Origin of the sequence: Psychrobacillus sp. FSL H8-0510 (assembly GCF_038008345.1) — a bacterium.
Classification (GTDB): domain Bacteria; phylum Bacillota; class Bacilli; order Bacillales_A; family Planococcaceae; genus Psychrobacillus; species Psychrobacillus psychrotolerans.
On record NZ_JBBOYZ010000001.1, the window covers coordinates 1,153,427 to 1,614,799 of the forward strand.

Genomic DNA, 461,373 nt, shown 5'->3' on the forward strand with positions numbered 1-461,373 from the left:
TTAGAAATTTATGAGTTTAATCACTATGTACATTTAGGTTTTCATTATGGACAAAGTGCTTTCTCATCTGCATTCTTTACGCTTGTAGGTACTCATGGATTGCACGTTGTAATTGGACTAGGATGGATTATTCTATTAATGGTACGTAATGCAAAACGTGGATTTAGTTTGTATAATGCACCAAAATACTATACTGCTTCCCTATACTGGCATTTCATTGATGTAGTTTGGGTGTTCATCTTTACAGTAGTATACTTGATGGGAGTTGTTGGTTAATATGTCACACGACGCTCAAGTTTATGTGAGATCTCAAACAGAATTTGATTATATTAAGCAAAAACGCAAAAAGGATATGCGTAACCAAGTTACTACTTTTGGGATTATGATATTCTTAACTTTAATTTCTTTTACAGCAGTAGCTGCTGGATTTTCTGTCTATCTAATCGTTCCAGTGATTTTATTACTTGCTGCAATTCAAGTAGTGTTACAGCTTTACTACTTCATGCATATGAGTGAAAAAAATCATCAGGTAGTTGCGTTTTTCTTATACAGTGCTGTTTTGTTAGCTTTCACTTTTATCTTAACTTTCCTTACTATTATTTGGTGGGGTTAAACAACTTAAAGCCGAGACAAAGTTAAAAACTTTGTCTCGGCTTTTTTTGAGTAAAATGATATTTGAAAATAGGGAAATGTCATAGTTCGTTCATTGAAGTTATTGGGTTTGACCTATATAATAGAGGAAGTTACCTAAAAAGGAGCGATGATACTTATGCCTATAAGTATATTTGGATTCCAAGCATTGTGGAGCCCTATAATGATTGGTGTTATAGTATTTTTAACTATTTTATATTTTTTAATAACGGTCAAATGGCGAAATGACTTTAAAGTATCAGAGCCACTAAAAAAGAAAGAGGCTGCTTATTTTCTAATAGGTATAGTTCTTTTATATATTGTGAAAGGTTCACCTGTAGATTTAATGGCACATATAATGTTCTCTTTCCATATGGTTCAGATGGCATTATTGTTATTGTTAGTTCCGCCATTACTGATGAAAGGTATTCCTTGGTGGGTTTGGAAAGTAGTAATAGAATTGCCAGTAGTTCGTAAGGTTTTTCCGATATTAACAAAGCCATTACTAGCGCTTATAGTATTTTCTGGTTTGTTTTCGATTTATCACATTCCTTTATTATTTGATACTATCAAACTGGATGAAGGACTACATGGCACATATACGTTTATCCTATTCATCTCAGCAGTTTTCATGTGGTGGTCTATTATAGATATTGAGGAAGTTACTCAACGACTACACGGTTTAAAGAAGATTGGCTTCATAATAGGCAGTGCAGTTTTAATAACTCCTGCATGTGCGTTAATTATATTTACTGGGACACCTTTATATGATACGTATACGAATCCAGATGTTTGGTTGAAAGCAATGGAGCTATGTGTACCTGCAAGTACATTAGCAGGACTATCATTGAGTGGACCTGAATTATTTTCTAATATGTCACCTATCGATGATCAACAACTGGGTGGAATACTGATGAAAATCGTACAGGAAATAATTTATGCTGCATTTTTAATGTCTATTTTCTTCAAGTGGTATAAAAATGAACAAGATAATGCAGATGAAATCACACAAAAAGCTCTGGATGATTTAAAAGTCCAAGCTGACCTTTAAACTTAATAAAGTTATTCGAGGAGAATGATTAATGAATTTACCGGTTCTACCAACTATAAGTACATTTTTTATCGTGTTAAGTGCGGTGTTAGTTGCAATAGGTTGGGCACTTATTAAACAAAGAAAAATTAATGCCCACAAAAAAACGATGACTGCTGCTGCAATTTCGGCTTTACTTTTCTTCATCATCTATGCATCGCGAACTATTTTCATCGGAAATACAGCTTTTGGTGGTCCTGATGACATTAAAATTTACTACACTATCTTTTTGATATTCCATATTACATTAGCAACGACTGGTGCAGTTTTTGGCCTAGTTACTTTATACTTAGGTTATAAAAATAACATTAAAAAGCATCGTAAGATTGGGCCAATCACCAGTGTTATTTGGTTCTTTGTTGCAATAACAGGGGTTGCTGTGTATTTATTGCTATACGTATTCTATCATGGTGGAGAAACTACCTCAGTTATTAAAGCAATAATAGGCGGATAGATAAAGAACAAAACAAAAGGCAACGTTCTTATGGATTTATTCCATAAGAACGTTGCCTTTTAAAGATCATTAGAGTAGCTGCATTCTATTTTGCACTTTTACTTAATCATTTAAACCTTAAAATTTAGTTTTAGCATGCCGGACTCTTTTGCAGTGATAAATATGATAACAACGAGTGGACCTATTAAAAATCCAATAAAACCGAAAAGCTTTGCTCCGATAAACATAGCTATAAGGATTGCTAATGGAGATATACCCATTTGGGTTCCCATCAACTTTGGTTCCACTGCTCTACGTATTATTAGTAAAACGACAGCTAAAATAGCCAATTTGGTTCCCATCACCATGTCTCCAGTTAAATAATGATAAATAGCCCAAGGTGCTAAAATAGCTATTGAACCTAATATAGGGATGATATCGATTATCCAAATGACAACAGCCATTATTAAAGCATATTTTGGTGTAATAATAAGCAGTAACCCAAGGAATGCTGCACCTAAAATGATGAAGCTTGCTATAATTTGGGCTTTCATAAATCCAATAGCCACTTTTTTTATACTAGCAAACATAAATCGTACTTTACTTGCAGTATTATCAGTTAAATAATAAAAAAACTTTACTTGTAAATTATGCAAATCTAACATAAATAAAAAAAGAGCAATAATAAAAACTATAAAACTAACTAAGAAGTTTGGAATATTCGTCAGTAATGCAGTAATATTGCTATAGCTAAGGATATCTAGCACGGCATCTCTCATACTTTCTAGTGTAGCGTCAAATTTATTTTGAATTGATTCTACTACTTCTTTAGGGAGTCCTTCTGTATATCGAAATAAACTGTTTTGCATATCAATCCATAATCCAGTCCAGTTATTAATATATGTAGGAATAGTCTGAGAGGTATAAATAAGCTGGCTAAAGAGTTTTGTTATTATTAAATATAAAAGTCCGGAAATGACACTGATAAAAAGAGCAAAATTTGTTATGACTGCAGGTTTCCGCTTCCATTTAAATGTTTTTTGAGTGAACTTTACAATTGGCTCAATTATAATAGCAGTCAGTAATGCGAGTATAATAGGTATGGAAACTGGAAGGATAAATATTATTAACAACAAAAGAAAAATGCTTACAAAAAGATATTTTATATATTCCTTTTTAAAAAGATTTAAGACCATCATACACTCCTTTTCTATCGTTTATTAACAGTATAGACAAATTAGTAAATTTTGAACAGAAAAAACGCAAGAGAATGAAACTCTTGCGTTTTAGGATATTCCTATTATGCGTGAATTTCAAAAGCAGCTAACTCTGTTTTTACTGCAGCTAATGTTTGTTCACTTGATTTTAGTAAATGTTTTGGGAAAACTTCATTTTCACCATATTCAACACCATGAGGATAATAGTGTTTTCCTATAACAGGTTTTAAAAGAGTAATGTTCGCATCATGAGCACCTACATCGCCATCTTTTGTAAAACCAAATACTCGAAGATAAAAAGTACCTTCTTTGATTATATACTTTTTATCATATGTTACACGTTCATAATCCCATTGACCTGCACGAACTAAACCATGCTTTTTCATAAGATCGTCTAATATATTTAGATCAATGACAGTGTTTTCTATACCAGTGTTTTCGAAATACATTAAATTGTCCTCCCTCACGTTCATATTCCAAATAGAATCTGTTCCTACTAATATTAATGCAAATTTCATAATGTTGCAATGGTAACATTGTGTCTTTCTAGTTAAGCTTGGTATACTAGGAGAAATGGGGGAAGAAAAAGGTGAAAAAGATATGATGAATAATCTAATTAGAATTGTTATCGCTATAGCTATAGTACTAGTGATATTTATATATTTTGATAATCCTGTACATGAAAACAAACTGATAACTGGTTCCAATAATTCTGGTCAAGTAATTCCTGATACTACTCCAGAAGTTGTGGAGGTGGAGACGGTATTTACACGTCCTAAAGATGGCATTTCAACATTAGTAGGAGAATCGGCCCAATCGGTTGTGGAGATGTTAGGAAAACCAACTAGAACCGAGCCATCAGCATTTGGTTATGAATGGTGGGTGTACAATCAATCTCTTACAACTTATTTATTAATAGGTATAGAAGGAGACAAAGTAACTCAAGCCTTTGCAGCTGGAAAAAATGTAGAAGTGGCTCCATATAAAATTGGGCAACAACTAGCTGATATATATCGATTTACACTAGTACAATCGGAAATTACATTTTCCATAGATTCAAATACGTATACTTTTACACTTTCGGAAGAGGACATAAACAATAGAATACTAGTTCAGTTTGATAATTTATTTGCTATGTTATACATTGATACAGAAAGTCAACAATTAGAAGCAGTGAGATTTACAGATCCAAAGACTATTTTGTTACATAAGCCATATGATATTTTATATAACGGAATCATGGTAGAAGCAAAAACTCCCGACTCTCTTTCACAAGTAGCAATAGATCGTGCCAATGAGCGTCAAATTTATGAACTGACAAACGTATATCGTTATCGGAATGGTCTTCAACTTTTAGTATCTGATAATGAATTGCAAAATATAGCGATGGCTAATAGTGAAGAAATGGCTAGAAACAATATTGTGGCCAATGAAAAATTTGAAGTATCTAAGTTTAGTGATCAATTGAAAGAATCATCCATTGAATTTTCTAGTGCTGCCGGTAATACAGCTGCTTTTTACTTTGATGCTGGGGAAGCTGTAAATGGTTGGTTGAACTCTAAAGACCATCGAGAAATCTTATTAGGTAAAGACTTTACACATACTGGTATTGGGGTATACGGTAGCTATTATACTCAAAACTTTATCGAACGAAAAGTAGTAAATACACCCAAAAACATACCTCAATAATTAGTTAGAGACAAAGGTACCTTCACTATCCAAATACAAAGACCGAATATGCAAAGGCACTTGATGAAGAGCAGCGAATGTAGCTGCTCTTTTTTGTATGACTTCGATTGGCTCATCAATCTTTTCTTCAAGCTCTTTATAAGTCATAAAAGGAATAAGTTCCACATTGTCACTAGTAAACGGATCTGACGTCATTATACCAGGTACATCTTTATAAAATTCAACTACATCTGCATTCAAATGATAGCCATAGACTACTGCTGTTAAATCACTACCTCCTCTTCCTAATGTAGTGAAATTATGGGTGCTTTCTGAAAAACCTTGAAAACCAGGAACGATAACACAATGGAAATTTTTAAATGCTTGGTTTACAGAACTAAGATCTACTTTCTTTATAAGAGCATTTCCATACGTATCGTTCGTAATAATGCCAGCACTTTTCCCATAAAGAAGAGTAGAAGATATTCCTTGCGCTTTAAGTTCTGTTGTTAATACGGCACTCGAGATTAGTTCTCCACATGCGGAGAGTAAATCAGTTTCAATACTACTGTCGTTTAAAGGAAGCAAATCTAAAAGAGTATCAGTTGCATAGGGCTTTCCTCTACGTCCCATTGCTGAAACAACGACAAGAACCTGTTGATGGGTATTAATTGCTTGTTGGATTCGTTGTATTACTAATTGTCTGTTCTGATGATTTTGCATGGCAATACCGCCAAATTTTTGAACAATCATAATCTCAACCACTCTATTCGTGACATTTCAAACACTCCGTTCATACGATACAGGGAATTCATTTTACTGTATGCGATTTTACAAGAATGGTGTAGGGAGTGTGGTACTATTTATCCGTTAAACGAACTTTTAGAAGGATTAACATATAGGATTATCGGTGACTTTTCAATATGCCGTAAGAGCAAAATCATCAATTATTCAAAGCAAATTAAAGAAGGGGATATTTTTGTTTCCGAAAGAAATAATCTTCGCATTATTGATGAAGCAATTCAACTAGGGGCAATTGCAATAATTTCAGAAGTTTTTATAGCTGACTGCAGTGTTCCTCAGATTATTATTCCTTCGGATTTGGACCGGTTAAAGCAGAAAATTAGTGAAAAAACATACGAACTATATGGAACCAAAATGAAAACTGTAGCAATAACAGGTACTAATGGTAAAACTACAGTTGCATCTTTCATTGCTCAATTACTCATGCAGCAAAGGAAATCGGTTTGTGTAATCGGAACACTAGGCGTGTTTATAAACGGTAGGCAGTTGAAGCAAAATTTCCGAAATAATACTACATTGCCATTTTATGATTTTATCCAAATTGTTCAGCATTGTTCCAAGCATTCTGTTGAGTTCATTATATTAGAAGCATCTTCTCAAGGATTATTGGACAATCGATTGGGAAGCTATCCAATCGATATCGGTGTATTTTTAAATATTGGAAAAGATCATCTTGAATTTCATGGGGGAATGGTTCCCTACAAGAAATCAAAAGAATTACTCGTCCCGTTATGTAAAAAACTAGTAGTTAACGCAGATGACGAATGGTGTAGATCAGTAGCAGAAAATTCTTTTTTACCTATTACTAGTTTCGGTATAGATACTCGTAATGCGGTTTCTTTTAAACAGGAAAATGAAACAGAAGACGAGATAATATATAAATTTAAAGTAAAGAACGAAGAGATTGAAGTACGAATGAGAAATAGTGGATTTTATAACGGGATGAATCTCGCTGCAGCACTTGCGTCGTTAAGGACTTTGAATATCCCGCTACAAAATGTAAAACCAGTAACACTTCCAACTGGTAGATTTCAACAAATTGATAACCTTAAGGGGATAAAAGTATTCATCGACTATGCGCATACTCCCGATGCTCTGGAAGTATGTCTTACAACTATTAAATCCTTCGCTAAAAATAATATTTACGTTGTTTTTGGATGTGGAGGAGATAGAGATAAGAAAAAAAGAAACGAAATGGGGAAAGTTGCGACAACTTTTGCAACAAAGGCTATAATCACCTCGGATAATCCGCGTAGTGAAAGTCCAGCAGATATTATTAAAGATATTGTAAGAGGATTAGATGTACAGAAGTTTCAAATAGAACTAGATCGCAAAAAAGCTATTATATATGCTTTACAAATGGCGCAAGCAGGGGATACCGTGTTAATAGCAGGAAAGGGACATGAACAAGAGCAAATTTTACATGACCTTGTAGTCCCTTTTTCTGATCGTGATGTAGTTAATACCTATTTTGAAGAAGAGGGCGGGTTAATCACAAAAAATGATCCAGTAGCATAAGCTATTTTTCTTCCATCCGGTTGTGTTACCGTACATTCCATAACTATCGTTTGACGACCCTTATGTAGGTATTTAGCAGTTGCGATTAAGGTTTTTTCTGTTGATGCTTTAACATAATGAATTGTCATATTCGTTGTAACTGCACCTTTGCCCTCAGGGTGTAGATCCTTGTTGATTAAAAAACCCATCGCATTATCGGAAAGTGTAGCAATAATACCGCCATGAGGCATATTGAAACTATTATGCGAGATTGGAGTTATTGGCATCGTGACAGTACATTGGCCTTCGTCATACTGGGTGTCCATTTGAAATACAGCATTTAAGTATGTAGGTGCTTCATTTTGTTGTTTTTGTTGAATCGCATTTAGAAAGTTATTTACTAGGCTAAGTTCTTGTTCTGATGCGTTTTCTGTCACTGTTTCAAATAAATTTTGTAGTTTGTTCATTATTTTCTCCTAACAATAAGTTAATAGTTTGGCATTTATTTTTACTTTTCTGGTATGATTAACAAGATTGGAGGTTAATCAAAATGATTATGACAAACGAATGGGTCGAGATAATGGATCAATCGGATATATTATGTACTATGATTCTTTCCTCTGAACAATTTTATCAATACTTAGATGCACATCGTGCTGTATATACAGATACATCTTTAGTAGGTGAGGTTAATAGCTTCACTAGGCTAAAAGAGCAATACGAAGAGGTTCAACGTTTCGGGAAATACCATCCTGATTATTCGAAAGTTATGAAAGACATCCGAGTAACTAAACGAAAATTAGATATGGTAGATGCAGTGGCGAACTTGAAAGTCGCTGAGAACGAATTGCAGGACTTACTGGACGAAGTGAGTTTATTAATTGGTAAATCTGTTTCAGAAGGTGTTAAAGTTCCTGTTAGTAACCCATTTTTTGCTTCTTCGGGTTCTAGTTGTGGAAGTGGCTGCGGTACAGGTGGATCTTGTTCTTGTTCAGCCTAAAGTTTCAAAAGTTATGAGATGTGTGCATAAAATGCACACATCTTTTTTTAACGGAACTTTTAAGATTGAATAATGCTACTGATTTCCGTTTCAGGTGGACGCTTTCCGCGGGCGTTGCCTCAGCCTCCTCACTTCGTTGCGGGGTCTTCGCCTAACGCTTATCCCGCTGGAGTCGCCACCCTCCACTCCAATCAATATAAAAGGTAGTTCTCAACTCTGAGATAAAGCAAAGTAAATAGCCGAGACAATAATAGTAATTCAAATTATTATAGGGATAAACTGTCTGCATGATTAGGTAAATAATTTATTATGGAAGAAGAAAGTAAATAAATTCTCTTTTATCGGAGTCCATTTCATCCCTACTTATATTAAGATAGAATACGTATGTTTATGTGGGTTTATATCCATTTATCCAATTATATAAAGTGGATCTAGTTGATTGGAGCGCAGAGCAGCGACTCCGGTGGGAACAGCGCGAGCTGAAGACCCTGGACAGAGCGTAAGCGAAGGAAGCGGCTGAAGCCGTGCCCACGGAAAGCGTCTGCTCGGAGCGGAAATCAACGTTGTTTGGATACTATTGCTATTCGGTTTATTAAATTGACTTATATAGCTGTACTTTGCTTCTTCAATTAGACACTAATCTAATTTCAAAACTTCCATTGCTAAGTCGGGTCTGTCGGTAATTATTCCTTTAGCGCCATTACTGATAAGTTTTTTCATCACTTCTGGATCATTAATTGTCCAATAGTGAACAGGGATATTTAATGAATTCAAAAACTTTATAAATCCAGGATTATCAAGTGGAAATACATTTGATTTGACTGGAATCTGAAAAACATCTGCCTTTGGATGATATAGATGTTTTAGTTTGCTTGAGTATGCTGTATAGGCTTTTCTTACTTCTTTTTCACTGGCAGCAATTGCAACCGAGTTTTGTGCATATAGGTTAAATCTATCTAGTTGATCATCATAAAAACTCGCAACCACAACTCGATCGAATGCTTGATGTTCCTCTAAAAGTCTCCAAAGTTTTGAAGGCATTAAACTACCTTCATAGGTATTGGGTGCATCTTTCATATCCATATTGATAAGCATCTGTGGATATGAATTTAATAATTCCCCTAAAGTGATAATCTGTTCTCCACAATTTTTGTAAGAAGGAACTCCTTCAATATCTAAGAAATGATGCCCAAGATCTGCTTCTTTCAATTGGGCTAACGTATAATCAGATATTCTACCAGTAAAGTTAGTAACTCTGTTTAATTCTTCATCATGAAATACAACTATCTCTTCATCTTTTGTCAGTCTTATATCAATTTCAAAACCATGGACTCCAAGTTTGGCGGCTTGTTCAAATGCAGAAGGAGAGCATTCGGGTGCAAGAGCGGAGCCCCCACGATGAGCCAATATAATAGGTTGTTCATATTCCAATGCTTTTTTGGTGGTACGACTTTCGGGTTTAGAAAGTACTTTAGTACTAGCCCATGCTGCACCTGCAGCAGCAGCAAGTGCGAAAGCTACATTTGATTTTTTACCCATAGTTTCAATTCCTCCTTAAAAGAGTAAAATGTTTTTTTAAAAATATATAGGCATTTTCCTATTATATCTAAAGAACACAAAACTGTCAGTTAGTTGTTGTTGCTATCAAATTCCTCCCTATGTTATTCTTGAGAGGAAGAAATGAGGGGAAAAGTATGACAGAAAGACAAGGACTAATTGTCTATGTACATCATTTAAAACAAGCTAAATCCTTGCGAAAGTTTGGTCACGTTCATTATATTTCTAAAAGACAAAAATATGTCGTATTATATTGCGATCAAGATCAAATTGACGTTGCTAAGCAAAAGATGAACAAACTGCCTTATGTCAAGGAAATTTTAGAGTCATATAGACCGTTTTTAAAAACTGAATTTGAAAATAGTAAACCAGATAAAGCAAAAGAATACGATTACAAAATCGGACTGTAACTAGCCTATTGAAGCGGTGGTATTAAATTGTTTAAACGTAAGATACCGATTATATACTGATAATATAAATTAACATCCACATAGATGGAAGAATGTTTTATATCGACTGTTACAGGTTGGATAGCTATTTCGTTTAAAGCTTCCTTAAAAATACTGAGTCGTTTAGATTCTTTTTGGGTTTCAACAATACCCTCTCGACATATATATATGGGAAAGAAATTTGCAGTATTTACTGGTTTTAGAGCAATTGCTATGGAAAAATATCTTATATCGTCTTTAGTTGAAGAAAATATAAATGCTTGGTGTATACGCTCTTTGTTTACTTTTGCGAGTTCACATAGCTCGTAAATATCGCCATAACCTTCGCCTAGTTCTATAAAACGTTGGATCAATTGAAAACACTTCCTTTCTCATATATCTTACCACTTTGTTGGAGGACAATTCTATGAAATTTGTTTTAAGTTTTTTATGCCTATTCCTAATTGTAACTAATAGTGTTTTGCTCTTATTTCAATATGATGCGTACTCTTCAGGATTAGAAGAGAATGGACAAGTATTCTTCTATGAACAGGATGTAGAGATGAAAGTAAAAAAGGATAAGATTGTTATTAAACAACATTTTATCAATCTTCCTGAGGAAGAAGTTATTGTAACATGGCCGATTATTAGCGAAAATAGAAGCTGTGATTTAGATACGAGTGATAGTTGCAACCGCTTAACTGAAGACATGACTACGTTTAAAGCAGAAGAAAACTCTAAACAGAGCATTTCCTATGAAATTCCTTTAGTAGACGGTTTAAAGGATGGCCAATTAATCCTAGACTTCCTAGTTAAAATAGAAACTGGGGCTGTTTCGCTAACTTCACTTCAAATTACAGATGAACTAAAAAGAGGCGGTATGTGGGTATCGGGATTGCCTTTAATCGGTAAAACTTCCCTTGAGCTAATCGATTATTCACTTTCTATTGGTGCCGGGAATGTAGAAGAATTATATTGGCAGCAGAATGTCTTGCCTATCCAATATGAAGATGATTATTTTACAGTATACGCTTCGACTACTTTGCCGGATGAAATCACTAACTTACTTGGGGAATTAGATTATATGAATAGCGAACATTTAGCTGTAATTTTTGAGAAAAACAAAAGTAATATTGATGCTTCTCGAATTGCGTTTGTTCAACAGGAGGATATTGCTTCTATTCAAAATGAACTTATCGTTAAGAATATACAAGCACAATATGAATTACCTCGAGAGGATCAATTGATAGCTGAAGTCCTAAGTAGCTTTTTGTTAGACTTGCCTGTTGGCTCTCCAAAATCCAGTTGGATGTACGAAACGATAACAAATTATTTAACTTCCGAACAACGAAAGAAGTTTCAAACTGCTTTACTTAACAACAAACAACAACTTACTGCAGCGAAGTTTGATGAGATTTTGACAGATATTATCAATCTAAAAACCTCCTTCTTTGTTTTGAATGAGCAGGCAGGTGCTGAAAATTTCCCATTATTATTTGAAGATTATAGACCCTTATATATCAATGAGTTACAACAGGAAAAGATAAAAGTTCTTTTTAAGGATGGCAAAATTCTTTATGAAGCAGAACCGCTGCTTTCTAATTTGGGATATACACTTAACCACACAGACAAGGGTTTATATGTGCAAAATGCAACAAGAGCTTTTCGTTTTCCGATTCAAGAACCTTTCTATGTATTAAATGAAAAAAGATATGATGCTTTATCAGAACCATTTGAAGATATAGGTTCGCAGTTGTATATTGAAGAAGCGTGGATGATACGTTTGTTTTTAGTGAATATTGAAAAACAAGAAAAACGTATAAATATTACACAATCCGCACTATTTTAGCATTGGAGTGTAGTTATGAGAGTAATATCAGGTTCGAGGAAAGGACTGCCATTAAAAGCAGTCTCTGGAATGAATACAAGACCTACCACCGATAAGGTAAAAGAGTCTATTTTTAATATGATTGGTCCATATTTTGATGGCGGTATTGCCGTTGACCTGTTTGCAGGCAGTGGTAACTTGGGTATCGAATCTTTAAGTAGAGGTATTGATACATGTATTTTTATCGAAAAAGATCCAAAAGCTATCCAAACTATAAAAGATAATTTGACGAAGTGTCGTTTGGAGGATTCTGGTGAAATATTCAAAGCTGATGCTACGAGAGCGGTAAAGGCTATTGAGAAAAGAGAACTCAAAATTGACTTATTATTTGTGGATCCTCCATATGATAAGTTAGTGTATTATGACTTAGTTCAATCATTAGTAGATAAAGGATGTATGAGTAAATCTGCTATTATTGTTTGTGAACATGAGAAAAATGTCACACTTGAAAAATCATATGGTGACTTTGAGCTAGTGAAAAAAGAGATATATGGAGGTACGGTCATCTCTATTTATCGTTGCCTTAAAGAAGAGGAGAATTAAATTGGGAAAAATAGCAGTAGTGCCAGGAACTTTTGATCCAATTACGAATGGTCATTTAGATATTATAAATCGAGGAGCATCTATTTTTGGAGAAGTTTTTATCGTTGTTTTGAATAACTCATCCAAAAACCCACTTTTCTCTGTGGAGGAAAGAATGCAATTGATCATAGATGCTACTTCTCATTTGCCAAACGTCAAGGTTCAAACATTTTCAGGGTTATTGATAGATTATGCTGAAAGTGTAAATGCAAGTGTTATTATTCGTGGTTTACGGGCTGTTTCTGATTTTGAGTATGAAATGCAAATCACTTCTATGAATCGAGTACTAAATAATAAAATAGAAACATTCTTTATCATGACCAAAAATCAATATTCCTTCCTAAGCTCAAGTATCGTAAAAGAAGTAGCTAGGTATGGGGGCAAAATAGATGAACTTGTGCCATCTCATGTAGAGAAAGCATTAATAGAAAAATATAATACATATTAATGAATAGAGAACCTTGCAATTATGCAGGGTTCTTTTTTGAATATAGATAAAAATGCCTTATGCACAATATTCATGACGCTTTAAAGGATGAATAATACTGTTGTACTGTTATCAGGCAAACGCAGTTCAAGCTATCCTATTAAACTTTCTAAGGGTTAAGATAATAGAGGATAAGGGCAGTCAAAGTGAATGTATGGATATTACCGTCTGCCTAAACAGAGATATGATTTTGTAGTCTTAAAAGAGACATTATATCAGATTATGTATCTTTTATTATTTTTACTATTTCACAGTGTTATAAAAAGAAAAACAGTACTGGAATTATTAGCATATGAAGAAAGCGGAAAAGAATGTATTTACGAATACTGATATTTGCTTTTTGAGCAAGAACGATTATTTGCATATGAATACTTATACCACTAAAAGCAATAATAAAAGCAACTACTAAAGGTAATAGTGCGGAGCCTGACAACATTTCACCAGCTAAGCTAATCCCACCAGTCATTTCAAAGAGAGAGGCGACGAAAACAAGTAAGGTAGGGGAAATATTCGGTAAAATTTCTTTGACAGATTCAAATACGATAAAACTCACTGTAGTAAAAAATATAACCGTAGTACCGATTAGCAATAGTATTTGATACGTCTCTTTAATACTTTCCTGAAATGGAGATTCAGAAGGCTTTTGAATATGTGTACTTTGATGAATGGGTGGAGATAACACAATAAATACTAGCAAAAAAACTAAATTCACAGCATGTATAATGATTAAAAGTTTAATGCCAGCAATTTCTGCATGGAAAATTTCAATTCCTACAAAGCCTATAACAAACATTGGACTAGGTGCATGGCATATCGCAAGCAACCAACTTGCATTGTTTTTATTTAAAGTACCTATATCTTTTAACGATGTTATAACTGCAGCTCCACTTGGAAATCCACCTATTGCACTTAGCAAATAAATATTTAAATACATTTTATATTTGTTCGTAGTATTTAAAAACGAGTTTTTAGAACGAATAAATAGCTGTGTTATTACTAAGTAGGGGAGTAAATAGGGTAGTAAAGCGGTAGTGAAAATCCTCATTCCTTCTAGTGCACCTTTGTGGGCAACGCCAGGCTGTAAAAATAAAAGTATAATAAGTGCCCAACTACCGATTGTTATTAGTCTATGCATGTAAAATTCATCCTTTGTTCACATAAATTTTGTCAGAAAAAAATGGAAGTGATAAACTAATATTCAAATGTGTTGTAGAAAGAGAGGGATAATTAAATGAAGAAGAGAAATCCGATAATCCTTCTTTTCATAGTAGTAATAGTGTTAGCGTTAGGTTTTTATCCAATGGACTCTTATATTTCTAAACCAGGTGGTGCATACGAACTTGAACCATTTGTAGAAGTAGATGGTGGGGATCAGGATGACGAGGGTACATTGAGTCTCCTAACAATCGCACTAGCAAAAGCTACCCCGCTTACTTATGCTTTTGCCAAAATAACGGACAACCAAAAAATATACAAAGCAAATGAAATTCGCCAAGAAGACGAAGATGAAACAGAATATAATGTTCGTCAATTAAAGCTTATGTCTAATTCTCAATTTAATGCTATTTCAGTTGCATTTAACCGAGCAAATAAGCCCTACACTATATCAAATAATGGGATATTTATTTTTAACGTGGTGGATGATAGTGCAGCTGATGGAATATTAGAAGCTGGCGATAAAATTTTACAAATGGATGATATCGGAGAATTAACCGAAGAGTCTATAAGAACATACTTAACTGGCAAAGGAGAAGGCGATGTCATTCGTCTAAAGGTTGAGCGTGATGGAAAACAGTTGGATAAAGAAGTATCCCTTAAAACAATACCTGGAGTGCTTGAAACGCCAAGTATCGGTATTAGTTATACGGCAGACAAAAAAGTGGAAACAACTCCTGTCGTACATATTAACTCCGAAGATATTGGAGGACCATCTGCTGGACTAATGTTCACCTTGGAAATCTTAAATCAATTATTACCTGAAGATATTACGAAGGGCTATAAAATAGCAGGCACTGGTGAAATGGGTCCTGATGGGACAGTAGGTAGAATTGGTGGGATAGATTTAAAAGTTATAGCTGCGGACAATAAAGACATGGAAATAATGTTCGCGCCTGATGATGATATTGATCCAACTATTTTAGCAAATAATCCTGATTTGACATCTAATTATGAAGAAGCTCTAAAATCTGCAAGAAAAATAGGTACGAAAATGAAAATCGTACCTGTGAAAACGATTGATGATGCTCTTGCTTATTTAGATCAGTTAAAGCCCAAATAAGCTATTCGATAATGGGAGCAATACGAAAATCACTTCCAACCATAGATTCTCCATACGAAGACTGTAAACCTAAGTAGTAGAGGTCGGCAGCTTTAATATCTAATTGCAACTGTGTATCTTTTTTACTTGCGGCTACTCTACTTACAAGTGGAAGCTGCAAGTCTTTTTTTATGCTCTGCAAATATGCCTGTCCATTCTTGTTCATTGCTAAGGGTCTTATATACGTGGGGAAATCGATTTCTCGCAATTGGTTCCAAGTAAAATCTGTATAAATATGTGTTAGCATCCGCTGAATACGTGTCCATGTAAAACGCTTAGATTTTATCTGTAGCATAAAAGATTGAAAGTTCGTATGTGTTTTTGCCGCTTTCCAAATAGCATTTTCCATCCCTTCGGTAATTTCTGCTATTTGACCAAGCTCTTCTCTAGAGGAGCGAATTATTAGTAATCGTAATGCTGGATAGAACTGTTCCCAACTACCAAAAGATTTGTTATTGCTTTCCCATTCTGTTAATCCTAAAAGGCTTGTACTAGGCATGAAAGCATTTACCTCCGAAAGCTTCTGGCCTTCAAAAAGCAATTTGCGAATACCCGTGGCACTGGCAATAGTTTCTGTTTTCAGAGCATCATCATGATAATTTGCCACGACACGTTGAATTGTCTCTGGCTTAATATCGCTATTTAAATGATTTGCAGCCTGTATGTAATGGTATCCTAATATATTATTGGGTTTAGATAAATCTACTAATCGAACCGTCGTAGCTTCAGAAATTTCATTATAGGCTTCATTTAACGCTTTAGGATAACTAATGCCTTTTTTCATATAACTTGCAATTGCCGTATTATATTCGTCTTTTTTGGTTAATAATAGATTATAGGTTTCTTGAAATGCTTCTAATGTTCCCTCTTCACTGCCGAAACAAAAGGAATGACATTTTAAAGCATCTAACAAGAAAATAGCACCTTTAGCAAAATCACTTGCCTGGGCAGTTGCAAATGCATAGGGAAGTTCAATTACTAAGTCAACACCCGCTGCAACGGCCATTTTTGATCGAGTCCATTTGTCAACAAGTGCTGGTTCGCCGCGCTGTAGAAAGTTCCCAGACATCACGGCAATGATAATATCGCTATTCGTTTTGATGCGGGTTTGTTGCAAATGGTGTAAATGACCGTTATGAAATGGATTATATTCTACAACAATTCCAGTTGCTTTCATATTCAAATCAAATCCTTTCTTTTATGCAAGTATAATGTTAAAATATTGTAGTGACAAGAAATTATCTTGACATCTAAATTCAGTCATTATATAATCAACTTTGTTGTCTTGAGGTGATAATCGTATGAAATGGACAATTCATCAGCTATCTAAATATCGTGAGAACGGACTAACTTTAGATGAATTCGTGGAACTCGAAAACGTGAAGAAGCGGAACCAAGACGTTCGAAGGATTTCAGCCGTTCACGTAAAAGGGCACTGCACATTTGGTGCAGCGCAAATGACTTGTCACTTTCAGCTTTCTGGAACTCTTATTTTACCGTGTGCACGCACATGGGAGGATGTAGAATTTCCATTTGAGATTGAATCTGATGAAATCTTCAACTGGTCTGAGTCAGCATTAACTTCTGCTAGCGACTATGATAATTTTCATGTAGTAGAAGGAGATGTTATTAACGTTGACCCAGTTCTAGAAGAATTAATTCTTCTGGAAATTCCAATGCAAGTGTATAAAGAAGGTGCAGACCACTTTAGACATGAGGGTGGAAATGGTTGGAGCTATGCAACAGATGAAGAACTTAAAGAAATGCAGGAAGATGAACAACCAAAAGTAGATCCAAGACTTGCTGATTTAGCAAAGTATTTTGATCAGACAGACGAATAATAGATCTGTAAGGAGGTGCCACCTATGGCAGTACCAGCTAGAAGAACTTCTAAAACTGTAAAAAGAAAACGCCGTACACATTTTAAATTATCCGTACCTGGTATGGTTGCTTGTTCAAACTGTGGTGAAATGAAATTGGCTCACCGTATTTGTAAATCTTGCGGTCAATACAAAGGGAAAGAAGTATTGAGCAAATAATTCAGTATTTGTTCCTTAAAAGACTACCAAAGAGATCATGGCTCTTGGGTAGTCTTTTTTTCTATATATATTTTAAAAAGGGGTGTCAGAATATGGATTATACTATAGTAAAAAAAGATGAAATTATCATTTTTGAAATAAATAGAGCTGCCATTCATAATGCGATAAATATGGAAGTCTTAGCAGGTTTTAAAGAATTAGTACATACAGTGAAAAATGATAGTTCGATCAAACTAGCAGTAATTACTGGAGCAGGTGATAAGTCTTTTTGTTCTGGTGGTGATTTATCTGTTCTTCACAAGTTAAAAACAGAGCAAGAATCATTTGAAATGTTAAGTGAGGCGGCAACTATTTTGTATGACGTCGCTACAATGACTATTCCAACATTAGCATTAGTTAACGGAACTGCAGTTGGTGGAGGCTGTGAGATTGCAACCTTATGTGATTATCGTTTAGTAAAGAAAGATGCAAGATGTGGATTCATACAAGGTCAGTTGGCCATTACTTCTGGATGGGGTGGTGGAACCTATCTATGGGAAAAAGGAATGCGTCAGGATCACACTCTCCAAATGCTTACTGAAGCGGTACCTTACTCATCTGACAAACTTCAAACTATTGGGTGGGTAACGGAAATTTTTGAAGGACATAAATATACAGCACTTGAAGCTTTTGTGCAAAGAATGATTGTGCCTCATGAGACTGTAATAAGAGCATACAAAATGCAATTAATACGTAAGTGGGAGCAGTCAAAATTATACGAAAGAATTATGGAAGAGGTAAGAACTTGTTCTGTTCTTTGGGAGCAGGAAGTACATCACGATGCGGTCAATTCATTTTTATCTAAAAAGAAATAATATGAGAGTCTATTTGCACCCACTTTGCATATATTAATAAAAAAGCAAAGGGTGATCCAGATGAATGTGAAATTGAGAAAAGATAGTTGGACTGAGGAAGAAGATAATCTTCTAAAAGAAATAATTTTGAATAAAATTAATCAAGGCCACACGCAAATTTCTGGTTTTCAAGAAGCAAGTGTATTACTTGGTAGATCTAAGCAAGCCTGTGCATTCCGGTGGAACAAAAATCTACGCCCTCAAATTATGAAAAAAGAACATAAACCAACTTCTTATTCTACTAAAGAGGCAGCAGATTCCTCCTCCCTTCAAAACCATTTGCAACTGGCGATGGAAAGTTACGATGAGATGAAGCATTCTTATAATGAAATTTCAAGTGCATACAATTTGTTGAAAAATGATTATGAACAGCTTTTAAACTGGGTTAAACAAGGTATTACGCATATTGAACGCAAGTAAAAGAAGCCTTTTTATAGGGCTTCTTTTGTTGTTCCTGGGGAGACAAAGCAGAATTTAGTTGAAATCGCTTTCAACAATCGTATAGACTAATATAGATGGGGGAAATGTTCAAACGAAGGGGGAAGTAAGATGAAGAAAGTATTAATCGCCAATAGGGGAGAAATCGCAAGACGTATTATTAAAACATGTAAGCGATTAAATATTGAAACAGTAGCAATCTATTCAGAAGCTGATAAAGATTTACCTTATGTGAAAGAAGCGGACTATGCTTTTGAGATTGGCCCGAGTCAAGTTCAGCAATCCTATTTAAAAGTAGATGATATTATCGCTCTTGCAAAAAGAGAAAAAGTGGATGCGATTCATCCGGGATATGGTTTTTTATCAGAGAATGCTGATTTTGCTCGTAAAGCAGAGGCTGAAGGTATAGTTTTTATCGGTCCTAGTCCTGATACAATGGAAAAAATGGGAGATAAAATCGAGTCAAGAATTACAATGATCAATGCAAACGTGCCAGTTGTCCCAGGAACAGAAGCGGGACTTGCTTCTGTAGAAGATGCAATTACGGCAGCTTCTTCGATTGGATATCCAATCATGCTTAAGGCAAGTGCAGGGGGTGGCGGCATAGGGATGATTCGTTGTGATGATGAAGAGACCCTCCTTAAACATTTTGAATCGATTAAAACACGAGCAAAATCGTATTTTGGTAGTGATGTAGTTTTTCTTGAAAAGTTCATTGATTCCTCTAGACATATTGAAGTGCAGATTTTTGGGGATACACATGGTAATATCGTTCATTTATTTGAACGAAATTGTTCGGTTCAGCGTCGTAACCAAAAAGTTCTAGAAGAGGCACCTTCTCCGAACTTCCCACAAGAAGCAAGAGAGAAATTATGGGAAGCTGCTGTGAATGCAGCGAAAGCTGTAAATTATATAAATGCTGGAACGGTAGAATTTATAGTAGATCATAATCATCAGTTTTACTTTTTAGAGATGAATACTCGACTGCAAGTAGAGCATCCCATTACCGAAGCTATCACTGGGTTCGATTTAGTGGAATGGCAGTTAAGAGTTGCTGCCGGGGAAGAACTACCTGTGAGAGACCAAGCTTCGATAAAGTCTAATGGACATGCGATAGAGTTTAGAATATATGCAGAGGATCCAAAAACATTTTTCCCATCACCTGGAACTATTACAGTTCAAAATTGGGAAACAGATGAGGATGTCCGGATTGATGCTGGTTATGCAGAAGGTGACAAAGTTACACCATTCTATGATCCGATGATTTCTAAGGTTATTATCCATGCAGAAAATAGAAAATTAGCAATAGAGTCTGCACAAAAAGTATTCTCTTCTGCTAAAATAGAAGGTGTGAAAACAAATATTCCACTATTCCAACAGTTCTTGGATGATGAGAGTTTCATCAGTGGGGAGTATTCAACATCCGTTTTAGGGGAATGGATGGACAAACAAAGGGAGGAAGTTTCAAAATGAAAAATTTAGAATCGACTATGGCAGGTACAGTATTTACTGTAAATGTAGCAATTGGAGAAGAAGTGGCAGCTGGACAAGTAGTAATGGTGTTGGAATCCATGAAAATGGAGATTCCAATTGAAGCAGAAACAGCGGGTAAAATTGCCACAATCAATGCAAATGAAGGCGACTTCGTCAATGAAGGCGATGTATTAGTAACGTTTGAATAAAGGGGGTTTTACAACGTGGGAGAAACAAAAGCGTATAATGATAGATTAGAAGAAAAACTGGCATCTGTTTACTCAGGGGGACAAGCAAAATACCATGAAAAGATGAAAGAGCAAAACAAATTATTTGTACGAGATCGTTTAGCGTTACTTTTTGATAATGGGGAATACATCGAAGATGGTCGCTTTGCGAATGTGGAAGCAGGAGATTTGCCAGCAGATGGTGTTGTGACTGCTACCGGTAAAGTAAATGGGCAAACTGTTTGTGTCATGGCAAATGATTCCACTGTGAAAGCTGGGTCGTGGGGATCGCGTACTGTAGAAAAGATTATTCGTATCCAAGAAATAGCAGAAAAAAATAGAGTACCAATGTTGTATCTAGTAGACTCAGCGGGTGCGCGTATTACCGATCAGCTAGATATGTTTCCAAATAGACGAGGAGCAGGAAGGATATTCCATAACCAAGTAAGGCTATCAGGGTTCATTCCACAAATTTGCCTATTATTTGGTCCTTCCGCAGCTGGGGGAGCTTATATCCCTGCTTTTTGTGATATTGTCTTTATGGTTGAAGGCAATGCTTCGATGTATTTAGGCTCACCTCGTATGGCAGAGAAAGTAATCGGTGAAAAAGTGACGCTAGAAGAGATGGGTGGAGCCCGTATGCACTGCACAGTCAGTGGAGTAGGGGACGTTCTTGTTTCAACAGAAGAAGAAGCAATTTCCGAGGCTAAACGCTATTTGGACTTCTTCCCGGCGAATTATACGGAGAAACCAAAACAAGTGGAACCTAAAGCCATTAAAGAAGGAAGAACACTAGAAGCAATCATTCCTGAAAATCAAAACGCGCCATTTGATATGTACGAAGCAATTGAAGCAATTATCGATGAAGGTACGTTCTTTGATGTGAAGAAGTTGTTTGCTCCTGAGTTAATTACAGGCTTAGCGCGAATTGATGGAAGAGCAGTAGGAATTATTGCCAATCAACCAAAAGCTAAAGGTGGAGTACTATTCGTAGATTCAGCGGATAAGGCTACAAAATTCATCTCACTGTGTGATGCGTTTTCAATTCCGCTACTATTCTTAGCGGATGTTCCTGGGTTTATGATAGGAACGAAAGTAGAACGTGCTGGAATTATAAGACATGGGGCGAAGCTTATTGCAGCAATGAGTTCTGCAACAGTTCCAAAAATATCTGTTATAGTACGTAAAGCATACGGAGCAGGTTTATATGCAATGGCTGGTCCTGCATTTGAGCCGGATGTATGCATTGCCTTGCCTACAGCTCAAATAGCTGTGATGGGCCCAGAAGCGGCAGTAAATGCTGTGTACTCAAACAAAATTGAGGCAATCGAAGATCCAAAAGAACGTCTGAAATTTGTTCAACAAAAACATGCGGAATATAAAGAGGAAATTGATATTTATAAACTTGCTTCTGAAATGATTATCGATGAAATTGTAGCACCAAGCGATTTACGCGCAGAACTTGCAAATCGACTACGTTTTTATGAAGATAAACAAATAGTAAATGCACCTCGAAAACATCCGGTGCTTCCTGTATAATAATGATAAAGCTAAGGTCTACCTCAGAGGTAGACCTTTTTTAAGAGAAAGTATATATAAATTTACCATAACACTGGGTTTATAGAACTTTTAAGAATGAATAAAACAAATTTAATACTGATTTACGTACGGAGCGAAAATCAACAGCATATCTACGTCTCTGATCTTAGAAGACCAAGAGTCTTTTTTCGGTTTTGCTAGAGTGAAAAAGTACCTGCTTTATTAAAGAACTTGGGGGTGACTTATGAAAATTGGTATTGTTGGTGCAGGAGCGATAGGCATCCTATTTGGTGCATATTTGTCGGAATCAGATCATGACATTACTTTTTTAGTCAGAAAAACTAGTAAAGTCCATCATTTATACATAGAAAAGAAAACGGAAAATCCGAAACAAATTACTTGTGATATAGTTTCGGACATAACTGATTTAAAACAAATGGATCTTATTATTATTGCAGTGAAGTATCATCATCTTACACATTTAGAAGAACAGCTAAATTCTTTACCAAAGCATATCCCTCTTCTGTTTTTGCAAAATGGTTTATCACACATATCTTTTCTACGGAAGTTACCACAAGAAACTGTCCTTATTGGTTCTGTATTACATGGTGCTACGAAAATAAATAATTCCACAGTTCAACACTTAGGAATAGGTCCAACTTATATTGGGTTTTATAAAGGGCAATGGGCTTCGATTAATAGTTTAATGGAGGGTAATAACGAGGAATTCCCTTTGATCTTTTCCGGTGATATCGAACAAATGCTTGTGAAGAAAGCTATGTTAAATTGCTTGATTAATCCTTTGACTACTATTGCTCATGTGACTAATGGGGAGCTTGTTGAAAAGGACTCCTATAAAGCTATATTGAGAGGCATGTACGACGAAATGATGTTTGCTTTTGATGACTGGCGAGAAAGGCTTACATGGGAGGAGGTTGTCTCCCTGTGTGAAAATACCAGGGAAAATCGTTCCTCTATGCTCAAGGACTTTGAGAATGGGCGAATGATGGAGTTAGATACCATTGTTGGAGCTATAATAGAAAAAGCCGCTCAAAGAAATAAAACTTTGCCTATTTTACAAGCATTCTATTTATTATTAAGTGAAATAAACAAAGAAGGTGATTACCGTCGTTAATGTTCTTTCGATTTTTGTAATATACCCAGTAGTCGTGTTTTTGCTTACATTTATCATTTGTAAATTTGTTTTACATAAAAGAAAAAAATCAATAGGCATTGCGTCCGATGTTTCGACTTTCTTTTTATACTTTTCTACTGCTAATTTGTTCTCATTCCTTTTCTCGAAAGGGATTGGTTGGTATCTTATTATTTTTTCCATTATATTAGCGACGATTATGACATGTTTAGACTGGCGTTCTAAAAAAGAAATTGAGATAATTCCATTGTTGAGGAAAATTTGGAGAATCCTATTTTTACTATTATGTTGTTTTTATGCATTTTTATGGTTATTCGGAGTTATCCAATATGTTTTAACCTATATAAGCTAATAATTTTTACACATATATAGTAAGTGTTATACTCTTAAAGTATTTAAAATGATAGCTTTGGTGAATTTTCGCCAAAATGAACTTGAAAATAATAGAGGTGGAAAAAACGTGCGATTAGAGCAGTACACACAACCATTCGCTTCCTCATTTTATAAGAAATATTTGGAGGATGTAGCTAACTTATCTTCTTTCTTTCATTATGAATGGAACCAAAAGGCACTTAACAAAAGGGTTAAAGAAGCTAATTTTACTAAACATAAAAGAACTGAGCTTGCTGATGTAATTACTTCTTATATGAGTGAATATGGTATTTCCAAAAAAAGTAGTCAGCATATAAATGAACTTAAAGACAATGGGGTTGTAGTTATAGGCGGGCAGCAAGCAGGGATTCTTTCTGGACCGTTATATTCAATCCATAAAGCAATTTCGGTTATTACATTGGCAAAACAACAAAGAGAAACTCTAGGAGTACCTGTTATACCTGTTTTTTGGATTGCTGGAGAAGATCATGATATCGATGAGATAAATCATGTATACATAGATAGAAGCCGAACACTTCAAAAGCTTGTTTATCCAGAAAAGTCTCGAACGAAAAAAATTGCATCTGAAGCTACTTTTGACCACCAGTTAATAAAAGAGTATTTGGATGAAATTTTCAAAAGTTTACCCGAAACCTTATATACGAAAGATCTTAAATCTAATGTTTTAGAGCTTTTAGATAATAATTTAACGTATACAAGCTTTTTTACAGCCTTGATGAACGAACTATTTCAAGAGGAAGGTTTACTTTTAATAGACGCTGCGTATGAGCCATTAAGAAAATTGGAAAGTGATTTTTTTCAACTTCAAATATTACATTCTTCAGAACTAGCTAAAGTAGTATTTGAGCATGAAGAAAAAATAGCACTTGAAGGATTTGGTACACCGATACAAGCAAAAGAGTCAGCGGCTCATTTGTTTTATGTTGAAGCAGGAGAGCGTTTCTTATTAGAACGAGTGAACAATCAATTTGTTCATGAGGCAAAGGGAATCTCATTTACGTTGGACGAGATGATGGAAATTGCAAGAGAACATCCGGAGAAGTTAAGTAATAATGTGGTAACTAGACCAATCATGCAGGAAATGGTCTTTCCAGTGCTAAGCTTTATTGCTGGACCAGGCGAGATTGCATACTGGGGCGCATTAAAAACAGCATTTGAGTTGTTTGACATGAAAATGCCAGTTCTAATGCCCCGTATTAGTATTTCGATAGTCAATGCAAATACGCAATCCTTATTAGAAAAGTTATCCTTTACGATTGAAGATGTGTGGGATGGATCTTTACAAGATGCTAAGTTGCACTATATAAATAGCAATCGTAACGAGGAAGTTCCTCACTTGATAGAGGAAATAAAAGCAGATCTTATAGAAAAGTACGGGAAGTTGGAGCAACTTTTGATGAAAGACGGTTTGAAGTTATCTCCATTAGTACAAAAGAATTTAAAAAATCATGAAAAACAATTGAATTTTATTAATAACGCAATTGAAGATACATTCCTTAGTAAGTTAGATGCGACTACTAATCGTTATGATCGTATTAGTATGAACTTAATGCCTAACGATGGTCTTCAAGAACGAACATATACACCGATTCAATTGATGAATGAGTATGGTCCATCTCTGATTAAACAGCTATTAGAAGTACCATATGAATTTAATGGTAAACATCATGTGATTTATTTATAATTTGTATCCCCACTTTCATTAGTGGGGATTTTTTTTCTTGTTTTACAGTTTTCCAACTAGAGAGCCCAAGATTCCAACTAGAGAGCCCAAGATTCCAACTAAACGTGCCAAAATCCCAACTAAGGGTACCAATATTCCAACTAACGACTAAATAGAGCTTCCTTCGCTTGGATTCTTGTCACTTGCCCCCACTTTTAAGATAATTCCTTCCTAATTTCACTGGAAATCGCAATAAACACAGGAACTTTTCCAAACTTTTCATGTATCAAAGTTATGGGATTTCTTTGTAGAATTTACTAGAAAACGTGTCTCAACAAGTACTAATTACACATTTTAAAGAAATATCGTCCTGTTTTTAAAAAAACGGTGGAGGAAAGTGGGGCGTTGTGGTATGTTAATGACATAAAGTGGGGTGAGTAGCATGTTCATGGGCGAATATCAACATAACGTTGATGCAAAGGGACGGTTAATAATACCATCCAAATTTCGAGAACACTTAGATGACAGTTTTGTCCTTACACGTGGTCTTGATAATTGCTTATTTGGTTATCCTATGAATGAATGGCGAAAACTCGAAGACAAACTTAAAGAACTTCCTGTAACGAAGAAAGATGCTCGAGCATTTACTCGTTTTTTCTTTTCCGGTGCAACCGAAGTAGAAATAGACAAGCAAGGGCGTATCAACATTCCGAGTAATCTCAGAAGTTATGCGAAGATGGATAAGGAATGTATCGTACTTGGAGTGTCAAATCGGCTTGAAATTTGGGCTAAAGATGCTTGGGAAAATTATTTTGTGGAGTCTGAGGATTCTTTCAATGATATTGCAGAAAATATGATTGGCTTTGATATATAACTCATCTAACTGGGTTTGTCCCGGTGGATTGCATTAAAGTCTAGACAAATGTCTTGGATTTCAGAGTTAAAGTTTAACTAGGAATAAATACGCCAAGATGTATTTTATTAAGAGGAGGAGAAACGCTTGTTTCATCATACGACCGTATTACTAAAAGAAACAGTAGATGGACTAGCTATTCGTCCTGATGGGATCTATGTGGATTGCACGCTAGGCGGAGCTGGTCACAGTGAATACTTAGTACAACAATTAAATGAAAAAGGTAGACTAATTTGCTTTGATCAAGATATGACTGCCATTGAAAATGCAAAGCTAAAACTTGCACCTTATTTAGACAAAGTTACCTTTGTCCATGCAAATTTTCGTTATCTAAAAGATGAACTTAACCAAATTGGTATTGAAAAGGTTGATGGGATTTTATATGACTTAGGTGTATCCTCTCCCCAATTAGACACACCGGAGCGAGGGTTTAGTTATAACTACGATGCCCCGTTAGATATGCGAATGGATCAAACAAGTGAGTTAACTGCTTACCATGTAGTCAATGATTGGCCATATGAAAAATTACTTAAGATATTTTTCCGTTACGGAGAAGAAAAGTTTTCTAAACAAATTGCGCGCAAAATTGAGAAGGCAAGAGAAGTTGAACCAATTGCTACCACTTTCCAACTTGTTGAGCTTATAAAAGAAGGTATTCCAGCTGCTGCTAGAAGAACGGGTGGACATCCTGCTAAACGAATTTTCCAGGCGATCCGAATTGCTGTAAATGATGAATTAGGTGCAGCAGAAGACTCACTAGAAGATGCAATTAAGCTTATAAAAGTAGGAGGAAGAGTAAGTGTTATTACCTTCCATTCCTTAGAAGATAGATTAACTAAAACAATTTTCAAAGAAGCATCTTCTTTACCAGAGTTACCACCAAATTTACCAATGATTCCAGCTGGTATGGAGCCAATGTTGAGAGTGGTTACAAGGAAACCGATAGTCCCTTCGGAAGAAGAGTTGGCAGTAAATAATCGCTCTCGTTCGGCTAAGTTACGTATTGTGGAAAAATTAATCGAAAAGGGAAGTGTCTAAATGGCTTTACGTAAACAGCAATCACAAACATACATACCACGCCCTTCTTACACTGAACAACCACAGGTACAGAAGCAGGCGAAAAAAAGTAATAATCTTATTTCTAAAGGAGAAAAAATACTATTAGTCGGGTTGTTAGCAATAGTTACTGCTTTATCTGTCATGATTATTCAAACGGAAAGCGCTGTGCGAGCAACTACTACAGATATTGCACTAATGGAAAAGGAAATTGACTCTACTATAAAAAATAATACTGACTTATCAGTACAAGTAAATGAATTATCTACCTATGACCGTATTTGGAAAAAGGCGGAAGAGCTCGGTTTGAAACTGAATGAGCAAAACGTTAAGGTAGTGCCAGGACAATGAATAAGAAATTTCGTTTTCAATGGGGAGCCTTTCTAATGTTTTTATTATATGGAGGGCTCTTTTTCTTATTACTTAGTCGTTTTGTATTTATACAATATACGGGTACTGCTGAAGGTCAAGTATTATCAACGAAGGCAGAGCACAAGTATAGTAGAGAACAGGTTCTTCAAGCTAGTAGAGGGAAAATAGTTGATCGTAACGGCGAGATAATAGCACAGGATACACTTAGCTATAAAATGATCGCTGTCATTAGCCCGAACGCTTCTAACAATAGTGGTATACAAAGGCATGTTAGTGATCCAGCTAACACGGCCAAAGTTTTAGCAAAATATATTGATATGACAGAACAAGAGATTGCTAGTTTACTAGAGAAAAGTATAAAATCCGAGAAATACCAAGTTGAATTTGGTAAAGCTGGCAGGGATATTAGCAACAAAGTTATGGAAGAGATAAAAAGCAACAAACTACCTGGAATAATTTTTATCGAAGATTTAAAAAGATTATATCCTAATGGTCAGTTTGCTTCGCATTTGATAGGTTTTGCTTTAAAGGAAGAGAAAGAAGATGGAACAGCTGAACCTGTTGGCAAAATGGGTCTCGAATATATTTACGATGAAGAGTTAACCGGCACTCCTGGGAAAGTCGAATTCAAAAGTGATACTAAAGGCTTCTTACTACCGAATGCTGAGAAGATGGTGACAGAAGCTAAAAATGGCTTAGACATCTACCTCACTTTAGATAAAACCATACAAAACTTTTTAGAAGAAGCGATGAATACGGCACAAGAAAAATATAATCCAGAACGGATTACGGCTGTTGTAGCAGATCCAAAAACTGGGGAAATATTAGCTATGTCCCAGCGCCCTTCCTTTGAACCGAATACAAGAGAAGGATTATCTACTAACTGGCTAAATGAAGTAACTGAGCAAACGATTGAGCCAGGATCTACCTTTAAGATATTCACATTAGCCGCCGCTATCGAAGAAGGGGTCTGGGCACCTAATGCTACATATAAATCGGGTTCCTATAAGATCTTTGATAGAACTATAAGGGATCATAATGTAGTAGGGTGGGGGAATATAACGTATTTAGAAGGTTTCCAACGTTCATCCAATGTTTCAATGGCGTACTTGCTTAACCAAATAGGAGAGGAAACGTTCAATGAATATATTAAACTCTTTGGATTTGGAGAGAAGACGGGTATAGACCTTCCCAGCGAAGCAACTGGAATTATAGCAAATGCTGGTCCAGTTGAACGTATAACTACAACATATGGTCAGGGAACAACCGTAACACCTATACAAATGGTGCAAGGAATGACTGCTATAGCAAATGAAGGGAAGATGATGCAGCCCTTTATAATTGATAAAATTGTCAATCCTAATACTAATGATGTAGTGGAGAATCATAAAGAGGTTGAAAAGAAATCTCCTATTTCTGCAGAAACTGCGCAGCAGGTAAAAGAAATATTGGCAAGTACGGTAACGTCAGAAAAAGGTACTGCCCAGAAATTTAAGTTGAATGGATATACTTCAGCAGGTAAAACTGGTACTGCTCAAATATCAAAACCTGGAGGGGGCTACTACTGGGGAAGAAATGATTTCCTCTATTCTTTCTTAGGAATGGCTCCTGTAGAGGATCCGCAGTTAATTGTTTATGTGATGGTTCATCGACCAAAATTGGAAATGACGGAAACTGGTTCTGATACAACATCCGAAATTTTCAACGCAGTGACAGAAAGAAGCTTGAAATATTTAAATATTGAGCCGGAAAACTTGGAACTTGCAAAATCAATTGAAATGCCGAATGTAGTTGGGGAAGATTTAATGGCAAGTCAAAGTAAATTGGAAGCACAAGGATTAAAGACAGTAGTTATCGGTCAGTCGGATAAGGTAGAAGAACAATATCCAGCGGCAAAAACAAGTGCTATTTCAAATAGTATAGTCTTTCTAAAGGGACAGGGTGATATTCAATTACCTGACTTTAAAGGTTGGTCGAAAAGGAATATTATGATATATAAATCGTTATCTAAGTTACCAATAGAAATTGTTGGAGAAGGTTTTGTAAATGAACAGAGCTTGACTGGAGGATCGATCGTAACTGCAGATACTCCAATCGTCGTGAAACTTGCAACTCCAGCAGAAGTAACAAATAATAAGGAAAATTTAGACGAATCACAAACTGATTTACCTCAGGACTAAATAGGGATAGAATAGTTAGTGTCATTTTCTCATAAGTTATCTAAAACGGACTAAAGGGGATTTGGCAATTTCAAAGTTAAAACAAATTGTACGTCTGCGCCTGATTTGGATTATGATTATTTTTTTGTTCGTCCTAGTTCTTCTCAAATTAGTTCAGCTTCAATTTTTCCAATTTGATGAGCTTACGACAAAGGCAAAAGAAAGCTGGGATAGAGAACTACCTTATGCTTCTCTCCGTGGGAATATTTTAGACCGTAATGGAGAAGTTATCGTAGGAAACAAGCTTGCACCGACATTATTTTATATGCCTTCTCAAAATGAGAATCCAGAGCAAGTAGCTGAGGAAATTGGTTCCTTAATAGGGATGGACAAAAGTGAGCTTTTAGAGCAAATAAACAAAAGAGCATACTTGGTGAAAATTGCACCTAAAGGAAAAAATATCTCGAGCGAACTTGCTATGGAAATACAAGATAAGAATATTAAAGGTTTGTATGCAGGAGTCGATTATTTAAGAGACTATCCATATGGCAATATGTTATCTAGATTAATAGGTTTTACTGGTTATGATGCACAAGGGCTTGCGGGAATCGAGTACCAATATGATTCTATTTTAAAAGGCAAATCCTCTGCTGTACGAATGTTTACCGACGCAAAAGGAGTACCACTTCCACATGTGGACGATGGATGGAAAAATGGTGTAAAAGGCAATCATGTTCAGTTGACAGTGGATTTAGATATTCAGCAAGTAGTAGAACGTGAGTTATCGCAAGCTATGCAGAAATATGAAGCGACACAAGCGATTGCAATTGTTATGAACCCCAAAAATGGTGAAATATTAGCACTTGCTTCTGCTCCTAATTTCGATCCGTCGGACTATCAAGAGGTGGATTCGACCGTTTACAATCGTAACTTACCGGTCTGGATGACTTTTGAACCTGGTTCAACTTTTAAGATTATTACATTGAGTGCGGCATTAGAAGAGAATGTAGTAGACTTACAGAATGATCACTTTCATGATAAAGGATATACCATGGTAGAAGGCTCTAGGCTTCGTTGCTGGAAAAGATCAGGACATGGAAATCAAACATTTTTAGAAGTTGTTGAAAATTCTTGCAACCCTGGTTTTATTGAGTTAGGAAATAGAGTAGGCGCAGAGAAGTTACAAGAATACATACGTAACTTTGGGTTCGGTAAATCTACAGGTTCAGGGATGGCAGGGGAATCCTCGGGTATTCTATTTAGTAAAGAGAACTTTGGACCAGTTGAACACGCCACAACCTCTTTTGGTCAAGGTATTTCAGTCACCCCTATTCAACAAGTGCAAGCTGTAGCTGCGGCAGTAAATGGTGGGTATCTATATAAGCCATTTATTGTAAAAAATACAATAGATGGTGAAACAAACGAAATCTTATCAAGTAGTGAACCAGAGATGAAGCGTCAAGTTATTAGTGAGGAAACTTCAGCCATTGTGCGAGATGCTCTGGAACATGTAGTTGCGGAGGGGTCGGGTAGAAATGCTTATCGTGATCAACTTCGAATTGGTGGCAAGACAGGTACAGCGCAAAAAGTTCAAAATGGCCGGTATATGGATGGAGAGTACATTGTATCCTTTATAGGTTTTGCACCAGCAGATAATCCAGAACTTATCGTATATGTTGCGATCGACAACCCTAAACACAGCACTCAATTCGGGGGAGTAATAGCAGCACCTATTGTTGGTCAAATTTTGGAAGATTCACTGAAGACAAAAGGAAGCGGCACCCAGATAGAAAAAGAGTATAGATGGGGAGATGTAGAGCAAGTACGTACACCGAACCTGGTAGGAACAAAAAGGAAGGAAATAACGTCCTATATGTATCCTTTCAATATTGTTTGGCATGGTGATGGAGACGAAATAATTTCTCAACTGCCAAAAGAAAATGGGCTCATCCCATTAGATGGAACAATTCATGTATACACAAATAAATAAAATAGTACATTCATTAATAGTTGATCGTATTTAAGGAGATTTTTTTATGACATTGTCTACAACGGTTATTACACTTATTGTTAGTTTTATCCTTACAGTTATTCTTGCTCCAATTGTTATTCCTTATTTAAGAAGGATGAAATTTGGTCAAAGCATAAGAGAAGAAGGCCCTCAGTCGCATCAAGTAAAGGCAGGTACACCTACAATGGGAGGGCTGATTTTCTTAACCTCCATCATTATCTCAACACTTGCTCTATCCCTTTATTTTGATAAATTAACGACTCAGTCCATTGTTTTGTTAGTTATCCTAGTAGGTTTTGGTGTTATTGGATTTTTGGATGATTTTATAAAAGTCGTTTTAAAAAGAAATTTAGGCTTAACATCTATCCAGAAACTAATTGGTCAAATTATTATTGCGATCATTGCCTACTTCTTATTAAAACAAGGACCCTTTGATACAAATATAGTTATACCATTTACAGAAATGGAACTTCAATTAGATCAATTGTATATTGCATTTCTTATCTTTTGGCTAGTTGGTTTTTCAAATGCCGTTAATTTGACAGATGGCTTAGATGGATTAGTTGCAGGAACAGCAACAGTTGCCTTTGCAGCATTTGGTGTTCTAGCGCTTGCTTATGAACAGAGTGATATAGCTATATTTACATTCTGTGTATCAGGAGCACTTTTAGGGTTTTTATTGTTTAACAAATATCCAGCAAAAGTGTTTATGGGAGATACGGGTTCTCTTGCATTAGGTGGTGCGCTGGCCATGGTATCTATTCTAGTGAAACATGAATTATTATTGCTAATTGTTGGGATTATCTTTGTAATTGAAACGTTATCGGTGATATTACAAGTGATTAGCTTTAAAACAACGGGCAAACGTATATTCAAAATGAGTCCGATTCACCATCACTTTGAATTGTCGGGTTGGAATGAACGTAAAATAGTTACTGTGTTCTGGGCAATAGGTTTCATAGCTGCAATGATTGTAGTCTGCTTGGAGGTTTTGTGAGATGAAGAAATTACCACATGTAGTTCATAAAAAAATACTTGTTTTAGGTTTGGCAAAAAGCGGTACTGCAGCAGCTGAAACGCTACATGACTTAGGAGCATTTGTTACTGTGAATGATGCTAAGCCATTCGAGCAAAATGAAAATGCTCAGTACTTGTTATCAAAAGGTTTAACAGTTATTTGTGGAAGTCATCCGGAAGATATCTTAGATGAAGGCTTTAGTTTAATCGTCAAGAATCCTGGAATACCTTATAACAATCCAGTTATTACAGAGGCAAATAAAAGAGGAATACCTGTATGGACAGAAGTAGAACTTGCGTATCGTATTAGCGATGCTCCAATGATCGGAATAACCGGTTCAAATGGAAAGACTACAACTACTACATTGATATTTGAAATGCTTGCAGCTGCCGATAAAAAGCCCAAAATAGCTGGTAATATTGGTACAGTTGCAACTACTGTTGCAAAAGAAGCGACAGCAGAGAATATTATCGTAACCGAATTATCTTCATTTCAGCTTATGGGTACAGAAGAGTTAAAGCCAAAAGTTTCTGTACTACTTAACTTATATGAAGCGCATTTAGATTACCATAAAGATTTCCAGGAATATACAGATGCTAAATTTAAAATTACCCAACAACAAGATGCTACTGATTGGCTAGTTTATAATGGAGAACAGCAAATAGTGAAAGACTATGCTCAAATGAGTAAGGCAGCCAAAATACCTTTTTATGTTAGTAGTAAGACAAAAGAGGGTATAAGTGCAGATGAGCTATACGTCTACTGGAACGGTGAACGATTATTTGAACGATCTATTATTGCGCTGAGAGGTAAGCATAATTTAGAGAATGTACTTGCTGCGACAGCGACAGCATTACTGATGAAATGTCCTATTGAAGCTATTATACAAGTATTATCAACATTCCACGGGGTTAAACATCGTACTCAATTCATCAGGGAATGGAAGGGTCGTAAATTTTATAATGACTCAAAAGCTACAAATGCACTTGCAACTAAAAGTGCTCTAGAAGGTTTTACAGAGCCAGTTATATTAATAGCAGGTGGTGTGGACCGCGGCCATTCATTTGATGAACTTATACCTTACTTAGATCGTGTGAAAGCATTAGTCCATTACGGAGCAACTAAAGATCGATTGCAAAAGTTTGGAGAAGAGCAAGGAATCTCCTCGGTAGTTAGCACAGAAACCTTAGGTGAAGCATTTAAAATAGCATTAGCGACTTCATCCGAAGGGGATATCGTATTGCTTTCACCTTCATGTGCAAGTTGGGATCAATATGAAAGCTTTGAGATTCGTGGAGATGAATTTATCGACCATGTTACATCTTTAAAAGAGTAATGAAAGGATGACCTAAACGAAAGATACAAGAAAATTTATTTTCCTATCTTCTGTATTGTTTTTATCCATCATTGGTATATTCTTTGTCCACTCAGCGGGTTCCTATTGGAGCGAAGTCCATTACAAAGGACAAATGCCATTTGCATTAAAACAAGCAGCATATCTTATTGTAGGGATAGTTGGAGCCTTCATTATTCAAAAGGCAAGTTTCATACGGTCTGATGGATTTTGGAGAGGATTATATATAGTTGCGATTCTCATGCTAATTGGCGTTTTAATCCCTGGTATTGGAGTGGTTCGAAATGGATCACAAAGTTGGATTTCTCTTGGATTTATGAATTTTCAACCAGCAGAGTTAGCTAAAATAGCAGTATTAGGAGTGTTAGCTAACTCTCTAGCAAATGTAAAAAATTCTAGAATGAAAATGTATATTCAAAGTGGCCTTTTGTTATTATTGCCAATTGGCTTTATCATGGTTCAACCAGACTTTGGTTCCGCTTTTGTATTGGTTGTTGCTGTATTCTTTTTATTGTTTGCAGCAGGACTTCCGTTCAAGTTCTTTCTTTGGATAGGTATGAGTGGCATTATTGCTTTTGTACTGCTAATTGTTTCTGCTCCATACCGACTTGTGCGAATACAAGCCTTTCTAGATCCTTGGAATGACCCACTGGGATCCGGATTTCAAGCAATACAATCATTGCTTGCCATAGGTCCAGCTGGATTATTTGGTTTTGGGTATGGAAATAGCCGCCAGAAGTTTTTGTATTTGCCTGAACCACAAAATGATTTCATCTTTTCTATTTTGTTGGAGGAGTCAGGTTTCATCGGTGGGTTCATAATCGTATTAGCATTTTTAACGTTTTTTTCAACCAGTTTTTCGATGGCTGCGCGTGCAAAAACACGTGAACGTCAGTTAATGATCATTGGATTTACCTCTCTATTAGCAGTACAAACATTTTTAAATATGGGGGTAGTTACAGGTCTATTGCCAGTGACTGGGGTAACCTTGCCATTCATCAGTTATGGAGGATCTTCGTTAGTGATGACCTGGGGGATTATTGGAATTATTTTAAACTTAGCTCAAGAAACTGAAAAAGAAGGGAGGCGGTAGAATGGAAAAAATCATCGATATTGAAGATCGTATACCTACCTTAAAAGAACGCAGAAGACGTAGAACAAATAAAAAATTTTCCATTCTACTTTTTCTCTTTGTTACTACGTTATTAATAGTTTTATATTTTCAATCCTCTTACAGTCAGGTTCAAAAGATTACAGTGGACGGTGAAAAACTAGTACCTAAAGAATTGTACATAGAGGAGAGTACCTTGAATATTGGCGAGTCGATGTGGAGTTTTAATGAAAGTAAAATTGAAAACCTCTTGGCTAAGAACGCATGGGTAGAATCAGTACAAGTTAAGCGAAAGTGGTTAACATCCGTTCATATTCAAGTTAATGAGTTTCATCAAATAGGTTATTTAGAGGATGGAGATTTTCTTCATATAATTTTAGAAAATGGACAGATTATTAAAACAGATGGACAAGTTTTACCAAAGGATGGACCTATCTTTTCAGGTTTTGACAATGAAAAAAACCGTTTGAGGATGATAAAAGAATTAAAATTATTGGACAGCGAAGTGTTAACAGGTATTTCTCAAATTAAATATGCACCAACTGAAAATGATGCATACTCTATCCTAGTATTTATGAATGATGGAAATGAAGTTAAGGCGATCATTCCGTCATTCGGAGAAAAAATGAATTTTTATCCTTCCATTGTTTCTCAGCTAAATCCCGAAGTGAAGGGTGTTATTGATTTGGAAGTAGGGACATTTTTCCAACCATTTAAAGATGTGTATAATGTACCAGTAGAAGAGGAGGTTGTGGAAAGTGAAGAAGACCAAACTCCTTAAAGTACCATCTAGAGGGCTTATTACTATATCGATGGTAAGTTTAGTGTTAGGATTTATACTTGCATATTCGTATAGTATCTCATCTGAAGATAACGAAAAAAACGCTTCAAATCTCTCGAATTTCCAAGAACAAGAAAAGTATAGAGAAAAATTAGTGGAACAAAAAGAACGCAATAAAGAGCTAACAGAAGAAATTACTGATAAGCAACAAAAAATCCGTGCTTTTGAACATTCTTTTGTAGAGAGTGAAGAAAGTGTAGAAGAATTAGTAGAGGAAGCAGAAATACTTCGATTATTGATTGGAGATATTCCCTCACAAGGAAAAGGTATTACTGTTTCATTGGAAGATGGAGCTTATAATCCTTCTCAAGAAAATCCAAATGACTATATAGTACATGAAAGTCACGTATTTAAAGTGATTAATGAGCTTAAAATATCTGGTGCAGAAGCTATATCTATTAATGGCCAAAGACTTCATGCAAACTCTTATATAAGATGTACAGGCCCAGTGATTGTAGTAGATGGAAAGACCTTTCCAGCACCATTTACGATTGAAGCAGTAGGAGATCCGAAAGTATTGCTTTCTTCCGTAAATCTAGGAGGAGGTGTTGTTGACCAACTTACTAGTGATAATATAGTGGTGACTGTAGGAGAAAAAGATTTAATAACAATGCCTGCTTTACGTGAAGATGATTATAGCTAACTAATATAGTAATGCTACTCAACTGGGTGGGGTTTCTTCAATTCCCACTGGTAGTAAAACGGGATTTAAGGAGGCCGAATAATGAGAAAAACCGTCTATATTCGGTTTACTATAGTTTTGTTAATAATTGGCTTTATGTTAGCGATACAATTTAACACAGTTCAAAATCCTGAAACAAGAGATACACGAGATATATGGGCTATTCGTCAAGAATTATCCAAAGAAACCGAAACACATTCCGAGCTGCTTTCGGAAATTTATGTATTAGATCAAACAATCTTGAAATATGGAAACATGGTAAGCGAAAGTGCAGAACTTGCTTTACAGGATACAGTAGAACAATTAAAAAAAGATATAGGTCTGGTTGAACATACAGGTCCAGGAATTATTATTAAAGTGGAGCCATCCTTAGAAAGCGTAGCACTTGGACAACCTGTGGAAGGTATTTCACCAGATTTGCTCATCCGACTTATCAATGAAATCAATCGTTTTAAAGCAAATGATATTGAAGTGGATGGTAAACGAATTATCTATTCTTCCCCAATTAGAGATGTAAATGGTAAAACTACAGTGAATAATATACCAGTAAGAAATGCACCATTTACTATTAAAATTGGAACCTCCACTTTTGAGGATGCGCAAAAAATGTATAATCAGTTAGAGGCCTCCACAATCGGAGATGACTTTTATATTGATAATTTAAAACTGAAGATTGGTAAGCCCGAGCAAAATATCACGATTTCCTCTTATGACCAAGCTCTAAATAACCAATTCTTAAAAGAAGTACCGGAAGGGGAGTCATGAAATGTGGTTGCCATTATTAGGGCTGATACTTGGGATTTCCCTCGGTTTATTAACGGAAATACAAATCCCTGAAATATATGAAAGCTATTTGTCTATAGCGGTATTGGCAGCACTTGATACTCTATTCGGAGGCATACGTGCACATCTACAGCATGTCTATGATGACAAAGTATTCGTTTCAGGATTTTTCTTCAATATAGCCCTTGCTGCAGCTTTAGCATTTTTAGGTGTACACTTAGGGATAGATTTATACCTAGCAGCGATTTTTGCGTTCGGTGTACGATTATTTCAGAATATAGCAGTTATCCGTCGAATTTTGCTCACAAAATGGTCAGAAAGAAAAAATTAATAAATTATTAGGTTTAAATTGACTATTTCTTTAGAAAATTTTAGACTTTATACTATTTTTACACTAGAATAATAAATAAAGAGTTCTTAGGAGGTGCCACGGGTTGAATCAATCAGAATTATACGTATCACTAGATATTGGGTCGTCTTCCATTAAGGTCTTAATCGGCGAAATGAATGAAGACTCGCTGCACGTAATTGGTGTTGGAAATGTAAAATCAAACGGAATTAGAAAAGGCACCATCGTAGATATAGATGCAACAGTTCAATCAATTAAAAAAGCGGTAAGTGAAGCCGAAAGAATGATCGGTATGTCTATTAATGAAATTGTATTAGGTATTCCGGCAAATATGGCAAATATACAAAATGTTAAGGGAGTAGTGGCTGTTAATCGTGATGATAGAGAAATAACTGATGGTGACTTAGAACGTGTTATAGAGTCAGCTCAAGTTATGTCTATTCCTCCTGAGAGAGAGCTTATTAATATAGCACCAAAACAATTCATCGTCGATCACTTAGAAGAAATTAAGGATCCACGTGGAATGATCGGGACACGTTTGGAGCTTGACGGTATTATGATGACTACATCCAAAACAATTTTACATAACGTGTTAAGATGTGTGGAAAGAGCTGGCCTTCAAATAAGAGAGATTTACTTACAGCCTTTAGCTGGTGGACACTTTGCATTAACGGAAGACGAAAAAAATCATGGGACAGCTTATATCGATATAGGTGGTGGTTCCACGACGATTGCTATTTTCAATGAAGGCCATTTAGTCAGCACTTCCGTTATTCCAGTTGGCGGTGACCATATTACAAAAGATTTATCGATTGTCTTAAAAACACCAACTGAACAAGCTGAAATGATTAAACTAAAATATGGACATGCTTTCTATGATGATGCTTCAGATGATGAACTATTTGAAGTACCAGTAATAGGTGCAGATATGAAAGAACAATACTCACAACGTTATATTGCCGAAATCATTGGAGTTCGACTAGAAGAATTATTTGAAATGGTTCTAGAAGAATTTTATCGACTTGGGTTACAAGACTTACCAGGCGGAGTAGTTATTACTGGTGGAGTTTCTAAACTAGAAGGCTTAGGACAGTTAGCAAGACATATCCTTCAAACAAGAGTGAGACTATATACTCCAGATTACATTGGGGTTCGAGAACCTCAATATACAACTGCAGTTGGTCTTATAAGATATGCCTATAAAGAAGATCTTTTCTATGGTAAAATTGGTGATAGCCATGCGTTAGCGCATTCGGTTTCAAATGAAGCAGTTGCCGTTTCTAAAAAACAAAAACAGTCTGCTCAATCGACTAATGAACACAAGGATAGCGCCATGACAAAAGCAAAGAGATTTTTTGACAAGTTTTTTGAATAACAAACCATTTATCATAGCAGATAGAACATAGGAGGCAATAGCATGTTAGAATTTGAAACAAATGAAGATCAATTAGCGATCATTAAAGTTATTGGAGTAGGTGGTGGCGGTAATAACGCTGTAAATCGTATGATTGAACATGGTGTTCAAGGTGTAGATTTTATCGCTGTTAATACGGATGCGCAAGCACTCAATATGTCAAAAGCCGAAGTGAAATTACAAATTGGCGGAAAACTAACTCGTGGACTTGGTGCAGGAGCAAACCCTGAAGTCGGGAAAAAAGCAGCTGAAGAAAGTAAAGAGTTAATCGAGGAAGCTCTTAGAGGAGCGGATATGGTATTCGTAACAGCCGGTATGGGTGGCGGTACTGGAACTGGTGCAGCACCAGTTATTGCTCAAATCGCACGTGATTTAGGGGCATTAACAGTAGGTGTTGTAACACGTCCATTTACTTTTGAGGGGCGTAAACGTGCTACTCAAGCTGTAGGCGGAATTAGTATGATGAAAGAATCAGTAGACACATTAATCGTCATTCCAAATGATCGTTTGTTAGAAATCGTTGATAAAAACACGCCAATGCTAGAAGCATTCAGAGAAGCGGATAATGTTTTACGTCAAGGGGTTCAAGGTATTTCTGATTTAATCGCTGTACCTGGTCTTATCAATCTTGACTTTGCAGATGTTAAAACTATTATGTCTAACAAAGGTGCTGCTCTGATGGGTATCGGTATTTCTGCAGGAGAAAATCGTGCAGCTGAAGCGGCGAAAAAGGCTATTTCAAGTCCACTGCTTGAAACTTCAATAGACGGTGCGACAGGAGTCTTGATGAATATTACTGGTGGATCTAACTTAAGTCTATTTGAAGTGCAAGAAGCAGCTGATATTGTTGCCTCTGCATCCGATGAAGAAGTTAATATGATCTTCGGTTCGGTTATTAATGATAACTTAAAAGATGAAATAGTTGTAACTGTAATTGCAACAGGATTCAATGAAGAGTTAATCACACAAAAACAACCGCGTAGCACAGGATTTGGTGGAAACAGAGCACCACAACAACCAACAACAGCACCTATTAGAGAACAACGTAAAGAAGAAGTGCCGCAACAACAAGCGCCTCAACAAGAACGTCATGTTTCTCATAACCAACAAGAGGATGCGTTAGATATCCCAACTTTCTTAAGAAATCGTCAACGCAGAAACTAAACTAATATGCAAAAAGCAATCACTTCGGTGGTTGCTTTTTTTTTTGAGTAAGTATATAAAAGTTATCGTTAATACTGGGTTCATGATAACTTCTTTGAATGGATTATCCTGCTGATTTCCGTTTCAAGTGGGGTTCTAAGACTAAGAGCGCCACATCGTGTGGCAATGCCTTCGTGACCAACATCTTTTTGTCCTCCGTGGGGTGAGCAATGAGCTATCACCGTCGCTAACGCGTCGATGTGATATCTCCTCTGTCTCACTCATCCCACTGGAGTCGCCAGCTACCACTGCAATCAAATATAAGTAGTACTCCACTATAAGGGTATAGCATTGTTTTTCGCTTAGATGATCAGGTTGGTCAAAAATTAGAAAGTAACCAATTATTTGTAATCGCTTTTCAATTAGAAATACTATAATCCAAAGAAGGATGAAGAAAGTAGATTTTCTTTCATACTGGTGGAAATTGAGAGAAATAATAAGTGGTTCATTAAATACAAAATAGCGAACGAAATTACATCTTCGAGAGCTTTCTCTATTAATAGTTAGTATTTTTTCTCTAGTTATCCAAAACCGAACTAACCTGTTTCTAAAAGTTGTAGGAGGGCGGCGGAAAGACAAATACCATAAGATTACTGAGAAAAAGGGATGGTGTTCGTGACGTCAGTCACAAACACCATCTTAAAAAAACCAATCGGTAATCTTACAGCAAAACTTCTGTCCAAAGCACTCCAGAAACGATAGAAACAGGTTTTTACCTTCAAGGACCGTGTATCTTTTGCCCGGTTTTTCTTATGCATTAAACAGATGGAGGATATAAACTTAACACGACTTTTTGTTAAATCACAATTTTTCCTAGTTATTATTATGTCGTAAAAAAAGAACGTTTTTGAACGGTCTTTTGACAAATTTCTTACACTTTAGATGCTAAGCTTTAATCAAAAGGAGGGAAGTTATGTATGCGGAAGTAATGATTGTAACCAATACTTTTTTCAATTACACCGTTTTAGCATTTGCCAATAAAATTGGGTGGATTGAAAATCAGAAAAGGTATTTATTTCTTTCTGCTCTAACAGCTGGAGTAATTACAGTCGTTTTCTCTCATTCTTTATTCGCAATATTTTTATCGTTTTTTGTAATGATTTCGATCGCTTTTTGGAAAAAACGTTCACAGATAATTAAAGCAATTATATTAACATTACTTGCTAGTGTCTTTGCTGGAGGATTGCTTACAGCTATCGCACCTTTGTATGACAATAGTGGTAATTTGTTTATGATTATTAATTTTGCCTTAATAGCGACTGGTGGTTTATATTTTTTGACAAAAAATGTATTGCATTTAAATATAGCAAATTCCGAAAGAGAGCTATTATATTCATCCAACGTTACGTTATTTGGAGTTTCTCAAGAATTAACCCTTTTTATAGATTCGGGAAATGTGTGTACAGAACCATTATCCAATGATCCTGTTCACTTTGTAGCGGCAGAAATGTTGAAAGAGATATTACCATATGAGTTATTTAAAGCAATTAGTGAATGGGAGTTTGACGGAAGTGCTAGTTTGGACAAGATACCAAAAGAGTATGTTAGTAAATTACGATTAATACCAATTGCAACGATACAAAAACATAAAACATGGGTTATTGGTATCAAGTATGATCAGTGGTTGGTTGACGGTCAACCGTTACCTAAAGGATATATTGTGATGACGAAAGCAAAAGAAAAATTTCCACATGAGGCGGATGGAATACTGCAAAGTTCCTCATATTTTCATTTGAAGAAAAGGAGTGTAGGCTAATGCTGATGAAATGGTTCCGTAAAGTTTATTATTGGGTACTATCTTTTAGACGAAAAAGTGTACATTATATTGGAGGCAATGAATCATTACCTAAACCATTATCGAGAGAAGAAGAAAGAGAAATGTTACTCGCATTTATGGATGGCGATGATCATGCAAGAGATGTACTAATTGAAAGAAACTTAAGGTTAGTTGTTTATATAGCGAGAAGATTTGATCAAACCAATACAAATATAGAAGATCTTATAAGTATTGGTTCTATAGGTCTTATAAAGGCAGTAGAAACATTTAATCTAGATAAAGGTATCAAGCTTGCCACTTATGCATCTAGATGTATAGAGAACGAAATTTTAATGCATTTACGAAAGACGAACCGTATGAAGTCAGAGGTTTCTTTTGATGAACCTTTAAATTCTGATTCAGATGGCAATGAACTATTATTATCAGATATTTTAGGAACTAGTGAAGATTTAATCATTGAAGATGTGGAAAAAAAACTAGAGCGCCAACATGTATTCGAAGCAATAAATTTACTTGGAAATAGAGAAAAATATATAATGCAATGTCGGTTTGGGTTAAACGGCAAGGAAGAAATGACTCAAAAAGAAGTGGCCGATCATTTAGGTATTTCACAATCATATATATCCCGTTTAGAAAAGAAAATAATATTGGATTTAAAGGAGCTCTTAAACGAACCTATTGCTTAATGGGTGAAATTGGATAGTATCATAAAGAATAATCTTACCTATACCGGACAAACTGACTTAGAACAATTAAAAAGTCCGGAGGAAGATCTATGACGAGAACAAAAGTTGAATTATGCGGCATTGATACATCTAAGCTTCCTTTACTTAAGCATGAAGAAATGAAAGAATTATTTATCCGATTACAAGCTGGTGAAGAATCTGTTAAAGACGAACTAGTAATGTGTAATTTAAGGTTAGTTTTAAGTCTAGTACAAAGGTTTGCTTACAGGGGAGAGCAAGCTGATGATCTGTTTCAAGTTGGTTGTATTGGACTCATCAAGTCTATTGAGAACTTCGATCTAAAGCATAACGTCCGTTTTTCTACGTATGCAGTTCCTATGATTATTGGAGAAATAAAAAGACATTTACGTGATCACCATTCAGTACGAGTATCAAGATCTTTGAGAGATATTGCATATAAAGCTATGAAAGCAAAGGAACAGTTTATAAACGAGCATCTACAAGAGCCAACCTTGGATGATTTATCCAAAGAACTAGATATTCCGGTGGAAGATATTTTAATTGCTTTAGATGCCATTCAGGATCCAGTGTCTTTGCAAGAACCGATATTCAGTGACGGTGGCGATGCTATTTATATGATGGACCAATTATGCGACAATGATGTATCGGAAGATCAATGGGTCACTTATTTTACTGTGAAAGAAAGTTTTCAGAAGCTAGATACAAGACAAAAGAAAATATTAACGAAGAGAATTTATTATGGTGCAACGCAAACAGAAATAGCAATGGACTTAGGGCTATCACAAGCGCAGATATCTCGTTTGGAAAAGAGTGCTTTATCAACTATTCAAAGTCAATTGAATCCATAATATTACTTCAGCAAAGACGTTTTTTTCTTTATAGAAAAAAACGTTTTTCTGTTTCATAAATTTAGAAAACGACAATAGTTAATACGTTTTGCAAGTCCCTGGGTTAATATTTCCCGGTTTACGTGTAAAACTTTGACGAAAGCATGTTGTTGAAAGTGTGTATTCATCCTAACAAAGCTAGTAAAAGAGTTCCCTTATGAGTAAATTCAAACAAAGGTTTCATCATAATGGAATGGGTTTTTTTCCTATTTCGTTCATATACTAAATAAAGGGGGTTAGTGATGAAATTTTCAGATGCACAGCAAAAAGAAGTAATAGAAGCGAAAAGTGGTCAATTATTAGGCTATATCGTGGATGCAGAAATTGATAAAGACACTGGTTTTATTATTTCATTTATAGTAGAGGAAAATGGCGCTTATCCAACTTTTTTTAATAAAAAAAGAGAAACGAAGAAAATAGCAGTACAAAATATAGCGATAATTGGAAAAGATGTTATAATTGTCTCAAAAATATAGTCTTACAATGTTCTTCATTGATAAAACAACTTTTCATTGATACAATAAATATAAACAATTGATGAAAAGTTGGGTTTCGAATGACAAATGTAAAACAAAATTTAGAACAAATTCAACAACGTATGCAAAGTGCTAGCAATCGAGCAAATAGAAAGTTAGAAGATATAACTCTAATTGCAGTTACAAAGGAAGTTTCTGTTAATCGAACAAATGAAGTAATCGAGAATCGTGTTATGCATTTGGGTGAAAATAGACCAGAGGGTTTAAAGAAGAAGTTAGATGCCATTTCTAGTGATGTTCAATGGCATTACATAGGGTCACTTCAAACAAGAAAAGTGAAATCAGTAATTAATCATATAAAATATCTGCATTCATTGGATCGGATGAGCCTAGCAGATGAAATTGAGAAAAGAGCTACCTCTACGAAGGATTGTTTTGTACAAGTAAACGTATCGCAAGAAGAGTCAAAGCATGGTCTTCCTTATGATGAAGTAGAAGGATTTATAGATCAACTCCACAACCATGAAAAAATTCGTGTTATTGGACTTATGACGATGGCTCCTAATACAGAAGATGACACAATCATTCGAAATGTTTTCCAAAAATTGAAGCAACTTCAAAGTAAAATAGCAGCTAAACAAATAGTTAACGCACCTTGTACAGAACTTTCCATGGGAATGTCTGGAGACTATGAAATAGCAATAGAAGAAGGTGCTACCTTTATAAGAATTGGAACAGCATTGGTTGGAAAAGAGAAGGAGGGTATTGAATAGCATGAAAAACTGGATGAAAAATTTCTTTTACTTAGATGAAGAAGAGGAAGCATCAGAAACGCAGCAGTCAAGACCTCAACAACAAAAAACGGCAGATAACAATATAAAGCAACAAACAGCAAAGTCAGTACCTAAAGAACGTAAATTCAATACCACGCCTAAGGAAATAAATACTCCTAATCTTGTTAGTATTCAAAATGTCCAAAAGTCTTCCAAAGTAATATTAATAGAGCCAAGAGTTTATGCAGAAGCACAAGATATATCTGAACACTTAAAAAGTAAAAAAGCAGTGATTGTAAATTTGCAACGTATTGACAAGGAACAAGGAATTCGAATTATCGACTTTTTAAGTGGAACAGTGTACGCTTTAGGTGGAGATATACAAAGAATAGGTACGGATATATTCCTTTGTGCACCCGATTCAGTAGAAGTCGATGGAGCAATATCGGATTATTACTATAACGACCTAGATTAACAGAGGAGTAATTATACTATGGCATTAGTTTTAACTTTATTAAGTTTAGGTGTTCGAATTTATTCGTATGCATTAATTGCATATATTTTAATGTCTTGGGTACCTAGCATTCAACAATCGAGTTTCGGGAAGTTTTTGGGTAGAATTTGTGAACCTTACTTAGAACCGTTTAGAAAAATTATTCCACCACTAGGAATGATTGATATTTCACCAATCGTTGCAATTTTTGTATTAAACCTAGCAATGACGGGTATATATTATATAGCTAATATAGTTCTCTAACCTCACTTCCGTGGGGTTTTTTACTATAATTGAAAGGGAAATATTATAATGGAAAATGTATTGCAACATTTTAGAAAAGAAGAACAGCCTTTTATTGAGCAGGTTGTAAGTATGATGCGGGAAGTAGAGGACCGATATGCACCTAAGTTAACGGACTTTCTAGATCCTAGGCAGCAATTTATAGTAGACTCGATTCGTAGACAATATGAAGATATTGGTTCTAGCGCTGAAGGTGCATTAGAGGATGCGGAGAGAAGAAGAGTTCTATTGTTTCCTTCCTATTATGTGCCATCGGAAATTGATTTCTCTATGAGAGTAGTTGAGGTCCATTACCCTACTAAATTTGTAACGTTAAAACATAAGGACGTGCTTGGTTCGATGATGTCCTTAGGGATTGATCGTAGTAAATTTGGAGATATACGTGTACAAGATGGTGCCATTCAGTTCGTGGTAGCTTTAGAGGTACTGGATTATGTACGAGCTAATTTTACATCTATTGGAAAAGTGAAAGTTCATATCGATGATGTAGGAAATCCACAAGACTATTTTGTTCAACAGGAGGAATGGATGACTGAGACCTTAACGGTAAGCTCACTCCGTTTAGACACTGTAATTGCCTCAATTTTTAATATTTCTCGTCAAAAGTCTGCATCTCTTATTCAAAGTGGGAAAGTCAAAGTGAACTGGTCCGAGAAAGATCAAGTATCCCTTGAATTACAAGAACTCGATCTCATTTCTATAAGAGGACATGGAAGAGTGAAATTAATCATGATGGAAGGCAGGACAAAAAAAGATAAAATTCGATTACAAATAGGTAGATTAGAACTAAAAAATTAATTTTTATAAGAATATTTCAAATATAGATGTATTCAATCTCGTAGAAATGTATAATGGGAGAAAGAATACAAGTTTAGTAAAGTGAAGGAGATGTTAAAATGCCACTAACACCACTTGATATACATAACAAGGAATTTAGTAAAGGATTTAGAGGGTACAATGAAGATGAAGTAAATGAATTCCTTGACCAAATAATGAAAGACCTTGAAATTTTGACGAAAGAAAAAAAAGAATTAGAAACAAAGCTTAAAACATCAAGCGAACAGGTTGGTCATTTTACTTCGATTGAAGAAACACTACATAAATCCATTGTCGTTGCTCAGGAGGCTGCAGAAGAAGTCCGTCGCAATTCACAAAAAGAAGCGAAGCTGATTGTGAAAGAGGCAGAGAAAAATGCTGACCGAATCGTTAATGAAGCTTTAACGAAAGCTAGAAGAATTGCGATGGAAATAGAGGATCTCAAGAAACAATCAAAAGTTTTCCGCAATCGCTTTAAAATGTTAGTAGAAGCACAGTTAGACTTGATCAATACTGATGATTGGAATCATTTAATGCAATATGATGTGGATACAGAAGTAATTGATCGACTATCTATAACAGAAGATTAACATTTCTTGACTCATCGCCATACTTTACCTATAATAATTTCATATCATATAATATGCGTAGAAAAAGACGTCTAAATTTGTTTTTGATAAAGCGACCTGAGGATGGTGAGAGCTCAGGAATATAAACTCTTTAGATTATCACTTTGGAGCAAGGGCACTGAACTTTTTAGTAAGTGTCTTCGGTTAGTGCCCCGTTATGGCATTCTAAGCGGCGATTTTTTGAGAAATCGCAAGTAGGGTGGTACCGCGAGCATAACTCCTCGTCCCTTTTTGGGATGTGGAGTTTTTTTGTTTACGTGTAGATTAATACAATTTTTACGTTTTTACTAATTAGGAGGTAATAAGATGGAATACAAAGATACGTTATTAATGCCTAAGACAGCTTTCCCAATGCGTGGAAACTTACCAGTGAAAGAGTTAGAAATCCAAGCGAAATGGGCAGAGCAGGATATCTATAAAAAAGTACAGGATCATACTAAAGATCGACCATTTTTTGTACTGCATGATGGACCACCGTACGCAAATGGTGATCTTCATATGGGTCACGCATTAAACAAAGTATTGAAAGATATGATTGTCCGTCATAAGTCTATGACAGGTTTCCACGCACCATATGTTCCAGGTTGGGATACACATGGTCTTCCAATCGAGCAAGCATTAACAAATAAAGGTGTGAAACGTAAAGAACTGTCTTTAGCAGAGTTTAGAAAGCTTTGTGAAGAGTATGCTTATCAACAAATTGATAATCAACGCTCGCAGTTCAAACGTCTGGGTGTTCGTGGTGACTGGGAAAATCCATATGTTACATTGACTCCTGATTTTGAATCACGTCAAATCGAAGTATTCGGTGCGATGGCTAAAAAAGGATACATTTATAAAGGATTAAAGCCTGTTTACTGGTCACCTTCTAGTGAATCAGCATTAGCAGAAGCTGAAATTGAATACCAAGATAAAAAATCACCATCTATCTATGTAAGCTTTAAGGTAACGGAAGGTAAAGGAGTTCTTGAAGAAGGAACAAAGTTTATCATTTGGACTACAACACCTTGGACTATTCCTGCGAACTTAGCTATTTCTTTACATCCAAAAGTGGAGTATGCAGTTGTCGAAACGAATGGTTCTAAGTTTGTTGTTGCATTAGATTTAGTAAAAGCTGTTGCAGAAGAATTAGGCTGGGAAGAATACACAGTAGAGCGTACACTATTAGGTCAAGAAATGGATCGATTAGTTGCAAAACATCCATTATACGATCGTGATTCTCTTATCATTCTTGGGGAGCATGTAACAACTGAATCTGGTACTGGTTGTGTTCATACAGCACCTGGTCACGGGGAAGATGACTTTTATGTTGGTAAAGCTTATGGATTAGATGTCCTTTGTCCAGTGGATGACCGCGGTGTTATGACTGCTGAAGCACCAGGTTTTGAAGGGTTATTTTATGATACAGCTAACAAAGCAATTACAGAAGCTCTAGAAGCTGCTGGTGCACTTGAGAAACTTACATTCTTTACGCATTCATATCCACATGACTGGCGTACAAAAAAACCAGTTATTTATCGTGCTACTGCTCAATGGTTTGCTTCAATTGAGGCATTTAGAGATGAATTACTACAAGCAATTCGAGATACAAAATTTACTCCTGCATGGGGAGAGACTCGTCTATTTAACATGATTCGTGATCGTGGAGACTGGTGTATTTCTCGACAACGTGTATGGGGAGTTCCAATTCCGGTATTTTATGGGGAAGATGGAGAACCAATCCTGACAGAAGAGACGATTTCACATGTTTCTAAACTATTCCGAGAGCACGGATCGAATATTTGGTTTGAAAGAGAAGCGAAGGAATTATTACCTGAAGGATTCACTCATATTGGTAGTCCAAATGGTATCTTTACAAAAGAAACAGATATTATGGATGTATGGTTTGATTCGGGTTCATCTCATCAAGGTGTTCTAGAAGAACGGGATGATTTAGTATTCCCAGCTGACTTATACCTAGAGGGATCAGATCAGTATCGTGGTTGGTTTAACTCTTCTCTAATCACAAGTACAGCTATGTTTGGTCATGCTCCTTATAAAGGATTGTTAAGCCATGGTTTCACATTAGATGGCAATGGTCGTAAAATGAGTAAATCCTTAGGTAACGTTATCGTTCCTTCCAAAGTGATCAATCAGTTAGGTGCGGATATTGTACGTTTATGGGTAGCTTCCGTGGATTATACAGCAGATGTACGTGTTTCGGATGCGATTTTCAAACAAGTATCCGAAGTATATCGTAAAATTCGTAATACTTTCCGATTCTTGCATGGTAATATCAGTGATTTCCATCCGGTTAATAATCGTGTGGAATTTAAAGATCTACGTGAAGTCGATCAATATATGTATATGAAACTTCAAGAAGTAATTTCTACAGTAAGAGCGGCATATGATCGCTATGATTTCGCAAGTGTATATCATACGATTAATAATTTTGTATCAAGTGAGCTAAGTTCATTCTACTTAGACATTGCAAAAGATGTTGTGTATATCTATGGGGAGGATCACCCAGATCGTCGTGCAATGCAAACAGTTATGTATGATACGCTACTAGCGCTATTAAAACTATTAACACCTATTCTGCCTCATACAACAGATGAGCTTTGGGCTTACTTAGAGCATGAAACAGCAGAAAGTATTCAATTAACAGATATGCCAGAAGCCGTTAATTATCCTGAATTTAAAGAGTTAGCAGCTAAGTGGGATAAAATTATGGAATTACGTGATGATGTTCTAAAAGCATTAGAAGAAGCACGTAATGCAAAAACTATTGGTAAATCATTAGAAGCTAAAGTAGCTCTATATGTAAATGATGACTATAAAGAATTATTTGAAACAGATGCGATCGACTTTGCTCAATTGTTTATCGTTTCTAAGTTTGAATTAGGCGGGGCTCCTTCTGACGCTCCTGCTAACAGCTTGGCATTAGAACATGCTTCCGTTGTAGTAGAAAAAGCAGATGGTGAAAAATGTGAGCGTTGCTGGACAATTTCCGAAACAGTGGGAACAGTAGAAGCACACCCAACATTATGTGCACGTTGCGCAGAGGTTGTGAAGTAAATAGTACGAAGAAATGTGGTCCTATTTTATATAGGGCCACATTTTTAAATATTTCGTTTAATGAAGATAGCCCTTAAATTCAACAATATACCTCATAACTGTAATGGAAGTCTATAATACAGCCGATCTAGCGCATAATACAAATACTCCTTAAAAACATTTTCTATATTGAAATTTCACTGCTCTTTTACGAATTGTATGGTTCTGTGTTAAACTAAGTGGAGAGTGTTCAATTTTTTACTGTAAAGAATTTGTTATGTGGGGGAAATAATGTGTGGAAATTTTATGGACTAGCTGCTTTTTTCATTGCGTTAGATCAATGGACCAAATGGCTTGTCGTTAAGAATATGTCACTTGGTGAACGAATTATTTTGTGGGACCCTTACCTAGCGCTACTTTCTCATAGAAATAAAGGAGCAGCCTGGGGCATTCTGCAAGGAAAAATAGGATTCTTTACCATAGTCACTATCATTGTTATCATTGGAATTATCTATTACTTCCATAAAGAAGCAAAAGGAAAACCGATGTTTCAAGTTGGTTTGATGTTACTGCTTGGTGGAGCAATTGGGAACTTTATTGACCGACTTTGGAGAGGCGAAGTAGTAGATTTCGTCGATGTTTTAATACCTATTATCAATTATGATTTTCCTATTTTTAATGTGGCGGATGCTGCACTAACTATCGGAGTTATAATTATAATAATATTTGTATTTCAGGAAGAACGAGCTGAAAAGAAAAAGGTGAAGTAATGGAAGATTTAACATTTATTATTGAAAATGAACAAGCAAAAGAGCGTATTGATAAAGCAGTGGCATCTTTTGAATCAGATTGGTCACGTACGCAGATCCAAAACTTTATAAAAGATGGACATGTTACTGTAAACAATGAACCAGCTAAGTCCAATTATAAAGTGAAAGTAGGAGACGTTATTGTCGTAACACCTCCCGATGCTATACCACTGGATATCCAAGCAGAAAACCTAAATTTAGAAATTATTTATGAAGATGCGGATGTCGTAGTAGTTTATAAACCTCGTGGAATGGTAGTACACCCTGCACCAGGGCATACAACTGGGACCCTCGTTAACGGTTTAATGCATCAGATTAAAGATTTGTCGGGTATTAACGGAGTTATGCGACCTGGAATTGTGCATCGTATTGACAAAGATACGACAGGTTTACTGATGGTAGCTAAAAATGATGTTGCACATGTCTCATTAGTAGATCAACTGGTTAAGAAAACAGTTACTCGTAAATACACAGCAATTGTGCACGGTCGAATAGCGCATGATAAAGGGACAATAGATGCACCTATCGCTCGTGATAAAAGAGAAAGACAAAATATGGCAGTAGTGGATAACGGCAAACATGCTGTTACACATTTCCGCGTATTAGATAGATTTGATAAATTTACGTTAGTTGAATGCCAACTAGAAACTGGACGTACTCATCAAATTCGTGTGCATATGAAATATATTGGTTACCCACTTGCTGGAGATCCAAAATATGGTCCGAAGAAAACGATTAACTTTGATGGACAAGTTTTACATGCGGGATTATTAGGTTTCATTCACCCGAAAACGGGAGAATACTTAGAGTTCTCATACCCACTTCCAGATGATTTTACTAATTTGATACAAAATTTAAAAAATCAAACGTTGATTAATGAGGAATAGTACTCTATACTAAAAACAAGCAAACATTTACTTGCTAGTAATTTAAAAACTATATAGCTTCACCTTTAATAACAGTCCAGAGAGGCTGAGAAGGTACATGTGAACGTGACTCACTATCAATCTGCGGATTTTTAGGAATCACTCTACTTAATAACGCATTTACAACCTTCTAGGCTCTCGAGTCTAGAAGGTTTTTTATTTTGTTCAAAGGAGATGAGAAAGTAATGGGAGAAAAAGCAAATATTCTAGATGAGAAAGCGATAAATCGAGCACTCACAAGAATTGCACATGAAATTATTGAACGTAACAAAGGCATTGATGAGTGTATTCTAGTGGGCATTAAAACTAGAGGAGCGTTTTTAGCGAAACGTTTAGCAGATCGGATCGAGGTAATTGAGGGCAAGCCGATAAAAACAGGAGAGCTCGATATTACACTTTATAGAGATGACTTATCGTTAAAAAATAATACCGATGAACCTTTAGTACAGCAAGTGGATATTACGCATGATGTGAAAGATAAAAAAGTTATTCTTGTGGATGATGTTTTATACACAGGGCGAACAGTACGAGCGGCGATGGATGCAGTTATGGATCTTGGAAGACCAGCTCAAATACAGTTAGCGGTATTAATCGATAGAGGGCACCGCGAGCTACCTATTAGAGCAGATTATGTTGGCAAAAATATACCCACTTCTAGTGGGGAGAGAATTGTCGTCAAAGTAACGGAAACAGACGAGGTAGATGCAGTATCCATTTACGAATAAGAATCTATTTAAAAGGTAGGGAAAATTCATGTCAAATGCCATTTTAGATGTAAATGATAAGCCGTCAAGTGGACAGCTCATCACTTTAAGTTTTCAACATATGTTTGCAATGTTTGGATCGACTATTTTGGTACCGCAACTAGTAGGTTTGAGTCCTGCAATTGCATTATTAACAAGTGGGATTGCAACAATAATCTTCTTACTCGTAACTAAATTTCAAGTGCCGGCATATTTAGGATCGTCGTTCGCATTCATCGCACCAATACTTGTGGCAGTAAATGGCTTGAATGAAGCGGGGGAAGCTATTAATCCGGGTAATGCAATGATCGGTGCGGTTTTCGTAGGATTGGTTTACGGAATTGTGTCGCTCGTAATTTGGAAAAGTGGCTATAAGTGGATTATGAAGCTGTTACCAGCAATCGTTGTTGGACCAGTCATCATGGTCATTGGATTAGGACTATCTGGTGTGGCAGTGGATATGGCGATGAATATAACAAATGCAGATTCAGGTTTAAAAGAATATAGCTTCTTACATTTCTCAGCGGCATTAGTGACATTGTTTACGGCAATTATCTGTACGGTTTTCTTTAAAAATATTATTAGTACAATGCCAATCTTAATAGGTTTAGTGGTGGGTTATATATATTCCATTATTATTGGGATTGTTGACTTTGCCCCAATTAAAGAAGCGAAATTATTTGCTTCACCAGACTTTTTGCTACCTGGGGTACATTATGACTTTGTCATTACTACGAATATTTTACTAGTAATGGTGCCAATCGTTATCGTTACTATATCGGAGCATATTGGACATCAGCTCGTATTAGGAAAAGTTGTAGAGAGAGACTACATAAAAGAACCAGGGCTGCATAGATCATTATTAGGTGATGGCTTAGGTACTTTAGTAAGTGCACTTATCGGTGGTCCACCTAAAACTACCTACGGGGAGAACATTGGAGTTTTAGCCATCACTCGTATTTATAGTGTCTATGTGATATTGGGTGCTGCTGTTGTGGCAATTCTACTATCATTCTTTGGAAAAGCGATGGCAGTTATATCAACGATACCAACAGCAGTCCTAGGTGGCGTATCTATTCTGTTATTTGGGATAATTGCAGCAAGTGGTTTACGGATGTTAGTTGATGCTAAAGTAGATTTCGGCAATAGTCGAAACTTAGTTATTGCATCCGTCATTCTCGTAATAGGAATTGGAGGAGCAAAATTCATCGTTACGGAAGCACTTAGCATTGAAGGTATGGCTTTAGCAGCAATTATCGGAGTTATACTAAATCTCATCCTACCTGGAAGAAAGCAAGCAGAAAGTACAGATTTATATCAAACTAAATAATTGGCCTTTTAAGAAGTTGAACAGTGAGTCAGCAAAAGGTTCGGATAGCAAGTTGGGATATTTCATATGATCCTGCTACTTGTCTATGCTTAAACGAACCTTCTCGAGACTTTTTCGAGGAGGTTTTTCTATTATTTGGATATTATCAAAAATGCTTGGTGGGAAAGAAAGGTAGATGTTAAATGAAAAATTTGGTATCAATGAAAGAATTATCGACAGATCAAATACTTTCCATATTAAATCAAACAAAAGCGTTTCATGATGGTACTTCCTCAACCTTGAGGAATAATTACATGGTTTCAAACCTATTTTTTGAGCCTAGTACCAGAACGAAGATGAGTTTTGAAATGGCAGAAAGAAAGCTAAATTTAGAGGTCCTTCCATTTGATGCTGGATTCTCAAGCACCCTTAAAGGGGAAACACTTTATGACACAGTAAAAGTTTTAGAATCTATCGGTCTAGATGTATTAGTAATCAGGCATGAACAAAATAATTATTTTGAGGAACTCGTTGGAAAAGTAAAACCTGTAATTATTAACGGGGGAGACGGTACAGGAAATCATCCGACGCAAAGCCTTTTGGACATTTATACTATTTGGCAAGAGTTTGGGACCTTGCAAAATAAAGTAATAACAATTGTTGGGGATATTAGCCATAGTCGTGTTGCCAGATCAAATGCAGATGCACTTACAAGACTAGGCGCACAAGTCCGATTTGTATGTCCACCAGAATGGCAAGGAGAATTCGAAGCATTTAATAATTTCGACGAGGTAATAGAAGATAGTGATGTTCTCATGATGCTTCGTGTTCAACACGAAAGACATGATGGGAAGACAATATTTTCTAAAGAGCAATATCACCAAGCGTATGGTCTCACACTAGAACGAGAGAAAAAAATGAACAAAAGTGCAATTATCATGCATCCAGCACCATTTAACAGAGATGTGGAAATAGCCACTGAATTAGTTGAATGTAATCGTTCAAGAATCTTTAAACAAATAGAAAATGGTGTTTTTGTTCGCATGGCTGTCATTGAAATGATTTTGAAAGGGAGAGAATAACATGACAAAAATTATTCAAAACGTTCAAATAGTTAACAATGAAGGGGAATTTGAAACGACTGCTGTTTTAGTTGAAGATGGTAAGATTGCTGCAATCGGAGCCAATGTCACATCAACTGTAGCGCAACAAATAGATGGTAAAGGTCTCTTGCTCTCTCCAGGATTTATTGATGTTCATGTACATTTACGTGAGCCAGGTGGAGAGCAGAAGGAAACGATAGAAACAGGAACGAATGCTGCCGCTAAAGGGGGCTATACAACTATTTGTGCTATGCCAAATACAAGACCAGTGCCTGATACAGCCGAAAACTTCTCACATGTTTTAGATTTAGTAGAGAAAAACGCACTTGTACGTGTCTTGCCATATGGTTCTATTACTATTCGACAAGCAGGTAAAGAAAGAACAGATATTAAATCGTTGAAAAATCTTGGAGCCTTTGCTTTAACAGATGATGGTGTTGGTGTTCAAGCTGCAGGTACAATGCTGGAAGCAATGGAAGAAGCTGCGAAATTTAATATTCCAATTGTTGCGCATTGTGAAGATAACTCGTTAATCTACGGTGGAGTTATGCATAAAGGAAAACGAAGTGAAGAGCTTGGATTGAAGGGGATCCCATCAGTTTCAGAATCCGTACATATTGCGCGTGATATTTTACTCGCAGAAGCAGCAGGGGCTCATTATCATGTATGTCATGTAAGTACAAAAGAATCTGTACGAGTAATACGAGACGCTAAAAAAGCAGGTATTCACGTAACAGCGGAAGTAAGTCCTCATCATTTAATACTTTGTGAGGATGATATTCCATCTGATGAAGCAATTTGGAAAATGAACCCACCACTTAGAGCTAAAGAAGATATGATAGCACTAAGAGCGGGGTTAGTAGATGGAACTTTAGATTTTATTGCCACTGATCATGCTCCTCATACAGAAGAAGAAAAATCAAATGGATTTGAAAAAGCGCCGTTCGGAATTGTCGGTTTAGAGACAGCATTCCCATTATTATATACTCACTTCGTAAAACCTGGTGAGTGGACATTACAGCAACTATTGGATTACCTAACTATTAAACCAGCCAAAGTATTCGGATTTGAGTTTGGGAAGCTAGAAGTAGGATCACCAGCGGATTTGGTTTTAATAGACTTAAAAAAAGAACAAAAAATAGATAAAGAAACATTTATATCTAAAGGAAAAAATACACCGTTTAACGGAATTGTTTGTAATGGTTGGCCACAACTGACAATGTATAACGGAGAAATCGTATGGCAGGAGGAACAAATATGAAAACAAGATATTTAATATTAGAAGACGGTACGGTGTTTAAGGGAAATGCATTTGGTAGTGATGCAGGGACAATTGGTGAAGTGATTTTTACAACTGCCATGACAGGCTATCAAGAATCTATATCAGATCCTTCTAACTGTGGACAAATATTGACGTTTACGTATCCAATGGTTGGTAACTACGGTGTAAATCCTGATGATTTTGAAGCTATTAAAATAGGTCTTTCCGGAGTGGTTATAAGAGAGCTTGCGGAACAACCATCAAATTTCAGAAGTACAGGTACTTTGAGTGAATTTTTAAAAAGGAAAAACGTTCCAGGAATTGAAGGAATCGATACGAGAAAACTTACTCGTATTATTCGTAAGCATGGTTCTCTAAAAGGCAGACTTACAAATGCTGGTGAAGAAGTGAATGTGGATCAAGTTGTAAAAGAACTTCTCGCTACGGAAATTCCAAAAAATGTAGTGCAACAAGTTTCTATAACTCGTCCATATCCAAGTCCCGGACGAGGAAAGAGAGTCGTACTTGTGGACTTTGGTATGAAACACGGCATATTAAGAGAGCTAAATAAAAGAGATTGCGATATTATTGTTGTCCCTTATAATACATCTGCAACTGAAATTCTAGGTATGTACCCTGATGGTGTCATGCTATCTAACGGACCTGGAGATCCAACTGATATTCCAGAAGCAATTGAAATGGTCAAAGGAATTATTGGGAAAGTGCCGATTTTCGGAGTATGCCTTGGACATCAACTTATTTCACTTGCAAGTGGCGCTACATCCTTCAAGTTAAAATTTGGACATCGCGGAGGAAATCACCCAGTAAAAGATCTCAGAACTGGAAGAACAGAGTTAACTTCTCAAAACCACGGTTATGCAATTGATGCAGATTCCATCGCACAAACAGATTTAGAAATAACACATATAGCGTTAAATGATGGCACGGTTGAAGGAGTAAGACATACTAAATTCCCGGTATTCTGTGTTCAGTTCCACCCAGAAGGATCATCGGGACCAGAAGATTCAAAACATCTATTTGATGAGTTTATCGAACTAATGAATGCTGAAAGCAAAAAGGAGAGTTCACATGCCTAAACGTAAAGATATAAAAACAATACTAGTAATAGGTTCTGGTCCAATTGTAATCGGCCAAGCAGCGGAATTCGATTATGCGGGTACACAAGCATGTATCTCACTAAGAGAAGAAGGTTATAGTGTTATTTTAGTGAATTCAAATCCTGCAACTATTATGACAGATACAGAAATTGCAGATAAAGTTTATATTGAACCTCTCACGTTACCATTTGTTAGTAAAATCATTCGTAAAGAACGTCCAGATGCCATCTTACCAACACTTGGAGGACAAACTGGACTAAATATGGCAATTGAACTCGATGAGTCCGGAATTTTAGATGAACTAGGAATTGAAATATTAGGTACAAAACTGGAAGCTATTCACAAAGCGGAAGACCGAGATTTATTCCGAACGCTTATGAATGAATTAAATGAACCAGTTCCCGATAGCGATATTATTCATAACCTGGAAGAAGCAAAAGCATTTGTTGAGCGAATTGGTTATCCAGTTATTGTCCGTCCGGCATTTACAATGGGTGGAACTGGCGGGGGTATTTGTTATAACGATAACGATTTAGCTGAAATAGTGACAAGTGGTTTAAAATATAGTCCGGTTACACAGTGTTTACTCGAGAAATCCATTGCTGGATATAAAGAGATAGAATACGAAGTAATGCGTGATTCTGCGGATAATGCAATTGTTGTATGTAATATGGAAAACTTCGACGCTGTTGGGATCCATACTGGGGACTCAATTGTTGTTGCTCCTACACAAACATTGTCAGACCGAGAAAACCAAATGCTTCGAAATGTATCTTTAAAAATTATTCGTGCACTTAAAATTGAGGGTGGATGTAATGTACAGTTAGCACTGGATCCACATAGCTTCAATTACTATATTATTGAAGTGAACCCACGAGTTAGCCGTTCTTCTGCATTGGCATCAAAAGCAACTGGCTATCCAATTGCAAAACTTGCCGCTAAAATTGCTGTTGGTCTTACATTGGATGAGATGATGAATCCAGTTACCCAAAAAACCTACGCTTGCTTCGAGCCAGCATTGGATTATATTGTTGCCAAAATTCCTAGATGGCCATTCGATAAATTTGAATCGGCAAAACGTAATCTAGGAACACAAATGAAAGCTACTGGAGAAGTAATGTCTTTAGGACGTACATTTGAGGAAGCAATTCTTAAATCAGTACGTTCACTTGAAACTGGGCACTTCCATATCGAAATGAAAAATAGTGAATCAATTACAGATGCGTGGATGGAAAAACGCATTCGTCGTGCGGGTGATGAAAGATTATTCTTTATAGGAGAAGCACTCCGCCGTGGAGTATCTGTAGAAACGATACATGAGTGGAGTCAGATCGATCAATTTTTCTTGAACAAGCTTCAAAATATCGTGAAGTACGAACAAGTAATCCAAGCAAATCCTTTCGATCAAGAAGTGTTATATAAAGCAAAACGTATGGGCTTTGCAGATAAAACTATTGCAAAATATTGGCATGTAACTGAATTAGAAGTTTATAAATTTAAAAAAGAAAATGGAATTGTACCAGTTTATAAAATGGTCGATACGTGTGCAGGGGAGTTTGAGTCTGAAACACCTTACTTTTATGGAACATATGAAGAGGAAAATGAATCTATTCGTACGGAAAAGGAAAGTGTGATTGTGTTAGGGTCAGGGCCGATCCGTATTGGTCAAGGGGTTGAGTTTGACTATGCAACTGTACATTCTGTATGGGCGATAAAAGAAGCGGGCTATGAGGCAATTATTATTAATAATAACCCTGAAACAGTTTCAACCGATTTCTCCATTTCAGATAAATTATATTTTGAACCACTCACATTAGAAGATGTTATGCACATCGTAGACTTAGAGCAGCCAAAAGGGGTAGTAGTTCAATTTGGAGGACAAACGGCTATCAACTTAGCTGCTGGGTTGGAAGAAAGAGGCGTGAAAATTTTAGGTACAACGCTAGAGGACATTGATCGTGCAGAAAATCGTAATAAGTTTGAAGCAGCTCTTCATGAAATAGATATTCCACAGCCACTCGGAAAAACTGCTGTGTCTGTAGAAGAAGCAACGACCATTGCCAATGAAATAGGATACCCAGTATTAGTGAGACCTTCATACGTACTTGGTGGGCGTGCCATGCAAATTGTCTACACCGAAGATGAGATTAAACATTATATGGAGAATGCGGTGGAAGCAAGTCCTGAAAAACCAGTTTTGATTGACCGCTACTTAACTGGAACAGAAATAGAAGTAGATGCAATTTGTGATGGTGAAAATGTGTTAATACCAGGAATCATGGAACATATTGAACGTGCAGGAGTCCATTCTGGTGACTCAATTGCTGTGTATCCGCCACAGAAGCTTTCGCAATACCAGATGGATACATTGGTAGATTACACAACAAGACTTGCAAAAGGATTGAAAATTGTTGGATTGATGAATATTCAATATGTTATTTCAAAAGATGAGGTTTATGTTATTGAAGTAAATCCACGTTCAAGTCGTACTGTACCATTCTTAAGTAAAATCACATCGATTCCGATGGCGAATATCGCAACAAAAGCGATTTTAGGTCAATCAATTATAGAACAAGGTTATACACCAGGACTTGCTCCAACTAGCCCAGGTGTATATGTAAAAGTACCAGTGTTCAGTTTTGCGAAACTTCGTCGTGTAGACATTACACTCGGACCTGAGATGAAATCTACTGGCGAAGTAATGGGCAAAGATATCACGCTTGAAAAAGCATTATATAAAGGTTTAGTAGCAGCGGGTATGGAGATTAAAGATCATGGCACAGTGCTAATGACTATCTCAGATAAAGATAAAGCAGAAGGCATCGAGATTGCGAAAAGATTCTATGCAATAGGATTCCGCATTATGGCTACTCAAGGTACTGCTGAAGCAATTAAAAATGTTGGGATTCCAGTAGATATCGTTGATAAAATAGGTTCAAAAGGAACTACTTTACTAGATGTAATTCAAAAAGGGGAAGCACAATTTATCATTAATACGTTAACAAAAGGAATGCAGCCAGAACGTGATGGATTCCGTATTCGTAGAGAATCCGTAGAAAATGGCATCCCTTGTTTAACTTCATTAGATACTGCAGAAGCAATGCTGCGTGTCATTGAGTCAATGACATTCTCAACTGAAACGATGAAACATCAGGAGGTAAAAGCATGATTAGACAAGAACAAATGCAAGTCGTAAAACAAAGTGCCATTGCGACGAACATTTTTGAACTCACATTGACTGGACAGTTAGTACTGGATATGAAACAACCAGGACAATTTGTCCATCTAAGAGTGTCTGATCAAATGGAACCTTTGCTAAGAAGACCAATAAGTATTTCATCTATAAATGAAAAGACTTTAGAATTTACAATGATATACCGCGCAGAAGGCAGAGGGACTACACTTCTTTCTGAAAAGAAACCAGGGGACCAAGTGGATGTACTTGGACCCCTTGGAAATGGTTTTCCGATTGATAAAGTAGAAGTGGGTCAAAAGGCTTTGCTAATAGGTGGCGGAATTGGTGTGCCACCTCTATTTGAACTATCTAAAAGGCTTGTGGAAAAAGGTGTAAAGCCTATTCATGTATTAGGATTTCAGTCGGAAGATGTTGTTTTTTATGAAAAACAATTTCAAGAACTTGGAGAAACTTATATTGTGACAGTGGACGGTAGCCATGGCTCTACTGGTTTCGTAACAAATGTGTTAGAAAAGCTAGAAGATGATTTTGCAGTTTACTATAGCTGTGGACCAACACCGATGCTAGCTGCTCTAGAAAAACTATACCCAGAAAAAGAAGGTTATTTATCTTTTGAACAACGTATGGGTTGTGGAATAGGGGCTTGTTTTGCTTGTGTTTGCGATACAACAGAAAAAATAGAGGCTGATTATGTGAAGGTTTGTTCAGATGGTCCAGTGTTCCCGTCAGGAGTTGTTCGAGTATGAATAGATTAGCTACCCTTTTACCAGGTCTTTCTTTGAAAAATCCAATCATGCCAGCTTCTGGTTGCTTTGGGTTTGGTAAAGAATATGCGAAGTTATATGATTTATCGCAATTAGGTGCCATTATGATAAAGGCCACAACTCCTGAAACAAGATTAGGTAACCCTACACCACGTGTGGCAGAAACGCCGTCAGGAATGTTAAATGCAATTGGCCTGCAAAATCCAGGCCTAAAGAAAGTATTAGAAAATGAACTGACTTGGCTCGAACAATACGAAGTGCCAATTATAGCAAATGTTGCAGGCTATACTACAGAAGATTATGTCACGGTAGCAGAGGCAATCTCTCAAGCACCAAATGTTCATGCGCTTGAGCTAAATATTTCTTGTCCAAATGTGAAGCAAGGGGGAATTACATTTGGAACAGATCCTATTATTGCCGAGGAGTTAACAAAAGCGGTGAAAGCTGTTTCCTCTGTCCCTGTATATGTGAAGCTATCTCCAAATGTAACGGATATTGGAGAAATTGCAAAAGCGGTAGAAGCAGGCGGTGCTGATGGTATTACGATGATTAATACATTATTAGGATTGCGCTTAGACACTAAAACTGGTCGTCCAGTAATTGCAAATGTAACTGGTGGTCTTTCCGGTCCAGCTATTAAGCCAGTAGCACTTCGTATGGTTTATGATGTAGCCCAAAAAGTGTCTATTCCCATTATTGGAATGGGTGGTATTACTAACATTGATGATGTCGTGGATTTCTTATCGGCAGGAGCAAGTGCGGTTGCGATAGGGACAGCAAACTTTGTTGATCCATTCATTTGTCCTAATTTAATCGAACAGCTTCCAGCAAAATTAGATGAACTAGGATTTAACACCGTAACAGATTTAGTTGGAAGGAGCCATCGACTATGAAAAACAGTCCAATTATTGCATTAGACTTTGCTTCTGCAGGAGATGCATACCAATTTCTCACTCCATTTGAGCAGTCATTATTTGTAAAAGTAGGGATGGAATTATATTTACAAGAAGGGCCTTCTATTGTGTATAAACTAAAAGAGATGGGTCATGATGTTTTTCTTGATTTGAAGCTACATGATATTCCAAATACAGTTGGGCATGCGATGAAAGGTCTCGCTCGTTTAGGAGCAGATTTGGTGAATGTGCATGCGGCAGGTGGAGTAGCAATGATGATTGCAGCGCGTGAAGGATTAGATGCTGGCACTGCTGCTGGCAGTAAAAGACCTTCTATTATTGCTGTAACGCAACTAACTTCCACTTCTGAATTGCAAATGAAGCAAGAACAGCTGGTACAAACAACGATAGACGCATCAGTTGTTCATTATGCAGAGCTAGCTAAAACAGCAGCGCTAGATGGAGTCGTAAGCTCCGTTTTAGAAGCCAAGAAAATTGCATCTGTATGTGGTGAAGAATTTTTACGTGTCACTCCTGGTATTCGTTTAGCAGAAGGAGAAGCGCATGATCAGGTACGTGTTGCAACTCCAGTGAATGCTCGACTCCTTGGTTCTTCTCATATTGTGGTAGGTCGTGCAATAACAAAAGCGAATGACCCAGTACAAGCATATGAAACTATTTTAAAAATGTGGGAGGAAAATGCATGAGCTTAGAAAACAAAATTGCCAAGGCACTTCTAGAAGTTGGTGCAGTTGCATTAAAACCGAACGATCCATTCACATGGGCTTCTGGTATTAAATCTCCAATATACTGTGATAACCGTATTACGATGTCATCACCTGCTATTCGAAAAGAAATTGCTCAGGGATTAGCAGAAGCCATCGACAAAAACTTCCCAGGAACTGAAGCAGTAGCTGGTACGGCAACTGCGGGGATTCCCCATGCTGCTTGGGTGAGTGATGTACTGGAACTTCCGATGATGTATGTCCGTTCAAAAGCAAAGGAACATGGTCGTGGCAATCAAATTGAAGGTAAAGTAGTCGCAGGACAAAAAGTAGTAGTCATTGAAGATCTAATCTCGACAGGTGGAAGCAGTCTAGTGGCAGTAGAAGCCCTTCAAAAAGAGGGTCTAGAAGTACTAGGTGTTGTTAGTATTTTTACTTATGGACTACTAAAAGCAGATCAAGCATTTAAAGAAGCAGGGATTTCGTTCGTCAGTTTAACAAATTATGATGCTTTAACAACTGCTGCAAAAGAAGCAAGAATGATTAAGGAAGAAGATATTCCTATGCTTGCTAAATGGCATAGTGATTTAAAAAGTGGACTACTACAATAGACTAAGTTGTAAACGATCTCTCTACAAAAGAGGGATCGTTTTCTTATAGACAATTTTAACTTGAAACTAATTCTATTCTTACTCGTATATTTAGAAGGCTTTTTGTTAAGAGGAATTATGGGGAATTCAAAAGTTATTCATGAGTATACTGAAAAAAGGATAGAGCTATTTTGGTGGATTTTTTATCTGGTTGTTTTAACAGTAGGCTTTATTATTGGCTAAACATTAATAGTTTTTCCGATATATTTGCTTATTCAATTCGGGTCACCTTGTCTTATTTTTCCTCTTATACTTTGCTTGAATGAAACGAAATGAATAGTTATGCACTTATTTTTGTTATATGATGAGTTAATGATATGGAGAGAGCGAGTGTAATCGATGAAAATTTTAACAGTGATGGACCTTGTGAATAGATTTTCTCTAGAAGTTTTATCTGGTCACAATCAATTCCAGCGGGTAGTAAAGAAAACAAAAGTTCGACGTCCAGGCTTGGAGTTTATGGACAAGTTCGATTTTATAGCAACGGAACATATTCAAATCCTAGGGAAAAATGAAATAAATTATTTACACACACTCCAGATTGAAGAGTGTAAGTTACGTATAGGTAACATTATTCAATACGATCCACCTTGTATAATAATTACCTCCAACCAGGCCGAGCCTCCCGGTCTAATACAATATTGTGTAGAAAATGATATCCCACTATTGCGCACTCCTGATTCTACAAGCGCAGTAAGTGCAAAACTAGATGCATTTGTTGTAAAAGCGATGGCTCCAGAGATTTCAATTCATGGTGTTTGTGTGAATGTATCTGGTATGGGCATTTTGTTGCGGGGGAAATCTGGTGTCGGTAAAAGTGAAACAGCACATACACTAATAGGGCGTGGCCATAGGCTAGTAGCAGATGATATCGTTGTGTTAAAAAAGCTAAGTCCACAGACTCTTTTAGGTTCCCATAATGAGAAAAACAAAGAATTTTTGGCGCTACGAAGTATTGGTTTGTTGAATGTAGTCCGCCTATATGGCCGCACTGCATTTCAAGAGGAAACTCGAATCGCATTAGATATTGAGTTAACTAAATGGGAAAGCAATACATTAAATAATGAATTAGAATTAGAAACAAAATTTATAGATTATATGGGTGTTCAAATACCGCATATGCAAATCCAATTACAACCTGGCCGTGATGTTGCGGGACTTATTGAGGCGGCGGCAAATAATTGGTATTTAAAACAGCAAGGGTATAGTGCTGCAGAAGAGTTTGTAAAGCGATTAGAGGAAGATTTTGAAGAGGAAGGTTAATTTTAATTGTTGGTTACAACATATTAGCAATAGGACTGTAATACTTGGTGGGATAACTAAAAACGTGCTATGTAGTCACTCGAAGTTTTCGACTGGTACTAAGCACGTTTTCAGTTTGAAGAAAGTATAGTCAAATATTGCTTATTGTAGAATGTTTGGTGTAGTTGAATTCTTATGACTTGATTTCGATACTTCTACTATGATGGATGAGTCTATATTCGAATTGTTAGATTTTCCGTTTGTATCAGTGTTTGCTTTTGCGGGAGCAGCTTGCTTATCATTAGTACTAGAAGCTGATTTTGAGTTGTTTCCACTTGATGTAGCATTTTTCTTACTAGTTCCCTCACTAGTTCCGGAAGCTTGTTTTTGCTCATTTTTAGTACCTGATGATTGTTGTGAACTTGCCATATTCGTTACTTCTTTGACTGCTTGACTTAACTGAGGGGCAATAGTTTGAGCGAGGTTACCGATTGATGATGAATTGCTCCCCGTATTACTTTGGTCAGCCGAATTGCTAGTCTGATTTCCTCCTGCGTTCTGTGAGCCAGAAGTATTTTGAAACGAATTAGCATTTGTTAGTTTTTGTGCAAGACTTCCAACCATTTGCATGATCCCACCATGCTGGTTGTCAGTATTCCCACCTGATGCATATTGTCCTGTTTGAGTTCCATTAGCCATCTGGTTACTGGAATTGGCTTGTGCACCTGATTTAGCATTTTCATTTGCTAAATTATCCATCACCGTACCAATCGCTTTCGTCGGACAAAACTTTGTTGCTCCTTCAGCAGCTTTCATAGAACCAAAAAGGACGAGCATCTTCCCGCTTCTGCTTTTAGGTTCATGTAAAAGTCGTACAGTTCCATAAGTGGTCATTATTGAACCTAACATGAACCGAAAAAAAGCAGTTCCTGGACTAAGGTTTTGTTGGTTAAATGCCATTTGTCATGACCTCCTCTTTTCATTTTTTATTTCTCGGGAAATACTTTAATGTCAAAAAACAGATAATTAATTTAATCTTATCTGTTTCAGCATTATAATCCCCCCATCTACAGGTTTTATGCTATTGAATTGTTTTCCTTATCGATAGATGGAATTATCTTTTCATCATTTGATCTTGCGCCATTCTAACCATTTCTTTCACCATACTCCCACCAATTGGTCCACCAATTTTGCCTGCTTGTGCTGAAGTAAGTTTACCGTTATATCCATTTTTTAAAGGAATACTTAACTCTTCTGCAACTTCGTATTTTACATCGTCCGGATTATTGTTATTTAGCTTATAACCTTGCTCCTTCATAACTCGCAACTTTAATTTATCTAACTCCTCACGTGCAGAAGGTACTAGTATTTTATTTTTTTTCGCCATTTTGTTTCACTCCTTTTTGGTAGTCTTTCCGCAAAAGGAAAGCTTATTCTTTTAAAGATAATGCCCGATGCATAAAGAATTATATATAAATAACTAGGAATTCACTTTACCCTAATATTTTAAATGATTTTAATTAATATAATTAATTTCATTAATATTGAAAAAGATACTATAATATCATTTGGCGGTAAAAATTATCGCCATTTAAATAGGATTCCTATACAATATGAGGAATATTATTCGTATGGGGGAATTGACTATGGAACTTCGCAATCTAAAGACTTTTTTAGTTGTAGCTGAATGTGGAGGATTTACTCGAGCTGGTGAGCAGTTGGGATACACACAGTCGACAGTTACAAATCATGTAAGGGCATTGGAGGAAGCTGTTGGAAATCGCCTTTTTGACCGGCTAGGAAAAACAGTTGTTCTAACAGATGCAGGGAACCATTTAGCATTGTATGCAAAGGAAATATTACATCTTTATCAGGAAGCGGTCGATTCTTCCCGATTAAATACAGAGCCTTCCGGTACAGTATTGATCGGAGCAAATGAATCTTTAATGGTATATAGACTGCCAACTATTTTATATGAATTCAAAAGGCTGTATCCAAAAGTCCAACTTATATTACAACCTTCCGAAAGTCAGGAGCTTAATAATGAGTTAAAATCTGGGAAATTTGACTTGGCTTTATTTACAAATCCTGAAAAATTAGGACCTGACATTGTTACGAGTGATTTAGTAAGGGAGACGTTGGTAATGATTGCACCTGCAGGACATCGATTATGTGGTAAAGCGATGATAACTCCAAACGACTTGGAAGATGAAGTATTACTTTTAACAGAGACCGGAAGCTATCGCGATTTGCTAGAAAGATGGATTAAAGAGGAGGGTGTTGGTTGTTCACGAATAGCTTTTTGGAATATCGAAGCTATTAAACAATCAGTGAAGTGTGGATTAGGTCTTTCCTATCTTCCTTTGATGACGGTGAGAGAAGAACTAGAACGAGGCAGCTTAGTTGCTTTACCTTGGGTGCACAGTGATGAGTTTGTGACAACTCAACTAGCGTATCACAAAGATAAATGGCTTACCCCAGCAATGAATAAATTAATAGAAATAATCGAGAAGCACGCAAAGAAATGGGAGTCGGAAGACCGACAGTAAACTACATAGAGTGAAACCTCCATCCATGGAGGATTACAGCCTGTAACAAGGGATAGAGTAGAATTTTTGCCTGGTTATTCGTAGGAGGATATACATAATATGGCACAACAACGTATGAAAGAAATATTGTTAATCATTATTGGATCATTGTTATTCGCAGTTGGGATTAACTATTTTGCAATTCCGTACAGATTATCCGAAGGCGGGGTAATTGGGGTAACGGTAATTACCTATTATCTATTTGAATGGTCACCAGGGGTTGTCAACCTGATGATTAATGCGGTACTTTTGGCTATTGGTTATAAATTTTTTGACAGGAAGACAATGATATATACAGTAATTGGAATTGTTTTTTCTTCTTTGTTTCTGTTTCTAACAGAAGATGTAGGTCATCAATTGAATGGCGATACATTGCTAGCTGCTCTTTTCTCTGGTGTGTTTGTAGGTCTTGGTCTGGGTTTAATGTTCAGAGCAGGTGGAACTTCCGGAGGATCAGCCATTTTAGCTCGTTTAGCCAATCAGTATTTAGGATGGAGTCTAGGAAAAGGTGTTTTAGTTATTGATATTATTGTTATTGCGGGATCTGTATTTATCATTGGACAGGAAAAAGCAATGTACACGCTTGTTGCCGTATTTTTAGGTTCAAAAGTGATTGACTATGTAATTGAAGGATTAAATAGTCGAACTGCAGTGACAATTATCTCTGAACATTCGGAGGAGATTCGCCAATTTATAGTGTCCAATATGTCGCGTGGTGTAACAATTCTAGAAGGTCGAGGCGGGTACAGTCAAAACCAAAAAGAAGTTCTCTATATTGTTATAAACCAACCTGAACTAGTACAGCTGAAGCAAACTGTCAGTAGCGTAGATAAAAATGCGTTCGTTGTTGTTCACGAAGTCCGTGATGTATTAGGTAGTAGTTTTAGTGTCAATTAAAATAAAAGAAGATTTGGGTTAATAATTTTAAAGGCCACTTGATGTTAACACATCAAGTGGCCTTTCCCATTGGTATTGATATTTCCCATATAACGTTTGGAATGAACAAGGAAAGACTAAATTATTTATGTCTTGGTTAAGCTTGTATTGAGTCTCTTATGGTTCTTAGAAAGGTTGAATAGAAGTCTTACTCTTAGGAAGTGTATTATCCGCTTATATTATGAATATGGTATGTAGAGACTATTTTGGCTTTGGTAAACAAAAATATTTTCCTTATTTTCGGAAAGAGGTGTTCAAGATGAGTTTTAAGATTGCAATCTTAGTTTGTTTAACTCTAATGGGTCTCATTGCTATAATAACTTACTATTTAGGGAAAAAGGTATCAACGAACTTATTCAAATATATCCCTGTTTTTGCTTTTGGTTTTGGTTCAATCTTTTTTTACACTAGGCTAAAATTTATATCGTACCCAAATTCCTTCGAGAGCATTTTCGATAAAGTAGCTATTTTTTTACTTTTAGTCGTGTTCACTATCGCTTTGTTAGAAGCAGTCATCATTGAGATTGTAGCTAATACAGAATTATTTCGAAAAGGTTTTCTAGTTATGCGAAAAAGATTAAAATTATTAACTATAAAAAAAGAACAGGTCTGACAGAAGTAAAGATTTACTTCCAACAGACCTTTCTTTTAGTTTTTTTTAGAGATTGACATCTTTCTACTTCTTCATATTTCTAATCTTTTCTTCGTCCGGTGTGATAAATAAGGTGGTCTGTTCAAAATAGATGACAAATCCAGGTTTTGCCCCATTTGGTTTTTTCACTTGTTTAATTACGGTATAATCTACCGGAACTGAGGAAGATTCGCGTGCTTTACTAAAATATGCTGCAAGATTTGCCGCTTCTAATAGTGCTTGTTCTGACGGATTCTCTGAATGTATAACTACATGGGATCCAGGGATATCCTTTGTATGAAGCCATGTATCCGTTTTACGAGCTAATTTAAAAGTTACAAAATCATTCTGTTTATTGTTTTTGCCGACCGATATCTCGGTACCATCCGAGGCGATAAATCTTTCTGGTGTTGGCTTAACGGGCTTCTTCTTCTTTTTCGAAGCACGCATTTTCAGTAATCCTTGCTCCATTAACTCTTCTCGAATTTCTTCAATGTCAGTTGGAGAGGCTTGCATTACTTGTTGGAGCAGCAACTCAAAGTAAGCAATATCATCTTTGGTAATTTCAAATTGCTGTTCTATTTTTAATAATGCAGTTTTAGCTTTTGTATAACGGCTATAATACTTTTGTGCATTTTGCGTAGCAGTTTTTCGGACATCTAAAGGAATCACAATTGTTTTTTCATTTTCATCGTAATAATTTACTAGCTCTACTTCTTTTAATCCTTTTTCAATCGCATGTGCATTTGCCATGACTAGCTCACCAAATAGTTGATAAGTTTCTAAGTTCTCTGCTTGTTCAAAGTCTTTTTGGAGTTTTTTCATTTTTAACTTCAATTTGTTTAATTCGTTTTGAAGCCATTTTTCTAAATCTCCTGCTTGCTGCTTCACACGGTCGCGTTCTGCTTTTGCAAAATAGACCCGATCCAATAAATTACCTAAACTTGCTTCATCGAATTTGTCGCCTTCCAAATGAGTTAATGCATTTGGTGAATAATAGGATTTTCCATTTACTTCTACAATTTGTTTTGTAGAGCCACCATGCGTAATCTCTTGGATAAACTCCTTATAAATCTCCACTCTATCCGTTGAACTTTGGAATCTATACATGATTTCCTTCGCATGTAATGGAGAAAAACCAGAAATTTGATCCATAATTTCTTTCGAATCATTAGCCGATTTAAGTACTGCTTCTAGTTTTTCTGAAACATCGAGTGGATTCAGCTTGTTTTGAGAAGGAGGAGCAATATAGGGCTGTCCTGGTAAAATAGTACGATAACTATTCATAGAAGGAGAGAGATGCTTTATACTTTCTAAGATTAAATTGCGAGTTGGATCTACTAAAAGCAAATTACTGTGACGTCCCATTATTTCCATATGAATTTCACGGGAAATATCATCACCGATTTCGTTTTTACTTTGTATTTGGAAAATAATAATTCGATCACTTTCATGTTGATGAATTCCAGTAATAATTCCACCTTCTAAATGCTTACGCAATACCATACAAAATAGTGGTGGTTGTGCTGGATTGTCAATTGTTTCGTGTGTAATTTGTACGCGTGAATAAGATGAATGAACTGAGAACAAAAGTTTGTAATTTTTACCTTGAGCTCTAATATGCATTAATATCTCTTGTGAATTGGGCTGGTGTATTTTAGAAATACGTCCGGACACGAGTTGTTGTAATTCTGTTGTCATAGATATAGTAAATAAACCGTCAAATGCCATAAGTACTCCTCTTTCAAATCATTATTTTTATTGTGCTGCGTGCGCCTTCGATATATCGAGCTCGAGCACCTAGTGCCTAAAGTTATTTAATAATATCGAGGTCGTAGAATGTAGGTCATTTATTCGTTGTGACACGACGTCACTAAATTAGACGACTTCTAAAGCATCGGCGCTTGCACTTATCTAATATATCTTATCATTTTCCAGTACACTTGTGTTATAATCAGTTAAGTATGTAATTGGAAGAAGTCGTTGTAGTATGACTGTATTTGAAGGAGACGTTATGCGAAGAGAAAAAGGTATATTGATCGTTTTATCAGGTCCATCAGGAGTAGGTAAAGGGACAGTTAGAAAAGAGTTGTTTTCCGAACCCGGTACAAACTATGAGTACTCTATTTCTATGACTACAAGAAGCCCTCGTGAAGGTGAAGTAGACGGAGTAGATTATTTCTTTAAACAAAAAGAAGAATTTGAACAACTGATTGAAGAAGGTAAATTGTTAGAGTATGCAGCATATGTGGGGAATTATTATGGAACTCCTATCGACTATGTGAATGCTACGTTAGATTCGGGACGCGATGTTTTCTTGGAAATTGAAGTTCAAGGAGCAGCGCTTGTTCGCGAGAAAGCTCCAGAAGCATTATTTATATTCCTTGCGCCTCCAAGCCTTTCTGAACTCCAACAAAGACTTATTGGCCGAGGAACGGAAACGGAAGATGTCATCAGTTCACGTATTCAAGCTGCACGACAAGAGCTTGAAATGATGCATTTATATGATTATGTAGTAGAAAACGATGAAGTGTCTAAAGCATGTGCGAAAATTAATGCAATTGTCGTAGCCGAACATTGTCGTCGTGAACGTGTAGAAAAAAGATATTCAGCTATGCTGGAAGGAGAAATTTAATATGTTATATCCATCTGTAGATTCTTTAAAAACGCAAATCGATTCAAAATATTCTTTAGTGACGGTCGCATCCAAGCGAGCTCGTCAGTTACAAGAAGAAGGCGGAGAACGTCTAACTTCATATGTGTCCTATAAAAAAGTAGGAAGAGCGTTAGAGGAAGTTGCAGCTGGTGAGTTAACTATATTATCATCAAATGATTCTGTAGTTTATGAAGACGAAGTTTAAATATTTTTGTTAGCAATGACCTCCCAAAGAATGTACGTTTCTTTGGGAGGTTGTTGTTTAGAGGAGAGAATTCATAATGTTAACTTCTAAAAAAATTCTTATCTGTGTTACTGGTGGAATTGCTGTATACAAAGCAGTTGCGCTGGTTAGTAAATTGACTCAAGCAGGCGCAAATGTAAAAGTAATGATGACAAAATCAGCAATGGAATTTGTGCAGCCGTTAAGCTTCCAAGCAATGTCTAGGAATGATGTGTATTTTGACACATTTGATGAAAAGGATTCTAGTGTAATTGCTCATATAGATTTAGCGGACTGGGCTGATCTGGTAATTGTAGCACCAGCAACAGCTAATGTGCTAGGTAAGTTAGCAAATGGTATTGCAGATGATATGGTCACTACTACTTTATTAGCGACTACTGCTGATGTATGGATAGCACCTGCGATGAACGTACATATGTATGATAATGCTGCGGTTATTCGCAATATTGCCCAACTTTCAAAAGATGGATTTCAATTTATAGAGCCTTCTGAAGGTTTTTTAGCATGTGGATATGTTGGGAAAGGTCGTTTAGAGGAACCAGAGAAGATTGTACAGTTGGTGGAGGGATATTTTGTCCCGAAAGAACTACCTTTAAAAGGAAAAAAAGTTGTAGTTACAGCCGGACCAACAAGAGAGAGAATAGACCCTGTTCGTTTTTTAACTAACTTTTCTAGTGGGAAAATGGGTTACGCTATGGCAGAAGCAGCAGCTAGTCTAGGAGCTGAAACAATTTTGATATCAGGCCCTGTCAGTTTAAGCCCACCACCAAATGTAACACTTGTTTCTGTAGAAAGTGCCAAAGAAATGTTAGATGCCGTTTTACTTCATTTTGATACAGCAACAATGGTTGTCAAAACTGCTGCTGTGGCAGATTACAAACCAAAGGAAGTTCATTTGCAAAAGATGAAAAAACAACCAGGGGAGTCTGTAATTGTATTAGAAAGAACTACTGACATTCTTTTGGAGTTAGGGAAACGAAAAAAAGACCAATTATTAATAGGTTTTGCAGCAGAAACCAATGATGTGATCCACTATGCTAAAAGCAAGTTAGATAAGAAAAATGCAGATTATATTATTGCTAATGACGTGACGGAGGAAGGATCTGGATTTGGAACAGATACGAATGCTGTTACGTTAGTAGGTAAAAATATAGAACAGTATTTTGGACATCAAACTAAAAAAGTGCTCGCTCTACAATTACTGCAAACTATTATTCAATTGGAGAAAGATGATGCCAAATGATAGTAGAAGTTATCGTAGATGTATCAGCTTATCCTATTGATCGCCCTTTTGACTATATAGTTCCTGATAAATTAGAGACAGTGATAGAGCGCGGAAGTCGAGTGCATGTACCTTTTGGAAATAGAAAAGTACAGGGGTTTATAACGAATATTAAAGAAAAATCTGATTTAGATATGTCCAAGCTAAAAGCGATTATCTCAATAATCGATGTGGAGCCTGTTATAACCGATGAATTATTACAGCTTTCCAAGTGGATGACACAAAAAACACTCTGTTATGAAATAGATGCACTTCAAGTGATGTTACCCGCCGCTCTTCGTGCTTCATATAAAAAAGAAATTCGATTAGTAGAACATGATGGTATAGATATAGAAACATTAGCTCTGTTTGGGTCAAAAGAGTCTATATCATACGAAATTTTTGAAAAAGCCGGCATGCTAAAACAGATGAAAAAATATCTGGAACAAGGGAAGTTCCAGTTAGATACTGTCATTAAGCAACAAGGTAAGGTAAAAACAATTACCAAGTATCGTATGGTACAGGATGAGGAATTAGTTCTATCACAACTAAATACGCTACCAAAAAATGCAATCAAACAAAAAGAACTTATTGAATGGCTTTTACTTAAGAAGCAACCCTCGTATACAATGCTAGAACTTAAAGATTCTACGCAAACAAATAATCATACGGTTAAAGCTTTAATAGACAAAGGGATCTTAGAAACGAAAAATAAAGAAATATACCGTGAAATAAACAGCCTAGAGTATAACGATCAGGATCATAGATTTAAATTAACAGACGAACAACAGGAAGCACTTTCTAAAATTAACAATGCACAGGACAATAATGAACATACTACTTTTCTGTTACATGGCATTACGGGTAGCGGAAAAACGGAAATTTATTTGAATGCTATTGAAAAGTCAATCAATGAAGGCAAACAGGCAATTATGCTAGTACCTGAAATATCATTGACCCCCCAAATGACTAGAAGATTTAAATTACGTTTTGACGATCAAGTAGCTGTTATGCATAGTGGGCTATCTGTCGGCGAAAAATTTGATGAATGGCGAAAAATTTGGCGTGGGGAAGTTAAGGTTGTTGTAGGAGCTAGATCTGCCATTTTTGCACCTTTTAAAAATTTAGGTTTGATAATTCTCGACGAGGAGCATGAATCTACATATAAACAAGAAGATACACCAAGATACCATGCAAGAGATGTTGCTATATGGAGAAGTAATTTTCATCAATGTCCCGTTATTTTAGGAAGTGCAACACCTTCACTTGAATCATATGCACGAGCTTCCAAGGGTGTATACAGTTTGTTAACATTACAAATGCGTGCAAAAGAACAGCCCTTACCAGTAGTGAATATTGTAGATATGCGTGCAGAGTTGAAAAATGGTAATCGTTCCATGTTCAGTGTAGATCTTGCGGATGCTGTAAGAGAAAAGCTAGAGAAAAAAGAACAAATTGTATTATTTTTAAACAAAAGAGGATTTTCATCATTCGTACTTTGCAGAGATTGTGGAACTGTAGTTGAATGCGATAATTGTGATATTTCGTTAACTTATCATCGAGAAGGCGAGCAACTGAAATGTCATTATTGCGGACATGAAGAACCTGTACCGAAGCAATGTCCAGAATGTCAAAGTGAGCATATACGATTTTTCGGAACGGGAACTCAAAAAGTAGAAGAGGAAATCACTAAGTTATTTCCTTATGCAAGAGTTCTACGGATGGATGTAGATACGACTAGGACAAAGGGTTCTCATGAACGGATCTTAAAACAATTCGGAGACGGAGAAGCAGATATTTTGCTTGGTACCCAGATGATTGCTAAAGGGCTTGATTTCCCTAATATAACACTCGTTGGAGTGTTAAACGCGGATACCACTCTGCATTTAGCCGATTTTAGAGCCGCTGAAAAAACATTTCAGCTTATGACACAAGTTAGTGGTCGAGCTGGTCGACACGATAAAGAGGGACAGGTATACATTCAAACTTATACCCCAGAGCACTATGCCATTGAATATTCAAAGTCACAGTTGTATGAACCGTTCTATCATAAAGAAATGCTAGTACGAAAACAGTTTGAATATCCACCTTTCTACTATTTAACACTTGTTCAAGTAACACATGAAAATGTTATGTTAGCATCGGAATATGCAAAATTAGCGACTGATTGGTTACGAGAGAATCTGTCCTCTACTACGATGGTCATAGGACCAACATCTAGCGCTATTAGTAAGATACAAAATAGATATCGTTACCAATGTTTGATAAAATACAAAAAAGAACCAATACTAGTTGAAAAACTTCAACAGTTAATAAAAATATACCGAACAGAGTGGATAAAAAAAGGAATCATTTTAACGATTGATTTAGATCCATCCACTATTTTATAAGGTGTTTGAAAAGAGGAAAAGAAATGGCAGTACGTTCAATCATTACACATCCCAATGATGTATTATTAAAGAAATGTGAAGAAGTTACCAAGTTTGACAATAAACTAGCAAAACTTTTAGACGATATGTATGACACGATGGTTGCTTCAGATGGAATTGGCATAGCTGCACCACAAGTTGGAGAGACAATCCAGGCAGCTATTGTCGACTTAGGTGAAGGACAAGATATTATCGAAATGATTAATCCTGAGATAGTGGAAGTCGGAGGTTCAGAAATAGAAGTGGAAGGATGTCTTAGTTTTCCCGACATTTATGGAGAAGTAGAACGTCCATTTTTTGTGAAAGTAGAAGCTCAAGATCGAACAGGAGCTTTATATGAATTACAAGCAGAGGATTATGAGGCAAGAGCGATTTTACATGAAATTGACCATTTGCACGGTGTTTTATTTACGACTAAGGTTGTTCGTTACGTTGAATTAGATGAAATTGAAAATGAGGTGGAAGAAGTATGACTTCTATTATCTTCATGGGTACCCCAGCATTCTCTGCCCCTATCTTGAGAATGTTAGTAGAAGAAGGCTATAAAGTAAAGGCTGTCGTGACTCAACCAGATCGACCAGTAGGGCGGAAGAAAGTGCTAACGGCCCCACCTGTCAAAGAAGAAGCTATGGAACTTGGCTTACCTGTCATTCAACCAAACAAACTAAAGGGATCAGAAGAGCTAGAGCAAATTATCGCACTAAAACCAGATTTGATCATCACCGCCGCTTTTGGTCAGATTCTTCCAAAAGAATTGTTGGACGTTCCTGAACTGGGATGCATAAATGTTCATGCCTCGTTGCTTCCTGCATACCGTGGAGGAGCTCCAATTCATCAGGCGATTATTGATGGCCAAAGCAAAACTGGTGTCACTATAATGTATATGGAAGAGAAATTAGACGCTGGAGATATCATCTCGCAAAGTGAGATATCTATTGAACATAAGGATGATACGGGACTATTATTTGAAAAACTAAGTGCAGTAGGCTCTAACCTACTTAAAGAAACACTGCCTTCGATTATCGCTAAAGAGAATAATCGGACAAAACAAGATGACAGCCTAGTGACATTTGCTAAAAATATTTCTCGTGAACAAGAAAGAATGGACTGGAATAATTCAGCACTACAATTACACAATCAAGTCCGTGGGCTCCATCCGTGGCCTGTAGCATATACAACATTAGAGGGACAAGTAGTGAAGATATGGAAAGCGGATACTATTAACACTCAAACAAACGAAAAGCCTGGAACTGTTGTAAAAATTGAGTCGGATTATTTCGTTGTACAAACTGGCAAATCAGATGCAATTCGCATTAATGAGTTACAACCAGCAGGTAAGAAGAAAATGTCCTCTGAAGATTATTTGCGCGGTGTAGGTTCGAAATTGCGAATAGGAGATACTTTTGAATGACTAAAAATAATGAAAAGATTTGGACAGGTAATGTTCGAGATGCAGCCCTTACTATATTAATGGCTGTTGAAAAGCAACAAGCTTATAGTAACTTACTGTTACACCAAACAATCGAAAAATATACGATTGACGCTAAAGACCGCGCTTTGCTTACGGAACTAACATACGGCACGCTTCAATATAAAATGACACTAGATTACTATTTGCAACCGTTTATAAAAGGTAAGATAGATGACTGGGTGAAGCAATTACTCCGATTATCCTTATATCAAATTCATTATTTATCTCGAATTCCTGATCATGCTGCTGTGAACGAAGCAGTAGAAATCGCGAAAAGAAGAGGACATAAAGGGATTGCCTCAGCGGTTAACGGTATATTACGGTCCATTTTAAGAGAAGGCGTACGTTCAACGGAAAATATTAAGGATAGAGAAGAGAAACTTTCCATCGAAACAAGCCACCCTCTATGGATGGTGAAGCGTTTCATATCCCAATATGGTTTTGAAACAACAGAAAAAATGTTAAAAGAAAACAACGAACCACCTGTGACTACTTTGCGAGTAAACTTATTTAAACGCACCGTTGATCAAGTAATTCATCAAATGTCTCAAGAAGGCCATGTAGTAGCTAAAAGTGAAATCATTCCTGAATGTATTTACCTGATTAACGGACAAGCAGCGAGAACAACTGCTTATCAAGAGGGCTTTGTGACCATTCAAGATGAAAGTTCAATGATTCCAGCCTATGTTCTTCAGCCAGAACCTGGAATGACCGTTCTAGATATGTGTTCAGCACCAGGTGGGAAAACTACTCATATTGCTGAAAAAATGAAAAATACAGGGAAACTTGTAGCAATGGATATTCACCAGCATAAATTAAAGCTAGTGAAGGAAAATGCCGAACGTTTAGGATTTAGTTTCATTGAAACAGTGGAGATGGACGGAAGAAAAGCTAGTGAAAACTTTGAAGAACAATCATTTGATCGAATACTTGTTGATGCTCCGTGCAGTGGACTTGGCGTTATGAAACGTAAGCCAGATATTAAATATACTAAACAGGAAAAAGATTTTGCTTCTCTTAAACCAATTCAAATGAATTTGCTTGAAGAAGCATATAAACTATTAAAACCAGATGGATTAATGGTCTATAGTACTTGTACAGTGGATTTAGAGGAAAATGAAGGTACAACACAACTATTTTTAGATGCGCATCCAGATATGAAACTTCAGCATTTTCCAGACGTTATTAAACGTATAAAGAATCAGGAAAAAGAAGGAACGCTTCAGATTTTCCCACAAGATTTACGCAGTGATGGATTTTACGTAGCTCTATTCCAAAAACAGAAATAGAGAACACTCTTTGCCAAATTCAAAAGAGGTGAATGATAAGATGAAGTTTGTTGTGAAGACGGATGTAGGTATGAAAAGAACGGTAAATGAAGATAGAGTAGAGGTTTTTAGGCGAGAAGACGGTCGTTTGCTGGCTGTAGTTGCTGATGGAATGGGTGGGCACAATGCTGGGGACGTAGCTAGTGACTTAGCTGTTTCTGAATTTAAAAAGTATTTTGCTGCATTCAATCCATTTATAGTAAAAGCAAAAGACTGGTTAACCTATACATTTCAATCGATTAACCAAACGGTTATGAGACATTCTAAAATGAGCGTAGAGTGCGCAGGTATGGGTACAACGTTAATCGCAGGTTTGTTTGAAAATCACCAAGGGATTATTGCCCATGTGGGGGATAGTCGTGTCTATTTAATATCTCCTGCGCAAGTGCTTCAAATTACACGAGATCATTCATATGTAAATGTGCTCATCGATTCGGGCGAAATAAGTGAAGAACAAGCGAAGACCCATCCCAACAAAAATGTTCTCATGAAAGCCATTGGTACGGAACGAACAATTCAACCAGATTTCTACGATATCGAGTTCCAACCAAACTCTTATTTACTTTTTTGTACAGACGGTTTGAGTAATAAGATAAGTGAATCATTAATGCAGTCCATTTTATATTCCAGTAAGACACTGGAAGAAAAAGGTCAAGATTTAGTGGAAGAAGCAAATAGTTTAGGTGGAGAAGATAATATTTCTTTAATCCTATTATATAACAATGCTGAGGAGGTGTAAGGATGCTGTTAGGCAAACGAATAAGTGGTAGATATAAATTACTTGAAATGATTGGCGGAGGCGGCATGTCCAATGTATATTTGGCACATGATATGATTTTAGATCGCGACGTAGCAATAAAAATATTACGGTATGATTTTGCAAATGAAGAAGAATTACGCCGCAGATTCCAACGTGAGGCCCTTTCTGCAACAAGCCTTACACATCCACATATTGTCAATATATATGATGTAGGCGAAGATGAGGATATTCATTATATTGTGATGGAGTATGTGAAGGGTAAAACATTAAAAGAATACATATTGCAGAATGCACCGGTTTCACCAACAAAATCAGTATTGTTTATGAAGCAACTTACTTCAGCAATTTCTACTGCGCATAATAATCATATTATTCATCGTGATATAAAGCCACAGAACATTTTGTTGGATGAAGAGGAAAATGTAAAGGTAACTGACTTCGGTATTGCGATGGCACTTAGTGCCACATCTTATACACAGACGAACTCTGTTCTAGGTACAGTGCATTATCTATCGCCTGAACAAGCGCGAGGCGGCACAGCCACGAAACAGTCGGATATTTATGCTTTAGGTATCGTGTTATTTGAGCTATTAACTGGACAACTACCATTTTCAGGGGAGTCTGCAGTATCAATCGCCTTAAAGCATTTACAAACTGAAACACCGTCTATACGGAAAATTATTCCCTCTATACCACAAAGTATTGAAAATGTCGTTTTCAAGGCTACAGCAAAAGACCCAAAAGATAGATATCTTACGGCAGAAGAAATGGCAGATGATTTAGCAACTGCTCTATCACCTGAAAGAGCAGAAGAAGCAAAATTTGCAGTAGCTATTGATGATGATGCAACGAAGGTATTGCCTGTTATTAAAGAGCCTGTGCCATTTAATGAGATAGCGGACACCCAAAAAATGTCCACATCAGATAAAGTTTCAAAACCAGGGAAGCCAAAAAGTAAGAACAAAAAAAGGAAGATATTTGGTGGGATATTAGGTGGACTAGTCCTATTAATATTACTGAGTTTCATCGTATTTCCGGGTCTCTTTAAAGCCGAAAAGGTAGAAGTTCCTGATGTTTCTAACCTAGAATTAGAAGAGGCGATTGAACAATTAGAGTCAGAAGGATTTAAAATTGGCGATGAAACATTAGAAGTTTCAGATGAAGTGGAAGAAAACAAAATTATTCGCACCACACCGGAAGCCGGTAAGTTTCGTGAAAAAAATAGTGAAATTCATTTATTTATATCGTCTGGAAAAGAATCTTTTGTCCTTGAAAATTATATCGGTAAGAATATAGATCAAGTAACTACATTGTTACCAAATTTCAATATAGAGATAAGTGAAGACTTTGATGATCAGCCAAAAGGAACTATAATAAAACAAACACCTGCTGCAGGAGAAGAGGTCATACCAGATGAAACAGATCTTCTATTTTCTGTCAGTAAAGGCCCAGATTTACGTACAGTTAGTGATTTGACTGATTGGAATGAAAAAGCTTTAAGCGATTATGAAAAATCATCTGGATTTAAGATTAAAGTTGCAAACAGAAAAAATTCGGACTCCATTCCAAAAGGAAATGTGATGGAACAATCACCGAAACCAAATGCAAAAGTAGATCCTGGAAGTACAATAAACGTAACAATTTCTGACGGTCCAAAGGCCAAGCCTACTAAATTCGTCGTGAAAACAGTTACGATTCCTTATGAACAACCTGCCGAAGAAGAGAAAGAAGAACCCGTTGAAGGCGAGGGCGATGAGGAAGAAGAAATAAAAGAAGAACCAGTTGCTCAGAAGCAAGTAGTTCGGATATACATTGAAGACAAAACACGTTCAATGTTGGAGCCTGCCGAAGAATTTGAACTTACTGAAACGGTTGTAAAACAATTGAAATTAGAAATTAGTGAAGGTCAAAAAGCAGCATATCGAATTGAGGTAAACTCTAAAACAATCTTGCAAGAAACAATTGGGTATGATGATTAAGAATAGGGAGGTTTCGGATGCCAACAGGTCAAATAAGAAAAGCATTAAGTGGATTTTATTATGTTTACGATAATGGAAAGGTTATCCAGTGTCGCGGGCGAGGTATATTTAGAAACAGAGGAGAATCACCTTTAGTCGGTGACTTTGTTGACTATACGGTGGAAGGAAATAATGATGGGACCATTACAGTTATCCATGAGAGAAAAAACAATTTAGTCCGTCCGCCTATTGCAAATATCGATCAGGCGATATTGGTTTTTTCCATTAAGGAACCAGACTTTAATACAATCTTACTCGATCGATTCCTAGTAGTATTAGAATCTTTTCATATTGAACCGATTATTTGTTTGACGAAAAGTGATCTAATGGATGAAAAATTAGAAACTCAAATTAGGGAATATATGAAGGATTACGAAAAAATAGGGTATCAATTATTTATGACATATAAAGACGATCCAGCGTTTGATGAGAAAATTACTCCTCTATTGGAAGGCAAGACAACTGTTTTGGCAGGTCAATCTGGTGTGGGTAAATCTACTTTGTTGAATACCATTTTACCTTCCTTAGATTTAAAAACTGGTGTTATTTCTAATGCATTAGGGCGAGGTAAACATACGACTAGACACGTGGAACTTATCGAGGTTTGCGGAGGTCTGCTCGCTGATACACCAGGTTTCAGCTCATTTGAGTTTGACTTGATGGAAAAAGAAGAACTTTATCGGTGTTTCCCGGAGTTTGTAGTTAAGCAAAATGATTGTAAGTTTAGAGAGTGCATGCATGTTAAGGAACCGAAATGTGCAGTAAAAGAAGCTGTAGATTCTGGTGAGATTAAGGCATATCGTTACAAACATTACTTGCAATTCTTAGAAGAAATTATGGATAGAAAGCCGAGGTACTAAATTATGGTGAAAATAGCTCCATCAATATTAGCAGCAAACTTTTCTAAACTTGGAGAAGAAGTATTAGAAGTAGAAAAAGCTGGTGCAGAACTAATTCATATCGATGTAATGGATGGTCATTTTGTTCCCAATATTACAATGGGACCAATTGTTGTGGAGGCACTTCGCCCACTTACAAAATTACCTTTAGATGTTCATTTAATGATTGAAAACGCAGATCAGTATATTGAGTCATTCGCCAAAGCGGGAGCAGATTATATTACAGTTCACGTAGAAGCGTGTCCTCATTTGCATAGAACTATCCAATTAATCCGTTCATTCGGTGTTAAACCTGGCGTTGTACTGAACCCACATACCCCAATAGAAACAATCCAGCACGTACTGGAAGATATAGATATGGTTCTTTTCATGACTGTTAACCCAGGATTTGGTGGACAGAAGTTTATTCACTCGGTTGTCCCTAAAGTGAAGCAGTTATCTGATATTATCAAACAACGAAATCTATCGATTGAGATTGAAATTGATGGTGGTATAAATGAAGAAACGATTAAACCTTGTGTCGAAGCTGGAGCTACTATATTAGTTGCAGGATCTGCCATTTATAATGCCCCTGATAAAGCAAAAGCTTTGCAAGCGATTAAAGCGGCCGGTTTAAGTGTAGTACCAAAATGAAACGTGTAGTTGTTTGTTCAGGTGGACCATCTAAGGAAGTTGTTGATTTTAAACAACTTCCTTTTCATCGAGACGAAGCTATTTTTATAGGTGCTGACCGGGGTGCATTGTGGTTGTTGAATGAGGGCATATTACCAAATGAAGCAATCGGTGATTTTGATTCCCTAACAACAGAAGAGCTAAATTTGATGAAGACTAAAGTACAAAAAGTTACGGAACTACAATCTGAAAAGGATGAAACGGATACTCATATTGCCATCCTCACAGCTTTAGACTATAAACCCAATGAAGTAATCGTAACAGGAATAACTGGCGGACGGTTAGATCACTATGAGGCGGCTTTACATGATATTTGTCGTTTGCAATTAAAAAATCCATCCATAATATTTTCCATCCAAAACAAACAAAATATTATACAGTTTTTACCTGCAGGAACACATCAGATAAATTATGATGATCATTATAAATATGTGTCTTTTTTCTCTTTTGGAGAACAGGTAGAAAATATGACTTTACATGGATTTTTGTACAATGTTGATAAGGAATTTATGGATGTAGGGAATGCAAAATTTACAAGTAATGAACTTAAAGACCAAACAGGTACTATCTCTTTTACCGCGGGCATATGTTTAATGATAAGAAGTAGCGACTAAAAGGGAGGAATTGTGTGAAGGTCTACACATTTAGATTGCCTAAATCCGTAAGTAGTTTTGTGAAGGTTTGTATACGGCTATTTAAAAAAGAAGAAAAGAAGAAATGAAAAAATGCCAGGTCGACGAAAGTCGGTCTGGCATTAATTATGAGTGCGATTAAACGCGCTCAATTTTTCCTGATTTTAAAGCTCTCGCAGAAACCCATACACGTTTTGGTTTACCGTCTACAAGAATGCGTACTTTTTGAAGGTTAGCTCCCCATGTACGTTTAGTAGAGTTCATTGCGTGAGAACGAGCATTACCCGAACGAGCTTTACGCCCAGTGATTGCACATACTTTTGGCATTATATTTCCTCCTTTAAAAAAGAAGCTGAAAGATTTTTCAGTTCGATATTTCACATACTTTAATAATTTACCACAGACCTTAATGAAGTGCAAGACTTATCAAGAAAAAAACCTTTACAGTATAAAAAAGTGTAAGCGCCTATGCAAGCCCCGAAAAACACTGGAAGATTTAGTTTGCGAAAAATAATAGTGCCACTGTGATTTCCGCTTCAGGCGGACGCTTTCCGCGGGGTGAGCGATGAGCTATCACCGTCGCTACGCGTCGATGTGATATCTCATCTGTCTCCCTCATCCCGCTGGAGTCGCCGCCTTGCGCTACAATCAATAAGTGTGTAGTAACATATTATAAGATTTAGCAAAGCTTATCGCTTAGATGTTAAGGTTGGACACATTTTAGAAAGTGATTAAGTTATTTGTAAACGCTTATGAAGTAAAATGCTATTACACGATGATTGATGAAGAATGCATACTTTCCTTAATACTAGTGGCAATAAATGAAGTAGTAAGTGTTTGCCCTCTAGAGAAGTATGATAGCTCCCGAAATTATATCTTCGAGAGCTTCCACTATGTATAGAAAGGTATCTTTTCTCTAGTTATCCGAAAATGTACTAACCTGTTTCTAAGAGTTAAAGTAGGGTGTAAGACAGACAAATGCTATAAAATTACCTATACAAAGAAGTGATAAAACAGGTTGTATAAAACTAGCACATTTTCCCAAACCGTTGAAAAAGTGGACGAAAGTAAACGTCTCTTTTATAATTTTAATGGGTGTAGTACAATAAAAGATAGTCAAAAAGACTTGGAGGTCTTATCATGTCAATTGAATTGAAAAATGAATTCGGACTAATTGATATATCACAAGATACAGTTGCTCAAATTGCTGGAGGAGCCGCTATTGAATGTTATGGAATAGTTGGTATGGCTTCAAAGCATCAAATTCGCGATGGATTAACAGATATATTAAGAAAAGAAAACTTCACTAAAGGTGTTTTAGTGAGACAAGAAAAAGAAGATTTACATATTGATATGTATATTATAGTTAGCTATGGCACGAAAATTTCAGAAATAGCCTACCAAGTACAGTCAAAAGTCAAATACACACTAAACAAATCTCTTGGTATGTCAGTGAAATCCGTTAATGTGTATGTTCAAGGAGTTCGCGTGGCAAACGTGTAAATAAGGAGAGAAAATAATGAAATCAATCAATGGTATCCAATTTGCAGACATGGTTCAGATGGGAGCACATCATCTTTTCCAAAATGCTGATTACGTAGATGCATTAAATGTATTTCCTGTACCAGATGGTGACACAGGGACTAATATGAATTTATCCATGACTTCAGGGGCAAAAGAAACAGCAGCCCATACTCATGAGCATATTGGAAAAACAGCTCAAGCGCTTTCTAAAGGGTTACTTATGGGTGCTCGTGGAAATTCAGGAGTAATTTTATCTCAATTATTCCGTGGCTTCGGTAAATCAATCGAACAGTTAGATGTATTAAATGCAAAACAATTTGCTGATGCACTTAACTATGGTGTGGAAACTGCATATAAAGCGGTTATGAAGCCGGTTGAAGGTACTATCTTAACTGTTGCAAAGGATTCTGCTCGAAAAGCTGTAGAGGTTAGCGAAGATGTGGATGACATTCGTGAGCTAATGGAAGCGATAGTAGATGAAGCCAAAAAATCATTGGATAGAACGCCTGATCTTCTACCCGTACTAAAAGAAGTAGGAGTAGTTGATAGCGGTGGACAAGGACTAGTGTTTGTTTATGAAGGATTTTTAGCGAGTCTAAAAGGGGAAGCATTACCGAGTAAGACGGTAGGGTCTTCAATGGATGATCTTGTTAGCGCTGAACATCATATGAATGTTCAAGGATTTATGGATACTGCTGATATTGAATTCGGCTTTTGTACAGAATTTATGGTTCGTTTTGAAGAAGGAAAAAAATCATTTGATGAAACGGCTTTTCGTAATGATTTAAGTGAATATGGGGATTCTTTACTAGTTATTTCGGATGATGAAATTGCAAAAATTCATATTCATTCAGAAACACCAGGTGAGGTTTTAACATATGGACAACAATATGGTGACCTTATCAAGATTAAAATTGAAAATATGCGTCAGCAACATACAGAAATCGTGGGAGAAGGATATTCCACTGGAGCAGCAACGAAAAAAACAGAGGTTCATCCATATGCAATTGTTACTGTAGCGATGGGGACTGGCGTTTCTGAACTATTAAAAAGCTTAGGTGCATCAGCAGTTATTGAAGGTGGACAAACGATGAATCCATCTACTGAAGATATTGTCAAAGCTGTACAATCGGTTGGAGCAGAGCGCGTATTGATCTTACCTAACAACAAAAATATCGTAATGGCTGCCGAGCAAGCTGCGGAAATACTAGGTATCGAAGCTGCTGTAGTTCCTACCAAAACAATCCCGCAAGGAATGGCTGCAATATTAGCCTTTAACCCGCAAGCAACTGTCGAGGAAAATAAAAACAATATGACCGAAGCATATGCACATGTCAAAACAGGACAAGTAACATTTGCTGTTCGAGATACATCTATTGATGGAGTCGAGATTAAAAAAGATGATTTCATGGCGCTTGCAGAAGGTAAGATTGTACTCTCTAAACCTTCCTTAAAGGAAGTAACTACTAGCTTAATCAAGTCATTAATGGATGAAGAGTCCGAAATAGTTACGGTCATTTATGGAGAAGATGTAAGTGCAGAGGATGCGAACGAATTCGCAGCTTTTATTGAAGCACATTATAAAGATATAGAAGTAGAAGTGTATAATGGGAAACAACCACTTTACCCATATATCTTATCTGTAGAATAATTTAGAAACCATGTAGAGCTAATCTTCTCTACATGGTTTTTTTATGTTTATAATTTAGAGTGAAAAATATTAAACAAGACCACATTGACTATTTAAGGTCTGGAACCCATATTTTATAAAGGATATTAGATTGGCTCACCCTGTGCCATGAATGGTTTGGTTCTTATCCTAATACATACACTAGAAAATATATCCCCGTATCTAATTGCCGAAGTTTACTAGATAAAATATAATACTTTGTTTATTTTGAGGTTAGAGTGTAAAATGGGGGTACTAAAACATCATGTGGAGGTTTAATCAGTGAAATTTAAATCTGTTTTTGATATTATCGGGCCAGTTATGATAGGTCCGTCCTCCTCCCATACTGCTGGGGCAGCTCGTATAGGGCGAGTAGCTAGGGACTTATTTGGAAAACAGCCTACATGGGCAAAAATATATTTATACGGATCTTTCGCAGAAACATATAAAGGTCACGGAACGGATAAAGCAATTGTTGGTGGTTTGCTAGATTATGATACTTTTGATGAACGTATTAAAACAGCGTTTGAGGACGCGAAGCAAGCTGGTTTAACATATGAATTTATACCAGAGACCGCACATACAGAGCATCCGAATACTACACGGATCGTCATTGGTGACGAAAGCCGTGAAATGTCTATGGTCGGAATTTCTATTGGCGGCGGAAAAACGGAAATTACAGAGTTGAATGGTTTTCCACTACGTCTTTCAGGTGAACTAGCGGCTATTTTAGTAGTTCACGAGGATCGTTCAGGGTGTATTGCAAGTGTGTCAAACTGTTTAGCAAAATATGATATTAATATTGGACATATGGAAGTTTCGAGACGGGAAAAAGGAAATATGGCTTTAATGGTTATTGAAATCGATCAAAATGTGAATGAACAAATATTAAATGAAATTAGTGATTTGCCTAATATTACGCAAGTAACAAGAATCGCCGATTAAGGGGGAATACAAATGGAAGTTCTATTTCGTAACGTTCGTGAATTAGTAGAGCGAGCAACTCGGGAAAACAAACTGATCTCTGAAATAATGATAGAACAGGAAATAATGATTACAGATCGTTCTAGAGAAGATATAATGGCTCAAATGGATCGTAATTTGACGGTTATGGAAGAGGCTGTTGAAAAAGGCCTTCGTGGTGTTCAATCTACTTCGGGTCTCACTGGTGGAGATGCAGTTTTACTACAAAACTATCTTAAAAAAGGAAATACTCTTACAGGAGGGCTTATGTTAGATGCTGTTAGTAAAGCAGTGGCAACTAACGAAGTTAATGCTGCTATGGGAACGATATGTGCAACGCCAACAGCAGGTTCGGCGGGAGTAGTTCCTGGTACTTTATTTGCAGTAAAAAACAAATTGAATCCTACTAGAGAACAGATGATACGGTACTTGTTCACATCTGGTGCTTTTGGATTTATAGTGGCGAATAATGCTTCTATTTCAGGAGCAGAGGGCGGTTGCCAGGCAGAAGTTGGTTCTGCTTCAGGAATGGCGGCAGCAGCAATCGTAGAAATGGCGGGAGGATCTCCTGCTCAATGTGCGGAAGCTTTTGCGATAACATTAAAAAACATGCTTGGCTTAGTTTGTGATCCAGTAGCTGGATTAGTAGAAGTACCTTGTGTGAAAAGAAATGCGATGGGTGCCTCTAATTCCTTAGTGGCAGCAGATATGGCGCTAGCGGGTGTGACTAGTCGAATTCCTTGTGACGAAGTAATAGATGCAATGTATCGAATTGGTCAATCGATGCCTTCTACTTTAAAAGAAACTGGTCAAGGCGGTCTTGCAGCAACACCTACTGGTAGATGGTTAGAGGCTAAAATTTTTGGTGGAGCAGTAGTTGGAAGTGGAAACTAATAAGCATGATTTAGTCGCTTCTCTAAAGGGAGTGGGAAGTAGTACAGCAAACGCCTTGCAAGACCTAGGTATTGTTACTTTAGAGGATTTAGTTATGACATTCCCTTATAGACACGAGGATTTCCGACTAAAAAATTTGGCAGAGACTGCGCATAATGAACGAGTGACAGTAGAAGGAAGGGTCGAAAGTGAGCCTTCCCTTCTTTTTTTAGGGAAAAACAAATCCAGAATGCAAGTTCGAATACTTGCAGGACAACACTTAATAAAGGCTGTATTTTTCAACCAAGGCTATTTAAAAGATAAGATAATTCCAGGTTCTATTGTAACCGTATCGGGAAAGTGGGATCGAGGTAGACAGGTCATTAATGTCTCTACTTTTTCGATTGGACCAAAAACGGATTTACAAGATTTTGAACCGGTATATTCTTTAAAAGGCTCGATCAATCAAAAAACATTTCGTAAGTTTATGAGGCAAGCATTGGATCATTTAAAGGGATCTTTAGTAGATCCACTACCAGATTCTATTCGATTACCTTACCGTTTACCAGGTATCTCTGATGCTTTAGAAGGTATTCATTTCCCTCTGGATGCGGAACATTCCAAAGATGCAAGAAGGCGTTTTGTGTATGAGGAATTATTAGTTTTTCAATTAAAAATGCAGGCTATTAAAAAGGTTCGAAAAGAACAAAATGTAGGAAATGGGATTGCCTTTCATAATGATCTAGTTAAGAAGTTAATCGAAACTTTGCCATATGAACTAACAAATGCTCAAAAAAGAGTCGTCAATGAGATATGTCGAGACTTACGGGAACCTCATCGTATGAATCGCTTACTTCAGGGGGATGTTGGGTCTGGAAAAACAATAGTCGCCGCAATTTGTTTATATGCCGTAATTACAGCGGGGTATCAAGGGGCATTAATGGCTCCTACCGAAATCTTAGCTGAGCAGCATGCTAGTTCACTCGACGAATGGTTAGCTCCTATAGGTGTCCGAATTGCTTTACTGACCGGTTCAACAAAAACTAAAGCTAGAAGAGCAGTCTTAGAAAACCTAGCAGCTGGGACTATAGATCTTTTAATAGGGACGCATGCATTAATTCAACCAGATGTTGTATTTAAAAAGCTTGGGCTTGTCATAACCGATGAGCAGCATAGATTTGGTGTGGAGCAGCGGAGAGTCCTAAAAGACAAAGGGGAAAATCCAGATGTTCTTTTTATGACCGCGACTCCTATTCCTCGTACTTTAGCTATTACGGCTTTTGGGGAAATGGATGTTTCTATTATCGATGAAATGCCTGCAGGTCGTAAGAAGATTGAAACACATTGGATGAAACCTGATCAGCTACATAAATTGATAGCTCGATTAAAAAGTGAACTGGCTACCGGAAGACAAGCTTATATAATTTGTCCTTTAATCGAGGAGTCTGAAAAGCTTGATGTCCAAAATGCGGTAGATGTGTATAACATGATGACAGAAGAACTGAAGGGCACCTCCACAGTTGGTTTAATGCACGGAAGACTCCATTCGGATGAGAAAGAACAAGTAATTAGAGATTTCTCAGAAGGTGCTATCCAGGTATTAGTTTCCACTACAGTCGTAGAGGTTGGTGTAAATGTTCCGAATGCAACATTTATGATAATTTTCGATGCAGAGCGTTTTGGTCTAGCCCAGTTACATCAACTACGAGGTCGAGTTGGTCGAGGCGAACATCAATCATTTTGTGTATTGTTAGCTGATCCAAAGTCCGAAGAAGGAAAAGAGCGAATGGTTTCCATGACCGAGACTAATGATGGCTTTATACTAGCGGAAAAAGATTTAGAACTTCGAGGTCCTGGTGACTTTTTTGGGAAAAAACAAAGTGGACTTCCAGAATTTAAAGTAGCAGATCTTGTGCATGATTATCGTGCTTTAAATACTGCTAAAGTGGATGCTGAGAGGTTATTAGACTCTAAAGAATTTTGGGATTCGAGTGAAATGGCGGGACTCCGCGAGATGCTGATAAATTCAAAAGCTATGGATGGAGAACGAATTGATTAAAGAGAATGTAAGAAGGATTTTGAATCTATTCTTGCATTCTTTTTTTAATATTTATATACTGATATTAGTACCAAGTGCTAAAATGGTGGTGAGGATATGAAATACTCCAAAAAGGATAGACAGAAATTACTTTTAGAAACATTAGATAAAAACCCGTTTGTGACGGATGAAAATTTAGCATCTACTTTTCATGTAAGTGTTCAAACTATCCGACTGGATAGAATGGAATTATCTATTCCGGAATTGCGAGAACGTATTAAGTCAGTTGCTGCTCATAATTTTGGAGAAGACGTCAAGTCTCTTCCAATTGACGAAGTAATTGGAGAGATTATTGATATAGATTTGGATAAACAAGCGATTTCCATATTAGATATTACACATGATCATGTTTTTGCTAGAAATGGTATAGCAAGAGGACACCATTTATTTGCTCAGGCCAATTCATTAGCCGTTGCGGTTATAAATGATGATTTAGCGCTTACTCGAAAGTCTAATCTTACATTTGTCAAACCTGTAAAAGTAGGAGATCGTGTAATTGCTAAAGCAGTCGTGACATCCAGTGATGTCGAAAAGAATAGTACGTTAATAGAGGTTACTAGCAAGGTAGAAAATGAGACGGTTTTTGTTGGTCAATTTAGCATGTACCGAGTAACGATGTCATAAAAAAGGTGATTAATAATGAAAATTTCAATAGATGCAATGGGTGGGGACAATGCTCCTCATGAAATAGTAAAAGGCGTTTACGAGGCGTTAGAAGCGTTCCAAGATATAGAAATTCAGTTATATGGTGATGAGGAAAAGCTTGCCTCGTTAATAACAAAACATGAACGTTTAACAGTTATACATACAGATGAAGTAATTGAAGGGACAGATGAGCCTGTTCGTGCAATTAGAAGAAAGAAAAACTCCTCCTTGGTTAAAATGGCTGAATCTGTGAAAAGTGGAGATTCTGATGCTTGCGTGTCAGCGGGGAATACTGGCGCTTTAATGGCGGCTGGATTATTTATAGTTGGTCGTATCGATCAAGTAGATCGTCCTGCTTTAGCACCGACATTACCTACGCTTGATGGAAAAGGGTTTGTTATGTTGGATTTAGGTGCCAATGCCGATGCAAAACCTGAGCATTTAGAGCAGTTTGCGGTTATGGGTAGTATATATGCTGAGAAAGTTCGCGGTATTTCGAATCCTCGTGTGGGGCTGCTGAATATTGGGACAGAAGATATTAAAGGAAACGAGTTAACTAAAGCTGCCTTTAAGCTTTTAAAAGACGCACCTATTAATTTCGTGGGTAATGTTGAATCTAGAGATTTACTTAATGGAGTAGCGGACGTGGTTGTGACGGATGGTTTTACTGGGAACATGGTACTTAAAACGATTGAAGGTACGGCTTCGGGCATATTTACTTTATTGAAGGAAGCTTTTAACACATCTGCTAAAACAAAAATATCTTATTTACTGGCAAAAAATGAACTTAAAGTGTTAAAAAACACATTAGATTACTCCGAATATGGAGGAGCAGGATTATTCGGTCTGAAAGCTCCAGTTATTAAAGCACATGGTTCCTCGAACGGTCGAGCTATCTATCATGCCATCAGACAGGCTCGTACAATGGTGGAGCATAATGTTGCTGACATAATTTCAACTACATTACGAAAGGAATCACCCAATGACTAAAATTGCTTTTATCTTCCCTGGCCAAGGTTCACAAACAGTGGGCATGGGTCAACAATTAGTAGAGAATAATACAGATTGTCATCATTTTTATGAACAAGCAAATGAAGTATTAGGATTTTCTTTGAGTGAGCTTATGTTGAATGGACCTGCAGAGGAACTTACCAAAACCTATAATGCACAGCCGGCATTACTCACTACAAGTTCCATGATTGCACACAAACTAAAACAAGCTGGAATCATACCTAATTTTACCGCTGGTCATAGTTTAGGTGAATATTCTGCCCTAGTTGCGTCAGATGTTCTAAGCTTTGCAGAAGCGGTTTTATTAGTTCATCAAAGAGGTTTATATATGAATGAAGCAGTACCTGCCGGAAAAGGTGCGATGACTGCGATCCTCGGATTAGGCAAAGATGAATTAGCAGCTGTTACTCATGATGTCACTTCAAACGGTGAGGTTGTGCAAATAGCTAATTTAAATTGTCCAGGTCAGATTGTTATTTCGGGAACTGCTGCAGGAGTATTAGAAGCATCAAGTAAAGCAAAAGAAGCTGGTGCTAAAAGAGCGATTCCTCTAGTAGTAAGTGGACCATTCCACTCCGAACTAATGAGACCTGCAGCGCAGCAATTAGATGCTGCAATTTCAGCAATTGAACTAAAGCAAGCTTCTATACCTGTCATTTCAAATGTAACTGCTGAACCAGTTACAGATGCTAGCCATATTAAAAATTTGCTAGTTGAACAATTGTATTCACCTGTTCGTTGGGAAGAATCCATTCAACAGATGATAGAGCAAGGAACGACTATTTTTGTAGAATGTGGTCCTGGTAAAGTCTTAAGTGGTTTAGTGAAAAAGATCGATCGATCTGTAACTACTTATTGTGTGCATGATGAAGAGACATTACAGCAAGTTATAACTGAGCTAGGAGTTGAGCAACATGGGTAAATTAGATGGGAAATCTGCAATTGTAACTGGTGCTTCTCGCGGGATAGGAAAAGATATTGCTTTATACCTTGCGAATGAGGGAGCTAAGGTTGCTGTTAACTATAGTGGGAGTAAAGAGAGAGCAGAAGCTGTGGTAGAAGAAATTAAAGCTTCAGGTGGAGAGGCTTTTGCTATTCAAGCGAATGTAGACAAAGCAGATGATGTTCAAAATCTAATAAGCTCCACTTTAGAGAAATTTGGTTCGATTGATATTTTAGTAAACAATGCTGGTATCACTCGTGATAATCTACTTATGCGTATGAAGGAACAAGAGTGGGATGATGTGCTTAATACGAATTTAAAAGGTGTCTTTCTTTGTACAAAAGCTGTGACAAGACAAATGATGAAACAACGAGCAGGGAGAATTATTAATATTACGTCGATTGTTGGAGTTTCTGGGAATGCAGGGCAGGCCAATTATGTCGCTGCTAAAGCTGGGGTTATTGGTCTAACTAAGTCATCTGCTAAAGAATTGGCCAGTCGTAATATAACAGTGAACTCGGTTGCACCTGGATTTATAACAACAGATATGACAGATGCTTTACCGGAGGATATTAAGTCTCAAATGTTAAGCCAGATTCCACTAGCTAAATTTGGAAATCCGGTAGACATCGCTAAGGCGGTTGCATTTTTAGCCTCGGAAGACGCAAATTATATAACTGGTCAAACAATTCATGTAAATGGCGGCATGTATATGTAAGGCTCCAGTCTATATAGGAGTTTTATGTATAAATTGTAGTAGCACTTTCATTACAAAGCAGTTTTTTGTATAATCATTGAGGGGAGGTGACTAATGTGTCAACTGTTTTAGAACGCGTAACTAAAGTAATCATCGATCGTCTAGGAGTAGATGAGAACGAAGTGAAATTAGAAGCATCTTTTCGTGAAGATTTAGGTGCAGACTCTCTAGATGTGGTAGAATTAGTAATGGAATTAGAAGATGAATTCGATATGGAAATTTCAGATGAAGATGCTGAACAAATTTCAACTGTAGGTAGTGCAGTTAAATATATTGAAAGCAAACAAGGTTAAATATTATGCAGTAGGAAGTCTACTACATAAAATTTAATAGTAGCAGAGGCGTTCTACTTATTCCATGTGAATAAGAGAACGTCTCTATTTCTTTTTGCACATTAGGCTAGAAACGGGTAAACTTAGATGAACATATGATAAGTGGAAAGGCAGATAATTCATGAAAGTAAATCGCAAAAAAAATAATATTCGCAGAGTAATTTTTTCAGAAACTGTAAAAGAACAATTTGAGCAGTTTCAGGAGCATTTCCAAATAAGATTTGAAAATCCAACATTATTGTATCAAGCCTTTACCCATTCATCTTATGTGAATGAGCATCGTCGTAAATTTTTTGCCGATAACGAACGTCTAGAGTTCCTTGGAGACGCAGTATTAGAATTGTCCGTTTCTCAATATTTATTTCAAAAATATACTGGCATGAGTGAAGGCGAGTTAACTAAACTCCGAGCGGCCATCGTTTGTGAGCCATCTCTTGTATTGTTTGCAAATGAGTTGAACTTCGGCAAATATGTATTGTTAGGAAAAGGGGAAGAGCTAACGGGCGGTCGTGAAAGACCTGCACTTTTAGCAGACGTTTTTGAAGCATATATCGGTGCATTATATTTAGATCAGGGATTAGAAACAGTTATAGAGTTTTTAGAAAAAATTGTTTTCCCCAAAATCGAACTCGGTGCTTTTTCGCATGTGATGGATTATAAAAGTCAATTACAAGAAATTATTCAACAACAAAATATTGGTACGTTAAGCTATGAAATAGTAGAGGAAAAAGGACCGGCGCATAATCGTACTTTTGTTTCTCGGGTTATTTTAAACACTAAAGAACTGGGTATCGGCGATGGTCGTTCTAAAAAAGAGGCAGAACAACAAGCTGCAAGACTTGCTATACTCGCATTAAGGGATTCAGAACAGGGGGAATAGTCATTGTTCCTTAAAAGATTAGAAATTGTTGGATTTAAATCTTTTGCAGACCGTATTGGAATTGATTTTGTTCCAGGAGTTACTGCAGTAGTAGGGCCAAATGGTAGTGGAAAAAGTAATGTTACAGATGCAATAAGATGGGTTTTAGGAGAGCAGTCTGCGAAGTCTCTTCGAGGTGCAAAAATGGAGGATGTCATTTTTGCCGGAAGTGATTCTAGAAAAGCATTGAACTTTGCAGAAGTGAACTTGATATTAGATAATACAGACCAACGGGTAGCTCTTGATTTTTCGGAAATTAGTGTGACTAGAAGAGTGTTCCGTTCTGGTGACAGTGAATACTTGTTAAATAAACAAACATGCAGATTGAAGGATATTACGGACTTATTTATGGATTCTGGGCTTGGAAAAGAAGCGTTTTCTATTATTTCTCAAGGCCGGGTCGACGAAATACTAAATAGTCGACCTGAAGATCGCCGTACTATTTTTGAAGAAACTGCAGGTGTTTTAAAGTACAAGCAACGTAAAAAGAAAGCTGAATTCAAGCTAATTGAAACAGACGATAATTTAAATCGTGTTCTCGATATTTTGCATGAATTGGATAGTCGAATGGAGCCTTTGCAGATTCAATCCTCTCTGGCGTCCGATTATTTAATGATGTCCGCAGAGCTTAAGGATATTGAAATTGCAGTTATCGCTCATGATTTAAGGGATTTTGTTCAAGAAAATATGGAATTAAAGACAAAGTTAAGCGAACTTCAGCACATCAAACAGTCTCTACTTTTACAAATTGACGAGCTGGAAAAAAATATTCAGCAAGACAGAAAAGTAATGACCGCTATTGATGAAAAGTTGGATACAGAGCAAAGTGAACTAGTAGAATCCAGTTCTGAATTAGAACGCTTGGAAGGCAGAAAGCTGCTTTTGGCGGAGAAACAACAAAATGCTAGTCAACAAATATCGCAGCTTAAAAAGGCGCTAGCAGAAGAACGTTATAAAGTACAAACGGTAGAAGAGCAAATGAAAACGAATAACAAAGAAAAATCTAATAAACAAGCTCAACTTAAAATGCTTCGTGCTAAAAAGGTTCAAATTGATCATGTGTTGAGTAAATCTGCTTCTGAAATGGAAGAAGAAATTGAAGATTTGAAAAGTACATATATCGATTTGCTAAATGAAGAAGCAACTATGAAGAACGAGATGAAACATATGGAGCAACAACTTCACTTTGAACTCGTTACTTCAGAAAAAATGGTTGCAGACTACCAAGAAATCAAAAACGAATTAGAAAAGCTAACAATCCGCAAAAACGAGTTAGACCCGTTATTGTCAAAATGTCAAAAGGATCTACAAGCAAGGCTTACGGATTATAAAACAAAAAGAGAAGTTTCAGAACGTCTAGAAGGTTCCTTTGAAGAGCAACAAACAATGCTTCAAAAAGCCTATCAGATGAAACACCAAATGCAAGCAAGAAGAGATTCATTGGAAGAGTTAGAATCTGAGTTTTCCGGGTTTTTCCAAGGAGTTAAAGAAGTTCTTATTGCTCGAGATAAGAAGGAACTAAAAGGTATTCACGGAGCAGTTGCTGAACTAATTCAAATACCAGAATCATATATGACGGCAATTGATACTGCTATTGGTCCGCAATCTCAGCATATAATTACGGATAGTAGCCAGGATGCTAGAATTGCAATAGATTGGTTAAAGAAGAAAAGGGTAGGCCGAGCAACATTCCTACCACTACAGGTTATGAAATCTCGTAAAATAAACGAGTTCACACTCAATTCTATTCAAGACCATCCATCTTTTGTAAATACAGCGGATAAACTTGTTAATTATTCTGAAGGCTATCAAATTATTGTAGAAAATCTTCTTGGTAATATTATAATTGCCAAAGATTTAAAAGGGGCCAATGAAATGGCTGCTCGACTGCAATATAAATTCCGTTTCGTTACATTAGATGGAGATGTAGTAAATGCCGGAGGATCTTTAACAGGGGGGTCTGTTAAACAGCAGTCTTCTTTATTTACTCGTAAAGCAGAGCTTGAACAACTTAATATCAAGCTAGTAGAACTAGAAAAATCTGTTTTAGAAGCAGAAGTTTCTGTTTCTAAAAGAAAACAAGAAGTACAAGACTTGAAAATAGATTTAGAAGACACTCGAATTTCTGGTGAGCAACTAAGAGAATTAGAGCATAAACTTCTTTCAGAATCTAGAGAATGTGCTGCTATAATTTCTAGATTGACAAGTCAGTTATTGGAATATGACGAGGAAAAAACAGAGAAGAATCATCTCCATGAAGGCTTAGTTCAGAAAAAAGCGCAAACTGCTGCCAGAAGTAAAGAAATTAACGAGTCATTGATTTCTATTCAGAAAACAATTGATGAACTACAGTCGTTGAAGCAACAATCTTTGCAAGAGAAAGATAAATTCCAAAATGAGTTAGGCGAATTACTTTCTCTTATCGCTGTTGTCAATGAACAACTATCTCAACTTGAGAAAGAAAAAGTTCTTTTGGAACAGTCTAGTACGGTGAGTGTACAAAAAGTGACAACCTTACAAAAGGAAATCGCTTGGTATGAAAATGATGACCAAGGGGAGACATCTCCGGAAGAATTAATAGAACTAATCGAACAACATAAAAAGAAAAAAGAGTATTTAATCGTTCAAATACAATCAGGTAAAACTAAGCGGTCAGAACTTGCACAATTAATATTGCAAGCAGAACTGTCATTAAAACAATTGCAACAACAAGCTAATATACATCTTATGGATGAACGAACGTTAGACATAAAACAAAGTAAAATTGAAGTAGAAATGAAGTCGTTACAAAATCATTTAGAAGAAACTTATGAAATGACATTAGAAGATGCAGAGCAGGATTATCCATTTGACATGGACGAGGATTTGGCCCGTAAAAAGGTTAAATTATTAAAGCGCTCAATTGAAGAATTGGGTCCGATAAATCTTAGTTCCATTCAGGAGTTTGAACAAGTAAACGAACGTCATTCATTCCTAACTGAACAAAGAGAAGATTTGTTATCCGCTCAAGAGACATTACATGAGGTTATTAAAGAAATGGATGAAGAGATGACCATTCGTTTTGAAACAACCTTCAATGAAATTCAACGTCATTTTAAAGTAGTGTTCCGAGAACTATTTGGTGGTGGTCAGGCAGATTTGTTATTAACAGACCCAACTTCTTTACTTGATACGGGGATAGAGATTCTGGCTCAGCCTCCAGGGAAAAAACTACAAAACCTTTCTTTATTATCTGGTGGAGAACGAGCACTTACAGCCATTGCTTTACTATTCTCGATTTTACGAACACGTCCAGTTCCATTTTGTATTTTGGATGAAGTGGAAGCAGCACTTGACGAGGCTAATGTCACACGTTATAGCGATTATTTAAAGAAATTCAGCAACGATACACAGTTTATCGTGATTACACATCGTAAGGGTACAATGGAAGGCGCGGACGTCCTATATGGTATTACCATGCAGGAATCTGGTATTTCTAAATTAGTTTCTGTTAAATTAGAAGAGGAATTAGTAACTTAAAAGGAGTTTATATATGAGCTTTTTTAAAAAATTCAAAGAAAAAATGTTAGGTTCTACTCCAGAAGCAGAAGAAACAGTTTCTATTACAAATAAGTTTAAAGAAGGTCTTTCCAAAACAAGAAACCAGTTTACTTCAAAGGTGAATGATCTAGTAGCCAAATATCGTAAAGTGGACGAAGACTTTTTTGAAGAACTAGAGGAAATATTACTGCAAGCGGATGTAGGTTTCGAAACAGTTACAGAATTGATGGATTCATTACGCTTTGAAGTACAACGCAAAAATATTAAAAATACTTCTGGTATTCAATCGGTTATTTCTGAGAAGTTAGTAGAAATTTATAATGCTGGTGAGGACGACGTAACGGAGCTTCAACTTGAAGAAAGTGATTTATCTGTTATTTTGTTTGTCGGAGTGAACGGCGTTGGTAAAACAACGACGATAGGAAAACTTGCCCATCGTTTAAAAGGGGAAGGGAAAAACGTTATGCTAGCAGCGGGGGATACGTTCCGTGCTGGGGCTATCGAACAGCTGCAAGTTTGGGGAGATAGAGTTGGAGTCGAAGTTATTAAGCAGTCAGAAGGCTCCGATCCTGCAGCAGTTATGTATGACGCTGTAAGAGCTGCTAAGTCTCGCGGTGTAGATGTGCTAATCTGTGATACTGCAGGTAGGTTACAAAACAAAGTGAACTTAATGAATGAGTTGGAAAAAATTCATCGTGTAATTTCTCGTGAAATACCAAATGCTCCTCATGAAGTGCTACTTGCGCTTGATGCTACTACAGGACAAAATGCACTTGTTCAAGCACAAACGTTTAAAGAAGTAACAAATGTAACGGGTATTGTCTTAACTAAGCTAGACGGTACGGCAAAAGGTGGTATCGTACTCGCGATACGCAATAAACTGCATATTCCCGTAAAGTTTGTTGGTCTAGGAGAACAGATGGATGATTTACAACCATTTGACGCAGAAAAGTATGTATATGGTCTTTTCGCTGATGGATTAGACTTGGAAGAAGCAGAAGAAATAGAGTCAGACAAGTAATTTTACTTGACAGATGTCTTTTCTCTTACTAAACTAGAGTATGATAAGTGATTAGCGAATGGGGGAAGTAATAACCCCATGCTGTAATTGATATGGTAAGGAGAGATGGGAATGATTGAAAAAACAACTCGCATGAATTTTCTCTTCGATTTTTACCAGGCTTTATTAACAGATAAACAAAGAAGCTATATGCAACTTTATTATTTAGATGATTTGTCTCTTGGGGAAATAGCAGAAGAATATACTATTTCAAGGCAGGCTGTATATGACAATATACGTCGAACTGAAGCTATGTTAGAAGAGTATGAGGAAAAACTAAGTCTGTTTTCCAAATTTCAACGTAGACAAGAAACGGTGGAACAACTGCTTTCTCTTGTAGAAGATCAATCATCTGAAAAAGAACTGATTCAACTCATTAATCAATTAAAAGAATGGGATTAGGAGGCGAACGTGCATGGCGTTTGAAGGATTAGCAGAGCGACTCCAAGGTACACTTCAGAAGATTAAAGGTAAAGGCAAAATCTCTGAAGCTGATGTAAAAGAAATGATGAGAGAAGTTCGTTATGCACTTCTTGAGGCAGACGTTAACTTAAAAGTAGTAAAAGAATTCGTTAAAAATGTTTCGGACCGTGCCGTTGGTCAAGACGTGATGAAAAGTTTAACGCCTGGTCAACAGGTTGTTAAAATCGTTAAAGATGAATTGACTGAACTGATGGGTGGAGAGCAAAGTCAAATTTCTTTCTCTACGAGACCACCTACGGTTATTATGATGGTCGGTTTGCAAGGGGCAGGGAAAACAACTACTACTGGTAAATTAGCCAATGTCCTGCGTAAAAAGTACAACAAAAAACCTTTATTGGTTGCTGCTGATATTTATAGACCAGCGGCCGTTCAACAGCTGCAAACTATCGGGAAACAGCTTTCTTTACCTGTGTTTGCATTGGGGACTGATATTTCCCCTGTTGAAATTGTTAAGCAGGCTATAGAACAAGCCAAGGAAGAACATCACGATGTAGTTATTATAGATACTGCTGGACGTCTTCATATTGATGAGACACTTATGCAAGAGTTAAAAGATATACGCGCAATTAAAGAACCTGATGAGGTATTTTTAGTTGTAGATGCAATGACTGGTCAGGATGCAGTCAACGTAGCAAATAATTTTAACGAAGCTATAGGTATTACCGGTGTCGTTTTAACGAAATTAGATGGAGATACACGTGGTGGTGCTGCGTTATCTATTCGCTCCGTTACTCAAAAACCGATTAAATTTGTCGGGATGGGTGAAAAGATGGATGCATTAGAGCCTTTCCATCCGGAACGAATGGCTTCTAGAATTTTAGGTATGGGCGATATGATGTCACTTATCGAAAAAGCTCAGGCAAATGTCGATGAAGAACGTGCGAAGGAATTAGAAGAGAAATTCCGTACGCAAAGTTTCACTTTCGATGATTTCTTAGAGCAAATTGGTCAAGTGAAACAAATGGGACCTTTAGATGAAATTTTAAAAATGTTACCAGGTGCAGGTAAAATCAAAGGGTTGGAAAATGCGAAGGTAGATGAAAAACAGATGGATCGTGTAGAAGCCATCATTTATTCGATGACTACGCAGGAAAAAACAACTCCCGAGATACTTAATGGATCAAGAAAAAAGAGAATTGCTAAAGGATCTGGTACATCTATTCAAGATATAAACAGATTACTGAAACAATTTGAAGACATGAAAAAAATGATGAAACAAATGACCAATATGCAACAAAAAGGCAAGAAAAAGATGAAAATGCCTGGTCTAGACTCATTATTTAAATAAAAAATATAGGGTGTTAAGAAAAAACACTTTACAAACAAATAAAAGCTTGATAATATACTATCTTGTGTGAAACTATTCGGAGGTGCAATGAAAATGGCAGTAAAAATTCGTTTAAAACGTATCGGAGCTAAAAAGTCTCCTTTCTATCGTATTGTAGTAGCAGACTCTCGCTCACCACGTGATGGTCGTCAAATTGAAACAGTAGGTACTTACAACCCACTTACTAAACCAGCTGAAGTTAAAATTAACGAAGAATTAGCGTTAAAATGGCTTCAAGACGGTGCAAAACCATCTGATACAGTACGTAACTTGTTCTCAGAACAAGGAATTATGGAGAAATTCCATAACGCAAAACTCGGCAAATAATCGGAGGGGACAATGTGAAGCAGCTGATCGAAGCAATCGTTAAACCGATAGTTGATTATCCAGAAAATGTGAAGGTTGAAAAAGAAGAAAATATAAACCGTATAGTTTATAAACTTTCTGTTCATCCTGAAGATATGGGAAAAGTAATTGGCAAACAAGGGCGTGTCGCGAAAGCAATTCGTACAATTGTTTACTCAGCAGCAGGCAGTCACCAAAAGAAAAAAACATATGTCGACATATTAGATTAAAAAGGAAGAACAATTTGTTCTTCCTTTTTTGATAGGTAGAAAACATTATACTCAGTATATGCGTAGCTCCGTATATAAAAATGTCCTGTTAACAATTGTTTAAGGAACTTGTTAGAATGAATAATCCCATGATTTCCGTTACAGCTGGACACTTTCCGCGGGCGTTTCCTTAGCCTCCTCGCTTCGAAAACATATGCTCCTGCGGTTACTCGTCGCAAAGACATTATCCAAACAAAGTTTGGCCAATGTCTTCGCTGCGGGGTCTTCGCCTAACGCTTCCCGCTGGAGTCGCCACCTTGCACTACAATTAATTAATGTGCAGTACTACACAAAAGATTGGGCATAGTTTATCACTAAAATAAAAAGATTGGTCAAATTTTTAGCGATCAATTAAAATCAATTGTAATTATTTTAAATTAAAAAATGTTATCCAATAATAGATGAAGAATGCAGAAATCAATTTATATTATTTGAGAGAAAATACGACATTGTATGCAACTTTTCTTATATTAAGTGGTTATGGTTGAATGTAGCGCAGGTCGGCGACTCCAGTGGGACAGCACGAGGGAGAGACTATAGGCTCGAGCCGTGCCCACGGAAAGCGTCCGACCGGAGTGGAAATCAACGGCATATTTAAATTTTTTTTGACTAGGAGGTAATCTTAATGGAATGGTTTAATGTAGGAAAGATAGTAAATACACATGGTATTTGGGGAGAGGTTCGAGTAATCTCCACGACTGACTTTGCAGATGAACGCTACGAGGTTGGAAGTGAACTTGCTTTACATAAAGCGGATGGTTCTAAACCAATTATGGTTAAAGTAGCAAGTCATCGTAGACATAAGAACTTTGATCTATTAACTTTTGAAGGTTATTCATTGTTAAAAGATGTAGATGTATTTCGTAATGCCATTTTAAAGGTATCTGAAAAATATCTTTCAGATTTAGAAGAAAATGAGTTCTATTTTCATGAAATTATAGGCTGTACAGTAGAGTCTACGGATGGCGAAATCATTGGAACTATAACGGAAATTATTCAAACGGGTGCTAATGATGTATGGACAGTACACCCAGAACAAGGGAAAAAAGATCACTATATCCCATATATTGAGGACGTAGTCAAATCAATTGATATTGAACATAAGAAAATTACTATAGAAGTATTGGATGGTTTACTGTCATGATGAATATTCACATTCTTTCTCTTTTTCCAGAAATGTTTACTGGTGTATTTAACTCATCTATTTTGAAAAAGGCCCAAGAAAAGAATGAAGTAGAAATTAACGTAGTGAATTTTAGAGACTACTCAGGGAATAAACATCATCAAGTAGATGATTATCCTTATGGTGGTGGGGCGGGTATGGTATTAAAGCCAGAACCTATTTTTAATGCCATAGAGGCACTTCCGCCGAGTCAAGGGACAAATAGACGTATTATCCTTTTGTGTCCACAGGGAGAGCGTTTTACGCAGAAAAAAGCGGAAGAGCTTGCTATGGAACAAGAGCTTGTTTTTATTTGCGGACATTATGAAGGCTACGATGAACGAATTCGGGAATATCTAGTTACTGATGAAATTTCTATAGGGGACTTTGTATTAACAGGCGGTGAGTTAGCAGCCATGACTGTGGTAGATAGCGTGGTAAGGTTACTGCCTAATGTATTAGGAAATGCAGAATCGCATGAAAAAGATTCTTTTTCGACTGGTTTGTTAGAGCATCCCCATTATACTCGTCCGGTTGAATATCGAGGTTATAAAGTTCCAGATGTTTTAATGTCTGGAAACCATGCGGCAATTGAAAAATGGCGTAAACAACAATCTTTAAATAGAACGTTCACACGCAGACCTGATTTATTGGATCAAATAGAATTGACCTCGGAACAGGAATGTTTATTAAAAGAAATTAAAGGATAGTAATTTTATAATAATTATTGCGTCCGGTAATTAGGTGTGTTATATTTTATTATGTACTTTTATGGAAAGTACTGATTTTGGGTGTTCCGCTGCAACAGCAACTGTGTGTAAGAGCATTCTACAGAAGGAGAGAAAATGATGCAAAACATTATTTCAGAAATCACTAAAGAACAATTACGTTCAGACCTTCCTACATTCCGTCCTGGGGACACAGTTCGTGTTCACGTTAAGGTTGTAGAGGGAACTCGCGAACGTATCCAAATGTACGAAGGAGTTGTAATTAAACGTCGTGGTGGCGGAATTAGCGAAACTTTCACAGTTCGTAAAATTTCATCCGGTGTTGGTGTTGAACGTACATTCCCTGTACACACACCAAAAATTGCAAACTTAGAAGTTACTCGTCGTGGTAAAGTTCGTCGTGCTAAATTGTACTACTTACGTGACCTACGTGGTAAAGCAGCTCGTATTAAAGAACGTCGTTAATAGCAAAAGTAGATGTTGTAGCAAAAGTGGTTCCACTTTTGCTACAACATTTTTTATTTGAAGATAAGAAATTATCCAATGTAGCATGAACACCTGATTTGAAGAACATTTAAGGGTGAATAATACTACTGATTTCCGTAGAGCATATAATAGATTCATTAAAAGGGTATTTTCTTTTTGTTCATAATAAACAAATCATACAAACTCCACGAAAATTGGATATTTGTTTTTGCTTGAAAAGAGTTTTCCTTGTACAATAAAGAGAATAACCAAAGGGGGCAAGTTAATGGAACAAGCAAAAAAGCAAAAGAATGAATTATGGGAATGGTCAAAAGCTTTATTAATTGCTTTTGGACTAGCTGCGATAATTCGCTTCTTTTTATTCACACCTATCGTAGTAGACGGAGAATCAATGATGCCCACATTAGAAAATGGGGATCGTATGGTTGTTAACAAGATCGGCTATATGGTTGGTGAGCCAGATCGTTTTGACATAGTAGTATTCCATGCCCCAGAGCAAAAAAATTATATTAAACGTGTAATAGGCCTACCTGGTGATCATGTTGAGTTTATAAATGATCAATTATACGTTAATGGAAAAGAAGTAGATGAACCATATTTAGATCAATATAAAAGTGAAATAACGGACGGTACACTAACAGAGGACTTCGCTATAGAAGGGACTCCTGCCGATGTGGAGATAATCCCTGAAGGTTATATTTTTGTTATGGGTGATAATCGAAGATATAGTAAAGACAGTCGACATATTGGACTAGTCGCTATTGATGAAGTTATTGGTAATACGAATATTGTTTTTTGGCCTCTGAATGAAATTGGTTTTATAAAGTAACAGGAGGTGCACGATGACAATTCAATGGTTTCCAGGTCATATGGCCAAAGCACGAAGAGAAGTAACCGAAAACTTAAAATTAGTGGATATCGTGTTTGAATTAATAGACGCACGATTACCACTATCATCTCGAAATCCAATGATAGATGAAGTGATCCATCAAAAAACGCGATTACTTATTTTAAATAAAATGGATATGGCAGATGAAATGCAGACTAAAAAATGGATTGCTTATTTCGAGGAAAAAGGACATCCAGCAGTGGCGATTAACTCTCTAGAGGGAAAAGGACTACAAACTGTATTCAAGGCCGCAAAAGAGCTTTTAAAGCCTAAATGGGACCGTATGAGAGATAGAGGAATAAAACCTCGTGCAATTCGCGCAATGATTGTTGGAATTCCGAATGTAGGGAAGTCCACGCTGATTAACCGTTTTGCCAAGAAAAATATAGCAAGAACAGGTAATACGCCTGGTGTTACGAAAAGACAACAATGGATCAAAGTAGAAAGAGAAATTGAATTGTTAGATACACCGGGTATCTTGTGGCCAAAGTTTGAAGATCAGCAAGTTGGTTATAAGCTTGCGCTTACTGGTGCTATTAAAGATGCCGTTATTAATATGGAAGATTTAGCGGTATATGGTCTAAACTTCTTGCAGGACCACTATCCAAAGCGGATGGAAGAACGGTATCAGATTACAGAAGTAAGCAAAGATTTAGTAGAAACTTTTGATCATATTGGCAAGTTAAGAAGATGTTATAGAAATGGTACCGAAATAGATTACGATCAAGTATCAGAACTAGTTGTTCGAGATGTGCGCAATCTAAATCTAGGTAGGTTAACGTTTGATTTTGTGGAAGAATATTAATGTTACTGATACCCTTTTTGCCAAATGGTAAAAAGGGTTTTCTCGTTTCTAAAGAGTGTTAGATGGAAGTGGATTTGTTGAATTTTATACATTATTGCCGATACATAGAATAAGAGATAGAAAGCTGATGTGAATGAGATGTTAAGTATAAAAGAGATAAAAGAAAAATTAGAGCAATCTACAGGTTTAGAAACATGGATAACGGAGTTAGAGCAGGATGAACGAATTGGTGCACGCAAACTGTGGACAAGTTGGAAAAGAAAACAACAACAATTACTAGTAGAACGTCAGGCGCATGAAGAAAAAGTAGCCTTCGATAGAAGTTATTGTTCGGAGGATAAGAGTTTAGTAGCGGGAGTGGATGAAGCTGGAAGAGGTCCTTTGGCAGGTCCGGTCGTCACAGCTGCTGTAATCCTTCGAAATGATACGAAAGAATTAATAGGCCTAGATGACTCAAAACAAGTTTCTAGAACTAAACGAAATGAGCTAGCTATAGCGATTAAACAAAATGCAATTGCGTACAGCATACACTTTCAAACAGTTGAAAAAATCGATCAGTTGAATATTTATGAAGCAACGAAACAATCCATGACAGAAGCTGTTTTAAACTTAGAAGAAAAACCGAATGTCGTATTAGTAGATGCGATGAAATTGCCTATTGACATCGAAACGCATTCTATTATAAAAGGGGATGCAAAAAGCTTGGCAATTGCAGCAGCATCTATTTTAGCTAAAACCGCTCGAGACGAATACATGGATCAGTTACATGAGCAATTTCCGATGTATTTATTTAACAAACATGCAGGCTATGGTACAAAGTTACATGTCGAAATGATAGAGAAATATGGTCCTACCCAGCACCATCGAAAATCATTTGAGCCGATTAAATCAATATTAAGAATGAGGTGATTACGTGACTTCCACATCTTTTTCAATTACTCAATCATCAGCAGCTTCCGGGATAACTTCTTCTTTACAAGCACCTATGAAGGAAGGGCAAGTAGTTCATGGAACGATTAAAAAATTGTATCCAAACCAAACTGCCGAAGTACAAATTGGCAATCAAAAAGTAATAGCAAAATTAGAGACTCCACTAAAAGCTGGGGATTCTCATTTTTTTCAAGTAGAGAAATCAGCACCTGAATTACAACTAAAGGTAGTTACAGGGCCTCTCACACAAGGAAATACGTTAGCACAACAAGGCCAACAATTATTACAAGCAATGAACTTACCAAAAACAACTGAAATGCAAGCAGCTGTGCAGTTTTTTATAAAACAACAATTACCGGTTTCTAAAGATACATTAGTACAAGTAGAACAATTATTAAAACAAATGCCAAAAGATGTAACGTTAAAAGGTGCCCTCGAGGCTATCCAAAAAATAGTCGATATGAAACTGCCTTTAACTTTTACTATGCTCCAGACAGTAGTGAGCGGGAAATCTACGGATGGAATGCATAATATTCTTCAAAATCTACAAACCCAATTACAGCAGGATCAAACAGTTATGCCAGGTTTAAAAAATAATATCCTACAAAACATACAAAAGTTAGCAGAGCCATTTAATGGCCCAGTTGCTGGAGCGATACTAGGTAAGCAGATAGAAAATCTTCAAAACCAACAATCCCCTCTATCATCACGCTTACCAATTCTACAAACGTTAAAGGAATCCAATGTGCTGCCAGCTACTGCGAGCCTTTTGAATCCAACCCCGATTACTGGTCAGCCGGCAATTGCAAATTCAGCTGGAGAATTGTTATTAAAACTTGAACAAGCCTCTCCTACAGACAAGGGGCAAGTGTTAGAACAAGTTCGTAGTTGGGTTAGTCAACAGTCTTCATTAACGACCACCCAAAAGAATGAAGTGATAGATTTACTGAAAAATAATAGTCAACCTAATCAACTTCAGCTAGTGAATAATGCATTGACAAAAGTATTTGCCGAGCAAAGTCAGCAAGCAATTTTTACAAAAGATTTAAATGGGTTAACTCCCAAGGACCACTTGGTGTCGTTATTAGGGAAAGGCATCACGGAAGACGCTATAACTCAACATTTACAAAATGTAACGAATATAAGTAGAAACCCTGCCAACAGTAATATACTTACTCAAACGGTCATTCAAGCAGAGCAACAAGTTATGCAACAATTAGATGGAAAAGCATTTGAGCACGCTATAAAAGATGTCTTACGATCTCTAGGATTCGGTTATGAAGCAAAATTAGGAAATAATAGCGAGGAAATAAGACAACTAGCTTCTCAATTAAAGCCACAAATTGTGGAGTTAATGCAAAACCAGACCATTTCTACTGCATTGAGAGATAGTGCAGAAACAGTGCTTGCACGCATGAATGGATTACAAATATTATCCAATGAAAATGGGCCGCAACATCAGTTGCTGATGCAAGTTCCTTTAGAGTTTCTAGGTAAAAAAATGGATGCTACACTTGAGTGGAATGGTCGGATGAAAGAAGACGGTAAAATCGACTCCGATTTTGCTAGGATTATGTTTTATTTGCAGCTAGATACTTTAAAAGAAACTGTTGTAGATATGCAAGTGCAAAATAGAGTCGTTTCGATTACTTTATATAACAATGACAAGGATTTAGTTCCAGTTGTAGATAAATTTAAAGAAATATTAAAGCAAGGGTTATCATCGGTAGGATATCAACTCTCGGGAGTATTCGTAAAAAGCTTTGAGGAACAAAAAATCACATCGGCTTTGATGGCAAAATCAAAGGCGCTTGATGCACAAGGAGTAGACATTCGTATATGAAAGATGAAAGGTATGCTCGAAAAGAAGCTGTAGCAATAACGTATAATCCCAATCTTAATGATGCACCGAAGATAGTAGCAAAAGGAAAGGGTAAAATAGCAGAAAATATTTTAGCGAGAGCCGAAGAATTTAATGTTCCCGTACAAGAGGATGCAAGTTTAGTAGAACTTCTCGGACAATTGGATATAAACCAATCGATTCCAGAGGAGTTATATCAGGCGGTAGCAGAGGTCTTTGCTTATATTTACAAAATAGATAAAGAAAAAGGAAATGCTATAAGATCTTCTGACGCATAGTCTGAATATTCGTCGTATTACGCAAATGCTATACTTTTGTGGACAAAATGTGACACTTTTAATACAATTAGAAGGGTAGTAAATTACTTGACATAAGTTTGATTGGAGGATGTAAGATGAATATCCATGAATATCAAGGAAAACAACTCCTTAGACAATATGGTGTAGCAGTTTCTAACGGGATTGTAGCTTTCTCACCTGAAGAGGCAGTTAAAGCGGCAAAAGAATTAGGAACAAGCGTTATCGTTGTTAAAGCTCAAATTCACGCAGGTGGTCGTGGTAAAGCTGGTGGAGTTAAAATCGCTAAAAATTTAGATGAGGTACGTGAATACGCGAAGGAATTATTAGGTAAAGTACTTGTTACTCACCAAACTGGTCCTGAAGGTAAAGAAATTAAACGCTTACTTATCGAAGAAGGAAGCGACATCAAGAAAGAATATTATGTGGGTCTAGTTTTAGACCGTTCAACTTCACGTGTAACATTAATGGGCTCTGAAGAGGGCGGCATGGACATTGAAGAAGTGGCTGCAAATTCTCCTGAAAAACTTTTCTATGAAGAAATTGATCCAGTTGTAGGATTAACAGGCTTCCAAGCACGCCGTATGGCATTTAATATGAACATTCCTGCTAAACTTGTGAACAAAGCAGCTAAATTTATGCTTGGTTTATATCAAGTTTATAAAGAAAAAGATGCTTCAATCGTTGAAATTAACCCATTAGTAGTAACTGCTGATGGCGATGTTTTAGCACTAGATGCAAAATTCAACTTCGATGGAAATGCTCTATATCGTCATCAAGACATTTTAGAGATGCGCGACTATGATGAAGAGGATCCAAAAGAAATTGAAGCTTCAAAATATGACCTAAGCTATATCTCTTTAGATGGAAATATCGGTTGTATGGTTAATGGTGCAGGACTAGCTATGGCAACAATGGATACGATTAGCTATTACGGCGGATCACCCGCAAACTTCCTTGACGTTGGGGGCGGCGCGACTGCTGAAAAAGTTACAGAAGCATTCAAAATCATCCTTTCTGATAAAAATGTAAAAGGTATTTTTGTTAATATCTTCGGTGGAATTATGAAGTGTGATATTATCGCTGAAGGTGTTATTATTGCAGCGAAAGAATTAGGATTAGTAGTTCCACTTGTCGTTCGTTTAGAAGGAACTAACGTAGAATTAGGTAAAAAATTATTGAATGAATCGGGCTTAAATATCGTTGCTGCAGATTCAATGGCAGACGGCGCTCAAAAAATCGTTAATCTTGTAGGATAAGAAAGGCAGGGACAAAAAGTGAGCATATATATTAATAAAGATACTAAAGTAATTGTACAAGGAATTACGGGCTCAACTGCTCTTTTCCATACAAAGCAAATGTTAGAATATGGAACTAAAATCGTTGCTGGGGTTACACCTGGTAAAGGTGGAACAGAAGTAGAAGGAGTACCAGTTTTCAATACAGTTGAAGATGCTGTTAAAGCTACTGGCGCTAATGTTTCAGTAATTTATGTTCCAGCACCATTTGCTGCAGATGCGATTTTAGAGGCTGTTGATGCTGATTTAGATATGACTATTTGTATTACTGAACATATCCCAGTGCTAGACATGGTTAACGTTAGACGTTACATGGAAGGTAAGAAAACTCGTCTAGTTGGACCAAACTGTCCAGGTGTTATTACTGCAGATGAATGTAAAATTGGTATTATGCCAGGATACATCAACACTAAAGGTCATGTAGGAGTAGTATCTCGTTCAGGAACACTGACTTATGAGGCTGTTCTACAGTTAACTGATGCAGGTATTGGCCAATCTACATCTGTAGGTATTGGTGGAGATCCGGTCAACGGAACAAACTTCATCGATGTTCTAAAAGAATTCAACGATGACCCTGACACATATGCAGCAGTAATGATTGGGGAAATTGGTGGAACTGCAGAGGAAGAAGCAGCTGCATGGATTAAAGAAAATATGACAAAACCTGTCATTGGATTCATCGGTGGACAAACTGCACCTGAAGGCAAACGTATGGGTCATGCTGGAGCTATTATTTCTGGTGGACAAGGTACTGCAGAAGGAAAAATCAAAGCAATGGAAGCAGCTGGTATGAAAGTTGCAGCAACTCCATCTGTTATTGGTGCAACTTTAATCGAAGCGATTAAAGAAGCGGGTATATACGATTCTTGTAAAACACATTAATAAAGAGGTACGGCGCATCGGATGGTGCTGCCGTATTTTTTAAAATTAATATAACTGATTATTCGGTGATCTAAAGGCTGACTCTAGTGAGGATTCCCTTGAGCAACTTCAGAGTTCCGGAAATAGTATCAAACTTATATATTTCAGGGCTTTTAGCGTATGTAGAATACCTTAAAAGTGTCGTATTATCCGGTACAACACAAAGTTTTAAACCTGCAATAACTTATAAATCAGGCGCTCCCGCTTGTCAAAAAAAGGAGGAAACCAATGGGTAAGAGTCCGTTTATTAACCGCTTTTTAGCTTTACATTATGTGTTTCCAGTACCATTAAATAAGCTATTTCCTCTATTAGAATATGATCCAGAACTAGAGAAATTTGAAAAAATTCCCCCGCAAAAATTGGCGAAATTATGTAAAATATCCCTCGAACGTGCTATTAAACTCCAAAAAATATTCCTAGAATTTGTCGAAATTCCAATGCTGCAAATGTATAAAAAACACTCGATTATCCCCATTCTATTTTCTGATCCCAACTATCCTAAAAGTCTATTAGATTTGTATGACCCTCCTGCAGTAATATATTTAAAAGGTAAGACAGAACTACTTACGAACTCTAAGAAACTAGCAATTATTGGTTCGAGAAAAGCAACAGATTATTCGGCCGAAAGTATTAAGGCAATACTTCCTCCTTTAATACAAGAAAAGTATGTGATTATTAGTGGTCTTGCAAAGGGGGCAGACACATTAGCCCATCAAATAACTATGAGTTTAGGTGGAAAAACGATTGCAGTACTAGGAACAGGTTTCTTTCACGTTTATCCTAAACAAAATCTTAAGTTAGCTACCGATATGGAGAAAAGTCAGTTGTTATTAACAGAGTATCCTCCGTATATAACTCCACAAAAGTGGAATTTCCCTATGAGAAATCGAATTATAAGTGGACTCTCCCAAGGCGTAGTTATCACAGAAGCAACAGAAAAGAGTGGTACAGTTTCTACTATGGAACATGCTTTAGAAAATGGTAAGGAGATTTTTGCTATCCCGGGATCTATCCTTTCTCCGCTATCTCTAGGACCGCATTTGCTTATATTGGAAGGTGCGAAACCTGTGTGGAATGGACATCAAATACTGGAAGAGTTAAATAAATAAAAAAACAAAAAAATGAAAAGTCTTGCTTTTATAAGAAAACTGTTATACATTTTGCAACAGGTATTTGTTTTGTAGATTAAAGCGAGTTACCTTCTATAAGGAGGGAAATTTATGTCGGATTATTTAGTAATTGTAGAATCACCAGCAAAGGCAAAAACAATAGAAAAATATCTTGGGAAAAAATATAAAGTCAAAGCATCGATTGGTCACGTTCGTGATCTCCCTAGAAGTCAAATGGGTGTAAATACAGAAAATAATTACGAACCAAAGTATATTACAATTAGGGGTAAAGGCCCAGTACTACAAGAATTAAAAACAGCAGCCAAAAAAGCGAAGAAAATTTATCTCGCGGCTGACCCCGACAGAGAAGGGGAAGCAATTGCATGGCACTTAGCTAACTCATTAAACGTTGATATTGAATCAGATTGTCGAGTAGTATTCAATGAAATTACAAAAGAAGCAATCCTCGAATCGTTTAAACATCCTAGACCAATAAATATGGATTTAGTAGATTCCCAGCAAGCAAGAAGAATTTTGGATCGACTTGTAGGTTACAATATAAGTCCTATCTTATGGAAAAAAGTAAAAAAAGGCCTTTCAGCTGGCCGAGTTCAATCTGTAGCTCTTCGTTTAATCATTGACCGGGAAAATGAAATTAATAGTTTCACGCCGGAAGAGTACTGGACGATTGAAGGACAATTTGACAAGAATAAGAAAGCCTTCGATGCACTTTATTATGGAAGTGAGAAAGAAAAGAGAAAACTTTCAAATGAAGAAGAAGTAAAAGAAGTACTGAAGTCGATGAAGGGCAAAAAGTTTGAAGTTGCCAATGTCGTTAAAAAAGAACGGAAACGAAATCCAGCCCTTTCTTTTACTACATCATCCCTTCAACAAGAAGCCGCAAGAAAATTAAACTTCCGAGCTAGAAAAACAATGATGTTAGCACAGCAACTGTATGAGGGAATCGACCTAGGGAAAAAACAAGGAACGGTCGGCTTGATTACTTATATGCGTACTGATTCTACAAGAATCTCGGATAGTGCAAAAGCAGAAGCTCAAGAATATATAAAAAACGAATTTGGATCTGAATATATTTCTACAAAAAAAGTAGAAAAGCAATCGAAAAAAGCACAAGATGCCCACGAAGCTGTTCGACCAACAAGTGTACTTAGAACGCCAAGTGAACTAAAAGCGATTCTATCGCGTGACCAACTAAAGTTATACAAACTAATATGGGAACGTTTTATAGCTAGCCAAATGGAATCTGCTATACTAGATACAGTGGCTGTTGACCTTAAAAATGGGGAAGTTTACTTTAGAGCAAATGGCTCCCAAGTTAAATTCCCAGGATTTATGAAAGTGTATGTGGAAGGTTCAGATGATCAAACCGACGATAAAGACAAGCTATTACCAGTTTTAGAAATCGGAGATAAAGTTAACGCATTGGCTATTGATCCGAAACAACATTTTACTCAACCTCCTCCAAGATACTCAGAGGCAAGACTTGTAAAAACATTAGAAGAATTAGGGATAGGTAGACCGTCTACTTATGCTCCAACATTAGATACGATTCAAAAACGTGGTTACGTTGCATTAGAGACGAAGCGTTTTGTTCCTACTGAACTTGGAACAATCGTCCATCAGCTAGTATTTGAATTCTTCCCGGAAATTTTGGATATTGAGTTCACTGCCCAGATGGAAAGAGATTTAGATAGTGTAGAAGAGGGACAAGTAAAATGGGTCGAAGTTATTGATGGCTTCTATCAAGATTTTGAGAAGCGTGTCGTGTATGCTGACGCTGAGATGGAGAAAATTGTTATTAAAGATGAACCAACAGGAGAAGATTGTGAAAACTGTGGTTCACCAATGGTATATAAATTAGGGCGTTATGGTAAATTTATGGCTTGCAGTAACTTCCCAGAATGTCGTAATACAAAAGCAATCATCAAAGAGATAGGGGTCCCATGTAAAGCATGTGGGGAAGGCCAGATTGTGGAAAGAAAAAGTAAAACAAAACGTTTGTTTTATGGCTGTAACCAATATCCAACTTGTGAATTTGTTTCTTGGGACAAGCCGATAAGTCGACCATGTCCGAAATGTAACGAAATGTTAGTGGAAAAGAAATTGAAAAAAGGTATACAAATACAATGTGTTGCGTGTGATTATAAAGAAGATCCGCAAAGTTAGAAAGAAGGATACGACATGACTGAAATAGTAAACGTTATTGGTGCAGGATTAGCAGGAAGTGAGGCAGCGTGGCAAATTGCAAAAAGAGGTATAAAAGTACGTCTTTACGAAATGCGCCCTGTTAAACAAACTCCTGCGCATCATACGGACAAATTTGCTGAACTGGTATGCTCCAATTCGCTTAGAGCTAACAACTTAACTAATGCTGTAGGCGTTATTAAAGAAGAAATGCGTATGTTGGACTCTATTATTATACAATCTGCAGATAACAGTAGTGTACCTGCAGGAGGTGCTCTTGCTGTGGACAGACATGATTTCTCGGGTAGAGTTACAGATGCTATACGTAATCATCCGCTAATCGAAATTGTCAATGAGGAAGTAACAGAAATTCCAGAAGGTATAACGGTAATAGCAACCGGTCCATTAACTTCTCCAGCTCTTGCTGAAAAAGTGAAAGACATGACTGGCCAAGACTACTTGTATTTCTATGATGCAGCTGCTCCTATCGTTGAAAAGGATAGTATAGATATGGATAAAGTGTATCTAAAATCGAGATATGATAAAGGCGAAGCTGCATATCTCAATTGTCCAATGACGGAGGACGAATTTAATCGTTTTTATGATGCACTAATAGCTGCGGAAGTTGTGCCTTTAAAGGAGTTTGAAAAAGAAATTTTCTTTGAAGGCTGTATGCCAGTAGAAGTGATGGCAGCACGTGGGAGAAAGACATTATTATTTGGTCCGATGAAGCCTGTAGGTTTAGAAGATCCTAAAACTGGTCAACGTCCTTATGCAGTAGTTCAGCTTCGTCAAGATGACGGTGCAGGAACACTTTACAATATTGTTGGTTTCCAAACACACTTGAAATGGGGACCACAAAAAGAAGTACTGAAGTTAATACCTGGTCTTGAAAACGTAGAGATAGTACGTTATGGAGTTATGCATCGTAATACGTTCATTAATTCGCCATATGTTCTAAAACCAACTTATCAGTTAAAAGCAAATAACCAAATTTTCTTTGCTGGTCAAATGACGGGTGTAGAAGGTTATGTGGAGTCAGCTGGTAGTGGGTTATTGGCCGGGATAAATGCAGCTAAGCTTGCAAAAGGGGAAGAATTAGTCGTATTTCCACCTGAAACAGCGCTTGGAAGTATGGCGAGATATATTACTGAAGCGAACCCGAGAAACTTCCAACCTATGAATATCAACTTTGGTTTATTCCCTGAATTACAGCCGAAAGTTAGAGATAAAAAGGTGAAAGTAGAACAATTGGCAAATCGAGCGTTGACGACAATTCGAAATTTTATGAAAAAGACTGCGTTATAATTGCTAAAAGCCTCTTAAAAGTTGTATACTTTTAGAGGCTTTTACAATGGTTTATACTGGAGTTGATAATCATTATTGGATTTGAAGAACTTCATGCATTTATACAATACATACAATTAGAAAAAAATTATTCCGTTCATACAGTTCAGGAGTATGAAAAAGATATAAAGCAGTTTTTATCTTTTTTAAACAATGAAGGTGTTACGGATCTAAATGAAGTTGAGTATATTCACGCAAGGTTGTATGTAACAAAGTTATATGATGAAAAGTTAGCGAGAACCTCTATATCGAGAAAGATATCCTCCATTCGCTCTTATTATAAATTCCTACACAAAGAATATAATGTTCGAGATGATGCGTTTCAATCTTTGTTTCATCCTAAAAGAGAAAAAAAACTTCCTCATTTCTTTTATGAAGAAGAAATGGTGCAATTGTTTGAGGGAAATAAGGGAACAGATTCTCTGTCTGTACGAAATATTGCTATATTAGAACTATTATACGCGACGGGGATACGAGTGAGTGAACTTACATCGATTGAACTGCGTCATATAGATAGTAGCTATGGAGTCGTGCGAGTGATGGGTAAAGGAAGAAAAGAACGATATGTCCCGGTCGGTGATTTTGCTTTAGCAGCGATAGATGATTATTTACAAAATAGTCGACCAAAACTGATGAAGAAAACCTCCCATACATTTTTATTCGTCAATAGTCGAGGAGAGCATTTAACGACAGATGGCGTAAGATATATTTTGAACCAAATGTTGAAAAAAGCCTCGATGAACTCAACTATTTATCCACATATGCTAAGACATACATTCGCTACACATTTATTAAATAATGGTGCTGATCTTAGGAGTGTGCAAGAGCTATTAGGACATTCCAGCTTATCTTCCACACAGATATATACACATGTAACAAAAGAGCATTTACGTAAAACTTATATGAATGCGCATCCGCGTGCGTAAATATTGGAGGTAATTTTAAATGGGTAATATTCATGCAACCACGATATTTGCAGTTAGTCACAATGGTAGCCAAGCAATGGCCGGAGATGGTCAAGTGACATTAGGTAACCAAGTAGTGATGAAACACACTGCGAAAAAAGTAAGAAGGCTTTTTAATGGTCAAGTTGTAGCAGGTTTTGCTGGCTCCGTAGCAGATGCTTTTACACTTTTTGAAATGTTTGAAGGTAAGCTATTAGAATATAACGGCAATTTACAAAGAGCAGCAGTTGAACTTGCTAAACAATGGCGAGGAGATAAAATGCTTCGTCAATTAGAGGCAATGCTTCTAGTGATGGATAAAAATAGTTTGTTACTTGTCTCTGGAACTGGAGAGGTAATCGAACCAGATGATGGTATTTTAGCTATCGGTTCTGGTGGGAACTATGCATTAGCTGCTGGGAGAGCATTAAAGCAGTTTGCAGGTGAGAATATGACGGCAGAAGAAATTGCTAAAGCGGCTCTAACTACTGCTGCAGACATATGTGTTTTTACAAACCATCAAATTATTGTGGAGGTATTAGGTGAATGAAAGAAGCTAACTTAACCCCAAAACAAATTACAGAGCATTTAAATAAATACATTGTTGGACAGGAAGCTGCTAAAAAAGCAGTAGCCGTTGCACTACGAAATCGTTATCGTCGACAATTATTAGACGATGAGATGAAAAATGAAGTGATTCCGAAGAATATTCTAATGATTGGACCTACCGGAGTCGGTAAAACAGAAATCGCTAGAAGAATTGCTAAGTTAACGAAGGCTCCATTTATCAAAGTAGAAGCGACCAAATTTACTGAAGTAGGCTACGTCGGTAGAGATGTGGAATCTATGGTAAGAGATTTAGTGGAAGCAGCTATTCGAATTGTTCGAGAAGAAAAGATGGAAGAAGTGAAAGACCAAGCTATTCGATTGGCGAACGACGCGATTGTTAAGTTACTTGTACCTTCTTTGAAGAAAAAGAACGCAAATTCCAATCCATTTGAAGCGTTATTTGGAGGGAAGGAAGAAGATACTACAGATGTAGAAGATACAGATGTACGTTTAAAACGTTCGCAAATTGCCGAAGATTTAAGAGATGGTAAATTGGAGGATGAGTTTATTACTGTGGAGGTTGTTGAACAAACTCCGTCTTTATTTGATGCTCTACAACCAGGTGGTATGGAGAGTATGGGCATGAATATGCAGGATGCCTTATCAAATCTTATGCCGAAGAAAAAGAAAAAGCGTAAAATGAAAGTAAAAGATGCCCGAAAAGTATTAATGCAAGAAGAAGCGAACAAACTAATAGACAAAGATGAACTTGCTCAAATAGCTATAGAAAAGACAGAACAAACAGGGATCATTTTTATTGATGAAATGGACAAAATAGCAAGTAAAAATAGTGGAGGATCTTCTGCGGATGTTTCGCGTGAAGGTGTTCAACGGGATATTCTACCAATAGTAGAAGGATCTACAGTTACCACAAAATATGGTGCAGTTAAAACGGACTATATTTTGTTTATAGCAGCAGGAGCTTTCCATATGGCTAAGCCGTCTGACTTAATCCCTGAATTACAAGGTCGTTTCCCAATTCGTGTAGAATTAGAAAAATTGACAAAAGATGATTTTGTCCGTATTTTAAAAGAACCGCGCCAATCACTTATTAAACAATATGAAGCTCTGTTGGAAACCGAAGGAGTAACTATTACGTTTTCAGAAGAAGCTATTGAAAGAATTGGTGAGATTGCGTATGAAGTCAATCAGGAGACCGATAATATAGGAGCGAGACGTCTTCACACTATTTTAGAGAAGATTTTAGAAGAGCTTTCTTTTGAAGCATCTGACATTTCTCCTGCTCATATACAGATTACTCCTGCATATATTGACGGCAAACTTGACAATATTGTGAAAAATAGAGATTTATCTCAATTTATATTGTAAAATCAAATCGTATTAGTATCTAAAACAATTAAAAACCTTTAGAATATTAAAATAAATAGGAAAATTAAATGGAGGATTCAATTCATGAATTTATTAACGAAAACAAGAAAGATTAACTCAATGTTACAAGCTTCTGCTGGTAAGCCAGTAAACTTTAAGGAAATGGCTGCTACTTTAAGCGAAGTAATTGAAAGTAATGCTTTCATCGTATCTAGAAAAGGAAAATTATTAGGTTTTGAAGTTTATCAACAAATTGAAAACGAACGTATTATTAAAATGATGGAAGAGCGTCAATTCCCTGAGAAATATACAAAAAACCTTTTTCATGTGGATGAAACATCATCGAATTTAGATGTATACAGTGAGCACTCGGTATTCCCTGAAGAAAACCGCGAACTATTTAAAGATGGTCTAACTACCATTGTTCCAATCATCGGTGGTGGAGAGCGTTTAGGTACACTAATCTTAGGTCGTCTGAAACAAGAATTTGAAGACGATGATTTGATCCTTGGTGAATACGGTGCAACAGTAGTTGGAATGGAAATCTTACGTGAAAAATCAGAAGAAATTGAAGAAGAAGCTCGTAGTAAAGCAATTGTACAAATGGCTATCAACTCACTATCTTACAGTGAACTAGAAGCAATTGAACATATATTTGAAGAGTTAGATGGCAGTGAAGGTCTATTAGTAGCATCTAAAATAGCTGATCGTGTTGGAATAACAAGATCTGTTATCGTTAATGCACTTCGTAAACTAGAAAGTGCTGGAGTTATTGAATCAAGATCACTTGGGATGAAAGGAACATATATCAAAGTATTAAATGATAAGTTTCTTGCAGAATTAGCTCAGCTTAAAATGAAATAATTTTTAAAACACTTTTCCTCATCATGAGGAAAGGTGTTTTTTTTATGGGAAGATAATCGCAAATACAAATAGTTGTTTTTTACTATTTTGATGATAGAAACCTATACCATGACCAGAATTGACACATAATGTCGATGTTTATCAAATAAAAAGGAAAATAGTCCTATTAATTCGATGAAAAATCAATAGACACAATGTTACATAATCATTACAATTAGATTATTGTGATATTCAAAGATAGTTATTAAAAATTATGTCGAAATATTTAAATAACGAGGTGAAAAAAATGAGTATATTTAGTGGTACTATTTCAAGTTTAGAAAAAGGCTTAGACTTTTCTGCGACGAAACAAAAGACAATTGCGCAAAATATAGCAAATGTCGACACACCAAACTATAAGGCGAAAAGCGTCAGTTTTAATGAATTTTTATCTAGTGCTAAGCAATCCACTATCTCTGCAAATAGAACGCAAGCAAAGCATATTAATTTTGAAACTAAGGCAAGTACAGCAGGTGTGTTCAATTATTCAAATTACAGCTATAACCATAATGGTAATGGCGTAGACATGGATAAAGAACAAGCAAATCTAGCAACCAATCAAATCTACTATAATGCATTAATAGATCGAATGAGTGGTAAGTTAAATACGCTACAAACTGTTGTTAGGGGAGGAAGCTAATTATGTCTATATTCCACGGTATGAATACAACAGCATCAGCGTTAACTGCACAGAGGCTTAGAATGGATGTAATTTCCTCTAATATGGCAAATGTAGATACTACTCGAGCTAAACTTGTGAATGGTGAATGGCAAGCTTATAGAAGAAAGTCTGTAACATTGAAGCCAATCGATGGAAATTTTTCGAATTTTTTAAATGTAGCCATGGGTTCATCGGACAATAGAAGCATTGGAAATGGAGTAAAAGTTACTAATGTAAAAGAAGATACAGAAACTCCTTTTAAATTAGTATACGATCCAACACATATTGATGCTGATGAAAATGGATATGTGGAAATGCCAAATGTTGATCCCTTAAAAGAAATGGTGGATTTAATATCGGCTACACGATCTTATGAAGCAAATGTAACAGTTTTCAATTCAAACAAAGCAATGTTGTCTAAAGCTTTAGAAATAGGTAAATAAGAAAGAAGGTATAGTTTAAATGGCAATAGAATCCGTTTCATTATTTAATCCTTCACAAATAAATCCAGTTTCGCCAACTTCGAAACTAAGTCCTTCAGAAGCACAAGGTGACTTCGGCGATTTTTTAAAAACAGCCATTCAATCCGTAAATGAAAATCAAAAAGCATCCGACGTAGCTACTGAAAAGCTTATAAACGGTGGCGATATCGAATTACACGATGTAATGATTGCCTCTCAAAAAGCAAGTATTACATTAAATACTACCTTAGAAATTAGAAACAAAGTTGTAGAGGCATATCAAGAAATTATGCGTATGCAAGTTTAACCTCTTTCGGTTAACGCGATAGATTTGGCAAAAATATTCACCATAACCGGAGGATAATAATGAATGAACGTATAAAGAAAATGACAAGCGACGTAACAACTTTTTGGAAAAGTCGCACTAAAATGCAAAAAGGGACAATGATTGGCAGTTTGTTAGCTGTTATTATTCTGGCGATAGTTATTACTACAATGATGAATAAAGTTAACTTCGTTCCGCTGTATACAGATGTATCTCCATCTGAAATAGGACGTATTAAAGAAACATTAGATGCACAAGGAGTTCCCAATGAAATTGCACCAGGAGGGACATCTATCCTAGTACCAGCAGAGCAAGTGGATTCGTTATTAGTACAACTAGCTGCGGAGGGTTATCCACAATCAGGTATGATTGACTATAATTTCTTCTCTCAAAATGCTGGATTTGGTATGACTGATAATGAGTTTAATGTACTAAAGCTAGCTTCTATGCAAACAGAACTCGGTAAGTTGATAAAAGGTGTCGAGGGAGTAAAGGAAGCGCAAGTAATGATTACATTGCCGGAAGAAGGTGTATTTCTTTCACAAAGCAATGAAACTGCTAGTGCGGCAATAATTTTGAATACAGAGGCTGGGTATAAATTTACAGATTCACAGATTTTGTCCTTATACAACTTAGTATCCAAGTCCATTCCTAATTTAGCTGCAGAAGATATTAGTATTAGAAATCAGTACCTAGAGTACTTTGACTTAGAGCAAGCAAATGCAAATACAGCCGGTGCAAATGTAACCGATCAAATGTCAATAAAGAAAACAATTGAGCGTGATTTACAACGTCAAGTTCAAACGATGTTAGGTACTTTGATGGGACAAGATAAAGTAGTTGTCTCGATTACTACAGATATTGATTTTAAACAGGAAAATCGAGAAGAGAATCTAGTGGAACCTGTTGATGAAGAAAATATGGCTGGAATTGAAATTAGTGCACAGCGTATTTCTGAAACCTTTACTGGTGAAAATCCTGTAGCAGGAGGTACTCCGGCAACAGAAGATGCAACTGACAATTTCACGAACTATGTAGAAGGCTCCACATCAAATGGAGATTATGAACGACTAGAAGATACGATTAATAGTGATGTAAATCGAATTAAAAAAGAGATAGTTGAAAGTCCTTATAAAATTAGAGACATAGGCATTCAGGTTATGGTGGAACCACCTAATCCAGAAGATGTAACAACTATGCCTGACGGTGTAGAACAGGATATAGAACAAATTCTTGCAACAATCATCCGCACTTCTATAGATGAAGAAGCAGGAGGAGAATTGACAGAGGAATTACTACAAGAAAAAATTGTCGTATCAGTACAACCATTTAATGGGAAATCTACTGCGGTAGCAAATACACAATCAGCTATTCCTTGGTGGGTTTATGTAATAGGTGGAATTCTACTTGTTGCAATAATTCTATTAGTAGTATCCTTACTTCGCTCTAGAAAAACCGATGAGGAAGAAATGATTATTCTAGAAGAACAACGTGAGGAATTTAATGTCGATGATATTAACACAGAAAAAGAAACAGAATCGACTCTTAGACGAAAACAATTAGAGAAAATGGCGAAAGATAAGCCAGAAGAATTTGCGAAGTTATTACGTACTTGGATAGCGGAGGATTGACTTTATACCAAAAATAAAGTTAAAGCCTCCGGCGAATGTCATAGATTCTGAAACAATATTATCCGGCTTGCCGGATTCAAAATCTTGATGTAAGTACGCCGAGGCGTAATTGATTGGGGGAACGGCTGTGAACAAGAAAGAAAAAGATTTAAGTGGTAAACAAAAAGCCGCGCTCTTATTAATTTCTCTCGGACCTGAAGTGTCTGCTTCTATTTATAAACATTTAAATGAAGAAGAAATTGAGCGTTTAACTCTTGAAATTTCAGGTGTAAAAAAAGTAGAGCCTAACATTAAAGAAGATATAATAGAAGAATTCCACACGATAGCATTAGCACAAGACTATATCTCACAGGGGGGTATTGGATACGCAAAAACAGTTTTAGAAAAAGCATTAGGCACGGAACATGCTCAGGCAATTATCAATCGACTCACATCTTCTCTACAAGTGAGACCATTCGATTTTGCCAGACGTGCAGAGCCTGCCCAACTGTTTAACTTTATCCAAAATGAACACCCACAAACGATAGCTTTAATTCTTTCCTATTTAGAGGCGCAGCAAGCAGGAATTATTCTTTCCTCTTTACCACAGGAAATGCAAGCAGATATAGCTAAACGAATAGCAACGATGGATTCAACTTCTCCTGAAGTTATTAGTGAAATAGAATCAGTACTTGAACGCAAGCTTTCTTCAACCGTGACACAGGATTATACGGAAACAGGCGGTATAGATGCTGTCGTAGAAGTATTAAATGGTGTGGATAGAACTACGGAGAAAACGATTTTAGATGCTTTAGAAATACAAGATCCAGAACTTGCAGAAGAGATTAAGAAAAGAATGTTCGTATTCGAAGATATTGTTACATTGGATAATCGCTCGATTCAACGAGTTATTCGTGATTGTGAAAACGAAGATTTATTACTTTCTATGAAGGTTTCTAGTGAAGAGGTTAAAGACGTAATTTTCCGTAATATGTCTGTACGGATGGCTGACACATTTAAAGAAGAAATGGAAATTATGGGTCCAGTTCGATTACGTGACGTAGAGGAAGCACAATCTAGAATAGTAACAGTAATTAGAAGACTTGAAGATGCAGGAGAAATAATAATTGCTCGTGGTGGAGGAGATGACATCATTGTCTAAAATTTTCCGAAATGTATATTTGAGTGAATCGAAGGAAAATACCAAACCCATTCAAATAAGGAATTTATATGTTCAAGAAATGATGAACACAGACGAGCCGTTAACGATAGATGTTCTTACACAAGAGAGAAGTAAAATGTTGGAACAGGTAAACCAAGAGATAGCAGAAAAAAGAGCTTTATTAACAAAGGATATTGAAGAGACGAAACAATATGTTGAAAACCAGTTGAATGCGTGGGAAGAAGAAAAGATTGTTTATCAGCAACAGGCATATGACGAAGCCTTTATACAAGGCTTAGAAGAGGGACGTTTAAAAGCTCAAGCCGATATGCAAAGCTCGCTAAAACTTGCTAATGATACGATGGAAATTGCTCATGAGAATGCTGCGAATTATTTACAACAACAAGAACAGGTCATTTTGGAACTGGCACTACGAACTGCAGAGAGAATTATTGCCACGAAGCTAGAGGATAATGAAGAACTATTTTTATCAATTGTAAAAAGAGGTTTAAAAGAAGCGAGAGAAATGAAAGTGATTAAACTATATGTATCTCCCACTTACTTTGAACTTGTATCTAATAATAGAGAAGAGCTTTCCTCCATTTTCCCTGTAGATGTTCCATTTATGGTTTTTGTTGATGAAGATATGAATGAAACTGATTGTTATATAGAAACAAATCACGGAAGAATTGTAGTAAGTATTGATGAGCAAGTGCAAGAATTACGACGTAAGCTTGTGGATATTCTAGACAATATGGAGTGAATGTGATGAAAGCTGTAGATTTAATACAACAAATTTCGAATATACCTACATTTAAAAAATATGGTCGAGTTAGTCGTGTTGTTGGATTAATGATTGAATCACAAGGTCCTGAAAGTTCCGTTGGTGATGTATGTAAAATCCATATAAACTCCGTCAAAACAGGAGCTTCTATTATTCTTGCTGAAGTTGTTGGTTTTAAGGAAGAAATTGTCGTCTTAATGCCCTATACAAATATAAGAGAGATATCTACTGGTTGTTTAGTCGAAGGAACGAATAGTCCATTAGAGATTAAGGTAGGGCCGGAACTTATAGGAAAAGTATTAGATTCCATGGGCAATCCTATTGATGGATCTGTTTTACCAAAGGGTTTAATGACTGTTGGGACAGAAAAAGATTCTCCAAATCCTTTAACTAGACCACCTATTGAAGAGCAAATAGAAGTAGGTGTTAAGGCAATTGACGGAATGCTTACTGTTGGAAAAGGCCAAAGGGTCGGTATTTTTGCTGGCTCGGGGGTAGGGAAAAGTACATTGCTTGGAATGATTGCTAGAAATACTAATGCGGATTTAAACGTCATTGCACTAATTGGAGAGCGCGGCAGGGAAGTACGAGAGTTTATCGAAAGAGATTTGGGAAAAGAAGGTTTAGAAAAATCGATTGTCGTAGCAGCTACTTCTGACCAACCTGCATTAATGCGAATTAAAGGTGCTTTTACAGCTACTGCTATTGCAGAATACTTCCGAGACAAAGGGTTAAACGTAATGCTTATGATGGACTCGGTGACTCGTGTAGCGATGGCACAACGGGAAGTTGGTCTTGCAGTTGGAGAACCTCCAGCTACAAGAGGATATACGCCTTCTGTATTCTCTATCTTGCCTAAGTTGCTTGAACGAACTGGCACAAATGAAAACGGCACAATTACAGCGTTCTATACTGTATTGGTAGATGGCGATGATATGAATGAACCAATAGCTGATACAGTTCGCGGAATATTAGATGGTCATATTGTGTTGGATCGTTCACTTGCTAACAAGGGACAGTATCCTGCTATTAATGTATTAAAAAGCATTAGTCGATTGATGAATCATATATCGGACGACAAACATGTGAAAGCAGCGGAAAGATTACGAGATTTATATTTCACGTACGATAAATCAGAAGATCTTATTAATATTGGTGCATATAAGCGTGGGACATCTCGTGAGATTGATGAAGCTATACAATATGAACCTTTAATTACTTCCTTTTTAAAACAAGGGTATTTAGACAAAGTATCTTTGGATTCTTCCGTCGATGAATTAGTGAAATTATCAGGTGGTGTTTCATAAATGGTTGCTTATCAGTTTAAATTTGCTAAAGTTCTAACGATTCGAGAACAAGAAAAATCAGAAACGGAATTGGCTTACAAAGAATCCGTGTCGTCCTTCGAGAAGGTTGCTACAGAGTTATATAATTTGTTGAAAAAGAAAGAAGATACAACAGATACTCAAAACAATCTGCTTATTTCTGGCCTTTCAGTAGACAATATTCATCATTATTCGAATTATATCGACGGTCTTCAAAAAAGAATTGATGTTGTTCAAAAGGAAGTTGTCCAAGCAAGATCTAAAATGAATTGGATGGAAGAAAAGCTACTCGAAAAGTCATTAGAGGTAAAAAAGTTTGAGAAGATTAAAGAAAAAGACCTATCACAGTTTCAAGAAGAGCAACAAAGACTAGAAACGATTCAATTAGATGAAATATCTTCTTTAAAGTTTCAAAACAAAGAGATTAGGTGAGTAGAAGCATGGCTGAAGCAAAAGGTTTAAGTAAAATAAAAATGCTCTTTTATTGGTTTATCATTCCTCTTTTATTTGCTTTACTTCTCTTACTGGTACTTGCTCAAATAGCAAATATAAATGTTTTTGAAAAAGCAAAAGAGATAACTGGTTTTAGTGAAGAGCAGGTATTAACAGTAAACAAAAAAACAGAAGTACTAGAAGAAAGAGTAGTCTCGTTACAAGCTGAAATTCAAGAAAAAGAAGCTCGAATTGATAAAGTTCAAATGGAACTTGATAATTCTGCAACTGAGAAGGAAGCATTATTAATAGAACAAGAAAGATTGTTAGAAGAAATTGCAACATTAACAAGGAATCAGGAAAGTGCTAAACGAGATTATGCTGAAGTTGTTTCTACATTTGAAAAAATGTCCGCAAAAAAGGCTGCTCCAGTTATAACAAAGATGAGTGATGCGGAAGCTTTACGTATATTGACAAGTCTCAAACCAGATACGGTAGCAAGCATTTATGAAAAAATGACTCCAGAAGATGCTGCTAAATATACAGAGTTAATGACGAAATAATTATTTCCATTTGAAGGGAGGTGAATATAAACGTGAATATCGCAATGCCCACAGGTACAAATGTAAATGCTGCTATTCAAACTAGTAGTAAAATACAAACGACTATGAATAACAGTCAAAAGTTCGGTTCCGTATTTGGACAGATTTTATCCAATTCACAAGTACAACCGATTGTTACAGAACAAGTAAATCCCGTTGGAAATGTACTCCAAGATCTGTTAGCAATTCTAAATGCAACTTCCATAGAAGAGCTAGAATCAGTATTAGGAACGGAAGATTTAACTGTAAATCCTAAAGAGTTAAAAGGACTTTTAGATAAATTATTAGGTACTGACAGTGATTTGAATACGAACGAAGAAATACAACAATCAAATGTTTGGGATTTGCTAGCCGGTATAAATGAACAGCCAACCAAACTTACAGATGCGATTATTTCTTCTCTAAATGGACAAGGGCCGAGTACTCCAACTGATGCAAAACAAGCGGTTGAATTCCTAAAAACTGTACAGTTAATAGGAAATAAATCGGATTTAACCATTAAAGAAGAATCTACACTTTTTGATATGAAGCAGTTGCTTGAAAATGTGAAGGAAGTAGTAAGTAAAATGCCAACTAGTGAAGCAATTTCCTCACCACAACTATTAAAACAACCGATTATTCATACTCAAATGGTACTGAAACAAACAGCTCACACTTTACAAACAGAAGTTGTAACTGAAACAAAAGAAATTACATCAAATTTGCAAGGCAATACTACTACAGTAGTTCAAACAAAAGTAGAATCAGTTTCCTTAACCTTACCAACTGAGAGGGCTGGTCAGTCAGAGGAATTTATAAAAGAATTACAAAAAGTAATGAACCGTGTGCAGTTTGGGCAAACAGGCGGTGTAAATAGACTAGTTCTTAAGCTATTTCCAGAGCATCTAGGTACGATTCGAATTGAATTGATACAAAAGGACGGTATGTTAACAGCAAGAATACTAGCATCAACTGCCTTAGGTAAAGAAATGTTGGATTCTAACTCAAGTCAATTGAGACAAGGTTTTGCAGGACAAAACATTCAACTGGAAAAGTTAGAGATTAGCCAGGCTTTACAAGACTCGGTGAGACAAGAGAAGCAGCAAAACTTCCAACAATCTTTTAAACAACAACAGCAAGAGCAGTCTAATGAAGAGAAAAATACGGAAAGTCAGGAAACACCAATTTCCTTTGACGATTTCTTAACAGATATGGAGGTTTAATAGATGGCAGATATGACCCCAATTACTAAAGGTATGTATTTATCAAATAAAGCACCAACAACAAAAACCACAGGTAGTGGCGAATTAGGGAAAGATGCATTTCTAAAAATCCTTATGACACAACTGCAAAATCAGGATCCAACTAAACCGATGGATGATGCACAATTCATATCACAAATGGCGCAGTTTTCATCTTTGGAACAGATGACTAACTTAACAACTGCTTTTAAAGAATTTGCAGCTATACAAGAGCAAAGCCAAATGATCGAGTTTAGTAATTTCGTTGGCAAAGAAGTTAAATGGCATGAACTTACAGACAAATTAGATGCTGATGGAAAGCCGATTACAAACGAAGGTACTGGATCTATTACAGGTATTAAATTTGTAGAAGGAAGCGTGGAATTCACGTTAGCAGATGGAAAGAAGATAAACCCTGGAAATATTTCAGAAGTATTATCGGGTAGTTCTAATTCCAATAGTTTAGTAGAAGCTAGCATGCTCATTGGTAAAACAGTAGGTTATCAAAATGGGGATACTGTAAGCTCAGGAGTGGTACAATCAGTTTCAAAAAAAGATGGAAGTATTGTATATAATTTAGGTGGAGACGTGTCAATCAAAGCCGACCAGTTTATATCTATCCAATAAGAACGGAGACTTGCAATGGACAATATTTCGATAAATCGTGTTCCGCTGCAAACAAAAATCCGTCAACCAATCACATCCAGTCAGGTAGCTTCACCAAAACAATCTTTCTTACATCATTTACATGAAGCATCTGTTCAAACAGAATTAAAAGTAAGCAAACACGCCAACCAACGTTTACAAGAAAGAAATATTTATATTTCAGATGCAGAATGGCAAATAGTAAGTGACAAAGTTTCAGAAGCACGCTCTAAAGGTGTGAACGACTCACTCGTATTGATGGACCAAGCGGCATTAATCGTCAGTGCAAAAAATTCCACTGTCATTACTGCAATGAATCGCACGGAAGCGAAAAACCAATTATTCACAAATATTGACGGTACAATCGTACTGAACTAACAAATAATGGCAGGACCTGTAAAGGATGCTATGTGCAGCCGACTGATAGAAGCTAGCACGCAAATTGAAGGGAGAAAAAATATATGATTCGCTCAATGTACTCAGGAATTTCAGGTTTAAAAAACTTCCAAACAAAATTGGATGTAATAGGTAACAATATTTCAAACGTAAACACTTACGGGTTTAAAAAAGGTCGTACCGTATTTAAAGATTTGATATCACAAACTACTTCAGGAGCTTCAGGAGCTTCAGCTAATCAAGGTGGAGTTAATGCAAAACAAGTTGGTCTAGGATCTCAATTAGCTTCTATTGATACTATTCATACTGGAGGATCTTTGCAATCAACAGGTAACACTCTTGACCTGGCACTTTCGGGAGACGGATTTTTTATTGTTGGTGAATCCTCGGCAACTCCAACACCAGGAGGAACTGCTGTAACTCTAGATAATTTACAATATACAAGAGCCGGGAACTTTTATATGGAAGCAAATGGTTATTTGGTAAATGGTGATGGAAAGTATGTATACGGCTTCTCTGAAAACGCAGCTAATACAGGCGCAACATCAGCACCAGTGACAGGTCCTCCAACATATACGGTCCCTGGGGGCACATTACCAACAACTGGAGTTGGTCCGATTCGCATTCCAACAAATGCTAAGAGTATGTCTGTGTCTCAAGATGGAACTGTAACTTTTGTGGATGCAAATAATAATCTTCAAAATGCCGGTAAGTTAGTTACAGCTAAGTTTCCAAATGCCGGTGGACTAGAGAAGTCAGGAAGTAACTACTATACTCCAACTAGTAATTCTGGAACACCCTTATATACATTTGCAGCAGACAATGGTGCAGGAACAATAAACTCTGGCTTCCTAGAAATGTCTAATGTAGATTTGTCAGAAGAATTTACAGACATGATCGTTGCACAACGTGGATTCCAAGCGAATACTCGTATTATTACAACTTCAGATTCTATTTTAGAAGAATTAATCAACTTAAAACGTTAATCTATTAAACTTTAAATTTACTTGAAAGGGAGGGTTGGGCCGTTCCTAAATGGTTCCGGCCCTTCATTATGATTAAGCTTACTCGTTTAAACGGCAAGGAGTTTTCGTTAAATGCTCTGTACATAGAGACTGTGGAGTCTTTTCCAGATACGACGATTACACTTACAAATGGTCATAAATATGTAGCGTTGGAATCAAGGGATGAAGTATACTCCAAAATATCTCAGTTTTACAAAGAAGTACATATTTTATCGAACCCGCATATAAGAGGTGAACAAGATGAAGAGTAAAAATAAACTATTAACCATTATGCTTATTATTTTAGTATCGATTACATTAGTAGGGGTAGTAGCTTTGCTAATAGTAATGCAGTTAAACAAGACAGATAAAGATGATAAGCCGACCATTGATGAAATTATCGAATCCTCTGTAGATATACCAGAGATAACTACTAATCTAGCTTCAAATAAATTTATCCGTATATCTTTAAAGGTCCAGACGGACAGCGTTAAAGCGGCAGAAGAATTAACTAAACGGGATTTTCAAGTAAAAAATATAGTGATTACAGAACTATCTGAAATGACTCCTGAAGAGTTAGATGGTAAAAAAGGTAAAGCAGTATTTGAATCAGCGCTTAAAACAAAAATTGGTGAGCTAATGGATGATGGAGAAATTCAACAAGTTTATATAACTTCTTATATTATTCAATAAAGTATTAAAAAATTGGAGGTGGGCAGATTGGCAGGAGATATATTATCTCAATCGGAAATAGATGCGTTGTTGAGTGCACTCTCGACAGGTGAAATGACAGCAGATGAAATGAAAAGTGAACAAGAAGCTAGGAAAATAAGGACATATGACTTCAAAAGAGCACTTCGCTTTTCAAAAGATCAGATTCGAAGTTTAACGAGAATTCATGAAAACTTTGCTCGTCTATTAACCACATTTTTTTCTGCCCAGTTAAGAACATACGTACAAATTTCGGTCGTTTCAGTCGATCAAATACCTTTCGAAGAATTTGTTCGATCGGTACCACATATGACATTGATCAATGTGTTTGAAGTACCACCGTTAGAAGGTAATATTTTGATGGAGATTAATCCGAATATTGCTTACTCCATGTTGGATCTAATGATGGGTGGAAAAGGACAAGCTCATACAAAAGTAGATAATTTAACGGAAATTGAAACGAAGATTATGACGAATTTATTTGAGCGTTCGTTTGATAATTTACGAGAAGCCTGGATAAATATTGCGGATATCGATCCGATATTAACAGAGCTAGAGGTTAATCCACAATTTTTACAAATGATTTCTCCCAATGAAACAGTTGTTGTAATATCTTTTAATACAATTATTGGTGAAACAAGTGGAATGATTAATATTTGTATTCCTCATGTAGTTCTAGAACCAATTGTACCGAACTTATCTGTGCGTTATTGGATGCAAACAAATAAAAAAGAAGTTTCACCTGAACAATTAGCTGTTCTGAAAAAACGAGTGAATGCTGCAGAAATACCTATAGTCGCAGAAATTGGGACAACGGATATATCTATAGAAGATTTATTGTATTTACAATTAGGAGATGTCATTCAGTTAAATACTAAAATTGATGACTCATTAACTGTTAAAGTTGGTGGTATTCCTAAATTTATTGGTCAACCTGGAAAACTAAAAAAACGGATGGCTGTACAAGTCATTGAAACTGTGAAAGGAGGAGAGGATGATGATGAGTGATGATATGCTCTCCCAAGACGAAATTGAGGCTCTCCTTAGAGGAACGAATATAAATGAGGAAGCTTCGAAAGAAGTAGAGATGGAAGATGTAAATGTAGAAGATTATTTAGATTCATTTGCTCAAGACACACTTGGTGAAATTGGTAATATCTCATTTGGTAGTTCTGCTACAGCCCTGTCTTCACTTTTAGGACAAAAAGTAGATATTACTACACCTAGTATTAGTATGATCAATAGTAGAAAACTACAAGAAGAGTTTCCTCATCCATATGTTGCAGTGCAAGTACAATATACTGCTGGACTAATCGGTATGAATCTTCTCGTTATAAAACAATCGGATGCTGCAATTATTGCAGACTTAATGCTTGGTGGGGATGGATTAGATCCAAAGCCCGAACTTAGTGAAATTCAGTTAAGCGCAGTTCAAGAAGCGATGAACCAAATGATGGGTTCCGCAGCAACATCAATGTCTACCGTTTTCAACAAAAAAGTAGATATTTCACCGCCTACGATCGACCTTATGAATCTTATGGAAGGGGAAGGAACAGATGCCATCCCTGAAAATGAGTTACTTATTAAAATATCTTTCCGTCTTAAAATTGGAGATTTAATCGATTCTAATATTATGCAACTACTACCATTAGAATTTGGGCAAAGCTTAGTGAAATCCTTAATAGGAGAAGATGAACCTGAATTAGCGGCTACTATTACAGAAGAAAAGGTATATCAAGCGCCTGTTCAACAGCAGCCTTCCATGCAAACACAACAAGTACATGAAGTGCCTTCGCAAGCGCCAATACAGTATACTCAGCAGCAAACACGACCGCAGGCACCGCCAGTGGAAGTGCAACAAGCACAATTTGCAAGCTTTGAAGCGCCGAGTTTATCGCAAAATGAATCGAGAAATTTAAATTTACTACTTGATATTCCTCTCCAAGTAACAGTAGAATTAGGTCGTACTAAGAGAACTGTAAAAGAGATTTTGGAACTAACAAGTGGCTCCATCATTGAACTCGACAAACTGGCTGGAGAGCCTGTTGATATTCTTGTCAATAATCGACATGTAGCCAAAGGGGAAGTCGTTGTTATTGATGAGAATTTTGGTGTACGTATTACAGATATTTTAAGTCAAGCAGAACGTATAAACAATTTAAGATAAGCACTGGAGGAGACATATTATGTCGAAAAGAATTTTAGTAGTAGATGACGCAGCTTTTATGAGAATGATGATTAAAGATATTTTAAGCAAAAATGGTTTTGAAGTTGTAGGTGAAGCTGGAGATGGAGTTCAAGCAATTGAAAAGTACAATGAGCTTAAACCAGATTTAGTAACGATGGATATAACAATGCCAGAAATGGATGGAATTGCAGCTTTGAAAGAGATTAAAGCAAAAGACCCGACTGCGACAATCATTATGTGTTCAGCAATGGGCCAACAAGCGATGGTTATTGATGCAATCCAAGCTGGAGCAAAAGATTTCATCGTTAAGCCTTTCCAAGCGGATCGTGTAATTGAAGCTATTTCCAAAGCTTTAGGGTAATGACATGAGGAAATTTCCCCTCGTTTTAAGTGTATTTCTTTTTTTAACTTTTGGAACTCAGCTTGTTGTGAAAGCAGAGGTAGATTCAAATGAAAGTGTTGAACAATACCTAAATAACAATAATTCCAAAAATGAAAAAGATTCTGAAGCAATTATAGAAGAAACCCCAGATACTACAGAAACGACAGAACCCGTTTCTGCAGGTGTTTCTGTTACAGCATGGGATTACATTAAAATGGTGTTTGCCCTTTTGTTTGTTATTGCTTTACTTTACGGTGTACTTCGTTTTGTAAATAGTAGAAACAAAACCTTTCAAACCAACCAGCTTATTCAGAATTTAGGTGGGGTCGGGGTAGGTCAAGGTAAATCATTACAGCTAATGCAAGTAGGTAATTCTATATTTTTGGTTGGTATTGGCGAAGATATTACTTTGTTAAAAGAAATAACCGATCCAGTAGAGATAGAAAATTTAACAAAAATATATGAAGCAAAAATAGATATTGAAAAAAGTATTCCTTACATATTTGAGATAGTTGGTCGCTTGAAAGACAAAGGAACCTCACAGAAGAAGGAAAGTAAACAACCTTCATTTAAGGAGACATTCCAAAAGAGACTTCAAGATATTCAAAAAGACCGTAGTAATGTATTAAAGGATTGGAAGACGAAGGAGCGCGATAACAATGAATGAATTTGTCCAGTTTTTTTCGGACAGCGACCCGGGGAATCTTTCCACATCTATAAAATTGATGCTTTTACTAACGGTCTTATCTTTAGCTCCTAGTATATTAATATTAATGACTTCTTTTGCTAGAATAGTTATAATTTTATCATTTGTACGAACTGCACTAGCGACTAACCAAATGCCTCCGAACCAAGTGATAGTTGGGTTAGCGTTATTTTTAACATTTTTCATCATGGCTCCTACATTACAACAAGTCAACGAAGATGCATTAACGCCTTTGTTTAATGAAGATATTACTTTAGAAGAGGCTTATGAAAATGCTAGTGGTCCCTTCAAAGAGTTCATGAGTAAGCATACAAGACAAAAAGATTTGGAACTTTTCTTAAGATATTCAGAAGCAGAAAGACCTGAAACATTAGAGGATATTCCGTTAACGGTGATGGTGCCTGCTTTTGCACTTAGTGAGATTAAGACAGCTTTCCAAATTGGATTTATGATTTTTATCCCTTTTTTAGTTATTGATATGATTGTGGCGAGTGTACTGATGTCAATGGGTATGATGATGTTACCGCCAGTTATGATCTCTTTACCGTTTAAAATATTATTGTTTGTATTGGTAGATGGATGGTATTTAGTGATGAAGTCTATATTACAAAGTTTTTAGGAGCTGATTGTATTGAATAATGAAATGGTAATTTCAATTGCCGAACGAGCAATTTGGGTCATTCTTCTTGCATCAGGTCCTCTTCTTTTAGTTGCTTTAATAACAGGTCTTGCGGTAAGTATTTTTCAGGCGACCACACAAATCCAGGAACAAACTCTTGCATTTGTGCCTAAAATTGTTGCAGTTTTAGTAGCTATCGTTTTCTTTGGTCCATGGATGCTTTCACAAGTAACTTCTTATGCAGCAGATATTTTTGAGAATTTGATAAGATACATTGGTTGATACGATGGATGAAATTTTACCGAATTTAACTGTATTTTTACTAATCGTTGCCCGTGTAACCGCATTTTTTGTAGTGTTACCATTATTCTCACATCGAACAATACCGGCATCACATCGGATAGCATTTGCTGTAGTTCTATCTTGGATGATGTATTATACGTTGGATGTAGAACCGTTTGAAATAAATGGAGATTATATTCTGTTAATCATTAAAGAAGTTATATCTGGATTATTTATAGGTTTACTAGCCTATATCATTATGTCAGCCGTTCAAATTGCGGGTGGATTTATCGATTTTCAGATGGGATTTGCAATGGCTAACGTTATTGACCCACAGACAGGTGCACAAAGTCCTTTAATTGGTCAGTTCTTGAATACTTTAGCTCTATTGTTGTTATTGGCACTAAATGGTCATCATTTGTTGTTGGATGGTATTTTCTATAGCTATCAATTTATGCCGATGGAAATGGTCTGGCCAGCTTTTGGGCAAGAAAATTATGTGGAATTTATTATGAAAACTTTTGCTGGCGTTTTTGCTGTTGCATTTCAAATGTCTATACCAATAGTTGCGACACTATTTCTTGTGGACGTAGCTCTTGGTATAACCGCGAGAACGGTACCACAGTTAAATATTTTTGTCATAGGATATCCGATAAAAATAGGTGTAGGGTTTTTAGTCCTTCTCGTGATGATGGCTGTACTAATGGCAGTGATTCAGAAAATGTTTGAAATTTTGGTCGTCGCAATGCGTGACTTGATGATAATTTTAGGTGGTGGCTAATATGAATGCTCTACGCTTAGATCTACAGTTTTTTGCGGGAGAAAAAACAGAAAAAGCTACTCCTAAAAAGAGAGAAGATTCTCGTAAAAAAGGGCAAGTCTTAAAGAGTCCAGATGTAACAAGTGCCATTGTGTTACTCTCTGTTTTTGTTTTTCTGTTTTTCTTTGCTGGTTTTTTAAGAACAGAGATATTTACATTTTTTAGTGTTGCATTTACTCATTATATGTTGATAGAAACACTGACTATTGATACTGCAATCATTATTTATAAGGATATGTTAATTGAAATGGCTATGGTTCTTCTACCAATCATGTTAGTGGCTGTAGTAGCGGCTATAGCGGCAAATTTCTTTCAGTTTGGACTGCTATTTACGACAGAACCATTGAAATTTGATCTAAAAAAGATTGATCCTATAAAAGGTCTCAAAAGGATCTTTTCGATTAAAGCAATTATAGAGCTATTAAAATCTATCTTAAAAATATCATTTATTGGTTCTGTAACTACTTTAATATTGTGGATGAATCTGGAACAGGTTTTATCTCTTTCATTCAAAACAGGTTGGGATACACTCTCCACTGTTGGATGGTTAACCGGAACTATGGGTATAGCTGCATCCTGTGTATTGTTGTTCATATCCATTTTAGATTTCTTTTATCAAAAATTTGACTATGAAAAAAATCTGAAGATGTCTAAGCAGGACATTAAAGATGAACATAAAAACTCGGATGGGGATCCAATTATAAAGTCACGTATACGGCAAAGACAAAGGGAAATGGCAATGCGTCGGATGATGCAAGAAATCCCTACAGCAGATGTTGTTATTACAAATCCAACACATTTTGCTATTGCTCTAAAATATGATGATGAATCAATGGAAGCTCCAACAGTAGTTGCAAAAGGTGCCGATTTCGTTGCACAAAAGATAAAACTAATTGCTAAGGAAAATAACGTGGTCATGGTAGAAAATAGACCACTAGCTCGTTCAATGTATGACCAAGTAGAAGTAGGTCAACGTATTCCAGATGAGTTTTTCAAAGCAGTTGCTGAAGTATTAGCTTATGTGTATCGTATTAAACAAAAAATTTAAAGGCAAAGTTAGAGGTGGAAGTAAATGCAAGTCCGTGATATAACCGTATTGGCAGCTGTAATATCTATAGTGGCGATGCTCGTAATACCTCTTCCTCATTGGTTAATAAGTTTTCTTATTATTATAAATATTACAATAGCGTTATTAATATTAATGACTGCTATGAATATGAAAGAAGCTTTAGAGTTCTCTGTATTTCCAACTATCGTTCTACTTGTTACTTTATTTAGGCTTGCATTAAATATTTCTACAACAAGAGCAATTTTAGCAGAAGGTGATGCAGGTAAAGTAGTTGAAACCTTTGGTACCTTTGTTACAGGTGGGAATATGCTCGTTGGTTTAGTCGTATTTGCTATTTTGGTTATTATCAACTTTATCGTAATTACAAAAGGTGCGGAGCGTGTTTCTGAGGTTGCAGCTCGTTTTACACTTGATGCTATGCCTGGTAAACAAATGAGTATTGATGCGGATTTAAATGCAGGGATGATTTCTGAGAAAGAAGCTCGTGAAAGACGTGAAAAGGTTAGTGGCGAAGCGGACTTCTACGGAGCTATGGACGGGGCAACAAAGTTCGTAAAAGGGGATGCCATTGCGGGTATTATTATCGTTATAATAAACTTGTTATTCGGAATTATTATTGGTGTTGTTCAATTTGGACTTCCTTTTGGGGAAGCCGCAGTTCTGTTTTCTACTCTTACAGTTGGGGACGGTCTTGTTTCTCAAATACCAGCATTATTAATATCCACAGCTACAGGGATTGTTGTAACAAGAGCTGCATCTAAAGGTAATCTGGGGGGAGATATAACAGGGCAATTGTTCAATCAGCCAAAACTTCTTTACGTTGCAGCCGTGACAATAACGCTTTTAGGTATTGTAACCCCGATTGGTTTAGTCTTAACTTTACCTATTGCTATTGCACTTGCCGTAGGAGCTTATATGATAAGTAAGGCTAGTCAAGAGGGTCCTGAAGAGTTGGAAGAATTTGAAGAGGAAGTTACAACGGATAATATGAAGAGTCCTGAAAATGTCATTAATCTGCTAAATGTAGATCCAATAGAATTCGAGTTTGGTTATGGTTTGATTCCATTAGTGGATGCTGCCCAAGGCGGAGATTTACTTGATCGTGTTGTAATGATTCGTAGACAACTAGCACTTGAATTAGGTGTAGTTATTCCAGTAGTGAGAATACGAGATAATATTCAACTTCAACCAAACGAATATCGAATAAAAATAAAAGGTAATGAAATGGCTAGAGGTGAACTTCTTTTAGATCATTATTTAGCGATGAGTCCTGGTGATGATGATTCGATTGAAGGGATAGATACTGTAGAACCTTCCTTTGGATTACCTGCTAAATGGATAACGGAATCTGTCAAAGAGGAAGCGGAGATACTAGGATATACCGTTGTCGATCCTCCAAGTGTTGTTTCGACACATATGACAGAAATTATCCGTAATAATGCACATGAATTATTAGGTCGTCAAGAAACAAAACAATTAATAGACCATATTAGAGAGACATATCCAATTTTAGTAGACGAGTTAACACCTACTCCATTAACTGTAGGAGAAATTCAAAAAATATTGAGCAATTTACTAAGAGAGCATGTATCTATTCGAAACTTGCCAATCATTTTTGAGACACTTGCTGACTATTCAAAAATGACATCGGATGCCGATGTATTAACAGAATACGCAAGACAATCTCTAGCGAAGCAGATTACAACTCAATATGCTGGAAATAACAATGTACTAAAAGTATTAACAGTCTCCGGAAAAGTAGAAAAACTTATTGCCGACAGTATTCAACAAACAGAACATGGGAACTATTTATCCATTGATCCTAATGATTCACAAGCGATATTGGAGTCTATGGCAAAAGAAATAGAGCGAGCTTCCATGATGGAACAGTCTCCAATTATTCTTTGTTCTCCTGCAGTAAGAATGTATGTTAGACAAATGACGGAAAGATATTTCCCTCAAGTCCCAATTCTTTCCTATAATGAATTGGAATCCTCCATTGAGGTACAAAGTGTCGGGGTGGTGAATGTAGATTGAAGATGAAAAAATATACGGCTAGTACTATGCCCGAAGCAATGAAATTAATTCGTAAAGAACTTGGTGATGAAGCAGTTATACTAAGTTCTAAAGTAGTCTTTTCTAAAGGTTTTCTAGGTTTGTTCAAGAAAAAATCTATTGAAGTGTTAGCTGGAATGGATACAATCGAACAACCGAATAATACATTTGAGATGCCAACTATGGTGTCTCAAGAACAACAAAATGTTTCTATAGAGATCCAAAAAGAATTAGCAGACTTAAAACAATTGGTTAAGAATATTAAAATTCCGGAAATGTTAAGTTCATACCCAGCTGAGATGAAAACTCTTATGGACTTTTTAGAAGAGCAAGAATTGTCAGAGGAGCTGATCACATCTGTTTGTGATGAGCTTTTTGTGCATCATAAAAAGAATACTGATGCTTTTGAAATAGAAGATCAACTTAGACTAACCAAAAATTCTCTCCAAACTCAAATGGAGCATCTTCCGTTTGGTGGAATTTCGTATACTAAAAAATATATAAATGTACTTGGACCAACAGGTGTAGGCAAAACGACTACGATTGCTAAAATAGCTGCACGTGCAATTTTAGAAAAAAAGAAAAAGGTTGGCTTTATTACGACCGATACATATCGGATTGCAGCTATTGAACAACTAAAAACCTATGCTGGATTATTACAATCTCCATTAGAAATTGTATATAACGAAAAAGATTTACAAGAAGCCATGGTAAAGTTCGAACATTTAGATATCGTTTTTATCGATACAGCTGGTAGGAATTTTAAAGAAACTAAATTTGTAAGAGATTTGCAAAAGCTAATCGAATTTGAAGTGGACACGGAAACCTTCCTAGTACTCTCGTCTACATCTAAACAAAAAGACATGGAAGTGATAATAGAACAATTTAGTGAATTTCCTATTGATAAATTTATCTTTACGAAGATAGATGAAACAAATACTATTGGCTCAATTATCAATTTAATGGTTAAATATAATAAGGGACTTGCTTACTATACGGATGGTCAAGAAGTCCCGGAAGATATTATGGAAGCTAGTCTTGAAGAATTACTCAAATTGTTTTTAAAGGGGATTCGCTATGAGAGATCAAGCTGAAGAACTTAGAATGAAAATGCTACGTAATCAAAACAGGCTTGGCCGTTCCTTAGCGGTAGTTAGCGGTAAAGGTGGAGTTGGAAAAAGTAATTTTTCTATAAATTTCAGCACAACTTTAAGTGGGCATGGCAAAAAAGTGGTGCTAATTGATATGGATATTGGAATGGGCAATATTCATATTTTATTAGGAAAATCCGTTCAATATAACTTGAAAGATTATTTAGTTGGAGAACAGCCAATAGAATCTGTGTTGTTTGAAGGTCCAAATGGCTTGCAATATATATCTGGAGGTTCTGGGTTAAGTGGTGTGATGGAGTGGACAGATGAAATGTTCAATCGCTTAATAGAGGCTTTCGAATATTTACAGAAAAGCTTTGACTACATTGTTTTTGATATGGGGGCCGGTGCAACAAGTCAGACATTAGATTTGTTAATGTCTGTGGACGATATTATCGTCATTACGACAGCGGAGCCTACCTCTATTACGGATGCATATTCTATGATGAAATACATTTACTATAAAGATTCTGAAAAAAATTTCTATCTTATTTGCAATAGAGCCTTTAGCGATGAAGAAGGGGCTGAAACAACAGGGAGATTAAAACTAGTTATGTCCAAGTTTCTCTCCAAAGAAATTACAATATTAGGTGTATTGCCCGAAGATACAGTCGTTCGAAAGGCAGTAAGGGAACAAACCCCATTTTCTATCTTATATCCACAAGCTGAAATAACGAAAAAGTTAAAAAAGATAGTCTATACATTTACCGACTTGGAAGATGCAATAGAAGCTACACCTAAGCAAACTAATTTCATATCTCGGTTAAAAAGTCTTTTTTCAGGAAGGACGTGAGATTGTGGACAATAAGTCAAAAAAGAAGTTATTAGTTGTAGATGACTCTGCATTCATGCGAAAACTTATCAGTGATTTCTTTGTCGATAGTAAATCGATAGAGGTAGTTGGGATCGCAAGAAATGGAAAAGACGCAATCGAAAAAATTAAAACTCTACAACCAGATGTTCTCACTATGGACGTTGAAATGCCTGTGATGAATGGTTTGGAGGCGCTCCGCCAAATAATGTTAGAAACACCTGTTCCTGTTGTAATGCTTTCCAGTACGACGAAAAGTGGAGCGGAAAGCACGATGCAAGCGATGGATTATGGCGCTGTGGATTTTATCGCAAAACCAAGTGGTACTATTTCCTTAGATTTACATAAGGTCAAAGTGGAATTAGTAGAAAAAGTGGAACATGCTGCACAAGTATCCATTAACAAAATGCAGAAACGCTCATCATTGCCTACCAGTAATGGAATATCAAAAAGTATCGAATTGAGGAATATACCTGAGAATACTAATACTGTTAAATGGGACAAGGCCAATAAGAAAATGGTCTTAATTGGTACTTCAACAGGAGGACCTCGAGCTCTTCAGGAAGTAATTACAAAACTTCCAAAGAATATGAAAGCTCCTGTATTAGTCGTTCAACATATGCCGGCTGGATTTACAAAGTCTTTGGCACATAGGCTCAATCAATTATCTGAAATTGAGGTAAAAGAAGCAGAAGATGGGGATTTACTACAAGATGGACACGCGTATATAGCACCTGGTGGCTTTCATATGCGTATACAGAAAAGAGTTTCGGCCTATTACATCGTTCTAGATGACAAAGAACCGCCTCGAGCAGGACATAGACCAGCGGTAGATGTACTTTTTGAAGATAATAGTCAGTTCAATGATTTCGACAAAATTGCCGTTATTATGACAGGAATGGGATCTGATGGATCTCTCGGTCTAAAGCAGTTAAAAAATAGTGGAAACGTTGTAGCTATAACAGAATCGGCGAGTACATGTATTGTATATGGAATGCCTAAAGCTGCAGTAGAAACTAATTTAGTAAATGAAGTAGTAGATTTAGATCAAATAGCAAAAACTATCATACAATATCTACCTTAAGGGGTGTTAATCAATGGATACAAATCCATATTTTGAAATGTTTATAGAAGAAAGTAAGGAACATTTACAAGCCTGCAATGAACATTTACTAGAATTAGAAAAAAATCCTGAAAACATTGCAATTGTTAATGAAGTATTCCGCTCTGCACATACTTTAAAAGGTATGTCCGCAACGATGGGGTATGAGGATATCGCTAATTTAACACATAAAATGGAAAACATTTTAGATGAAATTAGAAACGGGCGTTTGCATGTAACAGTAGAATTATTAGACGTTGTTTTCATTGCTGTAGATCAATTAGAAGAGATGGTAATGGATATTGCTTCTGGTGGAAAAGGAAATCTGGATGTAACAGATACTGTTCAAAAGCTACATAGAATAGAAACAGGAGAAGACATTCCAGTTGCTGCAACTACAGTAGAATCCACTGTAGAAAGTAATATTTCTCAAGAAAATTGGTTGTCTTATGATGATTATGAAATGACAGTTATAGAACAATCAGTCGAACAGGATTTCTCTACGTATGAAATTTCTGTCAAGCTGCGCGAAGATTGCTTACTAAAGGCTGCAAGAGTATATATGGTCTTTGAATTATTAGAGAAAATGGGAGATGTTATAAAATCTTCACCCTCCGTTGAGAAGTTAGAAGGAGAAGATTTTGATGAAATTTTCTATGTAGCTCTAGTTACAAATGAGCCTTCCGAAGATGTGCAGAAGAAATTGATGAAGGTATCTGAAGTAACAGAAGTACTAGTTAACTCAGTTACATTAGAGCAACTGAAAAAACGCAATAATATCGAGGGTGCTAAAGTAGAAGAGACTCCATTTTCGGAAAAAACAGAAGTTATAGAAGGTAGTCAAGAGGTAGTGGCAGTAAAAACTACTGAAAAATCTCCTACTTCTAAAAGCAATCAAGTTCAGTCTAGTAAAACTATTCGTGTAAATATAGAACGTTTAGATGTATTGATGAATTTGTTTGAGGAGTTAGTAATTGATCGTGGTCGTCTACAATCAATCTCTGAGGATTTACACAATAGCGAACTAGATGAAACAGTAGAACGCATGTCCCGTATCACTGGTGACCTTCAAAATATTATATTAAATATGCGTATGGTTCCAGTAGAAACGGTATTTAATAGATTCCCGAAAATGGTACGTCAATTAGCGCGTGATTTAAACAAAAAGATCAATTTAGAAGTTATTGGGGCAGAAACTGAATTAGATCGTACCGTCATTGATGAAATTGGAGATCCTCTTGTTCACTTAATTAGAAACTCTCTAGATCATGGTGTTGAAAGTCCTGAAATTCGTTTAGCTAAAGGTAAACCAGAGGAAGGTACAGTTGTTCTCCGTGCATACCATAGCGGAAATCATGTATTTATCGAGATTGAGGATGATGGAGCAGGTATTAACCGTGAGAAAGTGTTGAAAAAAGCTATAGCAAAAGGAATTGTATCCAATGAAGTAGCGCAAACACTAAGTGATAAACAAGTAGCAGAGCTTATTCTCTCTTCCGGTTTCTCTACTGCCGATGTTATTTCAGATGTTTCGGGTAGGGGAGTTGGTTTAGACGTTGTAAAAACGACGATTGAATCTCTTGGTGGTTTTATAGATATTTCGTCGACGGAAGGAAAAGGTTCTCTATTTTCTATCCAATTACCGTTAACACTTTCTATCATTTCCGTAATGCTAGTAGAACTTGGGGAAGAAATTTACGCAATCCCGCTATCTTCTATTATTGAGACTGCTATTATACGTTCTTCTGATATTTTAAATGCTCATAACCAAAAAGTGATTGATTTCCGTGGGAAAGTTGTTCCACTAGTATTTTTAGAAAATGTTTTTGATGTTCCGAGAGAAAGTACTGATGATGAATTCCATTCGGTTGTTCTTGTTCGTAAAGGAGACAAAATGGCTGGTCTTGTAGTAGATTCGTTTATCGGTCAACAAGAGATCGTTTTAAAATCACTTGGTGCATATTTATCAAGTGTGTTCGCAATCTCTGGTGCAACTATTTTAGGTAATGGTAAAGTAGCACTTATTGTAGATTGTAATGCATTAATCAGTTAAAGAGCATCAATTAGAAAGGATGAGATAGCATTATGACAGAAGCCGTAGATTATAAAAATTTAAAAGTAGTCGTTTTTCAATTGGCAGATAAAGAGTATGTTATACCTGTTAGTCAGGTACAAGGCATTGAAAAACTTATATATATTACACGTGTGCCTAAAACTCCAGACTTTGTAAAAGGAGTTATCAACTTACGAGGAGTAGTTACTCCTATAATAGACTTAAAGAATCGCTTTGGATTAGGTGAGAGCAGTTTAGGTGAATCTACTCGTATTATTATAATTACGTTGGATGATATGAATGTCGGTGTAATTGTTGACTCTGCTAATGATGTATTAGATATACCTCTTGATGCAATTGAACCACAGCCTGAAGTGGTTGGTGGAATGGAATCAGATTTTATAGCTGGAGTAGCTAAAATCGATAGCCGCCTTTTAATACTACTGAACTTAAATCTTGTGTTAAATCCTATAAAGTCAGGAGTTTAATAAATGTACGATAATAAAATAACTTCTATACATTTAGATGTCTTAAAGGAAATAGGAAATATTGGTGCTGCGCATGCTGCAACGGCATTATCGACATTGTTAAACAAAAAGATTGATATGAAGGTTCCAAAAGTAGAAATGGTATCCTTTGATGACATGATGGATTTAGCGGGAGGTCCGGAGAGGGTTGTTGCTGGTATTTATCTTCGGATTGAAGGAGATGTAACAGGTAGCATGTTCTTTGTACTACCTGTAGAACAAGCAAATCGATTTATCCGAAGATTGATACAAGATGAGGGCTTCGATTTTCAAACAGGTGAAGTTTCTGAAATAGGTGTCTCTGCCATGCAAGAGCTTGGTAATATACTTTCTGGTTCTTATCTATCTGCACTATCAGATTTTACTTCTTTAAAAATATATCCTACTGTGCCTGCCCTAAGCGTAGATATGGTAGGGGCTATTATTAGTTTTGGATTGGTAGAGTTATCCCATGTAAGTGATTATGTTATTGTAATTGATACTGCTATCAATGAAGAAGATGTTCCGAATGAGGAAAGTGTGAAAGGGCATTTCTTTTTATTGCCGGATCCAGAATCATTTGAAGCTATTTTTAAAGCTTTAGGAGTTAGCTAATATGAACGCACAGGGTCAAATAGTTAAAGTCGGTATTGCCGATATGAATATTGCAAAAGCTCCGGATAAAATACGTACTTCAGGACTTGGTTCATGTGTAGGGGTTGTTTTATATGACGACAGATCCACGACAGTAGGCATGGTCCATGTTATGTTACCAGATTCAAGTCTTGGTAGGACTGAGGTAGTAAATATTGCGAAATTTGCGGATACTGGCATTCCTGCTATGGTGGAGCAACTCAAAATAGAGGGTATTCAGCCTTTTAAGTTAAAAGCTAAGATTGCTGGAGGAGCTCAAATGTTTCAATTTTCTTCAACTAAAGATACAATGCGAATCGGACCACGCAATGTTGAAGCAGTAAAAGAGTATTTAAAAAAGTATTCTATTCCTATAATCGCAGAAGATACTGGGGGAAATAGTGGTAGAACGATAGAATTTGATCCTATAACCAAATTACTAAATATTCGAACGGTGAATCAAGGAGTGAGAGATATATAATGGTAGGAACTATTCTTTCTAATTTTTGGGTAGCGCTTATTGCTTTTACTATATACTTTTTATTCTCATATCCTTTTATAGAGGGAATGGGTATTATTCTTGAAGCATGTATTATCTCTTTTGGATTTTTCCTTCTAACATTTTTAGCTAGGGCAATTATTAGTTATATAATTAGTAACCCGCAGGAAGAAATAGAAGACATACCTATTGCAGATGATGCCGGTATTTTAAAATCTGAAATTTCTCCAGAAGATTACGCTGAGTTAGTAAAGACAATGTTAGAGGAAGATGAAAAACCCAATGCAATATAACATAATATATTAAAAAATGAGGGGATCGATAGTTTCGATTCCCCTTTTTAGTGAGATTTTTGTTATAATAACTCTAATGATCAGATATATGGGAGAGGGGGATAATTGTGGCAAATCAAGATTCGACAGATGAACAGGTTCTTTGGAAGAGTTGGACTGAAAGCAAAGATCCTCAAGCCGGAGATTTACTCATGAGAAAATATGTGCCACTTGTAAACTATCATGTGCAAAGAATTGGTGCGGGTATCCCTAAAAATATATCTAGAGAAGAGCTTAAAAGTTTAGGAATGATGGGATTATTTGATGCTCTGAACAAGTTTGACTATAGTAGAGAGCTGAAATTTGATACTTATGCTTCCTTTCGTGTAAGAGGGGCTATTATCGACGGTTTAAGAAAAGAAGATTGGCTTCCACGTTCTTCAAGAGAAAAATCCAAGAAATTAGAAACGAAAATTGAAGAACTCGAGCAAAAGTTGATGAGACACGCGTCTGCTGAAGAGATAGCAGAATTTGTCGAGTTACCTGTTGAAGAGGTTTATCAAACTGTACAGGAACATTTTTTCTCAAATGTACTGTCTATAGATGAGCAATTACAAGAAAGTGAAGAACCTGAACATAAATCATATGTAATTCGAGATGACTCTCAGAAAACACCAGAACAACAAATGGTGCAGCAAGAACTAATTGGTGATTTAGCCGGTCAAATTCAACAATTAAATGAAAATGAACAATTAGTGTTAAGTTTATTTTATACGGAAGAACTAACGCTCACAGTTATTGGGGAGATGCTTGGTCTATCTACATCGAGAATATCTCAAATTCATTCGAAAGCACTTTTTAAACTCAGAAAACTATTAATGCCTGAAATGACGAATGTATAGATAAAGGGGATACTACTATATGAGTTTAAAACTAGCGGAACTTCAAATAGCTATTCCTAAAACCTTTGATGCTGGTAAAATAGCAGATCAAATACAACAACAAGGTGCAATTAGTCAATCTAACGCGCAAGCTGCCTCTGAAAAACAGCTAGAAAAAAATAGGGAAACCGTCATCAAGTCTTCGGAAACTTCGGAGACAAGCTCTCAGGATGAAGAGAAAGAGCGTATGGAGCACGAGCGGCAGAACAGAGAAAAGAAAGAGCGAGAATTGAAAGAGACAAAGCATCCCTTCAAAGGAAACTTTGTAGATTTTAGTGGTTAGGAGCAGTTATGTTAACGACTTTATTTATAATATTATTCTTAATGCAAGTTATAAGTTTTTACTTCATTGCTCTATTAAATGCCAAGATTTCTAAGTTTAATGAGATGGAACGAAAACAACAACAAGTTTTATTGGACATTGAAGATTCTTTTAGTGCTTATATAGCAGAAATCACAGATGAAAATAATCGCCTTATACAGGAATTACAAAATACAGAAGTACCTCATACTACATTTTCTAAAATTGCAGAAAATCCATCAACAAAAGAAGCTAGAGTATTTGAACCACCAACTTCTTTCGTCTCTAAGCAAGTTGCAGCAAGTAGTTATATGAAATCAGCTCAAACAACAGCAAAAAAAGTACCGGAAACTATGAGAGAAAAAGTGTTATTTCACCATGAAGAAGGAAGAGATCCTGACGAAATAGCGAAAATTCTCCAAATAGGAAAGACTGAAGTTGAACTTTTCCTGAAATTTAAAGATTAAAATAGTTGAAAGTATAAAAATGATATGTTATATTAGAAAACGGTATGAATACACACGCAGTTCGGATGGACTTAGCAGGTGCTCTATTTATAGAGTAGCTAAAGAAAAATGATGAATGCGGAAGACTAAACCAAACCAGGAGGAAACAAATCATGTCAGTAATCTCAATGAAGCAATTATTAGAGGCTGGTGTACACTTCGGTCACCAAACTCGCCGTTGGAATCCAAAAATGAAAAAATACATTTTTGTTGAACGTAACGGAATCTATATCATCGATCTTCAAAAAACGGTGAAAAAATTAGAAGAAGCTTATGATTTCATGCGTCAAGTAGGTCAAGACGGTGGGAAAGTTCTTTTCGTAGGAACTAAAAAACAAGCTCAAGAAGCTATTAAAGAAGAAGCAGAACGTTCAGGTAACTACTATATTAACCAACGTTGGTTAGGTGGTACTTTAACTAACTTCGGTACTATTCAAAAACGTGTAGCTCGTCTTAAAGCTATTGAAAAAATGGAAGAAGACGGTACGTTTGAAGTACTTCCTAAAAAAGAAGTTGTTCAACTTAAAAAACAACACGAACGTCTTGTTAAATTCTTAGGCGGTATCCGTGATATGAAAGCTGTTCCAGATGTAATGTTCGTAGTAGATCCACGTAAAGAGCGTATTGCTGTTGCAGAAGCTCGCAAACTTAACATTCCATTAGTAGGAATTGTTGATACAAACTGTGATCCAGATGAAATCGACTATGTAATTCCTGCAAATGATGATGCAATTCGTGCAGTTAAATTATTAACAGCTAAAATGGCGGATGCATTACTAGAAGCAAGACAAGGTGAAGACGAAGAAGTAACTTCTGCTGAAGTTGCAGCTGAGTAATACCTGAGTAATACGAATGTAATTAACAGGTGATAAGCGGCCAAACCTCTTATCACCTTTTTTTGAGAAAATGACATATTAATTGTACTAGGAGGAATTTATAATGGCAGTTACAGCACAAATGGTTAAAGAATTGCGTGAAAAAACTGGTGCAGGTATGATGGACTGTAAAAAAGCATTAGTAGAATCAGACGGTAATTTAGAAGCAGCAATCGACTTTTTACGTGAAAAAGGTCTTTCTTCTGCAGCTAAAAAAGCAGATCGTATCGCAGCGGAAGGTACTACTTTCATCCAAGTGGAAGGAAACAAAGCTGTATTACTAGAAATGAATGCTGAAACTGATTTTGTTTCTAAAAATGAATCTTTCCAACATTTAGTAAAAACTGTAGCATCTCATTTATTAGCTACAGAGCCAGCTTCAGTAGAAGAAGCACTACCTACAATTATTGAAGAAGGATTAACAGTAGAAAACTTAATCTCTAACGCAGTTGCGAAAATTGGAGAAAAAATTACATTACGTCGTTTTGTAATTGAAAATAAAACAGATGCAGATGCATTTGGTCCATACCTACACATGGGAGGACGTATCGGGGTTCTTACAGTAATTGAAGGATCAACTGATGAGCAAGCGGCTAAAGATGTAGCAATGCATATTGCAGCATTAAACCCTTCTTATATTTCACGTGATGAAGTTTCTGTTGAAGAAGTAGAACACGAACGCAAAATATTAACAGAACAAGCTCTAAACGAAGGAAAACCTGAAAATATCGTTGCTAAAATGGTAGAAGGTCGTCTTGGTAAATACTTTGAAGAAGTTTGTGTATTAGACCAATCATTCGTTAAAAACCCAGACCAAAAAGTAAAAACATTTGTTGAATCAACTGGTGGTAAACTAGTTTCATTCACACGTTACGCTGTTGGTGAAGGAATCGAAAAACGTGAAGACAACTTCGCTGAAGAAGTAATGAACCAAGTAAAAGGTAACTAATAAAAGAAAAGCGGCAGACACCGCCCTGCTGCGATCAGCGCTGGAAGACTTGCAATAAAGGCGTCCTTTGCCTTTATTTGCAAGTCTGAAGCGATTGAGCAGCTGGTGTCTGGAGCTAGACAATAAGAAAAGCGCAGGCGCCTACTCTAGCCTCGAAAAGCGTTGGAAGAATAGCAATAAAGGCGTCCTTTGTCTTTATTCGCTATTATGAAACGACTCGAGAGGCTAGGCGCCGGAGCTAGACAAATAGAAAAGCGGCAGACACCGATCGACTTGATGGTTCAGCGCTTCCCCCGCGGAAGGCATTATCTTGAAACGAAAACCGGTAGTCGTCAATATGCGTCGTTGCTAGAAATAATATCAATAACAACCGGGGGACACGTAATTTGTGTTCCCTATTTTTCAAGATAGAGATGGAGGATACCTATGAGCAAACCACAATACGAAAGAATCGTTTTAAAATTGAGTGGCGAGGCATTAGCTGGAGAACAAGGTTTCGGTTTATCTCCTGACATTATTAAATCTGTAGCCGAACAAGTGAAAGAAGTTGTAGATCTTGGAGTAGAGGTTGCGGTAGTTGTAGGTGGAGGAAATATATGGCGAGGTAAAGTAGGAAGCGAAATGGGCATGGATCGTGCTACAGCGGACTATATGGGTATGCTTGCTACAGTTATGAATTCACTAGCTCTACAAGATTCTCTTGAAAAAGCGGGTGTCGAAACACGTGTTCAGACATCTATCGAGATGCGACAAGTCGCAGAGCCTTACATACGTAGAAGAGCCATTCGTCATTTAGAAAAAAAACGAGTAGTTATTTTTGCAGCGGGAACAGGTAATCCATACTTCTCTACTGACACAACTGCAGCTTTAAGAGCAGCTGAGATAGAAGCAGATGTTATATTAATGGCCAAAAATAATGTAGATGGTGTTTACTCTGCTGATCCTAAAACGGATAGTACGGCAGTGAAATATGATACACTATCATTTATCGAAGTAATTCAACAAGGACTCCAAGTAATGGATTCTACAGCATCTACTTTATGTATGGACAATGATATAGAGCTTATTGTATTTTCGATTATGGAAAAAGGAAATATTAAAAAGGCTGTGCTCGGGGAAACCATAGGGACAGTCGTTAGGAGGAATTCTTAATGCCGAAAAAAGTGATAGAGCAAACAAGTGATAAAATGACTAAAACAATATCAGTTTTTAGTAGAGAATTATCTACTATCCGTGCTGGGCGTGCTAGTGCTTCCCTACTTGACAAAATTACAGTAGATTATTATGGAGCTCCAACCCCTATCAATCAAATGGCTGGTATTTCTATACCAGAAGCTCGCTTATTAACAATCCTTCCTTATGATAAAACTATTTTAGGAGATATTGAAAAAGCGATCATGAAATCTGATTTAGGTATTACTCCTACTAATGATGGGACACTAATTCGTATTGCAATTCCAGCATTAACGGAAGAGCGTCGTAAAGAATTAGTAAAGCTAGTAAAAAAAGAAGCAGAAGAAGCAAAAGTAAATGTTCGTAACGTTCGTCGTGACGGTAATGATGATTTGAAAAAACTTGAAAAATCTGGTGGGATTACAGAAGACGAGTTAAGAAATTATACAGAAGAAATTCAAAAACTTACAGATGCTAACATTGAAAAAATTGATGCAATTACTAAAGATAAAGAAAAAGAAATTTTAGAAGTTTAACCCTTATGAAGATGTAGTGAAGGTTAATGCTTTAATAAATACCAAAGTCTTCTTCAAATGATTTGTCTAGGTTAAGTATTTCTGAACTTTTATTTAAAAAAGGCGTCCTTTGAAAGGGACGTCTTTTTATATATGGGTTTATTTGTTATGATAGGGATAGACGTTCGACTTGGTAGATTGGGGGGTTCTAAATGTTTAATAAACTAATTCGTAAAAATGAGAAAAAGATCAATATTCATTTAGATGAACGTAAAGAAAATGCCCAAAAGGAACAGTTACCTAGCCATATTGCAATTATTATGGATGGGAACGGTAGATGGGCTAAAAAGAGGTCACTTCCCCGTATTGCTGGTCATCACGAAGGTATGAAGACTGTAAAAAAAATTACTCTATTTGCAAATGAAGTCGGGATAGATACGTTAACCTTGTACGCTTTTTCCACAGAAAATTGGAAACGTCCAAAAATGGAAGTCGAGTTTTTAATGCGACTACCCGAAGAATTTTTAGGGACGTATTTGCCGGAGTTAATCGAACAAAATGTTCAAGTACGAATGATGGGAAATCATGATATGCTGCCTGAGCATACAAAAAGAGCTATTTATAAAGCGATGGATGAAACTGCCCAAAATGATGGACTGATTCTTAACTTTGCTATGAATTATGGAAGTAGAGATGAAATTGTACAGGCAGTCAAACGTATTGCAAAACAAATCGAGCAAAAAGAGATTTTAGAGGATGAAATTACAGAAGAATTGCTGACAAATAATTTAATGACCAAAGACTTGTCGGAACCAGATCTTCTTATTCGAACAAGTGGTGAAGTTCGTCTGAGTAACTTTATGCTTTGGCAGCTTGCTTACACGGAATTTTGGTTCACAGATACGCTTTGGCCAGACTTTGATGAAGCATGCTTATTAGAAGCTATTGAAAGTTATCAAAAAAGGAATAGAAGATATGGTGGACTTAAGGGGGAAGAAGTAAATTGAAACAGCGGATAATAACAGGTGCTATTGCTTTGGCACTATTTCTCCCAATTGTTTTGTTGGGAGGACCTGTTTTCACTATATTAGTATACATAATTGCAGCAGTAGGATTATATGAAATGCTTCGCATGAAGGACTTAAGTTTATTTTCATTCGCCAGTTTAGTTTCGTATCTACTCCTGTTTCTATTGTTATTGCCATCATCATTTACAGATGATATTTTGCATTATACAGGGCACACGAAATTAGAGTGGTTGTTTGTTGGAGTATTTTTAGTATTAATCTATACAGTATTGGTGAAAAATCGTTTCACTTTTGATGATGCGGCTTTTGTCATTTTAAGTACACTATATGTTGGTATTGGTTTTTACTATTTTATTGAAACAAGAAATGAAGGTTTAGCATACGTTATTTTTGCATTGCTGCTCGTATGGACAACAGATTCTGGAGCTTATTTTACCGGACGAAAAATCGGGAAAAGAAAATTATGGCCTGATATCTCTCCAAATAAAACAGTAGAAGGTTTTGTTGGAGGCATTATTTGGGCATTAATCACTGCTTTCATTATTCAATGGATAAGCCCACTTACTTCATCGATGCTTGTATTGATAGGAATTACAATTATTTCTTCTGTTTTTGGACAACTAGGTGACTTGGTAGAATCAGCGATAAAAAGACATTATAATGTGAAAGACTCTGGTAAATTATTGCCAGGTCATGGTGGAATTTTAGATCGATTTGACAGTATTTTATTTGTCTTACCGCTTCTTCACTTTTTACATTTTATCTAAGGAGACGACATTATTTCATGGTTAAAAAAATAAGTTTATTAGGTGCAACTGGTTCTATCGGGATACAAACACTGGATATAATAAAAGAGCATCCAGATAAGTTTCAACTAGTAGCATTTTCAGCGGGAAAAAATATAGAAATTACGAAGCAAATAATTCGAGATTTTTCAGTTCCTCTAGTTTCTGTGTTATTTGAAGAGGATGCAGTTCTGTTAGGGAAAGAATTTCCACGAACAGAACTAGTATTTGGTGATCAAGGATTAGTACAAGTTGCTGCTCATGCAAATGCAGATGTTTTAGTGAATGCTGTACTTGGAAGTGTAGGATTAAGACCAACATTAGAAGCTATTAAAAAAGGAATAACAATTGCAATTGCGAACAAAGAAACATTAGTAACTGCTGGACACTTAGTAATGAATGCAGCTAAGCAATATAATGTACCAATACTGCCGGTCGACAGCGAACATTCAGCCTTGTTTCAAGCGATGAACGGAGAAAAGCGTTCTGAAATTGCAAAGCTCATCATTACTGCTTCAGGTGGAAGCTTTAGAGACTTTACTCGGGAAGAGCTTAAAAATGTAACGGTAAAAGATGCACTGAATCATCCTAACTGGTCTATGGGGTCGAAAATAACAATTGATTCAGCCACAATGATGAACAAAGGTTTAGAAGTTATTGAGGCGCGAGTATTATTTGATATTCCTTATGATGATATAGAAGTGTTACTTCATCGAGAGAGTATTATACATTCATTAGTTGAATTCCAAGATACTAGTGTTATTGCTCAATTAGGAACACCAGATATGCGTGTACCTATCCAATATGCATTGTCTTATCCGGAGAGATTGACAAGAGAGTCAGCTCCACGACTTAACTTAGCTCAAATTGGTAAGTTACATTTTGAAGAAATGGATTACACACGTTATCATGCTTTGAAATTAGCTATTGATGCAGGACGAGCAGGCGGAACTATGACAACGGTCCTAAATGCTGCAAACGAGGCTGCTGTATCCTTGTTTTTACTAGAAAAAATTGGTTTCTTAACAATTGATGAGCTAATCGAACGAGCTATGGATGAGCATACGATTCTTTCAAATCCAGATTTAGAAACTATTCTTCATGTAGATGCAAAAACAAGAAAATCTATTGAGAACATGGTAAAATGAAGAGATGTGAAAGTAAAAGCATAAACAGCTAGAAACTAAAGGTGGGATATAGTGGAGACAGCCATTGCGTTTATAATTATATTTGGAAGTATTGTATTTTTCCATGAACTCGGGCATTTTATCTTTGCAAAACAAGCTGGAATCATGGTGCGTGAGTTTGCAATAGGTATGGGTCCAAAGATCTTTGGATATACAAAAGGTGAGACTCTTTATACACTACGATTATTGCCTATCGGTGGATATGTTCGTATGGCAGGAGAAGATATGGACTCCGTTGAGCTACAGCCGGGCTTTCGATTAGGAATCCGTTTAAATGATCAAGACGAAATTGATCAGATTTTATTAAATCAAAATAAGCATTATCCTGATATGTTGTTTTTAGAAGTAGAAAAATCTGATTTAACCGATAAAATGTTTATCGAGGGATACAATGAAGAAGAAAAGTTAGTAAGGTACAATGTAGCACGAAATGCTGTCATTAATGAAAAAGGCAGTGAAACAATCATTGCGCCAGCAGATCGTCAATTTGGATCCAAAACAGTTGGGCAGCGATCACTAACTATTTTTGCAGGACCCCTTTTTAACTTTATCCTATCGTTTTTCATATTCTTAGCGCTTGGGTTGTTTCAAGGAGTACCAACATATGAACCTGTTATAACAACAGTTGTTAAAGACAGTCCTGCTGCTCAAGCGGGCATGCAAGATGGCGATTTGGTAACTAAAATAGATGGATCTTCCATTACGACATGGGACGAATTATCAGAAAAAGTGAAAGTAAGTTCAAATGAACTGATGGAATTTACAGTAGAACGTGATGGACAAGAAGTTAATCTGTCTATGACACCCCAAGAAGTTGTAGCAGGAAAAGAAAAAGTTGGACAAATTGGTGTACGATACACTAGTCCAATGGAAAAAAATCCTGCCAAGGCGGTTGTCTTTGGAGCAGAGCAAACATATGAATGGACTAAACGTATATTTACTATACTTGGCACATTAATTACTGGTAATTTCTCTATAGATGATTTATCAGGTCCTGTTGGAATATATAAAGCGACTGAAGAAGTAGCGCAATATGGTGTATTCAATTTAATGCGTTGGGCTGCAATACTTAGTATAAATCTAGGAATTATGAATTTATTACCATTACCAGCATTAGATGGTGGTAGACTATTATTCTTCTTGTTTGAAGCTTTACGAGGAAAACCGATAGATAAACAAAAAGAAGGTATGGTCCACTTTGTCGGTATTATGCTATTGATGGTACTAATGGTTGTCGTTACATGGAATGATATACAAAGATTTTTCTTTAATGGGTAAATAATTTTAAGGGGGGAAGTTCAATCATCTGAACTTCCTTTCTTTTACTGTGTATATAAAAGCACAAGCATCTAACACCCCAGACTAGCGCTGGAGCTAGACAGATCAGGGAGGGATACAAACTATGGACGACGGTAAAATGAGGATGCATTTGTTATTGCAGCAACTGGAGTTAACAGAGGATTCCTTGGTAAAGCATTTTGAACATGCATCCATCGATCGATTCACTGTACATAAAAAAAATAGACAATGGGCTTTTCAAATTCAACTACAGGCCGTATTACCAATAGATGTATTTACGATTTTTCAAACAAGGTTAATAGAAAAGTTTTCTGGTATAGCGAATATCTTACTCACTATTCAAAGTGAAGGAAAAGACGTATCGCAGGAGCTTATCAACCAATATTGGCCATTAGTTCTGAAAGAATTAAGTGACATGGCACCACCTTTAAAAGACCGCTTATTAAAACAACAACCCGAATGGAACGGTCAGATGATTCATTTAACCTGTGGGCAGGAAATTGAATTGCGAACGTTTAAAAAGAAATATATCGAACAATTGTCAGATGTATATGTCGGGTTTGGATTTCCAAAAATAGCATTCGACTTCCGTTTAGTTGAAGATACAGAAGCAATAGCGCAAGCGCAGTTAGAATTTCTTGAACAACGTCGTTTAGAAGAAGAAATGTTAGGTCAAAAAGCGTTAGAAGATATGCAAAAACGTGATCAAAATAGAACAGAGAATGGCAATCAGAATACAGACGGTCCCTTCCAACTAGGAGTGCCTCTTAAAAAAGATGAGCCAATTATTGACATAAAATTGATTCAAGATGAGGAACGCAGAGTAACGATCGAAGGTTTTGTATTCGACGTCGAAGTCAAAGAGTTGCGAAGTGGTCGTTCTCTTCTGACTGCAAAAGTTACTGACTATACAGATTCTATTTTAGTGAAGATGTTCTCTAGAGATAAAGAAGATGCCCAAATGATGGAACGACTACAAAAGGGAATGTGGATAAAGGTTAGAGGTTCCGTGCAAAACGATACTTTTGTACGAGATTTAATCATTATGGCACAAGATATGAATGAGATAAATCCGGCGGTACGAATCGATACAGCGAAAGAAAAACGTGTAGAGTTACATCTACATACACCGATGAGTCAAATGGATGCTGTTTCCTCTGTATCCTCACTTGTATCACAAGCAGCGAAATGGGGACATAAAGCCATAGCAATTACAGATCATGCGAATCTACAATCATTTCCTGAAGCATATGCTGCTGGGAAAAAGAATGGTATTAAAATTCTATATGGATTAGAAGCAAATCTTGTACATGACGGTGTTCCTATTGCTTATGATGAACAGCATACTGCATTAGAGGATGCTGTATATGTTGTATTTGATGTTGAAACTACAGGCTTATCTGCTACTTACGATAAAATAATTGAGTTGGCAGCTGTAAAAATGCAAAATGGTAATATTATCGATAAATTTGAACGATTTGTTAATCCGCATCACGCTCTTTCCGCTACTACGATCGAGTTAACTGGAATTACAGATGACATGGTTCAAAATGCACCTGAAATAGAACAGGTTATAAAGGACTTTTATGAATTTATCGGCGATGGCATACTTGTTGCTCATAATGCATCTTTTGATATGGGCTTCTTATACGAAGGTTATCGAAGAACAGGAATAGATTATTTCAGTCACCCGGTTATAGACACATTAGAGCTAGCTCGGTTCTTACATCCAGAGATGAAGTCCCATCGACTTGGTACTCTAACTAAAAAGTTCAATATCGAGTTAACACAAGCACATAGAGCGATCTTTGACTGTGAGGCAACAGGATATTTACTACTACATTTGTTAAAAGAAGCTGAGGAACATAAGATAGAGTTTCTAGATGACTTTAACAAGCATATTGGACAAGGGGATTCATATAAACGAGCTCGACCAACTCATTGCACAATCTTAGCTAAAAATGAGGTCGGTTTAAAAAACTTGTTCAAATTAGTATCACTTGCTCATACAACTACTTTCTATCGTGTACCTAGAATAAAAAGGTCAGTGCTGCAAAAACATAGAGAAGGGCTGATCATTGGTTCAGGGTGTGATAAGGGAGAGGTTTTTGAGGGACTAATGCAAAAACCATTAGAGCAAGTGGAGGAAATTGCACAGTTTTATGATTACTTAGAAATACATCCTAAAGAAGTATATTCTCATTTAATCGAGGCAGAACTAGTTAGAGACGAATGGAACTTAGAAGATATCATCCGTAAAATGCTCAAACTAGGTAAGAAATTGAATTTACCAGTTGTAGCAACCGGCAATGTACATTACTTGCATGAAAATGATGCTATTTTTAGAAAAATACTTGTAAACTCACAAGGTGGAGCTAACCCGTTAAATCGTAACGGGCTACCAAAAGTACATTTTCGCACAACTAATGAAATGTTAGATGCCTTTGCCTTTCTTGGAGAAGACCTAGCAAAAGAGATTGTTGTCACTAATCCTCAAAAAATAGCCGATTCTCTTGAAGACATAAAACCGATTAAAGATGATTTATATACCCCAAAGATTGAGGGAGCAGATGAGGAAGTTAGATCTCTTACTTATTCCAAAGCAAAAGAAATTTATGGGGAAGTACTACCAGAGATAGTAGAAGCACGAATTGAGAAGGAATTAACATCTATTATTGGTCATGGTTTTGCGGTAATTTATTTGATTTCACATAAATTAGTGAAAAAATCTCTAGATGATGGCTATTTAGTTGGATCCAGGGGATCGGTAGGTTCTTCTCTTGTAGCTACAATGACAGAAATTACGGAAGTAAATCCACTACCGCCGCATTATGTATGTCCAAGTTGTCAGCATTCAGAGTTTTTCCAAGACGGATCGGTTGGTTCTGGGTTCGACTTACCTAACAAAAATTGTATTAAATGTGATACACCATATGTAAAAGAAGGGCAAGATATCCCGTTTGAGACTTTCCTTGGATTCAAAGGAGATAAAGTTCCAGATATAGATTTAAACTTTAGTGGTGAGTATCAACCTATTGCGCATAATTACACCAAGGAATTATTCGGTGAGGACTATGTGTTTCGTGCTGGTACAATCGGAACGGTAGCTGAAAAAACAGCTTATGGATATGTCAGGGGCTATATGAACGATAATAATTTGGCTCTTCGTGGTGCCGAAATTGATCGTTTAGTTCAAGGATGTTCTGGTGTTAAGCGATCAACGGGTCAACATCCAGGTGGAATCATTGTTGTTCCTGATTATATGGATATATATGATTTTACCCCAATACAGTTTCCGGCTGATGCACAGGATTCTGAATGGAAAACAACTCATTTTGATTTTCATTCCATTCATGATAATTTACTGAAATTAGATATTCTAGGGCATGATGATCCTACTGTTATTCGTATGCTCCAAGATTTATCAGGAATTGATCCGAAAACAATTCCTACAGATGATCCAGAGGTAATGAAAATATTTAGTGGGACGGAATCGCTAGGCGTAACGGAAGAGCAAATAGACTGTAAAACTGGGACACTTGGAATTCCAGAGTTTGGTACTCGTTTTGTAAGACAAATGCTAGAAGAAACGAAACCTTCTACTTTCTCAGAACTTGTCCAAATATCTGGTTTATCTCATGGGACAGATGTCTGGTTAGGAAATGCTCAAGAGTTGATACAAGCGGGGACTTGTCAGCTCTCTGATGTAATTGGATGTCGTGATGATATTATGGTTTACTTAATCTATCAAGGGTTAGATCCTTCCTTAGCATTTAAAATTATGGAGTCAGTTCGGAAAGGTAAAGGGCTAACTCCAGAATTTGAAGCAGAGATGAAAAAACAAGGGGTAGCTAATTGGTATATTGAATCCTGTAAAAAGATCAAATACATGTTCCCGAAAGCACATGCTGCTGCCTATGTATTAATGGCAGTTCGGATTGCATACTTTAAGGTGCATTACCCCATAATATATTATGCAGCATATCTTACTGTAAGAGCTTCTGACTTTGATTTAATCTCAATGGTCAACGGATCTCAAACAATTCGAGCAAAACTAGATGAGATTAATGCAAAGGGCCTTGAAGCATCTCCAAAAGAAAAAAACTTATTAACAGTATTAGAAATTGCATTGGAAATGACAGAACGAGGCATTAAAATTCAAAAAGTTGATCTATACAAATCACATGCAAATGAATTTATTATAGAAGGAAATACATTAATTCCTCCTTTTGATTCGATACCAGGATTAGGTACAAATGTTGCTTTTCAAATTGCTAAAGCACGAATAGATGGTGAATTTTTATCGAAGGAAGATCTTCAACAAAGAGGTAAAGTATCCAAGACAATCATCGAATATATGGATGCGATGGGCTGTCTAGAAGGTCTGCCAGATGCCAATCAGCTTTCGTTGTTTTAGGAGGTAATTTGCAAGGCACCATGATGTATGGTAATATAAAACTACCAATGTTTCATAGTTCTGTGACGAAAGAGTGGGATTTCCCGCTCTTTTCTGTTGTTATATAGAAAATCATTGTTGTGTAGGAGGCTTATATGAGTAATATTATTAGTAAAATTGAAGAGCTTGTATCGCCTATTTTACAAGAGTTAAATTTAGATCTTGTAGATATAGAATATGTAAAAGAAGGTCGAGATTGGTTTTTACGTATTTATATTGATACTCCAAATGGCGGCATTGATATTGAACAATGTGCTCAAGTTAGTGAAAAACTAAGTGAAAAGTTAGATGTAGAAGATCCAATATCAGAAAATTACTTTTTAGAGGTTTCTTCTCCTGGAGCAGAACGACCTTTGAAAAAGGATTCGGATTTCACGAATGCGATTGGTAAGCATGTTTTTATCAAAACATACGAGCCAGTGAACGGAGCTAAGGAATTTGAAGGAACATTACTTTCTTATTCAATAGAAGAAGGCGCATTAATTGAAGTACGTGTGAAAACAAGAAGAGTAAAAATTCAAATTGAAAAAGAGAAAATTGCGCTTGCCCGTTTAGCAATTGATTTCTCTGCATAACGTATATGGAGGAGTGAAAGCAGTGAGTAGTGAATTTTTAGATGCGTTAACTGCGCTCGAACAACAAAAGGGAATTTCAAGAGATGTTTTAATAGAAGCAATAGAAGCTGCTTTAGTAACTGCCTATAAAAGAAATTTTAACCAAGCCCAAAATGTTCGTGTCGATATTAACCTAGCTACTGGTACTATGCTTGTTTATTCAAGAAAAGATGTAGTAGAAGAAGTAGCAGACGACCGTCTGCAAGTATCCTTAGAGGATGCTCAAGTTATAAATCCACACTATGCGATTGGTGATGTAGTTGAAGAGGAAGTTACTCCACGTAATTTCGGTCGTATTGCAGCTCAAACGGCGAAGCAAGTTGTTACTCAACGTGTACGTGAAGCTGAACGTGGTCTTATCTACGAAGAATATGTGGACCGTGAAGATGATATTGTAAATGGTATTGTAGAACGATTAGATGCTCGTAATATTTACGTGGGATTAGGAAAAGTTGAGGCTGTATTACCAGCAAATGAACAAATCCAAACAGAGACATTCCGACCACATGAACGTATTAAAGTGTATATTACGAAAGTAGAACGTACTACTCGTGGACCACAAGTATTTGTTTCTAGAACTCACCCTGGCTTACTTCGTCGTTTGTTTGAAATGGAAGTTCCAGAAATCTTTGAAGGTATTGTAGAGATTAAGTCTATTGCTCGTGAAGCAGGGGACCGCTCGAAGATTTCCGTTTTTGCACATAATGATGAAATTGATCCTGTTGGTTCATGTGTTGGTGCAAAGGGAGCTCGAGTACAAACAATTGTGAACGAGTTAAGTGGAGAGAAAATTGACATAGTTGAATGGTCTGAAGATCCAGTAGTGTTTGTTGCAAATGCGCTTAGTCCTTCTAAAGTAATCGACGTTCAAGTAAATGAAGATGAAAAATCTACAACGGTAGTAGTACCAGATTATCAGTTGTCACTTGCAATTGGTAAGAGAGGTCAAAATGCTCGTCTTGCAGCAAAACTGACTGGCTGGAAAATCGATATTAAGAGCGAAACTGATGCAAGAGAACTTGGAATTTATCCAAATGAAAATTCTCCACAGCTTATCGTAGAAAAAATGGATGAAGAAGAATTGGATGATTTCGATTTTTATAAAGAAGAACAATAAGCAGGGATGGTGATTTAAAATGGCGGTTCAAAAGAAAATACCGTTACGTAAATGTGTTGCTACTGGTGAAATGTTTCCGAAAAAAGAAATGATTCGTATAGTCCGTTCGAAAGAAGGAGAAGTTTCCGTAGACCTAACAGGTAAAAAATCTGGTCGTGGCGCTTATGTATCCAAATCTATCGAAGCGGTAAACCAAGCGAAAAAGAAAAATTCACTAGGCACTCATTTAGAAGCACCAATTCCAAATGAAGTATATGACCAGTTAATCGTTGTTATTGAAAGAGATAAACTCAAATGAAAATAGAAGAACAGATATCTAATCTTTTAGGTTTAGCGACTCGAGCAAGAAAAACAATAACTGGTGAAGAATTAGTTGTAAAAGAAATAAGAAGCCAAAAGGCAAAACTAGTTGTTTTATCAAATGACGCTTCTAAAAATACAGCAAAAAAAATTAATGATAAATGTGCATCTTTTAACGTTGAGCTGCATGTCTTTGGAGACCGGCACGATCTCGGACATGCGACGGGAAAAGAGGCCAGGGTGGCAATAGCCATTATGGATGACGGTTTCGCTAAAAAACTGTCCGGCCTTCTCAACGAATATAACCGGGGGTGAGCTAATGACTAAAATCAGAGTTCATGAATATGCGAGACAAATAGATAAATCGAGTAAAGAAGTTATTGAGCAATTAGGAAAGATGAATATTCAAGTGACGAATCATATGTCTACACTTGAAGGAGAAACTATCTCTAAACTAGATGGTATTTATAAAAATTCTTCACAGTCAAATACTAAACCTGCTTCAACATCTTCAAAACCTGCACAACAGACTCAATCAAGACCATCAAACTCAAACCAAGGTCAACAAAGACCAACATCTGGCGGGCAATCAAGACCTTCTAACCAAGGTCAACAAAGACCAACATCTGGTGGACAATCAAGACCGTCTAACCAAGGCCAACAAAGACCGGCATCTGGCGGACAGTCAAGACCGTCTAACCAAGGTCAACAAAGACCAACATCTGGCGGACAATCAAGACCGTCTAACCAAACGAATACAAATGCTGCAGCTTCAGGAAGTAATACGCAATCTAGCAGCACGCAAGGAACAAATAACCAACCTAAAAAGACGTTTACAAATAACAAAGCTCCAGCGGGTGCTTATCGTCCAGGTGGTCAAAATCGTCCAGGTGGCAATAGACCGGGTCAAAAATTCCAAAAACGTAGAAAAGGTCCTACTACACCAGTTCAACCACCAGTACCAAGAAAAGAACGTGAACTTCCAGCGAAGATTACGTTTACCGATTCTTTAACTGTTCTTGAACTTTCGAAAAAAATTGGTCGTGAACCAGCAGAAATTATCAAAAAATTATTCCTACTTGGCGTAATGGCAACAATAAACCAAGTATTAGATAAGGATGCAATTGAACTTATTTGTGCAGACTATGGTGTAGAAGTTGAAGAAGAAATCCGTATCGACATTACTGATTTAGAAGTTCACTTCGATCCAACGCCAGAAGACAGCACTAATCAATCAGAGCGTCCACCAGTTGTTACAATTATGGGTCACGTCGATCATGGTAAAACAACACTTCTTGACTCAATTCGTCATACAAAAGTAACTGCAGGAGAAGCCGGTGGTATTACTCAACATATCGGTGCTTACATGATTGAAGACAACGACAAGAAGATTACATTCCTAGATACACCAGGACATGCTGCATTTACGACAATGCGTGCACGTGGTGCAAAAATTACGGATATCACGATTCTTGTAGTTGCAGCTGATGATGGTGTTATGCCTCAAACAGTAGAAGCTATTAACCATGCGAAAGCTGCTGAAGTGCCAATTATCGTAGCAGTAAATAAAATGGATAAACCATCTGCCAATCCTGACCGTGTAATGCAAGAGTTAACAGAGCATGGCTTAGTTCCTGAGGCATGGGGTGGAGATACTATCTTCGTACCAATCTCAGCACTAAAAGGAGAAGGAATCGACAACTTGTTAGAAATGGTTTTACTTGTTTCAGAAGTTGGAGAGTTAAGAGCAAATCCAAAACGTCTTGCTTTAGGAACTGTAATTGAAGCTCAACTTGACAAAGGTCGTGGTTCTGTTGCTACATTACTAGTTCAAGATGGTACATTAAAAGTTGGAGACCCTATCGTTGTTGGTCATGCATTCGGACGCGTAAGAGCAATGGTTAATGATCTTGGTCGCCGTGTGAAAGAGGCAGGACCATCTACTCCAGTTGAAATAACTGGTCTAAACGAAGTGCCACAAGCTGGAGACCGCTTTGTAGTATTCGAAGATGAAAAAACAGCTCGACAAGTTGGAGAGTCTCGTGCATCAGAAGCACAAGTTACTCAACGCTCAGAAAAAACTCGTGTAACATTAGACAATTTATTTGATCAAATGAAACAAGGGGAAATGAAAGAGCTTAACTTAATCGTTAAAGCAGACGTACAAGGAACTGTTGAAGCGATGGCTGCTTCCCTTATGAAGATAGATGTAGAAGGTGTTAACGTTCGCATCATTCATACTGGAGCTGGAGCAATTACAGAATCAGATATTAGTTTGGCAGCTGCATCGAATGCAATTGTTATCGGATTTAACGTTCGTCCGGATACAAATGCAAAACGTATGGCCGACCAAGAAGGCGTAGATATTCGTTTACACCGTATTATTTATAAAGTAATCGAAGAAATTGAATTTGCAATGAAGGGGCTACTTGACCCTGAGTTCCAAGAGAAAATTATCGGTCAAGCCGAAATTCGTGAAACTTTCAAAGTATCTAAAGTTGGTACGATTGCTGGTTCTTACGTAACGGAAGGTAAAATTTCTAGAGATAGTGGTGTACGTGTTATTCGTGAAGGAATTGTTATTTTCGAAGGCGAACTAGATACGCTAAAACGCTTTAAAGATGATGCTAAAGAAGTTGCTAAAGGATATGAGTGTGGTATCACGATTAAAAACTTCAATGATATCAAAGAAGGCGATATCGTGGAAGCTTATATCATGGAAGAAATTAAACGCTAATGATTGTCTATGCAGACTGTGAATTTCTCATTCCTACTGCACATTCTTTAAAAGAAAAACGAGCTGTTCTTCAAAGAATGCTCACAAGAACAAAACAAAAGTATAATGTTTCTATTTCAGAATTAGATCATCAGGATACGTGGCAGCGTACTAGCATTGGAATCGTTGCAATTGCTTCTCAAAAAGATGCGGCCGAACGAGAGCTAATGAACGCAATCCGATTTCTTGAATCTAATCCTGAATGGGAATGTATTAATATAAGTAAAGAATACTTATAAAAGAAAATGAGGTGTAGCGATCATGTCAATGCGTGCTAACCGAGTTGCTGAGCAAATGAAAAAAGAATTGGGCGAAATTATCGGACGAAAATTAAAGGACCCACGTATCGGTTTTGTCACTATCACAGATGTAGCTGTTACTGGTGATTTACAACAAGCGACCATTTATGTTACGGTGCTTGATGGAAACCGCGCGGATACTTTAAGAGCTTTAGAACAAGCTAAAGGATTTATTCGTTCTGAAATAGGTCAACGTATTCGCTTACGTATAACGCCTGAACTAATCTTTGAATATGATGAATCTGCAGCATATGGTAATCGTATAGATGATTTATTAAGACAAATTAATAAGCCATCTGAGTAATAAAAACTAAGAAGTCTGCTTTGTTATTAAAGCAGACTTCTTTGTTATATATACAAGGGGTGAACTGGATGTACGAAGGAATATTGCCTTTATGGAAAGAAAAAGGAATGACCTCACACGATTGTGTTTTTAAACTTAGAAAAATATTGAAGATGAAAAGAATTGGCCATACAGGAACATTGGATCCAAGTGTGGAAGGAGTTTTACCTATTTGTTTAGGGCAGGCTACAAAAGTGTCAGAATATATAATGGATCAAGGGAAGACGTATATAGCAACTATTTCTATTGGTACATCAACAACTACTGAAGACGCAGACGGTGACATCGTTGTAAATGACATAACTCCTAAGTCTTTTTCTCGTGAACAAATTTTAGAAGTATTAGCGAAACTGACTGGGGAGATTACTCAAATTCCCCCGATGTATTCTGCAGTAAAAGTGAATGGAAAAAAACTATATGAATACGCTCGAGAAGGAAAAGAAGTAGAACGCCCAAGTAGGAAAGTGATGATTCACAATATAAGATTATTGGATGAAGCCCCTGCTTTTTCAGGACAAGAAGTTACGTTCAACATTGAAGTCGACTGTGGAAAAGGTACCTATATTCGTACCCTTGCTGTTCAAATCGGTGAATTACTAGGATATCCAGCACATATGTCATCTCTAGTAAGAACAGCTTCTGGAAGCTTTTCTAAAGATCAGTGTCTCACTTTAAGTGAGGTGCAAGCTGCTGTGGATGAAGGTTCATTATCTGTAACATTACTTCCCTTAAAAGATGCATTAGCGACTTGGCCAACAGTTGAAGTCAATGATGATAACAACAAAAGTATAACTAATGGACAAGTAGTAGAAATTCATCCGTTATTAGCTGAAAACGAAAAAATAGTTTTCGAACTGTTGGAAAATCCGATAGCAGTTTATATTAAACATCCGACGAAAAGTGGTATGATGAAACCAGAAAAAATGTTTTCATCTGAAAAAGGAGATTAATATGGACGTATATCACTTATCCTATCCAAACCATTTATTTAAAAATGATAAAAATGAAGCTTACTCTTTAGCGATTGGTTTTTTCGACGGAGTGCATAAAGGGCATCAAGCAGTCATTCAGGAAGCCCTCGATAAAGGGAAAGAGAAGAATATCAAAACAGCTGTGATGACATTTGATCCGCATCCTTCATTAGTACTTGGTGGCAGAAAAGAGAAAGTATTTTATATTACACCTATTCAAGAAAAAACAGATATATTGCAAAGCTTAGGGGTAGATGCAGTTTTTGTTGTTCGGTTTACTTCCGATTTTGCAAAGTTAACACCCGAAAAGTTTATAGAATTCTTTATAAACGGGACGAATGTTAAACACGTTACAGCCGGCTTTGACTTTTCATTTGGAGCTTTTGGTAAAGGTACCATGAAAGATATGGAGATTCTTTCTGAAGGGAAATATTCTGTATCAGTTGTAGAGAAAAAACAGCTCGTGGACGAGAAGATTAGCTCAACTAGAATAAGAGCTGAGCTAACGGCGGGTAATATGGAGCAAGTCAGAGAATTATTAGGCCGACCTTTCAAGTTAACAGGAGTTGTGATCCATGGTGACAAAAGAGGGAGAACTATAAACTTTCCAACGGCGAATGTTGAACCGACCGAAGGACAATTTACACCAGCAACTGGCGTGTACGCAGTTAAAATACGCGTTCAGGAGACTTGGCATGAGGGAGTATGTAATGTAGGTTACAAACCAACATTTAATAATCCCGATGAGAAAAGACTTTCTATTGAAGTACATATTATTGATTTTGATCAATCCATTTATGGTGAGGAAGTAACGGTCCATTGGTATAAGCGAATTAGATCGGAACAAAAGTTCAATGGAATTGACGAGTTAAAAGAACAAATTGGAAAAGACAAGCAAGTTGCCATTGAGTTTTTTAAAAATGAAAATAAATAATAAAGATAGCTACCGGAGATTAATTTCGGTAGCTTTTTTAAAAAATTGAAAAGTATTGTGTTTTAAGAGTCAAAAAATGAATAAATAATACTTGTGATTTCCGTTTCAACGTACTTTCATGTTTCGAAGCTAGCTTAGCGATGCAGAAACAGGTGGACGCGTTTCGCGGGGGGAGCGATGAGCTATCACCACAGCACACGCGTCGCTGTGACATCTCATCTGTCTCACTCATCCCGCTGAAGTCGCCACCTTACTCTCCAATCAATTGAGTGAGTAGTACTCAACTATTGATAGATCATAGCTTCTCGCATATAGAATAATAGTAGCCAAATTTAATATAGGGATACAACAATCTGATATTGAATTGGGCTGCTATCATGTAACAAAGAATGTAGAAAGTGGATTTTCTTTATCTATCTCTGTCAGCCAAATTTTCCAATCATATAGAGTGGATATAATTGATTGGAGCGCAGAGCGGCGACTCCAGCGGCTGAAGTCGTGCCCACGGAAAGCGTCCGCTCGGAGCGGAAATCAATGGCCTATCTACATTTGTATTTTTAGAGGATCGTTTTTTTACTTTGTTTTTAAAAGAATAATTCGATCTTGTCACTTACTAATTAGTTGCTTCACCAATCTATTTATGATAATCTTTATAAGTACAATACCGTACTTAACCTTTCCTTGGCTTTTTCGATTCTCCAACGATTGCTCAGGATTAGGGGATAACAAGAATTTTAGGAGGAAACCAACATGGCAATTACACAAGAACGCAAAAATGAATTAATCGCTGAGTACAGAACTCACGAAAGTGATACTGGATCTGCTGATATTCAAATCGCAATTCTTACAGAAGAGATTAACTCTTTAAACGAACATTTACGTACTCATAAGAAAGATCATCACTCACGTCGTGGTCTATTCAAAATGGTTGGACGTCGCCGTAACTTATTAAAATACTTACGTGAAAACGAAGTATCACGTTACCGTGATCTAATCGCAAAACTTGGTTTACGTCGATAAGATTCGATTTAGGAAAGCGGGATTTATCCCGCTTTTTCTTTTGCATAAAAAACTTCGCATAGTTGAAAGATTTTTGATACACTACTTATGATACATATAACTTTTATATACCCTTTTTTAAAGGAGTTTTTGAAGTCGAGAGGAGTCCAGATTACATGAGTGAAAAGAAAGTATTTACGTACGAATGGGCAGGACGCCCGTTGCAAGTAGAAATAGGACAACTTGCAAAACAAGCGAACGGGGCAGTATTAGTACGATATGGTGATACAACTGTATTATCTGTAGCAACTGCATCGAAAAACCCTAAGAATTTAGATTTCTTCCCTTTAACTGTGAACTATGAAGAAAAACTTTACGCTGTAGGTAAAATCCCAGGCGGATTTATCAAACGTGAAGGACGTCCTTCAGAACGAGCAATCTTAACAAGTCGTTTGATTGACCGTCCAATTCGTCCTTTATTCCCAGATGGTTTCCGTAATGAAGTTCAAGTGATTTCAATCGTGATGTCTGTTGATCAAAACTGTTCTTCTGAGATGGCGGCAATGTTAGGTTCATCTTTAGCGCTTAGCGTTTCAGATATCCCATTTGACGGTCCAATAGCTGGCGTTCAGGTAGGTTTAATTGGAGAAGAACTAATTATCAATCCAACTGTAGAGCAAATGGGTAAGAGCACTTTAGACTTGGTAGTAGCCGGGACAAAAGATGCGATTAACATGGTTGAAGCAGGGGCTAAAGAAGTTTCAGAGGAAACGGTACTTGAGGCAATTATGTTCGGTCATAATGAAATTATCAAGTTAATCGAATTCCAAGAAAAAGTAGTAGCTGAAGTTGGAAAAGCGAAAAAAGATATTCCTCTTTTTGAGTTAGATAAAGTACTTTTTGAAGAAGTAAAAGGTATTTGTGAAACAAAACTTGTACAAGCAATACAAGTACAAGAAAAACATGCTCGTGAAGATGCTATTACTGAAGTAAAAACAGAAGTCATTGCAATTTATACAGAAAAAGAAGCAACTGATGAGACGTTGAAGCAAGTACGTGAAATTTTAGATGCAATGGTGAAAGATGAAGTTCGTCGTTTGATAACAGAAGACAAAATTCGTCCTGATGGTCGTGGAGTAGCGGAAATTCGTCCACTATCTTCAGAAGTTGGCGTATTGCCTAGAACTCACGGTTCTGGATTGTTTACACGTGGACAAACACAAGCTTTGAGCATATGTACTTTAGGGCCCCTTGGTGATGTGCAAATTATCGATGGAATTGGCTTAGAAGAAACAAAACGTTTCATGCATCACTATAACTTCCCTCAGTTTAGTGTAGGAGAAACTGGTCCTATCCGTGCTCCAGGTCGTCGCGAAATTGGTCATGGTGCTTTAGGAGAGCGCGCTCTAGAGGCAGTTCTTCCAGATGAAGCTGATTTCCCATACACACTTCGTTTAGTAGCAGAAGTGTTAGAATCCAATGGATCAACATCACAAGCTAGTATTTGTGCATCAACTCTAGCAATGATGGATGCAGGTGTTCCTTTGAAAGCACCAGTTGCAGGGATTGCAATGGGACTTGTGAAAAAAGGTGAACATTATACTGTATTAACGGATATTCAGGGAATGGAAGATCATCTTGGAGATATGGACTTTAAAGTAGCTGGTACATCTAAAGGTATTACAGCACTTCAAATGGATATTAAAATTGATGGACTATCAAGAACAATTCTTGAAGAAGCGTTAGAGCAAGCTAAAATTGGTCGTATGCAAATTTTAGAAAGTATGCTTGCAACAATTTCTGATCCACGTGAGAAACTGTCCAAATATGCACCTAAAATTGTTGTGATTAAGATTAATCCGGATAAAATCCGTGATGTAATTGGACCAGGTGGTAAACAAATTAATAAAATTATCGATGAAACTGGCGTGAAAATTGATACAGAGCAAGATGGTACAATTTATATCGCATCAGCTGATGAAGAGATGATTGCACGTGCAAAAGAAATTATCGAGAACATTGTACGAGTAGCGCAAGTTGGCGAATATTATCTTGGGAAAGTTAAACGAATTGAAAAATTCGGTGCTTTCGTAGAATTATTCACTGGCAAAGATGGCTTATTGCATATTTCCGAAATTCAAGAAGAACGTACGAAAAATGTGGAAGATGTTCTAAAACTTGGGGATGAGCTATTAGTGAAAGTAATTGAAATTGATAATCAAGGTCGTGTCAATTTATCTCGTAAAATTGTTGTAAAAGAAGAAAAAGAACGCGCTGAGCAACAAGAAAACAAATAATTAATCAATTACATCAGCATGACAAAAAAGGTTGACCGTAGCCGTGTTGCTACGGCAACCTTTTTAAATAGCTGAATAGAATAAACTGAGGTGTTAATTTGATAAATAAACTAACTTGTAAAAATGGAATACGAATTGTTTCAGAACATATTCCTTATGTACGATCTGTGGCTGTAGGGATTTGGGTCGAGGCAGGATCAAGGTATGAGTTACCAGAAGAAAATGGCTTAACTCATTTTATTGAGCATATGTTATTTAAAGGAACTGAAACGAGAACTGCGAAACAAATTGCAGAAGAATTTGATCGTATTGGTGGTAATATCAATGCTTTCACTTCTAAAGAGAATACATGCTACTATGCAAAAGTATTAGATCATCATGCAGAACATGCGGTCGAAATACTAGCAGATATGTTTTTTCACTCTCAATTTGATGCAAATGAAATTGAGAAAGAAAGACAGGTTGTTCTGGAAGAGATTAATATGGTAGAGGACACACCAGATGATATTGTGCATGAATATTTATGGCAAGCGATGTACGAAAATGACCCGCTTGGTGCGCCTATTTTAGGCACAGAGGAAACGTTGAATAGTTTCACAAAAGAAACGATTCAAGCATACATGAAAAAACATTATACCCCAGAAAATGTAGTTATATCTGTTGCGGGTAATATTCCAGAAGGACTACTAGAGTATATTGAAACATTATTTAGCCAACTAGAAAAATCGAGTAATGAGAAAATACCTATGGCAACTCCAGAGTTGAGAGCAGTACATGTCGAAAACTTTAGAGAAACTGAGCAAGCGCATCTTTGTTTAGCCTATCCAAGTTTAAGTGTAAAGGCTGATAACATTTATAGCCTAGTTGTGATGAACAATATCTTGGGTGGAAGTATGTCTTCTAGGCTTTTCCAAGAAATCAGAGAAGAAAAAGGTCTTGCTTACTCGATCTATTCTTATCATTCGTCATATGAAGATACTGGTGCTCTTGCTATTTATGGTGGGACTTCTAGCAACCAATTGGAAGAACTATCTATGTCAATTCAGCAAGCGATACAAAATGTTCTTGAAAAAGGATTCACAGAAACAGAAGTATCTAATGCAAAAGAGCAATTGAAAGGTAATCTACTCCTTGGCTTAGAGAGCTCCAATGCTCGAATGAGCCGTAATGGTAAAAATGAATTGCTGTATGGTGAACATCGTTCATTAGATGAAGTAAGTGCATCAATTGATGAAGTCTCCTTACAATCGGTAATGGATCTTGCTGCAGAGACATTTTCCCATAAACCAGCCATCTCAATCATTAAACCAAAAGTCGATCAAATTTGATCGGCTTTTTTTATATTGGAAATATATTTTGTGTTTTTTAAGGACCAGGCGTCTTCTTTCCCGTTTTTTTATATTCACTTTGTACTGCGAAATGGCATATATATAAAGAGAAATCAATAAGGGGGAGAATGATTGTTACTTTCGGAACTTGCAGAAAAAGAGCTGATCCAAGTTAAGGACGGGGCGAGATATGGCAAACTAGCAGACACTGAGTTACTCTTCAATCCTGAAAATGGGAAAATAGAAGGTTTTGAAGTTTTTCAAAAAACAGGATCCTTTTTTCAAGGAAATAAATCAGCGAAAAAAAAGGAATTTATCTCATGGGAAGAAATAATTCTCATTGGTAAAGATAGAATTCTGTTTAATGAGGCAAACAATGAAATTGGAAATAGTGAATATTCGTGAAAAAAAAATGTGCAATCATAGGTACAGACGCCCGTCTATCGTTTTTGAAGGAAACATTAGATAACGAACTAGAAGTGAAAATCTTTCCAACGACGATTTGGACGGAAGAACTAAAAGTCGCAATAATGGATTTTCAACCTACCATCATTTTTTTACCTATTCCACCATTACAAATAGATAGTTCTTTCGTTTTGCCTGAGTCATGTCTTCTCCTTTTCGTTGGAAAAACGAATACAGAAATTGAACAGGAAATACAAAATAGCCAGGTCCATGCTTTTTATTATTTAGAGGATGAACAGTGGATTTGGGAAAATGCAAATCTTACAGCAGAGGGATTTATATATTACTTTTATAGAAGTGAAAACGAATCTATTTATAATAAAAAATTCATCATAACTGGGTATGGAAGAGTGGGAAAAAGACTTGCTTTTGCTCTACATCATTTGGGCGCAGAGGTAATTATCTCGGTTCGCTCTGAACATCAATTATTTGAGGCAAAAAGCTATGGATATCAGATAGAACAATTTGAGCATGTTGTTCATAATCAAGAAGCAGATACCAGCTATCTGATAAACACTATTCCAAACAGATGGCTGAGCACGTCTGATACGGCTATATTTAAAAAAGTGTATGATCTAGCTTCAAATCCAGGATGTTTACTCGAGTCAGCCAATTCAATCCCAACAAATTATATCCATTCAACTAGCTTACCAGGATTGTATTTTCCCAAAGATGCAGGATATTTGATAGCAAAAGCTGTGCAAACTCAATTGGCTCTACTGGAGGGGGAAAAATAGTGTTAAAAGGTTTTCGAATTGGATTAGGAATAACTGCTTCTCATTGTACTTATGAGGAAGTTATCCCAATGATTAAACAGTTTACTGATTTAGGGGCAACTGTAGTTCCTATTATTACGTATTCTGTATTAACTGCGGCAACACGTTTTGGAACAGGGGAAGAATGGATTGAGAAAATAGAAGAGGCAAGTGGTAGTAAAGTAGTGTCAAAAATAGTGGAGGCAGAACCATTTGGACCTACAAACCCACTGGATTGTATGGTAATTGCTCCGATGACAGGCAACTCTATTAGTAAGCTTGCAAATGCCCAAACAGATTCACCTGTGTTGATGGCGGCAAAAGCAACATTGCGAAATGGAAAACCAGTAGTTCTTGGAATATCCACAAATGATGCATTAGGATTGAATGGAATGAACATTATGAAATTACTTTCTACTAAAAACATATACTTTATCCCCTTTGGCCAAGATAATCCTCATAGCAAACCAAACTCACTCATTGCTGACTTTACAAAAATAATTCCAACAGTTGAACATGCGATTCAATTCAAACAATTCCAGCCTTTGCTCATAAGTCATAAATTATAAATATTGATGAAGATGTATTTTCATGTATAATAAAATACAATATCAAAAATAGCATAGGTCTAGGGGGAGAGCTTTTCATGTCACAAGGTTATACAGTAGCAATTGTAGGAGCGACAGGAGCAGTCGGTCAAAAAATCATTGAAAAATTAGTAGAAAGAAGTTTTCCATACAAAACGTTAAAGTTATTAGCTTCTAAAAAATCAGCGGGTAAACAAGTAGAAGTAGATGGAAGTTCTTATACTATTGAAGAAGCAACACCTGAAGCTTTTGAAGGTGTAGATGTAGCATTTTTCTCTGCAGGTGGTTCAATTTCTAAAGTTCTAGCAAAAGAAGCGAGCAATAGAGGGGCAATCGTAATTGATAACACAAGCGCCTTCCGGATGGATAAAGATACACCACTTGTAGTTCCTGAAGTAAATAAACAAGCCTTACATGAACAAACAGGGATTATTGCTAATCCAAATTGTTCTACTATTCAGATGGTTTGCGCACTTGAACCAATTCGTCAGAAATTTGGTCTAACCAAAGTAATAGTTTCAACTTACCAAGCGGTATCGGGTGCCGGAGCTGCTGCAATTAATGAATTGACAACACAAAGTGAAGGTATAAAAGATAAACAAGCAAAACCAGAAATCTTACCTGTTAAAAGTGCTGAAAAGCATTATCCTATCGCAGGTAATGTTATTCCTCAAATTGACGTGTTCACCGAAGATGGATTCACTTTTGAGGAACATAAAATGATGGATGAAACTAAAAAAATTATGTCTTTACCAAATCTTGCTATTGCAGCAACTTGTGTAAGAGTGCCCGTTGTTACCGGACATTCCGAATCTGTCTATGTAGAGGTAGATCAAGAGAATGTATCAATCGATCAGCTAAAACAACTACTTGCAAACTCAGAGGGGATTACGTTACAAGATGCTCCTGACCAACAATTTTATCCTATGCCGTACTATGCAGATGGTAAAGACGATGTATTTGTGGGACGCTTAAGAAAAGATCCTTCCAACGATAAAGGATTTCATATGTGGATAGTATCAGATAATTTATTGAAAGGTGCAGCGCTAAACTCTATACAAATTGCAGAAGCACTTATTGCTGAAGGTATATTAAAAGAGGTGTAAAAATGAAGATAGGACCAATTGCTACGGCAATGGTTACCCCATTTCAAATAGATGGTTCCATCAATTATACTGTGACAGAATTATTAATTGAACATTTACTTTCGACAGGGACTGACTCTCTTGTCGTTTGTGGGACAACAGGAGAATCTCCAACTTTAACAATGGAAGAAAAACTTAAATTTATTAAATTCGTAGTAGAGAAAGTAAACAAAAGAGTACCTGTCATTGCAGGTACTGGAAGTAATAGCACAGCCGCATCCATTGACTTGTCTATAAAGGCTGAGGCTCTGGGAGTGGATGGCCTAATGATTGTCACCCCTTATTATAACAAACCCAATCAACGCGGGCTGATAGCTCATTATGAAGCTATTGCAAATGAAACAATACTGCCAATTATCATATACAATATTCCAAGCCGTTCTGTTATCAATATGGAACTTGATACATTGGTAGCTTTAAGTGAAATACCCTCCATTAAGTTTTTAAAAGATGCTAGTGGTAATTTAGATCAGATGACTCGAGTAATGGCTAAAACAAAAGGGAATTTAGAAGTGTATAGCGGAGATGATTCACTCACTCTTCCATTACTAGCAATAGGGGGTACTGGAGTAATTTCGGTTGCTTCCCATATTGTAGGAAATGATATGAAGAAAATGATGGAAGCTTTTCAAAATGGAAATCATACGGAAGCTGCAAGAATTCATCAATCATTATTGCCGTTAATACAGGCACTCTTCAAACACCCCAACCCGATTGTCGTAAAATATGCGCTTTCTAAGATAGGATTAGAAGTGGGAAGCTTACGCTTACCACTCACTGAGATGACCGAAAGAGAAAAGCAGGAATTTGATGTAATCTGGGATGAATATTTGAATACTCAATAATTTGGCAGAAAGGCTGAAGATTTCCTATTTCAGCCTTTTTTTTATTTGTGTGAATCGCTGACGTCCGATATAATGAAAATACGTGGATGTTGGTCGGGTTAACTTCTTTTATAAAAAATTTAACAAGCTAACGTAAATAGATATCTCCCACCCTTGGAAAGGGCAGAGAGACGAATACTAATTAATAAGTAATAAAGATTCAGGAAGTACAAGCATTTGCTAGAAAGTAAAGCTTTCGGAGGATGTAAAAAGTGTTGAATGGAGTCTTAGACTACAGAAAGCCTAAAATCGTATTACTATTCGATAGTTGCAAACTGAACTGCATGACGCAGGACTAAGCACCATACACATCTAGATACAATTTCTCTGAGGCGTAATTGATTTATAGGAGGAAAAGATTTGGTAAAAGTAAAAAATGAACTTATTCGAATTATACCGCTCGGTGGAGTTGGAGAAATCGGAAAAGCAATGTACGTAGTAGAAATAGATGAAGAAATTTTTGTCGTAGACAGTGGTTTAATGTTCCCAGAAAATGAAATGCTAGGAATAGATATTGTAATTCCTGACATTACGTACTTAGTAGAAAACAAGGATCGTGTAAAAGGGATCTTCTTAACACACGGTCACGAAGATGCGATTGGTTCCATTTCATATTTACTTCAAAAAGTACAAGCACCGGTATATGGCTCTAAATTGACAATTGCTTTAGCAAAAACGCATTTAAAAGCGTTACCGACGAAACAACCAGTCAAGTTTTTCGAAGTAACAAATAAAAGTCGCATGAATTTCCAAGGAACCTATGTTACTTTTTTCCATACAACGCATAGTATTCCTGATTCTCTTGGGATTGTATTCCATACGTCTGAAGGTGCAATCGTTCATACCGGAGAATTTAAGTTTGACCAATCGGCTAAAGGAAAGTATCGTCCTGACATAGCAAAAATTGCTGGTTTAGGAGAAGATGGTGTATTTATACTTCTATCTGATTCAACAGAAGCAGAAAGACCAGGTTATACAACTTCTGAAGCGGTAATCGAAAACCAATTATCAGAAACATTCCACGCTGCTAAAGGTCGTATACTAGTCGCACTATATGCATCTAATTTTATACGAATTCAACAAGTTATCGACAAAGCAATTGAAACAGGCAAAAAAGTCGCAATTGCAGGAAAAAGCTTAGAAAATATTTTCGAAATAGGGTTAGATCTAGGGTATTTCACTGTAGAAGAGGAGACAATTATTTCTATCAAGGAAATCTCTAAATACAATGATGAAAATATTGTAGTTATTGTCTCAGGTACACAAGGTGAACCACTAGAAGCCTTAGAAAAAATGATCCGTAAGCATCATAAAGATATTAAAATAAAAGATACAGATACTGTCTTGATCACGTTTACACCTTCTCCAGGTATGGAAGTAGGAATGTATAATACGATGAACCAAATTGCAAAAGTTGGAGCAAAAGTTCTTACTTCTGAAAAAAATGTTCATGTTTCAGGTCATGGTAGTCAAGAAGATTTAAAAATGATGTTAAATCTAACAAAACCTAAATACTTTATACCAATTCAAGGGGAATATCGCATGTTGATAGCCCATTCAAAATTGGCTCAAGCAATTGGTATGACCAAATCGGAAATTTTCATCGCCGATAAAGGGGATATCGTAGAATATAAGAGTGGTAAAATGAGAATGAGTGGTCGAGTTCAAGCTGGCAATATCTTAATAGATGGAATCGGTGTTGGAGATGTAGGCAATATTGTTTTACGCGATCGCAAGCTGCTTTCACAAGATGGTATATTTATTGTTGTTGTTACTTTAAACCGAGCACAGAAGAAAATTGCTTCTGGACCAGAAATTCTTTCGAGAGGATTTGTTTATGTTCGTGAATCTGAAGAACTAATGGAAGAGTCTGCTAAGCTGGTCAGAACTGTTGTTGAAAAATATGTGAATAAAGAAACGTTTGAATGGACAAACATTAAACAAGAAATCCGTGATACGCTAAATTCATATTTATTCCAACAAACCAAAAGACGTCCAATGATTATCCCTATTATTATGGAATATTAATATGAATAAAGGATTTCCTTTCCGAATACGGAAGGAAATCCTTTTTATCTTAATAAGACAAGAAAGTATATAAAAAAGTAACTTGAATAAGGCATCCGTGGCAGGGGAAAGAATGAATAGTATTCTGATTTCAATACAGTTGGACGATTTCTGCGTGTACGACTAGTATGAGGGAAATGTCTGTCCATAATCCTTCGAAAACGATCGTTGCCTGTTTAAGTACATGGCGAAATAGATTTTTAAAATTACTTAGAAAGTAGGTGACACTTTGGCAAGAAAGAAAAAAAGACCAACTAAAAAGCCGTCTAAAAAAACAATGCATCCGCTCCTTTATGAAATTATTGGACTATTAATTATTGGATTATCCATTATTTCGTTTTTTGAATATGGGCTTGTGGGTGAATTTTTGTCTTATATTAGTTATTTCTTATTTGGGAATTGGCATATTGCAGTTCCATTTATGCTAATCGTGTATGCACTTATTATAATGATCAAACAATCCGTACCGGCATGGAACCATAGATTACTTTTAGGCTGTGCTTTTGTTTTGGGAAGTTTATTGTTATTTAGCCATATCGCATTATTTCAACAATTATTTGAAGGAAAAGCATTAGTAACCAACTCTGTTTTAAGAGAAAGCTATCGCGTTCTAGTAGAAAGCGGTGGGATTACCAATAGAAATACCTCATTAGGCGGCGGAATAATAGGTGCAATACTTTTTGCATCATTCCATGTTCTGTTTGCTTCGGCCGGTGCAAAAGTAGCGGGCTGGCTAATGTTATTTATAGGAATTGTGTTACTGACTGGAAAAGCCTTAGTCCCTTACTTAGTAGAAACGTTTCCGAAGCTAAAAGAAAGCTTCCTAAACAGACCGAAAAAAAAGAAGAAAAAACCTACACCTACAGCTACTCCTGTTAGTGGTCAGTCCCGTCGAAACAAAAAACAGGCTGCACAGGAAGAGGCTGTAACTGTAATAGAAGCAGTTCCTTTAGAAACAGAAGAAGAGGAGCAGTCTACTTCACCGATCATATCTGCATTTACCGAACGTATAGCTAGAAAAGAAGTGGTAGAGCAGCCATCTGAACCCGTTGAACCTATAGAGATTAATTTGGAAAATGAAGCAGTTGAGAATGAAGATTATCAACTACCTTCTATTAGTTTGTTAGATGCACCTGCTCATAGTGATCAAAGTGGTGAATTGAATGCGATTCAAGCTAATGCTAAAAAACTAGAACAAACATTTTTAAGTTTTGGTGTTAAGGCAAAGGTTACTCAAGTTCACTTAGGTCCAGCAGTAACAAAATATGAAGTTCTACCTGATGTAGGGGTGAAAGTTAGTAGGATCGTTAGTTTACATGATGATCTAGCTTTGGCCTTAGCAGCGAGAGATATTCGGATTGAGGCACCTATACCTGGGAAATCGGCGATAGGGATCGAAGTACCAAATAAGGAAGTAGCTATTGTGAGTTTGAGAGAAGTTTTGGAATCAGAAGAAAATAATATGCCGAGTCAGAAGCTATTAATTGGCTTTGGACGCGATGTAACTGGGCAAGCTGTGCTGGCCCAATTAAATAAAATGCCACATTTACTAGTAGCTGGATCTACTGGAAGTGGGAAGAGTGTCTGTATCAATGGCATAATTACAAGTATAATGATGCGAGCAAAACCGCATGAAGTGAAAATGATGATGATTGATCCAAAAATGGTAGAGCTTAATATGTATAATGGGATACCGCATCTACTTGCGCCCGTTGTAACGGACCCACGAAAAGCATCACAGGCCTTGAAGAAAATAGTCTCTGAAATGGAAAGAAGATATGAGTTGTTTTCTCATACAGGCACAAGAAATATGCAAGGGTACAATGAGCATATTGACAGATGGAACGAAGAGAATGAAGAAAAACATCCGAAACTTCCGTTTATAGTGGTTATAGTAGATGAATTAGCGGACTTAATGATGGTTGCTTCTAGTGATGTAGAAGATTCTATCACTCGCTTGGCTCAGATGGCTCGTGCAGCTGGGATTCATTTGATTATTGCTACACAAAGACCGAGCGTTGACGTGATAACAGGGATTATTAAAGCTAATATTCCTTCAAGAATTGCATTTGCAGTTTCCTCAGCAATTGACTCCAGGACTATTTTAGATATGGGAGGAGCAGAAAAACTATTAGGTAGAGGGGATATGTTATTTCTTCCAGCCGGTAGCTCGAAGCCAGTCCGAGTACAAGGGGCATTTTTATCAGATGCAGAAGTTGAAAGAATTGTAGATTTTGTTATTGAACAACAAAAGGCTAATTATCAAGATGAAATGATTCCAGATGAAGTGCAAGAGTCGGCAGAACAGTTAGATAGAGATGAATTATATGATGATGTTGTGCAACTAGTAACTGAAATGCAAACTGCTTCCGTCTCATTACTTCAAAGAAGATTTAGAATTGGTTATTCCAGAGCAGCCAGAATTATCGATCAGCTAGAACTTAGTGGGGTTGTCGGACCTTATGAGGGAAGTAAGCCAAGACAAGTACTGGTTTCTAAACACTCTGTGGATGATGATATTATGTAACCTAAAAGGTTAAATAGTATCACACTTTATAGAAAAAGTATGACAAAATAATTACAAATTCACATACTTTTTGTATCGACTTTTAAAATAATATAAATAAAAGTATTTATTTCATGTATTAAAAATGTTATAGTATGACTGATTAGTAGGAAAGTTTTACATCAGAGGTCTGATCTCTTCAAAATGGTGGTGTTTTAGATGACAATAAAAGTAGACCATCGGCATTTATATTTACAAGTGATTGATCGTCTTAAACAAGACATCGATAAGGGCATATTCAAAGAAAAGGAAAAGCTTCCTTCAGAATTTGAATTGGCCAAGTCATTAGGAGTAAGTCGCGCAACTTTAAGAGAAGCTCTTCGCTTATTGGAAGAAGAAAATGTAATAGTCAGAAGACATGGAGTGGGCACGTTTGTAAATTCTAAGCCCATTTTCACGTCTGGTATCGAACAGCTTTCTAGCGTCTCATCTATGATTCGTAAGGCTGGAATGGAACCAGGTACAGTTTACTTGAGTTCTATGCAAGCGATTCCATCTGAGGATGATATTTTAAGATTCCAGTGTGGAGATGAGCAATCGATTGTTACAATGGAACGTGTCCGTACTGCAAATGACGAACCGGTTGTGTATTGTGTCGATAAGGTTCCGAAAAATTATTTACCTAATGATTTTCTCATTAGAGAAGAAGGCTCTATTTTTACTGCATTAGAAGAGTCTGGAGAAATACATATTTCATATGCGGTGACTTACATTGATCCTGTGGGTTACCACGAGATCGCATCTCCTACTTTGAACTGTGAGCCAGAAACTTCCTTGCTTGTTTTAAAACAACTCCATTACGATGAAAACGATCGTGTGGTTTTGTACTCGAAAAATTATTTTCGAGCGGATAAATTTAGCTTTCACGTTGTTCGGAAAAGGGTGTAAAATGCAACAATTCCTGCTAATAAGAAAATAAATGGGGGTTTTCAAATTGACAAAACGTAAATTTGGATTAGGTCTATCACTAGTACTTGCTGCTGGAACTATCCTAGGAGCATGTGGGTCTAAAGATGAAGAAACAACTACACCAAAAGATTCAGAAGGAACAGGTTCTGAAGGTACAACTGAAGCAGTAGATTTTTCTCTAGCAATGGTAACTGACGTTGGTGGGGTTGATGACAAATCATTCAACCAATCAGCTTGGGAAGGTATTGAAGCGTTTGGTAAAGAAAATGGTCTTGAAAAAGGCGATGGTGGATATGACTACCTTCAATCAACATCAGATGCAGATTATATTACAAACATAAATAACTTAGTACGTCGCGACTTTGATGTAGTATATGGTATTGGATTCCTAATGGAAGAACCAATTAAAACGATTGCTGCACAACAAAAAGACGCTCAACTTGCAATCATCGATTCAATCGTTGATGCTCCAAACGTTGCTTCTGTAATGTTCAAAGAGCAAGAGGGATCATTCCTTGCAGGTGTTGCTGCTGCTCTAATGTCTGAGTCTAAACAAATCGGTTTTGTTGGTGGAATGGAAATTCCGGTAATTGAACGTTTTGAAGCAGGATTCTTAGAAGGTGTTAAAGCTGTAGATCCATCTATTAAAGTAGATGTACAATACACTGGTAAATTTGATGATGCTGCACTTGGTAAAACAACTGCTAACCGTATGTATTCTTCAGGCGTAGATATTATTTTCCACGCTGCTGGTGGTACAGGTAATGGTGTATTTGCAGAAGCAAAAGAACGTAAAACAAAAGATGCTAACGCAAACGTATGGGTAATCGGAGTTGACTCTGACCAATACGAAGAAGGTGCTGTAGGCGATACTAACGTAACACTTACTTCTATGTTGAAAAAAGTTGGAACTGCAGTTCAAAACATTGCAAAAGATGCAATGGCTGGAAACTTCCCAGGTGGAACAACTGTAACTTATGGTTTAGCTGAAGAAGGTGTTGGTCTTGCGGATTCTCGTGGAGCTATTCCACAAGATGTTCTTGACCAAATTGATGAGTTCACTAAGAAAATCGCTGATGGGGAAATCGTTGTTCCTGAAACAGTAGAATAATAATATTAACGAACATCATAAAGACCGATCTCTCTCGGTCTTTATGATATTTTAAATTAGTAGACGAAAGATTTTAACTATTCAAAAGTCTAGAGTCTTTCGTGTATTAATTTAGTACTAGTATGATAGTGGGGAGTGAGTTCATTGGATTATGTAATAGAGATGCTTGGCATAAGGAAAGAGTTTGGATCGTTTGTTGCAAATGATAACATTACCCTTCAGTTAAAAAAGGGAGAAATACATGCTCTTTTAGGAGAAAATGGTGCTGGTAAATCCACACTTATGAACGTTTTGTTCGGATTATATCAACCAGAGGCCGGCGAGATAAAAGTAAAAGGAAAGACAGTTAAAGTTACAGACCCAAATGTTGCCAATGATTTAGGCATAGGAATGGTGCATCAGCATTTCATGCTCGTTGAAAACTTTACAGTAACAGAAAATATAATATTAGGTAATGAATTAACTAAAGCTGGTATGGTGAATATTAAAGATGCAGCTAAAAAAATTCAAAAATTGTCTGAAATGTATGGATTAGATGTAGATCCTAATGCGAAGATTGAAGATATTTCGGTTGGGATGCAGCAACGAGTTGAAATTTTGAAAACGCTTTATCGTGGTGCGGATATTCTTATTTTTGATGAGCCGACTGCTTCACTAACTCCTCAAGAAATAAATGAACTTATACAAATTATGAAACGCTTAATACAAGAAGGTAAATCGATTATATTAATTACACATAAGTTAAAAGAGATTATGGATGTATCTGATCGAGTAACAGTTATTCGTAAAGGTGAAGGAATTGGTACTGTTATAACTGCTGAAACAAATCCCAATGAATTAGCATCATTAATGGTTGGTAGACAAGTAGAATTCAAAACTGTTAAAAGTGAAGCTAATCCAACAGACGATACACTTGTTGTTAAAGACCTAGTAGTCGCAGATTATCGTGGTATTGATAAAGTAAAAGGCCTAAACCTAACAGTCCGCAAAGGAGAAATTCTAGGGATTGCTGGTATTGATGGGAATGGTCAAAGTGAGTTAATCGAAGCAATCACTGGTCTTCGCAAAGCAAAAGCCGGTTCTGTTTCGATAAACGGGAAAGATATTACGAACAAAAAGCCACGTAAAATTACGGAGGCTGGTGTAGGGCATATTCCACAAGATCGTCATAAGCATGGTTTAGTTTTAGACTTTTCAATTGGTCATAATATTGCATTACAAACTTACTATCAAAAACCTATTTCAAAAAGTGGAATTATGAATTATAAAAAAGTTTCAGAGTTGGCGCAAAAAGTTATAAATGATTTTGATGTGCGGACGCAAGGAGAGCATACACCTGCTCGTGCACTGTCTGGAGGAAATCAGCAAAAAGCAATTATTGGACGAGAGGTTTTACGTGATCCAGATTTGTTAATCGCAGCTTTACCGACACGAGGGCTTGATGTAGGAGCTATTGAATTTATACACCAACGTCTTATTGAACAACGAGACAACGGAAAAGCGGTACTTCTACTCTCATTCGAATTAGATGAAGTTATGAATGTATCCGATCGTATTGCAGTTATTTATGATGGACAAATTGTAGATACTTTATTGCCAAAAGAAACCTCAGAACAAGAACTTGGTTTATTGATGGCGGGTCAAAAGAAGAATTCAAACATAGCTAAACAGGGGGATACAACTCATGTCGAATAGAGTAGTCAATATACTTGTCCCTGTAATTTCTGTTATTTTAGGATTGCTTGTAGGTGCCATTGTCATGCTGGTAAGTGGGTATGATCCTATACTAGGTTACACGGCACTATGGAATGGTATTTTTGGAGATGCTTATGCAATTGGAGAGACAATTCGTCAAATCACTCCATATTTACTTGCTGGTTTATCCGTGGCATTTGCTTTTCGTACGGGACTATTTAATATCGGGGTGGAAGGGCAATTATTAGTTGGATGGTTTGCCGCTTCTTATGTAGGGATTGCATTTGATCTACCGATGTATATCCATCTACCATTCGCTATTATCGCAGCAGCATTAGCTGGAGCGGCCTGGGCTTTTATCCCAGGTTTATTAAAAGCGAAACTACAGGTACATGAAGTAATTGTAACAATTATGATGAACTATATTGCCTTACATACAACAAACGCTTTAATTAAAGTGGTGTCAGATGGTGGAGACAATACAGGAACGATTAATGCTTCGGCTTCATTGAAATCTGCATTTTTCGAAAGTATTACAGATTACTCTCGTTTGCATTATGGTATTTTCATAGCTCTTGCTATGGTACTGCTAATGTGGTTTATATTAGAAAAAACAACAACTGGTTATGAGTTAAAATCGGTTGGATTTAACAAACATGCATCTGAGTATGCAGGGATGAATGTAAACAAAAATATCATTCTTTCGATGGTTATTGCTGGAGCATTTGCTGGATTAGCTGGTGCTATGGAAGCATTAGGTACGTTCCAATATGCAAATGTTAAGGGTGGATTTACTGGAATTGGATTTGATGGAATAGCAGTAGCCTTGTTAGGTGCCAATACACCACTAGGAGTAATTTTCGGTGCGGTGTTATTTGGATCATTAAAATACGGAGCTCTCAATATGCCAAACGAAGCTGGTATTCCAGTAGAAATCGTTTCTATTGTAATAGCTATTATCATATTCTTCGTAGCGTGTGGATACGTTATTCGCTATTTCCTAGAAAAAGCGAACAAGAAAAAGGAGGCGAAGTAATATGAGCTTCTTAGATGTTTTATATTTTATTATTCCAGCAGCTATTTTCTATGCAGCTCCGTTAATCTTCGTAGCAATAGGAGGAGTCTTCTCTGAACGTTCTGGTGTTATTAACATCGGACTAGAAGGTTTAATGGTTATGGGAGCATTCATCGGTATTCTATTTAACTTAATGTTCGTGGATACATTTGGCGCAATGACTCCGTGGGTTTCGTTAATCGCAGCAATGCTTGTATCCGGGTTATTCTCTGTTATGCATGCTGTAGCATCGATTTCTTTCCGCGCGGATCAAACAATATCCGGGGTTGCGATCAATATGCTAGGTGTTGCAATTGCTCTTTTCTCGGTGAAAATGATCTATGGTAAAGGGCAAACAGATTATATTCAAGAACGATTTATCCGATTCGATATTCCATTCTTGAGTGATCTACCAGTAATTGGACCTATGTTATTTAAAGATGTATATGGTACCTCTATTTTAGCGATTGGTATCGCTGTGATGGCTTGGTTTGTTATTTATAAAACTCCATTTGGATTACGTCTCCGTGCAGTTGGGGAACATCCAATGGCAGCAGATACAATGGGTGTAAATGTAACAAAAATGCGTTATATTGCAGTTATCCTATCAGGTGCACTTGCAGGTTTAGGTGGAGCAGTATATTCTCAATCGATTTCTGGTGAATTCAGTCATACTACTATAAATGGTCAAGGGTTCATGGCACTGGCTGCCATGATATTTGGTAAATGGCATCCACTAGGAGCGCTTGGAGCGGCATTGTTCTTTGGATTCGCTCAGGCTTTAAGTATAATTGGTGGACAAATTCCATATGTGAAAGAAGTGCCAACATACTTCTTACACATCTTGCCTTATGCTTTAACTATTTTGGCGGTTGCTGGATTTATTGGAAGAGCATACGCACCAAGAGCAAGTGGAATTCCTTATATCAAAGGAAAACGTTAATTGATAGTTTTGTAGTGAAGATACTCTAAACTTTTTATAATTTGATTGGAACATAAATCGACAGTCAAGTATTGAATGCTTAAAATTTAATGGAAAATATGGAAGAGGGGCCAATTAATTGGTCCCTTTTTGTTTGTACTGATATAATTAGAGGATGTATAGTGAATCACTATCTGAGATACACTAGAAAGAAAAAGGGGGATCACTTATGTTTCAACAATTTGAACTTGCAAGTGGCGTAAAGCTTTTTGTGAGACCAACAGAACAATTTAAAACGATCAATATATCGTTCAAATGGAAACAGCCATTAACAGTAGAAAAAGCCGCTGTGCGTGCAGTATTAGCGAATATCTTACAATTTAGCAATGAAGTATACCCTACAAATGTAGCTTTTAGAAAACGTTTAGATGATTTGTACGGTGCCGTCTTATACTTTGATACGACGAAAAAAGGGAGTCACCATATTTTTTCATTGAACGCAGAAACTGTAAATGACGCATATTTATCCAATGAAAAAATTGTCGATGAAGTCTTTTCTTTATTACATACGGTTATTTTCAAGCCAAATTTGGTGAATGGGAAATTTGATGAGTCGATTGTTAAACGAGAAAAAGAACAGGTTATTGAACGTATTCAATCTATGTATGATGACAAAACAAGATACGCTCAACAGCGCTTGTTAGAGAATATTCGCCCTAATAGTCCTGCTTCCATAACGTCTAATGGGACAGTAGAAGCTGTCAAAGCAATTACAAACGATCAACTGATTGATATGCATCATGATTTACTAACAAAAGATGGTTTATCCATCTATATAGTAGGGGATGTTAACGTGCAGGAAATAAAAGATAAAATGCAAAGTCATTTTTCTTTTGCTGATCGTACAGAGAAGATTGTAAAAGCAGTAGATATACCAAAAGAAAGTAATAACAAGGAATTTCTTCATGAAATTCAAGATATGAAACAAGGTAAGCTCCATATTGCTTATCAAACACCTATCACATTCTTCTCGGAAGAATTTCCGGTTATGCAGCTGACGAATGGTATTTTAGGTGGATTTTCACATTCGAAGATTTTTATGAACGTACGTGAAAAGGAAAGTATGGCCTATTATGCATCGAGCAGTTATTCTTCGCTCTATGGTTTAATCTTTGTGCTAGCAGGAATAGATTCTAATTTACAAGAAAAAGCAGTTGCATTAATCGATGAACAACTAAAAGCATTGCAAAACGGTGAAATCTCTGACTTAGAATTAAATCAAACGAAATCCATGCTTACCAATCAGTTGAAAGAAGCTTTGGATTCAGCACGTGCTCAAATTGAAATTTATGATCAATATAAAGAGCTAAATACCTCTTTCACTGTTGAAGATTGGGTAGAAAAATGGATGCATGTTACAAAAGAAGAAATACAACAAATGGCTTTAACAATTGAAAAGGAATTTGTTTATTTCCTTTCAGGTAAGGAAGGTGCAACAAATGAATAAAGAGTATTTTCAACAATTAGATGAAACATTATATAAAGAAACACTTCCAAATGGATTAGATGTCTATATTCTTCCTAAAAAAGATTTCTCTAAGACATTTGTCACTTTTACCACAAAATATGGCTCGATTGACCGTGAATTTATACCTCTAGGTAAAGAAGAGCCTGTTGTCGTTCCTGATGGAATTGCCCATTTTCTAGAACATAAAATGTTCGAAAAAGAAGAAGGAGATGTATTTCAAAAGTTCAGCGAAAAAGGGGCATCTGCGAATGCATTTACTTCTTTTACGAGAACAGCGTACTTGTTTTCCTCGACCGACCATGTTTTAGATAATACGAAAACTTTATTGGATTTCGTGCAACAGCCATATTTTACAGAACAGACAGTAGAAAAGGAAAAAGGAATAATTGGTCAAGAAATTACGATGTATGATGATCAACCAGATTGGCGTTTATACTTTGGAACAATTGAAAATATGTATAAAGAGCATCCAGTAAAGATTGATATTGCTGGTACAATTGATACGATTAGTCATATTACTGCAGAACATCTTTATGAGTGTTACAACACTTTCTATCATCCATCAAATATGGTGCTTTTCGTAGTGGGAGCTGTTAATCCAGAAGAAATGATGGATTTCATCAAAGCAGATCAAGCAGCGAAGAAATTTGAGGAGCCACAAGAAATTAAACGTTTCTATCCTGAAGAACAAAAAGCAGTGGATATAAAAGAGCGTACTCTTCAGATGGATGTTCAAAAGCCTAAAGTTTTATTCGGTATTAAAGCTAGTAATACGGATATTTCCGGTGATGAAATGTTAAATTACGAGTTGGCAATGCAAGTTGCGATTGAAATGATATTTGGCAGAAGTTCTGCATTTTATCAAGAAATATACGAAAATGGTTGGATTGATGAATCTTACTCTGCTGATTTCTCTATGGAGCAAGGATATGGATTTACAATGATTGGTTCAGATACTGTTAATCCAACTGAACTAAACGACAAAATAAAAGAAACGATTAAGCACTTTGCTTCCAATTGGAACGTAGAAGAACAGGACTTACAACGTATTGTCCGTAAAAAAATAGGCTTTTTCTTACGTGCGCTGAATTCGATAGAATATATTGCCAATCAATTTACTCGTTATTCATTTAATGACATGAATTTGTTTGATGTAGTACCAGCTCTAGAAAAACTTACAATGGACCAAGTGAAATCTGCATTTCTATCGTTAGCAGACGAAGATGCTCATACTGTGTTTACCATATTACCTTTTGAGAAACAAAATGACTAAAAAGTTTGCATTAGTGCTAGGTGCATCTGGTGAAATTGGTTCCGCAATTTGTCGTAATCTTGCAGAAGCTGGTTGGTCCTTGTACCTTCACTATGCTAATAATAATGAGCGTATTGAAAAGCTGTTAACAGAACTAAATGAGTCCTATCCTGAACAAGAGTTTATGGTTTTGCATGCAGATATGAGTAAGGCAGATTGTATTGAAAAAATTGTAGATAGCATTTTCGTCCTTAATGCAATTGTATTTGCCCAAGGGCATAGCCTTTACAAAGGATTAGAGGATACTACTATAGATGAGATTCGTTTGTTGTTTCAAGTGCATGTAGAACATCCTATGGCCTTATTAGGAAAACTAAATAGCAAGCTTCGACAACAGACTAGTAGCTCAGTCGTCTTTGTAGGAAGTATATGGGGAGATACGGGTGCATCTTATGAAGTGGCTTACTCTGCTGCTAAAGGCGCTCAGCATGCTCTTGTAAAGGCTTATGCTAAAGAGGTTGCCTTACAGAGGACAAGGGTAAATGCAGTTTCTCCAGGTTTTATCGATACAAAGATGAATACCCATATTGAAGAAGAAGCTCGTCAGCTGATTTTGGAAGAAATCCCTGCTGGTATTTTGGGATCTCCACAAGATATAGCGAATGCTGTCGCATTTTTAACGAGCGAAAAGGCAAGTTATATAACCGGTCAAGTTATTCGAGTAAATGGAGGATGGTATATTTAATATCCTCCTTACTGTTTTTTATAGTGAGCACAAGGGTAAAAGAAAGGAGAGTATTACAGTCTCTTTTCTTTTTTTCTTTTATTCGACTACAAAATCATATATGATAGAACTAATCATGAAGTGAAACGTCATCTACAGAGAAGGGAAAGATATAACATGGCTAGTGAATGGTTTTTTGAATATGAAATTCAAGTTAATCGTCCGGGACTTTTAGGTGACATTTCTTCTTTACTTGGTATGCTTCGAGTTAATATTGTAACGATCAATGGTGTAGATGAAGGCAGACGGGGTATGCTTATAAAAGCAGAGAAAAAAGAAAATATTGAACGTTTTGAACATATTATTTCTACTATGGAAACGATTCAGTTGACTAAATTCAGGGAACCCAAACTCAGAGATCGACTTGCGGTTCGTCATGGCCGGTATATTCAGCGTGACGCAGACGATAAAAAAACCTTTAGATTTGTGCGTAATGAACTAGGGCTCTTAGTAGATTTCATGGCTGAAATCTTTAAGCAAGAAGGGCATAAACTAATTGGGATTAGAGGTATGCCGAGAGTAGGGAAAACGGAATCGGTCGTCGCAGCAAGTGTATGTGCAAATAAAAAGTGGATATTCTTGTCTTCTACAATGATTAAGCAAACGATTAGAAACCAATTGGCAGGGGATGAGTTTAGCGATCGTAATATTTTTATATTAGATGGAATTGTAACGAGAAAATCAAACGATGAAAAGCATCTCCAATTAGTCAGGGAAATGATGCGGATGCCAACAATCAAAGTTGTTGAACATCCGGATATGTTCATCCAACATTCGGAGTATTCTATTGATGATTTTGATTATATTATCGAGCTTCGTCACACTCCTGACGAACAAATCACATATGAAATGATGGAAAAAAACCACGGAATGTCTGACAAAGGAATGACTGGCTTTGGCGGATTTGGTGGATTCAATTTTTAACGGGCAGGTGTTTTAGTTGACTGAACTTGGGGCTCGCTTAAAAGAAGCGAGAACAGCAAAAGGTTATAGTATTGAGGATTTGCAAGAAATAACAAAAATTCAAAAACGGTACTTGGCAGGTATTGAAGAAGGAAATTATGCAAGTATGCCAGGTGCATTTTATGTTCGTGCATTTATTAAACAATATGCAGAGGCAGTTGGATTAAATGGAGACGAATTATTAGAAACGTATAAATCGGAGATTCCTTCGCCATCCAACGAGGATGTAACGAAGAGTATTCCTACAACTCCTTCTAGAAGAGCATTAGGAGGCCGATCTTCTAGTAAGATCATGGAGATTTTCCCAATGATTATGGTAGTAGTCTTTGTTATCGCAATTATCATAATGTCGTGGTTTTTATTCCAAAACAGGGCGGATGAGCCGGAAGATACTGTAACAAGTGATGAGCTAACACAAGAGAACAAGCCAACATTTGAGGACAATGAAAATATACAACCTGCTGATAAGGAAGAGCCTAAGGAAGAAGAAACAGTTGAAGAGGTAGAAGAAGAACCAAAACCTACACAACAGCTAAGTTTCGTCGATTTACAAGGGGTAACTTCAAATTATAATTTAACCGGTGCGGAAACCTATTTAGTAAAATTGGTTGCAGTAAATACTACATGGTTGAATATTAGGGATGAAAACGACAAAATTATTGCTGATCAATCTGTAAAGGCTGGAGAAACGTACGAATTTGATGCAAGTGCATTATCGAAAATACGTATACGTCTTGGACACGCTCCAGGAAATATTGTTACAATAAATGATGAAGTTGTAGAGTTTAAAAGTGCAGAAATTACTCAAAATGCAGTAATACAGTTCAACAAATAGTCATCTTTATGATGGCTATTTTATTTGATATTGAAAGGAGTTATTTTTTATGAAAATGAATATACCAAATCAAATCTCTTTGTTCCGTATATTTTTAATCCCAATTTTTATGTTTTTTATGCTTATAGACTTCAATTGGGGAGATATTACACTACTGGGAGCAACAATTCCAGTTGGACATTTAGTAGGTGCAATTATCTTTATAATTGCTTCTATTACTGATTTTATAGATGGTTACTATGCGAGAAAGTATAACTTAGTTACTAATATGGGGAAATTTCTTGACCCTCTCGCAGACAAATTATTAGTTTCTGCAGCTCTAATCATTTTAGTTGAGTTTGGAATGGCACCGTCATGGGTAGTTATATTAATTATTAGCCGTGAGTTTGCAGTAACTGGCCTTCGATTAATATTAGCGAATGAAGGCGAGGTAGTCGCAGCCAATCAACTAGGCAAAATAAAAATGTGGACTCAAATAGTTGCGATTTCTTCCCTATTATTGGGTAATATATTCTTTGAAATGTTCCATATTCCTTTTGATATGATCATGCTTTACGTATGTTTATTCTTTACTGTATGGTCTGGATGGGATTACTTTTATTTGAATCGCAAAGTGTTACTAGATTCTAAGTAGGAAGGAAGTTCTTTATGAAAGCAGAAATTATTGCAGTAGGTTCTGAATTATTACTAGGTCAGATTTCTAATACAAATGCCCGCTTTATATCTACTCAGCTAGCAGAGATTGGGTTGGACGTATACTATCATACGGTTGTAGGAGACAATGCGGATAGGTTGGTAGAATCGATCCAAATAGCAGAAAAACGTGCGGATTTAATCATATTCACAGGTGGGTTAGGTCCTACAAAAGATGATTTAACAAAAGAAACTATTGCCAAGCATTTGGGAATGAACTTAGTGCTAGATAATCATGCAATCATGTATATTGAGGATTTCTTTAAGCGTATGGGTCGCAATATGACAGAAAACAACAAAAAACAAGCACTTGTTTTAGAAGGAAGCACCGTATTAGAAAACAAACATGGTATGGCACCTGGTATGTTACTAACTACCGATAGTCATTCATATATGCTTCTTCCTGGTCCACCAAAAGAGATGGAGCCTATGTTCCAATTTGAAGCGAAGCCACTATTACCGAAGCTTCTTTTAGATGAAAATGTTATTATGTCCCATGTTATTCGGTTCTATGGAATAGGGGAAGCCGAGCTAGAAACAGAAGTCCAAGATCTCCTAGATAACCAAACAAATCCCACACTTGCACCCCTTGCTTCTGATGGAGAGGTTACACTCCGATTAACAGCAAAGAGTAATTCGGAGGATGAGGCTTGGAAAAAGATTGAAGCATTACAAGCTGAAATTTTAAACAGAGTTGGTAAATTCGTTTATGGATATAATAATGACTCTTTACCTTCGAAACTTAGAGAAATACTTATCGAAAATGACTTGACTATTTCAGCAGCTGAAAGCATGACAGCAGGACTTTTCCAATCAGAACTTGCTGCAGTGCCGGGAATGGGAGAAGCATTGGTTGGTGGTATGATCACTTATACAGAAGACGTGAAGATTAAGCAACTAGGTGTAGATGCTGCAATTATTGAGAAGTATAGCGTTGTTTCAAGTGAATGCGCAGAGCAAATGGCACTTAAAGTAAAAGAAAAATTTCAAACCGATATAGGTGTAGGTATTACTGGAGCTGCAGGTCCTGATGGTCACGGAGGGCAACCTGCTGGCACGATTTGGATTGGAATTGCATTAGGTGATTTGAAGCCAGTAACATATAAACTCAACCTTTCAGGTTTACGAAACACGAACAGAATTAGAACAGTAAAGTTTACAATCTATTACTTAATACGATTACTGCGTGAGCAAACATTATCGAAAATTTAATTTAGATCAATAAAACGGCCCAAAATCCAATTTTGAGCCGTTTTTCACACTCAAAATTAAATAGACGTAAAAAATAAACGAATGAACGTTCGCTTTTTTCTTGTAAATTTCTCAAAGACCGAGTATAGTAAGGATAGAAATAAAAAACATCATCATTTCTTTTGAGGAGGAAATTAATTGGCTAATAATGATCGTAAAGCAGCATTAGATATGGCGTTAAAACAAATAGAGAAACAATTTGGTAAAGGTTCTGTTATGAGATTAGGAGAAAAGACAAATCTTGAAATTTCTACTTCTTCTAGTGGTTCTTTAGCATTGGATGCTGCACTAGGAATAGGTGGGTACCCAAGAGGACGTATTATTGAAATATATGGTCCAGAGAGTTCAGGTAAAACAACTGTAGCTCTACATGCCATTGCAGAAATACAAAAAACTGGTGGGCAAGCTGCATTTATCGATGCGGAGCATGCATTAGATCCAGTTTACGCACAAAAACTAGGTGTAAATATTGATGAATTACTTTTATCTCAACCAGATACAGGGGAACAAGCACTTGAAATTGCAGAAGCACTTGTACGTAGTGGTGCAATTGAAATACTAGTAATTGACTCTGTAGCAGCTTTAGTACCTAAAGCTGAAATTGAAGGAGAAATGGGAGATTCTCATATGGGTCTTCAAGCTCGATTAATGTCTCAAGCATTACGTAAACTTTCTGGTGTTATTAGTAAATCGAACACAATCGCTATTTTCATCAACCAAGTTCGTGAAAAAATTGGAGTAATGTTCGGAAATCCGGAAACTACAACAGGTGGTCGTGCGCTTAAATTCTATAGTTCTGTGCGTTTAGAAGTAAGACGGGCAGAAGCAATCAAGCATGGTACAGATATTATGGGTAATAAAACAAAAATTAAAGTAGTGAAGAACAAAGTTGCTCCACCATTTAGAACTGCGGAAGTAGATATTATGTATGGTGAAGGAATATCTCAAGAAGGAGAAGTAGTTGATATTGGTTCTGAATATGACATTATTCAAAAAAGTGGTTCTTGGTATGCGTACAATGAGGAACGTATAGGACAAGGTAGAGAAAATGCAAAACAATATTTAAAAGAGAATCCTGCTATTAAAGCAGAAATTACAGGTAAAATCCGTGAATCTCTTGGAATGGCAGCAGGGTCTTTAACGATTGGTGCACATGACATTGAAGAGGACGAAGACGAAGAATTTGAATTATTATTAGAGGATAAGTAATAACAAGACAGAAAGTCTCTCATTCATTTGAGAGACTTTTTTTGAAAATATATAAATTGTATGTTGTAGACTAGTTCCTTCTGGATAAATAATAATCCTGTTATAATTTCCGTTTCAAATGACTTGTCATTCATCTCGGGCTATAAAATTAGTAACATTATCAAATAGAAAATGGCTTATTTAAGCACTTCTAAAAGGATAGAAACAAGTTTTGATCTTTTAAAAGCTTGTGTTTAAATTCATTTGAATGGAATTTTGCACAAACATCTATCTATTTTGTCCTACTTTATATATATTATACCTCCCTTCCTTGACAGAGTATTTCTACATCTATACAATTAAAATTGTATAATTTCTTTATTATTAAATGATTATAGGCATTACGTATATGGTTTTGTATATACGTGCCGACTGAAACTAAAAAGTATAGCATTAGGGGGTGTTCGAATGACAGAAATTATCATCTCCGCTTTGCTTGGTCTGATTGTCGGTGCCGTTGTTGGTTATATTTATCTAAAAAACGTGAACGATTCAAAAGTGACTGGTGCAAAACAATCTTCAGCTAATCTCATAGATGAAGCAAAGCGAGAAGCGGAAGCGTTGAAGAAAGAAGCACTTTTAGAAGCCAAAGATGAAGCTCACCAATTACGAAATGAAGCAGAATCTGACATCCGTGAACGCCGTATGGAACTGCAAAAACAGGAAAATCGGTTAGTACAAAGAGAAGAGAACCTTGATCGTAAAGATGATGCTCTAAACAAGAGAGAAGTAAGTCTTGAGCGTAAAGATGATGCTCTAACTGAAAGACAACAGCATATCGAACAAAAAGAACGCAAAGTGGATGAACTAGTTAAAGAGCAACAAACAGAACTAGAAAGAATTTCTACTTTAACCCGTGAAGAAGCGAAGTCAATAATTCTTCAGGAAGTAGAGAATGAGCTTACTACTGATATTGCTGTGATGACAAAGGAATCGGAAACTAGAGCTAAAGAAGAATCCGATAAAAAGTCTCGAGAGATTCTTTCCCTTGCGTTACAACGTTTTGCTGCAGACCATGTTGCTGAAACAACTGTCTCTGTAGTTAATCTGCCGAATGATGAGATGAAAGGTCGCATTATAGGACGTGAAGGTCGAAACATTCGTACACTTGAAACGTTAACTGGTATCGATTTAATTATTGATGATACACCAGAAGCAGTAATTCTTTCAGGTTTTGATCCAATTCGAAGAGAAACAGCGCGTTTAGCACTTGAAAAACTGGTACAGGATGGACGAATTCATCCGGCGCGAATCGAAGAAATGGTAGAAAAGTCTAGAAGAGAAGTAGATGAACAAATTCGTGAAATTGGAGAACAAACTACTTTCGATATGGGGATTCATAATTTACATCCAGATCTTATGAAAATTCTAGGTAGACTTCGTTATCGTACAAGTTATGGCCAAAATGTATTAAAACACTCCACAGAAGTTGCCTACTTGTCAGGGTTGTTGGCAGCAGAGCTTGGTGAAGATGTAACACTTGCAAGACGTGCAGGGTTACTACATGACATTGGGAAAGCAATTGACCATGAAGTGGAAGGTAGCCACGTGGAAATCGGTGTCGAGTTAGCAACAAAATACAAAGAACATCCAGTAGTTATTAATAGTATTGCTTCCCATCATGGGGATACAGAAGCTACTTCCGTTATTGCTGTATTAGTGGCAGCTGCCGATGCATTATCTGCAGCACGACCTGGTGCAAGAAGTGAAACATTAGAAAACTACATTCGTCGCTTGGAGAAATTAGAGGAAATTTCTGAATCCTATGAAGGTGTAGAAAAATCATTCGCTATTCAAGCTGGTCGAGAAATTCGTATTATGGTTCGTCCAGATCAAATTGATGACTTAACTGCTCATCGTTTGGCAAGAGATATCCGTAAACGAATTGAAGAAGAGTTAGATTATCCAGGTCATATAAAAGTGACTGTTATTAGAGAAACTAGAGCAGTAGAATATGCAAAATAACATCTAGTATAGATGTGAATGCTTTATGGTAGTATTAACAAAAAGGCTTCGAAATGAAGCCTTTTTTTCGTGAAAGGAATTGATGTAGTAATGAGAATATTATTTATAGGTGACATCGTTGGTTCAATGGGACGAGACACGTTAGAGGATTATCTACCAAGACTGAGAAGAAAATACGATGTAGATGTAGTCATTGCTAATGGAGAAAACGCAGCGGCAGGACGCGGCATTACAAAAAGTATTTTCCAGTCTTTGCTCCATATGGGAGTAGATGTGGTGACAATGGGTAACCATACTTGGGATCAAAAAGAAATCATGGATTTTATCGATGACACAGACTACTTAATACGACCTGCCAATTTTTCAGAAGACGCACCTGGTAAAGGAATGACGTCCATTTCCAAAAATGGTCATACCATATCAGTGATTAATATGCACGGTAGAACGTTTCTACCACCACATGATGATCCTTTTAAAATGGCAACAGAGATGGTGTCAGAAGCCAAAAAGCTATCACCGATTGTCTTTGTAGACTTCCATGCCGAAGCGACAAGTGAAAAAATTGCATTTGGTTGGCATTTAGATGGAAAAGCTTCTGTTGTTGTAGGAACACATACACATGTTCAAACTGCAGATTCTCGTATTTTACCTGGAGGTACCGCATATATTACAGACGTGGGAATGACAGGTCCTTATGATGGAGTTTTGGGTATGAAAAAAGAGGATGTACTTTACCGCTTTCAAACAAATATGCCAACGCGATTCGAGGTACCGAAGGAAGGTCGTTCTGTGCTCAGTGGTTTCTTCGTAGAAGTGGACAATACTACTGGAAAAGCGATACACCAGGAAAGAATTTATATAAATGAGGATTACCCATTTAAAGGTTAAAAAGTCTAAAAGATTACTCCTGCGCATACGTTAGGTTATGGACCAGAAGCAAGTTCATAATATAGCGACAAAAGGAGAAATGATAGTGGATTCTTTAAAAGTATCTTCCCGTTCAAACCCAAATTCAGTTGCTGGGGCATTAGTTGCAGTAATAAGAGAACAAGGGTATGCAGAGATGCAAGCAGTAGGAGCAGGAGCATTAAACCAGGCTATCAAAGCGATAGCAATTGCCAGAGGATTTGTAGCTCCAAGTGGAACAGACTTAACTTGTTCTCCTGCCTTCACCGATATTGTCATTTCAGGTGAAGATCGAACAGCTTTAAAGTTACTTGTTGAAAAAAGATCAAAATAGACGAGAGGTCGCTGCTCATAGAGTAGCGACCTCTCTTTTGTAAGAGGTCTAGTGAGCGCTGCTAATAGCGCAATGATTTCAGTTGGATTAGCTTCAGCCTCCTCGCCGCCTTTTCACTCCAAACTATTCGAATAAAATGTGACGATAAGCTTCCGTCAAAGGTCTGAATTTCTATAAAAATATAGAGAATACATAGTGATAACTTAAACTTCATGATAAACTTATGAAGGAAATTAGTATTTAATCGAATAGTAAGGAGATGTTTATATGTTGCAACAGCTTTCTTGGAAAGTAGGAGGGCAGCAAGGAGAGGGAATTGAGAGTACAGGAGAAATATTCTCAATGGCGATGAATCGCCTTGGATACTATCTATACGGATACCGTCATTTCTCTTCACGTATTAAAGGTGGCCATACAAACAATAAAATCTGTGTACGCCCAACACAAGTTCGTACAATACCAGATGATTTAGATATTTTAGTAGCATTTGATCAAGAAACAATTGATGTAAATTACAAAGAGTTAACGGAAAAAAGCATTGTTTTAGCAGATGCAAAATTCTCACCAGTGGCACCTGAAGATTGTAAGGCCCCAATGTATATCGTCCCTTTCACAGAGATAGCTGCAGAATCTGGGACATCTCTTATGAAAAACATGGTAGCAATTGGCGCCAGTGCAGCATTACTTAACTTAGACAAAGCAGTATTCCAAGGTGTGGTAGATGAAATCTTCGGTAAAAAAGGACAAGAAGTAGTAGAAAAAAACATGCAAGCTATTCAACAAGGTTTTGATACAATGGCGGAGCAGCTCGGAGATCGTCTAGGAGAATGGGAGATTGCTCCTGCGGATGGAAAACACCGTATGTTCATGATTGGAAACGATGCAATTGCATTTGGGGCATTAGCTGCAGGTGTTCGTTTTATGGCAGCATATCCAATCACACCTGCCTCAGAAATTATGGAATATATGATTAAAAAACTACCACTCTTTGGTGGTGCAGTTATTCAAACAGAAGATGAAATTGCTGCCGCTACAATGGCGATTGGTTCAAACTATGGAGGTGTTCGTGCATTTACTGCATCAGCGGGTCCAGGACTGTCGCTCATGATGGAAGCAATCGGACTTTCTGGTATGACTGAACAACCACTTGTAATCGTGGATACACAGCGTGGTGGACCTTCAACAGGTTTACCAACTAAACAGGAACAATCCGACTTAATGCAAATGATTTATGGAACACATGGCGAAATTCCAAAAGTGGTTATTGCACCAAGTACTGGAGAAGAAGCTTTCTACGATACTATTCAAGCATTCAATATTGCAGAAGAATTGCAACTTCCCGTAATAATCTTATCTGATTTACAACTATCACTTGGTAAACAAACAGTGGAGCCATTTGATTACTCGAAGGTTGAAATTCGTCGTGGAAAATTAGTAGAGAATGAAGAAATACCGGTAACGGAAGATAAATCGTACTTCAAACGCTATGAACTGACTGAAGACGGGGTATCACCTCGTGTCTTACCAGGCACACAGCATGCGATTCATCATGTAACTGGTGTAGAGCATGATGAAACAGGTAAACCATCGGAGGCAGCTACAAATCGTAAGGCTCAAATGGACAAACGTTTAGGGAAGCTTAATCATATTAACTTCAAAGAGCCTGTATATGTAAACGCACCATATGAAGAGGCTGATATACTATTTGTTGGTTTCAACTCTACTAGAGGTGTGTTGGAAGAATTACAACAAACACTTATTGAAAGTGATGTTAAAGTAAATCATGCGCATATTCGCTTAATCCACCCATTCCCAGTGGCGGAAATGCAATCACTAGTTGCGAAAGCAAAAAAAGTGGTAGTAGTGGAAAACAACGCAACAGGACAATTAGCAAATATCATCAAAATGAATGTCGGTGGTCATGATAAATTGGTGAGTGTCACAAAATATGATGGCACCCCATTTTTACCATTACAGCTTGCAAAACAAGTAAAGGAGTTGCTAACAGATGGTAACATTTAAAGATTTTCGTAATAACGTAAAACCTAACTGGTGTCCAGGATGTGGTGACTTCTCAGTGCAGGCAGCGATTCAACGTGCTGCTGCAAATGTTGGCATTCAACCACATGATTTAGCTGTAATTTCTGGTATCGGTTGTTCTGGACGTATTTCTGGATATATTCACTCATACGGTTTTCATGGCATTCATGGGCGTGCACTACCAATAGCTCAGGGTCTGAAAATGGCAAACAAAGATTTACACGTTATCGCTTCTGGTGGTGATGGAGATGGCTTTGCAATAGGTATGGGTCATACCATTCACTCGATACGTCGTAATGTAGATATAACTTATGTTGTTATGGATAACCAAATCTACGGATTAACAAAAGGGCAAACGTCTCCACGTTCAGCAGAGGGCTTTAAAACGAAGTCAACACCTGGTGGAGCAATTGAACCATCCGTGCAGCCATTAGAACTAGCGCTTACATCCGGAGCAACATTTGTAGCGCAAGGATTTTCTTCTGATATTAAAGAGCTAACTGCTATTATTGAGGCGGGCATTAATCACAAAGGCTTCTCGTTTATAAATGTATTTAGCCCATGTGTAACATACAATAAAGTAAATACGTATGACTGGTTTAAAGAGCATTTAACTAAGCTTTCTGCTGTAGAAGGATATGACTCTACAAACAGAGATGAAGCTATGAAATTAGTAATGGAAACAAAAGGACTTGTAACAGGTATCATATATCAAGACGAAAATGCACCATCATACCAAGAACAAGTTCCTGGGTATGCGCCAACACCACTTGTCGATCAAAATTTGAAGATGAGTGAACAGGAATTCAATGCTTTAATTCAAGACTTTATGTAATGGTTTAAGGGCTCATGAATGTCAAAAGTTCATGAGCTTTTTTTCTGCGAACGAAAGCCCATAAAAAATGGATTATGGCCTATAACAAGCCTATAGCCCATAAAAACTAAGCAAGTCCATAAAAATAGAGTATAGCCCATAAATATTCTCATCTAGCCCTCTAGCATGAAGATATAGCCCATAATCTCTCCCAACTAATCCCGATAAACTAAGTATATGCACTTAATTTGTCTAATTAGGCAATTTTAAGCTGAAAGCCTTGTGGCAATACATAACTATTCAGTATAATAGTAGGGATATTCGTACTTTTCACGAATGAAGGAAAGGAGAGTTCTTATGAACGAGGAATCACGTTTACAAAGTACTCAAGTGAAGGAAGCTAGCTCTTTGGATAAAAAATCCGATAAGGATTATAGTAAATATTTTCAAGCAGTCTATACTCCACCATCATTAAAAGATGCGAAAAAACGTGGCAAAGAAGAAATAGAGTACCATAACGACTTTGCTATTGCAGAACAATTTAAAGATATGGGTCAAAACAGAAAATTTTATATACGCACATACGGTTGTCAAATGAATGAACATGATACAGAAGTAATGGCAGGTATTTTCATGCAACTAGGTTATGAACCTACGGATACTGTAGATGATGCCAATGTGGTTTTACTTAATACTTGTGCAATTCGTGAAAACGCTGAAAATAAAGTATTTGGTGAGCTTGGTCACTTTAAGCATTTAAAACAAAAAAATCCTGATGTCCTAATTGGTGTATGCGGATGTATGTCCCAAGAAGAATCAGTTGTAAAAAAAATATTAAAAACTTACAATCAAGTAGATATGATTTTTGGAACACATAATATTCACCGTCTTCCTGAAATATTGAACGAAGCATACCTTTCAAAAGAAATGGTTGTAGAGGTTTGGTCTAAAGAAGGAGACGTTATAGAAAATCTGCCGCGAGTACGTAAAGGTTCGATTAAAGCCTGGGTCAACATTATGTACGGCTGCGATAAATTCTGTACATATTGTATCGTTCCATATACACGTGGAAAAGAGCGTAGTCGTCGTCCGGAAGATATTATTCAAGAAATTAGACATCTTGCTGCGCAAGGATACAAAGAAGTAACATTGCTTGGACAAAATGTTAATGCTTACGGAAAAGACTTTGAAGATTTGAATTATCGATTTGGTGATTTAATGGATGATCTTCGGAAAATTGACGTAGCACGCATTCGTTTCATGACTAGTCATCCTAGAGACTTCGATGATCATTTGATCGAAGTGCTTGCCAAAGGAGGAAATTTAGTCGACCACATTCATTTACCTGTTCAATCTGGGTCGTCGGATATTCTTAAAATAATGGCTCGTAAATACACAAGAGAGCACTACTTAGAGCTAGTTAGAAAGATAAAAGCAGCTATACCGAACGTCTCATTGACAACGGATATAATTGTTGGCTTTCCAAATGAAACAGAGGAACAATTTGAAGAAACAATGTCTTTGTATAAAGAAGTAGGATTCGAAATAGCATACACGTACATTTACTCTCCTCGAGAAGGTACACCAGCTGCAAAAATGGCAGATAACGTACCGATGGAAGTGAAAAAACAACGACTTCAGCGATTAAATAAGCTGGTGAATGATATGTCCGCGGAGGCTATGAAAAAGCATGATGGACAAATTGTGGAAGTTTTAGTCGAAGGTGAAAGTAAGAATAATCCTGACGTACTTGCAGGTTATACGAGCAAAAGTAAACTAGTAAATTTTGTAGGACCAAAAGATATCATTGGGACATTAGTTAAGGTTAAAATAGTAGAAGCAAAAACATGGTCACTTACTGGGGAACTAGTAAATGAAATAATCGAGCAAAAGGTGGGAGTATAATGTCTACAACTAAATATACAAGAGAAGATATTATTGAAAAAGCAAAAGAAATAGCAACAATGATTGCAAATACGGAGGAAGTTGAATTCTTCAAACGTGCAGAAGAACAAATTAATGAGAATACAAAGGTACGTGAAAAAATAGCAAGCCTAAAAAGCTTACAAAAACAAGCCGTTAACTTTCAACATTTAGGGAAAGAAAAAGCACTTAGCCTAATAGAAGGAAAAATTGCTGCTATCGAAGAAGAAATCGATGGACTACCAATTGTACAAGAATTTAAACAATCCCAAGGTGATGTAAATAGTCTTCTACAATTAGTAGCTAATTCCATTTCTAACAATGTAACCAATCAAATTATTGAAGCAACTGAAGGTGACTTACTTAGAGGCGAAACTGGTTCAAAAGTAAAAAATACAACATATGATGGCTGCTCATAAGTAGAGCTTAAAATAGAGCATGCATGTAATCCTTACACGATTATATGCATGCTTTTTTCAATACTTATAAAACCTGAAAATACTAAATAGGTTGACAATTAAATAAACTTATATGTTAATATTAATAAGTGCAAGGGGATTTTATATAAAAAGGGAGGAAATGGAATGAAAAGAAGGCAATTAAAGTTGTTGAGCATACTAAGTATTTTAGTTTTAATGATACTTGCAGCCTGTGGTTCTACAGATGAGGATTCTTCTGATAGTGATTCAGGTAAAACTAAAGAAGATATTAAATTTTTAAGTATGCTAACTGGTGGAACGCAAGGAACCTACTATCCGTTAGGTGGAACTTTTGCGGATCTAATCACTACGGAAACAGGTGTTAAAACTACTGCGGAGGTATCTCAAGCATCAGCAGCTAATATGACAGCATTACAAGAAGGCGAAGGAAATATCGCTTTCGTTCAAACGGATATTGCTTACTATGGTACTGAAGGAATAATGATGTTTGAAGGTAAGAAAACAGATGCTGTTTCTGCACTAGGTGCGTTATATCCTGAAACAGTTCAATTAGTAACATTGGCGGATTCTGGAATTACTTCTTTTGAAGATCTTAAGGGGAAAAAGGTTTCTGTTGGAGCTCCAGGATCAGGTACTTATGCAAATGCAGAGCAATTGCTTGAGATCCATGGTTTGTCAATGGAGGATATTGAAGCACAAAGTTTAGATTTCGGTGAGTCAACAGATGGTATTCAGTCTGGACAAATTGATGCTGCATTTATTACGGCTGGTTATCCAACTGGTGCTGTAGAAGCGCTAAATGCTACAAACAAAGTTTCGATTATTTCAGTGAACGATGAAAAAGCAGATGCATTAATCGAGAAATATCCATATTATGCGAAGGATACAATCCCAGCTGGTACTTATGGTATTAAGGAAGAAACACCTACAGTTTCAGTACTTGCAATGCTAGCAGTAAACAAAGATCTTTCTGAAGACTTAGTATATAAAATAACAAAAGCGATATATGGAAATACAGATAAAATTAGTCATGCAAAAGGTGAATTCATCAAAGCCGAAACAGCTCTAGATGGTATAGGAATTGAAGTTCATCCCGGAGCAAAAAAATACTTCGATGAAGTCAATAAATAATTATAAAGTAAGAAGGGGCTCTGTTGCGAATTGCTTCGAGTCCCTTTTTGTTAAAAAAAGTGAGGATTAATCACTTTATGAAAAAAATAATTTGGCTATTTTTGATTATTTTCTTTTTAACTTTATTTTGTTTTATCCCTATTTTTTCAGCTTTTACTTTTACAGAAACTAGGACCGAGCACCCAAGTATTCATTTTATCCCATTAGAAAAAAAGGATCACTTTCAAATTATTTTTACACATACTATTCACCTGACTGATGTAATAGAGAATTATAGAGTATTAGAATCAAATGAAATTAAATTGGCTTCTATGCAATATAGTAATGTGGCGATTGGCATGCCTGGTTATGCAGAGGAAGGCCAGACATTGAGTTATGAAAATGGTGTTTACACGCTTAAATACGATACAGCAGTATTAAAGGATTTTATTTTACATATTGGAGATGTGGACAATAAATTAGATTTTCATTACAACGAGAAAAGTTTCGATTTAAAAGAAGAGTTAGATCGAGGCAAGTCTTATGAATTTAAAGTTAAAAAAATATCACTCTTTGAAAAAGTGAAAGGAGTCGAATTAAATGAAAGATAAGAACCAACAACCATTTCAAGACGATCAGTTTGAAGAGCTATCTTTGGAAGAACAGCAAGAAATATTAGAAAAGTACGATCTAGAGTCGAACACTCGGACATTAGGTGGAGTGCTAAAATATATTATTTATTTTGGATTAATGGCATTCTCTTTATTTCAACTTTATACAGCCATATATGGTCAATTTCCCGCTCAAATACAACGAACAGTCCATTTAGGTTTTGGTCTAGTTTTTATCTTTTTACTTTTTCCAGCACGTAGAAAATTTTCGAAGACAAAAATACCATGGTATGATTTCATACTAACAGCTGGTGCTTTGTTAATCGGAACTTATTGGACGATAAATTATACTCGTTTAGTACAAAGTTTAGGTTCATTGGAGAGTATGGACTTCATTGTTGGGTTACTAGCAGTATTGCTTGTATTAGAGGCATCTAGAAGAGCGGTTGGTTTACCAATTACTATAATCGCTGCAATCTTTTTAGTGTACGCATACCTAGGACCTTATTTCCCAGCATTTATGGCTCATAGGGGCCAAAGTGTCGATAATATTGTGAATTTAATGTTCTACACAACTGATGGTATTTTAGGGACACCTCTTGCTGTTTCATCTACTTATATTTTTGCCTTTTTGCTTTTCGGAGCATTTTTAGTGAAAACCGGAGTAGGACAATATTTTAATGATTTGTCTGTGGCAGTGGCTGGAAAGTTAGTTGGAGGTCCTGCAAAGGTTGCTATTTTTTCATCTGCTTTACAGGGTACTATTTCGGGAAGTTCGGTAGCAAATGTTGTTACTTCTGGTGCCTACACAATTCCAATGATGAAATCGCTTGGGTATAAGAAGGAGTTTGCTGGTGCAGTTGAAGCATCGTCTTCTACTGGTGGACAGTTGATGCCACCAATTATGGGTGCAGCCGCATTCTTAATGGTTGAATTTATCGGACGTGGAGTAACGTACTGGGATATTGCAAAAGCAGCGGCAATTCCAGCTCTATTATATTTTACTGGAATATGGATTATGACCCATTTTGAAGCGAAGCGTTTAGGTTTAAAAGGATTAACAGATGATCAAATGCCAGATCGGAAGGAAATCTTTAAAAAGATTTATTTAATTTTACCTATTTTCCTAATCATTATTTTAATGATGGTAGGCGTTCCTGTTATTCATTCAGCGTTATATGGTATTTTAGCTTGTATTGCAGTAGGGTTTATCAACAAAGATACTAAACTTGGTATCAAGGAAATTTTAGATGCTTTAGTGGATGGGGCAAGAACAGCTTTAGCGGTTGTTGCAGCTACTGCGTGTGCAGGAATTATCGTCGGAGTAGTAGTAAAAACTGGATTAGGCTTAAGTCTAGCTACAAGTTTGGTTAAATTAGCTGGAGGAAGTATCTTATTAACATTATTCTTTGTTATGATAGCGTCTCTAATTTTAGGGATGGGTGCACCAACTACAGCAAACTATGTAATTACATCTACAATTGCAGCACCAGCGATTATTACTTTGCTAGCGCCTGATGTTGCACAAAGTGCAGTTCCAATTGTTGTTCTATTATCTGCACATTTCTTTGTTTTCTATTTTGGAATAATAGCAGATATTACACCTCCTGTTGCACTAGCCGCCTTTGCCGCTTCAGGGATATCTGGTGGAGATCCTATAAAGACCGGTTTAGAGGCTTCGAAATTAGCAATTGCAGCCTTTATAATTCCATACATGGTGGTCTTTTCACCAACATTGTTAATGATTGATACGACTTTGTGGGAAATTATCTGGGTCACATTTACTGCAATAATAGGGATGATTTCTATTGGCGCTGGAATGATAGGGTATTGGTATAGAAAGGTTAATTGGTTGGAAAGAATTTTGGCAGTAGGAGCAGGATTACTATTGATATACCCAGAGAGTATGTCGGATATAATAGGGCTTGTATTATTTGGGGTACTATTTGTAATTCAATTATATACTCGGGAAAAGGAAGACACGAAAATTATAGCAGTATAAACATAAAAAATACGAACCATAATGGTTCGTATTTTTATGTTTTCTTAAAATCGAGAGATACTTGTTTAAATATTAGGGGATGCCTATTATAGGGTATTCTTTTTTAATAGGCAAAAGAGAGCCAAGGGGAGCGTATCTGTAGCATGTAAGGGTATAATAATGAATAATAAGTAACTAGTATTGCTTTTTCAACTCAAGAAAGGAAGATTCGATGAAGGAAGAGAATTTAAATGTAGGATGGAACTTGGAAAATACGTATACCGAACTTCCAGAATTACTGTATACAGCTATAAATGTAAATCCTGTTAGTAATCCTAAACTGGTTATATTAAACGATGCGGTGGCAACATCTCTTGGGCTAAATTCGAAAGAGCTAGAAAGTACTCATGGTGTTGAGGTACTTGCTGGTAATAAGGTGATTGAGGGCGGTATACCTTTAGCTCAGGCTTATGCTGGTCATCAATTTGGAAATTTTACCATGTTAGGTGATGGAAGAGCACTGTTGCTTGGTGAACAAATAACTCCGTCGGGGGAGCTAGTAGACGTACAATTGAAAGGCTCTGGTAGAACACCATATTCTCGTGGGGGAGACGGACGAGCGGGCCTCGGGCCGATGTTACGTGAATATATTATTAGTGAATCGATGCATGCTCTAGGAATTCCAACAACCAGAAGCTTATCAGTAGTTACTACCGGAGAGAGTATTATGCGAGAAACTGTTCAACCGGGTGCAGTGATGACACGTATTGCTGCAAGTCATTTACGTGTAGGTACTTTTCAATTCGCTGCAAAATGGGGCACATTCGAAGATCTTAAAGCTTTAGCGGATTATGCAATAGAAAGACATTACCCAATTTTATTGGCTAATGAAAATCGCTATCTTGCATTCCTTAAAGAAGTGATTGAACGCCAAGCGGCATTGATAGCAAAATGGCAAATTGTCGGTTTTATACATGGAGTGATGAACACAGATAATATGACGATAAGCGGAGAGACAATCGATTATGGACCTTGTGCTTTTATGGATATATATAATCCGAAAACAGTATTTAGTTCCATTGATAGACAAGGTCGTTATGCTTATGAAAATCAGCCAAATATAGCCGCATGGAACTTAGCGAGATTGGCAGAAAGTTTATTGCCTCTTATTCACGAAGATCCGGATGAAGCTGTGCAGCAAGCGCAAGAAGCGATGGCGGCCTACCCAGTAACTTATGAAAATTATTGGTTAACAGGAATGGGGAATAAGCTAGGGATTTTTAATATAGAAAAAGAGGATATTTCCCTAATCGAAAACCTTCTTGAACTTATGGAGAAATACGAAGTAGATTATATAAATACATTCCGATTATTGACTCTTGATAAAGTGGAAGAAACTGAATTATTCGGTAAAAATGGATTTGAACAATGGTATGAAAAATGGAAAACTAGACTTGAAAATCAGCAGGTGTCAGAAGAATTTATAAAGCAACTAATGCAGAAAAGTAATCCAGTAGTTATTCCGAGAAATCATCGAGTAGAAGAAGCGCTTGATGCAGCAGTGAATAGTGAGGACTATAGTGTATTAAACAATTTGCTAAGTGTAATTTCACATCCTTATGATTACAATGCAGACTATATGGATTATACTACTCTTCCTCCTGATACTTCAGGACCGTACAAAACGTTTTGCGGTACTTAATCCAAAGGAAAGAAAAGTCTGTGAACCTTAAAAGTTTACGGGCTTTTCTCACTTACAGGAGAGGATAAATATCAAAAACTGAAAAGTATTACGTTATGCAGATTTAATCTTGTAACTCAGTCTTTTTTTCTTTAAAATTAATAGTAATCATATTTGTTTAATCTTTATATGAATAAGGGAGTTTTAGAAATTATGCAGAAAAATAAAGTAGCGGATAAAGTCCGTAGAATAATTTTAATTGTAATAGGAGCAGCAATAGCTGGTTATGCACTGGAAGCAGTGTTAATACCAAACTCAGTTATTGACGGCGGCGTAACAGGTGTTAGTATCATGGGTACATATTTGTTTAATATACCACTTGGACTTTTACTCTTTATATTAAATATTCCGTTTGTATATATTGGTTATAAACAAGTGGGGAAAACCTTTGCAATAATGAGTATTATTGGTATAGCATCCCTATCTATTTCAACAGTTTTAATGCATCAAATTGAGCCGATTCTAAGTGCAAAAGATCCACTATTAGTAGTAATATCTGGAGGGGTAATGCTAGGTATTGGTATTGGTGTGGTATTACGTAACGGTGGTGCACTTGATGGTGCAGAAGTTTTAGCGGTTCTAGTATCTCGAAAAGTACCATTTTCAGTAGGAGATATAATCTTATTTATTAATGCATTTATTTTTCTAGGTGCTGGTTTTATATATGGTTTAGAAGGAGCACTCTATTCAGCTACTACTTATTACATAGCTAAAATAGTTATTGATGTTATTCAAGTTGGACTTGAAAGTTCCAAATCAGTTCGAATAGTTAGTAAAGAATCCGAGGAAATTGGGTCTGCCATACAGGATCGTTTAGGTCGTGGTGTAACGTACTCCAGTGGTCGCGGTGGTTTCTCCAATGAAACTATGGATATTGTCACATGTGTAATCACTCGCATGGAAGAAAACAAGTTAATAACAATTATTAAAGAATTGGATCCTGGTGCTTTTATTGTGATCACAGATGTGGCAGAAGTAAGAGGCGGTACGTTCAAAAAACGAGATATTCACTAAAATATAAATACCCGTTAAATGAGTATATATGCTCATTTAACGGGTATTATTATTTTAAAGTTATTTTCGTTTCTTCTTCCCGAGATCTTTTACAGAAGTTTTGTTTTTATCTACCACTTTTTCAAATTCTACTTGAACCTGAATACCATTTTCTTCTGTTTCCAGTACATTAATTACTTTACCTTTTCTACCTTTGATTTTAAGATCATCATCGATGGAAGGGATATCTCTTAATACTTGAGTTAAAATAACCATATTTTTCTCCATAAAATGAACTGCAAACATTTCCATTTCCCCTTACTTTATAATTTAGAATCTATGTATTTTATGATTATTTAAAAGTTATAGAACTTTAAAATAGATAAACCATATTAGTTTATTGTTAAATTGTTTAGTGTTAAACTAAATTGGAAACAATAGAGAAAAAGGAGTGTTAAAGATGAGTAAACTTCAAGATAAAGTTGTAATCATTACTGGTGGTGCTGGTGGAATTGGATTTGGGATGGCAAAAGCAATGGCTAAAGAAGGCGCAATCGTTGCAATTGTAGATGTGAATGAGGAGACAGGTAAAGCAAGTGAGAAATTATTACAAGAAATTTCCCCAAGATCAATGTTTTTAAAAGCAGATCTTATGGATCGCGAAAACTTACCAAACATCATTAAAACAATAGTTGATAACTATGGTAAGTTGGATGTACTTGTAAATAATGCACATGCATCAAAACAATTAACGATTGAGAATATTACACAAGCGGATCTTGATCTATCATTTGGTACTGGATTCTATCCAACATTCTTTTTAATGCAGGCTGCACTGCCTTACTTAAAAGAAACAAAAGGAAATATTATTAACTTTGCTTCAGGGGCAGGATTGGCTGGTCATGAAACTCAAGGAGCATATGCTGCTGCTAAAGAAGCAATTCGTGGGATATCACGTGTAGCTGCAAACGAATGGGGTCGTTTTGGTATTAATGTGAATATTATCAGTCCGGTTGCTAACTCAGAGGGAGTAAAAGCATGGGCAAAAGCTCAACCTGAATATTATGAAGCAGTTCTAAGTAAAATACCGATGGGTCGTTTCGGTGAAGTAGAAGAGGATATTGGACGTGTAGCAGTATTTTTAGCTAGTGAGGATTCAAGATATATTACAGGTCAAACGATGATGGTTGATGGTGGATCCATCATGTTGCGTTAATAGAAGGATGTAGTATGGAGAAAACAAATTTATTTAAATTGATTCATGCAACTGAAGTAATCTCAAACGAAAATATAGTTAAATTCTCTTCTAAATTTGAATTTCCAGTAGGAATATCTGCAATTTTGGTACTAGCACAATTACGTGCAAATGGTCCAGTAATGCAAAGTGATTTAGCAGAGACCTTAGGGTATACAAAAGGAGCAATCACAAATATTTCTAGCAAGCTCGTGAAGTTCGAATTAGCGGAACGACTGTATAGTGAAGCAGATCGCCGGACGATCCATCTTCAGATTACAGAAAAAGGGCGATCTGCTTTAATGGAAGCACAAAAGATTGGCGAAGAAATATTTGTGGAGTTATTTGAAGAGTTGACTGTGGAAGAATTAGATCAGTATTTATATATACAGCAAAAAATATTAAACAGTATGAAAAATATAAGATTGTCATCATTATGATCTAATTATTTTTTTTAGAAAAAAGTTGCTAAGACCCTCAACACAAGAGGTTCTTAGCTTTTTATGTTTTTCAAAATCCTTTTGTATAATGTAAAAGTACTTAACTCCTTGCAATTAAGATATGAAATTGTTATGCTAATAACAATTTTATAACATTCCTTCGGGGTCGGGTGAAATTCCCAATCGACAGTAAGAGAGAAATCTCAAAGCCTGTGAGCCGTAAAACGCATGATTTGGTGAGAATCCAAAGCCGACAGTTAAAGTCTGGATGGGAGAAGGAGAAAGTCGCCTATTTGGAGGTTTTTTAGTTATGCTAAAAAAGGAACAAAAGGCTTATTAAAGTATGACTTCTCTCGCATCCATAAATTTGGATGCGTTTTTTAATGTCTAGCTATAGCGTTTGTCAGTGCCAACAAATTTGGGCAAGTCAGTTTGTTGGGACATGATCCCGCGGGCATAGGCGCTTCTATTTTTTAAAATTGAATAACTATCCTTCGGGGTCGGGTGAAATTCCCAATCGACAGTAAGAGAGAAATCTCAAAGCCTGTGAGCCGTAAAACGCATGATTTGGTGAAAATCCAAAGCCGACAGTTATAGTCTGGATGGGAGAAGGAGTAGTTCAATGCTTTTTGAGAGAAAAACACAAAAGGCTTATTTGAATCTACCTAATTTCCCTCCGACACTTATGTGTACGGAGGTTTTTGTTTGAAGTAGGCTTTAGATTCCATCTAAAAGTACTTACTAATAAGGAGGATACGATGTTTACAGGAATTGTTGAAGAGCTTGGCACCATTAAGAACGTACAAACATCTGCTAGCAGTATGCAACTTATTATCCGAGCAAAACGAATTTTAGAGGACATCAAATTAGGTGATAGTATTGCAGTGAATGGTGTCTGTTTAACAGTAATCGCATTTTCAAGATTTGAATTTACAGTGGACGTTATGCCAGAGACGTTTTATGCAACTACAACAAAATTATTAAATAGCAGTTCAGTTGTCAATTTAGAAAGAGCATTAGCGGCAAACGGTCGATTCGGTGGACATTTCGTTACAGGACATGTGGATGGTGTGGGTACCATATTGAAAAAGCACCATGCAGCAAATGCAGTGTATATCGATATTATTGTACCAGAAGAGGCAAGTCACTTTTGTATTCCAAAGGGATCTATAACGATTGATGGAACAAGTTTAACTATTTTTGCTATAAATAAGTCGACAGTAACAGTTTCATTAATTCCCCACACAAATAAGGAAACAGTTCTAGGTGTGAAAAAAGCGGGTGAACTCGTTAATATCGAAGGTGACATGCTAGGGAAGTACGTGCATCAATTTAGTACAAAGAAAAGTGAATCGACTATCATCACCCAGGACTTTTTACAGCAGAACGGTTTTTAAGGAGAAATTAGCATGCTTAATACGATAGAAGAAGCAATCACAGATTTAACACAAGGAAAGCTTATTATTTTAGTAGATGATGAAAACCGCGAAAATGAAGGCGATTTCCTTTGTTTAGCAGAATTTGCAACACCAGAAAACATCAATTTCATGGCTAAGTATGGTCGAGGATTGATTTGTATGCCTATTCATGAAGAAATCGCAGAGGTATTGCAATTACATCCGATGGTTTCTAATAATACAGATTCTCATCAAACTGCATTTACTGTGTCGATTGATCATGAAAACACTTCAACGGGCATAAGTGCGTTTGATCGATCAGAGACGATGTTACAAGTCATTAAGCCACAAGCAAAGGCACAACAGTTTAAACGACCAGGACATGTCTTTCCGCTAATCGCAAAGCCAGGTGGTGTACTGGAAAGACGAGGTCATACGGAAGCTGCAGTTGACCTTGCCATGCTTTGTGCCTCAGCTAAATCAGGTGTAATTTGCGAAATAATGAACGATGATGGTTCAATGGCACGATTACCAGATTTACTGGAGCTTGCCAAACAATATCAATTAAAGATTGTCACAATCGAAGAACTATCAAGGTATTTAATAAATATTAAAGCTAGCTAAGGAGAGAATAAGATGGTAAAAACAATAGAAGCAAATTTAATTGGAACAGATTTGAAAGTAGGTATTGTTGTCGGACGTTTTAATGATTTCATCAATGCAAAACTAGTTGACGGTGCAATAGATGGGTTAAAACGTCATGGTGTCGCTGAAGAAAGTATTGAAGTTGCTTGGGTTCCTGGTGTATTTGAAGTACCATTTATTGCAAAAAAAATGGCAGATTCCCAAAAATACGATGCAGTGATTGGTCTTGGTACAGTAATCAGAGGTTCAACGACACACTATGATTATGTTTGCAACGAAGCAGCAAAAGGAATTGCACAAGTAGGTTTACAAACTGGAGTACCAGTTATTTTTGGTATCGTCACTACAGAATCTATAGAACAAGCTATTGAACGGGCAGGTACAAAGGTTGGAAACAAAGGATACGATGCAGCCGTCTCTGCAATTGAGATGGCAAATCTGTTAAAGGTCATGTCGTGATAAAATTGGTTCACTTAAATTTAGAAATGACTTAGAAACAATAGAAAAAGTATAAACAATTAATCCGAAACTTCATGGATTTGAACATGGATCAATTCATTAGTATCAGTAATATATTCAATTTTAACAGAGACTCCAAATTCTTTGTCACTCTCTTTTAACCTTAGACTGAACTTTTCAATGGTAGAATTTCCTTTCGGTTCACTTCCTTCATAAAGATAGTCAATTATACTTGCATGGGGAAATTTGGATTGAGTTTCTTTTACAGCAACTTGTCCCCATTTAGCATAGGCAGGGGTTTCCTGATGAGTAGGAGCGGTTGTAGGTATATATGTTGTTAATGTCTGCATAGAAGCTATAATGGTAAGTTCGATAACTAGTTTTTGCATAATTCATCACTTCTCCTTTCCTTTAGAATGTGTCATTCAAAAGAAATCATTCTATCGTTATTTTGATTCCTAATGAGGAGAGCAATAATTCTGACAAAATATAAAATTGTAATATAATGAAAGAAGAACATGATTTGAATTAGAGGGGGCAACATAATGGAATTAGGATTAGCTGGAAAAGTAGCAATCGTTACGGGCTCAAGTAAAGGGATAGGTTTACAAACAGCTTTACAATTAGTGCAAGAAGGAGCTAAGGTAACTCTTTGTGCTCGAGGAGAAGAACAATTAAAAGAGGCTGCGGCGTTTATTAAAAGTGAAACAGGAGCACAAGTACTTATTGTTTCTGCGGATATTACCAAAGAAGAAGCATGCAAAGAAATTATTCAAAAAACAGTAGATCATTATGGACGTATTGATATTTTAGTTAATAATGCTGGTACTTCTTCTGCAAACCCTTTTGAATCAGTGGAAACAGATTTGTGGCAAACAGATTTAGATTTAAAATTATTTGGAGCTATACATACGTCAAAAGCTGTAATACCCTATATGAGAAAAGTGGGCGGAGGAGCAATTGTAAACGTAACAGCAGTATTAGGAAAAACACCTCCTGCTAGTTCGCTGCCAACAACTGTTAGTCGAGCAGCTGGAATGGCATTGACTAAAGCGATGAGCAAAGATTTGGGAAAAGATAATATCCGGGTTAATACAGTATGTATTGGCCTTATTAGAAGCAACCAAATCGAATTGAAGTGGAAAAAAGATGCTCCAGAACTTACTTGGGAAGAATATTCTAAAAATGTAGTTGGTCCAACGATTCCACTTCAGCGAATTGGTGAAACTTTAGAAGCAGCAAATGTCATTACTTTTTTAGTGTCAGATGCCGCGTCTTATGTAACGGGAACATCTGTTAATATTGATGGTGGATCTGGTGGGACGCTTTAAATAAAAAAAGAACCCGAATGGAAACCCCTTTAGGGCCATTCGGGTTTAATGATGATAGGTCATCTTACAGGTTCTAATTCAGAGTAGATAACAGATCCGTTTCTTTGGAGTTTGTGCCAATTATGGCGATTACCGAAAATATAAAGGATGGATCCATAGAAGAAGAAAAAGGTATCCAGCAAGCGATATGTTACAGATTCCCAAATAGTAAATAATACAATTTTTAACCACTGCTTAGAAGAAAAGGTATAACCAAAATGTCCAGCGCGTTGAACCGCTACTAATCTTAAAATGAATTCACTAGACCATGCAGTAATAAGCAATACAATGGTAAATGGAGATATATTCCCTAAATATAAGGTAATTGGTAATATAAAAATTGTGATTACCCCTAAAATGCTAAGTACAATGGATTCGAATAATAAAAAAAAAGAGAACCTTTTACTTAGTTTGGTAAAAAAATCTTTTTTATATAGATTAATACAATCTAGAAAACCTTTTTGCCAACGAACTCGCTGATGTAATAGAGATTTGAAATCTTCAGGTACTTCTGTATAGCAAACTGCCTCAGGGACAAATATCATCTTTTCACCGAGTTTCCGCTCATGAATAAATTTATGAAGTCTAAAAGTAATTTCCATATCCTCTCCTAGCGTATCTTTAAAACCACCAATTTGTTGTAGGATAGATAGACGAAAAGCTCCGAATGCCCCAGATACCACCCCTAATACATTTAACTTTGCTTGTGTTACTTTCCGTACATAAAAAGAAGATAAATAACCAGATAATTGATACTTGATAATCCAATTTTTCCCGTAAAAATTATTACCTCTTCTATTTATTACTTGTCCCACTTGTACCATACCACCAGCAGCAATCACTTTTGGATCAGAGAATGACTCATTAATTCTAGTAAGACTATCACTTTCTAATATGGAGTCGGCATCAAGGGTAATTACAATTTCTCCAGTTGCAATGGAGATACCGGCATTAAGGGCAGCAGACTTACCACCGTTTAGTTGATCGATAACATAAATTTGCGGAAAATTTTTACTTTTAAAGAGTCTAGAAAAATTTATGGATGAATTATCTAAGGTTATTTCTTTTTCTACTCTTAATAGATCAAGTAGCTCATGTAAAACATTCATCGTATTATCGGTTGACCCATCATTTATAAATATAGCTTCTTTGTTATCGTAGTTTAACCTTTTCCAGCTTTCTAGACATTGTAAGAGAACGAGCCCCTCATTAAATGCAGGGATTAACACAGTAATTTTTTTCTCTTTATTTGAAATGTAGGGTGCTTTTTTAACTTTTAAGGATCTATATATATATTTTAATTGTAATAAGAGATAAAGTACGAAGATTGCTGTAAATAAAAAAGACCAATAACTCAATTTGTTCCAACTTTCTAATATTAATTATTTTTTGAATAAATTCGGATGTAATCTACTTCCATATAAGAGGGGAATTTCGTTTCTTTGTCTGGGTCCCCAACCCAAACCCCGCCGACTGTAACGTTCATTAATAAGTACATGCTTGTATTGGCAAAATTCTTGATCTTGAATCTTTCAATTTCATCGATCGAAAAAATTATTTCCTCTTTAGTCCAATCGAGCGTATATAAATGCCATTGACTTCCATTTATATTGGTAACTTGATACTCACGTTTACCTGGTCCTGAATGACCGACATGCCAAATTTCGTTAGGAAGTTGACCCAACATCTCCACTATATCGATTTCAGGAAAGGCAGCATGGTTTGTTGGTAGTAGCCAAATCGCAGGTAATAACCCTTGTCCCACTGGTAGTTTTGCACGTATCTCAAATTTTCCATAAAGCTGTTCGTGGAGTCCTTGAGTAGTTACTGCACCTGAACGGTAGGGATAACTTTGAAATGGTTTATTATCAACTTGTAATTTTAAAGTGCCTGAGGAGCTAGAAACTTGTTCCGGTAAATAATGATGCTTACGACCATGATCTTTATAACCTGAATTTAGTTTGTTCCATTTCTTACTCGACACTTCTAAATCATCAAACTCATCTTGAAATGTTAGAGTCCAACCTTGTTTTGCATAATAATCATATTTTGGTATGTCTTCCGTTGAGAAATCCTCTTTGGATACTTGTATCAATTGATTTTCAACAGAGTCTTGACTCGGGGGATTTGTATTTTGCTCGCTACAGCCATATAAACAAATAACAAATATAAGAATTAAGTATTTAATAGACCTCACTTCCTTCTTCTAGGTGAAGTATATTCATAAATAAGGAAATTTATTCCACTAAACAATAATTTTTTAGGGCGAATTGCACAGTAAAAGAAGAAGAGGAGAGATTTAAATAGGAAGTATGAGGATTTCCTTTTTTATAAGTGTGGACAGGCCAATTGATATTATCCTTTTATCTTTCAAAACTGATCCGTCACACCTCAGCTTCAGTAGAATAATATAGTGCTATGAACAACCTAATACATTAGGGGTGAGCGTATGCCGGCTATAACGGGGAGACAGTATATTGAACGGATTGATGAGCTAAAAACGGATATTTGGATAGAGGGGAAACGTGTAACAGGTAACATTTCGGAGCACCCTGCATTTAAAGGAATTATTAAGAGTCAGGCTGCATTATATGAACTTCAGCATCATCAAGACTTAAAGGATATTTTAACGTATCTATCTCCAACAACTAAAAATAGGGTTGGTATTTCATATTTACAACCAAAGACGAAGGAAGATTTAGTAACAAGACGCACAATGATTCAGCAGTGGGCTAGGAGTAACAACGGGTTAATGGGGAGAAGTCCAGATTATATGAACACAGTTTTAATGGCTCTAGCTTCATCCGTGCATCTGTTGCAGGATCAAAAAAACTGTTTCCCAGAAAACCTACAATCATTTTATGAATACGCAAGAGAAAAAGATATTTCTATGACCCATACATTTATAGAGCCACAAGTAAATCGGACTCAACTGTATATAGAACGTTCGAAAGAGCCAATTGCTGCAAAAATTGTAGATAAAAACGAGCATGGTATTATTATAAAAGGGGCACGACTTCTTGCGACACAAGGTGGAATAACGGATGAGCTTTTAGTTATTTCTGCAAATGGGAAGGAAGAAGATGGAAATGGTTTCGCATTTTCAATACCTAGTAATACAACAGGGTTAAGGTTCATATGTAGAGAATCATTTGTTGGAGGTGATTCGTCTTTTAACTATCCATTAAGTTCAAGGTTTGAAGAAATGGATAGTATTGTTGTATTTGATAATGTATTAGTACCTTGGGAACGTGTATTTTTTTATGATAATGTTCCTATCTCCAATATTTTTATGCGATCGAATTCTTTCTTGCCTTTTACACTTCATCAAGTAGTATCTAGGCAAATTGTGAAAACCGAATTCATATTAGGAATAGTCCACTCTATTATTGAAACTATTAATATTGGAGAATACCAACATGTGCAAGAAAAAGTCTCTGAAATAATTATTGCTTTGGAAACGATGAAAGCACTAGTGATTAAATCAGAAGTAGAAGCCAAAATAGACAAAGGTGGATGGATGCAGCCAGATCGGTCGACATTACAAATTGCTATGAATGTATATCCTCGCGTATATCCGCGTTTTACAGAAATTATTCAACTATTAGGTGCCAGTGGATTAATGTCTATTCCAACAGGAAATACTTTTCAATCACCTGTAGGAAATGAATTAAATCATTACTTACAATCTCGTGAAAATACGGGTGAGGATCGTGTCCAACTTTTCCGCTTAGCATGGGACTTAACGATGAGTTCTTTTGGTACTCGGCAAACGTTATACGAACGTTTCTTCTTCGGAGATCCTGTTAGACTAGCTAGTCAGCTATACTTCTCTTATGACGCAGATGAATATATGCAACGAGTGACAGATTTTCTCGATTTGTCAAAGGAACATTAAGGGAAATGGAAGCTATAAATTATATAATTGTATAGAGCCAACCCCATCCTTCATCTTAGATGGGGTTTTGTATGTCTTCTATACAAATAGTTTATAAGACTTATCAAGCAAATACCTTGAAGTAAAAGTAACTTGATTCTATTATCTAATGGAGACGTTATATAATGAAGGGAAGTAAAAATATGAATAAAAGACTTCAACCTGTTCCTGTATCAGTTTTGGATTTAGTGGCAGTAAAGGAAGGCCAAACAAACAAAGAGGCTTTTGAGGATATGGTTAGCCTAGCGCAACACGTAGAAAAGATCGGTTACAGTCGATACTGGCTAACAGAACATCATAATTCACCGAATGTTGTTAGTTCAGCAACTTCCATTCTAATCGGCCATGTGTTGGAAAATACCGAAACGATTAAAGTAGGATCAGGTGGAATTATGTTACCAAATCATGCACCTCTTGTAGTTGCAGAGCAGTTTGGGACACTGGAAAATATCTATCCAAATAGACTAGATTTAGGACTTGGTCGTGCACCTGGTACAGACATGCAAACAGCTCGTGCACTCCGCAGGACTACACAGGAAACTGCTTTTTCTTTTCCACAGGACGTGGTAGAATTGCAAAATTACTTTAAATCGCTAGATAACCAAGGAGCTGTTCGCGCATTTCCGGGAGTCGGTGCCAATGTACCAATATATATTCTAGGTTCAAGTACTTCAAGTGCACAATTAGCTGCTCGTTTAGGACTACCGTATGCATTTGCTGCACATTTTGCTCCTCAGCAGTTGGAACATGCAATACAAATTTACCGAAATCAGTTTGTTCCTTCAGAGTATTTATCTGAACCTTATGTGATTGTTTGTGTAAATGTAATAGGAGCAGAAACCGATGAAGAAGCGAAACTTCTTTCTACTACTAGTGATCGATTTTATTTAAATGTGGTGTCTGGTAGAAAGAGCTTATTACAGCCGCCAGTGGAAAGCTTGAATGGTGTGTGGAATCATTTAGAGGAAAATGCAGTACGTGCAATGTCGACTTATACTTTTAAAGGCAGTCGAAATACAATAACTGAGCAATTAAAACCATTCTTGGAAACATACCATGTAAATGAATTGATGGCAGTTACATACGTTTATGACCAGGAAGCTAGAAAACGTTCATATGAAATATTCAAGGAAGCCGTTGACCAACTTTAACAGCAACGAAACATGACGAATCCCTCCTCCGGGACTTCGTTATGTTTTTTTGTTGTTTAAGAAAGTTAATTAGGTTTGGTTACAAATTAAAATCTTGGGTAGTAGTAGCATTGGATACTAAACGCATAGTAGAATCTGAAATTTGTAACTAAGAAAATAAAGATTTTTAAAGACTAGGTACTGTTGCTTTTCCAATTGAAAAATTTTGCATAATATATAATTATTAAATGTTTTAATGGAAGCGCTTTCGTCTTTGTTTAAATTGTCTAGAATAAAAGAAATTGGTTAACAATCACTGTATAGATATTATTAAAGGAGGTCTCGTATATGAAAGTCAACAATGCTATGGAAGTTTTAGATCGGATGCGTTTACCGAATGGAGCCTATACTGCCAGTGTTTCGCAAGACTACAATTATGTCTGGATACGTGATATTGTATACACAGTTTTGCCTTTTTTACAAAGCCAATCTGATCGGTATGAAAAAGCATATTATGCGTTATTTGATCTATTTAAAACCTATGAATGGAAAATAGACATCCATAGAGAACAAAAACCAGTCTACCTTTTTGAATATATCCACTCACGCTATTCTACAGATTTAGAGGAATTGAACCAAGAATGGGGTCACGCTCAAAATGATGCAATTGGAGCATTTTTATGGGGTGTGGGAGTAGGGGTGAGCCATGGTCATAAAGTTATTCGTGATGAGAAAGATATCGCTATTGTTCAGAAGCTGGTCGATTATTTAGAGTGTCTTCAATACTGGCAGGCAAAGGATAATGGTATGTGGGAAGAGAATATGGAACTTCATGCCTCAAGTGTAGGAGCTTGTGTTGCTGGATTACGTTCTGTGAAAATGTTAGTAAACGTAAAGGATGAACTAATTCAAAAAGGCGAAGAGACGTTGCGTTTTCTTTTACCTAGAGAAAGTGAAACGAAAGAAACAGATTTATCCCTGCTTTCACTTATCTATCCATATCGTATAGTTGAAAGGAAAACTGCTCTTAAAATAGTTGAAATGGTTTCTGAAAAACTTGAACGCACACATGGCTGTATTCGTTATCACAATGATCAGTATTATAACGAAGGCAGCGAAGCAGAATGGTGCTTTGGACTACCTTGGCTCGGACTATGTTATTTGGAGCTAGGTATGTATGACAAAGCTTTCGAATATATTAGTAAAACAGAGCGAATTATCCCAGAAAATTGGGAAGTTCCTGAGTTATATATTGGTGGTAAAAATGTTCCAAATGGTAACACTCCACTTGCTTGGTCTGTCTCACTTTCCTACTTATTTTTAAATCGTATGATTGATGCATCTTCTACCCCAAAAGGGAGGACAGCTAATAGCTAATCTCTGGTCAATGCACTTTAGTGTATTATCGTTATTAATATTTACAGAACAAAATATATTAGTAAAAGTCCTTCAGTAGATGGAGGATTTTTTATTTTGTCGAAATTTATATATTATTGGCAATAGCGAAATATTAAAAGGTGTTTAAAGATTAATGGCGAATAATTTAGGGGAGAACTGGTATTTGAATGAAAAGAATCATAGATTGAAAGAGGTGTTTAAATGGTAGAGATTATGAAGTTGGATCACCGGCGACTCCCAAGTGATTTTGATGTATACCTTTTTCATGAAGGAACATTGTATGAAAGCTATAAGATGCTTGGAGCTCATCTAATTGAAGAGAACGAAGTGCAAGGAGTTCGTTTTGCAGTTTGGGCACCGAATGCTAAAAAGGTATCGGTTGTAGGTAATTTTAACAATTGGATTGGTACAAAGCATCGATTGGAACGTTTGGATCAATCTGGAATCTGGGTGCTATTTGTTCCCGACTTAGCACAAGGAGATATTTATAAGTATGAGGTTACAGGTCCAGACGGACAAAAAGTATTAAAAGCAGATCCTTATGCTTTTTATTCGCAGCTTCGACCAGAAACAGCTTCTATTATCTACAATTTAAATGCATTTGAATGGTCAGATCAGAAATGGATGACTCAGCGAGTAAAGAAAGATATGTATCATAAACCGATGGCTATTTATGAAGTTCATTTGGCTTCCTGGAAACAAAAAGAAGATGGTGAGTTTTATAGTTATCAAGAATTTGCTGACGAACTAATTGAGTATGCAATCGATAATGGATTTACCCATATTGAGTTAATGCCTGTTATGGAGCATCCTTACGATGGTTCATGGGGTTACCAAATTACTGGTTATTATTCAGCGACTAGCAGATATGGGACGCCTGAGCAATTAATGTATTTTATAGATAAATGCCATCAACAAGGGCTTGGTGTGATTCTTGATTGGGTGCCAGCGCATTTTTGTAAGGATATCCATGGACTTGGAAGATTTGATGGGACGCCTCTGTTCGAATCAGCAGATCCCATGCGAGCAGAGAGACCTATCTGGGGAACATATAGCTTTGACTATAGTAAACCCGAAGTCGTCAGCTTTCTCATTTCAAACGCCATATTTTGGATGGATGTCTATCATGTAGATGGATTTCGGATTGATGCAGTTTCATCCATGATTTATTTAAATCATGATAATCCTCTTCCTGTAGAGTTGAAGAATCAGTATGGTGGAGGAGAGAATCTCGAAGCAATTGAATTTCTAAAAAAGCTAAATGAAATCATTTTCCGGAGATTTCCTGGCGTACTTATGATGGCGGAGGAAGCTACGGAATGGCCACTTGTAACAAGTCCTACAAGTCTAGGGGGTCTTGGGTTTAACTACAAATGGAATATGGGCTGGTCTAATGATGTACTCAAATATATGAAGCTGGATGTGAATGAACGACCGAAGCATCATCACTTATTAACCTTTTCCTTTTTATATGCATTTTCGGAAAACTTTGTTCTTCCATTTTCGCATGATGAAATGGTTCACGGCAAAAAGTCATTACTAAATAAAATGCCCGGTGATTACTGGCAAAAATTTGCGAACTTACGCCTTTTATTTGGTTATTTGTTTACGCATCCCGGCAAAAAGCTTTTATTTATGGGTAGTGAATTTGGTCAATTTGACGAATGGAAATATCAGCAGGAGATGGATTGGATGCTGTTAGATTTTGACGCTCACTCTAGTTTTTTTAATTACTATAAAGAGTTAAATAAATTTTATCAAAAAACCACTTCTCTATGGCGGCTGGATCATGAGCAAGCCGGATTTCAGTGGATCGATGCAGACAATACGGAACAAAGTGTGATTACGTTTATGAGAAAAGGAAAACGGAAGGGTGATTACTGCATTATAGTTTGTAATTTTTCAACCGAGGTTTACCACAATTATCAAATAGGAGTTCCTACTAAAGGTAATTATTATGAAGCATTTAGTAGTGATGCTGCATCATTTGGTGGTTCGGGACAGTTGAATTCTACCATTAGGAGCACTAATCCATTTCCTCGTAACAACCAACCTTATAGCCTAGAAATAACTGTACCACCATTAGGAATGGCGATATTCATGAAAGAAACAAAAACTAGAAAAAGGGGAGACCATCTAAATGGCATCTAAAAAGTGGATTGCAATGCTTTTAGCAGGAGGTCAAGGTTCGAGGCTCGGGGAATTGACGAGTGACTTAGCTAAACCCGCAGTACCATTTGGAGGGAAATACCGAATTATCGATTTTACGTTAAGTAACTGTACACATTCGGGTATCGATACCGTAGGCATACTTACTCAATATCGGCCGCATATTTTAAATTCATATATTGGAAACGGACGGCCATGGGATCTGGACCGTAATAACGGTGGGGTTTCTATGCTTCCACCTTATCAAGGGAAAGATGGCGGTGAATGGTATAAAGGTACGGCTAATGCTGTGTACCAAAATTTTCATTTTATCGATCATAATGATCCGGAATATGTACTTGTAATTTCGGGGGATCATATTTATAAGATGGATTATAACAAAATGCTTGAAGATCATATGGAAAATGATGCACATGCGACCATTGCTGTCATAGAGGTACCTTGGGCAGAAGCAAATCGCTTTGGTATTATGAATACCAACGAAACTGATCAAATTATACAATTCGATGAAAAACCACAAAATCCAAAAAGTAACCTAGCCTCCATGGGTGTATATATATTTAATTGGAACCATCTTAAACAATATTTAACAGAAGACGAAGAGGATATTAGCTCTTCTAATGACTTTGGAAAGGATATTATACCAAAAATGCTGAAGAATGAAGCAAAACTACAAGCGTACCGATTTAAAGGCTACTGGAAAGATGTCGGGACGATTGAAAGCTTGTGGGAGGCACATATGGATCTATTGGAAGAACCATCAAATTTTAAGTTAGGAGATCCAAACTGGCAAATTTACGCAGGAAATGCTAACCACCCTCCACAATATATATCAGAAGATGCGAATGTAACCCAATCATTGGTGAATGAAGGCTGTTTAGTATTTGGGAATGTCGACCATTCTGTTCTGTCATATAATGTTCAAGTTGGAAGTGGCTCAAATGTAAAGAATTCGGTCATTATGCCAAATGTAAAAATTGGAAATAATGTAATAATAGAAAAAGCAATAATCGGTAGCGGTACAGTTATAGAAGATGGGGCAATAATCTCTGACACGAAAAAAGGACTAATATTAATAGGAGAAAATCAACAAATATCTTCGGAAAGTGCTTTGCTGCAAGCTTTATAATAGGAGGTATTTTTAATGAGGAATGTCTTAGGTGTTATTAATCTTGTAAATGAAAGACCTATATTAAAAGAATTGACCCATCACCGTTGTTTAGCTTCCTTACCTTTTGGCGGACGCTACCGAATGATTGACTTTACAATGTCCAACTTTATGAACGTCTCAATAAGTAAAGTTGCTATTTTCACCAAAGATAAATATCGGTCATTGATGGATCATCTTGGCTCCGGAAAGGAATGGGATTTGGATCACCGCTCACAAGGTCTATTTATACTTCCGTCCATTCATCCAGATGAAAAGATTAAAGGTGACTTACAACAATTCTATGATCATTTAGAATTTTTTCAACGAGCAACTGCAGATACTGTAATTATTGCACCCGGTCACCATATTTGTAAAATTGACTTTAATGATGTGTTAAAAAAACATGAAAGCAATAAAGCAGATATTACGGTTCTGTATAAGGATTATGATGGGGGGGCAGTTAAAAGGCCCATTTATCATCAGTGTTCACTGGACACTGACGGTGCAGTTCGTGATATAAACTTTTTTACAGCACCGAAGAAAGGTGACCATATATGTTTAGAAACATATGTGATTAAGAAACAACTTTTAATAGATTTAATAAAGAATTGCATAGAATACGATGAATATGATTTTTTAAAAGATATTGTAAAAGCTAACTTGATAAATCTTAAAGTGCAAGGGTATCGATACACGGGTTATATGCCATTTATTCACTCCCTAGAAACATACCATGCTAGTAATATGGAGTTTCTTAACCCAGAAATTCTTCGACATTTTTTCTATGATTCATGGGAAGTTTTCACCAAGATCAAACACGAAGCTCCTGCCGAATTTACGAATTCCTCCAAGGTATCTAACTCATTAATCGCCAATGGATGTATTATCGAAGGCACTGTGGAAAATAGTATTATTTTTCGTGGAGTAAAGGTTAAAAAGGGAGCGGTGGTGAAAAATAGTATCATTATGCAAAAAGGGGATATTGAAGAGGGAGCACGTATAGAAAACGTAATTACGGATAAACAAGTAATTATCACTAAAAATCAGAAAATCACAGCGATAAATAAGCCGGTTGTTATCAAAAAAGAAGTAGTAGTTTAAACGGGAGGTCCACTTACATGAACGTGTTATTTGCAGCCTCAGAGTGCGCTCCATTTATAAAGACAGGGGGGTTAGGCGATGTGATTGGTGCTTTACCCCATTCTTTAAAAGAACAGGGCGTCAATGTTAGCATAATATTGCCTAAATACGATGATCTCCCATTACAGTTTAAAGAACAAATGCAATGGATTAAAAGTATTGAAGTACCTGTAGGATGGAGACGTCAATTTTGTGGTATAGAGAAAATTCACTATCAGGGAATAACCGTATATTTTCTGGATAACGAATACTATTTTAAAAGACATGGTAGCTATGGATTTAGAGATGATGGTGAACGGTTTGCATTCTTCTCTCGGGCTGTACTAGAAGCTATACCTTTTTTAGAAGAGCGCCCGAATATAATACATTGCCATGACTGGCAAACAGGATTGATACCTGTCCAATTGAAAGCCAATTATAACAACAACCCATACTATCAGGGATTAAAAACTGTGTTTACCATTCACAATTTACGCTACCAAGGGGTATATCCTAAATCAGTTCTGTCTGATTTATTGGATCTTGACGACCAATATTACCGTATAGATGCCTTAGAGTTTTATGGGAGTATTAGTTATCTCAAGGGAGGACTAGCTTTTGCAGACTGCCTAACGACTGTAAGTCCAACCTATGCATCTGAAATACAGTCTTCCTACTATGGCGAAAAACTGGACGGGTTTTTACGTAAAAGAGGTGCTAATCTGCAAGGAATCATAAATGGAATAGACAATGACTGCTATAATCCTAAAAGTGATGGAAGTTTATTGCTTCCATTCGATGATTCTAAGGGAAAGGCAGCTAATAAAAAACATTTACAGGAAACACTCGGCCTACCTATCCAAGCTAATACTCCGATCATATCAATGGTTACTAGATTAGTTGACCAGAAAGGGATAGATTTGATTTTACATGTCTTTCATGAAATCATCGGTTTGGATGTTCAGTTTGTTTTACTAGGAACTGGAGATCATCAGTATGAAGAATCGTTCAGATATTTTGAAGACATTTATCCTGATATGGTGTCAGCTAATCTGTTTTTTGACGAATCATTGGCTCGACAAATTTATGCTGGTTCAGATATATTTCTAATGCCATCCCAATTTGAGCCATGCGGAATAGGGCAATTACTCGCCTTTCGATACGGAACCTTGCCGCTCGTCCGTGAAACAGGTGGGCTGAAGGATACAGTAATTCCATACAATGAAATAACCGAAGAAGGAACTGGATTCAGCTTTGCTAATTATAATGCCCATGAATTGTTACATACAATTGAACGTGCAGTAGGCCTATTTCGCTTCCAACCTACAAAGTGGAACAACCTGATAGAACGCGCAATGGATTTGGATTTTAGCTGGTCAGCGTCTTCTCTACAATATATAAAATTGTATGAGGAACTCCTAAAATCGGATAAATAAAAACAGAAAGGATGACGCAGACTCAAAAGTTGCGTCATCTTTAGTCTGCACTTAAAAGTCAAGTGAGCCTAGAACACCAATTAATGATTTTTATCTGTTCTTTTGGTTATTTTGTTTTTCATTTTTACTTTTGGCTTCGTTTGAAGATAATTCTCCTGAAAATTCTTCTCGATTATCGCTTCGTGAATTTGGTTCTTTTTTCTTAAAGTTTGGTTTGCTTTTGTTTGACAAAGTTAAGTCACCTCCTAGAGTTTAATGTGCTCCGTATAGTTGGAGTTATTCAAAATGATAAGTTCTTTAATTTTAAGGTGAAAAACGTATTGGTTCGTTGAAGTTCTATATTTCATTTTTACTGCTTACACTTAATGTAAGTAAGTGTGAATGGAGATGAATGGTCTTGGTAAAAAAATACGGAATTTCCGCTCTTTTGTTATTTGGAGTATATATATTAGTGATGTATGTATATATTTTTCATAGCAATAGTGGAGGTATGCCTGAATCCTTGCAGGGGACAGTCGCAGATCCGAATACTTTTATGTCGGAGCAAGAAGTATACCTGAGTGAGGAATATTCAAAAATAAAGAATTTCCTCTTTTTTGTCGCGACACCTTTTGAGTGGCTAGTTTACATTTTCATATTAGTTTCTGGCCTTTCTCAAGCTTTTGAAAACTCGCTTCTCATTAAAGTAAAATGGGGAATTATTAAAAAAGCAGTATATTTATTCTTGTTGTCCTTGTTTATATTCATCGTGTTATTTCCATTGGACTATTATAGGTATTATTTAAGTAAAAACTACGGAATCAGCAACCAAAATTTTTCTTCTTGGATGCGAGATAATCTCATCGATTTTTGGGTCAACTATGGTATGACTGTAGTGATTGTGACGGTTCTGTATTGGCTTATCTATAAAAACACAAAGAAATGGTGGATAAATGCTAGCCTCTTAATGATTCCGTTCTCTATATTCATGATGTTCATTCAACCAGTAGTAATCGATCCATTATATAATGATTTCTATCCGTTAACGGATAAAGAATTAGAAACAAAAATTCTCACATTAGCTGAGCAAGCAAATATTCCTGCCAACCATGTATATGAAGTGAATATGGCAGAAAAGACAAATGCTCTGAACGCTTATGTAACGGGAATCGGGAGTAATTCAAGAATCGTATTATGGGATACGACATTAAATCAGCTAACAGAGGGTGAAATTCTATTCGTAATGGCACATGAAATGGGCCATTATGTAGAGAAACATATTTATATTGGAATAGTAGTGTACACTTTCACGACCATTTTAGGGTTATGGTTAATAGCAAAACTAATGCCTTGGATAATCGCTCGTTTCGGAAGTCGCTTAAAAATAAAACAGATACACGCTATTCATTCGTTTCCACTGTTTCTACTAATTACATCCGTTCTTTCATTCGCTTCTAGTCCGTTAACAAATTACATTTCCAGGTATGAAGAAACAAGAGCTGATGATTACGCAATCGAGTTAGTGGCAGAGCCAAGTGCTGCTGTGAGCACTTTTCAAAAACTAACCATAGCTGGATTAAATGAAGTGAATCCTCCACTCCTAGTAAAATGGTTTCGATATTCTCATCCAACAATGCTTGAAAGAATTAATAAAGTAGTCGATGATACCAGTGAATAAGAAGAAAGAAAAAAAGACTTGCCCATTACGGTGCAAGTCTTTTGATAGTTCATATAACTAAAGAAATTAATATTAAACTTCATTTATTATGGCTAATTTTATCATTAAAGTGCCTGTAAAATAAGGCCGATTGTAGAGTATATTATTACCGTAAAATAAATAACAATCATGTGCACTAAAGAGAATTTGAACATTTTATTTGCCCAATCTTTTATATCCATTTTGCGTGTACCGAATAGGCTCAAGCCTAACCAAAATAAGCCTAGAGCAAGTGACACTAAGGTTAGACCTAAGCTTAGTGGTAAAAATAAAAAGCTAGATAGCACTAATAAAATTAAATAGAAGTTTGTTTGAATATATGTGCGTTTTTTCCCCATGACAACAGGGAGCATCGGTATTTTTGCTGCAGCGTAATCTGCTTTCTTACGAATGGCTATAGAGTAAAAGTGTGGCATTTGCCATATGACCATTATTAAAAATAACGCCCAACAAGCTGGATGCCAAATATCAGGACCGACTGCTGCCCAACCGATTAAAGGAGGCATAGCTCCTGAAATACTACCAACTTCCGTATTCCAAATAGTATGACGTTTTGTCCACATTGTATAAGGGACTACGTAGAAAAACACCCCTAAGAACCCTAGTAAAGATGCTAACGGAGAAGCTATATATAATAAAATTAATCCGATTACTAATAATAAAATAGCAACGATCAAAACTTTCTTAATCGATATTTCACCTGTTACAGTTGGACGAACCTTAGTCCGTGCCATAATGGCATCAATATCGCGGTCATAAATGTTATTGAATGAACCTGCCGCAGCAATTACAGCTGCTGTACCTAAAAATGCAAACACTACATTCCAAATATTATCTGTAAAGCTGTACTGATATGTATATAATGCGAGCATTAATCCAGCAACCATTGGAATTAGATTGGACTTGATAATTCCTGTTTTAACTACTTGAGCCCATAACGTCTTTTGTGATTTTTTGTTCATTGTATTTGTTAGCTCCTTGTTTACCCACTTGAACTAATATAACCTAATTGCTTAGCAAAATTCCATTATATTATCTCTTTTTCTTCATTACTTATGAACATTTTAGGGCTATTTCTACATATATAAGACGGATGTCGAGCATTTTTGCATTTAGAACAATGCAAGCAGTACCTAAATTTCTCTCAAAGTCTTTGTATATATGATTCTATCACTATTTTCGGGGCAAAATATGTTTTTATACTTATCAAATTCTTTGGTATAGAATATGACCATCTTTTGAACATACTAAAAAAATGAAGTATTTTAAATGTAGAATGAAAGATAGATATAAAATGGAATTTAAATAAGGAGGGGACAGTTTGATAGATAAAGAAAAACAAATAGAGACACTTCTCTATGGAAATTCATTAGACTTTGCTTGTAAAACGCTGGGTGTTCCAAATATGAGAAATCATAAATACTCTAAAGTTTTTACAGTTAGCAATGAAGAGGTATATGAATATATTACAATTCACGGTCTGCCACATAGTGATTCAGCGAGTAAGTATTCTCTAGATGAAGGTTTCCATTATTTTGAGGAAGAAGGTAAATGGTATACATTTTTTAGAGAGAGAGGTTGCATCTACAATGAACAGAACTTTGATGACTATGAACTTGGTAAAAAGTATATAGTTACTACTTTGCTACAACTAAGTGGAACTGGGTTATATTAGTTGTAGTTTAACGAACTATTTTAAATTTGGCCAATCCATTTTCAACTTTCACCTCCTATCAATAATGGTATTTTGATTAACTGCAATATACTTGATTTGTCAAAAGCATAAAGAAAGAAATTTTTAAACTTGTGTTGTATATTGTTTATTGAGGAGGGATTATTTATGATTAACGAAGAAATAAAAAAGTTATCGGATATTTTGTTACAAAGTCTCTATGATTATCATTTTGCTAATAATGGCGGAAGTTATACATTACCTAAAGCAATGGTTAATGCTGACCCCAGTAGCAAACATGCTATTGAATACCTTATCGAACAGGATTATGCCATAGATAGTGGGCAAGGATCAGAAAACCTTGTTTTAGCAATAACATCTCAAGGCATGGACTATATTAATAATAAATAAGTATTCAAAGGAACGTCCACCCGGGCGTTCTTTTTAAATGTATACAGGAGCTCGACGATTGGGAAAAAATGACGAGAGAGCAGTCAATTTCGATTCAATAGTGCATTTAATGTGTATTCAGTAAATGGAAAACGCGACAGACAAGTTCTCTATATTTTGCTAAATGGATTGGATGGTTGTTAGGTGTGATAAACTAAAGGTGTTAGGGAAAAGGAAGTGGACGTTGATATGGAGATAGAGATTTCAGAAACAACAGAAAAACACATTTTAGAAAAGTATCCACATTTAACAAAAAGCGATGTACAAGTTCTTTTCTCAGAAGGACAAATTGTTAAAGAGCCCGAAGATATTTCATTTAAACCAGAACATGAATTAAGATTTGATCACTTAAAACGATCAAGTTGCACGCTACACGTTCCCAAGACGATAGCAAACATATTAGAAGTTGACTCAACTATTGACTTAATCCCAGATGAGGATGGGATTATCTTCAAACAAGAAATGGAAGGCAATTGAACTTTGCCTCCCATTGATGTTCACCTGTCAAAAACTTAAAGTAATAACATTGAATACTAACGAAAGGACAACTCATTGTAGTTGTTCTTTATTTTGCCTAATTAATTTGTGACAATCAATTCCAATCACATTATTATTATTGAGGAGGGGGGTGTATACCCTGCCAAGTCTACTAATGGTCTTTTCGTTAATTATTTCATAACTAAACTTGCTCAATAAATTCGTTTCCCCCCTTGACCATTACCTATTTTGACTAGCATTATTAAATTTCATGTATACTATTGTTAAATAGGATTTTGGAGGGACATTTTTGGAAAAACTTATTATAAATGCTGGAGAAGTACAAAAATTTTTAGCTAAACAGCATGGAAACGCATTTGATATTTCATCAAGTTCGCTTGTTTCAGACTTGTATAGCGCTTCTCTACTAGTACGCCATGATATTGAAAAAGAACTTTTAATGAATCAGAAGCTTTCTTGGTCGGCCATGCTTATGCTTTATACACTTTGGGTTTGGGGGCCAAGTGAAACAAGAATTATCGCAAAACGATTACAATTAGCTACTTCGTCGGTAACAAGCTTAACGAATACACTTGAAAAAAAGGGGCTCGTTTTTCGTACGTATGAACCAAAAGACCGCCGATTAGTTTTAGTAAATCTAGCAGCCTCTGGAGTTGATTTACTTACTGTCTTATCTAAAGAAGTAAATGAGAGAGAACAGGTTCTTACGAGCAAATTAACAAAAGAAGAAATAGATCAATTCAACCATTTATTACATAAATTACTAAATAAATAATTTCCTTATATAAGACCATAAACAAAAAGGTTGTGAGTAGACACAAAAATGTCTGCTCATAACCTTTTTTAAAATAACTATATACAGGACTAATTAAAGTGAGTATTACAAAAGTTGCAAAATATTAGTTCCAGTGACCGGCCTTCATTAATTTCTCTTTTTGTTTAAATGCAACCGTTACTAATAACATGGAGATAACGATCATCACGATAATCGCGACTAATACAATATTATAAGAATCTGTTAAATCTTTTATTAATGAGTAAAGTGGTAAAGCTACGATACCTGCAACAGCTAAACCTATAGAAGCAGTAGCATAAATATCAGCATAGTTTTTGTTACCGAATAATGAAATGGTAAGTAGAGGTCCTAATGTACCGATAGATGATGACAAGAAACCAAATATAATAGCACCGATCATTATCATTACTTTAATATCACCGAATAACAGGAATAAAATGAATGTTACTAAACCAGAAATTAAGGCTACAAAAGTAGTACCTTTTGCACCAATTTTATCTGCTAAGAAACCAAATGTTAATGAACCAATTAATAAACCAACCATGAATAGCCCCATTAAAGTACCACCGAATGCAGTATCGAAGCCTTTAGTAATTGCGAAAGTTGGTACGTGTTGTGCGAATGCAGCAACAGATGTTAAGAAGAAGAAAAATGCCATTAATGCGAAAAAGGCAGGAGATTTTTTCGCAATGTTAGATGCGATCCCTTTGTTTGCTTCTTCATTAGCAGCAGTTGCTTCCGTGTCTTCTGCGTTTATTTCGTCATCTCCATAAGCACCTTTTTTACCAGGAGCAAAACGGATGAATAATACAATTACGATAATTGCCCCTACACCTAATGTTAAACCAGAAGTAGTGTAAGCTGAACGCCAGCCTTCATTTGCAATTAATTTACCAACCCAAGGAGCGATAAAAGCACCGAAAGCACCAACAGTCGCCATCATAATACCTAAAGCTAAACCTTTAGATTTTTTGAACCAGTTGTTAATAATTACTGGACCAGCGATTTGTGCAACGATAACATAACCAATCGCACATGGAATGGCAAGTATGTACCAGCCCCATACGCTGTTCATGAAGCCCATTGCAGCGAATGCGCCAGCGTGGAAAATAACACCTACGATTAAAATAATACGGATATCCGCTTTTGCGATTAATTTACCAGCAAATGGTAAAAATATCATCGTTACGATTGACATAATCGATACGTATAAAGATAAACTAGATAAACTCATACCTAAGTCATCTGAAACAGGTGTTAAGAATAAACCTGTTGCGTTGTTAAGACCACCACGAGCAAAACCCATCATGATCGCAACACCTAGTAAAACGAACCAAGCATAATGAATGCCTTTTTTTGACTTGTTTGCCATCTTAATATAACTCCCTTTATATTTTCTTCTAGATGTATGCGATTTCAAAGTATTAAAACCAAAAAAAGCTTTATAAGGACAGTAAGCCTATCAATAAATTAATGTGAGGTTTTAAGTTTAATACCGAATATAATGGTTGTTCACTCGTGACTCGAATGAAAACTGTTATACCTTTGTAACTTTAAAGCATAATTAGAGACTTCAATATTATGCAACAAAAACTACAAAATGGAAATCTTTTTATTTCAATTCGAATGATATTTTATATTTATGTGAAGAGATACTCTATTAAACTTAATAGTAAAACCCTTAAACAAGCGGAAATCACAGGGAATAACCACTAACGTTGGTGGTTATTCAACTGCGTTTTTTTGAAAGGAAAGGCATATAACCTTGCATAAAAATGTTGAAGATTGTCCAATGCTTTTGAATACCTAACAACTAGCTGAAATTGATGATTACCAAACTAACTACTTATGAATTGATGGAATACTTCATTACCATTAATCCGTATTGGTCGAAGTAACCGAGTTCAAAGGATAAATTATTTAATAGGCTTCACAAAAATAGGTGTGTGGTTTATAAAGTTGAAAATGTTGTTTAAATAAAAAAAGTCACAACCCTATATATATCAAAGGTTGTGACTGCATTATTAGTATGGTCCCGAGTGGCCTCGAACCAGCGACCCCCATTTTGTCAAAGAACTCACCGCTAGCTTGACGGATGAGGTAAACAGTATCACGGATTTGGTGAGTAATATTGTTGCCTTTCCCGTGATAGCGAAGTGCTGAAGAGGTGGGGATTATTTCACTATCGATTTCTTTGAGTAAAAAGCTTTTTCTTTATGTTTAAGTAGTTTTTCATTTCATAAGTCAAATAAAATAGATTCGCCCTTACTTCAAATTCTTCTCTTGTCTTCGGTAACTCCATCTCGCGGATTATGGCATTTAATTCATCTAACTTATTTATTGAAATGTTCGTTGTATCTCCCGAGTGAACGTTCCTACTTAAATCCTCCAAGAATTCTGCGAACATTTCTTTCTGTTTGATGTCTAGGCTAAAGGAAGAGAAAATAGCAATGATTTTCATCATATGCTTTAGAAGTTCTAGTTGATCCTCTCTCATTTCCAAATAATAATAATCTATATTTTGTTTTCGTAATAGTTGATTTTCTACATCTTGATTGGCAAGGCTTTTGGATTGATTGATTAAATCTTCTACTTCAAGTATTTCCTTCCCATCCCAGTTCCGCATATTATCCCTTAAATGGGCAGAGAATTCATAAAGTATAATTTCAAACCGTTTTTCAATCTCCTTTTTAAAAACCTCAATATCTCGTTTGAAATTTGGCATGAAACTATTGACGAGAACAGCAATTCCCATCCCGATGAAAATAATGTATAGCTCGTTCAGAAACATTGTCCAGTCAGCATTCTTTACCGTATAAACATGTAATACGACAACCATACTTGTGACAAAACCACCCTGAATGTGAGCTCTTACGAGGATGGGAACAAATAACAAAATAAATAAAGAAAAGACAATGGGATGATAACCTAATACCTCGAATATCAATGAACCAAGCAGCAAAGATAAAAGGGAGGCAAAGAATTTATCCTTAATAGTAATTAATGTCTTTTTTTTCGTTTTCTCAATACACATAATAACAATAATTGCTGCAAATGTTGCAAATTCCAAATCCAATAAACTCGCAATCCACATTGCCAGCCCTGCTCCTACAGCAGTCTTTATCGTCCGATAGCCCATACCAGTCATGGAAGCACCACCCTATTATTTTATTTTCTATGTAATACTTGCAGATTATCTGTTTTGATATTCACTTTAATTCACATATATGTATTCAATAATACACCTCTTAACCAAATTCCATCGACTTCGATAAATATCAATACTTTTGTAGTGTATTCATTAATAGTTCCCGAACGATTACTCCTAATTCATCTATCTATAGTTTAACACGGAGATAATAAACTTTTATATACTGGCGCATCTTCAGTCGTTCAGATTTAGATGTCTCTACCGTAAATGTCTCGTAGGAGTTGCGCAATTATGAGTACAAATAGCTAACACAATCCGAAACACGCATCTTCTTTCCATGTTAAAAGAAATTTATTTGAAAATATGTAAGCTACCTTGGTTCAAGATTTAGAACAAAGAGATACGTGGAATAAAGATATATTAAAATACTATCTGCATATAATTACCAATTAAATTCCTAAGATTATCATGTAAACTATAAAGATGAGAAGTTGAGAATCTCCCTTCGAAACTCTCTTACAATCATAATGAAAATAGATTGGGGCCTCACTGTTGAAGAAGTGAGGCTTTAACTTATTTATTCATTTAACTTACATAGAAGGTATGATAATTTTTAAGGAGGATAGATATTAATATGGAAAAATATATTGTTGAACAAATTGACGATTTCTTTGGTGTGTTTTCTAATAATAAAAACAAAGATCTAAATCGTTTACTTATCCCGTATAAATTGATTAAGGTTCCTTTGAGTAAAGGGGACGTAGTCGAAATAGAAAGAAATGATAAGGGGTACCAAATAAATGTTTTATAAGTAAGAGATGTAGTGGAGTAATTATCCTAGTCATTTTTAAACGCCTATAATATAGGTGTTTTTTTATATTCAAAAAATTTAAGAACAGTTCGTAAAAGTTCACTTTTACGAACTGTTCTTAAAGTGTCTACTGGGACAGAAAACACTGTTTTTTTATATTTGGTTAACTGTTACTAATTATTGTGGACTTTATCCTTATGATTATTTCACCAAGACAAAATCAATGATTGGTCTTGTTTGTAATTCTTTTTTTGCTTCTCGAATCGGTTTGAGTGCTGTTAATTCAACAACCATTTCGCGAACAACATTCCGCTTTGTCATTACATCTTCCAATATTTGTTGAAACGATAGATGTTGGTATTTTTCTTCGCTTACGAGTAAAGTAATCTTATCAGCTTTCCAATCTCCTCTATATCCATAATCGGCCCGCCAATAATAAGGTTGTGAAAAATAACCGAATGATTGTAAAAAGTACTGCTTTACATGAGTTGGGTCTTCAAAAGCATCATCACTTGCTCCGTATGGAAGTCGAAAATTGGCCTTCGCACCCGGTTTTGCAATCCGATGAAGTTCCTGCATCATCGGTAATGTATGTTGAATATGTTCAATTAAATGACTCCCATAAAACTCCTCAATACTGTTATCTTCAAACGGAAGTGGAACTTCCGCACAGGCATCCAAATTTGCAATAACATCCACACCTTTTAGTGCAACAAAATCCAGATTGATCCAATCCTCAAGAATTGTATGCCCGCATCCAAGATGAAGACGATTTAACTCCATTTGTTCAGCATTACTTTCATTCAATAACATTCATTCCTTTCAGAAACAATATGATCAATTAAAAACGTCTACAATTGCTCAAACTAGTATATGAACGAATTTCTTTTCTGTTCACAGCCCCTGTCATATCATGGGCCGCCTGAAAAGTCCGGTTCTAGTAACTAGTTTTTATTAAGTGCAAACACATAATCATTCCTGTACATACGCTGTTATTTTACTAGTCCCATGGGGCAATTAACCACTCCTATTACCGGGTGGTATGCCATTTACTATTTCTTCAATTTTTTCAGCTGTTTTCTGAACGGTACAAATAAGTGCAGAAATTATTACAAAAAAGACATTTTTAAACCCGTGGAAGAAAAAAGCTAATTATCAAGTGTGAAGAAATACAAAAATGCCTTTCATATTAACCGAAAGTCGTTTTATAAGTAGTACTTTTGATGCAGCACTACTTAAACAAGGGAGGTTTATTGAAGGATTAGCAAAGGGACATATCAATGGTCTAGTTTGATCATTTGGTTAAATAAAGAGAGAGGTGGATAGAGTGGCAAATGAACCTATATTATATGAAACTCAAGAAAGAGTAAGACAAGAAGCAATTTACGATGGAAAGAATTCTTTTAAAAAAGTAAATCAGTATAATGGTTGGAATACTGTACTTCCACTAGCTCGTAAATTGAAGAATTTAAGAATAAACTAATATTGTAATAAAAATAGGTAAAAGTATTATAGGAAGTATAGCATTTTTATGATTCATTAAACTATGGTAGTATAGTTATTGAGAAAGCAAGGATCTCCCTTTGTAACTTCTCATACAATCTGAATACATATAGATTGGAGCCTCACTGTTGAAGAAGTGAGGCTTTTTTATTTTTTCTAAATTAATTTAGTAAGCTTAATTTTCAGAATAAAGTTATATTGGACATAATTAATTTGTATAAAGAAAAGCATATGATTATTAATAACTAGATAACTAACATAATTATTTCTTTAATTGGTTTTAATGTAGGGGCGTTACTAATAGTAGTTGTATGGGGCATATTCATAATAAGGTTTTACTCTTAAGGATATTCTTGTCTACTGTAGCTGTAGTGTGGGCGATTTTAATACTGTTAATGAGAGAATTCAATGCTAATTCATTCGTTTTGACTGTAGTGGGTAAGTGAACTAAGACATGTAAATAATGATAAATAGAAGTATTTAAAGTCGCACTCAATTCTGAATGCCGGCTTTTTTATTGTGCTTTGAAATTATTAGTGTCAATTTGGGCATGATATCAAGTAGAAGTTACCTAAGGAGGAAAGGAATTGGAAGTATTATTAAATAAAATCCACGAAGATATTGATTATCTCAACTCGCAGGGTAAGCAGGTAAAGGAAATAAGAATGAACCCAAACATTTTTGAGAGTATGATTGAACTTCCTGATGTTAAGGTTTCAAAGGGTGTAACTACTGTATTTGGAATTATTATCAAAGCAGATGAAAGTATTGAAAAATATGTATTTGTTCTTGATGAGGTCACTTAATTACAAGTGGCTTTTTTTGTACCCCAACAATACTACAAATAATCATTACTAACCACGTACTATTAGTACTAAGAAGTTGTGTGCAGTAATATAGCTGAATTTTTTGTTTTTTTGTAGATATGTATCTTCTTAACTTTTTGCTCTTTTTTAAATATTTTTACATCTTTTAATGGAAAAATATAATATTGACGATTCAAATTAAACTTGTTATGATTCTCCTATTGTTTTTAAAAAGAAAATATATACCTTGTATAAATTCAAGAATATGGCTTGAGAGTTTCTACCAGCTACCAATAAATAGCTGACTACAAGGAATGGGAAATTAATGATATTTTTTTATCCCATTTTGTAGAGAAACTTTGTCCACATAGTGGTCAAAGTTTTTTTGCTATCCAGAGAAAGTAAAATGAATAGGTTGTAACACGAACCTAGCATCATTACCTTCAATCTTGCAAATAGGAGATTACAACATGAAAAACTTTTTTAAATTTGCAGAACGGGGTACTTCCTATAAAACGGAAACACTTGCCGGTATCACAACTTTCTTATCTATTGCCTATATTTTAGTCGTGAATCCAATTATCCTAAGCCAATCTGGTATGGATCATGGTGCTGTATTTACTGCAACTGCTCTTACTGCAATCATCGGTACACTTTTGATGGGCTTACTTGCGAACTTCCCAATCGCTATTGCACCTAGTATGGGATTAAATTCATTCTTTACTTTTTCGGTATGTATTGGAATGGGTATTGACTGGCAAGTTACTTTAACGGGCGTTTTTGTTGCCGGAATCATTTTTATGCTATTAAGTTTAATGAAAATTCGTGAGAAAATTATTAATATCATTCCAATCGATTTAAAATACGCTATCGCTTCTGGCATTGGATTTTTCATCACATTTATCGGTTTAAAAAATGGTGGAATCATTATCGGCAATGCGGATACATTTGTTTCGATTGGTGATTTAACTTCACCGATGACCTTATTAGCTATTATTGGTCTTATTATTACAATCATTATGTTAGTACGTGGGATTAATGGTGGTATTTTCTACGCAATGGTTATTACAACGGGTATTGGTATGATTTTCGGTTTAATCGAAGTTCCTTCATCGATTATTGGAAGTATCCCAAGCCTAGAACCAACATTTGGTGTTGTGTTTGGCCATTTAGATGAAATCTTTAATGTACAAACACTGACAGTTATTTTCACCTTCTTAATCGTTGCCTTCTTTGATACAGCTGGTGCATTAATTGGATTAACGAGCCAAGCAGGAATGATGAAAGGTAATAAGATTCCGAATATTGGTAAAGGATTACTTGCTGATTCTGCTGCTGGTGTAATTGGTGCTATTTTAGGTACCTCAACTCCTGCTACAAGCGTTGAATCTTCTGCTGGTATTGCTGTCGGTGGAAAAACTGGCTTTACTTCTGTCGTTATAGCGGCTTGTTTTGTAGTTGCTTTATTCTTCTCCCCACTTGTTAACGTTATTTCGGTGGAAGTTACATCAGCTGCATTAATTATTGTAGGTGCCTTGATGGCAATGGAAATCCGTAAGATTGATTGGACGAAGTTAGAAATTGTCATTCCATCATTTTTAACAATTATTATGATGCCTCTAACTTCTAGTGTTGCAATCGGTATTGGATTAGGTTTTATTCTTTATCCAATTTGTTTAGTAGCACAAAAACGTTTTAAAGAAATTCATCCAATTATGTATGTTCTTTGTTTATTATTCATTTTATACTTTGCATTTATCGTATAGGAAAGAGTATTAGAGACCTAGGAGCACACATTTGTGATTGGATAGAAAGCAACACCTAAAGGAACATACACTATGAAAGAAAGTAATAGTACAGTTTTATTTAACCCTGCTTATTAATTTGAGCGGGTTTTTTTGTTAGATGTTTTGTTTAAAGGAACCAGAGAAAGAAACAAATATAATTCTTAATGACAAGGTGGATTACCTTAGTCGCTCAACAATCTTTGCATAATCTATAAATATTAATTAGAAAGGAGGAGGATAAGATGTCTGGTTATAATGGAGGAGACTGCTACGGCGATAATACTAATAACGGATCTAGCTTCGTATTGATTGTAGTATTGTTTATCTTACTTGTTATTGTGGGAGCTAGTTTTATGAGTTACTAAAAAGGAAAATTACGAGAGAGTTAGCTTAGCCAATAACACTTTTTAGACATGGATAAAATCATATGTCTTCTTTCAGGAAAAGTGTTAGTTGAGAGAACTTTTCTTTTTGTACTTCCTTCTTTAAAAGCGCCTTCTCATTCATTGAGATGGTCGCTTTTTTATTTCACCAAAAATTACTAGTTGTAAAATAGAACTATTGTTCGTATACTAAAAACAAGAGGGAGGGAACGAATGTGCGTATAAATATTTTGAAGGCGTTGCAGCTTGATCAAATATCTGAAATGATTTATATGAATAATAACGGTGAAATTAGCAAGCAAAGAGTAAAGGTATTAAGTGTGGAAGGCAATACATTTAAAGCTTTTTGTTTTTTACGAAATACTAGAAGGACTTTTAAAGTAAATAATGTACTAGCATTTGTTCCCTTCACACAGAAGGAGCGTGAAGTTATATGAACGATGAATTTTACGAACCAGTTTTTGATTTATCCAAGGTTCAAGATAGAGGAAATAAAAAATGGGTAGCTATGATGCTTCCCGAACACGTTTTTTTACTTAGAGAATACGGTAAAGAGATCAAAAGAGAACCTATCCCTGAATTAGATGAATGGGATTATGATGCAATTCAACATACTTTAGATATGGCCATTAAAAGTAAAGCGGATACTAAAGTTAAATTGTGGAGAGATGGAGCATTCTTTTACAATAGAGGAATTGTAGAAAGTGTGGATTTACGAAGAAGAGTTATTGAACTAGAAGATCCATTTTCTTTGCTACAATTAAAATTAGATGAAATAGTAGATGTAACCATAATAGATTAAGGTTGTGAAAGTATTGGATAGAACCGAGGAACTATTTAACCAATTAATGGATGAGCATCCTCCAGAATTAATACTTGGTGCATTAGATGAAATGTCACGAATGAATAGGAACGAATTATTATTACTTGGAAGTAAAAATATAAATAGAGTTGAAGCTGCAGAAGCTAAAAACCACCAACCAGATTAATGGAAGGTGGTTTATTTTATTAACAATAATTCTATTAAAGTGCTTGTCTTTCTGACATATAAAGCGTTAAATCGTATAGGGAATGATTAGATACAAAATGTATTAAACCAATTAAAGTGAAGTTAGAAAACCAATTATGAATGAGGATTTTATTGATGTTATTTATGATAGTTAATAATGCCTAAAGATACTAATTATCATAAACAATAAAGCTAAGGGGTGCTTATTTCAGAAACCTTAACAGATAAAAGGACTTCTATGAATAAATAAAACATGACTTAATGGCAGACTTACACGTCTGCCAATTTTTTATTATTTTTTGTAACGAATTCCTCATAACTTAGTCTTATTTATGAAAGGAGGTAGAAATGTGCCTGAATTTGAGAGGATTTACAATCAATATTTTAGGGATGTCTACTCGTTTGTGCTGTTGTTAAGTCGCAACGAAAAGATAGCTGAAGAAATTACACAAGAAACATTTTTCAAGGCATTAAAAAATATTGATAAATTTAACGGGAAGTGCAAACTTAATGTATGGCTTTGTCAAATAGCTAAAAATACATACTTTACCTATCTCAATAAACAAAAGCGTTTTGATACAGACAATATACCTGAAGTAAGTGTAAGTAGTGTTGAAGAAATCATACTAAATAAGGAAGAAAATTTCCGTATTCACAAGGTCTTACGTCACTTAGAAGAGCCTTATAAAGAAGTTTTTACGTTAAGAGTATTTGGTGAACTTTCCTTCAAACAAATAAGTGAACTCTTTGAGAGAACCGAAAGTTGGGCGAGAGTCACATTTCACCGAGCCAAACGTAAAATTCAAGATTTGCTAAAGGAGGAATAGGAAATGAGTAAAGTATCATGTGAAATAGTTCAAGATTTGCTTCCATTATATTATGACAATGTGTGTAGTGATGATAGCAAAAGAATAGTAGAAGAACACCTTGTTGAATGTGAGAGTTGCAAAGAGGAACTATATAGAATAAAAGCTGATTTTATATTACCAAAAGAAGAAATGGAGAGAAATAAAAATGATGGCAATGCTATTAAAGGTATTTCATCTTTCTGGAACCGTTCAAAAACCAAATCATTTATTAAAGGGGGAATAATTAGTGCATTATTGTTATCGTTTATCACATTAGGATATTACGGTTTGTTTCATTGGCACATAACAAACGTTCCAATCGAAGTGGTAGAGATAAAGAACGTAAGTAAGTTGGAAAACGGAAGTATCGTTTATGAAAATGATATAACAGACGGTTATAGTATATATAGAATAAAATATGATATGGATGAAAAAGGGAACTTTTACTTAACTCCTTTACGACCAATAATTAAGAGCAAGGCACAGCCACCATATTCTATGGTGAAGGGGTATGATATTTTTAATATCGAAGGTCAAGAAATGAATCGTGAGGGTGCGGAGATAAAGGCGTTGTATTACGGAACTCCAGAAGATAATATATTGATTTGGAAAAAAGGAATGGATTTACCCAAGGCAAGCAAAGATATAGAAGATATGTTTCACGTTGAATAAAATGAGGGCGTTACATTCGTCCAACTATCAGTTACTTTAATCGTATGAGGGAGATAACCGAGTGACCTAAAGGAATTTGCATTACACGGTTATTCAAATGATACTGAAGATGAAACTTAAGATAGAGTATTACCGACTATATATACAGGGGGTGTTATATTGGTTCAAAAATTATTTTATGTACTGATTGCATTACCATTTTTAATGATTAGTGGATGTTCGAATGATGGGGAAGTAACCACTGTAACAATTGATAGTATTGATGTTTTAAAATTGGATTCTAATGCTGATATTTTTCAATATGATGGAGTTATATACAAAATTTCATTTACTTTCATAAAGCAAGTTCTCTCATTGAAGATAAAATCAAACTACATGTTCATTACTATCTATTTAACTACCATTTTCTTTCATTAACAGTGAAAAGGTCACGGTCTATTTTTGGTTTATTAATACGTATGGTTTATTTTTTTGGATATTATCACTTCTCCCTTTACCTTCCCACGTATAAATGGAATATTATAACTATTAATAGTTTGCTAGAGGGGGAGAAGCATGTTCACTTGTGGGGTATTATTGTATAATAAAGAAAATTGGGAAGTATTTATTTCTAAGAAGAGGCAAAGCCTATGAAATTATTGGATGTAGATTTATTTCAAGATGGGCTACACCGCAACCTAACTATGTTAGACAGGCTAAGCAGTGAAATGAAATCAATTCACCAGGCGGTGGAGGGTCTAGTCCAGATGGAGGATCAATTAAAGGGAGCGGGAGGAAATGCGATACGCTCTTTTTACCAGGAATGTCATTTGCCGTTTCTTCATTTTTTTCAGTTGTTTTCTGAACAGTTTAAACAAGTGCTTAACCAGATGGAGGCAGCACTTTATTCATTGGAACCTGATTCCTCCGGTTACATACTCGAAACTTTCCTAGATGGGGAGCTAGAGCAGGGACTTACACTTATTGGCGAACTAACGGCTAGCTTGACGGATGAGGCAAATAGTATCATGGATCAAGTGAGCGATATTGTTGCCCTTCCCCATTTAGACGATAGTGGAGTGCAGGAGGGAGTCATTAGTTCTAAGAGAAAACGGGATGATACGTTAAACCAACTCTATGAATTTGATGCTACCCAGACGTACGCACTGAATCCGATTGAACAAGGTTTACAGACGATGGACAAGTGGTTGACGGATATGGAAGGACTGTTCCAAGCTGGGGTGAAGGATATAAACTTTTTACCGAGTCAGTGGGATGTCCTTACGTTTAGAAGTGACATTAGAACAGAATTGTTTCCGAAGGTATACTTAAATCCAAATGACTTATGGGTAAAAGAACAGGAACAGTTGATCGGTACGATGATTACCGCGGCAACTTTCCAAACGTTGGAAGGAAAGAAACTGAAGACTATTGAAGAAAACGTAGCGGAAAATATAAAATATCATGCATATGAAAATGGTTTACTCATTAAAGAGTATGTGATAAACGAAACTGTTTTCTACGAAGTTGTTTCCAAGGTTGAATATAAAGAAGAAGCGGTCACCGTAGACAAACCGAAAGAAAACAAATTCCTCGATTCTTTACAGTTGGGTTTGGATATAGCGGGATTTATACCAGTTGCAGGTGAAATTGCAGATGCGGCAAATGGTCTTATCTATTCAGCTAGAGGGGATGCATTAAATGCGACACTTTCTTTTTCAGCGATGATTCCGATTATAGGTTCAGTTAGTACGGGTGGGAAGCTTGCGGTAAAAGGAAGTAAGGCAATAGAGGAAGCTCAGGATGCGAGCAAAGCGGTGGATAATGTTAGAGGTGGAACAAAGGGGACAGGTGAGGTTCCTAATGGAGCTAGTGTAGCAGATATAAGCAAAGTATTTGATTCGAAATCGAATTGGACAGCTACTCGGCCGAAAGGAACTCAACAAACGTATGAAGTTTTTAGGAGAAATGATATAGACTGGAATCATGTAAGAACTTCTGGAGATAAGAGATTTATTGGTAAAACAAATGCTGAAGCATCTGGTAGTGGGTTAGCGCCGCAATTACCTGATGGAGGATTTGCAACTCTACATCATATTGGACAAGATTCAAGAGGTCCTTTAGCTGAAGCAAGTACAAGATATCATGGAGTTGGAAAATATGGTCAAGATATTTTACACAGCCAATTTGGTAAAAGTAAACCTAATCCTAGTTTTCCTATAGATCGAAAAAAATTCAATGCAGATACAAGAGAATATTGGAAATTTAGAGTAGAAAATAAATAAATTGTAGAGAGGGATTGTAGTATGGATAAAAAAATTTTAGAAATGAAAAAAAGTTACGAAACTCTTTTTCCTGAAGATGGAATTAACAATGCAGAGTTAACAGAAATAGAAAAAAAATTAGAAATAGAATTGCCAGAATCTTTTTGCGAAATATCAACATTTTTTAGTGGCGGATATTTGGGTAGTATAAGTAATTATTCTTTTACCAGGGTGGATAGTAGCTTAAATATCATCGATGAAACAATTAGATTGAGAGAGACTGTAAATTTGCCAACCAGATTTGTCGTTCTAGCCGAGCCATCAGAAAGTCTTATAGTCATGGATACAAAAAGTACTCCCTCAGTTATTTGGTTTGATGCAGTGGAAATTTCTGAATTAGAAAAAAACTCTTTTACCTCAAAACCAGATGAATGGGATACTTATGCTGATTATTTTAAAGCAATTCTTGAGGAAGAAGAGGAAGAGCGAGGGTTATAGGTTTCACAACTCCTTATAAGATATTGTGATAGTAGGTGATACATGTTAGTGAATAAAGAATTGGTGCTTTTAAAGACATCTTAGTTAATGCGATTAATTACCCTGATGGTATAGAATACCATTTATTATGTTACGTCTCGGTGAAACCTGGTATCTGGTATGAATTAGGATACGTTAATAAAGCGAAAAAATATGTACTAAAAGCATATATTCTTGTGACTTGAAGCATAAATTTTCCACTGTGGAAAGTTTATGCTTTATTTAATTCTACAACAGAATTTATCAATTCGGTAATCACTTCTGCATCTAGGGAAGAAGTTTTGACATTGACAGTCTAAGGGTACGGAAAATCTCGGAATATCTCTGCTAACTCAAGGTTCGCTTGGAAATGTTATTTTTGGTCAATTAGATAACTTAGGACGAACTGGAGTATTACACAGGATATGATTGGGGCTGGTAGTAAGGCTAGTCAATAAATTTTGCCACCTTGATTCTTAGGTGGTGGACCAGGGAGTCCGGGTCATGCGCGAGGACATATAGTGGGTAACCAATTGGGTGGTCCTGGGAAAGATGCAAGAAATTTAGTCACTCTTTAACAGTTACCTGTAAACTCACCATTTATGAAAGATTTTGAGACTTCTGTTCGATCAGCTGTTGATAGAGGTGAAGATGTAAGATATCTATCAATTCCAATTTATGAAGCCTTTAATGCAAAAGGTCTTACATTAAATTTCTGCTAGTGGAGTTAAACCGTCGATTAGCGTTAAAGAGATTGTAACTTCAGTTCCAGAAGAACCAGAGTTCCCATCAGTTATTGAAGGATAGTTAAAGTCATTTCAGTAAAATAAGTTCGGTACAAAAAAATAATTATGCGGACAAATTGCAGACAAAAGAGTAAACAGGTGGTCTGTATTACTCATTTAATGAAAACAGATTACTACAGTTAAATAAAAGCTGATCGTTCATGATTTCATTGCAGTATTCCCTTTGTTAGGTATCCCTTTATGATTTTTCCAAATAGAATCCCCATTTAACCTCCAGATAATAATTATTGGAATCAAGCATCCATTCTCTTACCTCCTTAGACTTAGGACCATAATCCCTTCCAACTTCATTCCACCAAGTAACGGCATCCGTTTGTGTGCCATGTCCGCTTCATTTAAGGGACGCCATTTATTTTCACCGTCTAAGAATTAGTATAAACCGTTCTCAAGGTGCTAGTTTAGGTAGGAAATATTTACCACCGGAAAATTAGGGGGAGTTTATATTGGAATTACAAGATGAACTTTATGAAAGAATAGTTAGTTTATGTTCACAAGGTGATGACTTAGTTAATAATTTTGAATTTGAGAATGCAATAATAATGTACTTGAAAGCTTTAGATTTAGTTCCTGAACCTAAACATAATTGGGCAGCAAGTACCTGGATTTACACAGCATTAGGTGATACATGTTTTATAAATAAAGATTTTGATGCTTCTAAAGACTTCTTATTTAATGCGATTAATTGCCCTGATGGAATAGAAAACCCTTTTATATTGTTACGTCTCGGTGAAACTTGGTATGAATTAGGAGATGTTAATAAAGCGAAAGAATATTTACTAAGAGCGTATATTCTTGAAGGATACTCAATTTTTGAAAACGAAGATGATAAATACTTTGATGTTATTAATGGTGAAATTTAGGAGATGATTAATAATGGCTTATTATTAAAAAACTTTCATCAAAAATTATTTTGCCAGCCGGAAGTTCTCCCCATGCTTGTTCTAATAAAGAAACAGACTCTTCTAAATTTCCTTTATCAAATTCTTCATTGCTCTGATCCATCAATCCTTGTATGTGAGCACCTTTTTCACCTGTTACAATGGGGTATTTTAGATATATCTATTATATTAAACGATACAGTAAGGATGAAAAAATGGGTTGATAATATATTTGTCGCTGATCCCGCAAGAGGAGATACAGGAGAAAGAGAATTGTGGGCTGGAAAGGTGGCTTTTGAGTTAGGTGATTTATCAGTAGCAAAAGAGTATCTTGATACAGCAAATCAGAAATCAAGAGGTAGGTGCTTTGGTGTAGAAGATGCGAAGTATTTGAAATTTCTAAAAAACAATAAATAGTATGGAACATATATGAACTTAAAGCACTTGTCTACTGTAAGCGACAAGTGCTTTTTTACATTTTTACTTACATGGGTCTAAAGATTAAGATCCGGTATCAGAGAAACATATTTGTAATGCAGAAGAAAACCTTGGGTTGAAGTTTCCACAAAGCTATCTTGGAGATGCTGGTATTTCAGAAGATATTGTAAACGATATTACAAATAAAGCGTTAAATCATATGAAAAATACTCTATAATAAGGAATGATAATGCAAAATGAATTAAACCAATTAATGATGAAGTTAGAAAAATCAATTATGAATGAGAATTTTATTGATGTTACTTACGATGTCTCACTTGCTAGCCATTTTAGTCTTTACATGAATAAGTATTAAGTTAAAACCTTGATTTACTTGGCACTAGCTATCCTTTTGAAGAGCGGAATAAAATACCGTATTACGCAGCCAATTGACGGTATTGAACCGGCGATTGGCTTATTTAGTTCATTTGTATCATGGATCAAGTGAGCGATATTGTTGCCCTGCCCCATATAGATGATAGCGGAGTGCAGGAGGGAGTCATTAGTTCTAAGAGAAAACGGGATGATACGTTAAACCGACTCTATGAATTTGATGCTACCCAGACGTACGCACTGAGTCCGATTGAACAAGGTTTACAGACGATGGACAAGTGGTTGACGGATATGGAAGGACTGTTCCATGCAGGGGTGAAGGATATAAACTTTTTACCGAGTCAGTGGGATGTCCTTACGTTTAGAAGTGATATTAGAACAGAGCTGTTCCCAAAAGTATACTTAAATCCAATTGACTTATGGGTAAAAGAACAGGAGCAGTTGATCGGTACGATGATTACCGCAGCGACTTTCCAAACGTTGGAAGGAAAGAAACTGAAGACTATCGAAGAAAACGTAGCGGAAAATATAAAATATCATGCGTATGACAATGGTTTACTCATTAAAGAGTATGTTGTAGGGCAAACAGTTTTCTATGAAGTTGTTTCCAAAGTTGAATATAAAGAAGAGGCCGTCATAGTCGACAAACCGAAAGAAAACAAATTACTAGATTCTTTTCAGTTTGTATTAGATATTGCAGGGCTTATCCCTGGTGTTGGTGAAATAGCGGATGGCGTAAATGGTGTTATCTATTCAGCCAGAGGGGATGCATTAAATGCGACACTTTCTTTTTCGGCGATGATTCCCTTTGCAGGCTGGGCGAGTACGGCTGGAAAATTCGTAAATAAAGGAAGCGATTTATATTCATCAAGAAATGTTTTGAGTACGGAGAAGGTGGAGTCCATCTATTCGCCAATTTATCAAGATGTCGTCAACAGTCCATTAGGCAAAACTCAAAATCAACTAGATATCTTATATAAAACTCATTCCCAATTGAATACGCCAAATACCCTTATGTTTAATTTGCCACCTGCAAAAACGGATATCCCTACGAGCTTCAAAAGTGGAGATGTTGATGTTAAGACTGTTTATGGTCCATATTATGATGAAGCCAAAAAATTATATGAAAATAATCCTGATTGGTTTCCTAATCCTGATGAATCTACAATAGTGAAAGGTATGGAACTAAAGGAAGCAAGAGCAGACTACCAAGCATTGGTTAGAAGAGGAGAAATTGAAAAAGGTCATCATAAGCAAGGTTTATCTTTTGGAGGAGAAAATGTAAATTCTAACATAAAGAAAACAGGAGAGTCATCTATTCGCCGTGAGCAAATAGATGATTTGGATTTGGATTTTTATCGTGAGATGGGTTATGGTAAAAAGGATGCTAAGGTATTAAAAATACATGAGAATGAAGATGGTATTATTTTATTTGGTAATAATCCACAACATACAGAGGTTACTACCTTTCAAAATAAAGTTTTGAAATGGCAACGAGAAAATGGAAATAGATAATTAGATGGATGAAAGTAGGTGTATTTATGAATGGAACAGAAAATCTTATGAACAGTATATGGTTTGGAGAAAAATCAACACTTTCCCAATCTGAAATCAAAGAAAATTTATTAAAAGCCGTTACAGAAACGGAAGTTATACTTAACTTAATAGAATTATATAAAATAGGGGATTTTACTCAAACACCATTATTAATACAATTAATGAATCATACTAAAGATGAAGCAGTTTTGAATTTATGTATCAGAGTATTTTTAGTTATCGCAACGCATGATGACATAAGGGAATCAAATAATCTTCGCTTTCTTGGTGAGGGAACAGAAGAAACAATAAACACTTTTGCATCAGCAGCCACTACATCACTCTCTCTTCATATAATTCCATACTTATTAGCATTACTTGAAGAATGGGATGAAATTAGTGATACATCTCTTATTATTAAAGATTCTATTGGTTCTTTCCTTAACTTTGAAGAACAAATTGGGGAAGAAGCAACTGTAGATGAAATAGGGGACTTTTATAATAAATATTGTGAGGAGCATGACACGGGAAATTATTACTTTCAAGAAAATTTAGCTTTTCCTGGAGACTTGGCAAAAAAGTTAGTACAGAGAGTTATGATTGCAGCAAATAATGAAGAACCATTAAGTATGGAGTTAATCCCATCTTTATTATCAATTTGGAGTGGTGAAAAGTCGCCTGGGGATTATAGCACTATCATTAGTGCAAGCAATTATAAAGATTTTATTGAATATATAAATGGACTTTCCATGAAAAACTGGGAAAAGGGAAAAAAATATTTTTACGGAAACAAGCTTTAAACAATAAAAGCTGGTAAATGGTATTTAAAGTTATTGCTATATATTTTATATTGCAGTAACATTCTAGAGATTTTTAGATAAGTTACATGACTAAGAAATGATTTACCAATACGACATTTTAAGTCTATGAATTTTTTTAAAAGAAAAAATCCCAAAATTTATGAAATTACACAGGCTCATTGGTTTAAAGATAGAAAAAGTACTGAACTACTTTATATAGCTAACTATAAAGCACTTGATTGCCTTTTAGGTAACAAGTGTTTTTGTTTTTCATAAGATATTTAAGTTATGAACGACATTATTGATACTTTACTGAAATTCAAAGCCCGTGAAGGTAGTACCATCATGGAGAACGGGGAAGATTTAAAAATACGCCAACAAGATTTTAGAGATGGAAGAATAGGTATTGGGTTCAATTCAAAAATTAAATGTTTGTTTTACAATTGTATTCATAAAATAAAAGAAAACTTTGAGAATAGGGATGATGTGGATGAAACAACCTTAGATCTTATTTCAAACCTAGAAGAAGTTAAAACGATTTGCTTCATAGATTCAGATAAATTCGGAGCACGTAAAAATGTGTCCCTGGTTAGAAACATTCGCGTTTATTTAAACAAACATGAATGCTTAAATATTCATGTTTGTTTCTAACGCAGGGACAAAATTAAGTTGGAGTATATAATTAAAGGAGTAGAAGGACTTGAAAATGAATGAGATTTTTGTTAAATCACTTTATGAGTCTATAGTTAAAGAGAACCTGAAACTATACAAAAACTTGTATGAAACTACGAATGTGACTCCTAAAACGGATGAAGAGAGTTTAACTGATGAAAATAAAGATATATTAATGAGGATAATTGAACAAACCATGATTGATACTATTTCAAATATGCTAGGAGTAATTGATGGAAGTTCAACTTTAAAAGATTGTTCGTTTGAACCTAAATTACTGCTTGATTCTATTGATACTGAAGGAGAACTGCAAGATTCGTTTTTAGAACTCATAGAAGAAAGTGATAGTAACAGCTAATTGAATTCAATTACCTTGATTGGCTAAATGCCTTTCAAGGTTTTTTACTTAAATTTATACTAATTCAGATAGAAGATATTGAAAGGGGTACCTTTGAGTATATAGGTAAGGAAATTCAAGATTGAAAAGATAGCATCTTATTTGCCTTTAATATATCTAATTAAGTTGAAGGATGCAGTAAAGGAAGGTAACTTAAGGAAATATAGGATGTTCATGATACGAGCAAAGCGGTGTATAAGGTTAAGTTTATTATTGATTTAAGGGTAGGATTTGATAGTTTGGGGGGATTTGTATAATGATTGATTTATCCAAGGTTACAGATTGATAAAAAAATACAGCAGCAAATGATATTGAAATCCAAAATTTAGTTACCTCGGATTTTACCAAAGGGTGAATATTATATTGGAAATTTAGATTAGAAAATAAATAAATTGTAGAGAGGGATTGTAGTATGGATAAAAAAATTTTAGAAATAAAAAAAAATTACGAAGCTCTTTTTCCTAAAGATGGAATTAACAATGCAGAGTTAATAGAAATAGAAAAAAATTAGAAATACAATTGCCAGAATCCTTTTGCGAAATATCAACATTTTTTAGTGGTGGATATTTGGGTAGTATAAGTAATTATTCTTTTACCACGGTGGATAGTAGCTTAAATATCATCGATGAAACAATTAGATTGAGAGAGACTGTAAATTTGCCAACCAGATTTGTCGTTCTAGCTGAGCCATCAGAAAGTCTTATAGTCATGGATACAAAAAGTACTCCCTCAGTTATTTGGTTTGATGCAGTGGAAATTTCTGAATTAGAAAAAAAATCTTTTACCTCAAAACCAGATGAATGGGATACCTATGCTGATTATTTTAAAGCATTTCTTGAGGAAGAAGAGGAAGAGCGAGGGTTATAGGTTTCAAAACTCCATATAAGATATGTAATACTTAGCACTAGATGATACATGTTAGTGAATAAAGAATTGGTGCTTTTAAAGACATCTTAGTTAATGCGATTAATTGCCATGATGGCATCGAAAACCATTTATTATGTTACGTCTCGGTGAAACCTGGTATGAATTAGGATACGTTAATAAAGCGAAAGAATATGTACCAAAAGCATATATTCTTGTGACTTGAAGCATAAATTTTCCACTGTGGAAAGTTTATGCTTTATTTAATTCTACAACAGAATTTATCAATTCGGTAATCACTTCTGCATCTAGGGAAGAAGTTTTGACATTGACAGTCTAAGGGGACGGAAAATCTCGGAATATCTCAGCTAACTCAAGGTTCGCTTGAAAATATTATTTTTGGTCAATTAGATAACTTAGGACGACCAACTGGAGTATTACACAGGATATGATTTAGGACTGGTAGTAAGGGTAATCAATCAATTTTTTGCCACCTGGATTCATAGGTTGGTGGACCAGGAAGTCGGGGTCATGCACGAGGACATTTATTGGTACCAACTGGGTGGTTCTGGGAAAGATGCAAGAAATTTAGTCACTCTTTAACAGTTACCTGTAAACTCACCATTTATGAGATTTTGAGACTTCTGTTCGATCAGCTGTTGATAGAGGTGAAGAAATAAGATATCTATCAATTCCAATATATGAAGGCAATACTTTAATGCCAAGAGGTGTTACATTAAAAGCAAGGCGAACAAATGGCTTTTCTTTAGATGTAACAATATTAAATAAAAAATAGGAGTGTATATATTTGGATAAATTAATTAAAATTCTTCCTCCCCCAGAATCTCCACAAAAAACTGGAGATAAAGAACAATGGCGTAATTTTTTTGATACACTTGGTACGGAATTACCTTCAGATTATGTGGAATTTATCGAAACTTATGGTACTGGTGGTATTGACCAATTTCTGTGGATATTAACTCCATTTGTAAATGATGATAATGTAAATTATATTGGTAGGCAGAAGGAAATGACAGATGCTTATATTCAATCTAAGAAAAGTTGTCCTCAATATTATTAACATGATGTTTACCCTTCAAACGGTGGCTTACTTCCTTGGGGATATACAGATAACGGCGATGAATTATACTAGTTAACCAATGGAGAACCTGACGAGTGGGAAATTGTGGTGTATGAGTCAGGTCACCCGAGAATTACACTTATTCAATTACAATGGTAGAGTTTTTATCTCAAATACTAACGAAAGAAATAGTATGCAATGCTTTTCCGGATGACTTTCCAAGTGATGAAACTGCATTTATTTCAGTAAATGTTGAGTAGTTTACTTTAACCTTGATTGGCTTATGCCTTTCAAGGTTTTTTATTTAAAAAAAGACAAATATAGAAGTAGACGTATGAAGTATAGATAATCCTATATTAATAGGAATGAATTGACTTGCATGCATTTAAAGATTAAATCGATTATACCCAATACCTTAACTTCAGATTAAAGTTATTCATTCCAAGTTTTAATGAAAATGGAAGATTTAAATATAAACACTAGTACAATGAAACTAGAAGTTGATATAATGGAACTACCTACAAGTTGTGTGATTGTTATCTGCGAGGGGAAAGCAACTCAGTGAACTTCCGACACATGGGGTATATAAGATTGTGACGCATCAAGGGAAGTAAAGAGGATGCAAGTGGAAGAAGGGGAAAGATTTTGAAAAAACGCTTTTTAATCTCTGTTGGATTATTTTTAGGTTTCATAATGATTCAGATGTTACTATCTTTAGTCGGACTCGAAAAGTGGGGGAAAATTTTTTTAGATTTAGCAGTTTTTCTACTTACTCTATGGATACTTTTAAAGTATATTAAAAATGCAATTCGAAAAGATATTGATAATAACTTAAAAATTGTAAAAGGTCATCGGGAAAGATACCATAGTTTATTCACTTGGCTGGGCCAAGAGATATATGTAGATTATGTTGTGTATGATATTGTTGGCGATAAAATAGAATACCTTGACATAATGGTGAACTTAAAACTTTTTAAAAAATGCGTTGAAGAAAAGATAGGCCATGATATAAAAGATTATTTTCTGTTAAGAGAAATTTTAGATATACATGTTAATAAAAACTTTTTGAGTTTTTTATCTGAAATGAGTAAAATAATATTTGTAAGCTTGATTACATCAATTATTACAAGTACTGTAGTAACTAAATTTACATCTTTAACAAACGGAAAATGGGATCTATTTGAATTTTCATCACTTATAATTAACATAGGACTTTTTGCAGTGTTTTTCATTTTTACATTAACTCTATTTTATAATGCGTTTAACAAATCTAAAAATAGAACCTTAGTTTTAATGAAAGTGTTGGATCTTATAATAAAAGAAAAAAGTTTAAACAGTCCCGCTGGCCAACCAGAGGACAACATTTGATTACAGCAATAGCTGTGTCATTTGTTGTCCTTTTTAGTATCAAAAAGTAAAATAAGTTGGAAATTGTATCCTCTTTGTAGTTATAATAGAACTATAATTATATGTGTGTCATTAGACTTAGGTAGGACGAAGTAAAACACAAAATTAAGCGTCAAATATTGCACACATTGGTTCTAATTAGAATTTGTAACTTTAAAAGTGGATTTATTAAAATCAAAGTTAGTTCGGCACTATATAGAATAATGGATGGTGAGAAAATGAGAGCATATATTGTAGATCCAAAGATTACTCTTGGTGATGAAATAAATTCATCTACTTTTTTTAGGGTTTGTAGAGCTGAGTTAGAGCGTCATGTGGAGTTAACGATAATTTCTAGTGAAATGGTAATTCAATCCATGATAACGCCACAAAAACAAGATATTATTATTTTCTTTAATCGATCAGATAATGATTATTCCAGAGTTTTTAATACTTTCATTAAAGACGCAAATCAGGTAGGAGTTCAGTGTTTGCCAATAGCTATGACTGAAATTCATAGAGTACCTCCGTCCATTACATCAACTTCACAAAGTTTTGATGTTAAGGAAGCACTGGGAAGAAGAAAACTAACTGAATCACAATATGAAACTGTAGCTACAGCTTTTTCTAGAGAAGCAGTTTCGATGTTACAGCCAACATTAACACGAAGAAATATGGTCCTATTTCTAAGTCATCGAAGGTCTGATGGGGAGCAAATAGCTGGGGCTTTTTACGATGAGTTATGTGTTAGAGCACAAGCACGATTTCGAGATTTAAGTGATATATTGGTTGGTGAAAACGCACAAGATATTATTGAAAGAAACTTGCGTAAAAGTGATGCAATAGTCTTATTGGATACTCCTAAATGTGGTGAATCCGAGTGGATTCAATTAGAAATTAAAATGGCTTTAGCAATGAACCTACCAATTGTATGGGTAAAACTTGGATCAGATACTGATAGAGTAGTAAATAACTTTCAACCAGCAGATAAACCCCATTTTGAGATTTCTGACATTGATCTGAATGATCGAAGAGTGGATCAAAATCTAGTAGATTCAGTTATTCAAATGGCTTTTGAAATTTCGAGAGATAATGCAAAAAGTATTTTTGATAACTTGTTAAGAATACGTGAACTAGAACGTGAAGGGAGAATAAAATTAGAAATACTCAACCAGCACCAATATTTGTATGAAGTTAGTATTCCTAGACAGAAGTTACGTTATGCTCAGAAACCAATGACACATATTATAAGTTTATATGGAAGAATCCCCCAAGAAGATGACAAAGTTATTTTCAAAAGTTCTTTGTTAGAACAAGGGTACTCTCCTCATCCACGAATGGGTCATGCTTATGACGCTGCACTAATGTTAGCTCCTATTCCATCTCAAAACAATCTAGATTTAATTGAAGAACCACATTTTATTGATTCATGTGACGAGTATGTTAACAGTTTGTCACTTCATTTTCAAAATAGTATAACGACGAATATTAAACAAAAAAAAGGAGTTATCATTTCAGGGGCTTTTCCTGACTGTGAACCTGAATATCAGCAATATTTGTGGAAGGCAATAAACGCTTTTGTACAGGCTACTCTAGATAGAAATGGCACAGTAATTTTCGGTTCACACCCAACTTTCCAACAAGTCATTTTCGATGTATCTAAATTAAGAAGACCAAGTGATTATATTTCAGCAGTTCATATGTATATTTCCAAACATTTCGCAACTCAAGCAATGGTCGATGAAAATATGAACTATGCAACAGTGACGGCGACTGATGATATAGATAATGACCGTAGTAAGAGTTTAACCGCTATGAGAACGGCAATGATTCAAGATGAAGATGCTATATGCATGATTGTTATTGGAGGTAAGGCAAATAGACCGCACTTTCTTCCCGGTGTTGATGAGGAAATTGAAATTGCTAGATCTAGAAATTTACCTGTGTTTCTAATTGGTTCCGTTGGTGGCAGAACCGCAGAGATTGCTACGGAATTTCAAACTAATGGCTGGCAAAATAAACTTAATCCTATGTCAGTTGAATTTAATGAGGAATTAATGCTTAGCCTTGATTATAGTAATTTGGCAAGTAAGTTACTAGATCAACTAGGTATGTAATTTAAGGGGAAATTAAGTAAATGATAAAGCGTAAAATCTTTTATAGTATTTTTATAAATGATTATTGGTTTACTGGATAAGTAAGAAATATTGTAGTAGTTGAGGATATCAGTTAATACAGTGAAAATGATAAAAAAGCATTTATTAGGGGGAAAGTACATGGCGAAAAAAACTTTTATTTCATACAAACACTCTGAATCTAAAGAATTAAGAGATCGAATTGTCGAGTCTTTAGGTGATGATGCCCGATATTATAAAGGAGAAACTAGTGAATCTCCTAATATGTCAGACCAAACTACAGAATATATTAAAGAAAAATTAAAAGATATGATTTATTCTACTTCTGTAACCATAATAGTTATTTCCCCAAATATGAAACAAAGCAATTGGATTGATTGGGAAATCGAATATTCACTGAAACAAATAAAACGTGGTGATAGAATGTCGAGTACGAATGGTATTCTAGGAGTAGTAATGAAGTATAATGGTGATTTTTCATGGTTAAGACCTTCCACAACTAATTCAGACGGCCATACTGCAATACTAACAAATAACGAGTACCTATATGACATCATTATTAGTAATAGGTTCAATCAAGACCCTAAGGAATATATTTGTGATGTATGCGAGAATGTTGACTTTTTATCCGGATCATATATTTCCTTAATTAAAGAAGATGATTTTTTTGATAATCCAAATAAGTATATTGACAATGCTTATGAAAAAAGTAAAAATATCAAGAACTATAATATTTCAAGAAAAAAATAAGAAGATGGCTGTAAGTTGGCTGACCAAAGACTAGGAGGAGCCGTGTGCGTAAATAGCGCAAGCACGGTTCTGTGAGGGGGGAGGAATACAATCTAACGCATAGTAGAGAGGTTCCCTTCTACTCGACTAGATTTAGTGAAAAACGGACATCAAAGCAAAATGAGCTTGGAGAACATTTTCCAGCTCATTTTTTTGTGCATTTTTAAATCAAGCTTTACCTTTAACATAGCCATTTAAAAAGTCCGTCCATGAATCAAAACCTCCACGTTTCGAAAATCCTGCGGACAAATAGCGGACAAACTTTAAAAATTGCGGTATATGCTTAGAAAATCTAACAAAAGAAAAAGCCAATAAACATTGATATATCAACGTTTACTGGCTTATCCAAATGATGGTCCCGACTGGTCTCGAACCAGCGACCCCCACCTTGTCGAGGTGGTGCTCTCCCAACTGAGCTACAAGACCGATTTAATGTAAAGAACTCTTTAAACATTAATGTTTCTAGATATAAATATACTATAATGTAGCGCACTAGTATATACCTAAAAAAATCCTGAAGTGCAAAGATCAACATTCAAGATTACAACCAAATAAAAAATCATATCCTTGAAGGCTTAACGCCTTTCAAGGTTATTTTTTAATTTAGTTATATAAAAAAGTAGAAATTAGAATCTAGTCAGGTAATACAATGAAATGCATTACATATTATCAATTTTTCTTAAGCTGCAATAGCTATAGTATAAAATTACTTCTCACATGCAATGCCATCTTTATCACGATCGCTTTTAATGTTAGCTTCATAGATCTCTTTTGATACAAAAGGAGTAAATTTAGTTTTTCCGCCTTTGTTTTTAATATTTGCAGCCTTGGCTACTCCACCTTTATAGGTTTTGTTTAATTCTGTGCAATTGCTAAATTCCTTAGCTGCCGCCTCTGTCTCTGTCGGTGCTGTTGTAGAAACCCCAAAAATTAATGTTGCGGAAAGTATGATTACAGAAAATCGTTTCATAGTAAATCCTCCTAAGTTTTTGAACTAAGTTGTGGTGAGTAAAAAGGTGCGTGTAAAGATAACTACATATCACAATATAATATGGGGAAATCTCCTTTACTTTTACCAAATTATTCAATGTTACCTAGACTTTAACATAAAGGAGTCGAATATGTATATAGCATATAAATTAATTTGATTATTTCTACTGACATAAAATCCTCACATCTTTCTTAGTTCTGTCACTTGTCTGTAGTGGCTCCATTCTACTAAGATGGAGAGATGGGGAGGTGCTACGATAATGTTATTGGAAGCACAGGACTTTATTCATCTTTTTTATAGGGAAACTGGTAAGGCGGAAATAGACATGCATATACGTTTAAAAGAAATAGAAAGTCAGATTAATACAGTAGGTGCCTACGAACACACTACTGAAGAGCTAGAATTCGGTGCCAAGGTGGCATGGCGTAATAGTAATAAATGCATAGGTCGTCTGTTTTGGCAAAGCCTTACCGTTTTTGATAAACGACATTTACATAACGAGGAGGCTGTTTTTGAGGCACTCATCGCCCATATGCAGTTTGCGACAAATGAAGGTCGAATTCGGCCGACTATCACAATATTTTCACAAAAGGATATTCGCGTATGGAATCATCAGCTTATACGATATGCTGGCTATGAAACGGAGAACTGGATTATTGGAGATTCCGATTCCATAGAATTCACGAAAAAATGTGAGGAACTTGGATGGAAGGGGAAGAGAACCAATTTTGATGTGTTGCCACTTGTTATTCAGGTGAAGGATCACCCACCGAAATTATTTGATATTCCGGAGCAATATATTTTAGAGGTACCAATTCGTCATCCTGAATATGATTGGTTTGAAGATTTAGAGATGAAGTGGTATGCAGTACCCATGATCTCGAATATGAAGTTGGAGATTGGAGGCATTACGTACGCTGCTGCTCCGTTTAATGGATGGTATATGGGCACAGAAATTGGTGCACGAAACTTAGCTGATGACTATCGCTACAATATGTTACCTTCAGTTGCCAGAGGAATGGGATTAAATACGAAATCTAATGCTTCTCTGTGGAAAGACAGGGCTCTTTTGGAACTAAATACAGCTGTATTGTTTTCCTTCAAAAAAGATGGTGTCAGTATTGTAGATCATCATACTGCTGCGCAACAATTTAAGAAATTTGAAGAAATTGAGAAAGATGCAGGTCGTGACGTCACAGGTAATTGGACATGGCTTATTCCTCCAATGTCACCTGCCACCACGCATATTTTTCATAAGCCATATAATAATGAGAAAGTAACGCCGAATTATTCCTATCAACCTTCACCGTATTAAAAAAGGGGCATGATTAATCATGCTCCTTTTAAACGTGAATTTAATTGTTCTTTAGACTTCCTCCGAAACAAAACGATCTCTTCCTGCATGCATTCCAGCAAAGAAAAGAAGAATAACAGTTACGATAAATAGTGTTTTAGGAATCTCCCAGCTACCCGTTGCATCATGGATAAATCCAAAAAATACAGGACCGACTGCTGCAAGTAAATAACCAAATGACTGCGCAACACCCGATAAATCTGCTGCTCCCATAGGGGTACGCGAACGAAGAGAAAAGAACATCATGACCAGTCCGAATGATGCCCCACCACCTAAGCCTAGTGCAACCATCCATAGTAGTGTCAGTGAAATATCCCCATATAACAGTCCAGTGAAGCCTATGAAATAGAAAATCGTAAATACCAAAACTAATATTCGCTGATCCTTAAATCGACCCGCAAGAATTGGGATAAGAAAAGTCATTGGAAGTTGTGCAAATTGCATAATAGAAAGCATCCACCCGGATTTTTCGGCCTCCATTCCTTGGGTTTGCAATATTTCAGGAATCCATGCTGCAGTTGTATAAAATATGAGTGATTGTAAACCCATGCATAAAGTGATTGTCCATGTTAGAGGTGATTTTAATATTGACTTGGCTTTTTCTACATTAGTTGAAGAGGGCACGACATCTATTTCTTGTTTTTTCTTGACCTGAGGTAACCAAATAATACATGCAATTATTGCAAGAATAGCCCAAAATCCGAGCGCACCTTGCCAACCATAAGATGTTCCATCTGCTATTGGATAGCTGATACCTGCACCAATACCCGCAGATAAGTTCATAGAAACAGTGAATACTCCAGTCATAAGTCCAAGCTGTAAAGGAAATTTTAGCTTTATAAAACTTGGAAGTAGTACATTTCCAAATGCTATAGCAACACCTATAAGCGCAGTACCTAAAAGTAAAAGAAAGGGCGTTCCGAGCGAACGAATAATAATTCCTATTGCCAACAATAGAATAGCTAGAAATAGTGTCATTTCCATCCCAAGTCGTCGCGCAATCTTTGGGACAAAGGGAGAGACAATAGCAAAAGCTAGCAGAGGAATCGTTGTGATGAATCCTGCTAGAACATTGGAAATGTCTAATCCATCTCGTATATACGAAATAATTGGTCCCACGGCGGTAAGCGGTGCACGTAGAGTGGTGGAGATGAAAACAATTCCAATTATCAATAAAATAAAAGCCTTTTTATTCATTTCATTAGTAGTTAACAAATATCTTCTCTCCTTACGAGATTATGTAGTCCAATTTTAGAAAATGCTACACTCTTTGTCCTTGAAGTTCAATAGTTAGAAGTAGAAAGAAATTTCTCTATATGAAAATAATGGAATATTAAGAGTATTGATATGGTAATATGAATATGTAAATATTTAGAATTTGAGAATGATATATACAGAGGGGGAGTATGATGAATACTAAAAAAGTGTTGTCACTGAATGGTGTTTCCAAGAGTTTTGGACACAAACAAGTATTAAAAGGTGTCAATTTAGATGTATATGAAGGTCAAATTATTGGCTACATCGGACCTAACGGAGCAGGGAAAAGTACAACTGTCAAACTAATGCTTGGTCTAATAGATGGCTACACAGGGCTTATCGAAATTTTCGGAGAAAATATTATTAAAGGTGATTATTCCTATAAAAAACGCATTGGCTACGTGCCGGAGACAGCCGAGCTCTATGAAAATCTAACTGCCTTTGAATATCTCACCTTCACTGGCGAACTTTATGGATTAAGCAGTAAAGAGGCGGAGGTAAAGGCTTTCGGATTGATGAAGGAATTTGGTTTAGAGGCTGTTTTTCATCAACGGATTTCCTCCTTTTCCAAAGGGATGAAACAGAAGGTATTAATCATATCTAGTTTGCTACATAACCCAGATTTATTGTTTTTTGATGAACCGTTAAGTGGTCTAGATGCAAACAGTGTCATGGTTATTAAGGAAATACTAGCAAAGCTTGCAGAGCAAGGGAAGACTATTTTTTATTCTTCACATATTATGGATGTCGTTGAGAAAATTAGTAATCGAATTGTACTATTAGTAGATGGTCAAGTTGTGGCAGATGGATCTTTTGAAGAGCTGAAAATGCAAAACCAGGAAGGTTCTTTAGAAGACATCTTCAATCAGTTGACTGGTTTTACTGAGCATGAGGAAATTGCAGAGCGATTTGTGAATTTAGTTCGTGGAGGCAGGAAAGATGAATGATTTTGCGTCACTGAGAATTCTAGATCGCTTTAGGTCCGTTTTTCAAAGGTTGAATATAGACTATGATGTGATGCGTTTGATCTTACAGCTAAAGCTGACGATGGATAGTAGAAGAATGCCAGCAATTTTTAGTGGTTCTAATGTGAAAAAAGAAGGAAATCAGTTTCTTAAATCTTTATGGATGTATGGGTTATTTGGTGTTCTCTTTTTAGTTCCTTTTCTATTTTTAGGCAATGAGTTTCTATTCTCTCTTACTATCATGTTTAGCTCATTATTTATCATTTTAATGACATCGATGGTTTCTGATTTTTCTGCTGTTCTACTAGATATACGAGACAAAAATATTCTTCATCCGAAACCTATTAGCGCAAAGACTTTAAATGCAGCGAAGATTACTCATATTATGATATATATGGTTCTTTTAACTGGTTCGTTTGTAATTATTCCTCTCATTGTCAGTGTCTTTAAGTTTGGTATTATATTTGCGCTCCTGTTTTTAATCGAAATATTATTGGTTAGCAGTTTGTCTGTAGTATTGACTGCCTTTGTATATCTATTTATCCTACGTTTCTTCAGTGGGGAAATGTTAAAGGATGTTATTAACTACGTGCAAATTTTCCTGGCGATTGGCATGGCGATTAGTTATCAATTAGTGGGTCGTGTGTTTCAAATAGTTAATATTGACATTACGTATACTTTTACATGGTGGCATATGTTCCTCCCGCCATTTTGGTTTGCCGCCCCCTTCGAATTAATCTTAAATAAAGATTTTTCCGTTCCGATTATTATCTTATCGCTGTTTGCTATTCTAGCTCCATTTCTTGCAATAGCACTATATATACGTTTAATGCCGTCCTTTGAAAGAAATCTTTCTAAATTACAAAGTGATGCTAACAGAACGAAAAAGCGAAACCGTCAATTACAAGGAGTTTGGGCAAGAATTCTTTGTAGAACTAAAGAGGAACGGACTTTTTATAAGTTTGCCACTCTACTGTTAAAAGAAGAAAGAGAACTAAAGCTCAAAATATTTCCTTTGTTAGGATTTGCGATTATTTTTCCTTTTATCTTTTTATTCAACACGATAAGCTCTAGTTCCTTTGAGGAAATGAGAAGTGGAAGTTCTTTTATGGTCATCTATTTTTCTTTAATAATGATTCCATCCGTTGTGCAAATGCTAGAGTACTCTGGTAACTATAAAGGGCAATGGATTTTTTATGCAGCTCCTATCAAAAATAAAGCCCTTGTATATAGTGCAACTTTAAAAGCGAGTATCATGAATTATTTCATACCTATTTTAGCGATTTTAAGTGTAATATTTCTCTGGATTTTTTCTTTCCGAATTTTTTTGGACTTAGTGGTTGTTCTACTAGCTACAATCGTTCTAACACTCGTATCCTATGGGATTTTTAGTAAAGGGAAGTTCCCTTTCATAAGCTCACATGAGCATACGCAAACTAATGGCTTCATCAAAGTTTTCGGCAGCATGTTCCTAGTTGGGGTTATGGCAGCGATACATGCATTTATTTTGCTCATTCCTTATGGTTTACCGATATATGCGGTCATTCTGTTTATAAGTATTATCATAGGTTGGAAGTTAATGTTCTCAAGAGGCTAACAACGAGGGAGGTTAGGGCTTTGCAAACAACAGAAGATATAAAAAATTTAATACTAGAAGATAAATGGATGATGGATATATTAGGAGCAGCTCAACAATTAGACCTTCCAGACTGGTGGATATGCGCGGGATTTGTTCGGTCCAAAATCTGGGATGCATTACATGGCTATATAGAAAGAACGCCTTTAGAAGATATCGATGTAATTTATTTTGATGCTAACAATAAGGAAGAATCAGAGGAAAAAAAGTGGGAGGATCAATTACGTAAACTAATGCCCACAATTCCTTGGTCAGTAAAAAATCAGGCGAGAATGCACAAGATCAATAATTTGCCGCCTTATCATTCTTCAGCGGAGGGAATAGCCAATTTTCCTGAAACGGTGACTGCCATTGGAGTGAAATTACTTGGACAAAATGATATTGCGCTCGTAGCTCCATATGGGGTAGCGGACATTCTGAAGCTACATGTGAAACCAGTCCCTCACTTTGCAAAAGATAAAAATCTTATGGCAGTATATGAGCAACGTATTCAGCGGAAAAACTGGCAGTCAAATTGGCCTAAAATAACAATTGAATAGACGTATGATGTGACAAAAAGTGAGTTAATGATGGTTTTCCTCTTTTTATTCTACATAACATTTGTAACAAGATGAACCGATTGGGCGATGGGCGCATATGATGTTATGACTTGATTACAAGGAGGAAAAAAATGAAACACATGCGCCATATTGTGACGAAAGCTGTTGTTGCGAAAGGTAAAAAGAGAACAGAATCCTGTGAAGTGCTTCGTCCACCGAATACACCATCGAGTATTTTAGGTTGCTGGGTTATTAATCACACATGTTCGTCTAAAAAACACGGAAGATATGTAGAAGTAACTGGAAAATTTGATATTAACGTTTGGTATGCGCACCATGACCATTCCAAAACGTCCGTATTCACGGAAACAATCAATTATAAAGATCGCATTAAACTACATTATCGCGATAAAGACACTACGGGAGAAGAAGTACATGTACGTGTGCTGCAACAACCAAACTGTACAGAGGCTATTATTATTTCAGGTGGTACACAATTCCAAGTAACAGTAGAAAGAGAGATACTTGTTGAGGTCGTTGGGGAAACAACTATTTGTATTCAAGTACATGAAGCGGAATTTGAAGAAGAATGGGCATATGGAGAAGAAAGCTCATCTAGTTCATCTTCCAGTTCCTCTAGTTCGAGTTCCACAGGCTCCTCTAAAGAAGTGGATGATTCTTCGTCCATTTAACAAGCCGGCTATTACTACCGGCTTTTTTTTTGACGAAAAATAATTTAAGCGCTTTATCATTTTTCTCTCGTTAGCTTTATAAATACCATTTTCAAATGAAAATATGCAGGCATGTAGTAAAGAAATTTTTGGAAGTGCTTATAAAGTTCATTCCATTATAAAACACTGAATATCTCTCGTGATAAAGGAAAAACTAACAAAGATTAAAAACGAGAGGAGTGTTCTCAATGAAAGAACGTAAGCAACCACATGAAAAGTTCAAACTAAAAGATAACGGATTATCATCGATGCAAGAAGTTATATATCCAAAAGAATTCAAGCGTGCTGACAAAGAGTCATTTAAGAAAAATCCAATTAAAAAGTAACAGACTATTTGAACCCTGATTAGGTTACTTATTCAGGGTTCATTTTATTCGTCATGAATAGATGAATCCTTTCATTGATTCTTCCAACTCCCTCATTTTTCATTGTTTTTTGGTATAATCATTATATTAGTAAAGAAGAGAGAAGGATTTAAATGACTACACAGACTCCAATGATGCAACAATACTTAAAAATTAAAGAAGACCACATAGATGCCTTTTTATTTTTTCGTTTAGGTGATTTTTATGAATTGTTTCATGATGATGCTATTAAAGCTGCCGCGATTTTAGAAATTACATTGACCAGTAGGAAGGACAATATTCCGATGTGTGGCGTTCCTCATCATTCTGCGCAAGGATATATTGAAACACTTATAAGTAAAGGATATAAGGTCGCTATTTGTGAGCAGGTAGAAGATCCAAAGCATGCAAAGGGTGTTGTGAAAAGAGAAGTTGTACGTCTGGTTACACCAGGGACGCTTATAGAAGGAAAAGCAATGCAAACTAAGTCTAACTATTTTATTGCTTCTGCTGACTTACTTGCATCAAACGAAGTTGCTTTTGCTTATTTGGATGTATCGACAGGTGATGGTTTTACGACTATTCTTTCTGGTGATGAAAAAGAGGTCGTACAGGAACTACTCTCCATCCAAGCAAAAGAACTAATCGTCAGTGAACAAATGTATGTACTGATTAATGATTTATCAACTATCCATGATTTTACGGTTTCGATTGAAAAAGAGGAGTTAACAGATGAAGCGATTCAAAAGTACATTCCGAATCATCCCAAACAAACGCATCAAACAGTAAAAAGACTTTTACAATACATTCAAAAAACACAAAAACAATCTCTTTTACATATTCAGCCTTTCACGTTTCAGCAAAGAGAATCCTTTTTGGCAATGGACTACCATTCCAAACGGAATCTAGAGCTAATATCATCTATCCGAAGTGGTGACCAAAAAGGGACGTTATTATGGCTACTAGATGAAACGGTAACGGCAATGGGAGGCCGAAAGTTAAAGCAATGGATTCATCAGCCACTTGCAAACAAACAATCGATTGATGCACGTCAAGAAATAGTGACAAGTTTTCTAAATGACTTTATGCTTCGTGAGGAGATTAAAGAGGCTTTTAAGGAAGTATATGATTTAGAAAGACTTGTAGGAAGAATTGGATTTGGAAGTGCTGGAGGAAGGGACCTTGCGCAGTTAAGACAATCTCTTTCAAAGGTGCCAATTATAAAGCAACTACTCAGTGAATCGGAAGATACGGTGTTGCAAAAACTTGGAGCTGCTTTAGAGGATTGTGAAGTTATTTGGAGAAAGTTACAAGAAGCAATCAGTGAAAATCCTCCGATTGCCGTAAAAGACGGTGGAGTGATTAATAACGGTTACCATGAACGACTGGACCAACTTCGCGATGCTTCCGTTAACGGTAAAAAATGGATTGCCGCATTAGAGCAAAGAGAAAGAGAAATTACAGGTGCCAAAAATCTAAAAATAGGATATAACCGTATTTTTGGCTACTATATTGAGTTAACTAAATCGTATATTCATTTAGCTGATGAGTCTAGATATGTTCGAAAACAAACGCTTGCGAACGCTGAAAGATATATAACGGATGAACTGAAAGAAAAAGAATCTCTTATTTTATCTGCAGAAGATGAAAGCCTAGTACTTGAATATGAACTATTTACCCAAGTTAGGGAAGAAATTAAAACATATATACCGCTTGTTCAGAAATTGGCTAAACAAATTAGTGAGCTAGATGTCTTTATATCATTTGCTCAAGTGGCAGAGGACCATCGTTTAACAAAGCCTGTGTTTCATGATTCTAATGCCATGATCATTAAAGAAGGTAGACATCCAGTTGTTGAGAAAATGATGAACAATCAGCTATATGTACCGAATGATTGTGTACTTACGGAAGAGACCAATATGCTGTTGATCACCGGACCAAATATGTCGGGTAAAAGTACTTTTATGAGACAAATTGCGATTACAACGGTGATGGCGCAAATAGGGTGCTATGTACCTGCAGAATCTGCAAAGTTACCAATTGTCGATAAAATATTTACTCGTATTGGAGCTGCGGATGATTTGGCGGGTGGCCAAAGTACATTTATGATAGAAATGATGGAATCGCAGCATGCTATTATGAATGCAACAAATAAGAGCTTGCTTTTGTTTGATGAGATTGGTCGCGGTACTTCCACATATGATGGCATGAGCTTAGCTCAGGCAATGATGGAATATATTCATGAAAATATAGGTGCTAATACGCTATTTTCTACACATTATCATGAACTGACTGAGTTAGAAGAATCGTTATCGAAGCTTCGAAATGTTCATGTTTCAGCAACAGAAAAAGATGGCAAAGTTGTCTTTCTACATAAGTTAAAAGATGGCCCAGCGGATAAGAGTTACGGTATTCACGTAGCTGAGTTGGCGCAACTACCAGAACAAATTATTTCTCGCGCCCGTGAGATTTTAGCAACTTTTGAAGATCAGGAAGAAAAGGGAGAAAGTGCTGTAAATGTAAGCGAAACGCAATTATCATTTTTTGATGAGCAACCAAAGATACGTAAAGAACTAGTTACTATCCCAGAAAATAAAGCGACAGATAAAATTATGAAAAAGTTAAAGAAAGTCAATATATCGGGTACTACTCCATTAGAAGCGTTACAACTTTTATACGAGCTACAAAAAGAGCTAGAATAACCCAAAAGTAGGTGAATGAAATGGGACAAATCATTGTAATGGACGAATTGCTGTCCAACAAAATTGCAGCCGGTGAAGTGGTGGAAAGACCAGCTTCTGTTGTAAAAGAATTAGTTGAAAATGCCATAGATGCTGATAGTACTTCTATTGAAATTACGCTGGAAGAAGCAGGACTGTCTAAAATTCAAGTTACCGATAATGGTAAGGGGATGGACGCAGATGATGCGCTAAAATCATTTTCTAGACATGCGACCTCTAAAATAACTACAGAGCATGACCTTTTTAGAATCCGTTCATTAGGTTTTCGGGGAGAGGCACTTGCTAGTATAGCCTCTGTATCTAAGATTAGTTTATGGACATCAAATGGTGAAAATATTGGGTCAAAAGTAGAGTTAGAAGGTGGGAGGGTAATATCTAATACCCCAGGTCCGATTCGGAGAGGAACGGATATTGTTGTAAGTCAACTATTTTACAATACGCCAGCTCGTTTAAAATACTTGAAGACGATTCAAACGGAATTAGGTCATTCAATAGATTTGATAAATCGCTTAGCAATCAGTTATCCAGGGATTGCCTTTAAACTTACGCACAATCAACAAACCATTATGCAGACGAGTGGTAGAGGCGATTTAAAACAAGTTTTGGCTGCCATATACGGAATATCTAACGTGAAAAAAATGGTCGCTTTCGACAATGATTCATCGGATTTTCGTATTTCTGGTTTTGCGACATTGCCAGAAATAACGAGAGCATCTAAAAACTATATAACGGTTTTAGTGAACGGTCGTTGGGTAAAGCACTATGGTATAAATAATGCGATAGTAGATAGCTACCATACATTGTTGCCGATCGGTAGATATCCAATAGTAGTTCTAAATATTGAAATGGATCCAATTCTTACCGATGTCAATGTTCATCCGGCTAAGCATCAAATTCGACTAAGCAAAGAAAAAGAGCTAATGGAATTGGTTCGTATAACAATCCGTTCTATTATGCATCGAGTGCAGAAACCACCAGAAATTATAGAGAAGCCAGTTGAGAAAAAGCAACCAAGTGTACAATTCAATTTCTTTAAACAGACGTATGAGCCAGTTCAAAAGGATCCAATAACACCTGCCAATGATGGAGTGTATTTTGACCAGGCTCACAGTTCACCTGAAAAACAGACAAGTATCATATATGAAGAAGTAGATCCGCTTACAGACTTCGAAGTCCAACCAATTGAAAATATCGAAGAGAAGAAGCCATTTCCTGATTTACATGTAGTAGGTCAAATCCATGGAACATACATTGTTGCCCAAAGTGATGATGGTTTTTACTTAATAGATCAACATGCTGCACAAGAACGGGTTAAATATGAGTTTTACAAGGAGAAGATAGGGGAAGTAAATGCAGATGAGCGACAATCGCTGTTGCTGCCGCTAACTTTTCACTATTCTTTGGACGAGGCATACCGTATTAAAGAGTCTTTGGATGAATTAATAAATGTAGGGATATTTTTAGAGGAGTTTGGTTCTTCAAGCTTTGTCGTAAGAGATTATCCTACATGGTTCCCTAAGGGTCAAGAAACGAAGATTATTGAAGGTCTAATCGAACAAGTATTGAATAACCGTAAAACAGATATAAAAAAACTGCGAGAAGATGCAGCAATTATGATGAGCTGTAAGCTTTCTATCAAAGCAAATCATTATTTAACGATGAGGGATATGGAGCAGTTGCTTGAAAGCTTAAAAAATGCAAAGCATCCATTGACTTGTCCACATGGTAGACCAGTTATCATACATTTTTCTACTTATGAAGTGGAGAAAATGTTCAAACGAGTTATGTAGGAGGAAGCCATTATGGGAAAGTATATATTATCGATCGATCAAGGAACGACAAGCTCTAGAGCAATACTATTTGATGAGCTCGGCAATATTGTTCACTCTGCTCAACGAGAATTTAAACAATATTTTCCTAAATCTGGTTGGGTTGAGCATGACGCAAAAGAAATCTGGGGATCTGTATTATCCGTATTAGCTGCTGTTCTAACGGAAAGTGGTAGCCAACCAGAGGACGTTCATGCTATTGGAATTACAAACCAACGGGAGACGACCGTTGTATGGAACAAACACACGGGAAGACCGGTATACAACGCGATTGTTTGGCAATCGAGACAAACACAATCCATCATTGAAGAATTGAAGAAGGCTGATTTAGAAACGTTTTTCCAAGAGAAGACGGGCTTGAAATTGGACCCGTATTTTTCTGCAACAAAGGTAAAATGGATACTGGATAATGTGGATGGTGCGAGAGAACAAGCAGAAGCAGGCGATTTACTTTTTGGAACGATAGATACATGGCTAATTTGGAAGCTCTCTAATGGAAAAGCCCATGTTACGGACTACTCCAATGCTTCCAGAACAATGCTCTATAATATATATGATCAGCAATGGGATGCAGAGATTTGCGAGAAGCTTGCTATACCTATGGAAATGCTTCCAAAGGTTGCCTCATCATCTGAAGTATATGCACAGACAGATCCTTCTGTTTTCTTTGGTAAAGAAATAGATATAGCAGGAGCTGCTGGAGATCAACAGGCTGCGCTTTTTGGGCAATGCTGTTTTGACAAAGGCATGGCGAAAAACACATATGGCACTGGATGCTTTATGCTTTTAAATACGGGAGAAGAAGCAGTTGCCTCTCCGTCTGGTTTATTGACAACTATTGCGTGGGGGATTAATGGAAAAGTAACCTACGCGTTAGAAGGTAGTGTATTCGTTGCCGGCTCTGCAATTCAGTGGCTTCGAGATGGGCTTCGCATGATAAAAAGTGCACCTGAATCTGAAGTTTATGCAAAAAAAGTTGGATCCACAGACGGGGTCTATTTTGTTCCCGCATTTGTAGGATTAGGAACGCCTTATTGGGATTCTGAAGCGAGAGGCTCTATTTTCGGATTAACTAGGGGAACAACTAAAGAGCATTTCATCCGTGCGACGATAGAATCCCTCGCTTATCAAACAAAAGATGTGCTTGATACGATGGAAAAAGATTCTGGAGTAGATGTAGAGACATTGCGAGTTGATGGTGGAGCAGTAAGCAATGAGTTTCTTATGCAGTTCCAAAGTGATATGTTAAATTTGCCTGTTGAACTTGCCAAGCTTAATGAAACCACGGCGTTAGGAGCGGCTTTCCTAGCGGGTCTAGCTACAGGCTTCTGGAAAAATGAACAAGAACTTACTAACTTGCGAGAAAGTCAAAAGCAGTACAAGCCAAAAATGGAAACGAAGAAAAGAGATCAACTATATAGAGGCTGGACAAAAGCAGTTGAGGCAACACGTATTTTCAAACTTTCAGATGAAGAGGTGGAATGATTGAAGTCTTCTGTAGAACGCGAGCAAATAGTGAATACTTTAAATTATTATGAGTTTGACTTATTGGTGATAGGTGGAGGTATAACCGGCGCGGGTATTGCGCTAGATGCCGTTACTCGAGGCATGTCTGTTGCGTTAGTAGAGATGCAGGATTTTGCTGCGGGAACTTCTAGTCGGTCAACAAAACTTGTGCATGGTGGTTTACGATATTTAAAGCAATTAGAAGTGAAAATGGTTGCGGATGTAGGCAAAGAAAGAGAAATAGTGTATGAAAATGCAGTTCATGTGACGGAGCCTATATGGATGCTACTGCCCTTTCATAAAAAAGGAACATTTGGTCCTCTCACTACATCAGCTGGGTTGAAAATGTATGATTATTTAGCTGGTGTCAAAAAAGATGAGAGAAGATTAATGCTTTCTGACCATGAAGCTCTGGAAAAAGAACCCCTCCTAAAAAGTAAAGGTTTACTTGGTGGAGGTTATTATGTTGAATATCGTACGGACGATGCTCGACTAACCATTGAGGTCATGAAAAAAGCAATGGAAAAAGGGGCAGTGTGCTTAAACTATGCTAAAGCTCGTTCCTTTATTTATGATGACTATAACCAGGTAATTGGAGCGGAAATTGTAGATACAGTAAGCAATAAAAGAATTTCGATTCATGCAAAAAAAATAGTAAATGCTACTGGTCCTTGGGTAGATGGAGTTCGTGCTTTAGATGCTATTGAAAATAACAAAAAACTGAAGCTCACAAAAGGTGTTCATGTGGTTATCGATCAATCTGTTTTCCCCCTTAAACAAGCTGTCTATTTTGATACTCCTGATAAACGAATGGTTTTTGCTATCCCAAGAGATGGAAAAACGTATGTAGGGACTACGGATACATTCTTTGAAGGTGATATTCGACATCCTGTAGCAACGCCGGAAGATGTCGATTATCTAATTAAAGCCATTCATGCTATGTTTCCGTTAGTTCACGTTACAGCAAATCAAGTGGAGTCTACTTGGGCAGGGGTTCGTCCATTAATATATGAGGATGGAAAGGATCCATCTGAAATTTCTCGAAAAGATGAGATTTGGCAATCGGAGGCAGGCTTATTTACAATAGCTGGAGGTAAACTAACAGGATATCGTAAAATGGCAGAAACAATAGTAGATAAAATATCCAAACAATTAGGAAATGAAAAATATGGTCCATGTGTTACTAAGCGCTTAGCTTTATCCGGTGGGGATATTGGCGGCTCTGAGCAATGGGAAGCCTTTCTTACTCAGAAGGAAGAAATGGCTCCAGCTTATGGTCTATCTCGTATAGAAGGTAGAAAATTGGCTAAAATGTATGGGACGAATGTTGATAAAGTATTTCAGAATGCACAAATTCTTTCTACTATCCCTTCAACTTTGCCTTTATCGCTTATCGCTCAAATCTATTACGCGGTGCATGAAGAAATGGCATATTCTCCTGTAGACTTTTTAGTAAGAAGAACAGGTATGCTCTACTTTGATATACAGCATTTTAAAGAGTATAAAGAAGAAGTAGTAAAAGTGATGGAGCAATTATTGCATTACTCTAAAGAAGAAACGACTGCGTTTAATAAACAACTAGAAATACTTTATACCGAAGCTACATTAAAAGAAAGCAGGGATTAAGCTGAAAACTATCTTAGAAGGCAAAATGTCAGATAATCATCTTATTCATATTGTTAAGTTTTCCCCTGATACACCCCCAATAGCTCATATCCATCTTCTACATGGAATGGTAGAGCATATCGGTCGTTATGATGAATTCGCAACATTTTTAATGAGTAAAGGTTTTGTCGTTACTGGTCATGATCATCGTGGTCATGGCATAACTGCTGAAAAAAACGGTGAATTTGGATATTTTGCAGATAAGTTAGGATTCGAGCGTGTAACAGAAGATGTTCGGGAAGTGTTATTGCATGTGCGAGAGGATTTGGGTGATATGCCACTCATTCTATTTGGCCATAGTATGGGGTCGTTTGTAGCTCGTAGATATATGCAAAAGTATAGCGACTCATTAACTAAAGTGGTCCTTTCAGGTACTACTTTTAGTCCTGGAGTTATGGGTGAAATCGGTAAAGTGGTCGCTCAGCTTGTATCCGCTGCTAAAAGCCCAAAATCTGAAGGGACTTTGATAAATGGTATGGCATTCGGAGGATTTAATAAACAAATTCAAGATACGAAGACGCCATTTGACTGGCTTACAACTGATGAAACAGAAGTACAAAAATATATAGAAGATCCACTATGTGGTTTCGTACCATCGAACCGATTTTATATAGACCTATTTGATGGGTTAAGAATAATCCACGATGACAAAAAAAATAATCATATAAAAAAAGATTTACCTGTTTTAATTATTAGTGGTATCAAGGACCCTGTTGGTAAGGATGGCAAGGATTTATTTAAAGTCGCAAAGGGCTATAAAAAAGTCGGAATGTCTAAAGTTACTGTCCATTTGGTAGAGGATGCAAGACATGAAATACTAAAAGAGGTAAACAAACTTCAAACATATGAAATAATTGTAAATTGGATGTTGGAATAATGCTAAATAGAACAAACGTAATTGCTATAGTCGGGCCAACTGCTGTTGGGAAAACAGCTTTAAGTATTGAATTGGCTAAAGCATTTAATGGAGAAATTATTAATGGCGACTCCATGCAGGTGTACCGTGAGCTTGATATTGGAACTGCAAAAGTTACAAAAGAAGAAATGGAGGGAATTCCTCATCATCTTCTAGATATTAAAAGTCCAGAAGAGAGTTTCTCTGTAGCGGAGTACCAAAGCCTCGTCCGAGGAAAAATTGAAGAAATTACAGCAAGAGGTAAACTTCCGATAATAGTAGGAGGAACTGGTCTATATATTCAGTCGGTTCTGTTTGACTTTAGATTTACGGAACAACCGGATCGCGATGAAAACAGACTAGCCGAATTAGAAAAAATGTCTCCTGATGATCTATTTGACCTTTTGCATTCTCTGGATCCAGAAGCAGCAATGGAAATACATCCGAATAACGTCCAACGGGTAATTCGGGCAATTGAACGAGTAGAGCTTACAGGGAAACAAAAGAATGCTATAGAGCAAAACCAAGGCCATGAGAAAGTATATCATCATTATATTATTGGCCTATCCATAGATCGGGAGCAATTATATAATCGTATCAATCAGCGAGTAGATATAATGTTAGAAAATGGCCTTCTAGAAGAAGTGAAAACGCTCCATAGTAAAGGGATCAGAGATGTGCAATCCATCCAGGCAATTGGCTATAAAGAAATATATGCTTATTTGGACGGAGATGTTTCCTTCGAAGATGCAATAGAACAATTAAAGCAAAACTCGAGAAGGTATGCAAAAAGGCAACTAACCTATTTCCGAAACAAAATGGCTATTAATTGGTTTAATCCTTTCACGGATGCAAAAAAAATATTGAAAGAAATTAATGAGTTTATGCAGGAAATAGAATAAAAAAAGCGAATATTAACATAGTAGTGTGTTTAAACATGCAAATTGTATAATGGGGGTATTGGGATGAAACCTACAAATATTCAGGATTTATATTTAAATCAACTTAGAAAAAATGACATTTTTGTAACAGTATTTTTGTTAAATGGTTTCCAACTAAAAGGGTTAGTTAAGTCATACGATAATTTCACTGTCCTGTTTGAATCAGATGGAAAGCAACAGTTAATCTACAAACATGCAATTTCCACATTTGCTCCTTCAAAACCAGTTAAACTGACAGAAGAATAATATGGATTGTTTGACAGATAGCTATGCTCCCATTATGATTTTATAGAAGAAATCACAGAAGCGGAGAGTTTAAAATGAATGTTATTACAACAGAACAACTTTTAGAAAAATTAGATGCTGGTGAGCAAATCAGTGTCATAGATGTACGTGAAAGTGATGAAGTGGCAACTGGGATTATTCCTGGAGCTAAACATATCGCTTTAGGTCAAATCGAAAACAGCATGGATCAACTCGACAAATCAGTTCCTCATTACATAGTTTGTAAAGCAGGTGGCCGTAGTGCAATGGCCTGTGAGATTTTAGAGGAAAACGGATATGAGGTTACGAACATTGCTGGTGGTATGATGGACTGGGACGGCGAGTTACAGTTCTAACTTAACTTATCAAATTACAGTGGTCTTTATCGATAGAGCTCGATAAAGTCTGGGCTCAAATAGGCCAAGGTATATTTGATAATAACTAAGGGCTAATTTCATTTATGAGATTAGTCTTTTCTATTTGTAATATAAATATTAGGAGAATATAACATGACATTTACAACAACTTTATCGAAGGAAATATTAGAGCTTGCTGAGAAGGTAGAATCCAAAGTAGCGCCATATCAAAAGCTTGTAGAAAAAACTGCCTTTTTAAATCAACAAAAAGTAATTCAAGCCTTTAAGACACATGGTGTTAGTGATCATCATTTTCACCCATCCTTTGGATATGGCTATGATGATGAGGGACGAGATACATTAGAAAAAGTGTATGCAACGACATTTGGTTCAGAGGCTGCGCTTGTTCGCCCTCAAATTATTTCAGGTACTCATGCTATTTCTATTAGTTTGTTCGGTGTCTTAAGACCACAGGACGAATTGCTATATATAACCGGTAAACCTTACGACACGTTACAATCGATCGTAAGTGGTGGAGAAGAGGATACAGGGTCTTTAGCTGACTTTGGTATATCGTATAATCATATAGATTTACTAGAAACTGGTGATATCAATTGGGATGCTGTAAAAAATGCTGTAAAAAGCAATACTAAGGTAATTGCTATTCAACGTTCGAAGGGCTATGCGGTACGTCCTTCGTTTACAATAGATCAGATTAAGCAAATGGTTATCGAAATTAGAAGTATAAAAGAGGATGCAGTAATTTTCGTAGACAATTGTTATGGAGAATTTGTAGAAGAGTTGGAACCTACAGATGTAGGGGCAGATCTAATGGCGGGCTCTCTGATTAAAAACCCAGGTGGTGGGCTAGCGAAAATTGGTGGCTATATAGCGGGTAAAGAAGAATTTGTCACTAAATGTGCATACCGTATGACTTCTCCAGGTATAGGAGCGGAAGCGGGCGCTTCTTTACATGCACTAATGGATATGTATCAAGGATTCTTCCTTGCCCCACATGTCGTATCTCAGGCAGTCAAAGGAGCTATCTTCACTTCAGCTCTTTTAGAGGAGGTAGGAATGAACACGGAACCCCATTATGCAGAGCCGCGCACCGATTTAATACAATCGGTCTCTTTTCAAAATGCTGAACAAATGATTCAATTTTGCAAAGCAATACAAATGCATTCTCCGGTAAATGCTCAATTTATGCCTGAACCGGCTTATATGCCTGGTTATGCAGATGATGTCATAATGGCGGCAGGTACATTTGTACAAGGTTCTAGTATGGAGTTAACAGCTGATGGACCGATTCGTCCACCTTATACAGCGTTTATCCAAGGTGGATTAACATATGAACATGTGAAATATGCTATTTTAGGGGCCGTACAAACGTTAAACAGATAGTAAAGTGAAGCCATTTCCGATTAAAAGGGAGTGGTTTTAATTTTCTGAAAAATAATTGTTAGTTTTCCTGACATGATGTTGACATGTTAGCTAACATAACATATAATATTCTTATAACCTACTAGGAGGTGCAGTGATGGAAAAGGAATGGAGACGCTCGATGCCATTACTTTCGATGAATATTGTTATGCAGCTGACTGGTTTGACTGCTAGACAAATTCGTTACTATGAAGAGCAAGAACTGGTTCACCCTGCACGGACGGAAGGTAAACAACGCATGTTTTCATTGGATGATATAGATATACTTTTGGAGATTAAGGATCTACTAAAAACAGGAGTTAATATTGCTGGGATTAAACAAATCTTTGAAATGAAGAATAGTCCAATTACTACGAAAGATGTTCGACAAGTGATTTCGGACAGAGAACTACGTGCAATTGTAAAAGAAGAAATGCATTTAGCTCAAAGGCAACAAAGAGCTTCTTTACGACAAGGGGACCTATCTCGATTTTTCAGATAATCGAGGTTCATATATAACTTAAATAGGAGAGTGAAATAATGAGCAAGTATACAAAAGAGGATATTAAAAAGTTCGTTCAAGAACATGAGGTGAATTTTATTCGTCTTCAGTTTACAGACATACTAGGTACGATTAAAAACGTAGAAATTCCAGTGGGTCAGCTCGATAAAGCTCTTGACAATAAAATGATGTTCGACGGATCTTCTATTGAAGGATTTGTACGAATTGAAGAATCAGATATGTACTTAGTACCAGATTTAGATACATGGGTAGTTTTCCCGTGGATTACGGGCAAAGGGAAAGTAGCTCGTTTAATCTGTGATGTAAATAAAGCAGACGGAACTCCATTTGCAGGAGATCCCCGTAATAATTTAAAACGTGTCTTGAAGGAAATGGAAGAGTTAGGATTTACAAGCTTTAACTTAGGACCTGAACCTGAATTTTTCCTTTTCAAATTAGATGCGGCGGGAGAGCCAACACTTGAACTGAATGACCATGGTGGTTACTTTGACTTAGCACCTATGGATTTGGGTGAAAACTGCCGCCGTGATATCGTTTTAGAACTTGAGGAAATGGGCTTTGAAATTGAAGCATCTCATCATGAGGTTGCTCCAGGTCAACATGAAATTGACTTTAAATATGCTGATGCAGTGACAGCATGTGATAATATTCAAACGTTCAAACTGGTTGTTAAAACAATTGCACGTAAACACGGATTGCATGCGACATTCATGCCAAAACCACTATTTGGTGTAAATGGTTCAGGAATGCACTTTAACGTATCTCTATTTAAAGGGAAAAACAATGCATTCTATGATGAATCAGCTGAAATTGGCTTAAGTGAAACAGCTATGCAATTTATGGCTGGAGTACTGAAGCATGTACAAAGCTTTACAGCGATTACAAACCCATTAGTTAACTCGTATAAACGTCTCGTTCCTGGATACGAAGCACCTTGTTATGTAGCTTGGTCAGGACAAAATAGAAGTCCTTTAATCCGAATTCCTTCTTCAAGAGGTGTAAGTACACGTATTGAAGTTCGTTCAGTAGATCCTGCAGCAAATCCATATCTAGCAATGGCAGTAATTCTACAAGCAGGATTAGATGGTATCAAAAATAAACTAACTCCTCCACCAGCAGTAGACCGTAATATTTACGTGATGACAGAAGAGGAACGTATTGAAAATGGTATTCATAATCTACCTCCTACTTTACATGCTGCTGTACAAGAATTAGGTAAGAATGAAATTATTCGCGGAGCACTTGGTGAGCATATCTACGCTAACTTTGTAGAAGCGAAAGAAATCGAATGGGATATGTTCCGTACAACTGTACACCCATGGGAACGTGAGCAATACTTGAAAATGTATTAATAGTAAAAGCGTTGGGGCACTAAGCTTCCAACGCTTTTTTATTGTTTCTTTATATAATTGTTGGGCACATATAATGTTTTGCCCAATTTTTGCCCAATTATTTTTCACGAGATTTCATAAAGTCATCAAATTTATCCATTGATTTTTGTTCGAAGTTTTCAGAAATATGAGCGTATATATCAGCCGTTGTTTGCATAGATTCATGCCCAAGGCGTTCTTGAATCGCTTTCATAGACCACCCAGCTTCAAGTAACATGACAGCATGTGTATGACGAGTCGAATGGATAGGCAAAGGATCAATGCTAATGTGCTCCAATGCAGCTTTAAAAGTGTTGTAAAGAGTGGACTTAGGAAGTGGGGAACCGTCTTCACGAGCAAACTGAATTATAGATATTATTACAATGAATTTGTAATAAATTTAGAAAATGTACAAAGTCGCAGGTTTGGTTCATTTCTTCTTCCTGAAGCTGATATCTATGCAATTAGGGAGAAACTTAACGAAAATATCAAGTAAATAGTCCACCCCAGCCAACTGGAGGACAACGAACGATTACAGTAACCGCTGTGTCATTTGTTGTCCTTTTTTTTATTTTACAAAATTCTAGTCTCTGCAAAATATTTACACAAAATCAGCCTTTTTGGCAACAGGAGGAGTAGATGTGGAAATGAATCAGGAATCTTTACACAAATTACAAGCAATTGCAAAATCGTGTGCAAAAGTCTTTAGTGAAATATTTGAACGCGTGAAACAGTTCACTAAATGGCTCAAAGACAATTGGAATTGGCTCAAAGGGAAGTGGATAGAGCTTTATCAGTTGGAAGAGGAAAAGCAAAAGACTAAAAAGAATCAGTATCGTATGAATTTTTCTCGGAAGAAAATCACGCACCAAGTAATAGATCGTAGACCAAAACAAATGATTCGCAAGATTATTTAATGAGGAGTGAAGGGAATGAGAACGATTCAAAGTGAGCTTACTGAAATAGGATTTGCAAAGCCATCAAAGGACAATTGTCCATTTACCCACACTAAAGTCAAAGAAAAATTATCAAATAAAGATTTGAAAAATCTTATGGGTTGTAATCGTGGTACTTATACAAGATGCAAAGGTGGAGCCTTTTGACAAAGATAAAAGAAGGGTGGTGCATTCGATTTGAGAGAATTATTAGTAGAATACAAACAAACTTTGAAAGAAACCCGTGCACTACGTACTCGTTTAGAAAAGAAAATAACGATTGCAAAACGGATAAAACATAAAAAGGCACTTCACATTTTAATTAGGCTGCAAGAAGACAAAAAGATTATAAACAGTTGGATTTCAAATCTACAATATTCAATCGAATGGATCACTATCGGTAAACGTCCAGGAGCTCGAAGAGAAATTAGCAGAAGAGCATCAGAAGAGAGAGAAGTTCCTTTTGAACCCTATTGGATTCAGTTAAGAAAAGATGAGTCTGAAAGTATCGATTCAATAGAAAGGCTATTTGATGAAGATGATAAGGAAAAAGAAATAATGAAAGAGACATCAGTAAAGGAAATTACTAAAATCCTGAACGCTAAACAAAAAGAAATATTGACACTAAAAGCAGATGGAGCAACACATAGTGAAATAGCTGAAAGTCTGAGAATCCCTAAAGGTACGGTAGATGTGACTATGAAAAGAATTAAAGAAAAGATAAAAGCGGAAGGATGGTTTATGCTATGAAATCTGTTGAACCTATACGTGATGAAATGTGGAGAGAATCCTTTATTGAATACTTTGAGAACACCAGTGATAGAAACTTAGTATTATTTTTAATTGGGATTTACACTGGTTTCCGTATTTCAGACATTACAAAATTAAGGGTTAAAGATGTCCAGGGTAAGATGCATTTAGACATAGTAGAAGGAAAAACAAAGAAACCAAGAAAAGTATTTATCCATAGAAATCTAAAGAGACCACTTGAACGATTGATTAAGAACAAAAATAAATATGATTATCTGTTTGAATCTAGACAAAAAACTCGCACTGGTAAGAATAAAGCCATTGAACGCAGCACAGTAGATAAGTTTTTAAAGAAGGCTGCGAAAGAAATTGGTTATACGGAACCAATAGCAACTCATTCGATGAGGAAGACGTTCGGCCATATGTATTATACAAAACATAAAGACCTTGCGGACTTGCAGGACCTGTTCAATCATTCTTCACCCAAAATAACATTGAGATACATAGGTATGCAACAAGCTAAGTTTGATGAAAACGTTGCTAACCTTTAGAGAGGCAAAGGGAATTATATCTCTTTGACTTTATTATTGGTGATGTTAAAGATAAAGGTTGATTTAAAATACACATATAAAATGAGCTTAGATTTGTTCTCCAAATGATGTCCTTTTTTACTAAAGCACACCGTTAGTTTAAGTGTAACATTTCACAATGCATATCTGAGATCAACTAATATATTGGACATAAAAAAAGACCATCGAAATGATGGCCATGTATAACTAAAACAGCAGTAGTAGTTTCTATGAGTTTTTAAAATATCCTTTATTATGAGAACACCCTTGTCCTTGACAATTTTATTTCAACTAGATAGTTGAAATAAAACAAAAGTATTCAGTTTTTATATTATCTAAGTTGATTTAGTGATTGTGGGTTGTTGTTCACTTAGGACGTCAATAAAATAATCCGATGCTATATATAAGTGATGTTCAAGATGAGAATCTTCAGGTAATGGCAAGGAAAGATCAATACTTTTATACCAGGATTTAAAACTTGAATTTTCTATTTTGTAAAAAGTGGGATCGTATGCGAACCTTGTCAATCCTGCGACTTCCCTTTCCTCTCGTAATTTACCAATTAGGATTTCAATATCATTTCTTGTTAATTCTTTCAGAATACGAAAATGACGAATGGCATAAAAATTAGTTTCATCTTGCATGTATGTGAATTTAAATTCCTGTCCACTGTTGAATGCCGAGAATGTTAATTCCAAATCTACTCCATCATAGTGCATAGATACTAAATTCATTGGTTCTTTAAAACGATCAAATGGATTATTCTCAAGTGGTTCCCAAATAATTAATTTTCCATTTTCCAAGATTATCTTCCCCCAATATAATTAACTGTCCATAAACCTTATTTTATATCCTGGGAAATTTATAGTCCATCTTTGTAGTCCATCTGTAAAAGAGCTACTTTGATAATAAAAAGCTACTCCGTCAGATCCATCTTTTCGCCATTGTAATGTTCCATTATTATTATAAACAGGATAAACTTCGCCTCTACCTCCAAGTTTAGTCATTTCAGTAAGACCTTTGTTATAATCCCCACTATTATGGTATTGTTTGGCACCACTAACTTTACCTACATAAGTTGAACGTGAAGCTAAGGCTCCCATATCACCTGCAAGTTCAGGCTTTTTGATTAATCCGTAAGGAACTAAGTCATCAGAAATTAAATCTTCATTCAATTCACTTACTTCTGTGTTAATAACCTCTTCGTAACTAAGGTTTTCTTGGGCAGAAGTGGTTGTCCCACTTAACAGTACCAGCATGAAAACAGTGCAACATAAAAATAAAAATTTTTTCATTGATTTCTCCCTCCTTTATTATAGCCATAATTATAGAAAAATTCAGTTTATTTTAAAATAGTATTATTTTCTATTTTGGGGAGTATCTACAAATCAATTTAATAATAACCTTACATAAGCCTATTCAATAATCTGCTTAGTTAGTTTAAGTGTAACATTTTACAAACTATTAACCTCACGAAAAATCAACCCTTACCTTTAACATATCTTTTTTATTTTTATAGAACAACCTACGTTTGTTAGTTCTAACAGATCTATTATCGTTTTACTTCCCTTCAATAAGAGTATTAACCGAACTGAAATGAAATTCCTTTTTAGTTTGTTGATTTATCAAGCTTTGAGCGTTTGAAAATGAGTTCAACTCCCTATCACTTGAAGGGAACTCAAAGGGTTAATGTAAGCGACTGCCCACTAATAGTGAAGAGCAATGATTAAAACATTGCATACTACATGTCATGTGCATCTCCTTTCATGACCCGTAAACCCTTTAATAATAAGGATTTATTGTTATTAATTGAGGTTGTATATGATATTCAAAAGGTGAATAAAAAAACACTAGGTTCTCCTGGGTTTTAAATTGACATACGGGTGCTTTCGAGCCCGAAAGTCGTCTAGTTACAAAACGAAAACGGTGATTTACGTTTTAGAAATAAAATATGAATATTTAAGAATTTGAAAGGGGTGAGAGTGCTTGACACGTAAAGGTTCAGAGGATTCTGCGTGGATTGTTAGTAGCAAAGAAATTTCGATAGTCTTGGGTGTTTCAGAGGCTCGAATCCGTCAATATACGAAAGAAAATGCAGTGGTTAGGGTATCGCATGGAAAGTATGATTTACCGAAATCTATTAAAGCATACATTGCTTATTTAGATAGCAAACGTACAGAAGTGGTTGATAAAACAGTAGAAGAAGCTTATTGGACAAGAGCAAGACGTGAAAAAACAGAGTTGCAGGTACAAGTTATGCGTGGCGATTTACACCGTTCCGAAGATGTTAAACGTGTAATGAATGAAATGCTAGGTCACTTTAGAGGAAAACTCTTAGCATTTCCATCCAAAATAGCATCTCGTGTAGCTGGTAAAACCTACTTAACTGAAATCAGGTATACACGAAGCAATGACCGAATTAGCCGAATATAACGCAAAAGACTTTTATTCAGAAGAAGTTTTTATTGAAGATGACGATGGATTGAATGAGTAAAGAATACCTAGCAACATTAAAGCTAATTCAAAACAGCATTAAAGAAAATTTGTCTCCTCCACCGGATTTAACAGTTTCGGAATGGGCCGACGAATTTCGTGTGTTACTCTCTGAAACTTCTGCTGAGCCTGGACAATGGGATACAAGTCGAGCTCCATATCAACGCGAAATTATGAATGCTATTACAGACCCACGCTATGAAGATATTGTAATTATGTCTTCAGCGCAAGTAGGGAAGTCAGAAATATTATTAAATGCCCTAGGCTATTTTATAGACATGGAACCATATCCAATAATGATGTTGCAACCAACTGAACAAGCTGCAAAGAACTTTTCAAAAGAACGTCTTGCACCTATGTTCAGAGCTTGCCCTTCATTACGAAATAAAGTCTCAAACTCAAAATCACGTGACGGTGAAAATACAATATTACAAAAATCATTTCCAGGGGGATTTATTGCTCTGGCAGGTGCAAATGCCCCTACTGGTTTAGCATCCCGTGCAATTCGTGTTTTATTAGCGGATGAGATTGATCGTTTTCCGGTGTCAGCTGGAGGAGAAGGTGATCCATTAACTTTAGAGGAAAAACGTACAACCACTTTCTACAATCGTAAAAAGGTAAAGGTATCTGCACCCACTGATAAAGGTGCATCCAGAATTGAAAAAGAGTTTGAATCGAGTACCAAGGTTTTATTAATTCTATTTTAATATAAAAAATATGAGGTTTTTCAAAAAAGAAAATATCCATTTGTGCATAAAATCTTGGCATTTCATGAAAAAATGTTATTTTAAGGATATACACAATATTTGGTATCTTCTTGTGTAAAATGAAGGGGGGTGAAATACATGAAAAATACATTTTAGTATTCTTGGCAGCATTATTACTTACCTTTAACATGGCTTCGTTTTTTTTGGCAAACACATCTAGCAGTAATGAAAGTTAAATATCTATTAGTCCAAAAGTAGTTCAACTGACAGATAAACAAGTTGAAGAATACCTACTTACTGGAGAATCGCAATAAGATGATGAACTACAGTGTGTACTAAAAAAATAGAAAAGAGTGAAGAAAATGAAGAAAGTTTTAACAGCAATTCTTTTATCTACATTATTTTTCTTTTCAGTGAATACTTTTGCTAGCGCAGAAAGTGAAAATCTTAAAGCGCAAGAAATGGTATACGGACTAGAAATGGATGAGAATCATGTCAAAGTATTAGGGCCTGTTTTTTCGGAGGATGAGTTAAAATCATTAACAGACAAAGGATTCACCCTAGATGTAATTACACTTTTGGTTTCTTCAGGTGAGAGTAAAGAAGATATCTTAAAAAGGGAATTTGTAAGCAATTCTACAAAGTATTACATAACTACTACTATAAATAACCCTTTTATCCAGAAAGATTATTTGAATATGAATTCTAAAGCTTCTCTTCCTGTTACTAGTGTTGAAGAAGTTAGTTATGAGGAATATTGGCAAAGGCTTAAAGAAGATGATGAAAGGGTAACGATATATAGTGACTCAGATAGTTCATCTACTTCATATAAAAAAATGACTGTTTCTGTATCTAAAAAAAGCACAGGTGTTTATACTGTTAATAATGTAGTTGATTGGTCTACAGGAGCTCTGAATACTAATGAAGATATCATCGGAATTGGTATAAATGGAAATACATCACCATTAAGAGGTACGGAGTATGGTACTCAAGTAGTGCGATCTGCCGTTTCTCTAACTCATCTGCAAACCATAAACTATTCAAGTAGTAGTTCTAAATGGAATCGAAATGGGGATTACGGGCTAGCAGCCGATTTAGTAGATGGTGGGTTAGGGTGCGTTAGATGTCAGGTTCATAAAATTTCTATGAAGTATGATATTAAACCTAATGTTAGCAGCGTAAGTTTGATTGACGCATACGGTCATTACGCTCACCAAGAAAAAAGTGTTAGTATTTCACCATCATTCACAATTTCAAAGGGTGTCCTTGGTATATCTGTTTCTCAACAGAAATATTTTACTGAACACAGACCGCAACCTCACGCCCAGATGCCCAAATAATTAAATGAAAATATCATTATATAGGAGGGGAACGTTATAACGAATTATATATTACCACACCTATATTTATTTTTCGGAGTCATTCTATTTATCCTAGCCAACTATGTTATACCAACAGGAACAATCTATTGGGTTTCTACTTATGGATCTATACTTATCATTATTATTGGTTTGATTTGGATTTTCTTCTTATTATTTAAGAAAAAAATTAAATAAGCTGAACTGAGTCATAGCGTCGTTCTGACAAGAGCAAAGAAAAGAAAGGAGAATCCATTTGTTAATACATAATGGATTCTCCTTAAAATTTTAATGACCATTATTACTTTGATTATAGGTGGAAGATGATATAAAATCCATTTCTGTTTGTGATACCTTACATCATTTGCAATGTTATATAGTGAAAAATCCAGTTCCTTGTTCAACCAAACTTCTGCGTTAGTTTAAGTGTAACATTTCACAATCAAAACCACCGCACGAAATCAACCCCAGCCTTTTATAAATATAACTTGCCCAATACAAATTAATGAAGTTGCCCAATTTTCTCTTATATGTAGTGACTAATTATGACTTTTAATATTGTAATTTGGCTATTTAATAAGATTCATGACTTTTAAAAACATATGAAAATAGGTAGGTATAGAATCCGTACAACTGTACACCCATGGGAACGTGAGCAATATCTGAAAATGTATTAATAGTAAATGCGTTGGGGCACTAAGCTCCCAACGCTTTTTTATTTGTTATAGGTTCGTGGTAAGTATTTTAAATAATACCACATTTCTAGCATGAAATTATTCAATTTCTTTCATGTACTCATCAAATTTATCTATAGAACGTGCAGCAATCTTCTTGGAAACATGTGCATATTCGTCTGATGTATTTTGCATAGAACCGTGGCCCATTTGTTCCTGTACAAACTTCATCAGTACCAGCTTCCAATAACAAAACAGCATGTGTGTGTCTAGAGAGATATTCCCAATTTCCTCTAAGCATTCTTTAAAACATTAAAAGGGTAGACTTAGGTAAAGGTGTACCATTATCACGACACAAAACAAGATTCAAAACGTGACTAATCGGCGCTTTACTTCAAGAAAAAAGAGTTGCCTATGCAACTCAATTTACTTTAAATGTAGCCTACTTTTTAACTTAGTTAATGAACGATTGATTAGATATCATTTATTCAAAACCATTTTGGGGATAGCGCTGGAGATGCACATAAATACTAAAGTATTATTGCATCTCCGGTTTCTATATTTTACAAACTAGCCTCTAAAGCAATTTTCATCATATTATTTAATGATGTTTGCCTTTCTTCAGCACTAATTTCCTCGTGGGTTACTAAAGAATCTGAGATAGTTAGTATACTCGCTGCTTTTTTCCCTAATATTCGTGCGTTATGGAATAATGCATAGCTTTCCATTTCTGTACAAATACAATTATGGTCATTATAAAAATCAACATGATTTGGAACATTATCTTCATGATAAAATACATCACTTGAATGTACTCTACCTTTAACAATAGGAGTGTGGATGCGATTTGCAGCATCTTCAATTTTCTTCGTTAATAACTCGTTAGGAAGTTGGATATCATTTTCTACCCCAGCTTGAACCTTTGCAAATGTTGATTCACTCCATGCACTATCTACAAGAACAATATCATGAATGTTAAGTTCATCTGTATAAGCACCTGCACTACCTACTCGAATAATATTTTCTACATCATAGAACTTAAATAACTCGTAAGAATAAATACCTATACTTGCCATTCCCATCCCAGATCCCATTACGGATATTTGTTTTCCTTTATAACTTCCTGTATAACCAAACATGTTACGTACACTATTAAACTGAACTGGATTTTCTAAATATGTTTCTGCAATATATTTCGCACGCAAAGGATCTCCTGGCATTAAAACTGTTTTTGCAATATCTTCAAATTTTGCAGTATTATGTGCTGTTGTCATGTGATATCTCTCTCCATTTCGTATTTAAGACAGACCACCTTAAAATCAGTTGCCTGTATAGTGGTCTAACTTACATTATATTGTCGAGTAATTGTCACGGTCAAGGTTATATGAGTAATGTCCGGCGAAACAAGCCGAAAAGGGGTGATCGGGGATGCCCGAAAGAGTTGGACTAAGTAAGGTCGAGGGAAATTATAGATCAACAATCATGGTCACTCCATCTGAAATTGTATAAATTGTAAATTCTTAAAAAGTGTCTGTTTATTTTTTCTATGGTACTATCAAAATAGTAATATTTTGAATGCTATAATCGTGAATTTATGACGAAAGTAGGAAATCAATTGGACAGAAATCAAAAATTGTATGATTTTCTTAAAAGTAAAACATGGCAATTAACAGAAAGATGGTATGAGAGTCTAAACAAAGATCAAAATGGAATTTATGGTACTTCTAATCTAGAAGAGATACAATTGCTTAAACAACAGAACCATCTATTCCATGAAAAATTCGTTGAAATGTTTAATAAATCAGATGAAGTATGTGAAAAAAGTTTTGATGATTTTATTACAATGGTTGTTAATGATGAAGGTCACCAACATACTCCGCTTACAGAAATAATAGGGGAATTTTTTAGGCAACAACAACTTTACTTGGAATTGCTCGAAGAATTTATGGATCAGTATCCTAATGAACTTTCAAGCAAACAAATAATAGCGTATACAAACGCTATATTGACTACAATCAATAACGTTGTACTCAAATTTACTAATGAATTTATTGAACAATCCAAAATAAGATTAAAATCCCAACAAGAGATGATTATTGAACTAAGTGCCCCGGTAATTAAATTAGATAGCACCATAGCTTTGTTACCACTAGTTGGAGAAATTGACACAAACAGAGCCAAAGTAATTTTAGAATCAACACTGCAACAATGTTCTAAATTGCAAATCAATCACTTATATATTGATTTGCTAGGGGTTCCTATTGTAGATACAATGGTTGCACATCAGCTTTTTCACATGATTAATGCGCTAAAATTAATTGGAGTGAGTACTTCATTATCAGGTGTGCGTCCAAGTATTGCACAAACAACCGTACAACTAGGGATTGATTTTAGAGATATAAAAACTTATTCAAGTATTGAACAAGCTATGAGAAAACATAATAACAATTAATAAGGGGACGTTCCATTAGGAGCGTTCTTTTTAATTATCTATATATCTAAAGGGGATTGAGAGAAATACCGCACAAATTGGTATCGGTTTAATAGTTAACAGCTCAGGTCTAATAGATTTAGCTGAATACAATAACTATGTGGATGCCTTTATACTAGTTTTGATTGCCAGTGGTGTAGTTGCAGATCCTACTACACAAGGATCTGAAGTAAACAAGCTTTAATTTATAACAAACCAAAAGAGAAATGAGGTGAGATTATGACTGTATTAGTAAAGACATTAATAAATCGTTCTGTTAATCGTATAGGAGCTGTTCATCCTTCTTTGAAGGAATATACAATTGAATTAATTAAGCGTTGTTACAATGAAGGTATTTACATGCAAATATCATCAGGATTCCGTTCGAATGAGGACCAAGCCTATATTTATGGACAAGGTAGACCGAATTATATTTGGAATGGTAGAGTATATGGTTCAAAAGGGAGTATCGTTTCTAATGCTCCACCAGGAACGTCCATCCACAATTATGGACTATCTATTGATTATTTCCTTGTATCAGATGATGGAAATCAATCATTGTGGACCGTCGATGATAAATGGAAACGTGTTGCAGCTATTGCTAAATCAATGGGTTTTGAATGGGGCGGAGATTGGAAGGGTTTTAAAGACTATCCTCATTTGCAGTACAACAAAGGCCTAACAATCGCTCAATTAAAGGCTGGACATCGACCTGTATTTCTACCACTTAAAGCAGCGGAAGATGTTGCTAATGATAAAATCATGTGGGGTAAAACGGAACTTAAACCAAGTCAGATTGGTAAGGTTACAATCTTGAAACGCATTAACCTATGGCAAGATGGCCCAGATGGTAAACTTCAAATGGTTCGTATTCTGAATCCTGGTGAAGAGTATCGAGTGTATCGATATCGTGACAATCATGGTGGCCAATATAATGTTGGTGGCGGTATGTGGGTTACTAAGATGCCAGAACATGTTAAATATGAAACACCATCTAAAGCATTGTTAGCAAAATTAAATAGTAAATAATTCGATTGCCCTGCTCATTAGAGTGGGGCTTTTATTATTTGCCTTCTCATGTAAAATATTAGTAACTATAAGAGTTTTCTTATTGAACTAACGAAGCAGGTTAGTTGAATATGGATTTTATTCTGATTGTAGGAAAAGAACCTATAAGGTGGTTGATATAGTGCAAACAAATGCTTTATTTTATAAAATACAAAAGGGAACTGTAATAACTAAGGACTATGTAAATTGGTCGATTAACTTATTAGAAAACGATGTGTCATCACCATCTGTAAATATAATTTCTTCATTTTTAACTGGTGAAAGTATTTTCGAAGTGGAAGAGTATTTTAATAGAGCATTAAATGAGTTGGAAATACAGAAACCAACCTTCGAGATTTGTGCTAGAGACTATATAGGTCATCTAGCAAATAAAATTATTAAAGAAAATAATCATTCATTTACATTTGATTTTGCTTATAAGATTTATCGAATTGTTGCTTCGGATTTAGATTATCCTGATGATTTGATGGAGTGGTATGAAATAAGTGAAATGATTGATGAACAACGTAATGGTGATATACCTTTAGAGTTTAATGAAAGCCAAGTAATATCAACGATTAAAAATGAGGCAAATATCTTTTTAGGGTTGAATGTCTAGTAATCCATCTTCAAGTAACGGGTGCTTTAGTTAAAAAAAACCATCAAAAAAAATGAACTGCCCCGTAAATGTTACACTTAAACTAACGAAGCAGTTTAGTTGAAGAAGGAACTTCAAACATTCATGGAGAAGTAACAACTATAAGTGGTGGAATTAGTGAAAAATAGTCGTGAAAGTGGATTTTATTATTGGAAATTGAAATATAGAACGAAATTTGTTCGAACTTTGTGGATGATTCCTCTTGCTATATTTTTATCCTTTCAACTGCTATTAATGGATATCAATTCAAAGTTTAGCGTATTTTTGTTGGTACTTTTGATAGTTACTCTAGTAGTTCAATTAATTTATACGTATTTTAAGTGGAAAAGTGAAAGACAAACGGTAACTCTTAAAAACATGTGAATATGGGGGTGTTTCTGTATCTAAATAGAGACATCTAGGAGAGTTCAATATTCAATAAGATAAAATTATGGATATGTATAATTAATCTATATTTTCTTTTGGGGATAATGCTTGGTACGATAAAGATGAAAACGAAATCATATATCGTGATGCATTATCTATAGGAGGGGATGAAACAAATGCAGTATTCTATCAAACCAATTGCCTTTGTAAATAATACTAGAAAAGATATTTTGGATGATAATTGGGGTTCAATCGTATCAACAATTGAACTTGCGGAAAATATAAATGATTCTTCATTGAAAGGGATTAATGAATTCTCACATTTAGAAATCGTTTTTTTATTTTAATAAAGTCTCAGATGATAAAATTCAGTATGAAGCAAGACACCCAAGAAACAATAAAGATTATCCAGAGGTTGGAATATTTGCTCAGAGAGGGAAAAATAGACCAAATAAATTAGGGGTAACTATTGTAGAACTTATTGAACAAAAACAGCGAATATTAATAGTTAAGGGATTAGATGCATTAGACGGAACTCCGATTATCGACATTAAGCCAGTAATGAAAGAATTTCTACCAAAAGATGAAGTAAGCCAACCCGAATGGTCAATCTCTTTGATGAAAAATTATTGGAAGGATTAGAAGTAACTATTTCATAAACTCTGTAATAGAAATGAGGGGTTCCCTTGATTAAAATAATTGATATTAGTAATAGAAAAAACGCAGCAGATGTTTTAAACATTCAAATACCATCATATAAGGTAGAGGCAGAAATAATTGGTTCATATGAAATACCACCATTAAAGGATACGGTTCATACTTTGCAACATTGCGGAGAGGCATTCTTTGGTTATTATGAAAATGAAATACTATGCGGAGTAATATCTATAAAAGTAGATGTTGATGAAGTTGATATACATAGGTTAATCGTACATCCAAACCATTTTAGAAAAGGAATTGCGCAGTTGCTTTTAAATTTTATTGAAACTAAGTTCGAGGTTGAAACAATAAAAGTAGCAACTGGTTCTAAAAATACTCCTGCAGTTAGTTTTTATAAAAAGAATGGATTTCAAAATATTAAAGAGTTAATAGTAAATGAACAACTATCCTTAACCTTTTTTGAAAAGAAATTATAATTATCTTATTGAAGTAACGGGTGCTTTAGTAAAACAAGATATCTTTAAAAAAATCTGAGGAGGCATAGCATGAAACAATATAAAATCAGAATTACTCCGTATAGCACCAAATACGCAGAACAAACAGTGGATATGTGGCGAGATAGTAAGGAACAGGCTATTTGCCAAAAAGAAACTCACGACTTTGAAAATCACGTATATTTTTTAAATCATATATTACCTGAACAGTTTCAAATAGATTTAGCGTTAATTGATGAAGAAGTTGTTGGAATGATTGCCTATAACGATAGCGAGATAAGCCAACTATATATTCATATAGAGTATCAAGGAATCGGTATAGGTCGGACATTACTAGATAAAGCAAAAGCACAATCAAGTGGGAAATTAACATTGTACACATTTGAAGTAAATGAAAAAGCACAACGGTTTTATGAAAACCATGGGTTTAAAATCATAAGTAGAGGACATAAAAATGAAGAAATTTTACCAGATATTAAATATGAATGGATATCAAAAAATGATGTTATTGATAAAACTGAAAAATAATAAGTCATCATAATAAAAGTAATTAAATGAATTTTTAACGTGAGATTGTGAATAAGTGTACTTAAACTAACGAGGTGCTTTACTTCATGAAGGAGTGAAGCCTTTTTTCTTATTGAACTAAAGCGGCAGGTTAGTAGTAGAAAGTATTTGTCATCATTAATGCTATAATTATTTATAAATATAAAAAAACGAAAATTTCAGATTTCATTTATTTATTACAAAGGAGTATTTAAATGAGTGACAATAAAATGCTTATTACTTTCAAAAGTGATATTTACAATTATTCATTGGAACAGCTAAGGTATATCTCGGAAGAAGGGGTTTGGTCTATTGGACAGATGTATGACCATTTAATTGTTGTTGCCCAAGAGTATCTTGATAATATGGAAACATGTGCTTCATTAAATGAGGAACAACCCCTTGGGAAAACCCAGTTTGGTGAGCAATTATATAGGAACGGCGGGTTTCCACCTATTAAAATAAGATTACCAGATGAACTAAATTCTCCACCAAATAATTCAGACAGCAAGGAAGACCTAATTAGCAGGATGGATCAGTTAATTCAAAGATTGAGTCAATGGGAATCGAAAGTGGATTATATTAACCCAAATAATAAAGTTGAACATGGAGGGTTCGGTTGGCTGAATGCTAGGGAATGGTATGATTTGGTTGGAATGCATTCTCGTCATCACTTGCGTCAAAAAGATGAGTTGGAAAGGTATATATTATAGGTGAAAATTACATCATAAATTGGGTGCTCTTCTTCAACTAACGAGTGCTTTACTTCAAGAAGGACCTACTTTTATTAGGGGAGATTTGTTAATGAATGAAAAACAAGAATTACTTTATCAGAACTTAAAAAGTATAAAGGACGTTTGGAGAGAATAAGCAGTTGATAGTTTGAATCCAAACACAGATTTAATTGCTTGGACTGATGTGGAAGAATCTCTTAAAATAATGCAACAAAAACTCTCAAGTCGAGAGGAACTGGAAGCGTATAGGAAAGTAGTTAATAACGTGATAGAGGGTGTAATGCATTCAATATTAGTTATGATTGATGGTGGCGATGAACTTGCTGATAAATTTTTAGTTGATTTAATTGATAGAGACACTAAAGAATCACTACAAGAAGATATTGCTTTGCACGAAGAATTTTATGGTTATTTACTTGATAAAGAAGAGGTGTAAGGTAGTTTCCTTATTAAGATAACGGGTGCTTTAGTTAAATATTCGCTTTCCGAAATAACCTATATAAAATTACTGCGTATTTAAAGGTTAAAATGTTACCACGAACATATGCGAATTCTTACCACGGATCTACCACGAAGCAGTTATACCTAGTTGTTTTTGATTATAGGACAACGTCTGAAAAGTCATATAAATAGCGTTCGTTTCATGTTATTTCACCTAATGATCTGTAGATATATTATCCGTACAACTGTACACCCATGGGAACGTGAGCAATACTTGAAAATGTATTAATCTAATAGTATAGGATTTTATAATGGGGTGAGTGATAAAGAGTTTCACTCAAATGTTCAACACCCCAATTTCACCCCTAAATTTAAAAACATCGTTCAGTCTTTTATTGACTTGATCGGTGTTTTTTTATTTATTTTGATCGATCTACAGAGTTAAAAGGCAATGAAGAGAGTTAATATTACTTTAAATAAGGGCCACAAACTAAAAAGGAGGAATGTGCGTAAGGAAACTCGAATAGATTGTTATAGATATTTTTTGAAATTTTAGTTTTTTAAATTTTGCACTAAATTGGTTAAAAGATATTATTGGGAGGCAAGATGTGTAATGCATAATAAGTTAAGTTATTCTAAAAAACACCCTATAATAAGTATCATACTTATTGAAGTCATTTTTTTACTAGTCGTTTTTATAGCAGGTGCAATCGCTACGATTAAACAATTAAGTTACAATACACCTATACTAATATCGTTCATACCAACAGCGCTATTTTTACTTTTTTATTTTTCATGGAAGAGAAAGTGGACTTATTATGGTTTTAAACGAGAAATTAAACGAGCAAATTGGATACTGTATTTACCTCTACTGATTATTTTAATCGTATTATGCCTTCAAGGGTTTAGTTCCCAGCCGCTTGAAACGATTATTTTCTATGTTGGCTTTGCTATTTTAATCGGTTTTGTGGAAGAAAGTATTTACAGAGGAATAATGATAAAAATATTACTACCACGAGGTATTCTTCCAGCTATCCTGACTTCGAGCATATTATTCTCTGTCACACATATGCTTAACTTGTTATCTGGACAAAGTTTGGGGCAAACTGGACTACAATTGGCTTATTCTTTTCTAATTGGTATTGTACTAGCGCAATTATTTATTAAAACTGGCAACATTTTACCACTGATTCTGTTTCATAGCCTTCATAATCTAATTCAATTTTTAGGAAGCGGAGGACCTAGCGCAATTCTTGACACAATCGTGATTATTATATTAGGTGTCACTGCTATTTTGTTGTCATTATCTCTGAATAAAAAAACAGAGCGAAAACTTGAGCTCATTAGTGAATGAATTATAAATAAAAAACAAACAAACAAACAAACTAACTAACTAACCTTATTCTACGATTGAGGTGCTTTGAATTCTTCTATGTTTTCACATAACGTAAAATTAACAAGTATCCTATCCGAAGGACTGTACTCCAAAGGGATCTTGAGGAATACATTGAAAATGTAAAAGCGTTGGAGCTATATGCTTCCAACGCTTTTTATGTATAATCCAATCAGGCATCTCGACTTGTTTCTCACCTTTGGAAGCACTGAATAAGCTATTTTATAAAATTTCATAGTGATACCAAAAACTGAATTGAATAGATTAGGTAGATTTAATATTGAAAATCAGAATCGACAATTAATAAGGCATCAGTTAAAAGATTAATATCTATGAGGATCTGTTCTTTAATATGTGTGAAGGGACATTTATAATAATCATCAATTAGATTATTTAATTCTTTATAAATTAATATCATAGTTAAATATACACCCCTTTGAACTATATTACCTATTACTTATTATCTAACAAAACTAGTGTAAATGGAAGTGATTTGCATAAAATTTTAAGTGATAAAAATTACTCTACTAACAAACTGGAGAGTCACGGCGTTATTAATGCTTGACCCTCCATATGCATTTCTTATTAACAAAAAGAGTTTTGTTCTTGAAAAACATAATTATCTTTTGGAGATAATGTGTAGCTTATAAACTAAACTGCCAATATGCTATGCACTGTAAGTTGTCCGAGATATCGACCGGGATTTGCGGAATATCCAGATACGGTTGGAGAAGTGACAGTAGTCTCAACTACAATTCGTCCAGAGTTGCCTAATAGGCCTATTGCTAGTAACGTATCTCCGGATGTAATTGCAACGTCCTGAGAGCTACCTGAATTGTTACCTGAAAAAAGTGGAATAGTAGCAACTACGATTCCAAGAAGATTAACAACTTCTAGAGTTGCAGTTACAGAAGCCGTTTCGTTAGCTGCAAACGCAAAATAAGCGGAAAGAGGTAATGCTAGAGTGAGTAGTGGCAAAGTTCCAATATTAAAGATACTTTGAAATGTCACGGTTTGACTGGACTCTGTGTTAGGAGACCAAATATAAGCACTACTTCCATCTACTAAAGGTGAAACCATTGCTGGTAGAGTTGGTACAGCGGGTGTCGGAAGCGTTCCAGGTGGTGCAGCTGTATCTGCAATTACATTAGTATTTGCAGGGGTAGTAAACTCTTGAAGTACAAGAACCATATAATTCACCTCCTTATAATAGATTAGCCGTTTGGACGGCATAATATAATATATGTAATAGAAATTAGGAGGACTAGTCATTTTGATTGTCTCGTAAGAAAAAGAATGAAATACTATTAATATTGAAATCTAACACTACATGGAAAACTATATAGTGTGGGTAAATAAGAATAATAAAAAAAGCTCACTTCGTTAAAAAATAAGTGAGCTTTCTGTGTTTATATCTAACTTTCTTTTTTCTAAAATTCTTAATGCATCTTTCAACAGATTAATGTCAATCAAAATTTCTTTCTTCAAATAGTGGTTATTGCATCTATAATAATCATTAATAAGCTTTTTGAGTTCTTCTATAATTAGTTTCATAAATTATTGCCCCTTTATATAGTTATATAGGTCTACAAAAAATAATATTAGTAATTTAACATATGCTTGATTATAAATATTAATACCCAAATTTACTCATTTCTAATCTTTTTTACAATTTATTAGGAAAATATGATGATTATTGACTATATGTTATTAATCATTCGAGCATTAACTAGTGAGAGGGATTGTTCTCTACTTATTAATAGGAGGGAGGTTATAAATTGTTTATAAGACCAAGCGAAGGAGAAATTACATCTCGTTTTGGAGAAATTCGAAAAAATAGTAATGTTAAAGTCCATAAAGGAGTTGACATTGGGAGTGATGGTAGTCCGATTATAAGAGCATCTGCCAGTGGTAAAGTGACTAGAGCGAAAGTTATTGGAGGATATGGAAATACTATAACGATTGCACATACTTTAAACGGTAAAAAGTACGAAACCTTATATGCGCATCTAAAAACTATTACTGTGAAAGTGGGACAAAGTGTTAAACAAGGTCAACAAATAGGTATTAAAGGGAGTACAGGAAATAGTACAGGTATCCACTTACATTTTGAAATTCACATACCATCTTACGATGTAGGTCAGCCAAATGCGGTAAATCCTTTAAAGTATATAAGTGAAATAAATGTCACTGAAGTTCAGAAACTCTTAAATTCAGCAGGTTATAAATTGATAAATGACGGGATAGAGGGACCCTTAACTATTTCGGCTATTAAAGACTTTCAAAAGAAAAAGGGCTTAACAGTTGATGGGGTAGTCGGAACAAAGACTTTAGCTGCCCTCAAGAAGAAGAAGTAGTATTACTAGTTTACCAAAGCTACTAATTACTTATGTATAAAAATAAAACCCCTCAACCATTAAGGTAAAGGGGTTTTTCGATGATTTCAACGAAAATGTCCACTTTTCGTTGAAATATGATATCGGCTCTTTGTTATCTTACGTTTATTTGTCTATATTGTCAAGTTCGACAAAACTATTGAATATTACGGTAAACTCCAACTACTTTTCCAAGTATACTAACTGAATTTACAATGATAGGTTCCATGGAAGAATTTTCGGGTTGCAGACGGAAATAGGACTTTTCCTTGAAGAATCTTTTAACTGTTGCTTCATCTTCATCAGTCATTGCGACAACAATATCGCCATTATTGGCAGATTGCTGTTGTTTTACAACCACATAGTCACCATTTAATATTCCAGCCTCTATCATACTATTACCCATAATCTCTAACATAAATAAATTATCATCTGCAGTTCCAAATGTTTCTGGAAGTGGGAAGAATTCTTCTATATTTTCAATTGCTGTAATAGGGATACCAGCAGTAACTTTACCGATCAACGGTACATGAACCACATTGTGTTTTTCAGCAACGCTGCCCAAGCCATCCAGAATCTCAATAGCGCGTGGTTTTGTTGGATCTCTCCTAATTAGCCCTTTACTTTCCAGTCGTGCTAAATGTCCATGAACAGTTGAACTAGATGCTAAGCCCACAGCTTCTCCAATTTCTCTAACGGATGGTGGATAACCTTTTTTACGAACTTCTTCTTTTATAAAAGCAAGTATATCTTCTTGTCTTTTAGATGCTTTTTTCATATGTTCACCTCTTTTTGAATAATTATCTCTATCCTTTTCTATCTTAATAATAGTATAACAGGGGAAGAACAGTAATGCAAACATAGGTTCTAATTATTGTTGACAAAAACAAACGTTCGCATTAATATTAAAATATACATTACGAACACACATTCTATTAGGGGGATTTTAAATGACCTGGATGAAAGAAAATTACTTTTTAACAATATTTGTAGCATGCAGTATTGCATTTACAATGTTTATAATAATCTCGAATTCTTTTTCGACAGACGAGAGCCAACATATTAATATAGAACAAGGAGATTCTTTGTGGGCTTTAGCACAAGAATATGGAACGAATGAAGATAAGCTAAAATGGATCGATAAAGTAATTGCGATGAATAATTTGCAAGACGGTCATATTAAAGCGGGGGAAGTTATTATTATTCCAGTCATTGAAAAAAGTTACCATTTCAATCATGATACGGAGATAGCGGGCGATACAAAGTGAAATCAGTTATATATTGTCGAGTGAGTACAGAAAAAGAGTCTCAAGAGACTTCATTAACAAGGCAAGAGGAAGAATTGATAGAATTTGCAAAACTAAATAATTATGAAGTTGAAAAAGTATTTTCAGATCAACATAGTGGATATGATATTGAACGCGAAGGCTTATTAGATTTACTTGACTATATTAAACAAAATGAAATTAAAGCGGTATTTGTACAAGATGAGACACGTATTGGCAGAGGAAACGGTAGAATGGCCGTTCTACATTTACTTCAAAAAACCAATACTTCGATTTATACGTTACAGGATAAAGGGGTCATTAATCTAAACGAAATGGATACTATGCTCTTGGAAATATTGGCGCTAGTGGAGGAGTATCAGCGAAAATTACACAACGCAAAAATTAAAAGAGGTATGAAAAAAGCAGTGTCTCAAGGATATAGACCTGAAAAAAACTTGAAAACAAGAGGTAATCCCGATGGAAGAGAGAGAATAGACGTGCCATTAGAAGAAGTAGTTAGACTTCGTAATGCTGGTCTTACCTATGAAGAGATTTCGATGACTCTAAAAGGTTTGGGGTTTAATATTAGTAAAGCAACTGTACATCGACGTTATATGGAGTACATAGAAACACACGGAGTGAAATGACTTGCACTCTGTGTGTTTTTTCCTTACCTTTATATAAGGATAAAGTGAAAGGGTGAAAAGAATTGTTAAGCAAAGAAAAATTAGCGAGAATTAGTGAGTTATCGAGAAAATCTAAAACTACAGGACTTTCCATGGAAGAAGCAAAAGAACAAAGCTCTTTACGTAAAGAATATTTGGAAACTTTTCGCTCTACTATGAGAGATACCATTGAAAGTGTAAAAGTAATTGACCCTGATGGAAATGATGTAACACCTTCAAAAGTTCAAGAAGCAAAGAAAGGAAAGTTTCTGAATTAAATTATCATTTCAAAACCATTGATAATACAGACATTCTTGTCTAAACTAGATATATAGCAAAAAATTTGTTTGAGAGGATGTCATTCATGTCATTACAATCCGATTTATTAGCAATTAATACTATTAGAACATTATCAATTGATGCAATTGATAAAGCAAATTCTGGTCACCCTGGTTTACCAATGGGGGCTGCTCCAATGGCATACACATTATGGACAAAGCATTTACGTCATAACCCAAGTAACCCAACGTGGTTCAACCGTGACCGCTTTGTGTTATCTGCTGGACATGGTTCTATGCTTTTATATAGCTTGCTTCATCTTGGTGGGTACGATTTACCAATGGAAGAAATTAAGAACTTCAGACAATGGGATTCTAAAACTCCCGGACATCCAGAGTTTGGTCACACTGCAGGAGTAGAAGCAACAACAGGACCACTTGGTCAAGGTATTGGTATGGCGGTCGGAATGGCAATGGCAGAAGCACATTTAGCTGCTACGTACAATAAAGACAACCATTCAATTATTGATCATTATACGTACGCATTATGTGGTGATGGTGATTTAATGGAAGGTGTGGCTGCAGAAGCAATTTCTTTAGCTGGACATCTTAAGTTGGATAAATTAATTGTATTATATGATAGTAATGATATTTCTTTAGACGGTGATTTACATAAATCATTCTCTGAAAATGTTGAAAAACGTTTTGACTCGTATGGTTGGAACTATATTCATGTAAAAGACGGAAATGACATTGAAGAAATTTCAAATGCCATTGAAAAAGCAAAGTCTCAAAATGACAAGCCAACGATTATTGAAGTTAAAACTGTTATTGGATTCGGTTCTCCTAATCGTTCTGGTAAATCCGATGCGCACGGTATGCCATTAGGAAAAGACGAAACTCTTTTAGCTAAAGCTGAATATAAATGGTTATTTGAAGAAGATTTCTATGTACCTGAAGAAGTTTATGACACATTTAAACAAGCTTCAAACGTATTGGGTGTTGAAGAAGAATCTTCGTGGAATGAAAAACTTAAGCAATATGAGTCGGAATTCCCTGAGTTAGCTGCAACATTAAAAACAGCAATTTCTGGTAAGTTACCAGAAAACTTTGCAGATGCACTTAAAACATACGAAGCAGGTACTTCTCATGCAACCCGTTCGGCTTCAGGTGAAGCGATTAATGCAATTGCTCAAAACTTACCTTCATTCTTTGGTGGTAGTGCTGATCTAGCCGGTTCAAACAAAACTACTATGAAGAATGTAGGAGATTTCTCAGCTGACGATTATGCAGGAAAAAACATTTGGTTTGGTGTGCGTGAATTTGCAATGGGAACTGCTTTAAATGGTATGGCTTTACACGGAGGACTAAATGTCTTTGGTGGTACATTCTTCGTATTTAGTGACTATGTTAGACCTGCAATTCGTTTATCTGCCTTGATGGGTCTTCCAGTAACATACGTATTTACACATGATAGTATCGCAGTTGGGGAAGATGGACCAACTCATGAACCAGTTGAACATTTAGCTTCTTTACGAGCAATGCCAGGTTTATCGGTAATCCGCCCTGCAGATGCAAATGAAACAGCGGAAGCATGGAAATTAGCAGTTTCATCTAAAAATAACCCAACAGTTTTAGTCCTTTCTAGACAAAACTTGCCAACACTAGATCATTCAGTAGAACTAGTAAGAGAAGGAGTTTCAAAAGGGGCTTATGTAGTAGCACCTAATGAAAAAGCAGAAGCAATATTACTTGCAACTGGTTCTGAGGTAAGTCTTGCAGTGGAAGCACAACAAGCACTTTCTAAAGAAGGTATTGAAGTATCAGTAGTTTCTATGCCATCATGGGATCTTTTTGAGAAACAAGATGCTGCTTATAAAAACTCTGTATTACCTTCTCATTTAACAAAACGTCTTGCAATTGAAATGGGTGCATCATTAGGATGGCATCGTTATGTTGGATTTGATGGAGACGTAATTGCTATTGATAAATTCGGTGCAAGTGCTCCAGGTGAAATCGTTATGAAAGAATATGGTTTCTCCGTGGAAAACGTAGTTTCTAAAATGAAAGCATTACTTCAAAAGTAAAAAGTTGTACGAGCAATTCGAATACTTTGTCATATAAGTATTCGAATTGCTTTTTTATTTCGAATTATATAGAATGCCAAAAGAATCTATAGTATAATTTCTAATGGTGTCTTGTACACGTAGATAAGTATGTAAAGGAGGAGAATATATGCAAACATGGATTTGGATCGTTATTATAATCGTTGCGTTAATTGCTGGTGCAGCATTAGGTTTCTTTGCAGCGCGTCAATATATGATGAAATACTTAAAAGAAAACCCACCTATTAATGAACAAATGCTTCGTATGATGATGACACAAATGGGTCGTAAGCCTTCAGAAAAACAAGTTAAACAAATGATGAATCAAATGAATAAAATGCAAAAATAATAAAAAGCACTCAGCTGAGTGCTTTTTATTTGTTTAGCAAATTGTTTTCTTGTAGGAAATCAGCCACCACTTGCTCATATTCCTTACTATTTTCATTGAAGGATTTAGCATGTTCGCCAATATCAAACATTTTCAAGGTTTTTGGGCCTTGTTTTTTTTCATATAACTCCTCGGTCATTTTAGGTAATATAAAATCATCCTGTAAACTATGAATAAATAAAACAGGTTTTTCTATTTTGTCAATAACATCAATTGGAGAGACGAGATTTAACGTATATCCATCCCGCAACTTCAGAAACAAGTTAGCAAATCTAATGGCAAGACTTGATCTGAGAGGCGTGGACTGGGTCATTATATGATAAACTTGTTGCTCAAAATCCGAAAATGCACAATCAGAAATATAAAAATCAGCGTCATCTATAATAGAACCAGCATAGAGTAATGTTGTAGCAGCCCCCATAGATTCTCCGTGAATACCTAAAACAGCATCTTGACCAGCTCTTTCTCTTACAGCTTCTACTACAGATTGTAAATCTATTTTTTCATAAAACCCAAAACTTGTTGTTTTGCCACCAGAATCTCCATGTCTGCGGTGGTCATAAACAACACTATTGAAACCGAGTCGCTCGAACATACGAACAAAACGAAGTGAGTTAATCTTGTTTTCTGTAACCCCGTGGCAAATAACGACGTAATTATTTGTTTCTAGTGGTTCAACAAATATTGCTTTTAGGGAATACCCATTCTTAGATTCAATCCATTGCTCCGTTTTGTTTACAGCATTAAACCAAGCTTCATCTAATCGTTTTGATGTAATTTCACGATTCAAAATAAAATCATTTTCTTTCTTTTTCATATACATAAGTCTATTAGTTACAAAGAAACCAAAGAACGTAGCCATAGCTGTTAAAACACTAGTAAAAATACTCGTCCAAATAATTACACGTTTCTTCATCCGATCAACCCCTACTTACTTTTGAATAGTTTATACATTCCCGTATCTATCGGTCTGGACACATAAGGTTCAACTACTTCTACTGCTTTAAGTAATGAATTGAGATCTATATTCGTCCTTATACCCATTTGATGTAGCATATTCACAACATCCTCAGTTGCTACATTTCCTGTAGCCCCAGGTGCAAAAGGGCATCCTCCTAGTCCGCCAGCAGATGTGTCAAAGCGATCAATACCTGCTTGCAAGGTCGCTAAAATATTGGCGATACCCATTTTACGTGTGTCGTGAAAATGAGCGGTAATGAGCGTTGCAGGGAATTCCTTCTTGAGTGCAGTAAATAATTCATAGCTTTCTTGTGGATTAGCCATTCCAATTGTATCAGCGACACTAAGTTCGTTTACACCCCATGAAACGAATTCTTTGCATAGTGCTAGTGTGTCCGAAGACTCCATTTTGCCCTCATATGGACAGTAAAAAGCAGTTGAAATACAGGCACGTACGAAATGACCATCTTGTAGTAGTTTGCCCACAATAGGTCTTAGTTCATCCATACTTTCTTTTGTAGTTTTATTTATATTATTTTTATTAAAACTGTTAGAGACACCTACAAAAACAGCGTAACTTTGTGCTCCGGATTGTTTGGCTAATTCGACACCTTTATTATTTGGTGTAAGTACTAACTGTCTACCCATCTTTTTCACTTGAGTCACTATGTCGTTCGCATCTTTCATTTGTGGTACCCATTTCGGTGATACGAAAGAAGTTATTTCCATTTCTTCAATTCCGGCTTGCTGAAGTTTTTCGATAAAAGATAATTTTATATCGGTTGGTACCTCATTTTTTTCATTTTGCAAACCGTCTCTCGGACCTACCTCGATAATTGTCACTTTATTTGGTAAACTAAACATAATCATCCCTCCCTCTTTATTGTAAAGAAAGGATGGTTAAACAAGCAAATTTAAATTGAACTTTGTAAAAATTTGTTTGATACAGGGGAAACAAGGAGGAAATCACATGACAAATGAAGTTGTGATCGTAAGTGCAGTTAGAACTGCAATTGGTTCGTTCCAAGGGGCTTTGAAAGATGTACCAGCTACTAAACTAGGTGCTATTGTTATTGAAAAAGCATTAGAAAAAGCGGGGGTTTCTAAAGAAATCGTGGATGAAGTAATTATGGGGAATGTCCTTCAAGCAGGTTTAGGACAGAACCCAGCAAGACAAGCCTCCATCCAAGCAGGGCTGCCACAGTCAGTTTCAGCTTTAACGATAAACAAGGTATGTGGTTCTGGTCTAAAAGCAATTCATCTTGCGACGCAAGCTATTATTGCGGGAGATGCAGACATTATTGTTGCAGGTGGAATGGAGAATATGAGTCAATCTCCATATTTACTAAAAAACGCAAGAGATGGCTTCCGTATGGGTGATCAGAAGGTAGTAGATAGCATGATTTCAGATGGTCTGTGGTGTGCATTTAATGATTATCATATGGGTGTGACTGCTGAAAATCTATGTGATCAATATAATATTACTAGAGAAGAGCAAGATAAATTTTCTGCACGTTCTCAAGAGAGAGCTGCACTGGCGATGGAAGAAGGTAAATTTGCAGATGAGATCGTGCCTGTTGAAATTCCTCAACGAAAAGGAAATCCGGTTGTCTTTTCGCAAGATGAGTATCCGAAAAAAGGTTCTACGGAAGAAAAACTAGCGGGTCTACGTCCAGCGTTTAAAAAAGATGGCTCTGTAACTGCTGGTAATGCTTCAGGTATTAACGATGGAGCAGCAGCGGTAGTAGTAATGTCCAAAGCTAAAGCAGATGAACTTGGCCTCAAACCACTTGCGACAATCGTTGCAAATGCATCGGCAGGAGTGGATCCAAGCGTCATGGGGATTGGACCCGTAGAAGCAGTTAAAAAAGCATTGAAAAAATCGCAATTATCATTAGCAGACATAGAGTTAATCGAAGCAAATGAAGCTTTTGCGGCACAATCGATTGCTGTTGATAGAGAGCTGTCGTTTAATCATGATATACTAAATGTAAATGGTGGAGCAATTGCATTAGGTCATCCTATTGGGGCAAGCGGTGCTCGTATTTTCGTTACTTTACTTCATGAAATGGAGAAGAGAGATGCAAAAACCGGTCTTGCTACACTTTGTATAGGTGGTGGCCAAGGGGTTGCGACTATAGTTAAACGCTCATAAAAAGAAGGTGAATCAATTGGCTAAGAAAAAACAAAGACAACAACAACAACAAGTAAAGCCTGCTAAGCAAGTAGAAGAAGGTAACTCGTTATCTGATCAGCTTTCTTCTGATATTTTAGCGAAACTAAAAGAAACGAAGAACCAATTAGTATCAGCTGAACAAGAAAAAGAAGAAGAAAGACAAGCACAGCTAGCTTTTGAAAAGAAAGAAAAAGAAAAAAATAAATCTTTTGAAGAACTGTTAGATGAATACGGCTTTGGTAATAGTTCAAAATTTTAAACAAGAAAACCTATTTGCTTCGGCGAATAGGTTTTTTAGTGGGAAAAATCTCTTCTTCCAAAGTTATAAAAAAAGCCAGTCGTGAAGTAGATCACGGCTAGCCATCCTGTAATATTATATTAAATTCGATGTTCTTTATAAATATCTTTCTTTGTTAACTCACTTGCTTTTTGTAATATACTTTCTGGAACTTCCAAGTGGTATGACTGAAGAGATTCTAACAGCTGCTTCTCACTACTTGCGCCGAGAATCATGGAACCTGTTACATCTTTCTGTAAAACATAATGTTGAGCAATGGAACTTAAAGGAGCTTCCAAATCATTTAGTTCTTTTAGAGCCTCTAGTAATTCCTGGTGACTATAGCTTAAATAATCCTCAGTTTTAGATGCTCTAGATAAACCTTCCTTGGTTAATAGTCCTTTAGCTAGTGTTCCTCTACTAAAGAGCGTAGCCGAGTTATTTTCTAATAGAGAGAACCATTCTTCAGGTCTTCTATCTAGCAAACTATATTGCATCATTACAGAAACTGCATTACTTTTACTTAAAAAACGTTCTATGACATTTGGACGAATGGAGGAGATTCCATATTCACGGATAAGTCCTTCTTTTTGAAGTGACTCCATCGTGTCTATCACTTCGTCTACATTATCTTCCATCGTGCCTCCGTGCAACTGATATACATCTATATAATCAGTTTGGAGACGTTTCAGGGAAGCGTGTACGGCATCCGTTATCCATTCTTTTGATGGATCCCATGACCAACCATCTCCAGATTTGTTTAAACGATTTCCAACTTTCGTAGCTAATATTATATTTTGTCTTTTATCCTTAAGGGCATTACCGACAATTTTTTCATTTTCGCCTTTATCATATAGATCAGCTGTATCAAAATACGTTATATCGTTTTCCAAAGCTACTTGAATAATTTTATTGGCAACCGTTTGGTCTGTAGGAAGGGACATACAACCTAATCCGATTTCTGAAACGTATAGATCACTTTTACCTAATTGTCTTTTCTTCAAGTTTTATCACGTCCTTTTCTACATGGTACAATGTCAATTAGATAGATTCAACTAAAGTGAAATGATATATAGGAGAGGGAGATATATTATGAAAAAATTTGAGGAAAAAACAATTCAATCTGAGCTTAAATTTAAAGGTAGAATCATTACTTTACAAGTAGACGAAGTAGAATTACCAAATGGTAAAACTAGTAATAGAGAGATTGTTAAGCACCCTGGTGCGGTAGCCGTGATAGCTGTGACAAAAGACAACAAAATAATTTTAGTAGAACAGTTTAGAAAAGCATTAGAACGATCCATTATCGAAATTCCTGCCGGGAAAATAGAAATTGGAGAAGCGCCTGAAATAACTGCATTGCGGGAATTGGAAGAAGAGACGGGCTATACGACTGACAATTTACAATACATTCAATCATTTTCCACATCACCAGGGTTTGCTGATGAGATTATCCATTTATACTTTGCAGATAATATTGTAAAGATGGAACAACCGGTTGGGTTAGATGAAGATGAGTTTGTAGAGTTATTACATGTTAGTCTTACCGAGATGGAAGAAATGGTGAAGAAACAACAAATCTATGATGCTAAAACTGCATTCGCATATATTTGGTTGAAAGATTATTTTAAAGAAGCATGATTTAAGTTAGTACAAGCATATGATGGAAGTAGATAGGGGGGTGTTCCAATTTGAACCAGACTTATACTATTTTCATCTCATTATGTGTGCTTGTAGTTAGCTTTGTCGGAGGTTTAATATTATTTGAACAAAGTACGGTAGAACAGCAGCAATGGATTATAAATCTCTTGGATGCACGCGTTCTATTAATAGAGCGGCCTACTTTTTTAGAAACTATTTTTCCTCATTTAATGGTTGCGATTGTGTTTTTCTTGTTTTATCAACATCGTTATTTACGAAAACTTATTTTAGTTATTTGTGCGTTTAAAATTACATTCTATGGGTATTGTTCTAGTTATCTACTGCAAACACAGGAATCTACTTTTCCATATGTGTTCTGGTGGTTTCCATTTCAACTAGTTTATTGTATCTTATTATTAGCATTAGCAAATCGGATTAATATTTTTTCGCTATCCTTTTATATAATTGTTATAATTATAGAGTTCATCTTAATACCATTTATATTATTTAATAATTAGTTCTTTCTAATAATTATTATTATGTGAATCTCTTGTAATGAGAATTCAATTATTGGTATAATGGATTCAGGTAAGGAGGCGTCATATGGAAAGCCGTATTGATCGTATAAAAAAACAATTATCTGGTGCGAGCTATAAACTGACGCCACAGCGTGAAGCGACAGTCCGAGTTTTGCTTGAAAATGAGGAAGATCATTTAAGTGCAGAAGATGTATTTTTACTAGTTAGAGAGAAATCAGCTGATATAGGACTAGCAACAGTTTATAGAACGCTTGAGTTATTAAACGAATTGAATGTAGTAGACAAAATTCAATTCGGGGACGGCGTATCTCGCTATGATTTAAGACAAGAAGGTGCAGCACATTTTCATCACCATTTGGTTTGTATTGAATGTGGAGCTGTAGATGAAATTCAAGAAGATTTGTTAGAAGATGTCGAAGCAATTGTCGAGAAAAAATGGAACTTTAGGATAAAAGATCATCGTCTAACATTTCACGGTATTTGCTACCGTTGCCAAGAAGAGAAATAGGGATGTACTATTACCTAAGTCAGTAATGACAACGTTCTGAGGTTAACTCTTCTTAGAAGTAAATTAGAGCCGACTAGAGGGTCTAGGTACTGTCGCTAGACAGTTGCCGATTAATTATCATTACTTTCTTAAATAAACAAAAGGATAGCTTTTTAGCTATCCTTTTTTTAAATGATTATTTTATATGAGGGGTGAAATACATGAACAATGGACAACTGCATTTAGAAGATTATTTGCACTTTCTACAAATAGAACGTCAATTAGCGAGCAATACACTAATTTCTTACAAAAAAGATTTATCCGATTATTTGCATCATATATTTGAGATTCAACAACTACATAGTCTTGATGAGATAGAACGCACACATATCGTTCTTTATCTTCGAAACTTAAAAGAAAATGGCAAATCTGCACGGACGATTTCAAGGCATATTTCATCTATTCGTTCTTTTCATCAGTTTTTATTAAGAGAGAAAGTGGCAAATACAGATCCAACTGTCCATCTGGATCTACCTCAAATGGAACAAAAGTTGCCAACATATTTATCCGTAGAGGAATTGAATAACCTTTTAAATAGTATAGATATATCTAAGCCACAAGGGCAGAGAGATTTAGCTATGTTTGAGCTTATGTATGCAAGTGGAATGCGAATTAGCGAATGTTTAAACTTAAATCTAGAGGATATACATTTATCCATGGGATTTGTTCGTGTATTTGGGAAAGGTGGCAAAGAACGAATCATACCTTTAGGTGGTTCTGCCATTAGAACTTGCACAGATTATATAGAAAATGCTAGATTGACTTTATTGAAGTCTGAAAAAACAGAAGCTATTTTTATCAATCAACGTGGGAAACGTCTAACTAGACAGGGTATATGGAAATTACTGAATAAGCATGCCGCCGCTGCTGGAATTTCTAAGGAAATTACTCCTCACGTACTGCGGCACTCGTTTGCCACTCACCTAATAGAAAATGGTGCAGATTTGCGTGCTGTTCAAGAGATGCTGGGGCATTCGGATATATCTACAACACAAATTTATACGCATGTTAGCAAAAGCCGATTAAAGGATGTTTATAAACAATTTCATCCTAGAGCTTAAATTGTCAGAGGTCTGACCTGTACATTTTTCAATTTTTTGTTAAACTAGAAGAAAACAGTAGGAGGTTATGTTATGAGTAAATTTAAGCGCATACATGTGATTGTTATGGATTCTGTTGGTATTGGTGAAGCACCAGATGCAAACGTATTTGGTGACGTAGGATCTCATACTATTGGACATATTGCCGAAAAAATGAACGGCCTACATATGCCCCAGATGGAACAACTGGGACTTGGTAATATTGATGATATACAAGGGATTAAACATGTTGCAGCACCTACCGCTTATTTTGGAAAAATGCAAGAAGCATCTGTGGGAAAAGATACAATGACAGGGCACTGGGAAATCATGGGTTTGAATATTGACACACCATTCAAAGTATATCCAAATGGATTCCCGGATGAACTAATCTCTCAATTAGAAGAAAAAACTGGTCGCAAAGTTATTGGGAACAAACCTGCAAGTGGAACAGAAATTTTAGACGAACTTGGCGAAGAGCATATGAAAACGGGGGCAATCATTGTTTATACATCTGCTGACCCTGTACTTCAAATTGCAGCACATGAGGAAATTATTCCTTTAGAAGAATTATATCGTATTTGTGAAATTGCTCGTGAGTTAACCCTTTCAGAGGAATTTCTAGTAGGTCGTATAATTGCTCGTCCATTTATTGGAGAGCCTGGGAAATTCGCTCGTACATCAAATCGCCATGACTATGCGTTAAAACCTTTTGGCCGCACCGCTATGAATGAATTAAGTGATGCTGGATTAGACGTAATTGCAATTGGAAAAATAAATGATATTTATAACGGTGAAGGTATTACTTCTACAGAAAGAACAAAAGATAATATGGATGGTATGGATAAATTCATTGCAACGCTGGATAAAGATTTCACTGGCATTAGCTTTTTAAATTTAGTAGACTTTGATGCACTATTTGGCCACCGTCGTGATCCACTAGGTTATGGTAAGGCTTTAGAAGAATTTGATGTTCGTCTAAATGAAGTACTGCCAAAGTTAACCGAGGAAGATTTATTAATAATTACAGCGGACCATGGAAATGATCCAACGATGCCAGGAACTGACCATACGAGAGAATATGTTCCGTTAATTGTATATTCTCCACAGTTCAAGGAAGTAAAAGAGTTACCATTACGCAACACATTTGCTGACATTGGAGCAACGATTAGTGAGAACTTTGGGGTTATAAAACCTCAATTTGGAGAGAGTTTCCTTTCTCTATTAAAATAACACTATGCTTAAAATGGAAGCAAAATCAAAATGAAGGAAGTGTATATACGATGAGAATGATCGATATTATTGAAAAGAAAAGAGACGGTAGTGCTCTTACAAAACAAGAAATTGAATTTTTTATAGAAGGATATACGAATGGGTCGATTCCAGATTATCAAATGAGTTCACTTTTAATGGCTATCTTCTTTCAAAATATGACGGATGAAGAAAGAGCTAATTTAACAATGGCTATGGTTAATTCGGGAGAAACAATTGACCTTTCTGCCATCGAAGGCGTTAAAGTAGATAAGCATTCTACTGGAGGAGTTGGCGATACAACTACTTTGGTACTCGGACCGCTCGTTGCTGCTTGTGGTGTCCCAGTTGCTAAGATGAGTGGTAGAGGACTAGGGCATACTGGTGGAACAATCGATAAACTAGAGGCGATTGAAGGCTTCCATGTAGAGTTAACATCAGAACAATTTGTGAAACAAGTAAATGAACTAAAAGTAGCGGTAATTGGCCAAAGTGGTAATTTAACTCCTGCGGATAAAAAATTATACGCTTTACGTGATGTTACTGGTACTGTGAATAGTATTCCATTAATAGCAAGTTCGATCATGAGTAAGAAAATTGCTGCTGGGGCCGGTGCTATCGTATTAGACGTTAAAACTGGTGACGGAGCATTTATGAAAACGACAGAAGATGCGAGAGCCCTTGCAACAGCAATGGTCCGTATAGGGAATAATGTTGGAAGAAAAACAATGGCAATTATTTCAGATATGAGTCAACCCCTTGGAAGAGCAATCGGGAATTCATTAGAAATCGTGGAAGCTATTGATACCTTAAAAGGTAATGGACCTGATGATTTAACAGAGCTATGTTTGACACTTGGTAGTCAAATGGTAGTAGTAGGAGAAAAAGCTGAAACTCTAGAAGAAGCAAGAGAAATGCTGCTTGCTGTGATCGAAGATGGGTCAGCATTAGAAATCTTTAAACAATTCATCAAATGGCAAGGTGGAAACGAAAAAATCGTTGATGATGTTTCTTTACTACCTCAAGCAGCGTTCAAATTCGAAGTTCCAGCATCTGAAGATGGTTTCATCACATTTATGGAAGCAGACGAAATCGGAACTGCAGCAATGCTTCTAGGAGCAGGAAGAGCTACGAAGGAATCTGAGATAGATTTAGCTGTTGGCATAGTACTCAACAAAAAAGTTGGAGACGCTGTCAGCAAAGGAGAGTCACTTGCTACGATCTATTCAAACAGAGAAGATGTTCAAGACGTAATGGATAAATTAACTAAATTTATCGATATTGAAGCTGCTAAAAAAGATGCACCACCTTTAATCTATGAAGTAATAACTGCATAAATTATTGATTGCGAAAGAGTATTATGACTTCGTTCATGATACTCTTTTCTTTTTTTGTGAATTTGGTGTTGCTTTGTTTTCTATGGTTTTGGCGCTCTCTCGTCGGTCACATACAAGCGAAGTTGCTATGAATTCTTGCGCTCCATATTTACTTACGGACGACTTGCTTTACTCGTGCTAGAGATTCCATTACTAACGAATCAGATAATTATTACAATTACATAGTTTAAATAGGCATCTTACTAAAAGTTTTTAAAAACTTTTGTGAGATGCCTATTTTTTGATTAAAAAAATGTTTATATTCCCATACTTTATATGACCATCCTCTGTCGAAAATCGACTAATAACCGATGTTTTCTTCTACTTTTGTCACGCGCAAGGAATTATCAAGGAGCATGTGGAATAGCGCTATCTAAGGAGGCGATTTTATGATTCATGAAGTTGAAAAAGTAGGAGACGAAATAATTATTATTCGATTAAAAGGTGAATTAGATCATCACAGTACAAATGACATTAGAAATGAGATAGTTCCAATGATTAAAAACGGGTCTATTAAAGTATTAGTTTGGAATTTGAAAGATTTACATTTTATGGATAGCTCGGGAATAGGATTGATCTTAGGAAGAATGAGGGAGCTTGCTCCAATAGATGGACAAACGATTATTGTTAACCCATCTCCGACTATGCGTAAAATTTTTCAGTTTGCAGGTTTAAGTCCTTATATTTATAGCGAATCCGAAATTGAAATAATGTCTAAGTTAGGGGGAATAGTTTATGGACAATGAGATCACATTATCTTTTATCGCTAAAAGTGAAAATGAGGCTTTAGCAAGAATGGTTATGTCTAGCTTTATCGCGACGATTGACCCGACTATTGAGGAGTTATCTGAATTTAAAACGGTTATTTCTGAAGCGGTGACAAATGCTATCGTACATGGTTATGAAGAAGACGGAGTAGGTAAAATTGAACTGCATGCACAACGAATTGATAGAGAAATTGTCGTTTCGGTTGTAGATTATGGACGTGGAATTCGTGATGTCAATCAAGCTCGTGAGCCATTATTTACGACAAAACCTGAGCAAGAACGTTCAGGGATGGGCTTTACGATTATGGAAAGCTTTAGTGATGGTGTTGAGATTTACTCCATTCCTGATAGGGGGACAACAGTAACGATCACGAAGCAATTTGTACCAATTCAAGAATCATGCAGGATCGTCTAATGATAAATAAAAAACCGTCTACTTTACTTACTCAAGAAAAAATGCGAGAGCTCATAGCGCTATCACAGACTGGTGATAAACTAGCAAGGCAACAAATGATTGAGGGTAATACAAGGCTTGTATGGTCTATTGTTCAGCGTTTTGCTTCCAGAGGAGCAGATCTAGAGGACTTGTTTCAAATTGGCTGTATTGGCTTGATGAAATCCGTGGACAAGTTTGATTTGTCCTACGAGGTTAAGTTTTCGACGTATGCGGTTCCTATGATAATAGGAGAGATACAGCGATTTTTAAGAGATGACGGAATGGTGAAAATTAGTAGGTCGATTCGAGAATTAAACTTCAAAATTCGGCATGCAACCGATGACTTTTTGAAAACGTTCGAGCGTCAACCGACTATTTTGGAGCTTGCACATATTTTAGAGGTAACTAGAGAAGAAGTAGTGATGGCTACAGACGCTCTTCGTGATCCAGCATCATTGCAGGAGCAACTGTATGAGAACGATAGTGGAGATGCTTTGACGTTAATGGACCAGATGAAGGATGAGCGGTCTGAGAAACCGTTCGAGCATATTCCTCTACGAGAGCTAGTTGAGAAGCTAGAAAAAAGAGAGCAAATGATTATCTATTTACGCTATTACCTAGATTGTACACAGAGTGATATTGCGGAACGCTTGGGAATTTCTCAAGTTCAAGTATCCCGATTAGAAAAGAAAATATTAACCCAGTTAAAAAGTTGGCTAGTACCTGTAGGTCAAACGAATACAAATGCAAAAGATAGGTGATTGAAACGAAACCTTTGTTTAATAGTATGGATGAAGCCGAATCTTATTTAAAAGAAAAGTTCGGAGTAAATGAGTCTTATGATGTGGGAATTTTACATACCCATTTATATGAATTTCCAGTTCTACTCGTCTATATTAATGGGTTAATTGATGGAATGGTAATTACTCAATTATTGACGAACACTCAAATGAAAATTGCAGATAAAACTATAAGTGAAAATGAGATTATGGAACATTATTTTCCTTATTATTCTATAACGCAATATGACTCCAAGGAAAAATGGATAGTTGCACTGTTAAGTGGACAAGTAACGTTTATATTGTCGAATGGAACAGTGTATACAATTGATGTACGTTCTTATCCCGGAAGAACACCTGAAGAACCGGACAATGAAAAGGTTATCAGGGGCTCTAGGGATGGTTTTACAGAAAATATAGTTCAAAATACGGCGCTCATTAGAAGAAGGATTCGAGATACCAATTTACGCTTTGAGTTACACCAAATTACAGAGTTAGGTCAAACAGATATTGCAATATCTTATATAAAAGATATTGCAAATGAAGATAATCTTACGCAAATTCGTGATCGAATCAAGCAAATCAAGCATGATGGAATTACGATGACAGATAAAGCCTTGGAAGAATGGCTTTTTAAACAAGGGTTCCATCCTTTGCCTTTTGTGCGATTTACAGAAAGGCCAGATATAGCTGCCGCACATTTACTAGAAGGACATATAATAATAGTAGTAGATACATCTCCATCCGTTGTGATAGTCCCTACGACCCTGTTTCACCATCTCCAACATGCGGAAGAGTACAGGCAAGCACCAGCGATTGGGACTGTTGTCAGATGGATTCGATTTTTAGGTTTTCTGCTTAGCTTGTTTCTATTACCATTTTGGTACTTGCTATCGGTTCATCCGGAGTTTGTACCAAAGGCACTAGATTTTATTGGTCCTAAAGAAATGACTGATATACCATTATTATTACAGATATTATTTGCAGATATTGGGATAGAATTTCTAAGACTGGCTGCTATTCATACTCCAACTCCATTATCAACGGCAATGGGTATTATAGCTGCATTAGTCATTGGACAAATGGCAGTGGATGTAGGCATTTTTGTTCCAGAAGTTATATTATATACAGCTATAACAGCGATCTTCACTTTTTCTATTCCCTCATATGAGCTTAGTATTACAACAAAAATATTTAGGACAATTATCCTGCTGAGTACAGCGTTATTTGGACCAAATGGATTTTTTGTCGCTTCTCTAGCACTGCTTTGGTATATAAGTTCTGTAAAACCTTTAAATGTACCTTATTTATGGCCACTTCAGCCCTTTTTTCCAAAAGCATTTTTGCGCTTAATCATACGATATCCTATGCCTAATGATGCTAAAAGACCATTTATAACAAGATCACCTGATCGTAAACGGTCATAATGTGCATTGCCATTTCCTTATCTATTGTGATAAAGTTCTAATAGATATAGGGAAAAGAGGCGAACTAAATGGTGCTAGTTTCACAGCATGCTGTAAACGAAAAAGGTCACTTAATGATTGGTGGAATAGATAGCTTAGAGCTTGCGAAAACATATGGAACACCATTGTTTGTGTACGATTTATCTCTTATTAGAGAACGAGCACATGCATTTATCCAGACCTTCCGAGATCAACATATATCGGCACAAGTTGCCTATGCGAGCAAAGCATTTTCTAGTGTTGCAATGTACCAAGTGATGCAGCAAGAAAACTTATCTTTAGATGTAGTATCTGCAGGAGAATTATTTACTGCGATTAAAGCGGGATTTCCAGTGGAACGAATTCATTTTCATGGAAATAATAAAAGCAAAGAAGAATTATTATTAGCGCTTGAGCATAATATTGGTTGTATAGTTGTCGATAATTTTTACGAAATAGAATTATTAAAGATGCTTACTGCAACGCACAAGCAAAAAGTTAAAATTTTACTTAGAGTAACGCCTGGTGTTGAAGCTCATACACATGATTATATTACGACAGGCCAGCAAGATTCTAAGTTTGGCTTTGACTTGTTGAATGGACAAGCGGACCAAGCATTTCTGGATGTGTATCAAGATGAATATATTCAGTTACTTGGTCTACATTGTCATATTGGTTCACAAATATTTGAAACAATAGGCTTTAAAGTGGCAGCAGAGAAGCTCATTACTAAAATGATCGAATGGCATACAGACTATGGCTTCTTATGTAGCGTTTTAAACCTAGGTGGTGGCTTCGGTATAAAATATACGGAAGAGGATGCTCCACTTGAACCTGCCGTATATGTAAATGAAATGATCCAAATCGTAAAAGAACTCGTGCACAATTCTTCCTTTAAAATGCCAGAAATCTGGATAGAACCGGGTAGGTCATTAGTTGGGGATGCAGGGACGACATTATATACAATTGGATCTGAGAAAGAAGTACCAGATGTTCGGAATTATTTAGCGGTTAATGGGGGTATGTCTGATAATATTAGACCTGCTTTATATGGAGCACAATATGATGCAGTTATTGCAAATAAAATGGATCTCCCGGCGACTAAAAACTATACAATTGCAGGAAAATGTTGTGAGTCTGGTGATAAATTAATCGAAGATATTCAGTTGCCTGTATCTGAGCCTGGTGATATACTGGCAATGTTCTGTACAGGTGCCTATGGTTACTCCATGGCAAGTAATTACAATCGGTTAACGAGACCTGCAGTAGTATTTGTAGAAAATGGAAAACATCAATTAGCTGTAAGAAGAGAAACTTTGGAAGATCTTATACATCTTGACCTTCCTCTTGCAATGGAGAAGGAGTGAACAAGATGAAAAAGGCAAACGTTATACTGTTTCTAATGATATTTATCGTAGGAATTGTATGGGGATTAATATATTGGTTATTTATAGCTCCTAATGCTAATTTGTAAAATCGATAAAATTCAGGTACTATAAAACAGATATTTTAACAAACTGGACTTTGTTAAATTTAATGTGAAATAATGCGTTTATAGAATCTATGAATCTGAACGTATAATTTTGCCGATAAATTATAACCAAGCCATGAAATTAAAAGAGGGTTTTAATGATGCTACTTCGCTATAAAAAAACATTTGAGAAAATTTCAATGGGACTACTTTCCTTTATGCCCCACGAAAAAGATGTAAAAAAACTATTAGAAACAATTCATGAGTATGAGACAAATCCATTGTGGCATTTGTTTCTTTGGAAGAAAGAGGACGATTTAGTAGGGTTAATAGGGGTGCGGATGGAAGATACTGAAGCAGTTATACAACACATCTCGGTCAATCCTTCCCATCGCGGAGAAGGACTTGGAAAAGAAATGTTGCTAAAACTGCCAACTGTCCTTCAAACAACTTCTATAAAGCCATCAGAGGATGTTGAATCATTTTATACTAAATGCCAAACAAAAAAAGAAGGAGAATGACTTGGAACCTTATAAGTCATCTCTCTTTTTTTTCTCTCTATCCCGTTCCTCCAGTATTTCAGAGCGATCTCGAAGCATATGTTTATGAATAAGAAAATGTAAATCATCGTTCATTTCTATATCGAGGTTATTAACTAACGTTTGTAAAGAAGGATTGGTTACCTCAATGTAGAATGTTTGGAAGTCTTGACTACTAGTCATTAATTCAAGTGCGAGATTCATATTTTCTGTTAACTTTTGGTAGTTGATGTTCTCAAAGAAAGGAGAGTTCTTTGTTTCATCCATTCTTTTTAAACTTGTTTTCATCGTTTTAATCGCTCCACTAAAATTCCCGCGACGCCAGTGATACATAGAAGTTGCTAACAAGATTAAAGCAGTCAATGCGTGTTTTTTATGTCTTGGGGAAACTTCCTTCCAATAGTCTTCCAATAACTCATGACACTCAAAATAATCGAAGGTTTCATTGAAATGTTTTAGAAATGACACAAAACTAGTATGAAATGTAGGGTGCAATGCAATCACCTTTCCTCTATAATAATGTTAAAAATCGATATTAGGTGGAGTTTTATGTCTTATGAAGTAAAAACAGATGCGTTTGAAGGCCCTCTAGATTTATTATTACATTTAATAAATCGTTTGGAAATAGATATATATGATATTAAAATGGCAGAAATCACAGAACAGTATATGGATCATGTTCACGCCATGCGAGTACTAGAACTCAATGAAGCCAGTGAATACTTAGTAATGGCAGCAACCTTACTATCTATTAAAAGTAAAATGTTATTACCAATTCACCAAGACGATGATATGGACGATGCTTTCGATGTGGATTTAGCAGATCCTAGGGATGAACTCGTACAAAGATTAATAGAATATAAGAAGTATAAAGAAGCGGCAGAAAACTTGCATGAGATGGAGGAAACCCGTTCACTCTATTATTCTAGACCACCAACCGATTTAAGTGAATACCAAACTAGTAAACAAATTGAATTACTCGAACTAGACGCAAATGTGTACGATATGCTTGGTGCTTTTCAAAAAATGTTACGTAGGAAACAACTAAACGCACCTCTTAATACGAGAGTAAGTAAGCAAGATATATCCATTAAAGCTCAGATGAAAAATGTCATTGACGTATTAAGAAAAGGTGGAGGGAAACTATCATTTTATGATTTGTTTCCAACTAGAGATAAACAAACGATTGTCACTACTTTTTTGTCCCTACTGGAATTGATGAAACGCCAGATTATTTCAGTGGAGCAAAAAAGTAATTTTGATGATTTGTTTGTACAGTTGCGAAAGGGAGATATCGAAAGTGAATTCCAAGATGAAATTGATGAGTAATTTAGAAAGCCTATTATTTGTAAGTGGTGAGGATGGGCTAACTAAAAAACAATTAGCATTTTTAACAAGTTCCAAAGAAGAGGAAATAGAAGAAATACTCCATGAAATGATGCAAGAATACAAACTAAATAGCAGTAGAGGTATTGAGATAAAGCAATTAGCAGGAACTTATCAGTTAGTAACAAAACAACAAAATATAGAAATTATCCAAAGGCTAGTAGAAAATCCTACACCACAGTCATTGTCACAGGCATCTCTTGAGGTGCTAGCCATTATTGCTTATAAGCAACCTATTACAAGAGTGGAAATGGAGGAAATTCGGGGAGTTAAGTCTGAGCGACCAATTCATACTCTTTCTGCTAAAGGACTTATACAAGAGGTAGGTAGGGCAGATGGGACGGGTCGAGCTATTTTATATGGAACGACCAATGAATTTCTACAGTACTTTGGATTAGAAGATATTAAAGCACTTCCACCGCTTCCAGAAGACTTATCTGTTGATGAAATGGAAGACACAGATTTGTTTATGACAAAATTTCAAGAGACATTTGAAGGGTAGAAATAATTGAATGAGGAGTATGGTTCATTTATAAAAAATTAGGATTATTTTTGTTGCTGTTTCTTTTGTGGAATGTGAATGAGGCAAAGGCTTCATCTTCTTATGTTGTTATTGATGCAAGTACAGGAAGACTATTAGAAGGTAGCAATGCTAACGCAGAGCTTCCTATTGCGAGTCTAACTAAAGTATGGACTGCTTTAACGGTGTTGGATAATGTTCCGCTAGATGATGAGATAACCATCTCCAATGCTGCGGCAACTCAAGAGGGATCCTCCCTATATCTACAAGCAGGAGAGGTTTGGACGGTGGAATCCTTATTGTATGGATTGCTGTTACATTCAGGAAATGATGCAGCTTATGCGCTTGCTGAGCATACAGGTGGCTCAATAGACGGTTTTACTAAGTTGATGAATGAAAAGATACAGTTGGCTGGGTTAGAAAATGCTCATTTTACTAATCCTTCAGGACTTCATCATGAGGAACACTATGCTTCTGCATTAGATATGGCTAATATGTTTCGCTTGGCAATGCAAAATGAAGCATTTACAAAAATTGCTTCTGCTAAAACTTATAAACCAAAGGAAAAATCTGTCTCATGGAGAAATAAGCACAAATTATTACACTACAATAAATTTGCTGTTGCCGGAAAAACAGGTTATACAAAAGTAGCTGGGAGAACACTTGTGACTTATTTTGAAGACGATGGAAAAAAAGTGATCGTTGTAACATTAAACCATTCGAATGATTGGAATACGCACTCTTCTCTTGCGACAAATGTTTTTCAGTCATATGACAATGTGAAAGTTGTAGAAAAAGGAAAGTATCGCTTGTTGGATAAACAGGTTATAGAAGTTAAGAAAGATTATTTCCTTTTACTAAAAAAAGAAGAACAAGAGGAAGCCAAAAATGTGTTAATCATTCCACGTAAATCTTCAGAGAAAAAACCTTATCTTTGGAATGTTACGATAAATAATGAGGTCGCATTAAAATTTGAAGTAAAGAAAATTAAATAAATTCTAAAGAAGACAGTTATTATAAAAGACTGTCTTCTTTTAATTTCCCCCAAAGTATGACATAATTCAGTCATATGAATTGGATAGAATGGACGAGGTGAATGTATTGGAAAGATTACAAAAAGTGCTCGCACATGCAGGTGTGGCATCAAGAAGAAAAGCAGAAGAAATGATTACGCAAGGAAAAGTGAAAGTGAATGGTAAAGTAGTCACGGAGCAAGGGTTAAAAGTGTCTGACAATGATGTAGTGGAAGTAGAAGGGGTAAAATTAGAAAAAGAGCAAAAAGTATACTATCTACTTTATAAACCTCGTGGAGTGATTTCTGCAGTATCAGATGATAAAGGCAGAAAAACAGTGACGGACTTATTACCTAATGTAAAAGAACGTTTGTATCCTGTTGGAAGACTGGACTATGAAACGTCAGGAGTGCTACTTTTAACGAATGATGGCGATTTTTCATATGCGCTTACACATCCAAAATATAAAGTAGATAAAACATATGTAGCTCGTATAAAAGGGATACCTTTGAAGGAACAATTACGTCCATTAGAGCGTGGAATCGTTTTAGAAGACGGGAAAACAGCTCCTGCTAAAGTTAAGTTATTATCCTCTGAGCGTAAAGCGGATAAATCAATTGTAGAGATCACTATACATGAAGGGAAAAACCGTCAAGTACGTAGAATGTTCGATGCAATAGGTTTTCCTGTTCAAAAACTAAAAAGAGAACAATTTGGTTTCTTAGGGCTTCATGGCTTAAATGCTGGCGAGTGGAGAGAATTGACTAATCATGAAGTGAAGAAAATGAGAGTGTTAGCAGAGACGGGAAAAATAGGTAAATAAATTTTGAGTGTTCACAAAGCCTTCATAAGTAAGGCTCTTTTAAATTGTAAATTTTGTTATAATTATTCATGATTATGCTTGGAAATGGAGGTTAGCAAATTGGCTCAATCTAAAAAGCAAAGATTTTATATGAGAACCGCTATATTAGCAGTACTCGTCGTAGCTATAGTTTTTACCGTATACTCCAACCTAAATAAAGAGAAAAATGCTGTATTGCAAGTAGGAGATAAAGCTCCAGACTTTGTTTTAGTAGATATGGATGGTACGGAAAGACGTTTGTCTGATTATAAAGGACAAGGCGTGTTTTTGAATTTCTGGGGTACATGGTGTAAGCCTTGTGCAAAAGAGATGCCGGCGATGGACAACCAATACGCAGAATTTACTGATAAAGGTGTTCAAACACTGGCCATTAATATTGGTGAATCAGATCTTAAGGTAAATAGCTTTTTAAATCGATATGGTTTAACTTTCCCTATAGCAATTGATCGCAATAAAAGTGTAATGGAATCATATAATATTGATCCACTACCAACAACATTTTTGGTCAATCCCGAAGGTAAAATTGAAAAAATTATAAAAGGCGAAATGACTGAAGAAGATATTGCGAATTTTATGGATCAAATTAAACCTTCATGAAGGAGTCTTTAAAAATGGACAAGATAGTTTGTACATGTGGAAACGTGAATCCAGCTGGTACAGAATTATGTGAGAGCTGTGGTCGTCCATTAAATGATGAGACAAAAGAAAAAAAAATTGTAGATATGCGCTATGAAGGATCTGCAAGACGGTCTCAAACGTATAATAAGACGATAATTGATAAAGTATGGAATTTCTTTTCCAGTGTAAAAGTAGGTATGTGGATAATTGTTGCTATTTTAGTTGCAGCCGCGATTGGAACAATACTTCCACAAGTATTTTATGTACCTGCAACAAATGAAACGGATATTGCAGCATATTATGAGCGAATTTATGGCACATTTGGAACGCTATATTATCAGCTTGGCTTATCGGACTTATATAGCTCTTGGTGGTTCCAGGGATTGGTAGGTATGCTAGGGATTTCCTTAGTTATCGCAAGTTTAGACAGAGTCATACCACTATATAAATCTCTAAAAAAACAAAAGACAAAAAGGCATATCAGTTTCTTAAAACGACAACGTGTTTATGGTATTGGTAAAGCTGATGTTTCAGAAGAGTCTCTACTTAAAGCGGAAGAAAAGCTTAAAGAGCTTAAATACAATGTGAAACGTGAAGGTAATGCTATATTGGCTGAACGTGGACGGTTTTCACGTTGGGGGCCATACGTAAACCATTTAGGACTTATCATATTCCTTTTTGGTGTAATGCTACGCGCACTTCCTGGTTTCTATGTGGATGAAACGATGTGGTTACGTGAAGGAGAAACACTTTATGTACCTGAAACCCATGGATACTTTTTAGAGAGTAAAGAATTTATTTATGAGACATACTCGAAAGAAGAATCCAAAGAAGTTTATGGTGAAGCGATTGATCGAGTGGGTACAATTGCAAAGAACTATCAAACAGATGTAGCTTTGTATAAGGGTCCTGAAGGCGCTGTTGCAGGTCATACAGAGGATTTAACATTTGAAAAAGAAGCTTCGATTCAAGTAAATAAACCAATTAAATTCGATAACTTTTCGGTGTTCCAAATGGACTTCCGATTGGATGAGTTAGCAACGATGACTTTCCAGTTACAGGATAAACAAACACAACAATCTTTTGGAGAATTTACAATCGATCTAGCTGATCCACAACCCATTTATGAACTAAATGATGGTTATAAAGTTGAAGTAATGGACTATTATGCAGACTTTACTGGATTTGAAGAAGGGGTTCCGCAATCTCAATCACCGCTTCCTAATAACCCAGCATTTCTAATCAAAATGTATAGCCCTGAATTTCCTAAAGGGGAAACTAGTTTTGTCATGATTAAAGAGACAGTAGAACCTTTAGGGGAAAACCAACATAAAATTGCATTCCAAAGTGTCGAGACAAGAGACGTATCTGGTTTAACAGTTCGTAAAGATTTAACACTTCCACTTCTTGCACTTGGAGGCCTTATCTTCATGATTGGTGTAGCACAAGGGGCGTACTGGAATCACCGTCGAATTTGGATTCAGTTATTAGAAGATGGACAAACGGTTATTGCCGCGCATACAAACAAAAACTGGTTGAGTGTTAAGAGAGATTTGGACAAGGTTACAGATGTAGCTCATCTTCCAAAATATCTAGATCAGCAAGATATAGATTCTTTAGAAGAAAAAGTGGATAAAGTGGAAGGAGTTTAACATAATGGATATGGCATCCTTAAGTAGTACATTATTATTTATAGCTTTTGTAGCGTATCTTATTGCTACGTTTTTATTTGGAGGAGCAGTAAAATCTTCAAATACTCAAACTACCAAGTCCTTTGATAGATGGGGCAAATTAGCGATTACCGTTACCATTTTAGGATTTATCGCTAATATTGGTTATTTTATTACTAGATGGATTGCTGCAGGACATGCTCCTGTAAGTAATCTATTTGAATTTACTACTGCATTTGGGATGATGGTTGTAGGAGCATTTATTCTTATATACTTTATATATAAAACACCTGCTCTAGGATTGTTTGCTTTACCAATTGCCGTGTTAATCATTGCTTATGCAAGCATGTTCCCGACAGAAATTACACCTTTAATACCAGCTTTGAAAAGTTACTGGCTGACTATTCATGTAATCACTGCCGCAATGGGTGAGGCAATTTTAGCAATAAGTGCAGTAGCAGGATTTATATACTTGTTGAAAAATATTGACCTGACAAAAAAATCCAAAGAACGCTTTTGGATTGAGGCAGTTATGTATGTTTTAGTACTTGTTGTAGGATTTGTTGTTTCCACGCTGTCATTTTCACTTGCGGATTACAGTGCAGAGTACTCGTATATAAGTAAAGATGAAACAGAGCATAATATTGAGTATACAATGCCAGCGCTTTTTGGTATGAATGAGTCAGTAGCGATTACAGAAGGTGCATTAGATCCACTTATTGAAATGCCACCACTAGTAAATGCTAAAAAATTAACTACTGTGGTATGGTCGATTCTAATCGGTTCTGTAATCTATTTATTACTTCGTTTAATATTACGTAAGCGTCTTGCAACTGTATTACAACCACTTACGAAAAAGTCTAATTCTCAATTGATGGATGAAATTGGGTATCGTTCTGTATTAATTGGATTCCCTGTGTTTACACTTGGGGCCTTAATATTTGCTATGATATGGGCACATGAAGCGTGGTCGCGTTTCTGGGGCTGGGATCCAAAAGAAGTATGGGCACTTATCACTTTCTTATTTTATGCAGTGTTCTTACATCTTCGCTTATCAAAAGGTTGGGAAGGTAAGAAGTCTGCCTGGATCGCTTTAATCGGATTCATCATAATTATGTTTAACTTGATTGCAGTAAATCTAATTTTAGCAGGATTACATTCTTACGCTTAAAAAAGTGTAAGCTTTTATAAATGCTAACTAGACAGAAACGAAACAGAATGTGTGTACTTGTGGAAAGCTCTTTACTCTTTATATAACAAGGGGGGAAGGGCTTTTCTTTCATTTTGGATACAGTAATTGTACAATGTAAAGTAGATGTTGATAGAAAGGTTTGATAAAACTATGTCTGAAACAATTAAACTTCTAGTAGTTGAGGATGAAGAACGTATTCGTCGTCTTTTGAAAATGTATTTAGAGCGAGAAGGTTACGAAGTAGAAGAAGCTGAAAATGGGGAAGTCGCATTAAAGTTAGCCTTAGAATATGATTATAATTGTATCCTTTTAGACATAATGATGCCTGAAAAAGATGGTATAGAAGTGATGACAGAACTACGTGTTCATAAAGAAACTCCTATTATATTATTGACAGCTAAAGGGGAAGAAGCTAATCGCGTAGAAGGTTTTGAACTAGGAGCAGACGATTATATAGTGAAACCGTTTAGCCCTAGAGAAGTAGTGTTACGAGTAAAAGCTTTGTTAAAACGTTCTACTGCATTTGCACCTTCACAAGGATCGTCTATTTCTAAAGAAATAGTAGTTTTTCCACACCTTACAATAGATCATGATGCTCATAGAGTAACTGCAGATGGTGTAGAGGTAGGTTTAACTCCTAAGGAATATGAATTACTTTACTTCTTAGCAAAAGCACCAGACAAAGTATTTGATCGCGAGCAATTATTAAAAGAAGTTTGGCATTATGATTTCTTCGGTGATTTAAGAACAGTTGACACTCACGTAAAACGGTTGCGTGAAAAGTTAAACAGAGTTTCCGAAAAGTCTGCTAAAATGATTGTAACTGTATGGGGTGTTGGGTATAAATTTGAGGTTATAAATGAATAGACTTTGGAATAGTGTTGTCGGGAAGCTATGGGGAACCATATTGCTTCTCGTCTTATTTGTGTTATTTATTGTAACCGTTTTATTACTTGAATTTTTAGGAGATTTCCATACAGAACAAGCAGAGGACACCCTTCGCAAAGAAGCAGTGACCATAGGGAAAATAGTTGAGCAACATGAAAATGTAGAAGATTCATTTGAAATAATCCGAGATATATTAGGTACAGAAACGAATACTTTAATTGTACGTAATTCTGAGTCCATTTTTTTGTCTATCCATGAGGGCCTCAACAAAGAGGTAGTACAGGAAAAGATATTGGATGATAAGGACTTATCTAAAATATATACATCTAATGAACCAATCGTCAAAAAAATGCTAATGCCTGCTATAAATAGTGAGGATCGGATGGAAGATTATATTATTTTAGCCGCACCTTTAGAATCCAATAAAAATATCCATGGTGCTGTTTTTATCTATCAAAGTTTAGAGGTTGTCAGTAAAACGACAAATAGTACTACGAAAATTGTTTTCTTATCTGGATTTATCGCCTTACTTTTAACTACGATGTTCACATTCTTTTTAACTTCACGAATTACATTACCACTAAGATCTATGAGAGAAGCAGCAATCCAGTTGGCACAAGGTAATTTTGAAACAAAAGTTCCGTATCTTCAAAAAGATGAAATAGGAGAACTAGGAATCGCCTTTAACCAGATGGGTAAACAATTGAAGCATCATGTAGAAGTAATTAACCAAGAAAAGGAACAATTAGCAAGTATATTAACGTCTATGACGGATGCTGTTATTACTTTTGATACGAAATTTGAAGTTCAAGTTAAAAACCCTCAGGCAGATCTTCTATTGGATAAGTGGTATAAAAGTTTGGAAGCAACAGAAGATTCTAAACTTCCTGCTGAGCTCCAGCACTTATTGGAATATGTGTTTGAAGTAAAAGAAGAGTTTGACGAAGAATTAGAGATTAAAGGATCCTATTTTGCAGCATCTATAAGCCTTTTATATTCTAGTGGAAATGTCGTTCGAGGAGCAGTAATCGTGCTTCGTGATATGACGGAACAACATCGTTTAGATAAAATGAGATCAGATTTTATCGCGAACGTTTCACATGAGTTAAGAACTCCTATTTCGATGCTTCATGGGTATTCAGAAGCAATAATCGATAATGTAGTGACCACGGAAGAAGACAAAAATGAAATGATGCGTATTATATATGATGAATCTAAGCGAATGGGAAGATTAGTAACCGAATTGTTAGATTTAGCACGCTTAGAGTCAGGATATCTTAGTATATATAAAGAGAACGTTCTAGTCGTTCCGACAATTGAAAGAATTACGCAAAAATTTGACCAGGCTGCTAAAGAAAAAGATATTGGCTTGAACTTTGAACATAACCTGACAGAAAACTTATCCATGCATCTAGATGAGGATCGTATGGAGCAAGTACTAACCAATTTAATCGATAATGCACTTAGACATACTCCAGAAAATGGTTCTGTTACCGTGCAATTGAGTATGACAGACGCACAGTTCGTTATAAAGGTTATCGACACAGGGTATGGGATTCCGAAAGAAGATCTTCCATATGTATTTGAACGTTTTTATAAAGCAGATAAAGCCAGAACAAGGGGAAAAGGTGGCACAGGCTTAGGATTGGCTATTGCTAAAAACATAGTAGAACGACATGATGGTGTGTTATCAGCGGAAAGCGAAATAGGGATAGGAACATCCTTTATCATTAAATTGCCAATAGAAGCTGTGTAACAAATACTTACTTGAAACGACTAATTGATAGAACGGGGGGAGCATATGAATGACTCCGTTTTCCACCGCTTGTATGATACCTATCATCAAGATGTTTTTCAGTTTCTCATATATTTGGTGAAAAATAGACAAACTGCGGAAGACTTGGTCCAAGAAGTATATGTACGAGTACTCAGAGCTTATAGTAGCTTCGAGGGGAAAAGTTCAGAAAAAACATGGTTATTCTCAATAGCCAAAAACATAGCAATTGACCATTTTAGAAAACAAGCTGTCCGGAAAAAGAGATTATTTGACTCATTTGACTGGGAAACGATGCAACTTGCATCTTCAGATATGCTACCGGAAGATTTAGTGCAGCTCAATGATGAGATGAGAACATTATTAGTTGCGTTGGATGATTGTACGGGAGATCAGAAAATGGTTATTATAATGCGGTATTTCCAGGAGCTTTCGATTGCAGAAACATCTGAAATCTTAAATTGGTCCGAAGGGAAAGTGAAGACAACGCAACATCGTGCAATAAAAGCACTTCGTGAGCGATTATCTGATAAGCAAAAGGAGGCAGATGTTCATCATGAGTGAGAAAAAAGCAGAAGACCGTGAATTAGATGAACTATTAAAAAGTTTGCCCAAGTATACAGATAAGCGCTCAAAAGAAGAAATTTACCAGCAGCTTAAGTCAAAAATAGAAACGCAAGAGAAATTTGAGCAACGTAAACGAATACAGGTGTCTATGAACAAATGGCTACCATTTATCATTTCTGTAGCATCTGTATTATTATTAACCGTACTCGTCTCTTCCTATATAAATAACAATGAGAGCTCCACAGCTGATACTGTCGAAGAATCGACCACAGCAGACGATCAAATGAGAACTCTAGAAGTACCAGAGGAATCCTCTATGGATGCTAAAGAAGAAGAATCTGTTGGTATAACAACTATGTCTGAAAAGTTAGCTCCTAATGTAGAATTAGCCCCATTTGATAGGACTTTTACTTCTGTTTATGAGCAGGATTTAGGTGATGGAACGGTATTTCATTTTTCTCTATTGGAAAATGCGCTCACTGTACCAATCACGATTGTCATTCCTCAAGAGAAAATAGAAGCGGATTTTCCAAATATGGAACCTAGTAGCTTAGAATTATATAATCAGTATGCTTTGGAGATTGACGAAACTTCTCTTGGTTTCCAAGAATATCATCCTTACAAAGGCTACTTTATAGCAGAAGGTAAAATATTAAAACATTACTTACCAGCAGATCATGGCTACGATTCTGCACCTGGAACAGCTGTACCATACATCTCTTCAATCAATGAGGTCTTTACCGATTTTGATTCGTTCTTAAGAGTAAATGAGGACGGATCCCCAATCGAATGGAATCAAGTAGGGACTATAGAGGAACCTTTGGTGTTAACTGGCACAGAGCAGAAGGTAAATTATTTTGCATATAAGGCTTTTAATCAAGTGACCTATTTAACACCAAACTTCAATAAAACTTTCAATACACTATTAGAAGCATTGCAGGGGATGAAAAATCCTGAAAATGAAATTTATACTTCTGTTATTCCGAATGATGTAACTTATTCAGTTAAGGAAGATAAGGGACTTGTTGTACATTTTGATGAGCCTTTAGATTTGGAATCACTAAATGCAAGTGAGGCATCCCGTTTGATAGAAGCTTTCTCGCTTACAGCTGCAAGCTTCAATCAAACTATCCGATTAGAGAATATCGTACAAGAAAAATGGAATGAAATAGATTTTTCTAGTCCACTTCCAGTTCCAGTGGGGCCAAATGGTTTTACTATGCAAACAATTCAATAATAAAAAAATGCCAATGCTTATTAACTTAAGCTTGGCATTTTTGTTTTAAGATATATGTGATAGCCCATACATTTGTGAAAATAGCCCATAATTAATCATCTTGCTAGTAAAACTAGCGGATAGCCCAGCCCATACGAATACAGCCCATAAGCGATCCGATACAGCCCTTAAATTTTAATAATCGCCCATAACATAAGTTTGCCTAGTATTCTCAGTTGCAAACAGGTCTGTTGCATATATTGTTTTAATTTGATAAAATGTTATTAATTCAAGATATATTCTTGGAGGACAACAAAATATTGATTCATCTTCGGGGCAGGGTGCAATTCCCGACCGGCGGTATTAGAAATTTATTTCTTCAGCCCGCGAACCTTAACAGGTTGATTTGGTTAAATTCCAAAGCCGACAGTATAGTCTGGATGGGAGAAGGTGAAGGTGCAGTCGTTTTTCGTATGCTTATACGGATACGCTTATTAAAGTGTACCTTGTTTCTCCCTTGAACTTCTATAAGTTCGAGGGATTTTTTAAGTATGCAAACGTTCTGAACCTTTCTTCTTGTGGAGTGAATCGCAAAAGGAGAGAGGATTTATGTTAAAAGGCAAAACGCGAATGCTTATTGCAGTCGCAATGCTGAGTAGTATTTCTTTTGTTTTAATGCTACTTGCATTTCCATTACCGGTTTTACCGGCTTATTTAAAGGTGGACTTTAGTGATATACCAGCATTAATCGCTGCAATCACAATGGGACCAGTTGCAGGAATTTTAGTCGCATTTTTAAAAAATGTGCTAGATTGGTTATTTGCAGGAAGTCCAACTGGTGTACCTGTTGGTCATATGGCTAACTTTGTAACTAGTATCTTGTTTATCGCACCTGTGTATTTGATTTATCGCAAAGTTACTTCGTCCAAAGGCATTATGGCAGGACTCGGAGCAGGTACAGTCTCTATGGCTATTGGGATGAGTGTACTAAATTATTATGTATTTTTACCAATGTACGCTTATTTCTTAAATTTCCCTATGGAAACAGGCACTGCTTTGTTTAATACGATCATTTTTGGTATATTACCATTTAATCTTATTAAAGGTATATTAGTAACGATCGTGATGATTGTTTTATTCAAACGAATGAAGCCATTGCTTGATAAAGTAACTAGTTCATATATGAAACCTAATACAAATTAACAAAAAGTTGTTTCTCCACTAGGAGGAACAACTTTTTTTAAAAAGAAAATATACTTGGTTTATGGAGCTGAAAAGAAAGAATGATAATACTGATTTTCGCTTCAGGCGGACGCTTTCCGCGTTCTTGGCTTCAGCCTCCTCGTTCGCTGCGCTTCTGCGGGGTCTTCAGCTCAAGCTTCCCGCTGGAGTCGCCGCCTTGCGCTACAATCAAATAAACGGGTAGTACCCAACAAGAAGATTTAACATAGCTTATCGCTTAAGTCACAAGAGTGGTAAAATCTTAGAAATGGAAAAGTTATTTGTATTCACTTTTGAATTAAATGTTATTCTCCATTGATAGATGAAGAAGGTAGATTTCTCGTACATTAGTGGAAATAAAGAGAAATAGTAAGTGTTGCCAAAATAAAGAAGCAAACGAGTGAACTAAATTGCATCTTCGGGCTCGCACGATGCGGGTCAGGCAGTCGTTGCGACAGGATGTCGCGTACTTAGACTGTCATCCATCACCTCTAAGAATAAGAAAGTATCTTATCTCTAGTTATCTAAAAACGCCCTTACCTGTTTCTAAATGTTGTAGAAGGGTGAGACAGTCAAACGATAGTAATAAGTCTGTCTAAAGCCATGTGAAAACAATTGAAACGGATATTGACCGACCTAGCGTCTATTTGTCTGATATTATTAGAATGAAAAATGGTGATTATGACAAAGTCACAACCACCATTCCATATACTATTCGTATTTCAGTGCGTCGCCTTCGAATGATTCATCTGCGACTTTAATAGAATCAGTAGGACAGCCTTCAAAAGCGTCTTCCATATCTTCCGTTAGTTCTTCTGGAACTTCTGTTGTACCCATGTTATTATCTAAAATAACGAAGGCAATACCTTCATCATCATAGTCATAAATATCTGGGGCAGCGGCTCCACATGCTCCGCACGCTATACATGTATCTTTATCTACAATTGTATATTTTGCCATTATTATATTCTCTCCTTTATAACTACTAACACGAATATGCTATCGTATTCATTCTAAAGATGTTTTCCCTATATTTCAACCAAAATACTTCAGAAAAGAGAGGTATTCCTATGCATTTTCATCAAATATTACTATTTATTATACATAAGTTATCCGGACAACGTTCTGAGAATGCTCCTTATTATTTATTAAAAGGTAAAAAATCAGGACAAACTATTCAAGATGTGACATATTTTCAACTTCATGCTTTTTTCTCTATTCTCCCACAATTATCGAAGGAAGACTATGATATTGGAATTAATGAGTTGCATAACCGTGATCTAATTCAGGTAGAGGAATCACTCGTCTATATTACAGAAAAAGGAATAGCTACAGTAGGGGAAGGTAAAGAGTTTCTATTCAATGGCTGGGAATACAGAGGCAGGGAACAATTATTTTGGAAGAGATTAGACTTAGTGATCCAAACTTTGTCCCAGTTCCAAGCAAAAGAGAAAAAATTTGTGCCAAACCAAAAGGATATGGCTATTCAGAATTTCGTCAAAGACTTCCTCATCCAACATAACTTTCGTGAATTTAACTTGAGTAATGATCTAAAGCAAGAGATATTCCGATTGCTTGAAAGTCCTTTGTTAAATGATTTACACAGGACATTATTTGTTTATCGACTTAGTGGATATAACAAAACTGGTTTGACTTGGGAACAATTGTCTCGTTACTATGATTTAACTGATATGAACGCAAAGATAAATTTCTTAGAGTGCTTACATAATATATTGGACAATATTGATATAAATACTAGTCCTTTGTTGTTTTCTTTAGCAAAAGGTATTCATCTAGACACTCCTCTCACAGATTCTGCTTTTAAAACGAATAGTCTTTTTGAAAAAGGGTATACAATGGAGGAAATAGCTAGAATAAGAAAGTTAAAGATTAACACAATAGAAGATCATGTAATTGAAATAGTTTCATCCGATAAAAATTTCTCTGTTTCGGCATTTATATCGAGTGAGCAAGTTGAAAAGATTCTTCATTTATCCAAAGAGTTACATACGAAAAAGCTTACTGTGATAAAAAATAGATTACCCGAACTAACTTATTTTCAAGTACGTTTAGCACTAACAAAGGGAGAACAAATTCATGGATAAATTAAATGAAATTCTTCAGAAAAGATTTGGCCATGCTACTTTTCGTGCTGGTCAACAAGAAATAATTGAACAAATAATAGAAAAAAAAGATGTTATCGCAATACTTCCTACAGGAATGGGGAAATCACTTCTCTATCAACTACCTGCTTATCTGATGGAAGGTACTGTGGTTATTGTGTCACCTCTTTTGTCCCTTATGCAAGATCAAGTGGAACAATTGAAAATACTTGGTGAAAAAAGAGTTATTGCTATTAACTCCTTTTTATCTTTTCAGGAGAAGGAGATGGCTATTCGTCGATTAGCTGACTATAAATTCATATTTACTTCTCCCGAGATGCTGCAAAATGAACAATTTAACCTAGCACTTCGAAAACTTTCTATTGCCTATGTAGTGGCGGATGAAGCACATTGTATCTCACAATGGGGCTTTGATTTTAGACCAGATTATTTAAGGATTTCCACTTGGCTCCAATCAATTGGTTCGGTGAACGTTCTAGCCTTAACGGCTACTGCAACAGCCGAAGTGGTGGATGATATTAAAAAAACTCTACAAATGAATGCACCATTTGAATATATTCATTCACTTGATCGACCGGCTATAGCCTATGAAATGATAGAGGTAGATAACCAACAACAAAAAATGAAGTGGATACTAGGCAGAGTCACCTCCACAGAGGGGCCAGGAATAATTTATACACAGTCTCGTAAAAAGACAGAGACATATGCAGCAGCACTGCGTGAACAAGGGATTTCAGTTGGATTTTATCATGCTAAAATGGAACAAAGTGATAGAATATTAATCCAACAACAATTTCAGCAAGGGCAACTAGAGTGGATTTGTGCGACAAATGCATTTGGAATGGGTATACACAAAGATAATATAAGACAAATTATTCATGATCATATTCCAACTTCGATTGCGGGGTACATGCAAGAGATTGGAAGGGCTGCGAGAGATGGAAAACAAGCAATCGCTTCTCTTTTGTATACTCCAACGGATGTGGAGCAAACTTTTTACGTTACGATGCAAGACTTCCCTGAGGAACAAGACATTCAAATTGCTTACCAATCTTCTTATTCTGAAGTCGAACAAGCAGAAACAACGACCCGAATTCTTACTTACTGGAAAGAACGTTTAAACGAACATGAAACAATTGAATTATTTAAGGATATAAAACAAAAAAAGTGGCAGGATATACAAAAATTTTATACCATGATACGAAATGATATATGTATAAGACAACAACTACTTCATTATTTTGACCAAAGATTGATAGAGAAACCGTACTATTGTTGTTCCAAATGTAAGATGGAAGCTGCGAATATTTTACAAAAACGAACAGAGGAAAAGAATAGTCAAGAAGAATTAAATTGGAAAAAAAGGTTAAATATCCTTCTTCCTACATAATACATTTGATAAGTTTACTTTTTCTACAATATTCGTCATAATAGAAGTAGAAATGATGGCAGAAATGGAGTTTGAGTAAAATGAACCAAGATGATTACCAAAAAAAAATCGACGAACATCGACAATCCATAGGACAAGATGACGATTCTAATAACATGAGAAGAAGTAGAAGTTTAAATAAGAAACCCAAGAAGAAATCTAAGAATCTATTAATTCCTACCGTATTTTGTGTTTTCATATTAATACCAGTTAGTATATTTATCTATGTTCAATTTTTCTATCAAGCCGATCCGAACAAGGCGGAAGTAGTGAAAAATGATGCGATACATGTTGAAACACAATCAATTAATAACGGAACAAAAGAAGACGAAACAAAAGAAGAAGTGACTCCAACAGAACCTGTTACTCCTGAAAAAACGGAGCAGCAAGCTGAAAAGCCTGCAGAAGTAGTCAAAGAGGAGCCAAAAAAGGTAGTTGTGGAAGAGCCTAAGAAAGAACCAGCGGCGGTGGAGAAAACGGAACCTACCGAAGTTGCTAGTTCTAGAACGCATATCGTAAAGGAAAATGAAACACTATATCGGATAGCGGTCAATTATTATAAGGATGGAAATGCTGTCGAAAAGATAAAGTCTGCTAACGGCCTGTCTTCAAATGAAATTTCAGTTGGTCAAAAGTTAGTACTACCTTAAACATAGAGAAAGAAGGATATTTCTTTTAAATGTTGAATATATAAAGTATATCCTAAGTTGGAAGAGGTGCTAAAATGTTTGTAAAAAGTGTTATGATCCCAAAAGAAAAATGTGTAACAGTTCAAGTAGGTACAATAGTTTCATCGGCTCTTCGTCTACTTGAAGAAAAAGAAATGGATGCTTTACCTATTTTAGATAATGGGAAATATGTTGGTATGTTCAACAAATATCTTTTATATAAAGCTCATTTTTATAGTAAATTGGATAAAGAAGCTTTCATGGAGCAAACGAAAGTTACGGATATTATGACAAACGAAGATGTTTTTGTTGGTTACGAGGATGTTTTCGAAAACGCAATGATTAAGCTTCATGATTTCCCAGTCCTTGCTGTTGTTGAGGAAGGGAAGTTCCTTGGATTAGTTACACGCTATGATGCAGTAGAGCAGTTTAAAAGTGCATTTGGTATGAATAGTAAAGGAACGCGTATTACATTTACCTCGGTGGAATCAGAAGGACGGATTCAAAAAATGACAGATGTCCTTCATAAATACCATGCCTCTGTTATTTCAATCGTAACTTTTGATGAGACCGATAAATTATTCAGACGCATTGTATTAAAGATTGAAAATGATTCAAAAATGGATCGAATTTTAGCTGATTTAGAAAAATCAGGTTTCCGTGTACTACACATTGATAAAGAAGAGTAGAATGATCAATTGCACAAGTGCAGGGCAGGGGAATTTCCCTGTCCTTTTCCATGTTGTTTGGGGGTATAGAATTGATTGTATGGATTATTAGTGTTTTGTTGTCTATCGTAATTTTGCTTTTCTTATATATGTTATTTTTAGCTTTTCAAACTAACGTTCATACCCATTCTTTGTATATCAATGAGTGGACAAAAGATATTCAATTTCGTGTCTTTTTCATATCAGATATTCACAGAAGAAAAATAAGTGATAAGCTAATTCAAAGCCTCATCGGTAAAGTAGATATAGTTGTAATAGGTGGAGATTTGACGGAAAGAGGCGTTCCTTTAGAAAGAACAAATGAAAATATTAAGCAGCTTGCTAAGCTTGGAAATACTTGTTACGTATTTGGGAATAATGACAGAGAAGTTGGTGCGCAGAACTTAAGTGACATCTTAGAAGCACATGCTGTTTATATATTGGAAAATCGGTCTGTTGAGTTTGAAAAAGATAAATTTTCCTTACGCATTGTTGGGATTAACGATGGTTTCGAAGGGAATGTAAAAATGTATGAAGCTTTCAAGGATGTTAAAGAATCCGATGTCATCGTTTTTGTCACCCATGCTCCAGCCTATTTCAATAATGCTAAAAAAATAAGTAAGCCACATCTTCTGTTAGCTGGTCATCTTCATGGCGGCCAAATACGCTTTGGACCATTTGGAATTTATGAAAAAGGAAGCTACAGAGAAAAAGAAAATAGTGCTGAACTCATTAGCAATGGTTATGGCACAACGGCAGTTCCACTTCGACTTGGAGCGAAATCCGAATGCCATCTCATTACCATAAGTGGAAGACATTAAGTGAATAAAAGAAAGGAAGTTTTTTGGGTGTATCAACAAGTAGATGTATTAATAGTAGGGGGAGGTCCTTGTGGGTTATCAGCTGCTATTTCTACACAAAATATTGGACTAAAAACCATCGTAATTGAAAAGGGAAATGTTGTAGAGGCTATTTATAATTATCCTACACATCAGACCTTTTTTAGCACAAGTGAAAAATTATCAATAGGTGATGTTCCATTTATAGTAGAAGAGAGAAAACCAAAACGAAATCAAGCTTTGGTTTACTACCGAGAAGTAGCAAAACTTAAAAACATTGATGTTCATAAATACGAACAAGTTCTAAAAGTAGAGAAACAAGAAAATAATTTTTTAGTATATACATCTAAAGAAACTTATTTGGCAACGTATGTAGTCATTGCAACTGGCTATTATGATCATCCAAATTATATGAACATACCAGGCGAGGAATTAGCAAAAGTTCGTCATTATTTCAAAGAGGGGCATCCCTACTTTGGATTAGATATATTAGTAATAGGTGGGAAAAATTCTGCGATAGATGCAGCCTTAGAACTGAACAAAGCAGGAGCCAATGTTACAGTAGCATATAGAGGAAATAAGTATTCACCAAGTATAAAACCTTGGGTACTTCCAGAGTTTGATGGTCTTGTAAGAAATAAGGAAGTACAAATGCACTTTAATACAGAAGTAATAGAAATAGGGGCATCTGAGGTAACGCTAAAGAGTAGTCAAACAGGCGAGTTTCAAATACCGAATGACTTTGTATTTGCAATGACTGGGTATCATCCTGATCATGCATTTATAAGGGAAATGGGTGTGGATATTGACGAAGCTACAGGTAGACCATCCTTTGATGCAGAAACAATGGAAACAAATGTAGAAGGAATTTTCATAGCAGGTGTTATTGCTGCAGGGAATAACGCAAATGAAATTTTCATTGAAAATGGACGATTCCATGGGGATCAGATTGCAAACGAAATAAAAAGAAAAAATAATAAGCAAACTGACTAACCCAAAAATCATCTTATGATGGATATAGAGGAAGTCAATCACAATCATCCGCAAGTATCAGTACATTAAGAGCGAGTATTCAGCAATTGAACGTAAGTAAAAGACGTCTCTCTCCAAATCCCTATAAACACTATTAACCAACATAAAAAAGGTAGCATGACGTAAACTCAGTTACGTCAGCTACTCTTTTTTTATCTTCCTAAAACACAACTCAAAAAATATACTCAATCGCTTTTAGCGGATCAGGATGGTTCAGTGCAATTAGTAAAGCAAGGCGAGCTTTTTGTCCATTTAATCCTTGTGCAAAAATCACACCTGCATCTTTAAGACCTTTTCCGCCACCTTTATAACCATACACATCTTGCGCAATTCCATTAAAGCATCTGGAGACTAATACAATCGGAATCCCTTTATTTAATGTTTCTTCTATCACAGAGACAAGGCGAGGGGGTACATTTCCTTGCCCTAAACCTTCCAATACTATTCCATCATATCCAAGATCAATCGATGCTTGTAGCAAGTCTGGCTCCATTCCTGCATACACTTTAAACAATGCAACTTTTTTATCGATATGCTCAATTGGAAAAACAAGACGATGATTGGGAGAATGGTGAAAATGTACTATTGATTTAGATATAAATCCTATTGGGCCATATTGCGGACTCTGAAAAGTACTAACATTGCTAGCGTGAGTCTTCGTCACATTTTCTGCAGTATGTATTTCATCGTTTAATACCACTAGTACACCTTTCATTTTTGCATCATCCGAAGAAGCCACTTGTATCGCTGATAACAAGTTATATAGCCCGTCAGCTCCTATCTCATTGGATGAACGCATGGCACCTGTAAGGACAATGGGAATGTCCGTATCTACTGTGAGATCCAAAAAGTAGGCAGTCTCTTCTAATGTATCTGTACCATGTGTAATAACAACCCCATCAATATTGTCCGATAAAATATATTGGTCAATAAGCTGTTTTAGCTCCATCATCTCGATAGGTGTTATATGAGGAGAAGGGAGATTAAAAGCATCTATTTCCACAATATTAGCTAATGATCTAAGTTTTTCTGCCTCGATTAAAAGTGGATTTTGATCTGCTGGTACAACAGCTCCTGTTTCTGCATGTACTTGCATGGATATCGTACCACCTGTGTGAATTAATAAAATAGTTTTCATAGTGAGTAAGTACCTCCCAAAATTTGCGTATTTAAGGTATAATAGTAATAATGAAATGGAAGGAGTAAGTTTATGTTTATACTACTTTCCGTTGCAATAGCCCCTGCTTTAGCACTGTTAAGCTATTTTTACTTGCGAAAAGAAATTTCTGCAGAACCCTCCAGATTATTGTTACATACATTTATATATGGCGCCATATTAACGTTTCCAATTTTATTTATTCAACATGTTCTTCAAGAGGAACAGATCTTTTCTTCTCTATTTATCCATCAAGCTATTGTAACGAGTGCACTAGAAGAGTTTTTTAAATGGCTAGTACTAATTGTCGCTATCTACAAACATGTGGAATTCGATGATCCCTATGATGGCATATTATATGGTGCTAGCGTAGCACTAGGTTTTGCGACTGTGGAAAATATACTATATTTATTGAACTTTGGTATGGATGAAGCTATCTTACGTGCAATTCTACCTGTTTCCAGTCATGCGCTATTTGGTGTTTTAATGGGATATTATATCGGTAGAGCGAAATTTACTACTTTAACTAAATCTCGTTATGAAATATTGTTTGCATTAATAGCACCGCTGTTCTTACATACTATTTATAATAGTATATTAAGTATTACAGGACTAGAGCTTTTATTGATGGTACCATTCATGTTGTTTTTGTGGTTGTTTAGTTTATCCAAAGTTAAAAAAGCTCATGTTCTATCTCGTAGAAAAAGATATGCAAATCATGAATATTATGTAGAAGAAAAAGTCTAGCAAATGCTAGACTTTTTTTGTATAATTTGGCGCATCTTACTCCATGCTAAGAAAAAAGGAGAGATGTCGTTTGAAACAACTAAAGTACATCCTGATTAGTTTACTATTTTGTACATTCAGTTATTCGTTTATCAGTGAGCAACCAACTACCCAGGCTTTTTCTGCTCAGACATTAGAACGAGGTGCCTATGGAGACGACGTTATTGAACTCCAGGCAAGATTACAGTATATCGGATTTTATAAGAGTGAGATAGATGGCAAGTTTGGTTATAGTACCTACTGGGCATTAAGGAATTTCCAGGAAAAATACGGTCTGCCGATAGATGGACTATTAGGACAAGACACTAAGAAAAAACTAGTAGGTGTTTCGGATTACGATAAAGAATTTGTACACGAACAAATAAATAAAGGAAATAGTTTTACGTATTACGGTGGGATTGATCTAGATAAACAAGTAAAAAACAAAAAAGAAGAAAGCACAAATATGCAATTGCCACCACAATATTCGGAAAAAGATTTGAAATTGATTGCAAATGCTGTATATGGAGAGGCGCGTGGAGAGCCTTATGAAGGGCAAGTGGCAGTTGCTGCGGTAATTCTAAATCGTGTTGAACATCCTGAATTTCCAAATACAGTTTCGGAAGTAATCTTTCAACCTTTAGCCTTCACTGCAGTAGCGGATGGACAAATTTGGCTTGAGCCAAATGAACGGGCTAAGGAAGCAGTATTAGATGCACTCAACGGTTGGGATCCTACTGAAAATGCTATTTATTACTTTAATCCGGAAACAGCAACTAGTAAGTGGATTTGGAGCCGACCACAAATTAAAACAATTGGACAGCATATATTCTGTTCATAAGGAGATAAAATGAAAAAAATTATATGGGTTATCGTGTCTACTGTTGCTGTAGTCTTCCTTGTGTATCATTTCTCTGTTCAGTCTCAAAATAATAGGCTTGAGAATGCATTAGCAGTACAATATTCAAATCAATTGACCTCAGCTTCAGAGAAATTGACGAAGCTAACAGAATCTGTAGATCAGACTATGCTGTTTACCGATAAGGAAGCATTAGAGCAGCCTTTAGATGATGTGTGGAGGATTTCCTCGGATATAAGAACTTCGATAAGTGCATTGCCGATAAATAACGAAACATCTGCTATATGGATGAATTATCTAAACAGATTAGGAAATGGTGCTGCACAAGTCAAAGACGGAAAGGTTCCTATTGAAGAATGGCAAAAAAATATGGCTGGTGCTAGAGAAAACTTGCAGGAACTTTCAAATCAGTGGGCATTTACAAACAAAGACGGTGGGAGTAAGGATTATATCGTCAAAGCATTTGTTCAGAACAAATTAGATCAAAATGGCGAAAAGAGTTGGAAGTCGCTAGGTAACTCTGTAAAAGCTTATACAGAAAGCGATTTCCCAATGACTGCAAGTGAGGCAGATCAACAAAAGAAAAAAGATTTACAGCATATTAAAGACGCCGATATTACATCAGCGGAAGCAAAAGAAAAGTTCTTTAAATTGTTTCCAGAATTTAAGGACGCAAAGATTCACATAACGGAAAGCTCACAGGATGCACCTTATCCTTTTTATCATATCCAATTTCATGAAGGTATTCGTATAGGATACGCAGATTTGACTAAAAAAGGCGGACATTTACTATCCTATTTATTGGAAAGACCTTTTGAAAAGACGACTATAACGGTGCAGCAGATGAAAGATAAGTCCGCTGAGTATATTAAAACTTTAGGATTTACTGACACGGAGATGGTTGAATATCGTGAAAATTCGATTGCTTGGCATTTATCATTTGCAAGAAAAGCGGAGGATAACGATGCTTTAATTTATGCAGATGGAATCCAATTAAAGATTGCGAAGGATAATGGAGAATTGCTTGGCTTAAATGCGATGGAATACATTCAAAAAGAAAAAATTGATAAACAAAAAATAGTACCAATCGATAAAGCGGAGCTTTTTTCAAGTAACTTTTCGGTAGAAGAAGAGCGATTAGCATATGTGGAAAATAAACAGCTACAACAACGTTTGGCCTATCAATTGATAGCTGTAAACGAGTCTATTGGCACATATAAAATTTATATTGATACTGAAAACCACGAAATTTTACATGCAGAAAAACTTCCGTAGAGCTTTTTTCTGTAGAATTATATCCATTTCAGTGTCATAATAGAAAATATATTATGACACTAAAAGAGGATTGCCTATGAAAATCAAACTTGGTACACAATTAATATTAGAGCCAACCTTTACGGATAAAACGGAAAAATATCAATGTAAAGTTGTGGATTTAGATGATCAATTTATATATATCGACTATCCCATGGATACACTTTCCAATAGAACAGTTTTCCTAATGGATGGTATGCAGCTTAGAGCGAGCTTTGTAGAAGAATCTAAAGCCGTTTATGCATTTCAAACAGAGGTCCTAGGTAAAAAGGCTAAACAAATACCGATGATTAAGCTTGCATTACCGCCGGATTCGGAATTTTTGCGAATTCAGCGAAGAGATTTCGTCCGTGTTAATACTTCTATTGATATATCCGTTCAATTCGAAGAGGAAAGATACCAATTTGTCACAGATGATATAAGCGCTGGAGGAACAGCAATTATTTTAAACACGCCAGTAAATTTTAAAGCAGGTGATGAAGTCTCCTTGCTAATTCCATTGTTGTTTAATAATGGAGATATTAAATACGTCTCCACACTAGCACAAGTGATTAGAATATGGGATAAAGGTTCTTTAACCATCGCTTCTTTACATTTTACGGATACAGATGACTTAGACAAACAACAAATTGTAAGATTCTGTTTTGAACGTCAACTATTGATCCGAAAGAAAACAATGAGTTAAATCAAAATAGAGGTTACCCAGAAGTTAAACTTTTGGGTAACCTCTTCAAATTTGAAGGAAAAAACAAGTTATATTTTAGAAGCTTGCTTTTTCCTCATTAATGCTGTTCTATGATAAAATGTATAGGAATAGAGTGGAGGCAAATAAAGTGAAAAAACAAATACAAATAGCCATAGATGGCCCAGCAGCAGCAGGTAAGAGCACGATAGCAAAAAAAACCGCAGAGTTATTAGGTTATACATATGTAGACACAGGTGCAATGTACAGGGCAATCACGTATAAAGCATTACAACAAAACATAGATTTGCTAGATGAAGATAAATTAACTGCTTTATTAAAAGAAACTATAATTGAGTTAAAGCCTTCTCCAGAGGGTCAATTAGTATTTCTTGACCAAGTGGCTGTTACGGACGAAATTCGTTCTAAAGAAGTAACATCTTCTGTATCGGCTGTTGCTGCACATGCAACGTTACGGGAAGAAATGGTTAAGAGACAAATGCAAATGGGTAAAAACGGTAGCATCGTGATGGATGGTAGAGATATAGGTACCCATGTATTAAAAGATGCTGAGCTGAAGATATTTATGAGCGCCAGTGTAGAAGAAAGAGCGAATAGAAGATATTTAGAAAACCAAAATAGAGGAATTGAAACAAACTTAGAAGAACTTAAACAAGAGATTGCTTTACGAGACAAGCTAGATAGTGAAAGACAAGCATCGCCATTGATCCAGGCAGAAGATGCTATATATATAGATACAACATTATTAACAGTTGATGAAGTATCAAATAAAATTATGCAACTAGCAAAAGAAAGGATGTCTTAATTTGAATCTATATTCGTTTGCAAAGACGGTTGTTTTCTCAGCATTAAAACCACTTTATAGATTTGAAGTTATTGGAACAGAACATTTCCCAAAAGATGGAGGGATTTTGTTATGTTCTAATCACATTAATGCTTTGGATCCACCGGTGGTAGGCATACTAGCACCACGACCTGTGCACTTTATGGCAAAAGCAGAATTATTTAATGTACCCCTTTTAAAAGGTATATTACCTGGCGTTAACGCCTTCCCGGTGAAAAGAGGACTAAGTGACCGAGACGCACTTCGAACAGCTATTAAACTCTTAAAAAGTGGGGAAGTTGTAGGTTTATTTCCGGAAGGAACTAGAAGTAAAGATGGCAAGCTAGGAAAAGGATTTAGTGGAGCAGGGTTCTTTGCTTTACGCGGGGAAGCTAATGTTGTTCCTTGCGCAATAATTGGCCCCTATAAACCTTTTAAAAAGTTAAAGGTAGTCTATGGTGAACCAATTGATATTGCGCCGTATCGTGAAAGAAAAGCTTCTGCTGATGAAGTTACTGAAAAAATAATGGAAAAAATAGCTGAGTTATTAGAAGCACATCAGTCTAAATAGTTAGAATCTTTTCGTTTTTAAAGTGCTTCCTTTTGTAATTCTGTATCAGTTCGCATAAAATAGAATAGAAACGCTGTGAAGGAGGAATATCATATGTCTGAAGAAATGAACTTAAACGACACGAATGAGTTTAAAGAGGGTGAACTAGTAAAAGCAACGGTTGCACAAGTAGATGAAAAGTCTATCATTGTAACAATTGAAGGAGCACCTTTTGACGGGATAGTACCTATAAGCGAACTATCTAGCTTGCATATTGAAAAAGCATCCGACTCCGTTTCCATAGGTGACGAATTAGAGCTAATGATTACCAAAGTGGAAGAAGCTAACTTTGTCCTTTCTAAAAGAAGAGTAGATGCAGAAAAAGCTTGGGATAGATTAGAAAAACAATTCCAATCTGGAGAAATAATTGAAACAGAAGTAAAAGAAGTTGTAAAAGGCGGATTAGTAGTAGATTTAGGTGTCCGTGGATTTATACCTGCTTCCCTAATAGAGGATCATTTTGTAGAATCCTTTGAAGATTATAAAGGGAAGGTAATGACCTTTAAAATTGTAGAACTTGAAAAAGAGAAAAATAGACTTATCCTGTCCCATAAAGCAGTTGTTGAAGCTGAAAAATCTGTTAGCAAACAACAAACATTTGAGTCCATTAAAAGTGGGGATATTTTGACGGGTACAGTACAACGTTTAGCTTCGTTTGGCGCATTTGTCGATATAGGTGGAGTAGATGGACTTGTTCATATTTCACAAATTTCGTACGAGCACTTAGACAATGTTACGGACGTTTTAACCGAAGGGCAAGAAGTTAAAGTAAAAGTATTATCGATCGATCGCGATGCCGAAAGAATTTCTTTATCCATCAAAGATACACTGCCTGGTCCTTGGTCTGTGGTAGAAGAAAAAGTTGCAAAAGGAGCAACACTTACTGGGAAAGTGAAGCGTCTAGTTTCATACGGTGCATTCGTAGAAGTATTCCCAGGAGTTGAAGGTTTAGTGCACATTTCGCAAATTGCACATAAGCATATTAGCAATCCACAAGAAGTTTTAAAAGAGGGCGAAGAAGTACAAGTTAAAGTACTAGATGTTAATAGTGCTGAAAAACGTCTCTCCTTAAGTATTAAAGAATTACTTGAAAATGAAGATAAATACAACATAGAAGATTATCAAATGCCAGAAGAATCACGTGGATTTTCTATAAGTGATGTATTAGGAGACAAGCTGAAAGGCTTCACTAATAATAACTAACATAATATACGATCTTAAACAGGTGACTTCAATAAAGTCGCCTGTTTTTGTCTTTTTGTTGTATAATACAACATAGACGAAGTTGGAAGGATGAAAAAGTAATGACAAAACCAGTAGTAGCAATCGTTGGTAGGCCTAATGTCGGCAAATCGACTATATTTAATCGAATCGTAGGAGAGCGTGTATCTATCGTGGAAGATATTCCAGGTATTACACGTGATCGTATATATAGTTCTGCCGATTGGTTAACAAATGAATTTAATATCATTGATACAGGTGGTATAGAACTTAGCGACGAACCGTTTTTAGAACAAATTAAGCAACAAGCAGAAATAGCGATGGACGAAGCAGATGTAATCATCTTCTTAACTAACGGTCGCGAAGGAATTACAGCAGCAGATGAATATGTTGCAAAAATTTTATATAAAACGAAAAAACCAATCGTTTTAGCTGTTAACAAAATAGACAATCCGGATATGCGTGAAATGCTTTATGACTTTTACGCTTTAGGACTGGGAGAACCTTTCCCAATCTCAGGTTCTCATGGACTTGGTCTAGGAGATTTACTAGATGAAGTAGCGAAAAACTTCCCAGATGTAGAAGATGTAGACTACGGGGAAGAAGTTATTAAGTTTTCTCTAATTGGGCGTCCTAATGTAGGGAAATCTTCTTTAGTCAACGCATTTTTGGGACATGATCGTGTAATCGTAAGTGAAATCGCTGGGACAACAAGAGATGCGATTGATACGGAATACTCTTTTGATGGTCAAGAATACGTAATGATTGATACAGCAGGTATGCGTAAAAAAGGGAAAGTATATGAAACAACTGAGAAATACAGTGTTTTACGTGCATTAAAGGCGATTGAACGATCTGACGTTGTTTTAGTTGTTCTGAATGCTGAAGAAGGTATTCAAGAACAAGATAAAAAAATTGCTGGTTACGCTCATGAAGCTGGTAAGGCAGTTATTATCGTAATGAACAAATGGGATGCTATTGAAAAAGACGATAAAACGATGAATGTAATGACAAAGAAAATTAGAGATCATTTCCTATTCTTGGATTATGCTCCGATTGTTTTCGTTTCAGCTAAAACAAAGCAACGTGTTCATGCACTTCTACCAGTTATCAATCAAGTAAGTGAAAATCATGCAATGCGTGTTCAGTCATCTGTTCTGAATGAAGTTATAGAAGATTCTGTTGCAAGAAATCCGGCTCCAACTGATAAAGGGAAACGTCTGCGTATTTACTATGCAACTCAAGTGGCTATCAAACCACCAACTTTCGTGGTATTTGTTAATGAACCTGAGATGATGCATTTTTCTTATGAAAGATTTTTAGAAAATCGTATTAGAGAATCCTTTGACTTTGAAGGAACTCCAATTCGTATAATTACGCGCGCAAGAACTTAATCCTATTAGTTTTAAAGGAGCGAAATAGCGATGGAAAAAGTAACTGTATTGGGTGCAGGAAGCTGGGGAACAGCCCTAGCTATGGTTCTTGCAAACAATGAACATGACTGTTTACTGTGGTCCCATAGAGAGGATCAGGCAACAGAAATAACTACAAATCATACCAATAAAAAATATTTACCTGAGACTATTTTACCGACTAATTTAAAGGCTACTAGTGACTTTCAGCAAGCGATTCAACATGCAACTGTTATTGTCATTGCTGTTCCCACTAAAGCTATTAGAGAAGTTTGCCAAAATATGCTACCTTTCTTAGCTGAAAAGAAGCTATTTGTACATGTTTCGAAAGGTATTGAACCTGATTCCCTAAAAAGAATATCAGAAATGATTGCGGAAGAACTGTCAGAGGATGTTACAGAAGCAATCGTTGTATTGTCTGGGCCTAGTCATGCAGAAGAGGTAGTCTTAAAGCATCCAACAACGATAACAGTTGCAAGTGAAAATATGGTTGCTGCCGAAAAGGTTCAAGATTTGTTTATGAACAAATCTTTCCGTGTCTATACTAACGACGATGTTATTGGCGTAGAAATTGGAGCAGCACTCAAAAATGTAATTGCTTTAGCCGCTGGGATAGTAGATGGATTAGGTTACGGTGACAATGCAAAAGCTGCACTCATTACGAGAGGTCTAGCTGAAATCTCCCGTTTAGGTATTAGTCTAGGTGCTCAACCTTACACGTTCTCTGGATTAACAGGTATGGGAGACTTAATCGTAACCTGCACTAGTGTGCATTCTAGGAATTGGCGTGCTGGTAATATGTTAGGTAAGGGAGCTACACTTAATACAGTGTTAGAAGAGATGGGTATGGTTGTAGAAGGTGTGCGTACTACAAAAGCAGCATATCAACTAGCTACAAAGCAACAAGTGGACATGCCTATTACTAAAGCTCTGTATTCTGTCTTATTTGAACAGGTCAATCCTAAAGAGGCTGTAGACATCCTTATGCATCGTACAAAGAAGCATGAGTTAGAAGATTATAAAACGTTCTAAAATTGTCACAAATGGAAAGAGTTGTTGTTAAAAACAACTCTTTTTTGACTGTATACTAGAAATATTATTTTTATTAAAGCTTCTTTTCCATGTTCCTTCTGAACTTTTTGTTATACTCTGTCTAGCTCCTGTACAATGTATGTTACAGAAGCCCTTTGTCAGAATTACATAGGCGCTTGCTCAATTCTAGTATGTTATACTTTTTTATTGTAGAAAGGTGTGGAAGTTGTTGTGGTGTTATTAGTTTCATCAATGGATAAAATGTGGATATCGTTTGGATCTATGGGTTGTATGTTTTTAGCTATGGCTTTTATGTTTTTTGTAAAGACAAAACTAAAGAATAAATTATTGAAATTTATATTAGGTTTGATCGCTTACATATTATTGTTTATAGGTTTCATTACGATGATCTATATTATATCTAACCCAACTAAGGCTTAGTAAGGAGATTCCTATGAAAAACTTTAAACTTATTGCTGTATTCATTATGATAACGGTTTTCTTAGCAGGATGCGGTTATAAAAGTGGTTATGAGCCTGAAAATTTATTGCCATATGAGGACCAACTAACTGCAGTTCAAACTGCTGTTGACAGTTTTCAAAAAGATTCCGGTGGACTTTTACCGATAAAAACGCGTGATATGGAAACAGATCAATATATTAAATATCCAATCGATTTTAGCAAAATTATTCCATCAAAGCTTGGAAAAGCTCCTGCCAATTCTTATGAGGCTGGGGGGATCTATCAATATGTACTCATGGATGTAGAAGAGAATCCTACGGTTAAGTTAGTAGACCTACGTATTGCAGATACGTTGCGTGATATTAACCATAGAAAGAGTATAAATGGATTTGGTCCTATAGCTGAAACGATTGTAGATGGCGTATATAAGCTAGATTTCAAAAAAATGGGTTATGACAGCGAGTTAACTGTTCAAAGCCCTTATTCTGATACTCAGTTGCCTATAGTGGCTACTGGTGATGGGGAAGTCTATGTAGATTACTCCATCGAATTGAATAGACTACTTCAGGAATCTGATAAGAAAATAGAGCCTGGAGATGATATTCGGTTTTTGTTAACGGACAAATTTGCGATTGTGCCAGCATACTCTCTGCCTTATACGGTAAATGAAAAGAATGAACCTGTTTTTATGATGAATAAATAATAAAAATAGGGCTAAAAGATATTGTTTCTTTTAAGATAATTCCTTTTTCTATCGTGTTCAAAGATCTTTGAATAGAGTAGTTTGACAGAGGTTGGTTGTGACGGACGTCATGACCGGCCTCTGTTTTATGCATTTGTTTATCCGTTGCTCTCCTAGAAACAGATTTCTACGTTTCGTGATTTAACAAGGAGACCTCTGCCTAAAAGAAAAAAACAAAGCGCTCTAATTTGTTGAATTATTATGTTTCCTAATGCTTGTTACATATTTACTTTCTTAATCTTTGTAAAAAGACGTTTCGTGCAATATGCATGAAACGTTTTTTTTGTGCATATATTAAATTGCTAAGAAAGGAGAGTATCCATGTCGAGTAAACTGTATGAACAGATAGCAGAAAGAACGAATGGTGATGTGTATATTGGTGTAGTCGGCCCTGTCCGAGTAGGTAAATCGACTTTTGTAAAACGAGTAATGGAGCTAGTAGTAATTCCTAATATTCAAGAAGAGGCCGAGCGTCTACGTGCACAAGATGAATTGCCGCAAAGTTCACCAGGTAATGTGATTATGACAGCTGAGCCTAAATTTGTGCCAGCACACGGGACAAATATACATCTAGGAGAAGACCAGCTACGCTTACAAATCAGACTGGTAGATTGCGTCGGTTACATGATTGACGGCATTAAAACACATTCTGGTGAAGAAGGTCAAAAGTTGGTGCACACCCCATGGCATAGCGAAGCAATACCTTTTGAGGAAGCTGCTAGGATTGGGACAGACAAAGTAATTAGAGATCACTCTACAATTGGAATTGTTGTTACGACAGATGGATCTGTTAATAATATTCCTCGAATGGCCGTTGAAAGTGCTGAACAACAAATAATTACCCAATTGAAGGAAATTGGTAAACCATTTGTTATCGTTCTAAACAGCAAAAATCCAGGTCATTTAGAAACAATTCAACTAAGTGAAGAATTACAAAGACAACATGAGGTTCCAGTAATTGCAACTGCCGTTGATCGCATGACTGCTGAGGAAATTCAATACATACTCCAACAAGCACTCTATGAATTTCCGATCACGGATATTGAATTAGTTAAGCCTGATTGGACGGATGTATTAGAACCAGATCATTTTGTCAATAATGCAATCACTTCCTCGTTACAGGAGTGGCTACAATTAGTATCCAAAATGAAAGATGTAAAGGAATTAGCTTCTAGATTTAAGCAAGTTCCTTTTATACAATCTGCAGAAGTGGTTGAGGCTAACCCCGGCAGAGGATCGGCATGTATACAAATTGGCTTAAAACCTGAAGTATTTCAAGAGGTTTGTGATGAGTGGCTAGATGAGCCTATTGAATCGAAAAAAGACTGGCTGTTATTCGTAAAAGAGGCTTCTACTGCTAAAAAGGCTTACAATAAATTCTCAGAAGCTCTAGAAGCTGCAAAGAAACATGGCTACGGCGTATCATTACCAACTATACAAGATTTTCAGCCGACTGCACCAGAAATTATTAAACAGAATAATTTCTATGGTGTCAGTTTAAAAGCAAAAGCCGCATCTCTCCATATTATTCGAGTGGATATGGAAGCAGAATTTGCTCCATTAATAGGGTCAGAGTTTCATAGTCAGCAATTATTAAAAGATTTAAAACATGGTTTTTTACATGACAGAGATGCTTTATGGCAAACGCAGGTTTTTGGTACTTCCCTAGTCGAAGTTTTAAAAGAAAGTTTGCGATACAAAACAGAGAGTGTTTCTGATGTTGCGAAGAAAAGAATGCGAGAAACGATTGAAAGAATGGTTAATGAAGGTGATCGAGGGATGGTCACATTTATATTGTAAATCCAACACAGGGCTTTTTGCGACTATGCAAAAAGTCCTGTTATTGCGTTAAATTGCCCTTTTTTTGAGGAAACTTAGCGAAACTCGTGCAAATAGTGTTGCGTAGGTTTTTCTGTTGTGATACTCTTTTTACAGGATTGAAGCTATCTTCCTTTGAGAGGAGGTGAATGGTATGAATAAAACAGAACTAGTTAACTCTGTTGCAGAAGCTACAGAACTTTCTAAAAAAGACGCTTCTAAAGCTGTTGAAGCTGTATTTGAATCAATTCAAACTGCTCTTGCAGATGGCGAAAAAGTTCAATTGATTGGTTTCGGAAACTTTGAAGTTCGTGAACGTGCTGCACGTAAAGGACGTAACCCACAAACAGGTGAAGAAATCGACATCGCTGCAAGCAAAGTACCTGCGTTTAAACCAGGTAAAGCACTTAAAGACGCAGTTAAATAACTGATGTTGTAGTACATAGAACGGTTATTGTGGAGCTTGCTTCACGGTAACCGTTCTTTTCAATTAAATGCTAATCTCAGATTGTTCGATAACTTATAAAAAAAATCAATAATTTAAAGAAATCTAATATACAAATATTTGCAAATGATAGAGCGACCGGGATAAATTTATTTATTATAAGCATTTCATATGCTAAGATGCAATTGGTATAATACATAGTTTTAGGGGGTCTACAGATGACAAATGTCGATCTGAACAAAATAGAAGAAGCGGTCAAAATGATTTTAGAAGCAGTTGGTGAGGATCCTAACAGAGAAGGATTATTGGATACACCTAAAAGAGTTTCTAAAATGTACGCAGAAATGTTCGAAGGCTTACATCAAGATCCAAAAGAATATTTTAAAACCGTATTTAACGAAGATCATGAAGAGTTAGTTTTAGTGAAGGACATACCATTTTACTCCATGTGTGAACATCATTTAGTTCCTTTCTATGGAAAAGCACATGTAGCATATATTCCTCGAAATGGTGTAGTTACTGGTTTGAGTAAACTTGCCAGAGCTGTTGAAACTACCGCGAGACGTCCTCAACTACAGGAAAGAATCACTTCAAGCGTTGCAGATGATATAATGCAAATGTTAAATCCGCATGGAGTTTATGTAGTAGTGGAAGCAGAGCATATGTGTATGACGATGCGAGGTATTAAAAAACCTGGTGCCAAAACAATTACTGCGGTAGCGCGTGGAATTTTAGAAACAGATGATGTTAAACGCTCAGAAATACTTTCATTCATAAAGATGAAGTAACACCTTTGGATGTCGGCTTTAGAATATGGTATGATGGAAAAAGACTGTGAACAAAGGAGACTATAAAATGTCTAGTTCAGATTATATTGTGATAAAAGCTGAAGAAGATGGAGTTCATGTAATTGGTCTTACAAGAGGAACGGATACTAAATTTCATCATTCTGAAAAACTGGATAGTGGCGAAGTAATGATTGCTCAGTTTACAGAACATACATCAGCTATAAAAATTAGAGGAAAAGCATCCATTCATTCATCGAATGGAATTATACAATCCGATTCTAAAAAGTAGTTATTAATATAACCATATAGACAGATTAAGCGCGGTTGGGAAATGGAGTAAGGTGTATGAACGAAGCATTGATCAAACAACATATAAAGCAATATAAAGAAGCTGTTCTCCATCAAGTTCAACAAAGCACATTGTTGAAATATACTGGGGCTCCTGTCATTGATGAAGAGCGTTTGTTTTTTACACTTTTACCACTTTTTAATGGAGAAGAATGGGAAGAATCCCAAAGAAAGTCTGCTATTGCAGTAACTCTTATCTTTTCTGCCTTAGCTGCTCATGATTTAGTAAAAGAGTTGAATGCAACTAGCAAAGATCAACAGTTACAAGTATTAGCTGGAGATTATTACAGCGGGAAGTATTATCACCTATTAGCGAGCGATGGACAACTAGACTTAATCCAGATTTTGTCGGAAGGTGTCGCGACTATTTCAGAACATAAAACAAGATTTTATGACCGACAAATTTATGGGTTCGATCAGCTCATTCAATCCATTCAACTCATTGAATCTCAATCCATTGAACAATTACTTGAGTATTATTCTTTTCATGAGTATGTATTCGTAATGAAAGAGTCTCTCCTCCTCATTGCTTTAAAAAAGGAACTTGCAGCATATGAGCAAGGTGAACAACCATTTTATATTAGTAAGTCAAGTCAGTTACAGGCTAATATTAATATTCTCCAGTTGGAGATAGAAAAGATTGAATCCATACTTATGGATGAGATTAAAAACTCTGAGCTATTAGAAGAACAACTAAAAAGTATAATTCTAGAAAAGTTAATGAAATGCACCTTAGAAAAGCAGTTGAGAGAAGGTTAAGTCGTGGAAAAATCAAAAGAACAGCATGTACATGAAGTGTTTGAAAAGATATCTGATAACTATGATTCGATGAATTCGGTTATTAGCTTTCAACAACATAAAGCATGGCGTAAAGATACGATGAAGGCTATGCAAGTAAAACCTGGAAGCAAAGCATTGGACGTATGTTGCGGGACAGCAGACTGGACAATTGCATTGGCGGAGGCAACTGGGCCAACTGGTGAGGTAAGGGGATTAGATTTTAGTCAAAACATGTTAAATGTGGGATTAGAAAAAGTGAAGCATATCTCACAAATTGAGTTAATCCAAGGAAATGCTATGGAGCTGCCATTTGAAGATAATTCCTTTGATTTTGTAACGATTGGTTTTGGATTACGCAATGTTCCAGATTATACACAAGTGTTAAGTGAAATGAATCGTGTTGTAAAACCAGGTGGGATGGTCGTTTGCTTAGAAACGTCTACACCAGATTCGAAATTATTTAATGGTTTATTCCGATTCTATTTCCGTTATATCATGCCATTATTCGGAAAACTTTTTGCAAAAAGTTATAAAGAATATTCATGGTTACAGGAGTCTGCTAAAGAGTTTCCAAATCGAGCTGAGTTAACTAAGCTATTCGAAAAAGTGGGCTTGGTCAATGTAACGAGCAAACCATATAGCGGTGGGGCGGCAGCTAGACATATTGGCTTTAAAAAAGATATTTAAGTGAGTGAGGTTGTAACCGTGGACAAGATGAAATTAAAGTTACTCTATTCCGATTTGAAATCGGATCTTGATATCATCGAAAAAGAATTAGCTGTAGCGGTAAATTCTTCTTCTCACTTATTGAATGAGGCGTCTCTTCATCTGCTATTAGCCGGAGGAAAGCGGATTAGACCAGTTTTTGTGTTGCTTGCAGCAAAATTTGGAAACTATTCGATAGATTCTATAAAAAGCGTAGCTGTTTCAGTTGAACTCATTCATATGGCTTCCCTCGTCCATGATGATGTAATAGACGATGCAGAAACTAGACGAGGCAGAGAAACGGTGAAGGCACAATGGAATAATCGGGTCGCAATGTATACAGGAGACTTTCTTTTTGCCAATGCAATTGAATACATAACAGATTTACAAAATACATATGCACATGAAGTGTTATCTCATACGATGGTTGAACTTTGTATTGGGGAAATTATTCAAATTGAGGATAAGCACTATTTAGAACAAACAGTTCGTGACTACTTACGCCGGATTAAAAGGAAAACGGCTATATTAATTTCAGCTAGCTGTGAATTAGGAGCAATTGCTTCCCAAGCAGATGAGGAAACGGTCAAGCATTTGAAATGGTTTGGCTATTACGTCGGTATGTCATTCCAAATCATAGATGACATTTTGGATCTTACATCTACAGATGAGGAGTTAGGTAAACCTGCTGGATCTGATCTTGCACAGGGGAATATTACATTGCCTGTTTTATACGTTAAAAACGATCCAGATATTGAACCATTATTAAAAGAAATTTTAGCAGGGACAATAAGTGACGAGAATCGACAAATTCTGTTAACTAAAATTCGGGACTCAGATGGCATCAATCGAGCTAAACAAATTAGTAATCTTTACTTGCAAAAAGCGCTAAATGAAGTAAAGCAATTGCCGGCAAATTCCGCTAAAAAATCATTACAAAACATTGCATTGTTTATGAGTAAAAGGAAATTTTAAATGGTATTTTGTTCAGTTACCTGCCTTTAAAACCTAAACTTTAGCTACCGTCTATTAATTTAATTTGAAAATAATGAATTATAATGATAATATTTGTAACGGTGGAGAATAAGTCCATTATATATATTCGAGGAGTGTTAACTATGGAAAAAACATTTTTAATGGTAAAACCTGATGGCGTACAACGTAACTTAATCGGTGAAATCGTAGGTCGTTTTGAAGCAAAAGGATTCCAATTAGTTGGAGCAAAATTAATGCAAATTCCTACTGAACTTGCTGAAGAGCATTACGGCGAGCATAAAGAACGCCCATTCTTCGGGGAATTAGTAGAATTCATCACTTCTGGACCAGTTTTTGCAATGGTTTGGGAAGGGGAAAATGTTATTTCAACTGCACGTTTATTAGTTGGAGCAACAAACCCTAAAGAATCAGCTCCAGGAACTATCCGTGGAGATTTCGCATTAACTGTAGGGAAAAACATTATTCATGGTTCTGATGCTCCTGAAAGCGCTGAACGTGAAATTGGATTATTCTTCAAGCAAGAAGAGCTAGTATCATATAAAAAAGATGCTAACAACTGGATTAACTAATCCAGAAAATGGTTGTTTATGACTTCGGTCATAAACAACCATTTTTTTATTTAGGATTAAGAAATTATTGAAAATTGTCTGGTGAACAAGCTTCATTCTTCTCTTCGTTGAACTCAAGTCATTACAATCAGTAGTACTAGCTCAACCATAAGATTAAGCATAGCTTTTCGCTTAGATGATAAGAGTAGTCAAAGTAAGTGGCTGAAGGCGTGCCCACGAAAAGCGTCTGCTGGGAGCGGAAATTCAATGGCAAGGACTGGTGTCTTTTTTGTCCGGTTCTTCTTATTTTATAAAAGTAAGATATAACAGATGAAAAGAGCTATATCAGAGCCACTCGGTTTCAATTTATAAAAAAATAGGCAAATGCTCACATTTATCAGTCTTTTTAGTATGTTCTAAATGCTATGTATACGATATACTAAATAAAGGTTTTCAGAAAGGGGCGAAATCATTTTGCCGGATTACATAAAATTTGTGGATTCCATAAAGAAAAAAACAGGCATTGATCTTGCAGCATATAAAGAAGCGCAGATGAGACGCAGACTAACTTCATTATATGAAAAAAAAGGTTATAAAAACTTTGTTGAGTTTTATCAAGCACTTGATTCCAACAGGGATTTGATGAATGAGTTTCTAGATAGAATGACGATTAATGTTTCAGAGTTTTATCGGAACGCAAAACGCTGGGATATATTACAAACGAAAATATTTCCAAAGTTATTAGAAACAAATAAACGATTGAAAATTTGGAGTGCCGCATGCTCTACTGGTGAAGAGCCTTATACCATTGCGATGGTTTTGTCCAATCATGTTCCTTTATCTCAGATTGCCATACATGCAACAGATTTAGATGAAAATGCAATTCAACGTGCAAAAGTTGGTATTTACCCAGAACGTTCACTAGCTGAGGTACCAATTGACATTAAAAATAAGTACTTTGAGACACAAACACCATTTTATAAGATAAGTGATTCCGTTAAAAAGACCGTCACATTTAAAAAACATAACCTATTGAAAGATACATATGATAAAAATTTTGATTTGATTGTTTGTCGTAACGTCATGATTTACTTTACAGAAGCTGCAAAAGATCAAATTTATCAAAACTTTAGTGATTCTCTGCGACCTGGAGGAATTCTATTCGTCGGTAGTACAGAACAGATATTCAATCCAGGTAAGTACGGGTTTGAAACCGAAGACACCTTTTTCTATCGGAAAAAATAAGTGGAACTGTCCGATGCATTTCGGGCAGTTTTCTTCTAAGCAAAGATAAAGGTTAATAGGTTCCATAAATTAAGTAATACAGGAAGTGAAGCGTTAATCGATCATGATAATCGATTAATGAGGATGGAAGAACTTCAGTGGTTTTTGTTTGTGTAAGAGGCTTTCGTAGGCTCTTGCGCTTTTCTTCTATACATGGCACCAAAATTTTGATATAGTGATAAACAAATACTTTAGCGAGTTGAAGGAGGAAAGTGTTGTGAGATACTTAACTGCAGGTGAGTCACATGGACCACAACTAACAGCGATTATTGAAGGATTACCAGCGCAATTGGAAATAACGAGTGAAATGATAAATAAAGAGTTAAAACGTCGACAGGGTGGACATGGTCGTGGAAGACGTATGCAAATTGAAAAAGATACAGTAGCTATAACATCAGGTGTACGTCATGGGAAAACGTTAGGCTCTCCAGTTTGTCTAGTTGTAAATAATGATGATTGGAAGCACTGGACAAACATTATGGGAATTGAACCGCTTGGAGATGAAATCGATCCAGAGGATATTAAAAGACAAATCACTAGACCACGTCCAGGACACGCCGATTTAGTTGGTGGTATGAAATATGGTCATCGTGATTTACGTAATGTTCTGGAGCGTTCCTCCGCACGAGAAACTACTGTAAGAGTGGCAGTAGGAGCCGTTGCAAAAGAGTTGTTAAGCAAACTAGGAATAACTATTGTGGCTCATGTTACGAAAATTGGTGGGATTGAAGCTAATTTGGATTTGGCTAATGGAAAGACAATAGAAGAAATCCGTACAATTGTAGAAGATGATGCTGTTTATTGTTTAGATCCTCAAGCCTCTGCACAAATGGTAGAAGCTATTGATAATGCAAAAAAAGCAGGAGATACAATTGGTGGAGTAGTAGAAGTAATTGTTTCTGGGATGCCAGCTGGAGTTGGAAGTTACGTCCATTATGATCGTAAACTAGACGGTAAACTCGCAATGGCGATGATGAGTATCAATGCATTTAAAGGAGTAGAAGTAGGGTTGGGATTCGAAATGGCTAATCTTTTTGGAAGCCAAGTTCATGATCAGATTTCTTGGAATGCAGATAAGGGGTATACACGTGATACAAACCGTCTAGGGGGTCTAGAAGGCGGCATGTCCACAGGAATGCCAATTGTAGTACGTGGTGTGATGAAACCAATTCCTACGCTTTATAAGCCACTTCAAAGTGTTGATATTGATACGAAGGAGCCGTTTAAAGCAAGTATTGAAAGGTCTGATAGCTGTGCGGTACCAGCAGCTTCAGTAGTTGCAGAAGCTGTTATTGCTTGGGAAATTGCACAAGCGGTTCTAGATACTTTCCATGGAGATAAACTAGAAACATTACTTGCAGATATAGAGAGTCATAGAGCTTATACAAAGGGGTTTTAATTGATGTCTATCCAAGTAAAAACAAAAGACTCCGTATATGAAGTTTATCTAGGAGAAAATATTCTAAGATCCTTTTGTAGTAGAGAAACAGATAAATTATCCAAATATGATCAATTGGTCATCATCACAGATGAACATGTGTGGAGTTTACATGAGGAATATGTACGCAGTAATTTTACGCTACCTTTTAAACTTTATATTGTTCCTAATGGTGAATCCTGCAAAACATTTGAATCCTATTATCAAGTCCAATCTTTTTTATTAGATGAAAATTGTTCTAGAAACTCTGCGCTTCTGGCATTAGGGGGAGGAGCAGTTGGAGATTTGACTGGGTTTGTAGCAGCAACCTTTATGCGTGGTATTCCTTTTTACCAAATTCCAACGACTATCTTAGCACATGATAGTGCCGTTGGGGGTAAGACTGCGATCAATCACCCGAATGGAAAAAATATGATTGGAGCTTTCTATCAACCTACGGAAGTAATATATGACTTTCATTTTTTAAAAACGTTACCAGAAGGAGAAATTCGCTCAGGATTAGCGGAAGTGATCAAACATTCATTGATCAGTGATGCTAAATGGATGGATGAATTTCTTAATCTTCCAAACCTATTGGCAATCGAAAATAAACAATTATTGCATTGGATTGAAAAAGGAATTCGAGTTAAAGCGCATATTGTTGAGCTGGATGAAAAAGAACAGTCTTACCGAAAGTTTTTGAATTTTGGCCATACATATGGTCATGCGATTGAGGCCTCTGTAGGTTATGGGCAAGTCACGCACGGGGAAGCTGTGATGATCGGTATGATCCCAGCATTAATGCTAAGTGAGCTTCACGGGAATGTGGAAAAGGGTTATGCAAGAAGGGTTTATGACCTAGCAAATAGACTTGGGTATAATTTTACACACGTGCTTCATTGTTCATTTGAAAGCTTATCAAAGTTTATGCAAAAAGATAAAAAATCGATGAATGGAGAACTCCACTTTGCATTGCTTCAAGAAATAGGGCATCCATTTATGCAGAAGGTTTCGGTAGAAGAGATTAAACGTTGTGATAATCAGCTACGACAATGGGTGAAGGAGGAGAACAAATGATTAGAGGAGTAAGAGGAGCAACCACCGTATTAGCAGATTCAAATGACTTAGTTCTGCAGGAAACAAGACGTCTTGTGGAAACAATGGCAAAATCAAATGACATTTTACCCGAAGACATTGCTTCCGTGATCATTTCTACTACGCCGGATATAACTTCTGCATTTCCAGCACGTGCCGTTCGAGGCATAGAAGGATGGGCATATGTACCGGTAATGTGCACCCACGAGATGAATGTACCAGGGGCTTTGGAAAAGTGTATTCGATTACTCATGCATATAAATACAGATAAAAACCAACAACAAATCGAGCATATCTATTTAAATAATGCAGTCGCATTAAGACCAGATTTACTTAAATAATTTATAGAATTGAGGGGTTAAAATGAAATTTAAGCAACAGATTAATGGGTTACATGCATATCAGCCTGGAAAAACTACCGATGAAGTGAAGAAAATGTTCAACTTAGAGAAAGTGACGAAACTTGCATCCAATGAAAATCCTTATGGTGCTTCACCAAAAGTTAAAGAATACTTTGCAAACGCAAATATAGATTTTGCTATCTATCCAGATGGATATGCATCAAATTTAAGAGCTGCTGTGGCAAATCATTTGAACGTCTCTGAAAAGCAATTATTATTTGGCAATGGATCTGACGAAAATATTCTGATTGTATCAAGAGCTATTTTACGACCTGGATTGAATACTATTATGGCGGATTTAACATTCGGTCAATACAAGCACAATGCGGTTGTGGAGGGAGCAGAAGTACGTGAAATACCCCTTACTAAAAATGGAGAACATGATTTAAATAACATGCTAGCAGCAATTGATGAAAATACTGCAATTATTTGGGTGTGTAATCCAAACAATCCAACAGGGACTTTAATACCTAGCGATAAATTGAAACAGTTTATCGAGAAAGTGCCAAATGACGTATTAATTGTTTTAGATGAAGCATACACAGAATACATAACAGATAGTAACTACAAAGATTCTCTTGGATTATTAGAAAACCATCCGAATGTCTTAATAATGCGTACATTTTCTAAGGCATATGGTCTGGCAAGCTTCCGTATTGGATATGCTATTGGCTCGGAATCAGTAATAGCTCAGCTAGAACCAACTCGTGAGCCATTTAATAATACGGTTATAAGTCAGCAGGTAGCACTTCTTGGATTAGAAGATCAAGCGTTTATCAATGAATGCAAAGAGAAAAATAATGCGGGGAAAGCTCAGTATGTGACTTATTGCAACGAAAGAAATTTGCATTATTTCCCTTCGCAAACGAATTTTATCTTAATGGAAGTGAAGGCAGATAGTGATGCAGTTTTCCAAGGTTTGATGAAGCGCGGATTTATAGTTCGAAGTGGAAATGCATTAGGGAAACAAGGGTATTTACGTATTACCATTGGAACGGAACAACAAAATAGTGAGTTATTAGAAAAGCTTGATGAGGTTCTTAAAGAGGAAGGCGTTTTATAATGCAACAAAACGTATTCATTATAGGACTCGGATTAATAGGTGGATCCTTGGCACTAAGCTTAAAGCGCAATAAAGATGTGAAAATAATTGGATATGACGCGAATGGCCAAACGTTAAAAACAGCGAAAAGAATTAGTGTCATTGATGAGATAGCGACCAATCTAGAAGAGAGTAGTGCCTTTGCAGATGTCATTGTTTTTGCTACTCCCGTGAGTGAAACGATTCGTTTGATGAAAGAATTACCGAAATGGCAATTGAAGAAACAAGTGATTATTACAGATACAGGAAGCACAAAAAAAGAAATTATGAAAGTCGCGATATCATTAAAGGAGCAGGGCATAACTTTTATAGGGGGTCACCCTATGGCTGGCTCTCACAAGAGTGGTGTGGAAGCTGCTAGACCAATCCTGTTTGAAAATGCCTATTATTTGCTAACCCCTTTTGAAGATGAAACTGATGAGCGTGTTCAAGTGTTGATCAATCTATTGCAGGTAACGAAAGCGAAGGTAGTACAAGTCGGAGCTGAAGAGCATGACCATATGACCGCTGTAGTTAGTCATTTCCCCCATTTAGTTGCTGCGTCTCTGGTGCATCAATTGTCTTTCGAGAATGAACAATATCCATTTACGAAACAACTGGCGGCAGGAGGATTTCGTGATTTAACAAGAATCGCTTCTGCCAACCCTATTGTTTGGAGGGATATAACGCTTCAAAATCGGCAGGAATTAACGGATCAATTGAAAGCGTGGACTAATGAAATGATTAAATTACAAGAACTGCTTTCATATGCGGATTCTAGTGATATAGAAAATTATTTTAATGTTGCTAAAAAAGTACGAGATGATCTTCCTATTAATACGCAAGGCGCGATGTTTAGTGTATTTGATCTGTATGTGGATGTACCAGATTATCCTGGTGTTATATCTGAGATTACAGGTTATTTGGCAAAAGATAATATAAGTATTACAAATTTACGAATCGTAGAAACTCGTGAAGATATTTTTGGAATTTTAGTTATCAGTTTTCAATCGACAAATGATCGTGCTAAAGCGGTAGAATGTATTGCAAATAATACAACATTTGAAACATATATTTCTTAGGGAGGGAAGACATTGTTAACTAGTAAGAAGTTAGATTATGTACAGCCCTCTTTGAAGGGCACTGTTCGTATACCGGGAGATAAATCCGTCTCTCATCGCTCTATTATGTTTGGCGCTATTGCTGAAGGAACTACAACAGTTGAGGGTTTCTTACAGAGTGATGATTGCTTAAGTACAATTGATTGCTTTCAAAAGCTTGGAGTGGATATATCCATCGAAGGGGAGAAGGTAACGATTAAAAGTGACGGAATTGCGAACTGGAAGGAACCTGACGAAATATTATATACGGGGAATTCGGGAACAACTACTCGTTTAATGCTCGGAATTTTAGCAGGCTCCTCCGTGTCCTCCGTTTTAATAGGGGATGAATCTATTCAAAAACGTCCAATGAGAAGAGTAACGGATCCTTTAAAAGATATGAATGCTAAACTAATCGGGCGAGAGAATGGCCAGTTTACACCAATTGCAGTTGAGGGTACTCAATTACAAGCTATTCGTTATACAATGCCTGTAGCTAGTGCGCAAGTGAAGTCTGCCATTTTACTAGCAGCTTTAAATGCAGATGGAGAAACTATAGTGGAAGAACTAGAAACTTCTCGGGATCACACAGAGAAAATGTTACAACACTTTGGTGCAACCATTGCAGTAGATGGTAAAATGATACGTTTACAAGGTGGCCAAAAGTTAACAGGAACTCATGTGGTCGTACCTGGAGATATTTCCTCTGCTGCATTCTTTTTAGTAGCTGGAGCAATTGTTCCTAATAGTAAACTTACCTTAACAAATGTAGGTTTAAACGTAACAAGAACTGGCATTATGGACGTTCTGCAAGCAATGGGTGCATCCTTTACAGTGAATGACTCAGAAAACAGTAGTCATGAAGAAATGGGTACAATTGAAATTGAATCTTCTAATCTTGTAGGTACTGAAATTGGTGGAGAACTTATCCCACGACTAATTGATGAAATTCCTATTATTGCCCTACTTGCTACCCAAGCTACTGGAAAAACTGTTATAAAAAATGCAGAAGAGCTCAAAGTGAAAGAAACAAATCGTATTGATGCAGTAGTGAATGAATTAAAGAAACTGGGCGCAAATATTACTGCCACCGATGATGGGATGATAATAGAGGGACCCACGTTACTCCATGGTGGGGATCTGCTTACTTATGGAGATCATCGTATTGGAATGATGGCTGCAGTAGCTTCTCTAATCACTACTGAACCCGTAACAATTGATAATGCAGGATGTATTGCTGTTTCTTATCCAACATTCTTTGAAGATATTTCAAGTGTTATCAAGTGATACTTGCATGACTAACTGATTTTAGGATATTTAAGATGAAACAGACACCCTCTTTTTCCAAAGAGGGTTTTTTTCTTGTTCAAAAACAAATGTTCTTGTAGGATAAAGGTATAATGAAAGTATGGTGATAATATGGACAACTTTACTCCCTTTATCCACGCGATGGAAGAAGGAAACATAGAAAAAATTAGTACAATGCTAGAAAGCTTTTTATTGAATGGCGATCCCGACGAGCAATACCAGTTAGCAGATCTATTAACACAATCTGGTTTTTTACAGGAAGCTATTTCAATCCTAGAACATCTTCAGTTTTTATTTCCTGAGGAAAATCAATTGAAAATCGATCAAGCCCAGCTGTATTTAGAAATGGACAAAGAAGATGAAGCACTAGAAATGCTAACGACTATCGAAAAAACAAGTGACGCGTATCCGCAAGCACTACTCACGTTAGCAGACTACTATCAAATGCTTGGACTATATGAGGTTGCAGAACAAAAGATAAACGAAGCACTGACACTTTTACCTAAAGAGCCTTTGCTTTTGTATGCTAAAGGTGAATTATTGTTTGAAACCGGCAGATACTTAGAAGCAGCACGTGTGATGGAGGATCTACTGCCCCATCAAGAATCACTTCAGGCTATCGATTTGTCCCTTAAACTAGCAGAAATTTATAGTGCAGGAGCAGCCTATGAAGAAGCGATTCCATACTACGCATTAGCGCTTGAAAAGGAAGTAGCTCCAGACGTACTATTCCATGCAGCTTATGCATCGTTCCAAGTGCAGCAATATGAAACTGCTGCCAAGCAATTGGAGGACCTCCTTCAAATCGATCCTGACTACTTCTCAGGCTATATGTTGCTTGCAGAGACCTATGCGATGCTCGAAAAAAATGAGGATGCTCTAAAAGCAATTACAGATGGAATCGCTCGTGATGAGTTTGAAAAAGAATATTATTTATTTGCAGGTAAAATTTCCTTGAAATTGGGTAAAGTGAAGGAAGCAGAAACTTTTTTAAGAGAAGCAATTGCATTGGACCCAGAATATATGGATGCTATCTTCATTTTATCTTCGTTGTATTCAACAGAAGAAAAAGATGAAGAGTTAGTGGAGCTCTATGAAACGTTGAAGCAGGAGCATTTTGAATGGTCTGCCATGTATCCGTTTTTGGCAACCGCTTACGAAAGATTAGAATTGTATGAAAAAGCATACGAATTTTATCAGCTTGCATATACTGAACATATAGAGGATGTTCCATTTTTAGAAAAGTATGTTTATTTCCTTCTAGAGGAAGGGAAAAGGGCAGAAGCAAAAGAAGTTGTACTGATTTTACAAAAACTTCAACCGGAAAATAGTGAATGGTTTGAAATGTTCGAATAAATGAGGGAAGGAGAGGTTACGTGACTGCTTCTGTTTCAGTTGGTGAGAAAAAAGAATTTGTTCGTTGGTTTTTGAAAAAGTATCAGATGAAAAGAAGAGAGTGCGTGTGGATCTTGAATTATTTAATAAGCCATGAGACATTGTTAAATAATGTACACTTCGTAGAGGAGGCACATTATTGTCCTCGAGCAATGATCATGTCTGTGACTACGTCCTCAGGTATACCTTTTAGATTTTACAAGGGAAGTATTATGACCGCTGATGCTGAAAAATCTTTCCATGATTTACGATTACATCCAGAAGAGGATATGTATATTCAATTAAACTTTCAAATGATGCCACCGAGTCCAGAGTATCTTGCAGTACTAGAAGAGAATCCTTATATGCCAAAATATTTACAGATCAATGAGAAGGATAAAATGATAGCTGAGGATATAGTTAGTGAAAGCTTGTATTCATTTCAAGTAGAGCAATTAAAAAAGCAAATTGATAAAGCAATTGATGATAATAACAAAGAAAAGTTTATGGAACTTTCTTCGTTGTGGAAGCAAATACAACATAAAGAGATGTAGGAGAGGTTACAAATGCATTGGAACGGAAAAGATAGCACAGTTTTTCAAGCACAAAAAGAATATATAGATACAGCAGTGATTCCACTTATACAGATTGATGGTTCTGATGAAGGTTTCCGTTTTGCAGCCTCAGCAGCTGAATTCACATTGTCATTAGCAAACGTAATTGAAAATCAGTTCAAAGGGAGGATTGTTTTATTTCCTTCCTTCTCTTATACAAAGAGTCAGGACAAGCAATCGATATTTGAAACGTGGCAAGAAGAACTAAACAAAGCCTCATTCAAACACATCTTTTACGTTACTTCTGATAGAGACTGGAGTACAATGGGAGAAGAACAAAATATTATATGGATTCCATCTATTCCACTGGACTCCATGGACCAAAAAATGAGAAACTCAGTATTAGAAGATCAATTACGACAACTTATTCCGATTTTTGCGAAAATATGGGCGAATTAGTGACAATTTGGAACATAATTTGTCTATAAAGTTTATAATTCGAGGAAATCGAATATTGACCTTCCTTTTTTATTGATATATCATGTATATGTCCTAGTATTATTATTCAAGCAAGTATGTCCATTGGACTGAACCTTTAAGTAAGAGGGGGGAAAAGGATGAGTAACAATAAAGTATCAAGACGTCAGTTTTTAAGTTACACCCTAACAGGTGTTGGCGGATTTATGGCAGCTGGAATGCTTATGCCAATGGTACGATTTGCAGTTGATCCTGTATTGCAGAAAAAAGAAGGCGGAGATTTTGTATTAACGGAGAAGAAAATTGCCGATATTACAGAAGTTCCAGAACGTGTTGACTTCACTTTTGAACAAGTGGACGCATGGTACAAGTCTGATATTACCAATGCAGCTTGGGTATACAAAGAAGGCGATGAAATTATCGCACTTTCTCCAGTATGTAAGCATTTAGGTTGTACAGTAAACTGGGAAGCAGACCCAGCGCACAAAAATCAATTCTTCTGTCCATGTCACGCTGGTCGTTACGAGAAAAACGGTAAAAATGTACCAAAAACACCACCTCTAGGTCCGTTGGATCAATATGAAGTTCGTGAAAATGACGGGTTCTTAGAAATTGGGAAAGCTATTCCTAACACATTAGTTTAAAGTAAGGGGGTACGACATCAGTGCTTAATAAAATCTATGATTGGGTGGATGAACGTCTTGATATTACTCCTATATGGCGTGATATTGCAGACCATGAAGTACCAGAACACGTAAACCCTGCACATCATTTTTCGGCATTTGTATACTGTTTCGGAGGATTAACGTTCTTCATCACGGTAATTCAAATTCTTTCAGGTATGTTCTTAACTATGTATTATGTACCTGATATTGAAAATGCATGGGAATCTGTTTACTATCTTCAAAATGAAGTAGCATTCGGTGAAATTGTACGTGGGATGCATCACTGGGGAGCATCACTTGTAATTGTTATGATGTTCTTACATACATTGCGTGTATTCTTTACTGGTTCTTATAAAAAACCTCGTGAACTAAACTGGATGGTCGGAGTACTAATCTTCGCTGTTATGTTAGGTTTAGGATTTACAGGTTACCTATTACCGTGGGACATGAAAGCATTGTTCGCAACTAAAGTAGGTATTGAAATTGCAGCATCTGTTCCATTCGTTGGTGGAATTATTAAAACGCTTTTAGCTGGTGATGAAACAATCATCGGTGCACAAACATTAACAAGATTCTTTGCGATTCATGTGTTCTTCTTGCCAGCTGCTCTATTTGCATTACTTGCAGCTCACTTTATCATGATTCGTCGTCAAGGTATTTCTGGACCACTTTAATGGGTAAATGGAACAGATAATTGTTACAAGGAGGGGACACTATGCATCGCGGAAAAGGCATGAAATTCGTTGGAGACTCACGTGTACCAGATCTTTCTAACCGTAAGAAAAACACTCCAAAAGACTATTCTGAGTATCCAGGCAAAACAGAAGCTTTCTGGCCTGACTTTTTACTTAAAGAATGGTTAGTCGGTGCGGTATTCTTAGTTGGTTATTTGGTATTAACTGTTGCACATCCATCGCCACTTGAACGCCCAGCTGATCCAGCTGACACAGGTTATATTCCAGTACCAGACTGGTATTTCTTGTTTTTATACCAATTATTGAAATATGAATTTGCTTCAGGACCATTTAATATTATTGGAGCAATCGTAATGCCAGGACTGGCTTTCGGAGCGCTATTATTAGTACCATTTTTAGATACAAGCAAGGAAAGAAGCCCATGGAAACGTCCATTACCGACAGGATTCATGCTTCTAGCAATTGCTTCAATCATTTACTTAACATGGGAATCTGTTGTAAACCATGACTGGGAAGCTGCTAAAGCTTACGGTGAGATTAAAGAAGAAGTATCAGTCGAGTTTGATGAAACTTCCGAAGGTTATCAACTTTATCAAGGTTCTTCTTGTATTGGGTGTCACGGTAACTCCTTTGAGGGCGGTATCGGTTTACCATTAGTAGGATTAGAATATACTGCTGAGGAAATCGTTGAAATCGCTCATGAAGGTAAAGGCGGTATGCCTGGTGGAACATTTACAGGTACCGAGGAAGAGTTACAAAAACTAGCTGAGTATATCACTACATTACAACCAGCAGAATAATTTTAACAAATGAAGAGAGTCAGGAAACTGACTCTCTTTTTTTCTTACACAAAAAGGGAGTCCAAATAAATGAAAGAATTGCTAATGTATATAAAACTAGTTCTCTTTAACAAAACATTTATGTGGCTATTATTCATAGTAAATCTACTTGGCACTATTTATGGCTACATTTGGTATGAAAGTCAGTTGTCCCAAACGGAGGCGAAATTCCTACTATTCGTTCCTGATAGTCCTACAGCAAGTTTGTTTTTTACAATTGCTTTATTTGCTTGGTTATTAAAGAAAAACTGGAAGTTGATTGAAGCTCTAGCTTTAATCACACTAGTTAAATATGGATTATGGGCTGTAGTCATGAATATTTGGACATATGTTGAAAATGATTATCTAGGTTGGATGGGGTGGATGCTCGTAGCATCGCATTTTGCAATGGCTGTTCAGGCTATTCTCTACATTCCTTTTTATCGCTTTAGATGGATACACATCATAATAGCTGCTATATGGACATTACATAATGATGTGATTGATTATGTTTTTGATCAGATGCCAATATATAGTAGTTTAGATAAGTATGCTGATCAGATTGGTTACTTTACATTTTGGCTATCTATTGCTTGTATTTTGTTAGCTTCTTTTATTTATCAAAAAAGGTCAAAGCGTATTAGTTGAATGTCTCTATTATTCCTATTAAAATAAGAAGTATAGATTATAGAGGGGGAAAAAATTTGGCTTCTTATCTTATATACTTTGCAATAATTCTGTTATTGCCTTTGTATGCACAAATGAAAGTTAAAAGAACATATAAAAAATATTCAAAAGTTCGTTCTACATCCGGGATGACAGGGGCTCAAGTAGCAAGAACAATTCTTGATGCAAATGGTTTAGCTGATGTTCAGGTTGTGGAGAGTAGAGGGTTTTTAAGCGATCACTATAATCCAATGACAAAAATAGTGGCATTATCTTCTCATAATTTCCATGAAGCTTCTGTTGCAGGTTCTGCGATTGCAGCACATGAAGTCGGTCATGCCATTCAACATAAAGAATCATATTCGTTTTTAAATTTACGTCATAAATTAGTGCCAGTAGCTAATATTTCGTCAAATGCTTCTTGGGTTTTCATCATGATCGGTATGATAGCTAGTTTCCCTAATCTGATGTTGATAGGGATCGTGTTATTAGCTGCTGGTGTTGTATTCCAAATTGTAACATTACCTGTAGAATTTAACGCTTCGAGTAGAGCTATGGATCAAATGGTTTCTCACGGCATTATTCGCAATGAGGAAGAACGTCACGCGAAAAAAGTATTAAGCGCAGCTGCTTTAACTTATGTTGCTGCTACAGCAGTTGCTGTTTTAGAGTTATTACGTTTAGTATTAATCTATACTGGAATGAGTCGAAACGATTAATAAAGTTTAAAAAATGGAGGGAGATGACTGTAGTCATCTCCCTCCATTTTTGTTTGCAAATGAATTGTTCACTTGTAACATTATCTAACGAATTCGAAAAAAGGGTCGATTTTTCCTCAAGAGTTTTAGCACTTCAACATAATTATTAATTTTTTGGGCTCTGTTAAAGAAAATGGTTGATAATCGTTATATATTGCGAAGAACAGCCATTTAATTTAATAAAGATTTAAGGTACAATCAAGTTAATATTCAAACGTAATATGATAAGTCATGTTATCCCCCAGTGATTTTTGTCATACTGCGTACATAAAGGAGCAAAGTTTCATGCATAATAGTCCAATTTAACACCCTTCATTTTTTTCAGGCAATTCAGAAGAAAATGGGGGATAATATTGAAATCAAATCGTAATTTTCTTTTTTTAATGATTGGCCAATCATTAGCTAATATAGGCGACGTGTTGTACATTGTCGGTGTTATTAGCATTATTTACAGTTTAACCGAGTCAGCTACCGCATCAGCCTTCGTTCCGTTTACCATTACTTTTTCTATGTTTATTTCAAGTGTTTTAACACCACTGCTAATAGGTAAGTACAATTTGAAACGTTTATTAGTTGGTTCACAAATAGGAAAAACATTATTTTTATTGGGCTTAGGATTTTTTTTGATGATGGGTTTTAATTCAAATAACTATTATTTCATATTTGTAGCGATTGGTTTGATTGCTCTTCTTGATGGTTGTGCGAATCCAATTAGACAAACTTTAATTCCTTTTTATGTAGCGGAAGAAAGCTTAGTAGAAGCAAACGGAATAGCAGAAACAGTTACACAAACTATCCAAATAGGGACTTGGTTTTTTGGAAGTATGCTATTAATCGTATTCAGTCCAAACCAACTAATCTGGATAGTTACTGTACTATTTATTTTTTCAAGCATTTTCTTGAGTTTGTTAAAAAATGTAGAACACAAAGAAGAAAGACAAGAAAAAAAATGGTCTCAATTAACCAAAGGTTGGCGAACTATTAAACGGACACCGTTATTAAAAACAGTGGTCCGTATGGAATTTTTTGAAACTATTGCTGGCTCAGTTTGGATAGCAGCAATAATATTGGTCTATGTCGAACAGGCTTTAAAGGCGGAAGAATATTGGTGGGGTTATATTAATGCAGCTTTTTTTATAGGCTTAGTAGTGGGAAGTTTATTGTGCATTAAGTTTTCCTTGTTTGTAGATAAAAAACGTCACGTTTTTATCATTACAGGAGCGTTTATGACTTGCATTTTTACGGTTGTATTTGGATTGACGAGTTTCCCTGTAATCGCAATGGTCCTATCCGCCTTAATAGGGCTTTTTGGACAATTGAAAAATATACCTCAACAAACATTAATCCAAACAAGCGTATCCAAAGACCAATTAGCAACTGTTTATACTTCTCTTGGCACTATTGGAACAGGCACATTTGGAATTGCCTCACTAACAATGGGTATTCTTTCAGATTACTTCGGTGTACGTAGTATTTTTATTGTTTCTGGTATTTTACTTGCAATAGTTAGTATTATGGCTTTAAAGAATCAGAATTTGTTTAGAAAAACGATGGAGTCAGAATAATATATTTAAAAGAGAGAAGTAATTTTACTTCTCTCTATTAATTCAATCTCTTTCTTCATAAATACGCGTTACCCTAACCACGAATTGAATATATACGACTTAAGAAAAGAGATTAGCTATATTTCGGTGAGGAGAAGCGGTATACGTAAATAGTGCAAGCACGGCTCTGTGAGGGGGGAGGAACACAATCTACCGCAAGGTAGAGAGGTTCTCTTCTACTCACCTAGTTTAATAAGAAGGTTTTTCTACGATTGTGTTGAATTAGTTAATATATGTAAGTTGTTGAACAAAAGGAGGACTTTATATGAGTATTACGATTCGTAAGATGCAGTACGCAGATACAAAACAAGTTCAAAGTATAGCGAAAACAACTTGGAATGCTACATATGAGGGCATAATTCCATTAGAGGTACAAAATAACTTCTTAAATTCAGCTTACAATGATGAAGGTATGAAACAACGTTTAGAACGTTCTATTCTTTATGTTGCGGAAGTTAATGGCAAAGTTGTCGGTTTTGCAAACTATTCCCCAGTAAGACGGGTGAATTACTTCAATAAGGAAACTTATAAAAGAGATGAAGCTGACTGAAAATTATTCGAAATTAATATAAGGGAGCTATTCCAATGAAGGAAAAAATATTGAAGTACATAGACAGCAATTTTCCAAACCTAACAAGTAAATTGCATCTAAGGTTTGAACTAGGTGAGCCATATGAAAACGGCACTAAAGAAAGAATAAACCAAGTTGTAACAAGATTTACTACATTATTTGAAGAATTGTTCAAGAAAGATGATATTATTTATGTTTATATAAAAGATTGGGAACTAACCGAGGACATCATGTTTGGAAATACTACTCCAGTATACCTGTATGATTTACTCAGTAAGCAAAATATAGAAGAGGAAACTTTGTTCGATATAGATGAGGATTATGATGAGTTAACTGGTCAAACCATAGAAATCAAGAATGAATACAAAGTGAAACTACTATCCTCACAATTAAATTTTATTCCTTACAAGGAAATACTTGAAGGTATAGGAAATTATGAACAAGGAAGAGCACCTTCTATTGGACAATCTGTTTATTTTATAAGCACCCAGAAGGATATAATATTTCATATGTATGATGACCGAGGTTGTGATGTTTTTAGCATAAATAAAGATAATCTTTTACCTTTATATCATAAGTTTAGAAAATGGATTTTAGATTATAATCGTATTGAAATTGACCATTCCCTTAGTGTAGGGTTATTCAATTGCTATGAAACCTCTGAAGAAAAGGAAAAAAGACTTAAGGAAAACAGAATAAAAATAAAACAAACCCAAATAAACTTATCACAGGTGAATAGATGTCACATTACCCATGTACTTGCAATACCAAATGAATTTGCAAGAGAATGTATTAGTGAGATAAGTGAAACAGGATTTAATATTGCCATTGAAGATAAAAATTTCGATTATTCTATAATTAAAGTAACTAAAACAGAAGCATTGGCACTTGTTGATTATCAAACTGAGCTTATGTTTTTATATTCCAAAAAATATAAAGGTATTTATAAAGGATGGTCAGTAATAAAAGCTTTTTAATTAGAAGAGTTGGAGTATTAATTATTAATTCCCTTTATCATACAGGAGGACGAGGGCTAAACGCCTCTTTGTTGAACTTACTGAACTAATGGGTGCTTTACTTTAAGAAGGAGAAAGCCTTTTTTCTTATTGAACTAATCAAGCAGTTTAGTTGAATAAGCTAAGATGGCGTATTTTTAAATGGGTAAATTATTTAAATTTGGAACCCTCATTTAATTCAAACGTAAAATAAGGCAGTGTTAATGATCAGGAGTGATGGAATGGTTAGAAGAAGAGGGACGTATCAAATAAAAGTTCGTGACAAGCAGCTCGTTTGTTTTTTTTGTCAGCAAGATGAATTTTTGCATCGTGAAGTTTATACGGATTTATATCCTTTAGGTGAAACGGTAACAGACCAGCTCACATTGCAATCATTTTCTTGCACGTCATGTGGTGAAATTCGAATGTTTCAAGAAAAAAACCGATTTGATCATATGTTACAAAAACATGTATCTATTATTGAATACATGGAAGTGACAAAAGAATGAGCGGGATGGATGAACCCCTACGCCCCCAAAAAAGTCGTATCACGATTTACGATGAGCCTGTTATTTGTAGATTTTGTTCACGTGATGTGTTTATTCCCTATGAAGTTTTTGTGAATGTTGAACAACCGGGTGTAAATAGGCGACATGTTAGTTATATAGCAATTTGTCATCATTGTGGTCAAGCCAAACATTTTGGAGATCCAAGCCATTATGATAATGAAAAAGATAATTATATTTGGGCCTTGAATCAGTATTTAATTTCCATTAGAAGTTATAAGATTAAGATTTTATTTTATGTTGGAAAGAAAGGTAACGGCAAAATAACTAATTTTACAAATAAGCTTATTCAAGATTTTGGGATAGAAAAAGAGAATATAAATATCAGTAATTTAAAAGGAGTAGCAGAACTTCAAATAAAGATTTCTAGTTTAAATGAAATTGAAAATATCAGGTCTCATATAATGAATTCCGCGAGGCGACTTTATATAACGATTAAGGATCTAACCATTAAATAAAATATCTGATTAATCTAATTGTTTGAGAAAAAATTATTGATTTTCTATGTTTTTATACAGTCTGAAAAGAAAAGGTAAATTAAAAAAGATTAATTTTAATCAATTTGTAATAGTGTACCTAATTTCTATTGGATCAATGATTTTAACAATTGGGTTTTTGATTCTAATGGGATAAAAGGAATGTAGAGATGTTTTTCACTATTGGGTGCTTTAGTTAAACAGTGGCTGCCTATAGTGGTAGCTGTTTTTTATTTAACTAACGAAGCAGGATAGTGAAGGAAGGGAATTTTATGAAGAGTAAAAGAACTTTATTTTCGGCTATAACAATTTCTGTTGCCTTTTTAAATGTTTTTTTAATTTATAATTCTTTTTCGTCTGTGTTAACTGTAACTGATTTTACTGTCACTGAAAAAGGGTATTCTAACGATAACAATGAAGCATGGATAAAGGGATTTAACCCTAATGCCCCAGTAGGACATCAAGAAGAGACTAAAGTAATTGTTAGGGAACCAATGGTAATGAATTTAATTCAGAAAGATAAGACGTATTACGTAAGATACACGATAAAAAGAAATGGTTTAATTTTTCTTAGTGGTATTGAAACTATTGAGGTTCCCAAATAAGCTTAGTTATTCAAATAACGGATCCTTTACTTACAGAAGGGGTAAAGGCTTTTTTCTTAATGAACTAAAGCAGCAGTTTAGTTTAACAAGAGTTGAATTATTGAATACCAAAATAGATTTTATCGTCTAATTGAAAAGAGGTTAAAGTATTATGAAATTAAAATTTTTATATTTAACCTTAGCGGTATTTTCGATATGGGTAATCATTGGTTGTTCCAATAAACAAGTTATAGAAAATACAAATGATACGGATAATTATGGAGATGTTAGGGCAGTAGCATGGGAATTTATAAATGAAAAAGGTTGGTATGACAGGGCTAAAGAAGATTGGCAAAGTGCGAAAGTGAAAAAAATGAATGCTGATAATAGCTACGAATTTTTGGATAAAACTTATGATGGAAAAGAGGTATTAATGGTTTCGTTCGAAGATAAAGATAATGTTGTATTCGGTACACCTTTAATCCTCGTTGACCCCATAACCAATGAAGTAATTGGCTATATACCAAGTGAATAAAATAAATTTTATTAAGTTAAAGGGTCTTTACTTCAAAAAGAAGTGGAGCCTTTTTTCTTACTGAACTAAAGAATCAGATTAGTTGAAGAAGGAATAACTAGAGGGAAGTAGAATATATTTAAAAGGTCTTTTCTCTTAAATTAAGTACGTGTTCATAATGATAAGTTATGTTGATCAAAAGCTCTTTTTCCTTAACATTGGGGGAGGCGTGAAAGGAGTAGTTCATGTGAAATCTAATAAAGTATTAAAAATTGCCGAAGTTTTCTTATTTAACAGATTTGGCGAAAGAAGAATTAAAGTCATATGAACATTTTACTGAGGAATATGACACAAAATACTTAAAAGGTTTTTCACCAGAAAAGATTTAATAATAATCTATTAAAAAGAGAGGAGAATTCAAATAGATTCATCAAGTTTCAGGATTAGCAGGTTAATTTTGTACTTTGTACTCGTGTCATTATTCCTCTTTGTATCGGGTAATATCGGACAATATTTGATAGAAAAACAAGATATGGATCGACAAATAGGCATGCTCTTACAAGGAGTAATCTTTACTGGGTTAACGCTTTTTATACTTTATATACTTAAAAGAAAAAACCCAGACGTTTTTAGTAACATTGGCTTGAAGGGTTTAAAATCATCCTCTAAGTTGATAGTGGGAATTACTTTGCCTTTTACTTTAGCCCTATTAGGAATTTTAACGGCTTATATATTTGGTGGCATTGAAAATGTTAGATTTAATTTTACATCAAGTGTTATAATTGCCATTTTAATCAATGCACTGACAGCATTTATGTATGAGGCATTTCCAGAAGAAGTCTTTATACGTGGGTTAATATTTCAAGAGTTGAATAAGAAATTTCGCTTCATCATCTCATTAATTTTGCAACCGTTGATGTTCATTTGTATTCCGATTACTGTAATGGCATTAGAGTCAATATTCTTTAGTGATCCATTTATAATAACTATAGATTATATTATATTGCTCCTCACTTTTGGAATTGCTCTACAGCTATATAGAAAGTATACAGGAACATTATGGATGAGTATTATTTTCCATCTTGTTTATCTTGAAGTGGTTCGATATATTTCTATGGGTGGTATTTATAACCCGGATGTCGCTCTTATAGTGTTTGATGAGGCATTTGAAGGATTCATGACTCTATACTTGTCATTTTTGTTTATAGTGGTATTTAGTGTAGTGGTGTTGTCACTTTTATTACTAATTGAAAGCAGAAAAAATAAGTTATAAAACTTAACTTATTTTTTCTGTTTTTAGTCGTTTAACATTTGAAAAAACACTTATTCAACCAAACGGGTGCTCTAGTTGAGTATCATGGGGGTGCTAAGGTTAGTCATTTTTATTACTGAACTCCCTTTTGTCTAACTTTATTGGGTCAGATCAATATGGTTGGCTTTTTCGTTCACTTTAGTTGCGTAAGTCGATAATAATGTTAGATCTGATTGGACGGAACAAAAGAGCATTTTTTAATGATGGAAGCATATACGCTTGCCAACTGTTCTTTATTTTGAACTAGTTTTTGTACGTACTGGTTTAAAAATAGACAGTAGGAAAATCAATAAACCTGCAATACCAATTCCTAAAATAGTGTTGAAAGATTCCCCTGTGTAGAAGCCGCTACCAAAGTAGAAGATTTCACGTAAACCTTCAGAAGCAAACCGAATTGGTACCCAAGGACGAATGAAGTTTACAAAGAAACTTGGAAGCATTTCTTGTGGTGTCATTAGAACACCCATACCTAATAGCATAACGACCATAAATAACGTAATGGCAGGTTTGCCAATCCATGCAGTTATAGCTGATACCAATAAGTAGAAACAGAAAGCTGCAAAGGATACAAAGAAAGCGACTAAAAAGTAACTTGGCATATTAATACCAGCAATCTGTGCAAGTGTTGCAACAGTAAAGCCTGAGAACAGGGCGATAATTACACCGAATAATAATTGTCCACTCATTAGACGTAATGTTTGTTTACGTGTTAGCATTTCTTTTTTTAAGATGCTAGATGTAGCTAGAAAAACAATGAAGCCACCGATTAATGCTCCAACCCAAGCAGGCACTGCCAATAATGTTGGTGCACTCCCATTCGCTGTGGCAGTAGTGATTGCATTGAATACTTTTTCTTCAGATACGACGGGGTGGACAAGCACAGATGCTTGGTTAGCATCTATTTGTTGATCGCCCAATTGTCCTATAAGGTTTGTTGAATATTGATCGCTAATTTGGGTAACTAATCCATTTAAAGCAGTTTTCGCAAAGTTTGCACCTGTCATGTTAAAACCTTGATTAATATATATTTTTAGAGTTGCTGATGTGTTACTTGTCATGGCATTTTGTACGGCATCGTTATACCCTTCAGGAATAACTAGAGCTGCATAATATTCTTTTTGAGCAAACAACTCTTCAATATCTGCTTCTTTTTCACTTGAAAAAGCTAACATCGGTTCCTCACCTTCGATACCTTTACTCATTTGTTCGATTGCTTCTTTTACAGCATCCACATGACTGCCTTCATCACTCGTTATAAGCGCAATTGGTAGATTTTTAACTTTGGGATCTCCTTGAGCAAATAGGTTCAAAGAGAATAGAGCAATTATTAATATTACAGCGATAGGAGCAACCCATGCTAATTTTTCTTTAAATAATCTCAACTGGAATTCATCCTTTCTCAATTTTCAACATGTTGTTTAGTGGTACTTGTATATCTTACAATTTACGCGTATATTAAAGCAATAAACAAAAGTTAACAGTGTGTTCATTTTTGGGAGGAGTTGATTTTTTGAGTATTTATACAGAAAAAAATCGCAAAACAAAAAAACTTATCCAAACGTCTTTTATACAGATTATAGAGAATAAGTCATTTGAAGCAATTACGGTAGGTGACATTACAAAAGTTGCGCAAATAAATCGCGGGACATTTTATTTACACTATAAAGATAAATTTGATTTACTTGATCAACTTGAGCAACAGTTATTTGAGGATTTAGGCAATCATATTGATGAATTGCAAAAATATTATTCATCTATGCAAAAATTTGAAAAGAATCAAGAACAATTAGCTGCTACCTTATTTAACTCGATTAAAATGCATGCGCCAATGTTAAAAATATTTTTAAGTGATCGTGGTAGAGCTGGTTTTCATCTTCGATTTAGAGATGCCTTTTCAGAAAAAGTGCGTGTTAATTTAGAGAAAAATGAAAGTTTCCATACAAACTTAAAGGTGCCAATGGAATACTACTTATCCTTTATCACATCAGCATTTTTAGGATTAATTGAACAGTGGATTCAAAATGGTTTAGAAAAGACCCCTGACGAAATGACAGCGTTATATATCGAGATTATATCTATTATTCAAAAGAACCAATCAGGTTTATAAGCTCGGAATATATAATGGTGATGAAAAAGCATATGATACATCCTGCTCAAATATTTGAGTGGGTTTTTTTGTCTTGTGATGAAATATATTAATAAATTTGGCGGATTTCTATATCTCTAATTCTGCTTAATTGGTGAAAGTTTATATAAAGTTTATATAGCTTGTATATGATGAGAAATGTAAATAAATAAGGAGGTTATTATATGTTTTTGGCATTAAAAGAACTAAAACATGGTAAGTTACGTTTTACAATGATTGGGCTTATCATAATATTAATCGCATGGCTTGTATTTATTCTTTCGGGTTTAGGAAATGGACTATCTACACTAAGCGCTGCGACGATTAAAAACTGGGAAGCAGAGCATGTTGTTTATGAAAATGGGGCGGGTGCGACATTTTCAAAATCATTATTATCTCAATCGCTGCAAAGTAAAATTGAAGCGCAGCCAGGGGTAGAAGAAGTTACACCATTTTCCCAGTCAGTCATAGCAATCTTACCAATTGATGGTGTTGCTGAAGGGGAGGACAAAGTAGATGCTGCTTTATTAGGTATTGAAGCAGGCTCAATTTTACATCCAGAAGTAATAGAAGGTAAAGCTGTTGATCCGAAGATTAAAAATGGTGTGGTTGCGAATATCACATTAAAAAATAAAGAAGGCTATGAAATTGGTGATTCTGTAGCAATTGATGGTTCTGAACTAAATGCAGAAATTATTGGTTTTGTGAAAAACGAGACATTCAATCACTTGCCTTCACTATTTGCAAATATGGATTTTGTACGGGAGTATAAATATTCTGCACCCGGATCAAATAATGGAGTAGAAGATGCTATCAATGCATTCGCCATATTAGGTAAAGACGTGGATGCAGCACAAATTGAAAAAGAAGTCGATGGCGTGGAAGTAGTTACCAAATCCGCTGCTATTAATGGTATGCCAGGTTATACTGCGGAAAATGGTACAATAATGATGATGCTTGTGTTCTTAATTGTCATTTCAGCTTTCGTAATTGCAGTTTTCTTCTATGTTCTAACAATCCAAAAAACACAGCAATTTGGTGTGATGAAAGCAATTGGTGCTTCAAATGGATTTATAGCTAAAGCAATCGTATCTCAAGTATTCGTGTTGTCATTTTTTAGTATTTTAATAGGTATTGGCCTTACATATCTAACTGCGATGGTATTCCCAGAAGAAATGCCATTTAATTTAGATCCTGTATTAGTTATTATTTATGGAATAGTACTATTAGTGATATCTGTTGGTAGCTCGTTGTTTTCAGTTCGTCGAATTTCAAAAATAGATCCATTAACCGCGTTAGGGAGGGTTGAATAATGACTTTAAGCATGAAAAATGTCTCAAAGGTATATAAAGAAGGCGAATCACAAATAGTAGCTTTAGATCAAGTTTCAATGGAGGTTGCTTCTGGAGAGTTTGTGGCCATTATTGGCCCATCAGGTTCTGGAAAGTCAACATTTCTATCGATTGCTGGGGCATTATTAAAACCTTCACAAGGTGAAGTCAAAATTGATAATAAAGATATTGCAACACTAAAAGATAAAGAGCTTTCCAATTTACGATTACATGAAATAGGATTTATATTACAAACGTCTAATTTAATGCCGTACTTAAATGTTTTAGACAATTTACTTCTATTAAAAAAGATGTCGGGTAAAGTAACAAAACAAGATGAAGCCTTTGCAAAAGAATTATTAATAGAGCTTGGTTTGAGTAGTAAATTCGAAAAATTCCCTAATGAGCTTTCTGGTGGGGAACGACAACGTGTAGCAATCGCGCGTTCATTTATGAATGATTCATCGCTTATTTTAGCGGATGAACCTACTGCATCATTGGATACAAACCGTGCAAATGAGGTCGTTTCCCTTATTTCAAAAGAGGTTAAAGCACGTGGTAAGGCTGCTGTTATGGTAACTCATGATGAACGAATGCTGGCATATTGCGACCGCGTTTACCGTATGGAAGATGGCAAATTAACGTTACAATAATATAATTAATAACTTACATGAAACCAAATTCACTAGAAAGCGGAGGCGTTACTATGCAGATTTTATTAGTAGATGATGATTTAGATACATTACAACTAGTAACTATACATTTGGAACGTGAAGGGTATAAAGTGCATAATGCTGACAATGCGGAAGCAGCGCTAATTTTACTAGAAACTTTCAAAGTGGATTTGGCGATTGTAGACGTTATGATGCCGCGTATGAATGGTTTTGAGTTAACAGAAATTTTGACGGAAGATTATGATATTCCCGTGATTTTATTAACCGCTAAAGGTCAATTAGCAGATAAAGAACAAGGATTTACTGCTGGATCAGAAGATTACATAGTAAAGCCATTTGAGCCTAGCGAATTATTATTTAGGATTGCTGTTGTTTTGCGACGTTATGAAAGATCTTTAGAAAACTTCATAGAAATTGGGAATATGAAAATTGATCGAAAAAACTATGAAGTAATTATAAAAAAAGAAACCGTTTTGTTGCCTTTGAAGGAATTTGAACTACTCACTTTGTTAGCATCACGAAGTGGAAAAATCGTGCAACGAATTTTTCTAATTGAGCATACATGGGGAATTGATATTGAGGGTAATGACTATACGCTGAATACACATATCAATCGATTAAGGGAACGATTAATACGTTACGAGGCAAATGTTGAAATTATAACCGTTCGTGGAATTGGTTATAAATTAGAGCTGTTGAAATGAAAACACTTTATCGACAATTTATTAGCGCGACTGTATTAATTTTGTTTTGCAGTATTATCGTCGGATTTGCCCTTGCGAATATTATTTACTTTTCAGTCTCAAAAAACAATATTGATTCACAGAATGTAGAGTTTGCTCAAGAGGTTGCGAATGGAATTGAAAATATGCATGATTCGAAGGATTCTATGCATGCCTATTTATCATTAATCGGTAATTCAGGATATCAAATCTATCTAATATCTAGTTCTGGAGAAAAATACCCCTTTGGTGAAGAATTTCAAAATCTAAAGATACCCCCTGAAACAGTTCAAGCTATTATGGATGGTGAAATATATCATGGGATGAAATATGCACCGAGTTCGTTATTAATGATGGGGCATTTTTCCAATAGCTTGGAAAATTCCGTTGGGGTACCTGTTGTTACAAAGCAAAACCAATATGCATTATTTTTGAGACCCGATAACAAGTCCATTTTCTCGGATATCCATGTTGTATTAATGAGCTTTGTCGTTGCAATCGCTATCATTAGCTTACTCGGTGTGGCTGTTATGACACGAAACCTAATACGACCGATTTCATCCTTAACAGAAGCTACTAAGGCGGTAAAAAACGAAAATTTCAATTACCGATTAAATATTTCACGAAACGATGAGATTGGCCAATTGGCGGAAAATTTTAATTTGATGCAGCAGCAGCTTGCTCATAATGATGAATTACGCAAGGGATTTGTAAATGACGTTTCTCATGATTTTCAATCGCCATTAATGAATATTCAAGGTTACTCTGATCTACTTCAAACTGATGAACTAAAGAAAGAAGACAGGTTACAGTATGCAGCCATTATTCAGCGAGAATCTAAGCGATTATCGAACTTAACAAAACAGTTACTAATCTTAACCTCTTTAGATCAGGCTTCTTATTCCTTACAAAGGAATAGTGTCCGATTAGATGAACAGTTAAAAGACATTATAAGGAAGTCGCAATGGCGAATCAATGAACGTGAATTAGAATTATCCTATAAATTAGAACCTGTAGTTATTCAAGGGGATGCAGAATTACTCATGAGTGTGTGGGATAATTTATTGAGTAATGCTATTAAGTATTCTGAATTAGGAAGTATCATCTCTATTACTTGTCGAGAAGTACATGGTGAAATTCAAATTATTTTCAAAGATACAGGAATAGGGATTAGTAATGAACAATTAGCGCAAATATTTGTCCGCTTTTATCGAGTAGATACAGCTAGAAAAAAAGATGGTACTGGGCTAGGACTATCAATAGTCAAGAAAGTTGTGGAGTTACATGGTGGACAAGTAAATGTCACTAGTAAAGTCGGAAAAGGAAGTACTTTTGTAATTAAATTACCAATTAGAAGGAGTTAACATTATGGAAAAGAAATGGTCAATTCGATTAATTCGTTTTGCTGCTATATTTGGAATAATCGGTACGTTTTTAGGGTCTAAAATGAGCGGAAGTATGGATTATTCATTGCGTCCCATACATGCACATATATTATTAGTTGGATGGTTATCCGTATTTGCATGGGGAATATTTTATAGAGTGTATACTGTAAAATACAAAAAACTTGTACCTATACACGCTATTACTGGAATGTTAGGCGCACTTGGTCTAACGTTTGGTATGTGGATGTATAATTTAAACCCATTTAACTTAAATGAAACATTTGTGATGATTTTGTTCATTGTAGGCGGAACTTTATTGTTATTGGCATTTGCATTATTTGTGGTGATTACCTTCTTAACAGAGGATACGAAACAAATTAAGTAAAGACATTGTGAAGAAATACATTCAAAGTAACAGGTGTTTAGTAAAGAAAGACAGAAAAAAGAGTTTGGAAGTTTCATTTTCCAAGCTCTTTTTTAATATGTGAATAATTATTAAAATTTGGCTAAGTAAAAGGTAAAGGTTAATTGATTTTTAGTAAAAGCATTATGAATTTAACCTGCATCTAAAAGTTTGTGAAAGAATGTACTTAACTAACGCGGCAGTTTCGTTGAAGAAGAAGGTTATTTTGCTACTGTGTTGAATAAGTTAATATATGTAAAATATTGTGCAGTAGGGTTGCTTACTTCAAGTTTGGAGATGGATCAATGAAACCTATATTATTGATTATTGGATTATTACTCTGTTGCATGTATATCTTGAGCGGTTTTTACATTCGAATTAAAAGAAGTCCAGTTTCCGGAACTCCATTTATTGTCACAGGAATAATAGGGATTTTTGTTTTTTTGATATATTCTTTTTTCTTCACTTAAATTTCGATTATGCAGTTAGTCAAATAAGGATATGAGAATAGATTATACTTAGACTAATGGGTGCTCGTCTAATTAAAAGAGGTGTAATGTGTATGAAAAGGATAGTTACTTTTACATTATTTACCGTATTTTATTTTGCTTTAGTTGGCTGTAATCAAGAAGAAGCAATAAAAGCACCGAAAGAAATAAAAGCAGAGACACCACAAACTGAACATATTGAAAAAAAACCGTTTGGTGTTCAAAAACGCCAAAGGGAAGGGTATAAAAGTATAAAAGAAGTTGTTAAATCTGATGAAATAGAGAGCGTTGTCGAAATAATTGAAAACGCTGAATGGGAAGAAAAGATTAAGGTGGATATGGTACTTCCTCCTGAATATCGTTTTAGCTTGGGGTCGATTAACTATGCTATATGGGTGACTCCAAATGGAGATAGATTAGAGATAATTGTGGAGGGTCAGGCAAAATATATAAAACTGCCAATAAAGGACTCAGAAATTTTATATACAATAATTACTGGAAAAGAACTTTAAGGTAGAAAGCAGTATTGAACTAACGTGCGCAGGTTAGTTTAAGAAGGATTGTAAATTAGTTGTATTGAATTCTTGTATTTTGAGGTGATTAGATGAAATTTTATCTTTTAGGTGAGAGAACAAATATTGAGATTGATGTATTACATCGAAATTTTCCTGACAGTACGGACTATTGGGATGTAAATTGGGTTAAATCAAAAATAAAAATAGAAATACCAGGTTATCTGGTTTGTTTTAATGCTGAGTTAAGAACAGATGAATTAAGAGACTTCGTTAATGAACTCAAATTAATGAAGCGATTCTTACAAGGAAAAGCAAGCCTAAAAAATTTAGATAGTTATTTTCAGTTTGATTGTGAAATGGACAAATTAGGTAACATTATGTGGACTGGTGAGACATGCTATCCTGCGGGGTATGGTGCTGTTCTTACATTTGAATTTGCATCAGATCAAACTTTTTTAAATACATTAATAAAAGAATTAGATGAAATTTTAACTGTTTTCCCTGTTGTCGGGAAGCCATAGTTATTCAACTAAGGGTGCTTTACTTTAAGAGGGAGTAAAGCCTTTTTCTTATTGAACTAACGAAGCGTTAGATAAAGAAGGAATTTGAGATATAGTATATAAAAATCACTAAAAAGGTGGTAGTAAAATGATTTGCCAACTGTATTTTAGTGTATCTGGTGAATATGAAAAAATTGATTATTGGGTTCCTTTGATGAACTATTTTTTATCACAATCAGATACGATAGAAATCCATTGTTGGAATGAAGAAGCAGTTGTTGTCGAGGAAACAAAGTCAATGCTTAAAGGCTCATTCGAAACAATCACGGAAAATAACCTCACTATTTTCAAGGGAAATAAAGCACTAAATGTTGTAACCCATTTATTATCAAATAATGTAAATATTGAGGGGAAGATAAAATGGTTCTCTATTTTTTTGAGTAAAAACTCCACCACTATTTTTCATTCCGAACATTGGGGTATGGAGTTTTTTGCACCCAATGTTAACGAAAAAGATATAGCCTTCATTAAATCGGTAATGCCTATAGAAACGAATTTTAATCAGTATAAATAGCGAGATTACTACTTCCTTTTTCAACAACGAGGTGCTTTAGTTTAGTTTAACAAGATAAAATATTAATAAGTGGGTGATTAAATGTTATTAACTCCTTTAGGTGCTATTAAATTGTTTGTTAATGATGAAGAAGTGCGATTTACTGTGATAAAATTAGATTTAGAATTGCATTGTCGAGATGTAAATGGTAGGTATTTAATTCAATATGAGTACAAAAGTGAAATGAAGGATCAAGAAATTAAATGTTGCATACCTTCAATAGATGTAAAGGGAGATGTTGAAAGTGGCGAAAGGCTTGAAGCAATATCTTTTTACAGAGATGATATAAAACTCACAATTGGGATAGTAGGAGAATTCACAGATAGCACAAATTATATTGATTATGGTGGGGATTACTTGAGTAATGGAATTCAATATGTAACATATCCCACTACTTCAGATAGAAAATTTTATTTTGGTGTTTGTTGGATTCAACCATTGACAGAAGAAAATGATAATCAAACTTGGTTTGGTGCTGACCCAACTTTAATGGGGAATTTATGATTTGTGCAGAATTACTCTTAAAGTAACGGGTGGTTTACTTCAAGAAGGAGTAAAGCCTTTTTCTTATTCAACTAAAGCGGCAGTTTAGTTGAACAAGGGGAACTTTATTTTTGAAATAATTCGAACTTCTATTACTTTTATACGTAATAAAGTAAAAGAATAGGTTAGTTCAATTGAAATAAAGGAGGGGATGAAAGAAAATGAGTATTTTTAAAAAGGTGAATTTAAAAGGCTTTTTATGGATTTTCATTATGGCTTTATTTGGAGTGTCTTTTATAACGCATACCCATAGTTATTTCAATACTAAAGAAATAAATTTACTCATTACTGGCTGTTATGAAAATGGTGGAGAAGTCAAATTAGAAATCCATAATAATCTCACAAGTAGTTACTCTTTTGAATGTAAGCCGAAATAGATTTAATTGTAAATATTCATTGTAAAGCAGGAACTTAATTTAATTGAGTTCCTCCATTTTCATCCTCAACTATCGGGTGCTTTACTTCAAGAAGTAGTATAGCTTTTTTTTCTTAAAATAAGTAGTTTAGTTCAATAAGAGAAACAAAAATTCCTCTGTTCCTTTAGGGTCATATTTTATCTTTTATTCTTCTCTTTAATTGGATTAAAGTTATTAGTACACCTAAATTTATTGCTATTAGAATAGGAAATCCGAAGTAAATAACATAGAGTATCCAGTTCAATGCATCCTTTACAGAAAGTAATTCCATTTTATCACCTCAAGTAACCGTATGAAGAAAACTATACCCTCATGCCATTACGACTATAATATAAAAGAGAAGGTGCTTCGAGATATCACAACGACGCGTGTGTTGTGGTGGTAGCTCATCGCTCACCCCGCGAAACGCGTCCACCTGTAGCGTAAATCAGAAGTATCATTCATTCTTTAAGATTTTATAAATAATCCAATATTCATGCTGTGTTCTATATTATTGCTTATCTATTAAAAAAGGATCACCCAAGTAAGATACTTGAATAATCCTTCACACTAATCTATCGGATTTTTCTCATCATCTAAAGTGAAACCTTCTCCCATTACATCCTTTACTTCTGTTATAGACACAAATGCATGTGGATCGATAGAACTTATAACCGACTTCAATGCACTTATCTGGTTTTTCGCTACGACGCAATAGATTACTTCCCGACTACTTTTTGTGAAATGTCCATGTCCGTTCAATATTGTTACTCCGCGAGATAATTTATTCGTAATGAGATCAGCAATCTCATTTTGCTTGTCTGAAATGATAAATGCACCTCTAGCAGAATATGCGCCTTCTTGCACAAAATCTATAACTCTTGCGCCAACGTATACAGCAACAAGCGTATACATCATGGAACGCTCATTAAGGAAAGTCGCCCAGGATAACAAAATGACAAATGCATCGAAGATAAACATCGTTTTACCCATGCTCCATCCCTTGTATTTGAATACAAGTCGGGCGATAATATCGACCCCTCCGGTTGTTCCACCATATTTGAAAATAATACCTAAACCTACACCTACAAAAACCCCAGCAAATAGTGAAACTAGAAACAAGTCACCTTCTAGCCCAAGATGGAATTCATAAATATCAAATAATTTTAAAAATACGGATACTGAAACAGTGCCAATCACTGTATAAGCAAACATTTTCCGCCCAAGCAACTTCCAACCTAAGAAGAACATTGGTATATTTAATAAAAGGTTCATCAATGCTACATCCCAGTTGAATGCAAAATATAAAACGAGAGTAATACCAGAAAATCCACCTTCACCAAGTTCATTTTGCATATTAAAGTGAACAAAGCCAAAACTATAAATGGCTGATCCCAATATAATCATTATAATATTTTTTAATTTAAGTCCAACTCCCATTGTTACACCTCGCTTATTAGTTCATACTTAAGTTATTATCGATTATTTTGATGTTTTTGACAACTAGCTGCTTTTCTTATTAGGATATACACGAAGGAGAGATAGATTATATGGTAGAGAAAAAAACTTTATCTGATTTACAACTAGAAGTGGATACATACATAAACCAGTTTAAAGAAGGTTATTTCCCACCAATGGAACTACTAGCAAGACTTACGGAAGAACTAGGGGAGCTCTCCCGTGAAGTTCAACATAAGTATGGGACAAAGAAAAAGAAATCTACAGAAGTGGAGAAAGAAATTGCGGATGAGATGGGAGATTTCTTTTTCGTACTATTATGTTTAGCAAATGCAGAAGGTATAGATCTGCAGCAATCATTAGAGCAAGTCTTAAACAAATATAATACAAGAGATAAAGATAGATGGACGATTAAGGAGGACTAATAATGGTTATTAAAGTAGCGGTAGCAGGCCCAAGAGGTAAAATGGGAAGAGAAGCAGTAGCAACTGTAATAAAAAACGAAAATTTTTTATTAGTGGCAGTTTTGGATTATAAGCAAGAGACAGAGTGCTTAGGGGATAACATTCCCATCTACACATCTTTAAACTTATTAATCGAACAAACAGAACCTGATGTATTAGTTGATCTGACTATTCCTTCAGCCGTTTTTCAGCATGCGATGACTGCACTTGATTATGGTGTGAGACCAGTTATTGGTACAACGGGCTTTACTGATTTACAATTAGATACATTAAGAAACAAAGTAGAAGAGGTACAAGTAGGATGTATTATTGCCCCAAACTTTTCTATAGGTGCGGTGCTTATGATGAAGTTTGCACAAACAGCAGCAAAATATTTGCCGAATGTGGAAATTATTGAGATGCATCATGATCAAAAAGTAGATGCTCCTTCTGGAACAGCAATTAAAACAGCTCAGATGATACAACAAACACGCACTTCTATGGAACAGGGACATCCGGGTGAAGAAGAGATAATTCCAGGTGCAAGAGGAGCAAAAATGGATGGCATGCATATACATAGTGTCCGATTACCTGGTTTAGTTGCACATCAACAGGTGCTTTTAGGTGGAGAGGGGCAATTGCTAACACTACGTCATGATTCTTTTGACCGCGCATCCTTTATGTCTGGAATTGTATTGTCTATCAATGAGATCATGGAGCGTGATGTTCTGATTTATGGTTTAGAAGATATTATTTTATAGGAGGGAAACAATGAGAATTGCATTAGTTGCACATGACCAGAAAAAAGAAGATTTGATACAGTTCGTAACAGCATATAAGTCAATATTAATAGAGCACGAATTATTTGCTACCGGAACAACCGGAACACGAATTATAGATGAAGTTGGTTTAAATATATTTAGATATAAATCTGGACCACTAGGTGGAGACCAGCAAATAGGATCAGCGATTGCAAATAACGAAATGGATATGGTTATATTTTTCCGAGATCCACTTACCGCTCAACCGCATGAGCCAGATGTAACGGCGCTTATTCGACTTTGCGATGTATATCAGATCCCACTTGCAACAAATATGGGAACAGCTGAAATCCTTTTAAAAGGTATAGAACAAGGTTTTTTAGATTGGCGTTTACTAGAAGAGAGACGTTCACGTTAAGGAAGTGATTAAGTGCGTAAATTGAAAATAGGAATTACTTGCTATCCATCTGTTGGGGGATCAGGAGTAATTGCAACAGAATTAGGAAAGATGCTTGCAGCAAAAGGGCATGAAATACATTTCATCACATCTGGGATCCCTTTCCGACTAAATAAAATATCTCCAAAGATCACATTTCATCAAGTGGAAGTGAATAGCTACTCTGTTTTTCAATATGCTCCATACGATATTGCTTTAGCCAATAAAATGGCAGAGGTAATTGTAGATGAGCAATTAGATGTATTGCATGTACATTATGCTATTCCTCATGCGGTGTGTGCAATACTGGCAAAGGATATGGCAAACTCAGATATCGGCATTGTTACTACTTTACATGGAACTGATATAACCGTTTTAGGATATGATTCATCGTTAAAAGGCGCAATAAAGTATGGGATAGAAAAATCAGATGTCGTAACGGCAGTGTCTCATTCCCTTGGCCAAGAAACAATGGATTTAATATCCCCAAATAAGGATATTGAGACGATATATAATTTTATTGATGAGCAAGAATATACTAAAAAGGATGCAGGTAATCTAAAAGAATTATTAGGTATAAAACCACATGAAAAAGTAGTAATTCATGTTTCTAACTTTAGAAAAGTAAAGCATGTTCCGGATATAGTACAGAGCTTTAAACTTATCCATGAAGAGGTTCCTTCTAAATTACTGTTAGTAGGAGATGGACCCGAAAAACATCCTATTATGGAATCCATTAAAGGTACATCTATCGAAAATGATGTTCTATTTTTAGGTAAACAGGAAAATCTATCAGAATTATATTCCATAGCAGATCTTATGCTATTGCTTTCTGAAAAAGAGTCTTTTGGTTTAGTGCTATTAGAAGCAATGGCTTGTGGAGTGCCTTGTATAGGAACGAATGTAGGTGGCATTCCTGAAGTAATTACGAATGGCGAAAATGGATTTATCGTGGAACTAGGGGATTGGAAAAAGGTAGCAGAACATGGTGTGGAAGTTTTACAAAACCCCTCATTACATAAACAGATTGTCGATAGGTCTTTAGAGGTTATACGGGATCGATTTAGTTCTAAAAGTATTGTAGAGCAGTATGAAAAAATGTATGAAAGAGTGGCGAGAAAATAGCTTGATGAAAAATCGGTGGCCGGCAGCTTATAAAATAATAGAACAACTGGAACAGGCAGGCTTTGAGGCGTTTGTAGTAGGAGGGGCTGTCCGAGACTTTGTACGTAATGCTCCTGCAAATGATGTCGATATCACTACAAATGCTACTCCCTTGGAGGTCAAACAGATATTTACTCATACTATTGATGTTGGAATCGAACATGGGACTGTTTTAGTTGTAGTAGATGAGCCTATTGAAGTAACTACGTATCGCTCGGAATCTACCTACTCTGATTTTAGACGACCAGATGGTGTAACATTTGTACGTAATTTACAAGAGGATCTTCAACGAAGAGACTTTACGATAAATGCAATGGCCTTAACTAAAGAAGATGAGCTTGTCGATTATTTTGGAGGCAAAAAAGCTATCGAGGAAGAAATAATTCAAGCGGTTGGAAATCCTCAGTTAAGATTTTCAGAGGATGCATTACGTATGTTAAGAGCAGTACGTTTCTCAGCGCAGCTGAATTTTACACTTGAGCAAGAGACCTTTCAAGCAATTCGTTCCTTACATCCACTTATTGAGCATGTCTCCATTGAAAGAGTGAAAGTGGAGCTAGAAAAGATATGGCTAAGTGACTTTCCTTTCAAAGGGATGAAACTTTTTGTAGAAAGTGGATTATCTCAGAATTTCCCTGGCGACTGGGAAAGGCATCTACAAAGTTGGGACAACTTCTCGAGTTTTAATGTTAAAGCTAATGGATGGGCCTTCTTTGCTCTATTGCAGTCGAACGAAAATATTAACATTCTGTTAAATCATTATAAATGCTCAAATGATGAGAAAAGACATGTAAAAAATGTGTTGGAAGCAGTTTATAGTTTGGAAAAAGGTGCTTGGACGCTTGATGAATTATTCCTTTTTAGGGAGGAAGTTCTGACAGTAGCTTACCACTTTGGAAACTCCATTTTTTCAAATGAAATAGCTCATCCACTTGCGAAATTTTTACTACAGAAACGCACACTTCCCATTACTTCAAAAAAAGATATTGTTGTGAATGGAAATGACCTGATTGAATGGACAAACAAAAAAAGAGGCCCATGGATAAAAAAAGTATTAGACATATTAACGGGCATGATTGTAAATGGCAAAATAAATAATGACAGACATGAAATAAAGGAATGGTTTTCTCATGAATATCTCCATTAAAGAAAAAATTCTTTCAACGCTTATCAATGCTAAAGGGGAACCGGTCTCTGGCCAGAAGTTAGCAGATGAACTACATATTTCACGAACCATGATCTGGAAGCATTTGAAAAGTATCGAAGAGGATGGCTATGTAATTGAAGCTATCAAAAAGAAGGGGTATATACTCCAGTCTATACCGGATTTAGTTACGCCAGAGCAAATTCTTCCTAAACTTAACACGAAACAATTAGGAAGAAATATTGATTATTATACATCTTGCACATCCACTCAAATTATTGCCGCTGACAAAGCACGTCAGGGTGCCTCTCATGGAACGGTTATTATTTCGGAGGAACAAACTGCTGGAAAAGGAAGGTTAGAACGCAGCTGGGACTCTACTGCAAACAAAGGCATATGGATGAGTGTTATTATTCGTCCAAATATAAGTCCCGAGTTTGCTGCTCAGTTTACACTGGTTTCAGCTGTAGCTATCAATCAAGCTATTCAAGAGGTAACTAATCTTACACCTCAGATTAAGTGGCCAAATGATATATTGATAAACGGAAAAAAAGTCACCGGTATTTTGACGGAATTACAGGCAGATATGGATATAGTCCATTCAATTATTATAGGAATTGGTGTCAATGTAAATCAGGACCTAAGTGCATTTGACGAATCCATCCAAAACATTGCCACTTCATTGAAAATGGAAAATGGAGAAGAGGTGGATCGTTCATTATTGGTAGCTAAAATACTTTACTATCTAGAAAAATATGGCGATCTATATGTAGAAAAAGGCTTTGAACCTATTAAAATACTATGGGAAAGCCATAACTGCACGATTGGAAAACGTATACGTGCCACTATGTTACGAGAAACACTTGAAGGTGTAGCTTTAGGTATTACGAAAGATGGAGTTTTAGAGCTGAGATTAGATAGTGGTGAAATTCGTGGTATTTATTCGGCAGATATTCATTTGCTAGGAAGAAGTTAGTTTGGACGGATTTCATTTTTTTTGTTATTCTGTATGTGTTGGGCAGTATCCTTTTAGAACTGCACCTTTAGAAAAAGAGTTTTGTTAACTAAATAGTCTGCCTTGATCTATATGACAGGGACGGGAAAACCTATGAATACAATTTTTCTGCCCTTCTGTCCATTTCGGAATAGAAGGGCTTTTATATGGTTTTCTCTTCACCACAAATGGAGGGATTTTGTATGAAAACAACGAGTAACTTTATTAGTATGAAAAAAAACGACGAGAAAATTACGATGATGACAGCTTATGATTTTCCGACCGCTAAATTTGCGGAAGAAGCAGGAATGGATATGATTCTTGTGGGTGATTCACTAGGTATGGTCGTTTTAGGCTATGACTCTACTGTTTTCGTAACGATGGACGATATGATTCATCATGGAAAAGCAGTTAGACGCGGTGCGAAGGATACTTTTGTAGTGGTCGATATGCCTTTTGGGACGTTTCACGGTTCATTGGATTCAGCATTAACTAATGCGGTTCAACTTATGCAGCAAACGGGTGCACAGGCTGTGAAACTCGAAGGTGCGGATGATGTATTGCCAGTCATTGAAAAATTGACGTTTGCCGGTATTCCAGTTATCGCTCATCTAGGTTTGTTGCCTCAATCTGCGGGTGTACTAGGTGGATATAAAGTACAAGGAAAAACTGCAGCAGCAGCAGAAAAGTTAATAGAAGACGCAAAACTATGTGAAAAAGCTGGGGCTTGTGCCGTCGTTTTAGAATGTATTCCACATCAACTGACTGACACTATTTCTAAGGCTCTTACCATTCCTACTATTGGTATTGGAGCAGGTGCACAAGCTGACGGGCAAGTGTTAGTTTTTCATGATATGGTAAAGTATGGTACACATCATATTCCTAAATTTGTGAAGGAATTTGCAAATGTTGGGGAACCAATTTTAGCTGGTATTAAGCAATATGTAGAGGAAGTTAAAAATGGTGCTTTCCCAACAGTAGAACATTCCTTTACGATGAAGGAAGAGCAACTTTCCGCACTATATGGAGGCAATCATGCAAACAATACAAACGATAAATGAGCTAAAACAAATAATCGAACTAAATAAAGACAAAACGATAGGTTTCGTTCCCACAATGGGCTATTTGCACGAAGGACATCTAGCCTTATTAACTAAGGCTAGAATCGATAATGACATAGTCGTGGCAAGTATTTTCGTGAATCCTGCTCAGTTTGGTCCAAATGAAGATTTAGACAGATATCCAAGAGATATTGAAAGTGATACACAACTAGCTACAGAGGCTGGAGTAGATGTATTATTTGTTCCAAGTGCAAAGGAAATGTATCCTTTTGAAAGTGGTATCTCTATAGGGGTAGGAGTTCTTTCCACTAAGCTATGTGGTGAAAGTAGACCAGGACATTTTGATGGTGTCCTAAAGGTAATTACTAAATTATTTAATCTTGTTCAGCCAACGAAGGCATACTTTGGACAAAAGGATGCACAACAACTAGCTATTATTGAGACATTTGTGAATGCGTATAATTTCCCAGTAGAAATAGTTCGGGTACAGACAGTGAGGGAGCTTGATGGACTTGCTAAGAGCTCGCGGAATGTATTTTTAAGCGAACAAGAACGATTAGAAGCAGTTCATTTGTATAAAGCTTTGCAATTAGCTACAGAAACATGGAAAAAAACAAATGACTTACCAGCGGCAATTGCAAAAGGGAAAGAGCATATTGAGAGCAACACCTCTGGTAAGATTGATTATTTAGAAGCATTATCTTATCCAACGTTGCAGTCAGTTACAGATGATACGAAGGAAGTACTGTTTGCGACAGCCGTATTTTTTGAGAAGGCACGTTTGATAGATAATATTTTAAAAGAAAAAAAGGATGTGTAATATATGTTGCGAATGATGTTAAATGGGAAGATCCACCGAGCAGTAGTAACGGAAGCTGATTTAAATTATGTAGGAAGTATTACAATAGATCAGAATATATTAGATGCTGTAGGTATGTTACCTAACGAAAAAGTGCATATAGTAAATAATAATAACGGTGCACGTTTCGAGACATATATTATCTCAGGTGAACGAGGTAGTGGTGTTATTTGTGTAAATGGAGCAGCTGCACGGCTAGTTCAACGTGGAGATGTAGTAATCATACTATCGTATGCATATGTGATGAATGAAGAAGCACAATCACATAAGCCGACAGTGGCGATTATGAATGAAGATAATTCTATTAAACAAATCATCCATTACGAACCCGAAGCAACAGTTATGTAATTGAATACAAAATACGCCTGCCATTCAAATCAGTGAACACTGACTTGAATGGCAGGCTATTTATATCTAATCGGCTACTTCTTCTTTTTAAAATTGCTCGCCAAATTATGTATAGATTATCGATGTAATAGTTTTAATACTAGTTTAGAAACTTCTTGCATGTGTGGCCGAGAAATTTTGGTGTAGCATTTTGGATTGAAATGTTAATCGCACAACCTATAGCGCGTTATGCTATGAAATCATTCCATGCGAGACAAGCGAAGAAAGTTGAAAGTGTAAACAGTTAAAGAAATTTGGTTTTCTTTTGCTTACACTAGATTCATGGGACTTGAAGAAGCAAACTCCATAAAATTACCGAAAAAAAGGGATATTGGTTGTGACATCCGTCACATCCAGTATCCCTTTAAATACATTCGGTAATAATATAGTAAAGAATACAGGTTCTAAGAGAATTGTGGCGTGTCCTTTGCCCATCTCCTCTTATCTTCTTCAGACTAAACTTTATACTAGTATGTTTATCTTGGATTAGATTTCTTCTTGGAAATAGATTTTATAAAACTTCCGATTTGTAGTTTCATCATAGCCAACTTCAATCAGCTCATTGACTTGTTCAATATCTCGTACATTCACTTGAATTTCAATATTGGAATCTAATTTAATTTTACGCTTATACGTTTTTTCGGCTTTTGCAATGGCACTTTCAGAAATGATCGTTTCATATGGTTTTACTGAATTGACAATTATATCTTTTTGAACTGAATCTGTTTTTTCAAAGACTGTGTCAATATAATTATCTACCTGGAACTCTTCTTCATTTCTAAAGTATTCGAGTGTCTTATTCAAATAACCCAATTTCTCGGTATTCGTATAGTTTTCTTCCTTAATAATATACTTTTTACATTCTGTTAAAGCTAACTCTGTTTTGTGATAATGCTCATCCGCTACTTTAATCTTCAAAAAACGCTCTTGCCAGTATACGACATCTTCTTTCTTTTTTGTTTTCATAAAGACAGCTGGTGCTACGTCTGGACCCATGTCCATGATGACCGCCATATTATTGATTTTTTTTACATTAATTCCGTCAATGCCATTCACAACCATTTTATTTTGCTCATTTTTCACATCTAAAAACATTTCTTTTTCATCAATTTTGACGATAGCTATTACTTTTTTCACTTCGTTATGCCATAGGCAATTATCAAATAACCCTATGAATAAATCTCCGTGTTTAATATTTGGATGCTGAGAAACACTTTTTAAATGAGTAGCAATATGGTTGGATTGCTCTAGGAAACTAGTATCCTGATCAAATATGGAGTTTACATACGTATATACTTCATTCAATCCTATATCTGATTCGTGGAAAAACTCGAATTGTTGTTCCAAATCAATTTTGTTAAAAGCTAATTGAGTAAAAGCCGCTTCCAACATCGTTTCAGGTTGGGAGAGTGCTTCATCACCTAGTACAAGCGTATCGCCGACGTGATGTACAACATATTTCGTTAATTTACTTTCACTTACCTCTAGCACGGTGATCACCTTCTAATCTTTAATTGTAGACAATTTACCATATCATACTTCGCATTAGATTTTCATGAATTAATTAAAAAAGTAATGTATGGATTCAATTTTTAATCAGAAAACAGAGTAATAGAGGTTATTTATTCGTGTGATTGTAAGAAAAAAGAATTATTTGAAAATAAAAATTATAGTAGTTGTTTCCAATAATTTTCTATGATATATTATCATCAATACTTATTAAAGATCTTTAATAAGTATATTTAAGTAGGAGGTGGAGTTAGTGAATGCTACTCCAAAGTCTGTGAGGAAAGTAATTATTTCGAGTATTAGGAAGTCGCTTTTAGAGTTTGAAAGTGCAACAAAAGCTGAACTCTGCGATAAAGTAGACATTAGTTTCCCAACTATAAGTAAGTTTCTTGCTCAAATGGAGAAGAGTGGAGAGGTTATTTCAGTCGGTTTAGATGAATCCAGTGGAGGTAGACGAGCAAAAAGGTATAAGTACAATCCTGAGCATACGCTTGGTCTTTCCATTTTTTTAGAGAGGCAAGAAACAAATTATGCGATTTTTAATTGTGTCGGAGAGGTGAAAGAGCGGGGGGTAATTCCAAGTGTATTAGTGGAAGGTGGCTTACAGCTATTAACTATGAGCATGGAAAAATTAATAGCAGAATACCCAAAAATTAGCTCTATCGCAATAGGGGTACCTGGTTCTGTTGATAATGGAAGGATTTTCCATATACCTGGATATGTAAACTTTCAAAATTTTGATATTAAAGGATTTTATGAAAATCATTTTTCGATACCTGTGGTTGTTGAGAACGATATGAATGCTGCCGTACTCGGATATCACCATTATAAGGGGGGCAAGAACAATCCCTCCCTTGTATATTTGTATATAGGTCAAAATGGTCCTGGTGCAGGTTTTTTGATAAATGGAGATGTGGTGCGTGGGAGTACATTTTTCGCTGGGGAGATTTCGTTCGTCCCTCAGTATGATGAGCAGAATTTATGGCAAGCGTTAGAAAACAACGGAACTGAATCTAAAGAAGCCCCTTTTTCTCAAGATTATCAGATTGATCCGATTAGCCGATTAGTAGCATCATTTACAGCAAGCATTAACCCACATACCATCATTTTTTGCAAAGATGAAGTGGATGAAGCGTTAGTAGAAAAAATTACTAGTGCAAGTTCTAATTATGTTCCACCAGAACATCTTCCTGAGCTAACTATAAGTGATTGGAAACAAGATTATTTATATGGACTACAAAGATTAGGGATAGAGCTTATGTTGAATGAAATAAAATAATTGGAAGTATATGAGGTGAAACATGGCAACATTTCTTTTAATAATAATCTATTTGGCTTTTATCAGTTTAGGTTTACCTGATTCATTATTAGGAGCAGCTTGGCCTGTGATGCAAGGGGACTTGGGAGCTCCACTCGAGACTGCTGGACTATTATTTATGACCATAGCATGTGGCACAATAATCTCTAGTCTTATTAGTGGAAGGATTCTCAAACGGTACGGGACTGGGAAAGTCACATTTGTCAGCGTATTAATGACCGCTGTTGCCTTGCTTGGATTTCATTTTGCTCCATCGATTGTTTGGTTAATGGTTTGTGCTGTTCCACTTGGATTAGGAGCTGGGGCTGTAGATACGGGGTTAAACGATTATGTAGCTGTAAATTACAAGGCCAGGCATATGAGTTGGTTACATTGTTTTTGGGGAGTCGGAGCTACTTTAGGTCCGATTATTATGGCTCAGTTTATATCAGGGGACAGTTCTAGTTCTTGGAGAAATGGATATTTTCTTATTGCAGCTATTCAGTTTGCATTAGTTATTATTCTTTTCTTCACTTTGCCTTTATGGAAAAAAGTAAAAGTAAAAAGAAATGATCGTTTACTAGAGGAAATTGACGAGCTAAAAGATGTAATTAATGAAAAAGAGACTAATACAAAGCCACTTCAAACTAAAGGAGTAAAATGGGCTCTGACTACATTCTTTTTTTATTGTGGAGTTGAAGCAACTGTGGGTCTTTGGGGAAGTAGTTTCTTGGTAAATATTAAAGGAATAAGTGTAGCAACAGCTGCAGGTTGGATCTCTTTTTATTACGCAGGGATAACTGTTGGCAGATTAATAACAGGTTTTATCACTTATAAAGTTACCAACCGTACGCTCATTAGGTGGGGGCAGTTAATAGCATTGAGTGGTGCCATAATATTAGTTTTACCGTTACCGTCCGCTTTCTCATTTGTCGGATTTATAATTGTCGGATTAGGATTAGCGCCGATATTTCCGTGTATGTTGCATGAAACACCAACACGTTTTGGGAAAAAGCATTCTCAGACGATTATGGGCTATCAAATGGCGTTTGCTTATACGGGCACAACATTCATGCCACCACTTCTTGGTTTCATGGCTTCCCAGATGACTATTGGGATTTTCCCTATTGTTATTGTCATTTTTGCTGTAGCAATGCTATTAAGCTCAGAAAAACTTAATATAATACTAGGGAGGAAGAATGCATACTAAAGGAATGATCAAAATTCAAAATTCCATTATTCATAGCTAGTAGAAAATGAAATACATATTTCATTTTCTTTTTTTGTTATTCAGCAGTAAATAAAAGGATTTTCAGCTTAAAAGGTTGAATAAGTGTTGTATATAATAATTTTGGAACTTATGAATTTAGTAATGAGTGTAGTAAGTTGATCATTCATTAAAGAAAAGGTGATTTTATGATTATATGGATAAACGGGGCATTTGGTTCAGGGAAAACGCAGACTTCATATGAATTACATCGTAGGATTCCTAATTCTGTCGTCTTTGATCCAGAAAAAACGGGTTTTTTTATTAACAAAAATATTCCAACTGAGCTTAGTAAACCGGATTTCCAAGATCACAGTGTCTGGAGAGAACTAAATTATACTACGTTAAAATACATAGCGAGTGAATACAATGGGGTAATTATTGTACCAATGACTATTGTAAATCCACAGTACTTTGAAGAAATAATAACAAAGCTAAGAAAGGATGGTGTCGTAGTAAATCATTTTGTCCTTTGGGCATCCAAGGAAACACTGATAAAGAGACTGAGAAGTAGAGGAGAGAGCAAACACTCTTGGGGTTCTTTGCAAATAGAAAGGTGTATAGAAGGCTTATCCAATGATATATTTAAACATCGTATTGAAACCGAACACATGTCCATTGAAAGAATAGCTGAGACCATTGCATCTATGTTAGACATCCGTTTACTAGATGACAATAGAAGTAAACTGAGCAAAAGATGGGACAGAATCAAAATTCAAATAAAACAGTTATAGAACTTAGAACTAATTTTATTCAAAAAAAAGAGACCTACTAGTTAGGGTCAATTTGTAAAAATATTATTCTCTATATATTCTACTACCGAATCTACATTATCGGAAGTTTCTGTCTTGCGATTGTTGATATTGGTAACTTGAAATAGACTTTCTGATAAACTTACTGTAAATAAGGCTTCATTGTTGTGGTCATTGATTGTAATGGAGATTTTAGAATCTTGAAATTGTTGTAATGATAATAACATGTTTTTTAAATGTTGAGATGACATTTCCTCGAACTCCTCTCTAAGGAGTGACAACCTCGAAGTCACTAATCCAATTGTGTACTGCTTGATTATACCATAGTTTCTGGAAATTCCAATCATTACGACTATTCTGTTCTTTTTCTATCCTATTTTTTATAAAAGTTATTTAGGAACTCCAGGAAACGTATTAATATGGTCTATACTTCCAGATTGAATTAGGCTTTTTAGGATTGTTTAAAGATACTAATTCCTTTTTAAACGTATTTACGCCAGTATATGGAGAGAAATTGATCGGAACGTGATTTTAAGAATTTTCCGTTTATCCATTTGTATCTTGTTTGAAAGTAAAAATTTCGTCACTGGAAAGTGAATGTGGTACAATTTTTTTAGAACAAAAGGACTGTGAGTTGAGGAATGATGGAAAATCATAAATATGCAGTTGTCGATATTGAAACAACAGGCCACTCATCGACGAATGGTGACCGTATTATTCAGCTTGCAATTGTATTTATTGAAAATAACAAATTGGTAAACACATATACGACTTTTATAAACCCAGAAAAGCCAATTCCTCTTTTTATCCAGGATCTGACTAATATAGCGGAAAGTGATGTTGAAAAAGCACCATTATTTGAGGATATTGGAGCAAAAGTATTGGGTATGCTGCAGGATCACATTTTTGTCGCTCACAATATTCACTTTGACTTACCATTCCTTCAGAAGGAACTAAAGAGAGTAGGTCTTCCAAACCTAGTATGTAAAACAATGGATACGGTAGAATTCACAAAGCTAATGTTTCCGAACCTTTATAGCTATAAGCTTCAGGATATAGCAAATGAGTTAGAAATCAATTTAGAATCTGCTCATAGAGCTGATGACGATGCTCTGGCAACTGCTTATTTGCTGATAAAATGTATCGATCAATTAATGAAGCTACCGCTAAAAACTATCGAATTATTACATAAACGTTCCTTTCAGTTAAAATCTAATTTATCTATATTATTTTTTGATGTACTTGTTGAAAAAAGAAAACAGGTAGTGTCAGAAGGTTTTCTACTTTACCGAGGGATTCCGATAAAGGAAATTTCTGATGAACAACATGAAGAAACCGATTCATTGTCATTTCCTGAAACACGGGACAAGAAAATTGAATTATTTAGTAAAAGTATCCCTAGCTTTGAAGAACGTGAGGGACAATTTGAATTGATGGATCAAATTCAAGCATCCTTAACAAATGAATTAGAAATAGTTTGTGAGGCCGAAACGGGAATTGGTAAAACACTTGGCTATCTATTACCTGCTGTCCTCTATTCATTCGAAAAGAAAAAACCTGTAATAATAAGTACATATACAACTCATTTGATCGATCAATTGGTGAGTGAAGAAATACCAAAGATCAACGCAATTCTAGAAACTAATGTTAAGGTAGCAACATTAAAAGGAATGCATCATTATATTGATCTGTATAGCTTTTGGCAGCAGGTTCAACTGGAAGATGAGTCATATGATGAAACCTTTACGATTATGCAAATTTTAGTATGGCTTACTTTAACCGAGGATGGCGATTTAACTGAGCTTAATGCCTCTGGTGGCGGCCAATTATTTGTCGATAAAATCAGAAGAGGAAGCTTGTCTAACAAAAAAGAAGTAGGAGCAAATGATTTTTATGAAAGAGCTCTTCGTAAAAGTGAAGACTGTCATATTTTAGTTACTAATCATGCAATGGTAATGACCGATCAAGAAAGAGAACAACCAATATTAACAGCTGGTTGTGCAATGATTGTCGATGAGGCCCATCAAATGATTCACGCTAGTATGTCTCGCGGTGAGCGTATTTTCTCTTATACCAATTGGAAATATGTTTTAGGACAATTTGGGACACTTGATACCGAGCAATTGTTGCAGAAATTGGAGCTTTTGCATGTTCCATTATCTATTCAAATTCAATTAGAAAAGCAATATGTAGAAACCATTGAGAAATTTGATCAGGCTGTTTCCTATGTAATTGATGCCTTTCTTCAGAAAAGTAAAAGGAACGGGAAGAGTACTAAAAAGACGGTAGCATTAGATGACCTGGAGTTAGACCAAACTATTTTCCGCTCCGTTGCAAATTCGATTCAGGTTTTCATCTTTTCTACCAAATCTATGATTGACTCATACAGTAAACATGTGGAAGACGAGAAAATACAATCATTTATCAATGAATGGCAATATTGGATTAGAGAGTTAGTCATTAAAGTCAGTGAATGGGATGAAATTTTCTTACAGAACAGAGTGACAGAGGCAAGATGGTTAGAAGTTGATACTCGGAGTATTCCTGGTAGCCTTACTGTTATAAAAAGACCACTAAATTATAGAGAAGATATTAGAAAAGCCTTAATGACGCATCGAGAAGTGGGAGCGGTTATTTGGACGTCTGGAACAATTACGGTACCTTCTAATAGGCATTTCATCACGACCCAACTCGGGTTGGGTACAGAAATACCTATCTATCAGTATAAAGCCGCTAGCGATTATTATAGTGGAGCGGAACTGCTAATTGTGGAAAATATGCCCGACATTAAACAGGTATCGCAAAGTGATTATATTGAAGCGGTTGCAGAAGCAGTGGTCCAAACGGTTCTTGTATCAGAAGGTAGATGCTTTGTTTTGTTTACCTCCCAAGATATGCTTCGTAAAACAGTGGAATTAATACAAGATACCCATTTGTTGGATGATTATATGCTTTTTGCACAAGGCATGACATCTGGAAGTAGGATGAGATTATTAAAGTCATTCCAGCGGTTCTCCAAATCAGTTCTTTTTGGGACGAATAGCTTTTGGGAGGGAGTGGATGTTCCTGGTGATGCCTTATCGGTTATCATTATGGTTCGGTTACCATTCTCTTCTCCAGACGATCCATTATTCAAAAAAAGAGCAGAATTGTTAACGAAAAATGGTCAAAATCCATTTTCTGCTTATTCTTTACCAGAAGCGGTGTTGCGTTTTAGACAAGGTTTCGGTCGTCTGATTCGATCATCTTCAGATAAAGGCGTTTTCATCGTCTTGGACAGACGTATAGAGACTAAGTCATATGGAAGAGACTTTTTACAGGCTATTCCTAATATTCCTGTTAAGAAAGTATCGCTAGAAAATATGGTCTTAGAGCTAGAAAATTGGTATACTGATGAAGGATGATTTTAGAAAGCGGGTTGGAATATGGAAAACAAAATAGAAACGCTATCAACTGTTATAGTTGACTACCAATCAGACTTATATAAAATAGTCGATGTATTGAATCGTACGCTTAAAGAGAAAGACTTAATGTTCGGGCTTGCTCTTGATAAGCAAGATGAAAATAAAGCGGTTTTCACCATTTATAGGACGTAACAGATGGGACTTAAAAAGTGGTTATTATTTATGGTTATTTTTGCATTAAGTTTAACGATTGTTATTAGCTTATTAATTTACTTTCAAGCCAAAGGTCCATTTTCTGAAGCAACGGATAAAGCAGAATCGTATGTTTTGGAGAACAATTTGCTAGCTCAGGTGGATAAAACTTACGTATATAACAATACTTCCACTTTTTACACCGTAATTGGTTCGACAGCTAAAGGGGAAGAAAAAGCATACTTTTTACCTCATGGGAAATCGGACGAAAAAATTATGGAAGTGAATCTGGAAGAAGGAATATCAGAGCAACGAGCAGTAGACTTGGTGATGAAAGATGTTAAAGATGGTAAGCTTTTACATGCTAAACTCGGTGTAGAAGAAATAGGGCCGGTGTGGGAAATAACCTATGTAAATGCAGAAGACAACCTCAATTATGTATATTTGTTATTTGATAATGGAGAATGGTGGAAGCGAATTTCGAACTTATAGTCAAAAATTTTGGAGGGTATAATGAAAAAAATCATGATTAAAGATATGGCCAACCATGTTGGAGAAACAGTAAAAATGGGCGCTTGGCTTGCTAATAAGCGCTCAAGTGGTAAAATTGCCTTTTTACAATTACGCGATGGTTCTGGTTTTGTACAAGGTGTAGTAGTAAAAGAAGATGTTGGGGAAGAAATCTTCCAAACTGCAAAAGGTTTATCGCAAGAAACTTCTATGTATGTAATAGGTGAAGTGATTAAAGATGAACGTTCTTCTTTTGGATATGAACTTCAAGTAAAAGAAATAGAAGTAATTCATGCAGCAGTCGATTTCCCTATAACTCCTAAGGAGCATGGTACGGAATTTCTAATGGACAACCGTCATTTATGGTTACGTTCTAGAAAGCAACATGCCATTATGAAAATTCGTAACGAAATAATTCGTGCTACATATGAATTCTTTAATGAAAATGGTTTTGTTAAAATGGATCCACCTATTTTAACAGGTTCATCGCCAGAAGGTACTTCTGAATTATTCCATACTAAATATTTTGATGAAGATGCATATCTTTCACAATCAGGACAATTATATATGGAAGCAGCGGCTATGGCATTAGGAAAAGTATTTTCTTTCGGACCAACATTCCGTGCAGAGAAATCTAAAACTCGTCGCCACTTAATCGAATTCTGGATGATTGAACCAGAAATGGCTTTTGTTGAATTTGAAGAAAGCTTAGAAGTGCAAGAACAGTATGTTTCATTTATTGCGCAGGCAGTATTGAAAAACTGTACACTTGAATTAGAGCGTCTTGGTCGTGATACGTCTAAATTAGAAAATATTCAAGCGCCATTCCCACGTATTTCATATGATGATGCTATTAAGTTTTTACAAGAAAAAGGCTTTGATGATATTAAGTGGGGAGATGATTTTGGATCACCTCATGAAACAGCAATCGCAGAAAGCTTTGACAAACCAGTATTTATTACTCACTATCCAATAGGCATTAAACCATTTTACATGCAGCCACATCCAGAACGTGATGATGTAGTTTTATGTGCTGATTTAATCGCTCCTGAAGGGTACGGAGAAGTAATTGGTGGTTCTGAGCGTATTCATGATTATGAATTGATGAAACAGCGTATTAAAGAGCATAACCTAGATGAATCCGCGTATGCTTGGTACTTAGATTTGAGTAAACAAGGGGCTGTACCACATTCTGGATTTGGATTAGGATTAGAGCGCACAGTAGCATGGTTTAGTGGGTCAGAGCATATCCGTGAATCTATTCCGTTCCCACGTTTGTTAAATCGTTTATACCCATAAAAAGTAAATAGAAATTATATAGAGAGAAAGGAGTACGAGCATGCAAAAGCGAGATCGACTCCGTATCTGGACTGAGCAGGGAAATGTAACTATTTCCCAGCTTTTTTTTAGTCACTATAAAGCGATCAATATTAGAGATGAGGAAGCTATTCTTTTATTGCATTTAATCGCTTATGGAGAAGCAGGAAATCATTTTCCTACCCCACAGAACTTAGTGGAACGTACTTATTTTAGTGAAGATAAAGTAGTGACTATTTTGCAACGCCTTATGCAGAAGGGGTTAATACAAATAGAAAAGCATCTAGATCAAAATGGGATACATTATGAATACTATTCCTTTCATCTATTATGGGAGCTATTAGTAGATTATATGGAACAGCTACAAAACGACGATAAAGACCTTCACAGTAAAGAGGAGGAAGGGGATATATATAAATTATTCGAACAAGAATTTGGTCGATTATTATCTCCTATGGAATGTGAAACAATTGGAATGTGGTTTGACCAAGACAAACATTCTGTATCGCTGATTCGATTGGCATTAAAAGAAGCAGTACTTTCTCAAAAACTTAGTCTGCGTTATATAGATCGAATTTTATTTGATTGGAAGAAGAAAAATATTAAAACGGTGGAAGCTGCTGAAAATCAGTCCGCACAATTTAGACAGCATATGCCAGTTCAAAATCCAACGGAACAGCCATCGTCTAGTGTGAAGGTTCCATTTTACAACTGGTTAGAAGAAAGAGAGTAGGTGTAAACTTTGCTTACAAAGGTACAATGGCTCTACTGCTTAGATGAAATGGAGCAAATGTTCCCAGATGCACATTGTGAGTTAGTTCATGAGAATCCATTTGAATTATTAGTTGCCACTCTATTATCCGCACAATGTACAGATGTGTTAGTCAATAAAGTAACAAAAAACTTGTTTCAAAAGTATAAAAAACCGGAGGATTATTTAGCTGTATCCATTGAGGAATTACAGACAGATATTCGTTCGATTGGTTTATTTCGAAATAAGGCTAAAAATATACAAGCACTGAGTAGGCAGCTAATAGAATTGTATAACGGAGAAGTGCCGCCTGATCGTGATTTACTCACTACATTTCCAGGAGTAGGTCGGAAAACGGCTAATGTAGTAGTTTCGGTTGCATTCGACATTCCGGCGATTGCGGTAGACACACATGTGGAAAGAGTTTCAAAGCGATTAGGTCTTTGCAGATGGAAAGATTCTGTGCTACAGGTGGAAGAAACGTTAATGAAAAAAACACCCATTGATTTATGGTCAAAAACGCATCACCAGCTAATTTTCTTTGGTCGCTATCATTGTAAAGCGCAAAACCCAAATTGCCCAGAATGCCCTTTACTCTCGGTTTGTAGAGAAGGGAAGAAGAGGATGAATAAGATTGTCCCACAATAATCAACGTTATTTCGATGAATGGGAAATAATTAGGAAAGAACTACTTCAGTTAATCCGAAATAAAGATCCGAAAAAAAGTGAGCTAATGCGAAAGGGTATTCATCAGCTAATGTATATACTTGATGAGACAGAAGAAGCAACACCTCTTAACTATATGGAACGCACTACATTTATCAAGTCCAATATAGATAAACATGTTGCTTTTGTTCAACTCGATGAGCTTTTTAAAGAAACAAAGAAAAAATTAGCGCGTATACGTGCACAATCCAAAAGCGAGTGAATCCAAGAGATTCATTCGCTTTTTTAGTTTTTAGTAGAATTAGCTTAAGGGAGTATGACAACATTCTTCAATAAATACTGGAGAGCATCAAAAATGTGTCTATTTTAATAACATAAACCAAAGGGAAGGGAAAAGGCATAGTAAACATCTTTACTTTTATAATATAATAATTTAATATAGTTAAAGCAAAGTACTTTAATTGAAGTACTTTAATCGAAGTTTAGTTGAAGAAGGGAAATAAAGAATGAAATTCAAACAATTTTTAAACTTACAAGGCTTTAAAGCATCTATTTTTATGGGCATATTTTATGCTATAGCTATGCTATTAATTTTTCTATTAGGCTATTCAGCATTACCCGGTAATATGGATGAACTAAAAGTTGCGATTATTAATGATGATGCTGGTGAATCCGGTTCACAAATAGCTGAACAGTTGACCGAATCTTTACCATTTAAGATAGATACAGAGTTAACAAATGAAAAAGCTTTAGATAAATTAGGAGATAACAAGTATGCATTAGTTATCCATATTCCTGAAACATTTACAGAAAATGCTCAAAAAGGTGAATCAGCTCAAATTGATTTCACTGTTAACGAAGCATCAGCTACAATGGTTTCATCAGCAATGAGCTCAGTTGTAACAGAAATTAACAACCAGTTAAGTACAAGCTTCTCCACACAAACGGCTCAAGGTGTATTATTAAATATGAATGTACCTGAAGAGCAAGCGACTGCAATAGCAGAGCAAATCGAAACGGCTTATGTAGGAAACTATGTCATCATGAATGATGTGCCAGATGGTATGCACAACAGCATGTTACCTATGTTCTTAACGATGGCTTGTTATGTAGGAGCAATGATTGCGGCAATGCAACTAGTAGGTGCCTTTAATCTTAGCCGTGGTAAAGCGTCTAAAGTAAAATTATTCACTTATGTACAAGGTTCAGCTTTAATCATCGCAGTTGTTTCAACGATCTTTGCATTAATAGTGGCGTTTTCAATTTCAGATTTGGATACAAGTATTATATTCAAACTTGCAGGTCAACAAATCTTGTTATATATGGCGGCATTTAATGTATGTGCAATCTTCACATTCCTAATTGGTGAAGCAGGTATGATTATTAATATCCCTGTATTATTATCACAAACGATTGCGAACGGTGCGACAATGCCTCGTGAAATGATGTATGGTTTCTTTAACTTCGTTAGTCATATTTCACCTATGTACTATTCCGTACAATCGTATTATGCGGTTATGTTCGGTTCTACAGAACAATCTCCATTCTTATGGGGCTTAGTAGCTGTAGCAGCCGGAGCAATGATTATCAATATGATCATCGTGAGATTCGTTCACAAAGACGTACCATTGGATGTAATAGCAAGCGCAAATACAAGCGTTCCAGTAAATGCTCAGCCAATAGTAAATAATTAATAATAAAGCTTCAATCATATTACATGGTTGAAGCTTTATTACTTCTAATGTAAATTAAGTATGGAGGTGTATTATGTCAATCCAAATTTATATTTTAAGTAAGTTAATGGCAGAGGATAATTATCCTTATAAATTAAAAAAAGAATTATCAGATCCTATTCCATTTGATAAAATAGGTGATTTAACAGAAAGCAAACTATACTATCATTTTGAATCTCTTTCCAAGCAGGGACTAATCCAGCAGGTAGAAGTCATCAAGGAAGAAAATCGACCAGATAAACAGGTATACACCATAACTGAAAAGGGTCGTGAAGACCTGCCTAAAAAAATATATGAACTATTTGAAAAAGCAAATAAGCTAGCAGAAGTGATCGTTGGATTAATGTTTTTACGTTATGTAGAGAAATCCCACATCATTCTTATTTTGGAGAGAAAGCTAGAAAGCTTGCACTCGAAGCAGTTACAATTAAAAGATATCTATAGTCACATTCACGTAGAGGATACTGTGCAGGAAATGGTGGACTTTGCGGATGCATATTTCTCGGATACGATCGCAAATGAAATTATTTGGCTCGAGAAGTTAATTGTCAAATTGAGAAATAGGGATATAAATGAATCTTGAGATAGTATGTGGAGAGCATTGCACTTAAATAGCCTAAATCTAACATAAATAAAGAAGCAGATCTTGACTAATGTCAAGATCTGCTTCTTTTATTATTAAGGGGTTGTTCCGGTATCATCATTTTCTCCGGTTTCTCCAGTACCTCCAGTACCTTCAGTTGGAGGGACAGTCGATCCATCATCAGGCTTCTCTGTTCCTGCACCAGGACCAGGACTTGCGCCACCTGCACCAGGATCTGTCCCTGGATTTGACCCATTACCGTTGTTGCCATTGCCATTGCCGTTATTGTTTCCATTTCCATTTCCATTTCCATTACCATTACCGTTGTTGCCATTATTGCCATTATTATTTTCATTACCATTATTCGAGCCGTCTGGATTTTTTGGCTCTTCTTCAATTGGCTCAATTTCATCTAATTCTTCTTCAACTTCAGCATCTAACGTTAATTGTACGGAAACACTTTCACTTCGGATACCGTCTGAGACTGCGGTAACGCTGAACATATATGTGCTTCCTGGAATAAGACTTTGTATGATTAAACCTTTTTGTTTAGTCGTTTCAATTAATTCATTGGCTCCGTTATCTACCTTAACGGCAACTTCAAATTGAACTTCCGATTCTAAATCTTCTTGCTCAAAATCCCAAGATAATGTGGCAGTAGAAGCTAGTTCATCATAATCCACAGAAAGATTGGATGGTGAATTCAATTCGAGTTGTTCATATTCCTCAGAAACTGCGGTTGGCTCTGTGCCTTTTACAAATAGTTCCGTCAGTTTTAGTTCGTCAGGTGTATATTCACTTGCTAGTTTAAGAGGGCTTGAGCCTTTTTCAATTGTGGCTTCTACGACAGAACTTGGTTTCTTAAATTTCTCATTAGCTGTGTCTGTAGAAATGTTAGCCATAACTTCATGGAAAATATTTTGAGGAAGATTACGTTCCTCATTCGTTGTCATTGGTGTTTTCATCTCTGGATATCCAGACCAAATAGCAATTGAGTAGTCTGTTGTGTATCCAGCGAACCAAACGTCAGGAAAGGCGCTACTTGGTAGGTCCCATTTATTCATATCATCTTTACTATAGTTAGATGTTCCTGTTTTACCAGCAATGTCTAACCCACTGACATCTGCTCGCTTACCGGTACCTTTTGTCAATACATCACGTAATACATCGGTAACCATATAAGCGGTAGAATCTTTCATAACTTCTTTAGATTTTGGTTTATAATTTTTTTCTGTTTTGCCATCACGATATACGATTTTATTAATCGAATATGGCTCTGTATGGACTCCGCTATTTCCAAAAGCTGCATAAGCTCCGGCTAATTGAATAGGGGACATTGCCTTAGAAGTACCGCCGATTGCACTACTTTCTGTTATATTCCCAAGATCAATACCAAATCGGTCTATAAATTCTGCGGCATTCTTTGTACCAACTTCTTGCAGTGTTTTAACAGCAGGAACATTTCGAGAATTATATAACGCTTCTCTAAATGTCATCTTACCTTTGTATTTACCATCGAAGTTTCGTACTACTTGCTCAGTTCCCGTATAGGTAATTTTTTCGTCGGTAATTGTTTGTCCTGTTGACCAGCCTAGGTATTCTATAGCTGGACCATAATCAATCAATGGTTTAATCGTCGAGCCAAGTGAACGTGTGGTCATGTCCTGAGCAAAGTTAAAGCCTCTATCAGCTCCATAATTTCTACCACCACCAACAGCTGCAATAGCACCTGTTTTCGTATCGATTACTGATACGGCTGACTGGATATCTTCAGTAGGGAACATATCAGAGTTTAATGTTTTCTCCACTTGTTGTTGAGCATTTGGTTGTAATGTCGTGTAGATGGTAATCCCTTCAGAGATAGCACCCCCATCTCCATTTGCTTCTAATTCATTTAAAACGATATCTATGAAAGCATCATATTTAGAATCCTGTTTAGCAACTCGTTGATCTTCGGGTAGTAGTGCCTCTTCAATAGGGACAGCTTGAGCTGCTTTCATTTCTTCCTCTGTAATTTTGCCGTGTAGATTCATCAAATGTAATACAACATTTCTTCGATCTTTTGTAAGTTCTGGGTTTTTAAACGGGTTAAACGCATTTGGACGTTGTGACATACCTGCAAGAACTGCGAATTGATCTAAAGTAAGGTCTTTTAAGTCTTTACCATAGAAATGTTGAGCTGCTGTCCCATAACCGTAAATTCTTCCAGACATTAGTACTTTATTAAAGTACATTTCAAAAATTTCTTCTTTTTGATATTTTCTCTCAAGCTTTATGGAAAGATAAGCTTCTTGTGCTTTTCTTTTTAAAGTTTTTTCATTTGTAAGAAACGAGTTTTTTATGACCTGTTGTGTAATCGTACTTGCTCCTTGATCACCAAAACCATTTGTGAGGTTAGCGAGTACAGCTTTCCCTAAACGTAATACATCGACACCGAAATGATCGTAAAAACGAGCATCTTCTGTAGCGATAATCGCATCTTCCATTTGTTGTGGAATATCGTCATAAGCGACATATTCCCTGCTCTCCGCCCCAACTGTTGCGAAAAGATCACCGTTAGCGTCTAACAATTTTGGACTAATCGGATCTTTTAAGGAAGTTTCATCGAGCTCAGGGGCACTGCTAGCATAGAAGGCGAATAATGACCCTCCACCTATAAGTCCGACGACACCAATAATGACAATGGTTAATAAAATTCTTTTTACCCACATTTTAGCTGGTGTTTTAGATTGTTTCTTTTTTTGTACTTGTTTTCTTCGTTGTTCACGAGTCATTTTTTGCTCACTCATAAACGTCTCCTCACTTTCACTTTATACGTTCAAGTCATTAACTATTTTTATATAATCAATTCTTGGTGCATATCTTGGAGTAATTTCTATTGCATGTGATTCCATTTCAGATATGGCAATAGACTTCCTTCCTCCTGTTAGCATTCTATCCCAAAACAATGATAATTGTTCAAATGGCAAACAAAAATAACGATCTAATGCAGAAAAACGGACGAGCAAAAAGGTAATCCCTTGTTGTTTAGAAACCTTTCTCATATGTTCTACCTGATGAAGATGAATATTTTTTAAGGGAAACGCTGTTCTATTTTCCGTTTCTTTTGCTTCAAAGTCAATATATCTCCCTTTATATACTCCATTAAAATCGGTTGTAGAAGGAGTACGATAGTAAGCTTCTTTAATAACAGCACTACTCCTTGAGGGATAATCTACTTTGACGACTTGAATAGGTATCGGCTTTTTATGAATAACAGCTATATCCTGCGCAATATAATATTCATTTGCATCACTAATTTCGTCCTCTAACGTCTTACCCCTATTGCTGAATGAGTAATCCTTTTTCTTTTCTTTTGTTGCTTGGATCACGGGGACATACGCTTTTCCATTTGGATAATGAATAGCCAAAATAATCACCTCTTTATGCTATTAGTTTATCACAAGTAGATTAGACGAACAGCTATTAAAGAAGGTTTCATATTCCGAAATGTCGAGTAGGCACTTGTTTTGTCTATCGAGAAGATGCTTTGTCATACAGGAAGGAGAGTAAATAAATCCAGCGAATAAATACTAAAAAAGGGGGACTATAAAATGAACAAAATTGAAAGATTAATAGATCAGTTAGAGCTTCTAGAATTTTTATTGGAAACAAGATTAAATGACGAGCAGGATAAATTTGAAGAGGATTTTAGTAAAAACTCATTTCGATTATTAGGCAAGCTAGAAAAAATTGAAAACAAATTGTAAGGAATGTACGTTCGCTTAGAACTAGTAATATTAGTGTGAATTTGCTAAACTGTAAATAGAATGCGAGGGATCACTTTGTCATTATTAAAGCTTAGCAACCAACTAATGAAAGAATGCGATGATTGCATTTTACGTTTTCATCAATATAGAGAACTTGATAAAGAGCCAGATTTTTTTATAGATGTAAAACCACATGCATATAAAATAGATGAGATCTGTCTGGAATGGGAACAATTGGTCCGGAAATGGATTCAAGTGAAACGTCCAAAATATGTCCACCCAAGCCAAATTGACTCATTACTTGAATCCATGAAACAGTTTATCGTGCAATCTTACTATAAAGGGACAAGCAAAAAAAGATTTCTTTCGTCTGTCCATTCATCCAAATACACGCTAGAAACAATTATTCAAGCTATTAAGGAAGTAGGGGATGAATATGCTTGAAAAACAAAGCATTCATCAATTATTAGATGCGTGGAAAGTGGATGAAAATCGCTTTCCACAAATTGAACATATTCACACAACCGAAGAAAAAGAAGCAATTTATGCTCCATTTCCAGAGACAATGCATTCGTCCATTCAAAAGGCACTAAAAAGCCGTGGTGTAAATCAGTTATATATACATCAGCGACTAGCCTTCGATTCAGCATCATCTGGTAAGTCTTACACAACGATCACTCCTACAGCCTCTGGAAAGTCACTTTGTTATCATCTCCCAGTACTACAATCGATTATGGAAGATCCAACCTCACGGGCAATCTATCTATTTCCAACAAAAGCATTAGCACAAGATCAAAAAAGCGATCTAAATAATTTGATTGAAGCAACAGGGGAAGAAATACTAAGTTACACATATGATGGTGATACAGCCCCGGGTATTAGACAAAAAATTCGGAAGTCTGGACATATAGTCTTAACTAATCCTGATATGTTGCATTCGGGTATCTTACCACATCATACAAAATGGGTTACTCTATTTGAAAACTTAAAATATATTGTGATAGATGAAATCCATACATATAAGGGTGTTTTTGGGAGTCATGTTGCACATGTTATAAGACGTCTGAAAAGAATTTGTGCATACTACGGAAGCAATCCACAATTTATTTGTACTTCTGCGACCATCAAAAATCCAAAGGAACTAGCTGAAAATTTAACGAATACACCTCATGAATTGATCAACCAGAACGGTGCACCAGCGGGGAGAAAACATTTCATATTTTATAATCCTCCAATAGTCCATCCAGTTTTTAATGTGAGAAGGAGTGCCGTTTTAGAAGTTAGAGATTTGGCACAGGAATTATATGTAAATGGTATTCAAACAATTGTTTTTGCGAAGAGCCGTGTGCGAGTAGAAATGCTTGTGACGTATTTACAATCCTTAGTTAGTAAAAAGATTAATGATCAAACAATAAGAGGTTATCGAGGCGGTTATTTGCCTTCGGAAAGAAGGACTATTGAAAAGGGACTAAGAGAGGGAGTAATTAGAACGGTTGTTAGTACCAATGCATTAGAGTTAGGAGTCGACATTGGACAGCTGCAGGCGTGTATTATGACGGGATATCCAGGGAACATTGCTAGCGCTTGGCAACAAGCTGGACGAGCAGGTAGACGACAGGATGAAGCACTTATTATATATGTGGCCGGGTCTACCGCTCTTGATCAATATGTAGTAAAACACCCTGAATACTTTCTTGGACAGTCTCCAGAAGAAGTAAGGATTCATCCGGATAATATGATAATTTTAATGGATCATTTAAAATGTGCCTCCTTTGAATTACCTTTTTCACCTGCCGATATGTATGCAGAATTTTCTATACAGGAGTTACTAGCATTTCTTGAAAGTGAAGGTGTCCTTTTAAAAACATCAGAAAAATGGCATTGGATGTCTGATAGTTTTCCGGCAAGTAATATAAGCCTACGTTCCGCATCTCAAGAGAATGTTATTATTATCGATCAATCAATTCCAACTAAAACTAGGGTTATTGGTGAAATGGATCAATATAGTGCGATGACATTACTTCACGAAGAAGCTATTTACTTACATCAGGGAACTCAATTCCAAGTAGAAATTTTAGACTGGGAAGAGAAAAAAGCATTTGTGCGAGAAGTCGATGTCGATTATTTTACAGATGCTAATATAGCAATTGAGTTAAAAGTATTAAGCGAAGATAGAGCAAAAGAAGCTGACATTGGGATACTTCGATTCGGTGACATTATAGTGTTAGCACAACCAACTATATTCAAAAAGATTAAGTTTGATACACATGATAATATCGGTTCTGGTCAAATCCATTTACCACCAATAGAATTACATACTTCTTCTACCTGGTTTAGTTTTGATAAACCAGACGGTTGGAAAGACACTTTGTTGTCAGACGCAATGACAGGGGTTTCTTATGCGTTACACGCTTTTATCCCGCTATTTATTCATTGTGATGCGAAGGATATCCATGTTGTGCCTCAGGTTAAATCGATTCACGGAGAAAAACCGACTTTTTATATGTATGATAGTTATCCAGGTGGAATCGGTCTCTCTGAAAGAATGTTTGATCTTTGGAATGAGTTAGTACCAAAAGTAACAGTTCAGGTAGAGAGTTGCTCTTGTATGCATGGCTGCCCTGCATGTATTGGTGCTCAAGACGCGGAGTTGAATCTAAAGGAAGAAGTGATTAAGTTACTTCATTTATTGCAGGTGGACCGCCATGTCGTATGAAAAAAAACTCATGCAAATGAAGAATTTAGTGAAAAAGAAGCCAATTGAAGAGGTAGTAAAAAAGGAAGAGTCAGAAATGGCGCTTCCCTTTTACGTTGAACCGTGGAAAAATGCAGGGTTAAAATTTATACAAGAAGAAAAAGGATTTTACTTTGTAAAGGAAACTTTTTATCCTTTGGGGCATATACATGGGAATATTGGGCTTAATAAACTACAACAGGCAATAAAGTTTATGCAGGAAGTCTATCCGACGCATCCTTTAACTATTACTAAAGAAAGTCCCTTTTGTTTTTATGATACAGAAACGACCGGGTTAAAAGGTGTGGGAGTACTTATTTTCTTAAACGGAGTGTTAAAGGAAGTGGAGGATGGGTTCTTGCTTACTCAATTTGTGCTAGCTGATCCAGGTCAAGAGGTAAGTTTCTTAAAGGCGACTGATTTTTGGGTAAACGAACAGACTATTATTACGTATAACGGGAAGAGTTTTGACCTTCCCCAGCTGCTATCAAGATGGACGATGAATAGAAACGATTTACCACGATTAAAGCACCATCATCAAATTGATTTAATGCATTCTTCTAAAAGAATTTGGAAGGGTGAATTAGAGCGTTTTAAGTTAAAGCAAATAGAGGAAATGAAGCTTGGATTTAAAAGAGAAAATGATATACCTGGTCACCTAGCACCAATAATCTATTTTGATGCAGTGAAAAGTGGTAATCCTATCAATTTGATGAAGGTATTAAAGCATAATGAATGGGATATTTTATCGCTTGTAACGCTTTATATTCTCTCCGTAGAATTACTTCAAGAAAAAGATGTAGTGGAAACAGCCACAACTTATACTAATATCGCTAAATGGTTTAGAGATTTAAAAACGATGAATACAAGTATGGATTGGTTTACTTTTGTCGTAAATAATTTTTCTGCAGAAGAGACTAGTATCGCTTACTATTTCGTGGGTCTCCATTTAAAACGAGCTCGTTCTTACGAGGACAGTTTGAAAGCGTTTGAACAAGCATTGAAAGAGATTTCTGGGAAATATCGTATAGAGGTTTATATTGAGCTGGCAAAGCTATTCGAACATCAAGTAAAAGATTTCCCAAAAGCTTTAGAAATGACGCAGCAGTGCATAGAATATGAAGCAAAACTTAATAAAGACGTACAGTCTCGCTTGAAAAAGGAACTTACTAAGAGAGAAATGAGAATAATTCGGAAGTTAAATATTTCCCGGGAAAGCGCAGAACATAACAAAAAACGCATATAAACGGCTGAAAAAACTCCATTATTCGACACCGATATGCTATAATATGAGTAGCGAATTGTTGATGGAAGGAAGATACCATATGGAATTTAAACTAAAGGCATCTGATATATTAGAAAAAGAATTTAAAACGGGTTTAAGAGGTTATAACCAAGAAGAAGTAGATGTTTTTTTAGACGATGTTATTCAAGATTACGAGGCTTATGAAAAAAGAATTGCACAACTCCAATTAGAAAATAATAAACTAAAAGAACAACTAGAGGAAATGCCAAAGAGAACACAAGCTGTTGCACCGCAAACTGGGGCAACTAACTTTGATATTTTAAAGCGTCTTTCACATCTAGAAAAACATGTTTTTGGTAGTAAATTGTACGAATAATTATTACTAAGTCTCCTATAGATATCACAGCTCTACTTGTAGACTAATCGGACATGACTTACAAAAAAAGATGCTAAAGACAATTTGGCATAATCTTATATTGAAAAACTTTGGAGATTCGTATATAATGGAAATACCACTTATATATTCGGGCAATCGCTGCAATGCTAGACATTGTAGAGGAAAGTCCATGCTCACACAATTCTGCGATGAATGTAGTGTTCGTGCTTAGTGAAAAAATAAACTAAGGTAGCTATTAATAGCTAACGGCGGGATGAAGGCCTAAGTCTTAGGATATGGCTGACAATCTCTGAAAGTGCCACAGTGACGGAGCTGTATAGGAAACTATACAGGTGGAACGAGGTAAACCCCACGAGTGAGAAACCCAAATTATGGTAGGGGCATTTTCTTGAAGGAATTGAACGGATAGAAAAACAGATTTCATCTGTAGATAGATGATTGCCGTCCACATACGTACGAGGTAATGCACCGTTTGAGTACCGTGGAAACAAAACATGGCTTATTGAGTGTATGAGTGGCTATATTTAATAACTAAGAAGCTCTCCATTAACGGAGAGCTTTTCTATTATATGATTAATTTTACTGAATTACGTAATAGGGGAGGTAAAAGATTATGAAAAAACAACCACCCGAACGTTTACAGAGCTTTTCAATTGAATTATTGGAACAAATTCTTCAGTCAACAACTGAAGGTATTATGATTACAAATGAAAAAATGCAAATTACTATGGTAAATAATGCTTTTGAGACACTTACAGGTTATCGGTCATCTGAAATACTCGGGAAATATCCAAACATATTACAATCCGGGAAACAGGATGCCGATTTTTATAAAGTAATGTGGTCTAAAATTCGCTCCAATGGATCATGGAGGGGCGAGATTTGGAATAGACGAAAAAATGGAGAAATATATCCAGAAATTCTTTCTATATATAGCGTATTTGATAAAGTAGGGCAGCTCACCAATTATTACGGGGTTTTTTCCGATATCTCTATAGAAAAAGAGACGGAAAAAGAACTTGAAGAACTAACTCAATCCGATTTATTAACCAATATTCTGAATCGAAATGCTTTCAATGAATTATTATTTGAGAAAGTAAATAATTCTATACATAGTCATGCTATATTATTTATTGATTTAGATCGGTTTAAGCAGATAAACGACACCTTGGGGAATGAAGTAGGTGACCAAATATTAATAGAGGTTACTAACAGAATAAACTCGATAGCTGGTTCTTCCGATATTTTTGCTCGTTATGGTGCAGACGAATTTGTCTTTTCTAGATCCAACATAGAATATCAAAAAGAAGCTGCAAACTTGGCTAAGGATATTACAAAGCTCTTTAACAAACCATTTCTCATAAATGATACAGAAGTATATGTCACTGCAAGTATAGGAATTAGTATTTTTCCGCAAGATGGTAAAGATATTGAGAAATTGATAAATAAAGCAGACAAGGCAATGTATTTTGCAAAACAAAATGGTAGAAACCAATATGCTTTTTATTTTGATGATTTAAAGAAAGACTCAAAACGAATAATTGTACTAGAAGCAGAGCTCAGAAAAGCTATTCAAAATAAAGACTTTTTCATTCACTATCAACCAAAAATCGGATTAGCTAAACAAAATATAATTGGGGTAGAAGCTTTAGTAAGATGGAACAATGTTAAGTTAGGTTTTGTCTCACCCGCTGAATTTATACCAATTGCGGAGGATACTGGTCTAATTATTCCTTTAAGTGAGGTAATATTAGAAAAAGTTTGTTTGGATATACTGGAGTCAAGATCTCAAGGGAAGATACATATATTACCGGTGTCCATTAATATCGCATCTGTCCATTTTCAACAGGATGATTTTATAGAACGTATAAATTCTATACTAATGCAATATAATTGTAGTCCGCACCTATTGGAATTAGAGCTTACAGAACGTACAGTGATGAAGGATTCAGACGATATAGTAAATAAACTTGTTAAACTAAAAGCAATGGGTTTTAAAATTTCAATTGATGATTTTGGAACTGGATACTCATCTCTAAGTTATTTGAATAGATTCCCACTAAATTATTTGAAAATAGATAAAAGTTTTATTCAACAAATTACTAACTTACAAGATAAGCAAGCTATTGTAGAGACAATCATATTAATGGCTCATCGGCTGCATATAAAAGTTGTAGCAGAGGGAGTAGAAACGATAGGTCAAGTAAAGCTTTTACAGCAAATGGGCTGCGATATCATTCAAGGATATTATTATAGTAAACCATTAGCGGCAAAGGAGCTTATGGATTTTATCGAGTTATGGGAAATTTATAGACAGGAAAGGAATATATAATGACAACATTTAAATTAGTAGCAACGTCAGCTATGGGATTAGAATCAATCGTTGCAGATGAAGTAAAAGCATTAGGATATGAAACAACAACAGAAAATGGCAAGGTTTATTTTGAAGGGGACGAGCGTGCAATTGCGCGTGCAAATATTTGGTTACGTGTTGCAGACAGAGTTAAAATAGTAGCTGCTCAGTTTCCGGTAAAAACCTTCGATCAACTGTTTGAAGGCACAAAAGCTGTACAATGGGAAAAGTATTTACCTGTCGATGCAGCATTTCCGGTTCAAGGAAAATCAGTCAAATCAACATTATTCAGCGTACCAGACTGTCAAGCAATAGTAAAAAAAGCAGTAGTGGAACGCTTAAAATTAGCACATAAAAGAACTGGTTTTTTAGATGAATCTGGAGCAACATTCAAACTGGAAATAAGTATATTAAAAGATATAGCCACCATTACAATAGATACAAGTGGTGCAGGTCTTCATAAACGTGGTTACCGCCATGGACAAGGGGAAGCACCACTAAAGGAAACACTTGCCGCAGCTTTAGTGAAAATTTCTAAATGGAATCCGAACCGACCATTTGTAGATCCTTTTTGTGGATCCGGTACTATTCCGATTGAAGCAGCGATGATTGGACAAAATATTGCACCAGGGTTTAATCGCGATTTTCATAGTGAAGCATGGCCATGGATGCCAAAAACAGTTTGGGAAGAAGTACGTAATGAGGCAGAATCATTGGCCAATTATGATCAAGAACTTCAAATTTTCGGTTCAGACCTTGATCCTAAAATGATTCAAATTGCGGAACAAAACGCATTTGAATCTGGATTTGGTGACATAATCACATTCAAACAAATGCATGCAAAGGATTTTACTACATCTTTGACAGATGGAGTAATAGTTAGTAACCCACCTTACGGAGAACGTATTGGTGAAGTGGAAGAAATCGAGCAGGTTATTGGTGAACTAGGGTATTTAATGAGCCAGTATCCTTCCTGGTCTGTCTATATGTTATCGTCTATGGAAAACTTTGAGAATGTATACGGTAGACGTGCAACTAAGAAGCGTAAATTATTTAATGGATTTATTCGAACGGACTACTATCAGTTCTGGGGTAAACGTTCATAACAGTAAGGGGGACTAGTTCCCCTTGCTGTTATATTATTATTTAAGGGAGTTTTTAGATGAAGCAAGCTTTACCATTCCAACTTTCAAAAGACCGTTCTTTCTTCGAATCATTAGGAGACTGGATGGGTGATGTATTATATGATGAATTACCCGAAAAAGGTTTTGAGTGTCGCGACGAACAGATTTTCATGGCATATCAAATTGAAAAAACGTTAAAAGAAAGAAATGTGCTATTTGCTGAAGCGGGAGTAGGTACTGGTAAAACCATTGCTTATTTGCTTCCGGCTATTGCGTATGCTCGTTATTCTGGAAAACCGGCTTTAATCGCATGCGCAGATGAAACACTAATTGAACAACTTGTAAAAGAAGCTGGAGATATTTTTAAACTTCAAAACTATTTAGATATAAAAATTGATGTGCGATTAGCAAAATCACGTGATCAATATTTATGTTTGAAACGATTAGAAGAAGCACAAAAAGATGATGATAATGAATATTTCTTAGAAGAAATTGAAGATCAAGTTCCGGACTTTGTATATGCACATTCATCTATGCAAAAAATTTATCCATATGGAGAGCGCAGTCAGTTTGCTGGAGTAAGCGATGAGGATTGGCAGAAAGTTAATTATCATCCAACTCAGCAATGTATGGTTTGTGATTTGCGAAATCGTTGTGGACAAACAATTCATCGACAGCATTATCGTGAGTCTACAGACTTAATCATTTGCTCACATGAATTTTTAATGGAGCATATTTGGACAAAAGAATCTCGTATACGTGAAGGTCAAATGCCATTATTACCCGAGGTATCAATGGCCGTATTAGATGAAGGGCATTTACTTGAATTCGCTGCTCAAAAAGCTTTAACGTACGAAATTCAAAGTGAAACACTTATTCGATTACTGGAAAAAGTAATGGTTGACGGTGTGCGAGAAAAAACATTGAACTTAATGGAAGTTCTCCAAGAATTACACGATAAGATATTTGGTTTGTTACGTATTGGTAGTAACATGGAAGAAACGGACCGGATGAAAGTTGATAAATCTTTCGAGTTAATGGAATTGTGTAAACAGGCAATTCGAGTAACTGATAGCTTGTTAGAAGAATTTGTGTTCGAGTCTGAGTTATATACGATTCCTGAATACGAACTGCGTATGGTAGAAGAATTTTTAGAGCAATATACATTCTCTCTTCGGTTATTCACCGAAAAAGGGGACGGAATTGAATGGTTAGAAATCATTGATGGTTATGAAACGTTAATCATTATGCCGAGACTAGTTACGGACATTTTAAATGAGAAGCTATTTACTTCTAAAATTCCTATTGTCTTTTCTTCTGCTACATTATCTATAGAAAAGGACTTTACGTATATTGCAGATTCTTTAGGAATCGAAAAATTCCAATCGTTCTCTGTGGCATCTCCATTTGATTATGACGAAGTGATGAAGATATACACGGAGGAAATGGAACAGCAAGAGAAGCCTTATCATGTGGAGAAACTATTAAATAACCCAATGCAAACCCTTATTTTGTTTAAATCCAAAGCAGCAATGGCTTCTTTCCGAGCTACTATAGGTGATAGAAGCGATATCGTCTTTGAAGGAGATCGGGAGCTTTCAACCATTGTAAAAGAATTCCAAAATGGAGAATACTCCACTTTATGTTCCTATCATCTTTGGGAAGGGTTAGATTTACCTTTAGAAGCCTTAACGAGAGTTATTATTTACGATCTACCATTTCCACCTGTAGATCCACTATTTGATGCAAAACGTTCTTTCTCTAACAATCCATTTGAGGAAGTAGAATTGCCATTTATGCTTTTAAGATTACAACAAGGTATTGGGCGTTTGATCCGTACATCTAGTGATTACGGGGAAATTCATTTATTGTTAAATGAAGAAGAAGCATTACAAGAAAGTAGATTTACAGGGGTATTACCTACACCAATTTCGAAATGAATCAAGGGGGAATAGAAATGTCTGTAGAACAAAATTTTTTAGATTATGTAAAGAAAATTGGTGCTTATCAAGAAGCATTAGGGGTGCTTTATTGGGATATGCGTACTGGTGCTCCGAAAAAAGGTATTGATCAGAGATCTGAAGTTGTAGGAGTACTTGCAACGGATGTATTTAATTTATCGACTTCAGACGATCTTAAAGAATTACTAGACCAGATGGAACTTGAGCTGGATTCTGTACACGAAGTAAGTAAACGTGTGTTTGAAGAAGTAAAAAAGGAATACAATCTCAGCAAGAAAATTCCAGCAGATGAATACAAGAAATTTGTTATTCTTCAATCTAAATCAGAATCTGTTTGGGAAGAAGCAAAAAACAACAATGATTGGTCTATGTTCCAACCATATTTAACTGAAATGGTTGCTACGCTAAAGAACTTTGTAGAGTATTGGGGAGTTACAGATAACAATCCTTATAATGTATTGTTGGACCAGTATGAGCCTGGCATGACGACTGAAATTTTAGATCAAGTTTTTAATGAACTAAGAGAAAAAATTGTGTCGTTATTAAAACGCATTTCAGAATCTCCAAACCAGCCAAAAACAGATTTCTTGTTCCAATCTTTTGATAAACAAAAACAACAGTCCTTTAGTTTAGATATACTAAAACAGCTTGGATATGATTTTGATGCGGGAAGATTAGATGAAACAGTGCATCCATTTGCTACTGGTTTAAATAGAGGTGACGTGCGCATCACGACTAAGTATGATGAGTTCGATTTCCGTTCGGCAATATTTGGTACTATTCATGAATGTGGTCACGCGATATACGAGCAGAATGTTGCAGAAGAGTTAACAGGTACACCTTTAGCGGGTGGGGCTTCCATGGGTATTCATGAATCCCAATCCCTGTTTTATGAGAATTTTGTAGGACGTAATCCAAAGTTCTGGGAACAAAATTATGAAAAGCTACAAAGCTATTCACCTGAACAATTTGGGGAAGTTCCTGTGGAAGACTTTCTTCGAGCAATCAATGAAGTAAAACCTTCTTTAATCCGGATCGAGGCGGATGAGCTGACATATGCTCTTCATATTATGATTCGCTATGAGATTGAAAAAGGATTGTTTAACGGTGATTTAAAAGTAGAAGATCTCCCTGAAATTTGGAATTCTAAGTACGAAGAATATTTGGGTGTTAGTCCATCTACTAACGCAGAAGGAATTTTGCAGGATGTCCATTGGGCTGGGGCTAGTTTCGGTTACTTCCCGTCCTATGCTCTTGGTTATATATATGCATCTCAATTCAAAGCGGCGATGCTAAAGGATATTCCACAGTTTGATAGTTTGTTAGAACAAGGCAATTTAGCACCTATCAAGGAATGGCTTACACAAAACGTGCATCAGTATGGTGCTCTTAAAAAACCTTTAGATATTCTGAAAGCAGCAACAGGTGAAGGTCTTAACGGTAAATACCTTGCTGATTATTTAGAAGAAAAGTATACAAAAATCTATAAACTTTAAATAATAGGTGACCCAAGCGACGAATGTTGCTTGGGTCTTTTTAAAAAATTAAGAAAGTATATAATATGCAGTATAAACACTGGGTTTACAGAACTTTTAAGAATTACTGATTTCCGTTTCAGGTGGGGTTCAAATGCTATGAGCGCCACATCGTGTGGCAACGCTTTCGTGACCAACATCCTGTTGGCCACCGCGGGGTGAGCGGCTGAAGCCGTGCCCATGGAAAGCGTCGCCCGGAGCCGATATCAACGGCATTTCTACGTTCCTATTATTAGAAGACTGGATGTTTTTTACCCGGTTTTTCTTATAAAGGGAATTGTTTTTGGTATTTATTATTTTTATTGAATTTAATTGAACGGGTGCTTCTCTGTTCCTAGTGGACTATAGAAAAATGGTTAGCCTGGACATAAGTCTCGACTAACCATTTTTTAATATTTTATTGTTACCAGAATTTATAACCTTTTGAACCTGGAGGAGCATTTTGAATCATCTCAAAGACTGGAACAGTGTAAGCAAATAGGATTAATGCAATACAAATTGTTAACCAAATCTTCCAATTTTCCAACCACATTGGAGTCTTTTCCGCGTTCTCTGAAACTTCACCAACAGGGAATTCTGTTTCACCCTTAGGAGCAAACCATAATAAATTTGCAACAATATAAAGTACTAATATGATCCCGATGAAAAGAATTGTTCCTCCAACTGCTTGTGCTATTTGATAAGGTATCCATTCAGTTGCTTGTTGTGCACCACCATAAGTGGAGAAATCCGAACGACGAGGCGCACCCATTAATCCTACAACATGCATTGCACCTGACATGATCGACATTCCAAATGCCCAAACAATAGCCTGAATAATTGCTAACTTGTTCATTTGTTTCGTCAATACTCTACCCGTAAGATGAGGTATTAACCAATAAGCGGCTCCAAAGAAAGTCAGTACAACTGTCGTTGCCAGTGTTAAATGGAAATGTCCAGTTACCCAAATAGTGTTGTGTATTAATGCATTCATCTGATGAGAAGCATTAATAATACCGCCAGCACCAGCAGGGATAAATGCAGCCATACCGATAAATGGAACTGTAAACCTAGCATCATTCCATGGTAGTTTTTTGAACCAACCGAATAATCCACGACCACCCAGTTGTCTTCCTCGTAACTCAAAAGTAGCAAACATAGAGAAAGCCGTTAACAATGAAGGGATAACAACCATCATTGTTAATACTACTTGTAAGAACTTCCAGAACGAATCAATCCCGGGTTCTGTCAATTGATGATGAAAACCAACAGGAATGGAGAAGAGTAAAAATAACATAAAGGAAAGCCTTGCTAATGCATCAGAGAATATTTTCCCTCCAATGATCTTAGGAATAACAACATACCAAACCATATAGGCAGGTAACAACCAGAAGTACACTAATGGATGACCGAAATACCAGAATAATGTACGAGAAAGCAATACATCAACCTTATCCACCCATCCTAATGACCAAGGAATTAGTTGGAATACTACTTCTACAGCTACTCCTAAAGAACAGATAATCCACATCGCCAAATTGACAATTACCATAAATGATAAGAGTGGGCTAGGTTGCCCTGGATTTGCTTTACGCCATTCCACATATTTCATAATCTGTGCAATAGCTACTATCCATGACCCAACTACAACTAGTGCCATACCTACGTAGAAAATCCAATGTGCTTGAAGTGGTGCGTAAAAAGTATACAATACAGAAGCTTCATTGAGTAATACCATTATGGAAGCAGCAACTGTACCTGCAGTCATTACCCAGAAACCAATCCACCCGACTAATCGTTGTTTGTCTGATAACGTACCGGATGTTTTACTAATTGCAGCAATTTGAAAACCTAATATAAAATAAGTTGTTAAGATAAGTCCTAATAAAACCCCATGAATAGTTAATACTTGATAATAGCCAATCCCCCAAGGGAGTGTAAATTGACCTGAACGGACAAGGACTTGTAATAATCCACAAAGCCCCCCGATGAATAAAGCGATAAATGCTACATATATATGAGCTAGTGCCAGTTTCCCATCGCGTCGATCAACTCTTACTAAGTCTTGTGCTTTTTCTTTAATAGTTGTCATTTTACTCTACCACCTTTAACATGGACGTCATTGTGGTATGTCCCACGCCACAATATTCATTACATAAGATTAAAAATTCACCAGGTTTGTCTACTGTTGTTACATATTCCGAAACATAACCTGGCTCTAGAATCATATTAATATTAGTTCCAGCAACTTGAAATCCATGAACTACATCTTTAGTAGTTGCTATGAACTTTATGGTCGAACCTATAGGTACTTCTATTTCTGGTGGATTATAATAGAACGCAGATGCTACAAGAACTACTTCATAATCCCACTCTTCACCTTCTACTTTATGAACTCCTGGTTTATTAAAAGGAGCTATCTCATCAACTCGCTCAGGGTCGATATAAATTTTCCCGGAAGGGGGATGGGAGCCATAATGAAATGCACTAAAACCGACGATAGTTAAAAATAATACCAATGAGCTAATCCCAAATGTTAGCCACCACTTTTCATACTTATGAATATGCATAAGTCTTAAACCTCCAATTTAAATTCAAAATCTGTCTATGAATAAGTAAAATGCCAAGAACCAAGTAACTAATATAAATGCGCCAACGAAACCTACGGAATAAAGTGTCCCTTTTAAATCAGAGTCTTTTTCTTTCTTTTTCGACATTTACTTACACCTCCTTCTACTAAACTCTATAGTCTCATCATAAATATAATAGTCGTGAGATGATGTGATAAAAATCACACATACGGTTATTAACTGTGAAATATATGTGAAATCTGGTATTTTTGGAACACAATTACCTTCCTGTAATGATTTTAAGCAAAAAAAAAAGAACCTTCCTATTAAAAGGAGGCTCGTTTTCTATTCATCTATCGTTAAGATTATGGTCATTTCACCTATATTTTCAATTTCTACAGGCAGTCTAAAAGCATGTTGGAAACCATATAACCTGCTAGTACCAACAATAACAGTAGGTGGAGTAATATCAATTTCAACTCCACTTGCAGCAACGGAGGTACATAAATTACCTGCTATCATATTCCCGAGTTCACCTGTAAATGATTCGAGCATTTCACCTTCTAATGGCATTCCGAACATAGTAGCTCCAATTGCAGAAAAGGATTCAGCCGCAGAGTCAATAATAATACGCCCTTTAATATCACCGATGATTCCGATAAGTACGCCCATTTCCTTTTGCACAAATGGTTGAACCATCAGGGAAGGTGACTTTATATCCATTGAAATTGGTATAACTGATTTCAAGGATTGGATTGTTCCATTTAAAATTGTTTGAATATGTTTAGAAGTACTCATTTTAACCCTCCGACTAGTATAGATGTATCAATTTTAACATGTTATATAGGAAAAAAGAATAGGTATTGTAGAAATTTAAAATATACTATGGTATTATGTCAATGAGAATGAATATCAAATTCAGTTGAGAGGGCGATTTTTTTGTTAGCTATTTTCATTGGATCAGCTATTTTAGTTTATGGTGGGGTAACGGCATATATTTTAAAATCTATAGCTCCTAAAGCGAAAACAATATGAAACAAAGACGAAATGACTTTATTTGTGAAAACAAGTAGAGTCATTTTTAAAAGATTAGGAAAGTATTTAAAAATTTACGATGAACACTGTACGATTTTATCCTTTTAACTTTGACCACTCTTATCATTTAAGCGAGAGGCTACGCGAAATCTTATGATTGAGTACTACTCCCTATTTTGATCGGAGCGCAAGGCGGCGACTCAAGCAGGATAGCTTGAGCTGAAGACCCCGCAGGAGCATAGCGAACGAGGAGGGTGAAGCCAAGCCTGCGGAAAGCGTCCGCCTGAAGCGGAAATCAGCAGTGGTCTTCATTCTTTCAAGTAGTCCGAGTTCTGAATTTAAGAAAGGGCAGGAAGCCGTGCCCATGGAAAGCGACCACTCGGAGCGGAAATTGCCGGCATATCTACGTTTCAGTTCCTTAAGGACCGGACATCTTTTTGCTCGGTTTTTCTTATTAACTAAAAGAGTGAAAGAATATTGTTTTAGGCTTTAAAACTTTGCTATGATAGATGTACATTGTCGAATTATGAAGGAGATTAACTTTTTATATGCAGAACTCAAATGAATTACAAATGATAAAAGAACAAAATGCTTTACTTGCAACGATTTTCCAACAGAATAATGATGATGAACGCTATCGTAAGTCTAAATTATTTGCAGGAAAATTAGAAAAAGGCACATTTACTATCGCTTTTGCAGGTCACTTTTCTGCAGGGAAATCTAGTATGATTAATGCCTTAGTTGATGAGCAAATACTGCCAACTAGCCCGATTCCAACCTCCGCAAATATTGTGACGGTTCAAAATACAGCAGAAAATTATGCTCTTGTTCACTTTGTGGATCAACCACCTGTTAGATTTTCAGGGGAGTATGATATTCAATTAGTAAAAAAATATTCAAAAGACGGAAGTAAAGTATCTCAAATTGAAATAGGACATGCTGGGTCTAATCTTCCCGAAGGAATTACTATAATGGATACTCCTGGAGTTGACTCGACTGATGATGCACATCGCGTTTCCACCGAATCTGCCCTTCATTTGGCAGATATTGTTTTCTATGTGATGGATTACAATCATGTTCAGTCTGAGTTAAACTTTCAATTTACAAAGCAATTACTTCATTATAATGAGAATGTATATTTAATCGTAAATCAGGTAGATAAGCACAGAGAAGAAGAACTACCATTTGCAGCTTATAAGCAATCTGTTACAGATGCATTTAAATCGTGGTCGGTTGATCCAAAAGGAATATTTTATACAAGCCTAAAAAATAAAGATTTCATACATAATGATTTTCCGCAAGTTCAACAAATCGTTACTAGTTCTATTGAAAATAAAGAGGATTACTATCTTACACTGGCCCAGGCAACGCTAGAAAAGTTAAAAGATGAGCATTTACATTTTTTAGAGGATGAAAAAGCTACTTGTTTTGAAGCCTTTGAAAGTCAGCTAAGTGAAGAAGATTGGAATAATAAAGAGGATATCAAAGAACAATTGGAACTAGCTCAAACGCAAGTAAAACTTCAAGATGTTACGCTTTGGAGAAAAACATTTGAAGAACTTCGAAAAAACATACTTGAAAATGCTTCTATAATGACGTTTGAAATGCGTGAAGCTTTAAAGTCTTATGCAGAAAGTAAGCAACCTACTTTTAAAGTTGGGTTTTTGGGTAGTAAAAAGAAAACTGAAGAAGAAAGACAAAGAAGACTTAACGAAATTATTAGCATGTTAGAAAAAATAATTTCTACCAATATAACTTCTCATATGAAATTGTTAATGAAACGTATGTTAAAAGATGTTTCCTTATTAACAGAAGATAAAATCCATCAAATTGATGAAATTCAGTTTGCTATTTCTCCTAGTTTGATTGAAAATTCTCTTCACGAAGGTGCAAGTACAACTGGTAATGCGATTCTAAATTTTGCCAATCGAGTTACAGAATCGGTCAATCGTTACTACATCAACCAAACAGATGTATGGAAAGAAGAAAATATACATTATATAGAAGAAAGTCCGTTGGAAGATGAGGACCAAATACTATCAAAAACAGCGGAGCTCAATGAAAAGAGACTAGCTATTCAATCATTGGAAGAAATAGATACACGAATAGAAACATTTGAAAAAAACGTCACTACTCCTTCGTTGCCAATAAGAAAAGACAGAGATAAATTATTAAAAAGCTGGGAACAAGAACGACTTCAATTTGAAGGTTCTATTACAGATTATGAAGAACAAGCGCATACTACGGAGCAACCTATTGTAAATGTAGCAAAGGAAGAAGAAGTAAAGGACGAAGAAGTTCTTCTCTCCGCGGAGGCAGTAGTGAGTCGTGCGAAAAGAATTGGTGAAGTATTAGCAGAATTACCTGCTTTTGAAGAAGCTGCTGCAACGATAAAAAGAAAAGCTTTACGAGTGGAAAATCAACAATTTACTATCGCGTTATTTGGTGCATTTAGTGCCGGGAAATCTAGTTTTTCGAATGCTTTAATGGGGGCAAATGTGTTGCCGGTTTCACCAAACCCTACAACCGCAGCTATTAACAAAATTCATCCTGTGTCTGAAAATCATTTACATAATACTGCTGATGTAGTGTTGAAATCAGAGGGGCAAATTTTAGAAGATGTGAGTTATGCTTATGAGCAGCTTGGAATAACTGTCCATACATTAGAGGAAGCTTTTGAAAAAGCTAGTACGGTTATGCAAGAGAAGGTAGCTGAAGAGGTACACAAATCATTCGTTACTGCATTTTATAAAGGGTATCCAACATTTAAAGGACAATTTGGAAATGTTCTGCATGTTTCTGGAGATGAATTTGGCCAATTTGTAGCGGATGAATCGAAAAGCTGTTTTGTAGATTTTATTGATTTCTATTATGATTGTGAATTAACGAGACTAGGTGTGACATTAGTAGATACACCTGGAGCAGATTCGATTAATGCGAGACATACCGGAGTAGCTTTTGACTATATTCGTAACGCCGATGCTGTATTGTTTGTTACTTATTTCAACCATGCATTTTCAAAAGCAGACCGTGAGTTTTTAATACAGCTGGGAAGAGTAAAAGATGCCTTCGAGTTGGATAAAATGTTCTTTGTTGTTAATGCTATCGATTTGGCAGATTCAGAAGAGGAGGCCAATTTAGTAAAACAATACGTCCAGGATGAACTACAACGTTTTGGTATTCGTTTCCCAAGAGTGTACGGGGTATCTAGTTTACAAGGGTTAAAAGAGAAACTCGATGGATTATCATTGCATGAAGGAATGCAACAGTTTGAAGAATCTTTTCATCATTTTCTTGAAAAGGATCTGAAGCAAATCTCTATATCTGCTCTTGAAGAAGAAGCAACTCGTCAACAATCGAAACTACTTGGCTTAATAGAACAGACGGAAGTAAATCTGGCCCGAAAAGACCAACGTCTAGTCGAGCTTCGAAATCAAGAACAAAATATTCGTAAACGCTATACAAATTCTAAATACACACAGATTGCAAAAGATGCTAACCAGGAGTTAGATACACTACTCTATTACGTATTACAACGTGTATATTATCGTTTCAATGAGTTCTTTAAAGAGGCATATAATCCATCATTATTTGCAAATAACTCCGCATCAATTGCATTGGACATTGCTTTAAAGGATATTCTTAAAATGATACGTTTTGATATCGAACAAGAAATGCGGGTCTCCAATTTCCGTATATTGCAATATATTCAGCAACAAATCCTGCAATTAGAAAAAGAAGAAGTACGCGTACTAAAAGATTTGAATACAAGCTTTACATTTAGTCCACATGAAGTTACCGAGAGAGAATTACTAGATTTTGTAGGACCATTTGAAAGCATTACTAAATATGAGCATGTAAAATCCTATTTTAAAAATTCCAAGAGCTTTTTTGAGAATAATGAAAAAGAAAAATTACGTGATACTTTATCTGATGAAACCAAAGTGGAGGCAGATCAATACCTATCAAATGAAAAAGAACGTTTAGGAAAGTGGATAGAACAATACTCGGATATTGAATCGGAGGCTCTACGTTTGAAGTTACTACAAGAATCGATTACGCAAATTGATGCGGAACGAAAATTATTAGAGCAGGAACAAACACTTCATTTGTGGAAATCAGTATATGCGCGACTATAAAGGAGGGCTTAGATGGCAAAAGTATTTATTGAATTAGGAGAGATTTTAGAGAATAATCCCCGTTTTATCGATACTCGCTTTGATCTTGGTGAAAAAAGTGCGGGTCGTCAAATGTATAACAAGGGACATATAGAAGGTGCAGTATATTGGGATTTGGAAGAAGATTTATCAGATATGGGCAGTCAAGATGGTCGTCATCCAATGATTTCGAAGGAAAAAATGACAAGACTGGTTCAGCAAGCTGGTTTAAAATTAGATGATTATATTGTAATTTATGATCAAGGAGCCACTCCTTTTGCGTTACGTGCCTATTTCTTATTGGAGTGGGCAGGATTTAAACATATATATGTATCCCGTTCCGGCTACGAAGAGTTGAAGGGCAAGTTACCAGTTTCTAACATGGAGTCTGTCCTACCACATACTTCAACAATCCCTGAATGGAACAACGATAAGTTACTGACAATGGCTGAAGTAAGGAAAGTTGTAGCGCAGGAAAAAGAGGGTCAATTAATAGATGCAAGATCAAATGTACGCTATAAAGGTGAAAGTGAACCAATCGATTCAATTGCTGGGCATATCCCATCAGCTATAAACTTTGACTGGGAGCAACTGAAGAAAAACGGGAAATTCATAGAGCAGAAAGAATTAAAGGAAAAGTTAAGTCAATTAGCTCCAATTGACAAACCTGTGATAGCTTATTGTGGTAGTGGCGTTACAGCTGCGCCTTTGTATGGTTGTCTGAAAGAGGCGGGCTATGAAAATGTTCAGCTATATGTTGGTAGCTACAGTGATTGGATTAGAGAAAATGAAGTAGAAATAGATATGACACAAGCATAATTATATCTTTTTAACCTTTTTTCCAGTATAATAAGTTGTCTTGGGTAAATAACTATAGTATAATAGGCAAATTGTATACGCATGAAATGAGGGCTTATAATGAAAAAATCTATATATGGTCTAACAAGAGATCAGTTAATCGAATGGCTAATGGGTCAAGGCCAAAAAAAATTCCGCGCAGAGCAAGTTTGGGACTGGTTGTACATTAAACGTGTACAAAGCTTTGCAGAAATGACCAATGTAAACAAGGAATGTCTTCAGATTTTGGAAGAAAATTTTGTTATACAGACGTTAAAGGAAAGTGTTAAGCAAGAATCTGCAGATGGCACCATTAAATTCTTATTTGAAATGCAAGATGGTAATTTAATCGAAACTGTACTAATGCGCTTTAAATATGGTCTTTCAGTGTGTGTGACGACGCAGGTAGGGTGTAATATTGGATGTAGTTTCTGTGCAAGTGGATTACTTAAAAAGAGCCGTGACCTTGACGCAGGAGAAATTGTGGAACAAATCATGAAGGTGCAATTCCATTTGGACCAAATTCAAAAGGAAGAACGTGTCAGCCATATCGTTGTTATGGGTATCGGGGAGCCGTTTGATAACTATAAAAACTTGATGAACTTCCTACGTACTGTAAATGATCAAAAAGGACTTGCTATTGGTGCTCGTCATATTACAGTATCAACAAGTGGTCTTGCTAAGAAAATTATGGATTTTGCGGAAGAGGATCTTCAAGTAAATCTTGCAGTTTCATTGCATGCTCCTAATGATGAGCTTCGCTCGAGAATTATGGTTATCAATAAGGCATTCCCTATTGAAAAAGTAATGGCAGCTGTAGATTATTATTTAGAGAAGAAAAATCGTCGTATTACTTTTGAATATATACTACTCAAAGATGTAAATGACCATGTAGAAGAGGCACTTCAACTTGCTAAACTTCTAGAAAACAAACGTCATCTTTCGTATGTGAACTTAATCCCATACAATCCAGTAGATGAGCATGGTCAATATCAACGAAGTGATGAAAAATCGATTAGTGCTTTCTTCCAAACATTGAAAAACAAAGGGATTAATTGTGGTGTTCGTATGGAGCAAGGTAGTGATATCGACGCTGCATGTGGTCAATTAAGAAGTAAACAAATTAAAAAAGATAAAGTAAAAGTAAACAATTAAATTGTGCATGAATGAAAAAACGCATTAGCCATTATGGCTATGCGTTTTTTTATCGTCTTTTTCAGGTAAATCATCAATTGTATGCTTAAATGCGTACCCTTTATTAATAGTGAAAATAGTGAGACCTAATACTATTAAGAAAATAAAAATACTAATAATAATTACAGTAGTCATTTATATACCTCCTAATTCGGATTATTAGTTATATCATAGCAGATATTTTATTATACATCGTAAGGGTTTTAACCTTAAACGCAATAAGTAAAAAAATAAGGCTATGTTAAAATTAATGCTAGATTTTGTATAGAAAAAGGCGAGCTTGGAAAAACACTTTCAAGCTCACCTTTTTCTGTTATTTCTTGGCTGTTTCAAAATAATTTTTTCTTTACCTTCCCAAGATGAACAAGAGAAAAAGTAACATAGCTTATTTTTTAATTCGAATATTCCTCATGTAAACATAAAGTTCTATACCTAGCATAAAGAGGGTTGCAACTAAGAATCCAATCATAAAAATTTCATGTAAAAGAGCAAAATACGCTATATAAATTACAATAGCTATTAAAAATAAAATAACTAAAAGATGAAACTTTACTGCTTTTTGATTATTCACGATTTGCTTTTTTATATTACTGTTACCTTTAATCAAATTGTCTAAGCTAATATTCATTTCATCGCTTAATAAAATTAAATTTTCAATATCTGGGGCACCTTTTTCTTGTTCCCATTTTGAAATAGCCTGTCTAGTAATTCCAATTTTATTTGCCAATTGTTCTTGGCTTAAATTATTTCTTTTACGATAATCTAAAATCGATTTGCCAATTTTCATTTTTATCATTCCTTTCTAAATTTGATATCACCACCATATCAAATTTTTTTCTGTGGCAAAAGAAACCAATGATTTCAAGTTCGCAACGCTCCGTTGCAATTAAATGCTACAACTTACGATTTCTTTACTTAATACATATGCAACCGAAAAGAAGTTGCAAAAATCCATTTCTACTTATTAAACTAACTAACGAACACTTTCACAAACCTGTACCTATTCTTCGTAATCATTAACGAGTTATCAACCTTTTTCTTTAGAGTCAAAAATAAAAGCATATTAATTAAATTAATTAATAATTCATAATGTTATTGACTATTATTCTTATCCGGTGTAACATTGCTTTATCGTAATACTTTAGCGAGTTGAATCGCTGATGTATTGAATGTAAAATGGGGGTATTAAAGATGGGAAAAACAAAGAAAAAGTTTGGTATGGTATTATCCGCTGCTGTTTTACTATTAGCTGCGTGTGGTACAGATGATTCTGCTGCAACAAAATCCACTTCTGCAAAGTCTGGCGATAAAGAAGTATTTAAAATAGGTGTTACTCAAATTGTAGAACATCCATCATTAAATGCAGCTTACGAAGGATTTCAAAAAGCAATTGAGGATGCAGGACTCGAGGTCGAATATCAATATGAGAATGCTCAAAATGATAATAGTTTAAACTCAACTATTGCAAATAATCTAGTAAACTCAGGAGCCGATTTAATATTTGCCAATTCAACGCCTAGTGCTCAAGCAGTTGCGGCTCTTACAGAGGACATTCCGATTGTATTTACATCTGTAACTAACGCAGTTGATGCTGAACTTGTAGATTCAATGGAAAGCCCAGGTGGAAATGTAACTGGAACAGTTGATACACAACCTGATGCGATTCCAAATACTATTGCATTTTTGAAAAATGAGTTAGGTGCAAAGAATGTTGGTATGGTATTTAATTCAGGAGAGCAAAATTCACGTTCATCTGTAGATGCAGTAAAAGAAGAAATGGCCAAAGTTGGTCTAAATGTAGTAGAAGCTTCCGTTTCAACATCAGCTGAAGTGAAGCAAGCAACTGAATCTTTAATAGGGAAAGTTGACTCCTTATATATCATCACAGACAATACGGTTGTTTCAGCTCTTGAATCCGTAGTAGATGTTGCTAATGAGCATAAGTTACCGATGATGGTAGGCGAGTTCGATTCTGTTAAACGTGGCGGATTAGGAGCATATGGCTTTGAATTTTATGATATCGGTTATGAAGCTGGAGAAATGGCTGTTAAAATCTTGAAGGGTGAAAGTAAACCAGCTGATTTGGCCGTTCAATATCCCCAAAATTTGAAATTTGTTTTAAACAAAGATACTGTTGATGCCCTTGGAATAGAAGTAAAAGATGAATGGGAATCAGAATTTGCGGAATAGATAGGAGTTTGATGTTTTATGTTTACAGCAATCTTTGGGTCAGTTGAGCAAGGGTTTATATATGCACTTATGGCTCTCGGTGTTTATTTGACCTTCCGAGTGTTGGATTTTCCTGATTTGACGGTTGATGGAAGCTTTGTAACAGGAGCAGGAACAGCAGCGGCGATGATAGTGTTAGGCTATCATCCTGCTATTGCAACACTCGTTGCTATATTTGCAGGATTCCTAGCAGGATGTATGACAGGGATTTTACACACGAAAGGGAAGATTAATCCACTACTGTCGGGAATATTAATGATGATTGCTTTGTATTCCATCAATTTGAGGATAATGGGTTTTACAATTGAGAATTCTGTAGGAAGACCTAATATCCCTTTGATGAATGAAGGAACTATATTTAGCCAATTTTTCAGTTGGTGGGGAAGCTTAGGTATAGATGATACTATTAATGGATTCTTAACTTCTTTAGGTGTTCAATATGTTCCTAAAACTTGGGGGACACTAGTAATTGTAGCTATTTTAATAGTTATAATAAAATTTATTTTTGATTGGTTCTTAAAAACGGAAGTTGGTTTAGCAATTCGTGCAACGGGTGATAACAAGAAAATGATTCGCAGTTTTTCAGCAAATACAGATACGCTTGTCATATTAGGATTAGGTATTTCCAATGCCCTTGTTGCATTTTCTGGAGCTTTAATTGCTCAGTATACAAAAGCTGCTGATATAGGGTTGGGTATTGGAATGATAGTAATCGGACTTGCCTCCGTCATAATAGGAGAAGCAATTTTCGGTACGAAAACAATCGTTAGAACAACTATTGCTGTAATCACTGGTGCTATCATTTATCGTATCGTTTTAGCATTAGCGCTTCGCGTAGAATTCTTGGATGCAGGAGATATGAAGCTAATTACTGCATTTATCGTAATTGTAGCGCTCATTTTACCTCAGTTCTTCGAAAAACGACGTGAAAAGAGCAGGAAAGCAAAACGACATGCATTGCGTGAATCGGAAGTCTTAGCTCTTAATAGAAGTAAGGAGAGTGAGAACCTTGCTTAAATTAAATAATATTAACAAAATTTTCAATGAGAGTACTGCAGATGAGAAAATTGCATTAGATCGTATAAATTTAACGCTAAATGTTGGTGACTTTGTTACCGTTATTGGAAGTAATGGTGCGGGTAAATCTACCATGTTAAATATGGTTTCTGGGGCATTGACTCCCGACTTTGGCCAAATTTATATTAATGGAGAAGAAGTGACAAAATTACCCGAATTTAAACGATCCAAGTTGATAGGAAGAGTGTTTCAAGATCCAATGTCTGGTACTGCACCAGCCATGACAATTGAGGAAAACTTAGCAATTGCCTATTCTAGAAATAAAAAAAGAAGCTTGAAAATTGGAGTTGATAAACAGAGGAAAGAACTTTTCCTTCACTCACTTGAAAGCTTGCATTTAAATCTTGAAAACCGATTAAACGCTAAAGTTGGACTGCTTTCAGGTGGAGAAAGGCAGGCATTATCATTGTTAATGGCTACATTTACAAAGCCATCTATATTATTGCTAGATGAGCATACAGCTGCCTTAGATCCTTCTCGAGCAGAACTAATAACTAATTTGACCGAAAAGCTTGTCAAAAAAGATAATCTAACCACTTTAATGGTTACTCATAATATGCAGCAAGCATTAGACTTAGGTAATCGTTTGATCATGATGGATAAAGGACAAATAATATTAGAGGTTGGGGAAGAAGAGAAGAAACACTTAACCATTGAAAAGCTAATGCAAGAGTTCCAACGTATTCGTGGCCAAAAGTTAACAAGTGATCGAGCATTATTATCGTCCTAAACAACAAAAAGAGCAGCCATGGGTTGCTCTTTTTGTCTGTTTAATGAGTCACGAATAGATAAACGTTTCCTTTTCGTAAGTATTGTTCAGTTGGAGCCATTCTAGAGGGTTTTTAACTATATAAAAAAGTGGTTAGTAGTAACCTAAGTTACTACTAACCACTCTGTGAGTAAAGCTATGTTATTAAGTGGATATATTAAGCCATTGCAGCTTCGATATTGCCCCACGGAATTTCCATTGCTTCTGCAAGACCTTGTCCGTATGCAGGATCTGCTTTATAGCAGTGAATGATGTGACGAATCTTAATGAATTCTTCTACGCCGTCCATATTGCGTGTTGTGTTATCAAAAAGAACTTGTTGGTCTTCTGGACTCATCAATCTGAATAGTTTACCTGGTTGCTCATAGTAGTTATCATCATCTTCACGGAATTCCCAAATTCCAGCATCTCCATGAAGTGGTAAACGTGGCTCAGTGTATTGAGGTTGAGTTTTCCATTTTCCATAACTATTTGGCTCATAAGGTAATGTTCCACCTAAGTTACCATCCACACGCATTGCTCCGTCTCTATGGAAAGAGTGTACCGGGCATTTTGGTGTGTTAACTGGAATTTGATGATGATTTACACCTAAACGGTAGCGTTGTGCATCACCATAAGAGAATAGACGACCTTGTAACATTCTGTCTGGAGAGAAGCTAATACCAGGTACAACGTTAGCTGGTGTGAAAGCTGCTTGCTCTACTTCAGCAAAATAGTTTTCAGGGTTACGGTTAAGTTCCCATTCTCCAACTTCAATTAGAGGGAAGTCTTTTTTATACCAAACTTTTGTCAGGTCGAATGGATTGTAAGGCATGTTGTTAGCTTGCTCTTCTGTCATTACCTGAATGTACATTTTCCATTTCGGGAAATTACCTTCTTCGATATTATCGTACAGGTCACGTTGGTGACTTTCACGGTCTACACCAACAACTTCAACTGCTTCTTGATCAGTTAAGTTTTCAATGCCTTGTTGTGAGCGCATATGGAATTTAACCCAAACGCGTTCATTGTTAGCATTGATCATACTGAATGTATGGCTACCAAATCCGTGCATTGTACGGTAAGATTTTGGAAGTCCTCTGTCACTCATTACGATAGTCACTTGGTGAAGTGCTTCCGGTAATGATGTCCAGAAATCCCAGTTGCTATTTGCACTGCGCATACCAGTACGTGGATCACGTTTAATAGCGTGATTTAAATCTGGGAAGTTAAGTGGGTCACGGAAGAAGAATACAGGAGTGTTGTTACCAACTAAATCCCAGTTACCTTGCTCTGTGTAGAAACGCATAGAGAATCCACGGATATCACGTTCAGCATCTGCTGCTCCACGTTCACCAGCTACTGTGGAGAAACGAACGAACATTTCAGTTTCTTTACCGATTTCTGAGAAAAGAGCTGCTGAAGTATATTGTGTAATGTCATGAGTAACAGTAAATTTACCGTAAGCACCAGATCCTTTTGCATGCATACGACGCTCAGGAATTACTTCTCTATCAAAATGTGCTAGTTTTTCTAATAACCATACATCTTGTAATAATAATGGGCCACGTGGTCCAGCTGATTGCGAGTTTTGATTGTCTACTACAGGCGCGCCCGCTGCAGTTGTCATTTTGTTATTGTTGTTGTTTTGATTTTCTGACATTCAATTTCCCCCTAGATTAGAATATTTATAATACAAGAATCATTATATCAAACAGATTAAAATATTGCTAGAATAGAGGTGTGAAGATTTTTAAAAACTTTATATTAGTATATTAAAAAATGTAACATCAAACGCTATAAACGTTGATGTTACAAAGGTTTTTATCATATAAGTAATTCAAATAGAGTGCTATCTTTATTTACTTCTTTGTAGGAAAACCCATTCTCATTCATACGATAAAGAATACCAGAATAGTCTTCTTTGTTTTTCAATTCGATGCCGACAAGTGCAGGTCCACTTTCTTTATTGTTTTTCTTTGTATATTCAAAAGTGGTAATATCGTCATTTGGTCCAAGAACCGTATCCAGGAATTGACGTAATGCTCCTGCTCTTTGAGGGAATTTGACGATGAAATAATATAGTAACTCTTCATAGATTAATGATTTTTCTTTAATCTCTTGCATACGCCCAATATCATTATTACCCCCACTAATGACGCAAACTACAGTTTTCCCCTTAATCTCTTCACTGTAAAAGTCCAATGCTGCTACGGATAGAGCACCAGCAGGTTCAGCAATAATTGCATGCTTGTTGTATAAATCTAATATCGTCGTACAAACTTTTCCTTCCGGTACAAGAACAATATCATCCACGTACTTTTTGCTTAGTTCATAAGAGAGATTACCAACACATTTTACCGCTGCTCCATCTACAAATTTATCTATTAAATCTAGCTTAATTGGACCTCCGTTTTGGAAAGCAGCTTGCATACTTGCAGCTCCCTCAGGTTCAACCCCAATTACTTTGGTGAAAGGAGAGACATTCTTTATATAAGTAGATAGTCCAGATATTAAGCCACCACCACCAATGCTACCAAACAAATAATCTATAGGAACATCAATATCATTCATTATTTCTACTGCAACAGTTGCTTGACCTGCAATGATATCCGGATCATCGAATGGGTGGATGAAAATTCTATCCTCCGTATCTGCAAAAGCCGTTGCACTTTCTGCGGAATCATCAAATGTATCACCGGCTAGAATGATTTCCACAAATTCACGACCAAACATTCTCACTTGATCAATTTTTTGTGAGGGCGTGGTTAAAGGCATGAAAATCTTTGCGATGATACCGAGTTGTGCACATGCGTAAGCGACACCTTGTGCGTGGTTACCAGCACTTGCACAAACTACTCCTTTTTCCCTTGCTTCTGTCTCAATTGTTTTAATCTTATAGTAAGCCCCACGTAATTTAAAAGAGCGGACATGTTGTAAATCCTCTCGTTTGAAATAAATAGTTGCTCCATACTTTTCTGATAAATACTCGTTTTTTTGTAAGGGAGTATGATAGACGACATCTTTTAAAAACTGATGTGCAATTAGGACATTCTCCACTTGTATTGATTTCGTATCTGTTAATTGCATAAGGCGGTATACCTCCAATTTCATTTAAAAGATTAATATAGTTTATCACACTACATCGCTAAAATGCTAGTTAATATTGATAATTCTAAATTGTTTTATAAATGGTTAAATGTTCGTTATTAACATTAAAAGTTTAAATTAAACAAAATATATTGACTTTGTTGGTAGAATCGAACATAATATGTTCATAGTAAAAGTTTTTATGAAAAGGAGAATTGTATGACTCCGATATTAAGAAAGAAACGCATCATTGAAGAGCTTGCCATAAATGGAAAAGTAGAAATTTTGGATTTAGTAAATTTACTAGATGTATCTGCGATGACCATTCGTCGTGATCTAGATGAACTAGAAAAACAGAAGAAATTGATAAGAACTCACGGTGGAGCCGCTATACCCGAGGCTATTATTGCCGAACAGAGCTATATTCAAAAAATTTCTGAAGCTCATCCACAAAAAGTAGAAATTGCTGAAATCGCTATAGGACTTGTAAAAGATGGTATGAAAGTTTTTCTCGATTCTGGTACTACTAATTTTGAAATTGCCAAACGTTTAAAACAGAAAATAAATTTAACGATTGTAACAAATGACATTAAAATAGCTGCAGAATTGATGGATAGCAAAGTGGAAGTCATTATGTTAGGTGGAAAAATTCAAAATGGTGTAGGGGCAGTTTTCGGAACATATGCAGAAAATATGTTAAAAGAAATCCATGTAGATATTTTGTTTTTAGGTGCCCATGCAGTTCATTCAACACTAGGCATTACATCTGCTACTTTTGAAAAAGCTTCTATAAAGAGAGAAATGATTAATAGTAGTGAATCAGTTTATCTAGTAGTGGATGCTCAAAAGTTCGGAAAGAAAGCGTTTGCTAAAATAGCAGATATCGATTGCGTGACAGCTATCATAACAGATCAAACACTTCCAGAAGAAGTAGAAGAAATCTACAGTGAAATGACTACCTTTATTAAGGGCGTGAAAAAATGAAAGTTGGAATTATTGCAGATGATTTAACCGGTGCTAATGCAACTGGAGTTCTCCTTTCTAAAAATGGATTCAATAGTGCTACTGCAGTTTTTGGGGGAGAGGTGCCAAAAACTGGTGGTTTTACTTCCATTAGTGTTGACACAGATAGTAGATATTGTGCACCAAGTATTGCACAAAGTAGAGTGTTGAATGCGTACGAACAGCTTTCGACATGGGGGGCAAGTATTTTTTGTAAGCGCATTGATAGTACGGTACGTGGAAACCTTGGAGTAGAAACAGACACATTATTAGATGCAATAGGAAAAAATAGTGTGGCAGTAGTTGTTACATCCTATCCAGATTCAGGACGTATCGTATCTGGGGGGTATCTATTGATAGATGGTGTACCAGTTGAATCTACCGACGTTGCGAAGGATCCAATGAATCCAATTACAATCTCTCATGTGCCTACTATAATGATAGAGCAAAGTCAGTATCCAGTTTCCCACATAGGATTAGGGAGAGTTTTAAAGGGGAAAAATAGTATTCAATTGGAAATGATGAAACAAATAGAAGCTGGAAATCGGATTATTGTTGTAGATGCTGTGACAAATGAAGACATTGATCATATAGCAGAGTCGATGGCTGCAATTGAGGGAGTGGTTTTTGTGCCCGTGGATCCAGGTCCATTATCCGCATCTTATAGTCGTTTAATGGCTCATCAGCATGTGTTGACGAATAAGTTCATCGTAACGGTTGGTAGCATAACTCCTTTAACTGGAAGACAACTAAATTATCTAATAGACAAGAAAAATGCTGACCCTGTTTATGTCAATACGGAGGCATTAGCTTCTACTACTAGTACGTGGGACGAAGAAATAGAGCGTGCGATGAAGGAAGCAATCATTAAATTAGAGGATCAAGAAGTATTAATCATCACTACGTATGCACCGGGTTCAGGGAAACTAGATTTAAAAGAAATAGCTGTTAGAGAAGGAGTAACAGAAGAAAAGCTTGCCAAGCGCTTAACGGAAGGTTTGGCTAGAGTTACTCATAGTGTTATTGACCAAACAGAACATGCAATTGATGGAATGTTTTCCAGTGGTGGCGATGTGACAGCAGCTCTATGCTCTGTCAGTGAAGCGCAGGCTATTGGTTTGCAGGATGAAGTACTTCCTTTAGCGGCATATGGTCATTTTATAGGAGGAGCTTTCGATGGCATTCCTGTAATTACTAAAGGTGGCATGGTAGGGGATAAGTACTCTATTTATAAATGTGTAAGATTCTTAACAAACAAAAAAGAAGAAGGAAGTGTTTAGGATATGACTACAGTTCGAGAAATTATTGCAATTCCTATGGGAGATGCGGCAGGTATTGGACCTGAAATTACAGTTAAATCTTTAGCTAAAGAAGAACTTTACACAATGTGTAAACCTCTTGTTGTAGGGGATGCGAATATACTTCGTAAAGCAATCGAAGTAACTGGTGTAAATTTAAAAGTTCGTGTCGTTTCATCACCAGCAGAAGGTTCCTATGAGTTTGGGACGATAGATGTAATGGACTTAGCAAATATTAATATGGAAGATTTCGCGCCAGGAGAGGTTTCGGCACAAAATGGACAAGCAGCATTTGAATTTATCAAACGCTCAGTGGAACTTGCAATGGCTGGCGAAGTTAAAGCAATTGCAACTACTCCGATCAATAAAGAATCATTAAAAGCAGCAAAGGTTCCTTATATCGGTCATACAGAAATGCTTGAGGATTTAGGTGGTGCTCCAGATCCACTAACAATGTTCCAAGTAAAAGGAATGCGTATATTCTTCTTAACAAGACATGTGTCAGTTGCAGAAGCAATTACGCAAATGACGAAAGAAAGAGTTCGTGATTATTTAAATAGATGTGATAAAGCTCTACAACGGCTAGGAGTTGAGAGTCGTAAGCTTGCAGTCGCAGGGTTAAACCCCCATTCAGGTGAAGGCGGTCTATTTGGTATGGAAGAAGTAGAAGAAATTAAACCAGGTGTCGAACTTGCGAAAGCAGATGGAATTGATGCCTACGGTCCAGTACCGGCAGATTCAGTTTTCTTCCAAGCACTAAATGGTAAGTATGACGCTGTTCTTTCTCTATATCATGATCAAGGTCATATCGCGGCGAAAATGACGGATTTCCACCGTACAATATCTATTACAAATGGTCTGCCTTTCCTACGCACGTCTGTTGATCATGGTACTGCATTTGATATAGCGTGGAAAAACATTGCATCTGAGGTAAGCATGTACGAATGTATTAAACTTGCTGCTGAATATGCACCGAAATTTACTCGTGAATCATTATAAGTAATTAGTATAGAAGGAAAGTATTATACTTTCCTTTTTTAAAAACAGAGGATTGAAAGGGGTTTCATGGGATGTCATCTGAGTCACAAGTAATTTTAGGTCTTATCATTGGGGTAATTCTATTAGTTTATCTAGTAGTAAAAACGAAAATTCATGTGTTTTTAGCATTAATAATCGCAGCAGCAATAACAGGAATCATCGGAGGAATGTCACCACCTAAAGTAGCCGATGCCATAATTGGTGGTTTCGGTAGTACGTTAGGGTCCATTGGTATCGTAATTGGGTTTGGAGTTATGATGGGAAGATTATTGGAAGTTTCCGGTGCTGCAGAACGTTTAGCATATGCACTTATCAAGTTTATAGGAAAGAAAAAAGAAGAATGGGCTATGGCCCTTGCAGGATACATAGTTGCGATTCCTATATTTGTAGATTCTACGTTTATCATTTTAACGCCATTAATAAAATCTGTTGCAAGAAAAACTGGTAAATCAGTTGTTGCAATTGGAATTCCGTTGGCAATTGGTGCGGTAGCAACGCATCATGCGGTTCCACCAACTCCAGGACCACTAGGGGTTGCAGGAATTTTCGGAGTAGACATTGGTCAAATGATTATTTATGGATTGATTTTTGCAATTCCTATTATGTTAGTTGGAGTTTTCTATGGTAAGTGGTTAGGTAAGAGAATATATCAATTGCCAAATGAAGATGGCACGGACTGGGTTCGACCTGAGGATGAAATGACGTATGATGAATTTGTTCAACTCTCAAATGAACGTAATAAAGAGCTACCATCCTTGTTCCGTTCTATATTACCGATTGTCTTACCGATTGTATTAATCTTCCTGAATACAACGTTGACAGCATTAGAAATTACGGGTGGAATTTATGATTATCTTATTTTCTTAGGCCAACCAATTATTGCGGTAGGGTTAGCTGTAATTGCAGCTATTTATGCATTAGCAGGGCGTTGGAGTCGTGAAGATACACTTGCCAGGATGGAAGAAGGTATGAACGCAGCCGGGGTTATTCTATTAATCACTGGTGCAGGTGGAGCATTCGGCTATGTATTACGTGAAAGTGGAGCTGGGGACTATATTGGAAATCTCGTTGCTTCCTTACCATTACCTGCTGTATTAATACCGTTCATAGTTGCCTCCCTTATAAGGTTGATCCAAGGTAGTGGGACTGTTGCAATGATAACAGCTGCATCTATTTCAGCACCAATTCTAGTTAATATAGATGGTGTAAATATGGTGCTCGCAGCACAAGCCGCAGCACTTGGCGCAATGGTATTCTCATATTTTAGTGATACAATGTTTTGGGTTGTTAACCGTTCACTTGGTATCACAAAAACGAAAGAACAGATTATGGTATGGTCAGTACCAACTACATTAGCTTGGGGTGCATCACTAATAGCTATTCTGGTTGCAGATATATTTGTTTAATAATTTTTTCTAAAGACGCTCTCTATGGGCGTCTTTTTACTATTAGAGAATAATTCGTTTTAATGGTGATCGAATAATACGTAATTATCAATTCCATTCTTCTAAAATGATATAAGATCGACTGCAGGACGAAAATGGAGAATCGAAAACCTTGAATATAACGAATTTTTTCGCTTAGTAGAAGGAAATTTAAATAGATGCTAGGAGTGAAAGGGTGTATAGTGTTTAGAGTGGTTTTATAGATTCGGTGAGATGTTGAAGGGAAGTAATAGGGTTGAAAAAAATTTTCACAAAGTCCACAATGCTACTCTTGTTTTTAATTTTTGTTTGGGGAGCAAGTTGGCCTATATATAAACTTGCATTACCATATACTCCTCCCGTCATATTTGCAGGAATGAGAGCAACAATGGGTGGATTACTATTAGCAGTAATATTATTTAAAATTAGGGATAAATTAAATTGGCGTGAGAATTGGCGTCTGTATTGCACTTCTGCCTTATTAAATACAACTTTATTTTTTGGAATTCAAACAGTCGGGTTAAATTATTTACCCGGTGGATTATTTTCCATTCTTGTATATTTTCAACCTGTATTATTAGGGCTTTTTGCATGGATTTGGCTCGGTGAATTTATGACTCCTGGAAAGATTTTGGGGTTAGTAATTGGCTTTATAGGTATTGTTATTGTGAGCTTGGATGGTTTGACTTTCCATGTATCAGTTATTGGTGTAATTTTAGGGTTATTAACTGCTTTCTTTTGGGCTTTAGGTGTTATATACGTCAAAAAAGTGAGCAATAGAGTGAATCCATACTGGATGGTTTCCATGCAATGTATAATAGGCGGTTTTGTATTAATAGGATTCGGGAGTTTTTTCGAGGACTTCTCAGATATCGTTTGGAATAGTAAATATATCAGTGCCTTAACATATGGTTCCGTATTAGGTATACCTCTGGCACAAATAGTATATTACAAACTTATTAGAGAAGGTGAAGCTAGTAAGGTAGGTTCCTCCACTTTTATGGTACCAATTATTGCCGTCATATTAGGAGCGGTATTCCTTGATGAACCAATTACATATTTACTAATTATCGGGTTAGTTATGGTTGGCATTAGTATCTTCCTTGTAAACTATAGAAGTAAAAAGAAACTGATAGACTATAGTAATAATCGCTAATAATTTTAATAGAAGGTGATAAAATGAAAAATAAGACTGTAGTTCGTTCAATGGATATCTTAAACTTGTTTCTCGAAAACCCAGAACTCACTTTTCAAGAGATAATTGATCTATCTCAAATACCGAAAACTTCTGTTTACAGAATGCTTCTGACTTTAGAAGAAATGGGTTTCGTAGAAAAAGGTAAAGATTCAAAATACCGATTGGGTTTATTGTTTCTAACGTATGGAAACCTTGTAGCTTCCCGATTAAATTTGAGGCAAATTGCTTTTGATATTATGCAAGAATTACATAAAGAACTAAAAGAAGCTATAAATTTAATCGTTCGCCAAGGCGATGAAACAATTTATATTGAAAAAGTGGATGTCTATCAAAAAGTTCGCTTGTATACTGCTGTCGGGAGAAGAAGCCCTCTTTACGCAGGGGCATGTGCAAGGGCTATTCTTTCTTTTTTACCTGACCAAGAAATCGAGACCTATCTAAATAAGACAGAGTTTGAAAGAATTGCAACTGGAACAATAACTACTAAAGAAGAGTTATTAAAATCTATAAGTGATGCAAGGGTAAATGGATATACAATAAGCCATTCTGAACTAGAGGATTATACTTCAGCAATTGCAGCACCCATTTTGGACTTTAAAGGGGAAGTAGTAGGTGGGCTTAGTATTGCAGGTATCGAGGCTAATTACCAAGATGAGAATATTGAATTTTATGCCCAAAAAGTAATGAAGGCTGCTGACGAGATTTCATATAAGCTAGGCTACACTAAACCCCCTCAATAAAAAATGAGGGGGTTTTGAATTTATGGATATAGTTTAAAGTTAATCGCTTTTTTGATAAGGTGTATCTTTTGTTCATTTTGAATGAATGCCTGCTCTGCTTCTTCCAATGTTACTAATTTAAACTGGATAGTAGCTTTGGGTGGAAGTTGAGCAAGGGTAGGCAAATCTGCAGAAATTACCTGTCCTATCTTTGGATAACCACCTGTTGTCTGTCTATCGGCCATAAGAATGATTGGCTGTCCACTAGGGGGGATCTGAATAGTACCAAATGTAACTCCTTCCGATAACAGTTCAAAGTTTTCAGAAAGAGAAAGTGATGATCCCTCTAACCGATATCCCATTCGATCAGACTGTAACGATAAAGTGAAAACTTCCGTCAAAAGTTTATATTGACTTTCTTTTTCGAACCTATCAAATTCTGTCCCCTGTATTACTCGAATTATTTGATGGTTGCCCAAATTTATCAACTCATTATAATTTATGCTCCAATTGCCCTTGTTTTTCTGCCTAATTTTTGACGTTTTGCTATTGAAGATTTTTGAAGAAGTTAGAGGAAGCACATCTCCTTTTTGTAAGGCCCTCCCTTTAAATCCGCCAATATTGGCACGAAGATACGTGCTTTTACTACCCATCACCTCAGGAATGTCAATTCCTCCTGCAATTGCTATATATGCTCTACTTCCATCTATGGCTGTATGAAATTTTAACACCGAGTTTTTCCTAACAATAATCGGACTCCATAGCGGTGCAGGCTTATCATTAATAGTAGGTAAGAAATTAGCACCAGTTATAGCAATTAGTGTATCTTCCTCAAATTGAAGCGTAGTTCCATACAGTGTGATTTCAAGAGCAGCCTCATTTTCAGTATTACCAACTAAGAGATTACCAAGCCTTAAGGAATAGGAATCCATTGCTCCACCTACGATTACACCGAACTTTTGAAAGCCGTACCTCCCTAAATCCTGAATAGTAGTCAGCAATCCCTGGTGTAGCACTTTGATACTCATTTCTTCAACCCCTCGTATAAGAAGTATTCCTCAGGCGCAATGGAAACAAATTGAATTTTGTCGCCTGCCTGTAAAAGTGAGGGAGGAGACTGTTTTGGAAGAAATAAGTTTAGTGGAGTTCGACCAATGATTTGCCATCCACCAGGTGTTTCTAACGAATAAATCCCTGTTTGTTTACCAGCAATACCTACTGAACCTTGCGGAATAGACAATCTTGGGGTATCTCTTCTTGGAGTTGCTATTCGTTCATTCATACCTCCCATAAAAGGAAAACCCGGTGCAAATCCTAACATATAAACCAAACAATCACTACTTGTATGAATATCAATAACCTCGTCAATTGTTAGGTTATTTACTGACGCAACATTCTCTAAATCAGGACCGAATTCACCACCGTAGCAAACAGGAATAGTTACAGTTCTTGTGTCGGTTCTGTTCTCCAAAGTTATTTGTTGAACAATTTTCTTTATATGATTACTCACTTTATCATAGGCGCTATTCGAACCACTGTGTACGTTTTGTACCAAAAAAGGATTATAGTACACGGTAATATTATTATAAGCAGGTACGTATTCTATAATTCCCTTAAAGGGATTAGTAGAAATCAGCTCTGAGAGACTTTTTACAAGTTTATGTAGGGTAGGACTTATACCTTCTCCAAGCTGAACAATAAGTGCAGAATCGCCTAAAGGTTTAATGTCGACTTCTAACTGGGAAGAATTCATAATTGGAAAAACTCCTTTAGTTTCGAATTGCGGTACTTTAGTTCTTAAAAATGAACTATATAAATTATTATAATTGTCTAAATTTAAATTACAAGTTTTGTTTTTGCACCATATTTAATAACTTAATAAAAAATAATATCTATTCAGAAAAATCAAACTGTGGTAAACTTTTTTTAAGTTTCAAAACTAAGGTTCCATATTACGGAACTAATCAGGGCTGATTCTTTTATTTTAAATCTGGGGAGGGTTTAGAAAAATGTTTAAAATAGATATAAATTGTGATTTGGGTGAAAGCTTTGGACGTTATCATTTAGGAGAACAAAAAGAGATATTGAAATATGTAACTTCTGCTAATATAGCATGTGGTTTTCATGCGGGAGATCCTAGTGTGATGCGAGAAACTGTAAAACTAGCTATAGATTATGGGGTTAAAATCGGTGCACATCCAGGTTTACCAGATTTAAACGGATTTGGTCGTAGAGAAATGAATATCTCTCCCCAAGAAGGCTACGACATGGTAGTTTATCAAATAGGAGCATTACAAGCATTTTTAGCAACATTTGATGAAAAGATGCAGCATGTAAAACCTCACGGAGCATTATTTAATATGGCAGCGAAAAACAAAGAGCTAGCCGAGGCTATTGCTCAAGCCGTTTATGATGTGGATCCATCCATAATTCTCTTTGGGTTAGCGAATAGTGAATTAACAGCTGCAGGAGAAAGAATTGGTTTACAGACAGCTCATGAAGTTTTTGCAGACCGCACCTACCAGGCAGATGGAACTTTAACTTCTCGTCAACATGCAGATGCATTAATAACTGATACGCATCAATCGGTTGCACAAGTTGTCAAAATGATTAAAGAGGGGGTAGTGATATCTCAACAAAATACGGAGGTATCGATAAAAGCAGATACAGTTTGCATCCATGGGGATGGAGAACATGCGGTTACATTTGCAAAACAGATTAAAGAAACTTTAGAGCGCAGCAATATTGCTATATCTTCGTTAGTAGACTAGGGGGAGAGAGAGATGTCAAAAAAGAATATTATTGCTGTGAATAGTAACAAGAAAGTTACGAATAGCGTATTGCTTGGTGCTGCATTTTTAATGGCAACTTCATCCATTGGACCAGGTTTTTTAACACAAACAACCGTATTTACTCAACAATTAGCAGCTAGTTTTGGATTTGTAATTTTAATTTCTTTAATATTAGATGTATTTGCTCAACTTAATATTTGGAGAATCATTACTGTATCTGGTCTTCGTGGTCAAGAGATTGCAAATAAGGTATTGCCAGGGCTTGGTGTAGTTTTAGCAATTCTTATTGTGATGGGTGGACTAGCATTTAATATAGGAAACGTCGCAGGTGCTGGTCTAGGATTAAATGCAATGCTCGGAATTGATCCGATTACTGGTGCAATAATAAGTGCTGTATTTGCTATATTTATCTTCGTAGTTAAAGAAGCAGGTAAAGCAATGGATAAAGTTGCTCAAGTAGCTGGCTTTGTCATGATATTACTTATGCTTTATGTAGCGTTTATAACATCTCCTCCAGTAGGAGAAGCGATAGTAAGAACATTTGCACCTTCTGAAATAAGTATTTTTGCGATAGTTACATTAGTCGGTGGTACAGTAGGCGGCTACATTACTTTTGCCGGTGGACATAGATTGCTGGATGCAGGAGTAAGTGGAATAGAATCGATACCAGATGTGACAAAAAGTTCGGTGACGGGAATTGCTGTTACAGGTATCATGAGAGTCGCTTTGTTCCTTGCAGTTCTAGGAGTAGTATCTCAGGGGTTGGCAATAGACCCAGAGAATCCACCAGCTTCAGTATTTAAACTTGCTGCCGGTGAGATTGGGTATCGTATATTTGGTGTAATTATGTGGGCGGCGGCCATTACTTCAGTGGTAGGAGCAGCTTATACATCCGTTTCATTTATTCGTTCTTTCCACCCAAAAATCGAAAAATATCATAATTGGGTAATTATATTATTTATTATTGTATCTACTGTGACATTTGCTTTTATCGGAAGACCTGTAAACGTTCTTATCCTTGTAGGAGCACTTAATGCACTAATTTTACCACTTGCCCTCGGCACTTTACTGATTGGAGCTTATAAAAAAGAAGTGGTTGGAGAGTATAAACATCCTCTTTGGATGACGATAGGTGGTGGATTAGTAACGATAATCATGGGTGTTTTAGGTATCATGACACTTATAGAACAAATTCCATTGCTTTTTAACTAGTTAGGAGTGAATTAGTATAAATAACTATATATCCATGTCACCCAGTAACATACGTGAATTGATACGTTCTGGAGAAATCACAGGTCCTACAGCTGGAATGTCTAAAGGCTATACACAAGCAAATCTAGCGATATTAAAGAAAGAATATGCTTATGATTTCTTGCTGTTCTGCCAGCGAAACCCTAAGTCATGTCCTTTAGTCGATGTAACTGATATAGGTTCTTTTGTGCCTAGGTCAATTGCTCAAAATGCTGACCTACGCAAAGATATCCCAAAGTATCGGATTTATAAAGATGGCATCTATGTAGAGGAAGTTTTGGATATTACTGATTACTGGGAAGATGATATGGTAGCTTTCCTTATTGGATGTAGTTTTACGTTCGAAACTCCACTACTGGATGCTGGTATCCCGATTAGACATATTGAAGAAAACTGTAATGTACCAATGTATAAGACGAATATTGCGTGTGTGAAAGCAGGAGTTTTTGAAGGGCCGACAGTAGTAAGTATGAGACCAATGTCTTCTGCAGACGCAATTAGAGCTACACAAATTACTTCCAGATTTCCAGGGGTACATGGTGCGCCAATTCATATTGGAGATCCAAGAACAATTGGAATAACGGATTTATCGAAGCCTGATTTTGGAGATTCAGTTACGATAAAGGATGGAGAAGTGCCAGTTTTCTGGGCTTGTGGTGTTACACCTCAAGCAGTCGCTATGCAGTCCAAGCCTTCTATAATGATTACACATGCACCCGGTTGCATGTTTATCAGTGATTTAAAAGACGAAAAACTGAGTGTATTTTAAGGCTTAGGTAATCCATTAAAACATGAAGATCGTGTAATTGCGATCTTCGTGTTTTTTTATGATTTATGTTAAAAGCCATTTAAAGAAATGGCTTTTAAATATTGTTGGCATTTACGGTTTTATATAATTTTATTAATAAAACAATATAAGATGAATAAATTGAAGTAGAGGGAACCTAAAGGAGATGTATGGTTGGAAAATAATTACTTGAAAAGTGCTGTCTTTGAACATCAGTTTTGGCTTCGCGTTCTAGGAGATCATTCTCGCTTTATTCATGATTCGCTCTATCCTTCTCAAAAGAAGGACATCGATAAGGCGACTTATTTTATAAAACATTTCGATCAACTTTTTTCTCAAGTAAATGCTTTGAACGAAACAAATGCTATTTCTTTTGCTAATATTGTCGCAGAATATGTGGATCAATTAAAATCCTTTAAATTGTCCATTATCAAAAGGCATTTACTAGGGGAGATGGGGATTCACCTTACGCCTACTTTCATAAGTCATATGGTAAACGAGTTAGAAGAATATCAACTGGTATTAAGCTATCTGGAAAAAGGGGAAGTACCACCTATTTATCATGAATTGCATCACCATCTAATTTGGCTACTGGATGCTTCTGGTCATGCTGGCGCAATTGATGCTCGAATGGATGACACAGAGAAAAGACTAAAAGAAAAAAGTGAAATCTTTGCCAAACATTTTGAACAGTTTTATTTGAAAGCGGTTGAATTGACTGGTTACCTACGCACGAATATCAACAAGTTCCCAGCATTAAATAGATTTAATGATAATGTAGAGTTAGAAATAACTCTGTTTTTAGCTTTTCTAGATGAATTAGAAGAAATGGAACTAAATGCAGAGGTGCTTGGAACTTTTACTGTATCTATGGCTGACCATATGGCAAGAGAAGAACAATATTATTTATCAAAAGTGGCCGAATCCACCAATGCTGATAAAAAATAATCGCATTTATGCAGGGCATTATGTTAGGTTTGAAATAAAAGAACCGGGCGTGTAAAATGCCCGGTTCTTTATGGTTTTAAGTGGAAGATGTATGTTCAGTTACTGATATTGCCCAAGCAATGAGAAAAATTGTACAACGAAATCATGAAATACTTTTTCAGAAGGTGATAGATTCCTGGAAGCTGGACTAATGATTCCGACTGTTCTTCGAATATTAGGTAAATCAATAGGGATTTTCTTCGTGAATCTAGGTGTAGAGTCATAAAAAGTGCTTTCTGGCAACAGTGTTAGACCAATACCTGCGGCTACTAAACCTTTAATCGCATCCATATCCTCACCCTCTGAGGTAATTTTTGGTGTAAAACCAACAGAGTTGCATGCTTCGACCACTAGTTTTTGCATAATATAGCCCTCAGGGAAAAGAACAAAATCCTCATTGCGAAGATCAATAAGAGGAATCTTACTTCTTTTCGCAAAGGGATGGTTGGCATTTAAAAGAACGGAAAAATTCTCTGTAAAAAGAATCGTGTTATTTAAATTACTATCTTTGGGAGGAAGTGGGCCTAAAAACGCCAAGTTGAGCTCACGCTGTTTAACCGCTTCTATTAAATAATTGTAAGATCCCTGTCGCAAGTGAAAAGCAACGTTTGGATGCTCCTTTTTAAATGCAGAAATTACTGTCGGCAACAAGTGACCTGCTAAACTTGTTGGGAAGCCAATTTTAATAGTTCCTATTTCAGGGTTTAAATATTCATCAATTTGTTTCTTGGCAAAATCGATGGCTTTAATAGCAGAGACACTGTGTTCTAAGAAAATCTTCCCTATTGGTGTTAGCTTTACATTTCTACCGATCCGTTCAAATAATTGAACTCCGAGTTCATCCTCTAAATTCGCTATCTGTCTACTAACTGCGGACTGAGCAACATGTAAATGGACTGCAGCCTCCGAAATATGCTCTCTTTCTGCTACTTCTATAAAGTATCTCAATTGGCGTAGTTCCATCGAATTCTCCTTATCTATCTCAATATTAGATGGTTTATATCCAAATTATATATTGTTTATATTATTTTGAAAACATACAATATTCTTAAGACACTTTTTTAGGTTAAAGGGAGGTATAAACATGACATTTCACCAACTACCACAAGCACAAGGTATGTATGACCCGTCTTTTGAACATGACGCATGTGGGATAGGTTTATACGCACATATAAAAGGTAATGCAACACACGATATCGTAAAAAAAGGACTTGAGATGTTATGTCGCTTAGAGCACCGCGCTGGCAGAGGTGGCGATGGTAAAACGGGGGATGGAGCAGGCTTAATGGTTCAAATACCTGACATATTCTTTCGTGTTGTATGTAATGAATGGGATTTACCCGAAAAAGGTAAATACGGAGTCGGAATGTTATTTTTCACAAACGATTCCAACGAACGCGAACTAATCGAACAAAAAATAAATGATTTGATAGCTGCAGAAGGGCAAGTTCTGATTGGCTGGAGAACAGTACCAATCGATACAAGCATGTTAAGCGATAAAGCAAGGGAAACAGTACCTTTCGTTCGCCAGGTTTTTATTCAGGCAAATAATGAAATGGAATCATTAGCTTTTGAACGCAAACTATATATTATCCGCAAGCAAGCGGAACATTGGGCTGGTCATCAAAGCCTTAAATTCTATTGTGCAAGCCTTTCTAGTCAAACAATTGTTTACAAAGGATTGCTAACTCCAGAAGAGGTAGATTTGTTTTATGTAGATTTACAGGATGAACTATTCACTTCTGCATTTTCACTTGTACATTCTCGTTATAGTACAAATACATTTCCGAGTTGGGAGCGAGCACATCCCAATCGCTATATAGTTCACAATGGGGAGATCAACACATTGCGAGGCAATATCAATTGGATGAAGGCTCGAGAAAAACAATTTGTTTCCAAAGCCTTTGGTGAGGACTTAACCAAGTTACTACCAGTTATCGATACAAATGGTAGTGACTCTTCTATGCTAGACAATGCATTTGAGTTGTTTGTTTTAGCAGGTAGAACTCCTGCCCATACAGCTATGATGCTTATTCCTGAACCTTGGACTGAGAATCCTCATATCACAGAAGAAAAGAAAGCTTTCTATGCATATCATAGCAGTTTAATGGAACCATGGGATGGACCAACAGCAATTTCTTTTACAAACGGCAAACAGATAGGTGCTATTTTAGACCGCAATGGATTACGCCCAGCGCGTTATTTGGTTACGAAAGATGATTATATTGTGTTTTCCTCTGAAGTTGGGGTTGTAGATATTGAAGAAGAAAATATTTTATATAAAGAGCGTCTAAGTCCTGGCAGAATGCTATTAGTAGATTTGGAAAAAGGCAGAATTATTTCGGATGAAGAGATTAAATCAGAAATGGCTCAAGCGCAGCCTTATCAGCAATGGTTAACAGATAATATGTATAAACTACCAGTGATCGAAGAAAAAGTAGAGCAACTAGAGGATTTGTTATTCCGTCAGAAAGTATTTGGCTATACGTATGAAGATGTGCATAAATATATGATTCCGATAGCGTTAGACGGGAAGGACCCAATTGGATCGATGGGTAACGATACACCTTTAGCGGTATTATCTGATCGTCCCCAGTCTTTATTCAACTACTTTAAACAGCTATTCGCGCAAGTTACTAATCCTCCGATTGATTCGATTAGGGAGCATATTGTAACTTCAACGATGACACTGCTTGGAGCGGAAGGTGACCTACTACATCCGAATGCGTCAAATGCAAAACGGATTTTCTTAGAAACACCTATTTTAACAAATAGCCAACTAGCACATATTAAAAAGAATAGTATAAAATCATTTACTGCTGCTTCACTCCAGCTGAATATGTCTGAAGACTTAGATATTGACTTGGACCTTCTATCCAAAAAAGTGGATGAATTGATCGACCAAGGAATCTCTCTCTTCATACTTTCAGATAGAGGTATTTCGGTACAACAGCAGACCATTCCAGTTTTGTTAGCAGCAAGTCATGTGCACCAGCATTTACTGCGAACTGGTAATCGGACAAAGGTGAGTATTATTGTTGAATCGGGTGAGGTACGTGAGGTACATCAGTTTGCTGCACTTATCGGCTTTGGGGTAGATGCTATTAATCCCTATTTGGCTTACGCGACGATTGCCGAGGCAATACAGGATGGGCACATAACGAGTAGTTATCCAGATGCAGTTGCTAAATATAGTAAAGGAATAGCAGATGGAGTAGTAAAAGTAATGTCAAAAATGGGCATTTCCACTGTACAAAGTTATCGTGGTGCACAAATTTTTGAAGCAGTTGGAATTAGTAAAGACGTAATTGAACGATATTTTACTGGAACGGTTTCACAACTTGGTGGAATTGACCTAGCAACAATTGCGTATGAAGCTAACAAAAGACATGAACAAGCAATTCTTTCGACTAGTGATTCTTTAGAATCTGGTAGTGATTTTCAATGGAGAAATACGGGAGAACATCATGCCTTCAATCCAAAAACAATTCATACGCTACAATGGGCAACTAGAAGAGGGGATTATGGTTTATATAGACAATATGCGCAAATGGCCAATGAGGAGCGTATCGGGTTCTTAAGAAATCTACTAACCTTTGATAAAGCAATTAAAAAAATTCCTCTAGAGGAAGTAGAATCTGTCGAATCAATAGTTAAACGTTTTAAAACGGGCGCTATGTCCTATGGTTCTTTAAGCCAAGAAGCACACGAAACACTAGCTATTGCGATGAATCGAATAGGTGGAAAAAGTAATAGCGGAGAAGGCGGTGAACACCCTAGTCGTTATGAACTGGATGCAAACGGCGATAATCGTCGCAGTGCTATTAAGCAAATTGCATCTGGTCGATTTGGTGTTAAGAGTCATTATCTCGTTCAAGCAAATGAATTGCAGATTAAAATGGCGCAAGGGGCAAAACCAGGAGAAGGTGGGCAATTACCTGGTAACAAAGTATATCCTTGGGTTGCAGATGTTCGTGGTTCAACTACAGGAGTAGGGCTCATCTCTCCACCACCACATCATGATATTTACTCAATTGAAGATATGTCTCAATTAATACATGATTTAAAAAATGCAAATAGAGCAGCTAGGATCAGTGTTAAACTTGTTGCAAAATCAGGTGTAGGAACAATTGCTGCTGGGGTAGCAAAAGGGGCAGCAGATGTAATTGTAATTAGTGGATACGATGGTGGAACTGGTGCATCACCTAAAACGAGCATTAAACATACCGGTCTTCCGTGGGAATTAGGTCTTGCAGAAGCACATCAAACGTTAATGCTAAATGGTTTGCGCGATCGAGTTGTGTTAGAAACTGATGGCAAGTTAATGACAGGTAAAGACGTAGTAATGGCAGCTTTGCTTGGCGCAGAAGAATATGGTTTTGCAACAGCACCACTTATTGTAATGGGTTGTATCATGATGCGAGCATGTCATTTAGATACATGTCCAGTTGGAATTGCGACACAAAATCCAGAGTTGCGTGATAAATTTACTGGAACGGCAGATTATGTAGTTAACTTTATGAAGTTTGTAGCAGAAGAAGTTCGAGAATACATGGCATTATTAGGATTCAGAACAATGGAAGAAATGGTCGGTAGAACCGATGTATTGCAAGTTAGTGAACGTGCTAAATCCCATTGGAAAGCAAAACAGCTAAATCTAGAGGCTCTTTTATATCAACCAGAAGGACCGAGAACTTGGAATACATTACAGGATCATAAAATTGATGAATCATTTGATATGCGTGTATTGTTACCAAAACTGGAAAAGGTAATAGAAAGTCAGTCAAAAGCAGAATTGTATTTCCCTATAACTAACAGAGAACGTGTAGTAGGTACCATAATTGGAAGTGAAATCTCTAAAAAATATGGAGCGCGAGGGTTAGTGGATGATTCCATTGTTTTAAGATTTACAGGAGCAGCTGGCCAAAGTTTTGGGGCATTTATACCAAAAGGAATGTCGATGTATATAACCGGCGATGTAAATGACTATTTTGGGAAAGGCTTATCTGGCGGAAAACTAATCGTAACAGCTCCGATTCAAGGAAAAGCAGAACAAAATGTTATTGCTGGGAATGTTGCGCTTTACGGGGCAACGAGTGGAACTGCTTTTATCAATGGCCGTGCTGGGGAGCGCTTTGCAGTACGAAATAGTGGTGTCGACGTTGTCGTTGAAGGTATTGGCGATCATGGCTGTGAGTACATGACAGGTGGTCGAGCGGTTATATTAGGAGATGTAGGAAAGAATTTTGGAGCAGGAATGTCGGGTGGAATTGCATATGTTCTTGTGGATGATGTGAGTGGCTTTAAAGAAAAGTGTAATCCAGAAATGATTGGGTTTGAACAAATTCAAACTGCAGATGAGCTACATGCTGTACGCCAATTAATCATGGATCATTATTATTATACGAAAAGCACAAAAGCTATGAATCTCTTAGACAATTGGGATGAAGCATCTAGTCGATTTGTGAAAGTTGTACCAAATGATTATAAAAAAATGGTGGATAAAATTCAATCGTTCAAAGTTCAAGGCTTAACAGACGATGCTGCTGCAATGCAAGCATTTTTGGCAACTTCGAGTGTGGAAAAAAAGGAAAAGAAAGTACTAGCGAAAAAATAAGGAGAGGGGAGATACTTATGGGAAAACCTACAGGGTTTATGGAATATGAGCGTGAAAAAGGTAAAGAGGTGGCCCCTCTCAAACGTATAAATAATTGGAAGGAATATTCTTCTAAACTATCGGATGTGTCCTTACAAAAACAAGGGGCAAGATGTATGGACTGTGGAACTCCATTTTGTCATATGGGTATTGAGGTTAGGGGGGCAACTTCCGGTTGTCCTATAAATAACCTTATTCCAGAGTGGAACGATTTAGTATATAAAGGGAAATGGGAAGAAGCATTAGAAAGATTGCTGATGACTAATAATTTCCCGGAGTTTACTGGGAGAGTTTGTCCGGCACCATGCGAAGGGTCATGTACTTTAGCTATTTCAGATCCAGCAGTTTCCATCAAGAATATTGAGCGTACTATTATTGATAAAGGATTTGAAAATGGGTGGATCGTACCAAGAATCCCATTGGCGAGAACTGGGAAGAAAATAGCTATTATCGGCTCAGGGCCGGCTGGTCTTGCCAGTGCAGATGACCTCAATCAGGCGGGACATTCCGTTACCATTTTCGAGAGAGCTGATCGAGCGGGAGGTCTTCTTATGTATGGAATTCCGAATATGAAGCTGGAAAAAGATATAGTAGAGCGTCGAATTCAGATACTCCAGCAAGAAGGTATAGATTTTGTCCTGAACACGGAAGTAGGTATAGATATTTCCGCAGACCAGCTAAAGGAACAGTCTGATGCCGTAATCTTATGTATAGGAGCACAAAAACAACGTGTGCTTCATATGGAGGGCAGTGACTCTAAAGGGATACATCTTGCGATGGAATATCTAACGACGACTACAAAGAGTCTATTGGATTCAGATTTTAAGGATAATCAGTTCATCAATACAAAAGGGAAAGATGTCATCGTAATTGGTGGTGGAGATACGGGAGCAGACTGTGTGGCGACAGCCCTACGACAAAAATGTCGAAGTGTAGTTCAATTTGGGAAGCACCCTCAATTGCCATTAACACGAGCAGATGATAATCAATGGCCGACGGACCCATCTATATTTAAACTGGAATATGCTTATGAAGAGGCAGATGCAAAGTTTGGAAAAGATCCAAGAGAGTATTTAATTCAGACGAAGAAAATCGTTGCAGATACGAATGGTCATTTAAAAGAACTCCATACGATTCAAATGGAGAAAGTTCTTGGAGAAGACGGCTTCTACTTTTTTAAAGAAGTGCCAGGTACAGAAAAGATATGGCCTGCTCAGTTTGTTTTTGTTGCTATTGGCTTTGAAGGAGCAGAAACTACATTGCCGGACCAATTTGGGGTACAAATGACCAATAAAAAGATTGCTGCATCTTCTAAAGATTATCAAACAAATGTAGAGGGGATCTTTACAGCTGGCGATGCTAGAAGAGGTCAAAGTTTAATTGTTTGGGCTATCAAAGAAGGGCAAGAAGTAGCTAAACGAGTAAATGAATATGTTAGTAAAAAACCGGTCATAGTCTCATGACCGGTTTTTACCGTGCTAGTGAACTAAAGTTTTTGTTCCGTTTTTGGTCATAAGATGTCATAATAGTTACATAACGAATATGGAGGCAATAACATGATTGGTATTATAGATTATGGTGCAGGGAATTTACATAGTGTGTTAAAAGCGATCAAGCAGCTTGGCTATGAAACAAAACTTATTACAAAAGCTAGTGATCATACCGATGAAATTACCAAGCTTATCCTGCCTGGCGTTGGAAATGCAAAAGTGGCGATGGATGTGTTGGATCGGAGCGGTTTAAGTGATTACTTAAAAGAAAGAGTTTCAGATGGTATTCCATTACTTGGTATCTGTCTTGGGATGCAGCTTTTATTAGAAAAGAGCGAGGAAGGAAATGTGGATTGCCTCGGATTTCTAAAAGGCAGTGTACCTGAATTTACCGATGAATCGGAGAAAATTCCCCATATGGGTTGGA

The 461,373-nt window shown here is 36.0% G+C and carries 465 protein-coding genes, 1 tRNA gene, 1 other RNA gene, 3 pseudogenes, 4 riboswitches and 1 other annotated feature (2 of these 475 only partly in view); of the genes and pseudogenes, 414 read left to right on the top strand and 56 right to left on the bottom strand.

From position 1 onward, the window contains the following. The 4 genes from MHI40_RS05510 to MHI40_RS05525 form a co-directional block, all read left to right on the top strand. Positions 1-276: the 3' portion of a cytochrome (ubi)quinol oxidase subunit III gene (locus tag MHI40_RS05510; RefSeq protein WP_340761848.1), read on the top strand. Its footprint begins 351 nt before the window's first position; 276 of the gene's 627 nt are visible here — the last part of the coding sequence; its start codon lies off the left edge, out of view; it ends in the stop codon at positions 274-276. Between the two features lies 1 nt (position 277). Next, positions 278-613: a cytochrome c oxidase subunit IVB gene (gene ctaF / locus MHI40_RS05515; RefSeq protein ID WP_093535382.1), complete on the top strand. Its 336-nt coding sequence runs from the start codon at positions 278-280 to the stop codon at positions 611-613. A gap of 156 nt (positions 614-769) precedes the next feature. After that, positions 770-1,681 (top strand): cytochrome c oxidase assembly factor CtaG, encoded by a 912-nt coding sequence (ctaG, locus tag MHI40_RS05520; protein WP_340761849.1) that lies wholly within the window; start codon positions 770-772, stop codon positions 1,679-1,681. A gap of 31 nt (positions 1,682-1,712) precedes the next feature. Then, positions 1,713-2,174 carry a DUF420 domain-containing protein gene (locus MHI40_RS05525; RefSeq protein WP_340761850.1) on the top strand — a complete coding sequence of 154 codons (462 nt, stop codon included), beginning with the start codon at positions 1,713-1,715 and terminating at the stop codon, positions 2,172-2,174. A 110-nt stretch (positions 2,175-2,284) separates the two neighbouring features. On the opposite strand, the gene ytvI is transcribed toward MHI40_RS05525, so the two are convergent. Beyond that, positions 2,285-3,352 carry a sporulation integral membrane protein YtvI gene (ytvI, locus tag MHI40_RS05530; RefSeq protein ID WP_340761851.1) on the bottom strand — a complete coding sequence of 356 codons (1,068 nt, stop codon included), beginning with the start codon at positions 3,350-3,352 and terminating at the stop codon, positions 2,285-2,287. Positions 3,353-3,453: 101 nt separating this feature from the next. Next, positions 3,454-3,819: a YugN family protein gene (locus MHI40_RS05535; protein ID WP_340761852.1), complete on the bottom strand. Its 366-nt coding sequence runs from the start codon at positions 3,817-3,819 to the stop codon at positions 3,454-3,456. A 124-nt stretch (positions 3,820-3,943) separates the two neighbouring features. On the opposite strand from MHI40_RS05535, the gene MHI40_RS05540 reads away from it, so the two are divergent. After that, a complete protein-coding gene (locus tag MHI40_RS05540; protein ID WP_340761853.1) occupies positions 3,944-5,059 on the top strand; it encodes a CAP domain-containing protein in 1,116 nt (371 codons plus the stop codon). Here MHI40_RS05540 and MHI40_RS05545 read toward each other — a convergent pair whose 3' ends face one another. Further along, positions 5,060-5,791 carry an amino acid kinase family protein gene (locus MHI40_RS05545; protein WP_340761855.1) on the bottom strand — a complete coding sequence of 244 codons (732 nt, stop codon included), beginning with the start codon at positions 5,789-5,791 and terminating at the stop codon, positions 5,060-5,062. Between MHI40_RS05545 and MHI40_RS05550 the strand changes: the two genes are divergently transcribed. Beyond that, complete coding sequence (locus MHI40_RS05550; RefSeq protein ID WP_340761856.1) at positions 5,780-7,360, top strand: UDP-N-acetylmuramoyl-L-alanyl-D-glutamate--2,6-diaminopimelate ligase; 1,581 nt, start codon at positions 5,780-5,782, stop codon at positions 7,358-7,360. The two genes, MHI40_RS05545 and MHI40_RS05550, sit on opposite strands and share 12 nt — an antisense overlap. On the opposite strand, the gene MHI40_RS05555 is transcribed toward MHI40_RS05550, so the two are convergent. Further along, positions 7,309-7,806, bottom strand: coding sequence for a PaaI family thioesterase (locus MHI40_RS05555; protein ID WP_340761857.1), 498 nt, complete (start codon positions 7,804-7,806; stop codon positions 7,309-7,311). The two genes, MHI40_RS05550 and MHI40_RS05555, sit on opposite strands and share 52 nt — an antisense overlap. An 83-nt stretch (positions 7,807-7,889) precedes the next feature. On the opposite strand from MHI40_RS05555, the gene MHI40_RS05560 reads away from it, so the two are divergent. Continuing rightward, complete coding sequence (locus MHI40_RS05560) at positions 7,890-8,339, top strand: YlbF family regulator (RefSeq protein ID WP_093535364.1); 450 nt, start codon at positions 7,890-7,892, stop codon at positions 8,337-8,339. 636 nt (positions 8,340-8,975) lie between these two features. Here MHI40_RS05560 and MHI40_RS05565 read toward each other — a convergent pair. After that, positions 8,976-9,878, bottom strand: a complete 903-nt coding sequence (locus MHI40_RS05565) for a glycerophosphodiester phosphodiesterase (RefSeq protein WP_093535362.1) — start codon at positions 9,876-9,878, stop codon at positions 8,976-8,978. A gap of 155 nt (positions 9,879-10,033) precedes the next feature. Here MHI40_RS05565 and MHI40_RS05570 point away from each other — a divergent pair, with 155 nt between their 5' ends. Next, positions 10,034-10,306, top strand: a complete 273-nt coding sequence (locus MHI40_RS05570; RefSeq protein ID WP_211893521.1) for a YlbG family protein — start codon at positions 10,034-10,036, stop codon at positions 10,304-10,306. A 5-nt stretch (positions 10,307-10,311) separates the two neighbouring features. Here the strand turns inward: MHI40_RS05570 and MHI40_RS05575 are convergent, their stop codons facing one another. Then, the gene (locus MHI40_RS05575; RefSeq protein ID WP_340761858.1) at positions 10,312-10,698 is read right to left on the bottom strand and encodes a DUF7147 family protein; all 387 of its coding nucleotides are present in this window, start codon (positions 10,696-10,698) and stop codon (positions 10,312-10,314) included. Positions 10,699-10,751: 53 nt separating this feature from the next. Here MHI40_RS05575 and MHI40_RS05580 point away from each other — a divergent pair, with 53 nt between their 5' ends. Genes MHI40_RS05580 through coaD form a run of 3 tightly spaced genes read left to right on the top strand, consistent with a single transcriptional unit; the run spans position 10,752 to position 13,242 of the window. After that, on the top strand, positions 10,752-12,173 hold the full coding sequence (locus MHI40_RS05580) for a hypothetical protein (RefSeq protein ID WP_340761859.1): 1,422 nt from the start codon (positions 10,752-10,754) through the stop codon (positions 12,171-12,173). A gap of 15 nt (positions 12,174-12,188) precedes the next feature. After that, positions 12,189-12,755: a 16S rRNA (guanine(966)-N(2))-methyltransferase RsmD gene (gene rsmD / locus MHI40_RS05585; RefSeq protein ID WP_340761860.1), complete on the top strand. Its 567-nt coding sequence runs from the start codon at positions 12,189-12,191 to the stop codon at positions 12,753-12,755. 1 nt (position 12,756) lies between these two features. Next, positions 12,757-13,242, top strand: a complete 486-nt coding sequence (coaD, locus tag MHI40_RS05590; protein ID WP_093535354.1) for a pantetheine-phosphate adenylyltransferase — start codon at positions 12,757-12,759, stop codon at positions 13,240-13,242. A 295-nt stretch (positions 13,243-13,537) separates the two neighbouring features. On the opposite strand, the gene MHI40_RS05595 is transcribed toward coaD, so the two are convergent. Beyond that, on the bottom strand, positions 13,538-14,416 hold the full coding sequence (locus tag MHI40_RS05595; protein WP_340761861.1) for a hypothetical protein: 879 nt from the start codon (positions 14,414-14,416) through the stop codon (positions 13,538-13,540). Positions 14,417-14,512: 96 nt separating this feature from the next. Between MHI40_RS05595 and MHI40_RS05600 the strand changes: the two genes are divergently transcribed. After that, positions 14,513-15,559 carry a SepM family pheromone-processing serine protease gene (locus MHI40_RS05600; RefSeq protein WP_093535350.1) on the top strand — a complete coding sequence of 349 codons (1,047 nt, stop codon included), beginning with the start codon at positions 14,513-14,515 and terminating at the stop codon, positions 15,557-15,559. A 1-nt stretch (position 15,560) separates the two neighbouring features. Here the strand turns inward: MHI40_RS05600 and MHI40_RS05605 are convergent, their stop codons facing one another. Further along, positions 15,561-16,775 carry a nucleotidyltransferase gene (locus tag MHI40_RS05605; RefSeq protein WP_340761862.1) on the bottom strand — a complete coding sequence of 405 codons (1,215 nt, stop codon included), beginning with the start codon at positions 16,773-16,775 and terminating at the stop codon, positions 15,561-15,563. 124 nt (positions 16,776-16,899) lie between these two features. On the opposite strand from MHI40_RS05605, the gene MHI40_RS05610 reads away from it, so the two are divergent. From MHI40_RS05610 to hprK, 48 genes are all read left to right on the top strand, one after another. Then, positions 16,900-17,439: a YceD family protein gene (locus MHI40_RS05610; protein ID WP_093535346.1), complete on the top strand. Its 540-nt coding sequence runs from the start codon at positions 16,900-16,902 to the stop codon at positions 17,437-17,439. 24 nt (positions 17,440-17,463) lie between these two features. Continuing rightward, the gene (gene rpmF / locus MHI40_RS05615) at positions 17,464-17,637 is read left to right on the top strand and encodes a 50S ribosomal protein L32 (protein WP_090562877.1); all 174 of its coding nucleotides are present in this window, start codon (positions 17,464-17,466) and stop codon (positions 17,635-17,637) included. A gap of 92 nt (positions 17,638-17,729) precedes the next feature. Beyond that, complete coding sequence (locus MHI40_RS05620) at positions 17,730-18,491, top strand: enoyl-CoA hydratase/isomerase family protein (RefSeq protein ID WP_340761863.1); 762 nt, start codon at positions 17,730-17,732, stop codon at positions 18,489-18,491. Between the two features lie 60 nt (positions 18,492-18,551). Beyond that, complete coding sequence (locus tag MHI40_RS05625; protein WP_093535342.1) at positions 18,552-18,950, top strand: hypothetical protein; 399 nt, start codon at positions 18,552-18,554, stop codon at positions 18,948-18,950. 129 nt (positions 18,951-19,079) lie between these two features. Next, positions 19,080-20,441: an acetyl-CoA carboxylase biotin carboxylase subunit gene (locus tag MHI40_RS05630; protein WP_340761864.1), complete on the top strand. Its 1,362-nt coding sequence runs from the start codon at positions 19,080-19,082 to the stop codon at positions 20,439-20,441. Next, entirely contained in the window at positions 20,438-20,650 is a 213-nt protein-coding gene (locus MHI40_RS05635; protein WP_340761865.1) for an acetyl-CoA carboxylase biotin carboxyl carrier protein subunit, read from the top strand. The genes MHI40_RS05630 and MHI40_RS05635 overlap by 4 nt, the downstream gene beginning before the upstream one ends. Before the next feature lie 15 nt (positions 20,651-20,665). Continuing rightward, entirely contained in the window at positions 20,666-22,207 is a 1,542-nt protein-coding gene (locus MHI40_RS05640; RefSeq protein WP_340761866.1) for an acyl-CoA carboxylase subunit beta, read from the top strand. A 244-nt stretch (positions 22,208-22,451) separates the two neighbouring features. Beyond that, complete coding sequence (locus tag MHI40_RS05645; protein ID WP_340761867.1) at positions 22,452-23,342, top strand: 2-dehydropantoate 2-reductase; 891 nt, start codon at positions 22,452-22,454, stop codon at positions 23,340-23,342. Continuing rightward, the gene (locus MHI40_RS23410; RefSeq protein ID WP_445678017.1) at positions 23,326-23,712 is read left to right on the top strand and encodes a DUF3397 domain-containing protein; all 387 of its coding nucleotides are present in this window, start codon (positions 23,326-23,328) and stop codon (positions 23,710-23,712) included. The genes MHI40_RS05645 and MHI40_RS23410 overlap by 17 nt, the downstream gene beginning before the upstream one ends. 108 nt (positions 23,713-23,820) lie before the next feature. Then, a complete protein-coding gene (gene bshC, locus MHI40_RS05650; RefSeq protein ID WP_340761868.1) occupies positions 23,821-25,437 on the top strand; it encodes a bacillithiol biosynthesis cysteine-adding enzyme BshC in 1,617 nt (538 codons plus the stop codon). 421 nt (positions 25,438-25,858) lie between these two features. Beyond that, positions 25,859-26,290 (top strand): division/cell wall cluster transcriptional repressor MraZ, encoded by a 432-nt coding sequence (mraZ, locus tag MHI40_RS05655; RefSeq protein ID WP_093535328.1) that lies wholly within the window; start codon positions 25,859-25,861, stop codon positions 26,288-26,290. Between the two features lie 126 nt (positions 26,291-26,416). After that, on the top strand, positions 26,417-27,367 hold the full coding sequence (gene rsmH / locus MHI40_RS05660) for a 16S rRNA (cytosine(1402)-N(4))-methyltransferase RsmH (RefSeq protein ID WP_093535326.1): 951 nt from the start codon (positions 26,417-26,419) through the stop codon (positions 27,365-27,367). Continuing rightward, entirely contained in the window at positions 27,368-27,736 is a 369-nt protein-coding gene (gene ftsL, locus MHI40_RS05665) for a cell division protein FtsL (protein ID WP_340761869.1), read from the top strand. It abuts the gene before it with no gap. Positions 27,737-27,771: 35 nt separating this feature from the next. Beyond that, positions 27,772-29,937, top strand: coding sequence for a penicillin-binding transpeptidase domain-containing protein (locus MHI40_RS05670; RefSeq protein WP_340761870.1), 2,166 nt, complete (start codon positions 27,772-27,774; stop codon positions 29,935-29,937). A 112-nt stretch (positions 29,938-30,049) separates the two neighbouring features. Next, entirely contained in the window at positions 30,050-31,906 is a 1,857-nt protein-coding gene (locus MHI40_RS05675; protein ID WP_340761871.1) for a penicillin-binding transpeptidase domain-containing protein, read from the top strand. Between the two features lie 46 nt (positions 31,907-31,952). Further along, positions 31,953-32,924, top strand: a complete 972-nt coding sequence (mraY, locus tag MHI40_RS05680) for a phospho-N-acetylmuramoyl-pentapeptide-transferase (RefSeq protein WP_340761872.1) — start codon at positions 31,953-31,955, stop codon at positions 32,922-32,924. A 1-nt stretch (position 32,925) separates the two neighbouring features. Continuing rightward, the gene (gene murD, locus MHI40_RS05685; protein ID WP_340761873.1) at positions 32,926-34,281 is read left to right on the top strand and encodes a UDP-N-acetylmuramoyl-L-alanine--D-glutamate ligase; all 1,356 of its coding nucleotides are present in this window, start codon (positions 32,926-32,928) and stop codon (positions 34,279-34,281) included. 55 nt (positions 34,282-34,336) lie between these two features. Continuing rightward, positions 34,337-35,392 (top strand): FtsW/RodA/SpoVE family cell cycle protein, encoded by a 1,056-nt coding sequence (locus MHI40_RS05690; protein ID WP_322788060.1) that lies wholly within the window; start codon positions 34,337-34,339, stop codon positions 35,390-35,392. 1 nt (position 35,393) lies between these two features. Further along, positions 35,394-36,191, top strand: coding sequence for a cell division protein FtsQ/DivIB (locus tag MHI40_RS05695; RefSeq protein WP_340761874.1), 798 nt, complete (start codon positions 35,394-35,396; stop codon positions 36,189-36,191). A 31-nt stretch (positions 36,192-36,222) separates the two neighbouring features. After that, positions 36,223-36,894, top strand: coding sequence for a DUF881 domain-containing protein (locus MHI40_RS05700; protein ID WP_093535741.1), 672 nt, complete (start codon positions 36,223-36,225; stop codon positions 36,892-36,894). A gap of 81 nt (positions 36,895-36,975) precedes the next feature. After that, positions 36,976-37,698: a DUF881 domain-containing protein gene (locus MHI40_RS05705; protein WP_093535314.1), complete on the top strand. Its 723-nt coding sequence runs from the start codon at positions 36,976-36,978 to the stop codon at positions 37,696-37,698. A 1-nt stretch (position 37,699) separates the two neighbouring features. Beyond that, positions 37,700-38,047 carry a small basic family protein gene (locus MHI40_RS05710; RefSeq protein WP_093535312.1) on the top strand — a complete coding sequence of 116 codons (348 nt, stop codon included), beginning with the start codon at positions 37,700-37,702 and terminating at the stop codon, positions 38,045-38,047. 103 nt (positions 38,048-38,150) lie between these two features. Then, entirely contained in the window at positions 38,151-39,440 is a 1,290-nt protein-coding gene (gene ftsA, locus MHI40_RS05715; RefSeq protein ID WP_093535310.1) for a cell division protein FtsA, read from the top strand. A gap of 42 nt (positions 39,441-39,482) precedes the next feature. Beyond that, on the top strand, positions 39,483-40,643 hold the full coding sequence (gene ftsZ / locus MHI40_RS05720; protein WP_093535308.1) for a cell division protein FtsZ: 1,161 nt from the start codon (positions 39,483-39,485) through the stop codon (positions 40,641-40,643). A 952-nt stretch (positions 40,644-41,595) separates the two neighbouring features. Further along, a complete protein-coding gene (locus MHI40_RS05725; protein ID WP_340761875.1) occupies positions 41,596-42,438 on the top strand; it encodes a sigma-E processing peptidase SpoIIGA in 843 nt (280 codons plus the stop codon). Then, a complete protein-coding gene (gene sigE / locus MHI40_RS05730) occupies positions 42,438-43,145 on the top strand; it encodes an RNA polymerase sporulation sigma factor SigE (RefSeq protein WP_093535304.1) in 708 nt (235 codons plus the stop codon). The genes MHI40_RS05725 and sigE overlap by 1 nt, the downstream gene beginning before the upstream one ends. An 89-nt stretch (positions 43,146-43,234) precedes the next feature. Beyond that, positions 43,235-44,014, top strand: coding sequence for an RNA polymerase sporulation sigma factor SigG (gene sigG, locus MHI40_RS05735; protein ID WP_093535302.1), 780 nt, complete (start codon positions 43,235-43,237; stop codon positions 44,012-44,014). A 281-nt stretch (positions 44,015-44,295) separates the two neighbouring features. Next, the gene (locus MHI40_RS05740; RefSeq protein WP_093535300.1) at positions 44,296-44,529 is read left to right on the top strand and encodes a YlmC/YmxH family sporulation protein; all 234 of its coding nucleotides are present in this window, start codon (positions 44,296-44,298) and stop codon (positions 44,527-44,529) included. 80 nt (positions 44,530-44,609) lie between these two features. Continuing rightward, complete coding sequence (locus MHI40_RS05745) at positions 44,610-45,302, top strand: YggS family pyridoxal phosphate-dependent enzyme (protein ID WP_340761876.1); 693 nt, start codon at positions 44,610-44,612, stop codon at positions 45,300-45,302. A gap of 1 nt (position 45,303) precedes the next feature. Next, positions 45,304-45,777 (top strand): cell division protein SepF, encoded by a 474-nt coding sequence (locus MHI40_RS05750; RefSeq protein ID WP_340761877.1) that lies wholly within the window; start codon positions 45,304-45,306, stop codon positions 45,775-45,777. Between the two features lie 18 nt (positions 45,778-45,795). Next, the gene (locus MHI40_RS05755; protein WP_093535294.1) at positions 45,796-46,059 is read left to right on the top strand and encodes a YggT family protein; all 264 of its coding nucleotides are present in this window, start codon (positions 45,796-45,798) and stop codon (positions 46,057-46,059) included. 48 nt (positions 46,060-46,107) lie between these two features. Then, positions 46,108-46,896, top strand: a complete 789-nt coding sequence (locus tag MHI40_RS05760; protein WP_093535292.1) for a YlmH family RNA-binding protein — start codon at positions 46,108-46,110, stop codon at positions 46,894-46,896. 98 nt (positions 46,897-46,994) lie between these two features. Continuing rightward, a complete protein-coding gene (locus MHI40_RS05765; RefSeq protein ID WP_340761878.1) occupies positions 46,995-47,504 on the top strand; it encodes a DivIVA domain-containing protein in 510 nt (169 codons plus the stop codon). 49 nt (positions 47,505-47,553) lie between these two features. Beyond that, positions 47,554-47,775: a binding site (T-box leader), on the top strand. A 74-nt stretch (positions 47,776-47,849) separates the two neighbouring features. Next, positions 47,850-50,600 carry an isoleucine--tRNA ligase gene (ileS, locus tag MHI40_RS05770; protein ID WP_093535288.1) on the top strand — a complete coding sequence of 917 codons (2,751 nt, stop codon included), beginning with the start codon at positions 47,850-47,852 and terminating at the stop codon, positions 50,598-50,600. A 272-nt stretch (positions 50,601-50,872) separates the two neighbouring features. Continuing rightward, positions 50,873-51,349, top strand: coding sequence for a signal peptidase II (lspA, locus tag MHI40_RS05775; protein WP_093535286.1), 477 nt, complete (start codon positions 50,873-50,875; stop codon positions 51,347-51,349). Then, on the top strand, positions 51,349-52,275 hold the full coding sequence (locus MHI40_RS05780) for an RluA family pseudouridine synthase (protein WP_093535284.1): 927 nt from the start codon (positions 51,349-51,351) through the stop codon (positions 52,273-52,275). Before lspA ends, MHI40_RS05780 begins: the two co-directional genes overlap by 1 nt. A 224-nt stretch (positions 52,276-52,499) precedes the next feature. Further along, positions 52,500-53,039, top strand: coding sequence for a bifunctional pyr operon transcriptional regulator/uracil phosphoribosyltransferase PyrR (gene pyrR / locus MHI40_RS05785; protein ID WP_093535739.1), 540 nt, complete (start codon positions 52,500-52,502; stop codon positions 53,037-53,039). Between the two features lie 28 nt (positions 53,040-53,067). Further along, positions 53,068-54,387, top strand: coding sequence for a solute carrier family 23 protein (locus MHI40_RS05790; protein WP_340761879.1), 1,320 nt, complete (start codon positions 53,068-53,070; stop codon positions 54,385-54,387). 182 nt (positions 54,388-54,569) lie between these two features. Then, entirely contained in the window at positions 54,570-55,448 is an 879-nt protein-coding gene (locus MHI40_RS05795; protein ID WP_340761880.1) for an aspartate carbamoyltransferase catalytic subunit, read from the top strand. A gap of 1 nt (position 55,449) precedes the next feature. Beyond that, positions 55,450-56,730 carry a dihydroorotase gene (locus tag MHI40_RS05800; RefSeq protein ID WP_340761881.1) on the top strand — a complete coding sequence of 427 codons (1,281 nt, stop codon included), beginning with the start codon at positions 55,450-55,452 and terminating at the stop codon, positions 56,728-56,730. After that, positions 56,727-57,827, top strand: a complete 1,101-nt coding sequence (locus MHI40_RS05805) for a carbamoyl phosphate synthase small subunit (RefSeq protein WP_340761882.1) — start codon at positions 56,727-56,729, stop codon at positions 57,825-57,827. The genes MHI40_RS05800 and MHI40_RS05805 overlap by 4 nt, the downstream gene beginning before the upstream one ends. Beyond that, entirely contained in the window at positions 57,820-61,017 is a 3,198-nt protein-coding gene (gene carB, locus MHI40_RS05810; RefSeq protein ID WP_093535274.1) for a carbamoyl-phosphate synthase large subunit, read from the top strand. The genes MHI40_RS05805 and carB overlap by 8 nt, the downstream gene beginning before the upstream one ends. After that, positions 61,014-61,790, top strand: a complete 777-nt coding sequence (locus MHI40_RS05815) for a dihydroorotate dehydrogenase electron transfer subunit (RefSeq protein WP_340761883.1) — start codon at positions 61,014-61,016, stop codon at positions 61,788-61,790. Before carB ends, MHI40_RS05815 begins: the two co-directional genes overlap by 4 nt. Then, the gene (locus tag MHI40_RS05820) at positions 61,787-62,701 is read left to right on the top strand and encodes a dihydroorotate dehydrogenase (RefSeq protein WP_340761884.1); all 915 of its coding nucleotides are present in this window, start codon (positions 61,787-61,789) and stop codon (positions 62,699-62,701) included. The genes MHI40_RS05815 and MHI40_RS05820 overlap by 4 nt, the downstream gene beginning before the upstream one ends. Continuing rightward, complete coding sequence (gene pyrF, locus MHI40_RS05825) at positions 62,698-63,408, top strand: orotidine-5'-phosphate decarboxylase (RefSeq protein WP_340761885.1); 711 nt, start codon at positions 62,698-62,700, stop codon at positions 63,406-63,408. The genes MHI40_RS05820 and pyrF overlap by 4 nt, the downstream gene beginning before the upstream one ends. Then, complete coding sequence (gene pyrE, locus MHI40_RS05830) at positions 63,405-64,037, top strand: orotate phosphoribosyltransferase (RefSeq protein ID WP_093535266.1); 633 nt, start codon at positions 63,405-63,407, stop codon at positions 64,035-64,037. The genes pyrF and pyrE overlap by 4 nt, the downstream gene beginning before the upstream one ends. A gap of 60 nt (positions 64,038-64,097) precedes the next feature. After that, positions 64,098-64,259 carry a hypothetical protein gene (locus MHI40_RS05835; protein WP_340761886.1) on the top strand — a complete coding sequence of 54 codons (162 nt, stop codon included), beginning with the start codon at positions 64,098-64,100 and terminating at the stop codon, positions 64,257-64,259. Between the two features lie 156 nt (positions 64,260-64,415). Beyond that, positions 64,416-65,339, top strand: coding sequence for an HPr(Ser) kinase/phosphatase (gene hprK / locus MHI40_RS05840; RefSeq protein ID WP_340761887.1), 924 nt, complete (start codon positions 64,416-64,418; stop codon positions 65,337-65,339). 141 nt (positions 65,340-65,480) lie between these two features. Here the strand turns inward: hprK and MHI40_RS05845 are convergent, their stop codons facing one another. Further along, positions 65,481-66,278, bottom strand: a complete 798-nt coding sequence (locus tag MHI40_RS05845; RefSeq protein ID WP_340761888.1) for a hypothetical protein — start codon at positions 66,276-66,278, stop codon at positions 65,481-65,483. 154 nt (positions 66,279-66,432) lie between these two features. Beyond that, positions 66,433-66,705, bottom strand: coding sequence for an alpha/beta-type small acid-soluble spore protein (locus MHI40_RS05850; protein WP_340761889.1), 273 nt, complete (start codon positions 66,703-66,705; stop codon positions 66,433-66,435). 259 nt (positions 66,706-66,964) lie between these two features. Here MHI40_RS05850 and MHI40_RS05855 point away from each other — a divergent pair, with 259 nt between their 5' ends. The 3 genes from MHI40_RS05855 (at position 66,965) to MHI40_RS05865 (ending at position 69,455) form a co-directional block, all read left to right on the top strand. Then, positions 66,965-67,867, top strand: coding sequence for a LysR family transcriptional regulator (locus MHI40_RS05855; protein ID WP_340761890.1), 903 nt, complete (start codon positions 66,965-66,967; stop codon positions 67,865-67,867). 99 nt (positions 67,868-67,966) lie between these two features. Continuing rightward, entirely contained in the window at positions 67,967-68,803 is an 837-nt protein-coding gene (locus MHI40_RS05860; RefSeq protein WP_340761891.1) for a YitT family protein, read from the top strand. 298 nt (positions 68,804-69,101) lie between these two features. Next, the gene (locus MHI40_RS05865) at positions 69,102-69,455 is read left to right on the top strand and encodes a hypothetical protein (RefSeq protein ID WP_340761892.1); all 354 of its coding nucleotides are present in this window, start codon (positions 69,102-69,104) and stop codon (positions 69,453-69,455) included. A gap of 63 nt (positions 69,456-69,518) precedes the next feature. Here the strand turns inward: MHI40_RS05865 and MHI40_RS05870 are convergent, their stop codons facing one another. Continuing rightward, positions 69,519-71,204 (bottom strand): Rqc2 family fibronectin-binding protein, encoded by a 1,686-nt coding sequence (locus MHI40_RS05870; RefSeq protein ID WP_093535250.1) that lies wholly within the window; start codon positions 71,202-71,204, stop codon positions 69,519-69,521. A gap of 283 nt (positions 71,205-71,487) precedes the next feature. Here MHI40_RS05870 and gmk point away from each other — a divergent pair, with 283 nt between their 5' ends. From gmk to spoVM, 13 genes are all read left to right on the top strand, one after another. Continuing rightward, positions 71,488-72,108, top strand: a complete 621-nt coding sequence (gene gmk, locus MHI40_RS05875) for a guanylate kinase (RefSeq protein WP_340764399.1) — start codon at positions 71,488-71,490, stop codon at positions 72,106-72,108. Position 72,109: 1 nt separating this feature from the next. After that, positions 72,110-72,334 (top strand): DNA-directed RNA polymerase subunit omega, encoded by a 225-nt coding sequence (rpoZ, locus tag MHI40_RS05880; RefSeq protein WP_093535248.1) that lies wholly within the window; start codon positions 72,110-72,112, stop codon positions 72,332-72,334. A 76-nt stretch (positions 72,335-72,410) separates the two neighbouring features. Continuing rightward, complete coding sequence (coaBC, locus tag MHI40_RS05885) at positions 72,411-73,616, top strand: bifunctional phosphopantothenoylcysteine decarboxylase/phosphopantothenate--cysteine ligase CoaBC (protein ID WP_340761893.1); 1,206 nt, start codon at positions 72,411-72,413, stop codon at positions 73,614-73,616. After that, positions 73,613-76,024, top strand: a complete 2,412-nt coding sequence (gene priA / locus MHI40_RS05890; protein WP_340761894.1) for a primosomal protein N' — start codon at positions 73,613-73,615, stop codon at positions 76,022-76,024. Before coaBC ends, priA begins: the two co-directional genes overlap by 4 nt. Positions 76,025-76,047: 23 nt before the next feature. After that, positions 76,048-76,536, top strand: coding sequence for a peptide deformylase (def, locus tag MHI40_RS05895; protein ID WP_093535242.1), 489 nt, complete (start codon positions 76,048-76,050; stop codon positions 76,534-76,536). Further along, complete coding sequence (gene fmt, locus MHI40_RS05900) at positions 76,533-77,474, top strand: methionyl-tRNA formyltransferase (RefSeq protein ID WP_340761895.1); 942 nt, start codon at positions 76,533-76,535, stop codon at positions 77,472-77,474. Before def ends, fmt begins: the two co-directional genes overlap by 4 nt. Then, on the top strand, positions 77,471-78,823 hold the full coding sequence (gene rsmB, locus MHI40_RS05905; RefSeq protein ID WP_340761896.1) for a 16S rRNA (cytosine(967)-C(5))-methyltransferase RsmB: 1,353 nt from the start codon (positions 77,471-77,473) through the stop codon (positions 78,821-78,823). The genes fmt and rsmB overlap by 4 nt, the downstream gene beginning before the upstream one ends. A gap of 40 nt (positions 78,824-78,863) precedes the next feature. Continuing rightward, positions 78,864-79,601 carry a Stp1/IreP family PP2C-type Ser/Thr phosphatase gene (locus MHI40_RS05910; RefSeq protein WP_093535236.1) on the top strand — a complete coding sequence of 246 codons (738 nt, stop codon included), beginning with the start codon at positions 78,864-78,866 and terminating at the stop codon, positions 79,599-79,601. A gap of 2 nt (positions 79,602-79,603) precedes the next feature. Next, a complete protein-coding gene (gene pknB / locus MHI40_RS05915; RefSeq protein WP_340761897.1) occupies positions 79,604-81,601 on the top strand; it encodes a Stk1 family PASTA domain-containing Ser/Thr kinase in 1,998 nt (665 codons plus the stop codon). 17 nt (positions 81,602-81,618) lie between these two features. Further along, a complete protein-coding gene (gene rsgA, locus MHI40_RS05920; RefSeq protein ID WP_093535232.1) occupies positions 81,619-82,500 on the top strand; it encodes a ribosome small subunit-dependent GTPase A in 882 nt (293 codons plus the stop codon). A 3-nt stretch (positions 82,501-82,503) separates the two neighbouring features. Continuing rightward, the gene (gene rpe, locus MHI40_RS05925) at positions 82,504-83,172 is read left to right on the top strand and encodes a ribulose-phosphate 3-epimerase (RefSeq protein WP_093535230.1); all 669 of its coding nucleotides are present in this window, start codon (positions 82,504-82,506) and stop codon (positions 83,170-83,172) included. Next, a complete protein-coding gene (locus tag MHI40_RS05930) occupies positions 83,169-83,825 on the top strand; it encodes a thiamine diphosphokinase (RefSeq protein WP_340761898.1) in 657 nt (218 codons plus the stop codon). Before rpe ends, MHI40_RS05930 begins: the two co-directional genes overlap by 4 nt. Before the next feature lie 14 nt (positions 83,826-83,839). Beyond that, positions 83,840-83,932: a stage V sporulation protein SpoVM gene (gene spoVM / locus MHI40_RS05935; protein WP_093535226.1), complete on the top strand. Its 93-nt coding sequence runs from the start codon at positions 83,840-83,842 to the stop codon at positions 83,930-83,932. Between the two features lie 49 nt (positions 83,933-83,981). Here the strand turns inward: spoVM and rpmB are convergent, their stop codons facing one another. Then, entirely contained in the window at positions 83,982-84,170 is a 189-nt protein-coding gene (rpmB, locus tag MHI40_RS05940; RefSeq protein ID WP_090562690.1) for a 50S ribosomal protein L28, read from the bottom strand. A gap of 813 nt (positions 84,171-84,983) precedes the next feature. Between rpmB and MHI40_RS05945 the strand changes: the two genes are divergently transcribed. From MHI40_RS05945 to MHI40_RS06550, 122 genes are all read left to right on the top strand, one after another. Beyond that, a complete protein-coding gene (locus MHI40_RS05945; RefSeq protein ID WP_093535224.1) occupies positions 84,984-85,346 on the top strand; it encodes an Asp23/Gls24 family envelope stress response protein in 363 nt (120 codons plus the stop codon). Between the two features lie 16 nt (positions 85,347-85,362). After that, on the top strand, positions 85,363-87,018 hold the full coding sequence (locus MHI40_RS05950) for a DAK2 domain-containing protein (protein ID WP_340761900.1): 1,656 nt from the start codon (positions 85,363-85,365) through the stop codon (positions 87,016-87,018). 300 nt (positions 87,019-87,318) lie between these two features. Further along, positions 87,319-87,981: an L-serine ammonia-lyase, iron-sulfur-dependent subunit beta gene (sdaAB, locus tag MHI40_RS05955; protein WP_340761901.1), complete on the top strand. Its 663-nt coding sequence runs from the start codon at positions 87,319-87,321 to the stop codon at positions 87,979-87,981. A gap of 12 nt (positions 87,982-87,993) precedes the next feature. Beyond that, positions 87,994-88,893: an L-serine ammonia-lyase, iron-sulfur-dependent, subunit alpha gene (sdaAA, locus tag MHI40_RS05960; RefSeq protein WP_340761902.1), complete on the top strand. Its 900-nt coding sequence runs from the start codon at positions 87,994-87,996 to the stop codon at positions 88,891-88,893. Beyond that, positions 88,883-90,931 carry an ATP-dependent DNA helicase RecG gene (gene recG, locus MHI40_RS05965; protein WP_340764401.1) on the top strand — a complete coding sequence of 683 codons (2,049 nt, stop codon included), beginning with the start codon at positions 88,883-88,885 and terminating at the stop codon, positions 90,929-90,931. The genes sdaAA and recG overlap by 11 nt, the downstream gene beginning before the upstream one ends. A 96-nt stretch (positions 90,932-91,027) precedes the next feature. Beyond that, positions 91,028-91,594, top strand: coding sequence for a transcription factor FapR (fapR, locus tag MHI40_RS05970; protein ID WP_093535216.1), 567 nt, complete (start codon positions 91,028-91,030; stop codon positions 91,592-91,594). Between the two features lie 15 nt (positions 91,595-91,609). Continuing rightward, positions 91,610-92,605 (top strand): phosphate acyltransferase PlsX, encoded by a 996-nt coding sequence (gene plsX / locus MHI40_RS05975; protein WP_340761904.1) that lies wholly within the window; start codon positions 91,610-91,612, stop codon positions 92,603-92,605. Further along, entirely contained in the window at positions 92,598-93,548 is a 951-nt protein-coding gene (gene fabD / locus MHI40_RS05980; protein WP_340761905.1) for an ACP S-malonyltransferase, read from the top strand. The genes plsX and fabD overlap by 8 nt, the downstream gene beginning before the upstream one ends. Continuing rightward, a complete protein-coding gene (gene fabG, locus MHI40_RS05985; RefSeq protein ID WP_093535210.1) occupies positions 93,541-94,287 on the top strand; it encodes a 3-oxoacyl-[acyl-carrier-protein] reductase in 747 nt (248 codons plus the stop codon). The genes fabD and fabG overlap by 8 nt, the downstream gene beginning before the upstream one ends. Positions 94,288-94,382: 95 nt before the next feature. After that, positions 94,383-94,619 (top strand): acyl carrier protein, encoded by a 237-nt coding sequence (gene acpP / locus MHI40_RS05990; RefSeq protein ID WP_093535208.1) that lies wholly within the window; start codon positions 94,383-94,385, stop codon positions 94,617-94,619. Positions 94,620-94,779: 160 nt separating this feature from the next. Beyond that, positions 94,780-95,538, top strand: a complete 759-nt coding sequence (gene rnc / locus MHI40_RS05995) for a ribonuclease III (protein ID WP_093535206.1) — start codon at positions 94,780-94,782, stop codon at positions 95,536-95,538. 3 nt (positions 95,539-95,541) lie between these two features. Further along, the gene (gene smc / locus MHI40_RS06000) at positions 95,542-99,096 is read left to right on the top strand and encodes a chromosome segregation protein SMC (protein ID WP_340761906.1); all 3,555 of its coding nucleotides are present in this window, start codon (positions 95,542-95,544) and stop codon (positions 99,094-99,096) included. A 13-nt stretch (positions 99,097-99,109) separates the two neighbouring features. Continuing rightward, entirely contained in the window at positions 99,110-100,138 is a 1,029-nt protein-coding gene (gene ftsY, locus MHI40_RS06005) for a signal recognition particle-docking protein FtsY (RefSeq protein ID WP_093535202.1), read from the top strand. 111 nt (positions 100,139-100,249) lie between these two features. Next, on the top strand, positions 100,250-100,579 hold the full coding sequence (locus MHI40_RS06010) for a putative DNA-binding protein (RefSeq protein ID WP_093535200.1): 330 nt from the start codon (positions 100,250-100,252) through the stop codon (positions 100,577-100,579). 13 nt (positions 100,580-100,592) lie between these two features. After that, positions 100,593-101,948: a signal recognition particle protein gene (gene ffh / locus MHI40_RS06015; RefSeq protein WP_340761907.1), complete on the top strand. Its 1,356-nt coding sequence runs from the start codon at positions 100,593-100,595 to the stop codon at positions 101,946-101,948. Positions 101,949-102,041: 93 nt separating this feature from the next. Further along, the gene (gene rpsP / locus MHI40_RS06020; protein ID WP_093535196.1) at positions 102,042-102,314 is read left to right on the top strand and encodes a 30S ribosomal protein S16; all 273 of its coding nucleotides are present in this window, start codon (positions 102,042-102,044) and stop codon (positions 102,312-102,314) included. Positions 102,315-102,328: 14 nt separating this feature from the next. Then, the gene (locus tag MHI40_RS06025; RefSeq protein WP_093535194.1) at positions 102,329-102,562 is read left to right on the top strand and encodes a KH domain-containing protein; all 234 of its coding nucleotides are present in this window, start codon (positions 102,329-102,331) and stop codon (positions 102,560-102,562) included. A gap of 664 nt (positions 102,563-103,226) precedes the next feature. Next, on the top strand, positions 103,227-103,745 hold the full coding sequence (gene rimM / locus MHI40_RS06030; RefSeq protein WP_093535192.1) for a ribosome maturation factor RimM: 519 nt from the start codon (positions 103,227-103,229) through the stop codon (positions 103,743-103,745). After that, entirely contained in the window at positions 103,745-104,473 is a 729-nt protein-coding gene (trmD, locus tag MHI40_RS06035; RefSeq protein WP_340764403.1) for a tRNA (guanosine(37)-N1)-methyltransferase TrmD, read from the top strand. The genes rimM and trmD overlap by 1 nt, the downstream gene beginning before the upstream one ends. Before the next feature lie 138 nt (positions 104,474-104,611). Then, the gene (rplS, locus tag MHI40_RS06040; RefSeq protein WP_093535190.1) at positions 104,612-104,956 is read left to right on the top strand and encodes a 50S ribosomal protein L19; all 345 of its coding nucleotides are present in this window, start codon (positions 104,612-104,614) and stop codon (positions 104,954-104,956) included. Between the two features lie 286 nt (positions 104,957-105,242). Beyond that, positions 105,243-105,806: a signal peptidase I gene (gene lepB / locus MHI40_RS06045; protein ID WP_340761908.1), complete on the top strand. Its 564-nt coding sequence runs from the start codon at positions 105,243-105,245 to the stop codon at positions 105,804-105,806. Positions 105,807-105,819: 13 nt separating this feature from the next. Further along, complete coding sequence (gene ylqF, locus MHI40_RS06050; RefSeq protein ID WP_340761909.1) at positions 105,820-106,671, top strand: ribosome biogenesis GTPase YlqF; 852 nt, start codon at positions 105,820-105,822, stop codon at positions 106,669-106,671. 138 nt (positions 106,672-106,809) lie between these two features. Then, complete coding sequence (locus MHI40_RS06055) at positions 106,810-107,580, top strand: ribonuclease HII (protein ID WP_093535731.1); 771 nt, start codon at positions 106,810-106,812, stop codon at positions 107,578-107,580. A 4-nt stretch (positions 107,581-107,584) separates the two neighbouring features. Then, on the top strand, positions 107,585-109,444 hold the full coding sequence (locus MHI40_RS06060; protein WP_340761910.1) for a hypothetical protein: 1,860 nt from the start codon (positions 107,585-107,587) through the stop codon (positions 109,442-109,444). After that, the gene (locus tag MHI40_RS06065; protein ID WP_340761911.1) at positions 109,441-109,740 is read left to right on the top strand and encodes an EscU/YscU/HrcU family type III secretion system export apparatus switch protein; all 300 of its coding nucleotides are present in this window, start codon (positions 109,441-109,443) and stop codon (positions 109,738-109,740) included. The genes MHI40_RS06060 and MHI40_RS06065 overlap by 4 nt, the downstream gene beginning before the upstream one ends. A gap of 116 nt (positions 109,741-109,856) precedes the next feature. Next, positions 109,857-111,017, top strand: a complete 1,161-nt coding sequence (sucC, locus tag MHI40_RS06070; protein WP_093535180.1) for an ADP-forming succinate--CoA ligase subunit beta — start codon at positions 109,857-109,859, stop codon at positions 111,015-111,017. A gap of 18 nt (positions 111,018-111,035) precedes the next feature. Continuing rightward, positions 111,036-111,938, top strand: coding sequence for a succinate--CoA ligase subunit alpha (gene sucD, locus MHI40_RS06075; RefSeq protein ID WP_093535178.1), 903 nt, complete (start codon positions 111,036-111,038; stop codon positions 111,936-111,938). Between the two features lie 267 nt (positions 111,939-112,205). Next, entirely contained in the window at positions 112,206-113,087 is an 882-nt protein-coding gene (dprA, locus tag MHI40_RS06080; RefSeq protein WP_340761913.1) for a DNA-processing protein DprA, read from the top strand. Positions 113,088-113,198: 111 nt separating this feature from the next. Next, complete coding sequence (gene topA, locus MHI40_RS06085; RefSeq protein WP_340761914.1) at positions 113,199-115,274, top strand: type I DNA topoisomerase; 2,076 nt, start codon at positions 113,199-113,201, stop codon at positions 115,272-115,274. A 15-nt stretch (positions 115,275-115,289) separates the two neighbouring features. Next, positions 115,290-116,600 (top strand): FADH(2)-oxidizing methylenetetrahydrofolate--tRNA-(uracil(54)-C(5))-methyltransferase TrmFO, encoded by a 1,311-nt coding sequence (gene trmFO / locus MHI40_RS06090; RefSeq protein ID WP_340761915.1) that lies wholly within the window; start codon positions 115,290-115,292, stop codon positions 116,598-116,600. Between the two features lie 65 nt (positions 116,601-116,665). After that, complete coding sequence (xerC, locus tag MHI40_RS06095; RefSeq protein ID WP_340764406.1) at positions 116,666-117,565, top strand: tyrosine recombinase XerC; 900 nt, start codon at positions 116,666-116,668, stop codon at positions 117,563-117,565. Between the two features lie 19 nt (positions 117,566-117,584). Beyond that, a complete protein-coding gene (hslV, locus tag MHI40_RS06100) occupies positions 117,585-118,133 on the top strand; it encodes an ATP-dependent protease subunit HslV (RefSeq protein WP_093535170.1) in 549 nt (182 codons plus the stop codon). After that, entirely contained in the window at positions 118,130-119,521 is a 1,392-nt protein-coding gene (gene hslU, locus MHI40_RS06105; protein WP_340761916.1) for an HslU--HslV peptidase ATPase subunit, read from the top strand. Before hslV ends, hslU begins: the two co-directional genes overlap by 4 nt. 84 nt (positions 119,522-119,605) lie before the next feature. Next, positions 119,606-120,385: a GTP-sensing pleiotropic transcriptional regulator CodY gene (gene codY, locus MHI40_RS06110; protein WP_093535166.1), complete on the top strand. Its 780-nt coding sequence runs from the start codon at positions 119,606-119,608 to the stop codon at positions 120,383-120,385. Between the two features lie 286 nt (positions 120,386-120,671). Continuing rightward, positions 120,672-121,064, top strand: a complete 393-nt coding sequence (gene flgB, locus MHI40_RS06115) for a flagellar basal body rod protein FlgB (protein WP_340761917.1) — start codon at positions 120,672-120,674, stop codon at positions 121,062-121,064. 2 nt (positions 121,065-121,066) lie between these two features. After that, positions 121,067-121,528 (top strand): flagellar basal body rod protein FlgC, encoded by a 462-nt coding sequence (flgC, locus tag MHI40_RS06120; protein WP_340761918.1) that lies wholly within the window; start codon positions 121,067-121,069, stop codon positions 121,526-121,528. A 19-nt stretch (positions 121,529-121,547) separates the two neighbouring features. Then, positions 121,548-121,853 carry a flagellar hook-basal body complex protein FliE gene (fliE, locus tag MHI40_RS06125; RefSeq protein WP_340761919.1) on the top strand — a complete coding sequence of 102 codons (306 nt, stop codon included), beginning with the start codon at positions 121,548-121,550 and terminating at the stop codon, positions 121,851-121,853. A 59-nt stretch (positions 121,854-121,912) separates the two neighbouring features. Next, the gene (fliF, locus tag MHI40_RS06130; RefSeq protein ID WP_340761920.1) at positions 121,913-123,502 is read left to right on the top strand and encodes a flagellar basal-body MS-ring/collar protein FliF; all 1,590 of its coding nucleotides are present in this window, start codon (positions 121,913-121,915) and stop codon (positions 123,500-123,502) included. Between the two features lie 127 nt (positions 123,503-123,629). After that, a complete protein-coding gene (gene fliG / locus MHI40_RS06135) occupies positions 123,630-124,643 on the top strand; it encodes a flagellar motor switch protein FliG (protein WP_093535156.1) in 1,014 nt (337 codons plus the stop codon). After that, positions 124,627-125,406, top strand: coding sequence for a flagellar assembly protein FliH (gene fliH, locus MHI40_RS06140; RefSeq protein ID WP_340764408.1), 780 nt, complete (start codon positions 124,627-124,629; stop codon positions 125,404-125,406). The genes fliG and fliH overlap by 17 nt, the downstream gene beginning before the upstream one ends. A 5-nt stretch (positions 125,407-125,411) precedes the next feature. Continuing rightward, entirely contained in the window at positions 125,412-126,734 is a 1,323-nt protein-coding gene (fliI, locus tag MHI40_RS06145; RefSeq protein WP_340761921.1) for a flagellar protein export ATPase FliI, read from the top strand. Next, positions 126,735-127,184 (top strand): flagellar export protein FliJ, encoded by a 450-nt coding sequence (gene fliJ / locus MHI40_RS06150; protein ID WP_093535150.1) that lies wholly within the window; start codon positions 126,735-126,737, stop codon positions 127,182-127,184. It abuts the gene before it with no gap. Between the two features lie 8 nt (positions 127,185-127,192). After that, positions 127,193-127,747, top strand: coding sequence for a MotE family protein (locus tag MHI40_RS06155; RefSeq protein ID WP_340761923.1), 555 nt, complete (start codon positions 127,193-127,195; stop codon positions 127,745-127,747). Between the two features lie 32 nt (positions 127,748-127,779). Next, on the top strand, positions 127,780-128,988 hold the full coding sequence (locus MHI40_RS06160) for a flagellar hook-length control protein FliK (RefSeq protein WP_340761924.1): 1,209 nt from the start codon (positions 127,780-127,782) through the stop codon (positions 128,986-128,988). Between the two features lie 3 nt (positions 128,989-128,991). Further along, on the top strand, positions 128,992-129,633 hold the full coding sequence (gene flgD, locus MHI40_RS06165; RefSeq protein ID WP_340761925.1) for a flagellar hook assembly protein FlgD: 642 nt from the start codon (positions 128,992-128,994) through the stop codon (positions 129,631-129,633). A gap of 15 nt (positions 129,634-129,648) precedes the next feature. Beyond that, positions 129,649-130,029: a TIGR02530 family flagellar biosynthesis protein gene (locus MHI40_RS06170; RefSeq protein ID WP_340761927.1), complete on the top strand. Its 381-nt coding sequence runs from the start codon at positions 129,649-129,651 to the stop codon at positions 130,027-130,029. An 83-nt stretch (positions 130,030-130,112) separates the two neighbouring features. After that, a complete protein-coding gene (gene flgG / locus MHI40_RS06175; protein WP_340761928.1) occupies positions 130,113-131,033 on the top strand; it encodes a flagellar basal body rod protein FlgG in 921 nt (306 codons plus the stop codon). Positions 131,034-131,101: 68 nt separating this feature from the next. After that, positions 131,102-131,323, top strand: coding sequence for a flagellar FlbD family protein (locus tag MHI40_RS06180; RefSeq protein WP_340761929.1), 222 nt, complete (start codon positions 131,102-131,104; stop codon positions 131,321-131,323). Next, on the top strand, positions 131,313-131,744 hold the full coding sequence (gene fliL, locus MHI40_RS06185) for a flagellar basal body-associated protein FliL (RefSeq protein WP_340761930.1): 432 nt from the start codon (positions 131,313-131,315) through the stop codon (positions 131,742-131,744). The genes MHI40_RS06180 and fliL overlap by 11 nt, the downstream gene beginning before the upstream one ends. A gap of 27 nt (positions 131,745-131,771) precedes the next feature. After that, positions 131,772-132,770 carry a flagellar motor switch protein FliM gene (fliM, locus tag MHI40_RS06190; RefSeq protein ID WP_093535134.1) on the top strand — a complete coding sequence of 333 codons (999 nt, stop codon included), beginning with the start codon at positions 131,772-131,774 and terminating at the stop codon, positions 132,768-132,770. Further along, complete coding sequence (gene fliY, locus MHI40_RS06195) at positions 132,763-133,929, top strand: flagellar motor switch phosphatase FliY (protein ID WP_340764410.1); 1,167 nt, start codon at positions 132,763-132,765, stop codon at positions 133,927-133,929. Before fliM ends, fliY begins: the two co-directional genes overlap by 8 nt. A 19-nt stretch (positions 133,930-133,948) precedes the next feature. Beyond that, complete coding sequence (locus tag MHI40_RS06200) at positions 133,949-134,311, top strand: response regulator (protein WP_093535132.1); 363 nt, start codon at positions 133,949-133,951, stop codon at positions 134,309-134,311. A 4-nt stretch (positions 134,312-134,315) separates the two neighbouring features. Beyond that, on the top strand, positions 134,316-134,999 hold the full coding sequence (locus tag MHI40_RS06205) for a flagellar biosynthetic protein FliO (RefSeq protein WP_340761931.1): 684 nt from the start codon (positions 134,316-134,318) through the stop codon (positions 134,997-134,999). Then, positions 134,992-135,657: a flagellar type III secretion system pore protein FliP gene (gene fliP / locus MHI40_RS06210; protein WP_093535127.1), complete on the top strand. Its 666-nt coding sequence runs from the start codon at positions 134,992-134,994 to the stop codon at positions 135,655-135,657. Before MHI40_RS06205 ends, fliP begins: the two co-directional genes overlap by 8 nt. A gap of 12 nt (positions 135,658-135,669) precedes the next feature. Beyond that, a complete protein-coding gene (gene fliQ, locus MHI40_RS06215; protein WP_093263173.1) occupies positions 135,670-135,939 on the top strand; it encodes a flagellar biosynthesis protein FliQ in 270 nt (89 codons plus the stop codon). A 4-nt stretch (positions 135,940-135,943) separates the two neighbouring features. Further along, complete coding sequence (gene fliR, locus MHI40_RS06220) at positions 135,944-136,720, top strand: flagellar biosynthetic protein FliR (RefSeq protein WP_340761932.1); 777 nt, start codon at positions 135,944-135,946, stop codon at positions 136,718-136,720. Between the two features lies 1 nt (position 136,721). Then, positions 136,722-137,807 (top strand): flagellar biosynthesis protein FlhB, encoded by a 1,086-nt coding sequence (flhB, locus tag MHI40_RS06225; protein ID WP_340761933.1) that lies wholly within the window; start codon positions 136,722-136,724, stop codon positions 137,805-137,807. A 24-nt stretch (positions 137,808-137,831) separates the two neighbouring features. Next, positions 137,832-139,865 (top strand): flagellar biosynthesis protein FlhA, encoded by a 2,034-nt coding sequence (gene flhA, locus MHI40_RS06230; protein ID WP_340761935.1) that lies wholly within the window; start codon positions 137,832-137,834, stop codon positions 139,863-139,865. Next, on the top strand, positions 139,862-140,977 hold the full coding sequence (flhF, locus tag MHI40_RS06235) for a flagellar biosynthesis protein FlhF (protein WP_340761936.1): 1,116 nt from the start codon (positions 139,862-139,864) through the stop codon (positions 140,975-140,977). Before flhA ends, flhF begins: the two co-directional genes overlap by 4 nt. Then, positions 140,961-141,827: a MinD/ParA family protein gene (locus tag MHI40_RS06240; RefSeq protein ID WP_340761937.1), complete on the top strand. Its 867-nt coding sequence runs from the start codon at positions 140,961-140,963 to the stop codon at positions 141,825-141,827. The genes flhF and MHI40_RS06240 overlap by 17 nt, the downstream gene beginning before the upstream one ends. Positions 141,828-141,882: 55 nt before the next feature. Then, positions 141,883-142,929, top strand: coding sequence for a protein-glutamate methylesterase/protein-glutamine glutaminase (locus tag MHI40_RS06245; protein WP_445678337.1), 1,047 nt, complete (start codon positions 141,883-141,885; stop codon positions 142,927-142,929). 13 nt (positions 142,930-142,942) lie between these two features. Beyond that, positions 142,943-145,000, top strand: a complete 2,058-nt coding sequence (locus tag MHI40_RS06250; RefSeq protein ID WP_340761939.1) for a chemotaxis protein CheA — start codon at positions 142,943-142,945, stop codon at positions 144,998-145,000. Positions 145,001-145,032: 32 nt separating this feature from the next. Further along, complete coding sequence (locus MHI40_RS06255) at positions 145,033-145,488, top strand: chemotaxis protein CheW (protein WP_093535113.1); 456 nt, start codon at positions 145,033-145,035, stop codon at positions 145,486-145,488. A gap of 3 nt (positions 145,489-145,491) precedes the next feature. Beyond that, positions 145,492-146,121, top strand: coding sequence for a chemotaxis protein CheC (locus MHI40_RS06260; protein WP_093535111.1), 630 nt, complete (start codon positions 145,492-145,494; stop codon positions 146,119-146,121). Position 146,122: 1 nt separating this feature from the next. After that, on the top strand, positions 146,123-146,620 hold the full coding sequence (locus MHI40_RS06265; protein ID WP_340761940.1) for a chemotaxis protein CheD: 498 nt from the start codon (positions 146,123-146,125) through the stop codon (positions 146,618-146,620). Then, positions 146,620-146,931 carry a hypothetical protein gene (locus MHI40_RS06270; protein WP_340761941.1) on the top strand — a complete coding sequence of 104 codons (312 nt, stop codon included), beginning with the start codon at positions 146,620-146,622 and terminating at the stop codon, positions 146,929-146,931. The genes MHI40_RS06265 and MHI40_RS06270 overlap by 1 nt, the downstream gene beginning before the upstream one ends. Before the next feature lie 107 nt (positions 146,932-147,038). Further along, positions 147,039-147,812, top strand: a complete 774-nt coding sequence (locus MHI40_RS06275; RefSeq protein ID WP_093535105.1) for a FliA/WhiG family RNA polymerase sigma factor — start codon at positions 147,039-147,041, stop codon at positions 147,810-147,812. Positions 147,813-147,831: 19 nt separating this feature from the next. Further along, positions 147,832-148,134 carry a hypothetical protein gene (locus tag MHI40_RS06280; RefSeq protein ID WP_093535103.1) on the top strand — a complete coding sequence of 101 codons (303 nt, stop codon included), beginning with the start codon at positions 147,832-147,834 and terminating at the stop codon, positions 148,132-148,134. Positions 148,135-148,142: 8 nt separating this feature from the next. Beyond that, positions 148,143-148,619: a DUF6115 domain-containing protein gene (locus MHI40_RS06285; RefSeq protein ID WP_340761942.1), complete on the top strand. Its 477-nt coding sequence runs from the start codon at positions 148,143-148,145 to the stop codon at positions 148,617-148,619. Between the two features lie 152 nt (positions 148,620-148,771). Further along, positions 148,772-149,494 (top strand): 30S ribosomal protein S2, encoded by a 723-nt coding sequence (gene rpsB / locus MHI40_RS06290; RefSeq protein WP_090562513.1) that lies wholly within the window; start codon positions 148,772-148,774, stop codon positions 149,492-149,494. Between the two features lie 103 nt (positions 149,495-149,597). Continuing rightward, positions 149,598-150,482, top strand: coding sequence for a translation elongation factor Ts (gene tsf, locus MHI40_RS06295; RefSeq protein WP_340761943.1), 885 nt, complete (start codon positions 149,598-149,600; stop codon positions 150,480-150,482). A gap of 426 nt (positions 150,483-150,908) precedes the next feature. Continuing rightward, positions 150,909-151,634 (top strand): UMP kinase, encoded by a 726-nt coding sequence (gene pyrH, locus MHI40_RS06300; RefSeq protein WP_093535097.1) that lies wholly within the window; start codon positions 150,909-150,911, stop codon positions 151,632-151,634. Then, complete coding sequence (frr, locus tag MHI40_RS06305; RefSeq protein ID WP_093535095.1) at positions 151,634-152,191, top strand: ribosome recycling factor; 558 nt, start codon at positions 151,634-151,636, stop codon at positions 152,189-152,191. Before pyrH ends, frr begins: the two co-directional genes overlap by 1 nt. A 191-nt stretch (positions 152,192-152,382) precedes the next feature. Further along, a complete protein-coding gene (locus MHI40_RS06310) occupies positions 152,383-153,177 on the top strand; it encodes an isoprenyl transferase (protein ID WP_340761944.1) in 795 nt (264 codons plus the stop codon). Beyond that, positions 153,174-153,965, top strand: coding sequence for a phosphatidate cytidylyltransferase (locus MHI40_RS06315; protein WP_340761945.1), 792 nt, complete (start codon positions 153,174-153,176; stop codon positions 153,963-153,965). The genes MHI40_RS06310 and MHI40_RS06315 overlap by 4 nt, the downstream gene beginning before the upstream one ends. 17 nt (positions 153,966-153,982) lie before the next feature. Beyond that, the gene (gene dxr, locus MHI40_RS06320) at positions 153,983-155,131 is read left to right on the top strand and encodes a 1-deoxy-D-xylulose-5-phosphate reductoisomerase (RefSeq protein ID WP_340761946.1); all 1,149 of its coding nucleotides are present in this window, start codon (positions 153,983-153,985) and stop codon (positions 155,129-155,131) included. 51 nt (positions 155,132-155,182) lie between these two features. Next, complete coding sequence (rseP, locus tag MHI40_RS06325) at positions 155,183-156,448, top strand: RIP metalloprotease RseP (RefSeq protein WP_340761947.1); 1,266 nt, start codon at positions 155,183-155,185, stop codon at positions 156,446-156,448. A 115-nt stretch (positions 156,449-156,563) separates the two neighbouring features. After that, positions 156,564-160,886, top strand: coding sequence for a PolC-type DNA polymerase III (locus MHI40_RS06330; RefSeq protein WP_445678338.1), 4,323 nt, complete (start codon positions 156,564-156,566; stop codon positions 160,884-160,886). Between the two features lie 134 nt (positions 160,887-161,020). Then, entirely contained in the window at positions 161,021-161,500 is a 480-nt protein-coding gene (rimP, locus tag MHI40_RS06335) for a ribosome maturation factor RimP (protein ID WP_093535083.1), read from the top strand. A 22-nt stretch (positions 161,501-161,522) separates the two neighbouring features. Beyond that, the gene (gene nusA, locus MHI40_RS06340; RefSeq protein ID WP_340761949.1) at positions 161,523-162,656 is read left to right on the top strand and encodes a transcription termination factor NusA; all 1,134 of its coding nucleotides are present in this window, start codon (positions 161,523-161,525) and stop codon (positions 162,654-162,656) included. A gap of 19 nt (positions 162,657-162,675) precedes the next feature. Beyond that, positions 162,676-162,954 carry an RNase P modulator RnpM gene (gene rnpM, locus MHI40_RS06345; RefSeq protein ID WP_093535079.1) on the top strand — a complete coding sequence of 93 codons (279 nt, stop codon included), beginning with the start codon at positions 162,676-162,678 and terminating at the stop codon, positions 162,952-162,954. Further along, complete coding sequence (locus MHI40_RS06350) at positions 162,951-163,271, top strand: YlxQ family RNA-binding protein (RefSeq protein ID WP_093535077.1); 321 nt, start codon at positions 162,951-162,953, stop codon at positions 163,269-163,271. Before rnpM ends, MHI40_RS06350 begins: the two co-directional genes overlap by 4 nt. Positions 163,272-163,275: 4 nt before the next feature. Further along, complete coding sequence (gene infB, locus MHI40_RS06355; RefSeq protein ID WP_340761951.1) at positions 163,276-165,693, top strand: translation initiation factor IF-2; 2,418 nt, start codon at positions 163,276-163,278, stop codon at positions 165,691-165,693. Further along, entirely contained in the window at positions 165,693-165,971 is a 279-nt protein-coding gene (locus MHI40_RS06360; RefSeq protein ID WP_093535073.1) for a DUF503 domain-containing protein, read from the top strand. Before infB ends, MHI40_RS06360 begins: the two co-directional genes overlap by 1 nt. A gap of 22 nt (positions 165,972-165,993) precedes the next feature. Beyond that, positions 165,994-166,335, top strand: coding sequence for a 30S ribosome-binding factor RbfA (gene rbfA / locus MHI40_RS06365; RefSeq protein ID WP_093535071.1), 342 nt, complete (start codon positions 165,994-165,996; stop codon positions 166,333-166,335). Between the two features lie 68 nt (positions 166,336-166,403). Beyond that, entirely contained in the window at positions 166,404-167,324 is a 921-nt protein-coding gene (gene truB / locus MHI40_RS06370; RefSeq protein WP_340761952.1) for a tRNA pseudouridine(55) synthase TruB, read from the top strand. A 1-nt stretch (position 167,325) separates the two neighbouring features. Continuing rightward, a complete protein-coding gene (gene ribF, locus MHI40_RS06375) occupies positions 167,326-168,279 on the top strand; it encodes a riboflavin biosynthesis protein RibF (RefSeq protein WP_340761953.1) in 954 nt (317 codons plus the stop codon). A 750-nt stretch (positions 168,280-169,029) separates the two neighbouring features. After that, complete coding sequence (rpsO, locus tag MHI40_RS06380; RefSeq protein ID WP_090562453.1) at positions 169,030-169,299, top strand: 30S ribosomal protein S15; 270 nt, start codon at positions 169,030-169,032, stop codon at positions 169,297-169,299. A 155-nt stretch (positions 169,300-169,454) separates the two neighbouring features. Continuing rightward, positions 169,455-171,575 carry a polyribonucleotide nucleotidyltransferase gene (gene pnp, locus MHI40_RS06385; protein ID WP_093535065.1) on the top strand — a complete coding sequence of 707 codons (2,121 nt, stop codon included), beginning with the start codon at positions 169,455-169,457 and terminating at the stop codon, positions 171,573-171,575. A gap of 98 nt (positions 171,576-171,673) precedes the next feature. Beyond that, positions 171,674-172,903, top strand: coding sequence for a M16 family metallopeptidase (locus tag MHI40_RS06390; RefSeq protein ID WP_093535063.1), 1,230 nt, complete (start codon positions 171,674-171,676; stop codon positions 172,901-172,903). Positions 172,904-173,035: 132 nt separating this feature from the next. After that, positions 173,036-173,308 carry a YlmC/YmxH family sporulation protein gene (locus MHI40_RS06395; protein WP_093535061.1) on the top strand — a complete coding sequence of 91 codons (273 nt, stop codon included), beginning with the start codon at positions 173,036-173,038 and terminating at the stop codon, positions 173,306-173,308. Next, positions 173,305-174,105, top strand: a complete 801-nt coding sequence (locus MHI40_RS06400) for a dipicolinate synthase subunit A (RefSeq protein WP_340761954.1) — start codon at positions 173,305-173,307, stop codon at positions 174,103-174,105. The genes MHI40_RS06395 and MHI40_RS06400 overlap by 4 nt, the downstream gene beginning before the upstream one ends. Then, a complete protein-coding gene (locus MHI40_RS06405) occupies positions 174,105-174,692 on the top strand; it encodes a dipicolinate synthase subunit B (protein ID WP_093535057.1) in 588 nt (195 codons plus the stop codon). Before MHI40_RS06400 ends, MHI40_RS06405 begins: the two co-directional genes overlap by 1 nt. A gap of 77 nt (positions 174,693-174,769) precedes the next feature. After that, on the top strand, positions 174,770-175,816 hold the full coding sequence (locus MHI40_RS06410; RefSeq protein WP_093535055.1) for an aspartate-semialdehyde dehydrogenase: 1,047 nt from the start codon (positions 174,770-174,772) through the stop codon (positions 175,814-175,816). Between the two features lie 2 nt (positions 175,817-175,818). After that, positions 175,819-176,700 carry a 4-hydroxy-tetrahydrodipicolinate synthase gene (gene dapA / locus MHI40_RS06415; protein WP_340761958.1) on the top strand — a complete coding sequence of 294 codons (882 nt, stop codon included), beginning with the start codon at positions 175,819-175,821 and terminating at the stop codon, positions 176,698-176,700. A 399-nt stretch (positions 176,701-177,099) separates the two neighbouring features. After that, positions 177,100-178,767 (top strand): ribonuclease J, encoded by a 1,668-nt coding sequence (locus MHI40_RS06420; protein WP_093535051.1) that lies wholly within the window; start codon positions 177,100-177,102, stop codon positions 178,765-178,767. A gap of 316 nt (positions 178,768-179,083) precedes the next feature. Beyond that, the gene (locus MHI40_RS06425; protein WP_340764412.1) at positions 179,084-181,333 is read left to right on the top strand and encodes an FtsK/SpoIIIE family DNA translocase; all 2,250 of its coding nucleotides are present in this window, start codon (positions 179,084-179,086) and stop codon (positions 181,331-181,333) included. A 198-nt stretch (positions 181,334-181,531) separates the two neighbouring features. After that, positions 181,532-182,260 carry a GntR family transcriptional regulator gene (locus MHI40_RS06430; protein WP_093535049.1) on the top strand — a complete coding sequence of 243 codons (729 nt, stop codon included), beginning with the start codon at positions 181,532-181,534 and terminating at the stop codon, positions 182,258-182,260. Between the two features lie 46 nt (positions 182,261-182,306). Continuing rightward, positions 182,307-183,392, top strand: coding sequence for a BMP family lipoprotein (locus tag MHI40_RS06435; RefSeq protein ID WP_093535047.1), 1,086 nt, complete (start codon positions 182,307-182,309; stop codon positions 183,390-183,392). A 144-nt stretch (positions 183,393-183,536) separates the two neighbouring features. Then, a complete protein-coding gene (locus tag MHI40_RS06440) occupies positions 183,537-185,087 on the top strand; it encodes an ABC transporter ATP-binding protein (RefSeq protein WP_093535045.1) in 1,551 nt (516 codons plus the stop codon). Continuing rightward, the gene (locus MHI40_RS06445) at positions 185,077-186,123 is read left to right on the top strand and encodes an ABC transporter permease (RefSeq protein WP_093535043.1); all 1,047 of its coding nucleotides are present in this window, start codon (positions 185,077-185,079) and stop codon (positions 186,121-186,123) included. The genes MHI40_RS06440 and MHI40_RS06445 overlap by 11 nt, the downstream gene beginning before the upstream one ends. Position 186,124: 1 nt before the next feature. Beyond that, complete coding sequence (locus tag MHI40_RS06450) at positions 186,125-187,084, top strand: ABC transporter permease (RefSeq protein ID WP_093535041.1); 960 nt, start codon at positions 186,125-186,127, stop codon at positions 187,082-187,084. 208 nt (positions 187,085-187,292) lie between these two features. Beyond that, on the top strand, positions 187,293-188,570 hold the full coding sequence (gene yfmF, locus MHI40_RS06455; RefSeq protein ID WP_340761959.1) for an EF-P 5-aminopentanol modification-associated protein YfmF: 1,278 nt from the start codon (positions 187,293-187,295) through the stop codon (positions 188,568-188,570). Next, entirely contained in the window at positions 188,563-189,864 is a 1,302-nt protein-coding gene (yfmH, locus tag MHI40_RS06460; protein ID WP_340761960.1) for an EF-P 5-aminopentanol modification-associated protein YfmH, read from the top strand. The genes yfmF and yfmH overlap by 8 nt, the downstream gene beginning before the upstream one ends. After that, a complete protein-coding gene (ymfI, locus tag MHI40_RS06465) occupies positions 189,845-190,588 on the top strand; it encodes an elongation factor P 5-aminopentanone reductase (protein WP_340761961.1) in 744 nt (247 codons plus the stop codon). The genes yfmH and ymfI overlap by 20 nt, the downstream gene beginning before the upstream one ends. A 156-nt stretch (positions 190,589-190,744) precedes the next feature. After that, positions 190,745-191,551 carry a DUF3388 domain-containing protein gene (locus tag MHI40_RS06470; RefSeq protein ID WP_093535033.1) on the top strand — a complete coding sequence of 269 codons (807 nt, stop codon included), beginning with the start codon at positions 190,745-190,747 and terminating at the stop codon, positions 191,549-191,551. 16 nt (positions 191,552-191,567) lie between these two features. After that, positions 191,568-192,425 (top strand): helix-turn-helix domain-containing protein, encoded by an 858-nt coding sequence (locus MHI40_RS06475; protein WP_340761962.1) that lies wholly within the window; start codon positions 191,568-191,570, stop codon positions 192,423-192,425. A gap of 55 nt (positions 192,426-192,480) precedes the next feature. Then, complete coding sequence (gene pgsA / locus MHI40_RS06480; RefSeq protein WP_093535721.1) at positions 192,481-193,059, top strand: CDP-diacylglycerol--glycerol-3-phosphate 3-phosphatidyltransferase; 579 nt, start codon at positions 192,481-192,483, stop codon at positions 193,057-193,059. Positions 193,060-193,073: 14 nt separating this feature from the next. After that, a complete protein-coding gene (locus MHI40_RS06485) occupies positions 193,074-194,330 on the top strand; it encodes a competence/damage-inducible protein A (RefSeq protein ID WP_340761963.1) in 1,257 nt (418 codons plus the stop codon). Positions 194,331-194,507: 177 nt separating this feature from the next. Next, on the top strand, positions 194,508-195,578 hold the full coding sequence (gene recA, locus MHI40_RS06490; protein WP_340761964.1) for a recombinase RecA: 1,071 nt from the start codon (positions 194,508-194,510) through the stop codon (positions 195,576-195,578). A gap of 447 nt (positions 195,579-196,025) precedes the next feature. Beyond that, positions 196,026-197,582 (top strand): ribonuclease Y, encoded by a 1,557-nt coding sequence (gene rny, locus MHI40_RS06495; protein WP_093535027.1) that lies wholly within the window; start codon positions 196,026-196,028, stop codon positions 197,580-197,582. A gap of 90 nt (positions 197,583-197,672) precedes the next feature. Further along, positions 197,673-198,470 carry a TIGR00282 family metallophosphoesterase gene (locus tag MHI40_RS06500; RefSeq protein WP_093535717.1) on the top strand — a complete coding sequence of 266 codons (798 nt, stop codon included), beginning with the start codon at positions 197,673-197,675 and terminating at the stop codon, positions 198,468-198,470. Positions 198,471-198,555: 85 nt separating this feature from the next. Next, positions 198,556-198,822 (top strand): stage V sporulation protein S, encoded by a 267-nt coding sequence (locus tag MHI40_RS06505; protein WP_093535025.1) that lies wholly within the window; start codon positions 198,556-198,558, stop codon positions 198,820-198,822. 267 nt (positions 198,823-199,089) lie between these two features. Continuing rightward, complete coding sequence (locus tag MHI40_RS06510) at positions 199,090-200,844, top strand: 2-oxoacid:acceptor oxidoreductase subunit alpha (protein WP_340761965.1); 1,755 nt, start codon at positions 199,090-199,092, stop codon at positions 200,842-200,844. Beyond that, positions 200,831-201,697, top strand: coding sequence for a 2-oxoacid:ferredoxin oxidoreductase subunit beta (locus MHI40_RS06515; RefSeq protein WP_093535021.1), 867 nt, complete (start codon positions 200,831-200,833; stop codon positions 201,695-201,697). The genes MHI40_RS06510 and MHI40_RS06515 overlap by 14 nt, the downstream gene beginning before the upstream one ends. A gap of 336 nt (positions 201,698-202,033) precedes the next feature. Continuing rightward, complete coding sequence (gene miaB, locus MHI40_RS06520; RefSeq protein WP_340761966.1) at positions 202,034-203,581, top strand: tRNA (N6-isopentenyl adenosine(37)-C2)-methylthiotransferase MiaB; 1,548 nt, start codon at positions 202,034-202,036, stop codon at positions 203,579-203,581. After that, positions 203,581-204,018 (top strand): RicAFT regulatory complex protein RicA family protein, encoded by a 438-nt coding sequence (locus tag MHI40_RS06525; protein ID WP_093535017.1) that lies wholly within the window; start codon positions 203,581-203,583, stop codon positions 204,016-204,018. Before miaB ends, MHI40_RS06525 begins: the two co-directional genes overlap by 1 nt. Before the next feature lie 165 nt (positions 204,019-204,183). Continuing rightward, positions 204,184-205,170 (top strand): TAXI family TRAP transporter solute-binding subunit, encoded by a 987-nt coding sequence (locus MHI40_RS06530; RefSeq protein WP_340761967.1) that lies wholly within the window; start codon positions 204,184-204,186, stop codon positions 205,168-205,170. Between the two features lie 77 nt (positions 205,171-205,247). After that, complete coding sequence (locus tag MHI40_RS06535; protein ID WP_340761969.1) at positions 205,248-205,760, top strand: DUF1850 domain-containing protein; 513 nt, start codon at positions 205,248-205,250, stop codon at positions 205,758-205,760. Further along, positions 205,750-207,762 (top strand): TRAP transporter permease, encoded by a 2,013-nt coding sequence (locus tag MHI40_RS06540; RefSeq protein WP_340761970.1) that lies wholly within the window; start codon positions 205,750-205,752, stop codon positions 207,760-207,762. The genes MHI40_RS06535 and MHI40_RS06540 overlap by 11 nt, the downstream gene beginning before the upstream one ends. A gap of 211 nt (positions 207,763-207,973) precedes the next feature. Next, positions 207,974-209,443, top strand: coding sequence for a protein adenylyltransferase SelO (locus MHI40_RS06545; protein ID WP_340761971.1), 1,470 nt, complete (start codon positions 207,974-207,976; stop codon positions 209,441-209,443). Between the two features lie 168 nt (positions 209,444-209,611). Continuing rightward, positions 209,612-210,496 carry a YitT family protein gene (locus MHI40_RS06550; protein WP_407691697.1) on the top strand — a complete coding sequence of 295 codons (885 nt, stop codon included), beginning with the start codon at positions 209,612-209,614 and terminating at the stop codon, positions 210,494-210,496. Positions 210,497-210,556: 60 nt separating this feature from the next. On the opposite strand, the gene MHI40_RS06555 is transcribed toward MHI40_RS06550, so the two are convergent. Next, positions 210,557-210,781 carry a hypothetical protein gene (locus tag MHI40_RS06555; protein ID WP_340761972.1) on the bottom strand — a complete coding sequence of 75 codons (225 nt, stop codon included), beginning with the start codon at positions 210,779-210,781 and terminating at the stop codon, positions 210,557-210,559. Between the two features lie 154 nt (positions 210,782-210,935). On the opposite strand from MHI40_RS06555, the gene MHI40_RS06560 reads away from it, so the two are divergent. From MHI40_RS06560 to ribH, 5 genes and pseudogenes are all read left to right on the top strand, one after another. After that, positions 210,936-211,691, top strand: a complete 756-nt coding sequence (locus tag MHI40_RS06560; RefSeq protein WP_340761973.1) for an SDR family NAD(P)-dependent oxidoreductase — start codon at positions 210,936-210,938, stop codon at positions 211,689-211,691. Positions 211,692-211,705: 14 nt separating this feature from the next. Then, positions 211,706-212,149, top strand: a complete 444-nt coding sequence (locus MHI40_RS06565; protein WP_340761974.1) for a MarR family winged helix-turn-helix transcriptional regulator — start codon at positions 211,706-211,708, stop codon at positions 212,147-212,149. A 152-nt stretch (positions 212,150-212,301) separates the two neighbouring features. Next, positions 212,302-212,433: riboswitch (FMN riboswitch) on the top strand. A gap of 202 nt (positions 212,434-212,635) precedes the next feature. Then, a riboswitch (FMN riboswitch) is annotated at positions 212,636-212,767 on the top strand. A 140-nt stretch (positions 212,768-212,907) separates the two neighbouring features. Then, positions 212,908-213,546, top strand: coding sequence for a riboflavin synthase (ribE, locus tag MHI40_RS06570; protein WP_340761975.1), 639 nt, complete (start codon positions 212,908-212,910; stop codon positions 213,544-213,546). Positions 213,547-213,558: 12 nt separating this feature from the next. Next, positions 213,559-214,146 (top strand): annotated as a pseudogene (gene ribB / locus MHI40_RS06575) (3,4-dihydroxy-2-butanone-4-phosphate synthase); the annotation flags it as partial. Between the two features lie 36 nt (positions 214,147-214,182). Beyond that, positions 214,183-214,650 (top strand): 6,7-dimethyl-8-ribityllumazine synthase, encoded by a 468-nt coding sequence (gene ribH, locus MHI40_RS06580; protein ID WP_340761976.1) that lies wholly within the window; start codon positions 214,183-214,185, stop codon positions 214,648-214,650. A gap of 59 nt (positions 214,651-214,709) precedes the next feature. Here the strand turns inward: ribH and MHI40_RS06585 are convergent, their stop codons facing one another. Further along, entirely contained in the window at positions 214,710-215,039 is a 330-nt protein-coding gene (locus tag MHI40_RS06585; protein WP_340761977.1) for a DUF3889 domain-containing protein, read from the bottom strand. Positions 215,040-215,195: 156 nt separating this feature from the next. Between MHI40_RS06585 and MHI40_RS06590 the strand changes: the two genes are divergently transcribed. Further along, complete coding sequence (locus MHI40_RS06590; RefSeq protein WP_340761978.1) at positions 215,196-215,981, top strand: SDR family NAD(P)-dependent oxidoreductase; 786 nt, start codon at positions 215,196-215,198, stop codon at positions 215,979-215,981. 59 nt (positions 215,982-216,040) lie between these two features. On the opposite strand, the gene MHI40_RS06595 is transcribed toward MHI40_RS06590, so the two are convergent. Both MHI40_RS06595 and MHI40_RS06600 read right to left on the bottom strand, forming a co-directional pair. Further along, entirely contained in the window at positions 216,041-217,378 is a 1,338-nt protein-coding gene (locus tag MHI40_RS06595; protein WP_340761979.1) for a glycosyltransferase family 2 protein, read from the bottom strand. A 20-nt stretch (positions 217,379-217,398) separates the two neighbouring features. Further along, positions 217,399-218,115, bottom strand: a complete 717-nt coding sequence (locus tag MHI40_RS06600) for a glycoside hydrolase family 16 protein (protein WP_340761980.1) — start codon at positions 218,113-218,115, stop codon at positions 217,399-217,401. 354 nt (positions 218,116-218,469) lie between these two features. Here MHI40_RS06600 and hpaB point away from each other — a divergent pair, with 354 nt between their 5' ends. The 7 genes from hpaB to glgA all read left to right on the top strand — a co-directional run bounded on the left by hpaB (position 218,470) and on the right by glgA (position 228,359). Then, on the top strand, positions 218,470-219,918 hold the full coding sequence (hpaB, locus tag MHI40_RS06605) for a 4-hydroxyphenylacetate 3-monooxygenase, oxygenase component (RefSeq protein WP_340761981.1): 1,449 nt from the start codon (positions 218,470-218,472) through the stop codon (positions 219,916-219,918). 182 nt (positions 219,919-220,100) lie between these two features. Further along, positions 220,101-221,108 carry an LLM class flavin-dependent oxidoreductase gene (locus MHI40_RS06610; protein ID WP_340761982.1) on the top strand — a complete coding sequence of 336 codons (1,008 nt, stop codon included), beginning with the start codon at positions 220,101-220,103 and terminating at the stop codon, positions 221,106-221,108. A gap of 327 nt (positions 221,109-221,435) precedes the next feature. Beyond that, positions 221,436-222,464, top strand: a complete 1,029-nt coding sequence (locus MHI40_RS06615; protein WP_340761983.1) for a glycoside hydrolase family 15 protein — start codon at positions 221,436-221,438, stop codon at positions 222,462-222,464. 222 nt (positions 222,465-222,686) lie between these two features. Further along, positions 222,687-224,636 carry a 1,4-alpha-glucan branching protein GlgB gene (gene glgB, locus MHI40_RS06620; protein WP_340761984.1) on the top strand — a complete coding sequence of 650 codons (1,950 nt, stop codon included), beginning with the start codon at positions 222,687-222,689 and terminating at the stop codon, positions 224,634-224,636. Beyond that, positions 224,626-225,783, top strand: coding sequence for a glucose-1-phosphate adenylyltransferase (locus MHI40_RS06625; RefSeq protein WP_340761985.1), 1,158 nt, complete (start codon positions 224,626-224,628; stop codon positions 225,781-225,783). The genes glgB and MHI40_RS06625 overlap by 11 nt, the downstream gene beginning before the upstream one ends. Before the next feature lie 15 nt (positions 225,784-225,798). Then, positions 225,799-226,905, top strand: coding sequence for a glucose-1-phosphate adenylyltransferase subunit GlgD (gene glgD / locus MHI40_RS06630; protein WP_340761986.1), 1,107 nt, complete (start codon positions 225,799-225,801; stop codon positions 226,903-226,905). 17 nt (positions 226,906-226,922) lie between these two features. Beyond that, positions 226,923-228,359, top strand: coding sequence for a glycogen synthase GlgA (gene glgA, locus MHI40_RS06635; protein ID WP_340761987.1), 1,437 nt, complete (start codon positions 226,923-226,925; stop codon positions 228,357-228,359). 90 nt (positions 228,360-228,449) lie between these two features. Here glgA and MHI40_RS06640 read toward each other — a convergent pair whose 3' ends face one another. Beyond that, positions 228,450-228,590: a hypothetical protein gene (locus MHI40_RS06640; RefSeq protein WP_175496180.1), complete on the bottom strand. Its 141-nt coding sequence runs from the start codon at positions 228,588-228,590 to the stop codon at positions 228,450-228,452. Positions 228,591-228,756: 166 nt separating this feature from the next. Between MHI40_RS06640 and MHI40_RS06645 the strand changes: the two genes are divergently transcribed. Further along, complete coding sequence (locus tag MHI40_RS06645; RefSeq protein ID WP_340761988.1) at positions 228,757-230,016, top strand: M48 family metallopeptidase; 1,260 nt, start codon at positions 228,757-228,759, stop codon at positions 230,014-230,016. Positions 230,017-230,120: 104 nt separating this feature from the next. Here the strand turns inward: MHI40_RS06645 and cyoE are convergent, their stop codons facing one another. Then, entirely contained in the window at positions 230,121-231,017 is an 897-nt protein-coding gene (cyoE, locus tag MHI40_RS06650) for a heme o synthase (RefSeq protein ID WP_093534973.1), read from the bottom strand. Between the two features lie 359 nt (positions 231,018-231,376). On the opposite strand from cyoE, the gene MHI40_RS06655 reads away from it, so the two are divergent. From MHI40_RS06655 to MHI40_RS06670, 4 genes are all read left to right on the top strand, one after another. After that, the gene (locus MHI40_RS06655; protein ID WP_340761989.1) at positions 231,377-231,730 is read left to right on the top strand and encodes a hypothetical protein; all 354 of its coding nucleotides are present in this window, start codon (positions 231,377-231,379) and stop codon (positions 231,728-231,730) included. 165 nt (positions 231,731-231,895) lie between these two features. Continuing rightward, entirely contained in the window at positions 231,896-232,138 is a 243-nt protein-coding gene (locus tag MHI40_RS06660; RefSeq protein WP_340761990.1) for a hypothetical protein, read from the top strand. 228 nt (positions 232,139-232,366) lie between these two features. Then, complete coding sequence (locus tag MHI40_RS06665) at positions 232,367-232,654, top strand: hypothetical protein (RefSeq protein ID WP_093534967.1); 288 nt, start codon at positions 232,367-232,369, stop codon at positions 232,652-232,654. Positions 232,655-232,964: 310 nt separating this feature from the next. Beyond that, positions 232,965-233,450, top strand: coding sequence for a MarR family winged helix-turn-helix transcriptional regulator (locus MHI40_RS06670; RefSeq protein ID WP_340761991.1), 486 nt, complete (start codon positions 232,965-232,967; stop codon positions 233,448-233,450). Positions 233,451-233,574: 124 nt separating this feature from the next. Here MHI40_RS06670 and MHI40_RS06675 read toward each other — a convergent pair whose 3' ends face one another. Further along, the gene (locus MHI40_RS06675) at positions 233,575-234,843 is read right to left on the bottom strand and encodes an MFS transporter (RefSeq protein ID WP_340761992.1); all 1,269 of its coding nucleotides are present in this window, start codon (positions 234,841-234,843) and stop codon (positions 233,575-233,577) included. A gap of 810 nt (positions 234,844-235,653) precedes the next feature. Next, entirely contained in the window at positions 235,654-236,619 is a 966-nt protein-coding gene (locus MHI40_RS06680) for an aromatic acid exporter family protein (RefSeq protein WP_340761993.1), read from the bottom strand. A gap of 637 nt (positions 236,620-237,256) precedes the next feature. Here MHI40_RS06680 and MHI40_RS06685 point away from each other — a divergent pair. Beyond that, positions 237,257-237,433 (top strand): hypothetical protein, encoded by a 177-nt coding sequence (locus MHI40_RS06685; protein WP_175496179.1) that lies wholly within the window; start codon positions 237,257-237,259, stop codon positions 237,431-237,433. 201 nt (positions 237,434-237,634) lie between these two features. Here the strand turns inward: MHI40_RS06685 and MHI40_RS06690 are convergent, their stop codons facing one another. Next, positions 237,635-238,240 carry a class I SAM-dependent methyltransferase gene (locus tag MHI40_RS06690; RefSeq protein WP_340761994.1) on the bottom strand — a complete coding sequence of 202 codons (606 nt, stop codon included), beginning with the start codon at positions 238,238-238,240 and terminating at the stop codon, positions 237,635-237,637. Positions 238,241-238,760: 520 nt separating this feature from the next. On the opposite strand from MHI40_RS06690, the gene MHI40_RS06695 reads away from it, so the two are divergent. From MHI40_RS06695 to MHI40_RS06755, 13 genes are all read left to right on the top strand, one after another. Continuing rightward, positions 238,761-238,916 carry a hypothetical protein gene (locus MHI40_RS06695; protein WP_340761995.1) on the top strand — a complete coding sequence of 52 codons (156 nt, stop codon included), beginning with the start codon at positions 238,761-238,763 and terminating at the stop codon, positions 238,914-238,916. Between the two features lie 607 nt (positions 238,917-239,523). Next, a complete protein-coding gene (locus MHI40_RS06700) occupies positions 239,524-239,742 on the top strand; it encodes a lactate dehydrogenase (protein WP_340761996.1) in 219 nt (72 codons plus the stop codon). Positions 239,743-239,969: 227 nt separating this feature from the next. Further along, positions 239,970-240,070: riboswitch (purine riboswitch) on the top strand. Positions 240,071-240,212: 142 nt separating this feature from the next. Beyond that, entirely contained in the window at positions 240,213-241,508 is a 1,296-nt protein-coding gene (locus MHI40_RS06705; RefSeq protein WP_340761997.1) for an NCS2 family permease, read from the top strand. A 263-nt stretch (positions 241,509-241,771) separates the two neighbouring features. Further along, on the top strand, positions 241,772-241,894 hold the full coding sequence (locus MHI40_RS06710) for a YjcZ family sporulation protein (RefSeq protein ID WP_340761999.1): 123 nt from the start codon (positions 241,772-241,774) through the stop codon (positions 241,892-241,894). Between the two features lie 233 nt (positions 241,895-242,127). Then, positions 242,128-242,349 carry a transcriptional regulator gene (locus tag MHI40_RS06715; RefSeq protein ID WP_340762000.1) on the top strand — a complete coding sequence of 74 codons (222 nt, stop codon included), beginning with the start codon at positions 242,128-242,130 and terminating at the stop codon, positions 242,347-242,349. Beyond that, a complete protein-coding gene (locus MHI40_RS06720) occupies positions 242,346-242,714 on the top strand; it encodes a YolD-like family protein (protein WP_340762001.1) in 369 nt (122 codons plus the stop codon). The genes MHI40_RS06715 and MHI40_RS06720 overlap by 4 nt, the downstream gene beginning before the upstream one ends. Before the next feature lie 13 nt (positions 242,715-242,727). Continuing rightward, a complete protein-coding gene (locus MHI40_RS06725; protein WP_340762002.1) occupies positions 242,728-242,901 on the top strand; it encodes a hypothetical protein in 174 nt (57 codons plus the stop codon). Between the two features lie 370 nt (positions 242,902-243,271). Further along, positions 243,272-243,748, top strand: a complete 477-nt coding sequence (locus MHI40_RS06730; RefSeq protein WP_340762003.1) for an RNA polymerase sigma factor — start codon at positions 243,272-243,274, stop codon at positions 243,746-243,748. A 3-nt stretch (positions 243,749-243,751) separates the two neighbouring features. Further along, positions 243,752-244,441, top strand: a complete 690-nt coding sequence (locus tag MHI40_RS06735; RefSeq protein WP_340762004.1) for a zf-HC2 domain-containing protein — start codon at positions 243,752-243,754, stop codon at positions 244,439-244,441. A gap of 159 nt (positions 244,442-244,600) precedes the next feature. Next, the gene (locus tag MHI40_RS06740) at positions 244,601-244,858 is read left to right on the top strand and encodes a hypothetical protein (RefSeq protein ID WP_340762005.1); all 258 of its coding nucleotides are present in this window, start codon (positions 244,601-244,603) and stop codon (positions 244,856-244,858) included. 212 nt (positions 244,859-245,070) lie between these two features. Next, on the top strand, positions 245,071-246,705 hold the full coding sequence (locus MHI40_RS06745) for a T7SS effector LXG polymorphic toxin (protein WP_340762006.1): 1,635 nt from the start codon (positions 245,071-245,073) through the stop codon (positions 246,703-246,705). Positions 246,706-246,726: 21 nt separating this feature from the next. After that, positions 246,727-247,182 (top strand): SMI1/KNR4 family protein, encoded by a 456-nt coding sequence (locus MHI40_RS06750; protein WP_340762007.1) that lies wholly within the window; start codon positions 246,727-246,729, stop codon positions 247,180-247,182. A gap of 1,267 nt (positions 247,183-248,449) precedes the next feature. Beyond that, positions 248,450-248,866, top strand: a complete 417-nt coding sequence (locus tag MHI40_RS06755; RefSeq protein WP_340762008.1) for a tetratricopeptide repeat protein — start codon at positions 248,450-248,452, stop codon at positions 248,864-248,866. A gap of 7 nt (positions 248,867-248,873) precedes the next feature. Here the strand turns inward: MHI40_RS06755 and MHI40_RS06760 are convergent, their stop codons facing one another. Beyond that, a complete protein-coding gene (locus MHI40_RS06760) occupies positions 248,874-249,008 on the bottom strand; it encodes a hypothetical protein (protein ID WP_340762009.1) in 135 nt (44 codons plus the stop codon). Positions 249,009-249,091: 83 nt separating this feature from the next. Between MHI40_RS06760 and MHI40_RS06765 the strand changes: the two genes are divergently transcribed. The 10 genes from MHI40_RS06765 to MHI40_RS06810 all read left to right on the top strand — a co-directional run bounded on the left by MHI40_RS06765 (position 249,092) and on the right by MHI40_RS06810 (position 259,315). Next, on the top strand, positions 249,092-249,301 hold the full coding sequence (locus tag MHI40_RS06765; protein ID WP_340762010.1) for a hypothetical protein: 210 nt from the start codon (positions 249,092-249,094) through the stop codon (positions 249,299-249,301). 495 nt (positions 249,302-249,796) lie between these two features. Further along, on the top strand, positions 249,797-251,209 hold the full coding sequence (locus tag MHI40_RS06770; protein WP_340762011.1) for a T7SS effector LXG polymorphic toxin: 1,413 nt from the start codon (positions 249,797-249,799) through the stop codon (positions 251,207-251,209). A 26-nt stretch (positions 251,210-251,235) separates the two neighbouring features. Beyond that, positions 251,236-252,030 carry an Imm47 family immunity protein gene (gene imm47 / locus MHI40_RS06775; protein WP_340762012.1) on the top strand — a complete coding sequence of 265 codons (795 nt, stop codon included), beginning with the start codon at positions 251,236-251,238 and terminating at the stop codon, positions 252,028-252,030. Positions 252,031-252,318: 288 nt separating this feature from the next. Then, complete coding sequence (locus MHI40_RS06780; protein WP_340762013.1) at positions 252,319-252,681, top strand: hypothetical protein; 363 nt, start codon at positions 252,319-252,321, stop codon at positions 252,679-252,681. A 55-nt stretch (positions 252,682-252,736) separates the two neighbouring features. Next, positions 252,737-253,060, top strand: a complete 324-nt coding sequence (locus MHI40_RS06785) for a transposase (RefSeq protein WP_340764416.1) — start codon at positions 252,737-252,739, stop codon at positions 253,058-253,060. Positions 253,061-253,618: 558 nt separating this feature from the next. Then, on the top strand, positions 253,619-253,966 hold the full coding sequence (locus tag MHI40_RS06790) for an SMI1/KNR4 family protein (RefSeq protein ID WP_340762014.1): 348 nt from the start codon (positions 253,619-253,621) through the stop codon (positions 253,964-253,966). An 805-nt stretch (positions 253,967-254,771) separates the two neighbouring features. After that, positions 254,772-255,044, top strand: coding sequence for an SMI1/KNR4 family protein (locus MHI40_RS06795; protein ID WP_340762016.1), 273 nt, complete (start codon positions 254,772-254,774; stop codon positions 255,042-255,044). Between the two features lie 645 nt (positions 255,045-255,689). Continuing rightward, positions 255,690-256,412 carry a hypothetical protein gene (locus MHI40_RS06800; RefSeq protein ID WP_340762017.1) on the top strand — a complete coding sequence of 241 codons (723 nt, stop codon included), beginning with the start codon at positions 255,690-255,692 and terminating at the stop codon, positions 256,410-256,412. Positions 256,413-256,669: 257 nt separating this feature from the next. Then, a complete protein-coding gene (locus tag MHI40_RS06805) occupies positions 256,670-258,547 on the top strand; it encodes an SLOG domain-containing protein (RefSeq protein WP_340762018.1) in 1,878 nt (625 codons plus the stop codon). A gap of 159 nt (positions 258,548-258,706) precedes the next feature. After that, positions 258,707-259,315 (top strand): TIR domain-containing protein, encoded by a 609-nt coding sequence (locus tag MHI40_RS06810; protein WP_340762020.1) that lies wholly within the window; start codon positions 258,707-258,709, stop codon positions 259,313-259,315. A gap of 392 nt (positions 259,316-259,707) precedes the next feature. Here MHI40_RS06810 and MHI40_RS06815 read toward each other — a convergent pair. Continuing rightward, positions 259,708-259,780, bottom strand: a tRNA-Val gene (locus MHI40_RS06815). A gap of 280 nt (positions 259,781-260,060) precedes the next feature. Further along, positions 260,061-260,324 (bottom strand): excalibur calcium-binding domain-containing protein, encoded by a 264-nt coding sequence (locus MHI40_RS06820; RefSeq protein ID WP_340762021.1) that lies wholly within the window; start codon positions 260,322-260,324, stop codon positions 260,061-260,063. A gap of 280 nt (positions 260,325-260,604) precedes the next feature. On the opposite strand from MHI40_RS06820, the gene MHI40_RS06825 reads away from it, so the two are divergent. Beyond that, on the top strand, positions 260,605-261,660 hold the full coding sequence (locus MHI40_RS06825) for a nitric oxide synthase oxygenase (RefSeq protein ID WP_093534905.1): 1,056 nt from the start codon (positions 260,605-260,607) through the stop codon (positions 261,658-261,660). 51 nt (positions 261,661-261,711) lie between these two features. Here the strand turns inward: MHI40_RS06825 and MHI40_RS06830 are convergent, their stop codons facing one another. Next, positions 261,712-262,914, bottom strand: coding sequence for a CynX/NimT family MFS transporter (locus tag MHI40_RS06830; protein WP_340762023.1), 1,203 nt, complete (start codon positions 262,912-262,914; stop codon positions 261,712-261,714). Positions 262,915-263,108: 194 nt separating this feature from the next. Here MHI40_RS06830 and MHI40_RS06835 point away from each other — a divergent pair, with 194 nt between their 5' ends. The 16 genes from MHI40_RS06835 (at position 263,109) to glnA (ending at position 280,665) form a co-directional block, all read left to right on the top strand. After that, complete coding sequence (locus tag MHI40_RS06835; RefSeq protein ID WP_093534903.1) at positions 263,109-263,903, top strand: ABC transporter ATP-binding protein; 795 nt, start codon at positions 263,109-263,111, stop codon at positions 263,901-263,903. After that, on the top strand, positions 263,896-265,518 hold the full coding sequence (locus tag MHI40_RS06840; protein ID WP_340762024.1) for a hypothetical protein: 1,623 nt from the start codon (positions 263,896-263,898) through the stop codon (positions 265,516-265,518). Before MHI40_RS06835 ends, MHI40_RS06840 begins: the two co-directional genes overlap by 8 nt. A gap of 68 nt (positions 265,519-265,586) precedes the next feature. Next, positions 265,587-266,096 (top strand): nucleotidyltransferase family protein, encoded by a 510-nt coding sequence (locus MHI40_RS06845; protein ID WP_340764418.1) that lies wholly within the window; start codon positions 265,587-265,589, stop codon positions 266,094-266,096. A 131-nt stretch (positions 266,097-266,227) separates the two neighbouring features. After that, positions 266,228-266,788, top strand: coding sequence for an outer spore coat protein CotE (gene cotE, locus MHI40_RS06850; protein WP_093534899.1), 561 nt, complete (start codon positions 266,228-266,230; stop codon positions 266,786-266,788). A 227-nt stretch (positions 266,789-267,015) separates the two neighbouring features. Continuing rightward, positions 267,016-267,153: a YfhE family protein gene (locus MHI40_RS06855; RefSeq protein WP_340762025.1), complete on the top strand. Its 138-nt coding sequence runs from the start codon at positions 267,016-267,018 to the stop codon at positions 267,151-267,153. Positions 267,154-267,305: 152 nt separating this feature from the next. After that, positions 267,306-269,873, top strand: a complete 2,568-nt coding sequence (mutS, locus tag MHI40_RS06860; RefSeq protein WP_340762026.1) for a DNA mismatch repair protein MutS — start codon at positions 267,306-267,308, stop codon at positions 269,871-269,873. 20 nt (positions 269,874-269,893) lie between these two features. Next, positions 269,894-271,702, top strand: coding sequence for a DNA mismatch repair endonuclease MutL (gene mutL, locus MHI40_RS06865; RefSeq protein ID WP_340762027.1), 1,809 nt, complete (start codon positions 269,894-269,896; stop codon positions 271,700-271,702). Positions 271,703-271,714: 12 nt separating this feature from the next. Then, positions 271,715-273,226, top strand: coding sequence for a glycerol kinase GlpK (gene glpK, locus MHI40_RS06870; protein ID WP_340762028.1), 1,512 nt, complete (start codon positions 271,715-271,717; stop codon positions 273,224-273,226). Beyond that, positions 273,227-274,873 carry a glycerol-3-phosphate dehydrogenase/oxidase gene (locus MHI40_RS06875; protein ID WP_340762029.1) on the top strand — a complete coding sequence of 549 codons (1,647 nt, stop codon included), beginning with the start codon at positions 273,227-273,229 and terminating at the stop codon, positions 274,871-274,873. 25 nt (positions 274,874-274,898) lie between these two features. Beyond that, on the top strand, positions 274,899-275,789 hold the full coding sequence (locus tag MHI40_RS06880; RefSeq protein WP_340762030.1) for an alpha/beta hydrolase: 891 nt from the start codon (positions 274,899-274,901) through the stop codon (positions 275,787-275,789). Further along, positions 275,789-276,709 (top strand): tRNA (adenosine(37)-N6)-dimethylallyltransferase MiaA, encoded by a 921-nt coding sequence (gene miaA / locus MHI40_RS06885; protein WP_340762031.1) that lies wholly within the window; start codon positions 275,789-275,791, stop codon positions 276,707-276,709. Before MHI40_RS06880 ends, miaA begins: the two co-directional genes overlap by 1 nt. Positions 276,710-276,772: 63 nt before the next feature. After that, the gene (gene hfq, locus MHI40_RS06890; RefSeq protein ID WP_093534885.1) at positions 276,773-276,994 is read left to right on the top strand and encodes an RNA chaperone Hfq; all 222 of its coding nucleotides are present in this window, start codon (positions 276,773-276,775) and stop codon (positions 276,992-276,994) included. Between the two features lie 74 nt (positions 276,995-277,068). Continuing rightward, entirely contained in the window at positions 277,069-277,368 is a 300-nt protein-coding gene (locus MHI40_RS06895) for a rhodanese-like domain-containing protein (RefSeq protein WP_093534883.1), read from the top strand. Between the two features lie 153 nt (positions 277,369-277,521). Beyond that, positions 277,522-278,772: a methionine gamma-lyase family protein gene (locus MHI40_RS06900; RefSeq protein WP_340762032.1), complete on the top strand. Its 1,251-nt coding sequence runs from the start codon at positions 277,522-277,524 to the stop codon at positions 278,770-278,772. A 136-nt stretch (positions 278,773-278,908) separates the two neighbouring features. Next, positions 278,909-279,292, top strand: coding sequence for a MerR family transcriptional regulator (locus MHI40_RS06905; RefSeq protein WP_093534879.1), 384 nt, complete (start codon positions 278,909-278,911; stop codon positions 279,290-279,292). Between the two features lie 38 nt (positions 279,293-279,330). Continuing rightward, on the top strand, positions 279,331-280,665 hold the full coding sequence (gene glnA, locus MHI40_RS06910; protein ID WP_093534877.1) for a type I glutamate--ammonia ligase: 1,335 nt from the start codon (positions 279,331-279,333) through the stop codon (positions 280,663-280,665). Between the two features lie 97 nt (positions 280,666-280,762). On the opposite strand, the gene MHI40_RS06915 is transcribed toward glnA, so the two are convergent. Then, complete coding sequence (locus MHI40_RS06915) at positions 280,763-281,083, bottom strand: tyrosine-type recombinase/integrase (protein WP_340764420.1); 321 nt, start codon at positions 281,081-281,083, stop codon at positions 280,763-280,765. A 241-nt stretch (positions 281,084-281,324) separates the two neighbouring features. On the opposite strand from MHI40_RS06915, the gene MHI40_RS06920 reads away from it, so the two are divergent. The 4 genes from MHI40_RS06920 to MHI40_RS06935 are packed head-to-tail and all read left to right on the top strand — an operon-like array spanning position 281,325 to position 282,919. Beyond that, on the top strand, positions 281,325-281,600 hold the full coding sequence (locus MHI40_RS06920) for a hypothetical protein (RefSeq protein WP_340762034.1): 276 nt from the start codon (positions 281,325-281,327) through the stop codon (positions 281,598-281,600). A 15-nt stretch (positions 281,601-281,615) separates the two neighbouring features. Next, positions 281,616-281,786 (top strand): hypothetical protein, encoded by a 171-nt coding sequence (locus MHI40_RS06925; protein WP_340762036.1) that lies wholly within the window; start codon positions 281,616-281,618, stop codon positions 281,784-281,786. A gap of 30 nt (positions 281,787-281,816) precedes the next feature. Further along, the gene (locus MHI40_RS06930; protein ID WP_340762037.1) at positions 281,817-282,368 is read left to right on the top strand and encodes a sigma factor-like helix-turn-helix DNA-binding protein; all 552 of its coding nucleotides are present in this window, start codon (positions 281,817-281,819) and stop codon (positions 282,366-282,368) included. Next, positions 282,365-282,919, top strand: a complete 555-nt coding sequence (locus MHI40_RS06935) for a tyrosine-type recombinase/integrase (protein ID WP_340762038.1) — start codon at positions 282,365-282,367, stop codon at positions 282,917-282,919. Before MHI40_RS06930 ends, MHI40_RS06935 begins: the two co-directional genes overlap by 4 nt. A gap of 353 nt (positions 282,920-283,272) precedes the next feature. Here MHI40_RS06935 and MHI40_RS06940 read toward each other — a convergent pair whose 3' ends face one another. Further along, positions 283,273-283,740 carry a hypothetical protein gene (locus MHI40_RS06940; protein ID WP_340762039.1) on the bottom strand — a complete coding sequence of 156 codons (468 nt, stop codon included), beginning with the start codon at positions 283,738-283,740 and terminating at the stop codon, positions 283,273-283,275. Between the two features lie 21 nt (positions 283,741-283,761). Next, positions 283,762-284,232: a hypothetical protein gene (locus MHI40_RS06945; protein ID WP_340762040.1), complete on the bottom strand. Its 471-nt coding sequence runs from the start codon at positions 284,230-284,232 to the stop codon at positions 283,762-283,764. Between the two features lie 691 nt (positions 284,233-284,923). Here MHI40_RS06945 and MHI40_RS06950 point away from each other — a divergent pair. The 3 genes from MHI40_RS06950 (at position 284,924) to MHI40_RS06960 (ending at position 287,477) form a co-directional block, all read left to right on the top strand. Further along, a complete protein-coding gene (locus MHI40_RS06950) occupies positions 284,924-285,370 on the top strand; it encodes a hypothetical protein (protein ID WP_340762041.1) in 447 nt (148 codons plus the stop codon). A 53-nt stretch (positions 285,371-285,423) separates the two neighbouring features. Beyond that, positions 285,424-286,137, top strand: a complete 714-nt coding sequence (locus tag MHI40_RS06955) for a phage terminase large subunit family protein (protein ID WP_340762042.1) — start codon at positions 285,424-285,426, stop codon at positions 286,135-286,137. A gap of 362 nt (positions 286,138-286,499) precedes the next feature. Continuing rightward, a complete protein-coding gene (locus tag MHI40_RS06960) occupies positions 286,500-287,477 on the top strand; it encodes a hypothetical protein (protein ID WP_340762043.1) in 978 nt (325 codons plus the stop codon). Between the two features lie 791 nt (positions 287,478-288,268). Here the strand turns inward: MHI40_RS06960 and MHI40_RS06965 are convergent. Together MHI40_RS06965 and deoD are read right to left on the bottom strand one after the other, a co-directional pair. Next, complete coding sequence (locus MHI40_RS06965) at positions 288,269-288,400, bottom strand: hypothetical protein (protein ID WP_340762045.1); 132 nt, start codon at positions 288,398-288,400, stop codon at positions 288,269-288,271. A 332-nt stretch (positions 288,401-288,732) separates the two neighbouring features. After that, positions 288,733-289,443 carry a purine-nucleoside phosphorylase gene (gene deoD, locus MHI40_RS06970; RefSeq protein ID WP_340762046.1) on the bottom strand — a complete coding sequence of 237 codons (711 nt, stop codon included), beginning with the start codon at positions 289,441-289,443 and terminating at the stop codon, positions 288,733-288,735. 341 nt (positions 289,444-289,784) lie between these two features. On the opposite strand from deoD, the gene MHI40_RS06975 reads away from it, so the two are divergent. From MHI40_RS06975 to MHI40_RS07015, 9 genes and pseudogenes are all read left to right on the top strand, one after another. Beyond that, positions 289,785-290,621 carry an STAS domain-containing protein gene (locus MHI40_RS06975; RefSeq protein ID WP_340762047.1) on the top strand — a complete coding sequence of 279 codons (837 nt, stop codon included), beginning with the start codon at positions 289,785-289,787 and terminating at the stop codon, positions 290,619-290,621. A 258-nt stretch (positions 290,622-290,879) separates the two neighbouring features. Further along, the gene (locus MHI40_RS06980) at positions 290,880-291,668 is read left to right on the top strand and encodes a M15 family metallopeptidase (protein ID WP_340762048.1); all 789 of its coding nucleotides are present in this window, start codon (positions 290,880-290,882) and stop codon (positions 291,666-291,668) included. Positions 291,669-291,828: 160 nt separating this feature from the next. Beyond that, positions 291,829-292,305, top strand: a complete 477-nt coding sequence (locus tag MHI40_RS06985; protein WP_340762049.1) for a hypothetical protein — start codon at positions 291,829-291,831, stop codon at positions 292,303-292,305. A 581-nt stretch (positions 292,306-292,886) separates the two neighbouring features. Continuing rightward, positions 292,887-293,352 (top strand): annotated as a pseudogene (locus MHI40_RS06990) (SAM-dependent methyltransferase). 44 nt (positions 293,353-293,396) lie between these two features. Further along, complete coding sequence (locus tag MHI40_RS06995; protein ID WP_340762050.1) at positions 293,397-293,846, top strand: GNAT family N-acetyltransferase; 450 nt, start codon at positions 293,397-293,399, stop codon at positions 293,844-293,846. A 69-nt stretch (positions 293,847-293,915) separates the two neighbouring features. After that, the gene (locus MHI40_RS07000) at positions 293,916-294,392 is read left to right on the top strand and encodes a GNAT family N-acetyltransferase (protein ID WP_340762051.1); all 477 of its coding nucleotides are present in this window, start codon (positions 293,916-293,918) and stop codon (positions 294,390-294,392) included. A gap of 233 nt (positions 294,393-294,625) precedes the next feature. Continuing rightward, positions 294,626-295,123, top strand: coding sequence for a DinB family protein (locus tag MHI40_RS07005; protein ID WP_340762052.1), 498 nt, complete (start codon positions 294,626-294,628; stop codon positions 295,121-295,123). 169 nt (positions 295,124-295,292) lie between these two features. Further along, positions 295,293-295,580: a histidine kinase gene (locus MHI40_RS07010; RefSeq protein WP_340762053.1), complete on the top strand. Its 288-nt coding sequence runs from the start codon at positions 295,293-295,295 to the stop codon at positions 295,578-295,580. 618 nt (positions 295,581-296,198) lie between these two features. Beyond that, a complete protein-coding gene (locus tag MHI40_RS07015) occupies positions 296,199-296,939 on the top strand; it encodes a CPBP family intramembrane glutamic endopeptidase (protein ID WP_340762054.1) in 741 nt (246 codons plus the stop codon). A gap of 690 nt (positions 296,940-297,629) precedes the next feature. Here the strand turns inward: MHI40_RS07015 and MHI40_RS07020 are convergent. Both MHI40_RS07020 and MHI40_RS07025 read right to left on the bottom strand, forming a co-directional pair. After that, positions 297,630-298,169, bottom strand: a complete 540-nt coding sequence (locus MHI40_RS07020; protein ID WP_340762055.1) for a hypothetical protein — start codon at positions 298,167-298,169, stop codon at positions 297,630-297,632. Between the two features lie 192 nt (positions 298,170-298,361). After that, positions 298,362-298,532, bottom strand: a complete 171-nt coding sequence (locus MHI40_RS07025) for a hypothetical protein (protein WP_340762056.1) — start codon at positions 298,530-298,532, stop codon at positions 298,362-298,364. A gap of 224 nt (positions 298,533-298,756) precedes the next feature. Here MHI40_RS07025 and MHI40_RS07030 point away from each other — a divergent pair, with 224 nt between their 5' ends. Beyond that, the gene (locus MHI40_RS07030) at positions 298,757-299,335 is read left to right on the top strand and encodes a peptidoglycan DD-metalloendopeptidase family protein (RefSeq protein ID WP_340762057.1); all 579 of its coding nucleotides are present in this window, start codon (positions 298,757-298,759) and stop codon (positions 299,333-299,335) included. Positions 299,336-299,510: 175 nt separating this feature from the next. On the opposite strand, the gene lexA is transcribed toward MHI40_RS07030, so the two are convergent. After that, the gene (lexA, locus tag MHI40_RS07035; RefSeq protein WP_093534865.1) at positions 299,511-300,131 is read right to left on the bottom strand and encodes a transcriptional repressor LexA; all 621 of its coding nucleotides are present in this window, start codon (positions 300,129-300,131) and stop codon (positions 299,511-299,513) included. A gap of 172 nt (positions 300,132-300,303) precedes the next feature. Here lexA and yneA point away from each other — a divergent pair, with 172 nt between their 5' ends. From yneA to MHI40_RS07060, 5 genes are all read left to right on the top strand, one after another. Then, entirely contained in the window at positions 300,304-300,621 is a 318-nt protein-coding gene (gene yneA / locus MHI40_RS07040) for a cell division suppressor protein YneA (protein ID WP_093534863.1), read from the top strand. Beyond that, a complete protein-coding gene (locus MHI40_RS07045) occupies positions 300,618-301,268 on the top strand; it encodes a YneB family resolvase-like protein (RefSeq protein WP_340762058.1) in 651 nt (216 codons plus the stop codon). Before yneA ends, MHI40_RS07045 begins: the two co-directional genes overlap by 4 nt. A 62-nt stretch (positions 301,269-301,330) precedes the next feature. After that, on the top strand, positions 301,331-301,564 hold the full coding sequence (locus tag MHI40_RS07050; protein WP_093534859.1) for a DUF896 domain-containing protein: 234 nt from the start codon (positions 301,331-301,333) through the stop codon (positions 301,562-301,564). A gap of 86 nt (positions 301,565-301,650) precedes the next feature. Then, the gene (tkt, locus tag MHI40_RS07055) at positions 301,651-303,651 is read left to right on the top strand and encodes a transketolase (protein ID WP_093534857.1); all 2,001 of its coding nucleotides are present in this window, start codon (positions 301,651-301,653) and stop codon (positions 303,649-303,651) included. A gap of 148 nt (positions 303,652-303,799) precedes the next feature. Then, on the top strand, positions 303,800-304,018 hold the full coding sequence (locus MHI40_RS07060; RefSeq protein ID WP_093534855.1) for a YneF family protein: 219 nt from the start codon (positions 303,800-303,802) through the stop codon (positions 304,016-304,018). Between the two features lie 25 nt (positions 304,019-304,043). Here MHI40_RS07060 and MHI40_RS07065 read toward each other — a convergent pair whose 3' ends face one another. Both MHI40_RS07065 and MHI40_RS07070 read right to left on the bottom strand, forming a co-directional pair. Further along, the gene (locus MHI40_RS07065; protein ID WP_340762059.1) at positions 304,044-304,973 is read right to left on the bottom strand and encodes an alpha/beta hydrolase; all 930 of its coding nucleotides are present in this window, start codon (positions 304,971-304,973) and stop codon (positions 304,044-304,046) included. A gap of 11 nt (positions 304,974-304,984) precedes the next feature. Then, positions 304,985-305,881: a hydroxymethylglutaryl-CoA lyase gene (locus MHI40_RS07070; protein WP_340762060.1), complete on the bottom strand. Its 897-nt coding sequence runs from the start codon at positions 305,879-305,881 to the stop codon at positions 304,985-304,987. A 106-nt stretch (positions 305,882-305,987) separates the two neighbouring features. On the opposite strand from MHI40_RS07070, the gene MHI40_RS07075 reads away from it, so the two are divergent. Both MHI40_RS07075 and MHI40_RS07080 read left to right on the top strand, forming a co-directional pair. Beyond that, positions 305,988-307,172, top strand: coding sequence for an acetyl-CoA C-acetyltransferase (locus tag MHI40_RS07075; protein ID WP_340762061.1), 1,185 nt, complete (start codon positions 305,988-305,990; stop codon positions 307,170-307,172). A 7-nt stretch (positions 307,173-307,179) separates the two neighbouring features. Then, positions 307,180-307,452: a DUF3886 domain-containing protein gene (locus tag MHI40_RS07080; protein ID WP_322788055.1), complete on the top strand. Its 273-nt coding sequence runs from the start codon at positions 307,180-307,182 to the stop codon at positions 307,450-307,452. Positions 307,453-307,571: 119 nt separating this feature from the next. On the opposite strand, the gene MHI40_RS07085 is transcribed toward MHI40_RS07080, so the two are convergent. Continuing rightward, positions 307,572-308,474, bottom strand: a complete 903-nt coding sequence (locus MHI40_RS07085; protein ID WP_340762062.1) for an aldo/keto reductase — start codon at positions 308,472-308,474, stop codon at positions 307,572-307,574. An 88-nt stretch (positions 308,475-308,562) separates the two neighbouring features. Between MHI40_RS07085 and MHI40_RS07090 the strand changes: the two genes are divergently transcribed. From MHI40_RS07090 to MHI40_RS07145, 12 genes are all read left to right on the top strand, one after another. Further along, positions 308,563-309,111, top strand: a complete 549-nt coding sequence (locus MHI40_RS07090; protein WP_093534843.1) for an NUDIX hydrolase — start codon at positions 308,563-308,565, stop codon at positions 309,109-309,111. 50 nt (positions 309,112-309,161) lie between these two features. Then, on the top strand, positions 309,162-309,629 hold the full coding sequence (locus MHI40_RS07095) for a hypothetical protein (protein ID WP_093534841.1): 468 nt from the start codon (positions 309,162-309,164) through the stop codon (positions 309,627-309,629). Positions 309,630-309,714: 85 nt separating this feature from the next. After that, positions 309,715-310,158: a ferric iron uptake transcriptional regulator gene (gene fur / locus MHI40_RS07100; RefSeq protein WP_093534839.1), complete on the top strand. Its 444-nt coding sequence runs from the start codon at positions 309,715-309,717 to the stop codon at positions 310,156-310,158. Positions 310,159-310,358: 200 nt separating this feature from the next. Further along, positions 310,359-311,258, top strand: a complete 900-nt coding sequence (gene xerD, locus MHI40_RS07105; protein ID WP_340762063.1) for a site-specific tyrosine recombinase XerD — start codon at positions 310,359-310,361, stop codon at positions 311,256-311,258. A 72-nt stretch (positions 311,259-311,330) separates the two neighbouring features. Beyond that, the gene (gene deoB / locus MHI40_RS07110) at positions 311,331-312,509 is read left to right on the top strand and encodes a phosphopentomutase (protein WP_340762064.1); all 1,179 of its coding nucleotides are present in this window, start codon (positions 311,331-311,333) and stop codon (positions 312,507-312,509) included. 50 nt (positions 312,510-312,559) lie between these two features. Beyond that, on the top strand, positions 312,560-313,864 hold the full coding sequence (locus MHI40_RS07115) for a pyrimidine-nucleoside phosphorylase (protein WP_093534833.1): 1,305 nt from the start codon (positions 312,560-312,562) through the stop codon (positions 313,862-313,864). Between the two features lie 428 nt (positions 313,865-314,292). Then, on the top strand, positions 314,293-314,649 hold the full coding sequence (locus MHI40_RS07120; RefSeq protein WP_093534831.1) for an STAS domain-containing protein: 357 nt from the start codon (positions 314,293-314,295) through the stop codon (positions 314,647-314,649). Then, the gene (spoIIAB, locus tag MHI40_RS07125; protein WP_093534829.1) at positions 314,639-315,085 is read left to right on the top strand and encodes an anti-sigma F factor; all 447 of its coding nucleotides are present in this window, start codon (positions 314,639-314,641) and stop codon (positions 315,083-315,085) included. The genes MHI40_RS07120 and spoIIAB overlap by 11 nt, the downstream gene beginning before the upstream one ends. Continuing rightward, positions 315,085-315,867, top strand: coding sequence for a SigF/SigG family RNA polymerase sporulation sigma factor (locus tag MHI40_RS07130; protein ID WP_340762065.1), 783 nt, complete (start codon positions 315,085-315,087; stop codon positions 315,865-315,867). Before spoIIAB ends, MHI40_RS07130 begins: the two co-directional genes overlap by 1 nt. Before the next feature lie 26 nt (positions 315,868-315,893). Further along, positions 315,894-317,312 carry a spore germination protein gene (locus tag MHI40_RS07135; RefSeq protein WP_340764422.1) on the top strand — a complete coding sequence of 473 codons (1,419 nt, stop codon included), beginning with the start codon at positions 315,894-315,896 and terminating at the stop codon, positions 317,310-317,312. A 68-nt stretch (positions 317,313-317,380) separates the two neighbouring features. Further along, positions 317,381-318,697, top strand: a complete 1,317-nt coding sequence (gene lysA / locus MHI40_RS07140) for a diaminopimelate decarboxylase (RefSeq protein ID WP_340762066.1) — start codon at positions 317,381-317,383, stop codon at positions 318,695-318,697. Between the two features lie 265 nt (positions 318,698-318,962). Continuing rightward, the gene (locus MHI40_RS07145; protein ID WP_340764425.1) at positions 318,963-319,322 is read left to right on the top strand and encodes a GNAT family N-acetyltransferase; all 360 of its coding nucleotides are present in this window, start codon (positions 318,963-318,965) and stop codon (positions 319,320-319,322) included. A 9-nt stretch (positions 319,323-319,331) separates the two neighbouring features. Here MHI40_RS07145 and MHI40_RS07150 read toward each other — a convergent pair whose 3' ends face one another. After that, positions 319,332-319,808, bottom strand: coding sequence for a DUF309 domain-containing protein (locus tag MHI40_RS07150; RefSeq protein ID WP_340762067.1), 477 nt, complete (start codon positions 319,806-319,808; stop codon positions 319,332-319,334). 81 nt (positions 319,809-319,889) lie between these two features. Between MHI40_RS07150 and MHI40_RS07155 the strand changes: the two genes are divergently transcribed. The 12 genes from MHI40_RS07155 (at position 319,890) to MHI40_RS07210 (ending at position 332,249) form a co-directional block, all read left to right on the top strand. Further along, complete coding sequence (locus tag MHI40_RS07155) at positions 319,890-320,669, top strand: segregation/condensation protein A (protein WP_093534819.1); 780 nt, start codon at positions 319,890-319,892, stop codon at positions 320,667-320,669. Then, on the top strand, positions 320,662-321,228 hold the full coding sequence (scpB, locus tag MHI40_RS07160) for an SMC-Scp complex subunit ScpB (protein WP_093535695.1): 567 nt from the start codon (positions 320,662-320,664) through the stop codon (positions 321,226-321,228). The genes MHI40_RS07155 and scpB overlap by 8 nt, the downstream gene beginning before the upstream one ends. Positions 321,229-321,302: 74 nt before the next feature. Further along, on the top strand, positions 321,303-322,241 hold the full coding sequence (locus MHI40_RS07165; protein WP_340764427.1) for a D-alanyl-D-alanine carboxypeptidase family protein: 939 nt from the start codon (positions 321,303-321,305) through the stop codon (positions 322,239-322,241). Positions 322,242-322,347: 106 nt separating this feature from the next. Next, positions 322,348-323,082, top strand: a complete 735-nt coding sequence (locus MHI40_RS07170) for a pseudouridine synthase (RefSeq protein ID WP_093534815.1) — start codon at positions 322,348-322,350, stop codon at positions 323,080-323,082. 99 nt (positions 323,083-323,181) lie between these two features. Continuing rightward, on the top strand, positions 323,182-323,718 hold the full coding sequence (gene resA, locus MHI40_RS07175; RefSeq protein WP_245762618.1) for a thiol-disulfide oxidoreductase ResA: 537 nt from the start codon (positions 323,182-323,184) through the stop codon (positions 323,716-323,718). Between the two features lie 14 nt (positions 323,719-323,732). Further along, positions 323,733-325,391, top strand: coding sequence for a cytochrome c biogenesis protein ResB (gene resB, locus MHI40_RS07180; protein WP_093534811.1), 1,659 nt, complete (start codon positions 323,733-323,735; stop codon positions 325,389-325,391). Between the two features lie 4 nt (positions 325,392-325,395). Beyond that, positions 325,396-326,580, top strand: a complete 1,185-nt coding sequence (ccsB, locus tag MHI40_RS07185; RefSeq protein WP_093534809.1) for a c-type cytochrome biogenesis protein CcsB — start codon at positions 325,396-325,398, stop codon at positions 326,578-326,580. Between the two features lie 171 nt (positions 326,581-326,751). Then, a complete protein-coding gene (locus MHI40_RS07190; protein ID WP_093534807.1) occupies positions 326,752-327,468 on the top strand; it encodes a response regulator transcription factor in 717 nt (238 codons plus the stop codon). Then, the gene (locus tag MHI40_RS07195) at positions 327,461-329,245 is read left to right on the top strand and encodes an ATP-binding protein (protein ID WP_340762068.1); all 1,785 of its coding nucleotides are present in this window, start codon (positions 327,461-327,463) and stop codon (positions 329,243-329,245) included. The genes MHI40_RS07190 and MHI40_RS07195 overlap by 8 nt, the downstream gene beginning before the upstream one ends. Positions 329,246-329,290: 45 nt before the next feature. After that, positions 329,291-329,827, top strand: coding sequence for an RNA polymerase sigma factor SigX (gene sigX, locus MHI40_RS07200; RefSeq protein ID WP_093534803.1), 537 nt, complete (start codon positions 329,291-329,293; stop codon positions 329,825-329,827). Next, positions 329,820-331,067, top strand: coding sequence for a hypothetical protein (locus MHI40_RS07205; protein ID WP_340762069.1), 1,248 nt, complete (start codon positions 329,820-329,822; stop codon positions 331,065-331,067). The genes sigX and MHI40_RS07205 overlap by 8 nt, the downstream gene beginning before the upstream one ends. Before the next feature lie 302 nt (positions 331,068-331,369). Next, positions 331,370-331,502, top strand: a riboswitch (FMN riboswitch). Positions 331,503-331,655: 153 nt separating this feature from the next. Beyond that, positions 331,656-332,249 (top strand): ECF transporter S component, encoded by a 594-nt coding sequence (locus MHI40_RS07210; RefSeq protein ID WP_340762070.1) that lies wholly within the window; start codon positions 331,656-331,658, stop codon positions 332,247-332,249. A 729-nt stretch (positions 332,250-332,978) separates the two neighbouring features. On the opposite strand, the gene MHI40_RS07215 is transcribed toward MHI40_RS07210, so the two are convergent. Continuing rightward, on the bottom strand, positions 332,979-333,227 hold the full coding sequence (locus tag MHI40_RS07215; protein WP_340762071.1) for a ferredoxin: 249 nt from the start codon (positions 333,225-333,227) through the stop codon (positions 332,979-332,981). Between the two features lie 110 nt (positions 333,228-333,337). Here MHI40_RS07215 and MHI40_RS07220 point away from each other — a divergent pair, with 110 nt between their 5' ends. The 6 genes from MHI40_RS07220 (at position 333,338) to MHI40_RS07245 (ending at position 339,026) form a co-directional block, all read left to right on the top strand. Then, positions 333,338-334,372 carry a helix-turn-helix domain-containing protein gene (locus MHI40_RS07220; RefSeq protein ID WP_340762072.1) on the top strand — a complete coding sequence of 345 codons (1,035 nt, stop codon included), beginning with the start codon at positions 333,338-333,340 and terminating at the stop codon, positions 334,370-334,372. Continuing rightward, positions 334,365-335,780: a RecQ family ATP-dependent DNA helicase gene (locus MHI40_RS07225; protein WP_340762073.1), complete on the top strand. Its 1,416-nt coding sequence runs from the start codon at positions 334,365-334,367 to the stop codon at positions 335,778-335,780. The genes MHI40_RS07220 and MHI40_RS07225 overlap by 8 nt, the downstream gene beginning before the upstream one ends. 80 nt (positions 335,781-335,860) lie before the next feature. Then, the gene (locus tag MHI40_RS07230; protein WP_340762074.1) at positions 335,861-336,469 is read left to right on the top strand and encodes a LysM peptidoglycan-binding domain-containing protein; all 609 of its coding nucleotides are present in this window, start codon (positions 335,861-335,863) and stop codon (positions 336,467-336,469) included. Positions 336,470-336,543: 74 nt separating this feature from the next. Next, a complete protein-coding gene (locus MHI40_RS07235) occupies positions 336,544-337,176 on the top strand; it encodes a CBS domain-containing protein (RefSeq protein ID WP_093534789.1) in 633 nt (210 codons plus the stop codon). 71 nt (positions 337,177-337,247) lie between these two features. Further along, entirely contained in the window at positions 337,248-338,015 is a 768-nt protein-coding gene (locus MHI40_RS07240; protein WP_340762075.1) for a metallophosphoesterase, read from the top strand. Continuing rightward, entirely contained in the window at positions 338,016-339,026 is a 1,011-nt protein-coding gene (locus tag MHI40_RS07245) for a YpdA family putative bacillithiol disulfide reductase (protein WP_340762077.1), read from the top strand. A gap of 211 nt (positions 339,027-339,237) precedes the next feature. Here the strand turns inward: MHI40_RS07245 and MHI40_RS07250 are convergent, their stop codons facing one another. Beyond that, positions 339,238-340,203, bottom strand: a complete 966-nt coding sequence (locus MHI40_RS07250; protein ID WP_093534785.1) for an asparaginase — start codon at positions 340,201-340,203, stop codon at positions 339,238-339,240. A 72-nt stretch (positions 340,204-340,275) separates the two neighbouring features. On the opposite strand from MHI40_RS07250, the gene prsW reads away from it, so the two are divergent. From prsW to MHI40_RS07460, 42 genes and pseudogenes are all read left to right on the top strand, one after another. Further along, positions 340,276-340,968: a glutamic-type intramembrane protease PrsW gene (gene prsW / locus MHI40_RS07255; RefSeq protein WP_093534783.1), complete on the top strand. Its 693-nt coding sequence runs from the start codon at positions 340,276-340,278 to the stop codon at positions 340,966-340,968. Positions 340,969-341,011: 43 nt separating this feature from the next. Continuing rightward, the gene (gene sleB / locus MHI40_RS07260; protein WP_419958320.1) at positions 341,012-341,827 is read left to right on the top strand and encodes a spore cortex-lytic enzyme; all 816 of its coding nucleotides are present in this window, start codon (positions 341,012-341,014) and stop codon (positions 341,825-341,827) included. 9 nt (positions 341,828-341,836) lie between these two features. Beyond that, entirely contained in the window at positions 341,837-343,120 is a 1,284-nt protein-coding gene (locus tag MHI40_RS07265; RefSeq protein ID WP_340762078.1) for a PepSY1/2 domain-containing protein, read from the top strand. Positions 343,121-343,196: 76 nt separating this feature from the next. Further along, on the top strand, positions 343,197-343,844 hold the full coding sequence (locus MHI40_RS07270) for a flagellar brake protein (RefSeq protein WP_340762079.1): 648 nt from the start codon (positions 343,197-343,199) through the stop codon (positions 343,842-343,844). Between the two features lie 148 nt (positions 343,845-343,992). After that, a complete protein-coding gene (gene cmk, locus MHI40_RS07275) occupies positions 343,993-344,667 on the top strand; it encodes a (d)CMP kinase (RefSeq protein ID WP_175496167.1) in 675 nt (224 codons plus the stop codon). A 1-nt stretch (position 344,668) separates the two neighbouring features. Further along, the gene (locus MHI40_RS07280) at positions 344,669-345,256 is read left to right on the top strand and encodes a lysophospholipid acyltransferase family protein (RefSeq protein WP_093534775.1); all 588 of its coding nucleotides are present in this window, start codon (positions 344,669-344,671) and stop codon (positions 345,254-345,256) included. A gap of 93 nt (positions 345,257-345,349) precedes the next feature. After that, on the top strand, positions 345,350-346,498 hold the full coding sequence (rpsA, locus tag MHI40_RS07285) for a 30S ribosomal protein S1 (protein ID WP_093534773.1): 1,149 nt from the start codon (positions 345,350-345,352) through the stop codon (positions 346,496-346,498). Between the two features lie 101 nt (positions 346,499-346,599). After that, a complete protein-coding gene (gene der / locus MHI40_RS07290; protein WP_340762080.1) occupies positions 346,600-347,910 on the top strand; it encodes a ribosome biogenesis GTPase Der in 1,311 nt (436 codons plus the stop codon). Positions 347,911-347,940: 30 nt separating this feature from the next. After that, positions 347,941-348,960 (top strand): NAD(P)H-dependent glycerol-3-phosphate dehydrogenase, encoded by a 1,020-nt coding sequence (locus MHI40_RS07295; RefSeq protein ID WP_340762081.1) that lies wholly within the window; start codon positions 347,941-347,943, stop codon positions 348,958-348,960. Between the two features lie 261 nt (positions 348,961-349,221). Beyond that, a complete protein-coding gene (locus MHI40_RS07300) occupies positions 349,222-349,401 on the top strand; it encodes a DUF2768 family protein (protein WP_340764432.1) in 180 nt (59 codons plus the stop codon). A gap of 13 nt (positions 349,402-349,414) precedes the next feature. Beyond that, positions 349,415-350,125, top strand: a complete 711-nt coding sequence (locus tag MHI40_RS07305) for an LptM family lipoprotein (protein WP_340762082.1) — start codon at positions 349,415-349,417, stop codon at positions 350,123-350,125. Between the two features lie 360 nt (positions 350,126-350,485). Continuing rightward, positions 350,486-351,964: a stage IV sporulation protein A gene (gene spoIVA, locus MHI40_RS07310; RefSeq protein WP_093534765.1), complete on the top strand. Its 1,479-nt coding sequence runs from the start codon at positions 350,486-350,488 to the stop codon at positions 351,962-351,964. A gap of 172 nt (positions 351,965-352,136) precedes the next feature. Continuing rightward, positions 352,137-352,409: an HU family DNA-binding protein gene (locus MHI40_RS07315; protein ID WP_093534763.1), complete on the top strand. Its 273-nt coding sequence runs from the start codon at positions 352,137-352,139 to the stop codon at positions 352,407-352,409. Between the two features lie 236 nt (positions 352,410-352,645). Then, the gene (folE, locus tag MHI40_RS07320) at positions 352,646-353,215 is read left to right on the top strand and encodes a GTP cyclohydrolase I FolE (RefSeq protein WP_093534761.1); all 570 of its coding nucleotides are present in this window, start codon (positions 352,646-352,648) and stop codon (positions 353,213-353,215) included. Between the two features lie 67 nt (positions 353,216-353,282). Beyond that, complete coding sequence (gene mtrB, locus MHI40_RS07325) at positions 353,283-353,504, top strand: trp RNA-binding attenuation protein MtrB (RefSeq protein ID WP_093534759.1); 222 nt, start codon at positions 353,283-353,285, stop codon at positions 353,502-353,504. Between the two features lie 56 nt (positions 353,505-353,560). Further along, positions 353,561-354,322, top strand: coding sequence for a heptaprenyl diphosphate synthase component 1 (locus tag MHI40_RS07330; RefSeq protein ID WP_340762083.1), 762 nt, complete (start codon positions 353,561-353,563; stop codon positions 354,320-354,322). 3 nt (positions 354,323-354,325) lie between these two features. Then, positions 354,326-355,030 (top strand): demethylmenaquinone methyltransferase, encoded by a 705-nt coding sequence (locus MHI40_RS07335; RefSeq protein WP_093534755.1) that lies wholly within the window; start codon positions 354,326-354,328, stop codon positions 355,028-355,030. A 27-nt stretch (positions 355,031-355,057) separates the two neighbouring features. After that, positions 355,058-356,023, top strand: coding sequence for a heptaprenyl diphosphate synthase component II (gene hepT / locus MHI40_RS07340; protein ID WP_340764434.1), 966 nt, complete (start codon positions 355,058-355,060; stop codon positions 356,021-356,023). Positions 356,024-356,166: 143 nt separating this feature from the next. Continuing rightward, positions 356,167-356,613, top strand: coding sequence for a nucleoside-diphosphate kinase (gene ndk, locus MHI40_RS07345; protein ID WP_093534753.1), 447 nt, complete (start codon positions 356,167-356,169; stop codon positions 356,611-356,613). Positions 356,614-357,066: 453 nt separating this feature from the next. Then, positions 357,067-357,837, top strand: coding sequence for a CheR family methyltransferase (locus MHI40_RS07350; RefSeq protein ID WP_093534751.1), 771 nt, complete (start codon positions 357,067-357,069; stop codon positions 357,835-357,837). A 256-nt stretch (positions 357,838-358,093) separates the two neighbouring features. Then, complete coding sequence (gene aroC / locus MHI40_RS07355) at positions 358,094-359,275, top strand: chorismate synthase (RefSeq protein WP_340762085.1); 1,182 nt, start codon at positions 358,094-358,096, stop codon at positions 359,273-359,275. A gap of 3 nt (positions 359,276-359,278) precedes the next feature. Next, a complete protein-coding gene (gene aroB, locus MHI40_RS07360; protein WP_340762086.1) occupies positions 359,279-360,370 on the top strand; it encodes a 3-dehydroquinate synthase in 1,092 nt (363 codons plus the stop codon). Next, entirely contained in the window at positions 360,367-360,729 is a 363-nt protein-coding gene (gene aroH, locus MHI40_RS07365; RefSeq protein WP_093534745.1) for a chorismate mutase, read from the top strand. The genes aroB and aroH overlap by 4 nt, the downstream gene beginning before the upstream one ends. Before the next feature lie 22 nt (positions 360,730-360,751). Continuing rightward, a complete protein-coding gene (hisC, locus tag MHI40_RS07370) occupies positions 360,752-361,852 on the top strand; it encodes a histidinol-phosphate transaminase (RefSeq protein WP_093534743.1) in 1,101 nt (366 codons plus the stop codon). After that, a complete protein-coding gene (locus tag MHI40_RS07375) occupies positions 361,852-362,952 on the top strand; it encodes a prephenate dehydrogenase (RefSeq protein WP_093534741.1) in 1,101 nt (366 codons plus the stop codon). The genes hisC and MHI40_RS07375 overlap by 1 nt, the downstream gene beginning before the upstream one ends. Before the next feature lie 12 nt (positions 362,953-362,964). Continuing rightward, complete coding sequence (gene aroA / locus MHI40_RS07380; protein WP_340762087.1) at positions 362,965-364,257, top strand: 3-phosphoshikimate 1-carboxyvinyltransferase; 1,293 nt, start codon at positions 362,965-362,967, stop codon at positions 364,255-364,257. Between the two features lie 132 nt (positions 364,258-364,389). Next, positions 364,390-365,634, top strand: coding sequence for a tetratricopeptide repeat protein (locus tag MHI40_RS07385; RefSeq protein WP_093534737.1), 1,245 nt, complete (start codon positions 364,390-364,392; stop codon positions 365,632-365,634). 20 nt (positions 365,635-365,654) lie between these two features. Further along, positions 365,655-366,206, top strand: coding sequence for a ReoY family proteolytic degradation factor (locus MHI40_RS07390; protein ID WP_093534735.1), 552 nt, complete (start codon positions 365,655-365,657; stop codon positions 366,204-366,206). Positions 366,207-366,218: 12 nt separating this feature from the next. Further along, entirely contained in the window at positions 366,219-366,665 is a 447-nt protein-coding gene (locus tag MHI40_RS07395; protein ID WP_340762089.1) for a YpiF family protein, read from the top strand. A gap of 158 nt (positions 366,666-366,823) precedes the next feature. Next, entirely contained in the window at positions 366,824-367,327 is a 504-nt protein-coding gene (locus MHI40_RS07400) for a QcrA and Rieske domain-containing protein (protein WP_090561754.1), read from the top strand. Positions 367,328-367,347: 20 nt separating this feature from the next. Beyond that, positions 367,348-368,022 (top strand): menaquinol-cytochrome c reductase cytochrome b subunit, encoded by a 675-nt coding sequence (gene qcrB / locus MHI40_RS07405; protein ID WP_093534731.1) that lies wholly within the window; start codon positions 367,348-367,350, stop codon positions 368,020-368,022. Positions 368,023-368,063: 41 nt separating this feature from the next. Beyond that, positions 368,064-368,843 carry a menaquinol-cytochrome c reductase cytochrome b/c subunit gene (locus tag MHI40_RS07410; RefSeq protein WP_093534729.1) on the top strand — a complete coding sequence of 260 codons (780 nt, stop codon included), beginning with the start codon at positions 368,064-368,066 and terminating at the stop codon, positions 368,841-368,843. Positions 368,844-368,912: 69 nt separating this feature from the next. Next, on the top strand, positions 368,913-369,509 hold the full coding sequence (locus MHI40_RS07415; RefSeq protein ID WP_340762091.1) for a DUF1405 domain-containing protein: 597 nt from the start codon (positions 368,913-368,915) through the stop codon (positions 369,507-369,509). A gap of 56 nt (positions 369,510-369,565) precedes the next feature. Further along, positions 369,566-370,246: a zinc metallopeptidase gene (locus MHI40_RS07420; RefSeq protein WP_093534725.1), complete on the top strand. Its 681-nt coding sequence runs from the start codon at positions 369,566-369,568 to the stop codon at positions 370,244-370,246. Positions 370,247-370,638: 392 nt separating this feature from the next. Next, positions 370,639-371,850 (top strand): MFS transporter, encoded by a 1,212-nt coding sequence (locus tag MHI40_RS07425; protein WP_340762092.1) that lies wholly within the window; start codon positions 370,639-370,641, stop codon positions 371,848-371,850. Between the two features lie 304 nt (positions 371,851-372,154). Beyond that, positions 372,155-372,388: pseudogene (locus tag MHI40_RS07430) on the top strand (GNAT family N-acetyltransferase); the annotation flags it as partial. A gap of 86 nt (positions 372,389-372,474) precedes the next feature. Further along, positions 372,475-373,437 carry a DUF3885 domain-containing protein gene (locus MHI40_RS07435; protein WP_340762093.1) on the top strand — a complete coding sequence of 321 codons (963 nt, stop codon included), beginning with the start codon at positions 372,475-372,477 and terminating at the stop codon, positions 373,435-373,437. 260 nt (positions 373,438-373,697) lie between these two features. After that, positions 373,698-373,964 carry a hypothetical protein gene (locus MHI40_RS07440; protein WP_340762094.1) on the top strand — a complete coding sequence of 89 codons (267 nt, stop codon included), beginning with the start codon at positions 373,698-373,700 and terminating at the stop codon, positions 373,962-373,964. Further along, on the top strand, positions 373,961-374,479 hold the full coding sequence (locus MHI40_RS07445) for a hypothetical protein (protein ID WP_340762095.1): 519 nt from the start codon (positions 373,961-373,963) through the stop codon (positions 374,477-374,479). The genes MHI40_RS07440 and MHI40_RS07445 overlap by 4 nt, the downstream gene beginning before the upstream one ends. Positions 374,480-374,769: 290 nt before the next feature. Beyond that, a complete protein-coding gene (locus tag MHI40_RS07450) occupies positions 374,770-375,102 on the top strand; it encodes a hypothetical protein (RefSeq protein WP_340762096.1) in 333 nt (110 codons plus the stop codon). Positions 375,103-375,253: 151 nt separating this feature from the next. After that, complete coding sequence (locus tag MHI40_RS07455) at positions 375,254-375,616, top strand: hypothetical protein (RefSeq protein WP_340762097.1); 363 nt, start codon at positions 375,254-375,256, stop codon at positions 375,614-375,616. Between the two features lie 493 nt (positions 375,617-376,109). After that, entirely contained in the window at positions 376,110-376,868 is a 759-nt protein-coding gene (locus MHI40_RS07460; RefSeq protein ID WP_340762098.1) for a CPBP family intramembrane glutamic endopeptidase, read from the top strand. Between the two features lie 272 nt (positions 376,869-377,140). On the opposite strand, the gene MHI40_RS07465 is transcribed toward MHI40_RS07460, so the two are convergent. Further along, entirely contained in the window at positions 377,141-378,289 is a 1,149-nt protein-coding gene (locus MHI40_RS07465) for a YhgE/Pip domain-containing protein (protein ID WP_340762099.1), read from the bottom strand. Between the two features lie 128 nt (positions 378,290-378,417). Here MHI40_RS07465 and MHI40_RS07470 point away from each other — a divergent pair, with 128 nt between their 5' ends. The 11 genes from MHI40_RS07470 (at position 378,418) to MHI40_RS07520 (ending at position 386,583) form a co-directional block, all read left to right on the top strand. Further along, complete coding sequence (locus MHI40_RS07470) at positions 378,418-379,014, top strand: TetR/AcrR family transcriptional regulator (RefSeq protein WP_340762100.1); 597 nt, start codon at positions 378,418-378,420, stop codon at positions 379,012-379,014. Between the two features lie 203 nt (positions 379,015-379,217). Further along, complete coding sequence (locus MHI40_RS07475) at positions 379,218-380,345, top strand: ABC transporter permease (RefSeq protein ID WP_340762101.1); 1,128 nt, start codon at positions 379,218-379,220, stop codon at positions 380,343-380,345. Beyond that, a complete protein-coding gene (locus tag MHI40_RS07480) occupies positions 380,345-381,016 on the top strand; it encodes an ABC transporter ATP-binding protein (RefSeq protein WP_340762102.1) in 672 nt (223 codons plus the stop codon). The genes MHI40_RS07475 and MHI40_RS07480 overlap by 1 nt, the downstream gene beginning before the upstream one ends. Before the next feature lie 53 nt (positions 381,017-381,069). Further along, positions 381,070-381,741: a response regulator transcription factor gene (locus tag MHI40_RS07485; RefSeq protein ID WP_340762103.1), complete on the top strand. Its 672-nt coding sequence runs from the start codon at positions 381,070-381,072 to the stop codon at positions 381,739-381,741. Then, a complete protein-coding gene (locus MHI40_RS07490; protein ID WP_340762104.1) occupies positions 381,738-383,123 on the top strand; it encodes a sensor histidine kinase in 1,386 nt (461 codons plus the stop codon). Before MHI40_RS07485 ends, MHI40_RS07490 begins: the two co-directional genes overlap by 4 nt. A gap of 4 nt (positions 383,124-383,127) precedes the next feature. After that, positions 383,128-383,529 (top strand): hypothetical protein, encoded by a 402-nt coding sequence (locus MHI40_RS07495; RefSeq protein WP_340762105.1) that lies wholly within the window; start codon positions 383,128-383,130, stop codon positions 383,527-383,529. 580 nt (positions 383,530-384,109) lie between these two features. Next, the gene (locus MHI40_RS07500; RefSeq protein WP_340762106.1) at positions 384,110-384,547 is read left to right on the top strand and encodes a hypothetical protein; all 438 of its coding nucleotides are present in this window, start codon (positions 384,110-384,112) and stop codon (positions 384,545-384,547) included. A gap of 92 nt (positions 384,548-384,639) precedes the next feature. Then, on the top strand, positions 384,640-385,071 hold the full coding sequence (locus MHI40_RS07505; protein WP_340762107.1) for a WapI family immunity protein: 432 nt from the start codon (positions 384,640-384,642) through the stop codon (positions 385,069-385,071). Between the two features lie 127 nt (positions 385,072-385,198). Beyond that, positions 385,199-385,624 (top strand): hypothetical protein, encoded by a 426-nt coding sequence (locus tag MHI40_RS07510; protein ID WP_340762108.1) that lies wholly within the window; start codon positions 385,199-385,201, stop codon positions 385,622-385,624. 81 nt (positions 385,625-385,705) lie between these two features. Continuing rightward, positions 385,706-386,167: a hypothetical protein gene (locus MHI40_RS07515; RefSeq protein WP_340762109.1), complete on the top strand. Its 462-nt coding sequence runs from the start codon at positions 385,706-385,708 to the stop codon at positions 386,165-386,167. 200 nt (positions 386,168-386,367) lie between these two features. Further along, positions 386,368-386,583: a hypothetical protein gene (locus MHI40_RS07520; RefSeq protein WP_340762111.1), complete on the top strand. Its 216-nt coding sequence runs from the start codon at positions 386,368-386,370 to the stop codon at positions 386,581-386,583. 588 nt (positions 386,584-387,171) lie between these two features. Here the strand turns inward: MHI40_RS07520 and MHI40_RS07525 are convergent. Next, the gene (locus tag MHI40_RS07525; protein WP_093534659.1) at positions 387,172-388,041 is read right to left on the bottom strand and encodes a YitT family protein; all 870 of its coding nucleotides are present in this window, start codon (positions 388,039-388,041) and stop codon (positions 387,172-387,174) included. A gap of 110 nt (positions 388,042-388,151) precedes the next feature. Between MHI40_RS07525 and MHI40_RS07530 the strand changes: the two genes are divergently transcribed. The 9 genes from MHI40_RS07530 to panD all read left to right on the top strand — a co-directional run bounded on the left by MHI40_RS07530 (position 388,152) and on the right by panD (position 395,269). Next, entirely contained in the window at positions 388,152-388,484 is a 333-nt protein-coding gene (locus MHI40_RS07530; protein WP_093534657.1) for a nucleotide pyrophosphohydrolase, read from the top strand. A 2-nt stretch (positions 388,485-388,486) separates the two neighbouring features. Further along, positions 388,487-389,263, top strand: a complete 777-nt coding sequence (gene dapB / locus MHI40_RS07535) for a 4-hydroxy-tetrahydrodipicolinate reductase (protein ID WP_340762112.1) — start codon at positions 388,487-388,489, stop codon at positions 389,261-389,263. Positions 389,264-389,273: 10 nt separating this feature from the next. Next, a complete protein-coding gene (mgsA, locus tag MHI40_RS07540) occupies positions 389,274-389,681 on the top strand; it encodes a methylglyoxal synthase (RefSeq protein ID WP_093534653.1) in 408 nt (135 codons plus the stop codon). A gap of 12 nt (positions 389,682-389,693) precedes the next feature. Then, positions 389,694-390,824, top strand: a complete 1,131-nt coding sequence (gene bshA, locus MHI40_RS07545) for an N-acetyl-alpha-D-glucosaminyl L-malate synthase BshA (RefSeq protein ID WP_340762113.1) — start codon at positions 389,694-389,696, stop codon at positions 390,822-390,824. After that, positions 390,790-392,010: a CCA tRNA nucleotidyltransferase gene (locus MHI40_RS07550; RefSeq protein ID WP_340762114.1), complete on the top strand. Its 1,221-nt coding sequence runs from the start codon at positions 390,790-390,792 to the stop codon at positions 392,008-392,010. Before bshA ends, MHI40_RS07550 begins: the two co-directional genes overlap by 35 nt. Then, positions 391,994-392,983 carry a biotin--[acetyl-CoA-carboxylase] ligase gene (locus tag MHI40_RS07555; protein WP_340762115.1) on the top strand — a complete coding sequence of 330 codons (990 nt, stop codon included), beginning with the start codon at positions 391,994-391,996 and terminating at the stop codon, positions 392,981-392,983. The genes MHI40_RS07550 and MHI40_RS07555 overlap by 17 nt, the downstream gene beginning before the upstream one ends. A 221-nt stretch (positions 392,984-393,204) precedes the next feature. Then, a complete protein-coding gene (gene panB, locus MHI40_RS07560; protein WP_340762116.1) occupies positions 393,205-394,062 on the top strand; it encodes a 3-methyl-2-oxobutanoate hydroxymethyltransferase in 858 nt (285 codons plus the stop codon). Beyond that, positions 394,037-394,882 (top strand): pantoate--beta-alanine ligase, encoded by an 846-nt coding sequence (gene panC / locus MHI40_RS07565; protein WP_340762117.1) that lies wholly within the window; start codon positions 394,037-394,039, stop codon positions 394,880-394,882. Before panB ends, panC begins: the two co-directional genes overlap by 26 nt. A 3-nt stretch (positions 394,883-394,885) precedes the next feature. After that, complete coding sequence (panD, locus tag MHI40_RS07570; RefSeq protein WP_093534641.1) at positions 394,886-395,269, top strand: aspartate 1-decarboxylase; 384 nt, start codon at positions 394,886-394,888, stop codon at positions 395,267-395,269. A 525-nt stretch (positions 395,270-395,794) separates the two neighbouring features. On the opposite strand, the gene MHI40_RS07575 is transcribed toward panD, so the two are convergent. Beyond that, positions 395,795-396,799 carry a hypothetical protein gene (locus tag MHI40_RS07575; protein WP_340762118.1) on the bottom strand — a complete coding sequence of 335 codons (1,005 nt, stop codon included), beginning with the start codon at positions 396,797-396,799 and terminating at the stop codon, positions 395,795-395,797. Positions 396,800-397,070: 271 nt separating this feature from the next. Between MHI40_RS07575 and MHI40_RS07580 the strand changes: the two genes are divergently transcribed. The 3 genes from MHI40_RS07580 to MHI40_RS07590 all read left to right on the top strand — a co-directional run bounded on the left by MHI40_RS07580 (position 397,071) and on the right by MHI40_RS07590 (position 400,115). Next, complete coding sequence (locus MHI40_RS07580) at positions 397,071-398,096, top strand: ROK family transcriptional regulator (protein WP_340762119.1); 1,026 nt, start codon at positions 397,071-397,073, stop codon at positions 398,094-398,096. A 22-nt stretch (positions 398,097-398,118) separates the two neighbouring features. Then, positions 398,119-399,324: an MFS transporter gene (locus MHI40_RS07585; protein ID WP_093534635.1), complete on the top strand. Its 1,206-nt coding sequence runs from the start codon at positions 398,119-398,121 to the stop codon at positions 399,322-399,324. Positions 399,325-399,530: 206 nt separating this feature from the next. Further along, positions 399,531-400,115, top strand: a complete 585-nt coding sequence (locus MHI40_RS07590) for an AAA family ATPase (RefSeq protein ID WP_340762120.1) — start codon at positions 399,531-399,533, stop codon at positions 400,113-400,115. 47 nt (positions 400,116-400,162) lie between these two features. Here MHI40_RS07590 and MHI40_RS07595 read toward each other — a convergent pair whose 3' ends face one another. Then, positions 400,163-400,384: a hypothetical protein gene (locus tag MHI40_RS07595; protein ID WP_340762121.1), complete on the bottom strand. Its 222-nt coding sequence runs from the start codon at positions 400,382-400,384 to the stop codon at positions 400,163-400,165. A gap of 390 nt (positions 400,385-400,774) precedes the next feature. On the opposite strand from MHI40_RS07595, the gene dinG reads away from it, so the two are divergent. The 9 genes from dinG to MHI40_RS07640 all read left to right on the top strand — a co-directional run bounded on the left by dinG (position 400,775) and on the right by MHI40_RS07640 (position 409,289). Further along, positions 400,775-403,537: an ATP-dependent DNA helicase DinG gene (gene dinG / locus MHI40_RS07600; protein WP_340762122.1), complete on the top strand. Its 2,763-nt coding sequence runs from the start codon at positions 400,775-400,777 to the stop codon at positions 403,535-403,537. A gap of 21 nt (positions 403,538-403,558) precedes the next feature. Then, complete coding sequence (locus tag MHI40_RS07605) at positions 403,559-403,729, top strand: YpmA family protein (protein ID WP_093534627.1); 171 nt, start codon at positions 403,559-403,561, stop codon at positions 403,727-403,729. A gap of 3 nt (positions 403,730-403,732) precedes the next feature. Further along, positions 403,733-404,221 carry a cell wall elongation regulator TseB-like domain-containing protein gene (locus MHI40_RS07610; RefSeq protein WP_340762123.1) on the top strand — a complete coding sequence of 163 codons (489 nt, stop codon included), beginning with the start codon at positions 403,733-403,735 and terminating at the stop codon, positions 404,219-404,221. A 21-nt stretch (positions 404,222-404,242) separates the two neighbouring features. Further along, a complete protein-coding gene (gene asnS / locus MHI40_RS07615; protein WP_093534623.1) occupies positions 404,243-405,538 on the top strand; it encodes an asparagine--tRNA ligase in 1,296 nt (431 codons plus the stop codon). Between the two features lie 40 nt (positions 405,539-405,578). Continuing rightward, entirely contained in the window at positions 405,579-406,289 is a 711-nt protein-coding gene (locus MHI40_RS07620; protein WP_340762124.1) for a DnaD domain-containing protein, read from the top strand. A 9-nt stretch (positions 406,290-406,298) separates the two neighbouring features. Further along, the gene (gene nth / locus MHI40_RS07625) at positions 406,299-406,955 is read left to right on the top strand and encodes an endonuclease III (RefSeq protein ID WP_340762125.1); all 657 of its coding nucleotides are present in this window, start codon (positions 406,299-406,301) and stop codon (positions 406,953-406,955) included. Further along, on the top strand, positions 406,942-407,235 hold the full coding sequence (locus tag MHI40_RS07630; protein WP_340762126.1) for a YpoC family protein: 294 nt from the start codon (positions 406,942-406,944) through the stop codon (positions 407,233-407,235). The genes nth and MHI40_RS07630 overlap by 14 nt, the downstream gene beginning before the upstream one ends. A 244-nt stretch (positions 407,236-407,479) precedes the next feature. Beyond that, positions 407,480-408,667 (top strand): YhgE/Pip domain-containing protein, encoded by a 1,188-nt coding sequence (locus tag MHI40_RS07635; protein ID WP_340762127.1) that lies wholly within the window; start codon positions 407,480-407,482, stop codon positions 408,665-408,667. Between the two features lie 73 nt (positions 408,668-408,740). Beyond that, positions 408,741-409,289, top strand: a complete 549-nt coding sequence (locus MHI40_RS07640) for a PadR family transcriptional regulator (RefSeq protein ID WP_340762128.1) — start codon at positions 408,741-408,743, stop codon at positions 409,287-409,289. A gap of 95 nt (positions 409,290-409,384) precedes the next feature. On the opposite strand, the gene MHI40_RS07645 is transcribed toward MHI40_RS07640, so the two are convergent. Together MHI40_RS07645 and recU are read right to left on the bottom strand one after the other, a co-directional pair. After that, on the bottom strand, positions 409,385-412,078 hold the full coding sequence (locus tag MHI40_RS07645) for a PBP1A family penicillin-binding protein (protein ID WP_340762129.1): 2,694 nt from the start codon (positions 412,076-412,078) through the stop codon (positions 409,385-409,387). Between the two features lie 21 nt (positions 412,079-412,099). Continuing rightward, positions 412,100-412,699, bottom strand: a complete 600-nt coding sequence (gene recU / locus MHI40_RS07650) for a Holliday junction resolvase RecU (protein ID WP_340762130.1) — start codon at positions 412,697-412,699, stop codon at positions 412,100-412,102. 183 nt (positions 412,700-412,882) lie between these two features. On the opposite strand from recU, the gene MHI40_RS07655 reads away from it, so the two are divergent. The 10 genes from MHI40_RS07655 to MHI40_RS07700 all read left to right on the top strand — a co-directional run bounded on the left by MHI40_RS07655 (position 412,883) and on the right by MHI40_RS07700 (position 424,349). Continuing rightward, positions 412,883-413,038 (top strand): hypothetical protein, encoded by a 156-nt coding sequence (locus tag MHI40_RS07655; RefSeq protein WP_175496162.1) that lies wholly within the window; start codon positions 412,883-412,885, stop codon positions 413,036-413,038. Between the two features lie 75 nt (positions 413,039-413,113). Continuing rightward, positions 413,114-413,482: a YppE family protein gene (locus tag MHI40_RS07660; protein ID WP_093534606.1), complete on the top strand. Its 369-nt coding sequence runs from the start codon at positions 413,114-413,116 to the stop codon at positions 413,480-413,482. After that, positions 413,475-415,754, top strand: a complete 2,280-nt coding sequence (locus MHI40_RS07665; protein ID WP_093535686.1) for a DEAD/DEAH box helicase — start codon at positions 413,475-413,477, stop codon at positions 415,752-415,754. Before MHI40_RS07660 ends, MHI40_RS07665 begins: the two co-directional genes overlap by 8 nt. After that, positions 415,744-417,018: a ribonuclease H-like domain-containing protein gene (locus MHI40_RS07670; RefSeq protein WP_340762131.1), complete on the top strand. Its 1,275-nt coding sequence runs from the start codon at positions 415,744-415,746 to the stop codon at positions 417,016-417,018. The genes MHI40_RS07665 and MHI40_RS07670 overlap by 11 nt, the downstream gene beginning before the upstream one ends. A gap of 79 nt (positions 417,019-417,097) precedes the next feature. After that, complete coding sequence (gene gpsB, locus MHI40_RS07675) at positions 417,098-417,394, top strand: cell division regulator GpsB (protein ID WP_093534602.1); 297 nt, start codon at positions 417,098-417,100, stop codon at positions 417,392-417,394. 144 nt (positions 417,395-417,538) lie between these two features. Continuing rightward, an RNA gene (gene rnpB, locus MHI40_RS07680) (RNase P RNA component class B) lies at positions 417,539-417,922 on the top strand. A 106-nt stretch (positions 417,923-418,028) separates the two neighbouring features. Next, a complete protein-coding gene (locus tag MHI40_RS07685; protein ID WP_340762132.1) occupies positions 418,029-419,747 on the top strand; it encodes a putative bifunctional diguanylate cyclase/phosphodiesterase in 1,719 nt (572 codons plus the stop codon). After that, a complete protein-coding gene (locus MHI40_RS07690) occupies positions 419,747-420,874 on the top strand; it encodes a THUMP domain-containing class I SAM-dependent RNA methyltransferase (RefSeq protein ID WP_093534598.1) in 1,128 nt (375 codons plus the stop codon). Before MHI40_RS07685 ends, MHI40_RS07690 begins: the two co-directional genes overlap by 1 nt. Before the next feature lie 56 nt (positions 420,875-420,930). After that, positions 420,931-422,832: an ATP-dependent DNA helicase gene (locus tag MHI40_RS07695; RefSeq protein WP_093534596.1), complete on the top strand. Its 1,902-nt coding sequence runs from the start codon at positions 420,931-420,933 to the stop codon at positions 422,830-422,832. A gap of 17 nt (positions 422,833-422,849) precedes the next feature. After that, positions 422,850-424,349 (top strand): carboxypeptidase M32, encoded by a 1,500-nt coding sequence (locus MHI40_RS07700; protein ID WP_340762133.1) that lies wholly within the window; start codon positions 422,850-422,852, stop codon positions 424,347-424,349. 442 nt (positions 424,350-424,791) lie between these two features. On the opposite strand, the gene MHI40_RS07705 is transcribed toward MHI40_RS07700, so the two are convergent. From MHI40_RS07705 to MHI40_RS07720, 4 genes are all read right to left on the bottom strand, one after another. Then, complete coding sequence (locus tag MHI40_RS07705; protein WP_340762134.1) at positions 424,792-426,459, bottom strand: b(o/a)3-type cytochrome-c oxidase subunit 1; 1,668 nt, start codon at positions 426,457-426,459, stop codon at positions 424,792-424,794. A gap of 1 nt (position 426,460) precedes the next feature. Next, positions 426,461-426,937 carry a cytochrome B5 gene (locus MHI40_RS07710; protein WP_093534587.1) on the bottom strand — a complete coding sequence of 159 codons (477 nt, stop codon included), beginning with the start codon at positions 426,935-426,937 and terminating at the stop codon, positions 426,461-426,463. Between the two features lie 24 nt (positions 426,938-426,961). Continuing rightward, complete coding sequence (locus MHI40_RS07715) at positions 426,962-427,084, bottom strand: cytochrome c oxidase subunit 2A (protein WP_093534585.1); 123 nt, start codon at positions 427,082-427,084, stop codon at positions 426,962-426,964. A gap of 198 nt (positions 427,085-427,282) precedes the next feature. Continuing rightward, positions 427,283-427,735 carry a chemotaxis protein CheX gene (locus MHI40_RS07720; RefSeq protein WP_340762135.1) on the bottom strand — a complete coding sequence of 151 codons (453 nt, stop codon included), beginning with the start codon at positions 427,733-427,735 and terminating at the stop codon, positions 427,283-427,285. 785 nt (positions 427,736-428,520) lie between these two features. Between MHI40_RS07720 and MHI40_RS07725 the strand changes: the two genes are divergently transcribed. The 3 genes from MHI40_RS07725 to rlmN all read left to right on the top strand — a co-directional run bounded on the left by MHI40_RS07725 (position 428,521) and on the right by rlmN (position 434,121). Then, entirely contained in the window at positions 428,521-432,111 is a 3,591-nt protein-coding gene (locus MHI40_RS07725; protein WP_340762136.1) for a dynamin family protein, read from the top strand. A 12-nt stretch (positions 432,112-432,123) separates the two neighbouring features. Then, complete coding sequence (locus tag MHI40_RS07730; protein WP_340762137.1) at positions 432,124-432,948, top strand: sulfurtransferase; 825 nt, start codon at positions 432,124-432,126, stop codon at positions 432,946-432,948. A 99-nt stretch (positions 432,949-433,047) separates the two neighbouring features. Next, positions 433,048-434,121: a 23S rRNA (adenine(2503)-C(2))-methyltransferase RlmN gene (rlmN, locus tag MHI40_RS07735; RefSeq protein WP_340762138.1), complete on the top strand. Its 1,074-nt coding sequence runs from the start codon at positions 433,048-433,050 to the stop codon at positions 434,119-434,121. 24 nt (positions 434,122-434,145) lie between these two features. Here the strand turns inward: rlmN and ytzI are convergent, their stop codons facing one another. Both ytzI and MHI40_RS07745 read right to left on the bottom strand, forming a co-directional pair. Continuing rightward, on the bottom strand, positions 434,146-434,295 hold the full coding sequence (gene ytzI / locus MHI40_RS07740; RefSeq protein ID WP_094030739.1) for a YtzI protein: 150 nt from the start codon (positions 434,293-434,295) through the stop codon (positions 434,146-434,148). A gap of 250 nt (positions 434,296-434,545) precedes the next feature. Further along, positions 434,546-434,956 carry a helix-turn-helix domain-containing protein gene (locus MHI40_RS07745; RefSeq protein WP_340762139.1) on the bottom strand — a complete coding sequence of 137 codons (411 nt, stop codon included), beginning with the start codon at positions 434,954-434,956 and terminating at the stop codon, positions 434,546-434,548. Positions 434,957-435,351: 395 nt separating this feature from the next. On the opposite strand from MHI40_RS07745, the gene MHI40_RS07750 reads away from it, so the two are divergent. Genes MHI40_RS07750 through MHI40_RS07760 form a run of 3 tightly spaced genes read left to right on the top strand, consistent with a single transcriptional unit; the run spans position 435,352 to position 438,196 of the window. After that, entirely contained in the window at positions 435,352-436,350 is a 999-nt protein-coding gene (locus tag MHI40_RS07750; RefSeq protein WP_340762140.1) for an ABC transporter substrate-binding protein, read from the top strand. A gap of 18 nt (positions 436,351-436,368) precedes the next feature. Further along, positions 436,369-437,406: an ABC transporter permease gene (locus MHI40_RS07755; protein WP_340762141.1), complete on the top strand. Its 1,038-nt coding sequence runs from the start codon at positions 436,369-436,371 to the stop codon at positions 437,404-437,406. After that, positions 437,399-438,196 carry an ABC transporter ATP-binding protein gene (locus tag MHI40_RS07760; protein ID WP_340762142.1) on the top strand — a complete coding sequence of 266 codons (798 nt, stop codon included), beginning with the start codon at positions 437,399-437,401 and terminating at the stop codon, positions 438,194-438,196. Before MHI40_RS07755 ends, MHI40_RS07760 begins: the two co-directional genes overlap by 8 nt. Positions 438,197-438,392: 196 nt before the next feature. Here MHI40_RS07760 and MHI40_RS07765 read toward each other — a convergent pair whose 3' ends face one another. Next, on the bottom strand, positions 438,393-439,877 hold the full coding sequence (locus MHI40_RS07765) for a catalase (protein WP_093534569.1): 1,485 nt from the start codon (positions 439,875-439,877) through the stop codon (positions 438,393-438,395). Between the two features lie 164 nt (positions 439,878-440,041). Then, positions 440,042-441,304, bottom strand: coding sequence for a threonine ammonia-lyase IlvA (gene ilvA, locus MHI40_RS07770; RefSeq protein ID WP_340762143.1), 1,263 nt, complete (start codon positions 441,302-441,304; stop codon positions 440,042-440,044). Between the two features lie 219 nt (positions 441,305-441,523). On the opposite strand from ilvA, the gene MHI40_RS07775 reads away from it, so the two are divergent. The 6 genes from MHI40_RS07775 to MHI40_RS07800 all read left to right on the top strand — a co-directional run bounded on the left by MHI40_RS07775 (position 441,524) and on the right by MHI40_RS07800 (position 448,004). Beyond that, positions 441,524-442,288, top strand: a complete 765-nt coding sequence (locus MHI40_RS07775; protein ID WP_340762144.1) for a DeoR/GlpR family DNA-binding transcription regulator — start codon at positions 441,524-441,526, stop codon at positions 442,286-442,288. Then, positions 442,285-443,586, top strand: coding sequence for a four-carbon acid sugar kinase family protein (locus tag MHI40_RS07780; protein ID WP_340762145.1), 1,302 nt, complete (start codon positions 442,285-442,287; stop codon positions 443,584-443,586). Before MHI40_RS07775 ends, MHI40_RS07780 begins: the two co-directional genes overlap by 4 nt. A gap of 3 nt (positions 443,587-443,589) precedes the next feature. Then, the gene (gene pdxA, locus MHI40_RS07785; RefSeq protein WP_093534561.1) at positions 443,590-444,603 is read left to right on the top strand and encodes a 4-hydroxythreonine-4-phosphate dehydrogenase PdxA; all 1,014 of its coding nucleotides are present in this window, start codon (positions 443,590-443,592) and stop codon (positions 444,601-444,603) included. A 71-nt stretch (positions 444,604-444,674) separates the two neighbouring features. Then, positions 444,675-446,048 carry a GntP family permease gene (locus tag MHI40_RS07790; RefSeq protein WP_340762146.1) on the top strand — a complete coding sequence of 458 codons (1,374 nt, stop codon included), beginning with the start codon at positions 444,675-444,677 and terminating at the stop codon, positions 446,046-446,048. A gap of 274 nt (positions 446,049-446,322) precedes the next feature. Then, positions 446,323-447,222 (top strand): DMT family transporter, encoded by a 900-nt coding sequence (locus tag MHI40_RS07795; protein WP_340762147.1) that lies wholly within the window; start codon positions 446,323-446,325, stop codon positions 447,220-447,222. Positions 447,223-447,245: 23 nt separating this feature from the next. Continuing rightward, a complete protein-coding gene (locus tag MHI40_RS07800; RefSeq protein ID WP_340762148.1) occupies positions 447,246-448,004 on the top strand; it encodes an IclR family transcriptional regulator in 759 nt (252 codons plus the stop codon). A gap of 20 nt (positions 448,005-448,024) precedes the next feature. Here the strand turns inward: MHI40_RS07800 and MHI40_RS07805 are convergent, their stop codons facing one another. Both MHI40_RS07805 and pxpB read right to left on the bottom strand, forming a co-directional pair. Further along, a complete protein-coding gene (locus MHI40_RS07805; protein ID WP_340762149.1) occupies positions 448,025-449,011 on the bottom strand; it encodes a 5-oxoprolinase subunit C family protein in 987 nt (328 codons plus the stop codon). Continuing rightward, on the bottom strand, positions 449,008-449,736 hold the full coding sequence (gene pxpB, locus MHI40_RS07810) for a 5-oxoprolinase subunit PxpB (protein WP_340762150.1): 729 nt from the start codon (positions 449,734-449,736) through the stop codon (positions 449,008-449,010). Before pxpB ends, MHI40_RS07805 begins: the two co-directional genes overlap by 4 nt. 256 nt (positions 449,737-449,992) lie before the next feature. On the opposite strand from pxpB, the gene pxpA reads away from it, so the two are divergent. The 4 genes from pxpA (at position 449,993) to MHI40_RS07830 (ending at position 453,761) form a co-directional block, all read left to right on the top strand. After that, complete coding sequence (pxpA, locus tag MHI40_RS07815; RefSeq protein ID WP_340762151.1) at positions 449,993-450,754, top strand: 5-oxoprolinase subunit PxpA; 762 nt, start codon at positions 449,993-449,995, stop codon at positions 450,752-450,754. Between the two features lie 12 nt (positions 450,755-450,766). Continuing rightward, positions 450,767-451,987, top strand: a complete 1,221-nt coding sequence (locus MHI40_RS07820; protein ID WP_340762154.1) for an NRAMP family divalent metal transporter — start codon at positions 450,767-450,769, stop codon at positions 451,985-451,987. Positions 451,988-452,021: 34 nt separating this feature from the next. Next, positions 452,022-452,795, top strand: coding sequence for a putative hydro-lyase (locus MHI40_RS07825; protein WP_340762156.1), 774 nt, complete (start codon positions 452,022-452,024; stop codon positions 452,793-452,795). Positions 452,796-452,987: 192 nt separating this feature from the next. Then, positions 452,988-453,761, top strand: a complete 774-nt coding sequence (locus MHI40_RS07830; RefSeq protein WP_340762157.1) for a DUF2935 domain-containing protein — start codon at positions 452,988-452,990, stop codon at positions 453,759-453,761. Between the two features lie 99 nt (positions 453,762-453,860). Here MHI40_RS07830 and MHI40_RS07835 read toward each other — a convergent pair whose 3' ends face one another. Further along, the gene (locus MHI40_RS07835; protein ID WP_340762158.1) at positions 453,861-454,763 is read right to left on the bottom strand and encodes a LysR family transcriptional regulator; all 903 of its coding nucleotides are present in this window, start codon (positions 454,761-454,763) and stop codon (positions 453,861-453,863) included. A gap of 121 nt (positions 454,764-454,884) precedes the next feature. On the opposite strand from MHI40_RS07835, the gene gltB reads away from it, so the two are divergent. From gltB to hisH, 3 genes are all read left to right on the top strand, one after another. Continuing rightward, entirely contained in the window at positions 454,885-459,417 is a 4,533-nt protein-coding gene (gene gltB, locus MHI40_RS07840) for a glutamate synthase large subunit (protein WP_340762159.1), read from the top strand. Between the two features lie 17 nt (positions 459,418-459,434). Continuing rightward, positions 459,435-460,919, top strand: a complete 1,485-nt coding sequence (gltD, locus tag MHI40_RS07845) for a glutamate synthase small subunit (protein ID WP_340762160.1) — start codon at positions 459,435-459,437, stop codon at positions 460,917-460,919. 93 nt (positions 460,920-461,012) lie between these two features. Beyond that, positions 461,013-461,373, top strand: partial view of an imidazole glycerol phosphate synthase subunit HisH gene (gene hisH / locus MHI40_RS07850; RefSeq protein ID WP_340762162.1) — the 5' portion only. The gene runs 251 nt beyond the window's last position; the window shows 361 of its 612 coding nt (coding positions 1-361); its start codon is at positions 461,013-461,015; its stop codon lies off the right edge, out of view.

What these genes read in the sequence shown, in the direction of transcription:
- MHI40_RS05860 (WP_340761891.1), top strand. Translation starts at nt 67,967, where the DNA reads ATGGCACAACAACGTATGAAAGAAATATTGTTAATCATTATTGGATCA.
- MHI40_RS06515 (WP_093535021.1), top strand. Translation starts at nt 200,831, where the DNA reads ATGGTAACATTTAAAGATTTTCGTAATAACGTAAAACCTAACTGGTGT.
- mraY (WP_340761872.1), top strand. Translation starts at nt 31,953, where the DNA reads ATGACATTGTCTACAACGGTTATTACACTTATTGTTAGTTTTATCCTT.
- MHI40_RS07480 (WP_340762102.1), top strand. Translation starts at nt 380,345, where the DNA reads ATGACTTTAAGCATGAAAAATGTCTCAAAGGTATATAAAGAAGGCGAA.
- MHI40_RS06735 (WP_340762004.1), top strand. Translation starts at nt 243,752, where the DNA reads ATGAGTAAAGTATCATGTGAAATAGTTCAAGATTTGCTTCCATTATAT.
- MHI40_RS05945 (WP_093535224.1), top strand. Translation starts at nt 84,984, where the DNA reads ATGTCAATTGAATTGAAAAATGAATTCGGACTAATTGATATATCACAA.
- MHI40_RS05705 (WP_093535314.1), top strand. Translation starts at nt 36,976, where the DNA reads ATGAGAAAAACCGTCTATATTCGGTTTACTATAGTTTTGTTAATAATT.
- rpmF (WP_090562877.1), top strand. Translation starts at nt 17,464, where the DNA reads ATGGCAGTACCAGCTAGAAGAACTTCTAAAACTGTAAAAAGAAAACGC.
- MHI40_RS06960 (WP_340762043.1), top strand. Translation starts at nt 286,500, where the DNA reads ATGAAGAAAGTTTTAACAGCAATTCTTTTATCTACATTATTTTTCTTT.
- MHI40_RS07330 (WP_340762083.1), top strand. Translation starts at nt 353,561, where the DNA reads ATGAACGAAGCATTGATCAAACAACATATAAAGCAATATAAAGAAGCT.
- rnc (WP_093535206.1), top strand. Translation starts at nt 94,780, where the DNA reads ATGAAAGTAAATCGCAAAAAAAATAATATTCGCAGAGTAATTTTTTCA.
- MHI40_RS06535 (WP_340761969.1), top strand. Translation starts at nt 205,248, where the DNA reads ATGAAAAAAATAATTTGGCTATTTTTGATTATTTTCTTTTTAACTTTA.
- dapA (WP_340761958.1), top strand. Translation starts at nt 175,819, where the DNA reads ATGAAGATAGGACCAATTGCTACGGCAATGGTTACCCCATTTCAAATA.
- MHI40_RS06660 (WP_340761990.1), top strand. Translation starts at nt 231,896, where the DNA reads ATGATTAACGAAGAAATAAAAAAGTTATCGGATATTTTGTTACAAAGT.
- MHI40_RS06350 (WP_093535077.1), top strand. Translation starts at nt 162,951, where the DNA reads ATGAAAATAGAAGAACAGATATCTAATCTTTTAGGTTTAGCGACTCGA.
- fliL (WP_340761930.1), top strand. Translation starts at nt 131,313, where the DNA reads ATGAAGAGTAAAAATAAACTATTAACCATTATGCTTATTATTTTAGTA.
- der (WP_340762080.1), top strand. Translation starts at nt 346,600, where the DNA reads ATGACAAAACCAGTAGTAGCAATCGTTGGTAGGCCTAATGTCGGCAAA.
- lepB (WP_340761908.1), top strand. Translation starts at nt 105,243, where the DNA reads ATGGAACAAGCAAAAAAGCAAAAGAATGAATTATGGGAATGGTCAAAA.
- MHI40_RS06720 (WP_340762001.1), top strand. Translation starts at nt 242,346, where the DNA reads ATGAACGATGAATTTTACGAACCAGTTTTTGATTTATCCAAGGTTCAA.
- MHI40_RS06905 (WP_093534879.1), top strand. Translation starts at nt 278,909, where the DNA reads ATGGAAAAGGAATGGAGACGCTCGATGCCATTACTTTCGATGAATATT.
- MHI40_RS06565 (WP_340761974.1), top strand. Translation starts at nt 211,706, where the DNA reads ATGGAGAAAACAAATTTATTTAAATTGATTCATGCAACTGAAGTAATC.
- rpsP (WP_093535196.1), top strand. Translation starts at nt 102,042, where the DNA reads ATGGCAGTAAAAATTCGTTTAAAACGTATCGGAGCTAAAAAGTCTCCT.
- sigX (WP_093534803.1), top strand. Translation starts at nt 329,291, where the DNA reads ATGAATGACTCCGTTTTCCACCGCTTGTATGATACCTATCATCAAGAT.
- fliJ (WP_093535150.1), top strand. Translation starts at nt 126,735, where the DNA reads ATGGTTGCTTATCAGTTTAAATTTGCTAAAGTTCTAACGATTCGAGAA.
- MHI40_RS07265 (WP_340762078.1), top strand. Translation starts at nt 341,837, where the DNA reads ATGAAAAAAATTATATGGGTTATCGTGTCTACTGTTGCTGTAGTCTTC.
- MHI40_RS06805 (WP_340762018.1), top strand. Translation starts at nt 256,670, where the DNA reads ATGAGAGCATATATTGTAGATCCAAAGATTACTCTTGGTGATGAAATA.
- ctaG (WP_340761849.1), top strand. Translation starts at nt 770, where the DNA reads ATGCCTATAAGTATATTTGGATTCCAAGCATTGTGGAGCCCTATAATG.
- MHI40_RS05765 (WP_340761878.1), top strand. Translation starts at nt 46,995, where the DNA reads ATGCCACTAACACCACTTGATATACATAACAAGGAATTTAGTAAAGGA.
- rsmB (WP_340761896.1), top strand. Translation starts at nt 77,471, where the DNA reads ATGACTAAAAATAATGAAAAGATTTGGACAGGTAATGTTCGAGATGCA.
- resB (WP_093534811.1), top strand. Translation starts at nt 323,733, where the DNA reads ATGGACAAGATAGTTTGTACATGTGGAAACGTGAATCCAGCTGGTACA.
- MHI40_RS06880 (WP_340762030.1), top strand. Translation starts at nt 274,899, where the DNA reads ATGTCAGATAATCATCTTATTCATATTGTTAAGTTTTCCCCTGATACA.
- MHI40_RS07305 (WP_340762082.1), top strand. Translation starts at nt 349,415, where the DNA reads ATGAAAAACTTTAAACTTATTGCTGTATTCATTATGATAACGGTTTTC.
- hisC (WP_093534743.1), top strand. Translation starts at nt 360,752, where the DNA reads ATGAAATTTAAGCAACAGATTAATGGGTTACATGCATATCAGCCTGGA.
- MHI40_RS07780 (WP_340762145.1), top strand. Translation starts at nt 442,285, where the DNA reads ATGAAAGTTGGAATTATTGCAGATGATTTAACCGGTGCTAATGCAACT.
- MHI40_RS07550 (WP_340762114.1), top strand. Translation starts at nt 390,790, where the DNA reads ATGAAAAAATGTATGAAAGAGTGGCGAGAAAATAGCTTGATGAAAAAT.
- yneA (WP_093534863.1), top strand. Translation starts at nt 300,304, where the DNA reads ATGACCTGGATGAAAGAAAATTACTTTTTAACAATATTTGTAGCATGC.
- ribH (WP_340761976.1), top strand. Translation starts at nt 214,183, where the DNA reads ATGGTAAAAACAATAGAAGCAAATTTAATTGGAACAGATTTGAAAGTA.
- rplS (WP_093535190.1), top strand. Translation starts at nt 104,612, where the DNA reads ATGCAAAACATTATTTCAGAAATCACTAAAGAACAATTACGTTCAGAC.
- MHI40_RS06450 (WP_093535041.1), top strand. Translation starts at nt 186,125, where the DNA reads ATGAGCTTCTTAGATGTTTTATATTTTATTATTCCAGCAGCTATTTTC.
- fabD (WP_340761905.1), top strand. Translation starts at nt 92,598, where the DNA reads ATGACTAAAATTGCTTTTATCTTCCCTGGCCAAGGTTCACAAACAGTG.
- MHI40_RS06855 (WP_340762025.1), top strand. Translation starts at nt 267,016, where the DNA reads ATGAAAGAACGTAAGCAACCACATGAAAAGTTCAAACTAAAAGATAAC.
- MHI40_RS06200 (WP_093535132.1), top strand. Translation starts at nt 133,949, where the DNA reads ATGTCGAAAAGAATTTTAGTAGTAGATGACGCAGCTTTTATGAGAATG.
- hprK (WP_340761887.1), top strand. Translation starts at nt 64,416, where the DNA reads ATGAAAATTTTAACAGTGATGGACCTTGTGAATAGATTTTCTCTAGAA.
- MHI40_RS06065 (WP_340761911.1), top strand. Translation starts at nt 109,441, where the DNA reads ATGAAAGATGAAAGGTATGCTCGAAAAGAAGCTGTAGCAATAACGTAT.
- rsmD (WP_340761860.1), top strand. Translation starts at nt 12,189, where the DNA reads ATGAGAGTAATATCAGGTTCGAGGAAAGGACTGCCATTAAAAGCAGTC.
- MHI40_RS05560 (WP_093535364.1), top strand. Translation starts at nt 7,890, where the DNA reads ATGATTATGACAAACGAATGGGTCGAGATAATGGATCAATCGGATATA.
- pnp (WP_093535065.1), top strand. Translation starts at nt 169,455, where the DNA reads ATGAGTGAAAAGAAAGTATTTACGTACGAATGGGCAGGACGCCCGTTG.
- fliY (WP_340764410.1), top strand. Translation starts at nt 132,763, where the DNA reads ATGAGTGATGATATGCTCTCCCAAGACGAAATTGAGGCTCTCCTTAGA.
- MHI40_RS07455 (WP_340762097.1), top strand. Translation starts at nt 375,254, where the DNA reads ATGAAATTAAAATTTTTATATTTAACCTTAGCGGTATTTTCGATATGG.
- MHI40_RS06270 (WP_340761941.1), top strand. Translation starts at nt 146,620, where the DNA reads ATGGTAGGAACTATTCTTTCTAATTTTTGGGTAGCGCTTATTGCTTTT.
- MHI40_RS05805 (WP_340761882.1), top strand. Translation starts at nt 56,727, where the DNA reads ATGAAAACAAGATATTTAATATTAGAAGACGGTACGGTGTTTAAGGGA.
- MHI40_RS07620 (WP_340762124.1), top strand. Translation starts at nt 405,579, where the DNA reads ATGCAAAAGCGAGATCGACTCCGTATCTGGACTGAGCAGGGAAATGTA.
- MHI40_RS06955 (WP_340762042.1), top strand. Translation starts at nt 285,424, where the DNA reads ATGAGTAAAGAATACCTAGCAACATTAAAGCTAATTCAAAACAGCATT.
- MHI40_RS06895 (WP_093534883.1), top strand. Translation starts at nt 277,069, where the DNA reads ATGAATGTTATTACAACAGAACAACTTTTAGAAAAATTAGATGCTGGT.
- MHI40_RS07605 (WP_093534627.1), top strand. Translation starts at nt 403,559, where the DNA reads ATGGAAAACAAAATAGAAACGCTATCAACTGTTATAGTTGACTACCAA.
- MHI40_RS05910 (WP_093535236.1), top strand. Translation starts at nt 78,864, where the DNA reads ATGAAGTTTGTTGTGAAGACGGATGTAGGTATGAAAAGAACGGTAAAT.
- MHI40_RS06680 (WP_340761993.1), bottom strand. Translation starts at nt 236,619, where the DNA reads ATGACTGGTATGGGCTATCGGACGATAAAGACTGCTGTAGGAGCAGGG.
- flhB (WP_340761933.1), top strand. Translation starts at nt 136,722, where the DNA reads ATGAATGCTCTACGCTTAGATCTACAGTTTTTTGCGGGAGAAAAAACA.
- pxpB (WP_340762150.1), bottom strand. Translation starts at nt 449,736, where the DNA reads ATGAATTCTTCCCAGTTAGAAGTCGACATTAAACCTTTAGGCGATTCT.
- MHI40_RS05745 (WP_340761876.1), top strand. Translation starts at nt 44,610, where the DNA reads ATGACAAATGTAAAACAAAATTTAGAACAAATTCAACAACGTATGCAA.
- ftsY (WP_093535202.1), top strand. Translation starts at nt 99,110, where the DNA reads ATGAGCTTTTTTAAAAAATTCAAAGAAAAAATGTTAGGTTCTACTCCA.
- MHI40_RS07755 (WP_340762141.1), top strand. Translation starts at nt 436,369, where the DNA reads ATGTTTACAGCAATCTTTGGGTCAGTTGAGCAAGGGTTTATATATGCA.
- MHI40_RS07410 (WP_093534729.1), top strand. Translation starts at nt 368,064, where the DNA reads ATGCATCGCGGAAAAGGCATGAAATTCGTTGGAGACTCACGTGTACCA.
- MHI40_RS06750 (WP_340762007.1), top strand. Translation starts at nt 246,727, where the DNA reads ATGGATAAAAAAATTTTAGAAATGAAAAAAAGTTACGAAACTCTTTTT.
- MHI40_RS07215 (WP_340762071.1), bottom strand. Translation starts at nt 333,227, where the DNA reads ATGGCAAAATATACAATTGTAGATAAAGATACATGTATAGCGTGCGGA.
- MHI40_RS06430 (WP_093535049.1), top strand. Translation starts at nt 181,532, where the DNA reads ATGACAATAAAAGTAGACCATCGGCATTTATATTTACAAGTGATTGAT.
- flhA (WP_340761935.1), top strand. Translation starts at nt 137,832, where the DNA reads ATGCAAGTCCGTGATATAACCGTATTGGCAGCTGTAATATCTATAGTG.
- MHI40_RS05790 (WP_340761879.1), top strand. Translation starts at nt 53,068, where the DNA reads ATGTCAAATGCCATTTTAGATGTAAATGATAAGCCGTCAAGTGGACAG.
- asnS (WP_093534623.1), top strand. Translation starts at nt 404,243, where the DNA reads ATGAAAAAAATCATGATTAAAGATATGGCCAACCATGTTGGAGAAACA.
- MHI40_RS06245 (WP_445678337.1), top strand. Translation starts at nt 141,883, where the DNA reads ATGCGAAAACTTATCAGTGATTTCTTTGTCGATAGTAAATCGATAGAG.
- fliR (WP_340761932.1), top strand. Translation starts at nt 135,944, where the DNA reads ATGGATGAAATTTTACCGAATTTAACTGTATTTTTACTAATCGTTGCC.
- MHI40_RS07300 (WP_340764432.1), top strand. Translation starts at nt 349,222, where the DNA reads ATGTGGATATCGTTTGGATCTATGGGTTGTATGTTTTTAGCTATGGCT.
- MHI40_RS07475 (WP_340762101.1), top strand. Translation starts at nt 379,218, where the DNA reads ATGTTTTTGGCATTAAAAGAACTAAAACATGGTAAGTTACGTTTTACA.
- dinG (WP_340762122.1), top strand. Translation starts at nt 400,775, where the DNA reads ATGATGGAAAATCATAAATATGCAGTTGTCGATATTGAAACAACAGGC.
- rlmN (WP_340762138.1), top strand. Translation starts at nt 433,048, where the DNA reads ATGAAAAAATCTATATATGGTCTAACAAGAGATCAGTTAATCGAATGG.
- glgB (WP_340761984.1), top strand. Translation starts at nt 222,687, where the DNA reads ATGGTAGAGATTATGAAGTTGGATCACCGGCGACTCCCAAGTGATTTT.
- flgG (WP_340761928.1), top strand. Translation starts at nt 130,113, where the DNA reads ATGATTCGCTCAATGTACTCAGGAATTTCAGGTTTAAAAAACTTCCAA.
- MHI40_RS07385 (WP_093534737.1), top strand. Translation starts at nt 364,390, where the DNA reads ATGGACAACTTTACTCCCTTTATCCACGCGATGGAAGAAGGAAACATA.
- MHI40_RS07585 (WP_093534635.1), top strand. Translation starts at nt 398,119, where the DNA reads ATGGCAACATTTCTTTTAATAATAATCTATTTGGCTTTTATCAGTTTA.
- MHI40_RS07690 (WP_093534598.1), top strand. Translation starts at nt 419,747, where the DNA reads ATGACAACATTTAAATTAGTAGCAACGTCAGCTATGGGATTAGAATCA.
- MHI40_RS07715 (WP_093534585.1), bottom strand. Translation starts at nt 427,084, where the DNA reads ATGTCGAAAAAGAAAGAAAAAGACTCTGATTTAAAAGGGACACTTTAT.
- MHI40_RS05580 (WP_340761859.1), top strand. Translation starts at nt 10,752, where the DNA reads ATGAAATTTGTTTTAAGTTTTTTATGCCTATTCCTAATTGTAACTAAT.
- frr (WP_093535095.1), top strand. Translation starts at nt 151,634, where the DNA reads ATGCCGAAAAAAGTGATAGAGCAAACAAGTGATAAAATGACTAAAACA.
- MHI40_RS07250 (WP_093534785.1), bottom strand. Translation starts at nt 340,203, where the DNA reads ATGAAAACTATTTTATTAATTCACACAGGTGGTACGATATCCATGCAA.
- MHI40_RS07555 (WP_340762115.1), top strand. Translation starts at nt 391,994, where the DNA reads ATGAATATCTCCATTAAAGAAAAAATTCTTTCAACGCTTATCAATGCT.
- ctaF (WP_093535382.1), top strand. Translation starts at nt 278, where the DNA reads ATGTCACACGACGCTCAAGTTTATGTGAGATCTCAAACAGAATTTGAT.
- MHI40_RS05865 (WP_340761892.1), top strand. Translation starts at nt 69,102, where the DNA reads ATGAGTTTTAAGATTGCAATCTTAGTTTGTTTAACTCTAATGGGTCTC.
- MHI40_RS06705 (WP_340761997.1), top strand. Translation starts at nt 240,213, where the DNA reads ATGAAAAACTTTTTTAAATTTGCAGAACGGGGTACTTCCTATAAAACG.
- MHI40_RS06540 (WP_340761970.1), top strand. Translation starts at nt 205,750, where the DNA reads ATGAAAGATAAGAACCAACAACCATTTCAAGACGATCAGTTTGAAGAG.
- MHI40_RS06545 (WP_340761971.1), top strand. Translation starts at nt 207,974, where the DNA reads ATGAAGGAAGAGAATTTAAATGTAGGATGGAACTTGGAAAATACGTAT.
- ylqF (WP_340761909.1), top strand. Translation starts at nt 105,820, where the DNA reads ATGACAATTCAATGGTTTCCAGGTCATATGGCCAAAGCACGAAGAGAA.
- MHI40_RS05870 (WP_093535250.1), bottom strand. Translation starts at nt 71,204, where the DNA reads ATGGCATTTGACGGTTTATTTACTATATCTATGACAACAGAATTACAA.
- MHI40_RS07025 (WP_340762056.1), bottom strand. Translation starts at nt 298,532, where the DNA reads ATGAAACTAATTATAGAAGAACTCAAAAAGCTTATTAATGATTATTAT.
- MHI40_RS07020 (WP_340762055.1), bottom strand. Translation starts at nt 298,169, where the DNA reads ATGGTTCTTGTACTTCAAGAGTTTACTACCCCTGCAAATACTAATGTA.
- dprA (WP_340761913.1), top strand. Translation starts at nt 112,206, where the DNA reads ATGGGTAAGAGTCCGTTTATTAACCGCTTTTTAGCTTTACATTATGTG.
- MHI40_RS06945 (WP_340762040.1), bottom strand. Translation starts at nt 284,232, where the DNA reads ATGAAAAAATTTTTATTTTTATGTTGCACTGTTTTCATGCTGGTACTG.
- MHI40_RS06560 (WP_340761973.1), top strand. Translation starts at nt 210,936, where the DNA reads ATGAGTAAACTTCAAGATAAAGTTGTAATCATTACTGGTGGTGCTGGT.
- def (WP_093535242.1), top strand. Translation starts at nt 76,048, where the DNA reads ATGGCAGTACGTTCAATCATTACACATCCCAATGATGTATTATTAAAG.
- yfmF (WP_340761959.1), top strand. Translation starts at nt 187,293, where the DNA reads ATGTTTCAACAATTTGAACTTGCAAGTGGCGTAAAGCTTTTTGTGAGA.
- MHI40_RS06550 (WP_407691697.1), top strand. Translation starts at nt 209,612, where the DNA reads ATGAATAAGGGAGTTTTAGAAATTATGCAGAAAAATAAAGTAGCGGAT.
- MHI40_RS05725 (WP_340761875.1), top strand. Translation starts at nt 41,596, where the DNA reads ATGTATGCGGAAGTAATGATTGTAACCAATACTTTTTTCAATTACACC.
- MHI40_RS07730 (WP_340762137.1), top strand. Translation starts at nt 432,124, where the DNA reads ATGGCAAAAGTATTTATTGAATTAGGAGAGATTTTAGAGAATAATCCC.
- MHI40_RS06785 (WP_340764416.1), top strand. Translation starts at nt 252,737, where the DNA reads ATGAATGAGATTTTTGTTAAATCACTTTATGAGTCTATAGTTAAAGAG.
- MHI40_RS07145 (WP_340764425.1), top strand. Translation starts at nt 318,963, where the DNA reads ATGCTACTTCGCTATAAAAAAACATTTGAGAAAATTTCAATGGGACTA.
- MHI40_RS06900 (WP_340762032.1), top strand. Translation starts at nt 277,522, where the DNA reads ATGACATTTACAACAACTTTATCGAAGGAAATATTAGAGCTTGCTGAG.
- trmD (WP_340764403.1), top strand. Translation starts at nt 103,745, where the DNA reads ATGAATATTCACATTCTTTCTCTTTTTCCAGAAATGTTTACTGGTGTA.
- MHI40_RS07295 (WP_340762081.1), top strand. Translation starts at nt 347,941, where the DNA reads ATGGAAAAAGTAACTGTATTGGGTGCAGGAAGCTGGGGAACAGCCCTA.
- glnA (WP_093534877.1), top strand. Translation starts at nt 279,331, where the DNA reads ATGAGCAAGTATACAAAAGAGGATATTAAAAAGTTCGTTCAAGAACAT.
- MHI40_RS06485 (WP_340761963.1), top strand. Translation starts at nt 193,074, where the DNA reads ATGAAAGCAGAAATTATTGCAGTAGGTTCTGAATTATTACTAGGTCAG.
- MHI40_RS07655 (WP_175496162.1), top strand. Translation starts at nt 412,883, where the DNA reads ATGAACAAAATTGAAAGATTAATAGATCAGTTAGAGCTTCTAGAATTT.
- MHI40_RS06590 (WP_340761978.1), top strand. Translation starts at nt 215,196, where the DNA reads ATGGAATTAGGATTAGCTGGAAAAGTAGCAATCGTTACGGGCTCAAGT.
- MHI40_RS07685 (WP_340762132.1), top strand. Translation starts at nt 418,029, where the DNA reads ATGAAAAAACAACCACCCGAACGTTTACAGAGCTTTTCAATTGAATTA.
- xerD (WP_340762063.1), top strand. Translation starts at nt 310,359, where the DNA reads ATGAACAATGGACAACTGCATTTAGAAGATTATTTGCACTTTCTACAA.
- folE (WP_093534761.1), top strand. Translation starts at nt 352,646, where the DNA reads ATGACAAATGTCGATCTGAACAAAATAGAAGAAGCGGTCAAAATGATT.
- MHI40_RS07485 (WP_340762103.1), top strand. Translation starts at nt 381,070, where the DNA reads ATGCAGATTTTATTAGTAGATGATGATTTAGATACATTACAACTAGTA.
- fabG (WP_093535210.1), top strand. Translation starts at nt 93,541, where the DNA reads ATGGGTAAATTAGATGGGAAATCTGCAATTGTAACTGGTGCTTCTCGC.
- MHI40_RS05540 (WP_340761853.1), top strand. Translation starts at nt 3,944, where the DNA reads ATGGGGGAAGAAAAAGGTGAAAAAGATATGATGAATAATCTAATTAGA.
- rpoZ (WP_093535248.1), top strand. Translation starts at nt 72,110, where the DNA reads ATGTTATATCCATCTGTAGATTCTTTAAAAACGCAAATCGATTCAAAA.
- spoIIAB (WP_093534829.1), top strand. Translation starts at nt 314,639, where the DNA reads ATGGACAATGAGATCACATTATCTTTTATCGCTAAAAGTGAAAATGAG.
- murD (WP_340761873.1), top strand. Translation starts at nt 32,926, where the DNA reads ATGAAGAAATTACCACATGTAGTTCATAAAAAAATACTTGTTTTAGGT.
- MHI40_RS05795 (WP_340761880.1), top strand. Translation starts at nt 54,570, where the DNA reads ATGAAAAATTTGGTATCAATGAAAGAATTATCGACAGATCAAATACTT.
- MHI40_RS06510 (WP_340761965.1), top strand. Translation starts at nt 199,090, where the DNA reads ATGTTGCAACAGCTTTCTTGGAAAGTAGGAGGGCAGCAAGGAGAGGGA.
- MHI40_RS06965 (WP_340762045.1), bottom strand. Translation starts at nt 288,400, where the DNA reads ATGAAGTTTGTACAGGAACAAATGGGCCACGGTTCTATGCAAAATACA.
- fur (WP_093534839.1), top strand. Translation starts at nt 309,715, where the DNA reads ATGGAAAGCCGTATTGATCGTATAAAAAAACAATTATCTGGTGCGAGC.
- MHI40_RS05760 (WP_093535292.1), top strand. Translation starts at nt 46,108, where the DNA reads ATGGAAAATGTATTGCAACATTTTAGAAAAGAAGAACAGCCTTTTATT.
- rimM (WP_093535192.1), top strand. Translation starts at nt 103,227, where the DNA reads ATGGAATGGTTTAATGTAGGAAAGATAGTAAATACACATGGTATTTGG.
- MHI40_RS06675 (WP_340761992.1), bottom strand. Translation starts at nt 234,843, where the DNA reads ATGGCAAACAAGTCAAAAAAAGGCATTCATTATGCTTGGTTCGTTTTA.
- MHI40_RS05630 (WP_340761864.1), top strand. Translation starts at nt 19,080, where the DNA reads ATGAAGAAAGTATTAATCGCCAATAGGGGAGAAATCGCAAGACGTATT.
- MHI40_RS07005 (WP_340762052.1), top strand. Translation starts at nt 294,626, where the DNA reads ATGAGTGACAATAAAATGCTTATTACTTTCAAAAGTGATATTTACAAT.
- rnpM (WP_093535079.1), top strand. Translation starts at nt 162,676, where the DNA reads ATGGCGGTTCAAAAGAAAATACCGTTACGTAAATGTGTTGCTACTGGT.
- ndk (WP_093534753.1), top strand. Translation starts at nt 356,167, where the DNA reads ATGGAAAAAACATTTTTAATGGTAAAACCTGATGGCGTACAACGTAAC.
- pxpA (WP_340762151.1), top strand. Translation starts at nt 449,993, where the DNA reads ATGTTTAAAATAGATATAAATTGTGATTTGGGTGAAAGCTTTGGACGT.
- rpsO (WP_090562453.1), top strand. Translation starts at nt 169,030, where the DNA reads ATGGCAATTACACAAGAACGCAAAAATGAATTAATCGCTGAGTACAGA.
- glgA (WP_340761987.1), top strand. Translation starts at nt 226,923, where the DNA reads ATGAACGTGTTATTTGCAGCCTCAGAGTGCGCTCCATTTATAAAGACA.
- MHI40_RS05675 (WP_340761871.1), top strand. Translation starts at nt 30,050, where the DNA reads ATGATTATTTTTTTGTTCGTCCTAGTTCTTCTCAAATTAGTTCAGCTT.
- pyrH (WP_093535097.1), top strand. Translation starts at nt 150,909, where the DNA reads ATGAGCAAACCACAATACGAAAGAATCGTTTTAAAATTGAGTGGCGAG.
- MHI40_RS07500 (WP_340762106.1), top strand. Translation starts at nt 384,110, where the DNA reads ATGAAAAGGATAGTTACTTTTACATTATTTACCGTATTTTATTTTGCT.
- MHI40_RS07225 (WP_340762073.1), top strand. Translation starts at nt 334,365, where the DNA reads ATGGATAAATTAAATGAAATTCTTCAGAAAAGATTTGGCCATGCTACT.
- MHI40_RS05755 (WP_093535294.1), top strand. Translation starts at nt 45,796, where the DNA reads ATGGCATTAGTTTTAACTTTATTAAGTTTAGGTGTTCGAATTTATTCG.
- codY (WP_093535166.1), top strand. Translation starts at nt 119,606, where the DNA reads ATGAATTTATTAACGAAAACAAGAAAGATTAACTCAATGTTACAAGCT.
- MHI40_RS07090 (WP_093534843.1), top strand. Translation starts at nt 308,563, where the DNA reads ATGAAAAAATTTGAGGAAAAAACAATTCAATCTGAGCTTAAATTTAAA.
- MHI40_RS06685 (WP_175496179.1), top strand. Translation starts at nt 237,257, where the DNA reads ATGGAAAAATATATTGTTGAACAAATTGACGATTTCTTTGGTGTGTTT.
- MHI40_RS06770 (WP_340762011.1), top strand. Translation starts at nt 249,797, where the DNA reads ATGGATCAAGTGAGCGATATTGTTGCCCTGCCCCATATAGATGATAGC.
- MHI40_RS07825 (WP_340762156.1), top strand. Translation starts at nt 452,022, where the DNA reads ATGTCACCCAGTAACATACGTGAATTGATACGTTCTGGAGAAATCACA.
- ffh (WP_340761907.1), top strand. Translation starts at nt 100,593, where the DNA reads ATGGCGTTTGAAGGATTAGCAGAGCGACTCCAAGGTACACTTCAGAAG.
- MHI40_RS06310 (WP_340761944.1), top strand. Translation starts at nt 152,383, where the DNA reads ATGTTTAATAAACTAATTCGTAAAAATGAGAAAAAGATCAATATTCAT.
- MHI40_RS06500 (WP_093535717.1), top strand. Translation starts at nt 197,673, where the DNA reads ATGAGAATATTATTTATAGGTGACATCGTTGGTTCAATGGGACGAGAC.
- mgsA (WP_093534653.1), top strand. Translation starts at nt 389,274, where the DNA reads ATGAGAATTGCATTAGTTGCACATGACCAGAAAAAAGAAGATTTGATA.
- plsX (WP_340761904.1), top strand. Translation starts at nt 91,610, where the DNA reads ATGAAAATTTCAATAGATGCAATGGGTGGGGACAATGCTCCTCATGAA.
- fliE (WP_340761919.1), top strand. Translation starts at nt 121,548, where the DNA reads ATGGCAATAGAATCCGTTTCATTATTTAATCCTTCACAAATAAATCCA.
- MHI40_RS05695 (WP_340761874.1), top strand. Translation starts at nt 35,394, where the DNA reads ATGGAAAAAATCATCGATATTGAAGATCGTATACCTACCTTAAAAGAA.
- MHI40_RS06260 (WP_093535111.1), top strand. Translation starts at nt 145,492, where the DNA reads ATGTACGATAATAAAATAACTTCTATACATTTAGATGTCTTAAAGGAA.
- MHI40_RS05670 (WP_340761870.1), top strand. Translation starts at nt 27,772, where the DNA reads ATGTTTTTATTATATGGAGGGCTCTTTTTCTTATTACTTAGTCGTTTT.
- MHI40_RS06845 (WP_340764418.1), top strand. Translation starts at nt 265,587, where the DNA reads ATGATGGATATATTAGGAGCAGCTCAACAATTAGACCTTCCAGACTGG.
- MHI40_RS07435 (WP_340762093.1), top strand. Translation starts at nt 372,475, where the DNA reads ATGAAGGAAAAAATATTGAAGTACATAGACAGCAATTTTCCAAACCTA.
- ccsB (WP_093534809.1), top strand. Translation starts at nt 325,396, where the DNA reads ATGGATATGGCATCCTTAAGTAGTACATTATTATTTATAGCTTTTGTA.
- MHI40_RS05700 (WP_093535741.1), top strand. Translation starts at nt 36,223, where the DNA reads ATGGTAAGTTTAGTGTTAGGATTTATACTTGCATATTCGTATAGTATC.
- MHI40_RS07590 (WP_340762120.1), top strand. Translation starts at nt 399,531, where the DNA reads ATGATTATATGGATAAACGGGGCATTTGGTTCAGGGAAAACGCAGACT.
- MHI40_RS07610 (WP_340762123.1), top strand. Translation starts at nt 403,733, where the DNA reads ATGGGACTTAAAAAGTGGTTATTATTTATGGTTATTTTTGCATTAAGT.
- MHI40_RS06055 (WP_093535731.1), top strand. Translation starts at nt 106,810, where the DNA reads ATGTTAAGTATAAAAGAGATAAAAGAAAAATTAGAGCAATCTACAGGT.
- ileS (WP_093535288.1), top strand. Translation starts at nt 47,850, where the DNA reads ATGGAATACAAAGATACGTTATTAATGCCTAAGACAGCTTTCCCAATG.
- panD (WP_093534641.1), top strand. Translation starts at nt 394,886, where the DNA reads ATGTTGCGAATGATGTTAAATGGGAAGATCCACCGAGCAGTAGTAACG.
- sucC (WP_093535180.1), top strand. Translation starts at nt 109,857, where the DNA reads ATGAATATCCATGAATATCAAGGAAAACAACTCCTTAGACAATATGGT.
- MHI40_RS07490 (WP_340762104.1), top strand. Translation starts at nt 381,738, where the DNA reads ATGAAAACACTTTATCGACAATTTATTAGCGCGACTGTATTAATTTTG.
- MHI40_RS07120 (WP_093534831.1), top strand. Translation starts at nt 314,293, where the DNA reads ATGATTCATGAAGTTGAAAAAGTAGGAGACGAAATAATTATTATTCGA.
- rpsA (WP_093534773.1), top strand. Translation starts at nt 345,350, where the DNA reads ATGTCTGAAGAAATGAACTTAAACGACACGAATGAGTTTAAAGAGGGT.
- MHI40_RS05845 (WP_340761888.1), bottom strand. Translation starts at nt 66,278, where the DNA reads ATGGCATTTAACCAACAAAACCTTAGTCCAGGAACTGCTTTTTTTCGG.
- MHI40_RS05600 (WP_093535350.1), top strand. Translation starts at nt 14,513, where the DNA reads ATGAAGAAGAGAAATCCGATAATCCTTCTTTTCATAGTAGTAATAGTG.
- dxr (WP_340761946.1), top strand. Translation starts at nt 153,983, where the DNA reads ATGGTTAAAAAAATAAGTTTATTAGGTGCAACTGGTTCTATCGGGATA.
- sigG (WP_093535302.1), top strand. Translation starts at nt 43,235, where the DNA reads ATGACGAGAACAAAAGTTGAATTATGCGGCATTGATACATCTAAGCTT.
- MHI40_RS07190 (WP_093534807.1), top strand. Translation starts at nt 326,752, where the DNA reads ATGTCTGAAACAATTAAACTTCTAGTAGTTGAGGATGAAGAACGTATT.
- glgD (WP_340761986.1), top strand. Translation starts at nt 225,799, where the DNA reads ATGAGGAATGTCTTAGGTGTTATTAATCTTGTAAATGAAAGACCTATA.
- miaA (WP_340762031.1), top strand. Translation starts at nt 275,789, where the DNA reads ATGCTAAATAGAACAAACGTAATTGCTATAGTCGGGCCAACTGCTGTT.
- flgB (WP_340761917.1), top strand. Translation starts at nt 120,672, where the DNA reads ATGAGTATATTTAGTGGTACTATTTCAAGTTTAGAAAAAGGCTTAGAC.
- MHI40_RS07375 (WP_093534741.1), top strand. Translation starts at nt 361,852, where the DNA reads ATGCAACAAAACGTATTCATTATAGGACTCGGATTAATAGGTGGATCC.
- MHI40_RS07775 (WP_340762144.1), top strand. Translation starts at nt 441,524, where the DNA reads ATGACTCCGATATTAAGAAAGAAACGCATCATTGAAGAGCTTGCCATA.
- infB (WP_340761951.1), top strand. Translation starts at nt 163,276, where the DNA reads ATGACTAAAATCAGAGTTCATGAATATGCGAGACAAATAGATAAATCG.
- MHI40_RS06835 (WP_093534903.1), top strand. Translation starts at nt 263,109, where the DNA reads ATGAATACTAAAAAAGTGTTGTCACTGAATGGTGTTTCCAAGAGTTTT.
- rpsB (WP_090562513.1), top strand. Translation starts at nt 148,772, where the DNA reads ATGTCAGTAATCTCAATGAAGCAATTATTAGAGGCTGGTGTACACTTC.
- fapR (WP_093535216.1), top strand. Translation starts at nt 91,028, where the DNA reads ATGAAATACTCCAAAAAGGATAGACAGAAATTACTTTTAGAAACATTA.
- sleB (WP_419958320.1), top strand. Translation starts at nt 341,012, where the DNA reads ATGCTAAGAAAAAAGGAGAGATGTCGTTTGAAACAACTAAAGTACATC.
- flgD (WP_340761925.1), top strand. Translation starts at nt 128,992, where the DNA reads ATGGCAGATATGACCCCAATTACTAAAGGTATGTATTTATCAAATAAA.
- truB (WP_340761952.1), top strand. Translation starts at nt 166,404, where the DNA reads ATGTACGAAGGAATATTGCCTTTATGGAAAGAAAAAGGAATGACCTCA.
- mtrB (WP_093534759.1), top strand. Translation starts at nt 353,283, where the DNA reads ATGTCTAGTTCAGATTATATTGTGATAAAAGCTGAAGAAGATGGAGTT.
- aroB (WP_340762086.1), top strand. Translation starts at nt 359,279, where the DNA reads ATGTCTATCCAAGTAAAAACAAAAGACTCCGTATATGAAGTTTATCTA.
- mutL (WP_340762027.1), top strand. Translation starts at nt 269,894, where the DNA reads ATGGGACAAATCATTGTAATGGACGAATTGCTGTCCAACAAAATTGCA.
- cyoE (WP_093534973.1), bottom strand. Translation starts at nt 231,017, where the DNA reads ATGAACAAAAAATCACAAAAGACGTTATGGGCTCAAGTAGTTAAAACA.
- MHI40_RS07235 (WP_093534789.1), top strand. Translation starts at nt 336,544, where the DNA reads ATGTTTGTAAAAAGTGTTATGATCCCAAAAGAAAAATGTGTAACAGTT.
- ilvA (WP_340762143.1), bottom strand. Translation starts at nt 441,304, where the DNA reads ATGCAATTAACAGATACGAAATCAATACAAGTGGAGAATGTCCTAATT.
- MHI40_RS05545 (WP_340761855.1), bottom strand. Translation starts at nt 5,791, where the DNA reads ATGATTGTTCAAAAATTTGGCGGTATTGCCATGCAAAATCATCAGAAC.
- MHI40_RS07230 (WP_340762074.1), top strand. Translation starts at nt 335,861, where the DNA reads ATGAACCAAGATGATTACCAAAAAAAAATCGACGAACATCGACAATCC.
- MHI40_RS06470 (WP_093535033.1), top strand. Translation starts at nt 190,745, where the DNA reads ATGGCTAGTGAATGGTTTTTTGAATATGAAATTCAAGTTAATCGTCCG.
- pgsA (WP_093535721.1), top strand. Translation starts at nt 192,481, where the DNA reads ATGAATATACCAAATCAAATCTCTTTGTTCCGTATATTTTTAATCCCA.
- rimP (WP_093535083.1), top strand. Translation starts at nt 161,021, where the DNA reads ATGAGTAATATTATTAGTAAAATTGAAGAGCTTGTATCGCCTATTTTA.
- MHI40_RS07700 (WP_340762133.1), top strand. Translation starts at nt 422,850, where the DNA reads ATGTCTGTAGAACAAAATTTTTTAGATTATGTAAAGAAAATTGGTGCT.
- MHI40_RS06285 (WP_340761942.1), top strand. Translation starts at nt 148,143, where the DNA reads ATGTTAACGACTTTATTTATAATATTATTCTTAATGCAAGTTATAAGT.
- MHI40_RS07015 (WP_340762054.1), top strand. Translation starts at nt 296,199, where the DNA reads ATGCATAATAAGTTAAGTTATTCTAAAAAACACCCTATAATAAGTATC.
- MHI40_RS06610 (WP_340761982.1), top strand. Translation starts at nt 220,101, where the DNA reads ATGAATAAAAGACTTCAACCTGTTCCTGTATCAGTTTTGGATTTAGTG.
- MHI40_RS06170 (WP_340761927.1), top strand. Translation starts at nt 129,649, where the DNA reads ATGGACAATATTTCGATAAATCGTGTTCCGCTGCAAACAAAAATCCGT.
- MHI40_RS05815 (WP_340761883.1), top strand. Translation starts at nt 61,014, where the DNA reads ATGATTAGACAAGAACAAATGCAAGTCGTAAAACAAAGTGCCATTGCG.
- MHI40_RS05525 (WP_340761850.1), top strand. Translation starts at nt 1,713, where the DNA reads ATGAATTTACCGGTTCTACCAACTATAAGTACATTTTTTATCGTGTTA.
- MHI40_RS07510 (WP_340762108.1), top strand. Translation starts at nt 385,199, where the DNA reads ATGATTTGCCAACTGTATTTTAGTGTATCTGGTGAATATGAAAAAATT.
- MHI40_RS06745 (WP_340762006.1), top strand. Translation starts at nt 245,071, where the DNA reads ATGAAATTATTGGATGTAGATTTATTTCAAGATGGGCTACACCGCAAC.
- hslU (WP_340761916.1), top strand. Translation starts at nt 118,130, where the DNA reads ATGAAAGAAGCTAACTTAACCCCAAAACAAATTACAGAGCATTTAAAT.
- miaB (WP_340761966.1), top strand. Translation starts at nt 202,034, where the DNA reads ATGAACGAGGAATCACGTTTACAAAGTACTCAAGTGAAGGAAGCTAGC.
- hpaB (WP_340761981.1), top strand. Translation starts at nt 218,470, where the DNA reads ATGCCGGCTATAACGGGGAGACAGTATATTGAACGGATTGATGAGCTA.
- flgC (WP_340761918.1), top strand. Translation starts at nt 121,067, where the DNA reads ATGTCTATATTCCACGGTATGAATACAACAGCATCAGCGTTAACTGCA.
- MHI40_RS07820 (WP_340762154.1), top strand. Translation starts at nt 450,767, where the DNA reads ATGTCAAAAAAGAATATTATTGCTGTGAATAGTAACAAGAAAGTTACG.
- MHI40_RS06925 (WP_340762036.1), top strand. Translation starts at nt 281,616, where the DNA reads ATGAGAACGATTCAAAGTGAGCTTACTGAAATAGGATTTGCAAAGCCA.
- MHI40_RS06425 (WP_340764412.1), top strand. Translation starts at nt 179,084, where the DNA reads ATGCATCCGCTCCTTTATGAAATTATTGGACTATTAATTATTGGATTA.
- MHI40_RS07400 (WP_090561754.1), top strand. Translation starts at nt 366,824, where the DNA reads ATGAGTAACAATAAAGTATCAAGACGTCAGTTTTTAAGTTACACCCTA.
- MHI40_RS07765 (WP_093534569.1), bottom strand. Translation starts at nt 439,877, where the DNA reads ATGTCAGAAAATCAAAACAACAACAATAACAAAATGACAACTGCAGCG.
- MHI40_RS07205 (WP_340762069.1), top strand. Translation starts at nt 329,820, where the DNA reads ATGAGTGAGAAAAAAGCAGAAGACCGTGAATTAGATGAACTATTAAAA.
- MHI40_RS07835 (WP_340762158.1), bottom strand. Translation starts at nt 454,763, where the DNA reads ATGGAACTACGCCAATTGAGATACTTTATAGAAGTAGCAGAAAGAGAG.
- dapB (WP_340762112.1), top strand. Translation starts at nt 388,487, where the DNA reads ATGGTTATTAAAGTAGCGGTAGCAGGCCCAAGAGGTAAAATGGGAAGA.
- MHI40_RS07695 (WP_093534596.1), top strand. Translation starts at nt 420,931, where the DNA reads ATGAAGCAAGCTTTACCATTCCAACTTTCAAAAGACCGTTCTTTCTTC.
- carB (WP_093535274.1), top strand. Translation starts at nt 57,820, where the DNA reads ATGCCTAAACGTAAAGATATAAAAACAATACTAGTAATAGGTTCTGGT.
- gpsB (WP_093534602.1), top strand. Translation starts at nt 417,098, where the DNA reads ATGGAATTTAAACTAAAGGCATCTGATATATTAGAAAAAGAATTTAAA.
- hfq (WP_093534885.1), top strand. Translation starts at nt 276,773, where the DNA reads ATGAAACCTACAAATATTCAGGATTTATATTTAAATCAACTTAGAAAA.
- MHI40_RS07515 (WP_340762109.1), top strand. Translation starts at nt 385,706, where the DNA reads ATGTTATTAACTCCTTTAGGTGCTATTAAATTGTTTGTTAATGATGAA.
- trmFO (WP_340761915.1), top strand. Translation starts at nt 115,290, where the DNA reads ATGACTGAAATAGTAAACGTTATTGGTGCAGGATTAGCAGGAAGTGAG.
- MHI40_RS05535 (WP_340761852.1), bottom strand. Translation starts at nt 3,819, where the DNA reads ATGTATTTCGAAAACACTGGTATAGAAAACACTGTCATTGATCTAAAT.
- MHI40_RS06780 (WP_340762013.1), top strand. Translation starts at nt 252,319, where the DNA reads ATGAACGACATTATTGATACTTTACTGAAATTCAAAGCCCGTGAAGGT.
- MHI40_RS06765 (WP_340762010.1), top strand. Translation starts at nt 249,092, where the DNA reads ATGAAAAAATGGGTTGATAATATATTTGTCGCTGATCCCGCAAGAGGA.
- MHI40_RS05595 (WP_340761861.1), bottom strand. Translation starts at nt 14,416, where the DNA reads ATGCATAGACTAATAACAATCGGTAGTTGGGCACTTATTATACTTTTA.
- sigE (WP_093535304.1), top strand. Translation starts at nt 42,438, where the DNA reads ATGCTGATGAAATGGTTCCGTAAAGTTTATTATTGGGTACTATCTTTT.
- MHI40_RS07315 (WP_093534763.1), top strand. Translation starts at nt 352,137, where the DNA reads ATGAATAAAACAGAACTAGTTAACTCTGTTGCAGAAGCTACAGAACTT.
- MHI40_RS05780 (WP_093535284.1), top strand. Translation starts at nt 51,349, where the DNA reads ATGGAAGATTTAACATTTATTATTGAAAATGAACAAGCAAAAGAGCGT.
- fliH (WP_340764408.1), top strand. Translation starts at nt 124,627, where the DNA reads ATGACATCATTGTCTAAAATTTTCCGAAATGTATATTTGAGTGAATCG.
- MHI40_RS06410 (WP_093535055.1), top strand. Translation starts at nt 174,770, where the DNA reads ATGTCACAAGGTTATACAGTAGCAATTGTAGGAGCGACAGGAGCAGTC.
- prsW (WP_093534783.1), top strand. Translation starts at nt 340,276, where the DNA reads ATGTTTATACTACTTTCCGTTGCAATAGCCCCTGCTTTAGCACTGTTA.
- pdxA (WP_093534561.1), top strand. Translation starts at nt 443,590, where the DNA reads ATGACTACAGTTCGAGAAATTATTGCAATTCCTATGGGAGATGCGGCA.
- MHI40_RS06760 (WP_340762009.1), bottom strand. Translation starts at nt 249,008, where the DNA reads ATGGATCAGAGCAATGAAGAATTTGATAAAGGAAATTTAGAAGAGTCT.
- MHI40_RS06530 (WP_340761967.1), top strand. Translation starts at nt 204,184, where the DNA reads ATGAAAAGAAGGCAATTAAAGTTGTTGAGCATACTAAGTATTTTAGTT.
- MHI40_RS05710 (WP_093535312.1), top strand. Translation starts at nt 37,700, where the DNA reads ATGTGGTTGCCATTATTAGGGCTGATACTTGGGATTTCCCTCGGTTTA.
- ftsL (WP_340761869.1), top strand. Translation starts at nt 27,368, where the DNA reads ATGGCTTTACGTAAACAGCAATCACAAACATACATACCACGCCCTTCT.
- MHI40_RS07745 (WP_340762139.1), bottom strand. Translation starts at nt 434,956, where the DNA reads ATGATAAAAATGAAAATTGGCAAATCGATTTTAGATTATCGTAAAAGA.
- MHI40_RS05850 (WP_340761889.1), bottom strand. Translation starts at nt 66,705, where the DNA reads ATGGCGAAAAAAAATAAAATACTAGTACCTTCTGCACGTGAGGAGTTA.
- coaBC (WP_340761893.1), top strand. Translation starts at nt 72,411, where the DNA reads ATGTTAACTTCTAAAAAAATTCTTATCTGTGTTACTGGTGGAATTGCT.
- MHI40_RS05645 (WP_340761867.1), top strand. Translation starts at nt 22,452, where the DNA reads ATGAAAATTGGTATTGTTGGTGCAGGAGCGATAGGCATCCTATTTGGT.
- MHI40_RS06280 (WP_093535103.1), top strand. Translation starts at nt 147,832, where the DNA reads ATGAGTTTAAAACTAGCGGAACTTCAAATAGCTATTCCTAAAACCTTT.
- tkt (WP_093534857.1), top strand. Translation starts at nt 301,651, where the DNA reads ATGTCATTACAATCCGATTTATTAGCAATTAATACTATTAGAACATTA.
- gmk (WP_340764399.1), top strand. Translation starts at nt 71,488, where the DNA reads ATGCGAAGAGAAAAAGGTATATTGATCGTTTTATCAGGTCCATCAGGA.
- MHI40_RS07440 (WP_340762094.1), top strand. Translation starts at nt 373,698, where the DNA reads ATGGTTAGAAGAAGAGGGACGTATCAAATAAAAGTTCGTGACAAGCAG.
- MHI40_RS05605 (WP_340761862.1), bottom strand. Translation starts at nt 16,775, where the DNA reads ATGAAAGCAACTGGAATTGTTGTAGAATATAATCCATTTCATAACGGT.
- MHI40_RS05565 (WP_093535362.1), bottom strand. Translation starts at nt 9,878, where the DNA reads ATGGGTAAAAAATCAAATGTAGCTTTCGCACTTGCTGCTGCTGCAGGT.
- MHI40_RS07060 (WP_093534855.1), top strand. Translation starts at nt 303,800, where the DNA reads ATGCAAACATGGATTTGGATCGTTATTATAATCGTTGCGTTAATTGCT.
- MHI40_RS07530 (WP_093534657.1), top strand. Translation starts at nt 388,152, where the DNA reads ATGGTAGAGAAAAAAACTTTATCTGATTTACAACTAGAAGTGGATACA.
- MHI40_RS05950 (WP_340761900.1), top strand. Translation starts at nt 85,363, where the DNA reads ATGAAATCAATCAATGGTATCCAATTTGCAGACATGGTTCAGATGGGA.
- MHI40_RS07710 (WP_093534587.1), bottom strand. Translation starts at nt 426,937, where the DNA reads ATGCATATTCATAAGTATGAAAAGTGGTGGCTAACATTTGGGATTAGC.
- mraZ (WP_093535328.1), top strand. Translation starts at nt 25,859, where the DNA reads ATGTTCATGGGCGAATATCAACATAACGTTGATGCAAAGGGACGGTTA.
- MHI40_RS06525 (WP_093535017.1), top strand. Translation starts at nt 203,581, where the DNA reads ATGTCTACAACTAAATATACAAGAGAAGATATTATTGAAAAAGCAAAA.
- MHI40_RS07155 (WP_093534819.1), top strand. Translation starts at nt 319,890, where the DNA reads ATGTCTTATGAAGTAAAAACAGATGCGTTTGAAGGCCCTCTAGATTTA.
- fliI (WP_340761921.1), top strand. Translation starts at nt 125,412, where the DNA reads ATGAAAGCTGTAGATTTAATACAACAAATTTCGAATATACCTACATTT.
- MHI40_RS07065 (WP_340762059.1), bottom strand. Translation starts at nt 304,973, where the DNA reads ATGAAGAAACGTGTAATTATTTGGACGAGTATTTTTACTAGTGTTTTA.
- MHI40_RS07645 (WP_340762129.1), bottom strand. Translation starts at nt 412,078, where the DNA reads ATGAGTGAGCAAAAAATGACTCGTGAACAACGAAGAAAACAAGTACAA.
- rpe (WP_093535230.1), top strand. Translation starts at nt 82,504, where the DNA reads ATGGTGAAAATAGCTCCATCAATATTAGCAGCAAACTTTTCTAAACTT.
- panB (WP_340762116.1), top strand. Translation starts at nt 393,205, where the DNA reads ATGAAAACAACGAGTAACTTTATTAGTATGAAAAAAAACGACGAGAAA.
- fliF (WP_340761920.1), top strand. Translation starts at nt 121,913, where the DNA reads ATGAATGAACGTATAAAGAAAATGACAAGCGACGTAACAACTTTTTGG.
- MHI40_RS06810 (WP_340762020.1), top strand. Translation starts at nt 258,707, where the DNA reads ATGGCGAAAAAAACTTTTATTTCATACAAACACTCTGAATCTAAAGAA.
- MHI40_RS07595 (WP_340762121.1), bottom strand. Translation starts at nt 400,384, where the DNA reads ATGTCATCTCAACATTTAAAAAACATGTTATTATCATTACAACAATTT.
- MHI40_RS06980 (WP_340762048.1), top strand. Translation starts at nt 290,880, where the DNA reads ATGACTGTATTAGTAAAGACATTAATAAATCGTTCTGTTAATCGTATA.
- MHI40_RS06155 (WP_340761923.1), top strand. Translation starts at nt 127,193, where the DNA reads ATGGCTGAAGCAAAAGGTTTAAGTAAAATAAAAATGCTCTTTTATTGG.
- MHI40_RS07220 (WP_340762072.1), top strand. Translation starts at nt 333,338, where the DNA reads ATGCATTTTCATCAAATATTACTATTTATTATACATAAGTTATCCGGA.
- MHI40_RS07640 (WP_340762128.1), top strand. Translation starts at nt 408,741, where the DNA reads ATGTCAATCCAAATTTATATTTTAAGTAAGTTAATGGCAGAGGATAAT.
- MHI40_RS06180 (WP_340761929.1), top strand. Translation starts at nt 131,102, where the DNA reads ATGATTAAGCTTACTCGTTTAAACGGCAAGGAGTTTTCGTTAAATGCT.
- MHI40_RS05635 (WP_340761865.1), top strand. Translation starts at nt 20,438, where the DNA reads ATGAAAAATTTAGAATCGACTATGGCAGGTACAGTATTTACTGTAAAT.
- MHI40_RS07670 (WP_340762131.1), top strand. Translation starts at nt 415,744, where the DNA reads ATGTCGTATGAAAAAAAACTCATGCAAATGAAGAATTTAGTGAAAAAG.
- MHI40_RS07725 (WP_340762136.1), top strand. Translation starts at nt 428,521, where the DNA reads ATGCAGAACTCAAATGAATTACAAATGATAAAAGAACAAAATGCTTTA.
- MHI40_RS06665 (WP_093534967.1), top strand. Translation starts at nt 232,367, where the DNA reads ATGGAGATAGAGATTTCAGAAACAACAGAAAAACACATTTTAGAAAAG.
- deoB (WP_340762064.1), top strand. Translation starts at nt 311,331, where the DNA reads ATGAGTAAATTTAAGCGCATACATGTGATTGTTATGGATTCTGTTGGT.
- MHI40_RS07210 (WP_340762070.1), top strand. Translation starts at nt 331,656, where the DNA reads ATGTTAAAAGGCAAAACGCGAATGCTTATTGCAGTCGCAATGCTGAGT.
- MHI40_RS07395 (WP_340762089.1), top strand. Translation starts at nt 366,219, where the DNA reads ATGCATTGGAACGGAAAAGATAGCACAGTTTTTCAAGCACAAAAAGAA.
- topA (WP_340761914.1), top strand. Translation starts at nt 113,199, where the DNA reads ATGTCGGATTATTTAGTAATTGTAGAATCACCAGCAAAGGCAAAAACA.
- MHI40_RS07130 (WP_340762065.1), top strand. Translation starts at nt 315,085, where the DNA reads ATGATAAATAAAAAACCGTCTACTTTACTTACTCAAGAAAAAATGCGA.
- MHI40_RS07270 (WP_340762079.1), top strand. Translation starts at nt 343,197, where the DNA reads ATGAAAATCAAACTTGGTACACAATTAATATTAGAGCCAACCTTTACG.
- glpK (WP_340762028.1), top strand. Translation starts at nt 271,715, where the DNA reads ATGGGAAAGTATATATTATCGATCGATCAAGGAACGACAAGCTCTAGA.
- MHI40_RS05855 (WP_340761890.1), top strand. Translation starts at nt 66,965, where the DNA reads ATGGAACTTCGCAATCTAAAGACTTTTTTAGTTGTAGCTGAATGTGGA.
- MHI40_RS07520 (WP_340762111.1), top strand. Translation starts at nt 386,368, where the DNA reads ATGAGTATTTTTAAAAAGGTGAATTTAAAAGGCTTTTTATGGATTTTC.
- MHI40_RS05740 (WP_093535300.1), top strand. Translation starts at nt 44,296, where the DNA reads ATGAAATTTTCAGATGCACAGCAAAAAGAAGTAATAGAAGCGAAAAGT.
- panC (WP_340762117.1), top strand. Translation starts at nt 394,037, where the DNA reads ATGCAAACAATACAAACGATAAATGAGCTAAAACAAATAATCGAACTA.
- MHI40_RS07195 (WP_340762068.1), top strand. Translation starts at nt 327,461, where the DNA reads ATGAATAGACTTTGGAATAGTGTTGTCGGGAAGCTATGGGGAACCATA.
- MHI40_RS07525 (WP_093534659.1), bottom strand. Translation starts at nt 388,041, where the DNA reads ATGGGAGTTGGACTTAAATTAAAAAATATTATAATGATTATATTGGGA.
- MHI40_RS05610 (WP_093535346.1), top strand. Translation starts at nt 16,900, where the DNA reads ATGAAATGGACAATTCATCAGCTATCTAAATATCGTGAGAACGGACTA.
- MHI40_RS06555 (WP_340761972.1), bottom strand. Translation starts at nt 210,781, where the DNA reads ATGTTTGCAGTTCATTTTATGGAGAAAAATATGGTTATTTTAACTCAA.
- MHI40_RS07705 (WP_340762134.1), bottom strand. Translation starts at nt 426,459, where the DNA reads ATGACAACTATTAAAGAAAAAGCACAAGACTTAGTAAGAGTTGATCGA.
- rpmB (WP_090562690.1), bottom strand. Translation starts at nt 84,170, where the DNA reads ATGCCAAAAGTATGTGCAATCACTGGGCGTAAAGCTCGTTCGGGTAAT.
- MHI40_RS06255 (WP_093535113.1), top strand. Translation starts at nt 145,033, where the DNA reads ATGACAGAAGCCGTAGATTATAAAAATTTAAAAGTAGTCGTTTTTCAA.
- MHI40_RS07135 (WP_340764422.1), top strand. Translation starts at nt 315,894, where the DNA reads ATGGATGAAGCCGAATCTTATTTAAAAGAAAAGTTCGGAGTAAATGAG.
- MHI40_RS07115 (WP_093534833.1), top strand. Translation starts at nt 312,560, where the DNA reads ATGAGAATGATCGATATTATTGAAAAGAAAAGAGACGGTAGTGCTCTT.
- cotE (WP_093534899.1), top strand. Translation starts at nt 266,228, where the DNA reads ATGAAACACATGCGCCATATTGTGACGAAAGCTGTTGTTGCGAAAGGT.
- pknB (WP_340761897.1), top strand. Translation starts at nt 79,604, where the DNA reads ATGCTGTTAGGCAAACGAATAAGTGGTAGATATAAATTACTTGAAATG.
- mutS (WP_340762026.1), top strand. Translation starts at nt 267,306, where the DNA reads ATGACTACACAGACTCCAATGATGCAACAATACTTAAAAATTAAAGAA.
- MHI40_RS05555 (WP_340761857.1), bottom strand. Translation starts at nt 7,806, where the DNA reads ATGAACAAACTACAAAATTTATTTGAAACAGTGACAGAAAACGCATCA.
- pyrE (WP_093535266.1), top strand. Translation starts at nt 63,405, where the DNA reads ATGAGCTTAGAAAACAAAATTGCCAAGGCACTTCTAGAAGTTGGTGCA.
- gltB (WP_340762159.1), top strand. Translation starts at nt 454,885, where the DNA reads ATGACATTTCACCAACTACCACAAGCACAAGGTATGTATGACCCGTCT.
- MHI40_RS07445 (WP_340762095.1), top strand. Translation starts at nt 373,961, where the DNA reads ATGAGCGGGATGGATGAACCCCTACGCCCCCAAAAAAGTCGTATCACG.
- MHI40_RS07070 (WP_340762060.1), bottom strand. Translation starts at nt 305,881, where the DNA reads ATGTTTAGTTTACCAAATAAAGTGACAATTATCGAGGTAGGTCCGAGA.
- MHI40_RS05625 (WP_093535342.1), top strand. Translation starts at nt 18,552, where the DNA reads ATGAATGTGAAATTGAGAAAAGATAGTTGGACTGAGGAAGAAGATAAT.
- pyrR (WP_093535739.1), top strand. Translation starts at nt 52,500, where the DNA reads ATGGGAGAAAAAGCAAATATTCTAGATGAGAAAGCGATAAATCGAGCA.
- MHI40_RS06585 (WP_340761977.1), bottom strand. Translation starts at nt 215,039, where the DNA reads ATGCAAAAACTAGTTATCGAACTTACCATTATAGCTTCTATGCAGACA.
- MHI40_RS07075 (WP_340762061.1), top strand. Translation starts at nt 305,988, where the DNA reads ATGACAAATGAAGTTGTGATCGTAAGTGCAGTTAGAACTGCAATTGGT.
- MHI40_RS07450 (WP_340762096.1), top strand. Translation starts at nt 374,770, where the DNA reads ATGAAGAGTAAAAGAACTTTATTTTCGGCTATAACAATTTCTGTTGCC.
- ribF (WP_340761953.1), top strand. Translation starts at nt 167,326, where the DNA reads ATGGACGTATATCACTTATCCTATCCAAACCATTTATTTAAAAATGAT.
- MHI40_RS07750 (WP_340762140.1), top strand. Translation starts at nt 435,352, where the DNA reads ATGGGAAAAACAAAGAAAAAGTTTGGTATGGTATTATCCGCTGCTGTT.
- MHI40_RS06825 (WP_093534905.1), top strand. Translation starts at nt 260,605, where the DNA reads ATGTTATTGGAAGCACAGGACTTTATTCATCTTTTTTATAGGGAAACT.
- MHI40_RS06625 (WP_340761985.1), top strand. Translation starts at nt 224,626, where the DNA reads ATGGCATCTAAAAAGTGGATTGCAATGCTTTTAGCAGGAGGTCAAGGT.
- MHI40_RS06820 (WP_340762021.1), bottom strand. Translation starts at nt 260,324, where the DNA reads ATGAAACGATTTTCTGTAATCATACTTTCCGCAACATTAATTTTTGGG.
- MHI40_RS06010 (WP_093535200.1), top strand. Translation starts at nt 100,250, where the DNA reads ATGATTGAAAAAACAACTCGCATGAATTTTCTCTTCGATTTTTACCAG.
- fliP (WP_093535127.1), top strand. Translation starts at nt 134,992, where the DNA reads ATGAATGAATTTGTCCAGTTTTTTTCGGACAGCGACCCGGGGAATCTT.
- MHI40_RS05820 (WP_340761884.1), top strand. Translation starts at nt 61,787, where the DNA reads ATGAATAGATTAGCTACCCTTTTACCAGGTCTTTCTTTGAAAAATCCA.
- MHI40_RS05570 (WP_211893521.1), top strand. Translation starts at nt 10,034, where the DNA reads ATGACAGAAAGACAAGGACTAATTGTCTATGTACATCATTTAAAACAA.
- MHI40_RS07415 (WP_340762091.1), top strand. Translation starts at nt 368,913, where the DNA reads ATGAAAGAATTGCTAATGTATATAAAACTAGTTCTCTTTAACAAAACA.
- MHI40_RS05750 (WP_340761877.1), top strand. Translation starts at nt 45,304, where the DNA reads ATGAAAAACTGGATGAAAAATTTCTTTTACTTAGATGAAGAAGAGGAA.
- hslV (WP_093535170.1), top strand. Translation starts at nt 117,585, where the DNA reads ATGGGTAATATTCATGCAACCACGATATTTGCAGTTAGTCACAATGGT.
- MHI40_RS06360 (WP_093535073.1), top strand. Translation starts at nt 165,693, where the DNA reads ATGATTGTCTATGCAGACTGTGAATTTCTCATTCCTACTGCACATTCT.
- ftsZ (WP_093535308.1), top strand. Translation starts at nt 39,483, where the DNA reads ATGTTAGAATTTGAAACAAATGAAGATCAATTAGCGATCATTAAAGTT.
- priA (WP_340761894.1), top strand. Translation starts at nt 73,613, where the DNA reads ATGATAGTAGAAGTTATCGTAGATGTATCAGCTTATCCTATTGATCGC.
- hepT (WP_340764434.1), top strand. Translation starts at nt 355,058, where the DNA reads ATGAAATTAAAGTTACTCTATTCCGATTTGAAATCGGATCTTGATATC.
- MHI40_RS05620 (WP_340761863.1), top strand. Translation starts at nt 17,730, where the DNA reads ATGGATTATACTATAGTAAAAAAAGATGAAATTATCATTTTTGAAATA.
- MHI40_RS05930 (WP_340761898.1), top strand. Translation starts at nt 83,169, where the DNA reads ATGAAACGTGTAGTTGTTTGTTCAGGTGGACCATCTAAGGAAGTTGTT.
- sdaAA (WP_340761902.1), top strand. Translation starts at nt 87,994, where the DNA reads ATGGAAGTTCTATTTCGTAACGTTCGTGAATTAGTAGAGCGAGCAACT.
- fmt (WP_340761895.1), top strand. Translation starts at nt 76,533, where the DNA reads ATGACTTCTATTATCTTCATGGGTACCCCAGCATTCTCTGCCCCTATC.
- MHI40_RS05800 (WP_340761881.1), top strand. Translation starts at nt 55,450, where the DNA reads ATGACAAAAATTATTCAAAACGTTCAAATAGTTAACAATGAAGGGGAA.
- MHI40_RS07635 (WP_340762127.1), top strand. Translation starts at nt 407,480, where the DNA reads ATGAAATTCAAACAATTTTTAAACTTACAAGGCTTTAAAGCATCTATT.
- spoIVA (WP_093534765.1), top strand. Translation starts at nt 350,486, where the DNA reads ATGTCGAGTAAACTGTATGAACAGATAGCAGAAAGAACGAATGGTGAT.
- MHI40_RS07805 (WP_340762149.1), bottom strand. Translation starts at nt 449,011, where the DNA reads ATGAGTATCAAAGTGCTACACCAGGGATTGCTGACTACTATTCAGGAT.
- MHI40_RS06265 (WP_340761940.1), top strand. Translation starts at nt 146,123, where the DNA reads ATGAACGCACAGGGTCAAATAGTTAAAGTCGGTATTGCCGATATGAAT.
- MHI40_RS06445 (WP_093535043.1), top strand. Translation starts at nt 185,077, where the DNA reads ATGTCGAATAGAGTAGTCAATATACTTGTCCCTGTAATTTCTGTTATT.
- MHI40_RS06250 (WP_340761939.1), top strand. Translation starts at nt 142,943, where the DNA reads ATGGATACAAATCCATATTTTGAAATGTTTATAGAAGAAAGTAAGGAA.
- ribE (WP_340761975.1), top strand. Translation starts at nt 212,908, where the DNA reads ATGTTTACAGGAATTGTTGAAGAGCTTGGCACCATTAAGAACGTACAA.
- scpB (WP_093535695.1), top strand. Translation starts at nt 320,662, where the DNA reads ATGAGTAATTTAGAAAGCCTATTATTTGTAAGTGGTGAGGATGGGCTA.
- MHI40_RS06710 (WP_340761999.1), top strand. Translation starts at nt 241,772, where the DNA reads ATGTCTGGTTATAATGGAGGAGACTGCTACGGCGATAATACTAATAAC.
- MHI40_RS07505 (WP_340762107.1), top strand. Translation starts at nt 384,640, where the DNA reads ATGAAATTTTATCTTTTAGGTGAGAGAACAAATATTGAGATTGATGTA.
- MHI40_RS07495 (WP_340762105.1), top strand. Translation starts at nt 383,128, where the DNA reads ATGGAAAAGAAATGGTCAATTCGATTAATTCGTTTTGCTGCTATATTT.
- imm47 (WP_340762012.1), top strand. Translation starts at nt 251,236, where the DNA reads ATGAATGGAACAGAAAATCTTATGAACAGTATATGGTTTGGAGAAAAA.
- MHI40_RS07000 (WP_340762051.1), top strand. Translation starts at nt 293,916, where the DNA reads ATGAAACAATATAAAATCAGAATTACTCCGTATAGCACCAAATACGCA.
- MHI40_RS07800 (WP_340762148.1), top strand. Translation starts at nt 447,246, where the DNA reads ATGAAAAATAAGACTGTAGTTCGTTCAATGGATATCTTAAACTTGTTT.
- ytzI (WP_094030739.1), bottom strand. Translation starts at nt 434,295, where the DNA reads ATGACTACTGTAATTATTATTAGTATTTTTATTTTCTTAATAGTATTA.
- MHI40_RS06840 (WP_340762024.1), top strand. Translation starts at nt 263,896, where the DNA reads ATGAATGATTTTGCGTCACTGAGAATTCTAGATCGCTTTAGGTCCGTT.
- lexA (WP_093534865.1), bottom strand. Translation starts at nt 300,131, where the DNA reads ATGAAAAAAGCATCTAAAAGACAAGAAGATATACTTGCTTTTATAAAA.
- MHI40_RS07665 (WP_093535686.1), top strand. Translation starts at nt 413,475, where the DNA reads ATGCTTGAAAAACAAAGCATTCATCAATTATTAGATGCGTGGAAAGTG.
- rsgA (WP_093535232.1), top strand. Translation starts at nt 81,619, where the DNA reads ATGCCAACAGGTCAAATAAGAAAAGCATTAAGTGGATTTTATTATGTT.
- MHI40_RS06615 (WP_340761983.1), top strand. Translation starts at nt 221,436, where the DNA reads ATGAAAGTCAACAATGCTATGGAAGTTTTAGATCGGATGCGTTTACCG.
- ytvI (WP_340761851.1), bottom strand. Translation starts at nt 3,352, where the DNA reads ATGATGGTCTTAAATCTTTTTAAAAAGGAATATATAAAATATCTTTTT.
- deoD (WP_340762046.1), bottom strand. Translation starts at nt 289,443, where the DNA reads ATGACAACAGCACATAATACTGCAAAATTTGAAGATATTGCAAAAACA.
- MHI40_RS07790 (WP_340762146.1), top strand. Translation starts at nt 444,675, where the DNA reads ATGTCATCTGAGTCACAAGTAATTTTAGGTCTTATCATTGGGGTAATT.
- MHI40_RS06205 (WP_340761931.1), top strand. Translation starts at nt 134,316, where the DNA reads ATGAGGAAATTTCCCCTCGTTTTAAGTGTATTTCTTTTTTTAACTTTT.
- gltD (WP_340762160.1), top strand. Translation starts at nt 459,435, where the DNA reads ATGGGAAAACCTACAGGGTTTATGGAATATGAGCGTGAAAAAGGTAAA.
- MHI40_RS06935 (WP_340762038.1), top strand. Translation starts at nt 282,365, where the DNA reads ATGAAATCTGTTGAACCTATACGTGATGAAATGTGGAGAGAATCCTTT.
- aroH (WP_093534745.1), top strand. Translation starts at nt 360,367, where the DNA reads ATGATTAGAGGAGTAAGAGGAGCAACCACCGTATTAGCAGATTCAAAT.
- pyrF (WP_340761885.1), top strand. Translation starts at nt 62,698, where the DNA reads ATGAAAAACAGTCCAATTATTGCATTAGACTTTGCTTCTGCAGGAGAT.
- MHI40_RS07720 (WP_340762135.1), bottom strand. Translation starts at nt 427,735, where the DNA reads ATGAGTACTTCTAAACATATTCAAACAATTTTAAATGGAACAATCCAA.
- lysA (WP_340762066.1), top strand. Translation starts at nt 317,381, where the DNA reads ATGGTGCTAGTTTCACAGCATGCTGTAAACGAAAAAGGTCACTTAATG.
- yfmH (WP_340761960.1), top strand. Translation starts at nt 188,563, where the DNA reads ATGAATAAAGAGTATTTTCAACAATTAGATGAAACATTATATAAAGAA.
- tsf (WP_340761943.1), top strand. Translation starts at nt 149,598, where the DNA reads ATGGCAGTTACAGCACAAATGGTTAAAGAATTGCGTGAAAAAACTGGT.
- MHI40_RS06240 (WP_340761937.1), top strand. Translation starts at nt 140,961, where the DNA reads ATGAGAGATCAAGCTGAAGAACTTAGAATGAAAATGCTACGTAATCAA.
- rbfA (WP_093535071.1), top strand. Translation starts at nt 165,994, where the DNA reads ATGTCAATGCGTGCTAACCGAGTTGCTGAGCAAATGAAAAAAGAATTG.
- rny (WP_093535027.1), top strand. Translation starts at nt 196,026, where the DNA reads ATGACAGAAATTATCATCTCCGCTTTGCTTGGTCTGATTGTCGGTGCC.